Below are 449,827 nucleotides of genomic sequence, written 5' to 3'. Positions count from 1 at the left end.
TCCTGTTTCTCGCCAGCGATGAGGCCAGCTATATCACCGGCGTGACGCTGCCGGTAGCAGGAGGCGATCTCGGCTAACGGCGGGTGGCGTACCAGCAGAGCAGGGAGCCGAGACATACCATCCCGGCCCCCTGCCAGAAGGACCACGACAGGGTCGCACTCAGCAGGATCGCCGCCAGCGCAGAGGAGAGCACCGGCGTGAAGTAGGAGGCCGCCGCCAGCAGGCTGACGTTGCCGTGCAGGATGCCAACGTTCCACGCCGCGTAGGCCAGCCCCAGCGCCACGGAGACCGTCATCAGCTTAATGACCACCGGCCAGCTAAACAGCATCGGCGGCTGGTCGCTGGCGAGGAATTTCAGCCATAGCGTCAGGGCGGTTAACAGGACGAACAGCGTAATGGCGTTTTTACCGCGGGCATATTTGGCCGTCACCGTGCAGTAGGCGGCCCAGATAAACGCCCCGACAAAGGCCAGCAGATAGCTAAGCGGGCTGGAAATGACGTTACTGATAATCTCATCGGGCTGTAGCCCATGCTCACCGCCCAACACCCAGCCAACGCCCAGCAGGGCGAGAATCAGGCCGGGGATCACCAGCCAGCTGCTTTTCTGGCCATTAAAGAGAATGGCGAATAAAATCGTCAGGCTGGGCCACAGGTAATTGACCATCCCCACCTCAATGGCCTGCTGGCGGCTGGCGGCATAGCCCAGCGACAGCGCGAGGCAGATTTCATAGCTGACAAACAGCACGCTGCCGGCCAGCAGATAGCGACGCGGGATCTGGCGCAGGTTGGGAAAGCCGACGGTAAAGATCAGCAGCAGGCCGCTAAGGCTGTAAATCATCGCCGCGCCGCCGACCGCTCCCAGTCCTTCGCTGACGCCGCGAATCAATCCGACCATCGTGCTCCATAAGATAATGGCGGCGAAGCCGATGGTCGTGGCTCTCTTTTTCTCCATGCTTTTCCTGATGGTTACGCAAATGCAGCCGGCATATATATCATCTTTTTATCGGTGAGGGGCGAAATTTTCCGCCGTTGCTAACCCTTAGGGATTAGCGAAAATGGCCAGGGCTGGCGATTAAGGGGGCGAAGGTTTTCCTCCTTGATTTGACGCAAATTTTCCCGGGATTTTGCTGTTAGTTTCCTCCGCGCGATGAATCAACATCCTGCATGGAGGAATGCAATGGACGTCAGCCGCAGAAAGTTCTTTAAGATCTGCGCAGGCGGTATGGCCGGAACTACCGCCGCCGCCCTGGGCTTTGCCCCTAAAATGGCGCTGGCTCAGGCACGCAATTTCAAATTGCTGCGTGCGAAAGAGATCCGCAACACCTGCACTTACTGCTCCGTGGGCTGCGGGCTATTAATGTATAGCCTCGGCGACGGTGCGAAAAACGCCAAAGAAGCGATCTACCATATCGAAGGGGACCCGGACCATCCGGTGAGCCGCGGCGCGCTGTGCCCGAAAGGGGCAGGCCTGCTGGACTATGTCCACAGCGAAAACCGTCTGCGTTATCCGCAATACCGCGCCCCGGGCTCGGATAAATGGCAGCGCATCTCCTGGGATGAAGCCTTTAACCGCATCGCCCGACTGATGAAAGCCGACCGCGACGCCAACTTTATTGAAAAGAATGAACAGGGCGTGACGGTTAACCGCTGGCTTTCCACCGGCATGCTGTGCGCCTCGGCGGCAAGCAATGAGACCGGCATGCTAACGCAAAAATTTGTGCGATCGCTGGGTATGCTGGCGGTAGACAACCAGGCGCGCGTCTGACACGGACCAACGGTAGCAAGTCTTGCTCCAACATTTGGTCGCGGTGCGATGACCAACCACTGGGTGGATATCAAAAACGCCAACGTCGTGGTGGTGATGGGCGGTAACGCCGCCGAAGCCCATCCGGTGGGTTTCCGCTGGGCGATGGAGGCGAAAAACAATAACGACGCCACGCTGATCGTCGTCGACCCGCGCTTTACGCGTACCGCGTCGGTGGCCGATATCTATGCGCCGATTCGTTCCGGTACCGACATTACCTTCCTGTCGGGCGTGCTGCTGTACCTGATCGAAAACAATAAGATCAATGCCGAGTACGTTAAGCATTACACCAATGCCAGCCTGCTGGTGCGGGATGATTTTGCCTTCGAAGAGGGGCTGTTCAGCGGCTACGATGCGGAAAAACGCCAGTACGATAAATCGTCCTGGAACTACCAGTTCGATGAAAACGGCTACGCCAAACGCGATGAAACGCTCACCCACCCGCGCTGCGTGTGGAATCTGCTGAAGCAGCACGTTTCCCGCTACACGCCCGAGGTGGTCGAAAACATCTGCGGTACGCCGAAAGCGGACTTCCTTAAAGTGTGCGACGTGCTGGCCTCAACCAGCGCCGCGGACCGCACCACCACCTTCCTGTATGCCCTGGGCTGGACGCAGCACACCGTCGGCGCGCAGAACATCCGCACCATGGCGATGATCCAGCTGCTGCTCGGCAATATGGGGATGGCCGGCGGCGGCGTCAACGCCCTGCGCGGCCACTCTAATATTCAGGGGCTGACCGATTTGGGCCTGCTGTCGACCAGTCTGCCGGGCTATTTGACGCTGCCATCGGACAAACAGACCGATCTGCAAAGCTACCTCAGCGCCAACACGCCGAAGGCGACCCTGCCCGAGCAGGTGAACTACTGGAGCAACTACCCGAAATTCTTCGTTAGCCTGATGAAATCCTTCTACGGCGAGGCGGCGCAAAAAGAGAACGACTGGGGCTTTGAGTGGTTACCGAAGTGGGACCAGGCTTACGACGTTATCAAATACTTCAATATGATGGATAACGGCAACGTCACCGGCTATATCTGCCAGGGCTTTAACCCGGTTGCCTCCTTCCCGGATAAAAACAAAGTGGTTCGCAGCCTCAGCAAGCTGAAATATATGGTGGTTATCGACCCGCTGGTGACCGAAACCTCGACCTTCTGGCAGAACCACGGCGAGTCTAATGATGTCGACCCGTCGGCGATTCAGACCGAAGTCTTCCGTCTGCCGTCGACCTGCTTTGCCGAAGAGGACGGTTCGATCGCCAACTCCGGCCGTTGGCTGCAGTGGCACTGGAAAGGTCAGGATGCCCCAGGTGAAGCGCGCAATGATGGCGAAATCCTTGCCGGGATTTACCATCGCCTGCGCGAACTGTACCGCACCGAAGGCGGGAAGGGCGCGGAACCCCTGCTGAAGATGAGCTGGCGCTACAAGCAGCCGGACCATCCGGAATCGGAAGAAGTGGCAAAAGAGAACAACGGCTACGCGCTGGCGGATCTCTACGATCAAAATGGCACTTTGCTGGCGAAAAAAGGCCAACTGCTTAATAGCTTCGCGCTGCTGCGCGATGACGGCAGCACCGCGTCGTCTTGCTGGATCTATACCGGCAGCTGGACCGAGCAGGGTAACCAGATGGCGAATCGTGATAACGCCGATCCTTCGGGCCTGGGCAATACGCTGGGATGGGCCTGGGCGTGGCCGCTCAATCGTCGGGTGCTGTACAACCGCGCTTCGGCCGATATCAACGGCAAGCCCTGGGATGCGAAGCGGATGCTGATCCAGTGGAACGGCAGCAAGTGGGTCGGGAATGATATTCCGGACTTCAATACCGCGCCGCCAGGGAGCAACACCGGGCCGTTTATCATGCAGCAGGAGGGGTTGGGTCGCCTGTTTGCGCTCGATAAACTGGCGGAAGGGCCGTTCCCGGAGCACTACGAGCCGATGGAAACCCCGCTTGGCACTAACCCGCTGCACCCGAAAGTGGTCTCCAGCCCGGTGGTGCGGTTGTATGAAGAGGACGCCATTCGCTTAGGTAAGAAGGATAAATTCCCGTATGTCGGGACCACCTATCGTCTGACCGAGCATTTCCACACCTGGACCAAGCATGCGTTGCTCAATTCCATCGCGCAGCCGGAACAGTTTGTCGAAATCAGCGAAGGGCTGGCGAAAAGCAAAGGCATCGCTAACGGCGATTGGGTGAAAGTCAGCAGCAAGCGCGGCTTCATTCGCGCGGTTGCCGTGGTGACTCGCCGACTGCGCACGCTGAACGTCAACGGCCAGCAGGTGGAGACCGTCGGGATCCCGCTGCACTGGGGTTTTGAAGGCGTGGCCCGTAAAGGCTACATCGCCAACACCCTGACGCCTAACGTTGGCGATTCCAACTCGCAAACGCCGGAATACAAGGCGTTCCTGGTCAACATCGAGAAAGCGTAAGGAGCGATTCAATGGCGATGGAAACCCAAGACATTATTAAACGCTCCGCGACCAACCCGATCACCCCCGCGCCGCGCGCGCGGGACTATAAAGCGGAAGTCGCCAAGCTTATCGATGTCTCCTCCTGCGTGGGCTGTAAAGCCTGCCAGGTGGCCTGTTCCGAGTGGAATGACATCCGCGATGACGTGGGGCACTGCGTCGGGGTGTACGACAACCCGGCGGATCTCAGCGCCAAATCCTGGACGGTAATGCGTTTTAGCGAGACCGAACAGAACGGCAAACTGGAGTGGCTTATCCGCAAGGATGGCTGTATGCACTGCGCAGAGCCGGGCTGCCTGAAGGCCTGCCCATCCGCCGGGGCGATTATTCAGTACGCCAACGGCATCGTCGATTTCCAGCAGGAAAACTGCATCGGCTGCGGCTACTGCATTGCGGGGTGTCCGTTTAACGTCCCGCGCCTCAATAAAGAGGATAACCGGGTCTATAAATGCACCCTGTGCGTGGATCGGGTCAGCGTCGGCCAGGAACCGGCCTGCGTGAAAACCTGTCCTACCGGCGCGATCCACTTCGGTACGAAGAAAGAGATGCTGGAGGTGGCCGAGGAGCGGGTGGCTAAGCTTAAAAAACGCGGTTATGCCAACGCCGGGATTTACAACCCGCCGGGCGTCGGCGGAACCCACGTGATGTACGTCCTGCATCATGCCGACCAGCCGGAGCTGTATCACAAGCTGCCGAAGGAACCGCAGATCGATACCAGTATCAGTCTGTGGAAGGGGGCGCTGAAACCGCTGGCGGCGGCGGGCTTTATCGCCACCTTCGCCGGGCTGATTTACCACTACATCGGTATCGGGCCGAACAAGGAAGTTGACGACGACGAGGAGAAGCATGATGAGTAAATCGAAGATGATTGTGCGCACAACGTTTATCGATCGCGCCTGTCACTGGACGGTGGTTATCTGTTTCTTCCTCGTGGCGCTGTCGGGAATATCGTTCTTCTTTCCGACGCTACAGTGGCTAACGGAAACCTTCGGCACGCCGCAGATGGGGCGTATTCTGCACCCGTTCTTTGGGGTGCTGATTTTTGTCGCGCTGATGTTTATGTTCGTGCGCTTTGTCCACCATAACATCCCTGATAAACAGGATATTCCGTGGCTGAAAGGCATCGTCGAGGTGCTGAAAGGCAACGAGCATAAGGTGGCGCGCGTCGGTAAGTATAACGCCGGGCAGAAGATGATGTTCTGGACCATCATGAGCATGATATTTGTGCTGCTGGTGACCGGGGTGATTATCTGGCGCCCATATTTCGCGGAATATTTCCCGATGCAGGTGATTCGCTATAGCCTGCTGATTCATGCGACGTCGGCCATCATTCTGATCCACGCCATCCTTATCCATATGTATATGGCGTTCTGGGTGAAGGGGTCGATTAAAGGCATGATCGAAGGCAAGGTGAGCCGCCGCTGGGCGAAGAAACACCACCCGCGCTGGTATCGCGATGTCGAACGCCTGGAGGCGATGAAAGAGAATCGTGAAGGGATGAAGTAAGCCTTCACGGCGCGAAACCCGCTCCGGAGATGTCGGAGCGGGTTCCCGGCAGTCAGCAGTTCGTGATAAGTGTATCGATTGAATCGATAACGCCCTGGCGCGCATGACTCAGATTGCAGACGAAATCCTGTGGCGGGATCCGTTTATTATTTAAGTTACTGCTCATTGGCGTACAAAGTAAAAAGCTGTCAAATTCTATATTTATCCTTGGTACGGCATGCTGATGCCAGCGTGGTAACTGTTGTGGTCGCATTAAAGGAATAATGACTCTCGTGGCCAGGTCTGTATAATAATCATTCTGCACGATCATATAATATGGCAGGGTTTTATTTGTCTGAGCAGAACAATTTCGATAAACATTGAATTGTTCAAGCATCATAGCACCCTGAAAAATTCATCATCAGTAAGAGTGCCTCCTTTTGTAATAAATTCATTCATTGCGGCAATGAATTCCTTGTGCTGTCGCTGTTTATCCGCTTCTCGTAAATCCTTACCTGGCTGTTCTGACGCCTTCTGGACGGGTACGTCAGTGGGTCTTTTACGTAGCGTATTACTTTTCATCATAGGCTCCTTGCGGTTGGTTCTGTGATTATTGACTTTACCCACTAAAAAATAAATACCAGCAGTAAGTTTAATATTTATTTTGCGAGACAGCTTCCAGAGGGAAGTAACAGCCTGAAATATTCATGGTTATAGTAATAAACCTGGCGCTGGCATTAACCAGCGCGACGGGAAATAATCAAAACTTCTCCGGAATAAAGCGGAAAGGAAAATTAGTCTGTTTCATTTTGCCAATTTTGCGCTTCGGCAGCGTCACAGGCTCCACCGGTAAAGCTTCATAGGGGATCTGCGACAGCAGATGGGTGATGATATTCAGACGCACGCGCTTTTTATCCTCCGAGCGGGCGACGAACCACGGCGCCCAGGCGGTATCGGTGGCGGCGAACATGGCGTCGCGGGCAGCGGTATATTCATCCCAGCGGTTGAAAGACTTAATGTCCATCGGCGAGAGCTTCCAGATTTTACGCCCGTCGTCGATGCGATCCCGCAGACGGCGCTCCTGTTCCTGCGGAGAGACCTCCAGCCAGTACTTGAGCAGAATAATGCCCGATTCGACCATGCCGCGCTCCACCATCGGCGCGCCGTCGAGGAACTTCTGCACCTCCTCCGGCGTACAAAAGCCCATCACCCGTTCGACGCCGGCGCGGTTATACCAGCTGCGATCGAAAATCACGATTTCGCCGGCCGCCGGGAGATGCTTGATATAGCGCTGAAAGTAGAGCTGGCTTTTTTCGCGCTCGGTGGGCGAGGGTAAGGCGACGACCCGAAAGATACGCGGGCTGACGCGCTCGGTGATGGCCTTAATGGTGCCGCCTTTCCCGGCGCCGTCCCGGCCTTCAAAGACAATGCACACTTTCAGTCCCTTGTGCACTACCCAGCGCTGCAGTTTCACCAGCTCAACGTGGAGTTTGCGCAGCGCTTTCTCGTACGCTTTGTTGTCGAGCGGCGCGATTTTTGTCGCCGTGTCGACCGGATTACCGCTTTTCTTGTTGCCCATCGCCATGCTCCGTGTTGCCGAGGTATCCCTTTGAAGTGTAATCCTCCCCCGGCGAGGCGGTGGAAAATTATTCGCCGGGTTTTCCCGCCAGGATGACTTCCAGTCCCACCCGCTGCCCCCACGACAGCTCCAGGGTGTTACCGTCCGGGTCGGCAAAGAAAGCGAAATAGCCCACCGGATCGCCCAGCTGCTCCGGCTCCCGGCGTAAAACACCTTCCCGCCGTGCGAGGGCCACTTTCTCATCGATCTCGGCCTGGGTGGCGCAGGCGACGCCGAGATGGCCGAACGGTCCCAGCGGCGTATCGGCCGGATCGTCACTTTGCACCAGCACCAGGGCGAAAGGCCGGGTGCGGTCGCTGAGCCATGCCACTTTCCGCGCCGAGGGGAGGTCGGGCTCGCGCTGGTGAATGACGGTCATCGCGGTATAGCGGGTATAAAAATCGATGCTGCTGGCCAGACAGCGGACGGTAAAGGCGACATGAGTAAAACCGACATCAACACTTTGCATGGATAATTCTCCCAAGGTGAACGATGTTTTGACTTTACAACCTCAAGTTAACTTGAGATCAATGAGGTGTTTATCTCTTTGAGCTCACTGATTTTGATAGGGGATTGTTTCTACGAAACCACGCCGCCGGTATGCCACGCGGCTGGGGAACATGAACGAATCAGGCTGTTGTATGGAGGAAACTGCCGTCGGGCGTTTTTAGCTGGTGTGTCGGGGCGGGATAGTAAATAATGCCGGCCGGCTCTCAATACCCCTATAAGATGTATGAAAAAAACGATTTTTTCACTGGCGCTGGGCACCTTTGGACTTGGCATGGCGGAGTTTGGCATTATGGGCGTGCTGCCGGATATGGCGCACGATGTCGGAATATCCATTCCCGCCGCCGGCAATATGATTGCCTGGTATGCCTTCGGCGTGGTGATCGGCGCGCCGATCATGGCGCTGCTCTCCAGCCGGTTTTCCCTGAAATCGGTGATGCTGTTCCTGGCTGGCCTGTGTATTCTCGGCAATACCCTGTTTACCTTCTCCAGTAGCTACGCCATGCTGGCGCTTGGCCGGCTGGTTTCCGGGTTTCCCCACGGGGCGTTCTTTGGCGTCGGCGCGATTATCCTGTCGAAAATCGCGCCCCCGGGGAAGGTGACCGCCGCGGTGGCGGGGATGATTGGCGGCATGACGATCGCTAACCTGGTCGGCGTCCCGGGTGGCACCTGGCTTGGGCATCACTTCAGCTGGCGCTATACCTTTGCGCTTATCGCGGTATTTAACGTGGCGGTATTTCTGGCGATCTTCTGCTGGGTGCCCACGCTTTATGACCGGGCCAGCACGCGGCTGCGCGAGCAGTTCCGTTTTCTGGCCTCCCCGGCGCCGTGGCTGATTTTCGCCGCCACCATGTTCGGTAACGCCGGCGTGTTTGCCTGGTTCAGCTATATCAAGCCCTTTATGCTCAACGTCTCCGGCTTTGCTGAAAGCAAGATGATGCTGATTATGATGCTGGCGGGGCTGGGAATGGTGGTCGGCAATCTGTTGAGCGGCAAAATTTCCGGGCGCTACAGCCCGCTGCGCATTGCGGCCATGACCGACGGGGTCATAGCCGTGACGCTGCTGCTGATCTTTGCCTTCGGTGAACACAAAGTCGCTTCGCTGGCGCTGGCGTTTCTCTGCTGCGCGGGACTATTCGCCCTGTCAGCGCCGCTGCAGATCCTACTGCTGCAGAACGCCAAAGGCGGCGAGATGCTGGGGGCGGCCGGGGGACAGATCGCCTTTAACCTCGGCAGCGCCATCGGCGCCTTCTGCGGCGGAATGATGATCGCCCAGGGCTTTGGCTGGAACAGCGTGGCGCTCCCCGCCGCCGCGCTGTCGTTTCTGGCGATGAGCGCCTTGCTCATCTATGGCTGTCATCAGCGGCGACAAGCTTACTAACGACGCCTACTCACGCCAGGGTTCGCCCAGGGTCAGCATCAGGCGGTTGGCCCAGGCGAAAAAGGCCGCGGACTGCAGCAGATCCAGCTGGGCCAGAGTATCTAAGCCCTGCTCATCAAGCGCCGCCAGATGATCGGCGTTTAACGCGGGTGGCGTCACCGATAGCGCGGCGGCGGCGTCGATTTCCGCCTGCCAGCGCGGCGATTGCCCGTCGCGCAGATCCTCTCCCGGCGTCACCGCCAGCAGCGTGTCGACGGCGGTCTCGTCCTTCGCCAGCTGCGCCGCTTTGCGGGCATGCACCGAGGCGCAGTAGATACAGCCGTTGATTTTACTGGCGACCGTGGCGGCCAGCTCGCGATCGGCGCGCGGCAATCCTCCCGCGGTATAGAAAATGCCCCTATCGGTCAGGGTCCGCTGCTCCAGCACCGGCTGGTTGCGCGCCAGCAGGCGAAAGTAGGGGGAGTCGCTATGGCCATATTTGGCCAGAATCGCCTGTTCTTCAGCGTTGAATTCCGCCAGCGGTTTATCGGCCAGCCAGGGTTCCCAGTGCAGCTCGTCGCGGGTGAAGCGAACCGGGGCCGCTTTGCCGCTCTGCGCGTACGGGGTGGTATGCCAGTATCCGGCGACCAGCGGCGTATCTGCGCTGACGATGGGCTTATGGTTGAGCGCCCGCAGGCCCAGCAGCAGTCGGCTCTGGAAGCTGACAAAGGCTACCAGCTGCGCCAGGGTGACGATGCCCCGCAGGCTCCAGCCCGCGCCGGTTAAGGTGTGCAGCGCGCCGGGAGTGGCTTCAACGGGGGTGAAGGTGAGCAGGCGGGCAAAGGCCAGCGCCGGGACCAGACGATCGGTGGTCGGATCGGCGAGGCCGAAACCGGCATAGTGCGCCGCCAGCGCGTCCGCCTGGTGCAGTTTTGCCACCTTCGCGGCCACCGCGAAGCGTTCATCAAGAGGAAAGTCAGCGTCCTGCTGGCGGAACAGCACTTCATAACTTCCCTGGGCGTGACGGGTGGCGGCATCGCGGACGGCGCGCGCCTGATCGAGCGGGGAACCGGGGGCGATCTCCGCCAGTTCGGCCAGAATATCCTGACTCAGCGTCATGGGGACTCCTTATCTGATGTGGGGGGCAATATGCTGAGCGATCAGCTCAATGGAACGCAGCGTATCCCGGTGCGAAGGCTCGACTGAGTGCACCTGAAACGAAATATCGGTGGCGCGGGCCAGCACGCTGTCCTGCGCCAGGGAGGCAATAACATGCTCAGGATCGCCAACGTGGGCATCCAGCTGTTGCAGATAGTCGGTGACACTGTCACCTTCTATCGTATGACCCGCCGCCCGGTGCTGAGTCGCCTGCTTGCGCAGACCGGGCTCGGCGACCTGCAGGGCGTGGGCGTGACTGTCGGCGACGAAGGCGGTGCGCGAGGCGAGGATCCGCGGCGCAACGCCGTCCGGTAGCGCCGACAGGTAGGCGTCGATGATCGGGTTCTGAATGGCGTCCAGCGGCAGACGTGGCTCGCCGGGCGGCCGTGGCTGGGTGCGGGACAGCATCAGCCCGTGTCCCGCCTGACCGGCGCGGATGGCGCCCTCCGCCGAGAAGGTGGCGATCCAGATACGCTCCGCCAACTGCGGCGCCGGCGGATAGAGACGGTTGTCCGGGTGGCTCAGCGTGTCGCCGCGCCAGGCGCTATGGATCAGGTGCAGATGGTCGGCAAACGCCGCCCCGCGCTGCTCGCTGGTCAGGCCGAAGGGCAGAAACGAGGTTGGCGTGCCGCCGGAGCCAAACCCCACCTCCAGACGTCCGTCGGTGAGTAAATCCAGTACCGCTGCGTCTTCGGCGACGCGCAGCGGATTTTCCATCGGCAGAGTGATAATCGCCGTGCCGAGACGGATCCGGTCGGTCTGTGCCGCGACGTGGGCGAGAAACACCAGCGGTGAAGGCAGGCCGCCTTCCTGTTCATGAAAATGGTGCTGGGCAATCCATGCGCTGTCGAAGCCCAAACGCTCCGCGTGGCGGATCTGTTCGGCCGCCAGCCGGTAGCGCGTTTGCGCGGAGCCCTGATCGAGCAGACGGGTAAAAAAACCGAGGCGTTTTGGCATTATGCGTTCTCCGTGTGGGCCTGTGCTAAGCGGGAGGAAACCTGGGGAATGGCGGCGATCAGTTCGCGGGTGTAGGCCTGCTGCGGGGCGGCGAACAGGCGGTTTACGTCGCCATGCTCCACCACCTGGCCGGCGCGCAGCACCGTGACGCTGTCGGCGATCCGCCTGACCGTCGCCAGATCGTGGGTAATGAACAGGTAGCTCAGACCCAGCTGCTGCTGTAGCTGCTGCAGCAGGGCGAGGATCTGCGCCTGAACGGTGACGTCGAGCGCCGAAGTCGCTTCGTCAAGGACCAGTATCGCCGGCTCGAGGATCAGCGCCCGGGCAATCGCCACCCGCTGGCGCTGGCCGCCGGAAAGCTCCCGCGGCGTACGCGACAGCAGCTCGGGGGCCAGGGCCACCCGGGCGGCAACGCTCTCCACACGCTGGCGACGCGTCGCCGCGCTGAGGCGCTCAAAGTTTTTTAACGGCTCTTCGATAATCGCAAACAGCGTCTGGCGCGGGTCGAGCGAAGCGAAGGGGTTCTGGTAGACAAACTGGATCTTGCGCCGCAGCTGACGCTGTGCCTCGCGGCTGAGATGCCCGGCGTCGATACCGTCGATGATGACCTGTCCGGCATCGGCGCGCTCAAAGCCCAGCAGGATCCGCGCCAGGGTGGTTTTCCCGGAGCCGGATTCGCCCACCAGCGCATGGGTGCTGCCGCGTCTGACTTCAAAGCTGACGCTGTCGAGCGCCTGCAGCGCCTGTTTGCCCAGCGAGAAGCGTTTGCTGATCCCCTCCACGCGAATGGCCGGCGTGGCCAGCGGCCGGTGACGAGCCGCCGCCAGCCCCAACGGCGCATCCAGCAGGTCGTGGAGCAGCTGGCGGGTGTAAGGATGCTGTGGACGCTGGACAATCGTCTCGGTGGCGCCTTGTTCCTGAATCTCTCCCTGGCGAAACACCATGATCCGGTCGGCGCGTTCAGCGGCCAGCGCCAGATCGTGGGTGACAAACAGCACGGCGGTACCCGACTCGCGACGCAGGATATCGAGCAGGTCGAGAATGCGCTTCTGCACCGTGACGTCGAGGGCGCTGGTGGGCTCGTCAGCAATAATCAGATCCGGCTGCAGGGCAATGGCGATGGCTATCAGCACCCGCTGTTTCATCCCGCCAGACAGCTGATGCGGATACTGGTCAAAACGCTGTTCCGGGTGGCTTAGACCGACTTTAGCGAGCAGGTTAAGGGCCTGCTGTCGGCGCTCAGCGGCGGAGAGGGACTGATGCAGCCGCAGGATCTCTTCCACCTGCTGACCAATGGTTTTTACCGGGTTGAGCGAATTACCGGGATCCTGCGGGACCAGGCTGATGCTCACTCCGCGCAGGCGGTTCAGGCGTTTATCCGACCAGTCGCTAATCACTTCGCCATTGAGGACAATCCGCCCGGCATCCCGGCGGGCATTATCCGCCAGCAGGCCGATAATGGCCTGCGCGGTGGTGGTTTTCCCCGAGCCGGATTCTCCGACGAAGGCCAGCATTTCGCCGCGCTGGATGGAAAAGCTGATGTTGTGCACCACCTCGCGCCATTCGCCCCGCGAGCGGTAGCTGATGCGTAGATCTTCAACGGACAGAACGGTCATGGGCGTACTCCACTCCACTGGCGGCTAAGACGATTGGCGGCAAGGACCACGGCGACCACGGCGAGGCCGGGGAAGGTGGTCAGCCACCAGGCGGTTGACAGGTAATTGCGACCTTCGGCGATCAGTAGTCCCCACTCCGGGACCGGCGGCGGAGTGCCGTAGCCGAGGAAGCTGAGGGTGGCCAGGGCCAACATCGCCTGACCGAACTGCAGCGTCGCGAAAGCAAGCACCGCAGTGAGCGAGTTGGGCAGAATATGGCGCCAGAAGACGGCGAAAAAAGTGCCGCCGCTGCCCCGGGCCGCCTCGACGTAATCGCTGTGGCGCACGCGCACCACTTCTGCTCGCGCCAGGCGCGCGAAGCTGGCGATAGCCGCGACGCCAACCGCCACCGCCGCATTTACCGTGCCGAAACCCAGCAGAATAATCACCGTGAGCTGCAGCAGCAGGGAGGGGATGGCCAGCAGGACATCGACCAGGCGCATGATGGTGGATTCCACGCGTCCGGCCAGCGCCCCGGCGAGGGCGCCAAGGGTGGTACCCACCACCAGGCCGATGGCGACGGCGATCAGCGCCGCCGACAGGGAATGCACCGCGCCGTAAACCACCCGCGTCCACAGGTCGCGCCCCAGCTGGTCGGTACCCAGCCAGTAGTGCGCCTGCGGCGCCAGGCGCTGAGCGCCGGGGATCCCCTCCAGCGGGTTAGCGGAGGTAAACCACTGTGGGGCAATGGCCATTAACAGGGCGGCGATCATCACCGCCCACGCCAGCCACAGGCCAGGCTGCAGGCGCACTCTACGCCACTCCGGGCGGCGGCGAACCGCGATGGTATAGTCGACCAGGCTCATTTTGCACCTCCGGTCTGTAAATGGAGTCGGGGATCCAGTCGCGGCATGACCAGGTCGACCAGCAGGTTGATCAGGACGAAACCGAGGGCGGAGATCATCACCACCGCCTGTAGTACGGCGATATCCTGGTTATTGACCGCCTGCTGGGTCAGCTGGCCGAGGCCGCTGCGGCCGAAGACGGTCTCGGTGATCAGCGCCCCGGCAATCAGTTCGCCGAGCAGCAGCCCGGCAATATTCAGCGCCGGCAGCAGGGCATTCCCCATCACATGGCGCCAGAGGACGCCCGTTTCGCTCATGCCCTTGGCGCGGGCGACCGCGACGAAGGGCTGAACCGCCACCTGATCCATGCTGCGCATCAGGATCTGCGCCAGCGGGGCGGAAATGGGCAGCGCGACGGCGATAACCGGTAAAATCAGTCCTTCCAGTGGGCCGGGGTTGATTACCGGGATCCAGCGCAACTGAAACGAGAAGAGCTGGATCAGGGCGATACCCAACCAAAAGGTAGGTAGAGAGATAAACAACACCGGTAGCGACTGCAGAAAATTGCTCAGCCAGCGCAGCCCCGGCAGCCGCGAGGCGAAAGCGAGGGCGAACGCCAGCGCCACGGCCAGCAGGAAGGCCGGCAGCGCGAGGCTTAAGGTATCCGGCAGGTTGCTGGCAATCAGACTGCTGACCGCCAGACCCGCCTGCAGGGAATAGCCGAAGTCGCCGTGCAGCATCGCCAGCAGCGTGTGCAGGTACTGGCGCCACAGCGGGCTATCGGCGCCGTAGGCCAGCCGCATCTCCGCAATTTGCGCCGGGCTCAGGCCGAGGTCCGGGTTCTGAAACTTGATCAGCACCGCATCCCCCGGCAGGACCTGCAGCAGGAAAAAGGTGAGGGTAAAGGCCGCCCACAGGACCAGCAGCCCCTGGCCGAATCGTCGCAGAAGATAAGCGCTCATAACCGGCCTCTTAGTGCTTGTCCAGCCACGCGCCGTAGAACGACGGACGACCGACGGCCTCGAAGCTGACGCCTTTGACCCACGGCGCGCCGGCGAACACCTGCGGCTCTTCGAAAATAGGGATCACATAGGCGTTATCGATCAGATAGCGCTGGGCGTCACCGGTTAACTGCAAGCGCTGCTGCGGCTCTACCGCCGCGGAGATGCCGGTCAGCAGGTCATTGAGCTTATCATCGCGGAAGCGCTGCACTTTATCGCTGGAGCCGCCTTTCTGCAGCAGCGCATCGCGGTTGTTGGGGAAGAACATACTTTTCACCACATCCGGGTCGGCGCGGCCCACTTCTGAGACGGTGAGCGGGGTTTTCTGCGGGTCGAGGTTATCCAGCGTACGGCTACCGGCATCCCCGGCTTTGACCGTCAACGCCACACCCACCTGGCGCCACTGCTGGGCGATCAGCTGCAGCACTTCCTTATTTTGCGGCTGCGGCAGCGACTCATAGACGGTCAGCGCCAGCCGCTGACCGTCTTTGCTGCGAATACCGTCGGCGGCGGGCTTCCAGCCGGCGTCATCCAGCAACTGCCGGGCTTTGGCCTGGTCGAAGGTGAGTTTATCGCTGAGATTGACATAGCCGGCGGCAGAGCTGGCCAGCACGGAGGTGGCTTGCGGGTAGTTAGCGGAGAACAGCGTCTCCACCACCTGCCTGGCGTTGGTGGCATGGAGCAGGGCCTGACGCACCCGCAGGTCGGCGACCAGTGGGTTATCCGGGCGGAAGCTCAGGCTGTCGTTGACCCCGCGGGTAGGGGCAGCGTAGATCTTAAATCCCTGATCGGTAGCCTGCTTTTCATCGTAGGCCTGCACCTGGCGAATAAAGCCCGCCTGACCTGCCAGCAGCGCGCCGATACGCACGCTGTCTTCCGGCGTCACAATATAGGTGATGCCGTCGAGGTTAGCGGGCCCCTGCTGGGCAATGTTTTTCGGCCCCCACTGGTAATCCTTGCGCGCCACCAGCGTCAGCTCGCGGCCTGGTTTTTCATCCTGCACGACGAAGGGGCCGGAGCCGATAATATGTCGGGCATCGCCCAGCTCTTCAAAATTACGCTGCAGGGTGCTGAGAGATACCAGACCGGAGCCGATGGTGGCGGTTCCCTGCAGGAAGCCCGGCGACGGCTTGTTGAAGTAGAATTTTACCGTCAGCGGGTCGATCACTTCGCTGCGCTGGTAGTTATTGATGACCTCCGAGACGGGCAGACGATGGGCTTTATCTCCCAGACCATAGGTATCGAAGTTTTTGGCGACGGCGGCGGCGTCCAGCGGTGTGCCATCTGAGAAAGTGACCCCTTTGCGCAGGTGGAAGGTGTACTCGGTTTTATCGGCGTTGCTGGTCCAGCTCTCGGCGATCCACGGCTCAATCTCCAGCGTTTTGGGATTCTGCCAGGTGAGCTTGTCGGTTATCTGATTGAGAATCCCGCCATTCGGGTAAAAGCCGCCGGCGGGCGGATAGAGATTGGTGTGCGGTTGCTGCTCCAGATAAATTAAGGTGCCGCCTTTAACCGGCGTGTCGGCGGCCCAGACGGAAAAGGCGCCGGTGAGAAACAGCGCGGCCAGCGCGGGCAGGCGAAAATGACGATGCATGGTGAATTCCTTTGTTATCTATTGTGTTGCCATCATCGGGCGCGGCTAAAAACAAAGGAACCAAGGAATTGCGCTAAGCATTTGCGGAAATTGCATTTACTTCCCGGGTTGGGAAGCGAGAGGACGTGCCAGGGGGATCGCCTCTCCCGGACGGGAGAGGCGCGGGTGATTAGCTACGCAGATCGATAACCATACGGCCGCGGATCTGACCTTGCTCCATCTCTTTGAAGATAGCATTGATATCTTCCAGCGGACGCAGGGTGACTTTCGGCACCACTTTGCCTTCGGCGGCAAACTGGAAGGCTTCCACCAGATCCTGACGGGTGCCGACCAGCGAACCGACCACCTCGATGCCGTCCAGCACCAGACGCGGAATATCGAGGCTCATCGCCTCCGGCGGCAGGCCCACCGCAACCACGCGGCCACCGGCGCGAACGGCATCCACCGCCGAGTTAAAGGCCGCTTTAGCCACCGCGGTTACTACCGCAGCGTGGGCGCCGCCGGTTTTTTCCTGAATCACTTTCGCCGCATCTTCATTGCGGGAGTTGATGGTCAGGTCGGCGCCCATCGAGGCCGCCAGCTCCAGCTGTCCGTCGTTGACGTCGATAGCGATCACTTTGGCGTTAAAGACATTCTTCGCATACTGCAGCGCGAGGTTACCCAACCCGCCGAGGCCGTAGATGGCGATCCACTGGCCCGGTTTGATGTGGGAGACCTTGACCGCTTTGTAGGTGGTGACGCCCGCGCAGGTGATGCTGCTGGCGGCGGCGGAGTCGAGGCCGTCCGGAACTTTTACCGCGTAGTTGGCGGTGACGATGCACTCTTCCGCCATGCCGCCATCGACGGTATAGCCGGCGTTTTTCACCGAGCGGCAGAGCGTCTCGTTGCCGCTGTTACAGTAATCGCAGTGGCCGCAGCCTTCGAAGAACCACGCCACGCTGGCGCGGTCGCCCGGCTTCAGGGAGGTGACGCCCGGGCCGACTTTTTGTACCACCCCGATCCCTTCATGGCCGAGAATGACGCCGGTTTTATCGCCAAAATCGCCGTTTTTCACGTGCAGGTCAGTATGACACACGCCGCAGCATTCCATTTTCAACAGCGCTTCGCCGTATTCCAGCGGGCGCAGCGTTTTTTCCGTGACGTTAACCTGATGGTCGTGGGTAACAACAGCTGCCTTCATGCCTGTCTCCTTGTGGGGGAATTGATTAACTTAATTAATGCAATAGTACCCAATAAGGATTAGACGCTGAGCGGTAAAATACAAGGCGCTTAGTACAGAATGTGGCTTTTTGCTACAGAGATAGCACAAAATTCAGACAACATCGCTATATTTGGTAGGTAATAATATTGACGCTGAATGGTCATGTTTTTGTCATCACTCGAATCTATTGTTTTGCGCATCAATTTCTTATAACAACAGAGTGATACAACAATGCATCTGGTAAAAACCATCCTCACCGCCGGTCTGCTTTTGTCCGCCGCCGCCCAGGCCCACAATGTGCTGGAATTTCCCCAGCCGGAAAACAACCCGGAAGAATTTTACGCCGTCACTGAGATCCCGACGGGCGGGATCATTAAGTACGAAACCGATGCTAAAACGGGGTTTATCGTCGCCGACCGCTTTCAGTCGATGCCGGTGGCCTACCCGGCGAACTACGGCTCGCTGACCCAGTCGCTGGCCGGGGATGGCGACCCGCTGGACGTGGTGTTTTATACCCGCGCGCCGATGGCCCCGGGCACGCTGATTAAGCTGCGGGCAATTGGTGTGCTGAAAATGATAGACGGCGGTGAGAAAGACGACAAAATCATCGCCGTACCGGCCAGTAAAATTGACCCGACCTACGACGACATCAAGACCATCTCCGATCTGCCGAAAATAGAACAGCAGCGGCTGGAGGCCTTCTTCCGGGTCTATAAAGAACTGCCGGAGGGGCGTAAAAGGTCGAGCTGGCCGGCTTTAATGACGCCGCGGCCGCGAAGCAGGAGATCAAATCGGCCTGGGAGGCCTGGAAGGCGAAGAACCCGCAATAATATTCATCGCGGGCGCTGTCCGGCGCCCGCGGCATTCGCTTTCACGATCCCTATGGCGGCAAAATCACACGTCACACGTCACACGACAACGCTTATTCCACCATATTGCATCTTGACGCAGGATGAAGGCGATGGTTGTATTGTACAACCATTTCATTTTCTGGACCCGCCGCCATGCCTGATACCCCCTTAATCCAACAGATTCGTACCGCCTCGCGGTTAATGGTGCGCGAGCTGGGCTTTATGAGCACCACGCTGGCCGCCACCCATTATTCACCTTCGGCGGTGCACACCCTGCTTGAGGTATCGATGAGGGGGGAGATGACGGCCGCGCAGCTGGTCACGTTGCTGGGACTGGAAAAATCAAGCGTCAGCCGGATGGTCTCTCGTCTGCTGGCGGCTGGTGAGCTGGAGGAGCGTCCTTGCGCGGAGGATGCGCGCGCGAAATCACTCGCCCTGACGGCAAAGGGGCACGATACGGTGGCGAAAATTAACGCCTGGGGTACCCGTCAGGTGGTGGAGGCGTTAGACCATCTGGATGAGACGCAGCAGCAAACTGTCGCCACTGGACTGGCGGCCTATGCCCGGGCGCTGGCGCAGTGTCGGGATAGCGCGCTTGCGGATACGGCTCCGCAAATTTCACTGATGACCGGCTACCATCCGGGGATGATCGGCCGGATAGCCCAGATGCACGGGGAGTATTACGCCCGTCATCATGACTTTGGCGCTTTTTTGAAGGCAAGGTCGCCAGCGGCGTAGCGGAATTTGCCACCCGGCTCTCCTCCCCGGCCAACCAGATCTGGCTGGCGATCCGCGAAGGGAAAATCGTCGGCTCGCTGGCTATCGATGGCGAGGACCTCGGCCAGCAGGAGGCGCATTTGCGCTGGTTCATTCTCGATGACAGCTGCCGGGGAACCGGCATTGGCAGGCGGCTCCTCAGCGAGGCGATGGCTTTCTGCGATAGTCGCCAGTTTAGCGCGGTGCAGCTGTGGACCTTTAAAGGGCTGGACGCGGCCCGCAAACTGTATGAATCCTTTGGCTTCACGTTAATCCGCGAATGGCAGGGGGAGCAGTGGGGAAAGGTAATGACCGAGCAGCAGTTTACCCGGTCCGGAAACACCGGCTAAGGGCGTGGCGCCTTAGCCGGTGGGGGGACATGGAGATTACGTCAGTTGGTTAAGCAGGCGGGCAATCTCCTCTTGCCACTGTGCCTGCAGTGACGGCTTTTGATGTTTTGGCTTGCGGGCCATGTCGTCAGCCAGCCACTGCTCCAGGTCAATCAGCCGCGCCAGCAGCGCCTCCTCATCATCGTCAGCCCCGGCGGGTGTACTCTGCAAAGCGAGCCGACTGTCCGGGGCGGGCGCCACGGCCTGCAGACGGGCATAGACCTCCTCCAGGCTGTGCCACTCCGTTAGCCCGGCGCTGTCAATCAGCCAGAAGCGGTTACAGCTTTCGCTAATCAGCTGGCGGTCATGACTGACCAGCAGCACGCCGCCGGGGTAATCGCGCAGCGTCTGCGCCAGCGCCGCTTTACCCTCCATATCAAGATGGTTGGTGGGTTCATCCAGCAGCAGCAGACTGTAGCGCGCCAGCGACAGGCCAACGAACAGCAGCCGCGATCGCTCGCCGCCGCTGAGGGTGCTGATCTTCTGGCTATGTCTCGCCCAGCCAAACCCGGCGGCGATCAGCGCCCGTTTACGGGTGTCCGCCGACGGGGCAAACGGCGTCAGGGCCTCGAGCAGGCTGGCCTCGTCCGGCAACTGCGCCAGCGTCTGGTCATAGTAGCCGGGGTGCAACCGGGGATGCAGGCGCAGCCCCGGGAGAGGCGATGCGTTGTTCATCTGCTGCCACAGCAGGCGCAGCAGGGACGATTTGCCGCCGCCATTACGTCCCATGATGGCCACGCGATCGCCGCTGCGCAGGCGCGCCACGCCGGTGGTGAAGAGGGATGGCTGACCCGGCGCGGGCGAGACGGGAAGGGTGTCCATCTCCAAAAGGCGGTCGGCCGGCAGGGGGTCCCCCTGTAACACCAGGCGCCACGGCGGGCCGACGCTGAGCTCGGTCTGCTCGTCTTTCAGGCGGGCGACCTGCTTCTCCATCTGTTTGGCTTTGCGGGCGAGATCTTCATTGTCATAGACCCGACCCCAGGTGGCCAGCCGCCGGGCGCTGGCGCTGACCCGGTCGATCTCTTTTTGCTCCGCCTTATGACGTAACGCGGCGCTTTCATCCTGCTCCTGCAGTGCCTGACGGGCAGCGCTGCAGGGCAAGGCGAAGCAATGTAGCGTCTGGTCACGGAGGATCCAACTCGCATTAGTTACAGCATCCAGTAAGGTGTTGTCGTGTGACACCAGTACGAAGCTCCCCTGCCAGGTTTGCAGGAAGCTTTCCAGCCACAGCAGGGTGGGCAGATCGAGATGGTTGCCCGGCTCATCCAACAAGAGCAGATCAGGCTGGCGGATCAGCGCCCGGGCCAGCAGCAGACGCGTGTGCTGGCCGCCGCTCAGGGTGGCGGTCTGCTGCTCCATCACCGCCGGGGTAAAGCCCATCTGCGCCAGCAGGCGCTCGGCCAGCCAGCGCTGTGCTTCCCGCGCGTCGGCGGGTAATGGGGCCAGCACCGCCTGCAGCAGCGACTGCGTATGCAGCGCCTCCGGCAGATGCTGTTCAACGCGGGCCATCAGACACTGACCGGCGAGCGAGACGCTGCCCGAGGTGGGCGCGAGGGTGCCCTCCAGCACCTGTAACAGGGTGCTTTTGCCGCAACCGTTATGGCCGATGAGACCGATCCGGTCGCCTTTCTTCAGGGTGAAGGAGAGGGAGTTAAACAGCGGCCCAAAAGCCGTCTCCACGTGGAGCGCATGGGCAGTTAGTAATGTACTCATAGTCAACTTACTCAAGAGTTACAGGCATGCAAATGCCTCGTCAAAACTCGCTGACGATAACCCGGTAAGCCGGAGAGAAGGGATTGCGTGAAGGGTCTTCGCTCAAGCCATAGTTATCGCAGCACGATACCGATAACGCTTGAGCTGGCGCAATTGCCTAAGGCATGTGAAACAATAAACATTTCACAATACAGCATGGGGGGCCTCCTTTTTTATTCAGTCAGTGGATGGGTGATGGCAGTGTAGTGGGGAAAGGGAAAGCGCGCCAGTGACAAAACTGGCAGGGGCCGATACCCACCAGTTTTCGTGTTCAGTGCCATTACCGGCGAGATATTGTTGGCGCAGAAGGCTAGTGTGTTTGCTAAAACGTAATGGGAAACCAGCGGGCGTGGTCGCGGGTATATTCCGTCATCGCCTGGGGATCCTTTATCGCCTGGCAGGGAGCCTCGAGAATATTCGGATACGAATCCGGATACCAATCCTCTTCGGTCGTTAAGGTAAAAAAGCGAGACTCCCGGTGGGTTTCACAGGTATAGGCGTTTTTAATATTGTCGACTTTGCGATATCCCCTGGGATCACGATATTCGATATACACGTTGTACTCAGAGCGGGTACCCCGCCACGCGCCAGGCTCCGGTTTCTGCCAGCGTATCGTCTGGTAGTAGCGCTCCCGCTCGCCGTAGCGATAGACAGGGGTTTCCCCGCCGGGAATCACGTCGGGTCTCAGGAAGAAAAACAGCAAACCCGCCAGCAGGAGTAACACCGATGGGAGAGTGTGGGTCAGCAGCCGCGGCGCCCGACGGTTAACCAGCAGCAGCCACAGCAGCGGCGGGATCGTGCTGACGATAAAAGCAAAGAGGATTTTCGCCGGCGTATAGAGTTCATGCACAGAGACCTCGCCGGCTTTCGCCGCGTAAAACGCCTGCTTATCGCCGAAATACCAGTACTCACCGTGAAAGGCGCTGATGGCGCTCACCAGCAACAGTCCGCTAAACAGCCCCAGCCAGAGGCGTAATATCGGCTGCAAAACCATTTTTTGCTGGCTCATTTACGGCTCCTGATGGTTTTAGTGACAAGCAGCTCGTCTTCAGAGACCGTATCCAGATCGGCAATCTGACTACACTGGTTGGCAAGGACCTGCGGATCGCCGTTCGGGAACCAGCCCTCATTGAATGACAGGGTGTAAAACTGGGTATGCCGCTGCACTTCACAGCGCCAGGCGCGGCGAAGATTGTTTCTGTCGATAAGCCAGCGGGGATCTTTCGCTTCAACAAAGGTTTCATATTTTGATTGCTTAGCGGAATGACTACCTGACCGGGTTTTCATCCAGAATATGGACGCATAATAGGTATTGTGTTTACCGTACTGAATACTGGCATCCCGACCCGGGGTGACCTCCGGGTGGAGGAAAATAAATATCCCGGCGGCAATCAGTACCATCAGCGGTAATATAGGATGCTGTATCGGCCGCCAGGGGATTTTACGTACCGCCAACAGCCAGACCAGGGTAATAATAAACACGTAGAGCAGAGCGAAGAAAAATTTACTCGGTTCATAGATGACGACATCCACCAGATCGCCGGTGGCGGGCTGATACTGTTCCGCCCGCGGGGTGAGCATCCACATATCGCCGCTGAAGAGGCACATTCCGGTGATGATGGCGATACCTCCGATAAGAAACAAGACAATACGGATCAGAATCGCATTCGCTTTATTCGCGCCAAGGGTTAATTTTAGCATTTCACATTCCGTTGTGAGGGGGTGAGAAACAACTATTTTGCACAGCGGAGGGCGCGCGGCAAATGCTATCCGTTTTATATTTTTACGATGAATGTATATAGGCGGAAAAAACGTTTCTGTGGCGGGAGGTATTATTCTGACGTTATTAAAAACCGGGCCGATATGTCGACCCGGTGAGCGTGATTAAATCGAGGTGCGGCGATAATTGCGATATTCCGGTAGCCAGAAATTATCGCTGATCGCTTGCAGCAGCGCTTCAGCGGAAGTTTTCACCGCCACGCCTTGCTCCTGGGCCACCTTGCCGACCGCGAAGGCAATTGCCCGTGAGACGGTCTGGATATCCTTCAGCTCCGGCAGCACCGGACCTTCGCCGTTGTTGACCAGCGGCGAGTGCTGCGCCAGGGTTTCGCTGGCAGCCATCAGCATCTCGTCGGTGACCCGCGACGCGCCGGAGGCGATCACCCCCAGTCCAATACCCGGGAAGATATAGGAGTTATTGCACTGGGCGATGGGATACTGCTTGCCTTTCACGGTAACCGGGGAGAATGGACTGCCGGTGGCGACCAGCGCCTCGCCGTCGGTCCAGCTCAGGATATTCTGCGGCGTCGCTTCCACCCGTGAGGTTGGGTTGGAGAGCGGCATCACGATCGGCCGCGGGCAGTGCTTGTGCATCTCGCGGATAATCTCTTCCGTGAACAGTCCCGGCTGACCCGAGACGCCGATCAGGATGTTCGGCTTCACGTTGCGCACTACTTCCAGCAGGGACAGCGCCTCGCTGGTGGTATCCCAGCTCTGCAGCTGCTCACGCTTTTGCACCAGCTTGTTCTGGAACGGTAGCAGATTAGGCATGCCGTCGGTTAACAGGCCGAAGCGGTCAACCATAAACACGCGCTGGCGGGCCTCTTCTTCACTGAGTCCTTCGCGGACGATCTGGGCGATAATCTGTTCAGCGATACCGCAGCCGGCCGAACCCGCGCCGAGAAAGACGATTTTTTGCTCGCTCAGCTGGCTTCCGGCGCCGCGGCTGGCGGCGATCAGCGTCCCGACGGTCACCGCCGCGGTGCCCTGAATATCGTCGTTAAACGAGCAGATTTCATTGCGGTAGCGGTTGAGCAGCGGCATGGCGTTCTTTTGCGCAAAATCTTCAAACTGCAGCAGCACGTCCGGCCAGCGGGCCTTAATCGCCTGGATCACGTCGTCAACGAACTGATAGTACTCGTCGTCGGTAATGCGTGGGTGGCGCCAGCCCATATACAGCGGATCGTCGAGCAGCTGCTGGTTGTTTGTTCCGACGTCCAGCACGATTGGCAGGGTGTAAGCCGGGCTGATGCCGCCGCAGGTGGTGTACAGCGACAGTTTACCGATCGGGATCCCCATTCCGCCGATTCCCTGGTCGCCGAGGCCGAGAATGCGCTCGCCATCGGTGACCACAATCACTTTCACGTTGTGGTTCGGGACGTTTTGCAGGATGTCGTCAAGGTTATGGCGATTCTGGTAGGAGATAAAGACGCCGCGGGCGCGACGATAGATCTCGGAGAAACGTTCGCAGGCCGCGCCTACCGTCGGGGTATAGATAACCGGCATCATCTCTTCAAGGTGGTTGCCGATCAGGCGATAAAACAGGGTTTCGTTGGTGTCCTGGATGTTACGCAGATAAATATGTTTGTCGATTTCAGTTTTGAATCCCTGATACTGGATCCAGGCGCGTTCCGCTTGCTCTTCGATAGTTTCAACCACTTCCGGCAGCAGGCCGAGCAGATTGAAATTGCTGCGCTCTTCCATACTGAAGGCGCTTCCCTTGTTGAGCAGGGGGAATTCAAGCAGAACGGGACCCGCGTAGGGGATGTACAGGGAACGGTTTTTCTTATGGGTAAATTGCATCGCACTAACTCCTTGATCATGACCACAGTCCCGGCGCGGCGATAAGCGAAGGGCGGGTGGAAAGCAGCGGGCAGAGTATAGAGCAGAAGGTCTTCAAGCGGGTAAACAAGCAGTCAATTGCCATAAAAAAACACCATCCTGGCAACAGGACGGTGTTGTTTATCATCACTCAGGCTGAAAATTAACCACCGCGGCGTTTGCGGCCGGTAGCATGGATGTGGTTGATGGTGGTTTCTTCATCGCCTTCCAGCACCACTTTTTTCTGCCGGGAAAGCTTATAGTTCAGACCGAGAAGATGACGTGCCTGATGGTTCGATTTCATTCTGACTCCTTTATCCTGTTCTGGTTTCAAGGGCAAACCCGGTAATGACCGGATGAAATGTAACCCAAAGTCGGCCGCGCGTTTTTTGTGCGGCCACAGGTAGGGTGGTCCATTTTCTCGGTAATAGCAACCCTGGGGAGCCAGATTAAGAACAGTCCTCCTTGCGCGCCGCAGGGGTCACCACTTCATCTCACCGGTATTAACTTTGGCGCTTAACTCCAGCGAGCTGGTCTCCGCCAGGCCCGGCCACTGTGCCTCCATCGCCTTGATCACCCCGGCCGAATCCGAATGCGTCTTCAGCGCCTGCTCGAACTGCTGGAGATAAGTTTTTGTAAAGCGCACCGCGCTGTCTCCCTCCGGCGGGGTGCCGAGATAATGGCCCGGGATCACCCGCTGCGGGTGCAGGGCGATCATCTGGTCCAGCGTATTACGCCATTGCTGACGACTGGCCGGCGTCTGGGTGTCGGCGGTCCAGAGATGCATACCCCACGCCACGCCGGTGCCGCCGAGGATCGTTTTGTTCGCCCGGATCCAGACGAACGCCGCGTAGTCATGCGGCTGCATGATGGTCACTTTCTCGCCATCGATGGTAAAGCTGTTGGCCTCCAGCGCCTGCGGGACATACACCTGCGTCGGCGCGCCGTCTTTCATTTGCGGGCCCCAGTACGCCAGTTTGGCCGCTTTGGTGGCTGCAATATGTTTGACGACCTCCGGCGTGGCGACCACCTCCGCCTGCGGGAAGGCTTTTACCAGCGGCTCAAGACCAAAATAGAAATCCGGATCGCCAGAGGTGATCACAATCCGCGATAGCGGTTTGCCGTTTTTCTTGATCATCTCCACCAGCTTTTCCCCATCTTTGACGCTGAACTGCGCGTCGAAAAGTACCGCTTCATGCGGACCGGAAACGAGGGTCGAGTTGACGGCAAAAAGTCCTTTTTCCTGCGGGTTGTAAGTTTGCAGCGTCAGAGGCGCCGCGAAGACCGCGCCGCTGAACAGGGCGGTAGCAACAGCAAGGGCAGATAATTTCATGATTTATTCTCAGTAACAGGTGAATGCGTTCCATTGTACGGATTTCGCTATTTGATAAAATTCCTGAAACAAGAGATGCTGAGTTTCATAAAACGTGCAGATCAGGGGGAGTGATGGACAGGGTGATTGCTGCGCAGGTGTATCTGCGCATCTGCGAGCTGGGAAGTCTTAGCGCCGCGGCGCGGGCGCTGGGTATGTCGCGCCCGATGGTGAGCCGCTATCTGGAACAGATGGAGAGCTGGGCCGGCGCCCGGCTGATCCATCGCTCAACCCGGCGGCTGACGCTGACCCCGGCCGGGGAAAAGGTATTGCTCAAGACCCGCGGTTTGACGCGGATCGCCGATGAAATCGCCGGCGAGCGTCAGCGGGCCGATCCCAGCGGCACACTGCGCGTCGCCTGCGCGCACTTTACCGCCATGCAGCTGATCTCCCCGCTGCTACCGGACTTTCTCGCCCGCTATCCACTGCTGCGCCTGGAGCTGGATATCAATAACCATCCGGTCAGCCTGATCGGCGAGCGTATCGACGTGGCCATTCGCATTACCGACAACCCGGAAGCGGGGGCCATCGCTCGTCGCCTCGGAGTGTGCCGTTCGCTGCTCTGCGCCGCGCCGCGCTGGATGCGCCAGCATGGCCCGTTGACGACGCCCGACGATCTGCAACGACATAACTGCCTGCTATACAGCCATTTCGCCAGCCAGCACTGGCAGTTCAGCGATGCGCAGGGGCGGGAAGCGTCGGTGGCGGTGAACGGTAATCTGAGCGCAGGGATATCTTCATTGCTGCTGGAGGCGGCGGTTGCCGGGTGCGGCATTGCGATGCTTCCCGAACTGGAGGCCCGGGGCGCGATTGACAGCGGCACGCTGGAGGTGGTGCTTCCGGAGTGGACGCCAAAGGCGTTGAGCGTTTACGGCATCTATCTTTCCCGCGACTACCAACCTGACGGATTACCGCTATTTCTTGATGCGCTGCAGAGGCGTCTGGGAGAGGAGACTGGCCACGGCTGAGTCTAGGCGCTTCGTGCCCAGGCAGCACCGGCGGAAGGCAATTCCGCCGGTAGGCTGACGTTGAGCTTTATTCGTTGCCCCACTGATTAAGAAAATTAGCGATATCGTCAATGCGGTTTTCGTTAATGGCCGCCTCGCGGGCCATTTCTCGCTGCGCCTCTTCGTCAATCTCTTCGTTATTAGTTAACCGCGCAATCAGCAGTTGGAAATAGCGCGCCAGCGCATCGCGTTCTTCATCCTTTACCGGCGCAGCCGCTTCGGTCTCGTATTCGTCCACGATGTCATAAAATTTCAGGGGGATGTCATTACTCATCTGTCGTCCTCAGGGGTGGCGTCGGGGCCAGGGTTAGCGCACAGCGGCGGGCGGACATCATAGCATGCGGCCAGAGTAGCGGAGTGCAGGAAAGAAAAAATTGCCGCAACCGGGAGGCGAGGGGCCAGTATATAGCCGCAAGGGTTGGCCGGGAAAATACCGGCGCGCGCTGGCGCGCGTCGGTATGCCGGGAGGCTTAGACCACACCATCCCCGCCGTCAGAGCACCACACCTGTCCGGAGGTATATGAGCAGGCATCGGATGCCAGGGTGACATACAGCGGGGCGATCTCTACCGGTTGCCCCGGGCGCCCCATCGGCGTGTCTTTGCCAAACTGTTTCACCTTCTCGTCCGGCTGGCCGCCGCTGGATTGCAGCACCGTCCAGTAAGGGCCAGGCGCTACGGCGTTTACGCGAATGCCTCGTTTCGCCACCTGTTTAGCCAGCGATTTAGTGAAGATCGCGAGACAGGCTTTGGTCTGCGCATAATCGAGCAGGATCGGGCTGGGTTTATACGCCTGCACCGAGGTGGTATTGATAATCGCGCTTCCGGCCTGGAGGTGAGGCAGTGCGGCGCGGGTGATCCAGAACGGCGCGTAGACGTTGGTTTTGAAGGTAGCGTCGAAATCTTCGGTAGTGAGTTCCTCAAGGGTTTCACAGTATTGCTGACGCCCGGCGTTATTAACCAGGATGCTCAGACCTCCCAGCTGTTCCACCGCGTCGGCCACCAGCGACTGGCAGAAGGATTCGGAGCGAATATCACCCGGGAGGGCCACCGCGGTGCGCCCTTCGGCTTTGATCAGGGCGATAACTTCATCCGCATCCTTTTGCTCTTCGGGCAGATAGTTTATCGCGACGTCGGCGCCTTCGCGGGCAAAGGCGATCGCCACCGCACGGCCAATACCGGAGTCGCCGCCGGTAATTAACGCTTTCTTACCGGCCAGTCGCCCGGAGCCGGTGTAGCTGGTTTCACCGTGGTCCGGGGATGGCTCCATTTCCGCATCCAGACCCGGCGGGGTTTGTTCTTGCTCCGGGAACTCCGGACGTGGAGCCGTCTCTTCTGGCAACATGGAGGTGGGTAACTTCTTCATTGGCGGTTTTTCATCTTGCATAGTCATCTCCTTCAGACAGAACGGGCCAGCTCTAAGAATAGGTCAGCTTCTCCTGGCGACAGACCCTGGATGACTCGCAACATCGCAGTCAATGGCCAATCGTAGGCGTAACGGTATGCCTTAACCGACTGATCCTTGGCGTATTTCGGGGGATAGCGTTGCGTTATTATTGCTGACGTTAAATTAGGATTATTCCATCCTTAATCAAGGGCCAAGGGCTATTTTCGTAACGCGCATGATCTTTTTCTCAAGTTACGATGAAGGTGCTGCCTGAATAAACGATGAAGATGTTCATTCGCAAACCATGGTCTATAAAGTAATACCTCTTTAGGGGTAATATTCCTGGGGTTGTGTTCCGCGGGATAAAGAAATATTTATTCATTAAATCGTTTGCATTTTTTTACAAACGGCCGTTGGACGTTTCTGTTTTACCCGCCGGTGAACATAACCTACGTCAAATAAAGGAGTTGTGTGAGGTATATTTTATCTTACCGCTTCGTTAGTAAAGCTTTATTTTGTCAGTGCGCGGATGGGTATCTGAAATTAATTTGACTCCTGCAGGCATTCCTCTAGTGTTAGATATCGAGGGCGATGATTTGTAACAGGGTCATTTTCCATTTACCAACCGATATTGATCAAACCAAAGGTGAAAATTATGGCAGAGCATAGAGGCGGTTCAGGTAATTTTGCAGAAGATCGTGAGAAAGCATCCGAAGCCGGGCGTAAAGGCGGACAGCACAGCGGCGGGAACTTTAAAAATGATCCTGAACGTGCATCCGAAGCCGGTAAGAAGGGTGGTAAGAACAGTCATGGCGGCGGTCGTAAATCCGGTGACAGCTAGCGACTGATGAGCTGTGACGCCGACAAATCGGCGTTGAGACAAAACCTGTGGGCCAGATGGTCCGCAGGTTTCTGCATATTCAGGGTTTATTTATCTATAACGACATTCATTATCCGCGATGTGGGGAAACTAAAAGGTGAGGAGGAAATCGCCGCATCACTAGCAATTAAAGACGGCCGCAGCGGCAATAAATTAGCCGGACGGTAAAGACAGAAAATAACGGAACGGGACAATACGCAACGCTGTTTTCTTTTTTATGCTTAGGCAAAAGAAAGACATTTTCAGCGTAAGGTTTAGCGCCTGACGCAGCGGTCAGAGCGTCGATAAAATGGTCGCTCAATATTGTTCGGTCCTAAGGTAATAAAATGAAGTTGACGCCAGTGTTTATTAAGCGCTGTCATCTTGTCGCCGCCGTTATGTGGGTGGGTCTGGCGATACCCTCGTTAATCTGGTGGAAAGACAGCGTACTGTGGGTCATTCTCATCAGTATTTATGCCAATATTGTTGGCCATTTATCCGGATATAGCGCAGCGCGAGCTGACCAGGCGGCGGAAGAGAGTGAAGATTCCACGTCAAAATAAAAGGTTAATGATCAGAGGTGTATATGACGGATATCGAAAATTATCACAACTGGCTTCGCGATGCGCATGCCATGGAAAAACAGGCTGAGTCGCTGCTGGTGGCCACCATCAGACGCCTCGATAATGAACCGCAGTTACGCACCCGCCTTGAACAACATCTCTATGAAACCCGACGGCAATTGTCCGCCCTGCAGGATATCATCGCCCGCAACCATATTTCCCGCTCCGCGCTGAAGGATGCGATGAGCCGGGTGGCGGCGTTAGGACAGACCATTGGCATCATGCTGCCCGGTGATGAGGTTATTAAAGTGATTATCACTGCCTACGTTTTTGCCCATTTTGAGGTCGCCTGCTATACCGCTTTATTAACGGCGGCGAAAAGAGTAGGCGACCACAGCGCGATGCATACACTGGAGGGTATCCTGGCTGAAGAGAGAGGAATGGCTGATTGGCTGCTCCATTATCTGCCAGCGCTGACCGGGCAATATCTTATGGATACCGATATGCCTGGCGTTGAGGCCGGGCATTAAGCCGCCGGAGAACGCTATGGTCAAACGGCAAACCATCGCGCTCCTCGCCGCCGAGGAACAGGTTCCGCTGGTATTAACCGCCAGGCAGCAGGCGCTGGTGGACGCGGTAGCGAACAGGATGCTACCAGCGGAACGCAATCCCGTATCGCCTGTCGGCAAACCGCGCGCGAAGGCCAGGGCGGGGTCCGGATCGCGCTGAGGCGGCTGACAGGGACGGGCAGAACGCGAGGTGAGAGTGATGCAACGGGAAGAGTGGTTTCACAGAGCGGTCATCTATCAGGTTGACAGTTCGCTCTTTTATGATGCCAATGGCGATGGTTTTGGCGATCTCGCGGGCATTCGCCAAAAGCTACACTACATTCGCAGCCTCGGAGCGACGGTGCTCTGGCTGACTCCGTTCTATCTCACTCCTCTGCAGGATGATGGCTATGATATCAGCGATCATCTGCAGCCCGATCCGCGGTTCGGCACTATCGCTGACGTGATTGAGCTGATTGCCCGCGCCCGCGAGCTGGGACTGCGGGTGATCGTTGAGCTGGTGATCCAGCACACCTCCGCGCAGCACCCGTGGTTCCAGGCGGCGCGACGCGATCCCCGGTCGCCGTGGCGGCCGTATTATCTGTGGGCCGATCGGCCGCCGGAAAACGACGATCCTCCCATGTTTCCCGGCGTTGAGGAGAGCGTCTGGCGCTGGGACGAACAGGCTGGGCAATATTATCGCCACATGTTTTATCACCACGAGCCCGACCTGAATCTCGCCCATCCGCCGGTGATCGCTGAAATCGAAAACATTATCACCTTCTGGCTGCAGGCTGGGGTGTCTGGCTTTCGTCTCGATGCCGCGTCACATCTGGTCAAGCAGGCCGGAAAGGGCGACGAGACGCGCGGCTACCCGCTGCTGACCCATCTCCGGCAGGTTGTACAGCGCCTCAATCCCGATGCGATACTCCTGGGTGAAGTGGACGTCGCGGTAGAAGATTACCGTCATTATTTCGGCCAGGGCGATCGGCTGCAGATGGTGCTTAATTTCTGGCTTAACAAATACCTCTACCTCAGCCTGGCGCAGCAGCGCGCCGCGCCGGTGGTGAAGGCCCTGCAGGCGATGGTGACCCCGCCGGACGGGTGCTGCTTCGTCAACTGGCTGCGCAACCATGATGAACTGGATCTTGAGGGGATTGGCGAGCGCAACAAGCGCCAGGTTATCCGCACCTTTGCCCCTGATAAATCGATGTCCGTTTACCAGCGCGGCGTACGCCGAAGACTGGCGCCGATGCTGGACGGCGATACCCGACGCATAGCGTTAGCCCATGCTATCCTGCTGGCGCTGCCCGGCGTGCCGGTGATGCGCTATGGCGACGAGATTGGCATGGGTGACGATCTCTCCTTACCGGAGCGCTACGCGGTCAGAACGCCGATGCAGTGGTCGGCCGCGGCCAACGCCGGCTTTTCCCGGGCGGCGCGGGATGATTTGCCGGTAAAACCGGTGGCCAGCGGGCGGTTCCGCTACCAACGGATCAATGTTGAAACGGCGCTGCGCCATCCCAGGTCGCTGCTGCATCGGGTACGCAATATGGTATTGGCGCGCACGGAATATACTGAACCGGGATCCCTCCCTTTTACTCTCCTTACCCTAAAGCCCGACGCGGTGCTGGGCTTGCTCTATCGCAGCGAATCGCGGGAGGTACTGATGCTGGCCAACTGCAGCCAGCAGGCGGTAGAGGTCCTGCTCCCGCCGCTGGCCGAGGGCTACTGGAGCCCAATTCTGGAAGATAAGCTCTATCAGGATGGGCTGCACGGCGGGAAAGATGCGCGGCTGGCACTCTCCGGGTATGGTTACCGTTGGTTCAGCCGCAGCCTGAGTTAGCGCCGTTTTCCGGAACGACGGAACAACGCCCGCAGCGCCATCGTCGCCACCGCTACCCCGACGCCGGCGGCGACTTTACCCGGGAGATCGGCGCTGATGGTGACTGCTTTACGCCGTGCGCCATCGTTAAAGGGGCCGTGGCCCGGATGATTGCCGCGCACCGGCGTGAACAGGTCGTCCTGTTGGTCTGACGACTTTGGCTGACCGGTAAACTGTCCCTCCCACGCTTTTTTTCACCATCAGCCGATCGAGCAGGCGAGGGAAGAAGACCTGGCCGAGGATCGACTGGATGGTGCTTTTTCCGACCCACAGCTCGTTGACCGGGCGCTGGATGACGCTGTAAATAGCCTCGGCGGCGACTTCCGGCTGATAGACCGGGGGCACCGGCTGCATGGCCTGATCCATTTGTTCGCGCCCAGCCAAACTGGGCGGTGTTCATCCCCGGCAGTTGCACCATGGTCAACTGGATGTGGCTTTCTCATGCATCAGTTCGGTTCGCACGGCATCGGTAAAGCCGCGGATCGCCGCTTTCGCTCCGCAGTAAGCCGACTGCAGTGGGATTGAACGCCAGGCCAGCGCCGAGCCGGCCTGAATAATCACCCCCCGATCCCGGGGGATCATGACCTCCAGCGCCGCGCGGGTGCCGTTCACGTACCCGAGATAGGTCACCTCCGTCACCCGGCGAAACTCCTCCTCGCTCATCTGACGAAAGGGCGCCAGCACGGTGGTCATGGCGTTGTTGATCCAGACGTCGATTGCCCCGAGGGTGGTTTCCACCTCGGCGGCGGCGCGCTGCAGCGCCCCGGCATCGACGACATCGGCGCTAATAGCCAGCGTTTTAATGCCAAACCGTTCACAGGCCTGTCGCGTCTCCTGCAAACCCGTTTCGTCTCGGGCGATCAGCGCCACGTGATATCCAGCGCGGGCGAAACGCAGCGCGGTAGCTTTGCCCGCTCCCGCGGTTCCACCGGTAATAACCATCACAGACATAGTGACCTCATTATGTTTTGGCTTTCACAATATTGACTGTACGGATCGGTTAATTATTTCTCACCAATGGCAATGACGAGGTGGGAAATATCCTGGAATAAGCGCAATGTGAATCAGGCGGCATCTCCTGGTTAGTTTCGGCAGATCCTACATACTTCGGCGAAGGCGTTCTATAATTTGTAGGATCCCTGACAACCAGCGAGGAGGAAAAATGTTAATGTTGAACGTTGTTAACGGTGAAAAAGAAGAGGATGACGCCACTCGCGCTCCGGAATCAGGTGATAAACAACCGGAGCGTGATAAATAGCGAAGCCGATACTATTCCTGCTCAGGAATAATGGATATCTGGCCGTTACGCTCGAGAATAGCGAATTTGATCGCTTTCAATTCATAAATGCCATGGTGCTGCCTGGCCGCCAGCAGGATATCATCGACAGAGATATTGACGAGCTTAATCTTCTCGTCGATGACAGCACCATTTTCCACCACGATAACCGGCGTACCATCGAGAAAATTTTCTGCCTGAGCAAATTTTTTCTTAATATAGCCGAACAAAATATCAATACTAACCAGGGTGACGATAGTCAGCATCGACCCGGTAACCGAATAGTCTGTGCTGAGCATCGCCTGCTGGGTGGCTTCGCTGATAATCAGCAACAGTATCAGGTCAAAGTTGGTTAATTGCATCAGGGTTCTTCTGCCGGCAATCTTAAAAATAATCAACAGGATCAGATAGATTGCTGCGGCTCTAAGGACCATTTCCATAGCGACTCCTACGGATAGACAAACTGCTGCCAGGTTACAGAATAGCGATCGTTAACTACCGCCTGCAGGGAGATATTACCGGCCGTTTTTGGGGTAACGGCTAACCACACAGATATCGGTGAAGGCGGGGTCGACCGCTGATAGACGAGATGTAATTTCCCGTCGGCGCTATACATTTTATCCGGCTGCGGACGGATATCACCGATCTGGTAGCGGGTTAATAACGGGGCGGCGAAGCTGATAATGGTGTCGCTGGCCGTATCCGGTTTAATCTGAATATTAAACTCGGTTTCACTCATCAGCCTGGCATAGCGCTGATAATCGACGCTTAATTCGCCTCCACTAGTTTCCCTGTGTGCTTCACTGAAATAACCGGAGGACCACAGGCCGCTTAACGCGGTAAGAATGATGAGACTCAAAACAATTATCCCATAGCGGCGGAAACGATATTCAAAGCGTAAGGAGCGTTCATTCTCATCGACGATAGGACAAGGCTGTTGATTCTTAATCATTAATATTTTCCCCGCGTTTCGTTTCGCCAGGAGCGTAACGATAAGGACATTCTTATATTAGACGATATCAGAACAATTGACTTTGTAAAAATGGCCAGCATCAGCCAGGCTTTATTCTCATCGTCAGCAAAAAACGGAGGCATGATGAAAAAACTAGCATTGGCCATGGCATGTCTGTTTGCCGTAGGTGTCGCGCAGGCGGACGATAAGGGAGGGTTTAGCCAGGATGCCGCGCCGCCGCCGCCGCACAAACTCGATGACGGCTATCGCGGCGTCGAGGATGGCCGGATCATGACCGTTGAGCAGGCGAAAACCATGCACGATGGCGCGACCGTTTCGCTGCGCGGCAATCTGCTCAAGCGGCAGGGAGATGACCGTTATCAGTTTCGTGATAAAAGCGGCACCATCACCGTTATTATCCCGGTCGCCGCGTTTAACGAACAACACGTAGAGCCAGACGATCTGGTCAATATCAACGGCAGTCTGGATCGCAAAATGACGCCGCCGGTCGTGCGAATCGATCGTCTGCTCAAGCAGTCGCCTAAGTAAGCGGAGCACGTCGATATGAGCACCTTTTCTCACTCGCAAGACGAAGAGCGCGGTAAGCAACCTGCCCGTGAGGCGCCCGGAGAGCAGGGCGAAGTTCCGCGTAAACGGGACGACAGCAAGGATGACAAATCCGATCCCTGGCATCCGCAGGATGGCCGATAGCGTCACCCTGCCTCACCAACGACACGAAAACCAGGGGAACGTGGGGGCCAGAGGCTGCAAAAAGACGCAGCTTCGGCATCACGCACTATACTTTTTGTTCGACATCACTACAGGAGGAATCAAATGGCGATTCATAAGAAAGGGCTAGCGCACTGGGAAGGCGACCTGAAGCATGGCAAAGGCACCGTGTCGACAGAAAGCGGGGCGCTGAGCCAGCAGCCCTACGGATTTAACACCCGTTTTGAGGGGGTGAAGGGCACCAACCCTGAGGAGCTGATCGGCGCTGCACATGCCGCCTGCTTTTCGATGGCCCTGTCGCTGATGCTCAGCGAAGAGGGATATACCGCAACGTCCATTGACACTACCGCAGTGGTCACCCTCAATAAAACCGACGGCGGCTTTGCGATTACCGATATCGCGCTGCAAAGCCAGATCGTCCTGCCGGACGTGTCTCCGGCGGCGTTCGATGAGATCATCCAGAAAGCGAAAGCAGGCTGCCCGGTATCGCAGGTGCTGAAGGCCAACATTACCCTCGATTACCAGCTGAATCCGTAAGCCGTCGTGCCCGCGTGCTGCGGGCACTCTTTCCGCAATATCTCTCCCAATGCTGTCCAACAGTGGTATCTTTTGTCCTTTAGTTGCACGTAAGGGATACCATCATGATCGGCATTCGCCGGATGATCGAGGCGCAGGTGCTCGGCCTGACCGGCATGGCGCTAAAAGAGATCGACTTTGAACGACCCAAAGGAGAGCCGGGGCTGTTTGGTCCCCAGTCGGCCATCTGGCAGGTGCACGGCGATTTTACCTCGATGCTCTGCGGCGGCATTAGCGCGCTGTTGCTGCAGATGCTGCATCCTCTGGCGCTGGACGGCGTCTGGGATCACTCTCGTTTTCGCGAGGATATTTTGGGTCGCCTGCGCCGCACCAGCCAGTTTATTTCTGCCACCACTTTTGCCACTACCCCCGACGCCGAACGGCTAATCGCCAAAGTACAGGGGATCCATCAGCGGATCGCCGGGGTGGATAAGGACGGAACCCCGTATCAGGCGAGCGACCCGGCGCTGTTAACCTGGGTGCACGTCGCCGAGTGCAGTTGCTTTATGGCCTCCCACCTGCGCTACAAGCGGACGGTGGTCAGTCCCGAGCGCCAGGAGGACTATTTTCGTGAGTCGGCGGAAATCGCCCGGCGGCTGGGGGCTCGGGATATCCCTCAGACACCGCAGGAGGTGGCGGACTATCTCGAGGCGATGCGCCCGCGACTGCGCTGCGACGAACGTACCCGGGAGGTAGCTCAGGTGCTGCTCTCCACCCGTCTGCCGGGGCGGATGAGCCAGCCGGTCGGCCGGGTGATGATGAACGCAGGAATTGACCTTTTGCCGGAATGGGCGCAGGAGATGCTGGGATTGTCGCTCACGCCGCTGCAGCGGCGCACGACGCGCCTGATGGTGCATGGCGTGGCCCGCGTACTGCGCGCCTCGGTACGCAACGGCGCCTGGCATTGCGCCATGCGCCGGATGACGGAGGCGTGATTCAGTTCGCTTGGCCCAGGTGACCGGCAATCAGCGCCAGCAGACTGCCATCCGCCCGCCACTCGCTAAGCGCGTCGTTTACCGCGTGAAAACGGTCCACGTCCGCCCGGGCGACGCAGATGGCCTGCTGGATCTCGGTAAAATTATCCGCCAGTACCCGCACCCCGGCGTGCTGACGGGCTGTCGCCTCCAGCGGCTGGCGGATACCGGCGACCATATCCCCTTCACCGGCGAGGAAGGCGTCGATTGCCTCCTGCGAAGAGGGAAGGCGATGCAGGCTGGCGTGCTGCAGATGGCGGGTTAGCCATAGATCGTATGCGGCGTTTTGTCCGACGTTAATGGTGGTTGCCGGGCGATCCATGTCGGCCACGCTCTGGCAGGGCGAATCAACGCTGACCAGCGCGGTGCCCTGGATGGTGATATAGGGCGAGGTAAAGCGCAGGGTGGCTTCCCGCGCCGGATCGATGGCCAGAAAGGCAATATCCCAGTGCTCGCCACCGGCGTCAGCCACCACTTTACCCGCGGCAGGATAGGGAACGAATTCGGCGCTGACGCCCCAGCGCGTCGCCAGCCGATGGCTGAGCTCGACGGTGATGCCCGCTGGCTTTCCTGTCTCCCCGAGATGGGCCAGGACCGCATTGCCCAGATTAATGGCGAAACGCAGCCGGGATGGTTTGTTATGTGACATCGCTGACTCCTGTGGTGGCTAAGCTAAAGTGGCCCGACCTGTGGCCACCCTTCAAAAGATAGTTCATAGGCGCAAGGTTGCAGCGTTCCAACGGCACATACAGTAAATAGTCATTACCGACCGCCGCGATATCGTTAAACGGCAAGGCAATGGCTTTTATATTGTTAAGCATAAACTCAGTTTGTCAGTTTATTCTTCTCGCTCACAAAGGGAGAGAAATAATGACACAACATAATTTTGAAAATGATAATAAATATCATGAGCGTTCGGTGCAGGCGCGAAAGAGTACCCTTGTAAGCGTGGTGGTTAATATTTTCCTTTCTGCCTTACAGGTAGTCGTGGGAATATTTTCCGGCTCTCAGGGATTAATTGCTGACGGAATGCACTCTTTTTCCGATCTGGTCGCCGATGGCGTGGTATTGATGGCGAATAAAAAGAGCCGTCGACCGTCTGACCACGATCACCACTATGGCCACTGGCGCTATGAGAACGGCGCCTCCCTAATCATCGGCGCGATGCTGCTGCTCGTCGGGGGTGGCATGCTATGGTCCGCGGCGGGCCATCTCGCGCAACCGCAAACTATTCCGCCGGTGCACAGCGCGGCGCTGTGGATGGCGCTGGTGGCGCTGGCCGTCAAGGAGGGGCTGTTTCGCTATATGCTGGCGGCCGCCAGGCGGCTGAATTCGTCGCTGCTTATCGCCAATGCCTGGCATGCCCGCTCTGACGCCGCATCCTCCCTGGTGGTGGCCCTGGGGATTATCGGTAATCTGGCCGGGTTCGCCTGGTTCGACCCGCTCGCCGCGCTGGCGGTGGGGCTGCTGATTGCGCGCATGGGCTATCGTTTCGCCGTCAGCGCGCTGCATGATTTAATGGACCGTGCGGTTGATGAAGAGATGCAGCAGGCGATCGCCGATACGCTGCGAACCACGCCGGGCGTGGCGGGCCTCCACGATCTGAAAACCCGTAAGGCGGGGGATCTGGTGCTGGTGGATGTCCATCTCGAGGTGGCTGGCGAGATGTCGGTAGCCGAAGGGCATCAGATTGCCCATCACGCGCGGGAGCGGGTGCTGGCGCAGCATCCGGTGCTTAATGTGATGGTGCATCTCGATCCCTGCGAAGCGCAGGGGTTGACGAAAGCGGTCTGATACACCCGGTAGCATAAGCGGAAAAATGAATTGGCTCAGCGGTTATTTTTTCTTCTGAGCCATTATTGCTGGCGCATTGATTGCCTGAAATATAAAAAAGGCCCATACTAAAAACGCCATTACCATCGCTAAATAATGGCGCAGATCTGCCCATCGCAGTTAACGATAAAATAAACCAATCGGCTCATAGATAATCTCTATTCTGTATTCAGAGATAATGACCAGAGCGGTAATTCAGGAAGTCAGACAATGATCATTCGGCCAGAACAACACTGGTTTCTTCGCCTATTTGACTGGCACGGCTCCGTGCTGTCGAAAATCATCTTTCGCCTGCTGCTAAATGTGCTGATGTCGATCATCGCCATTATCAGCTATCAATGGTACGAACAGCTGGGGATCCACTTAACCGTGGCGCCGTTCAGCCTGCTGGGGATTGCGATTGCGATTTTCCTCGGCTTTCGCAACAGCGCCAGCTACAGCCGCTTCGTCGAGGCGCGCAATCTGTGGGGGACGGTGCTTATCGCCGAACGCACGCTGGTGCGTCAGCTGCGCAATATCCTGCCGGCGGAACACGATGCCCATCGCCGCATCGTCAGCTATCTGGTGGCCTTTAGCTGGAGCCTGAAGCACCAGCTGCGCAAAACCGATCCGACGGCTGACCTGCGGCGGTTGCTACCGGAGGAGAGGGTGACGGAGATCCTCGCCAGCTCAATGCCCACCAACCGGATCCTGCTGCTGGCCGGCAACGAAATTGGCCAGCTGCGGGAGGCGGGCAAGCTCAGCGACATCACTTACGGGCTGATGGACAACAAACTCGACGAGCTGGCGCACGTGCTGGGCGGTTGTGAAAGGCTGGCCACCACCCCGGTGCCTTTCGCCTATACCCTGATCCTGCAGCGTACCGTCTACCTGTTCTGTACGCTGCTGCCGTTCGCCCTGGTCGGCGATCTGCACTACATGACGCCGTTTGTCTCGGTCTTTATCTCTTACACCTTTTTATCGTGGGATTCGCTGGCGGAAGAGCTGGAAGATCCGTTCGGCACCGCAGCCAATGACCTGCCGTTGAACGCGATGTGCAATACCATCGAGCGCAATCTGCTCGACATGACCGGTCAGCATCCGCTGCCGGAGACGCTGCGTCCGGACCGTTACTTCAATCTGACCTGAGCCTGGCCCACCGGGCGGTTTCGCTGCCCGGTCATCACTTTCCGTAGCAATTTATCCGTCACAGCACCGCGGTGAAAACCGCAAAATTTGCAAATAAGTTAAATTTAACACCTGATAGATAACATCAATTATACAGAATTGTGGTGTATGTTATTATTCAGTTAACAAACGCAGTACCTACGCTTTCCCATCGTACTATCCTTGAGAAACAGCATTCTTTTCAGGTGACGCAATGCGATTCACGCTTCGTCGCCGGGGTTGTCGTACGCCTTTTTCGGCTAGAGACAGCCAGAACAGAGCAGCAGGAGTAAAGAGATGACCAATAAAAGACGCGCGGTTCCCGGTGTTCACCCCTATGACGGTCCGGCAGGCGGGTGGGGCGCGTTGAAGGCCACGGCCATCGCCGTGCGCACCCAGATGGATGCCTTTGAGGCGCCCGCCACGCTGCTGCGTACCAACCAGCCGGACGGTTTTGACTGCCCGGGCTGCGCCTGGCCGGATAAAGAACATAAATCGACCTTCCAGTTTTGCGAAAACGGCGCCAAAGCCGTGACCTGGGAGGCGACCACCAAACGGGTGACGCCCGCATTCCTCGCGGCAAATACCGTATCTTCCCTGCTGGCAAAAAGCGATTTTGAACTGGAGGGCTACGGCCGCTTAACCCATCCTTTGGTTTACGACCGGGACAGCGATACCCTGCGCCCGGTGGCGTGGGAGCAAGCCTTCGCCCGTATCGGCGAGATCCTCCGCGGCCTGCAGCCGGATGAGGTTGAATTCTACACCTCTGGCCGAGCCTCCAACGAAGCGGCGTGGCTGTTCCAGCTGTTTGCCCGCGAGTATGGCACTAACAACTTCCCCGATTGCTCCAACATGTGTCATGAATCCACCAGCGTGGGCCTGCCACAGTCGATCGGCATTGGTAAAGGCACCGTCTCCCTCGACGATTTTGACCAGACCGAGCTGGTGATCTCCATCGGCCATAATCCGGGCACCAACCACCCGCGGATGATGGGCACCCTGCATGAGCTATCCCGCCGCGGCGTGCCGATTATCGTTTTCAATCCGCTGCGTGAACGGGCGCTGGAGCGTTTTGCCGATCCGCAGAACGTAATGGAGATGGCGACCCGGCGCTCGACGCCGATCGCCTCGACCTACTACCAGGTACGGGCCGGCGGCGACGCGGCGGCGCTGAAAGGGATCGCCAAAGCGCTGCTGCAGCTGGAGGAGGAGCAGGGCAATGTGCTCGACCACGCGTTTATTGCCCAACATACCCAGGGATTCACCGCCTTCGCCGATGACCTCCACGCCACCCGCTGGCAGGACATCGAACAGGAGTCTGGCCTGACGCGCGAATCCCTGACCCAGGTTGCGGCGGCTTACGCCAAATCCAGGGCCACCATCGTCACCTACGGTATGGGCATCACCCAGCATAACAAAGGCACCTCCAACGTGCGTCTGATTGCCGACCTGCTGCTGATGCGCGGCAATATCGGCAAGCCGGGGGCCGGGATCTGTCCTTTGCGCGGTCACTCGAACGTCCAGGGTAACCGCACTGTCGGGATCAGCGAAAAACCCTCCGCGGCTTTCCTCGACAGCCTGCAGCGGGTGATGGGGATTACGCCGCCGCGGCATCATGGCCACGATGCGGTAAAGGCCCTGGAGGCCATGATCGCCGGCGATGCCAAAGCGCTGATCTGCCTTGGGGGCAACTTCGCCGTGGCGATGCCGGACCACGAACGCGCCTTCCCGGCGATGCGCGGCCTTGAGCTCAGCGTTCACGTCGGCACCAAGCTCAACCGCTCACATCTCCTGACGGCGAAAGAGACCTTTATTCTGCCGTGTCTGGGCCGCACCGAGCTTGACCTGCAGGCCAGCGGCCGGCAGTCGATCACCGTCGAGGATTCGATGTCGATGGTGCATGCTTCGTCGGGCAAGCTTAAGCCCGCCTCGCCGATGCTGCGCTCGGAGCCGGCGATTGTCGCCGGTCTGGCGAAGGCCACCTTGCCCGCCAGCAAAGTGGACTGGCAGTACCTCGTGGAAGACTACGATCGCATTCGCGATCTGATCGAACAGACCATTCCAGGGTTCGAGAATTATAACCAGCGCATTCGCCATCCTGGAGGCTTCCGCATGCCGCTGCCGCCGACCGAGCGCATCTGGCCTACCGCCACCGGTAAAGCCATGTTCTCGGTATTTAAAGGTGTGCATGAGAACGTGGTGGTGGAGGGTGAGGACGTGATGCGCCTGGTGACGCTGCGCAGTCATGACCAGTACAACACCACCATCTACGCGATGGATGACCGCTACCGTGGCGTCTTTGGCCGCCGCGACGTGCTGTTTATGAACGAGCAGGATATGGCCGCCCAGGGTCTGGAGCATGGCGATCGGGTAGATATTCATACCGCGCTGCCGGGAAGCGCGCTGACGCTGGAAGATATCACGGTGGTGGCCTACGGCATTGCGCCGGGCACCGTCGGCGCCTATTATCCGGAAGCCAACGTGCTGGTGCCGCTGAACTATCTCGATGAAGAGAGCGGCACCCCTTCATATAAGTCGGTTCCCGTTCGTCTGACGCTGCGCTCGAAAGAGATCCGTCCGCTGGCCGGCGGGCGCTAAAAAGGTATAGCGCAGAGCGGCGTCGCGCCGTCCTGCGCCCCGCAGCACCTCGTGGTGTCCTCGCTTGAATTTATCGCTAGCGAAACTAACATTCTGGTAACCTGTGCGCGGCCCCGGGGGTGAACGGCGGGGTTCAAACGGGAAAGAGAATGGATATTAAGCAACTCAAGTATTTGATCGCGCTCGATCAGACGCGCCATTTTGGCCAGGCGGCGGCGGCCTGTCATATTACCCAGCCGACGCTCTCCATGCGCATTCGTAACCTGGAAGAGGAGCTGAACCTGACGCTGATCCAGCGCGGCCAACGCTTTGAAGGTTTTACCCCGGAGGGAGAGCGGATCCTGGCCTGGGCGCGGGCGGTGCTGGCCGCTCATGACGGCCTGGCGGCAGAGGCGGCCATCTGTCGCGGGCAGATGGTCGGCCAGCTGCGGGTCGGTATGGTGCCGCTGGCGAGCCTCAATCCGATGCAGTTGATTAAACCCCTGGCGGAGAAATATCCGGCGCTGCAGTTCAGCCTGTTGTCGATGACCTCGGAGCAGATTATCGATGGCGTCAGCCGTAATCAGCTGGATCTGGGGATTTGTTATCTGCAGCATCTGGATGAAGGTCAGTTCAAGATTGCTCGCTTGCCGCAAACCCGGATGGGGCTCCTGCACGATAAACGCCATTTCGACTTCAGCGCCGGGACGCCGGGATGGGAGACGCTGGCGACGCTGCCCCTCGGCTTTTTGACCAAGGGGATGTATTACCGGGAATCGATTGAAATCAGCTTTAAGGCCAAAGGGCTAACGCCGAGGTATGTCTTCGAAAGTGATTCGACGTTTCAGATTATCCAGGCGGTGCAGGCGGGGATCTGCTGCGCCATTATGCCGCTTAACAACGGCCTCGAAGCGCTAAGCGATAATCTTGAAATTCTGCCGATCGCCGAAACCCATGTTGATTCACAGCTGGCGCTGATTATGCGCCAGCAGGAACCAGTCTCGACCCTGGCGGAAAAATGCTTCGCCGAGGCGCAGGGGATATTTGGCTGAGGCCGGGCCGCCGACCTGGCGGCTTGTCACTAAAATGCCTAAACGCCCCTCTGATGGGAAAGTGTCAATATAGCCCCGGTGATGCTGGACCGTTGGTAAAAGTGGTATTGCGGCGCCGCTTAATGCTGTCCAGAAGTTACAAGCCTTAATGACAATTTTTTATCCCTCCTGCAGTACACATCACAAATATTAACTATGGCAACAGCCGTCATTTAAGTTAACAACAACCGATATGTATTACTCCCTAATGATATATTAGGCTGACTTCCTGGTTAGATTATGATGCATTAATGTCATGCCGGCATATGAATTCTTAAATGAATATGTCTGAAAACTAATAATATCACGGACTGTTTACATGTCATCTCATACCAACATTGTACAAGAAAAGGCTTTGCAACTGATGCAAAGTATTGGTCAAAATACCTACCTTAAGTCAATCATGAGCGGTATGATGCTCATATTGCCAGTAACGATCATGAGTTCTGTGGCGACTTTGGTTAAAGTGTTTCCGTTTGCTCCATATCAGGATTTTTTGTTACGACACAACTTAACTCGCTTCTTTGATATCCCGATTACCTTCACGAATAATTTTTTAGCCGTGATTGTCGCTTTCTCCGTTGCCTATACGCTAGCGAAAAATTTCGATGTTGATGGCTTCATGTCAGGCCTGATTTCAATGATCTCTTTCTTTATTTTAACGCCGTATGATCTCGGTGAAATAGGGCCGTTAGGGCAATCATTTTCAATCCCTGGCCAATGGCTGGGGCCCATGGGGCTGTTTACCGCCATTCTGGTGGCGATAATTTCAACACGAATATTCGTGGCGATAACTCGCAAGGGGTTGATTATCAAAATGCCAGAAAATGTCCCTGAATTTATCTCTAAATCGTTCTCTTCATTGATTCCAGGAATCGCCATCCTGACGCTGTTTACAATTATCTCCGCAGTCATTACCAGCGTTGGTTATGGGAGCATTCACGAAATTATTTATAAATTAATCCAGGTTCCGCTAACATCACTTGGATCCGGAATCTGGTCACTCATCTTTGTTGCTGTTGTTGCGCAATTGCTATGGTTTTTTGGGCTGCATGGCCACGCTATCACCCTCGGTATCGTAGCGCCGATCTGGTTTGCCATGGATGCCCAGCAGCTTGCTGCGTATGCTGCAGGCGTCGACTTACCCAACATCACCGGCTTTGCGTTCTTTATGACTTATGGCGCTGCTGGAGATTTATTGCCGCTGGCTATAATGCTCGCTTTTTTCGCGAAGAGCGCACGCTATAAAACGCTCGGTAAGATCGCCTTGCCGCCAGCTATCTTCACCATTGGCGAACCGATGGCTTATGGCGTGCCGCTGGTAATGAATTTTACTCTGGCGATTCCTTATATTTTTATCAATGGCATCATGCTCGGCATTGCATGGTATCTAACGGTCATTGGCGTATTGCCTCGCGTCGCTGGGGTGAGTACCCCGGCCGGCATGCCGATCATTATTTCTGGTTTTATGCAGGGGAGCTGGAAAATTGCCGCTTTCCAATTTATAGGACTTTTTGCGCGATTTGCAGGATGGTATTTCTTCTTCAAGACTGCCGATCTTGTCGCTTGCCGGGAAGAAAATCAGACGGATACCATTTGAATGCTCCTTAAAAAAATGCCAGCAACGCCAATTTAGCCATGGTGGGAAAGATGTTAAGTATCAATTACCAAACGGAAAACATTATTGTCGATCATCTGCCAATTATGGTGTGCTGGTCTACCAATTATCCTCAAAAGTCATTTTCGATAAAAGTGTATAAAGGTGCCGAACTGGTATCTCTTATCGCAAGAGAGGGTAATAATACAATTGTCACTCTCGATGCAATATCGTTACAAAGCTTTACTTCTTATACCATAGAAGTCCTTACCCACGGTGACAATGGTGAGAACAACGTTTTCAGAAACAGTTTTACAACCAGTAATCTTGGCCATTTTTCTGGCCGCTGGGTGAGCGGTGGGCATCACTTCACTAATGATATTCATTACTATCGCGGTAAACGTAATGTGGTGATGAGAAAAAAAATTTATCTCGACGAAGACCTCCTCGATGCCTATATCAGTATTGTTGGTCTTGGTTTTTATAAATTGTATATCAACGGTAAAGAGGTCACACGCGGTGAGCTCAATACTGACTGGACAAATTATGCTAAAATTATTTATTATGATACTTACAATATAAAGCCGTTTATTAATCAGCCGAAAAATGAAGTCATTGTTGAGCTAGCCGATGGCTGGTTTAATCCAGCACCGCTTAAATTATTTGGTAAATATAACCTGAGAGAGACCTTAACCATCGGTGAACCACAGGTCATCGCTGACATTTATATGAGGTTTGCAGATCGCGAAATGATCATCGGTAGTGATGCCGACTGGCAATATTGCGAAGGCGCTTATACCTTCAATAATATCTATTTGGGCGAACGCCTGGATATGAAACTGTTTCGCGGAGACAACACCACCGATTTGCTGATGCCTGACTGGAAAAATGTGGTGCTGAGCAACGGGCCTGAAGGCCGTCTGGTCTCGAGTTTTATTCCGAAAATTAACCATACGTTGTCCCTCGGGGCAGAGCATATCCACGTCGTAGACGAAGAGACATTCATTATTGATTTCGGTGCCATCGTCACCGGATTTATCGATTTATCCATTACCGCGTCTGAGAATCAACGTGTGGAACTGCTCTATAGCGAAAACGTTGATGAAAACTACGAACTAAACACTGACTCCACCCTTGCGGGATTTGTCGGCAAACAGGTTACTGAAGGTGTGATTATTGACGGCGGAATTGGAGCACCGGCGAGGGCGGAGCAGAAGGATGCCTTTGAATGCCGCAGTGGGAAGAATCATTTTATCAATGCCTTTACCTGTCATTCGTTTCGCTATGTGCAGTTAAGCGGTATTAATATTGAACAATTAAACAACGTTCAGGCGCTTTCAGTACATACAGTACTAAGGGAAAACGGGGGCTTTTACTGCTCAGATCCTTACATAAATAAGCTCTTTGAGGTTGCTAAAAGAACCAAACTGAATAACATTCATTCGGTCTTCGGGGATTGTGCCCGCGAACGTTTCGCCTATGGCGGAGACATTGTCGCGTTGGCCCGGTCGCAAGTGTATCAGTTTGACTCTGCCGCTATTTATAAGAAAACTATCTTTGATTTTATCAATGATATTCGTCCCTGTGGTGGTGTGACGGAAACTGCGCCATTTATGGGAATTAAGACTAATGGAGTCGGCGGGGAAACGGGCCCCCTGGGCTGGCAACTGGTATTACCTTATTTGATAGCCATTCACTATCGACATTATGGCAATGTCAATCTGCTGGCCGAAAGCTTGCCATTTCTTGAGAAGCAGATCCTCTCCCTGGAAATGCGCGACTTTGATGACCTGGTGACCTGCTGCCTGGGTGACTGGGGAAGCCGCGTTCATGATATGCGTAATTACAAAAATGGCTCGCCAGCTCTCCATTTCACCAGTGCTTGTTTCTATTATTATCATTTGTTAATTATCGCAAAAATATGTGATGATCTTGGCTTTAAAGAAAAATGGCTAAAATATATTGGCAAGGCCAATAAAATTAGAGAGAAAATTTTATCACTCTATAAGAATACGGATGGCAGCTTTGCCGATCGCAGTCAGACCAGCTTTGTTTTTGCAATCTACTTCGATTTGTGTGATGATATCGAGAGTTCATTGAATGCATTGATCGATCTCATCAAAAAAGAGCAAAATGTTATCACTTGTGGGATTTTTGGCCAAAGTTTTGCCTATGAAATATTTCATCGCTATGGTCATAATGAATTAATCCTTGAATGGTTAAGAGTCGAAGCCGGATTCAAGAAAATGCTTAAAAATGATGCCAGCACATTGAAGGAATTTTTCGGTGATAACCTGAATGGTTCGAATAATCATGCGATGTTCAGTTCTTATTCCAGTTGGCTGTTTCAGGCTTTGGGCGGCATTACCGTCGCTGAGGAGGCGGTTGGTGCTGATGTTATTTTAATCAGTCCATCCTTTACTGACACGATTAACTTTGTGGATTGCTGGCATCAAACCATCAGAGGGCGTATTGAGTGTCGCTGGCGGCGCTATAAAAAAGGCATAGAATTAGTCATCAAAGTGCCATTTAACCTCAAAAAATGCACTCTTAAATTACCAAAAGTGTATCAACTTAATAAACAATTACCTGCGCCGATAGACTGTGATACCTATCATCACTTTTATGACATTACCGATGCAGGTGAGATAAAAGTACTATTGTAATGATAGTGCATACCCAAACGTTCGCTCCAGTTAGGTACTTTTATGTTACACCATGATATTCATGAAAAGCTACTGGCTTATACCGATAGAGAACTCGAACTGCTTCGCGCTAACTATCAACTGTGTCATAAATTCAAAAGCCATATGGAGCGAAGGTTTTTCAAAGACAACTACATTCATATTGAAAAGCAGACCCGATTTACTAAAATTCCGTTGCATTCTCATGGCTTTATCGAGCTTATTTATATATATCAGGGTAAAATGCATCAGAAGATTAATGAAGAAAGTCTCACTTTAGGTAAGGGGGAGATCCTGCTTATCAACCAGTTTGCCAGACACGAAATTGAAGCCGCAGGGCAGAATGATATTATCATCAATTTTATTATTAAGACCGAATTTTTCGGTCGACTCATGTCCCTTTTTGACGAAAATAACATCATTTCCCGTTTTATCCTTTCAGCAATTAATGGCAGAAAAAAACATGGAGAGCATATTCACTTTAAAGTGGGGGAAATCGACGCAATTCAAAACATTATGCATGTCATCATTAGCGAGATCTACAGTAATAACCACTTAAAAGAGATACGCGTCAATTTCCTGGTGGGACTGTTGATGACCGAACTGCTCTCGAATGTGCAAGCCAGCGATTACCATATCAACGGCAGTTACAATGAATCACTTGCCATGGCCGTGTTGAGATATATTGATACCGATTATAAAACTGCCAGCCTGAAAGAGATCTCCTGTCGTTTAAATCAGCCTAATTATAAGGTGAGTAAACTGATAAAAGACTTCACTGGTAAGAACTTTAGCGATTTGTTGGTTGAAAAACGCCTGGATGTGTTGATCCATCTCCTTAAGCATACTAATCACTCTATTATTGATGTTATTAATATGACGGGTTATGAAAACGCCTCGCATTGTTATAAGGTATTTAAAGAGAAATATAATATGAGTATTAAGGAGTATCGTGATCTGAACTCCTGAATAGTAAATTGGCTCACAGCGTTCCTGCTATTGCATGTTTTTGTAATAAGTAAAATCGGCAACAACCGATATATAAAAAGGCAAGCTGGGTTATAACACGGGTGGTATTCTTTAAATAAAATCAGATAAGCAATAAAAATAATAATTTTATTTATTTTATATCTCTTACCCGATGGAGTCTGAAGAATGAACCCCAGAATTATTATTTCAGGTGTTATCTCATGTTTTCTGCCTGCGACCTTATGCCATGCGGCCAATCTAAGCGACGACGGCAGCTTCCAGTTAAATGGATATGGCATGGTGGCTGGAGATTTTCAGAGCGAACTAAACCGTCCCAAAAACATGTCGTTGCATACCGATCCCACCGGACCTAATCAGGATCCTCGTGGCAAAATGGGCGATTTGGGAAACAGTTTCTGGCACGATTACTGGACATCGCTGGCTATCACTAAAAAATGGCAGGGGCTGGCTTCTCCCGAGCAATGGGCTGATTACACCTATGAAATGGTGGGTTACGGCGATAAAACGGTAGAAACGGCACAGAATTATGGGCGCTTTGGTGGGCTCTCTTTTCTTCCCGAGGGCGCAAACATTTGGGCTGGGCGTCGTTACCTCGATCAACGTATTAATATCTTCGCTTACAATACCAAAGAAGTACATATTGATTCCGGCCTCGGTTATAACAGTAAGAATTTTGATTTGAACGTTGGTACCGACCAGATCGACTGGTCCAGCGATACCGCGCCGCAGGCGATAGAAGGCTCGCGGCGCATCGTTGATATGGCTTATCGTATCGATCAGACAGAGCTGGGTATGACCTATGTTAAAGAAATTGATGACCCGTTGGGCACTGGCAAGCAGAAAGCAATTAGTTTTTCCGCGAAATACAGCATGCCGTCTTTTTGGGGAGTGGCAAAGGGACAATCGACAGTCAAATTACAGTATGGTAAAGGGGTTATTGCTCCTTATCTGAACACCAGTCGTATTACCGTCCTTAGCGAAGAGGGCGATTGTTCAATGCGTTTTTCCACCGACGGAAACTTGACGTTATTTGATGATTTTGCCGTCTCGCCGGCTTTCATCTATGAATATACCAAGCGTGAAAAAACTGCTGACCGAACCACCTTTATACCTGATACAGGTTATTCAGGGGGGGGACATGACCTATGGTTCCGCAAATGAAACCGGGATCTTTACCGGCGTAAACGTTAAACAAAACATTCATCACCAAAATCTCTCCATGTTGTATGAAGTCATGGTGAATAACACTATCAATAAAAATGGCGTCGAAGGTGCCAGCGGCGTCGGCTACAAAATTGCCGCCGGCCCGGCCCTGCAACTGGATGTTTTACCGTATGTCGCGCCGATTCTCAGTTTGACGGTTACCTACGCAGGCGGGGACAAAGAGGTCACGTTATTGCCGGAAGACTCGGAGTGGCGAGTCGGGTATCGAATGGAAGTCTGGTTCTGAATCATTACTACATCACTACAGGATATTACCCTATGAACAAACACGTCGCTGCTATGCTGACGATGCTTATTATTCCGTCTGCTTTTGCACAAACACCTTTAACAGACAGCAAAACTATCGTTATTAAACCCAGCGCTCTGGCCGTCGAGATGGTGCCTGATATTGCCTATTCATTTACGCAAAATATCATGGGACGACCGCTCCAGTTAACGATGGATTTGCTCAAGCCTTATGCTGATAAACCGTTACCCGCAGTAGTATTTATTACCGGCGGCGGCTTTCTCGATGCGCCCAAATCAAAATTCATCGGTCAGCGGGTCGATATTGCCCGGGCCGGTTACGTCGTCGCCAGCATTACCTATCGGGTCGTACCCAATGTGACTTTCCCGGGCATGGTTGAAGATGCGAAAACGGCGGTCAGATTTTTACGCGCCAATGCTGAAAAATTAGGCATCGATCCCAACCATATCGCTGTGATGGGCGAGTCGGCGGGTGGGTATTTAGCCGCCATGGTGGGTACCACCAGCGGCCATAAGGAATTCGACCAGGGAGAGTATTCAAATCAAAGCAGCGATGTGCAGGCGGTGGTTGATCTCTATGGCCTGTCCGATCTGACGAAAGTCGGGGCTGACTTTTCCGCGGACATTCAAAAAGCGCATCAGTCACCGGCCATACCAGAGGCGATGCTGGTTAATGGTATTCCCTGGCAAGGCGGTGGCGCGATCTCCGCCTATCCCGAAAAGGCGAAACGGGCTAATCCTATCACCTGGATTTCGAATAAAACGCCGCCTTTTCTGCTAATGAACGGCGATGCCGACAATGTGGTTTCACCCAGCCAGTCAACGCTTTTACACGAGGCGCTGGTAGCGAAAAAAATACCGTCCACCCATTACGTGGTGAAAGGGGCGGATCACGCAGGTTTGATGTGGTATCAGCCTGAAGTATCAAAAATTATTATTAATTTTTTTAGACCAAAATCTCAAAGATAAGCATCAATAATACGTTACAGGAACAGGTAAATAAGATGAAAAAAATATTTTTGTGCTGCGCTGCCGGCATGTCAACGAGCATGGTAATGAATAAAATGAAACAAGCGGCCGCGGCGCAAGGCATTGCTGTCGATATTATTGCTGTTTCAATGGATGATTTTGATCGCACGTTACCAAATTACGATTGCTGTCTTTTAGGGCCGCAGATCAAATATAAATTCGAAGAATTTAACAAAAAGGCCGCTGCGGTGGGCAAGAGAGTCGCCGTTATCGATAGCATGGATTACGGCATGATGCGTGGCGATAAAATTCTTGCTGCGGCGCTGGCGCTGCTGGATGAACCTTCACTTAACAAGTAGGGAAACCGTATGGATATGGAAGCAACCGTCATGGAACTCATCATTAACGCCGGTGAGTCCCGCAGTCTGGCGATGCAGGCGCTGCAAGCCGCCAGAAAAGGAGTGTGGCAGGACGTTGATAGGCTGATGCAGGACGCCGCAGATGCCGCAAAACGCGCGCATGATGTACAAACCATGCTTATCGGTATGGATGAGGGCTGTGGCAAAGTACCGGTTAATCTTATTCTGGTACATGCCCAGGATCATATAATGACCTCTATGCTTGCGCGGGAGTTGATCGCGGAGCTTATTGAGGTTCAGCGCCAGCTGCAACATCGCAACTGATAAAATATGTCGCCGCCGTCACCCTCGGCGGCGACCGCCATCAGATATTCTCCAGACGAATGCCCCGCGTTCTCGGGCCGAAGATCCCTACCGACAGCATCACCATCAGCATACTGACGACGATAAAGCTAATTACTCCCGGCGTGCCGGCGTATTGCAGAATAATGCCGATCAGAATGCTGGTCACCGCGGTCGAGAGCCGGCTGAACGAGTAGCAGAAGCCGACGGCGCGGGCGCGAATATGGGTCGGGAAGACCTCGGCCTGGTAGGCGTGGTAGCTGATGGTCAGCCAGGCGTTGGACCAGGTGATCATAAACCCGCAGATCACCAACAGGATCGGACTGTTTTGCAGAGCGAACAGGGTGCCGAAGATAACGGTCATCAGCGCGGAGAGGACAATCTGCCACTTGTTTTCAAAACGATGCACGAAGCGGGTGCAGAACAGACAGCCCAGCGGATAGGCGAGGGTGATAAAGAAGGCGTACAGCAGGCTATGGGTGATGCTGGCGCCCTGACCGGAGAGCAGCGCCGGCAGCCAGTTGCCAAAGCCGAAGAAACCGATCGCCTGGAAGAAGTTCATCACCATCAGCATCAGGGTGCGCTGCCGATACTGCGGCGCCCAGATTTCGCGGAAGGTGCCGCGTTTGACGACGCTCTGTGCCGCATGCGCATGCTTTGGCGACGGCGTCAGGCCGCAGCGGGCTTCCATCTCACACATCACCGTATGCGCGTCATCATGCCTCCCTTTGCTTTCCAGCCAGCGGGCTGACTCCGGTAGCTTTTTACGGATAAACCAGATCGCCAGCGAGAACAGTGCGCCAAAGATGATCACCCAGCGCCAGCCGCTGAGGCCGAACAGGGTGGTCGGCACCAGCATCCAGGACATCAGCGCCACCGCCGGAACCGAGAGGAACTGGATGAAGAAGGCAAAGGCAAAGGCTTTATTGCGCAGATGGGTTGGCACCCATTCGCTGAGATAGGTATCAATGGTCACCAGCTCAATGCCGAGGCCGATCCCCACCAGAAAGCGGAAGAAGATCACCCCTTCCGCGCTACTCTGCGTCGCCATCAGCAGCGAAAAAAGACCGTACCAGGCGAGCGCCACCATAAAGGTCAGGCGGCGGCCCAGTTTGTCCGCCAGCGGCGCCAGCAGACTGGCGCCGATAAACAGCCCCATAAAGGTGGCGGAGGCGAAGGCCGCCTGGTCGGCGATGCCGAAGATGCCCGCCTGTCCGGTGTGGAAAATGCCCTCCGCCAGCAGGCCCGCGCTGATATACCCGGTCTGGAAGAGATCGTAGAGCTCAAAGAAGCCGCCAAGTGAGAGCAGGGTAATAAACGACCATAACCCAAATGAGGCGGGCAGCGCATCAATGCGTCCGGTTAAGCTGGCGTGCGGTTGTCCTGGCGAAGCATAGGGCGTTTCGCCGAGAACCTGGGTGGTAGACATGGTGTTGTGTTCCTCAGGAAGAATGGTTTGCCTGCTAATGTTAATTGATTGTTAATAGTTTTAAATTTTTAATCCTTAGCCTTAGCGACATTCTTTAGCGTAAGATCGCGCTGGGGAGACATAAAGTTGATATTCATGCTGGTTTTCGCCGCATCCCAGCGAAGGAATTGAAGTAAATCACCGCTGACGGCATTTTAGTCGCCTGGCGATGTCACGCTACGCAGGACCCGCGAAAGACAAACTAAACGAATCGTCACCGGCGGCGTTTTCGTGCTTTACCCATCATTACCCCGGGCTATAATGTGCCCACTTTTATTCAGGAGTCATACGTTGGACAGTCACCCTTATTGCGATTTTCCGGCAAGCTAACGCGATCATTTCGCTGCTTGCCGTCCCGGCGGGCAGCAATCTCTCAGTTCCGGATTGCCTCCCTCAATAATTTATGCGCCATTGAGCGCGAGAGGCAGCGTTATGTTTATGTTTTCCAGACCCTTATTTCCTCCACCATCATCCACCGGCTAATCGCCCGGCGCGGCTGAGCGCTACATCTGTAATTTTTGGCTTTCTGTTTTCTGGAGGAAGGCGCGATGGTATTTCCTTATATGACACATTTACTCGCGGCAATGTTGTTGGGGGCGCTGATCGGCGCGGAAAGACAGTGGCGACAACGTATGGCCGGTTTACGCACCAATGCCCTGGTGGCCACCGGCGCGGCGGTGTTTATTCTCAGCGCGATGTCGGCCTCGCCGGACAGCCCGGGGCGTATTGCAGCGCAGATCGTCTCCGGTATCGGCTTCCTTGGGGCAGGGGTGATTATGCGCGATGGTATGAACGTCCGCGGCCTCAATACCGCCGCCACGCTGTGGTGTTCGGCCGGGATCGGCGTACTCTGCGGCCTGGGACAGTTCTGGAACGCGACGGCGGCTACGCTGATTATTCTGTGCGCCAATATCCTGCTGCGCGAGGCGGCGCAGCGCATTCATGCCTTGCCGGGGGCCGGTGACGAAGAGAAACGCTATGTCTTACGCGTCACCTGTCTGCGCGAACATGAAAATGCCGTGCGTCAGCTGTTGCTGAATATTGCGCAGCAGCAGCGGTTTACCCTGCAGGGATTGCAGTCGGCGGCGGCGGACACAGCGGACCATCTGGAGATTTGCGCGCAGCTGATTAGTCATAAGCAGCACCAAAAAACGCTGGCGCAAATTATGGCGCAAATGGGCGTTCAGCAGAACGTCACATCGGTGCACTGGCGTGTCGGAGAGGCGTAGGGGCTGGCGGCGGAGCAGCGGAAATGGCCGCTCGTCGCGCGATTCGCCATCCCGCGGGAAAGCGGCTAGAATGGCCTCCTCGCAGGAGGTTATAAGAATGTTAAATAATGGATGTGTACCCTCGGAATCTGGTCCCACAGAGGTGACGGCTGATTTTCGTTTTACCCGCGTGATGGCCGAGCAGGCGGCGCGGGCGCGTCTGACGCTGGACGACGATCAGCTGTCACTCATCGCCCGCCTTGACGCCCTCGGTCAGCAGTTGGTGTCCACGACAGGCAGGCCGCAGGGGGTATACGTCTGGGGACGTACCGGGCGAGGGAAAAGCTTTATCCTCGACCACTTTTTCGCCAGCCTGCCGCTCGCCGCCAGGCGGCGGGTCCATTTTCATCACTTCTTCCGCGAACTGCACCAGCGGCTGAATGCCCCCGGAGCGCCCGACCTGCAGACGGTGATGAGGCAGATGACATCCGGTTGCCGCCTGCTATGCTTCGACGAATTTCATCTGCACGACCCCGGCGACGCCATGCTGATTAAAGCCTTGCTGGAACACCTCTTTCAACACGGTATCGTGCTGCTGGCCACCTCAAACTACCCGCCGGAGATGCTGCTGCCCAATCCGCTGTATCACGATCGCTTTTACCGTCGATCGCGCTGATCCGCGCCCATCTAACGGTGGTGGCGCTGAACGGCGAGGAAGATTATCGCGAACGGCATCTGAGCCAGGATAACGCCTTCTGCAGCGGGCGGATGTGGGTTAATCCGAATGCACAACAGCGTCAGCTGTATGACCTGCCGTCGCTGCCTGGCGAACCGGTTTCGCTGACGGTAGGCTATCGCACGCTGCTGGCGGCCGCGGCGTCGCCCGCGTTGCTGCACTTCACCTTTACCCAGCTTTGTCAGGCCGCCACGGCGGTGATGGACTATCTGACGCTCTGCGAAAGCTATGCCGTCTGGCTACTGGACGAGGTGCCGCCATTGGCTACGGTGGGGCCGGCGACCCAGCAGCGCTTTATCAATGTGATTGATGTGCTGTATGAAAAGCAGATCCGCCTGCTGCTGGTGACCCGCTGCGACCTGGAGACGCTGGTGGAAGGGGTGGAACTGGAGGATATTCAACGAACGCGGAGTCGCCTGCAACAGCTGCCGCGGGCGGTATAAGAAAAACGCCCCGGCGGGAGCCGGGGCGAGGGGATTACAGATCGAAGCGGTCGAGGTTCATCACCTTGGTCCAGGCGGCAACGAAGTCATGCACCAGCTTCTGCTGCCCGTCGGCGCAGGCGTACACTTCCGCCAGGGCGCGCAGTACCGAGTTGGAGCCAAACACCAGATCCACGCGGGTGGCGCTGTACTTCGCTTCGCCGGTTTTACGGTCGCTGCCGGTAAACAGCTCCGCGTTATCATCGGCCGCTTTCCAGACGGTAGCCATATCAAGCAGATTAACGAAGAAGTCATTGCTGAGCACGCCGACGCGGTCGGTAAACACCCCGTGTTTGCTGCCGTCGTAGTTCGCGCCCAGTACGCGCAAGCCACCGACCAGCACGGTCATTTCCGGGGCGGTTAGCGTCAGCTGCTGCGCTTTATCGATCAGAAGGGTTTCCGTCGAGACACCGCCTTCGATACGGCGATAGTTGCGGAAGCCATCCGCCAGCGGCTGCAGCAGATCAAACGACTCGACGTCGGTCTGCTCAGGCAGAGCGTCGACGCGGCCTGGGGTAAACGGCACATTGACGCTGACGCCGGCGGCAGCGGCCGCCTGCTCAACGCCGACCACGCCGGCCAGCACGATAATATCGGCCAGCGACGCTTTGCCGGAGGCGCGCTGGATCGCCTGCAGGGTCGGCAGCACCCGGCTGGCGATGGCGTTAACCGGCCAGTCTTTCTGCGGGGCCAGCGCCAGACGCGCGCCGTTAGCGCCGCCGCGTTTATCGCCGCCGCGGAAGGTGGAGGCGGACGCCCAGGCGACCGAGACCAGCTCACTGACCGACAGGCCGGCGCCGGCGATGGCGGTTTTCAGGCTGGCGATATCTTCCGCGCTCGGCTGATGGGTCGCTGCCGGCAGCGGATCCTGCCAAATCAGATCTTCTTTCGGCACTTCCGGCCCGAGGTAACGGGATTTTGGCCCCATATCACGGTGGGTCAGCTTGAACCACGCCCGGGCGAACGCCTCGTTAAAGGCCTGCGGATCGTTGAGGAAGCGGCGGGAGATTTTTTCAAACTCCGGGTCGAAGCGCAGGGTCAGGTCGGTGACCAGCATGGTCGGTTTGCGCTTTTTCTCCGGGTTAAACGGATCCGGGATAATCTCCGGCGCGTCTTTGGCTTCGAACTGGATCGCGCCAGCCGGGCTGCGGGTCTGCACCCATTCGTATTTGAACAGGTTTTCGAAAAAGTAGTTGCTCCACTGGGTGGGCGTCTGCGTCCAGACCACTTCCAGACCGGAGGTGATGGCGTCCGCGCCTGCGCCGCTGCCGTAGCTGGAGTGCCAGCCCAGACCCTGCGCTTCCAGCGGCGCGGCTTCCGGCTCGGCGCCGACGTGGCTGGTTTCTGCGGCGCCGTGGGTTTTGCCCAGCGTATGGCCGCCGGCGATCAGCGCGACGATCTCTTCATCGTCCATCGCCATATTGCCGAAGGTGGCGCGAATGGCCGCCGCGGCGGACAGCGGCTCGCCGCTGGCGTTCGGACCTTCCGGGTTGACATAAATCAGACCCATTTCGGTGGCACCGATGGCCTGTTTCGCCAGGCTTTCCGGATGACGGTGGGCCAGCCACTCTTTCTCATCGCCCCAGTCGACGTCGAGATCCGGTTCCCAGACGTCTTCGCGACCGGCGCCAAAGCCAAAGGTGCGGAAGCCAGCGTTTTCCAGAGCGACGTTACCCGCCAGCATGTAAAGGTCGGCCCAGGAGATTTTCTGGCCATATTTCTGTTTCACCGGCCACAGCAGACGGCGGGCCTTATCGAGGCTGACGTTGTCAGGCCAGGAGTTCAGGGGAGCAAAGCGCTGCTGTCCACGACCTGCGCCGCCGCGACCGTCAACGGTGCGGTAGGTGCCGGCGCCGTGCCAGGCCATACGAATAAACAAGCCAATATAGCTACCCCAGTCTGCCGGCCACCACTCTTGCGAATCGGTCAGCAGCGCTCTGAGATCAGCCTTCAGCGCGGAGTAATCGAGCTTTTTAAACTCTTCCCTGTAGTTAAAATTCTCACCCAACGGGTTGGAGCGATTGGAGTGCTGGTTTAACAGATCGACACGCAGCTGGTTCGGCCACCAGTCGCGGTTGGCGGTGCCGCTGCCGGCGCTCTGTTTTGGCGTCTCGGCGTGGAAAGGGCACTTCCCGGCGGATGCATTGTTGGATGGGTCGTTAGACGTGCTCATATCAGGCTCCGTTTGCTTTTGTGAATGCCGTTACGATATACACTGCTACCAATAAGCGATATTTGAATGAATCTACGGATTTAATAGCTATTTCCGTTCAATGAAGGGTTAGGCAACCCCCTGGTGGGACCGTGTCGGCCTGGAGATTGAGATTAACCTCATTAGTAACCATAGCCGTAACGAGGCGGCAAAGGAAACGATCCGCGTCAAGCTGGGCGAAGAAATGCTAATTGTTTGAGATATGACAAGTTTTACTACGAAACTCGCATTAGCGCTGCCAGTAGGGCGGCGATCCAAACACGTCGGCAAAATAGTCAATCACTGTCCGCACGTTGAGAGAGGGATGGCGGGTATAAGGATAAATCGCCGCGATATACGATGGCGTGTGGCTGATGGCCGCCGAATAGCGATCCATCAGCGTGACTAATGTCCCGTTGTGCAGCGCCTCGCTGACCATCCAGTCGGGAAATAACACGATCCCCATCCCGCCGATGGCTGAAGTGAGCAGGGCATCGGCATTGTTCGAGGTCATGAGCGGGGTCAACGGATAGTGCACCCATGCCTCTTCGCGCTGGCGAAACAGCCAGCGGTTGGCTCCCTGCGAACCGCCATACACCAGCGTGCAATGTTGATGCAATGCCTCCGGCGAAGTCGGGCTGCCGTACCGTGAAACATACTCCGGGGAGGCGGTCAGGTAATAGCGCTGGCTGCCAAACACTCTGGCGTGATAGCCCGCGTCCGGCAGGCTGCTGATGCGAAAAAGGATATCCGTCGCATCGCGATGGGGATCGATAAAATCGTCGGTCAGCGTCAGGTCAAACTGCAGTTTGGGATGCAGGGCCGCCAGTTCCGGAAGCCAGGGGGCGATATGCCGCTGACCAAAATAGACCGGCGCATTGATCCGCACCAGCCCGCCGGGGACCTGTGCCCGATCCTGTAACGCCCGTTGCGCGTCGGCGTACTGTCCCAGCAGTTCCCGGGCGGACGCTGCGAAAAGGCGTCCTGCTTCGGTCGGTACCACGGCACGGGTGTTGCGGTAGAACAGCTGCTGCCCGAGGGCATCTTCCAGCTGCTGGATGGTTCGCGAGATCAGCGAGGGAGAGACCCCTTCGCGGCGGGCCACTACGGAAAAACTCTGGTTATCGTAAACCGCGATGAAAAGCTGAAGGGCGCGAAAATCGACGCTGCTGGCATCGGCCATCTGTGCAATTCCTGCAATAGTGTTTTCTGCATTATACCGTTTATCGCATCAGCACGCTGTTTTATCCTCAGCCGCCTGTTGTACAGAGGAGGCGCAGTAATGGCGTTATTATTCATTTTATTAGTGATTGCCGGCGGCATGGGATTATCGGTCGAGGCCGGCCTGCTGGGGCCGCTGGCGAGCCAGGTGGGGGATCTGTGGGCAACCATGAGCATCTTTGGGATTGGCGCAGTGTTAACCTTTTTTCTGATGCTCTTTTTCAGCCCGCGTAGCAGCCCGTCGTTCTTTTCTCTGCCCGGCTGGCAACTCACCGGCGGTCTGTTGGGGGCGGGGTACGTGGTGATCTTGACTGTGGCGACGCCGGTGATTGGTATTGCCATGACCATGATCGGCATCCTGGCGGGTCAGATTGCGAAAAGCCTGGCGATCGACCATTACGGGTTATTCGGTAGCCCACGGCGCAAAATCGATCCGCGGCGCGCCATGGCGCTGATGTTGATTATGGCGGCGTTACTGCTGGTGGCTCTGGGTTAAGGAGGGGAAATGGATACGATAGTGATCATTCTGGCACTGTGCGGCGGCGCATTGCTTAGCGTCCAGGCGGCGATAAATGGCCGTCTTGGCAGCCAGGTGGGGGTGCTGCGCAGCGCCTTTTTAACCTTCGCCACCGGCGCGCTGGTGACGGGATTGCTGATCCTGTTTTTTGCTCCAGCGACGTCGGTAAACCTGCTACAGGTGCCTAAGTGGCAGCTGCTGGGCGCATTTTGCGGCGTGCCCTACATCGTCATTATGGTGCTGGCGGTGCAGCGGATAGGCACCGCTACGGCCACCGTGGCGGTGATCTTTGGCCAGCTGACGATGAGCCTGCTGATCGACAACTTTGGCTGGCTGGGCAACAGCACGATGGCGTTCTCGCCGGCGCGACTGGCGGCGGTGATATGTCTGGCCCTCGCGCTGTACTTAATCTATACCTCAGGGAAGTCGGCTACCTCCCACGTGGCGGCCCGCGCAGAACAGTGAGCTGCGCCGACGCGTCGGGCATCGTGAATATAGCCTGACGCGTCACGGGCAAGGTTAAGAATAACGATCCCTCTAACATGCTGAAACATTTCTGCCAGATCATTAGCAACCTTTCAGTAGGGCTGACGCTGCGATAAGGCTATGCTTCCCGGCCGTTACGCCGTTGGCTTTTCCAGTGATTCAGGTGATGTACCGCTAATGCCCCTTTTGAGAGACGAAATTCGCGACCACTCCGCGGAAGAGATGCTGTTTATCCGCCGGGCCGCAATTGCTTTTCTGCTGGTGGTGGTCTGCTTTGGCGTGCTGATCGTTAACCTCTACCATCTGCAGGTGGAGCAGCACGATTTTTACCAGACCCGGTCAAACCAGAACGACATCAAAATGCTGCCCATCGCCCCCAGCCGCGGGCTGATATTCGATCGCAACGGCATTCCGCTGGTGCAGAATATCACCCTGTATCGCCTGCAGGTGATCCCGAGCAAAATTCACGATATGGCCGCGCTGTTGCAGCAGCTGACGCCTATCGTCGACCTGACGCCGGACGACATCGCCAGCTTTCGCGACGATATGCACCACACCAGCCGCTACAAAGCGGTCACCCTCAAGTCAGACCTCAGCGATGTGGAGGTGGCCCGCTTCGCGGTCAACGAATTCCGTTTCCCCGGCGTGACGGTGGAGAGCTACCAACAACGGGAATACCCCTACGGCGCAGAGCTGGCGCACGTGGTGGGCTATGTGTCGAAAATCAACGACAGCGATCTGCAGCGGCTGGCGAAAAACGGCGAAGAGGAGAACTACGCCGCCGACCGCAATATCGGTAAGCAGGGCATCGAGGGCTATTATGAAAAAGCGCTCCACGGCACCACCGGCTATCAGGAAGTGGAGGTGGATAACCACGGCCGGGTGGTGCGTCTACTGAAAGAGGTGCCGCCGGTGGCCGGAAAAAACCTCTATCTGACTCTCGACCTTCATCTCCAGCAGTATATTGAGTCGGTGCTGAAGGGACAGCGGGCGGCGGTGGTGGTGGTCGACCCGCGGGATGGCGGCGTGCTGGCGATGGTCTCCAGTCCCAGCTACGATCCTAATCCGTTCGTCAAAGGTATCGGCTATCAGGCCTATAAATCGCTGCTGGAGAATCCGGACCGGCCGCTGATCAACCGCGTCACCCAGGGGCTATATCCTCCGGCTTCGACGGTCAAACCCTATATGGCGCTGTCGGCGCTCTCCGCTGGGGTCATCACCCCGAACACCACCTTCTTCGGGGCGCCGACGTGGACGCTGCCGGGCACGCAACGCCGCTACCGCGACTGGCTGAAAACCGGCCACGGCATGCTCAACGTGACTAAAGCCATCGAAGAGTCAGCGGACACCTTTTTCTATCAGGTCGCCTTCGAGATGGGCATTGACCGGATCCATGAATGGCTGAGCAAGTTCGGCTACGGCCAGTCCACCGGCATCGACCTTAATGAGGAGTACGCCGGGGTGCTGCCCAGCCGGGAGTGGAAACAGCGGGTGCATAAAAAGCCCTGGTATCAGGGGGACACCATCTCGGTCGGCATCGGCCAGGGGTACTGGATCGCCACCCCGATCCAGATGGTGAAGGCGCTTACCACTCTGCTGAACAATGGTAAAGTACAGGATCCGCATCTGCTCTATTCGATGAAGCAGGGCAACCATGTGGAACGTTATCAGCAGCCGGCGAACCTGCCGCAGGTGGGTGACCCGAAATCCCCGTACTGGGGCATTGTGCGCAACGGCATGTATGGGATGGCGAATCAGCCCAACGGCACCGGCTATAAGCTGTTTCATACTGCGCCGTATCAGATCGCGGCGAAGTCCGGGACCTCGCAGGTCTTTAGCCTGAAGCAAAACCAGACCTATAACGCCAAAATGATCCCGGTGCGTCTGCGCGACCATATCTTCTACACCCTGTTTGCCCCTTATCAGCATCCGAAGGTGGCGATGGCGCTGATTCTGGAGAACGGCGGCGGGGATGGGGTGGTGGCCGGACCGACGGCGCGCGCCATCCTGGACCATATTTTTGTCCCGCAGCAGGCATCTTCGGCGGCAGCCGATGTGCCGCAGCGTGATAGCGCCGATGCCCAGTAAGCGACAGGACTTATTCCGCAGGCGCATCGTCCATAGTAATTGGTTATTTGTCCCATCGTCTTCCCGGCGGCATAGTGTTTTACGGGAACATGACCCGGAGCGAGGAGGAAAGGTGACACGTAACCGATTACTGCTGGTCCAGACCGGCACGCCGCCGACGGCCATTCGCCAGGCGCATGGCGATCTGCCGCGCTGGTTTCGCACGCTGCTGGCGCCGTGGCAGACGCAGCTCACCACGGTGCGGGTGTTTGAAGATGAACCGCTGCCGACGCCGGATAACCAAACCTTAGCGGTGCTAACCGGCTCGTGGGCGATGGTAACCGATCGTCTGGCGTGGAGCGAACGGACCGCCGACTGGATCCGGCAGGCGGTGGCTATCGACATGCCGCTGTTCGGCGTTTGTTATGGTCATCAGCTGATGGCCCATGCCCTGGGGGGCGAGGTGGCGTATCATCCTGGCGGGCGGGAAAGCGGCAGCCAAACCATTACGCTGTCGCCATGGGGTGTCGATGATCCGCTGCTGAGCGGCCTGCCGGCTACATTTCCTGCGCATCTGAGCCATTTGCAAACCGTGACTCGTCTGCCGGAAGGGGCCACGGTGCTGGCCGCGTCCGCCCACGATCCCCACCAGATTGTGCGCTATGGGCCTCACGCGGTCTCTACGCAATTTCACCCGGAATTTACCGCGCCGATAGCCCGTTCGCTGATCCGCCACCGGGAGGCGGTGCTGCAGGCGGAAGGTATTGACGCGCAGCGGTTACACGAAGAGGTGCAGGAGAGCCCGCAGGGCGCGGCGATCCTTACGCGCTTCGTCAGCGCCTTTCTGACCCCGGATGCCCCCGGCCATTAATCCCCTGTCGTGAATAGCACCTGCCAGCGGCGACGCCGGCGGGTCATTTCGCGTGCCAGATCGGCCACCTCTGCAACGCGCAGCGCGTCGACCGCCTGCGGCGTTAGCTCTGGTAAACCATACTCCTGACGCAGGGCGGACAGCGCCCGCGCCTCTGGCGGCCTGCTGGCGCGGATCTGAGCGGCCAGGCGCTGCTGTAGCGGTCTGAAGGTCGCCTCATCCATGGGGGCCAGCTGGCGCAGAAAGTCTTTACCACAGCGCAGCAATTCCCCGGCGCGGCGATCCGGGGACTGGAGCGCCATCAGCAGCCCGTCGCGATCGGCGACCCGCTGATAGCGGCAGCTCACCACATAGCCAATCTGCTGCTCCACCCGCAGGCGCTGGAAAAATAGCGGCTCACAATGCTGCGCCAGCAGCCGCAGGGCCGCCAGCGAGGCGCCATCCGGCAGCGGAATAAAGACCAGCAGCGCCGTATCGCCTCCCGGATAAACCAGACGTTCGACGCCGCGGCGGCAGGGCGCCGGAGCGGGCATCGGCGGATTAACCGGGGCGGTAATCAGGCTCAGCTGACGCGCTATCCACTGCGCATCTTCTGCGCTGCCGCCGGCCAGGGCCGCCAGCCAACCTTTCTGATGCCCGCATGTACCCAGCCGTTCGGGGAGTTGAGCCATGAGATAACGGATAGCGATACTTTCCGGCGGTGGGGTCAGCGAGGCGACCGGGAGCGCGAGCTGCCGCAGGATGGCCTGCAGGATCGCCTCCGGCCGTCGGCCTGGCTCCGGCAGCTGGAGGGTCAACTGCCAGCTGCCGTCGAACAGATGCCACTCGCCGTGTCCCCCGGCATGGCGCAGGGCGGCAAGCTGTGGGCGCAGCTGTTCCCCACGCGCCAGTCCTTCGGCCTGATCGGGCGAGCAGTAGAAGGGCGGTCGCAGCAGGAGCCTCGGCGGCTCTCCCGGTGACGGGAGGTGGAGCAGCGGCGCGGCTTCCTCCGGGCATTTGGCAACGAGATCGCCAGCGGCCTGCGGATAAAAAGCGAACGCCAGCGCCGGGTCAGACTCAGGGCGGCGGCGCCAGCGGCTAAGCGGCAGGCTAAAGCCCTGGGTGGCAACAGGCTCCCCTGGGGAAACGGTCTGACAGGCCAGTCTGACCGACGGGGCGGCCTGCAGGGCGGCGCAAAAATCGGCGAACCCGGCGGGCGGCGCGCCGGGGGCAAAGCCGAATGCCCGCTGGCGCAGCTGATCGAGAGGCGACAGCGCCTGAAAGCGGCGCCGGGATAGCTGATAGTAGTGTAGCTGCTGCTCAGGCGTCGTTTGCTGTAGCGCCTGCAGCCAGTGGGTTATCTGCCGGTCGACCTCTTCCGGCCGGTCGCTGGCGAAGACCAGCGCCAGCCAGCCGAGGTGCCGATCCTGATACAGCCAGTTCAGCGCCACATCCCCGGCCAGCCGGCGCTGGCGCAGGCCGGCCATCAGGCTGCCGGGGGCTTCATCCAGCAAAAACTCGCGCAGTAACGTGACGTTGTCACTTAAAGCGATCAGCGGGCAGCGCCACAGCGCGGGCTGGCTGGAGACCGCCAGCTGCAGTGCAGTGAACTCGCCCAGGCGCAGCGGCGGCGCCGGCGGCGGAGCCTCGCCTGCGGCAAGCCCGGCGGCGAACGGGCCGCCAGCTCGCCGAGAGCCTCCAGCGACTGCGGCCCCTGCAGCCAGAGCTGCATTCGCCGGGCGACGTAATGGGTGCGGTGAAAATCGCCTAAGGCGGCCTGCAGCGCAGCGAGATCGCCCGCCAGCGCGTCGGCGCTGCCAACCTGAAAGCGGCGAAACGCCGCGGGCGCGCTGGCGGCGTGGCGCACCGCGGCTTCCCGGCGCGATGGCTCATGCTGCTGGATCAGGCGGTACTCGGCGTCAATCACCGCCACTTCGCGCTGAATATCTTCCCTGAGCAGCAGCGGGGCCTGCAGCATCTCCTGTAGACGCGCGACACCATCAGCCAGAGCATCGGCGGCAACCTCGAAAAAGAACGCGCTATGGCGAGCCAGGGTGGTGGCATTCACGCTTCCGCCCTGGCGCTGCACCCAGCCCATCAGTCGGTCATCATCCTGGTAGCGCTCTCCGCCGTAAAACAGCAGATGTTCCAGCAGGTGCGCCAGCCCAGGGAAGCGCGACGGTTCGTGGTGGCTGCCGGCGGCGACCCGCGCCAGGGCAGCCGCACGATCCGCCTGCGGCTGATGGACCAGGGTGGCCTGCAGGCCGCCCGGCAAAGTGACGGTGCGGGTCGCCAGCGTCATTACAGGTCCCGGGTTTGGAAGATCAGCTGCGAGCGGGTACGGTTGCGGAACTGCAGCTGGCTGACTTTTATGTCGCTGCAGGCCGCTTCGCGCCGGGCCTCGAGGATTTTGTGATGATGCGGGGATTTGCTGCACACCGGGTCGGCGTTATCGGCGCTGCCGGTCAGCATAAAGGCCTGGCAGCGGCAGCCGCCGAAGTCCTTCTCTTTTTCATCACAGGAGCGGCACGGCTCCGGCATCCAGTCATACCCGCGGTAGCGATTGAAGCCGAATGAGTCATACCAGATCGATTCCAGACTCTGCTCCAGCACCGACGGAAACGCCACCGGCAGCTGGCGCGCGCTGTGGCAAGGCAGGGCGGTGCCTTCCGGGGTGACGCTGAGGAAAATCGATCCCCAGCCGCCCATGCAGCCTTTCGGCCGCTCTTCGTAATAGTCCGGGGTGACGAACAGCAGGTTGGTGAGGTTGCCGCTGGCGGCCATTTTCTGCCGGTAGTCAGCGACCACCTGCTCGGCGCGGGCGATCTGTTCCCGGGTCGGCAGCAGCCCTTCGCGATTAAGAAACGCCCACCCGTAGAACTGGCAGGTGGCCAGCTCAACGTCATCGGCTTCCAGCTCAATGCACAGCTCGATAATTTTATCGAGCTGGTCGATGTTGTGCCGGTGGAGAACGAAGTTGAGCACCATCGGGTAGTCGCGCGCTTTCACGGCTTTGGCCATGGTCAGCTTCTGCTGGAAGGCTTTTTTGTTGCCGGCCAGCGCGGCGTTGAGCACTTCATCGCTGGCCTGGAAGCTAATCTGGATATGGTCCAGCCCGGCCTCGCTGAAGGCGTCCAGTTTGCTCTCCGTCAGCCCTATCCCGGAGGTGATCAGGTTGGTATAGAACCCGAGGTCGCGCGCGGCGCGGATCAGCTCCGGCAGATCTTTACGGGTCAGCGGCTCGCCGCCGGAAAAGCCCAGCTGAACGCTGCCCATCGCCCGCGCCTGGCGAAAGACCTCGATCCATTGTTCGGTGGTCAGCTCCTTATCCTGCCGGGCGAAGTCCAGCGGATTGGAACAGTAGGGACACTGCAGCGGGCAGCGGTAGGTCAGCTCCGCCAGCAGCCACAGTGGCGGATTGACGGTGGGTTTACTCTGGCTCACGGCAGGTGATCCACTTCTGTTGACAGGCGATCTGCAGGAACTCGATGACGTCGTCATCGACGCCGCCGGCTTCCGGGAAACGTTCATTAAGCATGGCGATAATCGCCGCGACGTCGCGCCGGCCATCGACCAGCTCGAGGATCGCCGCGGCGGTCTCATTGAGTTTGGCCATACCCTCCGGATAGAGGATCACATGGCTCTCCTGGGCGGCTTCCCACTGCAGTCGGTAGCCGCGACGAAAGGCAACGATGGACGTTTTTTGCATGATTACACCAGTCGGGTCGTGTGCCAGGCCGCCTTGTCGGTGACCGTGTGATAGGGCGGGCGCTGCAGGGCATAGGCCATGGTCATGGCATCGAGCATCGACCACAGAATGTCGAGCTTAAACTGCAGGATCTCCAGCATCCGGTTCTGTTTTTCAGCGCTGTCACAGTAGGCCTTCGCCAGCGCCAGGCCATGCTCAACGTCGCGATTGGCCTGGCTCAGACGACTGCGGAAGTAAAAGTAGCCTTCCTCTTTGATCCATGGATAGTGCTGCGGCCAGCTGTCGAGGCGCGACTGATGGATCTGCGGGGCGAACAGCTCGGTCAGGGAGCTGCAGGCCGCCTCCTGCCAGCAGGCGCGACGAGCGAAATTGAGATAGGCATCCACTGCGAAGCGCACGCCGGGCAGCACGTGACGCTCGCTGAGCAGATCGTCGCGGCTCAAACCGACCGCTTCCCCCAGCCGCAGCCAGGCTTCAATCCCGCCGTCCTCGCCGTGGCTGCCGTCGTGGTCGAGGATCCGCTGCACCCATTTGCGCCGGGTTTGCGCATCCGGGCAGTTGGCCATAATCGCCGCGTCTTTCAGCGGAATAGTGGTCTGGTAATAAAACCGGTTCGCCACCCAACCCTGAATTTGCTCGCGGGTCGCGTCGCCGTTATGCATGGCGATGTGGTAAGGGTGGTGAATATGGTAGAAGGCGCCTTTAGCCCGCAGAGCCTCTTCAAAGGCCTGCGGCGACAGCGTGTCAGTGATCAGCATGCGGTATCCTGAAGGGTGATTGCCATCCCGTCCCAGCTCACTTCGATCCCCTGTTGCGTTAGCGCCTGGCGCTGGGGAGACTGCTCGTTAAGGATCGGGTTGGTGTTATTAATATGAATGAGAATTTTGCGTTTTGCCGGCAGAGAGGCCAGCAGGGCCATCATCCCGTGCTCGTCGCCGAGCGCCAGGTGGCCCATATCGCGGCCGGTATTGCGTCCGACGCCGGCGGCCTGCAGCTCGTCATCCTGCCAGACGGTGCCATCGATCAGCAGACAGTCCGCTTTTTGCAGCCACGGCAGAAGGGTTTCATCCGGCTCACCCAGCCCCGGGGCATAGAACAGCGTCTGCCCGTTGCGGCGGTTTTCGATAAACAGCGCCACGTTATGACCCGGCAGCGGCCGGTCGCGATACGGCGAATAGGGCGGCGCGTTGCTGGCGATAGGCACCGCGGTAAACTGCAAATCAGGACAGGCGTCAACGGTAAAAGGCTGCTGCGGAGCGATGGGATGATGCACCAGGCCGCCGTTCCAGTGCCGCAGCATGGTAAACACCGGGAAGCCGGTGGAGAGATCCTCATGAACCTCCGGGGTGCACCAGACCTGATGTGGGCAGCCTTCCCGCAGGCTCAGCAACCCGGTTGTGTGGTCGATCTGGCTGTCGGTGAGAATAATGCCGCCGATATGCGTTCCGCGCAGTACGCCGGCTTTATTTAACTCGGGGGTATTGGCAATCTGCTGGCTGATATCCGGCGAGGCGTTGCACAGCACCCACTCTTTACCGTTGTCGCTGACGATAATTGACGACTGGGTGCGGGGGGCAGCCTGAATGGTGCCATCGCGCAGACCCTGACAGTTGGCGCAGTTGCAGTTCCATTGCGGGAAACCGCCGCCGGCGGCGGAACCGAGGACTTTAATGAACATGAAGACGGACCGGGTAATGAATGAAGGTGCCCGCGCGAACGGCGGGCGGGGCGATTAACGGTTAGAAATGTACAGCGTCACTTCCAGACCGAGACGTAAATCGATAAAAGCAGGTTTCTTCCACATGTTTTGTTCCTCTTAAAAATGACTACAGGCCTCACGGATAATGGTGGATCTGTGACGGCTGCCGCATATTGCGCTTCACCGGGAGAGAGATCAACCCGGAATCTGTAAGGAATTAACTTTATGTTTACAATATAACCTATTGTTGCCAAACATTTTTTAATACCCGTAGCCAGTTACGCCACAGCAGCTTATCCAGCACCAATTGATCATAGCCGCTAGCGCGCAACGTATTGATAAGCCGCGGTAAGCCGGCCACATCGCCCAGCTCGTCCGGCAGGGTGATGCCGTCAAAATCCGAGCCAAGGGCCACATGATCCTCACCCATTATGTTAATAAGATAGTCGATATGCCGGACAATGGTGGTTAAGGGCGTGTCGCTATCGCGCCGGCCGTCGGCGCGCAGGAAAGCATTGCCGAAATTGACGCCCACCACGCCGCCGCTGTCGCGGATCGCCCGCAGTTGCTGGTCGGTCAGATTGCGCGGCTGCGGGCACAGGGCATGGGCATTGGAGTGGGTGGCCACCAGCGGTGACGTTGCGTGATGGGCGGTATCCCAGAACGCTTTTTCATTCATATGAGACACGTCAATCTGCATCTTCAAGGCATTGACCTGCTTAATCAGATCGATACCTGCCGCTGTCAGTCCAGGCCCAGTGTCCGGGCTACCGGGAAACGAACCGTTAACGCCGCTGCCGAAGCGGTTCGCAATATTCCAGAACGGACCAATGCTGCGGACCCCGGCGGCATAAAAGGCCTGCAGGTCGCGGCCCTCGCCATCAAAACCTCCGGCACCCTCAATATGCGCCACCATCGCCAGTACCTTATCCTCGCGGCAGCGCTCGATATCCGCCGCGCTCAGACACAATCTCAAGCGTCCAGCGGAGTGCGCGATAAGTTGCTTCAGGATGGCCAGTTGCTGCCAGAGGATATCGATCGGATCCCATCGTTGGCTGGCGTATTGCGGCGTCATACGGGCAATATATTCCTGCGGTGGCACGAATAGCGCGAATAGCCCGCCGGCAAATCCGCCTTGCAGCATGCGCGGATAGTCGAGATGGCCGTTCTCTATCCCGGCAAAGAAGGCGCTCACCGGATCCTCGCGATGGTGAAGCCAGAGATTCAGCAGCAGGTCATTGTGACCATCAAAAATCGCCATAGCGGGTTCCTGCGTTCTTAAGTGGTGAAAAATGCCTGCCACGGTAACGGATTTATCTCCCGGGGCAAGCATAAATTCACATGCCCGCAACAATTGCCAACCTCGACTTTGTATCACACTGTATCTCGCGGTGCTGCGCTGACATTAAGAGAGAAAAATGGCCCCGGTCGGGCACATGGCGGATACAAATTTCCGCTTTACTGGTCACGTACTCTCTTGATGACGATAAAAGGTGAGAAAACGATGAACAGATTATCCCTGATCCGCTATACCAGCGCCGTGGCGCTGGGGTTATCCACCCTGTGGTCCGCCGCCGTTTGCGCCGCTGAAGACGCGGGGGCGTTCGACAAGATCCAGCAGATCCGCGCCGGCGACCTGAATATTGGCTACGTGGATATCGGCCCACGCGACGGCCAGCCGGTGATCCTGCTGCACGGCTGGCCCTACGACATTCAGAGCTATGCCCAGGTGGCGCCGGCTCTAGCGCAGAAGGGTTACCGGGTGATCGTGCCGTATCTTCGCGGCTACGGCACGACCCGTTTCCTCTCCGCCAGCACGCCGCGTAACGGTCAGCCGTCGGCGATGGCGGCCGATATTGTCCATCTGATGGACGCCCTTAACATCAGGCAGGCGGATCTGGCCGGTTTTGACTGGGGCGCGCGCACGGCGGATATCGTCGCCGCGCTGTGGCCGCAGCGGGTGAAATCCCTGGTCTCGGTGAGCGGGTATCTGATCAGCAGTCAGCAGATTGGCGAAAAACCGCTGCCGCCGCAGGCTGAGCTGTCGTGGTGGTATCAATTCTATTTTGCCACCCCGCGTGGGGAGGCCGGTTACCGGCAAAACACCCACGACTTTGCGAAATTTATCTGGCATCAGGCGTCGCCGCAGTGGCAATTCAGCGACGCGACCTTTGCCAAAACCGCCCGGGCTCTGGATAACCCGGACCATGTGGCGATCACCATCAGCAACTACCGCTGGCGCCTGGGGCTGGAGAAAGGGGAAGCGAAGTATGCCGGCTATGAACAACGGCTGGCGGCGCTACCGCCGATAACCGTGCCCACCATCACCCTGGAAGGGGCGAATAACGGCGCGCCGCATCCGGCTCCCGCCAGCTACCGTGCCAAATTTACCGGTAAATATGAGCACCGGGATCTGCCGGGAGCTGTGGGCCATAACCCGCCGCAGGAGGATCCGACGGCGTTTGTGCAGGCGGTGGTGGACGCCGATCGTTTGTAACCCGCGCCTTGCCGGCGGCGCGACGTTGCGCTTCCGGCAACACGGCTTATGCTTGTGAAGAGTTTATTTTGCCCCAGGAGCAGCCTTTGGAGCGTATTGACCACATCCTGGTCGTCGACGACGACCGCGACATCCGGGAACTGATTGTCGACTATCTGGAAAAATCGGGATATCGCGCCAGCGGCGCGGCGAACGGCAAAGCCATGTGGTCGGTACTCAAAAACCATCAAATTGACCTGATTGTGCTGGATATTATGATGCCGGGAGAGGATGGCTTAACGCTCTGTCGCCAGCTGCGCGCTAACCCGCAGCAGGATATCCCGGTGCTGATGCTCACCGCCCGCACCGATGACAGCGACCGGATCCTCGGCCTGGAAATGGGGGCTGACGATTATCTGATTAAGCCCTTTGTGGCTCGCGAACTGCTGGCGCGCATCAAAGCTATTTTACGCCGCACCCGGGCGCTGCCGCCGAACCTGCAGATCACCGAGGCGGGCAGGCTGATCGCCTTTGGCGACTGGCTGCTCGACACTGCCGCTCGCCATTTGCTGGACGACAGCGGCGCCATCGTCGCCCTCAGCGGGGCGGAGTATCGGCTGCTGCGGGTGTTTCTCGACCATCCACAGCGGGTGCTGAACCGCGATCAGCTGCTCAATCTGACCCAGGGACGCGACGCGGAACTGTTTGAGCGGTCAATTGACCTGCTGGTGAGCCGACTGCGCCAGCGGCTACGGGAGGATGCTCGCGAGCCGGCCTACATTAAAACGGTGCGCAGCGAAGGCTATATGCTGTCGGTACCGGTCTCCATTCGCGAGAGGCATGAATGAGGTTCTGGCCCGCCTCGCTGCAGTCGAGGCTGATGGCGCTGCTGTTTCTGGCGCTGCTGCTGGCGAATACCTTAACCCTGTCGCTGCTGTTTTATGAGCGTATGAGCAGCGCTCGCAGCGTGATGCTGGGCAATCTGGCTTCCGATGTCGCCACCAGCGTGGCGATCCTTGACCGCCTGCCGGCCGCTGAGCGCCCACAATGGCTGCCGAAGCTGGCGCGCGGCAATTATCGCTATCTGCTGGACGCCGGGGAGCGCGGCGATTACCCGGACAACTGGCGCGCCCGGGACGCAGCGCGCTCCCTGCAGGAGGCGCTGAGCGCGCAGTATCCGGTAAGTATTGTGGCGATCCCCGGCCCGCGGCAGCATATTCAGGCCCATATTACCCTTCACGACGGCGCGCCGTTGACCCTCGACCTGTGGCCGAAACTACCGGCCATCGCCCGCTGGCTGCCGGTGGTGCTGATCGCTCAGTTTGTCCTCCTGCTGGCCTGCGCCTGGTACGCGGTTCGCCAGGTATTGCTGCCCATCTCCCGCTTTACCCACGCGGTAAATGCCCTGGAGCCGGCCAGCGACACGGCGGGAACTATGGCCGAGCAGGGGCCGGAGGAGGTGCGTCGCGCCGCTCGCGCGTTTAACGCGATGCAGGCGCGCATCCACGATCATCTGCAGGAGCGAGCGCGGATCCTTGCCGCCATCTCCCACGATCTGCAAACCCCGATAACCCGAATGAAGCTGCGGGTGGAGATGGCCGACCAGCCGGAACTGCGCGATAAGCTACTGCAGGATCTCGACAATATGACCCGTCTGGTGCGGGAGGGCATCGCCTTCGCCCGCACCTCGCAGCCGCTGGAGGAGGCGCGACAGCGGCTGAATCTCGATGCGTTTCTCGACACCATCGTCTGCGATTATGCCGATGTCGGCCGGCCGGTCCAGTTTTGTCCCGAAGAGACCGCCGGGGTGGTGTGGATCCCGCCGCAGGCTCTGCGCCGGGTGATGACCAATCTTATCGATAACGCCTTGAAATTCGGTACGACGGCCACGGTAACCCTGACCCGTGACGCCGTGGGGGATATCACCCTTCATGTGCTGGATGAGGGGCCGGGGATCCCCGAGGCCGCGCTGCAGGCGGTGCTGCAGCCGTTTTATCGCCTGGAGGACTCGCGCAATCGCGATACCGGCGGCACCGGCCTGGGGCTGGCGATCGCCGCGCAGCTGGTCAGCCAGATGGACGGCGCGCTGCGCCTGGCCAACCGCCCGCAGGGCGGCCTGGACGCCAGCGTTCGCCTTGCCGCGGCGGGATTGTATCCTGATGTATCTTCGGGGAAAACGGATAACTAAGCCGACAATTCTCCCCCTTTCCCGACACATTCGCCTTACATGGCCTTGCTGTAATGTCGTGGCTGCCACTTTCGGCAGCGATGGCATAATGAGGAGAAGGCGATGTCGATATTAATTGCATTTTTGGGCGGGATGTTAACTCTGCTGAGCCCCTGTACGCTGCCGGTGATCCCGCTGCTGTTCGCCAGCGTCCGGGGCCGCCGGGGGCAGCTGGCGATCATGCTGGCAGGCATGGCGCTGATGTTCGGCGCTGTCTCCTGGCTGGTGACGGTCGCCAGCGGCTGGGTGGTGAATCTGACCCTCGCAGGCCGCGGTCTGGCGCTGGCGTTCTTCGCCCTGGTCGGGCTGAGTCTGCTTTCGCAACGCGTCGCGCAACGGCTGACCTCACCCCTGGTAGCGTTGGGGAATCAGCTTAACGATGCCAGTTCACGCCAGCGCGGCTGGATCGGTTCTCTACTGGCCGGGCTGGCGGTGGGCCTGCTGTGGGCGCCGTGCGCCGGGCCGGTATTGGGAGCGATACTTAGCCTGGGCTTTGTGCATCCGGGGCAGGCGACTACCGGCGGCTTGCTGCTGGCCTACGGCAGCGGCGGGGCGCTGATGTTATTCCTGCTGGGGTGGTGCGGGGCGGCGTTGATCGCCAGATTGCGTCGCGGACAGGCGTTCGGCGAACGGCTGCGCCGGTTGGCAGGGGGGGCAATGCTGGCCTCGGTGGCGCTGATCGCTAGCGGCGGCGATCGCTATCTGCAAAGCGCTGGTGGACTGAGCCAGGCGCTGGAGCAGCGGCTGGCCGCCCGTCTGCCGCAGCCGGAGCAAAAGACCAGCCTCCAGCCGATCGCCGCGCCGCAGCCCAGCAGCGCGATGCCCTCTCTGGCGGGGGGCAGCGCATGGATCAACAGCCCGGCGTTAACTCCGGAGCGTCTGAAGGGCAAAGTGGTGCTGGTGGATTTCTGGACCCGGGAGTGTATCAACTGTCAGCATACCCTGCCTTACGTGCGCGACTGGGCGAACAAATACCGCGCGGCGGGCCTGGTGGTGATTGGCGTTCATACCCCGGAATATCCCTGGGAGCGTTCGTTGCCCCTGCTGCGCCAGGCGGTGAAGGACTGGCGGATAACCTACCCGGTGGTGGCGGATAATGAGTACGCCATCTGGAATGCCTTCGGCAATCAGTACTGGCCGGCGCATTACATTTTCGACGCTCGCGGACAGCTGCGTTATACCGCCTTCGGCGAAGGGGATTATGCCCGCCAGGAGCAGGTGATCCAGCAGCTGCTGCAGGAGAGCAAAGCCTGACCCGCGGCGCAGGCGTCTGGCGGACGGAACCCTCCAGCCCTTATACCCATTGCCGGGCGGCGCTGCGCTTGCCCGGCCTACATCAGCGCGCAGGGATGGCGTGACAGTGTCACCTGTTGAGCCATCCCTGCAGGGCCTCGGTCATCAGTTCGCCGAGCAGCGCCACGGCGGCGGAATGGTGTTCCTCACGCGGGGTTTGTCGCAGGCTGACGGCCAGACTTCCTGGAGCTGGCAGGAGTCCTCCTGCGGGGCGCAGGTTGCCTGGCATGCCGATGCGGGTGCGTATCGTCAGGCCCAGCCCGGCCTGCACCGCCGCCCAGATGCCGCTCAGGCTGTGGCTGACGAACACCACCTGCCAGGGGATCCCCGCGGCATCGAGACAGGCAATGGCGCGGGAGCGCATCAGGCACGGGCTGTCGAACATCACCAGCGGCAGCGGCTCGCCGGAGACCAGCAGAGCGCGAATATCCAGGTCAGGATGCGCAATCCACGCCAGCGGGCAGAGGCCCAGCCCGGAACCCTGATCTTCGGTTTGCCACAGCAGCGCCAGATCCAGCGCCTCTTCCGCCAGCGCCTGGCGCAGCGGACCATTGCGATCCACCCTGGCGACTATCCGCACCTGCGGATGATGCCGTTTAAATTGCCCGAGGATCTCCGGCATCAGCGATTCGCCAAAATCTTCCTGCATACCAAGGTGGATCTCGCCGGTGAGCCGCTCACCCTGCAGCGCGCGCAGGGTTTCATCATTGAGCGCCAGCAGGCGTCTGGCGTAGCTCATCAGCTTTTCGCCTTCCGCGGTGAGCACCAGATGGCGCCCCTGTTTGGTCACCAGCGCCGCACCGCACTGACTCTCCAGCTTTTTAAGCTGGGCGCTGACCGCGGAGGTGGAACGCGACAGGCGCAGCGCTGCCTGGGCGAAACTGCCGCACTCCATGCCGGTCACAAAGCTGCGCAGGGCGTCGAGATCCAGCCCTGGTAAGCGTTTCTCCATCATCATCCCCATTTTCAGGACGTTTATCCTGAACGTTGTTATTTTCGGGATAGTACTGTGGCATCGCGAGGGGCAGGGGTCAACGGGCCCTGCGAAGAGAGCATTAGCGGTGCGGAAAGAAATAAAAAAAGACCGATAAGGACATTATCGGCTTATTGCAGGCAAGGCTGACAGCGGGGCGGCAGGCGCCGCCTCGCTAAGGCAGGTTATTGCGCCAGCAGCTCCTGAGCGGTGCGCTCCACCAGGTTCAGCAGAACCTTCACGTCATCCAGCGTCACCACCGGGTTCAGCAGGGTCAGCTTCAGGCAGGTAACGCCGTTGTGCTCGGTTACGCCGACGTTAGCGCGGCCGGAGGCCAGCAGGGCGTCGCCGACGCGCTGGTTGAGCAGCGCGATAGCCGCCGCGTCGCTCCCGGCCATCTGCGCCGGACGGGAACGGAACAGCACGCTCGCCAGCTGCGGCTGCATCACCAGCTCCAGCGTCGGCTGCGACTTCACGTACTCCGCCACGTTTTTCGCCATCGTGACGCCGTGATCGATGATCGCCGCATACTGTTTCTGGCCCAGCGCTTCCAGACCCATCCACAGCTTCAGCGCATCGAAGCGACGGGTGGTCTGCAGCGACTTAGACACCAGGTTCGGTACGCCGTGTTCTTCATCGAACTCGGAGTTCAGATAGGCCGCCTGATAACGCATCAGCTCGTAATGGCGCGCGTCCTTCAGCAGGAATGCGCCGCAGCTGATGGTCTGGAAGAACTGCTTATGGAAGTCCAGGGTAACGGAATCCACCAGCTCCAGACCGTCAAGGTAGTCGCGATACTGCTCAGACAGCAGCAGGGCGCCGCCCCAGGCTGCGTCAACGTGCAGCCAGATCTGATGTTCCGCAGCGATACCGGCGATGTCGCGCAGCGGGTCGATAGCGCCTGCGTCGGTGGTGCCGGCGGTGGCCACGATCGCCATGATCTGCTCGCCGTTAGCCTGCGCTTGCGCAATCTTCGCCTGCAGGTCGGACACGTCCATCCGCGCGAATTCGTCGGTTTTCACCAGCGTTACCGAGCGGTAGCCGAGGCCCATCAGCGCCATGTTCTTCTGCACCGAGAAGTGGGCGTTTTCCGAGCACAAGACTTTGTACTTGCGGATATCCCCCGGCAGCCCATCCTGCTGGATGGAGTGCCCCTGACGGGCGAAGAAGGCGTCGCGCGCCAGCATCAGGCCCATCAGGTTGCTCTGGGTGCCGCCGCTGGTGAAGACGCCGGCGTCGCCCGCCGGAAAACCGACCCGGGCGCGCAGCCATTCGATCAGCTTCATCTCGATAATGGTTGCCGACGGGCTCTGATCCCAGGAGTCCATGCTCTGGTTGGTGGCGTTAATCAGCACTTCCGCCGCCTGGCTAATCACCAGGCTCGGGCAGTGCAGGTGCGCCACGCACTGCGGGTGATGCACCGACAGGCTATCTTTCAGGAAGTACTCGATCGCACGATCAATCGCCGCCTGGTTACCCAAACCCTGTTCGTTAAATTCAAGGGAGATACGCTCACGCAGCTCGTCAACGCTTTTCCCCTGATACATCTCAGGTTGCTTCAGCCACTGCACAACGGCCTGGCTGGTCTGCTCGATAACCTGCTGATAGGCTTCAACGCTCTGCGCTGAACCAGCAAGAATCGGATTCAATGTGGACATGGCGGTCACTTACTCCACTCAGACCGGTTTTACGCCGGCGGCCAGCAGGGCCTGTTCAAATTTGTCGAGGAACACGTCCAGCTCCGCGTCGCTGATCAGCAGGGACGGCAGCAGGCGCAGCACGCAGCCGTGACGACCGCCACGCTCGAGGATCAGGCCCGCTTCGAAGCATTTCTTCTGCAGCAGGGCAGAGAGTTCGCCGTCAGCCGGGTAGCAGCCCATGTGATCCTGCGCTTCGTTCGGCTTGACGATTTCGATACCGATCATCAGACCGAGACCGCGAACGTGGCCAATCACCGGGTAGCGTTTCTGCAGCTCGGCCAGTTTACCTTTCAGCCACTCGCCCTGGGCGGCGACTTTGTCGGCGATCTTGTTGTCGCGCAGATGACGCAGGGTGGTCAGGCCGGTGGCCATCGCCAGCTGGTTGCCGCGGAAGGTGCCGGTGTGGTGACCCGGTTCCCAGGCGTCGAACTGCTTTTTAATGCCCAGCACCGCCAGCGGCAGCCCGCCGCCAACCGCTTTCGACATCACGATGATGTCCGGCTGAATACCGGCGTGCTCGAAGGCGAAGAATTTACCGGTACGGGCAAAGCCGGCCTGCACTTCATCGACGATCAGCAGAATGCCGTGCTCTTCGGTCACTTTGCGGATGCGCTGCTGCCACTCGACCGGCGCCGGGTTCACACCGCCTTCGCCCTGAACGGCTTCAAGGATCACCGCCGCCGGTTTACGGACGCCGCTCTCCACGTCGTTGATCAGGTTTTCGAAGTAGTAGGTCAGGGCTTTCACGCCGGCTTCGCCGCCGATGCCCAGCGGGCAACGATACAGGTGCGGGTAAGGCATGAACTGGACTTCCGGCATCATGCCGTTAACCGCCGCTTTCGGCGACAGGTTGCCGGTGACGGACAGCGCGCCGTGGGTCATCCCGTGATAGCCGCCGGAGAAGCTGATCACCGCGGTACGACCGGTGTATTTTTTCGCCAGCTTCAGCGCAGCTTCCACGGCGTCAGCGCCGGACGGGCCGGTGAACTGCAGGCAATATTCTTTCCCTTCGCCCGGCAGGCAAGAGAGCAGGTATTCGGAGAAGCGATCTTTTAACGGGGTGGTAAGATCGAGAGTATGTAACGGCAAGCCGCTGGTAATGACACTTTGGATGCTCTGCAATACATCAGGGTGGTTGTGGCCCAGAGCGAGAGTACCGGCGCCCGCGAGGCAGTCCAGGTACTGTTTGTTATCCGCATCCGTCAGCCACACGCCTTCGGCTTTAGTGATAGCCAGCGGCAGCTTACGCGGGTAACTCCTGACATTCGATTCGAATTCGGCCTGACGGGCCAAAAAGGTTTCGTTGTTTGCGTCTAATAAATCGGCACGTAAAGTATCAATACGGACTTTATCCGTCATCATATCACTCCCACAACCAGCATTGCGGTTGAACGCTGGTTGAATAATTGGTGTAAGAAATTGAATTGGCATTCATAAAGCGCGCACAATATATGGCTTTTTAAATCCGCATTCAACGTTTTATTGATTGCGCTATTTTGACGTTATTCTTACCAGGGGCAAAATTAACGTAACTCGCTGAATTATAATAGAACAACACTCTGTCACTATAACCCTTTAAAGTGTAATTATTAGTGAGAAAGTCTCTATATTTTTATTGCCGCTACGTTAAAGCGCTGACGGAATGCCTTCCGTCAGCGATAGCAAGACTCAATGCAGTTCCACCGCATAATTTGTTAAAGGTGTAACTTTTTTCACCAACTTATTGTTATATAAAAACTGTTCGTAAGTCTCGTAGCGCGGTTTATCCAGCGCTGCCGGATCGGTGGCGAACAGGGGCACGGTTTGCAACCACGCCTGGTGGTTGAGTTCGGTCCTAAGCTCCGGGTGGGCGGCGGCGAACGCCTCCCAGCTCTTCTGCGGATGGGCGCGCAGATAGCCCACTCCCGCCTGCAGGGCGGTGAGGAATTTACGGATCTTCGCCTCATGAATTGCGTCGCGATGGGCGACAATCACCAGCTCGTCATAGGCCGGCACGCCGTAATCTTCGACGTTCATCACCACCGGCGTTTTGCCCTGCAGCTTCAGCTCCTGCGCTTCTATATTACGATAGCCGCCGATAACCGCGTCCACCTGGCCGGCCAGCAGGGCGCTGGTCAGCTGGAAATTGACGTTCACCAGTTTGATGCTGGCCGGATCGATCCCTGCATGTTGCGCCATGGTCGCCAGGGTGGCCTGCTCAATTCCGCTGACCGAGTAGCCCACCTTCTTGCCTTGTAGATCTGCCGGGGTTTTGATCTGCTTATCCAGGGCGATAACCGTATTCAGCGGCGAATTAATCAGAGTCCCTACACGCACCAGCGGTAACCCTTCGTCAGCGAAGAAGTGCACCTGCGGCTGGTAGGTGATGGCCAGATCCGCCTGACGGGCGGCCACCATGCGCGGAGGCAGCGCGGGATCGGAAGGGGGGACAATCCTGACGTCCAGCCCCTGGGCCTTAAAGGCGCCGATCTGCTCGGCCACCATAATCGGCGCATGGTCGGGATTAATGTACCAGTCCAGCACCAGCGTCAGCGGTTCATTGGCCAGCGCGTGGCCGCTGAACAGGGCCGTCAAGGTTGCCCCGGCGAATAGCGACTTTTTCATCTGTTTTCCTTTATTACGTCATTCTTATTCCGGCGACCAGTCGATCAGCCGGTGTAGCAGGGTATCTACCGCCAGCCACAGCAGGAGGGTCAGTAGTACTAAAATAAACAGCGCGGCGAAGCAGATATCGGTTTGCAGTCGCGCATTGGCGTTGAGCATGACGTAGCCCAGCCCCTCGGCGGAGCCGACCCATTCGCCGATGATCGCGCCAATGGGCGCCACCGCCGCCGCCATGCGCAGGCCAGAGCCCAGCGCCGGCAGGGCGGCCATCAGGCGGACATGTCGCAGTTGAGCGCCGAAGGAGGCATTCATGCTGCGCGCCAGATCGAGATACTCCTGGTTGACCCGCCGCAAGCCATCAAAGAAGGCGGAAGTCACCGGAAAGAAAATCACCAGCACCGCCATCGCCACTTTGGCGCTCATGCCAAAGCCCAGCCACAGCACCAGCAGCGGGGCGAGGGCAAAGACCGGGATCGCCTGACTGGTGAGCACCAGCGGCATCAGCCAGCGCTGCAGACGGGGGGAGAGGATCATGCCCAGCGCCAGGGTGACGCCGAGCGTCACGCCCAGCGCCAGGCCGCTCAGGATCTCACTGAGCGTGATAAGCGTATGCCAGCCGAGATAGGCGCGATTAACCCATAGCGCCTCGGCGACCGCCATCGGGGACGGTAAAAGAAAATGGGGAATGCCGCTGCGGCTGGCCAGACCCCAGAGGAGCATCAGCCCGCCGAATACCATGCCGCCGCGCCAGAGACGTCCAGTCATGGTTGGGCCCTCATCAGCTGCTGCAGCAGGGCGGCCTGGCCGATCAGGAGATCGGGCGCGTCCGGCGCGCGCGGAGGTGTGCCGGCGAGGTGATGGCTATCATCAATGTCGCCGTCGGCCGCCGAGAGGACCAGCAGGCGGTGGCTCAACCGGCAGGCCTCCTGCGGATCGTGGGTGATAAGCACCACCGTGCGACCGGCCAGCAGGGTGGCCGCCAGGGTCTGAATGCGCGTACGGGTGAGGGTATCCAGCGCCGAGAAAGGCTCATCCATCAGCACGATGGGTCGATCCTCATACAGCGTGCGCGCCAGCGCGGCGCGCTGACGCATACCGCCGGAGAGAGTCGCCGGCCGGGCGTCGGCGCAGGATGAAAGCTCAACCTGTTCAAGCAGGGCGGCGACCCGGGCACGATCGACTTTTTCACCGCGCAGCCGCGCGCCGAGGGCGACGTTGTCCCTAACGCTCAGCCAGGGGTAGAGCAGATCTTTCTGCCCCATCCACGCCAGACGGCCCTGAATCGGTTGCCCATCGCTGGCGACCACTTCTCCGCGGGTGGCGGGCGCCAGACCGGCCATCACCCGCAGCAGGCTGGTTTTGCCGGCGCCGCTGGCGCCGAGCAGCGACACCCACTGCCCGCCGGGGACCGTAAACGACAGGTTGTCGAACAGCCGACGGTCGCCGACATGCAGGCTCAGGCCACGGACCTCAATACCCGGCGCCGTCACGCCCGGGTCTCCGCCGCGGCGTTGAGGCCCATCTGCCAGAACTGCGCCTCAAGGCGGGTGGCGGTGGTGAAAATCTCGCTCAGCTCAGTGATTCGCGCCTCGCTCCCGCGCTGCTGCCACACCGTTTCCAACAGCGCCAGCGCGGCGCTGACGCCCTGCAGATAGCCTTCATCGCCATAGTTGCGGATCCATGAGGCGTAGGGGTTATCGTCCAGTCGGGTGGCGGGATGTTGCAGCAGGCCGAGACCGATTTCGGCGTAGCCCGCGACGCAGGGCATCAGGGCGACCAGCAGATCCAGCGCGTCACCCGAGTGGCCAATATCCAGCACATAGCGGGTATAGTTGAGAGTTTCGGGGGCTTCAGGTTGGGCGGCCATCTCCGGTTCGCTAATCCCCCACTGGGCACAGTAGCCGACGTGCAGCGGCAGTTCGTTGAGGATGGCATTCATCGAGGCGGCCGCGGCCCGCATCTCCGGCAGCGTGCGCAGTTTACTCACCAGCAGCGCGTAGCTGCGGGCAAAGTGAATCAGAAACAGATAATCCTGGGTCAGATAGCGACGAAAGGCGTTTTCCGCCAGCGTCCCAGAGGCAAGTTGCTGGACGAAAGGATGCGCCACATAGCGCTGCCAGTCAGCGGCGGCCAGCTGGCGTAAACGGCCGTAAAGACCTTGGCTAAAAGCGGGAACGATCACAGGACCTCCATTTATTCAGGGGAGATCCGGGCGTGCAGGGGTGTGAACAGGCAATGGCGGTAATGCTGGCAAAATTGCCGACCCGTCCCTTCGCTGGCATGACCCAGATCAGGTTCAAAGGGTTCGGCTTGCGCCATCTCAGCCCTCACGGGACACCCCTCGGTAGCGCTATGTTATACGACATTCACCTTTTGAATACAATCACCGCGCCACCTTGCCGCAGGATGATGGTAATGGGGGATAGCCAGCGCTTTTCCGCGCGCAATAGTTTCTTTGTCGGCGCTGAATACCGTTTTTAACTAAAACCGCAGGCGCTATCTGCCGGTAAGATGCGCGCACTTTTATTGCTGTGGAGAGGCTGTTGATGTGTAAAGCCTTCTGGCTATTATTCGCGCTGGCGCTGGCGCTGCCGGCGCTGGCGCAGGATCCGGTGCTACCCGCCGTGACGGCGATCCATACGGCGCCCACCCTCGGTGAGCTGCCGCCGCCGGAGTCGCTGCGACCGTGCTGCGCTTTTGGTTACGACCTGCACGTGCGCGCGGCGGGCATTCCGATCCCGATGTACCAGATCGGTAATGTGTTGACTCTGGGTACGCTGGGTAAGCACCATTACAACGACAGCGCGTTCGGTGCGGTGAAAAATCTGCTGGGGCTCAGCGAGGAGAAGAACGGGCTTATCTATACCCGCCGCGGCGGGTTTATTGATATCGCCCATGTGCGCGATACGGCGGACAACACCTTTTATCTGTTCAATCGTATTGCGCCGACGCTGGGCCAGGCGGGGCGGATCTTCTACAGTGAAGAACTGGGCGTGCGCCGCGTGCAGCTGAATGCCTTTACGCCGCCGGCGGGCGTCAGGCAGCGCTATCAGCTGGCTGCCTGGCTCGCCGGGCATCTGGCCTTCGAAATCGCCCAGTGGCATGAGATCGCCCAGTGGTATGGCTTCCAGTCGGTCCCCGGGTTTTCCGAAGAGATTTCCGCTTTTTCGCCCGAGGATCTCTACTCCAATTTACTGGGCGCGAGGCTGGCGATTAATGTCATCCTCAGCGGCCACGGCGGTTCGCTGGAGGATTATAACCAGGCCATGGATGCGGCGCTGAAACAAGTGCTGACCCGGCTGCTGGTGGCGACGCGCGGTGAGACGGAAGCGATGTTTCAGCAGATCGACGGCGACTGGTGGAACAGTCACCGGCGGGTGCCGGATAAGTTTCTGGTACTGAAGCGTAACTACGATCTACAGGAAAACCGGCTGCCGACGCCGGTCCCATTCGAAACCATGCCGCCGTATCGCCTGACCATGCCGGAGCAGGTCGGGGGATTCCGCTTACGCGACCTCGGCGAACTGCAGATCTATCCAGGGCACGATATGCAGGCATTGCCGGTTCCCGCGCAATACTATGGCGCCGGAGCGTTCCAGGGGCTGGCGGACCGCGCCCATGAGGCGGATAAAACCCAGCTGGCGCGGACAGAAAAATAGCCGTAAAGGCTCAGGACGAACGCCCTGAGCCGGCGAGTTAGCGGAAGTCGACCCAGTAGGCGCCGTTGTCGGCAGAACGCACGCAGTTTTCCACCCAGCGGACGCCGAACGCCCCGGCGCGGGCGTCCGGGTACCAGAAGTCGGCCAGCAGCGCCTCGTCGCGATGGTCGGCGGCATCCATGGCGATGGCGAAGCGGCGATAGAGATTCGACCATGCCTCAAACAGGCCCTCGGGATGGCCGCCGCCGATGCGATCATCCTGACGCGCCAGCGGATCGAGATAGTCCATACCGCGCTCGAGGATGCGCACGGGTTCGCCCTGGATTTCGTAGCGTAGCTGGTTGGGCTGTTCATCCCACCATTCGAGACTGGCTTTTTCACCGATGATTCGCACCTTTTGCCCGTGCATCGAACCGCAGTTGACGGCGGAGCTCCACAGTGAGCCGATGGCCCCGTTGTCATACTCCATCAGTACATGGGCGTTATCTTCCAGCGGCGCGCGGCTTTTGACGAAGCTTTGTCTGGCGCACATCAGCCGGGTGATCTTCAGCTGCGGGGCCATGGTTTCGACCAGAAACAGCGGATGGGTGGCCAGGTCGCCCAGCACATAGCTGGGGCCGACGAAGCGGGGATCGACCCGCCAGCGGGTACTGGCGTTTTCCTGTTCCACCGGCTGGGCGTGAAAACCGTGGGCAAACTGCATATTAACGATACGGATATCGCCCAGCAGCCCGTCGGCGATCATCTGCCGGGCCTGCAGGATCAGCTGGTGCCCGGCATAGCCGTAGGTCACCCCGATGATCTTGCGCCGCCGCTGGCTGAGCGCCACCAGCTCGTCAGCTTCCTCGCTGCTGAAGCACAGCGGCTTTTCGCACACCACGTGCAGCCCGGCCTCCAGCGCGGCCCGGCAGATGGCATAGTGGGTGTTATTTGGCGTGGCAACTGACACCGCCTGAATGCCGTCAGGCCGGGCAGCCTCGCCGCGGAACAGGCTTTGATAGTCGGCGTAACAGCGGTCGGGATCCACCCCCAGCCGTTGGCCGAACTGGCGTCCGCGCTCGCCATCAATATCAAAGGCGCCGGCCAGCAGCGTGAAGGTGTTATCGCGCAGCGCTGCAGAGCGGTGAATATAGCCGATCTGGCTGCTGCCGCCGCCGCCGACCATGCCCCAGCGCAGGGTGCGGTCGAGAGGTTTTAAACCGTTAATCATGTCGTGCCTCCTGTCAGAATCCGACGTCGCGCAGATAGCGCAGACTTTCCGTGACCGCCTGCAGGCTGCCTGCGGCATGGCGCGGGTCGCGCTCTTGTTCAATGGTTATCCAGCCCTGATACCCCCGGCGGGCAAGAAAGTCTTTGATAGCCGGATAGTCAATGGCGCCGCTGCCGAGCGGGCACATCACCCCTTCGGCGCAGGCAGTGAAGAAGTCGATACCTTCATGGATAGCGCGCTGATAAACCTGCGGGTCGACATCCTTGAAGTGCAGATAGTCCAGGCGGTGGTAATAGCGATCCAGCCAGTCGAGCGGATCCATCCCGGCGTAATAGAGATGTCCGGTGTCCAGACACAACCCGGCGACGTCGTGCGGGATATCGTTGGCCAGCCGCTCGATCTCATCCGCGAATTCAATGCTGCCCCCGGCGTGCGGATGGATAACCGCCCGCACACCGTACTCCTGCCAGGCGAGGGTGCTAAGGGCGATAATGTGCTCCATCATGCGCTGCCAGTCTTTGTCATTGAGGCGCGGAGCCAGCGCGCCGCGCCCGGCAAAGCGCGCCCGTTCGGGGTTGCCGAAGTCGATAATCACCAGATAGGGCGGCTGGAAAGGGCGGCCCGGGATCGGTTCGGCAGCGGCTACCTGCGACAGATTGCGGCAGATTTGATGGGTCAGCGCCACCAGGGTGGGGAAATGGGCCTCGCTCACCAGATCGTCAAAGATCGTGCCGGCGACCAGCGACAGCTGATGCTGCTCCAGCGCCGCGCGCAGGCTGGCCGGATCGGTGGGGAGATAACCCCAGGGGCCGAGCTCAATGCTGCGATAGCCAGCCTGCGCCGCCTCCTTAAGCACGGTAGCCCAGGCAGGGAGGTTAGGGTTTTTCGGGTCATCGACGCCCCAGCTGCAGGGGGCGTTAGCGATAGGATGTGTCATGTCGGCTTCCTTTTTCATACAAGGGATGCCGCTGAGTATTGAATAAAGATTTCATTGTCAACAATGATGGAATTTTGATTTTATGATAATCATCATTATTTTAATTGATGGCTTTTTTGATAATTTTTTATCAAACCGAGAGGTGGCGCGGTCCGCCCGATAACCGTCTCCGCTGGAGACGGAGCCGAAAATTTACATATTTTCTTTGGTGATGATATCGAAAGGCTGAGGGAGTGAAATCACCTCGCTATGGGGGCGTGAAGCGGCGTCCGCCATGGCGCGCAGCGTAACGGCGGCAAACTCATCCAGCCGGTGGTTAAGCATGATGTCGATGGTGCCATCGATCAGGGCCAGTTCACTGTCGCTGAGCGGACCGTGGCAGACCAGAGCGATCTCCTGCTGACGGCCGCTGTCGCGCAGCGCGTCGACGATCCCTTCGACGCCGCCGCAGGGGGCGTAGATCGCCTGCAGGGCCGGGTACTGAGTCAGCATCTGTTCCGTCACGGTCCTGGCGATATCCGCCCGTTCATGACAGCGAACCGGCTCAAGGATCTGTTGCCCCTTGCCCTGTTCTCGCAGGCAGGAGCGAAAGCTGATCTCACAGCTTTCCTGGCAGGTAAAACGATTATCGCCAATGATAATGCCAATTTCGCCATTCCCCCGACATAAGCGCTCGATAAACCAGGCGGCTGTGCGCCCGGCTTTATGATTATCGAGGCCGATATACCCGCTGCGCTGGGGGACCGATAGATCGGAAAGCAGGGTGAACACGCGCACGCCGTGGGCGGCGGCCCGGGCCACCGCGTGGCGAATCAGCGGGTGATCCAGCGCCACCAGGCCGAGCACCTCCACTTCATCGCTGAGTCGGTGAATGGCCTGAGCCATCGCTTCCACCGCATCGATGGCAAAATGCAGTATCACCGGCGCCTGGCCCGCCGGTAGCCATGGGGCAGCCTCGCGCGTCAGCGCCCGGGCCAACGGCAGGTAGAAGGAGTGGCTCTCCTGCAGCAGGATAAAGCCCATTCTGATCGTGACCGGCGCTTTGCCGGCAGCCAGGCGATAGTGGGGCTGCTCGAGGGTAAAACCCAGCCGGCGGGCGGCCTCCAGCACGCGCCGCGCCGTGGACTCTTTCACCGCCGCGCGCTTATTGAGCACCCGGTCGACGGTGGCTACGCCGACGCGCGCTTCACGCGCAATGTCGGCAAGGGTGATTTTAGTGGCGATTTTTTTCAAGGTAATTGTCGCTATGAATGAGCGTAATGATAGAAACTATCACGGTTAGCCTGGGCAGAAAAGCGACTCTCTGCCCGCCCTGGCCTATGCCGTTGCGCCTGCCGGGTAACCCTGTTGGCGATGCACACTCTGTGATCAAAAGCGACTACCCGTTCTGGCATTGCTGCTATGCTGTTGAAATAAAATTATTATTAAAGGCAGCATCGCTTCTGTTGGTTAAACTGCGCGCAAAGTCACCCTCAGAGGGCTTTACTGGGCGCATAACCGACTATACTTGGCGCGCTCGCGCGTAATTGCGGTTTCTCGGTGTCTATTTTGCTTTCACTTTAAACCAGCGTTGGGGCTGCACAGCGTTAAGTGCCGTTCCGCGCCGGCAGTGGGTCGGTTTGGGGCCTGTATGTTATTAAAAGAGCTGGCTGTTTTTGAGGTCTTAAGCACCCCGATATGGGTAGTTCATCCTTTTAACGAAAGGGTGGTCTATGCCAATCAGGCTTCCCGGACATTGAGCGGCGAGATGTCGCTCAATGAGATGCGTAACGGTATTTATTCCACCTGTCCGGAAACGCAACTGCAGCACTACCTTCGCTATCTCGACACCATGAGCGAGATATTCGAAGTCTGGACGTTACCCACCGCCAATGGGTTGCAGTCGGTGTATTGCAAAACCACCCTGATTGATACCGAAGACTGTGGTTGCTTGCTGCTGTTTGAAGCGGTGAAGCTGCTGGCGCAAAATCAGTCGATTCATACCGGCTCCCGCCGCTACCAGCGGCGTAACAATGGCTTTTTCGCTCGCTTTTTTATGACCAATACCGCGCCGATGCTGTTGATCGACCCTCATAAAGATGGCCGGATTGTCGATGCCAATATTGCCGCGCTACGTTTTTATCATTATTCCGATGAGGAAATGCGCACCAAACATACCTGGCAAATAAATACCCTGGGCCGGGACGTCATCCCCATTATGAATAATATTGCCAATCTGCCTGGCGGTCATAAACCGCTTAATTTTACGCATATTCTGGCTGACGGCTCGCTACGCCATGTCCAAACTTATGCCGGGCCGGTGGTGCTGTATAATATTCGACTGATGCTATGCATCATTCACGATATCACCGAAGAAGTGCATCTGAAAAAAGAGCTGGAATTTTCCGCCGCCCACGATCCGTTAACCGGCTTGCTTAATCGCCGGGAGTTTCACCGTCTGGTTGAGGCGCCAACTTTTATCCCCCGGGGTTATTGTCTGCTGTTAATCGATATCGATCATTTCAAGAGCATTAATGATATTCACGGCCATCAAAAAGGCGATGAGGTCCTGCTGGTGCTCTCTCGTATTCTGGAAACGTCGGTCGACCGCGAAGATAAAATTTATCGCTGGGGTGGAGAAGAGTTTCTGCTTTTTTTGCCCCATTCGCCGATCGGCCGCGCGCTGATACTGGCGGAGGGGATCCGCCAGGCGGTTAGCGAATACCAGACGCTGTCGGTGACCGTCAGCATCGGCGTAGCTGAGCATCATGACGGCGAAACGGTTGAACAACTGTTTTCCCGCGTCGATAAAGCGCTGTATGCGGCAAAAAATGACGGGCGTAATCGGGTCTCGCGCATGCCTTTTGACAGCTCTGAGCGACGGCGCAGTAGAGATGGCGCCGCCTGAATAAGCCCCCGCCTGTAGTGGTTAGCCTGCGTTAAGGTGGCAAACAAGGTATGGTGCGTTTTCTCGTTCTTTTCAGGAAGTGGGACTGGCTGAGGGGTCAATCCTGACACCACACCCGCTCGCCGTTCACCCACGTCTCGCTGATATTGCGTTCATCACCCAGGGTCATCAGCACGAACAGCTGCTCATAAATGTCATGGCAGCGGCCTATGCGCAGGCGCTGCAGCGGGGTGACCGCCGGGTCAATCACCACAAAATCCGCCTCTTTGCCCGGCTGGAAATTGCCAATTTTCTCCTCCAGCCGCAGGGCGCGCGCCCCGCCGAGGGTGGCGTGATAGAAGGCCTCGCTGGCGCGCAGGCGATAGCTCTGCAGTTGTCCTACCTTGTAGGCCTCGCCCAGCGTCCGCAGCATGCTGAAGGTGGTCCCGGCTCCGACGTCGCTGCCGATGCCCATCCGCACCTGGTGCTGCCAGCAGGCGGGCAGGCGGAACAGCCCGCTGCCGAGAAACAGATTCGACGTCGGGCAGAAGGCGACTGCGGACCCGGTGTCATGCAGGCACTGCCACTCGGCATCATCGAGATGGATCCCGTGAGCGAAGACGCTGCGTTCGCCGGTGAGCTGATAGTGATGATAGACATCCAGGTAGCGCGCATGCTCAGGCCACAGCTGTTTAACCCAGGCGATCTCCTCCCGGTTTTCACTGAGATGCGTCTGCAGCCAGGTGTCGGGAAGCTCGGCCCGCAGGCGCTGCACCGCCTCCAGCAACGCCGGAGTCGAGGTGGGGGCAAAGCGCGGGGTGATGGCATAGCCCAGCCTGCCGCGCTGATGCCAGCGGCGGATCAACGCCCGGGTCTGCTCGTAGCTCTCCCCGGCGGTTTCGCACAGGTAGTCGGGCACATGGCGATCCATCATCACTTTCCCGGCGATCAGGCGCATATTGAGGCGCAGCGCTTCGCTGAATAACGCCTCCACCGATGCCGGATGCAGGGTACAAAACACCAGCGCGGTGGTGGTGCCATGGCTTATCAGCTGATTTACAAAAAACTGCGCTATCTCCTGGGCATACTCCGCATCGGCAAACTGGCTCTCCACCGGGAAGGTGTAGGTGGTGAGCCACTCCAGCAGCTGTTCGCCAAAGGCGCCGATCATCTCGGTCTGCGGATAGTGAACGTGGGCATCAACGAACCCCGGCAGCAGCAGCTTACCCCTCAGATCGACATAGCCCTTCAGGGGATGCAGAAAGGCTTCCCCCTCCTGCCATGGCAGCAGGGCGATAATTTTCCCCTCCTGCAGGAACAACAGGCCATCATCGAGATAGCGGGCCTGGGCGGCCACCTCATCCGGGGTCTCTGCCACGCCGGCGATATCAAAAAATGCACCGCGCACAGCGGTCTGGTAATCCATCATCGAACCTGCCTTCTCTTAACGCTCTGGGAATAGTGATAAACAGCAAGATTGGTGCCAGTTTGCAGCCTGCCGCGGCCAGACGCCGCGGCAGAAGGGGAAGGTTACTCTTTTTGCGCCACCGCGCCGGAGCGGAAGGCGGCTTTCGCCTGCACTTCGCGCTCGTCGCGAGCCAGCCAGCGGTAGGTGGTGGCGCCGAGGAAGACGCCGATAAACCAGCTGAAGTTCGCCACTTCATGCAGGGCCGGAATAAAGCTGATAATCAGCCCCAGGCCCACCGACGGCAGCAGGGCGGCAATCGCTTTCGGGTTAAAGCCATTGCGGTACCAGTATTTACCCTGCGGCGTATCGTCAAACAGATCGTCCACTGACACCCGGCCGCGTTTGATCAGGTAGAAGTCGGCGATCAGGATGCCAAACAGCGGGCCAATAAAGGCGCCCAGCACGTCGAGGGTATAGTGGATCAGCTCCGGGGAGTTAAACAGGTTCCACGGCGTCAGGAGTATCGAGCCCACCGCGGCAATCATCCCGCCGGTACGGAAGCTGATTTTCTGCGGGGCGCAGTTGGAAAAATCGAAGGCCGGCGAGACGAAGTTAGCCACGATATTGATGCCGATGGTGGCGGTGATCATGGTCAGCAGGCCGATGGCCACCGCCAGATCGTTACCCACGCGGCTGACGGTTTCGATCGGGTCGGTGATCATTTTGCCAAACAGCGACTGGGTGCCGGAGACAATCACCACGGTAACCACCGAGAATAGCAGAAAGTTAAACGGCAGTCCCCAGCGGTTACCGCGGCGGATCTCGCCCATGCTTTTGCCGTAGCGGGAAAAGTCACCGAAGTTAAGCAGCGGCCCGGAGAAGTAGGAGACCACCAGCGCCGTGGCGGTGATCATCTGCCAGGTCTGCTCGCCGGCGCTCAGGGATTTGCTGGCGAGGGTAAAGGAGATACCGTCCAGACCAGTCTTGTATACAATCCAGCCGGCCAGCGCCAGCATCACCACATAAACCGCCGGACCAGCGATATCGATAAAGCGTTTGATGGCGTTCATGCCATGCCAGAACACCATCGCCTGCAGCAGCCACATAGTGGCGAAGCACAGCCAGCCGAGCGTTGATAGCCCGAGAAAGCTGCTGCTGGTCAGCGAGGCAAGGAAGGGCCAGAACTTGAGCAGGACCAGCATCAGGGCATTCGCCGCCAGATAGGTCTGAATACCGTACCAGGCGAACGCGATCAGCCCGCGGATCACCGCCGGGATATTGGCGCCGAAGACGCCAAACGCCTGACGGCAGATAACGGCGTATGGCACCCCGGCCATCTGGCTCGGCTTCGCCACCAGGTTGGCGCACAGCTGCACAATACAGATGCCCACCAGCAGGCAGAGCAGAACCTGCCAGCTGGCCAGCCCAAGCGTAAAGAAGCTCGCCGCCACTACGTAGCCGCCCATGCTGTGCACGTCCGACATCCAGAATGAAAAGATATTGTACCAGCTCCAGTTCTGGTCGTGGGTCGGCGCCAGATCGTCATTACATAGCCGCGGACTGTAGCCGGCGGCCGCCTTGTGAGTCTTCGTCTGCTGCGTGTGGGATGAATGTGGCATGAAACCTGCTCCTCTGAATGAAAACCCTTTGATATGGATTGCCGAGGCTATTGCAGGATCCAGGCCAGAATGATGAATCTTGTATACAAAAATTAAATTTTATGTATACGATCTGCTATCGATAAGTGAAACCGGAGTGGGTTAATGAATAATGAACATCGTCTCCAGGCCGCGCCAGCGCTGCAGGACAAGGACGAAAGCATTTACCAGGCGCTGATGACGGCTATCGTCGAACATCAGCTGCCGCCGGGCAGCAAACTGCCGGAAGAGGCGCTGGCGGAGGTGTTCGCCGTGAGCCGCACCGGCATCAGAAAGGTGCTGCAACGACTCGCCGCTGTGCAACTGGTCACGTTGACGCCCAAACGTGGTGCACACGTCACCAGCCCGAGCGTGGAAGAGTCCCAGGCGATCTTTCGCACCCGGGCGCTGCTTGAGGTCGCCAATCTCCCCGATGTGATCGCGCGCTGTCAGCCGCCGCATCTGGCGGCGCTGGAGAACATTATTCAGCGTGAACAGCAGGCCCATGCGGCGCACGACGGCCCGGCGGCGATCCGCCACTCCGCTGACTTTCATATTCAGCTGCAGGCTATCTCCGGCAACCCGGTGCTCACCGAGATGGTGACCCGCCTCAGCCAGCGCTCCTCTTTAGTGATTGCCGCCTGGGGCGCCCCCTGGCGACAGGGCTGCCGTTGCGACGATCACCAGCAGCTGGTCGGTTTGCTGCGGGATAAAGCCCTGCAGCCGCTCAGCGAGGCGCTGATGCACCATTTTGATCATATTGTCGCCAGCCTGTGCTTCGAGCGCGATGGCGTCAGCCTGCCCGATTTTTCCCGGCTGTTCGCCGGCCACAAGGAGTCGTGATGTCTTCCGTTCGTATACAAGTGATTAACCCCAACACCAGCCTGGCGATGACTGAAACGATAGGCGCCGCTGCGCGTGCGGTCGCTGCACCGGGCACCGAGATCCTTGCGGTCTGTCCCCGCGCCGGGGTGCCGTCAATTGAGGGCCACTTTGACGAAGCCATCGCGGCGGTCGGCGTGCTGGAGCAGATCAGGGCCGGACGCGAGCAGGGAGTGGATGGGCATGTGATCGCCTGCTTCGGCGACCCGGCGCTGCTGGCGGCGCGGGAGCTGGCCCAGGGGCCGGTGATCGGTATCGCGGAGGCGGCAATGCATATGGCGACGATGGTCGCCACCCGTTTCTCCATTGTGACCACGCTGCCGCGCACGCTGATCATCGCCCGTCATTTGCTGCACCAGTACGGATTTCATCAACATTGCGCGGCGCTACACGCCATTGATTTGCCGGTGCTGGCGCTGGAAGACGGCAGTGGCCTGGCACAGGAGAAAGTGCGTGAGCGCTGCATTCGCGCGCTGAAAGAGGATGGCAGCGGGGCGATTGTTCTTGGCTGCGGCGGGATGGCGACCCTGGCGCAGGAGCTGACCCGCGAGCTACGGGTGCCGGTGATCGATGGCGTCAGCGCGGCGGTGAAGATGGTGGAGTCGCTGGTCGCGCTGGGCCTGGCGACCAGCAAGCATGGGGACTTAGCGTTCCCGGAGAAAAAAGACGTTAAGCGGACAGTTTCAGTCGTTAAATCCATTTTAAAAGGGGCAGGAGATGGGAGAGAACCAGGAACACTATCCTCGCGATCTGCGAGGTTACGCAGGGGAACCGCCGCACGCGCGCTGGCCGGGTGGGGCGCGGATCGCGGTGCAGTTTGTCCTCAACTATGAGGAAGGCGCGGAGAATCACGTCCTGCATGGCGATGCGGGTTCGGAACAGTTCCTGTCCGATATTATCGGCGCCGCCAGCTACCCGGCGCGCCATATGTCGATGGATTCACTCTATGAGTACGGCAGCCGGGCAGGGTTCTGGCGCATCCATCGCGAGTTCAGCCAGCGCGGGCTGCCGTTGACGGTCTTCGGCGTGGCGATGGCGCTGGCGCGGCATCCGGAGATTGTGGCGGCGATCAAGGCCGCGGATTACGATGTGGTCAGCCACGGCTGGCGCTGGATCCACTATCAGCACATGGATATCGCCGAGGAGCGCGAGCATCTGCGCAAAGCGGTGCAGGTACTGACCGACCTGTTCGGCAAACCGCCCACCGGCTGGTATACCGGCCGCGACAGCCCTAACACCCGCCAGCTGGTGGTGGAGCACGGCGGCTTTGACTACGACAGCGATTATTACGGCGATGATTTACCTTTCTGGAGCGAAGTGGCCTGCAGCGACGGCAGCCAGCGGCCGCACCTGATCGTGCCTTATACCCTCGACGCCAACGACATGCGCTTCGCCACCGCCCAGGGATTCAACACCGCGGAGCAGTTTTATACCTATCTGAAAGACAGCTTTGACGTGCTGTACGCCGAGGGTGAAACCGCGCCGAAGATGATGTCCGTGGGAATGCACTGCCGGCTGCTTGGGCGTCCGGGCCGTTTCCGCGCGCTGCAGCGTTTCCTTGACTATATCCAGCAGCACGACAAGGTGTGGGTCTGCACCCGGCAGCAGATTGCCGACCACTGGCGCGAAACCCATCCGTATCGCGGGTAGCTTGTTGCCCCTGATCCTGGCCCTCTCTCCAGGGAGAGGGCTCCGCCCGGTCGCGTCTGTTACACCGGTTTACCAGAATGTAATTTGATTATTGAATAAGCATGGCGAGGAGTACCAGGCACAGCAGCAGCACATAGATGCGCGCATACCATACATCAGGTACCGCAGGGATTGCCCGGCGGCTAAACACTATCCCGGCCCAGCCGGTCAGGACGAGCAGGCCTAAAATTTTCAGGCTGATAAACCCCAGAAATCCGCTCAGCGGAATGCTGTGCCAGCCAATGACGGCATAGGTCACAGCCCCGCATAGCGCCACGGGCAAAGAAAGCGGGTTGGATGCGCTAACGCACTCCTGCATTGCATACCCGTGTCGCCGTAGCAGGGGCACCGTCATGACGCTGCCGCCCACGCCCAGCAATGCGGCGATCGTACCGATAATCACACCGCCGCCGGTGACCACTGGCAGGGACAGGCGACGCCGAGCGCTGCCCGTGAAAAAACCCTTGCGCAACAAACAATCGCTGATGGTTGCCAGCATATAGAGAATAAACAGCGCGCGAACAATATTCTCGCTCAATATCCCCGCCAGACAGGAGCCGACCACCGCCCCAATGGCAATAAACCATAACAACGGAAACAGCGTCTGCGCGGCAAGCCTGCCCGCCCGCCAGTTTCGATAGCTGACCCAGCCGGCGTTAAATATCATCACCGCCGTTGAGGTAGCCACCGCGACATGCATGGCGTTGCCCGCGATCGCCGGCTGCCGGAGCATCAGTTGATAGACAAAGGGCACCACCACAAAGCCGCCGCCGAAGCCGAACAGCACCGTGGTAATGCCGGTAGTAAAGCCTGCCAGCGCAATAATAACGATCTCATTCAAGAGAGTATCCCCGACCTGAAAATGAGCGAGCAGCTTATACCGGTCGCGTACTGCTTCCCATTTGCGTAGCGCTCAATTACCTTTGTAAATTGGTCAGAGGGAGGCAGGTGTGCGCAACGTAAAAATTGACGAGTTCGATCGACTCGATCGTGATGTGGTGGCGTTAGGTAATGACTATGCGCAGGGATTTATCCTGCCCCCGCACCAGCATCGTCGCGCACAGCTACTGTATGGCGCGACCGGACTGATGTATGTCACTACGCAGGACGGAGAATGGGTGGTTCCTCCGCAACACGCTGTCTGGATCCCCCCTGAAACCGTGCATGCCGTCAGATTTGCAGGGGTGACCACGCGTAGCTTGTATATTGAGCCAGATTGTGTGGCCGCTTTCATTAAACACCGTCGTTGCGAAGTGATCAGCGTCTCGCCGCTGTTGCGCCAGCTACTGCTTGAGGCTGTGGATTTACCACCGTTGTACGACAGCCCACGCGATCGCACGCTGATACAGTTGATGTTGCTGGAACTGGCCGCCATGCCGGTCCGCGAATTTGACATTCCGTTGCCGCAGCATCCGGCGCTGCTGGCGCTTTGTCAGGCTTTTTTGCTTAACCCCTCTATCCATGATCCTGCGGCGCGCTGGGCCAGGGCGCTGTTTATGAGTCCTAGTACCTTTCGCCGCCATTTCCTGAAGCAGCTGGGCCTGTCGTTTTCCGCCTGGCGACAGCGAGCCTGCGTGGTGAGCGCCCTGGCATGGTTGATAGCAGGCAAACCGGTGAACGAAGTGGCATTATCCCTTGGATACGACAATGCGTCCTCTTTCGCCACCATGTTCCGCCGCGTGACCGGGCAGCCGCCGTCGTTTTATCACCCAGCCTGAGGCGTCGGAGAAGGGGACTCCGGCAGCATGTGTCGGAAATGAATGTCGCTTTTATGGCGTTGCTATGCGTTTACGCGGTCATAAGACAGATAATCCGGGAAGGCCTGGCTTCGTCTTCAGGTACCCCTACATTTAGTGGTGGCTACATCCAGGCGGTTTATCTATTCTGCCTGTAACCGTGAGAAGACCGGAGTCTCTCTTTGTGAACCATCTTATCGTTGAAAAAATCATCATCATCTTTCTTCTCATCCTGTGGGGATTCGATACATTCAGGACCAGGAAAAGAAAACGTTATGATCCCGCCATTGAAGCGGCTGATGCCAGCGAACGCCATCAATGGCGCTATCTGAGATGGGGGTTTCGGATCATACAGGTGGTAGCGGGAGTGTATATCGTCGTTCAACTGATACAGGTATTACTGAGATAGAGGCATGGGCAGAGTTGCTTTTCGCGTCGACAAGGGGAAGCGTTCGCTCTGTGCCAGAGCAGACGTTAACGTCGATAACTACGTCACTTCTGAAGCTGAACATAACCATTATCAGCTACACTTGTTCCTGTTTTTCGTCGAGAGCTGAGAACTTGCCTGCATATCAAAGGAGGGTTTTTAGATGATAACATTTCAAATAACGGCTTATGTGACCCTGCAATGATGCAAGTGATACTGGTTCGACACGCGGAAACAGAATGGAATGTAAAAAATATTATTCAGGGACACAGTGATAGCGCATTGACGCTTCGTGGGGAGCGTCAAACATCAGCTTTATTGGCAGCGCTTGCAGAGAGTGATTACCGGGTAGAATGTGTTTACGCGTCTCCACTTGGCCGGGCCTGGCAAATGGGACAGCGCCTGGCTGAGCGTTTTTATTGTTCACTGATAGCTGAACCGGCTCTGAAAGAACAGGCTTTTGGTCAGTTTGAAGGCATGACAACCGTAGCGCTGCTGCAAAATAATCCGGACGCCGCAGAAGCATTATTCACCCTGGATGCAGAGTATTGTCCGCCAGGGGGTGAGTCTCTCTCAGATGCTTCGCAGCGAATGATACATTTTTTATCCAGTCTGGAAAAAAAACATCATCATCGAACAATATGTATTGTGTCTCACGGGCAGGTCATTCAGGGCGTGCTTGCGACATTAAAAAGTGGATCTGTGGATGATTTTCACCGCTATGCACAACCCAATGCGAGTTACGCCGTTTTCGAGCTGATTAATGGAAGCTGTACCGTTCTAAGCTGGGGGATCGCGACACATTTACGTCACCTGGATTAGCCGTTACCTTGCTGTCATTCAAATCGATGATGATTGAAGTACAACGTCCGCTTCTTGCCCGCATCGAACGGAGGTAACGTAGCGGAAATATGTTTTCGGACTCTACCAGGATGCCTTCCATCGAAACGTTTATGACTTTCCTTCTCGCACTGACGCTTCTGGAGATTTCTCCTGGGCCAGACATGATGCTGACTATCGCCACCAGGAGCGGACGTTCAGATGACTGAGGATCCCCGGTTATATCCTCCCGTTTTTTGACGTCAGAAATTCATAGTTTTATGCCCAGGTTTTGATATTTCAGAGGAACTGGTAACAAAAGCATGTTGAGGTAGAACTTTTTTAAGTAAAAACATATTGGTGTCAGGATCTGGATCTGCGCAATAATCATTCACAACGATAAGGCGGTAATCCAGATCAAAAGCTTGTCCGACTGTGGAAAGCACCACACGACTGGTAGTTACACCCGTAAGAATCAGGTTTTCGATGCCTTGAGCACGAAGGATCATCTCAAGTTCAGTAAACGAGAAAGCTCCGACTCTGCGTTTGACGATGACGACTTCATTTTCTGCTGGAGCAACATCAGGATGAATAGCCGTGCTCTCGTTATCAGCCATAAAAACTCCATTCTCCTTAATCGAAGCGAAGATAGTGTTGTTTTTGCTGACCTCTGGATACCCCTTGCGGAATCCGACGCTGACATAAATGACCGGTACGCCTGCTGTGCGCGTAGCGGCAATCAGCGGAAAGCCGCCTCCGCCTTCTTGAGGCAATCAATTCAAGCAGACGTAGCCTGAGGGCGAGGGGTATTGCGATATCCTAATATAAGTCGCCAGTTTTGATGACAGAACGACAAAAATCCGCTTTTCGCTCACAGCGGATCTTCACCTGCGTTAGCTCGTCCGCTCCTCCCTTAAAGCTGCCCTTTACGGCAGACTAGTGCCAGGAGCGGATGTTGCATGCCCACAGGAGCGCGATGGAAATGTAGCAGTACAACTTATCCCTATCGTCAAAAAATGGCACTAACTGAAAGATGTCAATCTGCTTCCTCATATATATCTACATTCCCCCCTATTCATTAATAAAGGATGGATGAAGATGCTGAGAGGTAAAAGAGCTGTAATTACCGGTGGTGGCACGGGATTTGGTCAGGCGCTGAGCGTATGGTTAGCGCGAGAAGGCGTCGAGGTGGATTTTTGCGCGAGGCGCGCTGATGACATTCAAAAAACTTGCAGTATCATTACGGCTGAAGGCGGAATGGCGAAAGGGCATCTCTGTGATTTAACCCTACCTGAATCCCTTTCTCAGTTTTCTTCACAGTTGTTAACTTCAGACAAACCCATAGACATTTTAATCCTCAATGCTGCTCAGTGGCTTTCAGGAACATTAGACGACCAACCAGACACAGAAATTGTCAATACCATCAGTTCTGGACTGACAGGTTCTATTCTACTGACTCAGGCGTTACTACCTGGGTTAAGACGTTCAGAAAGCGCAGATATCGTTTCAATTATATCTTCATGTGGGATTCCTAATTTTACAGATTCAATCGCGCACCCCGCTTTTTTTGCCAGTAAACACGGGCTTAGCGGGTTTATAACTAAACTCTCGCACCAGTTGTCCGCAGAAAATATACGTGTGACCGGTTTGTATCCACCGGATTTCGAGCTGACAGGGTTAGACTCTTTTGCCGATAGCCAGGCCAAAATGGGGGAACGGCTGATGAATGGGCGTTCAGTCTGGGAAACAATTCGCTTTGTGCTGACTCAACCCCGTAATTGCCATATCAGGAGCATCTACTTTGAAGGCCCAACTCGCGAAAAACTGGCAGTCAGAAGCTGAGTCTGCGACGTTTAACAGTGTAGCCAACGTCCGCTGATCGCTCATATCAGACCTTCAACTCAGATAGCTTGTCCGCTCTGTGCCAGGAGCGGACATTAAAATCAAAACCGATGGCAAGCTTACCGAGCATAACATTATGCTTGCGCTGCTGTGTAACGTGCTTCCAGCTTATCCAAAAAGCCAAAAAGTACTTGATTCATTTCACTGTAATCGTGCGCCCGGAGCGCTTCAGGCGTGTCAACGAAACGATATTCTGCTGCACGGCTCAGGTCTTTCTCAGAATGAGCGATCAGCCGTTCTACAACGTCCAATGTGAGCTCCATGTGGCACTGGAAACCAAAGACGCGGTCTGAATAGGCAACGATCTGCCGCGGACAGCCTTCGCTGTAAGCAATAATTTTGGCCTCTGGCGTCAAACCTGGCATATCGTTATGCCAGTGACCCACTTCAAGTGTTTTCCCAAAGTGAGAGAACATCTCATCCTTCCTGCCGTCTTCGCTCAATGTGATCGGGAATTTACCAATCTCTTTTTCCGGGCTATGAGAGAACGGCGCGCCCAGCGCTTCACCGATTAGCTGTGAACCCAGGCAGATACCGATCACCGCCTTACCGGTTTTAACCGCGGAAGCAATCAGCGCCTGTTCCGCTTTAGCATTAAAGTGCGGGCACTCTTCAAGCGTGGTGTCAGGATCTTGCGGACCGCCCATAACGATAAGAAAATCGATGCCTACGGCGTCATCAGGTAGCCGATCGCCTGCATAGACGCGTGAGTAAGTTACATCATGACCCTGGTTTATTGCCCAGGTTTCATATGCGCCCGGGGCTTCAAAACTTTCATGTACGATAAAGTGTACACGCATGAGGTTAAGCTCCTGTAATATCTTTGATGATCAGAATGATAAGTCACGCACCCATTGCCTAAGGCTCTACTCCGGGTGGTTCCAGTTTCGATATGATAATGGCAGGGGCTAAATCTGAAATGCCAGGTAGTATAGATAAAGCGCCAAGACATGATGAAGCCACAGGCTGGTCCAGTACTGCGATAAGCTATCAACGCGGCGAGGCAGATCCTCCCCATCATCATGTTGAGGGGCAGCTACTCTTCGCCACCAGAGGGGTTATGCTGGTGCAAACAGAGAGAGACCGTTGGGTGATCCCTCCTCAGCGGGCATTATGGCTACCGCCTCTGCATATCCATAGTTATCATCTGCTTTCACAAACCGATCTCAGGGCGATCTATTTCAGCAGTAGCCTTATCGCAGAATGTACGAGCTTTACGAAGAGTCAGCAGGTACATGTGATCACGGCTACGCCGTTAGTCAAAGAGCTTATCGCTGGGCTGTTCAGTGAGGACTACGCCAGACCGAGTCAACGGAAGATAGCGTTGTTGCTTCTGGAAATTCTCAGCGAGGCTCCACCTTTAACGATGGCGCTTCCCATGCCGAATGATGAGCGATTATTCAGCGCGGCCAGATCGCTACTGGTCAATCAGCGCTGGGAATCATCGCTGAGCGAGCTGGCTTTTATGTCGGCCATGTCGGAACGGACCTTTTCCCGATTGTTTATGAAGGATACAGGCTTTAGTTTAAGAACATGGAAGCAGAGAGCCAGAATTTGCGCTTCGTTGGATCTTCTCGCGAACGGTGTTCCAATCAAACAGGTCGCTTACCAGCTTGGTTTCTCATGCCCGGCGGCCTTTACCGCTGCTTTTCGCTGCATTTTGGGGGCAACGCCACGCGATTATGTGCCTTAAACCGGGAAACCCTCAAAGCGGTCTTTGAGACTGTCATGGGCATATTACCAGACGCAGAAACCCTGCGAGGGCAGGGATATCCCGCCTTTGCTGTTGAGAAAGGTAGTTTAATTTGCACCCGACACACTCTCATTGATTAAAGCACGGAGTGGAGATTACTGCGGTCCACAGTTCTGACAAACCGTGAAAGAGAAGGCTTGCATGAAGAAAAAAGGTGTCGCGATGTGTGATGAAATTACCTTATGACAGACCTTGCGGTGATTTACGGCACCGGGTGGTGGATTCCGGACGCTGTGAGCCGACTCATTGCTACGAAGCCTGATTCTGCTGTACCTCAGGCCATATGATAGCCTGCGCAACAATCACATCCTGCCCATTAATGCGTCCAGGGGAGTACTCCCGGGCCCTGGACATCCCCTGTGTGCCAAAAGCGGAAGTAGGCTGAAGATAAATTAGCATTGCTGTTAGTCGTGGGTTCTGCAGATGGGTAGAAATTGATAACTTAGGATGCAAGTTCGTCCCGCTCTTTCTGCAGTTTTCATCGAGGGGATATTCTGCGGAATAATTGTGCCCATATACATAGATAGTTCAGAATCGGAATGAGTTAATAATCGGTACAGCAGGAGTTGCGCTCGGGCCGACAATGATCGACCACGAAAAGCAGGAAGTATTACTTTGTCAGTAATACGATATCCTCTCAGAAAAGCGAGGTTTCCTTTCTGGCATATTAGCAACCCGGCGCGAACATCGTTTTCATAGATAATATATACTTCTCTCTCAGAAATATGGTCACACAACTCTTCGTCATCAACTGCTACCAAATTGCTTGCAGATAGTTCGCGAACTGTCTGCCATGTATGCTTATAGGCATCACCCAGGGCCTGACAACACCAGTCAAAATCTTCGTATGTCGCCACTTGCAAAGTAAGAGATTTATCATTGAATTCAGGGGGTTCAGAAAAAGAAGTGGCATATATATACTGGTCAGGAATACCCTGCGGGAAGGACTGGCCTGGCACAAGAATGCGGACATACTGAGCTCTGAGTTGTGACCATTCCTTACTAATGAGTTCTAATGCAGTATGATTTAGGTCAGAATCCATACCTACAATATCAATAAAAGGTTTGTTAATATTTCCGCCCTGATAACGGGGGCCAGTAAGAAATTGCTTTCCATCAATTTTGAGTTTTCGTTGTAAAAAATATTCCTGACATAATCCAGTTTCTCTCCAGGGAAATCGCGCCGAGAAACTTCTGTCTGTACACCTCGATTCCTGCTCTGACAACCATTGTTTTAACCATGAACGTAGAGTAACTTCAGGCACAGGTAGCCTGGCATATTGAGATAGCATGTAAGATAGCATAAAAAATATTTTGCCCTTGGATGTAAAAATGTTTTTTTAAACAAATCAGAATAGTTCTACTCTCGTTTTATTACCAATTATAGCTGGCACGTCAGCTCCTTGCTCAATGCGGACCTTTAGCTCGATAGCTTGTCCGCTCCGCGCCAGAAGCGAACAGTGTTATGAGTGGCCAGTGATAAAACGTCAGCCCGTTGACCTTGCCTTACAGCACCTCAACCACTTCAAATTCTTCTGCGATCAACTCCATATCTTCAGAAAAATGACCTTCAGAGCTGAAAAATCTCTGATGCTCTTTCTTCCAGTATTCAAGGCTTAAATCGCCTTCACCTTCTTTGCGGGCGAACGCTTCAGTGACATCACAAAAACGAACCAGCTGCATCGAAATCAGTCTGATCACGCAAACTGGAACATTCTGACCATCAAGAATAATGTTATAACTCCCGATTCTCGGGGCAGATTCTTCCTGCTGGTAAGAGGCAAAAGATCCGCAAGAGGCCGTTTTGATCCCTTTTTTGATCAGGTCAGCAAGCTCGTTAGCCAGCTCCGGACTGTCACCCATTTGCCAGGCATCTGCGCCGGGATATTTCTTTTTTATTTCCTCAACCTCAACCATGAAAATTCCTTCGTTATCGTCAATGAAAAGAAAAGCTATCCCTTTTTTAACATGAGCGGTCCCAACATAATAGGCGATATCATTCTTTAGATAGTGTGGTCCGTTCTTCGCTCAAAACTGACCTTGATCGATAACTTCGGCTGGCTGGACAATGCGTCGATTCCATTCTCGATGAGCCGAATAGGCGCCATTGTCTCACTGGGTATCGCGCTGTACTTGATTTACTCCAGCAGCAGGGCAAAAGCCGCAACGGTGGAAATCCCCCGTCGGCCAGTACCGCAGGGGAGCTGACGATTATTGCCAGCGTTTCAGCAGCAGGCTGGCGTTAACGCCGCCAAAGCCAAAACCGTTCGACAGCGCATAACGCATCTTCTGCGGGCGGGCCTGCAGCGCCACCAGGTTCATGCCTGCCGCGTCTTCATCGGGGTGATGCAGGTTCAGCGTCGGCGGCACCACCTGGTCACGCAGGGCCTGAATGGTGAAGATGGCCTCGATCCCGCCGGCCGCGCCTAACAGATGGCCGGTGGCGGATTTCGTCGAGGTAATGGCGACCGGATGCGCGCCAAACAGCGTTTTAATCGCCGCCAGCTCACCTTTATCACCGACCTGCGTCGAGGTGGCGTGGGCGTTGATATGATCAATCTCGTCGACGGTCACCCCGGCCTGGCGAATAGCGATCTCCATGGCCCGACGTGCGCCGTTCCCGTCTTCCGGGCCTGCGGTCAGGTGATAAGCATCTGCGCTGGTGCCGTAGCCCACCAGCTCGGCCAGCGGCGTGGCCCCGCGCGCCAGCGCGTGCTCCAGAGATTCGATCACAATAAGCCCGGCGCCTTCTCCCATCACAAAACCATCGCGGTCACGGTCAAAGGGGCGGGAAGCGCTTTCCGGCTGGTCGCTGTAGGCGCTGGACAGCGCCCTTACCGCGGCAAACCCGGCCAGGCTAACGCGATGAATTGCCGCTTCCGCGCCGCCGCAGAGGGCAATATCCGCCTCGCCGCTGCGGATCATCCGCGCTGCATCGCCGATGGCCTGGGCACCCGCTGCGCAGGCGGTGACCGGCGCGCCGATGGGGCCCCGGAAGCCGTGGGCGATAGACACATGCCCGGCGGCCAGGTTGGCCAGAAAAGAGGGGATAGTGAACGGCGAGAGACGACGCGGCCCGCGCTCCTCGGTGGTATGTACCGCATTGGCGATCTCGCTGAACCCGCCGATCCCGGTGGCGATCACCGTGGCAGTGCGTTCCTGTTCGGCCTCGGATGCTGGCGACCAACCGGCCTGGGCCAGCGCTTCGCGCGCGGCGACCAGCGCAAACTCAATAAAGCGATCCATCTTTTTGCGCTCTTTCGCCGGGATGGTCGCCAGCGGGTCGAAGCCGTGCAGCGGATCGCTGTCAATGGACGGCACCTGGCCAGCCACTTTGCAGGGAATATCCGCGACCAGCTGCTCGCTGAGTCGGGTGATCCCTGACTTTCCTGCCAGCAGCGACTGCCAGACGTGCTGTACGCCGCAGCCCAGCGGGCTGACAATCCCCATCCCGGTGACGACAATGCGTTTAACGGAAACGCCCATAGTTAACTCTCCTGTAGTATCAGTGTGCCGGCGGCTTTTTCATCAAGGGAGCCAGCAGCGCGGCAAGTAAAAAACCCATCATGATGAGGTAGAAAGCATCGGAAAATGCCTGGGTTCGCGCCTCCCGTAGCGCCAGCGCGGAAAGATTTTTCAGCGCCGCCGTCTGCGCGGCATCCGGCGAGATCCCCTGGACGGTGAAGTTTGCCGCGCTGCGCTGAACAAAATCGCTCATTGCCAGGTTGGCGTTATTCAGATGGTCCGCCAGGCGGCTATAGTGCAGATTGGTTCTGTCGTTAAGCACCGTGCCGCACAGGGCGATGCCGATGGCGCCCCCGAGGTTGCGCATCAGATTAAACAGCCCGGAGGCCAGCTTCAGGCGCGCGGGCGGCAGGCTGCCCAGCGTCAGGGTCACCGTTGGCGCGACGGCAAACTGCTGCGCCAGTCCGCGAAAGGCCTGCGGGAGCAGCAACTGGTCCGCCCCCCAGTCGTGAGTGATCGGAACAAAGCTGTACATTGACACCGCAAAGCCGATCAGCCCGGCCATCAGCAGCCAGCGCAGATCGACGCGGTTGGCGAGCCACGAATAAAACGGAATAGACATGACCTGGAACAGACCGGTGGAAAATACCGCCAGGCCGATCTCCAGCGCACTGAAACCGCGCACGCTCCCCAGATACAGCGGGGTTAAATAGATGGTGGCGAAGATGCCGACGCCGGCCATAAACGAGAAATAGCAGCCGAGGCTGAAGGTTCGATCCTGCAGGGCGCGGAGATCCATCACCGGCTGCGGATGGCGCAGGGTGCGGATAACAAAGGCCACGCCGCAGAGCAGGGCGACCCAGGCGGTGGTCGTCAGGGTCGCGTCATCAAACCAGCCCCAGCGCGGACCTTCTTCGAGGGTATATTCCAGGCAGCCGAGGGACAAGGCCAGCAGCAGAATACTGAGATAGTCGGCGCCGCGCAGCAGAGTAGGGTCGGCGCTGTCTACTTTTACCAGCAGCGGCACTGCCACCGCGATGTAAATCCCCGGAACAACGTTGATAAAGAACAGCCAGTGCCAGTTGTAGTTTTCGGTGATCCAGCCGCCCACCGTTGGACCCAGCGTAGGGGCGAGGGAGGCCAGGCCGCCGATCGTCGCCGCGGCGATGACCCGCTGTTTGCCCTGAAAAAAGGCGAAAGCGGTGGTGAACACCAGGGGGATCATCGACCCGCCCGCCAGTCCCTGCAGGGCGCGGAAGGCGATCATACTCTGGATGTTCCACGCCCAGCCGCACAGCAGGCTCATCAGCGTGAAGCCCGCCGCGGAAGCGGCAAACAGCCAGCGGGTCGACATGACCCGGGCCAGCCAGCCGGAAAGCGGGATAATAATGATCTCGGCGATCAGGTAGCTGGTTTGTACCCAGACGGTTTCATCGTCGCCCGCCGACAGGCCGCCGCCAATATCCCGCAGCGAGGCGGAGACGATCTGGATGTCGATAAGGGCAATAAACATCCCCACGCACATGCTGGCGAAGGCGAAGATCTTCTTCGCCGTCGGCATCGACAGACCCTGCGGGGCGGACAGCGCCTGAACGGTGCTCATCGAGGGCTCTTTTCGTTCACGGTGACGATCACCGACAGTCCCGGGCGCAGGACGTCAAGCTTTGCCCCGTCACCTTCCAGCGCAATGCGGACCGGCACCCGCTGCACGATTTTAGTGAAATTCCCGGTCGCGTTCTCCGCCGGCAGAATGCTGAAGCGTGAGCCGGTCGCCGGCGCCAGGCTGGCGACATGCCCCTTAAAGGTATGGTTCGGCAGCACATCGGCGACGATGGTCGCCGGCTGGCCGGCACGCATATGCGCCAGCTGGTTTCCTTGAAGTTAGCGTCAATCCACAGGCCGTGCGCGGGTACCAGGGAGAGCAGCTGCGTACCGCTGCTGACGAAGGAGCCGGACCACGCGCGGCGGTTGCCAATCACCCCATCGAACGGCGCGCGAATGTCGGTATAGCTGAGGTTCAGCCTGGCCATCTCGAGGTTAGCCTGGGCCTGCGCCAGGGCAGCCAGGATTTGCTGGTGGCGAGCATCCAGCACCGCCAGCTGACGTTCGGCCACGGTTTTATCCGCTTTGGCCTTCTCCTGCTCGGCGTGCGCCCGGCGATAATCGGCGGAGGCGTTATCGCGGATCTGTGCGGAAATCGCGCTCGACGCGGCCAGGGCGTTATAGCGTCGGTTGTCGTTAGCCAGTTTTTCGGTTGCCGCCGTGGCGGCCAGTAACGAGGCCGCAGAGCCGGCAATGGTCGCCTGCTGAAGCTGGCGGGTAGCCTGGATATCGGCCAGCGCGGCCTGCTGCGCCGCCACTTCTCCGGCGGCTTTCGCGAGGGCGGCGCGATAATCGCGGTCGTCAATGCGGATCAACAGGTCACCTTTTTTCACCGCCATATTGTCCTGCACCGCCAGCTGCTGGATATAGCCGGAGACTTTGCTGGAGATGGCGCTAATGTCGCCGCCGACATAGGCATCATCGGTGGTCTGCATAAAGCGCCCGGTATGCCACCAGTAAGCGCCGTAGCTCGCTGCCGCCAGGGCGGCAGCCCCCAGGGCCGCCAGGACAAGAATATTTTTCTTACTGGTCGGATTCATTGCTGGCATCTCTGTAAGGTTCAGGCTGGAATTTTTGTCCGCTATCGCCTTCGCGTTTGCGCAGCAGATATTCATGACGATATTTCATCAGCGGCGATGCGGCGGGGCCCGGCACCATGGCGTATTTACCCGGGATAATCTCTTCCCCAGTCGCTTTATCCACCATGACTGGCTCCACGTGGCGCTGGGTTGCCATTTCCACCAGCTGCATCTGACGCCCTTCGGGGGCGAAGTGGCGATTACCCCATTCCGCCAGCGCCAGCAGCACCATGCGGAAATCGCGGCCGCGCGGCGTGAGGTGGTATTCGTAGCGCGGCGGGGTGCTGCTGTAGCACACCTTCTCCAGCAGTCCGTCATCGACCAGTTCCTTCAGGCGGCGCGACAGAATATTGGGCGCGACGTTGCTGCTTTTCTGGAACTCGTCAAAGCGGGTAAAGCCCGCGAAGGCATCGCGCAGGATCATGATGCTCCAGCTGTCGCCGATGCGGCCCAGGCTGCGGGCGATGGGGCAGGGAGCGCGGCAAAGCGGTTCATTTTTCATGGGCTGTCCAGTAACCAGGTGGCTTTTGCCAGCAAATTGACATAGTAACTATCAAAATGCAAGTTACTCTTCATGGTACCCAGAGAAGAAGCTGCTGCCGTTTCGCTACGCCGTTTCACCTTTGAATGCCGAATATTGGACAGTCGCCGCCGCCTTATATCTTCTTGACCGTAATAAGAGATAAATATCGCTGATGGCAGATGAAACATTTTAATAATGATAAAAATCGATGTGCTGGGTAATGACCTTTATTGGGGGATACGATATAAGGTATGGCGACACTCAAATTAACATTCTCATAACTTATAAAGGTTAAATAAATGAAGCAGGTGGGTATTGTTGGTTGGCGAGGGATGGTGGGCTCAGTATTGTTGCAACGCATGATCGAAGAAAATGATTTCGACGATATTACAGCGCATTTTTTTAGTACCTCCAGTGCGGGTGCCCCGGGCCCGGTTATTAATGGTAGAAGCGACAGGCTGAAAGATGCGAATTCCCTTAGCGCACTCGCCGAAATGGATATCATCATCACCTGTCAGGGCGGGGATTATACCAAAGCCATCTATCCGGCGTTAATTAACCATGGCTGGCAAGGTTACTGGATTGATGCGGCTTCGGCGCTGCGGATGGATGAAAGAGCCTGCATTATTCTCGACCCCGTCAACCGCGAAAATATCGATCGTGCGGTAAAAGCGGGAATTAAACTGTTTGTCGGCGGCAACTGCTCCATTACGCTGAGCCTGATGGGGTTGGCCGGGCTGATAAAAGCGGATCTTATCGAATGGATGAGCGTGATGACCTATCAGTCTGCCTCCGGGGCGGGCGCCAAACAGGTGCGGGAATTAATCGCACAAAGCGCTTATATCAGTCAGCATTTATCCGCTGATGAACTGACATCATCAGGTTCCGTGCTGCCATTGGTAAATAAAGTGAGTGAGTTGATTAACAGCGCGGGCATGCCGGTGGAGACTTTTGGCGTCCCCCTCATGGGCAGCATCATTCCGTGGATCGACAGCGATCTGGGCGATGGAAACAGCCGCGAAGAATGGAAGGGCGAGGCGGAAACTAATAAAATTCTTGGCCTTGCGCCGGGTACCATCCCGGTCAATGGTTTATGCATTCGGGTCGGGGTGATCCGCTGTCACAGCGCGGCGATTACGCTGAAACTTAAACGTGAGGTCAGCGAAGCGGAATTTGCTGAGTTAGTCACCCATTCCCATCCGTGGGTAAACTATGTCCGCAATAATAAGCAAGAGAGTGTCAGTAAATTGACCCCGGCTGCTATTAGTGGTTCGCTGCAGGTAGGTATTGGCCGCTACAAGAAAATGTCGCTAAATAATGACCCAGTCTACTCGGTGTTAACGGTTGGCGATCAGCTATTGTGGGGGGCTGCGGAGCCCCTGCGCCGCATGTTAAATATCCTGCTGGGCAAAATATAGTTACGGTCATCCGGGGAAAGCCCTCGCGCGCAGGCGGTTAAGACAAATGTTTAACGAAGCGTTTGCGAACCTCCTTGTAGCCGTTATTTTCATAAAATTGATGCGCTCTGATTCTTTTTTCACTACTTGAAAGTTCGATCTGAGCGCATTGTTTATCGCGGGCGAGGCGCTCTGCGGCCTGGAGAAGCTGCTGGCCTATCCCTGATCCACGTGACGATTCCTCGATGACCAGCGCGGAAATTAATGCCCATAAACGGTTCTCATGTACCGGTAAAATAAAATTGATAACGATTACGCCACACACGGCGTTTTCTGTTTCCGCCACCAGCGCACTCATCATGCTCTGCGGGGCAGTGATGCGTTGCGCTAAGATCGCCGTCTCCGTCTGATAGCCCAGCTGCAGAAATAGCGTTTGCAGCGAGGGGATATCTTTTGCTTCCGCAGCTCTGATGAACACCATGATATTCGACTCCAAATAGCATGTTACCGGACCGGAAGCGGGCCGGTGGATACCTTAGTCTCCGGTCCGCTCCCGTATACTCTACTCAGTCCATCAGACTGACCTGGGCGGCGACAATCCGCCAGCCGTAGGGGAAGCGTACCCAGGTCTGCTGCTGGCGGCCCAGGCGCGCGCTGCCTTCGCGGGTGAACTCGGTGCTGCACACCGCCATATCCGCGCCAAAGGTGGTAATGGTGGTATGGCGCAGATCGCGGGCCAGACCGGCGGCGGGGCGGGCGGCGCGAAAGGCGCGGATCGCCTCGATGCCATACAGATTTTCGCCGGCTCCCAGCCGTACGGTGCGCGGGTCGTGCCAGAACAGCGCATCCAGCGCCTCGATGTTATTGCTGACCAGCGCCTCTTCATACTGATAAAACGCCGCCGTCACCTCGGCGAGGATCGCCGGGCGGTCTACATTATCCAGATTGATCATGCTGCACTCTCCGCCACTCGGGCATCGGTAATGCCCATCGCTTCCAGCGCCCGCGCGGCGCGAAGACAGGCTTGTTCGTTAAACGGCGCGGCAATCAGCTGCAGGCCAATCGGCTTACCGCTGGCGGTACGCAGGGGCACGGTCACCACCGGCAGCCCGAGGAAGGAGATCGGCTGCGTCAGCATTCCCATGCTGGCGCGCACCGGCAGCGGCTGGCCGTTAATCACCATCTCCTCCGCGCCTATTGGCGTGGCGCTGCATGGGGTGGCCGGGGCGATCAGCACGTCGGCCTGGCTGAACAGGGATTTCATTGCCTGGCGAGCATGACGGCGAAAACGCTGAGCCTGCAGATACCACGCGGAGGGGATCATCGCGCCGGCCAGCAGCCGCTCGCGGGAGTGGGGTTCAAAGCGCTCGGGCGAGTGGCGAAGATCCGTCAGGTACTGATTGCCGCCTTCGCTGGCGCTGATGATAAAGGCCGCCGAGCGGGCCAGCGCGGCATCCGCGAACTGCAGCTCGCTGTCGGCGCCCAGCGCGTGGGCGACCCGATCCACGGCCGCCCGGGCGTCGTCATCGCACCAGGTGGTGAAATAGCCGCCCAGCCGCGCGCAGCGCAGCCCCTCCAGTCCGCGTTCCAGCAGATTGCCGGTGCGCTCGCTGGCTTTATCAGCCTGAAAGTCATCGGCCGGGTCGCGCCCCTGCAGGGCGTCATACACCGCGGCGAGGTCGGCCACCCGGCGGGCAAAAAGGACCAATATGATCCAGACTGGCGACAAACGGATGGCTGCCGGAGCGCGACAGGCGCCCGAAAGTGGGTTTCAGGCCAAAGATCCCGCACAGCGACGCGGGGACGCGGATCGAGCCGTTGGTGTCGCTGCCGAGGCTGAAATGAACCAGCCCGGCCGCCACCGCCGCGGCCGAACCGCCGGAAGAACCGCCGGCGATCCGCGACAGATCGTGCGGGTTGCGCGTCGCGCCATAGTAGCTGTTTTCGGTGGTGAAGCCGTAGGCGTAGGCGTCCATATTGAGCATCCCGCTGAGCAGGGCGCCGGCGCTGTGCAGCTGGCGCACCGCCCAGCTGTCGCTGGCTGCCGGCGGCCGATCGCTCAGCAGTTCGGCGCCGGCGAGGGTGGTGTGCCCGGCGACATCAAACAGATTTTTCACTGCGTAAGGAATGCCTGCCAGCGGCGGCAGGGGGCGCTTTTCCCGGCGCAGGGCGTCGATGCTGTCGGCCTCCGCCAGCATGCGCTGGGCGGTGACCTCGGTCCAGGCGTTGATCTGCGGATTCACGCGGGCGATATCGTCCAGCGTCTGGCGGGCGATCTCCCGGGCGCTCAGTTCGCCATCGTGCAGCGCACGCTGGAGATCGGCAATGGTGAAGTGTTGAAGAGTCATGCTTTATACACCCCCGCAATCTCCTCGCGCGGCCCGAGGGGATAGTCCATCAGCGGCTGCGCCATGGCGGCGATGCGGGCAAACTGGCGCTCCAGCTCCTTACGGCGCGGCGCATCCAGCTCCATATCCAACAGGTGAGTCATCTGCGTCAGATACTCGCTCCAGTCTGGCTGTGTGGTCATGGTCTGCTCCTTAGTACCCGGCGGCGGCGCCGTTGCTGCGTGGATCGGTCGCCCCTTCAAGCAGACCGTTGGGATGGCGGACAATGGCCCCGGCGTGGCCCATCGCTTCGCTGAAATCGGCCAGCACTTCTACGTCATGCCCCAGCTCGCGCAGGCGAGCGATACAGGCGGGGGCAAAGCGTCCCTCCAGCTTCAGTGAGTCGGAGGACTGGCCCCAGGTGCGGCCCAGCAGCCAGCGCGGACGGGAGATGCTCTCCTGCAACGGCACCCCCTGCAGGATATAGCGGGTAAACAGCGCCGCCTGCGTTTGCGGCTGACCGTCGCCGCCCATCGAGCCATAGACCATCACCCGGCCATCGTTCAGGCGCGCGGCGGCAGGGTTGAGGGTGTGGAATGGCTGTTTGCCAGGGGCCAGCGCCAGGAGATGCTGCGGATCGAGGCTGAAGGCCGCCCCGCGGTTTTGCCAGACGATCCCGGTGTCCGGGAGCACCACGCCGCTGCCGAACTCGTGATAAATACTCTGAATAAATGACACTGCCAGTCCGCTGTTATCCACGACGCCCATCCAGACGGTATCGCCCGGGCCTTTGCCGCGGCCCCAGGGGGAAGCGCTGGCGTCGTCGATGCTGTCGGCCAGCGGCTGCAGGGCTTCCGGGGTGAGCAACTGCTGTACATCCACATCCAGATGGCGTGGATCGGTGATATGCGCATCGCGCAGGGCAAATGCCCGCTTGGTGGCTTCGACAATACGGTGCACCGTTTGCGCGTCGTCGGCATCGGCCATGTTCAGGCGGTCGGTGATGCCAAGGATCGCCAGCGACACCAGTCCCTGCGTCGGCGGCGCAAGATTCCACAGCGTGCCCTGCTGGTGCTGGAGCGTCAGCGGCGCCGGACGCCGGGCGCGGTGGGCCTGCAGGTCGCGGAGGGTGACAGGCATCCCCAGCGCGGCCATACCCTGCGCCAGACGCTCGGCCAGCGGCCCGCGATAAAAGCTGTCGAGACCGTCGCTGGCCAGCATGCGCAGGGTACCGGCGAGGGCGGGCTGGCGGAAGCGGCTGCCGGGCCGCGGGGCCTCGCCCGCGACCAGCCAGGTTTCGCTGAAGCCCGGCTGATGGCGCAGCTCTTCCAGTTTGCTGGCGGTGGCGTGGGCCTGCGAGGCAGTGACCGGAATGCCGTCTTCGGCATAGCCGATCGCATCGGCCAGCAGGCGGGCCACCGGCAGCGCGCGGCCGGTTAAGTCCCGTGAAATACGCAGCGCCTCGTCCCAGCCGCTGACGGTGCCGGCGACGGTCAGCGCGGCCTGAGCTCCCCGGTGGGGAATATGCCGCTGTCCGGCGTAGGCCTCGAGGGTCGCCAGCGATCCGGCGGCCCCGCTGGCGTCAATGGCGATTGGGTCTCCCTCAGGCGGCACGATCAGCCAGAAGCCATCGCCGCCGAGGCCATTCATATGGGGATAGACGACGGCGATGGCCGCCGCGGCAGCCACCATCGCTTCAATGGCGCTGCCGCCCTCGCGCAGGATCGCCAGCGCGCTCTGACTGGCGAGGTGGTGGGGGGCCACCGCCATGCCGTGGGTCGAAACGTTGCTACTGTGCATAAATTATCCTTTCTGAACGAATCACCCGCAGAACACTGCAAAAGCTGTTCCATCTCTGAACGTTTCGTTTCATTGATAAAAACGATGACCAGAATTTTCCCACTGGCACGCTATGTGTAAGGCATAGCAGATACAGTATGATGAGGAATGGATGATGAAACGAAAGTTACAGGGGCGCTATGCAACAACTCGATGAACGACTGAAAGGGCAATACGCCTCGCTGTCGCCGCAGGAGCAGCGGGTGGCGGATTTCATCTTTGACCACTTTGACGACCTGATAAGCTACAACAGCGCCGAGCTGGCGCAGCTGAGCGGCGTGTCGAAAGCCACCGTCAGCCGGCTGTTCAAGCGCCTCGGTTACGACAAATATAAGGATATGCGCGATGAACTGCGCACTCTGCGTCAGAGCGGGATGCCGCTCACCGACCAGCGCGACGCGGTGCAGGGTAACACGCTGCTGGCGCGCCATTATAAGCAGGAGATGGCAAACCTCACCCAGTGGGTCAACGCCCTCGACGCCCGCCAGTTCGCTGAGGCGCTGACGGCGATGGTGGCCGCCCGCCGCATTGTGGTGATTGGCATGCGCAACGCCTATCCGGCGGCGCTGCATCTACGCCAGCAGCTGCTGCAGGCCCGCGGCCAGGTGCTGGTGCTGCCCCAGCCGGGTCAGAGTCTCAGCGAAGAGCTGGTCGATCTGACCGCCGATGATCTGGTGGTAATGATGGCGTTTCGCCGCCGGCCGCGAATAGTACGCCCGCTGCTGCAGCAGCTGCAGCGCGACGGGGTGCCGGTCCTGTTAATGTGCGAGCCGCAGGCCCACAGCCTGTTTCCGCTCTCCCGCTGGCAGCTCTGCGCGCCGCTGGACAGCGTCTCCGCCTACGATAGCTATGCCTCGGTCAACAGCCTGATTAATCTGCTGGCTAATGCCTTTCTCCATGAAACGCTCGACAGCGGTCGTCCGCGCATCCACGATATCGCCACGCTTTACCAGCAGCTGGACGAGCTGGAACAACGCTGATGGGGCGCCAGCGTGGTGCTGTGCATTATTATGGTGCAATAAAAACCACGTGATGGCGCCGCCGCTCTCTGAACACTTTTCCGTTAACGCTTGTCCTTTCTCACTTTTTGTTTTAATTCCTCGCCAACCCTCGCCTCGTCCGTATCTGGCACATTAGTTGCAAAAACAGATTCAAAGAATCTTTTGTTTCATGCTAACGTAACGGGTAAACATCATGAAGAAACTGTTGATCGCGCTGGCCGGGGCCGCTTGTCTCCTATCGTCTGTTTCTGCCGCGCAGGCTGACCAGCTCCAGGATATTGAAAAACGCGGCGTCATCCGCATTGCCGTACCCCAGGACTTTCCACCGTTCGGCTCGGTGGGTACCGACCTGCAGCCGCAGGGGTATGACATCGATATGGCGCGCTATCTGGCGAAATCGATGAAGCTCAAGCTGCAGCTGGTCCCGGTGACCAGCGCCAACCGCGTGCCGTATCTGCAGACCGATAAGGTGGACCTGGTGATCTCCAGCCTCGGCAAGAACGCCGAGCGCGAGAAGGTGATCGACTTCAGCCGCGCCTACGCCCCGTTCTTCCTCGGGGTGTTTGGCCCGAAAGGGGCGGAGCTGAAGGACGCGGCCGCGCTGAGCGGCAAAAGCATCGGCGTGACCCGTGGGGCGGTGGAAGATATGGTGCTGACCAGCGTGGCGCCGCAGGCGGCGCAGATTAAGCGCTACGAGGACAATAACACTACGCTGTCGGCTTACCTGTCCGGTCAGGTGCAGTATGTCGCCACCGGAAACCTGGTGGTGGCGGCTATCTCCCGGCAGAACGCCGACAAAGCGCCGGTCCCGAGCTTTATGCTGAAGGACTCGCCGTGCTTTATCGGTCTGAAAAAGAACGAACCGGCGCTGAAGGCAAAAGTGGATACCCTCATCGAGCAGGGCATTAAGGACGGCACCCTCAACGGTCTGTCTGAGAAGTGGCTGAAAGCGCCACTGCCTGCCAGCCTCGGCGCGTAAGGTCTGGGGATGACGGAGCAACTTCATTTCTCTGAGCTCTGGCCGCACTGGCCGGAGCTGCTGGCCGGCCTGTGGGTGACGGTGCAGTTGACGGTGCTGGCGACGATCGGCGGACTGGCGATCGGCATCCTTGGGGCGGCGATCCGCAGCGGTCGCCCGGGAATGCTCAGCCGGGTATGGGGCGGATATGTGGAAATCATCCGTAATACGCCGTTTGTGGTGCAGCTCTTTTTTATCGTCTTTGGTTTACCGAACCTGGGACTGAAGATGACCGCCGGTGAAGCGGCGCTGCTGGCGATGGTTGTTAACCTCGGCGCCTACAGCACCGAGATCGTCCGCGCCGGCATTCAGGTGACGCCGAAGGGCCAGTGGGAAGCCGGTCGCGTGCTCGGGCTTAGCCGGACGCAAACCTTCGTTCGCGTCGTACTGCCCCCGGCGCTGCAGCGGATTTATCCGGCGCTGGTCAGCCAGTGCATCATTGTGATGCTCGGCTCGTCAGTGGTGTCGCAGGTCTCCTATGAGGAGCTGACCTTCGCCGCCAACCTGATCCAGTCGCGGACATTTTTGAGCTTTGAGGTCTATCTGGTAACCACCGGGATCTACTTAGCGTTATCGATAGCGATGCGCCAGCTGCTGATGGCGGCGGGGCGTAAATGGCTGGGGGTACAGGCCTGATGACCACTTTTACTGACTGGGACATTATCCGCAACCTGCTGCTGGCCGGTCGCTGGACGGTGCTGCTGTCGCTGGTCGCGTTCACCGGCGGGGCGCTGGTGACCTTACCGTTACTGCTGCTGCGCCTCACCGGCGGACGCCAGGTGAAACGGCTGATCCGCGGGTATATTGAGCTGTTCCAGGGCACGCCGCTGCTGATGCAGCTGTTTCTGGCATTCTTTGGCGTGGCGCTGTTCGGCGTTGACGTCTCGGCGTGGACCGCCGCCTCGGTCGCCCTGACGCTCTACACCAGCGCCTTTCTGCTGGATATCTGGTTCGGCAGCATTCGCGCGCTGCCGAAAGGCCAGTGGGAAGCCTCGCGCTGTCTCGGGCTGAGCTTCGGCCAGACCCTGTACCGGGTGGTGGCGCCGCAAGCGCTGCGCATTGCCATCGCGCCGACGGTGGGCTTTGCCGTACAGGTGATCAAAGGCACGGCGCTGGCATCGATTATCGGCTTTGTGGAGCTGACCAAGGCCGGGACGATGCTGACCAACGTCACTTATCAGCCGTTTAAAGTGTTTGCCCTTGTGGCGCTGGGCTATTTCATTCTGTGCTATCCGCTGTCCCGCTACAGCCGCTATCTGGAGAACAAATTCAATGCCTCTCATCACCATTAATCAGATGCAGAAGTACTACGGCGACAACCATGTGTTGAAGGGCGTCGATCTGGATATCGACATGGGGGAAGTGATCTCGATCATCGGCCGCAGCGGCTCGGGTAAAAGCACCCTGCTGCGCTGTATCAATGGTCTGGAGGGCTACCAGGAGGGAAGCATCAAGCTCGGGGGCATGACCATCACCAACCGCGATTCCCAGGCCCGGGAGATCAGCCGCTCCATCGGCATGGTGTTCCAGAACTTTAACCTGTTCCCGCACATGACGGCGCTGGAGAACGTCATGCTGGCTCCGCGGCGGGTACTGAAGAAGTCCCAGGCCGAATGCCGGGAGCTGGCGCAGCGGATGCTGGAGAAGGTCGGTCTTGGCGACCGTCTGGATTACTATCCGGCCAATCTCTCCGGCGGCCAACAGCAGCGCGTGGCCATTGCCCGGGCGCTGGCCATGTCGCCGAAAGTTTTACTCTGTGACGAAATCACCTCGGCGCTCGACCCGGAACTGGTGGGTGAAGTGCTGAAGGTGCTGGAGCAACTGGCGGCGGAAGGTATGACGCTGATCCTCGTCACCCATGAAATGAATTTTGCCCGCGAAGTGGGCGACCGCGTGGTGTTTATGCATCAGGGACGCGTCTGGGAGCAGGGCGACAGCAAAACGCTGTTCGCCAGCCCGCAGACCAGCGAACTGAAACAGTTTATCTCCTCGGTGCGCGGTCTTAACTAACGTAAGGAATGGCAGATGGATATCACTCAGTTTTCGCAAATTAACCCGCCGCAGCGCCTGCTGATGGGGCCGGGGCCGATCAATGCCGACCCGCGCGTGCTGCGCGCCATGTCGAGCCAGCTGGTTGGCCAGTACGATCCGGCGATGACCCACTACATGAATGAAGTCATGGCGCTCTACCGCGGCGTGTTTCGCACCGAAAATCGCTGGACGATGTTGGTCGACGGCACCTCGCGCGCCGGGATCGAAGCGATTCTGCTGTCGGCGATCCGTCCCGGTGACAAGGTGCTGGTGCCGGTGTTCGGCCGGTTTGGTCATCTGCTGTGCGAGATCGCGCGTCGCTGCCGGGCAGAGGTGCACACCATCGAGGTGCCGTGGGGTGAGGTCTTTACGCCGGATCAGGTTGAGGATGCGATCAAGCGCGTGCGGCCGCGCCTGCTGCTCACCGTGCAGGGCGATACCTCCACCACCATGCTGCAGCCGCTGGCGGAGCTGGGAGAGATTTGCCGTCGTCACGATGTGCTGTTCTATACCGACGCCACCGCGTCGCTCGGCGGTAACCCGCTGGAAACCGACGCCTGGCAGCTGGACGCCGTGTCCGCCGGGATGCAGAAGTGCCTGGGCGGTCCTTCCGGCACCTCGCCCATCACCCTCAGCCCGCGGATGGAAGAGGTCATCCGCCGCCGCCGCTGCATTGAGCAGGGGATCCGCACCGATGCCCATCACGATGGCGTCGACGAGATGATCTACTCCAACTATTTCGATCTCGGCATGGTGATGGATTACTGGGGGCCGGAGCGCCTTAACCACCATACCGAAGCGACCTCGGCGCTGTTCGCCGCCCGGGAGTGCGCGCGCCTGATCCTCCAGGAGGGACTCGACAACGGCATCGCCCGCCACAAACTGCACGGCGATGCGCTGCTGAAGGGCATCCAGGCGATGGGGCTCGAGACCTTTGGCGACCTGCGGCACAAAATGAATAACGTGCTGGGGGTGGTGATCCCCAACGGGGTCAACGGCGATCAGGTACGCAAACTGATGCTGGAAGATTTCGGCATTGAAATTGGCACCTCGTTTGGTCCGCTGCACGGTAAAGTCTGGCGCATTGGCACCATGGGCTATAACGCGCGTAAAGACTGCGTGATGCAGACGCTCAGCGCGCTGGAAGCGGTCCTGAACTACCTCAGGTTCACCACCACCCAGGGCGCGGCGATGCAGGCGGCCTGGGATCACTACCGCACCGAGGCCACCCTATGAGTGACACCGTCCGCCAGCAGGCGGAGAGAGAGGCGGCCGCCAGCCGGGTGATGGCGCGTGCCGATCGGCTGGCCGCCCTCAGCGAAACCGCCGATGCCCTGACCCGGGTCTATCTGTCGCCCGAGCATCTGCAGGCCAACCAGCTGGTGGGGCAGTGGATGCAGGCTGCCGGCATGATGGTGTGGCAGGACAGCGTCGGCAACATCTGCGGACGTTATGAAGGACAACAGGAGGGGGCGCCGGCGGTGCTGCTGGGCTCTCATCTTGACACCGTGCGCAACGCCGGACGCTACGACGGCATGCTCGGCGTGCTGGCGGCGATTGAGGTGGTCCAGCGTCTGCACCAGCAGGGGCGACGGCTGGCGAAGGCAATCGAGATCGTCGGCTTTGGCGATGAAGAGGGCACCCGCTTTGGCATCACCCTGCTCGGCAGTCGCGGCGTCACCGGCACCTGGCCTGAAAGCTGGCTGTCACAGTGCGATTCCGACGGGGTGAGCGTCGCCCAGGCGCTGGTGAATGCCGGACTCGATCCGGCGCGGATCGCCCACGCGGCCCGTCACCCGCGGGATATCGCCGCCTATCTGGAACTGCATATCGAGCAGGGGCCGTGCCTGGAGCAGGCGGGGCTGGCGCTCGGCGTGGTGGAGGCGATTAATGGCGCCAGACGGCTGAACTGCCGCTTTACCGGCGAAGCTGGCCATGCCGGCACGGTGCCGATGCTTCATCGCAAGGACGCCCTCGCCGCGGCGGCGGAATGGATGATGCAGGTGGAAAACCTGACCCGGCAGCACGGCGGTAACCTGGTGGCGACGGTCGGCACCCTGCGCTGTGCGCCGGGCGCGGTAAACGTGATACCGGGCGAGGTGCAGCTGACGCTGGATATTCGCGGCCCGCAGGATGCGCCGCTGACGGCGCTGCTGGAGGAACTGCTGGGGCAGGCGCAGGCCATTGCCGGGCGCCGCCAGCTGAGTTTCGCCGCCGAGGAGTATTATCGCATCGCCGCCACCGCCTGCGACAGTCACCTGCAGGCGGTGCTGAGCGAGGCGGTGGTGGCGGTGCAGGGCCGTTCGCTGACGCTGCCGAGCGGCGCAGGGCATGACGCCATCGCCATCGCCGAGCGCTGGCCATCGGCCATGCTGTTTGTGCGTTGCCTGGGGGGCGTCAGCCATCACCCGGCGGAGTCGGTCACCGCCGCCGACGTCGGGCTGGCTATCGACGCGTTCTCCCGGGCGGTAGAGAAGGTGGCTGACGCCTGATCGCGGCGGTTACCGTGCCCCGGCTGGCGGCTTCATACCGCCAGCTGATTGACCACCTCGGCGACGGAGGTGATGGCATGGATGTTGCCGATCCCCGCGCCCACCGAGATATATCCCTCATCAGTATTCCCCTCCAGCATGCCCAGCCGCATCCCGCGCAGCCCGCCCATCGCCTGGGCCAGCTCGGCTTTTGAGGCGCCGGCCCGGTCCATGGCTACCAGTGTGTCGCTCAGTTTGCCGGGCAGCGCGCGGTAGTAGTCCGGCAGGGTACGGAACAGGCGCAGATCCAGACCGTTGGCGGCCACAATTTTCGCTTTCACCGAGTCGGGAACCCGGCTTTCGATGGTGCTGATAAATACCGAACCGGCGAAGACGCCCTCCGCCCCCAGGGCATGAACGGCGCGCGCGCCCCGGGCGTCGGTGATCCCTCCGGCGGCCATCACCGGAACCCGCTGTACCGCGTCGACGATCAGCGGGACGATGGTGAAGGTCCCGAGGGCGGTACCCGGCAGCGTGCCGCCTTCGTCAAAGCCGGTGGCGACAATAATATCCGCTCCGGCCTGCTCCGCGCGGCGGCTGTTCTCCGGCGTCGGGTTGATGTCACGATAGATAATGGTGATCCCGGCGGCTTTCAGTTCGTCGAACAGCGCCGGTTTTAACGAACCGTCGCCGTAGCCGGTGTAGACCACCACCTTAACCCCTTCCTCTTTGATCACCGGGAGGATCGCCGGCGTCCAGATGTCATTTTCCGCCGTCGGGATCAGGTTGACGCCAAAGGGTTTCTCCGTCAGCTGTTTGGTTTTGCGGATCTCTTCGCGCATTTTCTCGGCGGTGGCCTCCGGGGTGGAGACGGCGGTTGCCGCCGTCAGTCCGGCGTTCGGGCCCAGCACGCCAAGCCCACCGGCGTTGCCGACGGCCGCCACCAGACGAGCATCGGTTAGCCAGGAGAGGGGCCCCTGGACCACCGGTTTTTCAATACCCAGAATGCGGGCGACGCGGTTAGGTTGCATGCTATTTTTCCTTGTATGTTAATAAGTTATAAATTTGTTCGCCCCAGCGATGCGGCAATGAGGGCAGTGTAGGCGTCTTTATTGTTTTAAAAAATGAGCAAAAACTTTCATCACTGTTATTAAATTAGTAATAATGTGAACTGATGAAGAGGTGGGAGGCGGGTCATCATGCAAATGAATCTGTTTGAAAATATTAAAATTTTTATTGAAATCGTCGATGCCGGCAGCTTTGCCCAGGCGGCGGAAAATTTGCAGATCCACCGACCGGCGGTGACCAAAGCACTGCAGCAGCTGGAGCAGGAGAGCGGGGTCCGGCTGCTGCAGCGCACCACCCGGCGTCTGTATCTTACGCCGGAGGGGGAAGAGTTTTATCGTCGCAGCAAACCGTTGCTCTCCCAGGCCGACGATCTGCTGGAGTCGTTCGCGCCGGACCGGCCGATCCGCGGTCAGCTGCGCGTTGATATGCCGATCGCCTTTGCCCGGCTGCTGGTGATCCCGCATCTGCCGGATTTTTATCAGGCCCATCCGGAGGTGGAGATTGTCCTCAGCAGCTCCGACGTACGCCGGGATATGCTGCGCGATGGTCTGGATTGCCTGCTGCGGGTGGGGGATCTTGAGGATGGCGACTATGTGGCGCGTTCACTGGGGGAGGTGGCGTTAACCACCTGCGCCAGTCCGGGCTATCTGGCGCGCTATGGGGCGCCCGCGACGCTGGAGGACCTGCAGTCGCATCTGGCGGTGAACTGGGTGAACAGCAGCAGCCGGCAGATTATGCCCTGGCGATTCCAGACCCCGGAGGGCATCAGGCAGATCGCCATTCCCGGTAAACTGGTGCTGGACAACTCTGAAGTCTTTACTGCTGCCGGGCTGGCGGGGCTGGGGATGCTGCAGGGGATGCGTTTCTTTTTGCAACCTTATATCGACAGCGGGCAACTGGTGGAAGTTTTGCCGGACTTTCCGGCGCCGCGTCGACCGTTGTCGCTGCTCTATCCGCACCGGCATCTCTCGCATAAGGTTCGGGTCTTTGCCGACTGGCTGCAGGGGCTGGTAGCGACCCTGGACTGACAATCGGCGCTGTCGCCTTGACTCTATCGGCTGAGCGTTTATATATAAAATGTGAATGCTATTAATGCAACGAATCACAAAGCTGGATAACGACTTAACCTGTAAGGGAATGCTGATGAAACTCTGGAATAAAACACTACTCGCTTCCGCCCTGTGCCTGACCCTGTTTGGCTGCGACGATGCGTCGAAAGTTGATAACAAACTGGATAAGGCTAAAGATAATGCGGAGCAGATGAAGGATGCCGCGGCGGATAAAGCGCAGGCAATTAAACAGGATGCGGATAAGCAAATCGATACGCTGAAAAGCCAGGCTGACGCCGAGGCCGATCGCCTGAAGGATCAGGCCAGCGCCATCAAGGCCGAGGCGGACAAGAAGGCGGACGCCATCGCCCAGCAGGCGAAAGCCCAGGCCGATGCGGTGAAGCAGAACGCAAAGCAGGAAAGTGACCGTATAGTCAAAGAGGCGGGTCAGATCAAAGACAACGCCATCGGTGACGCCAATCAGCTCTCGGCTGAAGCGGCGAGCAAAACCAAAGCCATCCAGGACAGTATCGCGAAGGATAAACAGAACGCCGCACCGCCTGCCGCACAGCAGTAACTCGCGGTGTTTGTCTGACCCGCCGCCCGGAAATATAGGGAGCGGAGCCTGATAGATTGCCCGGCGGCGCTGCGCTTGCGCGGCCTACGCAGGGGGCGGGTTGGCTGCGCAATTACCGGGTATCGCCCTTTTGTAGGCCGGGCAAGGCGTCGCCGCCGCCCGGCACATGGACCGCAATAACATCCTGCTCAGGGGTATCTTACGATACCCCTTTTTTATGCCCGCCGTGGGTTCAACGGTTTGGCAGCAGGGTGCCTTTCAGGCCGTGCGGCTCCGAGCGCAAATACTGCGACGGCACACGGACCTGGGCGCCAAGGCTGGCCGCTGCGTGCCACGGCCAGTGCGGATCGTAGAGTACCGCGCGGGCGAGGGCGATCAGGTCGGCATCGCCATTCTCCAGCGCCGCTTCCGCCTGCTGCGGGTCGGTGATCAGCCCCACGCCAATCACCGGGATGGCTACCTGCTGGCGAATGTCGCGGGCGAAAGGCAACTGGTATCCCGGCCCAACGGCGATCGCCTGCTGCGGCGACAAACCGCCGCTGGAGACGTGAATATAGTCACTGCCCAGCGTTTCCAGCTGCTGGCTAAACTTAATGGACTGCTCGCAGTCCCAGCCGCCTTCGACCCAGTCGGTAGCCGACAGCCTGACGCCCACCGCCATGGTGTTGCCCACTGCCTCGCGGATCGCCTTAAAGACTTCCAGCGGATAGCGCATTCGATTCTCCAGCGAACCGCCGTACTCGTCGCGGCGCTGGTTGCTGAGCGGCGAGAGAAACTGGTGCAGCAGATAGCCGTGGGCGGCGTGCAGTTCAATCAGCTCAAAGCCCAGCCGCTGGGCGCGCAGCGCGCTGGCGACGAAGGCCGCTTTGATGCGCGCCATATCGGCATGGCTCAGTTCAGCGGGGGCGCGATCGCCATCGTGAAACGCCACGGCGGAAGGGGCGACGGTCTGCCAGCCACCATCGTTGAGCGCCAGCTGATGGCCTCCCTGCCAGGGGGCGGCGCAGGATGCTTTGCGTCCGGCATGACCCAGCTGGATCCCCAGACGGATCGGCGACCAGGCCCGAATATCTTCGACTACGCCGCGCAGGGCGTTTTCGGTTTCATCATCCCACAGCCCCAGATCCCCCGGGGAGATACGCCCCGCAGGCTCTACCGCCGTGGCTTCCAGATTAACAGGCCGGCGCCGGAGAAAGCCAGTTGGCCAAGATGGATCCGGTGCCAGGAGGTCGCCTTACCCTCGTCGGCGGAGTACTGACACATCGGGGCGATAACGATACGGTTATCAAGGGTGAGTTGACCAATTCGCGTCGCGCTAAAAAGATGACTCATGAATACCTCGTAAATGTTAAACGTGGTCGTGCAGGGGACGGACAGTTGCTGTTTATAGCACGCCTGTTCACCCCCCCAGTATTCGGATATTGCGCTTAAGCGCTCCGCTATTCGATATACCAGAGACGGCGCCGTCGGCCGGCGGCCTGCTGCGACACGGCGCGGGCCATAGCGCTGCCAATCTCGGCGCTGGCCGTCAGCCCCTGCACAAAGGGGCGATCGTGCATCAGCCAGGGAAGGGCGCCGAAGGCGACCCGGCCGCGCACTGTCTCCGGCGCCTGCAGCGTGTAGTCATCACCGACGTCCGGAATGTCGTCGCCGCAGGCCAGCAGCTGCTGGCGCAGTGAAGGGAAGGGCAGATCCCGGGTTTTCAGCGCTTTTTGTCCGCGGGCATCGATAAAGACATCGAATTCGCAGCGCTGACGATGATGAACAATCAGCGTCCGGTCAGGCTCCCGCTGCAGCTCATAATCTTCGCCCAGCGTCAGGATCCGCAGAATGCCAGCCCGGTGCAAGGCCAGCAGCCGACGTATCGACTCCGGCGGAATGGCGGCGTAGTTATCGATAAATACCCGAGCGAGGCCCTGGCGGAAGCGACGGCTGTCCGCGTCGTTGAACTGCGGCACCACGGTTTCAATCGCCTCATGCAGGCGCAGAATGGCATAGCGCCAGGGCACCGTGTGGTGTTCGCGCTTATTGCGCTCCACCTCCTGCAGATTGCGCTGCGCCCACTGAAAGGGGTCATGGGTGAGGCGGTCGGCAAACCAGGCGTCGGCGATACTGTCAGGCGTCAGCTGACGAAGCCCGATCGCCTCGCTCCAGTCGGGGGCGGCATATTCCAGCTCTTTAACGATCAGCTCAAAAATCCGATCTAACAGAGCGTCGCTACCCTCCGCAATGGCCGCTTCGAGGGCGGCGGGAGTGGCAATCTCCAGCGGCTCCCACGGGATCGGGCAGTAAAAATCGGCCTCCGGCAGCACGCCGTGGCGTGACATCAGGGTGATCTCCAGCGCTTCGCTGCCTGGATGGAGGGAAAAATGGGTCGTTTTGTCGTCCTCGGTATGGAAAACGCCGTGGCGGGCCACTACCGCCACGGCGGCATCAATCGCGCTTAATGAAGTCCCAAGGATCCCCACCCGACAGGGGGCAATGCGGGCCTCCATCAGGCCGGTCCACGGGCTGGGGAAGTACTGTCGGCTGGCGCGCTCTTCTTCAGGCCACAGATGGCCGGTGGCAATCGCCACCAGGTCGACAATTACCGGGTCTGCTGCACTATCGGTGTGGATGGCGATCCCGGTGGGCTGAACCGCAATATCCGTGACTTCACAGGATTCACAAACGCTAATCACAAAGCCGACGTCCCGGGCCCGCTCAACGAGGTACAGAAAACGGTCGCGATAGTATTCGCCGAGGATCACCCGCGGCAGAAACTGGCGCTCATGCAGGGCGTGCCGTTCAAGCCCGCGCGCCGCCAGCCAGTCATCGCTTTGCTGCTGCAGCCATTGCAGGTAGGTCAGGTCGATGGGGGGGATCTCAATGCTGGCAATATTGGCCAGCATCTGCGCCGCGGTATTATCGTCACTGTAGGGCATACCCACCCCGGCCTGCGCCTCTTTTTCAAACAGGGTGATGGCCAGCGGCTCACCGCGCTTCACCAGTTCATAAAAGGTGTAAATCCCCGTCGGCCCCACGCCGACGATGGCAATTCTCTTCATGATTCTCTCCCTTCCTGTGGGCAGATGCGGCATTGATGACGCTTCGCTTAAGCGAACCTGGTTTTAATTCTGGTCGAAAATTGCCGAACCGGTGAGGGGAACACGCAATTTGAAACAAATTAGCATGCTAATAAACTTGCCGATTGTCGTAAAAGGGGTGTAATTAACAAAAGAGCAACTTTCTATACAAACAATTTACACAAGCGGTGACCCCAGCTCGCTCTGCTGGACGCCGCGCACACTCCCGGCAATGCCGTCGGGATAGGGATGACAAGATGCACGGCTGGACCTCACGACAGCGTAATGCGGCGATAGCCAGTTTTTTAAGCTGGACGCTCGATGCTTTCGACTTTTTCCTGTTAGTTTTTTTACTGAGCGATATCGCCCACTCGTTTCATGTCGACCTTGAGGAGGTCACCCTGGCGATTCTGCTGACTCTGGCCGTGCGGCCCGTCGGCGCGCTAATTTTCGGCAGGGCGGCGGAGAAGTTTGGTCGCAAACCAATCCTGATGCTCAACATTGTGTTCTTCTCGGCTTTTGAGCTGCTCTCCGCCGCCGCGCCGTCGTTGATGCTGTTTTTCCTGCTGCGGGTGCTGTACGGCGTGGCGATGGGCGGGATCTGGGGCGTGGCCTCTTCGCTGGCGATGGAGACGATCCCCGACCGCTCGCGCGGCCTGATGTCCGGCCTGTTCCAGGCGGGATACCCCTTCGGCTATTTGCTGGCGGCCGTCGCCTACGGGCTGCTGTTTGAACAACTCGGCTGGCGCGGGATGTTTGTCATTGGCGCCGCGCCGGTGCTGCTGCTGCCGTTTATCTATTTCTGCGTCGAGGAGTCTCCGGTTTGGCAGGCGGCCAGGCAGAATAAAGAGAGTACGGCCCTGCTGCCGGTACTGCGTAGCCACTGGAAGCTGTGCCTGTACCTGGTGGTGCTGATGGCGGCTTTCAACTTCTTCTCTCACGGGACGCAGGATCTTTACCCGGTCTTTTTGAAAGTTCAGCACGGCTTCGAGCCTAAAACGGTCAGCATCATCGCGGTCTGCTATAACATCGCCTCGATCATTGGTGGAGTGTTCTTCGGTTCGCTGTCGGAGAAGATTGGCCGACGCAAAGCGATTATGATCGCCGCCCTGCTGGCGCTGCCGGTCATTCCACTGTGGGCTTTCGCCAGCGGCTCGCTGGCGCTGGGGGCGGGGGCGTTCCTGATGCAGTTTATGGTTCAGGGGGCCTGGGGGGTGATCCCCACCTGGCTCAATGAACTGGTCCCGGCCAACACCCGGGCGGTGCTGCCCGGCTTCGTCTACCAGCTGGGTAATTTGCTGGCTTCGGTGAATGCCACTCTCCAGGCATCAATCGCCCAGCATCATGAGCATAACTACGGCCTGGCAATGGCCCTGGTGGCCGGGACGGTGGCGATTGTCATTACCGTCCTGACCTTTTTTGGTCGCGAAGGCCGGGTGATCCAATCCGCAGGAGCGGGACATCACCAGCCGCTCTCCACCAGCCGTTAACCTCTGTGACCGGGTGTCGACAGGCGCCCGGCCGCCTGGCGTTTTTCCAGGGAGCAAATGACAATCCCCAGCATGATAAACAGCGCGCTAAACAGATGCCAGGCCTGCGGTTGAGTATGCAGGAAGAGGATGCTCAACACCCCGCCGGAGAGAGGGATGATGTGGGTGTAAATTTCGCCCCGCGTGGCGCCAATGGTGGCGATACCTTTGTTCCAGAACAAATAGGCCAGCCACGATGGGAAAATTACCAGATACGCCAGGCCGCTGAGGAAAAACGGCTCGCGCCAGGCTGCCGAGTCCTGCGCCGGGTGGCGCATCAGCCAGAAGATGACGATTGGCAGCAGGATCAGGGCGCCGAGCAGCGAGCTGACGGCGACAAAGCCATTCGCCGGGATACGGCGGTCCTTCAGACGTAACAGCGAACAGTAGAGCGCCCAGCTCAGCGCCGACCCCATCGCCCACAGGTCGCCGATGGCAAAGGTGTGCAGAGAGGCGGCGTGCAGCGGATTTCCCTGAAATAAGAGGATCATCACGCCGAGGGTGCTAAAAGCCACTCCGAGCCAGTTACGCCCTGATACCGGGTCGCGGAAAATCAGCCGGTTAATCAACAGCACCATGCTCGGCGTGGCGGACATATAGATGGCGGCGTTGAGCGCGGAGGTGGTTTGCAGGCCAATATAGAGCGTAAGCGGGAAGCTGACCTGGCCACAGAGGGTGAGCACCACCACCGCCGGGGCGTTTGCCCGCAGCAGGTGGCGACTGCCGACGATTTGCCGTCGGTAGAGCAGGCCCAGCAGCAGCGCCGTCAGCGCCCAGCGCGCTTCGGTCATCAGGATCGGATCCACGCCCTGCACCAGCACGTGCCCGACAACATAATTCCCGCCCCAGAACAGAGCCGCCAGCGTCAGTAACAGATAAGGCATGATGGTTCCTTGTGTCGTTTGTCACTGTACTGAATGGTAATGTTATTGTTTTTATAATATCAATAATATTTTAGTGGTTTTTATTGTATTCATTTAAATTCTTTGATAATCAGTAAATTGAAAGCACGTGTGAAATTTACGTTGCCGCATTATGGACGGTACTATACCGTATAGTAGCCATGTATTTCACAGGGATAAATCATGCGTAACACAGATAATGGGGTGATTGGAAGCGACCAGACCGCGGTGATGGCCAGGCTGGCGCTGGATGAGTTAATTGACCAGCTTCTGCACAGCAACGCGCTGTCGCTGAAGCTGACGGCCAACCCGCTGGTGGCCGACAGAGCCTGGCATCTCACTGAGAATACCTGCATCCGCGCCTTCTCCGCTGACGATCCACAGGCCAAAAAGCGTGCGCACCACGCGCTGTTCATTCTCTATCAGTCCTGGCTTGCCGACCCGCTCTCGCCAGCGGCTGCCAATCAGTTTCATCCGCTGCTTTCCGGGATCAGAAATTACATCGAGTCTGAGTGGCTGCGGGCGGAATGCAAACGCTTCCACCACCAGAGACCAATGCTTAACGCCGGCAATATCGTCGACGAACTGCGCGCCTTATGCCAGCAGCACCCGGCGTCTCATCATCCGCTGTTCGATTTCCTTGCCAGCGAGGCCTCTGCGGCGCAAATCGACTATTTCTTCAAAAGCGACAGCGCCCTCAATCTGCTTTTCTTCGATCTGGTGGCGATGGGGCTGGTGGGCTCGCTGCCGGAAACCCGCGCTGAGATTGCGCAAAATCTGTGGGATGAGATAGGCCAGGGCAGCACTGAGATCACCCACGTCAATTTGTACAAGGATTTACTGAAGCGGCGGAATATCGCTTTGCCGGACAATCATTTTGCCCATTTGTACGAGTGGCAGGGGCTGGCCGGGTATAACGCCTTTATGCTGGGCGGCGTTAACCGTCAGCATTACTACAAATCACTGGGCGTGATGGCCATGACCGAGCTGCTCGACCCGCCGCAGTATGAAAAACTGGTGGCGGGCTGTCGGCGGATTGGGCTTTCCGAGCGCGACGTGCATTACTATGCCGAACATATCACGGTCGACATCGGTCATGCGGATGGCTGGCTGAACAATGTGATTGTGCCGATTGGCAAAAAACATCCGGCGGCGATGGAGGAGGTCTTCTTTGGCGCCGCGCTGCGTCTGCAAACCTGCAACGATTACTATGATGGTCTGCTGGCGGCCCTGCAGTCGCTGGGCGGCAGCTTATCATCTCACAGCGTACCGCCTTCTGAGTAAATAAGCGCTTTGGCCGCGCTCCAGGCGGTCACCCCTGGCGGGATCTCCCGGCATTCGGCGGACTCGGCCTGCTGGGCGGCGATGGCGCCATCGATGAGCATCACCATCATCATGGCCACCCGCTCGGCAGGTTCCGGTTTTAACACCTGCAGGAGGATATCGCGGAAGAACTGCCAGAGGAGCGACTTAAATCGGGAGCATTGCTCCCGGATCGCCGGCGATGACGCGCCATATTCAAACAGCGCGCGGGTAAACATGCAGCCGTGGAACGTTTCGCAGGTAAACCAGCGATGGTAGTAGTCGAACACGGCGAACAGCTTTTCCCGCGCGCTGGCTTTATCCGCGGTGATCTGCGCCAAATCCTGCATAAATTCGCTCTCTTTCTGCTTGAGGATAGCCAGAATGAGCGCCTCTTTATCGGCGTAATAGCGGTAGAAGGTCATTTTGGAGATGCCAGCATGTTCAGCAATCCGCTCGATGCTGGGCGACTGATATCCTTCGCGATTAAACAGCGTGCTGGCGTGGCGGAGAATGTCCGCTTGTTTTGGCTTCATGCGTTTTCCTGTCGAATGGTTCGCTGTCACGATTGCCGGTGACACGGCCGTCCTGCGACAGCGGTGCATTATGCCGGATCTTGCCGCCAGACGGGCAAAAAGTAAATCAGCCGCGGTTTATGCGGCGTCGGTTCCCTCAATAAAAACAAGATTGCGTAGACATACACAAGTCATGTCCTTATGTTTCTGAACCGACGTATTATTCGGACCTTTATACACATAAGCTGTGAATGATGTACTTTCTGATAGGCATTATTTCTGAAGTCTGAGACGGTTACAGCAGGACAGGCATCGAATGAGGGTATTACAGACATCATTACCAGGATGATCCGATAACTATGATGAATCTTATTAAAAGATTGCTGCGAAGAATATTCAAGTCGTTAATTTCATCTTATGGCCCAGCTGTACTGACCATCCTCTTCGCCGTGGCGCAAGGGCTCTTTTTTCCAGAGACGCCTCTCTGGCTTGTTCCCCTGTTTTTCGTATTTGTTATTGTAATGTTTTATCGGTTTGTGAAATTTTAATATCGAAATTTAACTTTATATTAAATTGACAAGGAAGTGCGATGGCTGGGTTGAGGCTGCGCAGGTTAAGATGGCCCCGCCATTGCCCGTCTCATTGAGAAGAAGAGAAGAGATGATGTTACCCCTGACCACGCCCCGGCTGCTGCTGCGCCGGTTCAGAACGGAAGATCTGCCGACTTTCAGCCATTATCGCAATCTGCCGGAGGTGGCCCGCTTCCAGAGCTGGACCCACTACGGCATGACAGAGGCGACAGCCTTCTATGAACAACAGCGTTCGCAGGCCTTTGCTGAGGATGAGAGCTGGTTCCAGCTTGCCGTAGAGATCCAGGCCAACGGTGCGCTGGCGGGAGATGTGGGGATCCACTTCTTAGATCACGGCAGACAAGCCGAGCTGGGGATGACCTTTTCCCCTGCGTATCAGCATCAGGGGTATGCCCGGGAAGCCATACGGGCGGTGATGGCCTTACTCTTTGAACAGTTAGCCCATCACCGGCTGACAGCGGTGGTAGACACACGCAATACCGGCGCGATCAAACTCCTGGAAGGGCTGGGCTTTCGTCGCGAGGCGCATTACCGGCAGAATATCTTTTTTAAAGGCGAGTGGGGCGATGAGTATCTGTACGCGCTGCTGCGCAGCGAATATCAGTGAAGTGACGGGCGAACCGTCACTTCTGCCCGGCGGACGATTAGCTATGCTGGCGGATAAAGCGCGCGCGCCACGGTTTTAGCACCCACAGCGCGAGGGCGGCGGTGATAAAATCAAGGCCAATAGCGCAGCTGAAGACTACATGCCAGCCGTGGGTGTACTGATAGAGCAGTGCCGCCAGCGGGCCACCGAAGATTGACCCGATGCCCTGCGAAATATACAGCCAGCCATAGTTGGTGGCGGCATGCTCGCTGCCGAACGTATCGGTGAGTGTCGACGGGAAGAGAGAGAAGATCTCCCCCCAGCCAAAGAACACCACCCCGGAGAGCAGGACAAACAGCAGCGGATCTTCCCGGCACGCCAGCCAGAGCATCATCGCCACCCCCTCCAGCGCAAAGGCGATAAACATGGTTTGCTCGCGGCCGAAGCGGTCGGAAATAAACCCAAACAGCGGCCGGGTTAAGCCGTTGGTAAAGCGGTCTATCGTTAACGCCAGCGGCAGCGCCGCCATGCCAAACACCACCGCCTGGCTAATGCCGAAATCCTCGGCGAACACCGCCATCTGCGAAGTGACCATCAGCCCGGAAGTCGACATCATCGCCATCATGACGAACATCAGCCAGAACAGCGGCTGGCGCAGCATTTCCCGGGAAGTAAACGATCTGCTGCTCTGCACCACCGTCTGACTGACGGGCTGGGAGACAGCGGGCGGCGGCAGCTTCAGCCCCTGACTGGCGATGAAGCCGACGAGGGCGAAAAGGATCCCGAAAGTCGTCATCGTGTGTTCAAGGCCGTTAGTGGTCAGCGACAGGGAGATGGGGAAGGTGGTTATGATGGCCCCCATCCCGTAGCCCGCCGCCACCGCGCCGGCGGCAAATCCCCGCTGCTGTGGGAACCATTTGACCATCAGGCCGACAACGCCGATGTAGACGATCCCGGTCCCGAGGCCGCCCATGCAGCCATAAACCAGCCAGAGCGTTGCCAGGCCATTCACCTGCGCGGAAAGTACCCAGCTCATTCCCGCCATCACCGTGCCAATAGCGATCAGCCGCCGTGGGCCAAATTTTTCCACTAACCGCCCCTGAAAAGGGGAAAAGAAGGTCTGCAGGATGATCAGTAGCGAGAAGGTGACCTGCAATTCTGGCAGACCGACGCCAAGTTTGGCGGACAGGGGTTTTGTCAACAGCGTCCAGACATATTGCGGACTGGAGATGGCGGCCATACAGATCAGGCCCAGCACCAGCTGGCGCCATTTGCCATATTTCGGGGTAACCAACGGTTCGCTGAGTGTCGTCATGTTGTTCTCCGTTTTCAGTAAGCAGGCTTCCGTGAAACGCATCCACCCTGGATGCCTCACAGAAAGGGGAAGGTTGCGACCGCAGACTGGCGACCTGTTGTGGCCATATGGCATACGTTCTTGTCCACATTGCGGTATACAAGCGAAGAGCATTAAACGTGCCATATAAAATAATTTTTTATATTCAAGTGGTTAATGTAATGAGGGCATGTCTGACGGGGGGCGGCATGGTGAATGTGCGGCACCAGGGCGGTGCAAATGAATTATCGCGGTGCGCTTTACCTGCTAACTGGCTTAGGAGACATCGTATATCCTGGACTGGCGCTAGACGGACTTCAGTGCAAAGCCGCCCAGGCGGGTCGAGGCTACGAAATCACCGCCTGGGACGGCTGGCAAGATAAACGGGAAATGAGGCTGGCGGTTTACCCGCTTAGTAGCGAAAAAACGCTACTGTCCCGACTATTTTTTGCTTTATGAGCTGGGCATTTATTGTATGGACTCTCGCAGAGAGACATTCTTCCTGGTAGAAACCCTGGCTACCACACACAGATACTAGATAGGGGAAGCCTTATCGCCCTATATTAAACTCATGCCGCGGTACTGGCCCGGACTTTGAGCACTGACGGAATTTCAATGAACTTTTCACCAGGCTTATCGTTAAGCAGTTCGAGAAGGGCTTTACCGGCTTTCACCCCAATGTCATGCCAGGGAAACTCAACGGTTGTCAGGGCAGGGGAACAGACAGTCGATAACACTCCTCCGCCTAAACTCGCAATGGCTACGGTATTGGGCACCTTAATGCCGGCACTGTGGCAGGCCATCATACATCCACAGGCCATTTCATCCGACGTGCAAATTAACGCATCCAGATCGCCCCAGGTAATCATCATATCCTTGAATATATTGACGCCTGTGGCGATGGTGGATGGCAAATGCGTGGTTACCACCCGGTGCGGGGAGCGGTTCAGAGCGAGCATCGCCGTATTCCATCCGCTCAGCAACTGGCGAAACATTGTGTTATTTGCCGGGGTACAGAGCAGTGCGATGTTTTTTAATGAGGCGTCGGCCAGATGAGTCACGATCTGTTTTACGGCCTTACCGTAATCCACGCCGATGCACATACCCACTGGGTGGGTATTTAGCGCGCCAATTTCCAGAATAGGAACATCCACGTTGGCCAGCAGCTGGGTGCAGCTCTCAATGGTATCGATATTGAACTGAATAATGGCCGCCGGGTTATAGGCGAGCATTTTTTCAAACGTCTTTTGTTCACTTTGACCGTCATGCCCGGATTCCATAAACATCATGGTATATCCGCGTTCGGTCAGCACTTTTTGCAGCGCTTCAGAGACCGGCAAAAAACCCGGTGAAGAGAAGGTGGGGACGACGGCGAGAATAAGATCGGAATGGACCGACGCCAGATTACGTGCCTGCAGATTAGGGACATAGCCGAGTTGACTGACGGCCGCATCGATGCGATCGCGAAGCTCAGGATTCACTTTTTCAGGCATTCTCAGCGCTCGCGAAACGGTCATGGCGCTCACACCGACAAACTCAGCCACCTCGGTCAGGGTTATCTTACCCGTTCCTTTACGTCGTTTTTCTTTCGGGCTACCGTCCGCGTCTAAACTCTTCACCAAAATCACCAACCGTTTGAAAAATAAAATATAACGAAAGTATATCTGCGAATCGCATTATAACTTACCACAGCGAGGGGGAAAGCACATTATAGCCAGTGTTAGCGGTAACGCATTTTTTAACATTTTTCTTTGTTAGCGCTAACTTTGGGAGGTGTATCACAGTTGCATTTTATTTAGCTGTTTATAGTGCAGCACATAGACCCCCTCGGGAGAGCATATGATCAGAGACTGGTTAACCCCGGATAAAATTAAAGTCATTAACTCAATAGATAGCTGGGAAAATGCCGTTCGACTTGCAGCAGAACCCTTGCTGATGCAAGGGTATATAGCCGGGTCGTATATTGAGGCGATTTTGCAAAGCCATAAAGAACTTGGGCCCTATTACGTATTAGCTCCCGGCTTGGCGATGCCTCATGCCCGTCCTGAACAGGGGGTATTAAGAAATGGATTATCGCTTCTTCATATTAAAGAAGGGGTGTCGTTCGGCTCGACAGAGAACGATCCGGTATACGTGGTAATCATACTATGCGCTCGTTCCGGAAATGAACATATCACGATGATTGGTGAACTGGCTGAAATCTTTAGCGATCAGCAAAAGTTACACCGATTGTTCAATGCCGATGATAGCAAGGCGATTCAGGCCGTTATTGACTGAAGGAAAACAGAATGAAAAAAGTGCTTATCGTGTGCGGTAATGGTTTGGGCAGCAGCTTCATCGTTGAAATGAATGTCAAAAAGATCCTTGCCGAAATGAATAAAGAAGCTGAAGTCGCACATACCGACCTGACGTCGGCAAAAAGCGAAACTGCCGATCTTATTCTCAGCGCCAAAGACATTGCAGAACATCTTAGCAGTCACTCTGCAAAGGTCGTTGGATTAAGTAATTTACTTGATAACAATAAAATTAAAGAAATTTTAGCAGAAAACATTTAAGCAACGGCTATCTGATTCGTGGAGTTTAACATGCTTCATTTTCTTATTTATGATGTGCTAGGAACACCGGCGATACTGGTTGGTTTATTTTCACTGATCGGTCTGCTGTTGCAAAAAAAAGGAATTTCAGACGTTATTTCAGGCACGCTGAAAACCATCATGGGTTTTGTCATATTGACCGCCGGCGCCGGTATTATAGCCTATACGTTAACCATCTTTAGCCAGTTATTTGAACATTCTTTCCATATTCAGGGCGTGGTGCCCAACACTGATGCCATGGCCGCTCTGGCGCAGAAGAATTACGGCACGGAAACCGCCACCATTATGGTATTGGGCATGCTGATCAATATCGCCCTGGCGCGTCTAACGCCATTAAAGTACATCTTTCTGACCGGACATCATACGCTTTATATGGCTGCGATGCTGGCGGTTATCCTGTCTGTAGGGGGCTTGTCAGGGGGATGGGTGGTGGCCATCGGGGCGGTTATTCTCGGTGCGATGATGGTCATCTCCCCGGCTATCTTGCAGCCGTTTACCCGTAAAATAACCAACACCGACGATCTGGCGCTCGGTCATTTTGGATCTATTGGCTACCTGCTGTCCGCGCTGGTGGGCAAAATTATTGGTAAAGGCAGTCCCTCGATTGAAGAGATCAAAGTACCTAAGTCGCTCAATTTCCTTCGCGACTCATCGGTAGCCATCTCTCTCACCATGATGATTCTGTTTCTGGTGCTGGTGCTCGTTGCGGGCAAATCCTTTGTCGAGGAGACCCTGAGCGCTGGTCAGAACTTTATTATCTTCGCCATTATTCAGTCCCTCACGTTTGCTGCAGGAGTTTATATCATCCTCGCCGGGGTTCGGATGGTGATTGCCGAGATCGTCCCGGCGTTTAAAGGGATTGCGGACAAACTGGTTAAAGACGCGAAGCCGGCGCTGGACTGTCCGACGGTGTTTCCCTTCGCTCCGAATGCCGTCATCGTCGGCTTCCTCGCAAGCTTTGTCGCAGGGCTGGTCAGTATGTTCCTCTGCCCGCTGTTCGGCTTGAGCGTCATCGTCCCGGGCCTGGTTCCCCACTTTTTCTGCGGGGCCACAGCGGGGGTTTACGGCAACATTACCGGCGGACGTCGCGGGGCGGTGGTAGGGGCTTTTGCTCACGGTCTGCTCATTTCGTTCCTGCCTGCCATTCTCTTGCCCATGATGGGGGATATGGGACTGGGCTCCACAACCTTTGGAGACGCAGACTTTGGCGTTGTCGGCATCGTGCTGGGTCATATCATCGCAATGTTTAACTAACTATTTATCGGAGGTGGTTTATGAGCGCTAAATTTTCACCGTCACTGATGTGCATGGATTTAACGCAGTTCAAAGAGCAGATCACGGCAATGAATAAAAAAGCGGATTTTTACCATGTTGATATAATGGATGGCAATTACGTCCGCAATATCACACTGTCTCCCTTTTTTATTGAGAATCTGAAAAAAATTACTACTGTGCCCATTGATGTTCATCTGATGGTGAATCATCCGGAAGATATCATTCCCATGTGTCTCGAGGCCGGCGCCGATATCATCAGCTTTCATCCCGAGACGGCGAATAACAAAATATTCCGCCTGCTGAATCAGATCAAGGATGCGGGCAAAAAGTGCGGGGTGGTGCTGAACCCGGCGACACCGGCAGAAAGCATTGCCGAATATGCGCATCTGCTGGATAAAGTGACGGTCATGTCGGTTGACCCTGGCTATGCCGGACAAAAGTTTATTCCTGAGTCGCTGAACAAGATTAGAAAGCTCATCAACATGCGCAAAAATAATGGCTATAACTATCTGACGGAAATTGATGGCTCTTGCAATGAGAAAACCTTCGGTCAGATTGCTGAATCCGGGGTAGATGTCTTTATCGTCGGCACATCGGGTCTGTTTTCGCTCCATGAGGATGTCAGCCAGGCGTGGGACAGAATGATCGAGATCTTCCAACGGGAAACTGTCGCTGCATAACGGGTTATTTCTCTTCGAACCACAGTGTGTATTTGAATAAGCCTTAAAAGATCTGCATCACGCCAGCGATGCTGGTTTGTTATTTAACGACCACTCTATATGAATGCGGGTGAATCATGGATATTTCGACAGTGCTTAATGTTAAAAACATCAAGTTAAATATGACCGCCAGAACCAAAGAAGAGGTGATAGAAGAACTCACCGATTTACTTATCCAGGATGGCGCCGTCACCAATAAGGAAGACTTTATTCGTGATGTCTGGTTACGCGAGGAGCTAGGCTCTACCGGCTTTGAAAACCATATCGCTATTCCACATGGTAAATCTTCCGGTGTTTCCCGTACCGCATTAGCCATCGGACGCACGCAACATGCCATTCCCTGGGAGACCATGGATGGCAGCGATGTCCGCTGTGTTATTTTATTTGCGGTTTGCCTGGTGGATCAGAATGCCACCCATATTCGCCTGTTGGCACAAGTGTCTGGGTCACTGGCGGATGAAGACATTATCGCTAAATTACTTGTTGAATCTGATCCACATAAAATCATTGCGCTTTTCAATTCAGAAACAGAAAACGCCGATGCTTAATACCAACTTGCTAATATCGATTAGTAATTTATTAAATTAATTAACGGAGAAACATTATGAATATTGTCGGCGTTACCGCCTGCACGGTGGGGATTGCACATACCTATATTGCGCAAAAGAAAATTGAAACTGCGGCTAAAAAGCCGGACATAACGTTAAAATCGAGACGCAAGGAACCATCGGCATTGAGAACTCGTTAACCGCTGATGAGATTGCCGCAGCAGATATTGTCCTGCTTGCTGCCGATGTCAAAGTAACGGGCGAGGAGAGATTTGCCGGCAAGAAAGTCGTTAAAGTCGCGACGGAAACGGCAGTCAAATCCCCCAATAAGTTGATTGAAAAACTCAGTGAACTAGTCAATTCATAATTTTATTTCGGCCTGGCGACTCTACATTAAAGGGCGTGACTTATGTCTCTAAAACAAATATGGCAAGCAGCAAACCCTAAAGGACATCTGCTGACCGCTATCTCGTTTCTGATCCCCATTGTCTGTGGTTCTGGGTTTATTATCGCCATCGGCATGGGGCTTGGCGGAACGGTGCAGGACACGTTAACTCCGGGACAATTTGATGTATGGCAGGCGATGGCCACCCTGGGCGCCAAGGCGCTTGGGCTGTTGCCGGTGGTGATTGCCGTGGGAATATCTGGCTCGATTGCCGGCAAACCAGGCATCGCGCCAGGATTTGTCGTCGGGCTGGCGGCGAATACCATAAGCGCAGGCTTTATCGGTGGGATGATTGGTGGCTATATTGCGGGGTATATTGCGCTGGCGATCATTAAAAACGTCAAGGTGCCTGACTGGGCCCGCGGGTTGATGCCGACGCTGATCGTTCCCTTTTTTGCCTCCATTATCAGCTGCCTGATTATGGTCTATATCATCGGTACGCCTATCGGTATCTTTACGGAAGCGCTTACGTCTTTCCTGAGAAGCATGGGCACGTCGTCGAATTTGGTGTTAGGCGCAGTCATAGGCGCATTGTGTATTGTTGACTTTGGCGGCCCGCTAAATAAGACATGCTTTGCTTTCGTGCTGACCCTGCAGGCGCAGGGGATAAATGAACCCATTACCGCACTTCAGTTAGTTAACACCGCTACGCCTATCGGATTTGGCCTGGCTTTCTTCATTGCTAAGCTTCTGCGTAAGAACATCTATAACCGTGAAGAAGTGGAAACCTTAAAATCGGCGGTTCCGATGGGGATTGTGAATATCGTTGAGGGTTCTATCCCGATCGTCATGAATGATATTGTGCGCGGTATCGCGGCGGCGGCTATCGGCGGCGCGTGCGGCGGGGCGGTCACCATGGTCTATGGTGCGGATGCGACGGTTCCTTTTGGTGGAGTATTGATGATCCCTACGATGTCACATCCGATGGCAGGCATCATGGCCCTGCTGGTGAATATCGTTGTTACCGCCACGGTCTATGCCGTCATCAAAAAAGATATCCCTCGCGACGTGATTGTTGATAATGATTACGAAGAAGAGGATATCGACCTGGATGATATTAAAGTGAGCTAACGTATCCCAGGGTTATTTTAAATCAACATTAAGCTCTTCCTGTAAGAACATCAGCCCATGACTAAGCATTACTTAGTCATGGGCTACTCTTTGCATCTGTCATCCCCGAAGAAAAATGGAGCAGGGTAAGCAGAAGATCAGGGGAAATAATCTTGTTGCAAAAATGTGAACCCTTCAGTAGCCTTGTCTCTTTCGGAGACAGGAAATGCTCGTCACTGATTCACTTCTTGCTTACACCCTCGCTGCTACACTGCTTACCCTGACGCCAGGTCTTGATACTGCTCTTATTCTCCGCACGGCGACTGCTGAAGGGGGACGCAAAGCCTTGCATGCCGCGTTAGGCATTGATCTCGGATGCTTTATCTGGGGCGCCGTGGTGGCCTTTGGCTTAGGGGCGCTGCTGGCGGTTTCTGAGTTGGCTTATACCTTGTTGAAATGGTGCGGAGCGGGCTACCTTTGCTGGCTGGGCATCCAGTTGCTTCTGCGCCCGCGCCAGCAATTTAACACCACTCCGGCAGAATCCACTACCACCAGTAACTGGTTTCTGCGTGGGATGCTGGGGAATGTGCTTAATCCCAAAATGGGTGTTTTCTACGTTTCGTTTTTACCTCAGTTTATCCCCGCCGGGCATTCACCCGTGAGCTGGACTTTTCTCCTGGTCGCTATCCATGTATTGATTGGTACGCTGTGGTCGTTAACGCTGATTACCGCCACTCGCTATGCCGCAGGCATCCTGAAAAACCAGCCGTAGTGAAATGGATGGATCGAACGACCGGCTGCCTGTTTCTGTTGTTTGCCGCGAAGCTGGCCATGAGTCGGCGGTAGTCACGCAGGGGCGTATGCCCCTGTTTTTGCCTTAAAAAATGAGCAACCCGTGGAGTACTACTCAGTGGTGAAACGATCGGGCTCGAACGTACGTTTAGCCAGTTTCTTTTGCAAAACGATGACAATAATTGGGGTTCCTGATGCGGTAATTGCACATACCGCCAACAGCGTATCCATATTTTGTAGCGCCATGCGATGGTCGGGTAACAAAAAAGCAGACAGGAAAAATGCGGCAGTTGTCATCAGATACATCATGGATGTCTGTAATGAAGAGAATCCCGCTCGTTGCTTGTTATCAGGAAACTGAATCGTCACCGCCGACGATGACACCAGACGACTGTAAGCTGCGCCGAGAAATAACGTAATAAATAGCGCTGGATGCGGATAGCCCATCACGGGTATCAGTAAGCTCAGGATAAAAACGAGGGTCGACCCGGTCGCCAAACTCAAAGCAGAAACACGAGAGGTTAATGCGCCTGTCATTCTGGTAGACAGATACCCCGCCAGGCCCCCGCCGAAGAACAACCAGGGCAGCAGACCTTGAGAAGCCCCCAACAGCTGCGTCATTAATGGCGCCAGGACAGGAATGATCAGCATTGGACTAAACTGTACCAGCGCATTACCGGAAGCAAACAGTAAAGTATCTACATCGAGGGGCAGCGCGTTGGACGTGTCGAAAGTGACGGGATCCTGAGGGATGATGGAGACGATCAGTGGCAATGCCAACCAACACAGTGTACAAATTAACCACAACGCGACATGCCAACCGTAATGAGTACACAAAAATAGTACAGCGGGCATCCCCACGATGCTGACCATCGAAAATGACGCAATCACCGTCGCCAACATTTTTCCGCGCAAGTCAGCCGGTGTGTGGTTTATCAAAATAGTGATCCCCACAGCCATTGTCGTACCGCCAACCAGTCCTGCGAAGAAGCGCAATGTAAGAAGAAGAGGAAAACTGGTAGTGAATGTCGTCAACAGTGTCGCCATGGCTAGCAGTACCATATTAGCGATTAAAAAATGCTTCTTATTGCAACGATCAATCCAGTAAAAGGCGATAATTCCCGACAGGACGGCTCCAGATGTGTACATACCGGATACATAGCCTGAGAAGGTGACGGGAACAGCGAAATCTGCAGCCATAAATGTAAAAACAGGGCTGAACATCATATATTCCAGCGCATTAGTAAACTGGACAAAAGCGATTACCATAGCAATCCGAATGAGCGTCTTTTGATTAAATGTTGTGGTGACCAGTGGCATAGCAAGCGACCTGTGGATGAAAAATATCCTAGCTTAACTGCTATCAAACTTGTCGATTAGATGGTAAAAATGGCACTCATTATTATCATATGTGGGATAGTTGATGCGGCCAGTTCTTGACTTTAATACGCTGAAAATCTTCATTGCTGTGGTGGAAAGAGACAGTTTTGTCGGGGCATCGAAAGCCCTGGAAATGCCGACATCAAATGTGAGCCGTTGCATTTCTCAGTTAGAAGACAAACTGAACCTTCAGCTCATTGAGCGCAGTACCCGACATATGAAGCTCACACAGGCTGGGCATCTACTCTATACCCGGGCGAAGCCATTACTGGAAGCACTTGAGCAAACTGAAACCGAATTAACGTTGCGACAAATGCAATTCAAGGGGCCATTACGTATCTGTATTCCCAATGAAATCGGTCCTGTATTGCTGGGCTCTGTTGTTGCTGATTTCGCCTGTCAGCATCCGGATCTGGAGATGAGTTGCGTCACAAATTTGTCGGGTTATGAATCCCTGCGAGATGATCTGGATTTAGCTGTCATTGTTAGCCGTGGTAAGATGGATGACAGTGACTACATCGCCCGTCATCTGGTGACGATCCCTTGCACCATCGTTGCGGCCCCCTCCGTCATCCAGCGTTATGGCACGCCTTCTCGAATACAGCAATTTGAAGAGTTACCCTGTATTACAACGGTGAATGCGCTTAAAGGCGCTCCCTGGCAGTTTGTGAATAAAAAGGGCGGATTCGAGACGATCAAGGTTAACGGTCGTTATCGGGTCAACAGCGGAGAGATGGCAGGGCGAGCGGCCATCTCAGGTGTCGGTTTTGCCATCCTGTCGAAACAAGCCTGCCAACCCTATATTGATGATGGGCGGTTAATCGAGATTGAATTTGAACAATCGGCAGCCCCCTTGCAATTGTTCGCTCTGTATTCAGATCGGCGTTACTTGCCGGCAAAAACAAGAGCGCTTATTGATTTCATGCATCAGAGATTGAGTCATTAACAAGAGGCCATCTTCAGCGCGCCAGGGCAGCGCTGTTTTATTCAGCCGGCCGGCTCAAGCAACAAATCTCTGATATAGCCCTCCAGCAGGGAAGCACAAATTCGCGTTTCATACGACATCATCCCAGCTGGTGGATGGAGCAACCAGGCACTAAATGGCGGGATCGGATAGTGGCTTAAGAGGGGGATGAGCGCGCCGTCTGCAATTTCTTTTCTGCAAACCGGACTTTGCAAAACACCAATGGCATGTCCCGCTAATAACCAGGAGAGGACACTCCGCCAGTGCGTGGACTGAAATTGAATATTGACGGGAACATTAATGAGTTGATCTTCGGAAGCGACCAATTGAATGCGATTACTGGCGAATACACCGGAAACAGCAGCAAATGGATAATCTGTCAGCGCATCCGGCGTGTCAGGATGACCCATTTTCGCCAGCAGAGCCGGAGAGGCGAGTAACACTCTGCGCACGGTGCCAAGCGGGCGTGCGACAAAAAAACCTTCGGAGACATCACCTAATCTCAGCGATAAATCGACCCCCTCGGTGACAGGATTGATGACGCGGTCGTTAAAAATGACATCGACCTGTAGCTCCGGATGCTCGTTCTGAAGCTGCAACAATGCAGGCATCAGCAGGCTTTCTCCGGCGGAATAGGGCGCGGCAATACGGATTTTGCCTTGCAGCCCCTGATTTTCCTCATTCACAGAAAGAGCATGCTCTGCCGCCTGAACGGCCGTTTTGCTTCGCTCATAAAACACGTTACCGCTTTGCGTTAGAGACATGTTACGCGTGTTGCGCCTAAGCAAACGTGTCCCAAGATGAGCTTCCAGTTTTTCTATTCTTTCACTCACGGCGGGCTGGCCAATACCGAGATCGCGGGCTGCAGCCGACATGCTGCCCCGTTCAACCACCCTGATAAATATGCGCATTGCTGAGAAGAGATCCATTCACCAATTATATTGGCTTTACCGATAAATGTAAGTGGGGACAGGTATCTACTGCTTTACTGCGAAATGATGAAAAATCCAGACTCAAGGCCTGAGTCAGGCTAAATTTCAATCTATTTAATTGATTTATTGGTGGAAAATAATGATGCCAGAGATAAAGCTTTTCATGTTCCAGTCAGGAACACAGCATTGTCGATATCAGCATATCCGGATGAATCAGGGCGTGGGAGAGCATTATGAGATCCCTGTCCCCTGGTTTCTACTGACCCATCCGGATGGGTTTACGCTGATTGACGGCGGTCTGGCTGTCGAAGGATTGAAAGATCCCAGCGGTTATTGGGGAAGTGCTGTAGAGCAGTTTAAACCGGTGATGTCAGAAGAACAGGGTTGCGTGGAACAACTTAAGAGGATTGGCATTGCTCCTGAGGATATCCGCTATGTGGTCCTGTCCCATTTGCACTCTGATCATACGGGAGCAATTGGTCGCTTCCCCCATGCTACGCATGTTGTCCAGAGGCAAGAGTATGAATATGCCTTTGCCCCTGACTGGTTTACTTCGGGAGCCTATTGCCGACGCGATTTCGATCGTCCCCAACTTAACTGGCTATTTCTGAACGGGTTGTCCGATGATCACTATGACCTTTACGGTGATGGCACGTTACAATGTATTTTCACCCCAGGGCATTCACCGGGCCATCAATCTTTTCTTATCCGCTTACCGGGTGGTACAAATTTTACGCTAGCGATTGATGCGGCTTATACCTTAGATCATTACCATGAGAAGGCGCTCCCGGGGCTAATGACGTCTGCTACTGATGTCGCTCAGTCTGTGCGAAAGCTGCGTCAGCTTACCGAGCGATATCATGCGGTATTCATACCCGGCCACGATCCTGAAGAATGGAAAAAAAACAGGCTTGCGCCAGCCTGTTACTATTGAATCATTCCTCGCTGATCGCCAAAAAGCGTCTGTTAAGCAGGGCTGTCAGCTTATCTTGTTCGAAATGGCCCTGGTGATGGCCGGGGCCATTTCTGCGGGCAAGCTCAGGGCTTCACGTCCAGCACGACATGACTGAAGGTTTGATAGGTTTTTTCGTCCGGCGCGGGCGGGATGTTGGCTTTTTTCAGCGCGGACATCACCTGCGCGCAGAATGGCCGATCGCCGCTCTCGACCGTTGGATCCTGCACCGTCCCGTCACGCTGCAGCATAAAGCGCACCGAGCATTTTTGCCCTTGCCAGGAGGCCGGCTGGTCTATGTTAGCGAAGATAGCCGCCTGGATCCGTGCCAGATAGCGTGAGGCATTGGCCTGGGGTGAAGTATCGGAACCCGTTTGATAATCGCGAAGTATCTTATCCACTTCAGCCGATATTTTAGCGTCTTCGGCGCTGCCCGGCGCAGAAGCACGACCCGAGCAGGCGGAAAGGAGTAAAGAGAGGGTGCAAACGAGCACAGCGTTGGTTTTCACGGACATGCTAAGCCTCCTTGCTGGTGGTGATACCGTCGTGTACGAGGCGGTTATCCTCTGTTATTCCGCGATATTATTCAAACGCTGAATTGCATGGCACGCGCTTTCAGTGACAGTGTCACTCATTTTTTACTTTCGTCGCGGGCGGTGATGCCATCCAGTCGCGAATGATGTCACCGTATAGCTGTTCGGCCTCCGCCAGTCGGCTGAGCAGGCAGTATTCGTCGGTTTGATGCGCCATCGACGGCTCGCCGGGGCCGAGAATAATACAGGGCGGATCGCCCAATGCAGGCAGCAGCAGCGAGGCGTCGGTAAAGTAGGGCACCACGCGCGGCGCAATCGGCTCAGCGTGCAGCGGCTGACAGCGTTGATAAACCTGCTTAATCCACGCATGATCCTCCCGGCTGAGGACGGCGGGCAGGTCGACCAGCGTGGAGACGGTGACGCTTTCGCCAAGCAGCGTCGTCAAGCGCTCCCGGATAGTGGCGTGCTGTAAATTGGGCGCGCTGCGGATATCGACATCAAAACGCGTGCGGTCCGGTACGGAATTAATATTGAGTCCGCCTTCTATGCGTCCGACGTTGAGGGTGGGTTGCTTCATTAGCGGATGCGGCGCGCCTGGCGAAAAATGCTGAATCTTACCCAACGCATCCGCCGCAAGATAGATAGCATTGATCCCCAGCTCCGGCATCGCGCCGTGGGCGGTTTTCCCCCGCGTTTCGCAGCGTAGCCAGAGCGCGCCTTTATGGCCGATAACCGGATAGTTGGCGGTGGGTTCACCGACGATCAGCGCGCCCACCTCCGGCAACGTTGCGGAGGCGATCAGCGCCCGCGCGCCGTCGCAGCCGGTCTCTTCTCCGCCGGTTATCAGCAATACCGCGCCGCGTCCGGCGAGGATCGCTTCCCGCTGATGAACGCAGGCGACGGCAAACGCCGCTATCGCCGCTTTCATATCGCTGGATCCGCGGCCATAAAGACGCCCGTCTTCCATCTGCGAGCCGAAAGGATCGTACTGCCAGCGGGCATTTCCCAGCGGGACGGTATCCAGATGTCCGGTAAAGGCCAGCGGTTTACCGCTCTTCGCCCCGGGCAGGCTGGCGATAAGATTGCAGCGTCCTTCGCCGAACGACGACAGCGAAACCTCAAAACCGCTATCGTCAAGCCAGTCGGCGAAGAACCGCATGCAGTCGGCTTCGCTGCCCGGCGGGTTGATGGTGTTAAAGCCCAGCAGCTGCCGGGCGAGCTCAAGGGTCGCGGTCATCAGCGGCGTTCCGTCAGCCAGTCGAGGCAGTTAATCCACAGCTGGCGATAGCCGGGCCATTTGGCAAACTCTTCCGGCAGCCAGTGCGCCGACATGTCGCTGGTCCACACCAGCGAGCGACCCTGCTGATATTCGCGAACAGCCAACAGCGGATGACCGGTACCGGCCACGGTCGCCAGCAGTTTGCCTTCCGGGTGCATTTCAACTTCGTTATAGCCCAGCAGCCACGGCCATTCGCCCGGAATATCGTTAAACAGGGGGTGAGCCTCCGTCACTTCGGCATAGCAGCCTTCCGGGGTTTCAATGCGATCGTCCCAGGCCAGGCAGCGTACCGGCAGCACTTTCTCCACCTCGGTATGGCGGTAGCGCGCGCCGCCGTTGATTCCCTGGAAGCTGTAATAGCCGCCGATCATCATCAGCGCCCCCCCGCCGGCCACGTAATCATGCAGGAGCGTTAAACGGTTGGCGGTTCGGCGGCTCTTCAGCCAGGTGTCCGGATGCAGCAGCAGCGTATTGGCGCCAATGTCCGAGAGAATAATCGCATCCCACTCCTGCAGCGCTTCCAGCGTCAGCGGAAAGTCGGTCGCCGCCGCGTGGGCGGGCATATAGGTAATGGCATAGGGACTTTCGGCGAGCGCGGCCAGAAAGTCCGTTGCGCCGGTGTGCCAGGTGGCGGTGGCAAACTGGTCGAAGCCTTTAACGTGCGTTGACGTGCTGGTCCAGGACTCACCGACCAGTAAGATTTTTTTCTGCATGATGACGTTTCCTTTTATCCGCCAAAGACCCGCTGGGGGTTTCCAATCATTAAGGTTTCAAGTTGTTCGCCGCTGACGCCGTGGCGCCGCAGACGGGGAACAAAATGCTTGAGTATGTAGCCATAACCGTGGCCGCCGTAGCGGGTGAGCATGGTTTTCAGGAAGACGTCCTGCGACAGCAGAATTTGCTGGATGTAGCCGTCGTCAATCAGCTCGCGGATCGCGCGGGCGTTCTCCTCGTCGGAGGGCGACTGCGCCGACTCGTCGGCGTAGTAATAGCTCATGCCAATCATGTCGTATTCGAGAAACGCCCCGCGCTGCGCCAGTTCGCGCTGGTAGCGCTTATCGGCAAAGCTGGGATTCATATGGCACAGCACGGTATGGCGTAAATCGGCGCCTTCCTGCTCGAGAATATCCAGCACCCGATGGCCCAGCCGCTCCCAGCCGGGCAGATGGACCTCGATCGGCACGCCGGTCGCGGCGCTGGCCCGACCCGCAGCGCGCAGGGATTTCTCCTCATCCGGCGTAAAGCGGCTGGAGATACCGATTTCGCCGATGAGCCCGGCGAGCACCTCCGGTTTCTCCTCCGCGCCGCCAAGATCGTAAATCAGCCGTTCGGTCAGCTGTTCGACGCTGCTGATTTTTACCCACTCAGGGTGCGAAGGTTCCAGATAGAGCCCGGTACCCATAATGATGTTCAGACCGGTCAGCCGCGCGATGCGCGCCAGCGCTTTCGGATCGCGGCCAATGCCGATATTGGTCGGGTCGACTACCGTTTCTCCGCCAAGGGCGCGATATTTAGTCAGCTCGTCAATCGCAACGTCGACATCAAACAGCTGACAGTTATCGCGGCTCATCAGCGGGTTGAGCGACAGTTCGCCAAGGTTTTCCATTTTCACCGGCATTTCGGCAAGATGGCGATCGCTGCAGCAGCAGGGCGGCACCCATTTGCCGGAGGCATCCAGCAGAATATGCTCATGCATCAGAGTAACGCCCATTTCGTTAATCGGCAGTGGGCCAAGCACAGTCATTACATAACCGCTGCTAACGCCAACCGGCAGCGGGGAGGGATGGCGAAAAATTGATCCTTTCATCAGCTATCCTTTTGCCGCGGAGCGCGTCGGGTTGAGAATGCGGGTGTTCAGCCAGATAGCCAGCAGGATAATGGTGCCGGTGGCTATCTGGGTGTAAAACGGCGAAATATGCGACAGGATCAGCCCGTTCTGAATGACCGCAATCGACAGTGCGCCCAGCAGCGTGCCAATAATAGTTCCGAAGCCGCCAAACAGACTGGTGCTGCCTAGCACAACGGCAGCAATGACCTGCAGTTCAAAGCCTTCGCCCTGGTTGGAGGAGCCGCTGCCGAGGCGTGCGGTAATGATCATCCCCGCCAGCGCGGCGGCCATTCCGCTGATGATATAGACCTTCATGGTGACCGCTTTGGTGTTAATGCCGCTGCGCCGCGCGCCTTCGGCGTTAGCGCCGATGGCGGTCACGTAGCGGCCAAAGCGCATATGGTTGAGAACGATATGCCCGATCAGCAGAATCAGAATGCCGAGCAGTGCGGGCATGGGGATCCCGACGACCCACGCGCGTCCGATAAAGGTAAACAGGCTGTCAGCCGGCACCGGAATCGAGTAGCCCTGGGTGACCAGCAGCGCGATGCCGCGAACTACGGCCAGGGTGGCGAGCGTGACGATAAACGCCGGAATGCCTTCATAGGCAATAAAGAAGCCGTTGATGGCGCCAACGAATCCGCCTAGCAGCAGGCCGCCGAGGAGTACCACCGGCCACGGCAGACCCCAGCTATTCAGGGCGATAGCGGAGAGCGCGCCGACCAGCGCCAGGGTGGAGCCTACCGACAGATCGATACCGCCGGTGGTAATGACCAGAGTCATTGCCGTCGCGACGATCAGCAGCGGGGCGCTCTGACGGATAATGTTGAGCCAGTTGGTGCCGGTGAGAAAGTTGCTGGTGATCAGCGAAAACACCACGCAGCAGAAGACGAAAAAGAGCGCGATGCTGACTACGCCTGAATGGTTATGCAGCAGGCGGCGCGGCAGCGAATGCTGGATCATGCGTGAGCTGCTTAAATTCATGATACTCATCCTGTTACCTCAATGTGCTGCCGCAGAGCGGGCGGTGAATTTTTCGCCCACAATCAGGTTAACGATATCGCTCAGGCTGGTGTCGGACACCCGTCTGTCGGCGACGTTGGTACCTTCATACATCACCATGATCCGGTCGCAGACCAGGAACAGGTCCTGCAGGCGGTGGGTAATCAGAATCACGCTCACCCCGCGAGCGGAAACGCGGCGAATGAGCTCCAGAACCGCTTCAACTTCCGCGACGGCCAGCGCGGCGGTGGGTTCATCCATAATCAGCACTTTCGGGTCAAAGGCCGCGGCGCGGGCGATGGCTATAGCCTGGCGCTGGCCGCCGGAGAGATTTCGCACCAGCAGCCGGGTATCCGGAATGGAGATCCCGAGCCCTTTAAGCATCTCTCTGGCATCGGCGTGCATTTTGGCCTCGTCGAGAAAGGGGATGCCGAGGACCGATTTCATCGGCTCACGGCCCATAAACAGATTGCCCGCGACATCGACCGTGTCACAGAGCGACAGATCCTGGTAGACCATCTCGATATGGCAACGGCGTGAATCGGCCGGATTCGTAAACTGTTGCTGTTCACCGTCGATACGAATCGTGCCGCTGGAGGGGATCACCGCGCCAGAGAGCACTTTGGTCAAGGTGGATTTCCCCGCGCCGTTATCGCCCACTAAGCCCAGCACTTCGCCCGGGGCCAGCTCAAGGTTGACTCCGCGCAATGAGCGTATCGACCCGTAGGTCTTGGTGATATTGATCATCTCTACCCTTGGCGGGGTAGTTTGTGGCTGCTGCATCTGATAACTCCCATCGCTGTGGCCGGGAAAATGTTCGCCATCCTGCGGGAGAGACTCTATCCGACACGGTTTACAATCTAGTAAACCGGTTTACCTGCGGACCAGAGCACTCGCCAGTGCAGTCAGGACAAACGCTATGTAAGATATTTGTTCGCCAGTAAGAACATTGCAGCATCCGTGCCAGGGCAGTAACCACACAGCAGCCCTGTAACTTAACCTTATGTATTCAATACACTTAATTGAATACAATCCGGTAAACCGGTTTACTGATTATAGTGAATAAATTGTTAATTGATCGTTTTTTGCGCCAAAAGCGGGCGCTTTTGCGCCATTTTGGGACGGGCTTAACAAATCTTGATCGAGTCGCGGCCAATCCATTCAACCGGCAGGCGGGTTTCCGCAGGGATATCCGGATCGTCGTTTAGCAGTCGCATCATGATGTTCACCGCAGTGCGGCCCAGTTCGCGGGCGGGCTGACGGATAGTGGAGATCCGCGGCTGGGTAAAATCGGCATAGTTGGCGTCATCGAAGCCGACTAACGATAGCGCCTCTGGCGCCTGGAGCCCACTGGCGCGCAAGCCGTCGAGCAGACCGAGCACCAGATAGTCGCTGGCAGCGAAGACGGCGGTAGGGCGAACCTGTTGGCTGAACAGGTACCGCAACGCTTGCTGGCCAAACTCGCGCTGGTAGTCGCCATACATCACCCATTCGGGCGGCCAGCTCAGGCCCGCTTGCTCCATCGCGGTGCAAAAGCCCTGATAGCGCTCGCGGACGCTCATCAGCTTGTCCGGGCCACCGACGAAAGCGATATGGCGATGCCCGGCGGCGATCAGTTTTTCGGTGGCGATCCGCCCGCCCTGGACGTTATCGGCAAACACTTTCGGTACCTTACTGCCGGGAATATCTTCATCCAGCAGGACAATCCGTTCGTGACGCTGGACTTCCTTGCGCAGCAGGCCATTATCGGGGCGGTTGGTGGTGAACAGCAGACCGTCGACCTGGCAGGTATCCAGCCAGCGAATGAACTGGCACTCTTTTTCCGGGTTGTTGCGGGTGATACACAGCACCAGGCTGTAGCCGCTGGCAGAAGCGGCCTCTTCGGCTGCGTCGGCCAGTTCGGCAAAGAAGGGGTTGGTAATATCGGGAAGCACCAGGCCAAGCGTTTCGCTGCCGCCTTTGCTAAGACGGCGTGCCAGGCTATTGCCGCGATAGTCCAGTTCGCGAATGGCGGTTTCGATGCGGTCGATGGTGTCCTGCGGCAGCACAATACTGTTGTTCATATAGCGCGACAGGGTCGCCTTCGACAGCCCGGCCAGCTTTGCCACATCGGATAACAATACACGTTTTATACTCATTTCCTGCGCCATTTGTGCCAGAATCGGCTATCTGTAACATAGTTAAGCGCGGTGGATACAGCAATTTCTCTGCGAACAATCACCAAAAATAAATGCTTGACAAATTTTAATCAGCAGAGAATTGTATAGGCAGTTTACCGCATTATCCGGGAAGTCATTCCCAACCCCGTTTAAGTTATTCCAGTCGCGCACCGACACGGACCGGTTGCCGGGATGACATTAAGCAGGTATCCGCCGAACGTTCAATGATTGTTCTGGCGATATAGACGATATTTGCCCGCCAAAAAAAATAATCCTTCTGCGTTCGCATGCGGCGCGGAACTCTGCTGGCTATCAACTATTCCCGACGAGGATACTGATGATGTTATTTCACACCGGAAAACTGCGTTTCCTTGCTGTCGCCACGACCATGCTGGCATCCATGAGTTTTATTTCTGCCGCCAGCGCTGCCGGTCCGACTTATGCGCTGGTACAAATCAACCAACAGGCGCTGTTCTTTAATCTGATGAATAAAGGCGCACAGGATGCGGCCAAAGCCAGTGGCAAGGATTTAGTTATTTTTAACTCTAACGATAATCCCGTGGCGCAAAACGACGCGATAGAAAACTATATTCAGCAAGGCGTTAAAGGCATTCTGGTTGCTGCTATCGACGTTAACGGGATCATGCCAGCGGTTAAAGAAGCCGCCGCCGCAAACATTCCGGTGATTGCGATTGATGCCGTATTACCGGCCGGGCCACAGGCAGCTCAGGTCGGCGTTGATAATATTGAAGGCGGCAGAATTATCGGTCAATACTTCGTGGACTACGTGCAGAAAGAGATGGGCGGCCAGGCGCGACTGGGTATAGTCGGCGCGCTGAATTCGGCCATTCAGAACCAGCGGCAGAAAGGGTTCGAAGAGACGCTGAAAAGCAATCCGAAGATTACTATCGCTAACGTGGTCGACGGGCAGAATGTGCAGGATAAAGCGATGACCGCGGCGGAAAACCTGATCACCGGTAATCCGGATCTGACAGCGATTTATGCCACCGGCGAACCCGCGCTGCTCGGCGCTATCGCCGCCGTAGAAAACCAGGGGCGGCAGAAGGATATTAAAGTCTTTGGCTGGGATCTGACGGCGAAGGCGATTTCCGGTATTGACGGCGGCTACGTCACCGCCGTACTGCAGCAGGACCCGGAAAAGATGGGCGCCGAAGCCCTGAATGCGCTGAACAGCATCACGTCGGGTAAAACCGTGCCGAAAACCATTCTGGTTCCGGCGACGGTGGTAACCAAAGCGAACGTCGATTCATACCGTCCGCTGTTTAAGTAGGTCAGCGCGCCCCGTCCGTGGTTAACAGGGCGGCGAGCTCACGGCTGCCGGGAAACGCGCTGAGCGTCCCCCGGCGGCTAACCGTAATGGCGGCAGCGCGACTGGCGTGCGCCAGCGCCAGCGCATCCGGCGCGACGCCGCGCAGCAGGGCGGAGGCCAACATGACGGCGAGGAACGTGTCGCCCGCGCCGGTAGTATCAAGCGCCTCGGCGGGCACGGCGGGACAAAACTGACGCTGGCCCTCCTGGACCAGCCAGGCGCCTGCGGCGCCCTGGGTAATCACTAAGGTTTTCACCCCGTATGGCTGGAGCAGCTCGGCCTCGGATTCATTGACCACCGCGATGTCGATGAGGGGCCACAGATGGCAAAAGTCAGGATTGACAGGTGAGGGGTTGAATACCGTCGTCATGCCGCGGCTTCTGGCGTACTGGAACAGCGCCCGCGTTTTATCGAGGGAGAAATTGCCCTGCTGTAGCAGAATATCGCCAGCGACGGCATCCGCCATATGCGGAATCATTTCATCCAGGCTGAATGTATCGGCCGCCGCCGTAGTGGTAATGATGGCGTTGTCGCCATCAGCGCTATTTAAAATAATCGAGGTATCGCTATGTTGATTGAAATGGCCGTCGGGTAGTAGCATCAGTGGTTCATTTTTTATCTGCTGGCGGATCCACGCGCCGTTGCTGTCATTTCCCGTGGCGGCAATTAAACGCGTCTCTATTCCGCAGCGGGATAATATAATCGCCTGGTTCGCGCCTTTACCGCCGATATCCTGCGACACTTTAACGCCGTGAATGGAGGCTCCTTTTTTCGGTATATCCGGAATGGACCAGGTTTCATCTACGGTAATATTACCAGTAACGTAAACACGCATAGTGTTCCCTTAACAGGATGGATAAGATGGTTGCTATCTCAGCAGAAAAAACGAATGCAATACAAGCTATTTTTTCACGAAGCAAGGCTGTTATTGGTGTTATTCATTGCGACCCATTTCCTGGCTCGCCAAAATATCGAGGAAAATCAGTCTCGGATATTGTTGAACGTGCGCTTCGCGATGCTGAAAATTATATTTCAGGCGGTGTTCATGGTCTGATTATTGAAAATCATGGCGATATTCCTTTCTCTAAACCTGAGGATATCGGCCATGAAACCTCCGCGCTGATGGCGGTCATTACCGAGAAAGTTCGTGAACGTTTTGCTGTGCCGCTGGGCATTAACGTTCTGGCTAACGCGGCGATCCCGGCAATGGCGATCGCCCTGGCGGGAGGCGCCGATTTCGTCCGCGTAAACCAGTGGGCCAACGCCTATATCGCCAACGAAGGATTTATAGAAGGGGCGGCCGCTAAGGCGCTGCGCTACCGCAGTATGCTGCGCGCTGAACATATTCGCGTTTTTGCCGATAGCCACGTTAAGCACGGTAGCCATGCCATTGTCGCCGATCGTTCGATTCAGGAACTGACGCGCGATGTCGATTTCTTCGAGGCTGACGCGGTGATCGCCACCGGCCAGCGTACGGGCGATAGCGCCACGATGGCGGAAATTGACGAGATCCGCGCGGCGACGGAACTACCGCTCCTGGTGGGCTCCGGGGTGACACCGGCTAACGTGAAGCAGATCCTCGGGCGGACTCAGGGGGTCATTGTGGCCAGTACAATGAAGGTCGATGGCGTCTGGTGGAACGATGTTGAGCTGGCCCGGGTGAAACATTTTATGTCGGTCGCGCAGGCCGCGCTGGAGGAGGCATAATGGAAGCGTTTAGCGAACGCCTGCTGCGCGAACATCAACCGGCGTGGCAGGCGATGCAGCAGCACCCGTTTGTGACTGATATCGAACAGGATCGTCTGCCGACAGTCGTCTTCAACCGCTATCTGGTGTTTGAGGGCAACTTTGTCGCGACGGCAATCGCGATTTTTGCCCTCGGGGTCAGCAAAGCGCCGGGTATTCAACAGCAGCGCTGGCTGATTGGCGTGCTGAATGCCCTGGTTGATATACAGATCGCGTGGTTTGAACAGGTGTTGTCAGCGCGGCAGATCGATCCCGCTGAGTACCCGGATGATTTGCCCGGGGTACGGCGCTTTCGCGACGGTATGCTGCGGACCGCCCACGAGGGCAGCTATGAGCAGATTGTGACCCTGATGTTCGGTGCGGAATGGATGTACTATTTCTGGTGCCGACGGGCGAGCGAACATTATCAGAGCGATGCTGATTTACGACGCTGGGTGGAAATGCACGCTGAGGACGAATTTTATCAGCAGGCTCTCTGGCTAAAAAACGAACTCGACCGCTGCGCCATGGCGCTGAGCGAAAACGAAAAGCAGGCGTTATCGGCGCTTTACGGCGAGGTGCTGCAGTGGGAAATTGATTTCCATCACGCGGCGTACGAGGAGTAGCCGCGAGGTGAAGAACAGGAGGCGCCGGAAGCGGCGTCTCCTGAAATATTGCTCAGGTCGTCCGCCTCTTATCCGGGCAATGTCTCTCCAGCCATTGTGCGACGAGGGGCCATAATTTCTCCGCATTCCGGGTACGAAAGAAGCCCATATGACCAATGGATGAAAGTCCGTAATCCGCCCGCCGTATTTCACGGCGTTCTATTTTTGCGTTTTGCGCTGGAGCAAGCAGGCGTGAGATGGCTTCTGTATTAGCCCAAGGGTCGTCATCAAAACCCAACACCAGAATAGGTAAGGTTATCTTTCCTGCCCGCTGACGCGCATCCCACTCCGGGTCGTCATAGAAATATTCAGGCATCGCGCTCCAGCGTCCCCACTGAAGCATCGCCGGAGCCGGTAAATCTTCACCCAGCCCGAGACGTCTGGCTGGCATATACCCAAAGAGCCGGCAAAGTGCCGGCCCCAAAACGCGCAGTAAACACCATACTCGCAGCTTTTCCTTCGTTTGGCTGATAGTGCTTGTCACGCCTGCGTGTGAGGCAATCATGACGGCGGCTCGCAGGTCGGTGGAGGCGGAAGATAACAGCACGGCATGCCCGCCAATACTGTGCCCAATCGCCAGCAGGGTAAGGCCAGGGGCTCGGGCTTTCGCCCACGCGGTGATGCATCCAACGTCCTGCTCGATCCAGTCGGACATGGTGTTTTTGTTGTGACGGACTCTCCCGGACTTCGAAAGACCAGTGCCCCGGTAATCATAAGTAATGACACTAAACCCCCTTTTATAAAGGTATTCAGCGAATCCTTTATAAAATCCCTGTACAACGGCCGTCGCCGGGTGAACGATCACCAATGCTTTGGCTTTGTGTCTTTGCCAGAGCGTGGCGGCGACAAAGCCGCCCTGGCTTACGGGGATGATGACAGGTTCCATGAGTCTCGCCTTGTGTGGTCATACCAGTTCAACCTGGATTTACTGTAGCTGCTGCGGCAGAAATCAGCGAATGTTTTTGAGACGATCTCAGTAAGAAAAACGTCCTGAAAGCATTGGCGACCAGAATCAGGAGCCCTCAGGCGGGGTGCCAACTCCCAGCCTGCCATTTAAATCCTTTCACAATCAATCAGCCTCTGCGCCAGGTGCCTTGTGTTCGGGGGGATAATGTCCGCTTTAGTTTCGTGTCGCCTTGCCGGAATACAGACTTTCCTGCCATACCATGGCAAATTTCCTGCACTTTGACGCTCATTGATTATACTTTGATGGCAGCTTGTGCTGCCTCAAGCAGTTGTCGCGATGGTGGATATCAAAACCAATATCCCGAACATTGGGTCAACGGGGCCGAGGAACATGTGTTCATGTAACAGTCGTGGAGGTATGGAAAGATGGGATTATTAAATTTTGTGAAAGAAGCGGGCGAGAAAATATGGGATGCCGTCTCCGGCGACAGTAAAGAAGATCGGGCTGAAAAGCTGAAAAAACATATCGATGGACTTAATCTGCCTGGCGCCGAAAAGGTCAATATTGATGTTGCGGAAGATGGCACCGCAACGGTCACTGGTGATGTCGCTTCGCAGGAGGATAAGGAAAAAATTCTGGTTGCGGTCGGGAATGTCACTGGCGTAGGCCAGGTCAGTGACGGCGTTAAGGTGACGCAAAGCGGGGCGGAAAGTCGTTTTTACACGGTCAAATCCGGTGACACTCTGAGCGCAATCTCAAAAGCGATGTATGGCTCGGCCAATGAGTATCAACGCATTTTTGAAGCCAATAAACCGATGCTGACCCATCCCGACAAAATCTATCCGGGTCAGGTGCTGATTATCCCGGCGAAGTAGGCCACTCAGCAGCAACATCAGTGATGGCAGGAAAACTTGCTTTATACCGCTGTCGGAAGCCGCCGCGGACATCTATTCCTCTATCAACGACAAAAGAGCCAGCAAGCTGGCTCTTTGTTCCCCCGGGTTCAGGCGCTTACTGTGCGTCAGCCAGTGCCAGTCGGGCCTCTTCCTGCTCGGTGATTTTACGCTGTTGCTCAAGTTCCAGCGCGCCGCGATGAGAGAGGTAGCAGAAGAGTATGCAGCAGACGATCCCGCCCATCAGCAGATAGAACCCGCCGTGCCAGCCCATTTTATCGACCATTACGCCGAACAGGCTGGTGCCTAACGATGCGCCAAAGATATAGCTCATAAATCCGCGCAGACCCACAGCTGAACCGACGGCAAAGCTGGGGACGATTTCCATGGTCTGGACCGAGGCCAGAAACTGCGGGACATAAATAAGGCAGCCCACAATCGCCGCGAATACCGTGACCATCAGTAGCGATTCGCTTTTCCAGTAGCCGATCAGACAGATGAAGATTAGCGTCATACAGATTATGGCTAACGGCATCCGGCGCCCTTTAAACAGCTTGTCGGAGAGCCAGCCGGCCAGCAGAGTAGACGGAATTGCCGCCCACTCAAAAAACAGGAATGCGACGCTCATTTGTTCTTTGGAAAAATGTTTCACCGTCAGCAGGTAAATTGGCAGCCAGCTGATCATGCCGAAACGCACCATATAGACAAACACATCCACAAAGGAGACATACCAGGCGTTTTTGTTACGCAGTACGTAGGTACAGAAGATCTGAAATGCGCTCATGTTCTCCGGCGCTTTCTGGCCGTGTTTGGTCTTCAGCACCACTTTCTCTTCCGGCATCATCTCTGCCAGCGAAGGCAGACCTTCCTCGCGCGGCGAACCCTTACCCAGCACCAGTACGCTAATGGCGAATACCACCGCCACGCAGGCCGGTACAATGTAGCTGGCGCTCTGCCAGTGCTCGGTGCCGAGAATGGCGAATGCGGCGCCGACGATCGGGGCGACAATTCCGCCGCCGACGTTATGGGAAATGTTCCAGAACGCCCCTACGCGGCCACGCTCACGGCGCGGGAACCAGTTCGCAATAGTAATACCTAGATTCTACGTCAGTACTTCAAAAAGCATAATCAAAGCCTTGATAAATATGCATTCCTTCGAAATTCAGCTTTCACCCATTGGGTGAAAGAAAAGTGCTCAAAAATATGTTAAATTATCAGCTTTTATGACTCGATATATGGTAAAATAATAGTAAGAAAAGTAGTAAAAAGGGGTTCTAATTATGATTAATAAAATTGATTTCAAAGCTAAGAATCTAACATCAAATGCAGGTCTTTTTCTGCTCCTTGAGAATGCAAAAAGCAATGGGATTTTTGATTTTATTGAAAATGACCTCGTATTTGATAATGACTCAACAAATAAAATCAAGATGAATCATATAAAGACCATGCTCTGCGGTCACTTCATTGGCATTGATAAGTTAGAACGTCTAAAGCTACTTCAAAATGATCCCCTCGTCAACGAGTTTGATATTTCCGTAAAAGAACCTGAAACAGTGTCACGGTTTCTAGGAAACTTCAACTTCAAGACAACCCAAATGTTTAGAGACATTAATTTTAAAGTCTTTAAAAAACTGCTCACTAAAAGTAAATTGACATCCATTACGATTGATATTGATAGTAGTGTAATTAACGTAGAAGGTCATCAAGAAGGTGCGTCAAAAGGATATAATCCTAAGAAACTGGGAAACCGATGCTACAATATCCAATTTGCATTTTGCGACGAATTAAAAGCATATGTTACCGGATTTGTAAGAAGTGGCAATACTTACACTGCAAACGGTGCTGCGGAAATGATCAAAGAAATTGTTGCTAACATCAAATCAGACGATTTAGAAATTTTATTTCGAATGGATAGTGGCTACTTTGATGAAAAAATTATCGAAACGATAGAATCTCTTGGATGCAAATATTTAATTAAAGCCAAAAGTTATTCTACACTCACCTCACAAGCAACGAATTCATCAATTGTATTCGTTAAAGGAGAAGAAGGTAGAGAAACTACAGAACTGTATACAAAATTAGTTAAATGGGAAAAAGACAGAAGATTTGTCGTATCTCGCGTACTGAAACCAGAAAAAGAAAGAGCACAATTATCACTTTTAGAAGGTTCCGAATACGACTACTTTTTCTTTGTAACAAATACTACCTTGCTTTCTGAAAAAGTAGTTATATACTATGAAAAGCGTGGTAATGCTGAAAACTATATCAAAGAAGCCAAATACGACATGGCGGTGGGTCATCTCTTGCTAAAGTCATTTTGGGCGAATGAAGCCGTGTTTCAAATGATGATGCTTTCATATAACCTATTTTTGTTGTTCAAGTTTGATTCCTTGGACTCTTCAGAATACAGACAGCAAATAAAGACCTTTCGTTTGAAGTATGTATTTCTTGCAGCAAAAATAATCAAAACCGCAAGATATGTAATCATGAAGTTGTCGGAAAACTATCCGTACAAGGGAGTGTATGAAAAATGTCTGGTATAATAAGAATATCATCAATAAAATTGAGTGTTGCTCTGTGGATAACTTGCAGAGTTTATTAAGTATCATTGCAGCAAAGATGAAATCAATGATTTATCAAAAATGATTGAAAGGTGGTTGTAAATAATGTTACAATGTGTGAGAAGCAGTCTAAATTCTTCGTGAAATAGTGATTTTTGAAGCTAATAAAAAACACACGTGGAATTTAGGTTAGACTATAAATAGAAAAAGGCGTTTTGACAATGACAGAGATTATCAAAGATTTATACCAATTTACAGAGGTAATGGAGCCGATTAAGCTTTCAATGCACCAATACTTATTGATGACAAATGAGCCTGTTCTCATTCAGACCGGAGCCGTATCACAAGCGCAAACTACCATTCCTAAGTTGCAAGAGTTGCTCGGTGAACGCAAAATAAAATACATTCTAATTTCTCATTTTGAATCAGACGAATGTGGCGGACTTGCTTTGGTTCTCAAAGAACATCCCGAAGCTGTCGCGGTTTGTTCCGAAACCACAGCAAGACAACTGATGGGGTTTGGTATTACTAACAATGTGCTTATTAAAAAGCCGAATGAAATATTTGCCGGAGATGATTTTGAATTTCAAACTATCAGTTACCCATCTGAAATGCATATGTGGGAAGGACTTTTATTTTTTGAAAAGAAACGTGGTATTTTCTTTAGCAGCGACCTCATGTTCGGCATGGGTGAGAATCACGGACAAGTTATCGAAAGCAGTTGGGACGCAGCGGTAAAATCAAGCGGCGCAGATACATTGCCCAATCAAGAATCCGGACAAAAGCTATCCTCGGATTTGAGTGAGATTGAACCTAAGTTCGTTGCTTCCGGTCATGGGTTTTGCATTACGATTGTAGGATAAATCAAGCAAATAGACCTTGCAAAATAAGCATTTGCAAATATACCACTTCATAAAACCGTATACTGTAATTATCAAGATTTTGAACGATATTGAAAAACAGTAACTTAAAGGCTCGATATATTTATAATATATCGAGCTTTTTTCATGTCTAAAAACTTGGGGGTATATAGTGAAAAATACCGTCCCAACGTCCCAAAGGCTGATAAGTAGGCGCATTATATGGGTAATAAAAGAGGGGCCGACCCCCATACCCTGAAACAGGCCGTTCAGGACAACCAGCGCAGCGAAGACCCAGAATGCGGTACTGAATCCTAATCCGACGTTGACGATGGCGCACAGCACCAGGCCACAGGCCATAAAGACTTTCGGGCTGGCTTTATCCGCGAGGCTGCTCATTACGCCTTTACTGATCCCGTAGGCGATGAGCATACAGCTGCTGAGCAAACCGATCTGCGTGGCGCTGAGGTCTAACTGTTCTTTCAGATAGGGCGTGGATAAGGTGAAGTTATTGCGCACGATATAGTACGCCAGGTATCCCAGAAATACGCTTAGCAGCGCCTGCATACGGTATCGACCATAGGTTGCCTGAATTTTCTCAGCAGGAACTTTATTCGCCGACGGGCCTTTTTTTAATAATGATAACATGTCGTCACCTGTATTTATATTGATATGAACATCAGGAGTAATTACCCCGAAGGGTGAAATAAGCGGCTAAAAAATTCAAATCGTCGAAATGAGTCAAAATTGACTCAAAATAATGCAGGGACGGGTTGTTTTTGACCCATCTGGCATGAGCGAGATTTTGCGTAATTAATTTTGCGCTGATTTTATGTCCGGCTTGTGCGGACACTAACAAATTGCCTAATCATTATCTGGTAATCTTTCCCGATATTCCCGGACGCCCGTTTGACTATTTTTCCGCTCGCGGCGATTAATTCACCAGATGTCATAAACGGGTAAGTTTTGTCTCAACGCGGTTTTTACGGTATTTCAATATTTATGAACGGGATCACAAACATATTTCTTCGTGGGGTCGGGATAATGAGCAAAATGTTCGCGCTGCTGCTGCTGAGCGCATGGCTGAGACCCTGTGCGGCGCAAGGCAATGAGCTGGTGATGGCGACGACATTTTCTCCCAGCGCCACCGTGTGGATTATCGATCGCTGGCAGCAAGAGTCGGGGTCGGTGATGATAAGGACGCTCAACCGCACCAGCGCCTCGCTGGAACAGTTGCTTGATACGGCAAATGCCGAAAATGTCGATCTGATCCTGACTTCGTCGCCGATGCTGCTGCAGCATCTTCAGGAGCATCAAAAACTGGCGCCGTTCAGCGGTGCGCCGGCAGTAAGCCAACATCTTGTGCCGGAATCCATTCGCTCCACCTCCGTGGCCGTGGCGATCTCCGGGTTCGGTTTGCTGATGAATCGCTTGGCACTGATGACCCGGCATCTGCCTGCGCCAGCGGACTGGGATGACCTGACCGATCCCCGTTATCAGGGGGCGCTGCTGATGAGCAGTCCGTCGCGTTCGGATACTAACCATCTGATGGTGGAGTCGCTGCTGCAACAAAAAGGCTGGATTAAAGGATGGGAAACGCTGTTGACGACGGCGGGAAATCTCGTGACCATTTCATCCCGCAGCTTTGGGGTGGCAGATAAGATTAAAAGCGGCCTGGGCGTGGCTGGTCCGGTGATTGATAATTACGCCAATCTGCTGCTGAACGATCCGCACCTGGCTTTTACCTATTTCCCTCAGTCGGCGGTTTCGCCGACCTATGTCGCAGTGCTTAAAAACAGCCAGCACGCCAGCGAAGCGCGGCGGTTTATTCGCTATCTGTTAAGTCCGGAGGGCCAGACGATCCTCGCCGACGCTAATACCGGGAAGTATCCGGTAACACCGCTGGCGCCAGGCAATCCACGGGCGGCGCAGCAGGCGATGCTGATGAATCAACCGCCATTAAACTATCGATTGATCCTCAAACGTCAGCGTTTGGTTCAGCGAATGTTTGATACGGCGATTAGCTTTCGTCTTGCCCAGCTCAAAGACGCCTGGCGAGCGCTGCATAGCGCGGAGGTCCGTCTTAAGCGTCCGCTGCCCGAGATACGGGCGCTGCTCACCCGTGTCCCGGTGGATCCGGCCAGCAGTGAGGATGAAGCCTGGCTGGCTCAGTTCGACAACAAAAGTTTTGCGGAACAGCAGATGATGGAGTGGCAGCTCTGGTTTCTCAACAACCAGCGACAGGCGATTACTAAACTGGAAGAACTGAAATGACGGACAGGTCCATGCTGCAACGCCTGCGGCAAATCAGTATCAGTAGCAGTCTGCGCGGGGCATTTCTGACGGGGGCGCTGCTTACGCTGATTGTCAGCAGCGTAAGCCTCTATTCCTGGCATGAACAAAGTTCGCAGATCCGCTATTCGCTGGATGAGTATTTTCCGCGCATCCATGCGGCTTTTCTGATTGAAGGGAATCTCAACCTGGTGGTCGATCAGCTCAATGAATTTCTGCTGGCGCCAAATACCACGGTACGACTGCAGCTGCGCAACCAGATTATCCAGCATCTGGACAAAATAGAACGGCTAAGTCAGGGGTTGTCGCCGGCAGAACGCCAGCAGTTGGGGGTGATATTGCAGGACAGCCGCGCGCTGCTGGCGGAACTGGATCGCGTGCTCTACAACATGTTTCTGGTTCGTGAAAAGGTGGGAGAGCTTGCGGCGCGGATCGACTGGCTGCACGATGATTTCACCACCGAGCTGAATTCGCTGGTGCAGGATTTTACCTGGCAACAGGGAACGCTGCTCGATCAGATTGAAGCCCGACAGGGGGATGCGAGGCAGTATCTGAAACGCGCCCGGGAAGTGCAGAATGAACAGCAGCAGGTCTATACCCTGGCTCGTATTGAAAATCAGATCGTTGACGACCTGCGCGACAGGCTCAATGAACTGAAATCCGGGAATGATGACGGCATGCTGGTGGAGACGCATATCCGCTATCTTGAAAACCTGAAAAAAACGGCGGATGAAAATATCCGTGCGCTGGATGACTGGCCGAGCACCATTACCCTGCGACAAACGATAGATGAGCTGCTGGAAATTGGCATGGTGAAAAATAATATGCCGGATACCATGCGCGACTATGTTAGCGCGCAAAAAGCGCTCGTGGAAGCCAGCCGGTCCAGAGAAGCGACGCTGGGGCGCTTCAGAACGCTGCTGGAAGCCCAGCTTGGCAGCAGTCACCAGCAGATGCAGATGTTTAATCAGCGTATGGCGCAGATTGTCCGGGTCAGCGGCGGGTTAATCCTGGTGGCGACCTTGCTGGCGCTGCTGCTGGCATGGGGGCTAAACCATTATTTTATTCGCTCGCGGCTGGTGAAACGCTTTACCGCGCTGAATCAGGCGGTGGTGCAGATTGGTCTGGGCCGGACCGAGGCGACCATTCCGGTTTACGGGCGCGACGAGCTGGGACGTATTGCCGGTTTGCTTCGTCATACCCTGGGTCAGCTTAATGCGCAAAAACAGCAGCTGGAACAGGAGATTGGCGAGCGAAAAGCGATTGAGGCCGATCTGCGCGCCACGCAGGACGAGCTGATCCAGACCGCTAAACTGGCGGTGGTGGGGCAGACGATGACCACCCTGGCGCATGAGATTAATCAGCCGCTGAACGCGCTGTCGATGTATCTTTTTACGGCGGGAAGGGCGATCGAACAGGGACAGGCGGAGCAGGCGCGGACGACGTTAAGCAAAGCAGAAGGGCTGATCAACCGCATTGACGCGATTATCCGCTCCCTGCGCCAGTTTACCCGCCGCGCAGAACTGGAAACGCCGCTGCATCCGGTCGATTTGCGTCAGACGTTTACCGTGGCGTGGGAACTGCTGGCGATGCGTCATAAGCCTCAGCAGGGGACGCTGGTGATACCGGATGACACTGTCTGGATCCAGGGGGACGAAGTGCGCGTCCATCAGGTGCTGGTGAACGTGCTGTCCAATGCCCTCGACGCCTGCCCGCACGCCGCGCAAATCACCGTGAGCTGGCAAATCCAGGGCGGAAGGCTGTGCGTGTTGATTGCCGATAACGGCCCTGGCTGGCCTGCGGCCTTACTCCCTTCGCTGTTAAAGCCGTTCACTACCAGTAAAACCGTGGGGCTCGGAATAGGGCTTTCGATATGTGTTTCGCTGATGACGCAAATGGAAGGGGCGTTGCGCCTGGCGTCGACGTTTACACGCAGTGCCTGCGTGGTGCTGGAATTCAATTTGACGGATGTAAAAGATGTTGAGTAATAACTGTTCGATTCTGCTGATTGACGATGATGCCGATGTGCTGGATGCCTATACGCAGCTGCTTGAGCAAGCGGGGTATCATGTCAGCGCCTGTAATAATCCGTTTGATGCGCGGGAGCAGGTGCCGAAAGACTGGCCAGGCATTGTTTTAAGCGACGTCTGCATGCCCGGCTGCTCCGGTATCGATTTAATGACGTTGTTTCATCAGGATGACGATCTGCTGCCGATTCTGCTTATCACCGGTCACGGCGATGTGCCGATGGCGGTGGAGGCGGTGAAAAAAGGGGCTTGGGATTTCCTGCAAAAGCCGATCGATCCGGGCAAGCTGCTCACGCTGGTGGACGCCGCGCTGCGTCAGAGGCAATCGGTTATCGCCCGTCGCCAGTATTGTCAGCAAAAATTACAGGTTGAGCTTATTGGCCGCAGCCAATGGACGGTTCGGTATCGCCAGCGCCTTCAGCAGCTGGCAGAAACGGATATTGCGGTATGGCTTTACGGCGAGCCGGGAACCGGCCGCATGACCGGCGCGCGTTACCTGCACCAGTTAGGACGGCACGCTGAAGGTCCGTTTATCGCCTGCGAGCTGACTCCGGCTAACGCCCATACGCTTAATGAACTGATCGCCCAGGCCCAGGGCGGGACGCTGGTCTTAAGTCACCCCGAGCATCTGACTCACGAGCAACAGCATCAGCTGGTACAGCTGCAGAGTCATGAGAAGCGGCCTTTTCGCCTGATTGGTATCGGTAGCGCTTCGCTGGTGGAGTTGGCCGCCAGCAGCCAGATAGTGGCGGAACTCTATTACTGCTTCGCGATGACGCAAATTGGCTGCCAGCCTCTGTCAAAGCGACCTGATGATATCGAGCCGCTGTTTCATCACTATTTGCAAAAAACCTGTCAACGGCTGAATCATCCCGTCCCGGAGGTGGATGCTGGTCTGTTGAAGGGGATGATGCGCCGGGTGTGGCCAAATAACGTTCGCGAACTGGCGAACGCCGCCGAGCTGTTTGCAGTGGGGGTATTACCACTTGCAGAAACGGTTAATCCGCTGATGCACATCGGCGAGCCGACGCCGCTGGATCAGCGGGTTGAGGACGTCGAACGGCAGATCATCACCGAAGCGCTGAATATCCACCAGGGACGTATTAATGAGGTGGCGGAGTATCTGCTGATACCGCGTAAAAAACTTTATCTCAGAATGAAGAAGTATGGTCTGAATAAAGAGCACTACAAAGGGGTTTAGGGCATCTTGTCAGACGATGGTTGAAAACTATGAGGACAGATACAGATTATAAATGCCTTCAAGTCAGCAGAGGCGATTTATGTTATTGTGACTGCTTAAATTTCCTTAAAAGGTGTGACTGTTGAACATGCGAATATTGACTGTAGTTGATTATGATGAGATGTGGCCGGCTTTATTTGAGAACGAACGTACTCTGTTGCAGATGACGCTTGGTAAAGTGATATCCCGGATTCATCATATTGGTAGCACCTCGGTGCCTGGATTATCAGCTAAGCCAGTAATAGATATATTAATCGAAGTTGCTAATCTTGAAGAACTGGACAGTTTGAATCAGGCAATGGAGGGTGTAGGATATACTGTGCGTGGTGAAAACGGCATTTTAAATCGTAGGTACTTTACAAAAGGTGGAAATCAGCGTAGTCATCATATCCATGCGTTTGCCACCGGGGATGCTCAAATCATAAAACACCTGGCATTCCGTGATTACCTTATTAAACACAATGACGTAGCCATTCAGTACGCTTTAATGAAAAAAAGCGCGATGTTATTATGTGAAAATGACAGCCACCGATACAGCATTTATAAAGCGGATTTCATTCAGAAACATCTTCGTATGGCGCTTATTGATGCGGGTCACCTGGGCTAGCCTTCTAATAAACTACAACCCATGTTTTTTTGTAATTTTTCACAGCGTTACCTCTTGTTTCTCCATTATTAGCAAACAGCACGCCTTGCAGACTCCCTGCGGCTTCCTGCAACTGAGCATTCTGAATAAGCGACGGGGCGATAAAGCCGATAACGCATCGTTCAGTATGGAGGCACTATTTCACAACCCCAGCGGCCTGGCCTCCTGTATGAACTCAATCAGAAGGCGAAGCCCGGTCGGCAATTGCCGGCGGCTTGAATAATAGATATGAAAACCTTCCTCTAGTGGGGACCATTCCGTAAGCACCAGACGGAGCCGTCCATCCTTGACATAGGGTGCAACAAGAGGCTCCGGAAAATACATCAGGCCAGCCCCGCCCAATACGGCCACCAGACCCGTTTCGGCATGATTGACCGTCACTGAGCCTGGCACTGTCATTTGGTATGTTTCGCCGTCTCGCGCAAGTTCCCAGCGATAAACCCGATCGTCACCGAGACGATTGCTGATGCAGCGATGGTGTAATAAATCATCCGGATGTTCAGGCGTTCCGTAGCGTTCCAGGTAATCAGGGGAGGCCGCGATAACCCAGCGAATATCGGCAGATAAACGCCGGGCAACCATGTCCTCCGGGACGGTGCCACCATAGCGGATGCCAGCATCGAAGCCCGCATCAGTCACGTCAACCATACGGTTGCTGGCCACAATATCGATTTCAATATCGGGATAGCGATCCATAAAAGCGGGCATGACCGGCGCAAGCAAAAGATTTGCCGCTTCAACGGCTGCATTGATGCGGATACGTCCGGTAGGGGTATTGCGATACCGGTTAAGCGATTCAAGCGCGCCTTCTATGGTGTCGAAAGGCTGAAGAACAGACTGAACCAGTTCCTCGCCGGCTGCCGTAGGGGTGACGCTCTTGGTCGTGCGATTAAGCAGGCGAACCCCAAGCCGGGTTTCCAGCCCCTTCAGGGCATGACTCAGCGCTGATGCACTGACGCCTAGTTCAATTGCCGCACGGCTGAAGCTGCGATGACGTGCAATCGCCATGAAATAAATAAGATCGGCAACATCAGCTCTGCTTATTTGCATACAGAAAAGTTTTCCTTATGCGGCGTTAAAACCCGAATGCGTTGATGAAGAAATGATATACACCTTAGACCGATTAGGGCTAATCCGTTGCTGAATTTTTTTCACAAGTCCATTCATGCACGTCCACTCACTGTACACGTTGTGCTTCGTTATTCTTGAAAATCATGCGCTCTGGCTGGTAGGCCAGGGCGGAACACTCATCTAACGGAGCCGTTTATGAACTATACGCATCTTGGCCGCACCGGCCTGAAAGTCAGCCGCCTTTGTCTCGGAACCATGAATTTTGGTGACGTCACCGACGAGAAGACCAGCGCCCGCATTCTGGATGAGGCGCTTGAGGCGGGTATCAATTTCATTGATACAGCAGACGTGTATGGCACTGAACAATCTCCCGATATCCAGCAAGGCTCAGGGCTGTCCGAGGAAATTATTGGTCGCTGGCTTCAGCAGGGTGGCCGCCGTGAACGCATCGTTCTGGCGACAAAAGTCTATCAGCCTATGGGGCCAGGTCCGAACGATCGCCGGCTTTCTGCGTATCATATTCGCAAGGCCTGCGAGGACAGTTTGCGACGGCTTAAGACCGACCATATTGACGTCTATCAGATGCATCACATCGATCGTCATACGCCGTGGGAAGAGATCTGGCAGGCCATGGAACTGCTTGTTCAGCAGGGAAAGGTTCTTTATATCGGTAGCAGCAATTTCGCGGGCTGGGACATTGCGACTGCGCAGTCAGTCGCCACGGCCCGTCATTTCCTGGGCCTGGTCGCCGAGCAAAGTCTTTATAATCTGACAGCCCGCACCATTGAGCTGGAGGTCATTCCCGCATGCCGCCATTTTGGCCTGGGGTTGATCCCCTGGAGCCCGCTTGCCGGAGGGCTGCTTGGCGGCGTACTGAAAAAGATGGCAAGCGGGCGCCGTGCCAGGCCCGCGTTTGCCCGTCTAATCGAACAGTATCGTCCGCAGCTGGAAGCCTACGAGGGATTATGTAAGGACCTCGGCGAAACCCCTTCCGATGTGGCCCTGGCCTGGCTCCTGCAGAATCCTGTCGTTACCGCTCCACTGATTGGGCCTCGTACGGTCGAACAACTCCAGCAGGCGCTTCACGCAACGACAGTCACGCTATCAGACGACACCATGAGCTGTCTCGACGAAATCTGGCCCGGCCCCGGGGGAGAAGCGCCCCAGGCTTATGCCTGGTAATGACCAATTAATGAATCCTTTCTTCGTTATAGGGAGTTCCAGTTTATGAGCAAGATGATCCATGACCAGCCTTCTGCTGCCGCACCCGCTTCCCGGGACCGGCGCAATTTTCTGATCGCCGGCGCCGGTCTGGCGTTGGCCGCAACCACCCTTGGCAGGAGCGGCGCCGTGATGGCGAAACCGGCTGGTCAGGACACGCTGAACGCCCCTTCGGATGCTGCTCCCGTCCGGAAGGAAACCTTAACCACGCGTAAACTCGGCTCGCTGGAGGTTTCCAGCATGGGACTCGGGTGCCTGCCGATGGTGGGTATTACGGCGGAGGTCCGCGCGATCGTAAAGCCATGGTTTCGCTTATCCGGGCAGCCTTCGAACAAGGTATCACGTTCTTTGATACTGCCGAGGTCTACGGCCCCCATCTCAGTGAAGAATTTGTCGGGGAAGCATTGGCCCCTGTTCGCGATCGTGTAGTGATTGCCACCAAGTTCGGTTTCGGCGTGGAAGAGGGGAAGCCAACTTCCCTAAACAGCCACCCTGACCATATCCGCCGTGCCGTAGAGGGCTCACTAAAGCGTCTGAAAACGGACCACATCGATCTTCTTTATCAGCATCGCCCCGACCCGAATGTGCCGATCGAGGATGTGGCGGAAACCGTGAAGGCGCTGATCCTGGAGGGGAAAGTGAAACACTGGGGACTGTCGGAAGCGAGTGCCAGGACAATTCGCCGCGCACATGCGGTACTCCCTGTGACTGCGGTGCAGAGTGAGTATGCCATGTGGTGGCGGGAACCAGAGACGCGAATATTTCCAACGCTCGAAGAGCTGGGTATCGGTTTCGTACCTTACTGCCCGACTGCCCGCAGCTTCCTCGCCGGAGCAGTCAATCCAAGCCAGCGGTTCGACAGCACCGATCGGCGGCATAACCTGCCACGCTTCCAGCCCGATGCCCTGGCCAAAAACATGGTGCTGCTTGAATTCGCGCAGTCGTGGGCCCGTCGCAAAAACACCACTCCGGTTCAGTTCGCGCTGGCCTGGGTAATGGCCCAGCGGCCCTGGATTGTCCCTATCCCGGGTACGACGCAATATCCGCACCTGATAGAAAACAGCGGCGCACCGCAAGTCCGGTTGACGGACAGAGAGCTACGCGAAATCGATGCGGCGCTTGCCAAAATCCCATTGCAGGGCGGTCGCGCCGATCCGTTTACCGAAAGTCAGTTTGATAAAAGTTAATACCTGCTGTCACAGGGAGACTGCAGGTGAAGTCTCCCTCTGTATTATTGCCGGGGATAAACCACATGAATGGACTAAATCATAACGCGCTTACATGCAGTGCCGTCCCCATACCGCCCTGGGAGCGTCCTCTCCAGACCGTGGAGGCCCAGCCGTACTTCAACGTTTCACAGGCGTCGCTCGTGCTCGAAGGGATCGTGTTCGATCGGAACAATAACCTGCTGTTTGTTGATGTGGCGACGGGGCGCGTGTTTAAGCTAACCCCGGAGCGGCAGCTTTCCATTGTCCTTAAGGAGAATTCATTCGGTGCTTCCGGCCTGGCGGTACACAAAGATGGACGGATCTTTATCGCCTCGGTGGGCGATATGCAGCGAGGTTCTGTTCGGGCTATCGAACCCAACGGCACCCGTGAGCAGATGATTGTTGCTCCTGATGCCGGATTTCTTGTCAACGACCTGGTCTTTGATAATTAGGGCGGATTTTATTTCACTGACAGCCGGGGAAATTCAGCCGATCCACAGGGTGGGGTGTTCTACGTTAGTCCCAATGTCGGGTCAATTCATGCCATCCTGCCTGGACTCGCGGTCGGGAACGGCATAGCGATTGACCCCGTCGGCTCTCAGATATGGGCCACAGAACACGCTAAAAACAGGCTTCATCGCGTAAGACTGTCAGACGCCACCACGGTCGCCCCGTTTGGTTCAGTTGTTACCTATCAGTTCACCGGGCCGGCGCCAGACGGGGCCCGTGTCGACAGCGAAGGCAATGTATATGTGGCCATCTCAGGCCAGGGCCGCGTCATGGTCTTCAACCGCAACGGACTGCCTATTGGGCAAATTGTGCTGCCTGACCGCGACAAAGGCCGTAACCTTAAATCGACAAGCCTGGCGATCCGCCCCGGGCATCGCGAGTTGTTTATTGTCGCTAACAGCGGGACCGAACCTGGTGGAGCGATGATTTTTCGATCGGGCGCATTCGCGCCGGCACCGTTTCCCTTTTCACATCAGTGACCGGGAATGAGTGGTCTGGGAGACCCGGCAACGCCGGGCCAGGGCAGGGTGTTAATAGTTCTGGATCGCTGAAGGTGGCGTGAGGGAAGGCGGCGTATCCGGAAGCGGGGGAATGATCCCGTCAACGGGGTGTGGCAGATAGCGAGCTTCCAGTTCCGTGATTTCGGCATCGCTAAGTGAAAAGTCCAGCGCGCTGATAGCCGTGGAAAGATGTTCTGGTTTCGTTGCGCCAATGATCGGTGCTGTGATGACGGATTTTGATAACAGCCAGGCAATTGCAACATGAGCTCTTGGCACCGCGTGCTTTTCGGCAATGCTGGCAACAACATCAATCACGGGCTTATCCAGAAGGGCTGCGTTCTCATACATTTTTAACGCAAAGGCATCGTTTTGCGTTCGTCGGGACGTGACACTCCAGTCGCGCGTTAGCCTGCCGCGTGCCATCGGACTCCAGGGGATCACCCCAACGCCTTGGTCTTCACACAGGGGCAGCATCTCGCGCTCTTCTTCCCGGTAAAGCAGGTTGTATTGCGGTTGCATCGTGATAAATCGGGTCCAACCGTTACGCTCAGCGGTATGCTGCATTTTTGCAAAGCGCCAGGCTTCCATAGAAGATGCGCCGATATAACGCGCTTTTCCTGCTTTAACGACGTCATGCAGAGCCTCCATGGTCTCTTCAACAGGCGTGGAGTAGTCAAAGCGATGAATCTGAAAGAGATCCACATAATCCATGCCTAAGCGCATCAGGCTATCGTCAATAGACTTAAAAATGGCCTTGCGGGAGAGAAACCCGGTATTGGGTGAGTTGCGCCACGGAAAGAAGGTCTTTGTCGCTACAACGATCTCGTCGCGTCTGGCCATCTCTCTCAGCGCTTTTCCTGTAATTTCTTCTGAACTACCGCCCGAGTAGATATTCGCGGTATCAAAAAAATTAATGCCGGCTTCAAGCGCCTGACGAATGAGCGGTCGTGACGCCTTTTCATCCAGGGACCAGGGTTGAGGCAAACGTTCAGGTTCGCCATAACTCATACAACCGAGACAAAGACGGGAGACTTTCAATCCGCTACGACCCAGATTCACATACTTCATTCGGTGTTCCTTCTTTTATTGCCAGCAATTATGTATGTGACAGGGTATTGCACTGGTATGAAGGGAACCAGCATGCGCCATTGAATGGTGTTATGAGTTTTTTTCACAAGTAGACAACATTCTCATACGCAAGCCTAGGCCCAAAGTCGGTATAGCGTTCGCGGATAATATTGAGTGCGTACCGGGCAAGACCATCAGGTAGCTGGTTATTGCTGGGTTATCCACGACGGCGGTTAGGCATACTCAGTGGGCCTGATTGATTGTAACGCGAGAGAAGGCGTCGGCACTGGCGATCCGGAATACCCAGGCGCTGCGCGGCCATCTGAGTGGTCAGACGCCGGTCGACAACGTCATGAATGATTTAGAGTCGGTTAACTTCATCCAAAGTAAAAATGCCGGTGCATGATCCGTCATCAGAATCCTTTGATTGGGAAACTATCTTTAAAAGCAGTGATCGCTGTGGTGAGACTGTAGCGCGGACATGTCTATTTGGTCAGAGACGGACATCTCAAGTTAGCTACTACAACATGAGTACGCATAATGTATATTATGTTAAATGCAATGTCGTACTCAATAACGTCATCTTTGATAGCTGCCTCTTCCCACATCAACACTATGACCGTCATTCCTTTCATGCACGTGAATGCTGCGCTATAAGGCAAAATGTTCGAGGTGATAAATCAAGCATGGCTTTTAACAATCACTTCGCCCACTACAGCCTGTTCTCCTACAGTAAAAGCCAGGGAAATTCATTCAGCCACACCTGCTGCTTGTACTGTCCGGCATATCTTACTGCTGTTGCATTTTCTGACCGAACGCGTCACGGGATGCCAGATGAAATGCTCATTTGATAGCGCGCCGCCTGCAGTGTGTATCAACCGGGCTTGATCAGCCACAGACGTGATTATCAAAAAGATGCCAGCTTCGTTTTCCGCACTCAAATGGCGAGTGCCATCGCGACCATAAACAGAACCGCCAGCTGAAGTTGAATGGTGTACTGAAGCCCAACGCAGCCGGCTTCCATGTTGACAGGCTCTGCCTCACCTCCCCCTTCCCTTGTATCTGGTGATTAGCTACCACCAGGGAGCACCTGACTACAACATATCGCAATTCCGTTCATCGCCGAAAAAGCATAAATGCTCTCTCGGGCATTTATGCTTTTATATCGCGGTCAGAAAGATTTGTTATGTTTCATCTATGAATGATACTCGAGCCACTATTCATCCAGCTGAACTGCTTATACTTTTACAGATGAATACAACACACAGTGGATTAGCTTTCACGCTTTGCCATCATCAATGCCAGATCAACGAGACGATTAGAGAATCCCCATTCATTGTCGTACCACGCCAGAATTTTGACCATATTACCGCCAATCACCAGCGTTGATAGACCGTCGATAATCGACGAGCGTGGGTCTCCCTGGTAATCGCTGGAGACGAGCGGTTCATCGCTATAACCCAGGATCCCTTTCAGAGGTCCCGCTGCGGCGGCTTCGCGAAAAGCATTGTTCACCTCTTCGACCGTCACATCTCGCTCAAGCGTGACGGTGAGGTCAACAATGGACACCACTGGCACAGGGACGCGTAGCGAGTATCCCGTTAAACGCCCATCCAGCTCAGGAATAACTTTACCCAGAGCCTTCGCTGCGCCGCTGGAGTAAGGCACAATCGACAATGCGGCGGCGCGAGCCCCGCGCAGATCTTTTTCCGGCTGATCGTGCAGCGCCTGGCTGTTGGTGTAGGCATGGGTGGTGTTCATCAGACCATGCTTAATACCGAAATGCTGGTGCAGGACCTGTGCAGCAGGTGCAAGACCATTGGTGGTGCAGCTTCCGTTGCTGATCACGTAGTGTTTATCCGGGGAGTAAAGGCTCTCATTAACGCCCATCACAATGGTTAAATCATCGTTTTTACCCGGGGCAGAGATAATCACGCGCTTGGCGCCACCGCTGTGGATATGTACAGCAGCCTTTTCACGGTCCGTGAATAATCCTGTAGCCTCAATAACGATGTCGACTTCACACTGACGCCACGGAATACTGGCCGGGTTGCGTTCACTGAATACGGTAATGGGTTTACCATCAACAACAAGCCCCCCTTCACCCGCGGTGACCTCTGCATCCAGCTTACCGAGAAGCGAGTCGTATTTCAGCAGATGCGCCAGCGTTTTGCTGTCCGTCAAATCGTTGATTGCCACAATTTGAATATCCGGATTATTCAGTGCTGCGCGCAGTACATTGCGTCCGATCCGGCCAAAACCGTTAATACCGACCTTTACCATAATTAACTCCTTATCGATTATCGCTGGAGTCAGAGTAGGACGGACGGGTTATGGCGTAAATGACAAAAAAGGATCACTTTACGCCATTTTGCGACAGTGAAATCGTTGACGATATTCACCTGGAGTGAGGTTAAGCTGTTTCTCAAACAAGCGTCGCAGGTTAATACTGCTGCCAAATCCCGTTTGCTCGGCGATACGATCCAGCGTCTCGTGAGTCTGCTCCAAACGCTGCCGCGCGGCGGCCAGGCGGGCTTCCGCGACGTACCGCGCTGGCGAAGCGCCGGTTTCCCGGGTAAAGACGCGGGTGAAATTTCGCGGACTCATGGCGACTTTTTCCGCCAGCTTATCTACGCTGAGGTCGGCGGTGAGGTTTTCGAGCAACCACGCCAGCAGATCGTTAATCGGGCCCTGGGTGGCGGTCTGCTGAAGGTTATAGCGGCTAAACTGCAGCTGGCCTCCCGGGCGACGCAGATACATGACGAAGTCCTGGGCGATATCGCGCGCCAGGCTGAAGCCATAGTCTTCTTCAACCAGCGCCAGCGTAAGATCAAAGCCGGAACTGACCCCGCCAGAGGTCCAGATATGTTCGTCCTGAATATAGAGCGGCCCGCCCTCGACGCGGATCTGCGGGAATTCCGCCTGCATGGTTTCCAGCAGCTTCCAGTGGGTAGTGGCCCGTCTGCCGTCCAGCAGTCCGGTTTGCGCCAGCAGCATCGCACCGCCGCAAATGGAGACTATGCGGCGGGCATGGGGAGCGGCAAGGCGCAACCAGTCAACCACTGCCATCCCCTCCTGCGGGTTTTGACCTCTGCCGGTAATCATGATGGTATCGAGGGGCTCGCGAGGGTCAATCTCATGCAGACGATGGTCGGCCAGCAGATTTAAACCTGACTGACCATGGATAACCTGATGCGGTTGAGTTGTCGCTAGCTTGACCTGGTAGCAGATTTCCCGGGCACCTTCCGGGTGCAGGCGGTTGGCCTGCATCAGAATGTCAGCAATACCGGCGGATTCAAACAGCATGCCGCCATCGGGTACAATAATAAGTATCTTTTTCATGTCCTGAAAAGTAATCTTTTTACAGAATAAGTCAACAAAAGGATGTAAAAACCTGAAGGCTCGGAAAGAGTGGTTTCATACGTGCCTTCAGTTTCAGGGAGATGAACGTTAAACAGGTAGATTTTGCCTCACAGTACAGGCAGCATCACTTTGACAGGACATCACGAAGGTAGAATCTCAATCGTGGCTGCCCTGGCGCGTATCCCTGTCATTGCGGAAACATAGCTGCTGCCGGAGTACTTTTTCAGGTAAGCCTGATCAATTTTACTTTCAAGCTCAGGGTCCGAGGGTTTTGCGAACAGTACGTCGAATTCCTGTCCGATAGCCAGTATCTTACCTGCCTGCTGGGACAATGCAGCCTGATACCATTTTGAACGGATACCACTATAGGCTCGGACGAAAAGTCGGTTGTCCACCTTCACTTCCCATATCCATGTCGGCGTACCGGTCGTATTCATATCGGGATGATACGGTGCGATTTTCAGGTCGTCGGCCGCATCTATTCTTGTTAATACTTCAGGGTTCCAGTACATATACCTCTCCTCTTTCATATGCGGTTGCTTTTTTCTGTCGCAGGATTAACTCGATAATATTCGGAAATTAATATCGCATCAGGAATTAGTGCCAGCTTTATCAGTAACAATAGAATACCCAACACCCCATGCTAAGAGAGCAGTATCTGTCGTTTGTCCCACAGACACTGCATCTGAAAACACCGGACGGTGCTATGGCTTATTTATTAAGATTTTTGTTGAAAAATGCAGTGATGTTATCGAACGGGATCTTGTCCATACGATCATATAAATCAACATGGGTAGCATTTTTTACAATCAGCAGCTCTTTTGGCTGATTTGCCGCTTCATAAGCCGTTTTGGAGAAGTAAAGCGAATGCGCCTTTTCACCATGGATGAACAGGATCGGGCGCGGAGAAATTTCCTTAATATAGGTCATGAGCGGGAAATTCATAAAGGCCATCGGCGTTGTCACGGACCATGAATTGCCAGAGTTGACGGCTCGGGGATGATAGCCGCGTTTAGTCATGTAGTAGTCCGCATAGTCCACGAGGAACTGTGCTTCACCGCCCTTCAGTTTATTATAGGCTGGCTGGTATGCCGGTTTGCCGTTTGCTGCATCTTCCCAGCGTTGAAGACTCATCTTCTCCAGCGCCTGCTCGCGTTGCTCCGGTGTTACGCTGTCATTGTAGCCTTTTGACATTACGCGGCTCATATCATACATGGTGCTGGCAACGACCGCTTTTACGCGCTTATCCACGGCAACAGCGTTCAGGGCAATCCCCCCCATGCCGCAGATACCGATGACACCGATACGTTCACGATCCACATAAGGTTGTAGTCCCATAAAATCGACTGCAGCCATAAAGTCTTCGGTATTGATATCGGGTGAAGCAATATTGCGGGGTTCACCACTGCTTTCACCGGTATAAGACGGATCAAATGCCAGCGTCACGAATCCGCGCTCTGCTAAAGTCTGAGCATAGAGACCCGAGGCCTGCTCTTTTACCGCGCCAAAAGGCCCGGAAATAACAAGCGCAGCAAGCTTCTTGTTCCCGCGATCTTTTGGAAGATACACATCTGCGGCCAGCGTAATGCCGTAACGGTTTTTAAAAGTAACTTTTTGATGATCCACTTTTTCGCTCCTTGGGAAAGTTTTATCCCACGTCTGAACCAGACGGCCTGAAGAATCTGCTGTGCCTGGTGCAGGCTGGGCCACCGCAACTTCTGTTGAAATCAGAGCCATCGCCCCGGCAAGGAGTGCGCCATTAAAAAAGCGCGTCGAAGATATTAGCGTCATGATATTAAAACCTTTCATTGGATATTGAGGGACCTATTTCAGACAACATGCATGAGTATTTCAGTTACAACTTTCGGCCGGTAATCACTGGCGATACCAAACGCTTTGACATTGATCTGGACGTTCTCAACGATAGCGGGCAGATCTGCTTCCTTGATGTTCAGCTGTTCAAGACGTGTTGGCGTACCAATTTCTTCAAACCACTTCTCAAGCGCAGCGATGCCGTCGTGGCAGTTAAAAAATGGCTTAAACCTGAACGGGTTAAATTTGCTCGCGGTGAACCCTGATTTCAGGACACTGCCTCATTTCAGAGTTATTATTTTGAATGTCTTTAATAAAAGGTGTTATTAAAATACTCTGCATTATTTGCCTGATCCTCTGAACCTAATCTCAAAGCGTGTATTTCAGTTTTCATAGCTGCTAAGTTGATAACCTCAAAAGAGGTCAAAAGTGTGGGGCATTACAGAATGATTCCTGACAAATCGGTTGAAATACTGCTGGGTGAGCTATCGAGGGATATTGCACAGCGCACACCCGGCACCGGCGATTTCCCTACCGCCGTAGAAGGGCTCGAATTGTTTCGCCGAAACGAACCCGCTCCCCCGGTAAGCTGCCTGGTCCCTCCCAGTATCGTTCTGGTGGCCGATGGCGCGAAGATCATGTGGGTTGGGGGTGAACCTTATGAATATAATGCGGAAAAATTCCTGATTACCTCTCTTGACCTGCCGGCCAGTTCGGAAATATTGCAGGCTTCGACATCCCAGCCCTGCGTCGGCGTAGCCTATAAGCTTGACCAGCGCGTGCTAATGGAATTAATTGCCCAGGGAAGCCTGCCGCCGGTCAAAAAACGAGACGCGGGAACGAGTGTCGGGATAGGTACTATTACCGATGCTTTGCTGGAGCCTTTCTGCCGTCTGCTTTCTTTGCTTGACGAACCTGAAGCCATTCCTGTTCTCGGGCCGCTGATCCAAAGAGAGATACACTACCGGCTTTTGATGAGCGATCAGTCCGATCATCTCAGACAGATTGCAGCAGTCGACGGCCATGGCTACCGTATCGGTAAAGCTATCGACTGGTTAAAGACCAATATTGCATCACCTTTACGCGTCGAGGAACTGGCAAGTCGGGTGCAAATGAGCACGCCCTCTTTCCACCACCATTTCAGGCAGCTTGCGGGGATGAGCCCGCTACGGTATCAGAAATGGCTGCGCCTCAATGAAGCCAGGCGACTGATGCTGAATGAACATTACGATGTCACCACAGCAGCCTATGCGGTCGGTTACGAAAGCCTGTCCCATTTCAGCCGGGAATATACGCGGATGTTCGGGGAATCGCCCAAGAGGGATATTACTGAACTGAGAAAGTCAGCGGGTAAGCTTTAATCAATTCTGGACCGCCTGTACCATGCCTGGTCTTCGATATCCCCCGGCACGTGAGTCGAATACCCGGAACTTTATCCCCGCCCTGAGGGACGGGGTTTTACGACGCGCTGGTTAGTGACAACGTCACAGCAGCGCACTAAAGATGCTCCTCTTCATCCAGAGAGATCACCTGAATGCCAGCATTACGATACGCCTGAACGTCATCAGGCAGACGATCCACCACTACGGTGTCAATGCGATCTGCTGCGGTAAATTGGGCAAGCGAGGTGTTATTCAGCTTGCTATAGTCGCAGACAATAATCACCTGACTGGCGTGTTCCACCATGCCTCGTTTCGTTTCTGCCAGCATGATATCGGCCACGCAGGCGCCGTGTTTCAGCGACAGCGAATTGGTGCCCATAAATGCTTTATCGACGTTCAGCGTGTCGAGTATGGAACGCCCGTTAATTGCCACCACGCAGTGGTATCCCTTCTTGACGATCCCACCCAGCAGAATAGTTTGAATCGAGGCGCTGGCCTCAAGCTCCCGGGCGATTTGGTAATCATTGGTGACCACCGTGACGTTCTGTCTGTCGCGAATATTACGCGCAATATGCAGCGTCGTGGTACCGGTATCCAGCACGATAATGTCGCCATCCTCAACCAGCGCCGCCGCGCGCTGGCCGATCCGCTCTTTCGCGCTGAGATTGACAATTTCGCGATCGTCCGACGCCTGTTCAAAGCTTGCCCGGGTACGAAGAACGGCTCCGCCGTGGGTTCGGGTCAGCAGCCCCTCCTCTTCCAGCTGGCGGAGATCGGCACGAATGGTGGCGCCCGATACATTAAAGACGTCACACATCTCAGAAACAGCAACTTTGCGTTTTTCCCTGAGAATACCGAGTAACTTCTCCTGTCTTTCTTCTGCAAACATTCTGCCTCTCTCTTTTTTACGGCACGTTACGGCTTACCTTTGCGTATCAGTCGGGTCCTACGCTGAGCGCATCCAGCCTGTCGTATAAGGCAGCGGATTGCCGGTACAGCGTATCAAAAAGCTCGCAGCAGGCGTGGTAATAATCCCGCAGACGGGGATCCGGTGAGATCAGTTTGTCGAACTGCACCGTTTGCCGCACGCCGCTGGCAAAATCGGCGTACAACCCTACGCCAACCCCGGCGATAATACCGCATCCGGTGACGCCATTCTCCTGATTACGCGTAGATAATATCGGCAGATTGTACGCCGCGGCTTTGATTTCAAGCCACAGCGAGCTGCGCGCGCCGCCGCCGGAAGCGATCATTTGTTGCGGATACTGCCCGCACTTCTGCAGCTGCCGAAGATTGCGCCAGGATGCAAAGGCCACCCCTTCCAGAACTGCGCGGAATAAATGACCGCGGCGATGCTTGCGCTGCAGGCCAAAAAACTGTGCCCGCGAGTTCGTGTGTTCGGCCAGACGTTCTCCCGTCAGATAGGGAAGAAACAGCAGCCCTTCTCCCCCCGCCGGCACCGCCGCCGCTTCCTGTAAAAGCTGTGGATGCGTAATCTGGTTATCGGCAAGTGCCAGCCGCGCCCAGCGAACGGCATCGCCGCCGGCGTCGAGGATCGTAAATCCGCCCCAGGCCGCGTTGGCAAGATGTAGATTATTAACCAGCGGATGGTGTAACGGCCGCGGCGACACCACCGTCATCAGCGTCGACGTGCCGGTTGAATCAGACGCCATCCCCGGTTCATACACACCCGAGCCCAGCAGAGAGGCCGCCATATCCGACGTCCCGGCAACCACCGGGATACCCGCCGGCAGGCCCGTCAGGTCGGCTGCGCGCTGCGTCACCTGGCCGATTATGTCGCTGGAAAGTTTAAGCTCCGGGAGCTGATCGACCCGCAGACCAAACGTTTCGCAGGCTTGCGAAGACCAGCTACGGGTTTCGCTGTCCATCAGGAAATAGCACGACGCTTCGCTATAATCGGTCGCCATGGCACCGGTCAGCATGAAATTAATATAGTCCTTCGGCATTAATACTTTGGCGAGCTGCGACCAGCGATCCGGATGATTTTCGCGCCACCAGGCTAACTTGAAAGCGGGCCATGCTGCCGCAGGCGGATTATTCAAATGCGCCAGCCACTTTTCCCAACCTTCGCGCGCGTTAAAGGCGTCAACTTGCGGCTGGCTGCGCTTATCATTCCACAGCAACGCCCTATCCTCCACCAGCTCGCCACGGTCGTCCAGAAGGACGGTGCCATGCATCTGTCCGCAAGCACCAATAACCGCAATCTGCGCTGCCGTTTCTGGATAGCGATAAAGCACCTCGCGTATACAGTCGCAGGCGGCCTGCCACCATAAAGACGGGGCCTGTTCTGACCAACCTGCACGCGGCGTGGTTTGCTCATACTCTCTTTGCGCAAAGCCGATCATCGCGCCGTCAATGCGCACAATAGCGGCGCGGGTACTGCCAGTGCCAACATCAATCGTGAGTATTTTATCTTTCATCACTAACTCCGGTGACGTCTTAAGGCGGGCCACCAGGCCCGCGGTCTCTCAGTTTAATCGGCGTTCAGCTCGGGAAAACGTTCCGGGTGCTGCTCCAGTTCAGCCAGCACCTTGGTTACCGCGCCATGGCTCATGCCAAAGCGGCGCACGCCAAGCTGGTACAGCGCACGCACCGTGGCCAGATCGCGAATGCCCCCGGCGCCTTTGATATCGATTCGGCCTTTAAGCTGGTCGGCGATGATGCTGACTTTTTCCACCGTGGCGCCGGTGGGCGCCCAGCCGGTAGAGGTTTTGACCCACTTCATCCCCACCTCTACGGCAATTTCGCACACGCGACGAATCTGCTCCTCATTAAGATAGTGCGTTTCAAGGATCACTTTGGCCGGTACCGGGGCGGCGGCTTCCACCACGCGGCGCAAATCTTCGCGCACATAGTCATAATCGCCGGAGAGCACTTTGCCGATATTCACGACCATATCCACTTCCCGAGCGCCGTCGGCAATCAGCTGCCGCACTTCCTGAACCTTGGTATCGGTGGTATGCCCACCGCCGGGAAAGCCGACCGGACCGCCAATCATCACCTCTCCCGTACCCTGCTGCGGCAGCAACGTACTGAGAAAGCGCGTCCAGCAAGGCAGTACGTGGACGGAAATAATGTTGTATCTGGCAGCCAGCTCGGCGCAGGCGCGAACATCCGCTTCGGTACTGGTGGCCTGAACTGCGCTCAGATCAACTAAACGTGCAAAACGACGGGTTGTTTCATTCATGGTCTTATCCTGTCCTTTGTTTTTAATTGCTTTCATTTAATGCTGATATTTGGCTTAAATCCATTTAAAAACGCATTAAATGAAAATAACGTGATCAAATTAGCATTTTTTTATTTTCATTTGTTTTTAATTAGCAGCAGGAAATAAGCGTTAACCTTGCAGAGCAGGCGTAATCGGGCATAAATGGGCGCAAAAGCAATCTTGCATTTATTTTTGTTTGTTTTTGTTTATGCCTGAATCACGGGCGAAATAGCGCAAACCGCTGACGGAAGTGAAGCGAAATGCGTGCGCTATCACAGTGTTCGGCTGCGGATAGCTTGCCTTCGTGGGACATTCCCGAGGTCTCAACGCTCTGCGCAAGGGAAAGGTAATCTGATTATGTACTTCAGGAGAGAGCTATGTTGCCGCTGGAACGTCATCGTTTGATTGTTGAACTGCTGGGCCAACACGGCGTCATGCGGGTAAATGAGATTGCGCAAGCGACTCGGGTCTCCAGGGAAACGATTCGCCGCGATCTGAGCGAGCTGGAACGCAAAGGGATCTTAACCCGAAGCCACGGTGGAGCGCTGGCGGCGGAAAATCCGCTGCCGGCGACCCGGGCGGCGGCATCCGCCCTGCCAGTTGAAGATAGCCAGGGAAGCTTTCAGCACAGAACGCTGCTGCACAGCGAAGGCAAAATGCGCGTGGCCCGTAAAGCACTGCAGTTTCTCCAACCGGGACAGACCATTGTCCTGGACGGGAGTAGCACCAGCTGGTTTTTGGCCCGGCAGATGCCGGAGATGGCGTTAACGGTGATTACGCCCTCCATTCGCATCTTACAAACTCTGATGAGCCGACGCTCGTTGCATCTCGTCGGGCTGGGGGGCGATTTCTCCCCGACCGAAGAGTCGTTCTTCGGGGAAACCGCCTCACGAACGCTACGCGAATATGCCATTGATACGCTCTTTTTCTCCTGCCAGGGGCTGGAGCGCGATAGCGGCTTGTATGCGGGTACGCAAGCCCACGCCGCCCTGCTGAAACAGATGCTGCTGGCCGCCCGTCAGACTGTGGCTTTGGTCGACGGCAGCAAGCTGGGGCGAACAGGCGTCGCGCGTATCGGCGGACTGGGCGAGCTGGACTGTCTGGTGACTGAAAGGTTTGTCGATCCGCTGCTGGAAAAAGAGATGACCTGGCATAACGTCAGCCTGCAAATCGCCTGAGTACGCCGTCATGACGTGACGGTTAATACGCGCAATGTCGAAACGCTGCTTACCGCGGCAGGGCCAGACTTTGCCTGAATTCAGCCACCACCGGAATAAATGAGGCCTTATGCGTTATTACCTTTCTCCCTCGCTGATGTGTATGGACATGATGAAGCTGACGGAACAGCTGCGCTTTCTAAACAGCAAAGCCGACAGGCTGCATGTCGACATCATGGACGGCCACTATGTCAAAAATCTGGCGTTGTCGGCCAGCTTTGTGGCGCAGATCCGTCCCTACACCTCGCTTCCTATCGATGTCCATCTGATGGTCGAAGCGCCCGCTTCGTTTATACCGGCGCTGTTAGACGCCGGCGCAGACGCCTTCTCACTGCATCCGGAGACCATCTGCCGCGAAGCGTTCCGGGTTATCAATATGCTTCGTCAGGCGGGGAAAGAGGTGGGAATGGTGCTCAATCCCGCCACACCGGTTGAGAGCATCCAGCACTATCTGCATCTGCTCGATAAGGTGACGGTGATGACCGTCGACCCAGGCTATGCCGGTCAGCCGTTTATTCCTGAAATGCTCGCCAAAATTACGCAGCTTCATCAGCTCAAAGAGACCGGCAGCCTCCGCTTCTTGCTGGAAGTCGATGGCTCCTGTAACCGCAACACCTACCGCGCGCTGCTGGGCGCCGGCGCACAGATATTAGTGATGGGCAGCAGCGGTTTATTCCGCGCTGATATGCCGCTCGAGCTGGCCTGGGAAACCATGTCCCGCGAACTGTCCGCCGCGCTGCACTCCCCCGAGCTGGTATAGAGGAGCGAATGATGTCAGGAAAAGTCTGTGTTTTTGGTTCATTCAATTTCGACATGGTCGCCAGGGTGGATCGCTTTCCGGTACCAGGTGAGTCGTTAGTGGCCTGCGGAAGTATGACCAGCGCCGGAGGTAAAGGGGCGAACCAGGCCACCGCCGCGCTAAAAGCGGGAGCAAATGTCCACTATATCGGCAAGATTGGCAATGACACCTTCGGCCATTTTGCCCGCCGTCATCTGAAAGGCGTGGGCTTCAATGCTGTGACGCTGCTGGTCGCCGAAGAGATCCCCACCGGCAATGCGCTGATTTATGTCGCCGGTAACGATGCCGAAAACATGATTGCCGTCGATCCCGGCGCGAATATGACGGTGACCGATGATGAAATCGCCGGCTGCATTCCCGCTATCGGCTGCGCGGATGTGGTTCTGGTTCAGCTGGAGAACAATCTTTCTGCTATTGAACAGGTCATAGACGCCGGCAAACAAGCCGGGGCCCTGGTAATACTTAATCCCGCGCCCTGGCAGCCCGTTGAGCACGCCCTTCTACGCAAAGTGGATTTACTTACACCGAACGCCACGGAGGCCGGGTTAATGACCGGACGCCGGGTTGACAGTCTGACGGCCGCGGCTGAGGCCGCCGACGTGTTACATGCTCAGGGCGCGCGCAACGTCATTATCACTCTCGGCGCCAGCGGCGCCCTGCTGAGCGAGCATGGGGTGAAATCCCCTATTCCCTGCTTTCCTTCTCACCCCCGAGACACTACCGGTGCGGGCGATGCCTTCAACGGCGCGCTGGCGGCGCGGCTGGCCTGCGGGGAACCGCTACAGGCCGCAGCCCGATTCGCGGCGGCCTATGCCGCCGTCAGTGTCGAAAAGCAAGGCGCCTCATCTTTACCTGAGTACCTGGAGGCACAGGAACGGCTTCTCCGTGCCGCCGCTGATTATGAAATGGCATAAACCCTACTGTATAAAAAACATTAAGAGGATAGCTCAATGAGTACGCTAATCACGGATAAGGTCGATAACGCAGCGGTCCAAAAAGAAAAACTGGACACCAGTGCGTATTTACCCCATACCCCCTGGCTGCAATTTTTACTGGTCTGTTGCCTGTTTGCGCTATGGGGGATGGCGGGCAACCTGAATGATATTTTGATCGCCCAGTTTAAAAAGGGCTTCGATTTAACGGATACCCAGACAGCGCTGGTGCAGTCGATTTTTTTCCTCGGCTACTTTTTTTGTCGCCCTGCCCGCGGCGGCGCTGATTAAGCGTTTTTCCTATAAAGCGGCGATTATTATTGGGCTGTGCCTGTACGCCCTCGGCTGCTTCCTGTTCGTTCCGGCCGCACAGATCATGACCTACGGCGCATTCCTCGCCTGCCTCGGAGTGATCGCCTGCGGACTCTCTTTTCTGGAAACGTCGGCAAACACCTACTCCAGCCTGCTGGGTCCGATTCAATCCTCCACCCAGCGTATTAACTTTTCGCAGATCTTCAACTCGCTGGGCGTGATCTCCGGCGTATTAATTGGCCAGCTGATGGTCTTTGGCGAAAACGATCCGAGTCATGAACAACTGCTGGCGATGCCCGCCGCCGCTGCAGACGTTGCACGCCATCAGATGGTTGGTCAGGTGGTCGGGCCCTATCTGATTATCGGCTCCGTACTGGTGGTGCTGGCGCTGGTGTTCGTGTTTATTAAATTCCCGTCGTGCAAGGGCGCGCCCGCTCAACAACAGCAACTCCCGACGGAAAGCATGGGGCCAACGCTGAAACGCCTGTTTGCTATCCCGCGCTTTCGCCTCGGGATCCTGTCGCAGTTTTTGTACGTCGGCGCCCAGGTTGGCGTATGGAGCTTCACGATTCGCTTTGTGCAGCTCGTGCAGCAAGGCACCAGCGAGCACTCCGCGACTTACTGGCTGCTGGCTTCTCTGGTGATTTACGCCGTGGGAAAAACCGTGGCCACCTGGTTGATGAACCGTCTGAATCCGGCGATGCTGCTCGGAACGTTTGCCCTGGCCGCCACCGCCCTGTTACTGATTGCCGTTTTCAGCGGTTCAATGCTGGCGGTCTATGCGCTCATTCTGGTCAGCTTCTGTATGGCGCCATGCTGGCCGACGAACTTTGGTCTGGTGATCAAAGGGATGGGGAAAGATACCCAGACCGCAGGCTCGATCGTGGTGATGTCGATTATCGGCGGGGCCGTAATTCCTCTGGTGATGGGCATTATCTCGGATATGAACGGCGGCAATATGCAAATCGCCTTTATCGCTCCGCTCCTGTGCTTTGTGTATGTCGCTTTCTACGGCTTCTGGTGCGTGCGTAAGGGGGTATAACATGCGCGAACTTATCAACACGATTGCTCATATTGGCTATCAGGTCAGTGACTTAACGCGTTCGCTTGCCTTCTATGAACCGCTGGGCTTTCAGCGCCAGCAGCGGTTTAGCAAGCCATCGCCACAGGGCACTATTGAAGTTGCGTTCCTGGAAATGGCGGGCGCCGTCCTCGAGCTGTATCAGCTTCCCGCTGGAACGCCCTTTGACGCCCCTCGCTGCGGTATCGATCATCTGGCGCTGGAAGTCAGCGACCTGGATGCGGTGCAGCAGCGGCTGGCGGCGCTCGGTTATCCGCTCGATGAAGGGCCGATAGAAGAAGACAACGTGCGCTTCCTGCTTATTCGCGGCCCCGATGGCGAACGGCTCGAGTTCGATGCCTGTAAACGCTAAGCGGCAGGGCTGACCCCTTCACTCTTTTAGGCCCGGTTAATACGGGTCTAAAAGATAGCGTCCTCTGGCATTATTCACGTCGGTTTGATTCGCGGATATCTCTCCCCCACCCGGTCTCTCCTGCCCATTGTGCAATGTTACAAAATTGCTTCTGTTTTGTTGATTTTCTATTGTGAGCCATTCGGCAATTTCCTCTCCTGAATTTCCCCAGACTACTCCTACTCAATACGCGATATCAGGAGAGACACATGAACAGCACCTCCGCCGACTTCCAGAATCTGTACCAGGCCCTGAGCCACAGCGCCGCCCGCAGCCCGGATGCCCTGGCGCTGGCGTTTGAGGATCGGCGCTATCTGTACCGCGATTTTCATCTGCGGGTACAGCGGGCGATGGCGCAGCTTGATCGCGGCTGGTCGCTGCGCAAAGGCGACCGTATTCTGCTGGCCTGGGGCAATCACCCCGCTTTTTGCGAAGTCCTTTTTGCCGCGCTGGGTTTGGGCATCGAAGTGGTGCCTTTCAGCACCAAGCTTAAGCAGGCCGAAAGCGAGGCGCTGGTAGGCCATATCGCTCCCCAGGTTGTCCTGTTCGATGCGACCGTACAGGACTGGCTGAAAAACACCCCTGACGCGCGTGCGGTTTCACTCAGCGAATGGCAGGCGCTCTGCCTTCCCGAACCGCTGACCCGCCCGCCGGTCCCGGTTAACCGCGACGATACGGCGGTGATGATGTTCACCTCCGGCACCACCGGAGAGCCTAAAGGGGCGATTATCACCCACAATAACCTGCTCTGCGCGATTGACGCCTATACGCAAAAACTGAATCTCACCGCCGCGGATAGCACCATTCTGGCGGTGCCTATCTATCACATCACCGGCCTGTCGGCGCTGCTGGCGCTGTTTATTAGCCTCGGCGCGAGCATCTGGCTGCAGCATCGGTTCAATGCCCCGCAGGTGATCACCACCCTGCGCGAGCAGAACATTACCTTTCTGCACGGCTCGCCCACCATTTTTATCCTTCTTTGTCAGGCTGCGCGTGAGCAGAGCGCCAGCCATCCCGGCGATTTTCCGGCATTGCGCACGATTGCCTGCGGCGCGGGCCACCTGAGCGATGGACTGATCAAGGAGTTAAAAACCCTGTTCCCGCATACCGCGATTCAGCCGATCTACGGCCTCACCGAAACGACCTCGCCTGCGACGATTTTTCCGGGCGACGTCTGGGGCAGCGATAAATGCGGCAGTTCAGGTCAGGCGATCCCGGGTCTCGCCATTACCATCCGCAACGATCGCCAGCAGCCCCTCCCCGCCGGACAAATCGGCCATATCTGGCTAAAAGGCGATGTGGTGATCCGCGAATACTGGCAGCACAGCGAGCGACGCCCGAGCTGCGATGCGCAGGGCTGGTTTTGTACCGGCGATCTGGGCTATCTCGACGACGAAGGCTGGCTGTACATCAAAGACCGCAGCAAGGACATGATCAATCGCGGCGGCGAGAAAATTTACTCACTGGAGCTGGAAAACATTCTCTCTACCTATCGGGGAGTACGGGAAGTTGCCGTCATCCCGACCCCCAGCCCGGTCTACGGCGAAGAGCCCGTGGCGTTTATCGTGCCGGATGGCCAGCATCACCTGACCAGCGAAGAGATCCTCGACTGGCTGAAGGTCAAAATCGCCCGTTTTAAGCTACCGGCGCGCATTATTTTCACCCGTGCTTTACCGCGTACCCACAACGGCAAAGTGAGCAAACAGCAGCTCAAAACGCGTCTCGCAGAATCCATCATCACGCTATCAACGGAGGATAAAAAGTGAGCAGCAAATTTATCGACGCCCATGAGGCGGCGCGGTGGGTCGCCAGCGGCGACACCGTCTGCACCGTCGGGATGACGCTTATCGGCGCGGCGGAGTCCATTTTAAGCGCCATCGAAGCGCGCTTTCTGACCACGGGCGAACCGCGTGACCTGACGCTACTGCATGCCGCGGGGCAAAGCGATCGCCAGCGCGGTATCCAGCACTTTGCCCATCCGGGTATGGTGACCCGCCTTATCGGTTCGCACTGGGGCCTGGCGCCGCGCTGGATGGCGATGATCAACAACAACGAAGTGGAAGCCTGGTGCCTGCCGCAGGGGCAGATCGTTCATCTCTATAGCGCGATGGCCGCCGGACTGCCGGGGCGGCTTTCTCCCGTCGGTCTCGGTACCTTTGTCGATCCGCGCATAGAGGGCGGAAGGATGAACGCCCGCACCCGCGAACGACCCAATCTGATCGAGCACGTCACGTTTCGCGGCGACGAATATCTGTTTTATCCGGCTCTTCCTCTGGACGTGGTCATTGTGCGCGGCACCCATGCTGATGAAGACGGCAACCTCACGACCGATGAAGAGGTGATGAAGCTGGAAGTCCTGCACGCCGTTCTCGCCGCCAGACGCTACGGGGCGAAGGTGCTGGCGCAGGTGAAATATCGCGTAGCGAAAGGCTCGCTGCATCCGAAAAGCATCACCGTTCCCGGCAACCTGATCGACGCCATTGTGGTGTGCGAAGAGCCGCAGACGGATCACCGCCAGACTTCAAGCTGGGCCTTCGACCCAGCGCTGTGCGGCGATATCCAGCTGCCCGCCGCGCAAAATGCGCCGCTGCCGCTGGACCTGCGCAAGCTTATCGGGCGGATTGCCTGCCGCTATCTGACCCCCGGCTGCGTCATCAATCTCGGCACCGGTATTCCCAATGACGTGATTGGCGCCATCATTCACGAGGAACAGCTCGGGGAGCAGGTCACCATCACCGTCGAGTCAGGGATCTACGGCGGGCAGCAGGCGGGTGGCGTGGATTTCGGTATCGGCCGTAATCTGAGCGCGATGATTAGCCACCAGGATCAAATGCTCTACTACAACGGCGCAGGGGTCGACATCACCTTTATGGGCGCCGGCGAGATGGACCCGCACGGGCACGTCAATGCCACACGGCTCGGCGCATCCTGCCCCGGCGCGGGCGGTTTTATCGATATCACCCAGAATGCCCGCCACGTCGTGTTCTGCTCCTCTTTTACCGCCAAGGGGCTGGAGATCGCCTGTGAACACGGGGCGCTGCATATCCGCCGCGAAGGCGAAGTGCGTAAATTCGTCGCCGGGGTAAACCAGATTTCTTACAACGGCGAACTGGCCCGCGCCAAAGGACAAACCATGCATTACGTCACCGAACGGGCGGTTTTCGAACTGCGCCCGGAAGGACCGGTGCTGACGGAAATCGCCCCCGGCATCGATCTTGAGCGCGACATCCTGGCGCATATGGATTTTCATCCGGCGATCGCCGCGGATCTTCAGGTTATGGACAGCCGATTGTTCGCCCCGCCGCCCTGCGGTCTCGCGGAACATCTGTCCCGGAATTCATCCTCTGACTCATAAGGAACGTTGCTATGAAACTTGCCAGTAAAACCGCCATTGTCACCGGCGCCGCACGCGGTATCGGCTTTGGCATTGCCCAGGTGCTTGCGCGGGAAGGCGCGCGAGTGATTATCGCCGATCGTGATGCACACGGCGAAGCCGCCGCCGCTTCCCTGCGCGAATCGGGCGCACAGGCGCTGTTTATCAGCTGCAATATCGCTGAAAAAACGCAGGTCGAAGCCCTGTTTTCCCAGGCCGAAGAGGCGTTTGGCCCGGTAGACATTCTGGTGAATAACGCCGGAATCAACCGCGACGCCATGCTGCACAAATTAACGGAAGCGGACTGGGACACGGTTATCGACGTTAATCTGAAAGGCACTTTCCTCTGTATGCAGCAGGCCGCTATCCGCATGCGCGAGCGCGGTGCGGGCCGCATTATCAATATCGCTTCCGCCAGCTGGCTTGGCAACGTCGGGCAAACCAACTATTCGGCGTCAAAAGCCGGCGTGGTGGGAATGACCAAAACCGCCTGCCGCGAACTGGCGAAAAAAGGTGTCACGGTGAATGCCATCTGCCCGGGCTTTATCGATACCGACATGACGCGCGGCGTACCGGAAAACGTCTGGCAAATCATGATCAGCAAAATTCCCGCGGGTTACGCCGGCGAGGCGAAAGACGTCGGCGAGTGCGTGGCGTTTCTGGCGTCCGATGGCGCGCGCTATATCAATGGTGAAGTGATTAACGTCGGCGGCGGCATGGTGCTGTAAGGAGAAAAACAATGACCCAGGCTAATGATATTGTGATTGTCAGCGGCGTCCGTACCGCTATTGGCACGTTTAACGGCAGTCTTAAACATACCCATCAGCATGACCTTGGGGCCGCCGTCATTCGCGAAGCGATCGCCCGCGCCGGGATTGCGCCGCAGGATATCGACGAAACGATCGTCGGCAACGTCGGGCAAATCGCCGAAAGCGGTTTTATCGCCCGCATCTGCCAACTGCGCGCGGGGATCCCGCAGGAGAGCACCGCCTATTCCGTTAACCGCCAGTGTGGTTCCGGACTTCAGGCCCTGGCGGACGGCATGATGCAGCTGCAAAGCGGCCAGGCCGAGGTGGTCGTCGCCTGCGGCACTGAAAATATGACCCAGCTGCCCTACTACCTGCGTAAAGCGCGCGATGGCTATCGCATGGGCCATGGCGAGCTGGAAGATGGCCTGATCTCCATTCTCACCTGGCCGGAAGGCCCTTATCACAACGGCATCACCGCGGAAAACGTCGCGCAACGCTTCGGTATTACCCGCGAAGCGATGGACGATTTTGCCTGGTCGAGCCAGCAGAAGGCGCTGAAGGCGATCGCGGAGGGTCGCTTTCGCGAGCAGATCCTGGCCCTTGAGGTGCCGGACGGCAAAAAAGCGACCCGCCTGTTTGCGACCGATGAACACCCGCGCGACACCCCGCGTGAAAAGCTCGCCACGCTGCGTCCGGCGTTTAAAGCCGACGGCGTGGTGACGGCGGCCAACTCATCGGGCATTAACGACGGCGCGGCGGCGCTGGTGATGATGACCCGCCAGCAGGCGGAAAAACGCGGCTTAACCCCGCGCATGCGCATTCGCGGCTGGGCGGTCGCCGGCTGCGGGGCGGAGATTATGGGGTTTGGTCCCTCTCCCGCCACCCGACGCCTGATGGACCGTCTCAATATAGATGTGCAGTCCATTGATTTAATTGAACTCAATGAGGCTTTCGCCGCTCAGGCGCTGGCGGTGATGAACGATCTGCGTCTCGACCCGGCCCGCGTTAACGTCAACGGCGGCGCGATCGCTCTCGGCCACCCGGTAGGCGCCAGCGGTGCGATCCTGCCTGTCAAACTGATGTATGAAATGGCGCGCAGCGGCGCACGCACTGGTCTGGTCACCATGTGCATCGGCGGCGGCCAGGGGATTTCTATGCTGTTCGAGCGCGAAGGCGCTTAGCAAAAGACGGCCCGAAGTGGGGCTTCGGGCCGGGCGTCGTTCGGGTCAGCACCCGGCGACAACCTGTGAGCTGACGAACGGGATCGTCTCGATCCCGGCAAGGCTTCTGACCACGAATACGGGGAAATAATAACCATGTCCGCAATAAATGAAAAGGCGGTAAACGGGACGCAGCTGCAACGCACCCATAAAAAAATCTACCGCCATTTGATGCCGCTGCTTATCGTGGCGTACATCATCAGCTTTATTGATCGTACCAATATTGGCATGGCGAAAGCGACCATGTCGGTGGATATCGGCCTTTCCGCAACCGCATTCGGCCTCGGGGCCGGGTTGTTTTTTCTCACCTACGCAGTGCTGGAGATCCCCAGTAACCTGTTTCTCACCCGGATTGGCGCACGGCGCTGGATAGCTCGCATCATGATTACCTGGGGCATCCTCTCCTGCGGTATGGCGTTTGTCACCGGGCCTACGTCCTTTACGTGATGCGCCTTCTGCTCGGCGCCGCCGAAGCGGGACTCTATCCGGGCATTATTTACTACCTCACCCTCTGGTTTGGCCGCGAAGAGCGCGCAAAAGCCACCGGCCTGTTCCTGCTGGGGGTCTGTCTGGCCAATATTATCGGCGCGCCGCTGGGCGGATTGTTATTAAGCCTTGATGGCATGTCCGGCTGGCACGGCTGGCAGTGGATGTTCTTTATCGAAGGGCTGCCTGCGATAGCGCTGGCGTTCGTCGTCTGGCGCAGACTGCCGGATAAACCAGCCGACGCCCGCTGGCTGGACAGCGACGATGTGCAAGCCATTAACGCGGTACTGGCGAAAGAAGCCGAGGAAACGCGCCATACGCCGAGCCGTTTCTCCCTGAAAACCGCGCTGTCCACCCGAGTGTTTTTGTTGCTGGTGCTGATTTACTTTACCCACCAGTTTTCGGTTTACGGCCTGAGTTATTTCCTGCCGGGGATCATCGGTAGCTGGGGCCAGCTTACTCCGCTGCAGGTTGGTCTGCTGACCGCCATCCCGTGGATTGCCGCCGCCGCGGGTGGGATCCTGCTGCCGCGATTCGCCCGCACGGAACAGCGTTCCCGCAGCATGCTGATGGCCGGATATCTGGTCATGGCGACCGGCATGGCGATTGGCGCCATTGCCGGCCACGGTGTGGCGCTGCTTGGCTTCTCGCTGGCCGCTTTCATGTTCTTCGCTATGCAATCCATCATCTTTAACTGGCTCCCATCCATCATGAGCGGGCATATGCTGGCGGGCAGCTTCGGCCTGCTCAACTGCCTCGGGCTGTGCGGGGGCTTTCTCGGGCCGTTTATTCTCGGCGCGTTTGAGGACCGCACCGGTGCGGCAACGTCCGGCTTATGGTTCGCTGTCGCGCTACTGATTATCGGCGCGCTGGTGTCCCTGTTTCTCAAAAGTTCCTCATCCCCAGGCTCCGTATCGGCGAAACAGGCCCACGGCGAAAAAGTGTAATCAGGAGGCCATTATGCGTATTGAAGTGTTACTGGATTTAAAAACCCGACTCGGCGAAAGCCCGGTCTGGGATGTCGAACAGCAGCGTCTTTGGTGGGTGGACAGCCTCGACGGGCGCCTGTTCGCCTGCAACGCGCAGGGCGGCGCGATCAAGAGCTGGGACGTGCGACAGAAAATTGGCTCTTTCGCCCTGCGCCAGAACGGCGAAGGCGCGGTGGTGGCGCTGCAGAATGGCGTTCATCTGCTCGACTTCGCCAGCGGCGAGCTGACGCTGTTGCACCATCCGGAAGCGGACCGACCCTTTAACCGGCTCAACGACGGCAAAGTCGATCGTCAGGGACGCTTTCTGTTCGGGTCAATGGATATGCGCGAAGAGGAACCGAGCGGCGCGCTATATCGCCTGGACCCCGATCTGTCCCTGCACGTGCTGAAGAAAGACATTATCGTCTCTAACGCCCCCTGCTGGAGCCCCTCCGGCGAGACCTTCTATTTTGCCGATACCTGGACGGGCGAAATCTGCGCCTGGGACTACAACACCGCGACCGGCGATCTTTCCGGCGAACGGGTCTTTTGCCATGTCGATCGCAGCGAAGGCGGCGCGGCGGACGGCGCCACCGTGGACAGCGAAGGCTATCTGTGGAACGCGCTGGTCTACGCGGGCAAGCTGGTGCGCTATACCCCGGAGGGCAAGGTCGATCGCATCATTGAGATGCCGGTGAAAAAAGTGACCAGCGTGATGTTCGGCGGCGAAAACCTTGATGTGCTGTACGTCACCTCCATGGCGCAGCCGCCCCTGCCGCGCTTCCCGGAAGATAATCAGCTGCGCGGCAGCCTGTTCGCCATTTACGACCTGGGCGTGACCGGCGTAGCGGAACGGCGCTTCGCCGGCTAAACGAATCACCGGCTCGCCGCGATAACAATAATACCCGGCGAACTGACTCTGACCCTGACACCAGGCGGCGCGCATCATGCTGTCGCGACGCCGCGGAGTAAACACGACTATGACAACAATCAATCACACACCTGCCGGTGAACAACGTGGCAAAAAGCGGCTGATACATCGCTTCTCCTGGGTTTCGCTACTGGTTTGCTGGCTAATCTGGGTGCTTAACGCCTACGATCGCGAGATGATCCTGCGCCTTGGCCCGGTCATCTCTAAGGAGTTCTCGCTCTCGCCGGAACAGTGGGGCAATATCGTCGCCCTGATCATGGTAGCCCTTGCGGTGCTGGATATTCCCGGCTCCATCTGGAGCGATCGCTACGGGTCTGGCTGGAAACGAGCGCGCTTTCAGGTACCGCTGGTGCTGGGCTATACCGCGCTGTCTTTTATTTCCGGGATTAAAGCGATCAGCCACGGGCTGACGGCCTTTGTGCTGCTGCGCGTGGGCGTCAACCTTGGGGCCGGCTGGGGCGAACCCGTCGGCGTCAGCAACACCGCGGAGTGGTGGCCGAAAGAGAAGCGCGGTTTTGCGCTGGGGGTGCATCATACCGGCTATCCGATTGGCGCGCTGCTGAGCGGCGTGGTGGCAAGCCTGGTGCTTGCCACGTTTGGCGAAGGCAGCTGGCGCTACTGCTTCCTGCTGGCGCTGCTCGTCGCCATCCCGCTAATGATCTTCTGGGCAAAATATTCTACCGCCGACCGCATCAACACGCTTTATCAGCATATCGACAGCCAGGGGTTGACGCGCCCGGCGACGCAGGAAAGCAGCCATGTCGCCAAAGGCGAAGGGATGAAGACCTTTTTACGCACCCTGCGCAACCGCAATATTTCGCTGACGGCGGGCAATACCCTGCTGACGCAAATCGTCTATATGGGCATTAACGTTGTACTGCCCCCGTATCTTTATCACGTCTCCGGCCTGTCGCTGGCGGCGTCCGCCGGGCTGAGTATTATCTTCACGCTTACCGGTACCCTGGGTCAGGTAATCTGGCCCTGGCTGTCGGATAGCTTTGGCCGTAAACGAACCCTGATCGTCTGCGGTCTGTGGATGAGTATCGGCATTGCGCTGTTCTATTTCGCCACCAATATGCCGCGCCTTATCGCCATTCAGCTATTTTTTGGCCTGGTGGCCAACGCCGTGTGGCCTATCTACTACGCCATGGCGTCGGACTCCGCCGAAGAACGCGCCACCTCTACCGCTAACGGAATTATCACCACGGCGATGTTTATCGGCGGCGGCATTTCGCCATTGCTTATGGGCTGGCTCATTCAGTTTGGCGGCGGCTGGGAAAATCCAGCGGGTTATATCTACGCCTTCTTTACCATGGCGGGATGTGCGCTGCTGGGGATGTTATTACAGCTCATGACCACCGATAAAACGCCGCGCAAAGCGCATTAACGCAGGAGAACGTATGAAGATTGTTATCGCGCTGGATTCGTTTAAAGGTAGCTGTAGCGCGCAGGCCGCTTGCGCAGCGGTAGCCCAGGGATTGCGCCGGGTTGACCAGACGCTGGAGCTGGTCGAAATGCCCGTGTCCGACGGCGGAGAGGGACTGCTGTCGACTCTGGCGGATAGTCCGTTGCTTAAGGGGGCGGTGTGGCAACAGCAGCGCTGTACCTCGCCTTATGGCTTCTACCTGCAGGCGGATTTCCTGATCCTGCCCGGCGAGCGGGCCATTATCGAGATGGCGCAAAGCTGTGGGCTCGAACTCACGCCGCCAGCGCAGCGGGATGTGCGTCAGGCCAGCAGCTACGGGCTGGGCGAACAGGTAAAGGCGGCGCTGGACGCCGGGTGTCGGCATTTGATTATCGGCCTGGGCGGCAGCGCGACCAACGATGGCGGCATCGGTTTTGCCCAGGCGCTCGGCGCACGATTCTGGCGTAAGGACGGCACCCTGCTGCCGGCTCCCGCGGCAGGTCAGGACCTGGCGCATATTCAGCGCATCGATTTGAGCGGTCTGGACCCGCGTCTACAGCAAAGCGAAATACAGGCCTCCTGCGATGTCACTAACCCTCTGCTTGGCGAGCATGGCGCCACCTGGGTGTATGGGGCGCAGAAAGGCGCGGACGAGGCGGCGCTCTGCGAGCTGGAGGCGGGAATGGCGCATTATAGCCAGCTGCTTACGCAAACCCTCGGATTCGACGTCAGCGGACGGCCCGGCGCCGGGGCCGCGGGCGGTATGGGGGCTGCGCTTATCGCCTATACCGGCGCCACGCTGCGTCCGGGCATTGACCTGGTGCTGGAGCTGCTTAACGCCGACGACCATCTTCGCGATGCCGCGCTGACGATCGTGGGTGAAGGCTGGCTCGATCGGCAGAGCGCCTTTGGTAAGGCCCCGGTGGGCGTGGCAGGCAAAGCCGCACGCCATGGCGTGCCGGTTGTGGCCCTTTGCGGCGGGCGTGATGAGAGCAGCCGGCAATTATATCAACACCATATTGACGCAATGTGGTCTATTTGCCAGCGCCCTATGGCGCTGGCAGAGTCGATGAACACATGCGAACCGCTCCTCGCCGACGCCGCGGAGAATGTTCTACGAACCTTTCTGAGCGGGTGGCACGGAGAGGCACATAAGCGGATAACTGTATGATTATTACAACAGCGCTGGCTAATGAAATTGTCGCCCGGGCAATGGCGATAATTCATCATAACGTGAATGTCATTGACCATCATGGACAGATCATTGCCTCAGGTGAACGGCATCGTATCGGCGAACAGCATGAAGTCGCCCGGGAGGTAATACGCACCGGGAAACGCATTTGTATTAACAACGCCGCGGAAGCCGCGCGTTTTCACAACGTGCATCCTGGTATTAATCATCCCATTATCTATGACGATCGCGTGGTGATGGTGGTAGGCATCAGCGGCGATCCCGCGGCGATAAGCCGCTATGCTGAACTGGCGGTGCTCACCGCCGAACTGCTGGTCCGCCAGGCCATAGAGATGCGGGAAACCAACTGGCGGCAACGTCTGCGTGACACCTTGTTTTGTCAGTATCTGGAACAAGGGGCTACGCCCGCCGGGCAAGAAGCGCTTCATCGCCTGCTGGAACTTGGTTTCGATTTTGATACACCGCGGGTTCCGATCGTAGTGACCGTGCAGGTCGAACAGCATCAGTTAAGCGACATACTGAGTACGCTGTTGCGGGAATTCTCGCAGCTCTCCGGCGTAAGTGACGTTATTTTGCTGGGCAGCCATGAAATATTGATCCTCAACGCGCTAAGCGAAGCCCAGGAAACTCTGCTGCGGGGCATTGAGTTTGTACTGAGTAATCAGATAAGCCATTACCATATCGGGATTGGCGTGCAGGCGGACAGCGCCCCGGACATTCGCGAGGCCATTCGGTTCGCCCGCTCGGTGATCGAAGTGGGTAGCAAAGTGCAGCCGCAGCGGCAGATCTACTACTTTCGCGAAATGGCAATGCTCTGCCTGTTCAGGGTGCTGGAAGACAGCTATATGGTCAATTTTTTTATCAATAACGTACGCCAGCTGCTTGAGCATGATTCCGGCGAAGTGCTGCTGGATACCCTGAGCAGCTTTATTGCCAATAATGCCGAACCGGGCAAAACGTCGCTGCTGTTGGGGATTCATCGTAATACGCTCACCTATCGGCTGCAGCAAATTAAAAAGCATATACAGCTCGATCCGATGGTCTTCACCGACCTGACGCAGCTGGCGGTGTCGGTACACTGTTATCGCCGGCTGAATCCGCGCCAGAGCGAATGGATTGATAGCTTAAGCTAACGTACGGTAGATTCGAATTGATGCCCCATCCGCCAGGATAAGTGGCCACTATGGCCACTTCTTTCCTGGCGTGGGTAGGAAACTACGCTTTTGACGACGGCGACAGCCACTGATATACCGCAGACAAATCCTCTCCGGCATATCCCGCGTCCGCCGCCTGCTGCCACAGTTCGGCGATGTTTTCCAGCCCCGGCATGGTGTGCGGCTCGGCCAGGGAAAGCGCCAGCCGGGCATCTTTCAGGGCATGCGCCAGCTGCATCTGCGGGGTATACTGCTCGCTGGCGATGGCGTCCAGTTTCACTTTGACATAGGGCGCCGCCAGCGGGCCGCCTTCCAGGGCGCTCCACAGCTGGTCGGGGGTGAAGCCCAGCGTCTTCGCCAGCTGGGCGCTCTCCGCGATGCCCTGCATCATCGAAATCAGCCAGGCATTGAGGACCAGCTTCATTTTCTGGCTGTTGCCCGCCTCGCCAAACCATTGCGTCCCGCGGGAGATAGCCGCAAACACCGGTTCGGCAGCGGCGCCCTTTTCCCTATCTCCGCTGGCGAGCACCAGGATCTGTGCCTTCTCCGCGGGGGCTTTGGTCCCCGACACCGGGGCATCGATATAGGTCATCGCTGGCTGAAGTTCCCGCAACAACGCGATGGCCTGCCGGGTCTCCGGCAGGCCAATGGTGCCCATCTGGCAATAGATCGCCTGCGGCTGAGAGGCGGGCGCGATTTGCGCCAGTACCTCGAGGGTGGCCTCGCCGTCGGCGAGCATACTGATGATCACCTCGGCATCGGCCACCGCCTGCTGCGGCGTGGCGTGCAGAGATAACCCATGCGCCTGTAAGTCTTCGCCGCGGGCTGGCGAACGGTTCCAGCCGGCAACGGTAAAGCCGTTTTTCAGCAGGTTACTGGCAAAAGCGTGTCCCATGGCGCCGAGTCCCAGCACCGCGACCTTTGGTAATGTACTCATCTTGTCTGTCCTGATTCGCGTCTTAATAAAAGCGGACCTCTACTATCGCATCTCTGGCACGGATGTCAGTAGCAATAACGGGCATGAAAAGTGACACTGTCACTGATATTCTCAAGGCTGACGAAGCCATTCCAGTAAGCGGCGCATCGCTGGCGACAGGCTGGCGTCATCCTGGTAGCACAGGCACAAACGGCGCTGCGCCCAGCGGTCCTGTAACCCGATGACGGCAAACGAATAGCGCTGCCGGTAACGCTCGGCAATAACGCGCGGCAGGATCGCCCCGCCGGCGCCGTGCGCCACCATCTCGCAAAGCCCTGCAAAATGGCTCATCCTGACCCGAACGTTTAGCGCCTGGCCGAGTTCAGCTGCGTGCTGTTCGATATGCTGCTGTAGCGCACTGGTCTGATAGAGGGCGACCAACGGCTCGTTGAGCACCGCCGCAAACGCCACTTCCTCTTTTTCGGCCAGAGGGCGAGCTGGCGGCACGATCAGCACCAGCGGGTCGTCAGCGACGGGATCGAGGCGCAGCGGCCCGGGGTCGACCGCATCGGACACCACTCCGGCCTGCGCCACGCCCGCCAGGATACAGCTGACGATATCCGCGCTGGTGCGTTCTTCGGTTTCGATCTGCACCGCCGGGTGCGCTGCCATCCAGGCGGCGAGCTTCCCCGGCAGAAAGGCCGACATCGCCGAGGTGTTGGCGAACAGGCGCAGCGTCCCCCGCTGACCGCAGGCGAAGGCGTGCATCGCCTGGCGCAGACGCTGCTGCTGCGCAAGAAGCGGGCGGGCATGGCGCGCCAGTACCTCCCCGGCCTCTGTCATCGTCACCCCGCGGGCATGACGGTGCAACAGCGGCACGCCGATCTCGGCCTCCATCTTGCGCAGCCTCTCACTGGCGGACGCCAGGGCCAGATGGGCATTCGCCGCTCCGCCGGTGATACTGCCGGTATCCACGATGGCGATAAATAGCCGCAGATCGGCCAGATCCAGTCGCATCAGGCCCTCCTTTCCCTTCGGTTTTTCCGTAGTCTATGGCCAACATACCGCATTGTGGCCCTCACGACCAGCTGTTTCAATGCCCCTTTCTCCCCTGAAAAGTGAGCCATAATGTTCGATTTACACACGATCTCTTTCCTGTTGATCTTTATTGCCGCCGGGCTGGTCAAAGGGGTGACCGGCATGGGATTGCCCACCGTGGCGATGGGCCTGCTTGGCCTGCTGATGCCGCCGCAGGCCGCAGCGGCGCTGCTGGTCCTTCCCTCGCTGCTCACCAATCTCTGGCAGTTACTGGCAGGCCCGGCGCTGGCGCAGATTGTACGCCGTCTCTGGTTTATGATGACCGGGATTATTATTGGCACGTTGGCCGGATCCTCACTGCTGATCGGCCTCAATCCTCGGTGGTCGGCGCTGGCGCTTGGCGCCGCATTGATAGTCTATGCCGGGTATGCGCTCTGCAGTCCGGTGTTTCAGGTTTCCGGCCGCGTGGAGAAGTGGCTGTCGCCGCTCATGGGCGGGCTGACCGGCGTTATCACCGGGGCGACCGGGGTATTTGTTATTCCGGCCGTTCCCTGGCTACAGGCGCTGGGCTTTCGTCGCGACGAGCTGGTGCAGGCCCTGGGGTTGTCGTTCACCCTTTCCACCCTGGCGTTGGCGGCCGGCCTCGCCCTGCACGATGGCTGGCATGATGATGCATGGCTATTTTCGGCGCTGGCGCTGTTGCCGGCGCTGCTCGGCATGTGGCTGGGACAGCGGATCCGCTCGCGTCTCAGCCCGCAGCGCTTTCGTCAGGGCTTTCTGTTGTTCCTGCTGGCGCTGGGGATAGAGCTGATCGCCCGGGGATGGCTGGTCTGAATCCTCTAGCGGCGGGTAATGTGCTTCACATTGTACTTACTGGTGTTCTGGTAGATCTCTGAGAAATCGACGATCGCCCGGTTCTGGGCGTAGCTGATCGACTGCACCCGCAGCAGGAGGCTGTTTGGCGCCACCTGCAGCAGCTCCGCCTGCTCACGGGTCGCCAGCACCGGGGTATAGCTGCGGTGGCTCTCGATGATGGTGATATGGCACTCTTTTTTGAAATAGTTGAACTTAGACTGCTCGAGGTTACCCACGCTGAGCCAGGGGAAGGTGGCGAAGGGGATATAGCTGTTTTCCACCAGGATTGGGACCTCATCGATCAGCCGCAGCCGTCTGACGTAATACACTTTCTCCCCCGGCTGGATCTTTAACTGCTGGGCAATGGCTGGCGGGGCATCAAGCAGCGTAAATTCAATAACTTTGTTACGGTAGTTGGTGACGCCCACCACCTGCATCTGGTAGTTAAAGCCCTCCAGTTCCCCGCCATGATAGTTACTTTTACGCACAATGCAGGTTCCGCTGCCGTGCCGCCGCGCGATCAGCTTTTCTTCCTCCAGTAGCGCCAGCGCTTTGCGCAGCGTCATCACCGAGACCTTCAGCTCCGCGGCGAGCGCTTTTTCGCTGGGCAGCATATCGCCGACGGCATAGTCGTCGCTGTTGATGCGGGTCCGCAGTTCAGTGGCAATCTTTTTATAAATCACTTTTAGATGTCTCGATGGAGTGGCGTTAGTCAACGGCAAGCATGAATAACTTCATGTAATTAAATGATTATTTTTATCTCTCAGCGAAAAAATCAACAATGACACATCTATAAATCACGCCATATTTATATATCTGTCCAGCAACAATATATATGACTTTCGTCACAGATGGCCCTTTTCCTGCTCGGGATCCCGGTGGTCTGCTCCTAGTCTGATAAGCCTATTCATCAGGTGATGACAGCGGTCTGCAAAGACGAGAGGACAACCATGATTGGAGTGAAAAAGCTTCAGGACTTTTCCAAGGCGATGATCGGGCCGGTACTGTATCTGCCAGCTATCGGCCTGTTGATCGCCCTGTTCAGCATGACGACCAACCGGCTGTGGGTGGATGAAAGCAGCGGGCTCTACCTGATGGGGAAATTTGTCTCCAGTATGCTCTGGGCGCTGATGAACCATCTTGGGTTTCTGTTCTGCCTTGGGCTGGCCAGCGGTCTGGCGAAAACCCGCAAGGCCGAAGCGGCCTTCGTGGCGGCCATGACCTGGCTGATGTACCTGGCGGCGAATAATAGCTGGCTAACCCTCACCCATCGCCTGGCGACCGGAACCACCAACGCGCAACTGTACGGCAGCGGACAAACTTTTATCTTCGGTTTTCAGGTTATCGATATGGGCGTATTCCTTGGGATTATCCTTGGCTGCGCTGTCGCCTTTGTCCATAATCGCGTGGTTGGGATTGAGTTTCGCGGCGCGCTGTCGATCTACGGCAACAGTAAGCTGGTGCTGATCGTGATGCTGCCGCTGGTTGGCATGTTCGCCATCGCCACCGTCTATCTCTGGCCGGTAGTGGAGCTGGGCATCTCGGCGCTGACCGGCTTTATGAAATCCTTTGGCGCCATCGGGGTCTTCCTGTACGGCTTTCTCAACCGGTTCCTGATCCCCACCGGGCTGCATCATCTGATCTGGTCGCCGTTCGTTTTTACCTCTATCGGCGGTCAGCTGCTGATCGATGGTCAGACCGTCATTGGCGCTAAGCCTATTTTCCTGGCCGAAATCGCCCGCCACCCCGTTGACGCGCTCAGTGATTCCGCCCGTTTCCTCACCTATGGGATGGTGAAGATTTTTGGCACCGCCGGCATGGCGCTCGCCTTCTACCGTACGGCGAAACCGGAGAATAAGCAGCGGTTGAAAGTCACGCTGATCCCCTTGATTGTTACCTCCGTCCTGGTGGGGATCACCGAACCTTTTGAGTTTCTCTTTATCTTCACCGCCCCATTGCTGTGGCTTATCTACTCCCTGCTGGACGGTTTTTTCCAGATGCTGGCCTGGCTGCTTCACGTCAGGGTCTGCGCCACTAACGGTCTCATCGATTTCGTCGTCTATAACCTCCCGGCGGGAGTCAGCGCGACGCGCTGGCCGGTGTTTGTCGCCCTCGGTCTGCTGGAAACCGCGACCATGTACCTGGTCGGCACCTTCTGTATTACCCGTCTGCGGCTGCTCACCCCGGGCCGCGAAACCGCAGCCGAAGATGAGCATTCGCAACAGGCTAATAGCGAGCATCCGGATAAAGGCGCGCTGGTGATTGCCGGGCTGGGAGGGAAAGAGAATGTCTGTGCGGTGGGCAACTGTTTTACCCGTCTGCGGGTTGATGTGCGGGACCCCGCCCTTATCCAGCAGACGCTGTTGAAAGAGAGCGGCGGGAGCAGCGTGCTGATTAAAGGAAACCATGTCCAGGTTATCTATGGCCTGGGAGTTAACAAAATTCGAACGGCGGTCAACGCCAGTCTGGGTGTTATTGAATAACGAGGTGGTAAATGAAAGATAATTTTGTGGTCACCATTGCCGGCGGCGGCAGTACTTATACCCCTGGGATTGTGATGATGTTACTGGAAAATATGTCGCGCTTTCCCCTGCGGGAGATCCGTCTGTATGACAACCATCACCAGCGTCAGAAGACTATCGGCGACGCCTGTGCCATCCTGGTGGCTGAACGCTTCCCACAGGTGAAGTTCAGCTATACCACCGATCCGCAGGCGGCCTTTACCGACGTCGATTTCGTGATGGCGCATATTCGCGTTGGCCTGTATGAGATGCGGGAAAAGGATGAAAAGATCCCGCTGAAATATGGCGTGCCGGGCCAGGAGACCTGTGGTCCGGGTGGGATTGCCTACGGTATGCGCTCGATTGCCGGGGTGCTGGAGCTGGTCGATTATATGCAGCAGTACGCACCAGGGGCCTGGATGCTCAACTACTCCAACCCGGCGGCTATCGTCGCGGAAGCGACCCGTCGCCTGCGGCCCGACGCGCGCATCATCAACATCTGCGATATGCCGGTGGCTATCGAGGGTCTGTTCGCCGACATCCTCGGCCTGCCGTCGCGCAAAGCGCTGAACGTTCGTTACTATGGCCTGAACCACTTCGGCTGGTGGACCAGCATCACCGATAAAGCCGGTAACGATTTGATGCCGGCGCTGAAGCGTCACGTGGCGGAGCAGGGATACAGCAGCCCAAAAGAAGACTTTCAGCATAAGGCGCCGAGTTGGATCGAGACCTTTAAAAAGGTGAAGGATGTGTTTGCCCTCGATCCGTCGACGCTGCCTAACACCTATCTGAAATACTATCTCTACCCGGACTATGAAGTGGCGCATTCCGACCCGGAGTTTACGCGGGCCAACGAGGTGATGGCCGGACGCGAAAAAGAGGTCTTTGATATGGCCCGGGAGATCACCCGTCGCGGCACGGCGGAAGGCGCGCATTTCCATGCCGGGGCCCATGCCACCTTTATCGTCGACCTCGCCTGCGCCATCGCCTTTAACACCCAGGAGCGGATGCTGTTGATCGTCGAGAACAACGGAGCCATCGCCAACTTCGATGAGACGGCGATGGTGGAAGTCCCCTGCCTGGTGGGCGTTAATGGTCCGGAACCGCTGGCGATGGGGAAAATCCCGTCATTCCAGAAAGGGTTGATGGAGCAGCAGGTGGCAGTTGAGAAACTGGTGGTTGACGCCTGGATTGAGGGCAGTTACCAGAAACTGTGGCAGGCCATCGCCCTGTCGAAAACGGTGCCCAGCGCTTCGGTGGCGAAAGCCATCCTCGATGAACTGATCGTCGCCAACGAAGGCTACTGGCCCGCACTGCACTGATCTTTTTCGTGATGGGTAAGATGCAGAGAATCCCCCTTCTCTGCATTTTTACCCGGTGTTTCCCCCGGTGGTGCATTCATCCTTAACCTCCGCCCCCGTGGGCAAAGCGAACCGCTCATTTCCCCTTCAGACCGGAGGTAAAAGGCCTCTATCTTCATTTTGCCCCGAACGTGACAATGAAATATAAATTCTATTCTTCAATATTATGGCGTAAAAATGTGATCTGCGTAGTATTCTTCGATTTACATTAACCCACTGAAAACAACATCATTATTACATCACTGTAAATTTAACCTGCTTTTCATGGGGATATACTCCCTTTAGCCTTTGTGATTGGCTTCATGCATTTACCATTCTGCAACACTGAATTGAAATTAAATTTTCATAATGTGATCTTGTTGCATGTTCATTCCATTTCTTTGTGCCATATTCTTACCACGGTAAATCGCCGGAGCGACAGCAACGTGCCACACCAGAGCGCTGTTCATCGGCAAATGTCGTCGCGACTGACGCACTAAAGACCGCTAACCCGCAAAGGAGAACGGATATCGACTACATCCATGTCAACACCAAGCCGTAAACCTCTTTGACCGCCATTGCTTAGCGTACCCTGCCTTGTGCTGAGCAATTACATAAAGAAGAAAATCATTTAATTCAGTTAGATACGACAACACAGGCGTGATAAATCCTGACTGGGGAGATGTATTTTTATCTTGTGTCGTTCAACAAAATAAAGGGACTACCATGTCATTTATAACAAACCTGAACCAGCAACAGAGAAAACGACTTCATCAGATCACCTTAGTGGCCACCTTCGGCGGCCTGCTTTTCGGTTACGACACCGGCGTTATCAACGGCGCCTTTTCCTCACTGAAGCAGTACATGGCGCTGACCCCAACCACCGAAGGGCTGGTAATGAGCGTTCTGCTGGTCGGCGCCGCGCTGGGCAGCGTGTTTGGCGGCAAATTTGCCGATTACTTCGGCCGGCGTAAATATTTACTCTTTCTCTCCTTTGTTTTTCTCATCGGCGCGTTGCTTTCCGCCGCGGCCCCCGATATCACTACCCTGCTGATTGCCCGCGCCCTGCTGGGCTATGCCGTCGGCGGCGCTTCGGTCACCGCCCCCACTTTTATTTCAGAAGTGGCGCCTACCGAGATGCGCGGCAAGCTGACCGGCCTGAATGAAGTCGCCATCGTCATTGGCCAGCTGGCGGCGTTTGCCATCAACGCGATCATTGGCATCATCTGGGGCCATCTGCCGGACGTCTGGCGCTATATGCTGCTGGTACAAGCGATTCCGGCCATCTGCCTGTTCGTTGGCATGTGGCGCGCGCCGGAAAGCCCGCGCTGGCTGATCAGCAAAAATCGTCATGATGAAGCGCTGCATATCCTCAAACAAATCCGCCCGGCGGAACGCGCGCAGAAGGAGTACGATGACATCTCTACCCTGATCAAAATTGAAGCTGGTAATAAGTACAGCGCCCAGAGCACCTTTGCGACGATTGTCAAAACACCCTGGATCCTCAAAATTTTGCTGGTCGGCATTACCTGGGCCGCACTGCAGCAAACCACCGGCGTTAACGTCATTATGTATTACGGTACGGAAATCCTGAGTGCCGCCGGTTTCTCAGAGCGTACTTCGCTGATCTGCAACGTGCTGAACGGTGTTTTCTCCGTGGGCGGTATGCTGATCGGGGTACTGTTCCTTGTCGACCGCTTCAAACGTAAGACAATCATCATCTACGGTTTCGCCATTATGGCAACCCTGCATCTGATTATCGCCGCTGTCGATTACACCCTGGTGGGTGACCTGAAAGCTACCGCCATCTGGCTGCTGGGCGCGCTGTTCGTCGGCGTGATGCAGGGCTCCATGGGCTTTATTACCTGGGTGGTATTAGCCGAACTGTTCCCGCTGAAATTCCGCGGACTGTCGATGGGGATCTCGGTATTTTTCATGTGGATCATGAACGCGGTGGTCAGCTATCTGTTCCCGCTGCTGCAGGCAAAACTGGGCCTTGGGCCAGTCTTCTTTATCTTCGCCGCCATTAACTATTTAGCCATTCTTTTCGTGGTCTTTGCCCTGCCCGAGACCTCTAATAAATCGCTTGAGCAGTTAGAAGCAGAGCTGTCAGCAAACCATGAAGATAAAAAATCCACTCGTCTCACCAGGGAGGTTGGTTATGATCGATAACATCACGCTGGATAATCTGCATATTGGCTGCAAAGCCAGTAATAAAGCGGAAGTCATCGCCATGATCGGCGCGGAGTTTAAAGCCAAAGGCTATGTCAATCAGGAATGTGTCCACTTTCTGCTGGAGCGTGAACATCAGGTCTCGACCTTTTTAGGCAATGGCATCACCCTGCCGCATTTGCCGAAATCCGCGACGGATATCATCCTTAAAACCGGGATTGAGATCTATCAGTTTCCTGATGGCGTAATCTGGGATCGGAGCAATGTAATGTTTATTGCCATCGGCGTGATCGCGAAAGAGAAAGAGCATATTGACGTACTCAAGGAAATTGCCTCGATATTTAGCGATGAGCTGATCGCTAACGCACTGTCATTAATCTCAGACAAACATGATTTCCTGAAAATTCTGCAGCATAACGCCTTGCCCCATTAAGTATGACACCGACCGGAGCTCTGGCCCCGGTCGGATTTTCACCCCTCGCCCAGCAAACATGGCGAATAATCTGATTCTCCCCGTTATAACCTCAATGGTAATAATAACCAGAGAAACCAACGTATTGCTACTTGCTTGAAGTACGCACGTTACCGCAGGTATCTCATAACTAAAATGTTATTAAAACAATGAGTTAAATATTCTCCAGGGCTACTGATCCTCAGGTTTATTGCTCGCGCTGATAGCGCCGTACGCCAGTGATTCCTGCGGTATTCCATTAGTTTTGATTTATATCAATACCTGTTCGATCGTTAAAATGCATTTTACAGCGCGATTATTTTTGCAGGGTGAATACGACATTGGTTTTACGATTGGGATATTTATTTAGCCGACCCGCAAGTCTGTGGGGATGGCTGATGTGTAATGCGTTTAACGGTATTGCGATTGTCCTCTGCTTTCGTGGCATAAGCATCGTCACCGGTTTCAGCGAGGCGATCTGGCAGGTCATCATCACGCTGGCTATTATCATATCGACCTGGTACAGCGCTAACTATTTTGCTGCGCTGGAAGCTCGACGCGATAAACGACGCTATCTGCTGCTGGCCTGGGTGGTCATAACCATTCTGTTGAATTTTATTCACCTTGGCGGTGGTTAACGCCATTTATTAAAGGATCATACCATGACGCTGGCGATGCTGTTGGTGCTTATCAGCCACCATAAAGGGCTGACGCTCTTGCTGATCGTAATTATTGCGCTGCTGTTTATTGCGCTCACTCCGCTGGTCAAAAAACTGTTGAGTCACCTTCACGATCGTTCCTGAATTTTCTTTTATGACCGCCTACAGGGTCCTTATCTTCGTCATCTCCGTTTATCCCGTCACCCGCTCCCCCAGCATACAGTTTGTGGCAACGCCAGAAAAAGAAATGAGAACCATTATCATAAAAGCTGTGCTAACGTGTCAGCCCAACAATAACGCCAGAAGCAACAAAACAGGGGGACAGACGAGGTGAAGTTGAGTTCAGGGAGCATCACAACAGGTCGTACGAGCGGGCTGCTGACGCTGGCGATTGGCGCACTCTTCTACAGCAGCGGCAGTATTGCCCGGCCGGATCTTCAGCCGCTGGGGCCGAACATTGCGGATAAAGGGTCGGCGTTTTACCACTTTACGCAACGCCAGTATGACTCTGCCGATGGCGAACGTCACTACCGGGTATGGACCGCAGTGCCGGACAAAGCCCCGCCCGCCGCCGGCTATCCGGTACTGTATATGTTGGATGGCAACGCGGTGATGGATAAACTCGACGACGCGTTTCTGCAGCAGCTCTTCGCCGGCTCCCCGCCGGTGATCGTCGCTATCGGCTACCAGACCGCGCTGCCCTTTGATACCGCAGCCCGCGCCTGGGATTACACCCCACCGCTAAAGACGCATGAGCCTCGCGCCGGGAAACCCGCGCTACCGCCGCGTAAAACCGGGGGCAATGATGTTTTTCGCCAGCTGCTGACCGAAACGATGGTTCCCCAGACGGAAGCTAACCTGAAATAGATCCCCACCAGCGCGCTATCTGGGGCCACTCCTACGGCGGATTGTTTGTGCTCGACGCGTGGAGGAAGGCTTCGCCGTTCGGGATCTACTATTCCGCCAGCCCGTCGCTAGGTCAGGCCCTGCAATCGCCTTTGCAGGCAAGCCAAAGTCTTGATGCCGTCCGCTTTCGCGGGAAATCGCTGTACCTACTCGAGGGTGACGGTAAAGCCCGTGGAGAGCCGTCCGGGCACGAGGCCTCGCTTGAGGTGTTGCGTCAAACCCAACAGCAGCTTGCCAGTAAAGGGTTGACCGTAGCCTTCTGGCGCTACCCCGGTCTGACGCACGGTCAGATGTTCGAGGTCTCGCTGCGCTCGGCGCTGCTGCATCTTTCCGGGCAGGCAGCGCTTGCGCATCAGTAACGCCCTTACGCCCACCAGCGGAGGGTGGGCGCATCAGCGCCGGTCGGGCAGGTGTTTGATATCGACCGGCTCGCCGAACAGAAATCCCTGCATTTCGTCACATCCCTCCTCTTCGAGGATCTGCAGTTGTCCAGCCGTTTCCACCCCCTCGGCGATAAGCGGCGTATTGATCGAATTGCCCAGCGAAATAATGGCTCGCACGAATGAGCGTACCTGAGGGTTGCTCTCCACATCTGTCATAAAGCTGCGGTCGAGTTTGATGACGTCGAAATGAAAATCGCGCAGCATGCTCAGGGAGGAGTAACCGGTGCCAAAGTCATCCAGCGCAATACTGATCCCCATTTTTTGCAGATGATGCAGAACGCTGAACGCCAGCTGTTTATTGATCACAAACGCCGTTTCGGTGACCTCAAACTCCAGCAGACTGACCGGGTAGGCGGTACGCATCAGGATCTCGCGGACTTTTTCGATAAAGCTACGATGACGCAACTGCACCGGAGAGATATTGACCGAAACTTTTCTGTTCAAACCATTTTCCAGCGATTCGTTACACACCTGCTCGAGCACCCAGTAACCTAAGGGCACGATGGCGCCGCTCTCTTCGGCGATGGGAATAAACACGTCCGGCGGGATCGTCCCCAGCTGCGGATGCTGCCAGCGCAGCAGCGCCTCGTAACCGGTGATGCTACGATCTTTGATGTTGCGGATAGCCTGATAGTGGAGCGAAAACTCCCCGGCGTGAATACCGCGCCGGATATCGGCGGCCATCATATTGCGCTGCCGCGTCTTGTCATCCATTTCACGTTCATACCAGCAAATCTTATGGTCGAGGCTGCTTTTTGCCCGATACATAGCCAGATCGGAATTGCTCAGTATCGTATTAATATCCGTGCCGTCCTCCGGGTAGACTGAGATGCCAATGCTGGCGGAGAGAACCACTTCCGTCGCGGCAAACGTCTGCTTACCGCTGAAGCAGCGCCACAGGCGCGCAGCAAAGGCATCCACTTCACCCTCATCGGAAAAAGGTTTAACGGCCACAAACTCATCGCCGCCGAAGCGGGCGACCATCTCCTCCTTCTGCAGCGTTTTGAGCACGGCGCCCGCCACGCGCTGCAGCAGCTGGTCACCAATCAGATGGCCCTGCAGATCGTTAATCTCTTTAAATTTGTCTAAATCGATCGTGAAAATGGCAAAGCGGCGGGCATCATTTCCAGTGATCAGCTTCTCCACCCGTTCAAAAAACTCCACCCGATTGGGTAAACCGGTTAACGCATCGTAGCGCGCCATCCAGGCGATGCGGTCGTTAATCGCCTTCTGTTCACTAATGTCGCGGGTAATTTTGGCAAAACCCAGCAGGGTGTTCTGCTCATCGCGGATGGTATCGATCATGACATGCGCCCAGAATCGGGACCCGTCTTTGCGATACCGCCAGCCTTCCCCTTCAAACTGCCCGCTACGCAGGGCGATTTCCAGGTTTTTTGCGGGTACACCGGAGAGTTGCTCAGCTTCGCTATAGAAGAGACCGAAGTAGCGACCGATGATCTCGTCGCTCAGGTACCCTTTTGCCCGGCGGGCGCCCTCATTCCAGCTAATGACCGTGCCGTCGGCGCTCAGCATATAGATGGCATAATCTTTAACGCTTTCAATAAAGTGGCGATAGGCAATATCCGTCAGGTGATCGTTACTCATGGTACAGCGCTCTCTGTGGCTCGGTCGTGGCAAAACGCATTAGATATAGCAGAATTACGCCTATTAAGAATACAAGGATATGGCCTTTTGTTGGCCTCTTTCTGACCCGGACACCGCAGTAGTCGCGGCGGACGCTCTCATTAAGCGTAGTGGACCAGGCCGTCCGAAGGAGTGATATTCCCCGCGATTTTTGCACTTAGGTCGCCCACTAATAGTTACTTTTATTGATTAAAAAGTTTGATTGAAAGAATAAATAAAAGGAGTAATGTTAATAATACTTTCTATGGAGGTTAAATATGTTGCGTGATTATTTAAAAGTGGAAAAAGAAGACCAGCTTGTTGAACAACAGAGTCGGCATGACAATAGCCAGCATTATTCTTCGGTGACCGAATGGGTTATTTTAAGTAAAGATGGCCATCGCAAAGGCCGGGTATCCCTGTTTGACCGCTTCACCACCCGCCGCTCCTGGAGCGACAGTTTCCGCATTACGCAGTTCGATAATGCGGGTAAAGTGGTGGTGGATAAACTCACTGACGCGCTGTAAATCCTTCGGATTCCCGGCCTGACGGGAGAATATTAATACGCAAAATTAACACCTGCATAAAATATATTGATGCGTCGCCATCATGTTATTTTCTTTCTGCATACCGATAATCTAATGGGTAATTTTCGCCATGGTGCACAGCGCGAATTTTTAACCCGAAAAAATGCTGAATATAAGCCCGCTGGTCGGGCTTTTTTGCATGGTGCTAGCCATCCACGCCACAAAATGCCAAGGACATCCCGCGCTGGATTGTATACGATGTATATACGAATCATTACGGTATATATCTATGGGAATCGTCAAAATCTCCGATCTGCTGCACGATGATATTCGTGATGCCAGCAAAGCCATGTCCCGCTCCGTCAATGCCCAGGCGGAATACTGGATCCGTCTGGGCATGATGAGCGAACTCTACCCTGAGCTTAACCACCAGCAGATCAAACTGCTGATGCTGAAATCCGGCTCTGACCGTCTGCTGGAGGTGATCAATGCCATCAATAATCATTAAAACCGCCGACGAACTCGCCCGGCAGCGCCATGCCGGCCAGCTGCTGGCGTCAGTGTTTGATATGCTGGATACTTTTATCGTTCCCGGCGTAACGACGATGGCGATTAACGATCGAGTGGAAGATTTTATCGTCAACCAGCTGCACGCCCGCCCGGCCAGCAAGGGGCAATACGATTTTCCCTATGTGTTGAACACTTCCATTAACGATGTGGTGTGCCACGGGATCCCCAAAGCGACCGAACATCTGCGCTCCGGGATGATTGTTAACGTCGATATCACCCTCGAGAAAGCGGGCATGATTGCCGACTCCAGTAAGATGTACCTGATAGGCGATGTCTCCCCGCTGGCCCGCCGGCTGGTAAAGACTACCTATGAAGCGATGTGGAAAGGCATTGAGGTGGTGAAGCCTGGCGCGACGCTGGGCGATATTGGCCACGCTATTCAGCGCTGGGTGGAGGAACATGGCTATAGCGTGGTCAGAGAATATTGCGGTCACGGCATCGGTCAGGAAATGCATGAGGAACCGCAGGTGCTGCATTACGGCCGCCCCGGAGAAGGCGCCGTGCTGCAGGAAGGCATGGTGTTCACCATTGAGCCGATGGTCAACCAGGGCGACAGCCGTATCAAAACCAAAAAAGATGGCTGGACGGTGGTTACCCGCGATAAAAAACTCTCCGCGCAATGGGAGCACACCGTGGCCGTCACCGCCAACGGTTTTGAGGTGCTGACGTTACGCGACGATGAACAGTCGCGGATCCGCTGAGTTGCTTCCCTTTCTCTATGACGGTGGGCCGCTTTCCGATCCCGGAGCTCGCTTGGGCGCCAGACGACACCTGATTCTGCCGCCGGGCGGCGGCAATAATTGTTTTCATGAATGATTTTCTGCGCGCGCGTCTGCCCGCTGGTTATGGCTGATGCGCGCGTAAACCGCACAACGGTTTATCCTTTACCTCCTTGCATCAGCTTACTCTTCATTGCCTTTATCCCGCCTTAGCGATAGCGAATAATGACATCCGCTTCGCTATGCTGCGCATTTCGCCAGTGAATACTGACCTCACCACGATTGTCCAGCATGGCGTAGCGAGGACGGTTGTTTGTCAAGGCGACCTGTTCCGGTGAATGGTGCTGGCACGAGACATCGATACGATCGTGCCGGGGGGCGATAACACAGGCCGGATTGATGACCCGTCCTGAAAAATGAACCTGGCCGGAAAGCGCAGCAGACGACGCCAGCGGCGCCAGGCACAGACATAGCAGAGCGAGACGAAATGGAGACATAGCAATCTTCCTTGATAACGGGTGACACTGCGCGGCACAGCATCGTTTCTGTGCCCTACAACCTGCGGCTTCCTGCCGTCACTCCACGCTACTGCAAAATAGCGGCAGCGTAAATGATTATTCCGGGCCACCCGGTCAACTGCCGGGATTAACAGCAACTTTTTCGTAAAATTTGCTCAGAACAGTTATCTCCCGGAAATAATGCATTATACGCATGGGACTCTTTTTAATATTTAATGAGATTATACTTACACCAAAAAATAAATAATGTTACAGCTTAACACATCTTATCAATGGGCCTTTACGATGTTCTCCGTATAATCCCGCCCCCGACGGTAATATACATTAGCGATGCTTACCGTTTTTTGTGAACAGAAATAAAAAACATGCTTTAAAAATGTTAAATGCTTTTGTTAACTTGTGATTATTTAATAAGGTTTGAGTATGAAAGAAAAAGGCACCCTGCTGGTTGTTGGTTCACTGCTGGCCTTAAGTCTGGCTACTGTGACCACCGCCCGCGCGGCGGGTACACTGAATTTCACCGGTAAAATTATTAACGAGTCCTGCCAGATCGCCAATAACGGTGGCGATGTTAATGTCGATTTTGGCAACGTCGATATGTCGGCGCTGAAATCCCATGAAGCGAAAACCGCAGAAACGCCGTTCACCATCAACCTCACCGGCTGCCCACTGGCGCAGAACATCAGTATCAGCCTGGAAGGTACTCCGGATACCAACGCTAACGGCACCAGCGCCGCCGTGCTGGCGCTCTCCGACTCCGCGGATACCGCCAAAGGGGTGGGCATTGAAGTCTTCTCTTCCCCTGACGGCTCAACGGAAGGCACTCAGCTGACCTTTGACAAGCAGAGCAAAACGGCGGTTTCGCAAGCCGACGAAAACGGTGATATTGCATTTAACTTTATTGCCGATGTGAAGAGCGATTCCTCACAGGATGTCACCGCCGGCAATATTAATGCCACGGCCAATATTGATATTGTGTACGAATAGAATGTCCTGATTGCCACTTTTCCAAGGGCAGCGTCCCCCTGCCCTTATTCTCATTCCTCGTGACCGGATCCTCAATTATGCAGTGTTATAAAGCGGCTTTTATCCTGAGCCTTCTCTTTTGCCCGTTCCTGGCGTCTGCCGCCGGGGTTGCCATTGCCGGCACACGTGTCATTTATAATGAACAAAGCCATGAGGCAGACATCACGGTAAAAAACACCAATCCTCACGATCCGGTGCTTATTCAGAGCTGGGTAGACGATCTGGCTGATAATAATAAATCACCGTTTATCGTCACCCCGCCATTGTTCCGTCTGGATGCCGGAGACAGCAACGATCTGCGCGTGTTATTAACCTCGCCGCAACTGCCCTCTGACCGTGAGAGTTTATTCACCCTGAATATCAAAGTGATTCCCGCCAATACCGCGCCGGCTGGCGAGAACATTCTGCAATTTGCTATTAAGAATCAACTGAAGCTCATTTATCGCCCGGCAGGGCTCCCTGGCTCGGCGCTCGACGCGGCGCAGCACCTGCGCTGGCGGATCAGCGGCAACCACCTGCAGGCGGAGAATGCCTCCCCCTATTATGTGACTATCACCACGCTCACCTGCGCGGGCCAGAACCAGAAAACGCCGCTTGAGCGCAGCGTGATTGCTCCTCACAGCCGTGAAGAGTATGCCCTCCCCGGCGAGGCCTGCGCCCGCGAGGTGAGCTGGCGCATTCTGGATGACTTTGGCGCTGTGCAGACGTTTAGCGCCCCCGTTTCGGCGCACTAAGCGTCTGATGTCGCGATGCGCCACGGCCCGGCTCATACCGTTACCGTCGTCAGCCTCTCCATCCTGCTGGGCGGACAGAGCGCGCTCTTGCACGCCCAGGCGACCTTTAATATGGATCTGCTGGAGAAAAACGACCATTTGCCGGCAGTGGATCTGCAACGCTTCAATCAGCAGGCGGGCCAGCCGCCAGGCGCCTATCCGGTGAGCTGGCAGGTCAACGGCGTCACGCTGGACGCCCGTAAGACCGTCACGTTTCGCCAGAACGATCGCGGACAGCTCACGCCCTGCCTTAAGCCGGAAGATCTGCTGCAGGCCGGAGTTAACCCGGCCGTGCTGTCTCAGGCGCCCAGCGCAACGTCCCGCTCATGTCCCGAACTCAACGCGCTGCTGCCGGGCAGCACGGTCAATTTCGATTTTGCTCATCAGCGGCTGGTAATGACCATTCCTCAGGCGCTGATGACGCACCGGGCGAGGGATAATGTTCCCTCTGCGCTGTGGGACGAAGGTATTAGCGCCTTTCAGAGTAACTATCGTTATTCAGGCGCCAGCCAGCGTACCCGCGAGGGCAGCACCGAGCGCGATAACTATCTGATGTTGAAAAGCGGCGTGAACCTCGGCGCCTGGCGCCTGCGCGCCAGCAATAGCCTGACCGCCAACAGCGATGATAAGCCCCAGTGGACGACCAGCGGCGCCTGGCTTGAGCGCGACCTGACGCGCTGGCAGAGTGAACTGACCCTCGGGGATACCTTCACGTCGGGCGATGTGTTTGACGCGGTACAGTTTCAGGGAATATCCCTCGCCTCCAGCGATGCAATGCTCCCGGACTCGCAGAAAGGTTTTGCCCCGACCATCCGCGGGATTGCCAGAACCAACGCCCAGGTCACGGTTCGGCAAAATGGCTACGTGCTGTATCAAACCTACGTCACCCCCGGCGCGTTCGTGATTGACGATCTTTATCCCACCGCCAGCAGCGGCAATCTTGAGGTTGCCGTCAAAGAGTCGGATGGCGAAATCCGCCGCTTCACCCAGCCGTATGCTTCGGTGACCAGCATGCAGCGCGAAGGCAGCCTGAAATACAACCTGGTCGCCGGGCGCTACCATAGCGACGATGCCAGCCAGCGGCCGTTGATGATGCAGCTGTCGCTGATGCGCGGGTTCGCCCATAACCTGACGCTGTTTGGCGGACTGCAGAGCGCGGCGCAATACCATAACCTCTCGCTCGGCGCAGGACAGGGTTTGGGAGAAGCCGGGGCGCTCTCGCTGCAGCTGTTAAACGCCCGCGACCGGCACCAGCAGGATCCGATCGATGGCCGGGCCTGGCAGCTCCAGTACAGCAAAGGTTTTGATCGTCTCGGCACGCAGTTGACTTTCACCGGCTGGCGTTATTCGCATCAGCGCTATGCCACGCTGAGCGAGGCGTTTTCCAGCCCGGGTAGCGACGACGACCTGCAGGATAGCGACAACAAAAAAGCAACCCTGCAAATCACCGCCAGCCAGAGCCTGCCGTACGATATCACCCTCTATCTGAGTCTCGACCAGGACAGCTACTGGTCAGGGGGCGCCACACAGCGTACCGCCAATATGGGGATCAGCAGCCGGGTTCACGGTATCGCGTGGTCGCTCAGCTACAGCGACTCCCGCAGCAGCCACGGTGACGAGGAGGATGACGAGCCGCATTCCGACAAAGTGGTGACGTTGTCACTTTCCGTGCCGTTGAGCCACCTGCTGCCGGGGAGCTATGCCGGCTATACCCTGACCTCCTCCCGCCACAGCGTTGGTAGTCAGATGGTCAGCCTCAACGGCACATTGCTGGACAATCACGCGCTTAGCTACGCCGTCAGCCAAACCCGCGATCGGCAAAACGGGTCCAGCGGCAGCCTGACGGCCGGGTACAGCAGTGGAAGGGGCGATCTGAATCTCGGCTACAGCCACGATTCGCAGGCCGCTCGTCTGAACTACGGCGCCAGCGGGGGCATTCTGATTCACCGCCACGGGGTAGTCTTTACGCCGGAAATGAATGGCGCTGTCGTCCTGATTGACGCCGGTGGCGCAGGGGGTGTGACCCTCGCCAACCAGAAAACCATCGCCACCAATGGTGACGGGTACGCCGTGCTGCCCTTCGCCACCGCCTATCACCGCAACGACGTCTCTCTCGACAGCCATTCGCTGCCGGAGAATGTGGATCTGGCCAACAGCACCGTGACGCTGGTCCCTACCGAAGACGCGGTGGTTCTGGCGCGCTTTCACACCCACGTTGGCTATAAGGCGCTGTTTACGCTGCAGTCGCGGGGACAACCGCTGCCCTTTGGCAGCGAAGTACGCGCTAAGGACACCAACAGCATCGTTGCCAGCGAGGGTCAGGTGTACCTGGCCGGCCTGGCGCCAAAAGGCACCCTTTATGCGCAATGGGGGCCGGGCCCTCAGCAGCGCTGTAGCGCCCGCTACGATCTCACCCCGACGCTGGCGCAGACCCCCCATCCACTCATTTTACAGCAGACGTTATCATGTCCTTTTTAACTCTCCTGCGTCGGGTCGCCCTGACGCTGTTATTTATTCTGTTACCGGCCGCCAGCGGATGGGCCTGTACGCCAGTGTTTGTCCGCGGCCAGGCCTCCACCCTTCGGCTGAACGTGGGGCAGCTCACGGTTCCGGCTGACGCCAGACCCGGCACCCCGCTGTATCATAAAAGTTTCGCCTGGAACCGCCTTAGCGACGGCGGCGAACAGTGGATCCGCTGCGCGGACGATCCGCACGGGCTGTCACCGCTGCTGCTGGACAGTCTGCTGTCCGGGGGAGTGACGCGACCGACGGTTTATCAAACTAACCTCGCCGGCATTGGCGTTCGCGTATCGCTGCGCGCTATCGGCGGCTATGGCGGCTTTCCTGACCGGCCGACGCCCTCGCCGTTTAGCCAACGGGTGGACAATCCCGCCGCCTTGCCCGATGCGGTGTGGAAACTGGGCTATTTCCGCCTGACGATTGAGCTCATTAAAACCGGTCCCGCGGCGACGCCGGGCGAGCTTGAGTATCACAGCGAGCGCTTTTAATGGCGGAGCATACCCCGCTGGCCGCGTTAGACTTAACCGGCAGGATCAGCACCGCGGGATGTTCAGTGAATGACGCCACGCCAGCCCTGATCAAGCTCCCTGCGGCGATGCTTGACCACTTCGGCGGCGTCGGCAAAACCACCGGCGACACCCCTTTCGCGCTGCAGCTGGATTGCAACAGCGCGGTCACGATTTCCCTGCGAGTTGACGGCGCGGAGCCCCTCTCCGCCCGGGGGCATGGCGTTCTGCGCAATGACGCCACCGACGATCGGGCGCAGGGTATCGGCGTGCAACTGCTTTACCATCGCCAGCCGGTCGCCCTGAATCATGAGATGACGCTGGGCAGCGCGAGTGCGGGCCGGTTTATCCTGCAGCTCACTGCCCGCTACTACCAGACCCGTCCCCGGATCACCGCCGGTCAGGTGTCGGCCGTCGCGACCTATACCTTACATTATGACTAGGTGATGGCGATCCGACGGATGAAGGAATTGCTCTGACCCACGAATCGTAAGAGAATAGCGCCTACACGCGACGATCTGAGTACACGGGAGTTCATCATCAGCCATTCTCGTCGATTCCCCTTAGCCAGCAAAGTGGCGCTGGCAGGCGCGGCGCTCATCGCCGCTGGCATGCTGTTCAGCTGCACCAGTAAAGCCCCTAAATCCCTTGTCACGCCGCCGAACGCTGCCGCCGTCAAAGCTGGGCAGGCGCACCGGGAGCCGGTGCGCGGCGTGTGGCTCACCACCGTTTCGCGCCTTGACTGGCCGCCGGTCGGGTCGATTATCGCCAGCACGCCGGAGAGTCGCATCACGCAGCAGAAGCTGGCGCTGATCGCTAAACTCGATAACCTGCAGCGCCTGGGGATCAACACCGTCTTTTTCCAGGTGAAACCGGACGGTACGGCGCTCTGGCGGTCGGATATTCTGCCGTGGTCCGATATGCTGACCGGCAAAATCGGCGAATACCCTGGCTACGATCCGCTGCAGTTTATGCTGGATGAAGCGCACAAGCGCGGCATGAAGGTTCACGCGTGGTTTAATCCCTACCGCGTCTCGGTCAACACCAAACCGTCGACGATTGCCGAGCTGAACAACACCCTTACTCAGGTACCGGCCAGCGTGTTCGTCCTGCACCGTAACTGGATCCGCACCGCCAGCGATCGCTTTGTTCTCGACCCGGGCATTCCCGAAGCACGGGACTGGATCACCAGCATCGTCGCTGAAGTGGTGCAGAACTACCCGATTGACGGCGTGCAGTTCGACGACTATTTCTATACCGAAACCGCCTCTTCCCCGCTTAACGACAACGAGACTTTCCGCCGTTACGGGCAGGGCTATGCCTCGAAGGGCGACTGGCGGCGGCATAACACCCAGCAGCTCATAGCCCAGGTTTCCACTACTATCAAAAAGCTCAATCCGAACGTCGAGTTTGGCGTGAGCCCGGCGGGGGTGTGGCGCAACCGCTCCCACGATCCGGCGGGGTCGGATACCCGTGGCGCGGCCGCCTATGATGAGTCCTATGCCGATACCCGCAGCTGGGTGCAGCAGGGACTACTCGACTACATCGCGCCGCAGATCTACTGGCCGTTTGCCCGCGATGCCGCGCGCTATGATGTGCTGGCCAACTGGTGGGCCGAGGTGGTTAAACCGACGCATACCCGGCTGTATATCGGCGTGGCGCTGTACAAGGTGGGTGAACCGTCCAAAAATGAGCCTGACTGGACGGTGGACGGCGGCGTGCCGGAGCTGAAAAAGCAGCTCGATCTCAATGAGACTCTGCCGCAGATCCAGGGCACCATCCTGTTCCGCGAAAACAACCTCAATCAGCCGCAAACCCGGCAGGCGGTTAACTATTTGCGCAGCCGCTGGGGGCAGCCGCAGAGCTAGCCGCCAGCCGGCTCTGCTATAGCGCCTGCAGCCCTTGCTGCAGGCGGGCGTGCAGCTTCAGCATGTTCTCTGTAATGGCCTGCCAGACGTGGCTGGAAAAGTCCGCCGGCAGCGTCCGGCGAGCGCTTTCGATTGCCTGCGGCACATGCCCGGCAAACTCCTGGAGGATCGCCAGCATCTGCTCCAGGGGAAAGTTCACCGCTTTGGCCGTCGCCAGAAAATGACGCGGATAGATGGCGTTAATCTCTGTTTTACGCCCTTTTGTGGCATTGAGCCCCATCGACAGCTTCAGATCGCGCAGATGCAGTCCCGTGCCGCCCAGCACCGGAAACGCCGAAATAATGTCGTAGAACGGTGTTAAGCGGTAGCTGCCGCCGGGCAACAGGTAAATTGAGAAGTTTTTTGCGTGACCGTCCGTCGCCCCCGTCAGCCACTGGAAGACCATGAACTTCATAAAGTCATAGCGATCTTTCAGCGCTTCACTCGAGCCCAGCAGAAAGGTCATGATCGCGGCGATACCCGGCCCGCCGTCAGACTCATATTTCATCGCTGAAGGAAGACCAAAAGCCTGACACAGATCCTCCTGCGGCAGACGCAGCAGCACCCGTCCCTCCTGCGCCCAGCGCCGGTCGAAGCGGGTTACCGCCAGGGCGCGGATCCGCGGGGTGGTGATGATCTCCGCTTCCGGCACCGCCAGGCCCAGTTCTCTGGCCAGCGCCAGGCACAGATACTCATTATCCACGCTTTCACGCAGATCCAGCGTCGCATTGGGCTGCTTGATCTCGCCGATGGGCAGCTTAATGATATGCGTGGTCGGCGTGGCGCCCTGCGGAATACACCACTGCTCGCCCATCCGCAGCAGCGCCGTTTTCTCCTGGGCGCCGGCCACCGAGATACGGAAATCGTCCTGGCTGGTAATCATCCCGAGGGGGATATCCGACTGGTAAGCGGTCAGCAAAGCGGTGAGCTGCGCCTCGTCCAGCGTCTGCCAGCGTAATCCTTCCAGGTGCGCCTCTTCCCCCGGCGGCAGGAGGGTCACCGCCCCTACGCTATCCCGCCCGACTTCGGCCAGCAGATCGAACGGCTGCTTCGAGCGCGCCTGATAGCGCCTGACGATCCGGTCGCGGACCTGCGGGCTGTCGGGCAGCAGGTTATCAAAATAGTGATACACCGCGTCGGCAGTGATATTGCCATACTGCAGCGGCAGTGAGAGGGAGAGCGGTCTGGCGCGCGGGCTGCGCAGCCACTCTTCGTCATAGCGAAAACTGTGCGCCCCGTTAGCCTGGCGGGTTAAGGTTCCCACGCGCACATTGTTCATCCAGGTGGTAAGCGTCGCCATTACCAGTCAAGGTCCGTGTTGTTATCGGGAGCCGGCGCCGTCTCAGCAGCTTTGGCGTTCAGCGTCATCACCACCCCCAGCGACTGGAGGATCTTAAACAGCGTGGTTAAGGTGGTTTTGTCGGGGTGATTTTCAAAATTGGACAGCGTGGCCTGCTTAATGCCGATCCGCCTGGCCAGCGCATCCTGGGTCCAGTGGTTCTGCTGGCGCAGCAGCTTCAGGTAATTGGCCAGCTGCACGGGACTGTATATCTGCGGGGAATTCATCGCCTTGTTCCTCACCATCATTTATCCCCCTGTCGGGATAAACTTGGTTTTATACCCTGTAGGGGATAATGTCAAGGTTATCCCCTGGTGGGGATAGGAGAATAATTATCCTTGTGTGGGGATAAAACAGGAAGGATGATCGCCGGAGCCATCTGTACATGCCCGGTGGCGGCTGCGCCTTACCGGGCCTACGGGGCTGTCTATGCCCGCTCCGTAACGCTCCAGACCGGGCAAGCGCAGCGCCGCCCGGCAGCGGGCAGCCGGCTTAGCTGCCGCGGTAGGTCGACCACCCGCCCGGGGCGATGAGAAACGGCAGATGGAAATGGTCCTCTGCCGCCTCGCCGATAACAAAATCAATCTGCGCCCGGGTAAAGACGCTCTCGCGCCCGGCGCGGGCAAACCACGCCCCGGTTTCCGCTGTTAAGCAATAGCGCCCCGCCGGCAGCGGCGCGGCGCTAAAGGTGGCGATACGCCCCTGGGCGTTGGTCACCAGATTCGCCAGCGTCTCGCCCTCCCGGCTCAGGCTGACCGTTACGCCTTCTGCCGGCGTACCGGTGGAAATATCCAGAATATGGGTGCTCAGGGTGCTCATTCGCCAATCACTCCTTCCAGTCTTAACATCGTAATCTCTCGCAGCTGGGCAAGCGCCTCGGCCACTTCTTCGTCGGCGGTATGCTGCAGCCGGCGCGTCAGCGCCTGCAACATCTCATCGCCGCTGCGCCCTTTGGCGCGGATTAAAAACACCCGGCCAAAGCGGGCTTCGTAGCGGGCATTGCCCTCCCGCAGGGCCTGCGCGAGCCGCTCATTCTCGCTGTCCACCGCCGACTGTTCCTGGCGCGACAGCGCCGCGTGCGCCTGGCCGCCGGTCGGCTTCTCACCGATCCGCGGATGGGCGCTGAGCGCCGCGTTCAGCTCGTCCTCTCCCCAGTTAGCCATCGCCTTACGGGCGGCCTGCAGCAGCGCATGGCGGCTGGCGAAAGGTCGTAAGCTCACCAGCATCTCGCCCCAGGCCGGGATCGCCACGCAAGGGGCCAGCAGCCCCGCCGCCTCATCTTTGCTCAGGCTGTTAAACTGACTCAGCGCGATCATCCTGACTCCTTAACGATTTCGTCGCCGCCTGCTCCTGCGGCAGAATAAGGTTCAGCGCTATCGCTACCAGCCCACCGCTGGTGGCCGCCGAACCGAACAGATCGCCGACCATCGGCGGAAAATGGCTGAGAAACGCCGGCACCGACTCCACGCCAAGACCCGCGCCAAACGCCAGCCCCACGATCAGCACATCGCGACGGCTCAGCGGGGTCTGGGTAATAATCCGGATCCCGGCCGCCACCACGCAGCCAAACATCACCATCGTGGCGCCCCCCAGCACCGGCGCCGGGATCTGCCGCAGCAGTTCGCCCACCGGGGGAAACAGCCCGAGCAGGATCAGAATCACGCCAATGTAGCGTCCGACATAGCGGCTGGCCACCCCGGTCATCTGGATCACGCCGTTGTTCTGCGCGAAGGTGGTGTTCGGAAAAGCACAGAGCATGGCCGCCACCATACAGCTGACGCCATCCGCCAGGATACCGCCCTTCAGCCGGTTACGGAAAGCGCGATCGTCAACAGACTGTTGCGAAATCAGCGAGTTGGCCGTCAGATCGCCCACCGCCTCCAGAATACAGACCAGCGACACCAGGGCGACCGGCAGAAATATCGCGCTGTTAAACTGAAAGCCGAACGGAAACAGCGTCGGCAGGCGAAACAGAGTGTCGCCCAGGCTGTGAAGATGGAACTGACCGCTCAGCCCCGCTGCGATGCAGCCCACGGCAATGCCCACCACCACCGAGGAGAGCCGCAGCCAGCGGTTTTTGGCGCAGCTCAGCAGGACGATAACCCCGAGGGTGCCCGCCCCGAGCGCGATATTGCTCATGCTGGCGAAATCCTCGGCCTTTTCCCCACCGCACCAGTTGATGACGCTGACCTTGATCAGGCTGATGCCGATCAGCGCAATCACGCTGCCGGTAATGATGGGAGTAAAGATTTTCTTCAGCGGTTCGATAAAGCGGCTGACAATCACCGGCACCAGAGCGGCGACAAAGTTAACGCCAAACAGCATCGCCATCATATCCTGCGGCCCGCCGCCCTGGGCTTTTACCCACATCCCTCCGGCCACCGTCACGCCGAGGAAGGCAAAACTGGTGCCCTGCATGCAGATCATCCCGGCGCCGATGCCCCATACCCGATTGGACTGCAGAAAAGTGCCAATGCCCGAGGCCATCAGCGACATACTGATGAGATACGGCAGCCAGTCGCCAAGCCCGAGGGTAGCGCCGATGATCAGCGGCGGCGTGATGATCCCCACCAGGCCCGCCAGCACATGCTGGAGAGCGCTGAAAAAGGCCGGAAGCGGTGGGATCCGCTGTTCAAGGCCGTAAAGCAGGCCACTGTGATGTTCGTCAGACATAGTGATATCCCGTAGCAAAGAGAAGTGCATGGGCTAGTGCACAAAGCAGGCCAGAGACGACAAAAGGGCACCAATAAATTTATTATCACTCCAAAATCATCAACTTAGATTACGCTCGTGATGCATCACCCCTCTCCGCTGCTGAACCAGGCGTCTGAAACGATAGATTCTTAATGCAACATACAGAAACTTTTGATTCATAAAAAGGCAACCAATACCTCACATTGCACCGATGCGGTGCGTCATGAGCCATCGCTGTGCCTCAGGCAGGCGGTTTTCCTCCCTCCAGCGAACTGGTACGCAAATTGCTGTAGTCAGTCACAACATCGGGAGAAGGAGAAAAAAATGAAAGCAATCGTGATTGGCGCCGGCATCGGCGGTTTAAGCGCGGCAGTGGCGCTCAAACAGTCGGGGATCGACTGCGACGTCTATGAAGCGGTGAAAGAGATCAAACCGGTCGGCGCAGCGATTTCCGTGTGGCCCAACGGCGTGAAGTGCATGGCCCACCTCGGCATGGGCGACATCATGGAGACCTTCGGCGGGCCGCTGCGCCGGATGGCGTATCGTGATTTCCGCAGCGGCGAGAACATGACCCAGTTCAGTCTCGCCCCGCTGATCGAACGCACCGGCAGCCGCCCCTGCCCGGTCTCCCGGGCAGAACTGCAGCGGGAAATGCTGGATTACTGGGGACGGGACAGCGTGCAGTTCGGCAAACGCGTCACCCGCTGTGAAGAAGACGCCGACGGCGTGACGGTATGGTTTACCGACGGCAGCAGCGCCAGCGGCGATCTGCTGATTGCCGCCGACGGCAGCCATTCCGCACTGCGTCCGTGGGTGCTGGGCTTTACCCCGCAGCGCCGCTACGCCGGCTACGTCAACTGGAACGGCCTGGTGGAGATAGATGAAGCGCTGGCCCCCGGCGACCAGTGGACCACCTTTGTCGGCGAAGGCAAGCGCGTCTCGCTGATGCCGGTCTCCGCCGGCCGGTTCTACTTTTTCTTTGATGTGCCGCTTCCGGCGGGTCTGGCGGAGGATCGTGACACCCTGCGCGCTGACCTCAGCCGCTACTTTGCCGGCTGGGCGCCGCCGGTGCAGAAGCTGATCGCCGCCCTCGACCCGCAGACTACCAACCGCATTGAAATCCATGATATCGAACCTTTCAGCCGCCTGGTGCGCGGCCGCGTCGCGCTGCTCGGCGACGCCGGACACAGCACCACCCCGGATATTGGCCAGGGAGGCTGCGCGGCGATGGAAGATGCAGTGGTGCTGGGCGCCGTTTTCCGCCAGACCCGAGATATTGCGGCCGCCCTGCGCGAGTATGAAGCCCAGCGCTGCGACCGGGTTCGTGACCTGGTGCTGAAGGCGCGCAAACGGTGCGATATTACCCACGGGAAGGATATGCAGCTCACCGAAGCCTGGTACCAGGAGCTGCGCGAGGAGACCGGGGAGCGCATTATCAACGGCATGTGCGACACCATCCTCAGCGGGCCGCTGGGCTGACCGTCGCCATGGATTCGATCACCGCACTCAGCGTCTGAATGGCCATTTGCGCGGGCCGCGAAAGCTGACGCGAGGGCGCAGTACACAGCGCCAGGGTCAGCGGTCGCAGCAGCGTACTGCGCAGCGGGACAAAGGCCAGCTGTCCACACTGGACCTCGTCCAGCACGTCGAGCAGGCTAAGGAGCGTCACGCCGCTGCCGCGCAGCACCAACGACTTGATAAGCCGGATATCATTGCAGCTGATGGTATTCTCCGGCGCAAAGTCATGGTGGCGATAGAGGAGCGCCACCCGCTCATGGACGATCAACGGCGCGCCGGGCACGATATGCCGCTCCAGGCTGAGCTCGCCCAAAGACAGCGCCTTCGCCCCCGCCAGGGGATGGTCCGGACGCATCACAATCCCCACCTCCAGTTCGGCAAAGGCCAGCACGCTGAGTCCAGCCTGCCCCTGCGGATCGAGGATCAGGCCGACGTCCAGGTCCGCCTGACGCACTTTCTGGCTGACGGTGTGGCTGTCAGCCACCTGCAGATCCAGCTCCAGCCACGGCCAGCTGGCGATGATCTCCGCCAGCGCGGCGGCGAAGCCCCCTTCCGCCAGCGCCTGCACCATGCCAACGCTAACGCTTCCGCGCTTCATCCCCTGCAGCTCATCGAATTTCTGCCGCGTCTGGCGAAACTCCTTTTGCCAGCGCAGCAGGTTGTCATACAGCAACTCACCGGCGGTGGTCATCCGCAGTCCCTCCGACAGGCGCTCGAACAGCGGGGTGCCGAAGGCCTCCTCGGCCTGCAGGATCTGGCGGTTAATCGCCGAGGCGGAAATATGCAGCTGCTCGGCGGCCCGGCGCAGGCTGCCGTAGCGGGCCACGGCGATGAAATAGTGCGCGAAACGGGAAAATGGACTCATGGCGCCCCTGTACTCTTTTTTGCAACAGCAGAGTGAATTAATGGTGATGGATGTGAACACCCTAATATGACAACAATAATCTCACAACAATAAAACAATCACCGATGTGAGCAGGAAGAGAAATCATGAAGACAATCACCCCCACGCCCCCCGCCCATTGCACCTTTGATCCAGAGGACTGGCTGCGGCTGGCCCGCTGCTGGCACCCGGTGGCCCGCGCCTGCGATATTACCGGCGCCCCGGTGAAAGCCACCCTGCTGGACGAACAGCTGGTTATCTACCGTATTAAAGGCCAGGTGGTGGTCGCCCGCGACGTCTGCCCGCACCGCGGGGTGCCGCTGACCCTGGGGTTTCATGAAGAGGAAGGCATCGTCTGCCCCTATCATGGCCTGCGCTTTGGCGAGGATGGCCGCTGCAACCGCATCCCCTCCAGTCCGGGGCAACCCATTCCGGCCAAACTGCATCTCACCAGCTTCGCCGTGGAGGAGCGCTACGGGCTGATCTGGACCTGCCTGGCCTGCGATCCGGACAATCCGCCGCCGTTACCGACCATGCCGCACTGGGACGACGCCGGCTTTCAGCAAATCAACTGCCCGGCCTTCGAGGTAAAGGGATTTGCCGGCCGCCAGGTCGAAGGCTTTCTCGATGTCGCCCACTTCGCGTGGATCCACACCGACACCTTCGCCGATCCGGACAACCAGCAGGTGCCGGACTATACCCCGCAGGAGACGCCGTTCGGCTTTGTTGCCGACTACTGGAGCTCGGTGGGCAATTACCCGGCCAGCTCCGATTTCCGCGCGCCGGAAGGGTTCCAGTGGCTGCGTCACTTTGAAATGCATCTGCCGTTCACCGCTACGCTGACCATCCATTTTCCCGCCGACGCCAGGCTGGTGATCATGAACGCCGCCTCGCCGGTGTCGTCCCGGGTGACGCGGATGTTTGCACCTATTGCCCGCAACTTCGATCTGCACGTGCCGGTGGAAGACGTACATGCGTTCAACCTGCGGGTATTTGAAGAGGACCGCCTGATGGTCGAGACCCAGCGTCCGGAACGGTTGCCGCTGGATCTGACCCTGGAGGCGCATATTCCGGCGGACCGCAGCTCTATCGCCTACCGGCGCGGGCTGAAGAAGATGGGCTTTGGCGATTTCTTTCTGGTATGAGTGGAGGTCATATGCGCGACATACTCCCGGTGGTGGTCGATGGCCTGTGGCGCCAGGGCGCGAAAAATTTGGCCGTTCGTCTGGTGAGCGCCGAGGGGCAACCGCTGCCGGCGTGGACGCCCGGCTCCCATATCGATCTCCATCTTCCCTGCGGGCTGATCCGTCAGTACTCCCTGACCGGCAGCCCGGCCGAACAGGATCGCTATCTGCTCTGCATCGCCCGCGAGTCGCAGTCTCGCGGTGGCTCCCGTTATATTCATGACACCCTGCGCCCGGGACAGCCATTGATGATCTCTGCCCCGCGCAACCACTTTCCGCTGCACGAGGGCGGCCATGTGGTGCTTCTCGCCGCCGGGATCGGCATTACGCCGCTGCTGGCGATGGCCCACGCCCGGGCGGCGTCCGGCGCCAGCTTTACGCTGCACTATTACGTTAGCCGTGCGCAGGAGGCCGCCTTCGCCACCGAGATCGCCCGCCAGCTGAGCGGGGGAATCTGCCAGATCCACTGCTCAGACGAGGGGCAGAGTCCGCGCCAGCGGCTGGCGCAGGATCTGGGGGCTCCGGACGCCGACACCCGGGTCTACTTCTGCGGTCCGCCCGGATTTATGGCCCGGGTTCGCGATACCGCGCGGGCGGTCGGATGGGAGGAGGCGCAATTGCACAGCGAAGCGTTCCAGCCGCCCGCCCCGACGGCGGCGTCGGCGGCGGATGGAACCTTCACCATCACCCTCGCCTCCACCGGGGAGCGCTGGCCGGTGCCGGGGGACAAAACCATCGCCCAGGTGCTGCAGGAGCATGGCGTCGCGGTGCCGCTCTCCTGCGAGATGGGGATCTGCGGCGCCTGCCTGACGCCGGTACGCGAGGGGACCGTCGACCACCGGGATACCGTGCAGTCGGAGGCGGAAAAACAGGCCGCAGAGCAGCATATTGCGCTGTGCTGCTCCCGCAGCCTGTCGGCCAATTTAGTTATCGATCTCGCGGGATAAGCGGCCCGTCACCGGCTGGTCGGCGCGGGCGACCGGTTTCACCCGTACGGCGGCGAAGACAATCACCATCGCGCTCAACAGCAGCAGACCGCTGCCGGTGAAGACGCCGCTGGCGCCGTGCAAATCAAACACCGCCCCGCCGCCGGCGGCCCCGGCGCTGATGGCCAGCTGAATAGAGGCGACCAGCAGACCGCCCGCGCTTTCTGCTTCATCCGGCACGGTGGTGGCAAGCCAGGTGGACCAGGCCACCGGCACCAGGCCGAAGGCAAATCCCCACAGGGCGACCAGCAGCCCGGCCAGCACGGTCAGATGGCCAAACGTCACCATCAGCAGCGCCAGAACGCTCATCATCAACGGCACCAGCGCCAGGGTGAGACGCAGGCTACGGCTCAGCAGATAGCTCGCCACCGAAGTGCCGATAAAGTTAGCGATACCGAAGCCGAGCAATATCAGCGAAACCCCTTCGACACTGGCCTGCGCGACGGTCTCAAGGAACGGCCGCAGGTAGGTAAAGAAGGCGAAATGGCCGCTGAAAATCAGGATCGTCGCCAGCATGCCGCCCAGCATACCGGGACGGCGCAGCACCCTGAACAGCGTGGAGAAGGTCCCGACGCTCTCCGGGCGCATGGAGGGCAGCACCCACAGCTGCCAGAGCAGCGCCAGCAGGCTGGGTATCGCACAGAGAATAAACACGTTGCGCCAGCCGATCAGCTCCCCGAGGTAGCTGCCGAGAGGCGCGGCCACCACCGTGGCGACAGACACCGCGGAAAAGATGATCGCCAGCGCCTTTGGCACATGGGCCGCCGGCACCAGACGCATCGCCGTGGCGGTGGACATCGCCCAGAAGCCGCCGATGGCGATCCCCAACAGCAGACGGCCCAGCAGGAGAAACGCCAGCGAATCGGCAAAAGCGACCATCAGGCTGGAGACTATCTGCAGCACGGAAAAGAACATCAGCACCCAGCGGCGATCGATATTGCGGGTGGCGGTGGCGATCAGCAGGCCGGTAACTAACGCCACCAGCGCCGTCGCGGTGACCGCCTGTCCGGCCATCCCTTCACTGACGCCGAGGCTGCTGGCCATCGGCGTTAACAGGCTGGCGGGCAGAAACTCGGCCACGATCAGGCCGAACACCCCGAGGGCCAGGGCATAGACGGCGCGCCAGGCAGGTTTGGCGGGAGACAGGCTCGCGTCAGCAGCTATGCAGGAACTCATATACAACTCTCCAGGTTTATTAACATCCTGGTCATCTTAGGGACTTACTTTCGGACGATATATGATGCATACTCTTCAGTTATTGATTATTCGTCCGGAATTACCATGAGCCAGCCTGCCATCGACCTGACCAGCGAACTGTTGCGCGGTATGCGCCTCTCCGGCGTTAACTACCGGCGCATCGAAACCGCACGCCCGTTCGGCGTCGGCTTTAGCGCCGTGGCGGGTAAAGCCCAGTTCCATTTCATCAGCCGCGGGCCGGTGCTGCTGCGCATGGCCAGCGGAGAACAGTTCACCCTCGAGAGCGGCGATGCGCTGTTTATTCCCAACGGCGACGGGCACGCCCTGCTCTCGGATCCGCAGGCCACGGTGGTCAATGTGGCGCAGCTGCCCAGCGAAACGGTGTGCAGCACGGTAAGTTGTATCAACGCTGGCGACCAGCCTGACTGCCCGGAGCGCGCCGTCATTTTCAGCGGTTGTATGGACTTTGAGCTCGGCGGCATGCAGCCGCTGGTGAAGGCCATGCCCGAGGTGATGCGGGTCAGCAGCCTGCTAAACACCTGGCCGGAGATCCAGCCGCTGTTGGTAGCGATGGAGCGGGAATCGCTCACCCGCCAGGCAGGCTATGCCGGGATCCTCGCCCGGCTGGCGGACGTGGTGGCCGCGCTGATTGTCCGCGGCTGGGTAGCGTGCGGGTGCGGCAACGCCACCGGCTGGGTACAGGTCCTGCGCGATCCCCGGCTGGCGAAAGCGATCTACGCCATGCATCAGCGCCCGGGGGTCAACTGGAAAGTGGAAGATCTGGCGCGGGAGGCGGGTCTTTCACGCTCGCTGTTCGCGGAACGTTTTCTTGCCGCCACCGGCACCACCCCCGCCCGCTATCTCACCGAGCTGCGTATGCGGCTGGCGGTGCAGTACATCACCCATGAAGGCCAGGCGCTGGAAACGGTCGCCTTCAGCCTCGGGTATCAGTCGCTGGCGGCCTTCAGCCGGGCTTTCAAACGCATCACCGGCCAGCCGCCGGGAGCCCTGCGCGCCACGGCACGCTAGAGTCAGCCTTTATGTAAAGCGATACACGCCGTTGCCGACACGAAAGCGCTGCCCCTTAAGCGCCGGGTTGGCGACGCGGAACACCAGTTCGGTCAGCTGGTTGGCAGCCCCTTCACGGAAGATAAATTGCCGGCCGCCCACGTCCAGTCCCTGCTCCCCCAGTGGCGGAAAGCCCAGCAGCGCCTGCCAGCGATCGCGCACCGCCTGCGGATTGACCACCTCGAACACCGCCTGCTCAAGCGTAATGTCGCCCAGCGGATGCGGCGCGTCCAGCCTCTGGGCGCGCAGCCGCGTCAGCCGGGTGGCGTCGTCTTCTTCCCACTGCAGCACAAAGGGATAGACCAGCCCGTCAGTGTCGCCATAGATGGTGAAGATCCGCCAGCGGATGATATTGCTCTGCGGATCGTTGCGCTGGCCATCGACAATCGGTGACACTGTCACCCCTGTACGACGCAACTGGTCATAGGTGGCGTCGATGTCGTCGCTGCGCAGCGCCACCCGAAACAGCGCCTCATTCTCCGGCAGCAGCCGTGCGGCGTCGCGCGAAAGGAGGAATTTGTCCGTCGCGGCGCGCAGTTCGTCCGGGTCGGCAATGGCGAGGAATTCGATATACGTCAGGCCAAAATAGCTCAGCGCATTACGGGTTCCCCACCCCGGATGCCGCCCTCCGGCCACCGCCCGCAGCTGCTGCCCGGCAAAGATTTCAATCGCCGCTTCCGGCTGATTCACAAACTGTACTGCGTGGTCCCACTGCAAGGTTGCCATGATCTCTCCCGCGATTGTGCCTGGTCAGGCGCCTGCGGCAAAAGATAGTGCTGGGGTGAAGGGAATGGCAAACAAGAATTAAATATATCGAAAGCAGGATAGGTAATTTATATCAACGCGGTATGTCGCATCTGACGGGCGATGAAACGGCGGGCAAAGAACCGCCCGCCACGGGGTCAGACCGACCCTTCTTTCTCAATCACCAGAATACGCGCCGCCCCCTGCGGGTGAGCGACATGCTCGCATCCCACCCCGGCGTAGAAGATATCGCCGGCGTTTAGCATGATGATCTGCTCCTCGCCGTCGACTTTCACATGCATCGCCACCTGACCATCCATCACGGCAAACACCTCCTGACCATCATTGATGTGCCAGATATAGGGTTGGTCGGTCCAGTGCAGACGCACGGTGGTGCCGGAAAAATTGGCAATATCCAGCGCGCCCCACGCGCGGTCGGCGGTGAAATCTTTACTGCTCCAGCTCTGCATGATGGTGTCCTGTGGTAAGGGTTATTTTTTCTGCCAGTTTGCCCAGGGATCCGCTTTCTCCACCGGCGCGTCATCATCAAGGGAGGCGAGATACATAGCCTCCACCTCTTTGCGCGCCCACGGCGTCCGGCGGAGAAATTTGAGGCTGGACTTAATGCTGGGATCGCTTTTAAAGCAGTTAATGTTGACCTGGCGGGCCATTTCCGCCCAACCATAGCGCGCCACCAGGGCATTGAGCAGCGCTTCCAGGGTCACGCCGTGCAGGGGATCTTTCGAGCTGTGCATTACGATACGTCCGTTCCGCATTAAAAAGTGCGCCTACCTTACTGGCTCTCACCGACGGGCGCAACCGGCTTCATTACGCGCTTCGCGCCTATATCTATTTAATGCAAAAGCACTGAACCCCGCGCGGTCATAAATTAGAAAATAACGTTATTGGTTGCTTATTTGGCCTTGAGGCAAGCTGTGTTCAGCCCCGGACAGAGGAAATCACCATGCGCTGCTGTTGTGCCCGAACCCAGAAACTGAATCAACCCATAACTTATTACCCCGTTTTCGGAGAACACAATGAACGCGACCACCCTGCCGATTCTCGATCTGGCCCGCTACGCGGACCCCGCGGATAAAGCGGCCTTCCTGGCCGACCTGCGTCATGCCGCCCGCGACATCGGCTTCTTCTATTTGATCAACCACGGTGTCGACGACGCGCTTCAATATGAAGTTCAGCGCCAGTCCCAGCGCTTTTTTGCTCTCGATGAGGCGCAAAAACAGCAGGTGGCGATGATCCACTCCCCCCATTTTCGCGGCTATAACCGCGCGGCCTCTGAGCTGACGCGCGGCCAGCCTGACTGGCGAGAACAGTTTGATATCGGCGCCGAACGTCCGGCGCTGACCCTCAGCGACGACGCCCCGCGCTGGCAGCGCCTGCAGGGTCCGAATCTGTGGCCTGCCGCCCTGCCGTCGCTTAAACCGGTATTACTTCACTGGCAACAGCAAATGACCCAGGTGGGCATCCGCCTGCTGCGCGCCTTTGCCGAAGCCCTGCAGCTCCCGGAGAATGCTTTCGATCAGCTCTACGGCGACAAACCCAACGAGCATATCAAACTGATCCGCTACCCCGGCCAGCAGGAGACCCAAAGCAGCCAGGGCGTCGGCGCCCATAAAGATTCGGGGTTTCTCAGCTTCCTGCTGCAGGACGAGCAGAAAGGACTGCAGGTAGAGGTCGCGCCTGGAGAATGGATCGACGCCGTGCCGCTGGCCGGCAGCTTTGTGGTCAATATTGGCGAACTGCTGGAGCTGGCGACCAACGGGTATTTGCGCGCTACCGTCCATCGCGTGGTGTCGCCGCCGGCGCAGCAGCAGCGCCTCTCCATCGCCTTCTTCCTCGGCGCCCAGCTTGACGCGGTGGTGCCGGTTTACACCCTGCCGCCCGAGCTGGCGCGTGAAGCGCGAGGGCCGGACAGCGACCCGCACAATCCGCTGCTGCGCGATGTCGGCTGGAATTATCTCAAGGGCCGTCTGCGTTCCCATCCGGACGTGGCGGAACGCTACTATCAGGACGTGTTTCGCGAACGCGCCGAGCAATTGATCGTTTAACCATAACTAAAAAGGAACACACCATGAAATATGCCGCTTTTAAACTGGCAGGAGTCGCACTGTCTCTTTCTCTGGCATGGACGTCTGCCCAGGCTGCCGCGCTGCGCGTCGCCGCGGACCCGGTTCCCCACGCGGAGATCCTCAACTACATCAAAAAAATCGATCCCAGCCTCGATCTGAAGGTGGTGGAGCTGACCAGCGGGGTCAACGCCAATGAACTGCTGGCCAGTGGCGATGTGGATGCCAACTACTTCCAGCATGTCCCCTACCTGAAGGATCAGGAGAAAGCGCTGGGTAAAACCTTTGCCGTCGCGGCCACGGTGCATATTGAGCCGCTGGGGATCTACTCGCATAAGCATAAAGATTTCTCATCACTGCCGGAAAACGCCACCGTGGCGGTGCCGAATAACACCACCAACCTGAGCCGGGCGCTGTTCCTGCTGCAGGCGCAGAAGCTTATTAAGCTGGATCCCAAATTTACCGATCCGGCCACCACCCTGGCGACGCCGAAGGATATTGTCGAGAACCCGAAACACCTGAAGATTCTGGAGATTGAATCGCCGCAGATCCCGCGCTCCCTCGATGATGTCGACCTGGCGGTGATTAACGGCAACTACGCGCTGGAAGCCGGCCTGGTGCCAGCGAAGGATGCCCTGGGGCTGGAAAGCGCCGAGCATAACCCGTACGCCAATATTCTGGTGACCACCCCAGCCCTGGCGAATGACCCGCGCATTAAGGCGCTGGCGAAAGACCTGACCTCGCCGCAGGTGGCGGAGTTTATCCGTAAAACCTATAACGGCTCGGTGATCCCGGTGGTCCCTCAGTCATGATAACCATCGAAGGGCTGAGCAAAACCTACGCCGGAACCGGCCGACCGGCGCTGAACGATATCGCGTTGCAGATACCGAAAGGGGCAATATACGGCATTCTCGGGCGCAGTGGCGCCGGCAAAAGTACGCTCATCCGCTGTCTCAATTTACTGGAGCGGCCCACCTCGGGCCGCATTCTGGTGAACGGACAGGATATTACCCAGTTGAACAAGGCGGCGCTGCGGGATTATCGCCTGCGCACTGGGATGATTTTCCAGCACTTCAATCTGCTGCATGCCCGCACCGTCGCTGACAACGTCGCGGTGCCGCTGGAGATTGCCGGAGTGCCGAGGGCCGCTCGCGAGGCCCGGGTGCGCGAACTGCTGGCGCTGGTGGATCTCAGCGAAAAGGCCGCCGCCTTCCCGTCGCAGCTTTCCGGTGGGCAAAAACAGCGCGTCGGCATCGCCCGGGCGCTGGCCGCCCGGCCGGAAGTGCTGCTGTGCGATGAGGCGACCAGTGCGCTGGATCCCGAGACCACCGCCTCGGTGCTGGCCCTGCTGGCGGATATTAACCAGCGCCTCAATCTGACCATTGTGCTGATTACGCACCAGCTGGAGGTGGTGAAAACCATCTGTGACCACGCGGCGCTGCTGGAACAGGGCGAGATTGTCGAAAGCGGTAAACTCGCCGACCTGCTGGTGACCCCATGGTCGCGGCTGCGCCAGTCGCTGCTGCACGACCCGCAGGCTGAACAGGAATTTCTTACCCGCCACGGCGTTCAGGGGAGGCCATTATGCGGAGTAGCATGAGCTGGGAAGATTTGTGGCCGTTATTACTCGACGGCACGCTGGATACGCTTTATATGGTGGGCCTGGCGGCCCTGTTTACCGTGCTGATCGGGTTGCCCACCGGCGTGCTGTTATTTATTTCCCGCGCCAACGGGCTGGCGCCGATGCCGAAACTGAACGCGCTGTTAGGCGCGGTGATCAACATCGGCAGGTCGCTGCCGTTTATCGTGCTGCTGATCGCCCTGATCCCCTTTACCCGCCTGATCGTCGGCACCACGCTGGGCAGCACCGCCGCCATCGTGCCGGTAACCATCGGCGCCTTTCCGTTCTTTGCCCGTCTGACGGAAAACGCGCTCGACGAGGTGGACTACGGGAGAATTGAAGCCATTCTGTCGATGGGCGGCAACGTCTGGCACGTGATTTTTAAATCCCTGCTGCCGGAAGCCCTGCCAACGCTGCTGGCCGGGATCACGCTAACCATCGTGATGCTGATTGGTTTCTCCTCCATGGCCGGTGTGATCGGCGGCGGTGGACTCGGCGACCTCGCCATCCGCTACGGCTATCAGCGGTTTAATAATGAAGTCATGTTTGGCACAGTGCTGATCCTGGTGGCGATGGTCCAGGGGGTGCAAATGGCCGGCGATCGGCTGGTGCGTAGCCTGGCCCACCGCCGCTAGCCGTCAGTCATTAGTTCCAGCCGCTCTCTGCCGCCAGCTGGCGGACCAGAGTGGCGGCGTCACACTCGCGGATCAACCCCACCCCCTGCCCGGCCCAGTGGGCGCCATACTCATGGACACCCTGGGCTTTCGCGGCGGCGGCCAGTGCTTTGCCGATATCATACGCCAGCGGATAATCCGGCACGGCGCTCGCCGGATAGCCTTCCCCCAGCGCACAGAAGGCATTCGCCAGACAGCGTGCCGGACGCCCGGATATCGCGGAGGTCAGCACCGTACGCCCGTCAAGACTGTTGTGGATCGCCGCGCGGTAGCCGGCGTCGGCGGCCGATTCCGGACACAGTAAAAACGCCGTACCGAGCTGTACGCCCTGCGCCCCCAACTGCATCACGCTGGCGATCCCCGCTCCGTCCATGATGCCTCCGGCGGCCACCACCGGGATGGTTAGTCGACGCCGCAGAAGTTGCACCAGGGTGAAGGTGCTCAGCTGCGCGTCAGGCGCCTGCGGAGCAAAGATCCCCCGGTGCCCACCCGCCTCATAGCCCTGAGCGACCACCACGTCGATCCCCTGCTGTTCAATCAGCAGCGCCTCCTGGAGCGAAGTCGCTGTTGCCAGGGTAACGATCCCCTGCCGCCGCAGACGCTGGATCGTCTCACCTTCAGGAAGACCAAAATGAAAGCTCACCACCGCCGGCGACAGGTCGAGAAGCAGCTCCAGCATCGGCGCATGACCGATAAATGTCTGGTAGATCTCGCTTAACGAATCCGGTGGCGTACTGCCATAGCGGGCAAAATGGGGACGTAATGTTGTTGCCCAGTCGGCTTCCCGCCGGGCGTCGCGCCGGGGCGGCGCATGGCAGAACAGATTGACATTGAACGGACGGTCCGTCAGCTGGCGGGTGGCGACTATCATCGCTTCCGCCTGGGCAACGGTTGAAGCGCCCAGCCCCAGCGAGCCCAGCGCACCGGCATTACTTACCGCGGCAGCCAGCGCGGGGGTGGAGACGCCCGCCATCGGGGCCTGAATCAGGGGATAATCAATATCAAGAAGCGAAAGCAGCGGGTTGCTCATGGTTTCCTCATGCATTAACGATGCTGGAGGCTTACCATCTCCTTTAAAGATGGTAAGATCAACATTATTATCGTATTGAGAAGAAAAATATGAACCACAGCACACTCGAGATCTTCATTCAGGTGGCAGAAACGCAGAGCGTCACCCAGGCAGCAAAACGGCTGGGCCGCGCACAGTCCAATATCACGACCCGCATTCAGCAGCTGGAAGAGGAGCTTGCCGTTGAGCTCTTCGTTCGCGGCAACAAAAAATGGTGTTGTCCCCGGCAGGCGTGCAGTTTCTCAGCTATGCCCGGCGGATCCTGAGCCTGGCGGAAGAGGCAAAGCAGGCTCTGCATCCGANAACCCCCAGGCGGCAGTCTGCGTCTGGGCGCGATGGAGGCGACCGCCGCCAGCCGGCTGCCGCCGCTGCTTACCCGCTTCCAACAGCAGTGCCCACAGGTGGATATCACCCTCATCACCCAACCGACCCGCCAGTTAACCGAGGGGGTGTTAACCGCCGCCCTTGATGCCGCGCTGGTCTGCCTGCCGCCAGGGGCCGATGGGCAACCTGCCTGTCCCGCCGAACTGGCATTCACCCCGGTGTTTTATGAAACCCTGATGCTGGTCCGTCCGCAGACCCCGGGTCCGCTGCGGTTCGCGGCATTTGCCAGCGGCTGCAGCTACCGCGCGCTGGGAGAACGCTGGCTGGCGGAACAGCAGGCGGCCGTCGAGGTGCATGAGGTCAATTCCTATCACAGCATGCTTGCCTGCGTGGCGTCCGGGCGCTACGCCTGCCTGCTGCCGCAGAGCGTGCTGTCGCTGATGACGCTTCCCGAAAACTGCCTTAGCGAACCGCTGTGCGAGGCGACCACCCAGCTTATCTGGCGCAGCGGCTTGAGCGCCCCCGCCCTGAGCGAGTGGCGCAAGCTGCTGCAAAGCGTGGCGATTGGCTAAGCCTGGCGTTCGGTAAAGACCAGCCCTGCGGCAATCAGCAGCGCCAGCGCCGCGGCATAGAGCGCCGGGTTAAATGAAGCCGCGATCTGATACAGCGCGCCGGCGATAAGCGGCCCGGCAATCTGTCCCACACCGTACAGTGCAGTCATCGCGGCAATCATATTGAAGCTCACCTGATGGCTGAGACTTTTCGCCTTCGGTAGCGCAATGGTTACGGTGCCCATAAAGGTAAAGCCCACCAAAAGCGCGCTTAGCACGCAAAACAGCAATGAAGCGCTGCAGGCTGGAAGGATCACGCCAAGCGCCTGGACGAGCAGGTTGCGGGTCAGCGCTTGCCGGTATCCCCACTTTAGCACCAGCTTATGCCAGATGAGGCAGGACGGCGCGGCCGCCAGACCAAACAGCGCCCACAGATGGACCGGGTCAACGCTCTGCAGCGAACCGGACAGAAACAACGGCAGATAAGTGGCGGTGATGATATAGCCGAAGCCCGCCAGACCGTAAACCATCAAGAGTCGCCACGCCGCGCGACGGGTATCGCTCCCGGACGCAGGCAGGGAGGTCTCAACATGGGAAACCCGCACCAGTGCAGCCGGCGGAGTCAGCAGCCAACGGATCGCCAGCGCCAGCAGCAGACCGGCGCATAATGCGCTGAGCAGCCAGATCTGCTGGCTGGTGAGGCTCAGGGCATGTCCAAGGGCGATCCCCTCCGCTGAGATAAATATCCCCAGCCCCACCCCGGCATACAGCAACGGCGCCCCGTGATGATGCCCCATATGTTCCAGCAGCCACAGCGAACCTGCAATCAGCGTTATCGCGCTCAGCGCGCCGGCGACGGCGCGCAGCGTAATAATGGTCCACGGCGAGCTCACCCAGGCCAGCAGCGCCAGGCTGGCGATGGTCAACCCGGCGGAGATAATGCTCAGTCGGGTGGCGGCCCCAGGCTGCACCCGCGCCAGCAGCAACGCACCGACCAGATAGCCAGCGTAATTGGCCGACGCGGCGAGATTGCCCTCGTGCAGGGTTAACAGACCTTCATTAAGCATAAGCGGCAGCACGCCGGTGAAGGCAAAGCGCCCGTAGCCCATGCCGATCATCAGTACTATCGATCCAGCCAGTGCCAGCCATAAGGCCTGGCGCGATTGGTTATTCATCCACCACCCCACAGTGATTCTCAATTTAAGAATAATAATATTGAATGATTCTTTTTTTATTATGATGAAGAGGTATTGTTGGCGCAAGGCGGATGTTAATCCGCTATGGTATTTACAGAGAGAAGGTGGCGCCTGGGCACGGCTTAACACACGCCGGGCCGATTTACCGGTACAGTATCAACTCAACTTATGCTCACGGGAGTCATTATGTCGTTCTGTCATATGCGCATTGCCAGGCCGGTCAGCGAACTGGACACCACCGCCAGCATGTATTGCGCCGGGCTGGGACTCGAGCCGCTCGGCAGCTTTACCGATCATGAAGGATTCAGCGGGATAATGCTCGGCGCGCCCGAAGCGGGCTGGCATCTGGAATTCACCCACTGCCGCCACCATCCCGTCACCCCCTCGGCAGGCGATGAAGATCTGCTGGTGCTGTACTATCCGCAGCAGGCGGCATGGGAGGCACAGTGCGCAGCCATGGACGCCGCCGGATTTCTGCGCGTTACGGCGTTTAACCCTTACTGGGAGGTCAATGGCGTCACTTTCGTCGACCGGGACGGCTACCGCACGGTATTGCAAAACCGCGCCTGGGGCATGGTGTGTGATTCGTCGGGTATGGCGGCGAGCTGACGCTGAGCGAGGCGGGCGTTAAGCGCTGTAAAAGCAGTTATTTACATTCGTACAAATATCGTTCCCGTCGGTTACCGATAAAACGCTGTCGCGCCTCGCCAGCGCCCTCACGGCGCGCTATGCTACACATCCCGTTGTATTAACCTCTTATCCCTATGAGCACTTCCGTCAGCACTACACAACTCAATTTGCGCATTATTTCGATCGTTGTTTTTACCTGTATCTGCTATCTCTCCATTGGTCTGCCGCTGGCCGTACTGCCGGGCTATATTCACTATCAGCTGGGCTACAGCACCTTTGTGGCCGGAATTGTGATCAGTCTGCAGTACATATCGACGCTGATAAGCCGGCCGCACGCCGGGCGCTATACCGATATCTGGGGGCCGAAAAAAGTGGTCAGCCTTGGGATCGTCTGCTGCCTGCTCAGTGGCGCCTTCACGCTACTGGCGGTAGTCCTGCAGGCAACGCCGATGCTGGCCATTGCCGCGCTGCTGGCGGGCCGGGTGTTTCTCGGCGTCGGCGAGAGCTTTACCGCCACCGGCGCCACCCTGTGGGGGATCAAAACCGTCGGCGCGATCCACACGTCACGGGTTATCTCCTGGAACGGCGTGGCGACCTATGTGGCGATGGCGGTCGGGGCGCCGCTGGGAGTTACCCTCAATCACTATTTTGGCATCAGCGGCTTTGCTACGGTGGTAGTGCTGGTCGCGGCCATCGGTCTGCTGTTCGCTCGTACCCGCCAGGACGTCAAGGTGAACGCCGGCGCCAGAGCGCCCTTTCACGCGGTGGTGCGAAAAATCTGGCCTTACGGCCTGGGGCTGGCCTTTGGCACCGTCGGTTTCGGCGTTATCGCCACCTTTATCACCCTCTACTTCGCCGCGCACAGCTGGCAGGGCGCCGCGTTTACCCTTTCGCTGTTCAGCGTCGGCTTTATCTGCGTTCGCCTGGTGCTGGGAAATACCATTACCCGCTTTGGCGGAGTCCCGGTCTCCCTGGCCTGCTTCATCATCGAAAGTCTCGGCCTGCTGCTTATCTGGCTGGCGCCATCAGCATGGATGGCCGGCGTCGGCGCCTTTCTCACCGGTTCGGGTTTCTCGCTGGTCTTTCCGGCCTTAGGGGTTGAGGCGGTAAAGCAGGTGGAAGAGCAAAATCAGGGAACCGCCCTCGGCACCTACTCGGCGTTTCTTGATCTGGCGCTGGGCCTGACCGGGCCGCTGGCCGGCTGGGTCGCCGGGTTCTACGATCTCGCCACGCTGTATCTGCTGGCGGCGATCGTGGTGGCGCTCGCATTCCTGCTGATTTTCCGCGTACATCGGCAACAGCGGCTTGTCGCCAGAGAGTAGTGTGGCCCGGCTCGCGGGCTGCCGCGGTCCGATGACGCCGGCAAAAAATGAATCGGCAATTGACGACGATTCGGCTTCCGTGCCAACATCCCGTCAGCGTCTGGCAACAGATGCATGGACGGTACTGGTAGACAACAGAGTTCGCGCAACGATCCAGCCCGGTACCGTAGTCCAATCCGAATCACTGACCCACACGGTGAATTCCTGATTCTGGCGGGAAACACAGACATGCACCAAAGTTTTAATCAGCGCGTTCATTTCTATTACTGCGTCCTGGTCGCGCTGAAGATGCACGGAAAATCGAAAAAAGCGGGTGGTATCAGGGGAAAGAATAACTTTCTGCTGAAATGGCTGCGCCGGGCGCAGGATAACAACATTTTTCCTCCCGATATCACCAGTGAAATCGAATGGCTGCGAGGAAAAATTATTCAGGCTGGCTATGACACCGATCTCGAGCCGATGCTGGATTTTGTCTACGCCACCGCCAGCCGCGCCGAGGCGCTCAAAAACGCCGAATAGGCTCCTGCGCCCGCCACGGGCGCAGAGACGTTCCCTGCCATGTCTCAATCCCAGGTTCGGCCAACAGCGCAGGCGCAATCCAGCCACGTTCTATTTTGTGACACTGTCACGCACAAAGGTGACCGCTGAGGTTCATTAACCGCTGACATGCCGCCTGACGCGTTCTATGCTTTCCCCTGTCTCCCTCCTCACACAGGAACTGCACCCGATGGCCGACTGGAATCCTTCGTTGTATCTGCAATTTGACGCTGAACGTACCCGCCCCGCGGCCGACCTGCTCTCGCGTATTGCCCATCTGCAGGTCGAGCACGCCGTCGACCTCGGCTGCGGGCCGGGAAACAGCACCCGCCTGCTACGCGCCGCCTGGCCGTTGGCGACGATCGTCGGTATCGATAACTCCCCGGCCATGCTGGTCCAGGCGGCGCAGGCCTTGCCCGACTGCGAATTCATTGATGCCGATATTGCCCGCTGGCGGCCTGCGCAACCGCCAGATGTGATCTATGCCAACGCCTCTCTGCAGTGGCTGACGGATCATGAGACGCTTTTCCCCCATCTGGTAAACCAGCTGGCGGACAACGGAACGCTGGCAGTGCAGATGCCGGATAACTGGCAGGAACCTTCCCATACCCTGATGCGTCAGGTTGCCAGCGAGATGGGGTTGCCGGACCGTGGACGCCAGCCGTTACTCCCGCCCGCCGCCTGGTACGATCTGCTCAGCCGCCAGAGTTGCGAAGTTGATATCTGGCGCACCACCTATTTTCATCCCCTTGCTTCTCATCAGGCGATTGTCGACTGGCTGCAGGGCACCGGGTTACGCCCCTATCTGGCAGGCCTGGACGAGCAGGCCGGAAGCGCGTTTCTCACACGCTATCTCGCATTGCTGGCCGCATACTATCCGTTACAGTGTAACGGGAAGGTGCTCCTGCGTTTCCCACGGCTGTTTATCGTGGCGCGAAAGATCGCCGCCTGACCGTTGGGATAGGTGGGCAGAAAAGCGGAGTGATGAAAGGTGTAAAGGATCGGCTATACCATCCTGATTTTCAGGATTGATAATCCCGAACGTTGCGATATTCAATATCTTAGTCAGCGTGCGACAGTGATGACTCCTTTAACCTGCAAAGAGAATCACTATGAGTACTCCTCCTGTCGATCGCCGAACGCTGGCTGCTATCGCGCCAAAGCTAGCCGAGCTGACCGAAACGGTGCTGTTTGGCGATATCTGGGCGCGTAGCGAGCTGTCGCCCCGCGAACGCAGCCTGATCACCCTTTCCGCCCTGACGGCGCAGGGCAAAACTGAACAGCTGCCGTGGCACATCGCGTTCGGCTATCAGAATGGCCTGAGCCGGGAAGAAATTGTCGAATTGTTTACCCATCTGGCGTTCTATGCCGGTTGGCCGGCGGCGGCCAGCGCCCTGACCTGCCTGAACGCGCAGGAGGCGTCATGCCCTTGACCCGAATTTCGCTTGGCACCGCCTGGCGTCCCGCGGAGTTTGCTCAATTGTCGGCGCTCTTTCATGAGTGTCTGGTGGCGGAGTTCGACGTTCCGTCAGCAGATAGATTTCAGTTTATCGAACGGGCCGCCGATGAGCAGCGCATTTACGACCCGCACTACCTCAGCGAAGGACGCAGCGCCCGCTTCGTGCTGTTTCATATTTTCGCCGGAAAACCGCGCAGCCGGGCGCAGAAACAGGGACTCTATCGTCGGCTCTGCGCGCGGTTAGACGATGAGATGGCGGTCAGCCCGCAGGACGTGATGGTGGTTATCCAGTTTAACCAACTGGAGGACTGGAGTTTTAGCGCAGGGAAGATGGCGGATGAATGAGACAGGCGGCGCCGCAAGAGGCGCCGCGTTTCAGCACTATATCATTTGCTACCATGCACAACAGCGATCGTTCCATGAATCACGATACATGATGTTCCCTTCTGTGTATATCCAGGTGATCGTCTCATAACGGAAATCAATGTCTTCAAGGTGAGTACTTGTCATTCCGGCCGGATGTAAATTTGGTGTGATTGCCGTAATCTTAATATTCGCCATCGCTATGTTAAAATATTCAACTTCCAGTCCCGCCTCATTTATTCTGTACATTTTTAGCGTTGCCGATCTTAATGTTCGACCTTCACAAAGAGCCCTAAATAGCAAAGGTGTTGTTCTGTCAAACTCTTTTTGAATTTTAACCGGTGTATGAAGACGGGTTCCCGTCAGCTTTCCTGTATTATTATCGGTAGGTAACCAAACATGATGATTCACTGCGCGCAATTCGATGGAACCCGTGCGTGTGGGCATCAGGCAAGAACCTATAATAGGCGAATCATTCTCATCAGTTAACCATAAATATGCTGGATTTGACATTACCCCTCCTCTTTCATATCAGTTTTTAACTTTAAACCAAACGACAACGTGAAACCCAATGATTAATAAAACAAAAAGTCCTATTAAGTTAATGGCAATGTCAGGAAAAAGAGAGACTGCAATCATGCTAAATATAATGATTAATAATACAATACCCCATCCCCATAAAAAAAGAATGAATTCTTCTTTTAACCATCTTTTCAAGAAATCCATCCATTCACCTCATTAATTTAATAAGTAATTCAGCAAGTTCATCATCAGAAATAATCATCGGATTTAAATAAGGAACGCCTGTGATGACAGGTTCGATGAGAAAGTACATCATCTCCAGATGGTTAGCGTATAACGCATTGTAATAAAATGAATTATGCATTTTCAAATTGTCAGCGCTATTAGCGGCATCCTGAATCAATCCATACACGTTTAATACCACTGCGGTAGCAGTTACACTCCCTTTAAGGACTAATGACCTTGCCCTGTTGATACGCCCATATACAACAGTATTAAACCTGGAAGTCTGGCAAATCATGGTTGCTACTGCCATGATTAAAATACGATTAGTTAATCCTGAAGATGATATGTAAACTCCCGCGCCGACAAGCTTCTTGAGAATATATTGAGCTTTTTCTTCTTTTTTATTTTGAAAGTAGGTTTCTATATATATTTTAATCATTTGGAAAATGATATCACGGCTTTTAACTAACTGCGCCAGCCCTGCAATAAATCTTGTGTCCTCTTGCTTTAACTTAGAACAAACATCCTGATAATTATCCATTAAGCAGGAAGTATAATACGAAGCACGGGTTATACCATTTCCCATTTGATTCAGTGTATCAATAACATTCTTTTTTACTCCAGCAAATGCTTCATCAAATTTCATGGCAAGAATACGCTCCGCCTCGATTGAGGTAATGATGAAATTCCTATAATACATAATTAGATCCTTCCTTTATTAGATCATTCATTGTTCCGGCACATATTTCTTATGATCATCTGGCCTTTCAATATACTTATAAAACGATGGCCTTGATAGTAATATTGACTCTACTCTTTTGTTTATATTCCCTCGCACCCTGCCCGGTTTAAAATATCTCGGTTAGCTATTACTTCGTATTGTTTCATATTTTCGCTGGAAAACCGCGCAGCCGGGCGCAGAAACAAGGACTCTATCGTCGGCTCTGCGCGCGGTTAGACGATGAGATGGCGGTCAGCCCGCAGGACGTGATGGTGGTTATCCAGTTTAACCAACTGGAGGACTGGAGTTTTACGCAGGGAAGATGGCGGATGAATGAGACAGGCGGCGCCGCAAGAGGCGCCGCGTTTCAGATGATATAATTTACTACCACGCGAGATGATGCACCAGCGAGAGATCCCAGGCCGTTGCCAATAGCGAAAGAAACATAATCACATTGACCACTGTTTCAAGACGTTTTTCCATCGTTGCTTCTCCTGAGCCTGTTTCCCCTGTTATAGCGGGAAAAGCTTAACAACCTCTTACCGCTTCAGGACTCAAGCGTGATCCTGTAGCGTACGTAATCGTCAGCCGGGGTAAACTCATCATACAGATGACGGGCGGGATTATCACGGCGCGTATGCCAGTACAGCCGCGACCAGCCTTTGTCCGCCCCTTCGCTTTGCAGCGACTTAATCATGGTTCTGGCAATACCCTGTCCACGGAAGGCGGGATCGACAAACAGATCCTCCAGATAGCAGATCGGCGTGGTAACCCAGGTTCCCTCATGAAGAACACAGATAGCGAAGCCGACCACCGCATCATCCACCACCGCGACTCTACCCAATACAGACGAGTTTACATCCAGCATCCGCTGCCAGGTGCATTCGGTCACCTCTTCCGGCTGCGGGCTACCGTAAAAACGAGTGTAGCCTTGCCAAAGCTGAAGCCATTCGGCTTTGTCGTGGGGCCGTACTTCCCGGATATCGATGACCATGAGAGTTTCCTTACAGATGAATGCATTAGCCTGCGAATATTGGCAGGAGATATGAGTTGAGGTCATTATTTTCCTGCGCAGATATTTGTTCAAGCTCTTCGGCCATAATTCACCTGCTGTTCGGAACGATTTGGCACTAAAAAGCCGTATGCAGAGGAGCCACTGACCGGCTGTTACAGGTTAGTATAATAGTATGTTGTAACTAATAAAAATCCTGCACAACCCGGCCGCAGCCGGGTGTTTAGATGGACTATCAGCAAAGAGGTTTGACGGCGTTGCGCATACCGCAGGTCAGGATAGCGTCAAGGTCGGCAGTCACCAGCTCCACCAGCCCCGGGATCTGGCTCAGATCCTGCTGCCAGTGATCCGCCACGCTGAGCACGGCGGTGACCAGCTCGCGAGTGCTCATCTGGCCATCGCGATGGCGGGCCCACAGCGTTTGATAGCGCGATATCCAGTCGGCGTCATCCTGTACTGGATAGCTCTCACCATCCCGCTCTCCCCGGTAAAAGGCGATCAGCGCCGCCAGGGCAAAGGTCAGACGCGGCGGCAGGGCGCCATGCGCTTTCTGCCCCGCCAGCAGCTGCGGCAGAATACGGGTGCGGTACTTGGTCATGCCGTTGAGCGCAATCGAGAGCAGCTGATGTTTAATATAGGGATTACGGAAGCGCCCTGTCACGGCGCTGGCGAATGACACCAGCTCATCGCGCGGCAGATCCAGCACCGGAATAATCTCGTCATAAATCGCCTTTTCGACAAACGCGCAAATCTCCGCGTCGTTCATCGCCTCACCCACGGTGTCGATCCCGGCCTGGAAGGCCACCGGCACCAGCGCGGTGTGCGCCCCGTTGAGGATCGCCACTTTGCGCTCTTTATACGGCTTAATATCGTCCACAATGCGCACATTCAGCGGCAGTTTATCGAGACGCAGCTCGGCCTCCAGCGAGGCAGGTCCCTGGATAACGAACAGGTAGAAATGCTCAGCGGTATCAAGGAAAGCATCTTTATAGCCGGTCTGCGCCTCGAGAGCCGCCACTTCATCACGCGGATAGCCGGTCACAATGCGATCCACCAGCGTCGAACAGAAGGTATTCGCTGAGGTCAGCCAGGTGATAAATGCCTGCGGCAGTTCCCATTCGCTAGCATAGCGCAGCACCAGCGCCTGCAGCGCCTCGCCGTTATAATCGATCAGCTCGCAGGGAATAATCACCCATCCCTTGTCGGCCGCACCGGCGAAATGCTGGTAACGCTCAAACAACAGACGGGTCAGTTTCGCCGGATAACTGACCGGCGGCGCGTCGTCAAACCGATCCCCGGCATGGTAGCTGATGCCCGCCTCGGTGGTGTTGGAGAAGACAAACCGCATCTCCGGGTTATGCGCCAGGCGTAAAAAAGCGTCGAAGTCTGCGTAAGCGCTGATCTCCCGGTTGACCGAGCGGATAAGACGCGCATCGCTGACCGCTTCGCCCTGCTCGTTCAGGCCGCGAATAATAGTCGTGTACAGGCCATCCTGGGTGTTCAGCGAAGGCGGAAAATCTGTGGCGATAGGCCGCACGACCACGATGCCCGCATTCAGGTCGGTATGCTCGTTGAGCAGGTCGATCTGCCAGTCAACGAATGCGCGCAGGAAGTTACCTTCCCCAAACTGGATGATACGGTCAGGGTACTGCGCGCCGGGGAAATCACGACGGTTTAAAGTTTTCACAATGGGTTCCCTCTAATAGTAGTCATACAACCTGAGTAATTGGTCCAATAAGTTATCAGGTTTTGCTACCAGTGAAACCCTGTTTTGATCAAAGCAATCTGCAATAGCGGCCGTCAGGGCAGAAACTTATAGAATAGTGAGGTGGCAGTCATTTCGCCGTCGGGCATCAGCGCATAGCGCGGAATTTCCCCCACTTTTTCCCAGCCGCAGCGGGCATAGAACTGTTCCGCCCCGCTGCCGGTCGCCGTGTCCAGCACCAGCACCGTCTTCCTTTCCCGCCGGGCAATGCGCTCCAGCTCGCTCATCAATGCCTGGGCGATCCCCTGGCGGCGGACATTTTGGTGAACCAATAATTTGGCGACATCCGCTCGATGGGGCTGGTTTTCCGGTTGACTGGTGATAAGTTGCACGGTGCCAACGGGACGTTCCTCCGCGTCGAAGGCGGCCAGCACAATGCGCTCCCCGGCCGCCACGCTGTCGGCAGTGCGTTGCCAGAACGTTATCGCCGTTTGCGGCGCGAAAGGCAGCATAAAGCTCACCGAGGCGCCGCCGTTGACGCAGCTTGCCAGGATCTCGCTTAATGCCGGGAGGTGATGGAGAATATCGTCACGCGAGAGCGTGCGCAGTGAAAAGGATGTGGTCATAAAAGCTCCCTGTTATCGACCACATCACTATGTTTTTAACCAAAAATTAGCACAAGTAGGATCCCGATAGGATTTTCTTATGGCGCGCTTTCGGTCAGCGTCGGCATACAAATTTGGTTACGACCGCTCTGTTTGGCTTTCACCATCTCATCGTCCGCCGCCAACAGCAGCTGGTTAAACAGCTCGGTGATGCGGGCGTGGCCTACCTCGCGCGTCTCCAGTCCCAGACTGATGGTCAGGTGGATCGGGTTCTGGCCCAGGCCGAAAGGCTGCGACTCCACCCCGTGACGGATCTTTTCCGCCAGCAAATAGCCCTGCTGGGCGCTGTCGACGACGGCGGCCACCGCAAACTCTTCTCCGCCGATACGGGCCACCATCCCCTGCTCACCCACCAGCTGTCGAACCTGCTGGGCAAACTGGGTCAGCACGCAATCGCCGCCTTCATGGCCCAGAGCATCATTCACCCGTTTGAAGCCATCGATATCCAGCACCATCACCGTCAGCAGCTTATCCGCCGGCAGCGTCTGACGCTTCAACGCTTCGCTCAGTCCGGAACGGGAATAGACGCGGGTCTGAAAGTCAAAATCGGCGCGCAGGGCCAGCTGCTTCACCAGCGTGTTAATCGCTTCGACACTGGATGCGACAATCACCGGGCTAATCAGCATGGCGGCAATTCCGAGGCGGGTGGAGAACAGCTGCCACGGCTGCATTCGCGCATCTGGCGAAAAGTGAATTAACGAATTAGCGACCAGCAGTATTTCGCCGATGCCAGTGAGAAAAGTCAGCAGACAGGTCAGCGGCAGCGGATAGCGTACAGCGCACCAGATCAAAGCCGGTAACGGGAAGGTAATGCTGCCCGCGCCGCCTACCGCCAAGCCAAGCGCAATTGACAGGACCAGCGCCAGCACCGGCAGCAGCTGGCGAAAGCGAAAACCGCTTAATGCCGAAGGCAGCGTCAGGGTCAGAATAAAGGGCAGGATTAATACCGCCGTTGAGAACTGTTCGCTAAACCAGTCCGCCAGCTGGGGAACGAAGGTGGCGCGTTCAACATCCACCGACCCCAGCGCGCCGACCGCTGCGCACAGTAAGGCGGCTAACAGGCAGAAACAGAATAAATTAAGCGCGTTTATCGGGCCCGGCATGGAGTCGGCGCGACGTTTATCCCACAGCACCAGCTGCGCCAGCGTCACAATAAAGACAATATTGGAAAAGTTAATCAGCAATGAGGCAAAGCCCATACCCCAGCGCGAGGTTAATCCGTCATAGACCAGCATTGCCGCAAAACAGACGGCATAAAAATAGCTGCGGTTAAGCCATACATAGCGTGCAAAAATCCCGGCCATCACTGCATTGAGCGGCCAGAAGAAAGAGAGCTCCTGCACCAGACGCAGCATAGCGCCAAGAAAATGCAGCAGTAGCGTTAACGTAAATAAGACCAATGCATCGCGCACGGGTTGTTCTTCACGAAACAGCGTAAATGACCGAATCGACAGTGAAGACATTCAGTAATTATCCGTCTAATTGTTTCAGGAAATTATTATGTTAATAGTTAGTTAGCGGATTATCATAACATGAGAATATTTATCAGGCATACTCCGGCGCCGATCAAATGCAAATTAGCGCACAGACGGCGCATTCATTTGTAGCACCAGCCAGCGGTGGATGACCTGCACGATATAGTCCTGCTCCGGCTCGCTCAGCGCGCGGCCGTGGGGAATGGCATGCCATTTTTCCAGGCAGCCGCGACAGCAGGTAGCGGTCGCGTGCTGGGCGATAAACACCGGGTGACCGCGCATCGGCGTCTGCTTGCCATCATTGATCGGCGCAGCGGGCGCCAGCCGCTGGCGAATAAAGTCTGCGGCATGCCGATCGATAACCTCCGGTCCCTTATCGAGACAGTATTGCCGCTCTTTCCCCCCCAGACGGAAGCGTGAGCGAAACGTCGAGCGCGCCAGGCGCGCAAACAAGCGATCCTGATCGACCATCAGAACACCGACCTCCCCATCCGCTGAGTCAGTTTTTCCAGTATCGCCACGCCGGCCAGCGAGTTCCCGGCGTCGTCAAGCTCCGGGCTCCACACGGCGATCGCCATCTCCTGCGGGACAATCGCCACGATCCCGCCGCCGACGCCCGATTTCGCCGGCAGGCCAACGCGCCAGGCGAATTCACCGGCGTTCTGGTACATGCCGCTGGTCATCATCAGGGCATTAACCTGGCGGGACTGGATGGGCGCAATAACCGGCGCGTCGAGATGCGGGGCAATGCCGCGGTCGGCGAGAAACAGAAAGGTTCGCGCCAGCTCAACGCAGCTCATCTCCAGCGAACAGTAGTGGAAATAGTTCTGCAGCACGGTGGCGACGTCGTTATGGAAGTTACCAAAGGATTTCATCAGCCAGCCGATGGCGGCGTTGCGCGCCGAATGCTCAAACTCTGAGCGAGCCACCACCGGATCGTAGGCGATATCGGCCACGCCGCTCAGACGGCGGACAATCTCCAGCATCCGCTGACGCGGGGCGCTGAGCCGGCTCTGCAGCATGTCGCAGACCACCAGTGCCCCGGCGTTGATAAACGGGTTGCGCGGTTTGCCCTGCTCGATCTCCAGCTGCAGAAGCGAGTTAAAGGGCTGGCCGGAAGGATCTTTCCCCACCCGCTGCCAGATCTCCTCCTCCTGATAGTGGTTCATGGCAACCACCAGGCTCAATACCTTGGAGATTGACTGGATGGAAAAACGTTCATGGGCATCGCCAGCGGCAAAGTGCTGACCGTCCACCGTACTGATCGCGATACCAAGCTTGTCGCCGCTGACGCTGGCCAGCGCCGGAATATAATCCGCCACTTTTCCGCGGCCAATCAGCGGCCTGATTTCTGCCAGAATGGCTTCCAGCATTGCATTATTGATAACCGTCGCCACACGCGGCTCCTTGCCCACCATCAAAATTCGGTGGGCGAGTATAGCAGACGTGGACGACGGTCGTCAGGGGCTAACGTTGATTAGCGACGGTCTTTCCAGACGGTCTGCACATTACAGAACTCGTGCAGGCCAAAATGCGACAGCTCCCGGCCAAAACCGCTCTTCTTTACGCCGCCGAAGGCCACGCGGGCGTCGCTGGCGCAGTAGCCATTGAGGAAGACGCCGCCGCACTCCAGCTCGCGGGCAAAGCGCTGGGCCTGCGCCTCGTCGGTGGTATAGACCGTGGCGGACAGGCCAAACTCGCTGTCGTTGGCGAGGGCCAGTGCATGGTCAGCGTCGCGAGCGGTGGTCAGGGTTGCTACCGGACCAAACAGCTCCTGACGAAAGCCGGTCATCCCGGCGGTGACGTTGCCCAGCACCGTTGGCGCATAGTAGTTGCCCGCCCCTTCGATTTTTTCCGCGCCCAGCAGCAGAGTCGCTCCTTCATCAAGGGTCGCCGTTACCTGTTGGTGCAGTTCATCGCGTAAATCGAACCGCGCCATCGGTCCGACGTAGTTTTGCTCGTCGCGCGGGTCGCCCATCTTCAGCGCTGCCACGGCGTCGACAAATTTGCGGGTGAAGGCCTCGGCAATGCCGGCTTCGAGAATAAAGCGTTTCGACGCCGCACACACCTGGCCGCTGTTCTGATAGCGGCCGGTGACGGCGGCTTTCACCGCTTCATCGAGATCGGCATCGTTGAGCACGATAAAGGGATCGGATCCCCCCAGCTCAAGCACGCATTTCTTCAGCGCCGCGCCCGCCTGGGCGCCAATCGCCTTCCCGGCGCGGACGCTGCCGGTGACGGTCACCGCCGCGATGCGGTCGTCATTGATAATCTGCGAAACGCCGTCATTGGTGGCGTTCACCCAACCAAATACACCATCCGGCAGGCCGGCGGCGGCAAAAATTTCGCCCAGCAGACGGGCGCTGCCCATCACGTTCGGGGCATGCTTCAGCAGATAGCTGTTGCCGGCCAGCAGGATCGGCACCGCGCCGCGCATCACCTGCCAGACCGGGAAGTTCCACGGCATCACCGCCAGTATGGCGCCCAGTGGACGATACTCAATTACAGCCTGGTTATTTTCCACCAGGGTAGCTTCCGTCGCCAGCATCGCCGGGCCGTGTTCAGCGTACCAGTCGCAGAGGTTGGCCGATTTCGCCACCTCGCCACGCGCCTGAGCGATCGGCTTGCCCATCTCAAGGGTGATCATCTGGGCCACCTCTTCACCGCGGGCGCGCAGCGCGGCCCCGATGCGGCGCAGGGCGTCGGCGCGGTCGGCAAGCGGCGTCTGACGCCACTGGCGATAGCCCGCCGCGGCGAGCGCGATCGCCGCGTCGACCTCGCGTTCGCTGGCCCACGGCAGCGAGGAGACCACCTCACCGGTAGTCGGATTGACGGAGACGGCGTGCGTTGCAGATAAATTCATCATTATTCTCTCTCGTTGCTTGCGAAGTGTCCGTATTCTGGCTTACCTTTCCATTCATTGAAAATGAATAATATTAAGCAACGCATTCACAAAAGAAGAATATCATGGACCTGACTCAGCTAGAGATGTTTAACGCTGTCGCCAGCACCGGCAGCATTACCCAGGCGGCGCAGAAAGTGCATCGCGTGCCGTCCAACCTCACCACCCGCATCCGCCAGCTGGAGGCCGACCTCGGCGTTGAGCTGTTTATCCGCGAGAACCAGCGCCTGCGCCTGTCGCCTGCGGGACACAGCTTTTTGCGCTATAGCCAGCAGATCCTCGCCCTGGTGGACGAGGCGCGAATGGTGGTGGCGGGCGACGAACCCCAGGGGCTGTTTTCTCTTGGTTCACTGGAGAGCACCGCGGCGGTACGGATCCCCAGCACTCTGGCCCACTTTAATCAGCGCTACCCGAAAATTCATCTGGCGCTCTCAACCGGCCCTTCCGGGACGATGATCGACGGCGTACTGGAGGGCGCCCTGAGCGCCGCGTTTGTCGACGGCCCGCTGGTGCATCCGGGCCTGGAGGGGCTGCCGGTGTTCCCTGAAGAGATGATGATCGTCGCCCCCTACGGCCACGCACCCATCACCCGCGCCAGCGAAGTGAACGGGGCCAACGTCTACGCCTTTCGCGCCAACTGTTCCTATCGCCGGCATTTTGAGAGCTGGTTTCATGCCGACAGAGCGACCCCGGGCAGGATCCACGAGATGGAGTCTTACCACGGGATGCTGGCCTGCGTCATCGCCGGCGCCGGCCTGGCGTTGATCCCGCGCAGCATGCTGGAGAGTATGCCCGGCCATCAGCAGGTTTCCGCCTGGCCGCTGGCCGAAGAGTGGCGCTGGCTCACCACCTGGCTGGTGTGGCGCCGGGGCGCCAAAACCCGCCAGCTGGAGGCGTTTATAGCGCTGCTGAACGAAGATCGGCAAACAGTGGTTTCTCCATAAACACGCTGAGCGGATCGGGTTGATACGGCGCAAACGCGCAGCGGGTCTGGTAGCCGTTGCGCGTGTAGAGGGCGATGGCCGCATGCTGATGGATACCGGTCTCCAGGCGCAGGGTATGGCAGTCGCGCTGACGCGCTTTCGCTTCCAGCGCCGCCAGCAGCTTTTCTCCCAGCTGCTGGCCGCGGTGCTGGGGATCGATATAGACCCGCTTCATCTCGCCAAAGCCTTCCTCACTGAGAACAATAGCCCCGCAGCCAACGGCCTCGCCCTGCGGGCTGCGGATCGCCAGGGCGATGACCGTCTGCGGCGGCAGCTGGCTAAGGTCCAGCAGGTGGTTGCTCTCCGCCGGGTAGAGGGTCTCCTGCCAGGCGTCGAGGGCGGCAATCAGGGCGATAAATTCGGCGTCGGTAGGGGCGATGTCGGTGATGGTGTACATAGGTGAGCTCCTTTTTACCCCACTGTAGCGCGGCCGGCGGCTTTTCCCGACATAGCATTAACTTATATTGCCGCCCGCCTATTGCGCTAACCAACTGAAACACAGTAATTTTATCCCCTGCCGTTCGTACTTGAGATCTGAATATGCACACCAAAGCCCGTAAAGTGATGATTATTGGCGCCGGCAATGTCGGCGCGTCGGCGGCCTACGCCCTGCTCAACCAGAGCATTTGCGAGGAGCTGATCCTCGTCGACCTTAACCAACAGCGCGCTGAGGCCCACGCTCAGGACCTGAGCGACGCCGCGGCCTACCTGCCGGGGATGATGACCATCTCCACCCGCGAGGCCAGCGACTGCGCCGATGTCGATATCGCGGTGATCACCGTCTCCGGCGGCGCGCTGCGCCCCGGCCAGAGCCGGCTGGATGAACTGACCTCCACCGCGAAGATTGTGAAGAGCATTGTGCCGACGATGATGGCCAACGGATTTAACGGCATCTTTCTGGTGGCCACCAACCCCTGCGACATCATCACCTGGCAGGTATGGCAGCTTTCCGGCCTGCCGCGCAGCCAGGTGCTGGGCACCGGCGTCTGGCTGGATACCACCCGCCTGCGTCGCCTGCTGGCGCAGGAACTGGAGATTGGCGCCCAGAGCATCGACGCCTTTATCCTCGGCGAGCATGGCGATACCCAGTTTCCGGTGTGGTCGCACTCCTCGGTATATGGCACGCCAATCGCCGACCTCTACCAGCAGCGCACCGGCCTGCCGCTCGATCGCGAGGCGATGGCTGACAAAGTGCGCAAGCTGGGATTTGAGATCTACGCGGGTAAAGGCTGCACCGAATATGGCGTGGCAGGGACCATCGCCGAGATCTGCCGCAATATCTTCACCGGCAGCCACCGCGCGCTGGCGGTCTCCTGCATTCTTGACGGCGAGTACGGGGTCAGCGGCGCGGCGGCTGGGGTGCCGGCGGTGCTGGCCCAGGGTGGCGTGAAGCAGATCATTGAACTGCAGCTGGCCGGCGAAGAGCAGGCGAAGTTCAGCCAGTCGATCGCGGTGATCAAGGCCAATATCGCCCGTCTGCCCTGACGGCAGCCTGCGAGTCAGTCGGCAATGATCAGCTGCGGGGAAAGGGTCTCCAGCGCCTCGCGGGTTTTATCCGGCAGGTGGGCGTCGGTCACGATATCGGTCAACGACGCCAGCGGAGCGATGTTGAACAGTGACCAGGCGCCGTATTTGGAGCTGTCCGCCAGCAGGATACGCCGCCGGGCATTGGCCATCAGATCGCGCTTCAGGGCGGCCTTTTCCTCCGTCGGGGCGGTGATCCCCTTCTCAAGGTCCCAGCCGTTGCAGCTGACGAAGGCGAGATCGGGCCAGATGGTCTGCAGCAGGCGGCGGCCGTGATCGCCGATGCACGACTGGCTGCTGTCATCGATGCGCCCGCCGATAATCGTCACTTCGATCTGCTTAAATTCCGATAGGAACAGCGCGATATGTAAATCGCTGGTGATCACCCGCAGCGGCAGATGGGTGATCTGCCGCGCCAGCTCAATCATGGTGGTGCCTGCGTCAAGCACAATGGCGTCGCCGGCTTTCACCAGCGCTGCCGCCGCACTGGCGATAGCCTGCTTCTCAAGCGGACTGCGCTGGGCTTTCTCCAGCGTCGTCGGCTGGGAAGGAATAAACCGGTTCAGCGTCACCCCGCCGTGCGTTCGGCTGATCACCCCTTCTTGATCGAGTTTGATCAGGTCGCGGCGAATGGTGGCCGGCGAGGCGTTGGTCGCCGCCACCAGCTGGTCGACTGTCACCAGATTATGGCTTTTCAGGAAGTCCATAATCTGCTCTAACCGGTTATATCCCTTCATGTTATTCCTGCGCGATGTGCATGGCGAGCTCAATGGAGGTTGCCATGCTCTCAGACTTCGCTTTACCTGTCCAGGCAATATCAAACGCAGTGCCATGATCCGCGGAGGTACGGATAAACGGCAGCCCGGCGGTAATATTCACCCCGTCATAGAATCCCAGCAGCTTCAGCGGAATATGCCCCTGGTCGTGATACATCGCCACCACCATGTCGTACATGCCTTCGTGACACTGCATAAACACCGTGTCCGGCGGACAGGGGCCGGTCACCTCCACTCCCTTCGCCCGCATGGCGGCGACCGCCGGGGCGACGATACGGATCTCTTCATCGCCAAACAGGCCGTTCTCCCCGGCGTGCGGGTTAACGCCGGCGACCGCGATGCGCGGACGTGGATAGCCGACGCGGCGCAGAAAGCGATCCGCCACGCCAATCACCGTCTCAATCCGCGGCTGGTTGAGGGTATCGAGGAACTGGCGCAAGGAAATATGGGTAGTGATATGGATAACCTTAAGCTTCTCGGTATAGAGCACCATGGCGTAATCGGTAGTCTGCGTCAGGTGGGCCAGCAGTTCGGTATGGCCGGGATAAGCGTGCCCGGCGAGATGCAGCGCCTCTTTATTCAGCGGCGCGGTAGCGATGGCCGCGACCGCGCCCTCCAGCGCCAGCGCGGTCGCCCGCCTGATGCAGCGAAACGCGAGATCCCCTGCCTGGGCCTGGACTTCGCCAGGGCGCAGCCCCTGCGGGTCGCTGAGTGGTTCATCAATGACGTTGATGGTCGCTGGGGAGAAACTCGCCTCGGCGGGATGGTCAATAATGCGCAGCTCCGCCCGCGGCGTGATATTTAGCGCCAGGATCCGCCGCAGCGTCTGCGCGCAGCCCACCACCACCACCGGCGCGCCGCTCAGCGCCCCCTCGGCGAGGGATTTGATAATAATCTCCGGACCAATCCCTGCCGGGTCGCCCATTGTCACTGCAATCATCTTAGACACTCAGTTTCTCCTCAATAAAATTCACAACATGTAATAGCGTGGTGTCGGTGCCGAATCCTCCGGCTTTGGTCATCACCGGCCGCGACCAGCGGCCGCCGAGAAAATGCCCGTATGGAACGCACTCCGCCACCCGGCCGCGGATCTGAAACCCTGTGGCGCCGAGCGCGTGTGCGACGGCGATGGCCACATCGCCGCCGGAAAGATACAGCGCGCCAGGGGAAGACTGCGCCACCGCCTGCGCCGTGACGTCGGCAAGCCAGGCGCAGATGTGCTCCCCGTAGGCGGCGCGGCTGAGACCGCGTTCACGGCACCGGGCTTCAATCCCGTGCCGGGCGGCGTGATTCGGGCGGGTGGTCACCACGCAGTGCTGGCCCTCGCGCAGCGCCCCGGCGATCCGTGAAGCTTCCTCCTTCGGCGATCCGCTAAAGGTCTGTTCGACATCAATTTCAATCACCCGTACTCGGGAATGGACCTGCAGCGCAGCAACCTGACGCTGCGCCATCTCGCTCATCGAACCGACCACCGCCATCAGCGGGCCCTGCTCGCTGCGGCGCAGGCGGCGAGCCAGCGCCTCGCAGAGACCCGCCGAGCCGACCAGCAGGGTCTCCCGCGCATGGGGCGCAACGGCGTCGATCACCTGGTCCAGATGGCTGTCTTCCCAGGCGTCGACAATCAACACTCGCTTCTCCTCGCCCGCCGTCGCTAATGCCGCCGGAAGCTGGCCAGCGTTCAGGGTCAGACAGGGAAGACGGCTCTGCATGGCGATAATTTCGCTAATCTCCGCCCGGCTCACCGGCGTTTTCGGATCGCTGGCAAATTCGGTCTGATCGAGGGGCACACCATGCACATAGCAGCGCCCGTCCCGGGTATGCCGCCCGGCTGCCGGATAAGCCGGGGCCACCACCGCCATCCGGCAGCCTTGCGCCGCCATCATTGCCTCCAGTTCGCCGCCGGGGTTACCGCGCAGCGTGGAGTCAATCTTCTTTACCTGCCAGTGCGGGACGAATGTCGCCGCGCCGCGCAGCAGAGCGGCGACCTTGTCCGCCGCCGCCGCGGCGGTCATCGCCCGGCTGTCGCTGTTGAGAATTAATGCCCGGGCGGTTGATGGCTGTCCGGCGGTGAAGGCCACTTCCACCGACATACCCGCCTCCGCCAGGCTGACCCCGGCGTCATTGGCCCCGGTAAAGTCATCCGCCAGCACCAGCACTCTGTTATTGCGGTCGTTCATTCTCCTGCCTTGTAGTCGATAAAATCTTAAATTGATTATATTCAATCATATTTGATTAAATATGAGCAAGCTCAAGTTATTAAGTTGCCGTATAAATTATAACTTTTCCCCATCAGACGAGTGGCAAGATTTATGAATGATTGAATTCAATCAATTACTACCAAGGAGAAACGCGTGGCGACGATACACAGCACAATCATCAGCGGGGCTGGCGCCTCATCGGCCCTGCTCCCGCTGCTGGCCGGTAAATCCTCAATCCTGCTGGTGACCGACAAGAACGTCGGGGCGCTGGAGGCAACCCAGGCGATTCATCGCCTGCTGGCGGCTGAAGGGCGTGAAGTTGAGGTCATTGACAGCGTGCCAGCGGAGCCCAACCATCACGATGTTACGCAGATCGTCAGCCAGCTGGGCGCCAGCCAGCCGCAGATGGTCGTTGGTATCGGCGGGGGGAGCGTACTGGATGTAGCAAAACTGCTGTCAGTACTTCTGCACCCTGAGGCGCCCTCGCTGACGTCCCTGCTGGCAGGCGAGCAGCCGCAACGACGAATTTGCTCATTGTTAATCCCGGCCACCGCGGGCACCGGATCCGAAGCGACGCCGAACGCCATTCTGGCGATCCCCGAGCAGCAGACGAAGGTGGGGATCATCTCCCCGGTGCTGCTTCCGGACTATGTCGCCCTGCTGCCGGAGCTGACCACCAGCATGCCGCCCAGCATCGCGGCGTCGACCGGAATCGATGCTCTGTGTCATCTGCTGGAGTGCTTTACCTCCACCGTCGCCAACCCGGTGAGCGATAACGCCGCGTTAATCGGTTTACACAAGCTGGTACGCCATATCGAGCGTTCGGTAAATCAGCCGCAGGATCTGACGGCGAAGCTGGAGATGCTCTGGGCCTCGTGGTACGGCGGCGCAGCAATCAACTATTCCGGCACTCACCTGGTGCATGCGCTCTCCTATCCGCTTGGCGGTACCTGGCACCTGCCGCACGGGGTGGCCAACGCCATTCTGCTGGCGCCCTGCATGCGGGTGGTCCGCCCTCACGCGGTGGCGAAGTTCGCTCAAGTCTGGGACCTGATCCCCGATGCAGATCGCACGCTCAGCGCGGAAGAGAAATCCCATGCGCTGGTCGCATGGCTGGCGGCGCTGGTCAAACGACTGCCGCTGCCGGACAACCTGGCCGCGCTAGGCGTGCCTCAGGAGAGTATTTCCGCCCTCAGCGCAGCGGCGCAAAACGTCAAACGCCTGATGAACAATGCCCCATGCAGCGTCAGCCGCGAAGAGATCGCGGCCATCTACCAAACGCTGTATCCAGAACATGCCTAACAGGAGAAAGTTAAATGAGGAAAGCTATTAGCGGCGTACTCACCGCCATTGTCACTCCCTTTACCGCCGAGGGAGCGCTTAACCTGCCGGCGCTACGCCAGCAGGTGCAGCGCCAGCTCGCCGCAGGCAACGGTATTTTCTGCGGCGGCACCAACGGCGAGTTTTTTGTCCTCAATGAGGAAGAGAAGATCGCCGTCGCCAGAACCTGCGTGGAAGAGGCGGCCGGTCGCGCGCCGGTGGTGGCCCATATTGGGGAGGTTTCCACCCGGGAGACGCGCCGGCTGGGCCAGCAGATCGCCCGCCTCGGAGTTGACGCGGTATCGGCCATTACCCCGTGGTTCGTGCCCTTGAAGCAGGAAGAGCTGATTAACCACTATACGGCGATCGCCGACGCGCTGAGCGTCCCGCTCTTTCTTTACAACATTCCCGCCCGCACCGGGAACACTATTGCCCCGGAGACCGCGCGCCAGCTGGCCCGCCACGAGAATATCGTCGGCATTAAGGATAGCGCCGGCAGCTACGACAGCCTGAAAGGCTTTCTCGACGCGGTGCGCGATATCGACGGTTTCGACGTTCTGAACGGGCCGGACTCGCTTATCCATCAGGGATTTGTCGACGGCTGCTCGGCCTGCATCTCGGGGCTTGCCAACGTCGCCCCCGCTGAAATTAACGCCATCTGGTCGCGCTTTCACGCCGGGGATATCGCCGGATCGCGCCAGGCCCAGGAGCAGGTAACGGGCCTGCGCACCGATCTGTATAAAGTGGCGTTCTCGCCTGCGGCGGTGAAGAAAGCCCTGCAGCTAATGGGTCACGAGGTGGGCGACAGCCGCTACGCGGTGCAGTTTAGTGACCACCAGCTGCAGCAGATACGCGACATCATCGCTCGTTATTTAGCGTAATACTTGCTGCGCTTTTTTAATAAAACAGACCGGGTACCGCCGTGCCCAGGATTCGTACGCCCAGAGAGAGGCTAAGATGAATCATTTTACCGCTGAAGATACCTTTATTATTGTCGGCATTGTTATTGCCTATATTCTGTTTACCACCTGGCTGACATTCCGTATTCGTAGTAAAAATTCCGGGGATTTTATGGAAGGCTCGCGCGCCATGCCGGCCTTTATTGTCGGTATATTACTGATGTCAGAATATATTGGCGCCAAATCGACCATCGGTACTGCCCAGGCCGCCTTTGAGAGCGGAATTGCCGCCTCGTGGTCCGTGCTGGGGGCAGCCATCGGCTTTCCGCTGTTCGGTTTAATCCTGGTGAAACGCATCTATAACACCGGAAAAATCACCATTTCCGGCGCCATCGCTGAAAAATATGGCAACAGTACCAAAAATATTATCTCCCTGATTATGATTTATGCGCTGCTGCTGGTTAACGTGGGCAATTACGTCAGCGGTGCCGCAGCCATCTCCACCGTATTAAAAGTGAATTTACCGGTAGCCGCCTTTATTACCGCCATTGTGAGTACCTTTTATTTCGCGTTCGGCGGCATGAAGGGCGTCGCCTGGGTCACCATGTTACACAGCGCGTTGAAATACGCCGGTCTGCTGATCATTCTGGGTTTTGCCCTGTCCAAAACCGGCGGCTTCTCGCCGATGATGGAGAAGATGCCGGATTATTACTGGACATGGGATGGCAACATTGGTGCTGGCACGATCTTCGCCTGGCTCATCGGCACTATCGGCTCCATTTTTTGCACCCAGTTTGTCATTCAGGCCATTAGCTCAACCAAAGACGTTCGGTCAGCGAAACGCTCCACCTGGATCGCCTTCTTTTTCTGCCTGCCTATCGCCTTTGCCATCGCCATTATCGGCGTCGCGGCGAAATACCTGCATCCCGAGATCAACAGCCTGTATGCCCTCCCGGTCTTTCTGCAGGACATGAACCCGTGGCTGGCAGGTCTGGTGACAACGTCACTTGTGGCATCGATTTTCGTCAGCGTAAGTACCGTAGCCCTGGCCATTGCCTCGCTGGTGGTGAAGGATTTTTACGTACCATGGCGCAACCCAACGCCGGACCAGGAATTCAGAGCCACACGCTGGGCGTCGCTAATTATCGGCTTCCTGCCGCTGATCTTTGTGCTGCTGGTACCGGAGGTGCTGAAACTCTCCTTCTTTACCCGCGCCATTCGCCTCTCCATTACCGTGGTGGCGGTCATCGCCTTCTATGCCCCCTTCTTCAGAAGCACTCGGGGCGCGAATGCCGGCCTGATCGGCGCCTGTGTGGTGACGTCCGTCTGGTATTTACTCGGCGACCCGTTCGGCATCAATAACATGTATGTCGCCCTGGCGACCCCGGCCATCATCATGGTGATTGACCGCCTGATCCCAAATAAATCACAACCATCCCCCGCCCCAGTTGAGCAACGTGGAGTATAAAACATGACCGTAATTCCGCCTTTTGACGGCGTCATTCGCCAACACCAGCAAGATGAACACATCGCATGGGCAATGCTTCCCTGCGCCTGCCCGCAGAACCATGCCGCCAATCTGCTGCCGCTGGATGACGGCAGCCTGATGTGCGTCTGGTTTGGCGGCTCCCAGGAGGGAAAAGCCGATATTTCTATCTGGGGATCGCGGTTAGCCCCCGGCAGTGACCGCTGGAGTGAGGCGGTCAAGCTATGTGATGACCCAGACCGCTCAGAACAAAACCCGGTGCTGTTTCAGGCGCCCGATAACGTGCTGTGGCTGTTGTGGACAGCGCAATTTGCCGGAAACCAGGATACCGCCATTGTGCGCTACCGCCTCTCCCACGATGGCGGACGAAGCTGGGGGGCCATCGATACGCTGCTGGATCAGCCGGGTACCTTTATTCGCCAGCCAATAAGCGTTATGTCTGACGGCAACTGGCTGCTGCCGGTCTTTTACTGCCGTACCGAACCCGGCGAGAAATGGGTGGGTAACAATGACGTCAGCGCGGTGAAGATCTCTTCAGACTGCGGAAAAAGCTGGCGTGACGTGGCGGTCCCGGAGAGCCTGGGTTGTGTCCATATGAGTATCACTCCGCTTCCGGACGGCAGACTGGCAGCCTTCTTCCGCAGCCGCTGGGCGGATCATATCTGGTTCAGCCAGTCCAGCGACCAGGGAGAGAGCTGGTCTGCGCCGGTACCGACGACGCTTCCGAACAACAACTCGTCCATTCAGGCGACCCCCCTGGACAATGGTGAACTGGCGCTGGTGTTCAATAATATGAGCGCCGCCGGCGCCACGGAACGCCGCGCCTCGCTGTATGATGAAATTGCTGACGACGATGGCCGTAGGGAGCCGGAAGCGACCGGGAAAAGCGCCTTCTGGGGCGCACCACGCGCGCCGATGACCGTCGCTATTTCAGCCGATGGTGGTGAAAGCTGGCCGTGGCTGCGCAATCTCGATGAGGGTGACGGCTACTGCATGACCAATAATTCGGAGCAGAAGCTGAACCGGGAGTTCTCCTACCCCAGCATCAAACAGGGAGCAGACGGTAATTTGCATATCGCCTACACCTGGTATCGCCAGGCGATCAAGTATGTTCGTGTCTCGCCACAGTGGGTAAAAGGAGAAAGCGCATGATTATCGGTAATCTTCAGGCGCTGCAGCAGGCTGGTCTGCCGCCGGCGTTAAAGCAGCTATTGAGCAGCGAGGCCTGTTCGCTGGCCGCCCTCAGTGCCAGAGAGAATGGCCGCTTCCAGCCCGACGATGCGCCGTGGTTCTGCACCCTCAGCGTGGTGCAAACCCAGCCTGCGGCCGAGCGGCATACGGAATATCATCGCCAGTGGGCGGATATTCAGGTCATCCTGGCCGGCGAGGAGCGCATCCAGGCGGGCATGGCTCCCGCGATGCGCCCGGAAGATCATGAGCTTAAGCCCGACCTCTATATATGTCAGCCGGCCCCGGAGAGTGTCTCTATTCTGCTGCGTCCCGGCGACTTCGCGGTCTTTTACCCCGGCGAACCGCACCAGGCGCTGTGTGCGGTTTCGACGCCAGCACCGGTCAGAAAGGCAGTATTCAAAATCCCCGCTGAGATGCTGGAGGCGCGATGAAGCGGGCAATGGTAACCGGGGCCAGCTCCGGGATCGGCGCCGCAGTGGTGAGGCAGTTGCTGGCGGACAGCTGGCAGGTGATCGGCATGAGCCGTTCGCTGCCGCCCTTCTCACAGCCGAACTTTCGCCATCTGATGGTCGACGTCAGCCAACGCAGCGCGCTGCTGGCGGCGCTGGAGCAGATTGAGCCCCCTCAGGCCATCATTCACGCCGCGGGTTCAATGGCGGCCGCCACCCTGGGTAATCTGGACCCTCAGCGCAGCGAGTCGTTGTGGCGTTTACATGTCGATGCTGCTCAGACATTGGTCAATCACTTCGCCCCGACCATGGGGCCAGGCGGGAGGATCGTTCTGCTGGGAAGCCGTACGTCACGAGGCGCCGCTGGTCGCTCGCAGTATGCGGCCACCAAAGCCGCGCTGGTCGCTCTCGCCAGGAGCTGGGCGGCAGAGCTGGCGCCTGCCGGGGTGACGGTCAACGTCGTGGCTCCCGGGGCAACCGATACGCCGATGCTTCATCAGCCAGGCAGAGAAAGTTCCCCGCCGCGGCTTCCGCCGCTTGGGCGACTCATTACTCCGCAGGAAGTGGTCTCTCTGGTGAGCTGGTTGCTGAGCGAGGGCGCATCGGCGATGACCGGACAGGAGCTGGTGATGTGTGGCGGCGCATCGCTGGGCTGATGCTATGTCGCACCCGGGGAGCGGAAGTAGATTACCGCTCCCCGGGGCGACGCGGGGGCGATGATTAACGCAGGTAAACCGTTCCGCGCATATAGGTGGTGGCCTGGCCGCTAATCAGCACACGGTCGCCCTGCCACTGGCAGCGCAGGTCGCCGCCGCGAGCGGAGACCTGGCGCGCCATCATGGTGGTTTTCCCCAGCTTTTCGCCCCACCAGGGGATCAGCATGCTATGGGCGGAGCCGGTGACCGGATCTTCCGGCACCCCTTCTCCCGGGCAGAAGAAGCGGCTGACAAAGTCATACTCTTCATCCGGCGCGCTGACGCAGATCATTTTGCCAAGCGTTCGCAGCCGCGCCATATCCGTTCGCACCGCTTCAACCTGCTGGCGATCCGCCAGCACCACCAGATAATCGCGCCCTTCCCGAACTTCAACGGCGGCCTCGAGTCCCAACCCGGTCAGCAGATCCGCCGGCGGGTTTTGCACCGGGGAGGTCGACCACGCCGGGAAATCGAGCGTCAGCCAGTCGCCATTACGGGTGACCCGCAGCTCACCAACAAAACGGGTGCTAAAGAGAATCGTCGCCGAAGGATGGTCGAGATATTCGAAAATAACGTGCGCAGCGGCGAGGGTCGCGTGGCCGCAGAGATTGATCTCAGCGAGTGTGGTAAACCAGCGCAGCTCATAGCCCTCGTCGGTACGGACAAAGAAAGCCGTTTCGGATTGATTATGCTGCTGGGCCATTTTCAGGAGCACATCGTCGGCTAACCACTCGCTGAGCGGGCAGACAGCCGCGGCATTGCCGCCAAAGTTTTTATCGCTGAAAGCATCGACCAGATAAAATTGAATTTCCTGCATACCCTGTCCTTACTTTTTTTACTTTCCTTCAACATGACATAAAAGCGCCCCCTTGACACTATCCATAGCAAAATTAATCGCTTAACCGCGGCCAGCCCCTTGCGATGAAATGAGACGCAGATCACAAAATGATTGTCTTTTCGCCAACAATCGTTTTAAGATCAGCGTCACATCTTTCCCTGAATCACCAGTCCAGAGCTTATGACTACGAATACGGTCTCACGCAAGGTAGCGTGGCTACGTGTCGTGACGTTGGCCATCGCCGCGTTTATTTTTAACACCACAGAGTTTGCCCCGGTCGGTCTGTTGTCGGATATTGCCGACAGCTTCGGCATGGAAACCGCCCAGGTGGGCATGATGCTGACCATCTACGCATGGGTGGTGGCGTTAATGTCGCTGCCGTTTATGCTGCTGACCAGCAAAGTGGAGCGCCGGCGCCTGCTTATCGGCCTGTTTATTCTGTTTATCGCCAGCCACGTCCTGTCGTTTTTTGCCTGGAATTTTGACGTGCTGGTGATCAGCCGCATTGGTATCGCCTTTGCGCATGCAGTGTTCTGGTCGATAACGTCGGCACTGGCCATCCGCATGGCCCCGCCGGGCAAACGGGCGCAGGCGCTGAGCCTGATCGCCACCGGTACAGCGCTGGCGATGGTGTTTGGTATTCCGATCGGGCGCATTATCGGCCAGTACTTTGGCTGGCGGATGACCTTCCTGGCGATCGGCCTCGGCGCGTTAGCCACCCTGGCCTGCCTCGTAAAACTGCTGCCGACCCTGCCGAGCGAACATTCTGGCTCGCTGAAAAGCCTGCCGGTGCTGTTCCGCCGCCCGGCGCTGGTCAGCGTGTACATTCTGACCGTGGTGGTGGTGACCGCCCATTATACCGCCTACAGCTATATCGAGCCCTTTGTCCAGACGGTAGCGGGCCTGAGCGGCAACTTTGCCACCGTACTGCTGCTGATCCTTGGCGGGGCCGGTATTATCGGCAGCATTCTGTTCGGTAAACTCGGTAACCAGCACGCGTCGGGGCTGATAAGCCTGGCGATTGCCCTGCTGCTCGCCTGCCTGCTGCTGCTGCTGCCGGCCTCGCATAACCCGCAGCACCTGATGCTGCTCAGCATCTTCTGGGGGGTGGCGATCATGATTATCGGTCTCGGCATGCAGGTGAAAGTGCTGGCCTCCGCTCCGGATGCCACCGACGTCGCCATGTCTCTGTTCTCGGGCATCTTTAATATCGGCATAGGCGCCGGGGCGCTGGTCGGCAGCCAGGTGAGTCTGCATCTTTCCATGGCCTCCGTCGGCTACGTCGGCGCCATTCCGGCGCTGGTCGCGCTGGTCTGGTCGCTGATGATATTCCGTCGCTGGCCGGTATCGCTGGAAGACCATCAGCCGCACCACTCCTGATTCCGTCGCACAAAAAAGCCCGCCGGTATCGCGCCGGCGGGCTTTTTTTCTCTGCGCATCGCGGGCGGTCAGGGATGCCAGGTCGAAATGATCTCCAGCACGCCGTTAATAATAAACTGCACGCCCATGCAGACCAGCAGAAAGCCCATCAGTCGCGAGATGGCCTCGATGCCGCCTTTGCCAACCAGACGCATAATCGCGCCGGAACTGCGCAGACAAGCCCACAGAATCACCCCTAACAGCAAAAAGATGATCGGCGGCGCCGCCAGCACCACCCACTCCGGGAAGTCCACGCCGTGCTTAACGGTCGAGGCGGAGCTAATAATCATCGCGATGGTGCCCGGACCGGCGGTGCTTGGCATCGCCAGCGGCACAAAGGCGATATTGGCGGTCGGTTCATCCTGCAGTTCTTCCGATTTGATCTTCGCTTCCATCGAATCGTGGGCTTTTTGCTGGGGAAACAGCATGCGGAAACCGATAAAGGCCACAATCAATCCGCCGGCGATACGCAGCCCAGGTATTGATATGCCGAATGTATTCATCACCACCTGACCGGCATACCACGACACCATCAGGATGGCGAAGACATACACCGATGCCATTAACGCCTGTTTATTACGCTCGGCGTTGTTCATATTACCGGCCAGGCCAAGGAACAGCGCCACGGTTGTGAGTGGATTCGCCAGCGGTAAAAGCACCGCCAGGCCGAGCCCTATTGCTTTAAACAAATCGAACATAGTTAATTAAAGTCCCGTTAATATTCATTTTTTAAGAATGGTTTCATTCCGTGAGTATGTCGGCTTCAACAAATTTGACGCCAGCCTGCTGATAAATCACTTCTGCAAAAAAATAACAAGCGTTAGAAAAATCATAAAGAGTGACCCACATCGTACTTTTCCATTTTAGCAAATCGTGGCATCGGCCAATTCATAATGTTGACTTATGATTGCCTGGGCAATAGTATCACTTGCAACTAATTACTTGCCTGGGCAACCATTATGAAAAGTACCAGCGACCTGTTTAATGAAATGATCCCGCTGGGTCGCTTGATCCAGATGGTTAACCAGAAAAAAGATCGCCTGCTCAATGACTACCTCTCACCTATGGATATTACCGCGACCCAGTTTCGCGTGCTCTGCTCCATTCGTTGCGAAGTATGTATTACCCCCGTTGAGCTGAAAACCGTGCTTTCCGTCGACCCGGGCGCAATGACGCGCATGCTCGACCGCCTGGCGTGCAAAGGCTGGATTAAACGGTTACCCAACCCCGCTGACAAGCGCGGCGTGCTGGTGCAGTTGACGCCGGACGGCGCAGCCCTTTGCGAGCAGTGTCATCAGGTTGTGGGTCAGAAGTTACACCAGGAGTTAACGAAAAATCTGTCGGCGGACGAAGTCGCCATGCTTGAGCAACTGCTCAAGAAGGTCCTGCCGTAAAAATAAGAAGAGGTAAGATGATGTCCAGACGTAATAATGACGCCATCACTATCCATAGTATTTTGTCGTGGATCGAGGATAACCTGGAATCGCCCCTGTCGCTGGAAAAAGTGTCTGAGCGCTCCGGTTACTCTAAGTGGCACCTGCAACGTATGTTTAAGAAAGAGACCGGCCATTCCCTCGGCCAGTACATCCGCAGCCGCAAGCTGACGGAGATTGCGCAGAAGCTCAAGCAGAGTAATGAGCCAATCCTGTACCTGGCGGAACGCTATGGTTTCGAGTCGCAGCAGACCCTGACGCGAACGTTCAAGAACTATTTCGATGTTCCGCCCCACAAGTATCGCATAACGAATGTACCTGGCGAATCCCGCTATCTACATCCGCTAAATAACTGATGTTAATCGCCTGCACTATAAAAGACGTATTGAGGAAATCATGAAACTATTCGCTGCCGCAGCTATCGTACTCTTGTCGCTGGCCTCCAGCCTCAGCTATGCGGAGCAAAACACCACGCCGGTGCGTCAAAACCAGCGTGATACAATGATTATCCCTTCCGAACATAATGATTCGCCGTTTGATTTCAATCATATGGCGGCTGGTAATGATAAATCTGACGAACTTGGCGTGCCGTACTACCAGCAGCACGACCTGTGATGCCATTACACGCATAATTGTGTATAGCCCCGTCTCCGGGGCTTTTTTTTATCCGCGCGCCATGCCAGGCCGCACCAAACGTAAGCCAAAGACATTAATGTAGAGCCCGGCCATAATCAGCACCGCCCCGGTGAGCTGCAGTCCGCTCAGCGTCTCCCCGAGCAGCAGCGCAGCGCTGGCCATTCCCACCACCGGCACCAGCAGCGACAGCGGCGCCACCCGCCAGGTTTCATACCGCCCCAGCAGCGATCCCCAGATGCCATAGCCGACGATAGTGGCGATAAACGCCAGATAAAGCAGCGACAGTATCGTCAGCAGATCGATGTGTTGCAGACTCGCCAGCATGGTCTGCGGACCATCGATCAACAATGAGGCCAGCATAAACGGCAGCACCGGGATCAGCGCGCTCCAGACCACCAGCGACATGATTGGCGGCCGGCTCGTCTGGGACATGATTTTCTTGTTGAAAATATTGCCGCAGGCCCAGCTGAGCGCCGCCGCGAGGGTCAGCATAAAGCCCACCAGCGGCACATGTTCCCCGCCAAGGCTGCCCTCCACCAGCACCAGCACGCCAAAGATCGCCAGGGCGATCCCCGCCAGCTGCTTGCCCTGCAGACGTTCGCCAAAGACGAAGGCGCCAAGGATGATGGTGAAGAAGGCTTGCGCCTGCAGCACAAGGGAGGCCAGCCCGGCCGGCATACCCAGGCCGATAGCGCAGAACAGAAAGGCGAACTGACCGAAACTTATGGTCAGGCCATAGCCCAGCAGCAGGCGCAGCGGAATAGCTGGCCGGGCGACAAACAGCAGCGCCGGGAAGGCGACCAGCATAAAGCGCAGCCCCGCCAGCATCAGCGGCGGCATATTGTGCAACCCCAGCTTAATCACCACAAAGTTAAGCCCCCACACCACCACTACCAGCAGCGCCAGTAGTCCATCTTTCCTCGTCATACCCCTGCCTCTGTCGTTATTGGAATTTTTGTGAACAAAATCAAAGTAGCGAAAAAGCGGCCGACGGGATAGATCATTATTTTTGGCAGGCCCGGAAGTGCGCCCGTCGACCGCGATGACCTGTACAAGGCGTAATGGCCGTGTTATTTGTGATCGAAGACATAAAATTATAACAACATGACAGGCAAGGAAATCATGATCACCACTCTCCGGCGCTCCACCATCGCGCTGCTGGCATCGTCGTTACTGTTGACTATCGGCCGCGGGGCCACACTGCCGTTTATGACCATCTATCTCACCCGACGCTTTCAGCTGGAAGTGGATGTGATTGGCTATGCCCTGTCGCTGGCGCTGGTGGTTGGGGTGTTGTTCAGCATGGGTTTTGGCATCCTCGCTGACAGGTTCGATAAAAAGCGCTATATGGTGTGGTCAGTGCTGGTGTTTATTCTCGGCTTCAGCGCAATACCGCTGGTCAATAACGCCCCCCTGGTGGTGATCTTCTTTGCGCTGATCAACTGCGCCTACTCGGTCTTTTCCACCGTCCTGAAAGCCTGGTTCGCCGACCGGCTGACGGCAGAGAAAAAAGCGCGCATCTTCTCGCTGAACTACACCATCCTCAACATCGGCTGGACCGTTGGGCCGCCCATCGGCACCCTGCTGGTAATGCACAGTATCAATTTGCCGTTCTGGCTGGCGGCCGCCTGCGCCGCCTTTCCGCTGGTGTTTATTCAGCTGTTTCTTCAGCGGGATGGCGCCGCCGCGGCCCAGCCGGGCGCCGCTCCCTGGTCGCCTTCGGTGTTGCTGCGCGACCGGGCGCTGCTGTGGTTTACCTGCTCCGGGCTGCTGGCCTCCTTCGTCGGCGGCGCCTTCGCCTCCTGTCTCTCGCAGTATGTGCTGGTGGTCGCCAGCAGCGATTTCGCCGAGAAAGTGGTGGCCGTGGTGCTGCCGGTCAACGCCGCGGTGGTGGTTGCTCTGCAGTACGCGGTTGGCCGGCGGCTGAGCGCGAGAAATATCCGCCCGCTGATGACCTTCGGCACCGTCTGCTTTGTGATCGGCCTTGTGGGCTTTATGTTCTCTGGCGCCAGCCTGTGGGCGTGGGGGATCTCGGCGGCGATCTTCACCCTCGGGGAAGTGATTTATGCCCCCGGGGAGTATATGCTGATTGACCATATTGCCCCGCCGGGGATGAAGGCAAGCTACTTCTCCGCCCAGTCGCTGGGGTGGCTGGGGGCGGCATTCAACCCGATGCTGACGGGGTTGATCCTCACCCATCTGCCGCACTGGTCGCTTTTTGTCATTCTTATCGTGGCGATTGTCGCCGCCTGGCTGATGATTTTCCGCGGGATCAATGCCCGCCCCTGGCAACCGGATTCTCCGCTGGCCAACGCCTGACGCCAGCTGGCATGCGGCTGTCAGGTTGCTGTCGGGCCGTTGTCGGGTCGCTGTCGTGGTGGCTGGCGGCCCGGTTCACCATACTCCATCACAGGTTTACATCCGCAGAACGTTATGGAGCATACGAATATGAACAGCAACAATCAGGTCAAACAATTACGGCTGCAGCGCGCCTGGTCCCAGGAGCAGCTGGCCGAAATGGCGGGTCTCAGCGTCCGCACGATCCAGCGCATTGAGAATGGCGAACGCCCGGGGCTGGAGACCCTCAGCGCCCTCGCCGCGGTCTTTGAAGTGACGGTGGCCGAGATCGGCGGCGAAGCCCGGCGGGAAGACGCGCCGGGCCAGGAAGCCTCACTGGATCTGCGCATAGAGGAAGCCAAAGCGCGGGTGCATCAGGAGAGCCGCTTTTTCCGTTCGCTGTCGGTGGCGCTGGTGGTTTGCGTGCTGCTGGCGGTGCTTAACCGCTTCACTAATCCACAGTACTACTGGTCCGGCTGGGTCGCCCTGATCTGGGGCGCCCTGCTGGTGGTGAGAGGATTACGCCTGTTCGTGTTCGGCGAATGGATTAAAAACTGGCGCCAGGCGCGCCTGCAGCGGCTGCTGCGCAAATAGGCCGCAAACCGGCGGCGCGACCGCCGCCGGCATGGTCAGATGGTCACCATCGCGCGCACGCCGTCGCTCTCCATATCATCACCCTTGCCTTGCTGGACGATGGCGCCGCGCGACATCACCAGGTAGTGGTCCGCCAGTCCGGCGGCAAAGTCATAGAACTGCTCCACCAGCAGGATCGCCATGTCTCCGCGGCTCGCCAGCTGGCGGATCACCTCGCCAATCTCTTTGATGACCGAGGGCTGGATCCCCTCGGTGGGTTCATCAAGGATCAGCAGCTGTGGGCGGCTGGCCAGCGCGCGGCCGATCGCCAGCTGCTGCTGCTGGCCGCCGGATAAGTCACCGCCTCGCCGCTGCTTCATGGTCCTGAGCACCGGGAAAAGCTGGTAGATCTCCTCCGGCACCTGCTGCGCTTCGCGGGCGGGAAAGCGCGACAGCCCCATCAGCAGGTTTTCTTCCACCGTCAGGCGCGGAAATATCTCGCGCCCCTGGGGGACGTAGGCGACCCCGGCCTGCACCCGCTGGTGCGGTTTGCGATGGGTGATGTTCTGATCCTGCCAGCGTACCTCACCGCTGCGCGCCGGGATCAGCCCCATCAGGCATTTCAGCAGTGTGGTCTTACCGACGCCATTGCGCCCCAGCAGGCAGGTGACTTCGCCCTGGCGGGCGGAAAAATCCACCCCGCGTAAAATATGGCTGCCGCCGTAGTATTGATGTAGCTGACTCACCTGTAACATTGGCGCTCCTTAACGTCCCAGATAAACTTCAATGACCTGCTCATTGGCCTGCACCTCCCGCAGCGATCCCTCCGCCAGCACCTGGCCCTGATGCAGGACCGTCACCCGGTCGGCGATGGTCTCGACAAATCCCATGTCGTGCTCCACCACCATCAGGGAGTGCTGTCCGGCCAGCGTGCGAAACAGCTCCGCCGTATACTCCGTTTCCGCATCGGTCATGCCGGCCGCCGGCTCATCAAGCAGCAGCAGATGCGGCTCCTGCACCAGCAGCATGCCGATCTCAAGAAACTGTTTCTGACCATGGGACAGCAGACCGGCCTGGCGGTAGCGCTCGCCGTCAAGACGCAACAGGCGCAGCACCTCATTCAGCCGATCGTCCTGTTCGCTGCTCAGCCGGGCGCGCAGGCTGGCCCACACCGATTTATCCCCCTTCATCGCCAGGGCGAGATTTTCCGCCACCGTCAGCGCTTCGAAGACCGTCGGCTTCTGAAACTTGCGCCCGATGCCCTGGCGGGCGATGGCCACCGGGTCAAGAGTGGTCAGATCCACCGACTGGTCATAGAGCGCTTTGCCGCTTTGCGGCCGGGTCTTGCCGGTGATCACGTCCATCAGGGTGGTCTTGCCCGCCCCGTTGGGGCCGATCACACAGCGCAGTTCGCCGACGCCTATCGCCAGCGACAGATCCGTCAGCGCCCGGAAACCGTCAAAGCTGACGTTGATGTTCTCCAGCTGCAGCACCGGATCGGTTTGTTCGCGAAAGCGATCGCCGGGCAGCTGGCGGGTAAATAGTCCTTCATCCGGTTGCATTAGCGGTCTCCTCGACGCAGCAGGCCCATCACCCCGCGGGGTAAAAACAGGGTCACAATGATGAAGATGAGGCCGAGAAACAGCTGCCAGTACTCTGGCATCGCCACGGTGAAAATGCTTTTCGCACCGTTGACCAACCCGGCGCCAAGCACCGGGCCAATCAGGGTGCCGCGCCCGCCGAGCGCCACCCAGATGGCGGCCTCGATGGAGTTGGTCGGCGACATTTCGCTGGGGTTGATGATCCCCACCTGCGGGACATATAACGCCCCCGCCAGACCGCAGAGCACCGCCGACAGCGTCCACACCAGCAGCTTGAAGCCGCGCGGGTCGTACCCGCAGAACATCAGCCGGTTTTCGGCGTCACGCACCGCGGTGAGGATCCGGCCAAACTTACTCTGCGCCAGCGCCGCGCCCAGCCACAGCGTCAGCAACAGCAGCAAAACCGTGGCCATAAACAGGCTGGCGCGGGTGCCGGTGGCGGTGACCGGAAAACCCAGCAGCGTAGTAAAACCGGTGAAGCCGTTGTTGCCGCCAAACCCGGTCTCGTTGCGAAAGAACAGCAGCATACCGGCATAGGTCAGGGCCTGGGTCATGATCGAGAAATAGACCCCTTTGATCTTCGAGCGAAAGGCAAACCAGCCGAAAACCAGGGCCAGCAGACCGGGAACCAGCACCACCAGCGCCATCGCCCAGGCGAAATGCTGCGTGCCCCACCAGAACCAGGGCAGCTCGCTCCAGGAGAGAAAAGACATAAACGCCGGCAGACCGTCGCCCGCCGCCTGGCGCATCAGGTACATCCCCATGGCGTACCCGCCGAGGGCAAAGAAGATCCCGTGCCCCAGCGACAGCATGCCCGCATAGCCCCAGACCAGATCCAGCGCCACCGCCACAATGGCGTAGCAGAGGATTTTGCCGCTCAGCGTCAGCAGCCAGCTCGGCACCGCCAGCGGATGGGAGGCCGGCAGCAGCGCCAGGAATGGCATACACAGCAGCCCCAGCACCAGCAGGATCCCCAGCCAGCGCAGAGGCCGCGGCGCGCGCTGCGCCAGCGTTAAGGTGATTGGTTGGCTCATTAGTCAATAACCCTCCCTTTCAGCGCGAACAGACCCTGCGGGCGTTTCTGAATAAACAGAATAATCATCACCAGGATCAGGATTTTGCCCAGCACCGCGCCCATTTGCGGTTCGAGAATTTTGTTGAAAATGCCCAGCCCAAAGGCCGCCGCCACGCTGCCGGCCAGCTGGCCGACGCCGCCCAGCACCACCACCAGAAACGAGTCGATGATGTATCCCTGACCCAGTTCAGGCCCGACGTTGCCAAGCTGCGACAGCGCCACGCCGCCCAGCCCGGCAATACCGGAGCCGAGGCCAAAGGCCAGCATATCCACCCGCCCGGTAGGCACGCCGCAGCAGGCGGCCATCGCCCGGTTCTGCGTCACGGCGCGGACGTTCATCCCCAGACGGGTGCGGTTCAGGATGAGCCAGGTAAAGGACAGCACCAGCAGGACGAACGCCAGCACCGCCAGTCGGTTCCACGGCAGGATCAGGTTCGGCAGGACCTGCACGCCGCCGGAGAGCCAGGCCGGGTTTGCCACCTCCACGTTCTGCGCGCCAAACAGCATCCTCACCAGCTGGATAAGCATCAGGCTGATCCCCCAGGTGGCGAGCAGCGTTTCCAGCGGCCGACCATACAGATGACGAATAATGGTGCGCTCCAGCGCCATGCCGATCCCGGCGGTCACCAGAAACGCCACCGGCAGCGCGACCAGCGGATAAAAGGCCAGCCATTGCGGCGCGAGCTGCGCCAGCGCCTGCTGTACCAGCCAGCAGCTGTAGGCGCCGATCATTAACATCTCGCCGTGGGCCATGTTAATCACCCCCAGCAGGCCATAGGTGATCGCCAGCCCCAGCGCGGCCAGCAACAGCACCGATCCCAGCGACAGTCCCATAAAGGCCTGGCCCAGCAGATCGCCGAGCAGCAGACGATGTTTGATCTTTTGCAGGCTATCGCTGGCCGCCTCGCGCACCGCCGCATCCGGCTCATGCTGGGCATCGGTAAAGGGGATCAGCAGCGCCTGGGTTTCCGGGTCCGCGGAATGGCCGAGCAGCGTCACGGCGGCCAGCCGCGCGCTGGCCTCAGGCTGAGCGAGCTGCAGGCGCGCCAGCGCCACCTCCAGCAGACCCCGCACAGTATCATCGGTTTCCGCCTGCAGCCGCTGTTGCAGCAGCGCGGCCATGGCCGGGGTCGCTTCCCGCTGTAGCGTTCGTGCGGCGGAAGCTCGCTCTGTGACGTTGTCACTTAAAATAAGGTGGCTGGCCAGCGCGCCGGCAGCCAGATTGCGCAGCCTGTTGGTCAGACGGACCGGTCGGGTTTCGCCCTGCGGTGCGGCGACAGCGCCCAATGGCTGTAATCCGCCCTGTCGGGTGCGGAAAGCATGTTTTCCGTCGTCCATCACCAGGCTCTCGGTGGTCAACGCCCGCAGCAGCGGCAGACGATCCGCCTGCGGCGCTGCCGCCCACTGGCTCAACAGCTGCGCCTGCTGGCTGCGACTGGCGGCAACGAAGTCGTCCGCCTCCGCGGCCTGCGCCCGCCATGGCAGCAGGATCAGCAGTAGCGCCAACACATTCATGAGACGCAATGCGTTCATGTCGTTCTCCTCTGGTCAGCGGCCGACGGGCGCTATGCTCCAGCCCCGCCGGCCGTGGCGCTTACTGGCTGACGGTTTTCACCGGATGGTCAGGTTTCTTATCGTTACCGGGGATCCACGGACTCCACGGCTGCGCGCGAACGGGTTTATCGGTCTGCCAGACCACGTTGAACTGGCCGTTGCCTTCAATTTCACCGATCATCACCGGCTTATGCAGATGATGGTTAGTGGCATCCATGGTCAGGGTAAAACCGGACGGCGCGTTGAAGGTCTGCCCGGCCATCGCCTCGCGCACTTTATCGACATCGGTGGTGCCCGCTTTGGTCACCGCCTGCGCCCACATATGCAGACCCACCCAGGTCGCTTCCATCGGATCGTTGGTTACCACCGTATCGGCATTCGGCAGCTTGTGCGCTTTGGCATACGCGCGATAATCGGCGACAAAGGCTTTGTTGGTCGGATTATCGACGGATTCAAAGTAGTTCCATGCCGCGAGGTTGCCGACCAGCGGTTTGGTATCGATGCCGCGCAGCTCCTCTTCCCCCACCGAGAAGGCCACCACCGGTACATCGGTCGCTTTCAGACCCTGGTTAGCCAGCTCTTTGTAGAACGGTACGTTGGAATCGCCATTGATGGTGGAGACCACTGCCGTTTTGCCACCGGCGGCGAATTTTTTGATATTGGCGACGATGGTCTGGTAATCGCTGTAGCCGAACGGGGTGTAGACCTCCTCGATATCTTTGTCCTGGATCCCTTTGGCATGCAGGAAGGCGCGGAGGATCTTGTTGGTGGTGCGCGGATAGACGTAGTCCGTCCCCAGCAGAAAGAAACGTTTAGCGCCGCCGCCGTCCTCGCTCAGCAGGTATTCCACCGCCGGGATAGCCTGCTGGTTAGGCGCCGCGCCGGTATAGAAGACGTTGGGGGACATCTCTTCCCCTTCGTACTGCACCGGGTAGAACAGCAGGCCGTTCAGTTCCTCAAACACCGGCAGGACCGATTTACGCGAGACCGACGTCCAGCAGCCAAACACCACCGCCACTTTATCCTGGGCCAGCAGCTGGCGCGCCTTCTCGGCAAACAGCGGCCAGTTGGAGGCCGGGTCGACCACCACCGGCTCCAGTTTCTTGCCCAGCACCCCGCCTTTGGCGTTGATGTCGTCGATGGCCATCAGCGCGACGTCTTTCAGCGGCGTTTCGGAAATCGCCATCGTCCCGGAGAGCGAATGCATGATCCCGACTTTGATGGTGTCGGCGGCATAGGCCTGAAAGGAGAGACCTATAGCCATAACAGAGGCGGAGAGTGCAAAAGCTTTTAATAACGTTCTACGTTGCATGATTCACTCCTGAGTAGCGCAAAAAATAAAGAATTAACAGCTAACCAGAGGTGATAAGGCAAAAAAGGTGCCAGGTTGTGAAAACAGCAGGATGCGGCGCAGGTGGGCGATAGTGGCGAAGAGGATGGCAGCGTTGCCTCATCACGGTGCAACGCTGCGCTAAGAAAGCAATTACCAGACGTCGGCGGCGATGGAGGTCACCAGACGGACCTTTTGCCATTGCTGGTCTTCGCTGAGGGCATTCCCCTCTTCAGTGGAGGCGAAACCGCACTGCGGGCTGAGGCAGATCTGCTCGAGCGGCACGTACTGCGCGGCCTCGGCGAGTCGCGCTTTTACCCCCTGCGGATTCTCCAGCTCGCCGTTTTTGGTGGTGATCAGCCCGAGGACCACCTGCTGATGGCCGGGACGAATAAAGCGCAGCGGCGCGAAATCCCCGGAGCGGTCGTTGTCGTACTCCAGGAAGAAAGCATCGACATTGACGCCGCCAAACAGCACCTCGGCCACCGGCTCGTAACCGCCTTCCGAGATCCAGGTTGAACGGAAGTTACCCCGACAGACGTGCAGGCCCACCGTCAGATCGGCCGGCTTACCTTCCAGCGCCTGGTTCAGCACCCGGGCATAAATGCGCGCCAGCGCATCCGGATCCTCGCCGCGCTCGCGTACCTGCTGGCGCTGGGCATCGGAGCACAGATAGGCCCACACGGTATCGTCCAGCTGCAGATAGCGGCAGCCGGCGTCATAAAACGCGCGGATGGCGTCGCGCCAGGTGGTGGCCAAATCGTCGAAGTAGTCGCTAAGATCCGGGTAGACCGTGGCATCGATATCTTTCCGCCCGCCGCGGAAGTGCAGCACGCTCGGGCTGGGAATGGTCATCTTCGGCTGCGCGTCGCCGCTGATGCTTTTCAGATAGCGGAAATCCTCCAGCATCGGGTGGTCGCCAAATGCCAGCTTGCCGGTGACGCGAACGCCGTGCGCTTTGGTCTGCACGCCGTTGAACTGGATCCCCTGCTCGGCATCGTAACGTTCAACGCCCTGCAGGCCATCGAAGAAATCGAAATGCCACCATGCGCGACGAAACTCACCGTCGGTGACCACATGCAGGCCGCAGTCGCATTGCTGCTGAACCAGATGACGGATCGCGTTATTCTCAATCTCGCGTAGCTGAGCGGCGTCGATAATCCCCTCAGCCAGCTGCTGACGCGCCTGTTTAATGCTGTCCGGGCGCAAAAAACTGCCGACGATGTCTGCGCGGAACGGGGCCTGTTGACGTTGCATGCTGTCTCCTTAGCGGTGGGCGCGTTAGTTGCCCACCGTGATAGTTCATTATTTCCTAGATTCTACGTCAGTACTTCAAAAAGCATAATCAAAGCCTTGATAAATATGCATTCCTTCGAAATTCAGCTTTCACCCATTGGGTGAAAGAAAAGTGCTCAAAAATATGTTAAATTATCAGCTTTTATGACTCGATATATGGTAAAATAATAGTAAGAAAAGTAGTAAAAAGGGGTTCTAATTATGATTAATAAAATTGATTTCAAAGCTAAGAATCTAACATCAAATGCAGGTCTTTTTCTGCTCCTTGAGAATGCAAAAAGCAATGGGATTTTTGATTTTATTGAAAATGACCTCGTATTTGATAATGACTCAACAAATAAAATCAAGATGAATCATATAAAGACCATGCTCTGCGGTCACTTCATTGGCATTGATAAGTTAGAACGTCTAAAGCTACTTCAAAATGATCCCCTCGTCAACGAGTTTGATATTTCCGTAAAAGAACCTGAAACAGTGTCACGGTTTCTAGGAAACTTCAACTTCAAGACAACCCAAATGTTTAGAGACATTAATTTTAAAGTCTTTAAAAAACTGCTCACTAAAAGTAAATTGACATCCATTACGATTGATATTGATAGTAGTGTAATTAACGTAGAAGGTCATCAAGAAGGTGCGTCAAAAGGATATAATCCTAAGAAACTGGGAAACCGATGCTACAATATCCAATTTGCATTTTGCGACGAATTAAAAGCATATGTTACCGGATTTGTAAGAAGTGGCAATACTTACACTGCAAACGGTGCTGCGGAAATGATCAAAGAAATTGTTGCTAACATCAAATCAGACGATTTAGAAATTTTATTTCGAATGGATAGTGGCTACTTTGATGAAAAAATTATCGAAACGATAGAATCTCTTGGATGCAAATATTTAATTAAAGCCAAAAGTTATTCTACACTCACCTCACAAGCAACGAATTCATCAATTGTATTCGTTAAAGGAGAAGAAGGTAGAGAAACTACAGAACTGTATACAAAATTAGTTAAATGGGAAAAAGACAGAAGATTTGTCGTATCTCGCGTACTGAAACCAGAAAAAGAAAGAGCACAATTATCACTTTTAGAAGGTTCCGAATACGACTACTTTTTCTTTGTAACAAATACTACCTTGCTTTCTGAAAAAGTAGTTATATACTATGAAAAGCGTGGTAATGCTGAAAACTATATCAAAGAAGCCAAATACGACATGGCGGTGGGTCATCTCTTGCTAAAGTCATTTTGGGCGAATGAAGCCGTGTTTCAAATGATGATGCTTTCATATAACCTATTTTTGTTGTTCAAGTTTGATTCCTTGGACTCTTCAGAATACAGACAGCAAATAAAGACCTTTCGTTTGAAGTATGTATTTCTTGCAGCAAAAATAATCAAAACCGCAAGATATGTAATCATGAAGTTGTCGGAAAACTATCCGTACAAGGGAGTGTATGAAAAATGTCTGGTATAATAAGAATATCATCAATAAAATTGAGTGTTGCTCTGTGGATAACTTGCAGAGTTTATTAAGTATCATTGCAGCAAAGATGAAATCAATGATTTATCAAAAATGATTGAAAGGTGGTTGTAAATAATGTTACAATGTGTGAGAAGCAGTCTAAATTCTTCGTGAAATAGTGATTTTTGAAGCTAATAAAAAACACACGTGGAATTTAGGTATTTGAATTTTTAGACTTCTGGATGGCTATATGTCCAGATACTGGCATGCAGAGTGGTGGGTCGCAAACGAGAATATTTCATGGTACATGAAAAATTTTCATTTACCGGAAACAAACGCATAGCCCTCATCTTCCCAGCCGGTGAGTCCGCCGAGCATCATTTTCACCGGCCGCCCCAGCTCGGCCAGCTTCAGCGCGGCAACGTCAGCACCGTTGCAGTGCGGCCCGGCGCAGTAGACCACAAAGAGGGTCTCCGCCGGCCAGGCCGCCATTCGCTCGGCGGTGATCTGGCTGTGCGGGAGATGCTGCGCGCCTGGCAGGTGACGTCTGGCGAAAGCTTCCTCGCTGCCGACCACGTGCAGCAGGACGAAGTCGACCTCGCCGGCACGCTGGGCGCTGTGCACATCGGCGCAGTCGGTCTCAAGATGCAGCTTATGGCTGAACCAGCGGATAGCCTCAGCGGAGGTGGCAGGGGGAAATTGGGTTACTACACTCATGGCGTCTTCTCCTTGTCTGTGATAACACTACTTTACTGACGCCCATCACCCTGATCTGCCGACAACCATGACAGAAAACGCTAACATTCTGACAACCCCTTCTGTGACACCGTCACGTCATCAGGTGATCGCCCTCGCCTACGATGGCCTGTGCACCTTTGAGTTTGGCGTAGCCGTGGAGATCTTCGGCCTGCCGCGCCCGGAAATGGGCGACAACTGGTACCAGTTCGCCGTCGCCGCCGTCGATGAAGGGCCGCTGTGCGCTACCGGCGGCATCCGCCTGATGACCGACGGCGGTCCTGAACTTCTCGCCCAGGCGGATACGATCGTGGTCCCCGGCTGGCGCGGCGTCGACGCCCCGGTCCCCGAGGCGCTGTGCGCCGCGCTGGCTTCCGCCCACGCCCGCGGATGTCGGATTATTTCTATCTGTTCCGGGGTGTTCGTTCTCGCCGCCGCCGGGCTGCTCAATGGCCGCCAGGCGACAACCCACTGGCGCTACACCGCGGCGCTGCAGTCCCGTTTTCCGCAGATCCAGGTGGTGGAGGACGTCCTTTACGTGGGCGATGCTTTGCTGATGACTTCCGCCGGCAGCGCGGCGGGGATCGACCTTTGTCTGCATCTGGTGCGTGAAGATTTCGGCAGCGAAGCCGCCAACGTCGTCGCCCGCCGCCTGGTCGTCTCTCCCCATCGCGACGGCGGTCAGGCGCAGCAGGTCCTGCGCCCGGTAGCCCGCAGCCGGGAGAGCCTGCGCCTCGGTCAGCTGTTTGACTATCTGCACCAGCATCTTGCCGCCAGCCATACCGTCGCTTCCCTCGCCCAGCGCGCCGGCATGGGGACGCGCACCTTTTTGCGCCGCTTTGAGGAGGCCACCGGTAAAACGCCCGCCCGCTGGCTGCTGGAGGAACGACTGCTGCGCGCCCGCCAGCACCTGACGGAGAGCACGATGGGCATCGATCAGATCGCTGAGCGCTGCGGGTTTGCCAGCGCCGGCACCCTGCGCCACCATTTTCGCCAGCACTTCGCGCTCAGCCCGCTGCAGTACCGTAAACAGTTTACGCCTTCTCCGATTGCAAAATCGTCGCAGCCACGGACAATAGACGGCCACAGTAAACCGGTCGCCAGGAGGGTCGATGATGAAGAAAGAGTGTCGGGTAGTGATCTATAAAGAGGGGCTGCTGGGCAGTCTGTTTTTTGGCGAAGCCAAGGCCGACCCTGACAAAATGAGCCAGTTTCTCAGCAGCTATACCCGTGAGGGATGGGAAGTGAAAACCATGTCGGTGGAGCGCCGCCGTACCGCCCTGTTCTGGTCGCGGGAAGCGTATCTTTTCGTGCTCGAACGCCCCCTCTGACAGCCTGCGCCTGGTTTACACGTTTAAGCCAGGCGTTTCTAAGCGTCACCTTTCAGGGCTGACGGATATAGCCCTGCTCCTGCATTTTCTGCATGCCTTCCTCGCTGGCGCAGACCATGCCGGTAGTCAACATGGCAAAGCCAAAGCGCTGATAAAACGTAATTTTATCGGCCACCGCATAGATAAATATTTTGCCAAAGGGCAGGAGTTGCTCCCGGATGGCCAGCATCAGCTGTTGCCCGTAGCCCTGTCCCTGACGAGCGGGGACGATCGCCACATCCGCCAGATAGCTGCTCCAGGTGCAGTCGCTGATGGCTCGCGCCACGGCAATCAGCTGACCGTTCTCATAGCCAAACCAGCAGAAGGTGCTCTGGCGGAACGCCTGCTCCAGTTGCTGAACATCACGCTCATTCAGCCCGGCCTCGGCGATGATCGTTCGCACTCGCTGCCAGTCCACCCGCACGATCGCCTCTTTACCCTCAATCACCATCATGACCTTGTCTCCCGTCGTCTCCCGGAAGCAAGATCTAGCATGCCGCGGCAGGATATGCCAGATGGAAAGCCGGACTGAAGCAGTCGGTACAGGGTGGAAGGGGCAAAAAAAACCGCCATATGACTGGCGGTAAATCAATGCTTGCATGGATAGATTGTGTTTTGCATTTTTCGCAGACAGATAAGCTTTACCTCTCTACGTTTGCTGCCGAAGTTAGCATGCTCAACTTCAATAAAGCCTCAACGACCAGCAGCTAAAGCTTCTCCACCAGCGCTTTCAGCTGCGCCAGGGTCTGCTGCCGGTCCTCCGCGGCGGCGACAGGCCAGGCCGACTGGCGCACGATGAGCCGGGTCGGCAGCAGCTCGCGGATCCGCAGCTGCGGGGCCGCCATCAGGGCAATCAGCCGCTCCACCGCCCTTTTGCCCAACAGATCGAAGTCCTGCGCCACCGTGGTGAGCGGCGGCTGGAAGTAAAGGCTGTCGGCGGTGTCATCGTAGCCGGTCACCGATACCGCCTGGCTGCCGCTGCGATTGAGCTGGGCCAGCGCGCTGAGCACGCCGAGCGCCATCTGATCGTTTGCCACCACTATGGCGCTGATCCGCGGCTGCAGGTGGAGGAGCTCGAAAGTTTTCTGCCAACCGCTGGCGGCGCTCCAGTCGCCAAACACCGTAGTAGAGCGGGCAATATTCAGACAGTGCAACGCCTCGCGCCAGCTGGCGAGACGCAGACGGGCGGAAACCGAACTTTCCGGTCCCGCCAGCAGACCAAATTCGCGATGCCCCAGCTCCCACAGGTGGCGCACGCAGGCCCCGCAGCCATCGCGGTGGTCGAAGCGCACGCAGCAGACATCGGCCTCCGGGGAGACATCGAGAAACAGGCAGGCCATATCCGGATTGTCTTGCACCAGCCGCTCGGCAGTGGCGCTCTCCAGCGGCAGACTGACGATCACCCCGCGAATATGCTGGGCGCGCAGCTCGTCCAGCCGGGCCTGCAGCGCGACAAAATCGGCCTGCGCCGGCATCGCTATCGCCACTTCCAGCTGATGCAGGCTGGCATGGCTCTTTATCGCGGCGGCGATCTGCGAGGGGGCGTGCAGCGTCAGCGAGGCGGTAATCAGCCCGATGGAGGGCGCCGCTTTGCCGGCAAGCAGCTGCGCCGAGCGGTTAGGCACATAGTGCAGCGCCTGCATCGCGCGGATCACCTGCTCGCGGGTGCGGGCTGACACCACCTCAGGACGGTTCAGCACCCGGGAGACCGTCTGCTGGGACACGCCCGCGGCGCGGGCGACATCCTCCAGGGTTGCGGTACGACGCGGCATCTTTTCTCCTCAGCAATAACAATGTCGTGCGCTAACATTTTATGTTTAACGCGCGACAAAAAACAGCGCTTCTCCCCCGCTTTCGTGATCGTCTGTTAATTTCGATTCCCCCGAGATTGCTGGACAAAACAAATTACCCGATAACGTTAACCATCCTGTTTAGCGAACGACAATTTCTGACTTACCGGGGTTTAATATGCAAATTAGCGATACCGGCCGCAGCCACACTCCTGACTTTCACGCCGTCCTCGCCCGTGAAGACTGGCAGAACCAGACCATTACCCACCTTAACCGCCTGCCAGCGCATCCCGTTTTCGCCAGCTGGCGCGATGAGCTTGCCGCCCGCGATAACCTACCTTCATCCCGCCGCCGTCAACTGGACGGCGAGTGGCAGTTCTCTTACGCCCGCAGCCCGTTTGCCGTCGATGCGCAGTGGTTGACGCAGGATCTACCGGACTGCCGCGGCACGCCTGTGCCTTCCAACTGGCAGATGGAGGGCTATGACGCGCCGATCTACACCAACGTCCGCTATCCCATCGACACCACCCCACCGCGGGTGCCGGAGGATAACCCGACCGGCTGCTACTCCCTGCACTTTACGGTTGAGGACACATGGCGCGAGAACGGGCAAACGCAGATTATTTTCGATGGCGTCAACTCGGCGTTTCATCTGTGGTGCAATGGCGTGTGGGTCGGCTATTCGCAGGACAGTCGCCTGCCGGCGGCGTTCGATCTCAGCCCCTTTCTGCGTCCGGGCGACAACCGCCTGTGCGTGATGGTCATGCGCTGGAGCGCCGGCAGCTGGCTGGAAGACCAGGATATGTGGCGGATGAGCGGTATTTTCCGCTCGGTATGGCTGCTGAATAAGCCGCAGCAACGGCTATGCGACGTGCAGTTGACGCCAGCCCTTGACGCCCTCTATCGCGACGGCACTCTGCAGGTCCAGGCGACCGTCGAAGCGACTGAGGCGGCGCTTGCCGGGCTTAGCGTCGGGGTTAGCCTGTGGCGCGGCGAGGAGCAGATCGCCGCCGGGCGGCAGCCGTTAGGTACCCCGACGGTGGATGAGCGCGGCCACTACGCGGAACGGGTCGATTTCTCCCTGGCGGTGGCGACGCCGGCGCACTGGAGCGCGGAAACCCCGAACTGTTATCGCGCCGTGGTCACCCTGTGGCGCGGCGACGAACTGCTGGAGGCCGAAGCGTGGGACATCGGTTTTCGCCGCATCGAGATTGCCGATGGCCTGCTGCGTCTCAACGGTAAACCGCTGCTGATCCGCGGCGTTAACCGCCATGAGCATCATCATTTGCGCGGGCAGGTGGTCACCGAGGCGGATATGGTGCAGGACATTCTGTTGATGAAGCAGAACAACTTTAACGCCGTGCGCTGCTCGCACTATCCCAACGCGCCGCGCTGGTATGAACTCTGCAACCGCTACGGTCTGTACGTGGTCGATGAAGCCAATATTGAAACCCACGGGATGGTGCCGATGAATCGGCTGTCCGACGATCCGGCGTGGCTACCAGCCTTCAGCGCCCGCGTCACCCGGATGGTACAGAGCAACCGCAACCATCCGTGCATTATCATCTGGTCGCTGGGCAACGAGTCCGGCGGCGGCGGCAACCACGAAGCGCTGTACCACTGGCTGAACGCAACGATCCGAGCCGTCCGGTGCAGTACGAGGGCGGCGGCGCGGATACCACCGCCACCGATATTATCTGTCCGATGTACGCCCGCGTCGAACGCGACCAGCCGATCCCGGCGGTACCCAAATGGGGGATCAAAAAATGGATCAGCCTGCCCGGTGAGCAGAGGCCGCTGATCCTTTGCGAGTACGCCCACGCGATGGGCAACAGCCTCGGCAACTTCGCCGATTACTGGCAGGCCTTTCGCGAGTATCCCCGGCTGCAGGGCGGGTTTATCTGGGACTGGGCCGACCAGGCGATCCGCAAAACCTTTGCCGACGGCAGCGTCGGCTGGGCCTATGGCGGCGACTTTGGTGATAAGCCTAACGATCGCCAGTTCTGTATGAACGGTCTGGTGTTTCCCGATCGCACGCCGCATCCGTCGCTGGTGGAGGCGAAGCACGCCCAGCAGTATTTTCAGTTCACGCTGCTGTCGACCTCGCCGCTGCGGGTGCGCATCATCAGCGAATACCTGTTCCGCCCAACCGATAACGAAGTGCTGCGCTGGCAGGTGCAGGCGGCCGGTGAACCCCTGTATCACGGCGACCTGACCCTGGCGCTGCCCCCTGAGGGCAGCGACGAGATAACGCTGCTCGATAGCCTGATCCTGCCTGAAGGCGCCCGCGCGGTGTGGCTGACGCTGGAGGTGACCCAGCCCCAGGCGACCGCCTGGTCAGAAGCGGAGCACCGCGTCGCCTGGCAACAGTTTCCCCTGCCCGCCCCGCTGGCGCTGCCGGCGCCCACCGTGTCTGCCGGCGCTCCGGATCTTATCGTCAGCGATGAGGTCTGGCAGATCCGCGCCGGTTCGCAATGCTGGACCATCGATCGCCGGACGGGTCTGCTGAGCCGCTGGTCGGTTGGCGGTCAGGAGCAGCTGTTGACCCCCCTGCGTGACCAGTTTATTCGCGCGCCGCTCGACAACGACATCGGGGTCAGCGAAGTAGAGCGTATCGACCCCAACGCCTGGGTGGAGCGCTGGAAAAGCGCCGGCCTGTACGATCTTGAGGCGCACTGCGTCCAGTGCGATGCGCAGCGCCTGGCAAATGAAACCCTCGTCGACTGCCGCTGGCACTACCTGCGCGGCGAAGAGGTAGTGATTGTCAGCCACTGGCGCATGCACTTCACTGCTGACGGAACCCTGCGGTTGGCAGTGGACGGCGAACAGGCGGAAACCCTGCCGCCGCTGCCGCGGGTCGGGCTGCACTTCCAGGTGGCGGATCAGCAGGCGCCGGTGAGCTGGCTGGGTCTGGGGCCGCATGAGAACTACCCCGACCGGCGGAGCAGCGCCTGCTTCGCCCGCTGGGAGCAGCCGCTGGCGGCGATGACCACCCCCTACATCTTCCCGACGGAAAACGGCCTGCGCTGTGATACCCAGGCGCTGGACTGGGGGCGCTGGCACATCAGCGGTCATTTCCACTTCTCCGTTCAGCCATGGAGCACCCGTCAGCTGATGGAGACCGACCACTGGCACAAGATGCAGGCCGAAGACGGCGTGTGGATCACCCTCGACGGCCTGCATATGGGGGTGGGAGGCGATGACTCCTGGACCCCCAGCGTGCTGCCGCAGTGGCTCCTGAGCCAAACGCGCTGGCAGTACGAGGTCTCATTGCGTTGCTTTTAATCCGTGGGGGCGACAGCCCCCACCCCACAAACAGAATAACAAGGGATCATGGTGATGAAATTCTCAGAACTGGCGCCACGAGAACGGCATAATTTCGTCTATTTCCTGCTGTTCTTTTTCTTTTACTATTTCATTATGTCGGCCTACTTCCCGTTTTTCCGGTGTGGCTGGCGGACGTTAACCATTTAACTAAAACGGAAACCGGGATCGTTTTCTCGTCTATCTCGTTATTCGCCATTATTTTTCAGCCGGTGTTCGGCCTGATGTCGGATAAGCTCGGCCTGCGCAAACATCTGCTGTGGACCATTACGGTATTGTTAATTCTGTTCGCGCCATTCTTTATTTTCGTTTTCTCTCCGCTGCTGCAGATGAATATTATCGCTGGTTCGCTGGTAGGCGGGATCTACCTGGGGATTGTTTTCTCCAGCGGCTCCGGGGCGGTGGAAGCTTATATCGAACGCGTCAGCCGGGCCAACCGCTTTGAATATGGCAAAGTGCGGGTCGCAGGCTGCGTCGGCTGGGCGCTATGCGCCTCGATAACCGGCGTGCTGTTCAGCATCGATCCCAATATCACCTTCTGGATCGCCTCCGGCTTTGCGCTGGTGCTCGGTCTGCTGCTCTGGCTGTCGCGGCCGGAAAGCAGCAACAGCGCCCAGGTTATCGAGGCGCTGGGCGCCAATCGCCAGGCCTTTTCGCTGCGTACGGCGGCAGAGCTGCTGCGTATGCCGCGCTTCTGGGGCTTTATCGTCTATGTGGTGGGTGTCGCCAGCGTCTACGACGTGTTTGACCAGCAGTTCGCCAACTTTTTCAAAAGCTTTTTCGCCAGTCCGCAGCGCGGTACCGAAGTGTTTGGCTTCGTCACCACCGGCGGCGAGTTGCTCAACGCGCTGATCATGTTCTGCGCGCCGGCCATCGTTAACCGCATCGGCGCCAAAAACGCCCTGCTGACCGCGGGGATGATCATGTCGGTGCGTATTCTCGGGTCGTCCTTCGCCTCATCGGCAGTCGAGGTGGTGATCCTCAAGATGCTGCATATGTTTGAGATCCCCTTCCTGCTGGTGGGAACTTTTAAATATATCTCTTCCGCCTTTAACCCGCGCCTCTCGGCCACCCTGTTCCTGATCGGTTTTAATCTGTCAAAACAGTTGTCCGGGGTGGTGCTTTCCGCCTGGGTGGGCCGGATGTACGACACCGTCGGCTTCCATCAGGCCTATCTGATCCTCGGCTGCATAACCCTGAGCTTCACCCTGCTCTCGTTCGTCACCCTACGCGGCGGCAACCGTCTGCTGCCGACCGCAGAGACGCAGAGCCCCGCCTGACTCCAGCGCCCCCGTCAGGGATGACGGGCTTCACTCGACAATCCGCGTCTCCCCGCCGCGATTCTCCAGCGCATAGCGCTGACAAGGCGCCCCGGCGGCGATAAGCTCCGCCAGCTCCGCCGAGTGGCTGGTCAGCCAGATCTGGCTGTAGCGCGAGGCCTCGATAATCAGCCGGGCCAGCGCGGGCAACATGTCGCGATGCAGGCTGTTCTCCGGTTCATTGATCGCCAGAAACGCCGGCGGGCGTGGACTGAGCAGCGCGACGGCGAGGCACAAAAAGCGCAGCGTACCGTCGGACATCTCCGCCGCCAGCAGCGGGCGGCGGATCCCTTCGCGACGCATTTTCAGAGCGAAACGCGAGTGCTCGTTTTCACAATAAAACTGGCAGCCGGGAAAGGCGTCGGCAAGGATTTCATGCAAAATCTCCTCCGCGCCGATCTCGACAATGGTCTGAAAGGCGGCGGCGAGATTCTGGCCATCGCTGTCGAGGACTGGCGAACGGTAACCCACGGCCGGCTGACGCAGCGGCGAATGACGGCCAATCGCGAATTCATGATAAAACCGCCAACGGCGCAAGGTCTCCCGCACTCGCGATACTTCGGGGAAACGGTGCGGCTCGCCAAGCTGACCGAACACCGACTCATTTTCATAAATACTCTCGGTGAAAGTACTTTTCTCCCCGGTGACATCGACGAGAAACGCCGCCTGATTCTTGCGCTGCAGTACGCGGGAGGAAGGCCGGCGGGAGTAGCCGGCCAGCCAGATATTCTCTTCTTTAACGATAGGATCGAGCATGAATTGCGTCGGATAGGGCAATTTTTCAGGGAAGCCTATCTGCAGCTCATAATCGAAGCTGTCGGTCCGGCAGGCGATTTGCAGCCGGCGGGGGTGACGATCGAGGGGCGAACGCTCCCCGGACCACATCATATTCTCCAGACCGCCCTCTTCGCTGATAAACCCCGAAAGCCTGCCCTCAGCGGCAGCGGTCAGCAGGTGGATGGCGTTATAAATATTGGATTTACCGCAGCCGTTAGGGCCGAAGACAATGTTCAGCGGCCCGAGCTCCAGCGCGATATCCTTCACTGAGCGAAAATTTTGAATACGAATGTACTGAATCATTATGCGTCCGGCCCTGGAAATAGAAGGCTGCCACAGTAGCACAGCGGCGCCCGGCATACCCTCTTACGCCCCCTTTCGGGCAGGGTTTAACAGAACTTTTTTTTCATTCCACGGGTCAGGGCGACCCGCGTCAGCTTATCGCTATCCTGATGGGCGTCGCTGAAAACGCCAAAAAAAATAGCGTTCATCGTCAATGGTTTGGCTAACAATTCGGTAGCTCAACGGTTGCCCGGATAGCGCACCGTACTGCGCAGGCGTCACCGAGACCTCGGTCGCGTCATCGGCGACGCTGACCAACAGCCCGTCCGCCTTACCGCCCACCAGCATGACCTTAATTATCGGGTGCACCAGTTCCTCCCGGGATGGCATATAGCGTTGGCGAACCGCAGGGACCGGCGGGCGTGATGATCGGCAAACAGCGACGCCCGACAGAGTGCGGTATTTAGTACTTTCTTATAGTTCATCACGGCCTTGAGTCAAAAAATAGCGTGCTTAGGCAGGGCTAGATATTGATTATTCGAAATAAAAGATGACAAATGATGAAGGAAAAAAGAGGAATTGTGAATCAGCAAAACGCCGGGTTATTCTTATTTGTCGCTTCTTTACTCGCCTTTATCGGCCCTCACTCAAGGATGTATTGTGGTTATGCGTTATATTCGCCTGTGTATTATCTCCCTGTTAGCCACCCTGCCGCTGGCGGTACACGCCAGCCCGCAGCCGCTTGAGCAAATTAAACAAAGCGAAAGCCAGCTGTCGGGCCGCGTAGGCATGATAGAAATGGATCTGGCCAGCGGCCGCACGCTGACCGCCTGGCGCGCCGATGAACGCTTTCCCATGATGAGCACCTTTAAAGTAGTGCTCTGCGGCGCAGTGCTGGCGCGGGTGGATGCCGGTGACGAACAGCTGGAGCGAAAGATCCACTATCGCCAGCAGGATCTGGTGGACTACTCGCCGGTCAGCGAAAAACATCTTGCCGACGGCATGACGGTCGGCGAACTCTGCGCCGCCGCCATTACCATGAGCGATAACAGCGCCGCCAATCTGCTGCTGGCCACCGTCGGCGGCCCCGCAGGATTGACTGCCTTTTTGCGCCAGATCGGCGACAACGTCACCCGCCTTGACCGCTGGGAAACGGAACTGAATGAGGCGCTTCCCGGCGACGCCCGCGACACCACTACCCCGGCCAGCATGGCCGCGACCCTGCGCAAGCTGCTGACCAGCCAGCGTCTGAGCGCCCGTTCGCAACGGCAGCTGCTGCAGTGGATGGTGGACGATCGGGTCGCCGGACCGTTGATCCGCTCCGTGCTGCCGGCGGGCTGGTTTATCGCCGATAAGACCGGAGCTGGCGAACGGGGTGCGCGCGGGATTGTCGCCCTGCTTGGCCCGAATAACAAAGCAGAGCGCATTGTGGTGATTTATCTGCGGGATACGCCGGCGAGTATGGCCGAGCGAAATCAGCAAATCGCCGGGATCGGCGCGGCGCTGATCGAGCACTGGCAACGCTAACCCGGCGGTGGCCGCGCGCGTTATCCGGCCCGTAGCACCTCGCAGGCGTGCCGGGCGATATGACTGGCGGCGGCATCGGAAAGATGCCGGTCGGTAATGATGGTGGTGAACCGGGTCAAAGGTAACGCCATGAACGTGGCCACCTGATTGTATTTCGAACTGTCGCACAGCAGGATGCTTCTCGCGCTGACCTGGCTGACGGTCTCCTTGACGGTAACCTTGTTCTCATCAGGGGTGAAAATCCCGCGACTGTCCCAGCCGCTGGCGGAGATAAAGGCCGTATCGATAGCCAGGTGGCGTAACGTACGCGCCGCCGATTCGCCCACGCAGGAGCGGTTCTCCCGGCACAGAGTGCCGCCGGTGTGGATCACGCCGCACTGGCTGGCATCGATCAGCAGCTGGGTTATCTCAAAATCATTGGTGACCACCTGGAGATCGTTCCGGTCGAGGATCGCCCGCGCCAGCGCCAGGGTGGTAGTCCCGGCATCCAGATAAATGCAACTGTTTTTGGCGATATGACTCGCCGCCAGCGCGCCGATCGCCTGTTTCTCCTCACTCTGCAGCGTGCTTTTCACCAGATGACTGGGTTCCGCGGCCAGCCGGCTGACGGCGCGCACGCCGCCCGAGACGCTGACCAGCAGCCCCTGCTCCTCCAGTTTACTAACGTCCCGACGGATGGTCATATGGGACACGCCGAGGATCTCCGTCAGCTCGTTAATGCTTACCGCCCCACGCTGCTCCACCAGGGCTAAAATACGCTGATGTCGTTCTATTGGAATCACCGCTCTCCCCTTACCATTTTTTCACACCAGGCGTCACCACCCAGGCTACGGCCCTGGCGACACCCGGTGTTGTTATCGCGCTTTGCCGCTGTTTTTAGGCTATTTTAGGGCAAGAATCGCCGTTGTGCAGCCTCTTTCCGCCTGTGAATTTTTTATATTCATGTGGGTTATTCGTGATAACTCTCACATAAATTCACATGATAACGCTTTATTCTATCATTAAATCACATTAATTAACTAATGTTCACAAGGAGACCAGCATGGCTGCACACACTAACGTCTGCGTGATTGGACTGGGTTCAATGGGCATGGGCGCCGCCCGCGCCTGCCTGCAGGCGGGCCTGAACACCTGGGGCGTTGACATCAATCCCGACAACTGTCGCGCACTGCTGGCGGCGGGCGCCAAAGGCGCGGGCCCCAGCGCGGTGCCGTTCGCCGCGGAACTGGATGCAGTTGTGCTGCTGGTGGTCAATGCCGCCCAGGTGCGGGGGATCCTGTTCGGCGAGAGCGGCCTCGCCGCCCATCTGAAGCCGGGCACTGTCGTGATGGTGTCGTCCACCATCGCCTCCGCCGATGCTCAGGCCATTGCCGAGGCGCTGGCGGAGTACCAGCTATTGATGCTCGACGCGCCGGTATCGGGCGGCGCCGTGAAAGCGGCCGCCGGCGACATGACGGTGATGGCCTCCGGGAGCGATGCCGCCTTTGCCCGCCTCGCGCCGGTGCTGGACGCCGTGGCCGGCAAAGCCTACCGCATCGGGAGCGACATTGGTCTTGGCTCGACGGTAAAAATTATCCATCAGCTGCTGGCCGGGGTGCACATCGCCGTTGCCGCCGAAGCGATGGCGCTTGCCGCCCGCGCCGGGATCCCACTGGAGACGATGTATGACGTGGTCACCCACGCGGCGGGTAATTCCTGGATGTTTGAGAATCGCATGCAGCACGTCCTGGATGGCGATTACTCGCCAAAATCCGCTGTCGATATTTTTGTCAAAGATCTCGGGCTGGTGAATGACACTGCCCGGGCGCTGACCTTCCCGCTGCCGCTCGCTACCACCGCGCTGAATATGTTCACCTCCGCCAGTAATGCCGGATTCGGTCGGGAAGATGACAGCGCGGTGATCAAGATTTTCAACGGCATCACCCTGCCGGGCCATAAACAGTGAGGAGAGACAACATGCAGCTTGGTGTCATTGCCGATGACTTCACCGGCGCCACGGATATTGCCAGCTTCCTCGTGCGCAACGGCATGCCGACGGTGCAACTGAATGGCGTGCCGACCCGCGATCTTCCGCTGACCAGCGAGGCGGTGGTCATCAGCCTGAAAACCCGCTCCTGCCCGGCGGAAATGGCCGTCAGCCAGTCGCTGGCGGCCCTGAGCTGGCTCCAGGCCCAGGGCTGTCAGCAGTTTTATTTCAAGTACTGTTCCACTTTCGACAGCACCGCGCAGGGCAACATTGGCCCGGTGCTGGATGCCCTGCTGGCCGAGCTGGGTGAGACGCGGACGGTGATTTCCCCGGCGCTGCCGGTTAACGGCCGCACGGTCTATCAGGGATATCTGTTCGTCGGCGAGCAACTGCTGAATGAGTCCGGGATGCGCCACCATCCGGTGACGCCGATGGAGGATGCGCACCTGGGCCGCTTAATTGAGCGCCAGGGGCGCGGAAAAGCCGCGCTGATTGCCTGGCCGATTGTCGCCCGGGGGCCGGAGGCGGTCGCCGCCGCGCTGGCGGCAGTCAACGATCCGGCGGTGCGCTATGTGGTGCTCGACGCCCTCAGTGAACAGGATCTGCTCACCCAGGGCGTGGCGCTGCGGGAGATGAAGCTGGTCTCCGGCGGTTCCGGCCTCGCCATCGGCCTCGCCCGCGACTGGGCGCAGCGCCATGGCGCCCGGGGTGAAAGCGCTCAGGCCGGCATGCCGCTAGTCGGCCCGGCGGTGGTGCTCTCGGGCTCCTGCTCGGTGATGACCAACAGCCAGGTGGCGGCCTATCGTCAACAGGCCCCCGCCCGCGCCGTCGACTTAAGCGCCTGCTTTACCGATCTGGAGAGCTACGTCAGGACGCTGACTGACTGGGTGGACGCGCAGCGCGATGCGCCGCTGGCGCCGATGATCTATGCCACCACCGAGCCGCAAACGCTGCAGCGGATCCAGGCGCAGTATGGCGACAAGGCCAGCAGCGAACGGGTGGAACAGCTGTTTGCCGCTCTTGCCGCCGCCCTGAAGGCGAAAGGATTTACCCGCTTTATTGTGGCCGGAGGGGAAACGTCGAGCATTGTGGCGCAGACCCTGGGGGTTGAGGCGTTCCATATTGGGCCGACCATCTCCCCTGGCGTGCCCTGGGTGCGTGACACCCGCCAGCCGCTCTCCCTGGCGCTGAAGTCAGGTAACTTCGGCGATATCCAGTTCTTTGCCCGTGCCCAGCAGGAGTTTCGTCATGACTGAGCAACAACTGCGAGAGGAAATGGTGCAGATTGGCGCCTCGTTATTTAGCCGCGGCTATGCCACCGGCTCCGCTGGCAATCTGTCGCTGCTGCTGCCGGACGGCAACCTGCTGGCGACGCCGACCGGCGCCTGCCTCGGCGAACTGCAGGCTCAGCGGTTGTCGGTGGTGACGCTGCAAGGGGAATGGATCTCCGGCGACAAACCGTCGAAAGAGGTCACTTTTCACCGGGCGGTCTATTTGCACAACCCGGCCTGCAAGGCGATCGTCCACTTGCACAGCCACTATCTGACCGCGCTCTCCTGCCTGCAGGGGCTCGATCCGCACAACTGTATCCGCCCCTTTACCCCCTATGTGGTGATGCGCGTCGGCGACGTCCCGGTGGTTCCCTACTACCGGCCGGGCGATGACCGTATTGCCCAGGCGCTGGCCGGGCTGGCGCCCCGCTATAACGCCTTTTTACTGGCCAACCACGGACCGGTGGTTACTGGCTCATCGCTGCGCGAAGCCACCAACAATACCGAGGAACTGGAAGAGACCGCACGGCTGATATTTACCCTCGGCAACCGCGAGATCCGCTACCTGACCGCTGACGAAGTAAAAGAACTGAGATAAAACCATGCCAAAATTCGCTGCAAATTTATCCATGCTGTTTACCGAACTGCCGTTCCTGGAACGCTTTGCCGCCGCTGCCCGGGCGGGATTTGAAGCCGTTGAGTTTCTGTTTCCCTATGAGTATGCCGCCGGGGAAATCAGACAGCGCCTGCAGGAGAACCAGCTGCAGCTGGTGCTGTTCAATACCCCACCCGGCGACGTCAACGCCGGAGAATGGGGGCTCGCCGCCATCCCCGGGAGAAGCGCGGAGGCCCGACGCGATATTGAGCTGGCGCTGGAGTATGCCTGCCAGCTCGGTTGCCCGCAGGTGCATATCATGGCCGGCGTGGTGCCGCCGGGAGCGGATCGCGCAGCCTGCGAGGCCGTGCTTATCGGTAATCTGCGCTACGCCGCGGAGTGCTTTGCCCGCCACGACAAGCGGATACTCATCGAAGCACTGAATCCGCAGACCAAACCGGGCTATCTCTACCACAGTCAATATCAGACGCTGGCGATGGTGAAACGGGTCGACAGGCCGAACCTGGCGGTGCAGTTAGATCTGTTTCACGCGCAGAAGGTGGACGGCAATTTAAGCCATCTTATTACCGAATATGCCGGCCAGTATCGCCATATTCAGATTGCCTCCCTGCCCGACCGTCATGAACCGGATGAGGGCGAAATAAACTATCCGTGGCTCTATGCGCTACTGGATAAAACCGGTTATGACGGCTGGATCGGCTGCGAATATATCCCCCGGACAGACACGCTTTCCGGGCTGGGGTGGTTCTCGCCCTACCGGAAAAAATAAACGCCGTTTTCTAAAAAAATAACTCTCTGTACACCTGTTAATACCCGAGGCAAACCTATGTCGACATCGGCGCTGTTACTTATTGCGTTAGCCAGCGTAGTGCTGTTGCTCCTGTTAGTGATCAAAGCGAAAGCACATCCTTTTGTGGCGCTCCTGATCGTCAGTCTGCTGGTGGCATTCGCCACCGGCATTCCGGCAGATAAAATTATAACCACCATTGAAAAAGGCATGGGCGGCCTGCTTGGCCACATCGCCAGCATTATTATTCTGGGCTCAATGCTGGGGGTACTGATTGAAATGTCCGGCGGCGCCGAATCGCTGGCGAAAACGTTGACCGGCGTACTGGGTGCAAAACGAACCATTGCCGCCTTAACCATCGTGGCTTTTATTCTCGGCACCCCGGTCTTTTTTGAAGTCGGCTTTATCATCATCATTCCGTTAATCTACGGCTTCAGCAAAGTCGCCCACGTGTCGCCGCTGAAGTTTGGCCTGCCGATGGCCGGCGTGATGTTAACCGTCCACGTGGCGCTGCCCACCCATCCTGGCGCAGCGGCTGCGGCAGGCATTCTGCATAGCGATGTCGGTTGGCTGATGCTGGCGGGGATTGGGGTGTCGGTGGTCGTCGGTATCGTGGGCTATTTTGTCGCCCGGTTTATCAATCGGCGCCATTATCATCTGTCGATTAACGTGCTGGAGCAGCAACAAACGGCGGAAGTACCGGATCTCTCGGTTAACGCGCAGCAGACCCGTCTGCCGCCGCCGAATGCGCTGGTTATCGGTGGGCTGATCGTGGTGCCCATCATGCTGATTGTTTCCGGGACGCTGTGTCAGGCGCTTCTGCTGCCGGAAAACGCGGTTCGCCAGCTGATGACCGTCATTGGTACCCCGCCGGTCGCCCTGCTGATCTCCCTGGGCCTGGCCAGCTGGACGCTGGGCATCCGTCGGCGGATGAGCCTGAAAAAGCTGGGCGAAGTCACCGGCAGCGCGATCCCCTCGTCGGCGGACGTGATCCTCGTCGCCGGCGCCGGCGGCGCCTTTGGCGGCGTACTGGTCGCTTCCGGCATCGGTAATGCCTTAGCCGAGGCGCTGGAGACAATACATCTGCCGCTGATGCCCGCCGCTTTTCTGCTATCGCTGGTGCTCAGAGCCTCGCAGGGTTCGGCCACCGTGGCGATCCTCACCACCTCCGGTCTGCTGTCGCAGGCGGTTGTCGGTCTGGAGCCGCTGCAGCTGGTGCTGGTGACGCTGGCGACCTGCTTCGGCTCGCTCGGGCTGTCGCACGTCAACGACGCCGGGTTCTGGGTCGTCACGCGCTATCTCGGACTCTCGGTGCCGGATGGACTCAAAACCTGGACCGTCTTGACAACCATCATGGGGGTGACGGGCTTTCTCATCACCTGGCTGCTGTGGTTTGCGCTTTGATGTTAACCTGGGTGGCTCCGGCCACCTTAACTTCGCCCCGGCACAGGCCCTGACCCACTACCGCTGTCAGACCGCAGACCCGCTGCCGACAGCGTCACCGGGATAAAATAGCGTACGCGATAGCGCCTGTCCCCTGCCTCTTCGCCTTCCGCATGGCGGGTTATAAAACATTCAATGTCATAGCCGTCCCGACGACTTACCCCCAGGGATGGCAGCAGCTCCATATACAGATCGCTGGATAAACGAGCATAACGTGACCAATTGCCGTAGAATTCAACCCCGACATAAAGCCCTGACCGGGTGGTCAGCGAGCTGTTCATGGCCAGCGCGGGGGGCAGCTTTCCCGCCTCATGACAGCCGACAAAAGCGTTAACCTCGACGTTAAGCTCATTTTTGCTCGCCGCGGCGTAGTCGGAAAGTACGGAAAGCGAGCCTCCGCCAGCGGTGAAAAAACGGTCAACCTTTTGTCTGATGCTCGTCTTAGCGGTGCTTTGCAACACCAAATCCGACAGGCGCAGTTCATACTTCATCGGATAGCCATAATAGACCTGTTCCGGCAGAGAAAAAAAACGAGCCAGAGGTAGGCTCTCTCCGTCCGGGTGAAACTTTTTCAACAGCTTTGCCGTGTCCCAGTGCGCCGCGCAACGGTATTCACGTGGCGAGAGCGAAAAGCGCTTCTTAAACTCCCGGGAAAAGGTCTGCGGCGAGTCATAGCTTAACTGCCAGGCAATAGCGGCGATCGGTTGCCGTGTTAAGCGCAGACTGACCGCTGCGATGGTCAACCGCCGCAGACGAATATACTGCCCGATGGGTAACTGGCCATACTGGTAAAACACGTCGTACACAAACCGACGTGAATAGCCCATATACAGCGCCAGGTCATCGATCGCCGGGTTACAATAGATATTATCCTCCAGCCACGCCAGCATTTTCAAATAGAGCATCTGCTTCATAAGTACGGCATACATCCTGTATTCTTGTCCTCCGCTAATTTTAACAACAGAGCGCGGCTATCACTAAGCTTTTTATGCATCGCAAAAATAAAAAAACAGGAAACGGCTTTAAATAGTGACAAATATATGCTTAAGGCTTTGTTTATTAGGAACTTTCGCATATCAATATACCGTTATCTCACTTTCCCCACCAGATATTGCATTAATGGAAAACATCCCTTAGATTACCACGGCTAAAAATAGTACCTGCATCATCATTATATTCTTTAATTTATCCAGATATGTTTTTTAATGCCCACAGGGAAGTTATATGACTAATTTTTTGTTCAATATAAAAAATCACTATTTGCGAGTCGCTATTGCTGAACTGGTTGATGAAGCGATGAAGGCCGCCGGGCGGCCACACTATCAGTTTTCTCAACAATGGGATGCAGGATCGATGGCGCAAGCTGATGTGATATTCACGGAAATGGTCGCGGGGGAGTGGTACTTGTGCCAGGATCTTTTTCAGCATGCCCCGGAACAATATACGCTTTTTATTTTCCCGGACAATGAACACGCTACCGTAGATGAGGGTTTACCGAATTGTCTGCAGCATGCGGTATTTATGCCGCCTCACGCTCGCGTTCAGCGGCTGAAAGATGAGATAGCTAACGCCATTGAGCGTCCGCTGCTACCGCGGCAAGACCCGCCGTTCAATCGTCTGCGGCGTTGCATTAATTGCGCCTGCAGGTCGGTCAGCGACGCGCAAACCAAAGTCATTTACGCGTTCAGTATTGGCCTGAGCCCGCATGAAGTCGCCGCTGCGCTAAATATTAGTCCCAAAACGATTCATTCACATAAAAAGAATATTATGAGTAAATTTAATTTGAATAGCCGTCAGCAGTTTAACAACCTTGTGCAACTGCTCGCCAAACGCTGATACAACTCGTCATTTTATTCTGTCAAACAATCATCTTCTGGAACGGAAAACATACCGTCTCTTGCGCCTTTCCTGAATATAGGAAAAGCCACTCCATAAAGAAATGATGGGACATAAAATCAGACACAAAATAATAAAGAAGTCGCTCATATCAAACCTGACAAAAGAATTTAATTTAGAGTGATAATATTCACTCGATTATATTCAGGCAAGACCAGCGCCTCATTTTTGAGAGTGGGAAATAGAATGGTAGGATAATTCCTGGTAGCGAATATTAACAGGTAAAATAAGACGCAGCGCCAGTGTCTGAGGAGGGAATGAGAGGCCTGTTAGCGTCTTTTTGCATTGAGGATGAGAAAAAGATAGCCAAATGTGTAATTCCCTGTACAGTGGAGGGAATCACAAAGTGAAGCTCGCGTTCCGCGTAGCGGACATCACGGTTGGTTGAATGTTTGTACATATCAGCCTCGCCCTCCTTTAGGGTCAGGCCATACTCATCTTGCATGCTGAGCGCGGATGTTCTTACGCCGCGGGAGCGATCGTAACAACTATGCTAACCACCCTGATTTACCGCAGCCAGGTTCATCCTGACCGCCCGCCCGTCGATCTCGACGCTTTAGTCCATCGCGCCAGCAGTAAAAATTTGCCCCTTGGCATCACCGGCATTCTGCTGTTTAACGGCCTGCAGTTTTTCCAGGTCCTGGAAGGGACTGAGGAGGCACTTGAGTCGCTGTTCAGCGAAATCCAAAGCGACCCGCGTCATCGCGACGTAGTGGAGCTGATGCGCGATTACTCAGCCTACCGACGTTTTCACGGCACCGGAATGCGCATACTGGATCTCCGGCTGTTTGAAACCGATGGCGCGCTGGAGGAAATTCTGCGCTTTAGCACGTTTGGGGTCACCGAACCGGTCAACGACCGGATGTTCCGGCTGCTTAGCGCCTTCATTGCCGACGGCGGCCGCTATTGCCTGCCCGAGCCGCTGCAGCCCTCTCGCTGGATGATGATGCCCGCGTCAGGTACGGCCGCGCCGCAGCACCTGCCCGGTCAACCTTGCCAGTTTGCTCTGCAGGCTATTGTCGAGCCGGCTAAAAAGCGAGTTTCTTCCTTTGAGGCTCTGATCCGCAGCCCAACCGGCGGCTCTCCCGTGGAAATGTTTGCCGCCATTGCGGCGGAGGATCGCTACCGTTTTGATCTTGAAAGCAAAGCATATGCATTCGCTCTCGCCGGCCAGCTGCCGCTCGGGAAACATCAGCTGGCGATTAACCTGTTGCCCGGATCGCTGTATCACCACCCTGACGCCGTAGGCTGGCTGATAGACAGCCTGCTGGCGGCCGGCCTCAGACCGGATCAGGTACTGATCGAGGTGACCGAGACAGAGGTGATCACCTGCTTTGACCAGTTCCGCAAGGTGCTCAAAGCCCTGCGCGTCGCGGGCATGAAGCTGGCCATCGACGACTTTGGCGCAGGTTATTCCGGCCTGTCGTTACTGACCCGTTTTCAGCCTGATAAAATCAAAGTGGATGCGGAACTGGTGCGCGATATCCATATTAGCGGCACCAAACAGGCGATTGTCGCCTCGGTCGTCCGCTGCTGCGAGGATCTTGGCATTACGGTGGTGGCTGAAGGTGTCGAAACCCTGGAGGAGTGGTGCTGGCTGCAGTCGGTGGGCATACGCCTGTTTCAGGGCTTTCTCTTTTCCCGACCCTGCCTTAACGGCATCGGGGAGATTTGCTGGCCGGTAGCGCGCCAGGCAATGGACCTGTAAGGCCGCGCCCCCGGGCATCGTCACTGCCAGTGGGCAAGCTTTTCGCTCAGCGCCGCCAGGGCATATCGTACCGCTTTCGCCACCACGGTCTCACAGTCGCCGGCAAAGCACATCCGTTTGGTTTCAGTCTGGCCGCGAAAATTCCAGGCAAACCATACCGTGCCGGCGGGGGTACCATCTTCCCCGCCCTCCGGTCCGGCGTAGCCGCTGACGGCGATGGCGATATCGGCCCCGGCGAGCGCCAGAATACCAGAGGACATCTCCTGAACGCAGGCTTCGCTGACGGCGCTGTGTACCGCCAGGGTTTCCGCGCGAACCTGCAGCACGTTGCGCTTGGCTTCATCGCTGAAGGTCACTACGCCGGTATCATAAAATGCCGCGGTATCCGCCTGGGCACAGAGCGCTGCCGCCAGATTCCCTCCGGTGCAAGACTCCGCCGTGGTCAGTCGCCAACCGCGCGCGATCAGCGCCCGAGCCACTTCAGCGGTTAGTTCATGCGTATTGTTTGCGTCGCTATCGATCTCGTCAGTCATTCTTCCTCCTCGCCGAAATTGAAAGAAATAGCAGACTCACTGCGTCTGTTAACAGAATAGCATATCGATTTCTTTGTCGTCGGGGGGCCATTTATATTTTCAGGGGAAAGGATAAAGGCCCGCAGGGCGGGCCTTTAAGGTAACATCGTCGGAACAACGGTGAATCAAACTTTATGTTCTATCACGCGCCCCTGATTCTCGATCGCAATTTTACGTGGCTTTTCGCTCTCCGGGATTTCCTGGTGGATGGCTATTTTTAAGATGCCGCTATCCAGCTGCGCCTGATTAATTTGGGCGTGTTCAGGAAGAGAGAAACTGAGCTGGAAATTAGCGCGGCGGATACCTTTATAAATCCAGCGTTCACCGCTGTCTGTCGAGGCATCGGTTTCCTGGCGTTTCCCGGAAATATGCAGATTCCCCCCTACGGTTTCTATTTCCAGCTCATCATCTTTCCAGCCAGGCACGCTGACGCTGAGCAGGAAATTGCTGTCGTCGACTTTCTGTAAATCATAAGCCGGTAAAGTGCCCACCGGCGTATCGCCCGTTAACTGGCTGAAAAGACGGTCAATACGATTAAAGCGATCGGCAAAAAGAGAATCAGCAAATACCGGGAGTGCTGACAAGGTTTTGAGTGCCATAATTAACCTCCTGAATATCCATTCAAAAGCTCAACATAAAGGCAAGCATTGCTTGTCCGCTATATAAAATAATATCTAAGGCGCGTTTTTCAAGACCCGAAATAAAAAAATTTTCTTCGCCAGCCTCAGTGAAAAATAAGCATGCCGGTGGCGAAGTTACCCCCGCCCGACGGCGGGGGCTGTGGCGCTTCTGAGTCCCATAACTGATGCTGTTTAACATTCAATAAACAGAAGCGACATGTATATATAACTTGTTTAAGGGGATGTCAACGTCCGAATCGCTCCCCCCTTGCCGTTGTGTATTCTCCCCTTGAACAGCGCGGTTAGCAACCCGGCTGCCTGTCAGAATCCCCTTGCCAACAGCGGCGCTTCGACGTGGTATTCGCCTTGTTGCCGTCAACCGGACGCCGCTGGTGAAAATATACCCGGCCGGGTAAGGAACCTTTCATCCGACACCGTGCCTAATGATCTGCATACGCACTTTCTGAGGCACCGCCATGGCCAGCATTTTTATCTCAACCACCCTGTTCGCCCTCTTCGCGTCGATGTTGATCGGCCTGGGAATGGTGTGGAAAAGCATCTCCAACAATCCTGATAACTGATTCTGTTGTACGCCGTTGCTGTTCACTCTCCGCAGCGGCGGGTCTACCCCGCCCCTTTTTATCAATGACCACCCCAGGTTTCGCTCAGGCGCAATCTCCTCAAGGACCCGCGCCTGCAAAAGGTATTTTTGAAAAAGCAATTCATACAGTGAATAAGTAACCCTGATTAATATATTTGAGACCAGAATTTACGCATGCAATATAAGCAATTTAAGCAGTTTGTGCCAAATTAGCGGTCATGCCCGCGCAACGCTAAAAAATAAGCCATTGATTAATATACCATTAATTTTACTCGCCAGCTCAAAGTCCAAAATTAGACTTATTGCATTTGTTGATTATTAGAAATATCCTAAAGGCATACGCATTTAATGTTCTCCACTTTAAATGCATGACAACTTTCACGATCGCCATGACTATGCCTGATATTTTAATTAACACTGAAAACATATTTCTTAATCGCGGAATTTGCGAACTGCTTAGCGAGATCGCGAAGGAAGAACACATCCGTGAACCGTATTCCGTTGTGGACTATTTCACAGATATATTAGGTCCGATTGATATGCTGTTCACAGAAATGGCCGCTGGTGAACATTATCTATGCCACCCGTTTTTCAAAAAACTTCCTCCGCACACGTCTATTTTTATTTTCGTCGCCACCGACAGCGCTTTGCAGGTTGAACAGTTACCACTTTGTCTTGGCGATGCCACTTTTATCAGCATGAACAGCGACTTGCGCCGCGTAAAAAATCAGATTGCAAAACGTCTGACGGAGTCGACAACATCTAGTTGCGGTGGGCTGGAAAAAGACAGCAGACGCTGTGTCAAATGCCCTCGGTTAACCTTGACCAAATCACAACTTTATATTATCAATGCGATCAGAACGGGAATGAACAATCAGCAGATAGCGCAAAAACTGGGCATCAGTCATAAGACGATCTTCTCTCACAAAATCAATATTATGAAAAAATTCCAAATAGCTACCAAACAAGAGTTAACGAGATTCTCATCTGTTGCTCTTGCGCTTTCCGCAGGAAGGATCGGTTAACGTCGGAATTTATTAAAGCGCATCTTCATTTTTCTTCTTTCTCTAACATAGGACAGGCCAAAAAACAAAGATGTAAACAATAACACCACCGCCAGGACTAATAATAGTAAGTTACTCATAACAACCTTTTAAAAGATAAAGATGACTTTTTAAATAATAAGGGGTGGATATTTTCAAATACAACCCAGCGACAACCATTTCAAACAAAGGTAAAACTCTGTGCGATAATTCTGAAAGATAATAAAAAGAGTAAAAACGATTTCCTTTATCAGACAGGCGTTAGGGTAATAACGATGAAGCATAAACGGACAATGCCAGGCCTAACGCCCAGCGTGTACTGTCGCGACGTCAGGCAAGATGACGGCCTGAAATAATGGTCTACTAACGTGGAAGGAGCGTGGTATTTGGGCAGGTGAAAACACCGTTTTGCAGCTGATCTATACTGTTAGTCAGACATCACGCTGGAGGTGGCTATGTGCGGACGTTTTGCGCAAGCGCAAAGCCGGGAGGAATACCTGGCGCATCTCGTGGAAGCGGCCGAACGAGATATTGCCTGGGACCCGGCGCCTATCGGGCGCTATAACGTCGCGCCCGGGACAAAAGTTTTACTCCTCAATGAACGCGATGAGCAACTCCATCTCGATGCCGTTTACTGGGGCTATGCGCCAGGATGGTGGGATAAACCGCCGCTGATTAATGCCCGGGTTGAGACTGCAGCCTCCAGCAGGATGTTCAAGCCGCTGTGGGAGCACGGACGGGCGATCTGCTTCGCCGACGGCTGGTTTGAGTGGAAAAAGGAAGGAAATAAAAAGCAGCCATACTTTATCCAGCGTAAGGATGACCAGCCAATTTTTATGGCCGCGATTGGTCGGACTCCGTTCGAACGTGGGGACCATGCCGAAGGATTCTTGATCGTGACGGCCGCCGCCGATCGCGGTCTTGTCGATATTCATGACCGTCGGCCGTTGGTCCTGACGCCTGAAGCCGCCCGCGAATGGATGAGGCAGGATGTCACCGGCGCGGAATCGGCGGAGATTGCCAGCGACGGAGCCGTTTCCGCCGACGATTTTACCTGGCACCCGGTAACGCGGGCGGTCGGCAATGTGAAAAATCAGGGGCCCGAATTACTTGCCCCTCTCAGCCCATGACAAACGTAATCAAAGCGGCGGATAACGCATCATATTCAGCGAAGAGATAATTAAATTTTATACCGCCCTGGAGTAGTGCCGAACATCCGACGGAACAAGGCTATGAAGGCACTCACATTGTCATATCCCAGATCCAGCGCTATCGCCGTCACTGGCTTGCCGGCAGCCAGTAGCTCAAGCGCCCTGAGTAAGCGTATCCGCTGTCGCCATTCATTGAAGCTAAAACCCGTTTCGGCTCGGAATCGTCGCGTGAGCGTGCGTGATGACATGCCGGCCCAGGCTGCCCATTCTTCCAACCTGCGCCCGTCGTCCGGGTTTGCTGACAGCGCCTGCGCGATTCTGAGCAATCGGCTATCTTGCGGCATTGGAAGCCCAAGATTAACCCTGGGGAGGGAACCAATTTCATCAAGAATAACGCCAGCTAAACGTTTTTGGGACGCATTAAGCTCTACACCTTGCCATGCAGCCGCTCGCGTTATCGCTTCACGCAGCAGATTTGTCATTGAGAGAACAGATGGCTTATCAGGTAGCTCGCCACAGGCTTTGGCAGAAACATAAACACTCCATCCTGAATATGGACCGTGCGAGCGCAGGCCGTGCGGAACACCTGGCGGTATCCAGACGGCATGTGTTGCCGGTACCACCCAGCGACAATCACCGCCATCGACCGTAAGTAGCCCACGTATGGCACCGATTAACTGCCCACAGCTGTGATGGTGGCGTGGAGTCTCCCGTATTACCTCAGACTGACGTACCGCGACGAGTAAAGTGGGTCCCTGGGGGGAAAACACCGGTTCGAATGGAATCAATGGATCGTGCATATTGGCGTGTTTGAGGCGTTTAATGTCTTTTATACCGTACTGAAGCCAGTTAGTCGATTGTAAAGTATTCATCACTTTCACAGAGGACTAACCATCAAAAATGATTACTATTACTAGAGTATTGGATGACATTATCAACCACCAACAGATACCACTGGATCGGATACTCAGTCGCTATTTTAGTCCCGGTTATCGGCAGCGTACTGATAACAAGTGGGAAGGATTAGATGGCTTTGCTCAGCATGCGCGTAGACTCCGGGAAATTATCGCCTTCGCTAAAATTGAGTTACATGACGAACTTCGTAACGGGAATCTTTATGCCACAAGGCATCGCGTTCTGTGCACCAGGCGCAGCGGAGAAGAGGTGGACATGGAAGTTTATATGTTCGCTGAAATAGATGATTCCGGGCGCTTCATTCGTATCGAAGAAGCCACGTTAATGCTTAAAGGGAGAGAGAGCGATAGAGATTTAGGCAGCGTGAGGTAAAAGAAATATAAGGTTACGACTAGATCAGACAAAAAACCGGGCAGCGCGCCCGGTTATCTTGTCAGACTAAAATTGCCCTACGCACTCAACCCGCGATTTTTCAGCATCGGCTCAATCTGCGGATCGTGTCCGCGCCACTGGCGATACAGTTCAGCTAAATCAGTGCTGTTCCCGCGTGATAAAATCGCCTCACGGAAACGCTGACCGTTCTCACGGGTCAAACCGCCCTGCTCCACGAACCATTGATAGCCGTCGTCGGCCAGCATCTGGGTCCACAGATAGGCGTAATAGCCTGCCGCATAGCCGCCGCCGAAGATATGGGAGAAATAGCTGCTGCGATAGCGCGGGGGGACCGCCGCCAGATCCAGGTTCTCTTCCCGAAGCACCAGCTGCTCAAACGCGTCCACCTCCTCCGGTAATGCCGAGGTCGACAGGCTATGCCACCGCATATCGAGTAACGCAGCAGCCAACAGCTCGCTCATGTCGTACCCTTTATTGAAGGTTGCCGCACGCAACATATTGTCGCGTAGCGCCTGCGGCATCGGCTCCCCGGACTGGTAGTGCTTCGCGTAGTGGGCAAACACCTGCGGCTGGCTGGCCCAGTGTTCGAAGATCTGCGAAGGAAATTCGACAAAATCGCGCGGCGTATTGGTCCCCGAGAGACTGGCGTAGCGCTGGCTGGCGAACAGCCCATGCAGGGTATGGCCGAACTCATGAAACAGGGTGATCACCTCATCCCACGACTGCAGCGCGCTTTGCCCTGCCTGCGGGCGGACGTAGTTGCAGACATTGTAGATAACCGGGCGCTGCGCGCGCAGAGTCGACTGTTCGACAAACACATCCATCCATGCGCCGCCGCTCTTTGAGTCACGAGCGTAGTAGTCACCGTAAAACAGCGCCATCCCTTCGCCGTTGTGATCGAAGATCTCCCAGACCCGCACATCCGGGTGATAGACCGGTATATCGAAGCGCTCAACAAAGCGCAGACCAAAGAGCTGCGAGGCCGTCCAGAAGACGCCGTCTTGCAGCACCCGCTCGAGGGCAAAATAGGGTTTGAGCTGCGCGTCATCAATGGCATAGGCAGCCCGCCGCACCTGCTCGCTGTAGTAAAGCCAGTCCCATGCCGTCGCGCGAAAACCCCCGCCTTCGTTGTCGATCACCTGCTGGATGTCCGCCAACTCACGTTCCGCCCTCGCCCGCGCCGCCGGCGCGATCTGACGCATAAAGCCCAATGCCTCCGCCGGGGAAGCCGCCATTTGATCGGTCAGCGCCCAGCTGGCGTAATCAGCGGCTCCCAACAGCTCAGCCTGCTGCGCGCGGATCGCCGCCAGCCGCAGTACCAGGTCGCGCGTATCATGCTCATCGCCCTGCTGATTGCGGGTCCAGCCGGCGGCGAAGAGATTCTCCCGCGTTTGCCGGTCGCGCAGCGCAAGCAGCTGCGGCTGCTGGGTGGTATTGGTCAGCGTCAGCAACCAGCGGTCGCTAAGCCCTCTTTCACGCGCTGCGTCAGCCGCCGCCGCTATCTCCTCATCGCTCAGGCCAGCCAGTTGATGCCGGTAATCAACCACCAGGCCGCCGCTTTTTGCCGCTCCCAGCAGTCGCTGCTGGAACTGACTTTGCAGCGTAGCCGCTTCGGTGTTCAGTGCGCGCAGCGCCGCCTGCTGCTCGGGAGCCAGCGTCGCCCCGGCGTGAACAAAACGTTGCCACGTCAGGGTCAGGAGACGATAGGACTCGCTGTCCAGCGCCAGCGCGTCGCGCTGCTCGTAGACGCTGTTCACGCGCTGAAACAAGGCCGCATTAAGCCAGATGTCATTCCCCAGCTCGGCGAGTTCGGCGGAAAATTGTTCATCCAGTGATTGAATATAAGGATTGGTATGGGCGCCAGCCATGGCGAAAAAGACCCGCGTCACCCGCGCCAGCAGCTGACCACTCTGCTCCAGCGCCTCGAGCGTGTTGGCGAAACTGGCCGGCTGCGGATTGTCGATAATAGCGCGAATTTCGGCCCGCTGCTGCCGGACGCCCTCATCAAACGCCGGGCGATAGTGGCTGTCGTCAATCACATCGAACGGCGGCGCCTGGTAAGGCAACGTACTGACGCTAAAAAAGGGGTTTCGTTCGGACATCTTTCTCTCCTGTACAGGCTAATGCTGTAAGATTAGGCCTCTCCTTAAGGGGTCGCAATGATTTCCGTTACCGGTCGCCGCCTGTGCGTGCTATGGTATGAAAACACAAAAAGCGTTGAGGAACAGTAAGATGATTATCATGGTCACCGGCGCCACCGCCGGTTTTGGTGAAAGTATTACTCGCCGTTTTATCGCTAACGGTCATAAAGTGATTGCCACCGGTCGTCGTGAAGAGCGCCTGAAGACGCTGAAAGACGAGCTGGGCGATAACCTTTATATCGCGCAACTTGACGTCCGCAACCGCGCCGCCATTGAGACGCTGATTGCTGACCTGCCGGCCGAGTGGCAGGCTATCGATGTGCTGGTGAACAACGCCGGCCTGGCGCTTGGTCTGGAGCCGGCGCACCGCGCCAGTGTGGAAGACTGGGAAGATATGATCGACACCAATAATAAAGGGCTGGTGTACATGACCCGCGCCGTGCTGCCGGGGATGGTGGAGCGCAATCGCGGCCATATCATCAATATCGGCTCTACGGCAGGCAGCTGGCCTTACGCCGGCGGAAACGTCTATGGGGCGACCAAAGCCTTTGTCCGTCAGTTTAGCCTCAATCTTCGTACCGACCTGCACGGCACCGCGGTGCGCGTGACCGACATCGAGCCGGGTCTGGTGGGCGGCACCGAGTTTTCTAACGTCCGCTTTAAGGGCGATGACGCTAAAGCCGAAAAAGCTTACGAAAATACCCAAGCGCTAACGCCGGAAGATGTGACCGAGGCGGTCTGGTGGGTCGCCACCCTGCCGAAACATGTCAACATCAACACCCTGGAGATGATGCCGGTGAGTCAGAGCTTTGCCGGACTCAGCGTTCACCGTCAGGGCTAACCGTCAGCCACCCGGCCTGCGGGCCGGGTATGGGCGGAAACGCAAAAAACGCGTAAAATAGTGCGCATAACCCCCTAAAAAGTAACCATCAATGGCCGCAGAATCGCAACTGAATCCGACGCAACCCGTCAATCAGCAAATTTATCGCATCCTCCGCCGGGATATCGTGCACTGCCTGATCCCGCCTGGTACACCGCTGTCAGAGAAAGAAGTCTCCGTGCGTTTTGCGGTGTCTCGTCAGCCGGTGCGCGAAGCCTTCATTAAGCTGGCGGAAAACGGACTTATCCAGATTCGTCCCCAGCGCGGTAGCTACGTCAATAAAATCTCATTGTCGCAGGTGCGTAATGGTTGCTTCGTCCGCCAGGCGATTGAGTGCGCGGTGGTTCGCCGTGCCGCCGGCATGATTAACGAAGAGCAACTTTATCAGCTGGAACAGAATCTTCACCAGCAGCGTATTGCTGTTGATCGGCAGCAGTTAAACGACTTTTTCCTGCTCGATGATGAATTTCACCAGAAGCTGTCGATTATCGCCGACTGTCAGCTGGCCTGGGAGACAGTGGAAAATATTAAAGCCGCCATCGATCGCGTCCGCTATATGAGTCTGGACCATGTCACCTCTCCTGAGATGCTTCTGCGCCAGCATCATGAGATTTTCACCGCGCTGGAAAAACGCGATGCCGAGGCGGTAGAAAAAGCCATGAGTATCCATTTGCATGAAATCAGCGAATCCGTACTGCTGATTCGCCAGGAGAACCGCGACTGGTTTAGTGAAGAATAAGAGTCAGACGGCTGCCGGCATGGCCGACGCAGCCGTCCTCATTGAAGGGATTATCTAACGACCAATACCGGCGTTTTGGCGTAGCGCAGAATTGACTCGGCGTTGGAGCCCAGCAGATGGGTGGAGATCCCCGGTTTGCGGGAACCAATCACAATGACATCGAACTCTTCGTTGTTACTGATAGCCAGAATTTCGTCACGCACGTTGCCAAAGACTACGCGGGTATGGATCCGCGTCATGGGGATGGCGAACAGTCGCGCCACCTCGCGCATTTTTTTCTCCGACTCTTCTTTCATATAGGCTTCAAACTTACGAATATCCGCCGTAAAACCGCGCAATAGCGAACGGCTGCTGTTCGGCAGAACGTTGAGCAAGGTGATCTCGCCATTTTCGGCCGAAGCGAGAAATTCCGCGTGACGCACCGCTTTATCGCTTAAATCCATTTCAAAGACATCAACAGGCAATAAAATTTTTTTATACATGGCCCGTACTCCTTTTGCAGAGAAAGTTCTTTTTCAATAACTTAACTATGCCATTATTGCGGTGAAATACCAGCCATTGTTCGGAAAAATAACAGCTAATTATCTTTAGTAAATCAGGGAAATATAGAGTTATGTATAGACATTGCGTTCGATCATATTCTGCGTCTGCTAAAACCGATCGCTAGCAAAAAATAGACATCAGCGGAGTATCGTAGAAATAACTGAAGAGCCGGTGTCGACCCCGGGACCGACACCGGAAAAAGATTATTGCGCGGCGGCCCACGCGGCGACGGTAGCTTTAGCCCCCTGCCGCTGCAGCGCTAAGTAGGCGCGGGTCACCGCCGTGACAAAGCGTGACTCCTGCGGCAGTTCGACGCCGAAAATAGCCTCAATACCCAGCAGCGCTTTGACTCGCGCTTCGCCATCGGCGCTGGCAGCCACCGCTTGCTGGATAACCGGCAACAACGGGTCGCATATCTCGATTGACTGGCCCGCATCGTCAACGCCGCCAACGTAACGCATCCACCCTGCCACGCCCAGCGCCAGCAGTGTAAAATCACGCTGATGCACCAGATGCCAGCGTATGGAGTCCAGCATGCGCTGGGGCAACTTCTGGCTGCCGTCCATGGCTATCTGCCAGGTGCGGTGCTTCAGCGCCGGATTGCAGTAACGGTCAATCAGCAAACTGGCATAGCGTGACAGATCCACCCCCTGCACCTTCAGCGTTGGTGCCTGTTCGTCCAGCATCAACGACAGCGCCGCGCGACGGTAGTTATCGTCCTGCATACAGTCGTTGATATGCTGATAACCGGCCAGATAGCCGAGATAAGCGAGGAACGAATGGCTACCATTGAGCATTCTCAGCTTCATCTCTTCGAAAGGCACCACGTCGGCGACCAGTTCCGCTCCCGCTTTCTCCCACTGCGGACGTCCGGCAACAAAGTTATCCTCAATCACCCACTGACGGAAAGGTTCGCAGGCCACCCCGGCCGGGTCGCGCACCCCGGTCAGCTGGGTAATTTTATCGAGGGTTTCGGCAGTCACCGCCGGGACAATCCGGTCCACCATCGTCGACGGAAAGGTGACATTCTGCTCTATCCATGCGGCAAGATCCTCGTCTAAAGCCCGGGCGTAGGCGCAGACGACGTTGCGCATCACGTGACCATTTTCCGGCATGTTATCGCAGGACATCACGGTAAAAGCAGGCAGGCCGGCCGCCCGGCGGCGAGATAAGGCCTCCACCACTACCCCCGCCGCCGATTTTGGCTGGTGCGGGTTATGCAGATCGGCGGCGATCAGCGGGTGATCGAGCTGCAGTTCGCCGCTGGCTGGCGAATGGCAATAGCCTTTCTCAGTAATCGTCAGGGAGACAATGGCCACCTGTGGCTGACACATCGCCGCCAGCACCGCTTCGAGACCATCAACCCCGGCGTGCAGCGCCTGCTTCACCACACCAACCACGCGCGCGGTCCAGGCGTCGGCGGACATTTCGGCGACGGTATACAGCAGATCCTGCTGCTGGAGATCGGCGATCTGCTGCTCGCCGCCAATCAGATTAACTTCGGTGTAGCCCCAGTCGCTGCCGTGCTCGCTGGCCAGTATATCGGCATACACAGCCTGATGAGCGCGATGAAACGCGCCAAAACCAAGATGAACGATACGGGGGATCAGTGCGCTGCGATCGTAGGTCGGCAGCGTGGCGTTAGCGGTTAAGAGGGTGTTTTCCATGATGACTCTCGTTGTTATGTAGCCCATCAACCATTCTCGGGGAGAACTCTCGAGGAGAATGCCTTTGTGCCTCAACCATCTCACGCAATTGGTATAACATCTTTGATTTCTGTCAACTACCATACAAGAAGATCTCACCTGATAAAGCACGGGGCACGTGGCTGCAATCGCCGCAGTGACAGGATAGCGCAGGAGAAGAACATGGCGGCCGCGCGTCCCTGCGGGCCTGCTGTTGACGAATCGCCGAGCGTTGTTAATCGATGCGAGTTTTGACGATAAAGAAGTAGCACAGCGCCCCGGCAAAGGTCACCCCGGCGGCGATCACCAGCGCCAGATTGAAAGAGTGAGTCGTATCCACTACCCAGCCGGTCACGATCGGCGCGAAGGAGGCAAACACAAAGCTGCCGAAGTTCTGGATCGCCGCCACCGAAGCCACTTTATGCTCCGCCACCATTACCTGCACCAGCCCCCAGGCGGACGTCCCGGCAAAATGAACGCAAAACAGCGCCATGGAGATAAAAGCCACCGCCTGGGCTGGCGTGGACGATTGCACCACCAGCAAGGTGCCCAGCGCCGACAGCACCAGACCGATAACAATCGCCGTTTTGCGGGTTTTCGCCTGATCGTAGCCTCTGCGCGCCAGGGCATCGACCACCAGGCCGTTGACCCACATCCCCACCGCCGCGGCAAGAAACGGGATCGCCGCCACCCAGCCGGTACGGGCCAGGCTTAACCCCTGCTGCGCCTGCAAATAGCCGGGTAACCAGGCGATATACAGCCAGCCGGTGTAGTTCACACCGGAAAAGCCGAGGATCATCCCCCAGGTAGTCCGCCGTTTAAACAGAGCCAGCCATTCGCTAAACTTCAGCGCCGGGCGGGCCGCCTCCTCACTGGCCAGATACTGCTGCTCCTCCTCCTGCAGGGTAAACTGCCGACGGTTACGGTAGCCCACATACCAGCACAGGCCGACCACGATCCCGGCTAAACCAATCACCACAAACATCGTTCGCCAACCCCAGGCCAACTGCATGATGACCAGGGCCGGCGGGGCGATAGCCTGGCCCAGCACCGTCGAGGAGTTGAATATTCCCACCGCCGTGCCGCGCTCTCTTTGCGCATACCAGTCGTTGATCGATTTCACGCCGGCTGGCATAAACGGCGCTTCGCCGATCCCGAGGCCAATGCGCAGCAGAATAAAATGCGAGAACGAATTGACCATCCCGGTCAGGGCCTGCATTGCGGACCAGAAAATCAGCCCGGCGCCCAGCACAATCCGTGGCCCCAGGCGATCCAACAAAATACCGGAGGGCAGTTGCGCGAAGCCGTAGGAGAGCGAAAAGGCGGAGAGCAGCACCCCGAACTCGGTGGCGCTAAGGCCCAGGTCGGCGCGTATCGCCTCCCCGGCGACGCTCAGCGAAGAGCGGTCAAGAAAGTTGACGATACCGGCGATAAACAGCAGCGTCAGGGTGATCTTCTGCACCCGACGGATGCGTAACGGCGTCGCCCCGGTCCGGGCGGCAAGAGTCTCGATAGCCATCGTTGTTCCTTACAGAGTCATATGAAATAGGATGTCTGATAAGTAAGGCAACAGGTCGACTACCATACAAGAATTAGGGTTGAAAAAAGCGGCAGGGATCACACATGACGGGCTTAGGCCCGTCCCCACCCCGCCACGATGATTAGCATGCCGCACAGGGCGATGGCCGCGCCCGCCCAGTCATAATGGGTTAATTTGACCCCATCAACGACCCGCAGCCAGAGCAATGCGGTACAAACGTACACCCCACCGTAGGCGGCATATACCCGCCCGCTGGCGGCCGGATGGAGCGTCAGGAGCCAGACGAATAGCGCCAGCGCCAGGGCGGTGGGGATCAGCAGCAGCGGCGTTGCCCCGCGCTTGAGCCATAGCCACGGTAGATAACAGCCGACGATTTCACACAGAGCGGTAGCAAAGAACAGCAGCGTTGTTTTGAGCATTAAAAGATTCGTAAAAGAGACAAAGCGTTGAACCATTCTACGCGATAATGGCCTCTGCCCCACGCTGTTTTGCCGGCTATGCCCGACAAAAGAGCTGTAGTAAACTGAACCTGAGGGTTAACCCATCACTTAAAGGAAATCGTGATGAACATGACACTGAACAAACGCTGGTGCCTGACCGCCATTCTGGCGTTAAGCGCTGTGGTCTACACCTCCAGCTCCTATGCCGCCACCGACCGGCTGGTGATTGAATCTGGCGACAGCGCGCAGAGCCGTCAGCAGGCGTCGATGGAAAAAGAGCAATGGAACGACACCCGCAGCCTGCGCCAGAAGGTGAACAAACGGGCGGAAAAAGAGTGGGATAAAGCCGATGTCGCTTTCGACGCGCAGGATAACTGCCAGAAGAGCGCCAACGTCAATGCCTATTGGGAGCCAAACACCCTGCGCTGTCTTGACCGTCGCACCGGCCGCGCGATCAATCCCTGAGCCGCTCCCTGACCACGCTGGCGCCTGCGGGCGCCGCCTTTCTGTAATCCCTTTCCGTTTTGACCACAGGAATCTCCATGACCGACGCGCTACACGTCAAACTCCGCCCGCTTGAGCGCGAAGATTTGCGCTTCGTCCACCAGCTCGATAACAACGCCAGCGTCATGCGCTACTGGTTTGAAGAGCCGTACGAGGCCTTCGTTGAGCTCTCCGATCTGTACGACAAACATATTCACGATCAAAGCGAGCGCCGCTTTGTCATCGAATGCAATGGCGATAAAGCCGGACTGGTGGAGCTGGTTGAAATCAACCATGTGCACCGCCGGGCCGAGTTCCAGATCATCATCTCCCCCGACTTCCAGGGAAAAGGTCTCGCCACCCGCGCCGCACGCCTGGCGATGGACTATGGCTTTACCGTGCTCAATCTGTATAAGCTGTATTTAATCGTTGATAAAGAGAATGAAAAAGCGATCCATATTTACCGTAAGCTCGGCTTTATGGTCGAGGGTGAACTGATCCATGAGTTTTTCATTAACGGCGAGTACCGCAACACCATCCGCATGTGCCTGTTCCAGCACCAGTATCTGGCCGAGCACAAAACGCCCGGGCCGTCCCTGCTGAAGCCGACGGCTCAGTAATAATCGATACGGTTTTTAATGGTGTAGTGGCGGGTCAGCGGCGGCTGGACGCTTTCATCGACCACCTGCAGCTCACAGCTCAGCGGATTGTCGTGATCGTCGTAGTCGCAGGTCTGACGCACCGTGCCCAGCGTGCGATCGTTGAAGGTGCTGATGGCGGTATAGTCCAATTTCTTACGCGGATCCTTTGACGGCGTTGAGGCGACGGTAAATCGCTCCTCTTTGGCGGTGGTGGTTTTTCCCAGCGGATAGCCATCGCTGTCATAGCGGTAGGTGGCGGTGGTCTCTTTGCCGCGTGCGTTGATAATAAAACCGTTATCATCCGTCTCCCAACTCACCCCGGCGGCAGGCATCTCCGCCAGCTGACACTTGCCCTGCAGGCGCAGCCGCTTCTCGTGGGTGCGCCCGTCGACGTAATAGTTGGCGTCCAGCAGCAGCGTGGCGCCGGTTTTGTTCTCCACATCTTCCAGGGTCAGCAGATCGAAACACCCTTCCCTGGAGAGCTGAGCGCTCACCTTCTTGACCACCACATCGTGTTCATCCAGCAGCGTCTGGCTAAAATCTTTCACCGGCCCGCGCAGGGGATCAAACTCAAACTCATTGGAAAAACTCGCCATCTCCGGGGTGAAGGCGTCCGGGGCGCTTTTACGGTCGCATGCCGTCAGCAGCAGCGCTGCCGGGATCAGCCAATACAATCTTTTCACAGACGATTCCTTTTGTGTACATCCGATCATATTAGCAAATACAATTGTTTACACCAGTTCTGCTATGCTTAAATCTGGATAACATCGATAAGGAGCGTAAGATGAAACTATCCCTCTGCACCGGCGCTGCGCTACTGCTGTGCTCCACGGCCGTACTGGCGGCTCCCGACTCCTGTGAACGGGTCAAAAGCGACATCCAGCAGAAGATCATCAACAATGGCGTACCGGAAACCGCCTTCAGCCTGGCCATTGTGCCAAACGATCAGGCAGACCAGCCCGGGGTTCAGGTGGTCGGTCATTGCGCCAACGACACCTTCAAAATCACCTATACGCGTAACAGCGACAGTCCCGCCGAAAACGATGCTCAGTAAGCCCTCTTCGGTTTCAAATGAAAGATCTTATCCCTGCATTGACCAGGGATAAGGTCTACTGGCTACCCATAACGTATTATCGCTCACCCCTGCGTCTGTTAATGACGTGGCGGTCCTTCTCCGCACAGCATAACTATCATGGAGTGAGCAATGTCGAATCAGGAATCTCCCGGCGGCGTCAGCCGACGCGCGCTACTAAAATCTACAGCCCTCGGCTCCCTGGCGCTGGCCGCCGGCGGGCTGACCCTGCCCTTTACGCTGCGCCGCGCCGCGGCGGCGGTACAACAGGCTACAGGCGACACAACCCGCATTGTCTGGGGCGCCTGCTCGGTTAACTGCGGCAGCCGCTGCGCCCTGCGGCTGCACGTGCGTGATGATGAAGTGGTTTACGTCGAAACGGATAACACCGGCGACGACCGCTACGGCGACCATCAGGTCCGCGCCTGCCTGCGCGGGCGTTCGATTCGCCGGCGCATCAATCATCCGGATCGCCTTAACTATCCCATGAAGCGCGTCGGCAAGCGCGGAGAAGGCAAATTTGTCCGCATCAGCTGGCAGGAGGCGCTGGATACCCTCGCCGACCGCCTGAAGAGCGTGGTAGCGCAGTATGGCAACGAAGCCGTATACATTAACTACTCTTCAGGGATCGTCGGCGGCAACATCACCCGTTCGTCGCCTTCCGCGTCGCCGGTGGCGCGTTTAATGAACTGCTACGGCGGCTCGCTTAACCAGTACGGTACCTACAGTACTGCGCAGATTGCCTGCGCCATGCCCTACACCTACGGCAGTAACGACGGCAACAGCACCTCGGATATTGAAAACAGCAAGCTGGTAGTGATGTTCGGCAACAATCCGGCGGAGACCCGGATGAGCGGCGGCGGCATTACCTGGTATCTGGAGCAGGCCCGCGAGCGCTCTAACGCGCGAATGATCGTCATCGATCCGCGCTACACCGATACCGCCGCCGGTCGGGAAGATGAGTGGATCCCCATTCGCCCCGGCACCGACGCCGCGCTGGTGGCCGGTATCGCCTGGGTGTTGATTAACGAAGATCTGGTGGACCAGCCTTTCCTTGATAAATACTGCGTTGGCTACGACGAGAAAACGCTCCCGGCCGGGGCGCCGGCGAATGGTCATTACAAAGCCTATATCCTCGGCGAGGGCGACGACGGGATCGCTAAAACGCCGCAGTGGGCCTCGCGTATTACCGGTATCCCCACCGAGCGCATCATTAAGCTGGCGCGCGAAATCGGCATGAGCAAGCCGGCCTACATTTGCCAGGGCTGGGGGCCCCAGCGCCAGGCCAACGGCGAACTCACCGCCCGGGCGATCGCCATGCTGCCGATCTTAACCGGCAACGTCGGCATCAACGGCGGCAATAGCGGCGCCCGCGAATCAACCTACACCATCACCATTGAGCGCCTGCCGGTGCTGGAAAACCCGGTGAAGACCGCCATCTCCTGCTTTACCTGGACCGACGCCATCGCGCGCGGTCCAGAGATGACCGCCAGCCGCGATGGCGTACGCGGAAAAGAGAAGCTGGATGTGCCGATCAAGTTCCTGTGGAACTACGCGGGCAACACCCTCATCAACCAGCACTCCGACATCAATAAGACCCACGAAATTCTGCAGGATGAAAGCAAGTGCGAAACCATTGTGGTTATCGACAACTTTATGACCTCGTCGGCGAAATACGCCGACCTGCTGCTGCCCGACCTGATGACCGTTGAGCAGGAGGATATCATTCCTAACGATTACGCCGGCAATATGGGCTATCTGATTTTTATTCAGCCCGCCACCTCAGCGAAGTTCGAACGCAAACCGATTTACTGGATCCTAAGCGAAGTGGCGAAACGGCCCGGCGACGACGTGCATCAACGTTTTACCGAGGGGCGTACCCAGGAACAGTGGCTGCAGTATCTGTACGCCAAAATGGTGGCGAAAGATCCGGCGCTGCCGGCCTACGAGGATCTGAAGCGAATGGGCATCTACAAGCGCAAAGACCCGAACGGCCACTTCGTCGCCTATCGCGACTTCCGGCGCGATCCTGAAGCGCATCCGCTCAAAACCCCGTCCGGCAAAATTGAAATCTACTCCAGCCGACTCGCAGAGATTGCCGCCCGCTGGCAGCTGGAGAAAGACGAAGTTATCAGCCCGCTGCCGGTCTACGCCTCCACATTTGAAGGCTGGGACGATCCGCTGCGCAGCCAGTATCCGCTGCAGCTGTTTGGTTTCCACTATAAAGCGCGCACCCATTCCAGCTACGGCAACGTTGATGTATTACAAGCGGCCTGTCGCCAGGAAGTATGGATCAATCCGCTTGACGCGGAAAAACGCGGGATTAAAAACGGCGATATGGTGCGCGTTTTTAATCAGCGCGGCGAAGTCCGTCTTCCGGCGAAAGTGACGCCACGCATCATGCCGGGGGTCTCGGCGATGGGCCAGGGCGCCTGGCACGACGCCAATATGACCGGAGATCGGATCGACCATGGCGCCTGCATGAATACCCTGACCACCCACCGCCCGTCACCGCTGGCGAAGGGGAATCCACAGCATACCAACCTGGTCGATATCGAGAAGGTTTAAGGAGTAAACCATGAGCACGCAATATGGATTCTTTATCGACTCCGCTCGCTGTACCGGATGCAAAACCTGCGAGCTGGCCTGTAAGGACTACAAGAACCTGACTCCGGAGGTCAGCTTCCGCCGGATCTATGAGTATGCCGGCGGCGACTGGCAGGAGGACAACGGCGTCTGGCAGCAGAACGTGTTTGCCTATTACCTCTCCATCGCCTGTAACCACTGTGAAGATCCGGCCTGCACCAAGGTCTGTCCGAGCGGCGCGATGCATAAGCGCGAAGACGGTTTTGTGGTGGTCAACGAAGAGGTATGCATTGGCTGCCGCTACTGCCATATGGCCTGCCCGTACGGCGCCCCGCAGTACAATGCCGACAAAGGCCATATGACCAAGTGCGATGGCTGTCACGAGCGTGTCGCCGAGGGGAAAAAGCCGATCTGCGTCGAGTCCTGCCCGCTGCGGGCGTTGGATTTCGGGCCGATTGCCGAACTGCGCGCTAAGCACGGCCAGCTGGCCGCGGTAGCGCCGCTGCCGTCGGCGCACTTTACCCGGCCGAGTATCGTTATCAAACCTAACGCCAATGCCCGGCCGTGTGGCGATACCACCGGTTACCTGGCGAACCCGAAGGAGGTGTGAGATGGGAAACGGATGGCATGAATGGCCGCTGGTGCTGTTTACGGTGCTGGGTCAGTGCGTGGTCGGCGCGACCATCGTCAGCGGTCTTGGCTGGCTGGCGCTGGGGGACCAACGGGAAGCCCGGCGGCGGCTGGTGCGCAATATGTTTTTATCTGGCTGTTGATGGGCATTGGTTTTCTTGCTTCGGTGATGCATCTCGGTTCACCGCTGCGCGCGTTTAACTCGCTGAACCGCATCGGCGCCTCGGCGCTGAGCAACGAAATCGCCAGCGGCGCTCTGTTCTTCGCCGTGGGCGGATTCTGGTGGCTGCTGGCGGTGCTGGAAAAAATGCCGGCGACGCTGGGTAAAGTCTGGCTGGCGATCGCCATGCTGTTAGGGCTGCTGTTTGTCCTCGCAATGACCCGGGTTTACCAAATCAATACCGTGCCAACATGGTACAATGGCTACACCACCAGCGCGTTCTTTCTGACGGTGCTCCTCAGCGGGCCGCTGTTTGCCGCCCTGCTGCTGCGGCTGGCGAAAGTCGACTTTAACGGCTGGTTTTTTGCCGGACTGAGCGTGGCCGCGCTGGTCATCAGCGCCGCAGTTATCATTATGCAAAGCGCCGGGCTCAGTACCCTTCACAGCTCGGTTCAGCAGGCGGCCACCCTGCTGCCAGATTACGGCAAACTCCAGGCGCTACGCCTGGTACTGCTGGCGCTGGGCCTCGGCTGCTGGCTATGTCCGCTGATCCGCCGCCAGCCGCCGCGCGCTACGGGGCTGCTGATCGGCCTGCTGCTGGTCTTGATCGCCGAATGTATTGGCCGCGGCCTGTTTTATGGTCTGCATATGACCGTCGGTATGGCGGTTGCCGGTTAATGAGACGGCGCGCAGGCGCGCGCCGCAGAAAGGAATAAGTGATGATGCCGATCCCAAATCGCGACGCCGTCGCGTTAAGCGCCCGCACCCTGGGCGCTCTGTTCTCTTATGCGCCGAATAGTGCGGAAAATGCGCCGCTGGTCGCCGCCTTCCAGGACGGGAGCTGGCAGCAGCAGTGGCCCTTCCCGGTCGCAGCCCCGCTGGCGTCAGGGTTTGCCGCATCGGCTGAAGAAACGTTGCCGGAAGCCTGGCAGCGCCTGTTTATCGGGCCATGGGCCCTGCCGGCGCCGCCCTGGGGCTCTGTCTGGCTGGATAAAGAGTCTGTGCTGTTTGGCGATTCCACGCTGGCTCTGCGCCAGTGGATGCGCGAGAACGGTATCGCGCTGGAGGCCGATGGCAACGAACCGGAAGATCATTTCGGCACCGTGCTACTCCTGGCGGCATGGTTGTGCGAAACGGAGCAGGATGCGTTGTTTGCCCAGCTGCTGGCCTGGCACCTGCTGCCGTGGTCCGGGCGTTTCCTGAGCGTCTTTGTCGACCATGCCGCCCACCCCTTCTATCAGGCGCTGGGTCAGCTGGCGCAGGCGACTCTGGCGCAGTGGCAGGAGAATCTGCCGATCGCCGTGGCGCAAAAACCGCTCTATCGTTAACCCTTCGCCGCGCCGGTATCCGGCGCGGTTTTATTTTGCCGCTTTCCAGCCTTTCACCCGCACTTATCGCTTTTGCATCTAAGGTTATTCCCTATCACAATAAGCCAATGTTTTCTGAACCTCGCCGTGACTAATGCATCGTCTTCATCCCTATCCTGATGTGCAGGTGATGTTTCGCCGCCTGCTGATCGCCACCCTGATTGGCCTTCTCGCCGCCCTGGCGGTGGCGCTGTTTCGCCACGCTATGGTGGTTCTGGAAACGCTGTTGCTCAGTAATGACAGCGGGAGCCTGGTCAACGCCGCACAGTCGCTGCCGGCGTGGCGTCGGCTGGTTACCCCCGCGCTGGGCGGCCTGACGGCGGGAACCTTACTCTGGCTCTGGCAACGACGCAGCGTCGCGCGTCCGCATGCCGCCACCGATTATATGGAAGCCCTGGAGACCGGCGACGGCTGTTTCGATACGCCGGCAAGCCTGGTGAAATCGCTGGCGTCATTGCTGGTCGTGGTGACCGGCAGCGCGATTGGCCGGGAAGGCGCCATGATCCTGCTGGCCGCGCTGGCGGCCTCGCTGTTTGCCCGTCGCTTCACGCCGCAGAGTGAATGGAAGCTATGGGTCGCCTGCGGCGCGGCTGCCGGGATGGCCAGCGCTTATCATGCCCCGCTGGCCGGCAGCCTGTTTATTGCTGAAATTCTCTTTGGCACGCTGATGCTGGCCTCGCTTGGGCCGGTGGTGATCTCGGCGGTGATCGCCCTGCTGTTGACGCAGTTTCTTAATGGCGGCGCCGCGCCGCTGTATCACGTCGTGTTACAGCAGAACCTCAGCGCCCTGCACTATGGCTTAATGCTGGCGACTGGCCTGCTGGCCGGGCTGTGCGGGCCGCTGTTTATCTGGCTGATGGACTACAGCCACCGCGGGTTCGTTAAACTGAAGCTGGCGCCGCCGTGGCAGCTGGCGCTGGGCGGGCTGATTGTCGGCGGCTTATCGCTCATCACCCCGGCAGTATGGGGCAACGGCTACAGCGTAGTGCAAAGCTATTTGCTGCTGCCGCCGTCCGGTGCGCTGCTGGTGGGCGTATTTATCTGCAAACTGCTGGCGGTGCTGGCCAGCAGCGGCTCCGGCGCGCCTGGCGGGGTCTTCACCCCGACGCTGTTTGTCGGCCTGGCGATGGGCATGCTGTTTGCCTGCTTCAGCAGGCTGTGGCTGCCGGGAAGTGAAGAAATGGCCATCATGATGGGTCTGACCGGCATGGCGGCGTTTCTGGCCGCCACGACCCATGCGCCGATCATGTCAACCCTGATGATTTGCGAGATGACCGGGCAGTATACGCTGCTGCCCGGCCTGCTGATAACCTGCGTCGTGTCGTCTGTGCTGTCGCGGACGTTACGCCGGGATTCGATCTATCGCCATCACGTTGCCGAGCATGTCTAAGTCGACGTAGCGGCTCAGCTCACGCTGTTCGGCGCGCGGCAGATAAGGCAGCTCGCCGATCAGCGGCGCCGGCAGCTTTTTGCTGAGGACATCGATGATTTCGGCGTAGTGCGCCAGACCGGGGTTGATCCGATTGGCCACCCAGCCAATCAGCGGTAAACCGTCATTGGCGATCGCCTGGGCTGTCAGTAGCGCATGGTTGATGCACCCCTCCTGGATCCCCACCACCATCAGCACTGGGAGCTGCTCCTGAACCACCCACTCGGAGAGCGGCCGCAGGTCGTTCATCAGGCTGCGCCAGCCGCCGGTGCCTTCAACCACCACGTGTTCGACCTGCGCGGCCAGACGCTGCAAACCATCGGACAGCAGACCGTAGTTGATCGGGCAGCTATGCGCCACGCTGCTCTCGTCTTCGCTTAAGGCGATGGGGTTGACAGCCTCATAAGGTAACGCCAGCGTGGAGACGCTCTGCAACACCAGCGCATCTTTGTTACGTAAACCGTCCGGCGTCTCTTTGCTGCCCTTCGCCACAGGCTTATACCCGGCCACGCTTTTGCCTCTGGCAGCAAGTGCCTGCAACAGCGCACGGGAAACCACTGTCTTCCCGACAGAGGTGTCTGTACCTGTAATAAAGAAACGCTTAAACATCACTAACCCCACAGTTTTGTCGATGAAATATACGGGAGAGAAATAATCAACGGTGGGCAAAGTCTACGTGAAGCCGTCTGAGGTCAGCTTGAGATAGCGCAATTTTTGGTGTGACTATGAAAAAATGTTAACCCTGTAACAGTCGTATGAGTAAGGATCCGTTATAGAGCGCATCTTTGACCAGCGCCGCGCCAGCCATCGTTCCGCGGTTGGAGAACTGAGTACTTTCAACGGTAATATGCCGGCTATAGGCTGGGAGAGATTGTTGCCGAATACAGCTGGAAATTGCCGGAAAAAGAATTTCTGCCGCCAGATTGAACGGCGAGCCAATCAGAATTTTCTGCGGATTAAACAGATTGACCATGATCGCCAGAATCCGCCCAACGTGATTACCCACGCCGCTGATGATGTCCCGGGCTAACAAATCGCCCTGCAGCGCCGCCTGACAAAGCCACTCCACGCTCAGCGGACGCTGGTGCAGCAGCGAGCTCATCGACTGCGCCATGCGCATCTGCGCCAGCTCCAGCACGCTTTCTACGCTGGCAATCGTCTCCAGACAACCATGATTGCCGCAGTAACAGCGTTTGCCGTAGGGATCGACCTGGGTATGGCCAATCTCCACCAGGCTGCTGCTGCCGGCGTGCAGCAGGCGCCCATCGGTGATCACCCCGGCGCCGACGTTATGATCGATGACCACCTGAATGACGTCCCGGGCGCCGCGCGAGGCGCCAAACAAAGATTCCGCCATAGTCCAGGCGCTGATGTCATGCTGAATATAGACTGGCACCCCGGTATGATTGGCCAGCGCTTCGCCGAGCGGGACATCTTTAACATCCTCATAAAACGGCATGCGATGAATAATGCCATTTTCGGTATCGATAATACCGGGCATCGTCATGGCGATGGAGGTAAGGCGTTCCAGCTTCTTTTGATGGCGAATAAAGAAGCGATCAATATGGTCGATAACGCGCGTCAGAAACGGCGTGCTGTCGGTGAGCGCCAGCTCCAGCTGATCCTCCACCACCAGCTGACTGCTTAAATCACGCAGCGAAAGATGGATCTCACCGCGGCTGATGCGCACCGCCAGATAGTGCCATGCCTCGGTCTCCACCATCAGCCCCACCGCCGGGCGGCCGCGGCTGCCGGGCTCCTGGATCTCGGTCTCCTGAACCAGATGCGCTTCCAGCATTTCGCGGACGATTTTGGTGATGCTGGCCGGCGCCAGTTGCGCAAATCGGGAAAGGTCGATACGCGATACCGGGCCGAGCTGATCAATCAGGCGATACACGGCGCCCGCATTGGTCTGCTTTATTTGATCGATATGGCCTGGTTGACTATCCGCTACCACCATTGACTCCCTTATTTTCGCGCTTCGAAATAAACTTTCGGCTATGGTGAAGCACTTCGACGGTGAACGTCAAATTTTTACTTAGCCTTGTGATTTACCGCACATTTCCAGCCCCTTTTCGCCTCAATTATGCTCGCTTTTCCAGGAGAGCAGCGCCTCACGAAAGCGTTTTGCCAGTGCCCCTTGCTCATGGTGTTTAGACCACACCAGCCACATCTCCGATACCGCATCCTGTTCGTCGATCGGCAGCCAGCGCATTTCACTGAGCTGGACGCGCTGAAAGGAGGCCGGGAGGATCGATACCCCCAGGCCGGCGGCCACCAGACCAATAATCGTCATTGCCTCCCCCACCTCCTGGGCAATCTTCGGCGTGTGGCCGTAGCGGCGCAGCAAGCCGAGGATGTCGTCATACAGGCCAGTGCCGACGTGCGGGTCGAAAAAGACGAAGGGCTCGCGCGCCAGCGCCGCCAGGCTGACCGAGGGCTGGCGGGCCAGCGGGTGATTCGCCGGGACCATCGCCAACAGCGGCTCGCGCAGAACCCGCTCCCACGCCAGGGTGTCCGGCAGTTGAGTATTGCGCAGCAGCCCCAAATCCAGAGCCCCTTCGCTCAGGGGCACTATCTGTTCGCGGGTGTTAGTCTCGCGGGTGAGAATATGCACATCCGGAAGGCGTTGGCGAAACATCGATAGCGTATCGGAGACGGCCTTAATAAAAGGGGCCGAGGAGGTAAAGCCGATGCGCAGCTCACCCGTTTCGCCATGGTGTAGACGGGCGGCGCGAGCAGCCGCCTCATCCACCTGGGCGAGGATTTGTCGGCTATCGGCGAGAAACTGCTTTCCGGCCGCCGTCAGGCTGACGCTGCGGTTGGTACGGGCAAACAGGCGAGCGCCGGTCTGCTGCTCAAGGATCTGAATCTGCTGGCTTAGCGGTGGTTGAGAGATGTTCAGTCGCGCCGCGGCGCGGCCAAAATGTAGCTCCTCAGCGACGGCGACAAAGTAGCGCAAATGACGCAACTCGATATTCATATTTAAAACGTCTTATTTGAGATTATTAATATATTAGACAGAATATTTACATTTTCATACCCTAAAAATGTGAGCTGAATGGTCACAACACTCTGTTGGTAAGCAGCAACTTCTACGCAAGGAATTCTCTGTGAGTCGTACAACAACCGTTGACACCGTGCCGGCGGGCGAGGTCAGCGTCGCTGGTGCATCCCGCCCGGATCCGTTTATTAAGCGTGGCACCCCGCAGTTTATGCGCGTCACTCTCGCGCTGTTCTCCGCCGGTCTGGCCACCTTTGCCCTGCTCTACTGTGTGCAGCCGATCCTGCCGGTGCTGTCGAACGAGTTTGGCGTGTCGCCGGCCAGCAGCAGTATTTCGCTTTCAATTTCCACGGCGATGTTGGCGGTGGGCTTGCTGTTTACCGGCCCGCTGTCGGACGCTATAGGCCGCAAGCCGGTGATGGTCACCGCCCTGCTGCTGGCCGCCTGCTGTTCACTGTTATCGACTATGATGACCAGCTGGCACGGCATCCTGATTATGCGCGCTCTCATCGGCCTGTCGCTGAGCGGCGTAGCGGCGGTCGGCATGACCTATCTGAGCGAGGAGATCCACCCCAGTTTCGTCGCCTTTTCGATGGGACTCTATATCAGCGGCAACTCCATCGGCGGCATGAGCGGCCGCTTGCTGACCGGGGTCTTTACCGATTTCTTCGGCTGGCGCGTGGCGCTGGCGGCGATCAGCGGCTTTGCGCTGGCCGCCGCGATTATGTTCTGGCGTATCCTGCCCGAGTCGCGCCATTTCCGCCCGACCTCGCTGCGACCGAAAACGCTGCTGATTAACTTCCGTCTGCACTGGCGCGACCGTGGCCTGCCGCTGCTGTTCATCGAAGGTTTTCTGCTGATGGGCGCTTTTGTCACCCTGTTTAACTATATTGGCTACCGGCTGATGATGTCGCCGTGGTCGTTAAGCCAGGCGGTGGTAGGCCTGCTGTCGGTAGCTTATCTCACCGGGACCTGGAGTTCACCGAAGGCAGGGGCCATGACCGTACGCTTTGGCCGCGGGCCGGTGATGCTTGGCTTTACAGCGGTGATGCTCTGCGGCCTGCTGCTGACGCTCTTTTCTTCCCTGTGGCTTATTTTCATCGGCATGCTGCTGTTTTCCGCTGGCTTCTTCGCCGCGCATTCCGTCGCCAGCAGCTGGATTGGCCCACGCGCCCGCCGCGCCCGCGGTCAGGCGTCATCGCTGTATTTGTTCAGCTATTATTTGGGTTCAAGTCTTGCCGGGACGTTAGGCGGGGTATTCTGGCATCACTACGGCTGGAACGGCGTCGGTGGGTTTATCGCGCTGCTGCTCCTTGCCGCGCTGTTGACCGGCACCTGCTTACATCAGCGACTGAAATAGTCGCGTGTGACGTGGCCTGCGGGCCACGTTTCACCACAAGCCCATTATGGAAGACAAGCCCATCAGCTCTCTGACGGCATCAACGGACAGTAGTGCAATAAACAGCCAGGTGAACGGATTCATAAACCACCCCCGAACCTCCAGACCTGTGTAATCGATCACAGTTTAGTACCGATATGTTACCGTTTTCTGTCACACCGATCACAGAGGGGAGCTTATTCTCCCGCCATGTGTCTTTCCCTTCCCCTGTGCGCAACGCTCGACCCGCCGGGCGTATCAGGATAGTGTAGAGGCAAAGCGATAATCTCTTTATTCACCTGTCACGGACCGAACGCCACTATGACTGAAAATACGCCTTATCAGCAGCTTACCCGTACCTTTCAGCGCCTGTCGCGCTTTTCGCATCTCGCCGCCATCGCCGGCTGGGATATGTTCGCGATGATGCCCCCGGGCGGGAGCGTCGCCCGCGGCGAAGCGCTGGCCGAGCTCGGCGTGCTGCAGCATCAGATCCTGACCGATAAAAAAAGTGGGACAATGGTTACAGGAGGCCCGCCAGCAGGATCTTAATGATGTTGAACAGGCCAACCTGCGGGAAATGCAGCGTCAGTACGATCAGGCGGCGCTGCTGCCGGAGAGCCTGGTGGAAGCAAAATCGCTGGCCGGCAGCCGCTGCGAGCATGCCTGGCGCAGCCAGCGTCCCGCCAATGACTGGACGGGCTTTGCCGACAACCTACGCGAGGTGGTCAGACTGAGCCGTCAGGAAGCGCAGATCCGCGCCGATGCCAGGGGCGGCTCACGTTACGACGCGCTGCTGGATATTTTCGAACCGGATATGACCAGCGCGCGGCTGGACAGCCTGTTCGCCGATCTCAAATCGTGGCTACCTTCCCTGCTTAGCCAGGCGGTGGAGAAGCAGGCGAAGCAGACGCTAATCGCCCCGCAGGGGCCTTTCCCCATTGCTGAACAACGGGAGCTGGGCCTGCAGGCGATGCGTATCCTTGGCTTTGACTTCGACGGCGGGCGCCTCGACATCAGCGCCCACCCGTTCTGCGGCGGCGTACCCCAGGATGTGCGCATCACCACCCGCTACAACGAAAACGACCTGCTCAGCGCTCTGTTCGGCGTGATCCACGAAACCGGCCACGCCCGCTACGAGCAGAATCTACCTCGCCCGTGGGTCGACCAGCCCGTAGGACTCGCCCGCTCCACCGCTATCCACGAGTCGCAGAGCCTGTTTTTTGAAATGCAGCTGGGACGCAGCGAGCGGTTTCTTAACCGCCTGTTACCGGCGGTGCGCGAGCGGTTTGGCGATCGGCCGGCCTTTAGCCAGGACAATTTTGTCGCCTGGAATCAGCAGGTGAAACCCGGCTTTATTCGCGTCGATGCCGATGAGGTGAGCTACCCGGCGCATGTCATCCTGCGTTATGAAATTGAACGTGCGCTGATCGACGGCGAGATTGAGGTAGATGATATCCCGTCGCTGTGGGACGAGAAAATGCAGCACTGGCTGGGGCTGTCGACCACCGGCAACTATCGGGATGGTTGCATGCAGGATATTCACTGGACCGACGGCGGATTCGGCTATTTCCCTTCCTATACCCTGGGCGCGATGTATGCCGCGCAGTTGATGGCCGCGGCCCGCCGCGCGCTGCCGACATTAGATCGCGATATTGAGGAAGGCGATTTCAGCGCCCTGTTCGACTGGCTGCGGCAGAATATCTGGCAGCATGGCAGCCGCTTCACCACCTCGCAGTTGATTCAGCAGGCCACCGGTGAGGATCTTAATAGCCGCTACTTCCGCGAGCACCTGACCACTCGCTACCTGTAATCATACGCGCCGGGCTACCCGGCGCGTCCTGTCGTTCCCGCCTTGTACATTCGGTTACACGCCGATACCAAACACTCACGGAAAGCTCGAAAAGACAAGCATATAGTGATTTCACCGGCCCCGCAGTGGGGTTGAAATTAAGAAAACTTTTCGAGGATATCAGAATGAAAAAAGTATTAGCTCTGGTCGTTGCCGCTGCTATGGGTCTCTCTTCCGCCGCTTTCGCTGCTGACGCAGTAAGCACCACTCAGGCTCCGGCTGCCACCCACAGCACGGCTGCCAAGACCACCCATCACAAAAAACACCACAAAGCCGCGGCAAAACCGGCCGCAGAGCAGAAAGCTCAGGCTGCCAAAAAACACAAAAAAGCAGAAGCTAAACCAGCCGCTGCTCAGAAAGCCCAGGCCGCTAAAAAACACAAAAAAGTAGCAGCTAAACCAGCTGCTCCGCAGAAAGCTCAGGCGGCGAAAAAGCATCACAAAGCTGCGGCTAAACCGGCAGCCCAGAAAGCGCAGGCAGCGAAAAAACACCACAAAACCACTAAACACCAGGCCGCTAAACCGACTGCACAGCCGGCAGCATAATTCCTCCCGGCGAACCAACCTTCTTAATAATCGGCGCTGTTTCAGCGCCGTTTTTTCTGGAGAGCACTATGCTGCGGCGCTATCGTTTTGAGCTCATCCTGATCCTGCTAATTATATGCGCAGTGGTTGCAACCCGTTTTTTCCTCTCTTAATTATTTATCCCGCGCTCGCATTTTGCTGCTTCTACCAGCTTTTCATTAAAATGAATACCGTGCGGCTATCGCTGACCCGCTCCCCGCGTCCCATTATCCTGTGACTCTCTGCGGCGCAAAAAAAAGTCCGGCGCCAGAAGACGCCAGACATGTTAGTCGTAATATGTCGCACGCCTGGCCCTTGCCGGGTGGCGCGCCCATCACAATGCACGCACGGCTTCCATCACCAGATAGCCGGTCGCGCCCCAGATAGCGACTGAGACCAGGGAAACATAAACCAGTGCGCGAATACCTTTTTTAGACATAAGCCCTCCGAACGCAGGGGAAATAGAGTTCAGGCTATCATCGCCGGTACTACCTCTCTATTTACTCAACGGCAGGGCGACGGTAACAACGTTTTCAGTGAGAAAATGTTTCGCATTGAAAATAATTACGAGAGGCGTAAAGAAGTGCGAATTCCGGTGAAGTTCTGGTGGGTAAAAGTATTATTTTTGGGCATTATGCTGACAAACCAGGAATAATCCCACGGATGAATTGCTGCATTATTAACCGAATTCAGTACGTTCTGATACATGAATCTTGTTGCGCAAGACGCCACTTTCTGAGGAAATAGCACAAGCAGAACACTGGTATTAACCGCTTGAAATCAGGAGGTTTTACCAGCGCCAGACCCCACCGCGCGCTGATGTGGTATACGGTTTGGCCTGTTTAGAATTATTGTTTACTTTCAAAAACTTAAATCTCCTGCTACTGTCAATAGACATCATAGCCTCCCCAGAGAGTGATATGCGTAGAGACGTTCTGTTATTACTGTGTTCATTTTATCTGTTACCTCTGGGCGCACATGCCGATGATAGCGGACTGAGCGCCAAAGATATTAAGACGTTGTTTTTCGGTCACGATGACCGCAAAGCGGTGAACCGCCCCGAGGAGAGTCCGTGGGACGCGATTGGCCAGCTGGAAACCGCCAGCGGCAATCTGTGTACGGCGACGCTCATCTCTCCGCATCTGGCGCTGACCGCGGGCCACTGTCTGTTAACGCCCCCGCGCGGCAAGCCGGACAAAGCGGTCGCCCTGCGCTTTATTTCCCGCAAGGGCAACTGGGTCTATGAGATCCACGGCATTGACGGGCGAGTCGATCCCAGCTTAGGCAGACGCCTGAAAGCCGATGGCGACGGCTGGATTGTCCCTTCCGCTGCAGCGCCGTCCGATTTTGGTCTGATCGTGCTGCGCTATGCTCCGTCTGGCATTACGCCGATCCCGCTCTTTCCGGGCAGCAAGGCCGATCTCACCGCCGCGCTGAAGGCGGCGGACCGTAAAGTTACCCAGTCTGGCTATCCTGAAGATCATCTCGATAATCTTTACAGCCACCAGGATTGCATCGTGACAGGGTGGGCGCAAACCAGCGTACTGTCGCATCAGTGTGACACCCTGCCTGGCGACAGCGGCTCGCCGCTGCTGCTGAAAACGGAGGACGGCTGGCAGGTGATCGCCGTGCAGAGTTCGGCCCCCGGCCCGCAGGATCGCTGGCGGGCGGACAATCGCGCCATTGCGGTGACTGGCTTTCGCGATAAGCTGGAGGCGCTTGCCGGTGAGTAATGGACCGAGGCCGATGAAGAATATCATTATTGACATCGTCCTGGCGGAAATGATTTTCCGCCAGCCGAAAGCAGTGAACCTGCGCAGCCCTCAGCGTCACCTGACACAATTACAGCGGGGCCAGGCGTGAAGGAAGTTTCCGTTTGCCGCCTGGCTTTGCAGGCGGCGAGACGTCAGGCGAGTTTAATTAACACCATGCCGGCTACCAGCAGGATAACCCCCGCCCAGCCTTTGTTATTCAGACGCTGACCAAACAGCACCCAGCCGGCGGCGATGGTCGCCGCGATACCGAAGCCGCCCCACAGCGCATAGGCGACCGAGAGATCGATCCCTTTAACCGCCTGCGACAGGGCGCTGAACGCGCCCAATACTGCCGCCAGGGACAGGATGCCGTAGATCTTGCGGCGGAAGCCGTCGGAAAACTTCAAAAAGACGTTGGCAATAATTTCCAGCACAATGGCGATTGCCAGCCAGGCGGCGTGGATCCACTCAAACTGCTGCATGGGCCACCTCCTGCTTGGAAGACGCTTTTTTCTGGGTGCCGGACTTAATTAAGACGATCCCTATCACCAGGGTGGTCAAGCCGGCTATTTTCAGCAGGGACAGACTCTCATCAAACAGCAGCACGCTGAACAGGGTAATCAGTAAAATACCGATCCCTTCCCACAACGCATAGGCCACACCGAGGGCAATCTTTTTAACCGCAAAGGCAAGAAAAATATATGACAGGGCAATCATGGCCAGCATTAAAATAAAGCCGGTGTGCCCGCCGCTCACGCTTGCCCATTTCATAGACAAGGTGCCGGTAATTTCAGCAATAATTGCTAAAGCTAATAAAATCCAATAAAACATGATCCCTTCTCCTGCTTGAGAATATAATCCATTACCGTTTACGCGAGACGTAAACAGGAAAATTTCTGACGTAGATATCGCTGTGCGCTTGGCGCCAGCTCAGGCAGAAAGAAGGTGACTATAGCGCCGAATGCCAGTGCTGTTCGCCGGCAAAACGGGAAAAAGTGAGGGATACTGCGGGGTGATTTAAAATATACATCCTGAACTGATTGTCCATAAAATTACAATTATCCGCGGTGTTGCTTCTCGTCCGGTGCGGATGAAAATTGTCCTCAGTAGTTAAACACAGGTAGATTTGTAGCATAGTGCTACATTTAATTCAAAGACTTTGCAATTCTTTACGCCGCGGTTTTTCTTCAATGCGTTTGTTCTGCAAAAAAGCGTCATTATGCTAATGTAACGCAACCTGTTAATAGGCAAGGAAGTTTGAGGTCGGGATCCTATGGCTAAACCCATTATTACACTTAACGGATTAAAGATGGTCATCATGTTGGGCATGCTGGTGATCATCCTTACCGGCATTCGCTTTGCGGCGGACATAATCGTCCCGTTTATCCTGGCGCTTTTTCTGGCGGTGATCATCAATCCTCTGGTCCAGCTCCTGGTCCGCTGCCGGGTGCCGCGCGTGCTGGCGATCTCGCTACTGATTGGCCTGATTGTTATGTTAGCCATTGTGCTGCTGGCCTCGCTGGGGACCTCGCTCAACGAGCTGGCGCGCACCCTGCCGCAGTATCGCAACTATCTCTATGAGCCGATGCAAACCATCGCGCCCTGGCTGCAGCGTATGGGATTCACCGTTTCGGTGGTCGAGCTCAATAAGTACATCGACCCTAACGCCGTAATGACCCTGGTCACCAGCCTGCTCACTCAGCTGTCGAACGCCATGTCCTCCATTTTTCTGCTGCTGCTGACGGTGGTGTTTATGCTGCTGGAGGTGCCGCAGCTTCCCGCTAAGCTGCAGCAGTTAATGTCCAGACCAGTAGAAGGCATGGGCGCCATCCAGCGGGCCATCGACAGCGTATCGCATTATCTGGTGCTGAAAACTGCGATAAGCCTGATCACCGGCCTGGTGGTCTGGGGCATGCTGGTGCTGCTGGATGTGCGCTTCGCCTTTATGTGGGGGCTACTGGCCTTCGCGCTTAACTATATTCCCAATATCGGTTCCGTGCTGGCGGCCATTCCGCCGATCCTGCAGGTGCTGGTGTTCGGTGGTCTGTACGAGGCGCTGGTAGTGCTGGCCGGCTACCTGATCGTCAACCTGGTATTCGGCAATATTCTCGAACCTCGTATCATGGGACGCGGGCTGGGCCTCTCGACGCTGGTGGTATTCCTGTCCTTAATCTTCTGGGGATGGTTGCTGGGTCCGGTTGGCATGCTGCTCTCGGTGCCGTTGACGATTATCGTCAAAATTGCCCTCGAGCAGACCAGCGGCGGGCAGAGTATCGCTTTCTTATTAAGCGATGTTAGTAAACAGTAGTCCTTCCGCAGGCCGGCGCTTCGCCGGCCTGCTCCCTGCCCTACACTCTCTCCGTAGACCACTACGCCTTATGTATTATTGATCCGCATCACAAACGTTGCGGCGGAATCGTTACTCTGATGCTAACGATCGGCCACCGCGCTTAATTGATGCTCATAGCCTCGCGTCGCACACAAATCTCCACCAGGACAAACAAAACGATTTGTCGAATCAGGAGGTTATTAATGAATGCCGAACAAACGACGGGGCGGGTCTGGAACCGTCGCCAAACGGAAAAACAGCGGCGGCTGGCCGAGGCGAACATGCCAGGTAAGGTCATCCCGACTGACCAGTTGGTCAGCGTACTGGAAAACCTGCTCGCCCCCGGCGACCGGGTTGTGCTGGAAGGCAACAACCAGAAACAGGCCGATTTCCTCTCGCGCATGCTGGCGGAAGTTAATCCGCAAAAAATCCACGACCTGCATATGATTATGCCCAGCGTCGGGCGCAGCGAGCATCTGGACCTGTTTGAAAAAGGTATTGCCCGCAAGCTGGATTTCTCTTTCTCCGGCACCCAGAGCCTGCGCATTTCGCAACTACTGGAAGATGGCCTGCTCGAAATCGGCGCCATCCACACCTATATTGAACTCTACTCGCGCCTGTACGTCGATCTGTCGCCAAACGTCGCGCTGATTGCCGGCTATAAAGCTGACCGCAAAGGCAACCTGTATACCGGACCGAGTACCGAAGATACCCCGGCGCTGGTGGAAGCCGCCGCCTTCCACGACGGCATTGTGATAGCCCAGGTCAACGAACTGGTGGACGACGAATGCGATCTGCCGCGCGTCGATATTCCCGGCTCGTGGATCGATTACGTGGTGGTTGCCGACAAGCCGTTCTTTATCGAACCGCTCTTCACCCGCGATCCGCGCCTGATTAAGCAAGAACACATACTGATGGCGATGATGGCGATCAAGGGCATCTATGCGGAACATCAGGTGCAGTCGCTTAACCACGGTATCGGCTTTAATACCGCCGCCATCGAGTTGCTGTTGCCGACCTATGGCGAGCAGCTCGGCCTGAAAGGCAAAATCTGTAAACACTGGACCCTGAATCCGCATCCAACCTTAATCCCGGCCATCGAGAGCGGCTGGGTGGAGAGCGTGCACTGCTTCGGCGGCGAACTGGGGATGGAAGAGTACATCCGCGCCCGCCCGGATATCTTCTTTACCGGCCCGGATGGCTCGATGCGCTCTAACCGCGCCTTCTGCCAGCTGGCGGGCCAGTACGCGGTAGATATGTTCATTGGTTCAACCCTGCAGGTGGATGGTCTGGCTAACTCCTCGACCGTCACCCGCGGCCGTCTTTCCGGCTTCGGCGGCGCGCCGAACATGGGCCACGACCCGCACGGTCGCCGCCACGCCACCCCGGCATGGCTCAATATGATCACCGAGCCGGACCCGATGCAGCGCGGGAAAAAGCTGGTGGTGCAGATGGTCGAAACCTTCCAGGCCGGCGTGAAACCAACCTTCGTTGAGACGCTGGATGCAGTTGAGGTGGCGAAAACCTCCGGCATGCCGCTGGCGCCGGTGATGATTTATGGTGATGACGTCACCCACGTCCTGACCGAAGAGGGTATCGCCTACCTGTACCGTGCGGAGAGCCTTGAAGAGCGCCGGGCGATGGTCGCCGCGGTGGCCGGGATCACCGATATCGGCCTTGGTGTGGACGCCAAACGCGTCGCCGCGCTGCGTCAGAGCGGCAAAGTGGTCTACCCGGAAGATCTCGGGATTCGCCGCAGCGATGCCACCCGCTCCCTGCTGGCCGCCGGCAGCGTCGCCGAGCTGGTGGAGTGGTCCGACGGACTGTACAACCCACCGGCAAAATTCCGGAGCTGGTAATGAAAAATCTCTCCCCCCTGCACGCAGAAAGCCGCGTCAGCTGGCTGGCGCATACCGCCAGCGCCTGTCTGATTGACGAAGCCCGTCTGAGCCCGAAACCGGGTCTGGTGGATAGCCGCGGCAACGGCGCGCATCAGGACCTGAATCTGGCGCTGATGGAGCGCTCCGCCCGCAGCCTGCAGCCGACCTTTCACGCGCTGGCCGAGCAAAGCTGGCGTCGCCCGGCGGACATCGCGCTGCGCGAAACCGTCGGCCGCCTTGGCCGCGAAGGCGAAGCGCAGATGATGCTGGCGACGGGTGGGGTTAACACCCACCGCGGCGCTATCTGGGCGCTAGGCCTGCTGGTCAGCGCGGTGGCGATGTTGGGTGGAGAGGGTCAGTCACAGGCGATCGCCGACGCCGCCGCCGCCCTCGCCCGCCTGCCCGACGGCTTCGCGCCGAAAAGCTTTAGTAAAGGGCTTCGCGCCAGCCGCCGCTGGCAGGTGCCAGGCGCCCGCGAGGAAGCGCAGTGTGGTTTCCCGCATATCACCCGCCTGGCGCTGCCGCAACTGCAGCACAGCCGGGCGCGAGGCGCCAGTGAGCCGCAGGCGCAGCTTGATGCGCTGATGGCCATCATGACCTCGCTGAGCGATACCTGCGTGCTGTCGCGCGCCGGTATGGCCGGGCTGCAGGCCATGCAGCAAGGCGCTTGTGAGGTGCTGGCGGCTGGCGGTTGCGCCAGTTTCGCCGGGCGCGCCGCCCTGGCCCGCCTGGACGCAATCATGCTGGCGCTAAACGCCTCGCCGGGAGGCGCCGCCGATCTCCTTGCCGCCACCCTGTTTCTCGACAGAGTTGCCGGCTAACGCATTCAGAGGATGTTATGGAACAGATTACATTGTCATTTCCTGCCAGCCGCGCCCTGAGCGGCCGAGCGCTGGCAGGAGTCGTGGGTTCAGGCGATATGGAAGTACTTTATACCGCCGCACAGAGCGCCACGCTCAACGTACAGATCATCACCTCAGTGGATAACAGCCAGGCGCGCTGGCAGGCGCTGTTCGACAGGTTGAACCTGATCAACGGCCTGCCCGCCGGGCAGTTGATTATCCACGACTTCGGCGCCACGCCGGGCGTCGCCCGTATTCGTATTGAACAGGTTTTTGAGGAGGCCGCTCATGCGTAACGATCGCAGCTTTATCGAACTGCGCGCTCGCGAACGCGCCCACGCCCTGCTGGACGACGGCAGCTGCCGCGAACTGCTGGATCCGTTTGACGGTATTATGTCGCCGTGGCTCGGCGCCCAGGGCATCGTCCCGCAATCCGATGACGGTATGGTGGTCGCCAAAGGCACGATCAACGGCCAGCCTGCGGTGGTGATTGCCATCGAGGGCACCTTCCAGGGCGGCAGTATGGGCGAAGTGTCCGGCGCCAAAATGGCCGCCGCGCTGGAGCTGGCGGCGGAAGATAACCGCAACGGTATCCCGACGCAGGCGGTGCTGTGCCTCGAAACCGGCGGCGTACGTCTGCAGGAGGCCAACCTCGGTCTGGCCGCCATCGCCGATATTCACGCCGCGATTGTCGACCTGCGCCGCTACACCCCAGTGGTCGGCATCATCGCCGGCACCGTCGGCTGCTTTGGCGGTATGTCTATCGCCGCCGCGCTGTGCAGTTACCTTATCGTCACTCGTGAAGCCCGTCTCGGTCTCAACGGCCCGCAGGTTATCGAGCAGGAAGCCGGCATTGAAGAGTACGACTCCCGCAACCGGCCGTTTATCTGGAGCATGACCGGCGGCGAAATTCGCGCCGCCAGCGGACTGGTCGACGCGCTGGTTAACGATGGCGTTAACGCCGTTAAAACCGCAATGAATGAGGCGATCGCCAAAGGCGTACCGGTACAGCACCGCAGCGACAACTATGACGATTATCTGCGTCGCTTGAGCCAGTTCGACACCCGCCAGCAGGCGGATACCGCGCAGATTAAACAGCTTTTTGCCCGGGAGGATAAATAATGAGTCAGTTCCCAAACCGCGCCGCGCTGTGGCTGAACAAACTGGCGCCCGACGTGCCGCTGATGAGCGGCCTGTGCCCTTCCGTCCAGGTGGCAGACGGCCAGATTAATGGCGAAAACGTGCGTTTTATCGCCGTGGTCCCGGATGCTAACAACCACTACCCGCGCGCCGCCGGCGGCGAAGTCGGCCTGCTGGAAGGCTGGACGCTGGCGAAAGTGGTTAATGAAACCATCGCCGCCGACGCCGACCAGCCAGTCAAACGGCCGATCGTCGCCGTGATCGATGTGCCAAGCCAGGCCTATGGCCGCCGCGAAGAAGCTTTCGGCATTCACCAGGCGCTGGCCGGGGCGGCTGGCGCTTATGCCAAAGCCCGTTTGGCCGGCCACCCGGTAATTGGCCTGATCGTCGGCAAAGCGATGTCCGGGGCGTTTCTGGCCCACGGCTACCAGGCCAACCGCCTGATCGCCTTTAACGATAGCGGCGTGCTGGTCCACGCGATGGGGAAAGAATCGGCGGCGCGCATTACGCTGCGTACCGTAGAGGCGCTGGAGAAACTGGCGGCTACCATTCCGCCAATGGCCTACGACGTCAGCAACTATGCGACGCTCGGCCTGCTCTCCGCCCTGCTGGATATTAATAATCCGGATGCCCCTGACGATCACGATCTGTCGTTGGTCAGCAACACGCTGCGCGACGCCATCGCTGATGCGCGCACCGATGCCTCACTGAAGTGCCGCCTGGGCGCGGAAAACCGCCGCAGCTCGCAACTGGTTCGCGATCGCATGCGCGCCAGCTGGTAAGACGTTCGTACGTAAGTAGTAGAAGAAAACCTGCCGGAAGCCGTCCCCCGGAGCGCGTAATAACCGCGCCGGGTAGGGACGGCTTTTAGAAAAAATAACAATCGCGCCAGTACTCTATCTTATTTACAGGTGATTTATGACTTATGTGATTATTCATGCTCTTGCCCCGATTTTCGTTATCATGCTGCTGGGCTTCTGGGCCGGTAAGGCCGGGATGGTAGATAACAAAAACGTCTCGCTGCTTAATATTTTTGTAATGGATTTTGCCTTACCCGCCACGCTGTTTAGCGCGACGGTACAAACGCCGTGGGCCGGGATCGTCGCCCAGTCGCCGCTGGTGCTGGTGTTGACCGGCGCGATGTGGATCACCTATGCCGCGATCTACTTCCTCGCCACCAGCGTGTTCAAACGCACGCCGCAGGATGCCGCGGTGCTGACCCTCACCGTCGCCCTGCCAAACTATGCCGCGTTAGGTCTGCCGATCCTCGGCAGCGTGCTGGGTGAAGGCGCGTCAACCTCACTGTCGGTAGCGGTCTCTATCGCCTGCGGCTCGGTGCTGATGACCCCGTTCTGCCTGCTGATTCTGGAACGTGAAAAAGCCCGCGCCGCGGGAGAAAACAGCGGTTCTACGCTGGCGATGCTGCCGGTGCTGATGTGGCGTTCGGTGAAAAAACCGATCGTCTGGGGCCCGCTGCTTGGGGTGGTGCTTTCCGCGATCGGCATTAAAATGCCGGACCTGCTGCTGGCGTCGATCAAACCGCTGGGCCTGGCCGCCACCGCCGCCGCGCTGTTCCTCACCGGGGTGATCCTGTCGGCGCGTAAACTGCAGCTCAATGCGCTGATCGCTACATCAACCATCGTGAAACTGCTGGTGCAGCCGTTTATTGCCTGGGGTCTGGTGATGTTACTTGGGCTGCACGGTTCTATCGCCATTACCGCGATCCTGATGATTGCCCTGGCCGCCGGCTTCTTTGGCGTGGTCTTCGGCAACCGCTTCGGCGTCCAGTCTCCGGATGCTGAAGCCGTGCTGCTGTTGAGCTCGGTTCTGTGTATCCTGTCGCTACCGCTGTTTATCTCTTTGACTTCAGGACTGTAAACCATGTCAGCAACGCCGCGTCCCCATGATCTAGTTTGGTTAAACCACGCCAGCGCCCTGGAAGATATTGCCGAGCCGTGGGTGGCTCAGCAGTGGCGAGCCGCGCTGCCGGTGGTGGTGAGGCGCGACGTTGACGACCAGGCCCGCGTCCCGGTTGGGGTGCGGGGCATGAAGCGCGAGCAGCGCGCCGCCGGCTGGGTACAGGCGCGCAATATCGTGCGCAGCGTCACCCCGGAGATGCTTGTTGATCGTGAGGTCTTACTCCATTCGCCTTTTGTCTCGCAGCCGCCGGTCCAGGGGGCTATCGCCCTCACCTTACACCGCTGGCCCTGGGGCTGGGGCGTCACCGGCAGTACCGGCTACGCGCTGGCAACCGAGATCCCGGTGCTGCATGCGGCCAGCGATCTGGATCTGCTGATCCGCGCGCCACAGCCGTTGGACCGCGAGGCGCTGCTGGAATGGCAGACCCGGGTGGCCCAACTCCCATGCCGCGCTGATACCCAGGTCGAAACGCCGTACGGCGCCTTCGCCCTTAATGAATGGCTGCGCGACGGGCGCGCGCTGCTGAAAACGTCCCGCGGCGCGCGCTTAACCGCGACGCCGTGGCACAGGGAGGAATAATGAAGATTTTATTTACCTTTCCCGGTCAGGGCGGCCAGCGTCCCGGCATGCTGGCGATGATCCCCGATCGCGAGGCAATCCTCACCCAGGCGCGCGCCGTGCTGGGGGATGAAGTCGCTACTCTCGATAGCGCCGATGCGCTACAACACACCCGTGCGGTCCAGCTCTGTCTGCTGATCGCCGGTGTCGCCTGGGCGCGCGAGCTACAGCGTCAGGGCGTGGATCCGCAGATGGTCAGCGGCCTGTCCATCGGCGCGTTTCCGGCCGCGGTGATTGCCGGCGCGCTCGATTTCGCCAGCGCGTTGCGGCTGGTGGCCCTGCGCGGGGACTTAATGGAACAGGCGTATCCTGAAGGTTACGGACTGACGGCGATTATGGGCCTGACCCGCCCGCGGGTTGAGGCGCTGATGCAGGGCCACGAGGTTTATCTCGCCAACCTGAACGCCGAAACGCAGTTCGTGATTGCGGGCCGTGATGAGGCAATGGCCGAGGTGGCGCAGCTGGCGCTGCGGGCTGGCGCCAGTAAAGCCCAGCGGCTGGCGGTCAGCGTGCCGTCGCACTGCGCGCTGCTGGATAAACCCGCCGCTGAGCTGGCGAAAGCTTTTGCCGGCGCCAGCTTAAGGCGCCCACGGTGCGCCTATTTAAGCGGCTCGACGGCGCGCGTGCTGTGGGATCCGCAGCGGATCGCCGACGATCTGGCGATGAACATGGCGCGCCCGGTCCACTGGCAGGAGGCGATGGTCGCCGCCGATGAGCGCGATGCGCGCTTAGCCATTGAGATGCCCCCCGGGGGGGTGCTCACCTGCCTGACCCGCCAGGCGGGCTGGCGCGGGGAGACCATTGCGCTGGAGCGCAGCGGCCTGGACGTCGCCCGCCATCTGGCGCAGCGGCTTAGCGATTAATACTGCGGGCGTACATCCGTCCTTCCGCTGCCAGCGCCAGCAGGTCGGCATCGCGTTCGCGATGGTGCGAATAGACGATAGAGATCAGCTGGCGCATCTGGTAGGGTTCCGCCAGCTTTAGCAGCTGTACATCCTTCTCATACACTTTCTTCATCCGCCCCGGCAGCAGGGCAAAACCGACGCCAGCCTGCACCAGGCTAATCATCGAGAAAATATCATTCACCCGGGTGACGATCTCCGGCTCGAAGCCGGCGATGTGGAATGCTTCCCGGAATCCGGCATAGGTGGCGAACCCCTCCGCCAGCGAAACAAACTTGCGGTCGGCGTAATCGCGCAGATCGGCGAGCCGTGAGGCATCCAGCCGTTCGGTCGCCGGGGCGGCGAGAAAAATATCGTCCTCAAACAGCGGCACCACGTCGAAAGCGGTATTATTGAACTCCCCTTCGTTGGTGGCGATCAGGATGGCATCGAGGGCATCGTCTTCCAGCATATCCAGCAGCATCTGATTTGAACCCATCGTCAGGTCCAGCTCCAGCTCCGGGCGACGCAGCTTCATCCCCATAATGATGCGCGGAACGGTTTCCAGGGTCAGAGAATAGAGGGTACCGATGCGCAACCGCCCCTGACCGACGCCTGCAACCTTGCGCGTCGCCTCGAGCCCGCGGTTCATCAGACTTATCACATCCTGGCAGTATTCAAGCAGCGTCCACGCCGCCTGCAGCGGCAGCAGGTTGCGCCCTTTGTGGACAAACAGCGGGCAGCCCACCCCCTCTTCCAGGGTATGCAGCGCGCGGTGAACGCTGACGCTGCTGAGTTTCATCGCTTCGGCGGTTCTGGCGATATTACCTTTCGCCATAAACATCATAAAGACCGACAGCTTGCGGAAGGTGATCTCCTGGTTAATATCCTCTTGCATGGCCCTTCCACACTCCTGGTTTAATTTTCTTATTTCAATTCAAACCAGTATATCTTTTATGACGCCAAAGTTGCAGGCAGCGCGCGGCCTCAGCCGGTAAATAACGCAAAAAGGGAAGACCATGGTCTTCCCTTTTGTTCACTGTCGAGTTTGCTTTTACAGTGCCATATCGTGCTGCGGCGAGGCCTCGCGCGGCGTCTCTGCCGGCTTGGCGGTCGCGGTAGGCGCAGCCGCTGGCATCTGGATCACCGGCGGTTTCGTCAGCTGCAGGGTCGCAGCGGTGTCATCCCAAACCTGCTGGGTCAGCGCCACGTTACCGTTCAGCTTCTGGCCGTAGCTCGGCACAATAGCGTGAATGCGGCTCTGCCACTCCGGCGAGTTAAACTGCTGCGGGAACATCTGCTTGAGCACGTTCAGGGTGATCGGCGCGGCGGTGGAAGCGCCCGGCGACGCGCCGAGCAGCGCGGAAATGGTTTTCTGCTGATCGACCACCACTTCGGTACCGAGCTTCAGCACGCCGCCCTTCTCTGCGTCTTTCTTGATGATCTGGACGCGCTGGCCGGCCTGGATCAGTTTCCAGTCTTCTTTACGCGCGTCCGGGTAGTACTCTTTCAGCGCAGCGAAACGGTCATCATCGCTGAGCATCACCTGGCTAACCAGGTATTTCACCAGATCGAAGTTGTCGAGACCGACGTGGGTCATCGGCAGCACGTTATTGGTGGTGGTAGTGCTGAGCAGATCGAAGAACGAACCATTTTTCAGGAACTTGGTCGAGAAGGTGGCGAATGGCCCGAACAGCACCACGCGCTTACCGTCGAGGTAACGTGCATCAAGGTGCGGCACCGACATCGGCGGCGCGCCGACTGAAGCCTGGCCATACACTTTCTCCAGGTGCTGCGCAGTGACCGCCGGGATCTCGGTCATCAGGAACGAGCCGCCCACCGGGAAGCCGGCATAGTTGTCCGCTTCCGGAATACCGGTTTTTTGCAGCAGCTTCAACGCGCCGCCGCCGGCGCCGATAAAGACGTATTTGGCGTCAATAGTCTGCGCTTCCCCGCTCTGCACATTCTTAATCGTTACGTGCCAGGAGTTGTCGGCATTACGTTTGAAATCCGTTACCTCAGAGGAGGTCTGCAGGGTGAAGTGGTTATTTTTCTTCAGGCTGCCGATCAGCTGGCGAGTGATTTCGCCGTAGTTGACATCGGTACCCACCGGCGTCCAGGTGGCTGCCACTTTCTGCTGCGGATCGCGGCCTTCCATCACCAGCGGCGCCCACTGTTTAATTTGCGCGTGATCGGTGGAGAATTTCATCCCCTGGAATAAGGTGGTCTGCTGCAGCGCGTTATAACGCTTCTGCAGATAATCCACATTATCACCCCAGACGAAGCTCATATGCGGCGTGGAATTAATAAACGAGTGCGGATCGTGCAAAATACCGCGTTTCACCTGTGCCGACCAGAACTGACGGGAAATCATAAATTGCTCGTTAATATCGAGCGCTTTGCTGACGTCAATCGACCCGTCCGCCCGCTCCGGCGTATAGTTCAGCTCCATATTCGCCGAGTGGCCAGTACCGGCATTATTCCAGCCGTTGGAAGACTCCAGCGCCACGCCGTCCAGTTTCTCCACCATGGTCAGATCCCAGTCCGGCTGCAGCGCCTGCAGCCAGGTGCCGAGCGAGGCGCTCATGATCCCGCCGCCAATCAGCAGGAAGTCGGTTTTTTTCGAGGTATCCGCTTCAGCATGCGTCGCCGCGCTGACCAACATCGCTAATGCGGTTAAGGAAATAATCGTTTTTTCATTGCAGGCATAATAGAATTATCACGTAGCACACGGTCATAAGAGGCAGCATATTAACGCACTTTTACTTTATTTTAAAATATCATTTACACTCTCGCATTTTAAACCAAACAGTTATTTAACTTAAAAAATCAATTTTAAAAATAGAGCGAAGACGGATAAAAAAATAAGGTCGAAAATTCAATATCTATTGCCGGGTAAAATAAAAGTTAAGAATTTCTTTAATTACAAAAGTCCAGGCGCGCATGCTCATCGCGCGCCTGGCAGAGAAGGGATTACTGGGCGGGAGTGACAGCGCTACGCTGGGCTTCACGCAGGGCGAGACGCAGATGATCGTGATGTTTGGTTAGCAGCTCCCGCGCGTGCCAGGCGTCAAGCCCGCTGAGCAGCATCAGGATCGCGGTGCGGCAGTGCTGATGACAGCTGGCCAGGGCGGCCTTTGCTTCACTGCGCGTGCAATCGGTGGCCGCCATCACAATCGCTATCTGCCGCTCCGCCCAGTGCGAATTGTCAGCCTGCACGTCCACCCGCAAATTGCTGTACACCCGACCGTCACGGATGGCGAGTCCGGTTGTCAGCATATTGACGATCTGCCTCTGGGCCAACTGAGCCTTCGGATTGGCTAACCCCGCCACCGCCTCCGGCCCGGTCTGCGGAGCAATAATGATATCCGCCAGCTGCGCCGCCTCGCTGGTCGGCTGCTGGGTGATGACCGCTATCGGGGCGCCCAGCGACCAGGCGTGGCGCATCGCCCCCCACACCCATGGCGTCTTGCCGCTGACGGTCAGCGCCAGCAGCATATCGCGGTTGCTGAAGTCCAGCGACTGCAGCTCAAAGGCGCCCAGGTCATAATTATTCGCCGCAGTCTCCCGCTCGGCCATCGCCGCCGTCTGCCCACCAGCAATCAGCCCCACCAGCGCGTGTTTACCTTCCGGCGAATAGTCGCTGACCGCCTCAATGGTCGTCCGGCCCGAAGCGCCGGCGCCAATAATGACCAGGCGCCCTCCCCGGCTTATCGTCGCGGTGGCGATATCAATCAGCCGGGCGATATCCGGCAGACAGGCGCCGACCGCCTCCGATATCTGCTTATCATCCTGATGCAGCATCGCCAGCATATCGGCGGTGGCGAGGCGATCGATGTGGGTGGTCTCCGGGTGACGACGAGCCTGCATTGACGCGGTTAGCGAACTGCTCATAACAACCTCCATTTACGACAGAAAAAGCGCATCTCGGCAAAATCAGCGGCCTGATGCATATCCTTATATTCATCAGGACTATTTAACCTCTGCCGCCACTATAAGTGGAATGTTCTGCGCTTTACCGCCGTCGGGGTCACAGTTTACCGTCCCCAACGCGCGTTTACGGGTGATTGTCGGTTATCTGAGCAATTCTGTCTGAGGTCTCATCTTCACCACCCGCCTGCATAGCCAGCCAGAAGGATTGCTGGCAAAGGTTATAAAACTGTTTGCGCATCGGGTTGATCTCCTGGCCGGCGGCGTCGATAACCTGCCAGTCAATCCAGCACTCCGGGCAGGATGCGCTATCCTGCTGCGCGATCTCGAGCTCATAGCGGCGCTGGATCACCACCCCGCTGCGATGCCGCCAGCGGGCGATCTCCCACTCTGCTTCCGCTTCATTATCCTGTTCACGATGCTGCGCCAGACGTTCAACGTGCCGCTGCCGGAGGATATCCCGGACCAGAAAAGCCAGTTCCATAGTGTCTCCCTTAAGCCTGTGGCGAAAAGCCGCAGTGTACCGCGCGCAGGAGGAGTCTGCCGTAGCAAAAGCGGCCTTTTGCTTTGATTACACGGCTTTATGTATGCCGCGCTATCGGCGATAATAATCTTTCACTGAATCTACCCGGGGTCGTCATGAAGGCTTCAGAGCACCCGCCTCGCGTTCGCCAACGCGCCTTACCGTTAAAGCTGAGCACCGCCGTGTCCTTGATGATCGGCAGCGTCATCGGCGCCGTGCTGCTGCTGGTGTATGCCTTGTGGTATATGCAGATCAGCAACGCCACCCGCGACGGTCTGAAAGAGACCGCGCTGGCGGTGGCGCGCACCATGGCCGATATGCCGCAGGTGAAGCGCGGACTGGAGGCGCCCCCGCAGCAGCAGATCATTCAGCCGCTGGCGCAGGCCATTACCCGCCGCAACGACCTGTTGTACGCTATCGTCACCGATATGCAGGGTATTCGCTATTCGCATCCGGACAGCTCAATCATCGGCAAACCGTTCATCGGCCACGATATTCAGCCGACGCTGCAGGGAAAAGAGAATGTCGCCATCAACCACGGGGTGCTGGCCCCGGCGCTACGGGTGTTTACGCCGGTGTTCAACGAACGGCATCAGCAAATCGGCGTGGTGGTGGTCGGCATTTCACTGAGTAAAGTGGACGAACAGATCGCCAACAGCCGTTGGGACGTGCTGCTGACCATCCTGTTCAGCGCGCTGGTCTGCGCGCTGGGCACCTGGAGCCTGGTTCGCGGCCTGAAGCGCGTGCTGCTGGGGCTGGAGCCGCACGAAATATCCACCCAGTTTCAGCAGCGTCAGGCCATGCTTCACGCCCTCAAGGAGGGGGTGGTGGCGGTCGATGCCCATGGCGAGGTAAATCTCATCAACTCCGCGGCGGAAGAGATCCTCTTTTCCGGCCCGGATAAGACTCTCGTTCACAGCCCCCTGCTCGACGATCTGCAGACCGTACTGCAGAGCGGCGAGCCAATGTACGACCGCGAACTGGGGTGCAATGGTCTGCTGCTGATCGGCAATACAGTGCCCATTCGCAGCCAGGGTGCGGTGGTCGGCGCCATCTGTACCTTCCGCGATAAAACTGAGGTCAGCCAATTGCTGCAGCGACTGGACGGCATGATGAGCTATGTGGATGCCCTGCGCACCACCTCCCATGAGTTTATGAATAAATTGCACGTGATCCTCGGTCTGCTGAATATGAAAAGCTACGGCAAACTCGAGGAATACGTGCTGCAGACCGCCCACCGCTACCAGGCGGACATCGGCGACATTCAGCACCGCATTAAATCCCCGGTGGTGGCCGGCTTCCTGATAAGTAAAATTCAGCGCGCCACAGAGTGCGGCTTTACCCTGACGCTGGCGGAGGAGAGCCTGGTGCCGGATTGTCCGAACGAGAAACAGGTCACGGTGCTGGTGACGGTGCTGGGCAACCTTATTGAGAACGCGCTGGACGCCATGAGCGGCCAGGCGGAGGGTGAGATCGGCCTGCTGCTGCACTACCAGGACGGCTGGCTAAGCGGTGAAGTGAGCGACGATGGGCCGGGGATCCCGGAGAACAACATCGACGCTATCTTTAACAAAGGCTTCTCCACCAAAGGCGAGAATCGCGGCGTCGGGCTGTTTCTTGCTAACCAGCAGTTGCGCGAGCTCGGCGGCACCCTCGCCGTCGAATCGGAACCCGGCGTATTTACCCAATTTTTTGTTCATCTCCCCTGGGATAGTAAAAGGAAACCTGCGTGATAAATGTTTTAATTGTTGACGATGATGCCATGGTGGCCGAACTGAATCGCCTGTACGTGGCAAGGGTTCCCGGCTTTCGTTGCAGCGCGAGCGCTTCGACGCTCAGTCAGGCCCAGGAGATGATTAACGATCCGCAGCAGGAGATCGATCTGGTGCTGCTGGATGTCTACATGCAGCAGGACAGCGGGCTCGATCTCCTGCCAACCATCCGCGAGTCGGGGCGCGCCATCGACGTTATCATGATTACCTCGGCGGCGGATGCCGCCACGGTACAGACCGCGATGCATTACGGGGTGGTCGATTACCTGATTAAACCCTTCCAGTTTCCGCGCTTTGAAGAGGCGCTCACCACCTGGCGGGAGAAGCGCAAACTAATAACCGGCCAGCCCTATTACGAACAGGCCGATGTCGACCGCCTGCTGCACGGCGGCGCGCCGGAGGCCAGCGACGCGCGCAAGCTGCCTAAAGGGTTAACCGCGCAAACGCTGCGCACACTCTGCCAGTGGATTGACGCCCATCCGGATGTCGAATTCTCTACCGATGAGCTGGCGGCGGCGGTGAATATCTCCCGCGTTTCCTGCCGCAAATATCTGATTTGGCTGGCGCAGATCAATATTCTCTATACCACTATCCACTACGGCGCTACCGGGCGGCCGGTCTATCGCTACCGCCTGGTCGCCGAACAGTACAGTTTGCTTAAGCAGTACAGTCAATAACCCGATAGCCGCTGTCCAGCGACGCAAAACGCAGCCGCTGCGGCGATGAGAGAATAATGTCGCGATTTTTGGTAACGAAAATCGCGTCGATATCCTGCCGCTGACGCAGCGCTGCGCAGCCCTTCTCCACGCCGAGGCCGAACAGCAGCGTGGTCCAGATGTCGCCGTCTAAAGAATCCGCGGAAATGACCGTCACGCTGTCGAGTTCGTTGTCCAGCGGATAACCGCTGCGCGGGTCGAGAATATGGTGCCAGCGTTTGCCATCCTGTTCGAAATAGCGCTCGTAGGTCCCGGAGGTGACTACCGATTGCCCGTTGACCGTCAGGGAACCGATCAGCGCCTGCGCGTCGGCAAATGGTTTTTTCAGGCCAATGGCCCATTCGCCGAGGGTATGCACATTGCCGCCGAGGTTGATCAGCGCCTTCTCCACCTGCTGCTGACGGAGAAAATCGCGCACGCGGTCAGCGATATAGCCTTTGGCGATCGCCCCGAGATCCAGCTCCATCCCCGGCTGTTGCAGAAACACGCTGCAGGTTGCCTCATCAAGGATCACCTCCTGTGGGCGGGTCAGCGCCAGTCGGGCTCTGATATCAGCCGCGTCAGGCACGCTGTGCCCGTGAAAACCAATTCGCCACAGCTTCACCAGCGGGCCGATGGCGAGGTTAAAGGCGCTGTCGCGCACCATGCTGGCTGCTTTGGCGCACTGGATCAGCTGAAAGACCGGTCGGCTAACGGTGACCGGATGACGCCCGGCGGCATGGTTGATATCCATCACCTGCGACTCGGCGCGGTTAACGGTAAGCAGGTCTTCGTAGCGCTTGATAAGCTGGAAAACGCGGGAGGCCATCGCCTCATCGTGGGAACAGAGTTTGAGCAGGATGGGCGAGCCCATCAACACGGCGGAGTAGCTATAGACGCGGTTATCGGACATCGGGCTCTCCTTAGAAGGGGCAAGCCGGGCGGCGAAAGCGCCAACCCGGCAGGAGCAAGGTTACAGGTTATCCTCTGGCACGTTTCGCCGCCTGATGGCCCGCGAGGGTACCGAAGATGATGATATCCGCCACCGCGTTACCGCCGATACGGTTGCCGCCGTGGATCCCGCCCACCACTTCACCGGCGGCGTAGGCGCCGCGAATCGGCTGCTGCGCCACATTCAGCACTTCGCCATCGGTATTAATGGTCACGCCGCCCATGGTGTGGTGCACCCCGGGTGCGATGCGAATGGCGTGGAACGGGCCTTCGTTAATCGGCGCGCGCAGCGCGGTGGTCCGGCCAAACTGTTCATCATGCTGTTTTTCCACCGCCCCGTTGTAGCATTCGAGGGTGGCGAGGAAGGCATGGTAATCCATCCCCAGTTTCTCCGCCAGTTCCCGCGGTGAGCTGGCGCTGGTGACGAAGCCTTTGGCGATGTACTCGTCGGCAGCTTTGTTTTTCGCCCGCACATGCTCGTCGAAGACGATGTAAGCATAGTGTTCCGGCAGAGCGATAATCGCCGCCGAGACTTTATCGCGGGTCTCCATCTCGTTGAAGAAGCGGTTCCCCTGCTGGTTAACGAGAATAGCGCCGCCGCCGCGAATCGATTCGGAAATCAGATACGAGGTCTGCTGCTCGACGGTCGGGTGAATCTGAATTTCGCCCATGTCCACGGTGCCGGCGCCGATGCGTTCCAGCAACGCGATACCGCTCCCGGTAGCCCCTTTGTGGTTAGTGGTGACGAAGCCTTCAAGGTCAGGACGATACTTCACGACCATCGCGCTGTTAGCGCTGAAGCCGCCGGTGGCCACTACGATGCTTTTGGTCTGTACTTCAATGACCTCTTTTTCGTCGTTGATCAGACGTACACCGCTAACCTCATCCCCGCGCATCAGGATCTCTTCCACCGAGGTATCCAGCAGGACGTCAATACCGCGTTTGGTGATGTTGCGCACCAGGCCGCTAATCAGATAGCCGCCGACCGCTGACCCGTCGCGCGGACGGTGGGTACGGTCAATGCTCATCCCACCGGTGGTGGTAATGTCGTTGAGCATAATGCCCCGGTCCGCCAGCCACTCAATGGCTTGCGGCGCGTTTTCAACGAAACGGCGCAGCAGCTGCGGGTTGTTTTGTTGTGGCCGCCCTTCAGGGTTTCCTGATAGAACAACTCCTTACTGTCTTCGATACCTTTCACGCGCTGGAAGCGGGTTTCCGCGGCGTTCATCCCGGCGGAAGCCTTGATGGTGTTCCCGCCGATGGTTGGCATTTTTTCAACGATCAGCACGCTGGCCCCTTCGTCGTGGGCCTGAATGGCTGCCGCCAGACCGGCGCCGCCGCTGCCGACTACCACCACATCATAGCTTTTCGGCGCGGCGTCATTGCCGCCCTCTTCCGCCGCCAGCGCTTTACTCGATTTCAGCATCGCTTTGGCGACCGCTTTTTTCACCGCCTCGCTCTGGCTGGTGGCCCCGGAAATGGCATCGACGTGCGGGGTATTGGCGGTGAGAATACGTTCGCGGATCTCTTCAAAGCTGGTGGTGAATTCCACGGTCTGGACCGGGCTCGCCGCCAGTTCGATATCGGCAATATGGTCATTTTCGAGGCTGACGTTGATCACCAGCTCATTGGCGTCATCGTGGACGGTCTCAACAAACATCCCCGGTTTAAATTTGGCGTCGCCCATGCTCATGTCGCGGATCATCGCTTCCACCAGCGAGAAACGCCATAGCGGTTCCGGAATGTGCAGCGCTTCACGCTGGGTGCTGTCGATAAACAGCTCCAGCTCTTCGCCGGCGGCGATACGTGACGCCCAGTCCGGATAGGCGATGCAGGCGCGGCCCACGGCGATCAGGTCATAACCATGATCGAGGCCCTGCTCGGCATCAGCGGCGTTCACCACCCCGCCGACGCCCATCACCGGCACCTGGGCGAGGGTGTCAGAGCGCATCGCGCAGTATTTCTCGATCAGCGGCGTCGGGTCGCTGGTATCGACGATAGACGGACGCAGGGTGGCACCCACCGAGAAGTGCAGATAGTCGACACCGCGGGCGGCCAGCTTTTCCAGCAGATACATGGTGTCGTCAAAGCGGATCCCCGGGACCTCCATCTCCTCCGGCGAGAAGCGATAGCCGATGATAAAGGCATCGTCAGCATACTGGCGGGCCATTTTGTGGGTAATATCCAGCACCGCCAGTGGGAAACGGGCGCGGTTGTCGCGGCTACCGCCCCACTCGTCATCGCGCTGGTTGGAGTTCGGCGAATAGAACTGCTGAATGAGATAGGTGTTGGCGCCGTGAATTTCGACCCCGTCGAAACCGGCGAGAATGGCGCGACGAACGCCGTCGCCAAACTTGGCGATCATCCCTTCCACTTCTTCTCCGCTCAGCGCCCGCGGCATGGCGGCGCCCTCACGCGGCGCGGCAATAGCGCTCGGCGCCACCGGCTGGCGCCCCCCGATCAGCTGCGGGTCGACCATACGGCCGCCGTGGTAGATCTGCAGAATCGCTTTTGAACCCTCGGCTTTGATCGCCTCAGCGATTTTCGCCAGGCCGGCAATTTTTTCATCATTATCGATGCCGATCGCGCCCGGGAAGGCCAGACCGTAGTCATCAATAAAGCAGCACTCGACAATAATGGTACCGATGCTTCCGGCGCGCGCGCGGTAGTACTCCACCAGCTCGCTGGTGACAGTACCATCGAAATAACCGGTGCAGGTGGTCATTGGCGCCATGAGCAAACGGTTTTTCAGCTCGGTACCATTTGGTAAAGTAAATGGCTGCAAAATACGTTCGTTACTGGTCATAAGTTACGCTCCAGATTTTAAAATATTAAAAGCTCAGAATGAGGTGACGGAATCATTAATGGTTTTGGTTTTTTAATTCCTGTTGTCATGCCAATAATATAACGCGTTTTTTAATTACTAAACCAATTACGTTAGTTATAAAACTATTTAACCCCAGCAATAACATCGCTACCTCTATTGTATTATTAAAATAATAAATAGCATTTACATAATACAAATGCGTGATAACAATTAGGATACTTTTGTTAACATAAACAATGACAAGAAAAACCGCAAAAATACAATAAAATCATAAAGATACTAAAAGTGAATATAATTTCAGCATTTATTATTCATTTTTCTTTTAACATCTATCGATATTTTCGCCAAAATAACACCTCATCATATAGGGTTATACTGATAATAAAAAAATAGTGAAATCACCGGCTTTTCTTGATCTTGATCAATTGCAACGGCCATTGAAAGCGCAATATATAAATAACCAACAAATTTAATTTAACGCCTCATAAAACGCGTTAAATAAGCGCCCTATCGATACTCAGAAACGCAAAATAAAAACTAAAGTAACTTTTGTAATTAAAGAAACCACTGAGCAAGACGCTGGCGTAAACGTTATTTTCAACAACTTGCAGATACTCATTATGAAAGAGAAAAAGACAACCATACCGCCTGCCGGTGCAGTCAAGCCAACGACTGCGAATAAAAAACCTCTCCTGATGATGGCGCTGCCGATTATCGTTGCCGTGCTGTTATTGTTCGTCCCGGTCCCCGAAGGCCTGCCGCCGTACGCCTGGCACTACTTCGCTATCTTTGTCGGGGTGATCGTCGGGTTGATTTTTGAACCGCTGCCCGGCGCCGTTATCGGTATCACCGGCGTGGTAGTTATTGCCCTGTGCAGCCAGTGGCTGCTGTTCAGCCCGGATCAGATGGCCGCGCCAGGCTTCAAAATGGCTGGCGCCTCCTTTAAGTGGGCGGTGAGCGGCTTCGGCAACTCCACCGTGTGGCTTATCTTCGGCGCGTTCATGTTCGCCGCCGGCTACGATAAAACGCAGTTCGGCCGCCGCCTGGCGCTGATTCTGGTGAAATATCTTGGCCGTCGCAGCCTGACGCTCGGCTACGCCATCACCTTCGCGGATCTGCTGCTGGCGCCGTTTACGCCATCTAACACCGCACGCAGCGGGGGGACTATCTACCCGATTATCGCTAACCTGCCGCCGCTGTACGGTTCAAAGCCAAACGATCCGAGCGCACGTAAAATCGGTTCCTATCTGATGTGGGTAGCGATCACCGCCGCCTGTATTACCAGCTCGATGTTCCTGTCGGCTTTGGCCCCGAACCTGCTGGCCCTGGCGCTGGTCAAAAGCATTGTTGGCATCAATATCTCCTGGGGCACCTGGTTCATCGCCTTCCTGCCGCTGGGTATCCTGCTGATTCTGGCTATGCCGCTGCTGGCCTACTGGTTCTACCCGCCGGAAGTGAAAGTCAATAACGAAGTGCCACTGTGGGCCGCGCGTGAACTGGAAAAACTGGGCAAACTGTCGCGCAATGAAATTCTGCTGCTGGTATTCGTCTGCTTCGCGCTGATGATGTGGATCTTCGCCGCCGACTGGATCGAACCGGCGCTGGCTGCCCTGCTGGTTATCGTGCTGATGCTGTGGACCGGCGTGCTCTCCTGGAGCGATATCACCAACAACAAAGCGGCATGGAACACCTTTGTCTGGTTCGCCACCCTGGTGGCACTGGCCGACGGCCTCTCCTCCACCGGCTTTATCGCCTGGCTGGGTAAAGAGGGCGGCGCGCTGATGAGCGGCATCTCCCCGGGGATGGCGACCATCGTCCTGCTGCTGGCGTTCTACCTGCTGCACTATCTGTTTGCCAGCACCACCGCGCACACCACCGCGCTGCTACCGGCCATGCTGACCATTGCCTCGACTATCCCGGGAATGAATATGGAAGTGTTTGTCCTGCTGATGGTCACCTCGCTGGGCGTGATGGGGATCATCACCCCGTACGGTACTGGCCCAAGCCCAATCTACTACGGCAGCGGCTACCTGCCGACCAAAGATTACTGGCGCCTCGGCACCATCTTTGGCGCCATCTTCCTGGCCGCCCTGCTGCTGATTGGCTATCCGTGGATGTCCATGATGTTCTGATTCATAACCGCCGGGACTACCCCGGCGGTTTTTATCTTTATGGAGTAAGTGACTATGTCGACTAAACCGTTTGTTTATCAGGATCCGTTTCCGCTGGCGCACGACGATACGGAATACTATCTGCTCAGCAAAGAGCACGTCTCCGTCGCCGAATTTGACGGCCAGCAGGTCCTGAAAGTAGAGCCGCAGGCGCTGACCCTGCTCGCTCAGCAGGCCTTCCACGACGCCGCCTTTATGCTGCGCGTCTCCCATCAGCAACAGGTCGCCTCGATTTTGCTCGACCCGGAAGCCAGCGATAACGATAAATATGTCGCCCTGCAGTTCCTGCGCAACTCGGAAATTGCCGCCAAGGGCGTGCTGCCGACCTGCCAGGATACCGGCACCGCGATTATCATGGGGAAAAAAGGCCAGCGCGTCTGGACCGGCGGCGGCGATGAAGCCGCCCTGGCGCAGGGGGTGTACAACACCTATACCGAAGATAACCTGCGCTACTCACAGAACGCGCCGCTGGATATGTATAAAGAGGTTAACACCGGCACCAACCTGCCGGCGCAGATCGATCTCTACAGCGTCGACGGTGAAGAATATAAGTTCCTGTGCATGGCGAAAGGCGGCGGTTCCGCCAACAAAACCTATCTGTACCAGGAGACCAAGGCCCTGATCACCCCGGCGAAGCTGAAAAACTACCTCGTTGAGAAGATGCGCACTCTCGGCACCGCCGCCTGCCCGCCGTACCACATCGCGTTTGTGATCGGCGGCACCTCAGCGGAAGCGACGCTGAAGACCGTCAAACTGGCCTCGACCCGCTATTACGACGGTCTGCCGACCGAAGGCAACGAACACGGTCAGGCGTTCCGCGACGTGCAGCTGGAGCAGGAGCTGCTGCAGGAAGCGCAGAACCTCGGCCTCGGCGCGCAGTTTGGCGGGAAATACTTCGCCCACGATATCCGGGTGATCCGTCTGCCGCGCCACGGCGCCTCCTGCCCGATCGGCATGGGCGTCTCCTGCTCCGCCGACCGCAATATCAAAGCCAAAATTAACCGCGACGGTATCTGGATCGAGAAGCTGGAGAGCAATCCGGGAAAATATATTCCTGAACATCTGCGTCAGGCCGGCGAAGGCGAGGTGGTAAGCATCAACCTGAATCAGCCGATGAGCGAGATCCTGGCGCAGCTGTCGGCACATCCGGTCTCCACCCGCCTGAGCCTTAACGGCACTATTATCGTGGCCCGCGACATCGCCCACGCCAAGCTGAAGGAGCTTATCGACAACGGCGAGGCGCTGCCGCAGTACGTCAAAGATCACCCGATCTACTACGCGGGCCCGGCTAAAACGCCAGCCGGTTACGCTTCCGGCTCCCTCGGCCCAACCACTGCCGGCCGCATGGACTCTTACGTTGATCTGCTGCAGTCCCACGGCGCGAGCATGGTGATGCTGGCGAAAGGCAACCGCAGCCAGCAGGTGACCGATGCCTGCCATAAACACGGCGGCTTCTACCTTGGAAGCATCGGCGGCCCGGCGGCAGTGCTCGCCCAGCAGAGTATCAAGAGCCTCGAGTGCGTGGCCTATCCGGAACTGGGGATGGAAGCTATCTGGAAAATCGAAGTGGAAGATTTTCCGGCGTTTATCCTCGTCGATGATAAAGGCAACGACTTCTTCCAGCAGATCCAGAATAAGCAGTGCGCGGGCTGTAAACAGCACGGCTAACGCTATCCTCTGACGCTGATATCAGGCCGTCGCCGTTTGGGCGACGGCTTTTTTATGTCCGCGTTTCCCCAGCTTGAATTCACTTCGCACCAGGCTATGCTCAACTACAAGCCCTCCGTTTTTTGCTGAAAAATAACAATAATTCTTATCTCAGGTGCCTCAATGAACAGGATGAGCATCGTTATCCTCTGGGCGCTGGCGCTGCTGGTGCTCCAGCCGGCGCTGGCCGCCGAACCGCGACAGCAGCCAACCGCGCGCGAGCAGGCACGCACGGTCACGATTTTCCACCAACCTGTCGTCATGTTGCAGGCCACCTTTGGCCAGACCACGCCCGAAGAGCGCGTTTTGCGCACCCGTAGCGCCCTGCGCGCCTTCACCGAAGATGATATTCGCCAGCCGCTGCGGGTCGTGCCGGTTATCCGCTATGGTCAGCCAGGCAGACTGTTGCTGATGAACGGCAAACCGGTGCTGCTGCTGAGCCAGGCGGATCTCGACGAGGGCGATGATTTAACCCTCGACCAGGCAGCCCAGCGGGTGCTGGCGCGTATGGAAGCCCAGCGCACCAGCCTCCAGGAGCAGTTCAACAACCGCTATCTGTTCATCTCCGCCGGTAAAGCCCTGGCCGGGGCGCTGCTGCTGGCGCTGTTTTACTACGGCGCCTTCCGCGCCTGGCGGCGGGTGCGACGTTTTTTCCTGCTGCGGATCCTCGAAAAACGTAGCGCCATACCGCAGCACTGGCGGCGCTATCTCGGCAATATTGAAGTTCGACTCTATGCTGTGCTGGTCATCCTTCTCGGCATGCTGGCCTGTTATCTCTGGCTGAGCTGGGCCTTCAGCCTGTTTCCCTGGACGCGGGTGTGGAGCGAATCGCTGGGCGACTGGTCGCTGGGGGTGATCCGCCACCTCTCTCTGTCGATTGTCGCCTCCCTGCCGGGGCTGATGATCGTGGTGCTTATTTTCCTTCTCACCTGGCTTATCATTCGCCTGGTGAAGGTGGTTCTCGACCAGGTCGCCGCCGGCCGCATTCAGATTCCCGGCATTCATCCGGAGACCGTTAGCGCCACCCGTCGGCTTATCTCGGTGGTCATCTGGTTGTTTGCCCTCTCCGCCGCCTACCCGTTCCTTCCCGGCGCCAACTCTCTCGCCTTCAAAGGCATTAGCCTGTTCTTCGGCCTGATGCTCACCCTCGGGTCAACCGGAGTGATGACCCATGCGATGAGCGGCCTGGTGCTGATCTACTCTCGGGCGCTGCGCAAAGGCGACTGGATCCGCCTCGCCGATAATGAGGGTCAGGTCAGCGAGATTGGCGTGCTGGCGACCAAAATTCTCACCCGCGAAAATTACATCGTTACCGTCCCGAACGCGGTGGTGGTGAGCGGGAAAATTATTAATCTCAGCGCCGAAAGCGCCGACGGTGGAGTCAACCTCACCACCAGCGTCACCATCGGCTACGATACGCCGTGGCGTCAGGTCCATGCGCTGCTGGAGCTGGCGGCGAGACGCACCCCGGGGATCGATCAGCAAATTGCGCCGGTGGTGCGTAAGCTGGGATTGCTTGACTGGTACACCTCGTATGAGCTGCAGGTGCGCTTACTCCCCACAACCAAGCTGCCGGATGGCCGCAACGCATTGCATAGCAGCATTATTGATGTGTTTAACGAATTCGGCGTGCAGATTATGTCGCCGAACTTTGTGATGCAGCCAAAGGCGGCGGTAGTGGTGCCGCAGGAAGCCTGGTACGCCGCCCCGGCCGTCGCGCCGCAGGAGCCGGAGAAATAAAGGTTAACGTAGCGGCATTTCTGCCGGGTGGCGGCTGCGCCTTACCCGGCCAGGGGTTCGTGCGGCCTGTCACTCATTTACCCACTTGCGCGACTGAAACTGCCGGTGCTGGCGGCCTCAAAATCGCTGAGACGTTCCCGGAAGGCCGGGGCAGCCCGCATGGATGCGGGCTGAGGGCCGTGTTTTGCAGGGACGCTGCCTCGGCCCGACCCGCAGCCTGCAGGGATAAGTCGAAGGGACCGCGCAGCGGCGATTTTGCTGGCCGGAGCCCGGGGGTACAGGGGGCGGCGGCGACTGGCCGCCCCCTGTGCGCTCCCTGCGCCATAAGTGACATAACGCAGAAGATCAACCGGGAGCGCAATCTGCCCGGAATTAACATAGAAGTTGTAGCCCTGCCAAACGTTGTGGTCCTGCCACACATAGTGCGAACAGGGACATTTCCGGTTGTGCCGTTATTTCGCCGGGTGGCGGCTGCGCCTTACCCGGCCTACGGGGTCTACAGGCGATCTTCGCTTCCCAGGCCCGGCAAGCGCTGTGCCGGAGGGCAATCTATCGGCGCCTTACCCGGCCTACAACGACTGCCGGGCAATCCGACTCGGACGACGACTCAACCCTGCGCGGCGTCGATGTCGTCAAACACCTGCTGCGCCAGATGCATCGTGGCATTGGCCGCCGGCAGCCCGCAGTACAGCGCAGAGTGCATGATCAGCTCTTTCAGCTCATCGCGGGTCACCCCGTTGTTAAACGACGCGCGCAGATGCATCTTCAGCTCCGCCTCGCGATTGAGAGCGATCAGCATGGCAATAGTGATCATGCTGCGGGTATGGTGATCGAGCCCCGGACGCGTCCAGGTCTCGCCCCAGGCATAGCGGGTAATAAAGTCCTGAAACTCATCATTCAACGGCGTCAGATGCTGCAGCGTACGGTCGACGTGGGCGTCGCCCAATACTTTGCGCCGTACCGCCATCCCGTCCTGATAGCGCTGTTTATCATCCATGGCGTTCCCCCTGGAAAAAGCTCAGCAGCGCCGAAGTAAAGCTTTTCGGCGCCTCAATGTTAGACAGATGCGATGCCGCCAGAACAACCACCTCGGAGGCGGGGATCTGCTGCTGCAGGAAATGAGCGTCACCGACCGTGGTGACAGGGTCACTTTCCCCAGCGATGATTAGCGTCGGCAGCGGGATCTGCCCCACTTCGCCCCGCAGGTCGGCGGCGGCCAGCGCCTCACAGCAGGCGGCATAGCCTTCAGCATCGGTATGGGTCAGCTGGTGACAAAGCGCCTCGACCACCTCCGGCGCCTTCTGGCGAAACGCGTGGGTAAACCAGCGGTCTGCCGCTCCGGCGGCCACCACCGCCATCCCCTCCTGACGTACGGCCCGCGCCCGCGACAGCCAGCTGGCCTGATCGCCAATGCGCGCCGCGGTGTTGGCGACCGCCAGACCATGAAAACGCTCCGGCGCAAAGCGTCCCAGCCACAGGCCGGTCAGACCGCCCATCGAGATCCCGCAGAACCAGGCGCGGTCGATATTCAGGTGATCGAGCAGCGCAATCACATCCTCCCCCAACTGGGCGAGGGTCACTTTGCCATTTTTTGTCGTTTTACCGTGGCCGTGCGTGTCGTAGCGCAGCACCCGGAAATGGGCGGTTAACGCCTCGATCTGCGGCTGCCACATCGCCCGGGTGGTGCCCAGCGAATTGGAGAGGACGATAACCGGCGCGCCATCCGGCCCGTCGAGTTGATAATCAAGATTCATCACGTTGCTCCTGATAACGCGCCAGCACCTGGCGCACAAAGCGTTCGGCGCTGCCGGTCGCCGTTGCCGGGTCCAGCAGCGTGGTTAAGCGTTCACGAGAGAGATACTGACTGACCTGTGGGTCAGCCGCGAGCAGATCGACCAGCGGGTAGTGACGGTCCAGCGCCTGGCGGCACAGCGCTTCGATGTGATGATGCGCCTCGGCTTTGCCAATGAATTCCGCCAGCGCCAGAGTCACCGCCTCAGCCATAATCAGCCCGTGGGTGATATCGAGATCGGCGCGCATTTTCTGCGGGAAAACCTGCATGTCGCGCACCAGCGCCTCGCTTTGCGCCAACGCCCCGCCCACCAGGGTAATTAGCTCCGGCAGGGTCTCCCACTCCGCCTGCCAGCCGCCCAGCGCCCGCTCATGCTGCTGGAGTTGGCTGGCGTAGAGCGTCGCCATCAGCCCCGGCGTACGCTGGGCGGCGGTCAGGATCGCCGCGCAGGCCACCGGATTGCGCTTATGCGGCATCGTCGACGAACCGCCGCGACCTTCCGCCACCGGCTCGCCCACCTCAGCCACTTCGGTCTGCATCAGCAGGGAAAAGTCGTTAGCGAATTTCCCCAGCGTGCCGCAGACGCCGGCGAACCAGGCGCCCGCCTCCAGCAGCCGATCGCGCTGGCTGTGCCACGGAGTATCCGGCAGCGACAGCCCGAGGATCTGCGCCAGCGCCAGGCCAACCGCCGGCCCTTTCTCTTTTAGCGCGTCCAGAGTGCCCGCGGCGCCGCCAAACTGCAGCGCCAGCAGCCGCGGACGCATCTCGCGCAGCCGCTGCTGCCAGCGCAGGAGCGCGTCGAGGGTGCCCGCCAGCTTCAGGCCAAAGGTCACCGGCAGCGCGTGCTGCATCCAGGTCCGGCCCGGCATCACGGTATCGCGATAACGATCCGCCTGGAGAGCCAGGGCCGCCAACAGCTGCTCAAGCAGAGTCTCAGCGGCATCCAGCGCCCCGCGCAGCTGGAGCACCAGTCCGGTGTCGATGGCGTCCTGGCTGGTAGCGCCCCAGTGAACGTAGCGCGCAGCCTCAGGATCTTGCGCTTTTACCTGCGCCGTCAGCTGTTTCACCAGCGGGATGGCCAGATTACCGGCTCCCACCGCCGCCTCGCCCAGCGCGGCAAAATCGATGGCCTCGTGGCGGCAGGCCGCCACAATTGGCCCGACCGCTTCCGGCGGCACCATCCCGCAGGCGGCCTGCGCTTGCGCCAGCGCCGCTTCAAAATCCAGCATGCCCTGCACCCGCTGCGCGTCGCTGAACCAGTCGGTTAGCGGACTGCTGCGCAGCATCGGGGTCAACAAACTCATTCTGGCTCCTTAAACACGTTCAATAATCAGGGCGATCCCCTGTCCGACGCCGATGCACATGGTGCACAGGGCGTAACGACCGCCGGTCCGTTTCAGCTGATAAGCCGCGGTCATCGCCAGCCGGCCGCCGGAGGCGCCGAGCGGGTGGCCCAGCGCAATCGCCCCGCCGTTAGGGTTCACGTGGGCGGCATCGTCCGGTAAGCCTAAATCGCGGGTCACCGCCAGCGCCTGCGCGGCGAAGGCTTCATTCAGCTCAATGACATCCATCTGGCCTAATGTCAGGCCGGTCTGCGCCAGCACCTTGCGCACCGCCGGCGCCGGGCCAAACCCCATGATCCGCGGCGCAACGCCCGCCGTCGCCACGCCGACCACCCGGGCCAGCGGCTGAAGATCGTTAGCCGACAGCGCCGTCTCGCTGGCCATCAACAGCGCGCAGGCGCCGTCGTTAACCCCGGAGGCGTTACCGGCGGTAACGCTGCCGTCGGCGCGCACCACGCCGCGCAGTTTAGCCAGCGCCTCCAGCGAGGTGCTGCGCGGGTGCTCATCGCGGCTAAACAGCAGCGGCTCGCCTTTGCGCTGCGGCACCTGGACGGCGATCAGCTCATCGGCGAAACGCCCCGCCTCTTGCGCCGCGGCGGTACGCAACTGACTGCGTAAGGCGAACGCGTCCTGATCGGCACGGGAGATGGCAAACTCATCGGCGACGTTTTCCGCCGTCTCCGGCATGGAATGCACGCCGTACAGGGCTTTCATCTGCGGGTTAATAAAGCGCCAGCCGATGGTGGTATCCTCCATCTGCATGCTGCGGCTAAAGGCGCTCTCCGCTTTCCCCATCACAAACGGCGCGCGGGACATGCTCTCCACCCCGCCGGCGATCATCAGCTGCGTCTCCCCGCTTTTAATCGCCCGCGCCGCGACGCCGATCGCGTCAAGGCTGGAACCGCACAGGCGGTTGATGGTGCTCCCGGGCACGCTCTCCGGCAGGCCGGCCAGCAGCAGCGCCATCCGCGCCACGTTGCGGTTGTCTTCCCCGGCCTGGTTGGCGCAGCCAAAGATCACATCGTCAATGCGCGAGGGATCCAGTCCCGGGTTCCGCGCCAGCAGCGCTTTCAGCGGCAGCGCCGCCAGGTCGTCAGCGCGCATCGTCGCCAGGGCACCGCCGAAACGGCCAAAGGGTGTACGCACCGCATCACAGATAAATGCCTGATTCATCATAGGTTCCTTACGCGCTTTCCGCCAGTTGTTGAAAGGTCAGCGCCACCGGAGTGATGCGCTGCAGCTCTTCAAAAGAGAGGCCGTTAAAGATTTCCCGCACCACCGGGCCGCGGTCGGTGATGTCGATCACCGCCAGGTCGGTATAGATCCGGCTGACGCAGCCGACGCCGGTCAGCGGGTAGCTGCACTGCGCCACCAGCTTGCACTCGCCGTCACGGGTCAGGTGGTCCATCATCACAAATACCTGGCGGGCGCCGATGGCCAGATCCATCGCCCCGCCAACGGCCGGGATCGCATCCGGCGCACCGGTGCTCCAGTTGGCGAGGTCGCCGCTGGCGGAAACCTGATAGGCCCCCAGCACGCAGATATCGAGATGGCCGCCGCGCATCATGGCGAAGGAGTCGCCGTGGTGGAAATAGCAGCCCCCCTGCAGGAGGGTGACATACTCTTTACCGGCATTGATCAGCTCGGGATCTTCTTCCCCGGGCTGCGGTTTCGGCCCCATCCCCAGCAGGCCGTTTTCGCTGTGCAGGAACACCTCTTTGTCAGCGGGCAGGTAATTGGCAATCCGGGTCGGCAGGCCGATGCCGAGGTTGACGTAAGCACCTTCGGGAATATCGCGGGCCACGCGCTGGGCCATTTCGTCACGGGTCAGTTTTTGCATGTCGGGCTCCTCAGGCGCGTTGTGCGGCAGTCAGGTTTTCCAGCGAGAAGACGCGCTGGACGAAAATGCCGGGGGTGATGATGTTTTCCGGATCGAGGTCGCCCAGCGCCACCAGCTGCGAGACCTCTACGATGGTGGTTTTCGCCGCTGTCGCCATGATCGGGCCAAAGTTGCGCGCCGCCTTGCGATAGACCAGGTTGCCCCAGCGGTCGCCCTGGTGGGCTTTAATCAGCGCGAAATCGGCTTTGATCGGGTACTCCAGCACGTAGTGGCGACCGTCGATTTCCCGTGTCTCCTTGCCTTCCGCCAGCGGCGTGCCGTAGCCGGTGGGGGTAAACACCGCCCCCAGCCCGGCGCCGGCCGCCTGGATCCGCGCCGCGAGGTTGCCCTGCGGCACCAGCTCCAGCTCCACTTTGCCGCGACGGTAGAGATCATCGAAAATCTGCGAATCCACCTGGCGCGGAAAGGAGCAGATCATTTTGCGCACCCGGCCCGCCTTGAGCAGCGCGGCGAGACCCACTTCCCCGTTGCCGGCGTTGTTATTTATGATGGTCAGGTCGCGAGCGCCCTGGTCAATCAGGGCGTCAATCAGAAAGGTCGGCTGGCCGGCGGGGCCAAAGCCGCCGATCATAATAGTCGCCCCATCGTGGATCCCGGCGATGGCCTCGCTCAGCGTCGATACGCTTTTATCAATCATCAGGTCGCTCCAGTGATGTGCGGTAATCGCACTTTTATTCGTTGTTCGCACAAAATGTGACCCGCTTAACGATGTCGGTCAAGGGCGATAATCGAAATATGGTGCGATAATCGAACATCGGTTATCTTTAGCGAAAGAATGTGATCGATGGCAAATATGGGGAACAGAAATGGACAAGCATCCAGACGATTTACTGACCGGCGACGGCGATCCGTTTAAAGGCGATCCTAACTTTATGGCCTCCCTGGCGCGGGGTCTGGAGGTGATTCAGGCGTTCACGCCGCAGCGGCCCCTGCTGTCTATCTCACAGATCAGTCAGAAGACCGGCATCCCGCGCGCCGCGGTGCGCCGCTGCCTGTATACCCTGAGCAAGCTGGGGTTCGTGTATGCCGAAGACGGTAAGAATTTCCAGCTGCGGCCGCGGATCCTGGCGCTGGGCCACGCCTGGCTGGCCTCGACGCCGCTGGCGCGTTCGGCGCAGCCGGTGCTGCGGCATCTGAGCGAAATGCTCAATGAGTCCTGCTCCATCGCCACCCTCGACGGCGACGATATCCTGTATATCGCCCGCGCCTCCAGCTCGCGGATTATGACCATCGACCTGGATATCGGCAGTCGCCTTCCGGCGTGGGCGACCTCGATGGGCCGGGTGCTGCTGAGCCATCAGCCGGAGGAGAAGCTCAACGATATGCTGGCCCGGGTGACCATGATCCGCTATACCCCACAGACGGTGGATTCGGTGGCGAAGCTGCGCGCCGAACTGAAACGGGTGCATCAGCAGGGGTATGCCCTCAACGATCAGGAGCTGGAGATGGGGCTGCGCTCCCTCGCGGTCCCGCTGTTTAACGCTCAGGGGCAGGTCCAGGCGGCGCTCAACGTCGGGGTGCATGCGGGCCAGATGACGGCCCGCGAGATGATCGAGCGCGTGCTGCCGGAGCTGCAAAAAGCCGCCCGCGAGCTGACGCTGCTTCTGCGCTAACGACTGCGCTTGGCGTGCTGCTCCCAGGTCTCCTGCTTCGCCTGCGCCGATTTACGCAGCGCGACATAGCAGGCGCCGCTGCCGCCATGATGCGGAAGCGCGGCGCAGAAGGCCTGCACCTCCGGCAGCTCTTCCAGCCAGCGCGCCAGATAGCTGCGGATAATATTGGCGTGGGACTGGTCGTCGCGGCCTTTGCCGTGAACGATCAGCACATTGCGTAACCCCTCTTTCTGCGCCTGCACCATAAAGGCGAAGAGCATCTGCCGGCACTGTTCCACCGGCTGGCGCAGCAGGGAGAGGCTCGCCTGCTGGCTGTATTTCCCCCGCCGCAGCTTATCCAGCACGCCGCTCTGCAGCCCTTCTCGCTTAAACTCCAGCGGCGTGGCGAGCGGCACGATATCGAGATAGCCGGTGGTGAGAAAATTATCCAGCTGCAGGGTATCGACGCGTTGCGGGGCCCGGCTGTTACGCCCGGGATGCCAGTGCACGTCATTATTACGTTTCAGAGGCTGGACATCTTCCATGGCGTCAAGAAACAGGGATTTGTCATCAAGGTTCATGGGCTCTCCTCCAGCGGCTGTCGCCAGCTACTATAGCCGCCTCGCGCTCCCCTCTCAACGCGTTTAGCCGCGTTCGCTGGCAAAGTGAGCGTGACGAACGATTAAGGAAACAATTGTCGGCTCTGGCGGCGGAACAGGGTGATTAACGACGCCGTGAGCGGCGTCTGTCGGGTATCGCGCCGCTGGATCAGATAATAGGTGGCGGTGGGTAACACTTCACGGATGGGGATCATCACCAGTTTGTCGGCCATCAGCGGGTCGTTGCCCAGCTCCACCGGCAGGATGCTGAGAAAATCACTTTTCACCACCAGGCTGATGCAGGATGAGAACGTTTCGCAGACGATCCCCACCTTTGGCTCCCGTCCCAGCTGTTCGAAGCATTCCTGCAGCTGCTTGAAGTAGCTGCCGCGCGGCGTCGGCATGGTCCAGTGGTGATCCATCAATTCTCCCAGCGAGGTGGCCTGCGCCGCCGGATGGCCCGCGCGGGCGAACACCGCGAACGGTTTCTCAAACAGTTTCTCAAAGCTGAACTCATGGTCGTACGGCCCGGGGTAATAGGTATTAATGGTGAAATCCAGCTCCCCCTGGCGCAGCTCATTAATCATCGCCAGCAGTTGACCCTCCATGATCCGTACCTTCACCTGCGGATGCTGCTGATGAAAGCGGCAGATCACCGACGGCATCAGCGACCGGGCGACGCTGGCGCCAAGGCCAATATTAATTTGCCCGGCCTGTTCCCCCTGGCGCTGCAGCAGTTCATCCTGCGCCGCCCGCAGCTCCTCAAGGATCAGGCTCGCATGTTGATAAAAACTTTCGCCATTGTCGGTTAACGCCACCCCCTGGCTGCGGCGGACGAACAGCTGGGCGGAAAGCCCCTCCTCCAGCTCTTTAATCGCTTTGGTCAGCGCCGGCTGCGAGACCGCCAGCGCCCGGCTGGCGCCACGGATACTGCCTTCCCGGGCTACTTCGACGAAGGCGCGAATTTGATGAAATTTAATCTGAAATGCCATGCTTTTAGTGATAACCGTTGCTTATCAGACAGAAGAAAATGACATCTACTGTAATCCATCAGGCTGTGGCAGGTTAAGGTTGTTAAGGCCTGTAGCGCGTCAGTGATAAACAAAAGCTATCACATCGTGAACGCCGTCACATTTTTTACTTATGACAGGATAAGCTATGCCGCAACTTGATGAATACCTCCGCCAACTGGCGCCCTCCATGACCCAATGGCGCCGTGATTTTCACCTGCACGCTGAATCCGGCTGGCTGGAGTTTCGCACCGCCAGTATGGTCGCGGATATTCTTGACGGGCTAGGCTATCAGCTGGCGCTAGGCCGCGACGTCATCGATGCCGACAGCCGGATGGGGCTGCCGGACGAGGAGACCCTGGCCCAGGCTTTCGAACGCGCCCGCGAACAGGGCGCGCCGGAGCGCTGGCTGCCAGCGTTTGAAGGCGGTTTCGCCGGCGTGGTGGCCACGCTCGACACCGGGCGGCCCGGACCAACCCTGGCCTTTCGCGTCGATATGGATGCCCTCGATCTCAACGAACAGCATGACGACAGCCACCGCCCCCATCGCGATCATTTCGCCTCCTGCAACGCCGGCATGATGCACGCCTGCGGCCATGACGGCCATACCGCCATCGGGCTGGGGCTGGCGCATGTGCTCAAGCAGTATGCCGCCCAGCTCAATGGCGTCATTAAACTGATTTTCCAGCCTGCTGAAGAGGGTACCCGCGGCGCCCGCGCGATGGTGGCCGCCGGCGTGGTTGATGACGTGGATTATTTCACGGCGATCCATATCGGGACCGGCGTGCCGGCAGGTACCGTGGTCTGCGGTGGAGACAACTTTATGGCCACCACCAAATTCGACGTGCAGTTCAGCGGCGTGGCCGCCCACGCCGGCGGCAAGCCCGAGGACGGGCGCAACGCGCTGCTGGCCGCCGCCCAGGCCGCCCTTGGCCTGCACGCCATCCCGCCGCACAGCGCCGGCGCCTCGCGGGTCAACGTCGGGGTGATGCAGGCCGGTACCGGGCGCAACGTGGTGCCCTCTTCCGCGCTGTTAAAAGTGGAAACCCGCGGCGAAAGCGAAGCCATTAATCAGTACGTGTTCGAGCGGGCGCAGCACGTCGTCGCCGGGGCTGCGGCGATGTACGAAGCCCGCTACGAACTGCGCATGATGGGCGCGGCGACCGCCAGCGCACCGTCGCCGGCGTGGGTGGACTATCTGCGCGAACAGGCCGCCCGGGTGCCCGGCGTGCAACAGGCGGTGGATCGCATCGCCGCCCCGGCGGGCTCGGAAGACGCCACCCTGATGATGGCCCGGGTCCAGGCGCGCGGCGGCCTCGCCTCGTACATGATTTTCGGCACTGAACTCAGCGCCGGTCACCACAACGAAAAGTTTGACTTCGACGAGAGCGTGATGGCGGTAGCGGTCGAAACCCTGGCGCGCGTCGCGCTTAACTTTCCCTGGCAGCGGGGGGTGTAATGGAAGCCATTTTTCAGTTTGTGGACGAGGTGGTTGAGGCACAACGCGACACTTACTGCGCCATCGCCGACGACATCTGGGACCACCCGGAGACCCGCTTTGAGGAGTTCTGGTCAGCCCAACGGCTGGCCGACGCCCTGGAGGCGGAAGGTTTTCAGCTCACCCGCGATGCTGGCGGGATCCCGAATGCCTTTATCGCCAGCGTCGGTGAGGGCCAACCGGTCATTGCCCTGCTCGGCGAATTTGACGCCCTGGCGGGACTCAGCCAGCAGGCCCACAGCGCGGAACCGACGCCCTTGACGCCGGGAGCCAACGGCCACGGCTGTGGGCACAATCTGCTCGGCACCGCGGCATTCGCCGCGGCGGTCGCCGCCAAAGGCTGGCTGCAGCAGCACGGCGACAGCGGCACTCTGCGCTTCTACGGTTGTCCCGGCGAGGAAGGCGGTTCGGGAAAAACCTTTATGGTGCGCGAAGGGTTGTTTGATGATGTCGATGCGGCGCTGACCTGGCATCCGGAAGCCTGGGCCGGGATGTTCAGCACCCGCACCCTCGCCAACATTCAGGCGGCATGGCGATTTACCGGCACCGCGGCCCACGCCGCTAATTCGCCGCACCTGGGCCGGAGCGCGCTGGATGCCGTCACCCTGATGACCACCGGCAGCAATTTCCTCAATGAACATATCATCGAGAAGGCGCGCGTCCATTACGCCATTACCGATACCGGCGGCGTCTCGCCCAACGTGGTGCAGGCGCAGGCGGAAGTGCTGTATTTGATCCGCGCGCCGGAGATGGCCGACGCTGAGCAAATCTTCGCCCGCATAGAGAAGATTGCCCAGGGGGCCGCGCTGATGACCGAGACCCAGGTCAGCTGCCGCTTTGAAAAAGCCTGCTCCAGCTATCTGCCCAACCGCACGCTTGAGGCGGCGATGTATCAGGCGGTCTGTCATTACGGTACCCCCGCCTGGAGCGACGAGGAACGCGCTTTTGCCGCGGCGATCCGCGCCACTCTCAGCGCCAACGATATTAACAACAGCCTGAACAATATTGCCGGCACCAGTGGCGAGGAAGGCAAAACGTTCGCTCGTCGTCACCGCGACACCTTGCTGATTGATGAGGTGGCGCCCTGGGCGGCCACGGATAACGTCCTCGCCGGATCCACCGACGTCGGCGATGTTAGCTGGAAAGCGCCGGTGGCCCAGTGCTTCAGCCCGTGCTTCGCGGTGGGTACCCCGCTGCACAGCTGGCAGCTGGTGAGCCAGGGCAGAACCTCCATTGCCCATAAAGGGATGTTGCTGGCGGGGAAAGTCCTCGCGGCGACCGCCATCCATTTATTCAGCGACAGCGCCCTGCTGGAGGCCAGCCAGCAAGAGCTCAGGCAGGTACTGGCCGAACGCCCCTATCGTTGCCCGATCCCGGCGGAGGTGAGTCCGTCCGTTTTACGATAACCACTTAGAGGCTACTCCTGGCCAACGCTGACCGGATCGCGGCACGCACCGCCCATAATAACCGCCGGCAGTACGGGAGCAGGCCTGCCCAACACAACAACGACAACAGAGGAATGCCCATGAGTATGTCATCCATACCGTCATCTTCCCCCGGCGGAAAGCGCTATGGCTGGGTAGAGAAGATCGGTAACAAGGTCCCGCACCCGTTTTTGCTGTTTATCTATCTCATCGCCGTGCTGATCGCTGCCACGGCAATCCTCTCCGCCCTCAACGTTGGGGTACAAAACCCAACTGACGGTTCGCGGGTGGTGGTCAAAAACCTGCTCAGCGTGGAAGGATTGCACTGGTTTTTGCCGAACGTGATTAAAAACTTCAGCGGTTTCGCGCCGCTGGGGGCGATCCTCGCCCTGGTTCTGGGCGCCGGCTTTGCCGAGCGGGTGGGCCTGTTACCGGCGTTGATGGTCAAGATGGCCTCGCACGTCAGCGCCCGCTATGCCAGCTATATGGTGCTGTTTATCGCCTTTTTCAGCCATATCTCTTCCGATGCGGCGCTGGTGATTATGCCGCCGCTGGGAGCGCTGATGTTTCTTGCCGTCGGTCGGCATCCTGTCGCTGGTCTGCTGGCGGCGATAGCCGGCGTGGGCTGCGGCTTTACCGCCAATCTACTGATTGTCACCACCGACGTGCTGCTCTCCGGGATCAGCACCGAGGCGGCAAAGTCCATCGATGCCTCTTTGCACGTCAGCGTGATCGACAACTGGTACTTTATGGCGACTTCAGTGATCGTTCTGACGCTCGTCGGCGGACTGATCACCGATAAGCTGGTCGAGCCGCGGCTGGGCCAGTGGCAAGGCAGTCGTGATGAAAAGCTGCAGACGCTGACGCCCGGGGAGCGGTTCGGCCTGCGCATCGCCGGCGTGGCGACGCTGGTATTCGTGGCGGTCATCGCCCTGATGGTGGTCCCCGAAAACGGTATTCTTCGCGATCCGGTTCAGCATACGGTCATGCCCTCGCCGTTTATCAAAGGCATCGTGCCGCTAATTATCTTTTTCTTCTTTGTCGTGTCGCTGGCATACGGCATCGCCACCGGCAAAATTCGCCGCCAGGCCGACCTGCCGCAGTTGATGATTGAGCCGATGAAAGAGATGGCCGGGTTTATCGTGATGGTCTTCCCGCTGGCGCAGTTCGTGGCGATGTTCAACTGGAGCAACATGGGCAAGTTTATGGCCGTCGGTCTGACGGACCTGCTGGAGAGTTCAGGCATGAACGGTGTTCCGGCGTTTGTCGGCCTTGCGCTGCTGTCGGCTTTTCTGTGTATGTTTATCGCCAGCGGCTCGGCCATCTGGTCGATTCTGGCGCCGATCTTCGTGCCAATGTTTATGCTGTTGGGCTTTCACCCGGCGTTTGCGCAGATCCTGTTTCGTATCGCTGATTCATCGGTGCTGCCGCTGGCGCCGGTGTCACCGTTTGTGCCGTTGTTTCTCGGCTTTCTACAGCGCTACCGGCCGGATGCCCGCCTCGGCACCTACTACTCGCTGGTGCTCCCTTACCCGCTGATTTTTCTCGCCGTCTGGCTGCTGTTGCTGGTGGGCTGGTATCTGGTGGGACTGCCGATCGGCCCTGACATCTATCCGCGGCTGTCTTAACCCACCGATGCGCCAGGGACGGCCACCTTAGCTTAACGCGATATCTTCACTTTGAACTTACGGGTCGCTTCCCCGGCTCCGGCGAATATGCCGAAAAGCGCGCGATACCCTCGCTCAAGCAACAGCGACATACCATGAATAACCAGACCGCTGAAGATCAGTACGATTACGCCAGTCAGTATATATTGCATAGCTCCACCTCTGAGTTATTAACCGCGCCGCGCCGACGCGGTAGCACTTTCCCGAGCGCGCACAGCGGCGCGGAGGACCGACGTCGTCAGCTTAAAAGTAGCAAAAACCCTGTCCGGTAACCCGCCAGGATCGATCCAAAAATAAATCATCGTGGCGATCGCAGAATACCTCCACGGCGGATAGCCCGCCGTGCTATCTGGCGATGCGGTTTTACCTTTTGGGAGTATAGTTGACTGCCGTCAGCGCGTGGTATCGTGTGCCTCTCATGTACGATGGTGGATGACAGAAACGATGTTGACCTTGCTGCAGGATAAAATGGATACCCCGCTGGGGCCGTTGTGGGTGCTTTGCGACGAACAGTTTAATTTGCGCGCCGTCGAGTGGGACGAGCACCGCGATCGGATGGAAACGCTGCTCGAGGTACACTATCGCCGGGAAGGCTATCAGCGCGTCGACTGCCGCAATCCCGGCGGTCTCAGCAGTAAGCTGAGCGACTATTTTGCCGGCGATTTAGCCATTATCGAGACTCTGCCTACCGCCACCGCCGGCACCCCTTTTCAGCGCCAGGTCTGGCAGGCGTTACGCGAAATCCCCTGTGGCCAGGTGATGCACTACGGCCAACTGGCCGAGGCGCTCGGTCGTCCCGGCGCCGCGCGCGCGGTGGGCGCCGCCAATGGCGCCAATCCGGTGAGTATCGTGGTGCCCTGCCATCGGGTCATCGGGCGCAACGGCACCATGACCGGCTATGCCGGCGGCGTACAGCGTAAAGAGTGGCTTTTGCGTCACGAGGGCTATCTGTTGCTTTGACTGAAAATGCCTTTTCTGGAATTTTCAGGTAATTTTACAATCAAAAGTGGCGTAATAATCTGTTTTTAATCAAATAGATACACAAGCAATTTGATTTACCCTGCTGATATTACGTGTTTCCGGGCCTGAAGACTTACCTGCTGATCAAAAAGATGTTAAAATTGACCAATATCAATTAAGGCCTGAGCAGACATATGATCCCTGAGAAGCGAATTATTCGACGCATTCAGTCTGGCGGTTGTGCAATCCATTGTCAGGATTGCAGCATTAGCCAGCTCTGCATCCCCTTTACTCTGAACGAGCATGAGCTTGATCAGCTGGATAATATTATCGAGCGGAAAAAGCCTATCCAGAAAGGTCAAACCTTGTTCAAAGCCGGTGATGAGCTGAAGTCGTTGTACGCTATTCGCTCCGGGACCATCAAAAGCTATACCATCACCGAGCAAGGTGATGAGCAGATTACTGGCTTCCATCTGGCGGGCGACCTGGTGGGCTTTGACGCCATCGGCACCGGTCTGCACCCGAGCTTTGCGCAGGCGCTGGAAACCTCAATGGTCTGCGAGATCCCCTTCGAAACCCTTGACGATCTTTCCGGAAAAATGCCCAATCTGCGTCAGCAGATGATGCGCCTGATGAGCGGTGAGATTAAAGGCGACCAGGATATGATCCTGTTGCTTTCCAAAAAGAATGCCGAAGAGCGCCTGGCCGCGTTTATCTATAACCTTTCTCGTCGTTTCGCCCAGCGCGGCTTCTCACCACGTGAGTTCCGGCTGACCATGACCCGCGGCGATATTGGCAACTATCTCGGCCTCACCGTCGAAACCATCAGCCGTCTGCTGGGCCGTTTTCAGAAAAGCGGCATGCTGGCGGTGAAAGGCAAATATATCACTATTGAAAACAGCGATCTGCTGGCCCAGCTGGCCGGACAGGCGCGCAACGTCGCTTAATCTCTGCGCAATACCTGGTCACGATCGGCAATTTTTTCAGATTTGTTGATCTGACCAGGCTCCTCCCCTGTTTCAATTCATCCATATAGGTTATCTTTTTAATAACTGACGGTAGCTGCAGTTGTAAGGAGACCCTGTATGGCGAAGTATCAGAGCATGCTGGTAGTAATCGATCCTAACCAGGACGACCAGCCGGCGCTAAGGCGAGCGGTGTACCTGCACCAACGGATTGGTGGACGCATCAAAGCCTTTTTGCCGATCTATGATTTTTCCTATGAAATGACCACCCTGCTGTCGCCGGACGAGAGGACGGCAATGCGCCAGGGCGTCATTGCCCAACGAACGGCCTGGATCCGCGAGCAGGCGAAATTCTACCTGGAATCGGGCGTGCCGATTGACGTGAAAGTGGTGTGGCACAACCGCCCCTTCGAAGCGATTATTCAGGAGGTGGTCAGTGAGAAACACGATCTGCTGCTGAAGATGGCCCACCAGCACGACAAACTGGAGGCGGTGATCTTTACCCCGACGGACTGGCATCTGCTGCGTAAATGCCCTTGCCCGGTGTGGATGGTCAAAGACCAGCCGTGGCCGGAAGGCGGCAAAGCGCTGGTCGCCGTCAATCTCGCCAGCGAAGAGAATTATCACAACACCCTTAACGAGAAGCTGGTTCGCGAGACGCTGTCGCTGGCGGAAGAAGTCAACCACACTGAAGTGCACCTGATCGGTGCCTACCCGGTGACGCCGATCAATATCGCGATAGAACTGCCGGATTTTGATCCCAGCGTCTACAACGACGCGATCCGCGGCCAGCATCTGCTGGCGATGAAAGCGCTGCGGCAGAAGTTTGGCATCGATGAAAAATTCACCCACGTCGAAAAAGGACTGCCTGAAGAGGTGATCCCGGACCTCGCCGAGCATCTGCAGGCGGGGATCGTGGTGCTGGGAACGGTCGGACGTACCGGCCTGTCGGCGGCGTTCCTCGGCAATACCGCGGAACAGGTCGTCGATCATCTGCGCTGTGACCTGTTGGTGCTGAAACCGGAGGCCTACCAGACGCCGGTGGAACTGGACGACGACGACGACGATTAACCGCTACCACTCATCTTCCCCCGCCTCGCGGGGGATTTTTTTGCTTGCTGCCAGCCAGGCACAAAAAAAGGGCCGTTGGCGGCCCCTGTCACTGTCCAGCGAGAATGGCTTAGTGGATACCCAGACGCCAGGCCAGATCGATCTCTTCTTTCAGCTCCAGCGAGGAGAGCGCCATCAGGTCAGCAAACTCCAGCTCCAGCAGTTTAAGTTTTTTCAGATACTGCGCTGGGGTCATGACGGTGGGGTCGCGGCGTAAGAATTCGATGGCCATCTGCGTTGGGGTTAACTCGGTATCCATAATATCCTCTGTCTGATGTAAGAACCGGAACATTATATCACCTCTTGCCGCTTATTTTATGAACAATTCCAGGCATCTCCCTGCATATAAAAAAGACCGTCTCACAGGAGACGGCTTATAAACAAACGTTGTAAAACAATTATGTTACATTACAGCGCTTTCAGGATCGCATCGACGCTGGCTTTAGCATCGCCAAACAGCATATGAGTGTTCTCTTTAAAGAACAGCGGGTTCTGTACGCCGGCGTAACCGGTGTTCATTGAACGCTTAAAGACCACCACATTCTGCGCTTTCCACACCTCGAGCACCGGCATGCCGGCGATCGGGCTCTTCGGATCGTCCTGCGCCGCCGGGTTGACGGTATCGTTGGCGCCGATCACCAGCACGGTGTCGGTGTCGCTGAAATCGTCGTTGATCTCATCCATCTCCAGCACGATGTCGTAAGGCACTTTGGCTTCCGCCAGCAGGACGTTCATATGCCCCGGGAGGCGCCCGGCCACCGGATGAATACCAAAGCGTACTTTGATACCCCGCGCCCGCAGCTTCTCGGTAATTTCTGCTACCGGATACTGCGCCTGAGCCACCGCCATACCGTAGCCCGGGGTGATGATCACCGAGTGCGAGTTTTTCAGCATCTCCGCCGTCTCTTCGGCGCTAATCTCGCGATGCTCGCCCACTTCTTCATCGCCGCCGCTTGAGGAACCATCGGTGCCGAAGCCCCCGGCGATCACGCTGATAAAGGAGCGGTTCATCGCCTTACACATAATGTAAGAGAGGATGGCGCCGGAAGAGCCCACCAGCGCGCCGGTGACGATCAGCAGGTCATTACTCAGCATAAAGCCCGCCGCCGCCGCCGCCCAGCCCGAGTAGGAGTTGAGCATCGAGACCACCACCGGCATGTCCGCACCGCCGATAGAGGCCACCAGGTGCCAGCCAAAGGCCAGCGCGATCGCGGTCATCACCAGCAGGCACAGGACCTGGGTGCCGGTGCTGTCAGAGCGAACAAAAATCACCATCAGGATGAAGGAAACCACCAGCGCCGCCAGGTTCAGCTTATGGCGATTGGGCAGCATCAGCGGCCTGGAGGAAATTTTGCCGCGCAGTTTACCAAACGCCACCACCGAACCGGTGAAGGTCACCGCGCCGATGAAGATCCCGAGGAACACTTCGGTCAAATGAATATTGACCAGAATTTGCTCCATACCGGTTTCATGCTGCAGGTAGCTGTTGAAACCCACCAGCACCGCTGCCAGACCCACGAAGCTGTGCAGGATAGCCACCAGCTCCGGCATTTCGGTCATCTCGACCTTCTTCGCCAGACGAATACCGATCGCCCCGCCGATCACCATCGCAAGAATAATCCAGCCGACGTTGCCGGCGTCCGGCCCCAGGATGGTAGCGATCAGGGCAATGGCCATCCCGGCGATGCCGAAATAGTTGCCCTGCTGCGACGTTTCGTGTTTCGACAGGCCCGCCAGGCTGAAAATAAACAGGATTGCAGCAACAATGTATGCAGCCGTTACTAATCCACCAGACATGTGCTACCCCTTATCCTTTGCGAAACATTTTCAGCATGCGCTGAGTCACGGTAAAACCACCGAAAATATTAATGCTGGCGATCAGCACCGCGATAAAGCTCAGGAAGCTGACCCAGCCGCCGTGGCCTATCTGCAACAACGCGCCAACCACGATAATGCCCGAAATGGCATTGGTCACCGACATCAGCGGCGTATGCAGCGCATGGGAGACGTTCCACACCACGTAGTAACCCACCACGCAGGCCAGCGCGAAGACGGTGAAATGGCCGAGGAACTCTTTTGGCGCCACGTTGGCCAGCCAGCCGAAGAGAATAATCGCCAGCGCCATCAGCGCATATTTGCGCCACGGCGACGCCGGTTTCACCGCTTCTTTCGGCGCTTCCACTTTTTTCGCCGCGGCCTGCGGCTGAGCGGAGACCTGAATCGGCGGCGCCGGCCAGGTGATTTCACCTTCGCGAACAACGGTCACGCCGCGCACTACCACGTCATCGAAATCGATAACGATATTGCCGTCTTTCTCTTTGCACAGCAGCTTCAGCAGGTTCACCAGGTTGGTGCCGTAGAGCTGGGAGGACTGGGTCGGCAGACGGCCAGGAAGATCGGTGTAACCGATGATTTTCACGCCGTTGGCGGTGGTCACCACTTCGCCCGGTACGGTGTACTCACAGTTGCCGCCGTTTTGCGAGGCCAGATCGACCACCACGCTGCCCGATTTCATGGAGTCGACCATTTCGCGGGTGATCAGCTTCGGCGCCGGTTTGCCCGGGATTAACGCCGTGGTGACAATGATATCGACCTCTTTCGCCTGCGCGGCGAACAGCGCCATTTCAGCCTTAATAAAGGCCTCAGACATCACCTTGGCGTAGCCATCGCCGCTGCCCGCTTCCTCTTTAAAATCCAGCTCGAGGAACTCGGCGCCCATACTCTGCACCTGCTCCTTCACTTCCGGACGGGTATCGAAGGCGCGAACAATAGCGCCCAGGCTGTTGGCGGCGCCAATCGCCGCCAGACCGGCTACCCCGGCGCCAATGACCATCACCTTGGCGGGCGGAACCTTGCCTGCCGCCGTAATCTGCCCGGTAAAGAATCGACCAAATTCATGCGCCGCTTCAACGATAGCGCGGTACCCGGCGATGTTGGCCATTGAGCTGAGCGCATCCAGCGACTGGGCGCGGGAAATACGCGGCACGGAATCCATCGCCATTACGTTGATATTACGGGCCGCCAGTTTTTCCATCAGCTGCGGGTTTTGCGCCGGCCAGATAAAACTAATCAGCGTGGTCCCCGGATTCAGCAGGGCAATTTCATCGTCATTCGGAGCATTGACCTTAAGGATGACATCAGACTGCCATACCTCGTCGCCGGTCACGATTTCAGCTCCTGCCTCGGCAAAGGCCTCATCGTCAAAGCTGGCCAGCTTCCCGGCGCCGCTTTCTACCGCGACGCTAAAGCCGAGTTTGAGCAATTGCTCAACGGTCTTCGGCGTGGCGGCGGCCCGGGTCTCCTGGGCTAGCCTTTCTTGTGGTACACCAATACGCATAGTTTTCCCTTCCATCGGTTTTTGATGATGGTTTACTTTTCTGCCCAACAACGCCAGGACGGCAAAATCTTCCTCGCCATCTTTCGCTGTCTACAAAATGAAACAGTAACAAACTTTTTATAACCTACTGAAAATACCGATTGTGATCTACTGCGATAAAACACAAATTTTGATTTTATTGCTTATTGTCAGCTCAGATGGGTCCGGGCAGCAATATTTACCTGAATTTGCCGCCCAGGCCTGATAATCCGCTTATCCTGCGGTATAAAACGCCATTTATCGCCATTGAGATCATTGTGTTAACATTACATTAACTAATAAAAGTGGTATTGATTATCGTTTTTGCTGGTCAAGCGCCTGTTTTTTCAACATATCGAAAAATGTTATCTTTCCGTAGTATACGATTCGGGCGGCAAGCAAAAATTGACGCAGACAGTCACGGCGATTAAATGCAATAATCAAACGTTTTCAGTCAACAACAACACCAGTATATGGTTTGCGCAAGGCAAAGGATTATTTTTATGAAGCTTAAAAACACCCTCCTGGCGTCTGCTCTCCTGACAACCGCCACGTTGTCTGCCCATGCAGCGACCGAGTTGACCCCGGAGCAGGCGGCTGCGCTGAAGCCCTACGATCGCGTTGTCGTCACCGGCCGGTTTAATGCCATTGGCGATGCGGTACAGGCAGTATCGCGCAAAGCCGACAAAGACGGCGCGGCCTCATTCTATGTTGTCGACACGTCGGACTACGGCAATGGCGGCAACTGGCGCGTCACGGCTGACCTTTATAAAGAAGACGCGCCGAAAGCGGATGCGCCGAAGAATCGCATTATCAACGGCGTGATGGAGTTGCCGAAAGATCAGGCCGTTGAGCTGATGCCTTACGACACCGTCACCGTTCAGGGCTTCTATCGCAGCCAGCCGGAAGTCAACGACGCCATCACCAAAGCGGCGAAAGCAAAAGGCGCCTATGCGTTCTTTATCGTCCGCCAGGTTGACGCCAACCAGGGCGGCAACCAGCGCATTACCGCTTATATCTACAAAAAAGATGCTGAAAAACGCGTGCTGCAGAGCCCGGACGCTATCCCGGCTGACTCTGAAGCTGGCCGCGCAGCGCTGGCCAAAGGCGGCGAAGCGGCGAAGAACGTTGAAATTCCGGGCGTTGCCACCACCGCCGCGGTGGGTTCGGGTACCGGCGTTGGGCGTTTCTTTGAGACTCAGTCTTCGAAAGGTGGACGTTACACTGTCACTCTGCCGAACGGCACTAAGGTCGAAGAAGTGAACAAAGTGACTGCGGCGCAAATGGTGCCGTTCGATAACATCCAGTTCACCGGCAACTACGGCAACATGACCGAAATCTCCTATCAGACGGCGAAACGCGCGGCGAAGAAAGGGGCGAAGTACTACCACATCACCCGCCAGTGGCAGGAACGCGGCGGCAACATCACCATCAGCGCCGATTTGTACAAATAATCGCTGCTGGCTGGCTAAAAAGGCGGCGCATTGCCGCCTTTTCATTTTTTTTCATCCCCCGCCATTGCATGGCCCCCGGACACTCCGTAAAATCCCGCGCCTTAGCGCAATCCTCCATTTTTATGCGATTTCGCAAAATAAATATTCTGGAACAGCCATTTTCACCTCGGGAATGCAATGGAAAAGAAACTGGGCCTGAGCGCCCTGACCGCCCTGGTCCTTAGCTCAATGCTCGGCGCTGGCGTATTCAGTTTGCCGCAAAATATGGCTGCCGTGGCCAGCCCCTCCGCTCTGCTCATTGGCTGGGCCATCACCGGCGTCGGGATCCTGTTTCTCGCTTTCGCCATGCTGCTGTTGACCCGTATTCGTCCCGACCTCGACGGCGGGATCTTCACCTACGCTCGCGAAGGATTCGGCGAACTGATCGGCTTCTGCTCCGCCTGGGGATACTGGCTGTGCGCGGTGATCGCCAACGTCTCCTATCTGGTTATCGTCTTTTCGGCGCTCAGTTTTTTCACCGATACCCCTGAGCTGCGCCTGTTTGGCGATGGTAATACCTGGCAGTCTATCGTTGGCGCGTCGGTTCTGCTGTGGGTCGTCCACTTTCTGGTCCTGCGCGGTGTCCAGACGGCAGCGGGGATTAACCTGGTGGCCACCCTCGCCAAGCTTCTGCCGCTGGGCGCCTTTGTCGCGCTCGCCGCCCTGGCCTTTCAGCTGGATACGTTCCGCCTCGATTTTAGCGGCCTGGCGCTGGGCGTGCCGGTATGGGGAGCAGGTCAAAAACACCATGCTGATCACCCTGTGGGTGTTTATCGGCGTGGAGGGGGCGGTAGTCGTGTCCGCGCGGGCGCGACACAAGCGCGACGTTGGCCGCGCGACGCTGCTGGCGGTGCTGTCGGCCCTCGCGGTGTATCTGCTGGTCACCCTGCTGTCGCTGGGCGTTGTGCCGCGCAGCGAACTGGCCGAAATGCGCAACCCGTCGATGGCGGGACTGATGGTCAGGCTGATGGGGTCATGGGGGGAGATCGTCATTGCCGCCGGGCTGATCGTGTCGGTGTGCGGCGCTTATCTCAGCTGGACCATCATGGCCGCGGAGGTGCCTTTCCTCGCCGCCACTCATAAAGCCTTCCTGCGCCTGTTTGCCCGTCAGAATAGCAACAACGCCCCCTCCGCCTCATTGTGGTTGACCAATATCAGCGTTCAGGTATCGCTGGTGCTGATCTGGCTGACCGGATCGGACTACGGCACGCTGCTGACCATTGCCTCTGAGATGATTCTCGTGCCCTATCTGCTGGTCGGCGCCTTTCTGCTGAAAATCGCCACTCGCCCGCTGCATAAAGCGGTGGCTATCGGCGCCTGTATTTATGGCATATGGTTATTATACGCGTCGGGGCCTGTGCATTTGCTGTTGTCGGTGGTACTTTACGCTCCGGGTCTTCTGGTCTTTTTGTACGCCCGACGTACGCACCAGCACGATCGTTCGCTCAAACGCCGCGAAGTGGCGCTAATTGGTTTATTGCTGGTTGCCGCTGTGCCGGCAACGTGGATGCTGGTGGGGTAAGCGGTCGCCCTGCCGCAGAACGCATAGGAGATACCCATGGCTGAACAACAGCCCCGCCCGATTCTGATCACAGGAGCAGGCCGCCGCATCGGCCTCGCTCTGGCACACCATTTTCTGCAGCAGCGCCAGCCGGTCATCGTCAGCTATCGTACGCCCTATCCGGCGATTGACGGCCTGCGCGAAGCGGGCGCGCTCTGCCTGCAGGCCGATTTTAGCAGCGATGACGGCATTCTGACCTTCGCTGAAGCGGTCAAATCACACACCAACGGTCTGCGCGCCATCATCCATAACGCCAGCGACTGGATGGCGGAAAAGCCGGGCGTCCCGCTGAGCGCCGTCATCAACCGCATGATGCAGATCCACGTCCACGCCCCCTATCTGCTCAACCATGCGCTGGAGGCGTTGCTGCGCGGCCACGGCCATGCCGCCAGCGACATTATCCATATCACCGATTACGTGGTGGAGCGCGGGAGCGACAAACATATCGCCTATGCCGCCAGCAAAGCCGCCCTGGATAACATGACCCGCTCCTTCGCTCGCAAGCTGGCGCCAGAGGTTAAGGTCAACGCCATCGCGCCGTCGCTAATCATGTTTAATGAGGGTGACGACGAGGCCTATCGTCAGCAGGCGCTGGATAAATCGCTGATGAAAATCGCCCCTGGCGAAAAAGAGATTAGCGATCTCATCGATTACCTGTTTACCAGCCGCTACGTTACCGGCCGCTCATTCGCTGTCGACGGCGGCCGCCCGCTGCGCTAGTGGAAACGGCTCCAGCCGAGGATTAACAGCCAGGCGCACAGCCCCCAGCATCCCACTGCGCCTGCCAGCGCCAACGGCAGGCGCATAATCCCGGTGAAATACCACAGTGACAGCAGATAGATAAAATAGGGAAGAATCGACCACATGCCGAATACGATGGTCGCGCGCAGGGCTTCGATCCCCCGCTCGCTGGCGACAATATAATGGGCGATGAGCGCAAAGGTGGGAAACAGCGGGACCAGGCCAGCGATAGCGTAGTTTTTGGTTTTCGCCAGCACGCCAATCAGCACCACCACCAGCGCTCCCAGCAGCCCTTTGATTAACAGCCCCATGCCCGTATGCCTTAACAGTGAATCAATAAGTTAGGGCAGCATAGCGGATTTAACGCTGTTTATAAAAGAGTAATGGCGGGTAAAATAAGTGCGGTGTATGTTACTTCTTTTACTGATGTGCAATAGACATGAATAAAATCGTTTTTGTTGAGGATGACCCTGAGGTAGGCACGCTGATCGCCGCCTATCTCGGCAAGCATGATATGGATGTGGTGGTCGAGCCTCGCGGCGACCGCGCTGAGGAGGTGATCGCGCGGGAGAAACCGGATCTGGTGCTGCTGGACATTATGCTGCCCGGCAAGGACGGAATGACGCTCTGTCGCGATCTGCGCGGGCAATGGCAAGGGCCGATTGTCCTGCTGACTTCGCTCGACAGCGATATGAACCATATCCTCTCCCTGGAGATGGGCGCCAGCGATTATATTCTGAAAACCACCCCGCCAGCGGTCCTGCTGGCGCGACTGCGTCTGCATTTGCGCCAGCATATTGCTCCGGCAGGCGCCGGATCCGCCTCCTCAACGCTCACGCCACATAAAACCATCTCCTTCGGCTCGCTGACCATTGACCCGGTCAACCGCCAGGTGCTGCTTGGCGGAGAAAACGTCGCCCTGTCGACCGCCGATTTCGATCTGCTGTGGGAGTTGGCCACCCACGCCGGGCAGATTATGGACCGCGACGCACTGCTGAAAAATTTACGCGGCGTTACCTATGACGGGATGGATCGCAGCGTCGACGTGGCTATCTCCCGCCTGCGCAAAAAACTGCTCGACAACGCCACGGAGCCCTATCGTATTAAGACCGTTCGCAACAAAGGCTACCTGTTCGCCCCTCACGCCTGGGATAACTAAGCAGCCCTTCTGCGGCCCTGCGAGGGGCCCGCTCATCGCGCGCTCGCCGGCGGCAAAGTTATCACGTTTGCTGCCTGCTGCGTTCGTCCCTGGCGCGCACATTCATCACCGGAACTTGTCATATTGATTAAATCAATAGAATTAGCCGTACAGAACCCCATCACATAACTCCTCAATATGATTGTGCTCAAGGACTTACCGCTGTCAGAGTGGCATAAAGCCTGAAAACACAGGACTTTTGCATGATGAAATACGTTGTACTTTTGGCACTCTCACTGTTCACTTCTCTCTCTGGCTGGGCTTTTTCCCTCGACAACGCCGATATTCGACTCCTCTGTCCGCAGCGCGGGCAAATCGAGGTGATCCTTCATCGCTATGAACATACCCAGCAATCCTGGGGGCAGCATCACTTTGAAACCGGCGGCGGCCACGTTCGCCAGGGGCCGCTGCTGGTGATCCCGTTTGCCAACCTCGATCAGATGATTTACCACCAGACCACCGGCGAGTTTGCTTACTGGTATGCCGAAACGGAAAAACTGGTGCGCTGTCGGCTGCTGAGTCTGACGACCACCTATCCGGTAGACATTCCTTATTATCGTGAGTAGCGTATCCATCGACGCACAAAATACGATTGCCCTGCTCCCACCGAGGGTGAAGAAATCACCGCATCGAGTGACACTGTCACCTTTTCACCGTTCTGTCTCCAGGCTGGCTATTGTCAGGGGGCATAAACCCTGCTTTGATAGCGTATCGATGATTTCCCCGCGCCTCGCCCGGGGATATCGATAACATTGACTCCCCGACGCGCAGAAGATGCCCCTGGGGCGCCAGACAGGTTTCTCTTGAATACGCGGTAATGTAATGAAAAAGCTGTTCGTGCAGTTCTATCTTCTGCTCTTCGTCTGCTTTCTGGTGATGACCATGCTGGTCGGTCTGGTCTATAAATTTACCGCGGAGCGCGCCGGACGGCAGTCGCTTGACGATTTGATGAAAAGCTCGCTGTATCTGATGCGCAGCGAGCTGCGGGAGATACCGCCGCGCGACTGGAGCAAGACCCTTAAAGAGCTGGACCTGAATTTATCGTTTGATCTGCACATCGAGCCGATCAGCAAATTTAAGCTGTCGGAAAGCTCGATGCAGCACCTGCGCGCCGGCGATATCGTCGCCCTCGACGATCAGTACACCTTTATTCAGCGCATTCCCCGCAGCCACTATGTGCTGTCGGTGGGCCCGGTGCCCTATCTCTATTTTCTGCATGAGATGCGCCTGCTGGACGTGGCGCTAATGGCGTTTATTGCTATCTCTCTGGCCTTTCCGGTGTTTATCTGGATGCGCCCGCACTGGCAGGACATGCTGCGCATTGAGACGGCCGCCCAGCGCTTTGGCGAAGGTCACCTCAGCGAGCGCATTCACTTCGACAGTATGTCCAGCTTCGAGCGGCTCGGGGTGGCCTTTAACCAAATGGCCGATAACATTAATGCGCTTATTGCCAGCAAAAAGCAGCTGATTGACGGCATCGCCCATGAACTCAGGACACCGCTGGTACGCCTGCGCTACCGTCTGGAGATGAGCGAGAATCTCACCGAGGCGGAATCGCAGGCGCTGAACCGCGATATCGGTCAGCTGGAGGCGCTGATTGAAGAGCTCCTGACCTACGCCCGCCTCGACCGCCCGCAGACGGAGCTCAGCCTGACGACTCCCGATTTTCCCGCCTGGATCAGCGATCACGTCGAGGATATCCAGATGGTTAACCCACAGCGCGAGGTCGCCCTGGCGACGCTGACCCACGGTAACTACGGCGCGCTGGATATGCGACTGATGGAGCGGGTGCTGGATAATTTGGTCAATAACGCCCTGCGCTACAGCAGCCAGCGGGTGGCGGTCAGCCTGACGCTGCAGGGTTCGCGCGCTTCGTTGCTGGTTGAGGATGACGGCCCGGGAATCGCCCCCGAGGAGCGCGAGCGGGTGTTTGAGCCTTTTGTCCGCCTTGACCCCAGCCGGGACCGGGCGACAGGAGGCTGCGGCCTCGGCCTGGCGATTGTCCACAGTATCGCCCAGGCGATGGGCGGCGAGGTGCGCTGCGAGGCCAGCCCTCTCGGCGGCGCCCGCTTCTGCTTTAGCTGGCCGGTCTATCATCAGCTGCCTGATTTCACCTCTGCCTGAATAAAACTTGCGCAGAAGCCGCGGGCTGGGTATGCTGCAAAAATCTAATAGTATGTTGTAACTAAGGTGGTAATAATGGCCAGCTACGACCTCGTTGAACGTCTGAATAATACCTTTCGCCAGATCGAGCTGGAGCTGCAGGCGCTCCAGCAGGCGTTAAGTGACTGCCGTCTGCTGGCGGGCCGGGTATTTGAACTGCCGGCGATCGGTAAGGATGCCGAGCACGATCCGATGGCCACTATTCCGGTGGTGCAGCACATCGGCAAGACGGCCCTGGCGCGCGCCCTGCGCCACTACAGCCATCTGTTTATCCAGCAGCAATCGGAAAACCGCAGCAGCAAGGCCGCCGTACGCCTGCCGGGGGCTATCTGCCTGCAGGTTACCGCCGCGGAGCAGCAGGATCTGCTGGCGCGTATTCAGCATATCAATGCCCTGAAGGCCACCTTCGAGAAGATCGTCACCGTCGACTCCGGCCTGCCCCCCACCGCCCGTTTTGAGTGGGTACACCGTCATTTGCCGGGGTTGATCACCCTAAGCGCCTACCGCACGCTGACGCCCCTCGTCGACCCGAGCACCATCCGCTTCGGCTGGGCCAATAAGCACGTCATCAAGAATCTGACCCGCGACCAGGTGTTGATGATGCTGGAGAAAAGCCTGCAAGCGCCGCGGGCGGTGCCGCCGTGGACCCGGGAGCAGTGGCAGAGCAAACTGGAAAGGGAGTATCAGGATATCGCCGCCCTGCCGCAGCGGGCGCGGCTGAAAATAAAACGACCGGTGAAAGTCCAGCCGATCGCCCGCGTCTGGTACGCCGGCGAGCAGAAACAGGTACAGTACGCCTGCCCCAGCCCGCTGATCGCCCTGATGTCCGGCAGCCGGGGGGTCAGCGTACCGGATATTGGCGAGCTGCTGAACTATGATGCCGACAATGTGCAGTATCGCTACAAACCGGAGGCGCAGTCGCTGAGATTGCTTATCCCGCGCCTGCACCTCTGGCTGGCTAGCGAATAGCCAGGCTGCCGACCATCTCTTCCGGGCGCACCCAGCTGTCGAATTCGGCTTCCGTCAGGTAGCCCAGCGCCAGCGCCGAGGCTTTGAGAGTCAGCCCCTCATGGTGCGCTTTTTTAGCGATTTCCGCCGCCTTGTCGTAGCCGATATGGGTATTCAGCGCAGTAACCAGCATTAGCGACTCATTGAGCAACTGACTGATCCGCTCGCGATTCGGTTCAATACCCACCGCACAGTGCTCGTTAAAGCTCGCCATACCGTCCGCCAGCAGACGCACCGACTGCAGGAAGTTGTGGATGACCATCGGGCGATAGACGTTAAGCTCAAAGTTGCCGGAAGCACCGCCGATATTCACCGCCACGTCGTTGCCCATCACCTGGCAGCAGACCATGGTCAGAGCTTCGCACTGGGTTGGGTTAACCTTGCCCGGCATAATCGATGACCCTGGCTCGTTTTCCGGGATGGCGATTTCACCAATGCCGCAGCGGGGGCCGGAGGCCAGCCAGCGGACATCGTTAGCGATTTTCATCAGCGAGGCCGCCAGGCCTTTCAGCGCGCCGTGGGCATGGACCAGGGCATCCACAGTGGCCAGCGCTTCGAATTTGTTCGGCGCGGTGACAAATGGCTGTCCGCTGAGCGACGCCAGCTCGGCCGCCACCCGTACGGCATATTCCGGATGGGTATTCAGCCCGGTTCCTACCGCCGTCCCGCCCAGCGCCAGCTCGGCAAGATGCGGCTGACTGGCTTCAATGTGCTTCAGGCTATGGTCCAGCATCGCCACCCAGCCGGAGATCTCCTGGCCTAAGGTGAGCGGCGTGGCGTCCTGCAGATGGGTGCGGCCGATCTTGACGATATCCCTGAAGGCCACCGCTTTTTCATTGAGCGTCGCCCGCAGCGCCTGCAGCGACGGGATCACTTTTTCCCGCAGGGCAATCAGCGCCGCGACGTGCATGGCGGTGGGGAATACATCATTTGAGCTCTGGCTCTTATTCACATCGTCATTGGGATGAATTTTTCGCGCCATCCCCCGTTCTCCGCCGAGCAGTTCACTGGCGCGGTTGGCCAGCACCTCGTTCATATTCATATTGCTTTGGGTGCCGGAGCCGGTCTGCCAGATAGCCAGGGGGAACTCCTGCGCGTGCTTTCCGGCCAGCACTTCGTCAGCGGCGGCGACGATCGCCCCGGCTTTCTCCGCCGTCAACAGTCCGAGATCCTGGTTAACCTTCGCCGCCGCCCGCTTGGTCAGCGCCAGGGCGTATATCAGCTCCCCGGGCATTTTTTCGGTCGAGATGCGGAAATGCTCCAGCGAGCGCTGGGTCTGGGCGCCCCAGAGTTTATCGGCCGGGACCTCGATGGCGCCCATCGAGTCTTTTTCACTGCGATGCGTTGTCATTACTTTCTCCTTGGATGAAAAGTGCGTCATAGCGACAAAGCTCACCTGCTTAAAAGACTAAGTATTGGCCAGATTGATAAGTTGTTTTGGTGGTTCGTGCCGCGAAGCGACATAAAAAAAGCCGCCCCGAGGGGCGGCCCAGACCGCTGACAAAATGCAATCGTCGGGATTGCCCGGCGGCGCTACGCTTGCGCGGGCCTACAGAGAACTGCATAACTTATTGATATTGCTGTCTTTCGTAGGCCGGGTAAGGCGAAAGCCGCCGCCCGGCAGAAAGGCGCTCACCCTAACGAAATCAGGTTTGTCATCGACCAGCGCCGCCCCGAAGGGCGGCGTGGGTTACTTCACGCAGCGGGCGCACTGCGAGGTCTGGATCTGCTGGAAGAAGTCATTGCCTTTATCATCAACGAGGATAAAGGCCGGGAAATCCTCCACTTCAATTTTCCAGATAGCCTCCATACCCAGCTCCGGATAGGCCACGCACTCGAGGCTCTTGATGCTCTGCTGGGCCAGCACTGCCGCCGGGCCGCCGATGCTGCCGAGGTAGAAGCCGCCGTGTTTGTGGCAGGCGTCGGTGACCTGCTGGCTGCGGTTGCCTTTCGCCAGCATGATCTTGCTCGCCCCATGGGACTGCAGCAGATCAACGTAAGAGTCCATGCGGCCTGCGGTGGTCGGCCCCAGAGAGCCGGAGGCGTAACCGTCCGGCGTCTTGGCCGGACCTGCGTAGTAGATCGGGTGATCTTTGACGTACTGCGGCAGCGCCTCGCCGTTGTCGATAAGCTCCTTCAGCTTAGCGTGGGCGATATCGCGGGCGACGATGATAGTCCCGCTCAGCGACAGGCGGGTGGACACCGGATATTGCGACAGCTGCGCCAGGATCTCGCTCATCGGCTGGTTAAGATTTACCTTCACCGCTTCGCCTTCCCCGGCCTGGCGCAGATGCTCAGGGATATATTTCCCCGGGTTGCTCTCCAGCTTCTCGATCCAGATGCCGTCGCGGTTAATCTTGGCTTTGATGTTGCGGTCGGCGGAACAGGAAACCCCCATCCCTACCGGGCAGGAAGCGCCGTGACGCGGCAGACGGATCACGCGGATATCGTGGGCAAAGTATTTCCCGCCGAACTGCGCGCCGAGACCAAGGTTCTGCGCCTCCAGCAGCAGCTCCTGCTCCAGCTGCACGTCGCGGAACGCCTGGCCGTGCTCGTTACCTTCGGTCGGCAGGCCATCGTAGTATTTGGTGGACGCCAGCTTCACGGTCTTCAGCGTCGCTTCCGCCGAGGTACCGCCGATCACGAAGGCGATATGGTACGGTGGACAGGCGGCAGTACCGAGGGTGCGCATCTTCTCGACGAGGTAATTTTTCAGCTTCGCCGGGGTGATCAGCGCTTTGGTTTCCTGGTACAGATAGGTTTTGTTCGCCGAGCCGCCGCCCTTGGCGATGCAGAGGAATTTGTACTCATCGCCATCGGTAGCATAGAGATCGATCTGCGCCGGCAGGTTGGTGCCAGTGTTAACCTCTTTATACATATCCAGCGGCGCGTTCTGCGAGTAGCGCAGGTTGTCCTGGATATAGGTGTTGTACACCCCCTGCGCCAGGGCGGCTTCATCGCCGCCGCCGGTCCACACGCGCTGGCCTTTTTTACCCATGATGATCGCGGTGCCGGTGTCCTGGCAGGTAGGCAGAATACCTTTGGCGGCGATATCCGAGTTGCGCAGGAACTGCAGCGCGACGTATTTATCGTTTTCGCTGGCTTCCGGATCGTTAAGGATATCCGCCACCTGCTGCTGATGCGCAGGGCGAAGCATAAAGGAGGCGTCGTGGAAAGCATGCTGCGCCAGAAGGGTCAGCGCCTGAGGGTCAACTTTTAGCACTTCCTGGCCGGCGAATTCGGCGACGGAGACGTAATCACTGCTGAGGAGATAATACTCGGTGTCATCCTTTTTGAGCGGAAAAGGATCCTGGTAAACAAACGGTTTATTCGACATTGTACTCTCACTTACTGCTTTGGCTGATTATGTTTCAGGCAGGGACTCCATGTGCCTGTAGAAAAGCGAGTCGAACAATCTTACACAATTTTTTAACAAAAACTGAGACAAGGACGACTTTTTCTTTCAGCAGTTGCTTCTCCACCGTTTGCTGGTTTAATAGGGCGATAAAATTTACTTTGTTTGAAACAGGGATTGAGAATGCAAAAGCTGATTAACGCCGTGCAGAACTATGCATGGGGAAGCCACACCGCCTTAACCGAACTCTATGGCATCGCCAACCCGGACAATCTGCCGATGGCAGAGCTGTGGATGGGGGCGCATCCGAAGAGCAGTTCGCAGATCCTGGCGGCCGACGGCCAGCCGCGTTCGCTGCGCGAGGTGATTGACGCGGATAAAGCCGCTCTGCTCGGCGACAAGGTTGCCGCCCGCTTTGGTGAACTGCCGTTCCTGTTTAAGGTACTGTGCGCCGCTCAGCCGCTCTCAATTCAGGTGCATCCCAACAAGCAGGCCTCGGAAGAAGGTTTCGCCCGCGAGAACGCCGCCGGTATCCCGCTCTCCGCCGCCGAGCGTAACTACAAAGATCCGAACCACAAACCGGAGCTGGTTTTTGCCCTGACGCCGTTCCTGGCGATGAATGCATTTCGCGAGTTCAGCGAGATTGTCACCCTGCTGCAGCCGGTGGCTAGCGCGCATCCGGCAATCGGCGCCTTCCTGCAGCAGCCGGACGCGACTCACCTGAGCCAGCTGTTTGCCAGCCTGCTAAATATGCAGGGTGAGGAAAAGGCCAAGGCGCTGCAGGTGCTGCGCGACGTACTGGCCCGTGAACAAGGCGAACCGTGGCAGACTATCCGCCTGATCGCGGAATTCTATCCGGACGACAGCGGCCTCTTCTCCCCGCTGCTGCTGAACGTGGTGAAGCTGAACCCAGGCGAAGCGATGTTCCTGTTTGCTGAAACGCCGCACGCCTATCTGCAGGGGGTGGCGCTGGAGGTGATGGCCAACTCGGATAACGTACTGCGCGCCGGCCTGACGCCGAAATACATTGATATTCCTGAGCTGGTTGCTAACGTCAAGTTCGAGGCTAAACCGGCGGGTGAGCTGTTGACCCAGCCGCAGCGTCACGGCGCGGAACTCGACTTCCCGATCCCGGTGGAAGATTTTGCCTTCTCCCTGCATGACCTCTCCGCCGAGGCCAGCGATCTGGCCCAGGCAAGCGCGGCGATCGTGTTCTGCGTCGACGGCGAAGCCGTACTGCGCAAAGGCGACCAGAGCCTGACCCTCAAGCCGGGCGAGTCGGCCTTCGTGGCCGCCAGTGAATCGCCGGTGCAGGTCAGCGGCCGCGGCCGCGTGGCGCGCGTTTTCAATAAGCTCCAGTAAGCGACTGACCCTTCAGGTCGCGCTTACTGTTGGTGATAACTCAGCCAGGCGGTCTCTCCGCCTGGCTTCATTTATGGATAAATGCTATGAAAAAATCGCTGGTCGCAGCAGGAGTCATCGTGGCGCTGGGCGTGGTATGGACAGGCGGCGCCTGGTTCACCGGTAAACAGCTGGAAGGCCGGATCGCCGATATGGTGCAGCAGGCAAACGCCCAGCTGCGCAGCAGCGCGCCGGAGTCAGGTCTGGAGCTGAGCTATCAGGACTACCAGCGCGGGCTGTTCAGCAGCCATCTGCAGCTGGTGGTGAAGCCGATCGCCGGTCAGGCTAACGGCTGGCTGGCCGCCGGTCAGAGCGTGGTGCTTGACGAAGTGGTCGATCATGGCCCCTTCCCGCTGGCCTCGTTAAAAGCCTTTAATCTGGCGCCGGCAATGGCTTCCGTCCACACCACGCTGGTGAAAAACGACGCCAGCCAGGCGCTGTTCGAGATAGCCAAAGGCGACACCCCCTTTACCGTCGATACGCGCATTGCCTACAGCGGCGACAGCCAGTCGGCTATCGTCCTTAACGCCCTCGACTACGCTAAAGGCGATGAGAAAGTCACCTTCAGCGGCGGTCAGTTCCAGCTCGACGCCGACCGCGACGGCAAAAACATCAGCCTGAAGGGCCAGGCCGGCAGCGGGCAGATCGATGCGCTCAATGAATATAATCAGAAGGTACAGCTGCGCTTCGTCAACCTGACCACCGACGGCGCCACCGAGCTGGCCAGCTTCAACGAACGTATCGGCCAGCAAAAAATGACCCTCGATAAACTGGCCATCAGCGTCGAAGGCAAAGAGCTGGCGCTGATCGACGGCATGGCGCTGGACGGCGGCTCGACGCTGACCCAGGACGGCAAAGGCGTGAACAGCCAGGTGAACTACACCGTCAACAGCCTCAAGCTGCAGGGGCAGGATATGGGCAGCGGCAAACTCACACTGAAAGTGGATAACGTCGACGGTCAGGCGTGGCACCAGTTCAGTCAGCAGTACAGCGCGCAGTCTCAGGCGCTGCTGGCGAAACCGGAGCTGGCGCAGAATCCGGAGCTGTATCAGCAGGCCCTCACCGAAACGCTGTTCAATGCGCTGCCGATCCTGCTCAAAGGCAACCCGTCGGTGACCATCTCTCCGCTGAGCTGGCGCAATGCCAAAGGCGAAAGCACCCTCAACCTCTCGGTTCTGTTGAAAGATCCGGCCCAGGTGACCGCTCCGCCGCAGACCCTGGCGGAAAGCCTGGATCGCGTGGTGCAGTCCCTGGACGGCAAAGTGGTGATCCCGGTGGATATGGCGACGGAGTTTATGACTAAGATCGCCGGTCTGGAAGGCTATCAGCCGGCCGATGCCGCCAAGCTTGCCGATCAGCAGGTCAAAGGCCTGGCGGCGATGGGCCAGATGTTCCGCATTACCACCATGGAAGATAACGCCATCAGCAGCAGTCTGCAGTACGCGAACGGCCAGGTGACGCTGAACGGACAGAAAATGCCGCTGCAAGATTTTGCCGCGATGTTTGGTCTGGAAGCGCCTTCGCTGCCGGACAGCGCGCCGCAGGAAGGCCAGCCGCAGCAGGATGACGCCGCTCCTCAGCAGGACGACGCCGCCCCGCAGCCGTAACTTATCGGTACAGGAGACGGCCAGCGCGCGCCGTCTCCCTCATTTTCGCGTCACCAGCCGCGGGGGCATAATCTGGTTTCGCGTCTCGCCAGTCCCCTCTTCCAGCCGCCGCAGCATCGAATCCGCCAGGCTTTTCCCCATCTCCCGCGCCGGGGTGGTCACCCAGGTGAGAGGCAGGTCGTCGAGGGCGGCCTCCGGCACGTCGGCAAACGCCGCCAGCGCCACCCGCTGCTCAAAGTAGCTCTCGACGCCATCTTCCCCGCTCTGTCTTCCAGCCCGTAACAGACCGAACCACGCGCCGGTGGCTACCACGTTGTTGTAGCACAGCACCGCGGTGATGGTCGGATTCTGGCGCAGCAGGCCGGTCATCGCCTCCGCCGCCTGCTTCTGACTGGACTCGCACTCCAGCACCCATTCGCTGTGAAACGGCAGGCCGTATTTCAGCAAGGTGGCGCAATAGCCGCCGACCCGCTCGGCGCGCGTCAGCGAAGCACTCTGCCCGCCGAGCCAGGCGATCCGCTGATGGCCGCGGCGGATAAGATGCTCCGTCACCAGCTGCGCCGCCTGCATGTTGTCCGGGCGGATCAGGTCGACATCGTCAAGATAGCTGGCGCGGGAAGCAAACACCAGCGGCACCCCCGCCTCCGCCGCACGCTCGCGCAGCTCGCTCCCGCGGTCGATCGCCCCGGCGATAATCACCCCGTCCACCCCCTGCGCCGCCAGCGTATCAAACCGCTGGGCCATCTTTTCGCCGCTGCGGCCTCCCTGGGTGAGAAATACCATTTTCCCCTGCCTCTCCAGGGCATCGGTGAGGCCGGCGGTTAATTCAGCATAAAACGGTTTTGACAGGTCGCTGACGATAAGGCCAATCACGCCGCTCTGCCCACCGCGCAGCGAGGCCGCCTGACGATTGCGCACAAATCCCAGCTGTTCGATAGCCTGATTAACCCGCTCGCCGGTGGCGCTGGAGATGCGCCCTTTGCCGCTCAGCACCAGCGAAACGGTGCTCACGGAGACGCCGGCAGCCAGCGCCACATCATTGATGGTGATCTTTTTTGCGATTGCCATAACCTGCTGGCTGACTCCCTTGCCTGTCGATAAATCGTTTTATCATTGTGCGATCTTTATAAACCTTATTATCGCTTGAATATGTGATTTTTATCGCACTAAAAAGTGATAAAACGTTTTATCTTGCCGTGGCGTTAGTTCTCCCGACCACTTATGAATCAGGAACCGTGCTATGACGGCGAAAACAGCACCAAAAATCACCTTATGGGAATTTTTCCAGCAGCTGGGAAAAACCTTCATGCTGCCCGTAGCGTTGCTCTCGTTTTGCGGGATCATGTTGGGGATCGGCAGCTCGCTAAGCAGTCACGACGTTTTGACTCTGCTGCCGTGGCTGGATATGCCGCTGCTGCAGGCCATCTTTATCTGGATGAGCAAGGTCGGCTCCTTTGCCTTCAGCTTCCTGCCGGTCATGTTCTGTATCGCCATCCCGCTGGGTCTGGCGCGAGAGAACAAAGGCGTCGCCGCCTTCGCCGGCTTCGTTGGCTACGCGGTCATGAACCTGGCGGTCAACTTCTGGCTGACCGCGAAGGGTATTCTGCCCACCACCGACGCCGCGATCCTGAAGGCCAACAATATCCAGAACATTATCGGCATTCCGTCAATCGATACCGGGATCCTCGGGGCGGTGATCGCCGGAATTATCGTCTGGCTGCTGCATGAACGCTTCCATAACATTCGCCTGCCGGACGCCCTGGCCTTCTTCGGCGGCACCCGCTTCGTGCCGATCGTCACCACCGTGGTGCTGGGGCTGGTCGGGCTGGCGATCCCGCTGGTGTGGCCAGTCTTCGCCATGGGGATCAACGCCCTCGGGAAGATGATCAACAGCGCCGGGGATTTTGGGCCGATGATCTTCGGCACCGGCGAGCGACTGCTGCTGCCGTTTGGCCTGCACCATATTCTGGTGGCGCTGATCCGCTTTACCGAAGCCGGCGGCACCCTCGACGTCTGCGGCCACAGCGTCAGCGGCGCGCTGACCATCTTCCAGGCGCAGCTGAGCTGTCCGACGACCCACGGCTTCGCCGAAAGCGCCACCCGTTTCCTGTCGCAGGGTAAAATGCCGGCATTCCTCGGCGGCCTGCCGGGAGCCGCGCTGGCGATGTACCACTGCGCCCGTCCGGAAAACCGACATAAAATTAAAGGCCTGCTGATCTCCGGGGTCATCGCCTGCGTGGTCGGCGGCACCACCGAGCCGCTGGAGTTCTTGTTCTTGTTTGTCGCGCCGGTCCTGTATGTCATCCACGCGCTGCTGACCGGTCTCGGCTTTACCATCATGGCGGTGCTCGGGGTAACCATCGGCAACACCGACGGCAATATCATCGACTTCGTGGTGTTTGGCATTCTGCATGGCCTGGCCACCAAGTGGTATCTGGTGCCGGTGGTGGCGGCTATCTGGTTCGCGGTCTACTATGCCATCTTCCGCTTCGCCATCACCCGCTTCAATCTGAAAACGCCGGGCCGCGACATCGACACTGCCGCCAGCGTGGAGAAAGCCGTCGCCGGTACCATCGGCAAATCCGGGTATAACGTACCGGCGATTCTGGCGGCGCTCGGCGGCGCAGAGAACATTGTTTCGCTGGATAACTGCATTACCCGTCTGCGCCTGTCGGTGCACGATATGAGCAAAGTGGACGCCGCCGCGCTGAAAGCCCATCGCGCCATCGGGGTGGTACAGCTCAACCAGCATAATCTGCAGGTGGTTATTGGCCCGCAGGTACAGTCGGTAAAAGATGAGATGGCCACGCTGATGAATACCGTGCAGGCCTGATCCCACTAGTCCCCCTCCGCTACGGAGGGGGCGCTCGCTAAGGAAGCTCCAATGTTTGATTTTGCCACCCCTATCGATCGCCACGGCACCTGGTGCACGCAATGGGACTATGTCGCCGACCGGTTTGGCGCCGCCGATCTGCTGCCGTTCACTATTTCCGATATGGATTTCGCCACCGCGCCCTGTATTCTCGACGCCGTTAGCCAGCGGCTGGCCCACGGGGTGTTCGGCTACAGCCGCTGGCGCAACGAGGCGTTTCTCGGGGCGATTGCCCACTGGTACGCCAGCCGCTTTAACAGCGACATCGATCCGCAATCTGTGGTCTACGGACCCTCGGTTATCTATATGGTGGCGGAAACCATCCGCCAGTGGTCGAAAGAAGGCGACGGCGTCGTGGTCCACACCCCTGCCTACGATGCGTTCTATAACACCATCACCGCTAACCGGCGGCGGATTGCCCCGGTGCCATTGATCCTGAAGGATAATCGGTGGCGCTGCGATATGGACCGCCTGGAGGCGGCGCTGGCGGAGCCAAAGAATACCCTGCTGCTGCTGTGCAGCCCGCACAACCCAACGGGGAAAGTCTGGCGTCGCGAGGAGCTGGAGACCATGGCGGCCCTGTGTCAAAAACATGGCGTCAGGGTGATTAGCGACGAAATTCATATGGACATGACCTGGGGCGAACACCGCCATATCCCGTGGAGCGAGGTCGCTCAGGGACCATGGGCGCTGTTCACCTCCGGTTCGAAGAGCTTCAATATTCCGGCCTTTACCGGGGCCTACGGCTTTATGCCCGAAGAGAACGAGCGCGACAGCTACCTGCAGGCGCTAAAGGGTCGCGACGGGCTCTCTTCCCCTTCCGTGCCGGCGCTGGTCGCCCATATCGCCGCCTACCGCGACGGGGCTCCCTGGCTCGATGCCCTGCGCGACTACCTGCAGGCGAATATGCGCTATGTCGCCGACACGCTCAACAACGCCTTCCCCGCGCTCTGCTGGCAGCCGCCGGAGGCCACCTACCTGGCATGGATCGACCTGCGCCCGCTCAACGTTGACGATCGCGCGCTACAGCAGGCGCTGATCGCCGAACAGAAGGTGGCGATTATGCCGGGTTATACCTATGGTCCTGAGGGCAACGGCTTTCTGCGTCTCAACGTCGGCTGCCCGCGCGAGAAGCTGGAACGCGGTGTCGAAGGACTGATTGCCGCCCTGCGCAGCCTCAGCTGATTCGACGCGCAATCTACAGGTCATCGCGCCGGCGAAACGCCAGGTAACCGGCGCCGAGGGTAAAGACAGCGACAATCACCACCAGCAGGATAAACCCGTGGTGGTTGCTTGCCAGCGGGATCCCACCGACGTTCATGCCGAAGAAACCGGCGACGATGTTAATCGGCAGCGCGAGGACGGTGATCACCGTCAGGGTATAGAGGGTGCGATTGCTCTGCTCCAGCTGGCGGGCGCCAATCTCCTCCTGCAGCAGACTGATGCGCTCGATCAGGCCCGACAGATCGTTAAGCACCACGCTAAACTCTTCGGTGAACTGACGAAACGCCTGCACCACCGCGCGATCCATCCACGCCGGCGGCCGGTTAAGCAGCCGGAACATCGCCGCCGGCTCCGGCGCCAGCAACCGCTGGAAGCGTAAAAGCATCCGCCGTAGCCGCGCCAGATCGGCCCGGTTGCGCTGCACGTGATTGCTCAGAAGACGCTCTTCAATAAGGTCAACATGGCGGCTGGCCTGGCGGACGACCTGCTCCAGCACCTCCTCCTGCTCCTCCAGCAGAAAGGCCAGCAGCTCAGTAGACGTGTTCACCCTGAGCGTCTGCAAGCGCGGCAGCATCCATTCGATAAACCGCAACGGTTTGAAGCGCGCCGTCACCACCAGCCTGGGGCTACAGTAGAGCCACAGCGTGGCGGTTTCCGCGCTGGTATCCTGCGGACGAAACAGCACATCGTTAAGCACAGCGAACAGATTTTCCCCCTGTCGCTCAATGCGGGTGGTGTGCGAGCCGCTGCGGATCTCCTCGAAGAAAAAATCGGCCACCGGAAAGTGGCTGGTTAACCATTTCTCGGCGGTGGCATGATTAAGATTCAGGTGTAACCAGATAAACGCCTTGTCATCGGCGAGCGCCTGATAGCGGGCGCAGACCTCGCCAGAGGCGATCGGCTGCGGGGGGCGCTGTTCATGAAACAAATAGCCATGCACCAGGCCGGAAACTTCACTATCAAAATCGGGCTTTAACATCTTCGCGGTGACGTCTTGATTCATGGCTCCCTCAGGACAGGCACTGGCACCGTTGATGCCCGAATAGTGCCATCTTTCGCTATTTTCCGCGGGCTGGCAAGGTTAATAATCTGGTCATAAAACAGTAACCTGGCTGACATATGACGGCCAGTATCACGCTTCATCCCCTCGCCGCGCAGGCGATGCGATGGAAGCGAACAGAAGGTCTTCTTGCCTTTATGCTCAGGTGGTTATTAAAATAAATTTGATTATCCTCAAAACTTTTTTAGGCAGAAAGCGGTATTAATTTGCGCGCTTAATCATTGCTTTCACCCAGGTTTATTGAGGAGGAGACCATGAAAACCTATGACCGTAATCGTAACGCTATTGCTACCGGCAGCATGGTAATGATCGCCGGTAACGGGACGACGGGCGTGATTAAAGCTATCCATGGCGAGGGGAAAACCGCTGAGCAGTTGCGCCGGGCGGACTGCGTTGAAATCGACGGCTGCGAGGGCCGCTTCTGCCCGTTGGATCTGATCCGTCTCGGCTTCCATTAATTCCCGCCGCCAGGTCGTTAGTATCAGGCCACCTGTGGTGGCCTGCTCTTTTCCCGGGAAATAAAGCGTCTAGCGAAAGCTCCACTGAACACTCATCACAAAGATCGCCGGCACAATAATGCCGCCTTCCACACCGAAATAATCGGTGAAATTATATTGCAGGCCATGATAGAGGTAGGGCGAAAAACCGATGCCGGTGATTTTTTTGGCGGTGCGGTAGGTGCCGGAATCCCCACAGTGGCTGAAGGCATCAAAGAAAAATTCCCCGGTATAGGCATACACCCCTTTCAGTACCCAGCCGGTATCGTTTTTCAGCCAGTCGCGGCGCACGCCGAGGGTCAGGCAACGATCGTCAAAGCTGTTTTTCATCGTTCCGACCAGCACGCTGTATTTTGAATCCTGAGAAAACTTGCGCTCCACCGAGAAAAAGTTGTTATTGAAATGTTCGTTATATTGTCCGTGGTTACCCGTCATATGATAGACATAGGAACCGGTATTCATCGAGTAGAGGCTTAATTCCCCGGCCTGCGCCGACGGCATGGCAACCATTAGTAGCCCTGATAACAAAATCCATAATTTATTTACCATTCAGTAACCTATGCCATACCCGTAAAAAGAACCCGGCATGCTAGCACCGCTTAGCTAAACCAAGGGGCAATCAGATAAACCGACGCTCTTCGCGGCGGGAAAATATGACGCTATCTGCACTATAGCAGTCGTCCTCTCGCCTGGTGAGCGCCTGCGGTTATACTTGAGAAACATTCCCCTAATCGTTAAGGACCGCTGTGTTAGCCACTCTCCTCGTTGCGCTGGTCGCTATTATTCATCTCGCCATCCTGGTGCTGGAGATGTTTCTCTGGGAAGCCCCCGCCGGGCGCCGGGCCTTTAACCTCAGCGCCGATTTCGCCCGGCAGACCCGGGTGCTGGCGGCCAACCAGGGCTTGTATAACGGCTTTCTGGCCGCCGGCCTGGCATGGGGGCTGTGGCTGGGGGCGCCGGGTGTGCAGGTGGTTATCTTTTTCCTGGCCTGCGTGCTGGCCGCCGGGATTTTCGGCGCGCTGACCGCCAGCCGCAAAATTCTCTATATTCAGGCGCTGCCCGCGCTGCTGGCGCTGGTTGCCGTGCTGACGCAAGCGTAGGGGCTTGATCCAAAACAGAGAAAGCAGGCGCTAAGGCGGGTACTATTTGCCCCCTTTGGTCGGTCATCGACCGTTAATACCTTCTGAGTTCAGAGGCATTTTTATGACATGGCAATCCTTCAAACAGGCCTGGCTTATCCGGTTCTGGTCTCCTGTCCCGGCGGTCATTGCCGCGGGCATTCTCTCTACCTACTATTTTGGCATCACCGGCACCTTCTGGGCGGTGACCGGCGAATTCACCCGCTGGGGTGGTCAGCTGCTGCAGCTGCTGGGCGTCCACAGCGAACAGTGGGGCTATTACCAGCTGATACATCTCGAAGGGTCGCCGCTGACCCGCATCGATGGCAGGATGATCATCGGCATGTTCGGCGGCTGCCTGGCCGCCGCGCTGTGGGCGAATAACGTCAAACTGCGCTTGCCACGCAGCCGGATCCGCATTGCGCAGGCCGTGGCGGGCGGCATCATCGCCGGGTTCGGCGCACGGCTGGCGATGGGCTGCAACCTGGCGGCCTTCTTCACCGGCATTCCGCAGTTCTCCCTGCACGCCTGGCTGTTTGCCATCGCCACCGCCATCGGCTCCTGGTTTGGCGCCCGCTTCACGCTGCTGCCCCTTTTTCGCATCCCGGTAAAAATGCAAAAAGTGTCCGCCGCCTCGCCGTTAACCCAAAAACCGCAGCAGGCGCGCCGCCGCTTCCGCCTGGGGATGGTGGTCTTTTTCGCCATGATCGGCTGGGGCCTGCTTACCGCCGCAGACCACCCGGCGCTGGGCCTGGCGATGCTGTTCGGTATTGGCTTTGGTCTGCTTATCGAGCGCGCGCAGATCTGCTTTACCTCCGCCTTTCGCGATATGTGGATCACCGGCCGGACGGTGATGGCGAAGGCGATTATCTTCGGCATGGCGGCGAGCGCCATCGGTATCTTCAGCTATGTGCAATTGGGGATGGCGCCGAAAATTATGTGGGCCGGTCCTAATGCGGCGATTGGCGGGCTACTATTTGGCTTTGGCATCGTGCTGGCCGGCGGCTGTGAGACCGGCTGGATGTACCGGGCGGTGGAGGGCCAGGTTCACTACTGGTGGGTTGGGCTGGGCAACGTCATCGGCTCAACGCTGCTCGCCTGGTGCTGGGACGATATCGCCGCCCCCCTCGCCACCCACTGGCAGAAAGTCAACCTGCTGAACGCCTTCGGTCCCTTTGGCGGACTACTGGCCACCTATCTACTGCTGCTGATCGCCCTGCTGCTGGTGATCGCCTGGGAGAGACATTTTTTCCGCCGCCAGGCGGCGGTCCGGACCGTGAAGGAGAGCGCATGAAAAACATCATCCCTGATTATCGCCTGGATATGGTCGGCGAACCCTGCCCGTATCCGGCGGTCGCTACCCTGGAGGCAATGCCTTCCCTGCAAAAAGGCGAGATCCTAGAAGTGGTCAGCGACTGTCCGCAGTCGATCAATAACATTCCGCTTGATGCAAGGAACCACGGCTACACGGTGCTGGATATTCAACAGGATGGCCCAACCATTCGCTATTTGATTCAGAAGTAGCGCCGTTTTCCCGCCGGCGGCCTTCCCCGCCGGCGCTTGTCTCCTCGTTCCCGCCTCGCCGTTCGCTTACGCATCGCTGACCAGGTAGCCAAACGATTGCAATAGATTGTAACACTTGAAACCGTGTTCCAGTTACGCAATAACCATTAATATAACGCACCTATATTATTAAAATGCGAATAAGTTATTTAGTGAATGGTTTCTGCCGCTATCGGCCAAAGCCGCACACAGCGACACGATAAGGATCGAAATGGAACTGCTGGTCAGGCTGGGTCATTTTTTTGAGCAAGCGCGTTCTGACGCCGACTATGCCACCTTCGCCAATGAACTGCGTCGGCATAAGGTCTCCTACTACATCTATTTTGTTTCCACCGGCAATATGAATTTCGTAATGGCAAACGACGAGGTGGTCTCGGTAAAAAGCGCCCGCGGGCTGCTGCGCGTTCGCGCTGAGGCCAGCCATTGTCTGACCAGGGCCGCCGTTATCCGCCACTTTGCCCGGGCCATTAACTTTGAACAGTACTGCCGGGATCTCGCCAGCGCCGGGGTGTTTAAGTGGATCGTCGATCTGGAAGAGGAGACCCGGCACTACTGGTCGAAGGATAATACGCTGTTATATAAAGAGTGCCTGATGCCCCCCTGAACCGGTCTCAGGGGGAGGCGGCGAGGGTCAGCCTTTAATCGCGGGTCTGCACCCAAAAGGCGTGGATCAGGCCAGGAATATAGCCCAGCAGGGTCAAAATGATATTGAGAATAAACGCCCAGCCGAAGCCTTTTCCCAGCAGCACACCCAGCGGCGGCAGAATGATAGTGAAAACGATTCTCCAGAATCCCATAACCTCTCCCTTCGTCTAACGTCAATTTTTTACTAAGCTATTCAATAGTTAAGCATAGACGCTTTTCGTCGTTTCGCCAGCAGGCAGCCCCCTCATCTCTGGTAACAAAAATCATTCCCTGCCGTCACGGGCAAAAAAGACCGGGAAAACATTCACTTTTCCCCTCTCCGGCCCGCAGGCCCTGGCATAGCGCACAGATTGTCAGTTGACCAATCAGGGGGACAGGGCTAAGCCTGGAGGAGTTTCATCACATCGAGTCGTTTTACCAACCGGAGAATATCCATGAGTAAACTTGGGATTAATGGATTTGGTCGTATCGGACGTCTGGTGTTACGTCGTTTATTAGAAGTCGACAGCAGCCTGGAAGTGGTGGCTATCAACGACCTCACTTCGCCAAAGGTGCTGGCCTACCTGTTGAAGCATGATTCAAACTACGGCCCCTTCCCGTGGAGCGTCGACTTTACCGAAGATGCGCTGATCGTCAACGGCAAAACCATTACGGTGTATGCCGAAAAAGAGGCGCAGCATATTCCATGGCAGGCGGCAGGCGCCGAGGTGATTGTGGAGTGTACCGGGTTCTACACCTCGGCCGAGAAATCGCAAGCCCATCTCCAGGCCGGCGCGCGCAAAGTGCTGATTTCCGCCCCCGCCGGCGAGATGAAAACCATCGTCTACAACGTCAACGATGACACCCTGACCCCGGATGACACCATCATCTCCGTGGCCTCCTGCACCACCAACTGCCTGGCGCCGATGGCCAAAGTTCTGCAGGATGCCTTCGGCATCACCGTAGGCACCATGACCACCATCCACGCCTATACCGGCACCCAGTCGCTGGTGGACGGGCCGCGCGGAAAAGATCTGCGCGCCTCCAGGGCGGCGGCGGAAAACGTTATCCCGCACACTACCGGCGCGGCAAAAGCCATTGGCCTGGTGATCCCTGCCCTGAGCGGTAAGCTGAAAGGCCATGCCCAGCGCGTACCGACCAAAACCGGCTCAGTGACGGAGCTGGTATCGGTGCTGGAGAAAAAGGTGACTGCGGATGAGGTCAATCAGGCGATGAGGCAGGCGGCTGAGGGCAATGAATCCTTTGGTTACACCGAAGAGGAGATCGTCTCTTCCGATATCATCGGCAGCCATTTCGGTTCGATCTACGATGCTACCCAGCTGGAGATTGTGGAGGCCGGCGGCGTACAGCTGGTGAAAACCGTCGCCTGGTACGATAACGAATACGGCTTTGTCACCCAACTGATCCGCGTGCTGGAGAAATTTGCCCGCTAAGTGAACGGCGGACAGCCTGCGCTGTCCGCCGGTTCTGTGTGGAGTGCCTCAGGCCTGCAGATAGACCACCTGGGTCTGCAGGTACTCATTCAGGCCGTGGCGGCCATCTGCCCCGCCGATCCCCGACTTACGCCAGCCGGCGTGGAACCCCTGCATCGCCTCAAAGTTCTCACGGTTGATGTAGGTTTCGCCAAACTTCAGTCCCTTAATCGCTTTCATCGCCACGTTCAGATCGCGGGTATAGATTGAGGAGGTCAGGCCATAATCGCTGTCATTGGCCATCGCCAGCGCCTCATCGAGGGTCGAAAAGGCCACCACCGGCAGCACCGGACCGAAGGTTTCCTCATGGATAATGTCCATCTCCTGACGTACATCCAGCAGCAGGGTCGGCGGATAAAAATAGCCTTTGCCCTCCAGCGGCTGACCGCCCAGCGCCACCCGCGCCCCCTGCGCCACCGCCTTCGCCACTTTGCCCGCCACCTGGTCCCGCGCCGCCGCGTTGATCAGCGGCCCCATCGCGATGTCATCCCGCGTCGCCGGGTCGCCAAACTGCACGGCCTTCATCGCCTCGCCGAGGCGGTTGACGAAGCGGTCGTAAATGCCCTGCTGAACATAGACCCGCTCGACGCAGTTACACACCTGCCCGGTGTTAATCACCCGCGAGTCCACCACCGCTTTCACCGCCAGCTCCAGATCCGCATCGTCCATCACAATGGCAGGCGCTTTGCCGCCGAGCTCGAGGCACACTTTGGTGATATTTTTCGCCGCAGCGGCCATAATTTTTTCTCCCGCCGCCACGCTGCCGGTCATGCTGACCATCGCCACCTTCGGATTGCCGGCCAGCTCCTGGCCAACGGTTTCTCCGCGGCCAAGCACAAGGTTAAAGACCCCTTTCGGCAACCCAACCTGATGGACAATCTCGGCAAAGGCGATGGCATTATTGGGCGTAAATTCGCTGGGCTTAATGACAATGGTATTTCCAGTGATGAGAGCCGGCGCCAGCTTGCGGGCGATAAGAAAGAACGGGAAGTTCCACGGCAGGATCCCGGTGGTCACCCCCAGCGCGCGTTTAAAAGACAAGGATATTCTCCCCCGGGCGATCGCTCTGCACGATCTCACCTTCGTAACGGCGCGCCCATTCTGCCATATAGTCGAGATAGTCCGCGGTGAACGCAACCTCCACCGCCGCCAGCTGCTGGATCTTGCCGCCTTCAGCGACAATCAGCCCGGCGATCTCGTCGGCACGCTGGCGGATACCGGCGGCAATTTTGCGCAGCCAGCCCGCACGCTCAATGGCCGGCAGCGCTTCCCAGCCGGGCTGGGCGCGCTCGGCGGCGTCAATCGCCAGCCGCGCCTCTTCGGCAGTCCCGTCCGGGATCCGCGACAGCAGCGCTTCGGTCGCCGGGTTAAGCACGTCGATCCAGCCGTCGCCGCGACCGGAAACGAACTGGCCATCAATATACATCGGGTGTTGAACGGGTGCTGTCATGGCTGCTCCTGTGGTGCATTTGTATTTAACAGGTGATTTTTTTGTTAAATATCGGGCGGATAAGCCGCTGTTCGGCAGCACATTGACGCTGTTCTGTGAGCTGATTCATAAAACCGGGCCAAAAATGCCCGCTTGAGGTTACATTCCAATAACACAAATTGCCCGTTTGCGATAAATCTGCCGCAAACGGGCAGTTTTCAGCCGAGGGTGCGGGCCTGCAGCGCCCCGGCAAGCTGGGCGTCCTCCCGCAGCTGTCGCCAGGCATCGATGATCTCCGGCGGGAAGGTGACGTGGCTGATGAAGTCTTTCCCCCGCGGACCGTATCCTTCAGGCGTATCCTGCAGGCGCGGCAGCTCGCCCAGCAGCAGCGCCAGGTAGCGGGCGACCGGCCACAGCCCCGCCCCGCCGCCCGCGAACCCCAGTTGACCATCGGTCTGCTCCAGCACCGGCGAGCAGCCGGGAAAGCTCAGCCACTGTGGCGGCGTCGTCACCCCCTGCCAGACGCGGGCGAAGGTGGCCATGGTTCGCCGCTGCATGGTGGGGTCCTGAATGACGATCCCGCGACGATGAGGGATCCCCCCGTTCTCCAGCGTGGTCCGGGTAAAACGGGCGTTCTCGCCGCAGTTGGTCGACTGGTCCTCCACCACCAGCCGCGAGCGCGGAATTTGCCAGTAGTCATGAGCAATATCGGCCAGAACATGCGCTTCCGGACGCCCCACCACCGGCAACATACGGTAACGGGTATCCTGGCGCACCGCCTCGTAGAGATAGTTCGTAGAATGTCCCACGCCGCCGCTGATCAGCAGCGGGACTTCCCGTTCCGCCGCCAGCCGGCAGGCGGCGTCGATGGTCGGGATCACGGCGTTGCCGGCCAGCACCACCACGTCCACCTGCGGCAGCGCGGGTAGCATCGCCAGATCGTCCTGCGCCAGCCAGGCGCCGACCTGGTTAGCCGCCGCCAGCGTCGCCGCCGACAGCCGGGGAAATTGTTCTGCCATTCTGTCTCCTTAATTCCCTCTCAGCCGATCGGAGAGGATGCTTTCGCCATCATAAACGCCGCCTCGCGGGAGGCAAAGCGGCGTTAATTTGTAACCATTTTGAAATAACAAGAAACATCTAAAAACAGGCGGGTTGCACCTGAACAACTCACTATGAAAATAACAAAAAACAGCAAAATCAGGTGGAAAATAAAAAATAGCGTCGCGGTTACACCACGCCAAACCTCGCCATGTCGCCCAGTTTGCCAGCGATGAACTTGCCAATTGTAACCTTCAACCCTAAGTTGCTTAACAATTACACAACCTTTTTCACACCAGGTTGCACCCTGTTTACACAGAGTGACACCTGACCTATTTACCGTGGCGGGAGAACGTTTCGTAATGAGCAATCCACAAGACAACACTGCATCCATTCTGCAGAAAAACAAGAAGGTACTGATCGCGAGCCTGACAGGCAGCGCCATCGAATGGTTCGATTATTTTCTCTATGGCACCGCCGCCGCGCTGGTGTTCAACAAAATCTTCTTTCCGATGGTCGACCCGGTTATCGGCCTGATCCTCTCCTGGCTCTCCTTCTCGCTGACGTTTTTTATCCGCCCCATCGGCGGCGTGATTTTCGCCCATATCGGCGATCGCATCGGCCGCAAGAAGACGCTGGTGCTGACCCTGTCGCTGATGGGCAGCGCAACGGTGGCGATCGGCCTGCTGCCCACCTACGAGATGGTGGGCCTCTGGGCGCCGGCCCTGCTGATTACTCTGCGCATTATTCAGGGCATGGGTATCGGCGGCGAATGGGGCGGCGCGCTGCTGGCCTATGAATACGCGCCGGAAAAGCGGAAAGGCTTTTTCGGCAGCATTCCCCAGGCCGGGGTGACCATCGGCATGTTGATGGCAACATTTATCGTCTCGCTGATGACGCTGTTCGATGAGGCGCAGTTTCTCGCCTGGGGCTGGCGCATACCGTTCCTGCTCAGCTCCGTCCTCGTTTTTCTCGGCCTGTGGATCCGCAAAGATATCGACGAAACGCCCGCCTTTAAGCAGGTGAAAAAATCCGGCCAGGTGGCGAAGGCCCCGCTGCGCGATACGCTCAAGCACCACTGGCGGGAAGTGCTGATCGCCGCCGGCCTGAAAGTGGTGGAGACCGCCCCCTTCTATATCTTCTCCACCTTTGTGGTCAGCTACGCCACCACCACCCTGAGCTATCAGAAGTCGCAGGCGCTGGAATCCGTGACCCTGGGCGCGCTGGTGGCCACCGTGATGATCCCGCTGATGGGGCTGCTGTCAGACAAGGTGGGTCGGCAAAAGATGTACACCCTGAGCGTGGTGCTGCTGGGGCTGTTTATCGTCCCGTGGTTCCTGCTGCTCGACACCGGCACCGGCTGGGGCATCATGCTGGCGACGATCGTTGCCTTCGGCATCCTGTGGGCGCCGGTAACCGCGGTGCTCGGCACCCTGTGCTCTGAGATTTTCAGCGCCAATGTGCGCTATACCGGGATCACCCTCGGCTACCAGCTGGGCGCCGCGCTGGCCGGGGGCACCGCGCCGCTTATCGCCACCGGTCTGCTGGCGAAATATGACGGTGACTGGCGGCCGGTGGCCATTTATCTGGGCGTTACGGTGGCGATTTCGCTGCTGGCGATATTCTGCGCCAGCCGGATGAAGTCCGCGCTGGGCACGGCCCCCTCCCGGGCGGAAAGCGCCTGACCGCCGCCCGCCAGGGCTACTACGGCGCCGACTATCCCGCCCGGCGGCGCTGCGCTTGCGCGGGCCTGGGGGGATCGCGCCGCGGGGGAAACCGCTTATCCCAGGTCCGGTAAGCATGGGCCCGGTAAGGCGCCAGCCGCCACCGGGCACAAACAGGCGTCAAGTCTTCCCCCCTGCTTAGCCGGCCGCCAGGACCGGCGGGTGTCAGGCGCTCTGGTTGTCCAGCTGAAGCTGCCCCTCGCGCCGCTGCTTCAGCTTCCAGAAGCCCCACAGCGCGATAAACCACAGCGGAGAAGCCAACAGCGCCAGCAGCGTGTCCGGGTCAAAGATCATGATGAAGATAGCGAACGCGAAGAACAGCAGGCTCACCCAGCTCATCACCACCCCGGCGGGCATCTTAAAGATCGACCCGGCGTGCAGGTCCGGACGCTGACGGCGGTAAACCAGATAGGCCACGAGGATCATCCCCCAGCTGAACACCACCATAATCGCCGCCAGGGTCGAGACGATGGTGAACAGGGTCATCACGTTCGGCACCAGAAACAGCAACAGCGTGCCGATCAGCATGCAGAAGCAGGAGAACAGCAGGCTGCGCACCGGAATGCGGGTACTGCGCGACAGGATACGAAACTGCCAGTGCGCATGCTTCTCCACCGACAGGCCGTACAGCATGCGGGTGCTGGAGAAGACCCCGCTGTTGGCCGAGGACATCGCCGAGGTCAGCGCCACAAAGTTAATCACCGCCGCGGCGGCAGGCAGCCCGGCCTTGGCGAACAGCGTCACGAAGGGGCTGGTCTCCGCCGACACCCCCGGCCACGAGGCGACAGCGATGATCACCACCATCGACAGCAGATAGAAGATGATAATCCGCAGCGGCAGAGCATTGATCGCCTTGGGCAAAATGCGCTGCGGATCGCGGGTCTCCGCCGTCATGGTGCCCAGCAGCTCAATGCCGGTAAAGGAGAAGATCGCTATCTGGAAGCCGGCGAAAAAGCCGGTGATGCCGTGGGGCATAAAGGCCGTCGGGTCGGTGAGATGGCTGAGGGAGGCCGTCACGCCGTCCGGGGAGGTCCAGCCGGTGGCAATCATCCAGCCGCCGGTGCCGATCAGGGCGATAATGGTGATCACCTTGATCAGGGCGAACCAGAACTCCGCCTCGCCGAACATTTTCACCGACAGCAGGTTAAGCAGGAACAGAATCGCCAGCATGCTGAGGGCCGGCATCCACGCCGACAGTTCCGGGAACCAGTACTGCATATAGCTCCCGCAGACCACTACGTCGGCGATACAGGTCACCACCCAGCTTAGCCAGTAGGTCCAGCCGAGGTAAAAGCTGGCCTGCGGCCCGAGATACTCGCCGACAAAGTCGGCAAACGAGCGGTAGTCATGGCGGGTGAGCAGCAGCTCGCCCATCGCCCGCATCACCATATAGGTAAAGAACCCGACCAGCACATAGATAACCAGGATCGAGGTGCCGGCGACGGCGATGTTGCGCCCCGCCCCCATAAACAGCCCGGTGCCGATGGCGCCCCCGAGGGCAATCATCTGGATATGGCGGGCGCTGAGCCCGCGCTTAAGCTGTGACGCGCCTTCACCTCCGGCGGCAGGTGACGCCTGATGTTGATGTTCAGTCATGGTGTTTCCTCAGGCTGGTTGCGGGAGACGAAGGGCAGCGGCGCGGAGCAACAGCCCGGCGCGCTGGCCGGTGGCGACCCCGGCGTTGGGAAAGAGGATATAGGGGGCCCGGGCCTGCACCACCCAACGTTTCTCTGCCTGGCGGGCGATCTCATACCCTGCCGGGAGCGCGGTGAAGTTTTCAACGTCTGCCGCGAGATTAAGCGTAAATTCCCCCTCGCGCTTGATGATGCTCTCCTCGACCAGGAAGTAGTCCACCGGCGCTTTGTCGCGCGGCGGCAGCGGCGCGTCAGCGATCCAGGCCCGGATCGCCGCGTCGGCGGCGGCGAACAGGCTGAGATCGTTGGCGCCGAACGGCATCACTTTCCCCAGCTCCAGGGTGGCGCTTTGCGCGGCGAACTTTTCGCAGGTGAAATGGGTGAAGGTGCCGCCCGCTTCGGTATGGCGCACGACGGCGTCCATCCCGCTGGCCTGCAGCAGCTGATAGAAATCGGGCGAAAAATCCCCGGCGTGGGCCGGGAGCAGCGCAAACTGGCGATACAGCGATCCGCGAATGGCGGTGTGCATATCGAGATGACCACGGTTGACCGGCCCCGCCGTATCGGCGGCGCGATAAAAAGCCTGCACCGCCTGCTCCAGCGCAAAAGCCCGCCGCGACTCATTTCCCGGGGTGACCGCCAGATGGCGGCCGCCGAACAGGCGATTCAGGTCGTTATGCAGATAGCGGCGCGCGGCGCGGATCGCCGGCAGATTACCAAAGACGATCAGCAGCGCCTGCGTGAGCGGCTGCCGCCCCTGGCTCAGATCGTGGGTTAGCTGCAGCAGCAGTTCAATCGGCGCGGTCTCATTGCCATGCACGCCGGCGGAGAGGATCGTCGCCTGGCGCCACGGCGCCGTCGGCAGCAGCTGTAAAATGCCCTCGCCCAGCCAGCGGGCCTCGATGCCCGCCGGAAAGGTCCACGCCTGCAGGCGGCAGTGCAGTAAATCGTTAACCAGGTGCTCCATCTGCCGCTCCTTAACGCTGAAAATCATAGACCGCGCCCAGGCGCAGGATCTGCGTCAGCTCATCCAGCGCCTGATAAACCTCGCGCAGCAGCTGCGGGTCCGCCAGATCGCGGGCATGCAGCCGGTCGCGATAGTGTTTTTCCACCCATGCCGTCAGCTGCTGATAACGTTCGTCGTTCATCAGGCTATGGGCGTTGACCGCCTGGCGCTCCGCCTCGTTGAGCACCACCCGCAGCCGCAGACAGGCCGGGCCGCCGCCGTTGCGCATGCTTTCCCGCAGGTCAAAGACCGCCACTTCATCGATCGGCGATGCGCTATCGGCGGCGAGATCGCTGAGATAGCGCCAGACGTTTTCCCGCTGGCGGCACTCCTCCGGCACCACGATCAGCATCTTGCCGTCTGGTTTGCTCAGCAGCTGGCTGTTGAACAGGTAAGAGGCTACGGCGTCGTCGAGCGAAACCCGCTCGTCCGGCACTTCCACGCTGGTGAACGGGATATCCAGACTGTCGCTTTTAGCCCGCAGCGTGGTCAGCACCGCCGCCTGATCGACAAACGCCTGCTGATGGTGAAACAGCACATGGCGATTGCTGACTGCAATGACGTCGTTATGAAACACGCCGCGATCGATAGCCTGCGGCGCCTGCTGGGCAAACACCGTGTAGCGCGGATCCAGCTGATGCAGGCGGGCCACCGCTTCGCTGGCCTCGAGGGTCTGCCGCGCCGGATACTTCACCGGGGCGATACCGCCGCTGGCGCGTCGACCATAGACGAAAAACTGCACCCCCTGCCGGTCATATTCCCGGCAGAAGCGGTTATGGTTGGCCGCCCCTTCATCGCCGAGGTCGCCATGCTGCGGCAGCGCCGCATGGTGGGCAAAGTAGCGCGGATCGGCGAACGTGGCGCCAAGGATCGCCGAGGTGGTGGGCGCCTCATGCATACGGTGCAGCTTATTGTTCAGGTTGGCGACGGTGAAATGGACTTTGCCATCGGCGCTGTCCGCCGACGGTGAGACGGTCGCCGCGTTGGCGGTCCACATCGACGAGGCGGAGCTGAAGGCGGAGAGCAGCTGCGGCGCCGCGTGGGCCGCCTGCCGGATAACCTGCTCATCGCTGCCCTGGAAACCCACTTCACGCAGCAGACGCAGATTCGGCCGCGGCTGCGGCGGCAGAATGCCCTGCACGAAGCCGCGATCGGCCAGGGCTTTCATTTTATACAGCCCCTGCAGCGCCGCCTGTTTAGGGTTAGAGAGACCATCGCGGTTATTTTGCGAGGCTTCATTGCCGACGGAGAGTCCGGCGTAGTGGTGCGTCGGGCCGACCAGGCCATCAAAGTTTGCTTCAAAACCAGACATATGTCCTCACAGGATCCGTTATCAGAATGGCAGGCCCGGCGATACCGTCGCCGGAAGCGTCAGCGTATCGCTGACCAGAGAGGCCATCGGCCAGGCACAGTAATCGGCGGCATACCACGCTGCCGCGCGATGGTTGCCGGAGGCGCCCACCCCGCCAAACGGCGCTTTACTCGATGCGCCGGTCAGCGGCTTGTTCCAGTTGACGATCCCGGCTCGCGCCTCGTCCGCCAGCTGATCAAACTGCGCCGCATCGCTGGAGATCAGCCCGACGGCCAGGCCATAGCGGGTCTGATTGGCGAGGCGAATCGCCTCCGGGAAGCCGTCGTAACGGATAATCGTCAGCAGCGGGCCAAAGTACTCTTCATCCGGCACCTCAATACCGGTGACGTCGACGATCCCCGGGGTCAGCACCGTGGAGCGCGGGTCAGGCTGGCGCATGCGCAGCAGCACCTTGCCGCCGAGCCCCTCCAGTTTTTGCTGCGCCGCCAGCATGTTCTGCGCAGCGTCGAGAGAGATCACCCCGCCCATAAACGGCGCCGGCTGATCATCCCACTTGCCGGCGCGGATCTGCGCGCTGGCCTCTACCAGCCGCTGCAGCAGCGCATCCCCCTGCTCGCCGCGCGGCACGATCAGCCGGCGCGCGCAGGTGCAGCGCTGCCCGGCAGAGATAAACGCCGACTGGATAATCACATGCAGCGCCGCATCGATATCGGCCGCGTCGGCGACGATCAGTGCGTTGTTGCCGCCCATCTCGAGGGCCAGCATCTTCTCCGGCTGGCCGCCGAAGTAGCGATGGAAGTGGAAACCGGCCGCCGCGCTGCCGGTGAACAGCACGCCGTCGATATCACGATTTTCCAGCAGCGCCTGGCCGGTGGCTTTTCCGCCCTGCAGCAGGTTGATCGCCCCGTCGGGGATGCCCGCCTGCTGCCACAGCTGGACGGTCATTTCAGCGGTAGCCGGCGTCAGCTCGCTGGGTTTAAACACAATGGTGTTCCCGGCGATCAGCGCCGGAATGATATGTCCGTTGGGCAGGTGGCCCGGGAAGTTGTAGGGGCCAAAGACCGCCATCACGCCGTGCGGTTTGTGGCGCAGCAGCGCTTTACCGTCCGGCAGCGTCGACTCATGAAAGCCCGTCCGCTGGTGATAGGCTTCGATGGAGATCGCGGCCTTGCCGATCATCGCCTGCACTTCGGTGCGGGTCTCCCACAGCGGCTTGCTGGTCTCGCGGGAAATCAGGGTCGCCAGCGCCTCTTTATGCGTCTCCAGCAGCGCAGCAAAACGCTGTACGACGTCAATACGCTCGGCCAGCGGCCGGTGCGACCAGGGATAAAACGCCGCGCGCGCCGCGGCGCAGGCCGCCTGGACGTCGTCAGCCCCCGCGCTGGCCGCCTGCCACAGCAGCGACTGATCCTCCGGGGCCAGTTTGCTCATCGTTGCGCCGCTGCCTGGCAGCCACTGCCCGGCTATAAACTGTGCTTTTACCGCCATGATCTGTTGTCCTCTGGATTCAGGGTTACCGTATAAACGCGGTCGGTTTCACTGACCTGCAGCGCGTCCAGCGCGGCGCTGTCAAGCGAGACCTGCTCTTCGTGGGCCACCAGCAGCGCCCGAAAGTTGTCGAATTGACCGTTGGCGACGAGGGTCGGCGCCGGCAGGTCGCCCATCAGCTGCCGGACAGGCAGGCGCTGGCTGTCGCGCACGGCGCGGATCTGATCGGTGTCCGCCTCCAGCACCGGACCGGCATCGAAAATATCCACCGAGCCGCGCCAGCTGAAACCCTCTTTCTCGAGGATCGCCCGCGCCGGGGCGGTATTGGGATGCACCTGACCGATGACCCCGCGGGCCGCTTCCGGCAGCAGTGAGATATAGATCGGGTACGCCGGCATCAGTTCGGCAATAAAGGTTTTCATGCCGGTGCCGGTCAGCCGGTCGGCATCGGCGAACGGGATGTCGAAGAAATGATGGCCCAGCGCATCCCAGAACGGCGACTGTCCCTGCTCATCGCTGCAGCCGCGCAGTTCGGCAAACAGGTGCGGGGAGAACCACTCGCGAAAGGCGGCGATAAATAAAAAGCGCGCCTTGGAGAGCAGCAGACCATTGCGGTTGCGCTGATACGCCGGGTCGAGAAACAGCGTACACAGCTCACTATGCCCGGTGTGGTCATAGCTGAGATTAAGCAGCTCCTGGGGCTTATAGACTCCCAGCGCTTTCGAGGCGCGCACCGTTTTCTGAATGCGAAAATTGTAAAACGGCTCGTCCAGGCCCACTGCGACCTCAATGGCGCTCACCCCCACCACCCGCGCCAGCGCGGTGTCCTCCAGCACAAACAGGAAACCCTGCTGGCTGCGCGGCAGTTCGCCGGCGAAGGTCTCGATACTGCGCCGGATCCTGGCCGCCAGGCGCCCGACGTCATGCGGTAAAGAGGTCATGCCGACCCCCGCCCGCGCGGCGAGGCGGACGATGTCGTCGAGATCGTTTTCCCGTACGGGACGAAATAGCATCACAGGCCGTCCTCCCGGTTAGCGGGTTAAGCGGGCAACGGCGCGATCAAGGCGCACGAAGGCTTCCGCAATATCCGCCAGCGGGATATTGAGCGCCGGCGCGAAGCGCAGCACGTCCGGGCCGGCAATCAGGGCGATCAGCCCCTCTTCCGCCGCCAGGTTGGTCAACGTTTTGGCCTTGCCGCGCAGCGGCCCCGCCAGCTCAGCGCCGATCAGCAGACCGGTGCCGCGCACGGCGCTGAACGCATCGTAACGGGCAGAGATCGCATTCAACTGGTCAACGATCAGCGCATGGCGCTCGCCAACGCCCGCCAGCAGCGGCGCATCGAGATGGGCCAGCACGGCGTTAGCGACGGTTGCCGCCAGCGGGTTGCCGCCGAAGGTGGTGCCATGGGTGCCTGGCTGGAAGACCTGCGCCCAGGCCTCTTTCGCCAGCATCGCGCCGATCGGGAAGCCGCCCCCCAGCCCTTTGGCGCTGGTGAGAATGTCCGGGACGACGTTGTAATGCTGGTAGGCGTAGAGATGGCCGGTACGCCCGGCGCCGGTCTGCACCTCATCGAATATCAGGGTGGCATGATGGCGATTGCAGAGGGTACGCAGCGCCTGCAGGAACGCCGGGTCCGCCGGGATCACCCCGCCTTCGCCGATAATCGGCTCGACGATCACCGCGCAGGTGCGCGAGGAGATCGCCGCGGTGACCGCCTCGATATCGTTATAGGGCAGATGGGTAATGCCCTGCGGCAGCGGAGCATAATCGCTGGAATATTTCGGCTGGCCGCCAACGGAGACGGTGAACAGCGTGCGGCCGTGGAAGGCGTGGTTGAAGGCGATGATTTCGCTTTTTTCACCGCCAAACTTATCGTGGGCATATTTCCGCGCCAGCTTAAGGGCCGCCTCGTTGGCTTCGGCGCCGGAGTTGCAGAAAAACACCTTGTCGGCAAAGGTCGACTGCACGAGGGTTTTTGCCAGCTGCAGCACCGGCTCGTTGGTATAGCCATTGCCGATATGCCACAGTTTCGCCAGTTGATCCTGCAGGGCCTGAGCCAGCGCCGGGTGAGCATGGCCCAGGGCGTTCACTGCGATGCCGCCCGCCATATCGATATACTCTTTCCCCTGCTGGTCCCAGACGCGGGAGCCCGCCGCTCTGACCGGAATAAACGGCGCGGGGGCAAAACAGGGAACCAGGTAAGCGTCAAAATCTTCGCGAGTCATACTGCCTGACATAATTTATCTCCGGAACGTAAGACGACGGAAAACGCTCCCGTCGCGTTGGACAATCGACATTAACCCTGCCCCTCGGCTTATTTTGGGCACGAGCGCGCCCGCTGCGATGGTAAAAATATTCACCACAGAAAAATAAAGCCCTATTTTTTTACGGGTAATTGTTAATTCATGGTTAATGCCATGTTGTTGTGTGGGCTAATGCTGGCCTGTGAACAACAAGATTGTCAATACGGGCAAAAGCAATTTATTCACTTTTTTAAGATCATCAAGATAATGAAAAACATAGAAAAAATATTTTCTTATGCACTTAAGTGAATAAAAAGTGAATTAAAATGCACAGCTTGCGGGTGGTTGACGTGCGTAGTTATTCACTTAAAAAATAAAAAATCTAACAAAAATTTAAAAATCGGAATTGCCGTCAAATACCGCTTTATAAAATTGGTGATACCATTCATTGCACAGAGTTTACTGCTGTAGCTATTCCACGGTTTTACACGACATAAATAACACTGAGAAACAGGACTCTTATGGAAAAGTTATCTTACGCATCTGAAAGTAGTACATCTCCATGGACCACCTACCTGCGCCAGATCGACCGCGTCGCGCCTTATCTCGGCGATCTTGCCTACTGGGTGGAAACCCTGCGCCATCCGAAGCGCGCGCTGATCGTCGACATTCCTGTGCAAATGGACGACGGCACCATCCGCCACTTCGAGGGCTATCGCGTTCAGCACAATCTGTCGCGCGGACCGGGTAAAGGTGGTGTTCGCTACCATCCGGATGTCGATCTTAACGAAGTCATGGCACTTTCTGCCTGGATGACCATTAAGTGCGCCGCGGTCAATATTCCTTACGGCGGGGCCAAAGGCGGCATCCGCGTCGACCCCTTCTCCTTGTCGGAAGGTGAACTGGAGCGTCTGACCCGCCGTTACACCAGCGAAATCGGCATTATTATCGGGCCGCAGAAAGATATTCCGGCGCCGGACGTCGGCACCAATGGCAAAGTGATGGCATGGATGATGGACACTTACTCCATGAACCATGGCACCACCATCACCGGCGTGGTCACCGGCAAACCGATCCACCTCGGCGGCTCCCTCGGTCGTGAAAAAGCCACCGGACGCGGCGTGTTTGTCACCGGCCGGGAAGTTGCCCGTCGCGCCGGTATCGAAATTGAAGGCGCCAAAGTGGCGCTGCAGGGCTTTGGTAACGTCGGTAGCGAAGCGGCCCGCCTGTTCGCTGGCGTCGGCGCTCGTATCGTGGTTATTCAGGATCATACCGCGACCCTGTATAACGAAGGCGGAATCGATATGGCCGCCCTCACCGCCTGGCAGGCGGAGAAAAGCAGATTGCCGGTTTCCCGGGCGCCCAGGAGATCGATAAAGACGCCTTCTGGACCACCCCGATGGACATCCTGATCCCGGCGGCGCTGGAAGGGCAAATCACCCGCGAGCGCGCGGAGAAGCTGACCTGCAAACTGGTGCTGGAAGGGGCCAACGGCCCAACCTATCCGGAAGCGGACGACGTGCTGGCCGAGCGCGGCGTGATCGTGGTGCCGGACGTTATCTGCAACGCCGGCGGGGTGACCGTCAGCTACTTTGAGTGGGTACAGGACATGGCCAGCTTCTTCTGGAGCGAAGAGGAGATCAACGCCAAGATGGACCGCATTATGACCGACGCTATCGTGCACGTCTGGGATAAAGCCGCCGAGAAAGAGTGTACGCTGCGCACCGCCGCCTATATCGTGGCCTGCGAGCGCATCCTGATGGCGCGTAAAGACCGCGGCATCTACCCGGGCTGATCCCCATCAGCAACCGCATCAGGGGTGGCCTTGCGCCGCCCCTTTTTTTCTTTGCCGCGCCGTTAACCGCCGAGGATGTGCGCTATCTGACGAGGAGTTGTTCGGCAAATGTGACAACGTCACGCAAGTAATAACCATCCGCTGCCCGTAGGGGATTATTTTTCGATTAAATCAAAGTCGCCCTGGGTATAGCGTAAGCCAGTGACGTTGTCGGCAGTGAAAATATGTTCGATGGTGAGGATGTCCTCCGCCGCGAGGGTAATATTCGCGGCGCCGGCATTGTCGCGCAGGTGAGCAATTTTCCTCGCCCCCGGGATAGGCACGATATCCTCGCCTTTGCTCATCACCCAGGCAAGGGCAATCTGCGCAAGGGTCGCGTCATAGCGGGTGGCCACCTGCTGCAGGCGCTCAAGCAGCAGCTGGTTTTTGCGCATGGTTTCGGCCTGGAAGCGCGGCAGATGGCGGCGGAAATCATCCGCTGCCAAAACGCCGGGGTCGGTAATTGTCCCCGTCAGGAAGCCGCGGCCAAGCGGGCTGTATGGCACAAAGCCGACCCCCAGCTCGCGGCAGGTGTGGAGAATACCGGCCTCCGGCTCGCGGCTCCATAGCGAATATTCCGTCTGCACGGCAGCGATCGGATGTACCTTGCAGGCCCGGCGCAGCGTCTGAGCAGATACTTCCGACAGACCGATATGGCGAATTTTACCCTCTTTAACCAGATCGGCCATAGTGCCCACCACCTCTTCCACCGGTACCGCGGGATCGACGCGGTGCTGATAGAGCAGATCGATGGTCTCGACATTCAGTCGCTTCAGCGACCCTTCCACTGATTCGCGAATATGTGCCGGACGGCTGTCAACGCCGGCCATCCGCTCCAGACCCTGGCCGGTCGGCAAAATACGAAATCCAAATTTGGTGGCAATCTGCACCTTATCGCGAAAACCTTTAATCGCTTTTCCGACCAGAACTTCATTATCGAAAGGACCATATACTTCGGCGGTATCCAGGAAGGTCACGCCCATGTCCATGGCGGCATGGATCGTATTTATCGCCTGCGACGTTTCAGCGCCGCCATAGGCAAAACTCATACCCATACATCCGAGACCTAATGCGGAAACCTGAAACTTCTCTTTTCCAAGATAACGTGTTTTCATCTTATTTTCCTTAATTGCTGAATGGCATTAAATATATACTTCCCTTTCATATTGATAACAATTAATCTATTCCGAACGCGGTGTTAGCTGGAAATTAACAATGAAAACCTTGCCCGATCTGCAACAAATAGAAATATTAATACTCATAGTGAAACATGGCAGTTTTCGTCAGGCCGCTAAAGCGTTAAACCTTTCCCCACCGGCCCTTACCGTCGCTATTAATCATCTGGAAGAAAAGTTAGGCGTGCGCCTGCTAAATCGCTCAACACGCAGTTTGTCATTAACCGCAGTGGGTGAGGAATTTCTTAATAATATAACGCCGGTGGTCAATGATTATCGCCGGGTGGTGGACAGTCTGAATTATCACCGTCTGACTCCGGAAGGCGTGGTGAAAGTTAATTTACCGCGCATTGTTATTGACCTGTTTTTTCAAGACTATTTTATCGCCTTTAAAAACGCCTGTCCCAATGTGACGCTCGAACTGTATGCCACCGATCGAAAAGTCAATATTATCGAGTCCGGTTTTGACGCCGGCATTCGCTATTCGCAGGATGTGCCCAAAGAGATGATTGCCATCCCCTTTGGCGAGAAACTATCGCTGATCCCGGTGGCCAGCCCGGACTATATACGCGAAGCCGGAGAGCCCGACACCCCGCAGTCATTAGTTAATTTCCGCTGCATTAACCGCTGTTTTCCTGGTGGTGAGAAGTACCGCTGGGAGTTTATTGGCCCCAGCGGCGAGCTTAGCGAGGTCGCGGTTAAAGGCGATCTGGTCGTCGATGCCGATAGCGCAATGATCCAGGCCGCGGAGAGCGGATTAGGCATCGCCTTTGTCTATCAGTCGCTGGTGACGCAGCAGCTGAGCGCGGGCAGCCTGGTCCATTTGTTACCCGACTACCGCTATCCTGCCGACCATTTCTGCGTCTACTACCCAAGCCGGAAACATATTCCCGCCCCCCTGCGGGCCTTTATCGCCTGGGTGATGGCGCAGAATAAAAATATCCTCGGTCAGCAGACCGCACGACACGGATCGCGGCCGGAAGGTTAACTACAATTAACGTACATACCGTTAACCAATTTCTATCTTTCATCTTGAACTCCGGCGGTTATCCGGCATAAAATCGTTAGAGCTCTAACGATATTGACAGACGACCTATGGACAATCGACAGCTTACCTTCTCCCATCTTTTATACCTCACCGCGCACCACTGGCGGCTGGCGGTCAATCGTCGGCTGAAAAATCTCGGTCTCAGCCAGGCCAGCTGGGTGGCGGTAGCGTCCATCGCCCGCCACCAGCAGCCGCTGTCGCAAAGCGAACTGGCGCAGGAGCTGGGGGTGGAGAGCCCGACCATTGTGCCGTTGATCCATCGTCTGGTCGCCCTCGGACTGGTGGAGCGCATCACCACCGCCAGCGACAAACGTAAGCGACTGCTGGTGGTCACCGACAAAGGGAAGGCCCTCTATGAACAGGTCAAAACGGTGGCTGACGATCTGCGCGAAGAGATCCTGACGGCGATTACCCCACAGGAGCAGGAGCAAACCCAGCGGGTGCTGGAAAAGCTGTTGCGCGAAGTGGAGAAGAAATAATGCCCCGTCGCCAGGATAACCCCTACGCCCCGCATGACTGGGCGCCGCATGAAAAACCGGCTCTGCTCGGTTCGCCGTCGACGCCGCTGCACAGTCCGGCGAAACGCCTTGCCTACGGCGTGGTCGGTCTGCTGGTATGTCTCACCGGCGCGCTGGGCAACGCAGTGGTCACCGCCAACCTGCAGCTGCTGCAGGGTACCTTCGCCGCCTGGTCGACAGAAATCGCCTGGCTGCCGGCGGTATACGTGATGACCAACGTCTCCATCAACCTGCTGCTGGTGAAATTCCGCCAGCAGTTTGGCCTGCGCGCTTTCACCGAAGGCTTTCTGGTGCTCTATGTGCTGGTCACCTTTTTCCACCTCTTCGTCAACGATCTCAGCTCAGCGATGATGGTTCGCGCCGCCCATGGCATGGTGGCCGCGGCGCTCAGCTCGCTGGGGATCTACTACCAGGTACAGGCCTGGCCTGCTCGGCATCGCCTGAAAGGGCTGACTATCGGCATCACCGGCTCGTCGCTAGCCATTCCCCTGGCGCGCCTCTTTTCCACCGAACTGCTGCAGACCGATGAATGGCGCGGTCTCTACTTCTTTGAGCTGGGCCTGGCGCTGGTGTCGCTGGCCTGCGTCATCGCGCTAAACTGCCGCCAAGCGATCGTAAAAAGTGTTCGAAAAAAGGATTTCATTACCTTCTTTCTGCTGGCGCCCGGCATGGCGCTGGTGTGCGCCGTGCTGTCGCTGGGGCGGCTCGAGTGGTGGTTTGAAGCGCCGTGGATCGGCTGGGCGCTGGCGGCGGCGGTAATACTGATCGTCGCTGCGATTACCTTCGAGCATAACCGCAGCAACCCCCTGCTCAATACCAAATGGCTCTCCAGCGGCAGCATCGTGCGTCTGGGCCTGATTATGCTGTTGATCCGCATCGTGCTGGCGGAGCAGAACACCGGGGTCATCGGCTGGCTGCAGTACGTTGGCCTGCAAAACGAACAGATGACTAACCTCGCGTGGTCGATTTTCGCCGGTATTCTGTGCGGGATCATTGCCAGCTGTCTGACGCTCAACCCGCAGAAGCTCTACTGGCCGACCGCCACCGCGCTGGCGCTGATCATGATAGCCTCGCTGCTCGACAGCCAGTCCAACGCCCTCACCCGTCCGGAACAATTAATGTTCAGCCAGTTTTTACTCGGCTTCGGCAGCGCCTTCTTTCTGGCCCCGGCGATGCTCGCCGGGATTGGCGGCGTGTTTGCCGACCCGCGCAACCTGGTCAGCTTCTCGGTGCTGTTCGGCATGAGCCAGAACATTGGCGGGCTGCTCGGCTCGGCGATCCTCGGCACCTTCCAGACCTGGCGTGAGAAATTCCACTCCAGCCAGCTGGCGGACCAGATAACCACCCTGAACCCGCTGATCGTCGAGCGGCTGCAGCAGTACAGCCAGATGTATCAGAGCCAGATTGGCGACAGTACGCTGCTCAACGTTCAGGCCACCACCCTGCTGCAAAACGCCGCGACGCTGCAGGCCAATATTCTCGCCTGGAATGATACCTATCTGCTGACGGCGGCGATCTCCGCCGGGACACTAGTGTGGGTTTTCTGGCGCTTAATTCGCTTACGACTGACTGCCCGTATCGCGTTGCAACGCGCTACCGGCAGCAAATAATTATCATCATTTCATCTCTGGAGTCGTTATGAGTCAGCAGGATGCGGCCAAACAACAGGCCAACACCCGGAATAATATTCGCGTGGTTTCCATTTTTACCGCCGCGGCGATAGGCCTCGTCGGCGTGCTGGTGATCCTCTACGCCTGGCAACTGCCGCCGTTCACTCGCCATAGCCAGTTTACCGACAACGCCTATGTGCGCGGGCAGACCACCTTTATTAGCCCGCAGGTCAACGGCTATATCACCGCCGTCAACGTCAAAGATTTCGCGATTGTCCAGCCGGGCGAGGTGCTGTTCCAGATAGACGATCGCATCTATAAACAGCGGGTGCATCAGGCCCAGGCTACCCTGGCGATGAAAGAGGCCGCGCTGCGCAATAACCTGCAACAGCGCAAAAGCGCCGAGGCGACGATCGCCAAGAATGAAGCCGCGCTGCAAAACGCCCGCGCGCAGAATCTGAAAATCCAGGCCGATTTAAAACGCATCCAGCAGTTAACCGCCGACGGTTCGCTGTCGATCCGCGAACGTGATTCGGCGCGGGCCAGCGCGGCGCAAGGGGCGGCGGATATTGAGCAGGCGAAAGCGGCGCTGGAGATGTCGCGCCAGGACCGTGAATCGACCATCGTCAATCGCGATTCGCTGGAGGCCGACGTGGCCAGCGCCAAAGCGGCGCTTGAGCTGGCGCAGATCGACCTGCAGAATACCCAGATTATCGCCCCCACCGGCGGCCAGCTGGGGCAGATCTCGGTGCGTCTTGGCGCCTATGTCAGCGCCGGAACCCATCTGACCTCGCTGGTTCCGCCGCAGCACTGGGTGATTGCCAACCTCAAAGAGACCCAGTTGGCCGAAGTACGCGTTGGCCAGCCGGTCACCTTCACCGTAGACGCGCTCAACGGCGAGACCTTCCACGGCAAGGTGCAGAGTATCTCCCCGGCGACCGGGGTGGAGTTCAGCGCCATCTCTCCGGACAACGCCACCGGCAATTTCGTCAAGATCGCCCAGCGCATCCCGGTGCGTATTACGGTCAACGACGGGCAAAACAACAGCGAACGCCTGCGGCCGGGGATGTCGGTGCAGGTGACTATTGATACCCGTGCGGAGAAACAACCATGATCCGCCCGGTCGCCCTTGCTATCGTTCTGGCGCTGGTCGGCTGTCAATCCGCCGATGTGCAACGCGCGCAGCCGACCCTGACCATTCTTGCCGCCTGGCGGGCCGACGTTGGCCCGGCCAGCCCGGTGGAGGGTGTATGGTGGCGCAATTTTCATGACAGTACCCTCAATCAGTATGTCGACCAGGCGCTGCGCTATAACAGCGATGTGCTGATCGCCCGCGAGCGGGTGAATGAGTATCAGGCGCGCGCTTACGCCGCCGACAGCAGCCTGTTTCCGTCACTGGACGCCAGCCTCACCGGCACCCGCGCCCGGACGCAGTCCGCCGCCACCGGCCTGCCGATCCACAGCACACTGTATAAGGGCGGCCTGACCGCCAGCTATGATGTCGATATCTGGGGAGCGAACCGCAGCGCGGCCAACGCCGCCGGGGCCAGCCTTGAGGCGCAGAAAGCCGCCGCCGCCGCCGCCAATTTGAGCGTCGCCAGCTCGGTGGCCGTTGGCTACGTCACGCTGCTGTCGCTGGATGAGCAGCTGCGGGTGACCCAGCAGACGCTAACATCAAGGGAAGACGCGTGGCGCCTGGCCAAACGTCAGTTTGAAACCGGGTATACTTCACGCCTTGAGCTGATGCAGGCGGATTCGGAGCTGCGGTCAACGCGGGCGCAGATCCCGCCGCTACAGCACCAGATTGCGCAGCAGGAAAATGCGCTCAGCGTGCTGCTCGGCGATAACCCTGGCGCGGTAAAACGCGGCGAGTTCGCCCAGCTTACCCCGCTGCGTCTGCCGTCGCAGCTGCCGTCCACCTTGCTCAACCGCCGTCCGGACATCGCTCAGGCCGAGCGCCAGCTGGTGGCCGCCGACGCCACGCTGGCCTCGTCGCAGGCGCAGCTGCTGCCCTCTATTAACCTGACCGCTACCGGCAGCCTGCAGGACCGGACGCTGCCGGATCTGCTGGACAACCCGCTGCGGCTGTGGAGTCTTGGCGGCAGTATTCTGGCGCCGCTGCTAAACCGCCAGGCGTTAAATGCCCAGGTGGACGTCTCCATGGCCCAGCGCAACCAGGCGCTCTATAGCTATGAGAAAACGGTGCGCAGCGCGTTCAAAGAGGTCAATGACAGCCTGGACGCCATCAGTCGCTATGGCGAACAGTTAACCGAGCTTCAGGAACAAGAGACCGTTGCCCAGGAAACCTTACGTATTGCACAAAACCGCTACCGTAACGGCTACTCTTCTTATCTGGATGTGCTTGATGCCCAGCGAACGCTGTTCTCCACCCAGCTTAGCGTGGTGCAGGTGAAGAACAACCTGCTGCTGGCGCAGATCGATCTGTACCGGGCGCTGGGAGGCGGCTGGTCTGACTCATCAGGGAGCTAAATGGGGAAGCGTCATATGCAACAACAGTGGTCGGCAGTAGACAATTATTTGATTAAGGCCTTAATTCCCGGCGATCCTGTGCTCGATCGGGTACTGGAAAACAACCATCGTGCCGGGCTCCCGGCACACGATGTCGCCGCCAATCAGGGTCAGTTTCTCGCCCTGCTGGTACGGCTAACCCAGGCTAAGCGGATACTGGAGATCGGCACCCTCGGCGGCTATAGCACCATCTGGATGGCGCGCGAGCTTCCTGCAGACGGCCAACTCCTCACCCTGGAGGCCGACGCGCATCATGCCCAGGTGGCGCGGGAGAATCTGCAGCTGGCGGGCGTTGACCAGCGGGTCACGCTACGGGAGGGACCCGCGCTACAGTCCCTGGAGTCGCTTGGCGAATGTCCCGCTTTCGACCTGATCTTCATCGATGCCGATAAGCCGAATAACCCCCATTATCTGCGCTGGGCGCTACGTTATTCCCGCCCAGGAACCTTAATTATTGGCGATAACGTGGTACGCGACGGCGAAGTGGTCAACCCACAGAGCGCCGACGAGCGCGTTCAGGGCGTGCGTCAGTTCATTGAGATGATGGGCGCCGAGCCACGGTTGACGGCAACGGCGCTGCAAACCGTGGGCACTAAAGGCTGGGACGGCTTTACTCTGGCGTGGGTAAACGCTTAAGCGTGGACGCCTGACCAGTAGCCCCGGTAAGCGCAGCGCCACCGGGGACAACCAGCCAGGCTATGGGGTAATTTGCTCCATCGCCTGCAACACTCGCTTGTCCGAGATAGGATACGGGGTGCCCAGCTGCTGGGCGAAGAAGCTGACCCGCAGCTCCTCGATCATCCAGCGGATCTCCCGGACATCGTCGTCCTCACGGCGGTTCGGCGGTAGCTTATTCAGCCACTGCTGCCACGCCTGCTGCACGCTCTCCACCTTAAGCATCTGCGCCCGATCGCGGTGCGGATCGATAGCCATCTTCTCCAGACGCTTTTCAATCGCCTGCAGATAGCGCAGCGTATCGCCAAGACGGCGGAAACCGTTGCCGGTGACAAAGCCGCGATACACCAGACCCGCCATCTGCGCTTTGATATCCGACAGCCCCAGCGCCATGGTCATATCCACCCGGCCTTTCAGCCGTTTGTTGATATTGAACACCGCGGTGAGGATCTGCTCGACCTGTTTAGCGATCTCCACCACCGTGTCGTTGAGCTCGGCTCGCACTTTATCGTGCAGCTGACTAAAGCCCTCTTCCGTCCACACCGGACCGCCCGCCTCGTCAATAAGCTTATCAACGCCGCAGGAGATGCAATCGTCAATCAGATCCAGCACTTTGCCGTACGGGTTAAAGTAGAGCCCAAGCTTGGCTTTATTCGGTAGTTTCTCGTGCAGATACTTAATCGGCGACGGGATGTTGAGCAGCAGCAGGCGACGCAGACCGCGCCACATGGCCTGCTGCTGTTCCTGTGGATTATCAAACAGTTTGATGGCCACGCTGTCGCGCTCGTCCACCAGCGCCGGCCAGGCTTTCACCTTATAGTTACCGCGCTTCTGTTCGTAACTTTCCGCCAGGGTGCCAAAGCTCCAGATATGCAGCCCGCTCTGCTCAATACCGTCATCAGCGACCGCCGACAGCGTCTCCTGCACTTTGCCCTTCAGGGCGTCTTTCAACGCCTGCAGCGAGCGCCCTTCCTGCAGCTTCTTGTTTTTATCATCCACCACCCGGAAGGTGATTTTCAGGTGATCGGGCACCTGATCCCACTGCCAGGCTTCGCGGTCGATGGTCACGCCGGTCATCTTACGCAGCTCGCGCTCCAGCGAATCGAGCAGCGGCAGCTCAAGCGGCGCCGCCCGGCCAAGAAACGCTTCCGCATAGTTGGGAGCCGGGACGAAATTGCGCCGTACCGGCTTCGGCAGCGATTTTATCAGCGCGATAATCAGCTCGCGACGCAGGCCAGGGATCTGCCATTCAAACCCGGCTTCCTCTATCTGGTTGAGCAGCGGCAGCGGAATATGCACCGTCACGCCATCGGCGTCGGCGCCAGGTTCAAACTGGTAGCTAAGCCGCAGCTTGAGGTTGCCCTGATGCCAGAAATTCGGGTAGTCCAGTTTACTGACCTGCTCCGCCCCCTCTTTAATCAGCATGCTCTTTTCAAAATTGAGCAAGTCTGGCGTTTCACGGCTGGCCCGCTTCCACCAGCTATCGAAGTGGCGGGCGGAGATGACGTCGTGGCTGATGCGCTGGTCGTAGAACTCGAACAGCGTCTCGTCATCCACCAGGATGTCGCGGCGGCGCGACTTATGCTCCAGCTCTTCGATTTCCGCGCGCAGCTTCAGGTTATCGCGGAAGAAGGCGTGCCGCGTCTGCCAGTCGCCCTCTACCAGCGCGTGGCGGATAAATAGCTCACGACACAGCGCCGGATCAATCTGGCTGTAGTTGACCTTACGCGCGGCGACGATCGGCAGGCCGTAAACGGTAACCTTTTCCGTCGCCATTACCGCGCCCTGCGACCGCTCCCAGTGCGGCTCACTGTATGAGCGCTTGATCAGGTGCTGCGCTACCGGCTCCACCCACTCCGGCTCAATGCGCGCGGCGATGCGGCCCCACAGGCGGCTGGTCTCGACCAGCTCGGCCACCATCGTCCACTTCGGCGGCTTTTTAAACAGGCCGGAACCCGGGAAAATAGAGAAGCGGGCGTTGCGCGCGCCGGTAAACTCCTGCTTATCGGCATCCTTCATGCCGATGTGCGACAGCAGACCGGTCAGCAGCGCAGTATGGATCTCGCGATATTCCGCCGGCTCACTGTTGATCGGCAGGCCAAGCTCTTTCACCACCTGGCGCAGCTGGGTGTAGATGTCCTGCCACTCGCGCACGCGCAGATAGTTAAGAAAATCGACCCGGCACTGGCGGCGGAACTGATTCGACGACAGCGCCTTCTGCTGCTCGCCGAGGTAGTTCCACAGATTGACGAAGGCGAGGAAATCGGACTCTTTATCGTGGAAGCGGCGATGTTTTTCGTCAGAGGCCTGCTGTTTGTCCATCGGCCGCTCGCGCGGGTCCTGGATCGACAGCGCGGAGGTGATGATCATCGCTTCCCGCACGCAGCCGTGCTTCTGCGCCTCCAGCACCATCCGCGCCAGACGCGGGTCCACCGGCAGCTGGCTGAGCTGGCGGCCCATCGGCGTCAGCTTATAGGCGGTGGCCTGCTCATCGGTGGTGATGGCACCCAGCTCTTCCAGCAGGCGTACGCCGTCCTGGATATTGCGCTTATCCGGCGCTTCGACAAACGGGAAGGCGGCGATATCGCCTAAGCCCAGGGCGGTCATCTGCAGGATGACCGACGCCAGGTTGGTGCGCAGAATCTCCGGGTCGGTAAATTCCGGGCGCGACAGGAAATCGTCTTCTGAATAAAGACGAATACAGATCCCTTCCGAAACGCGGCCGCAGCGGCCCTTACGCTGGTTGGCGGACGCCTGGGAAACCGGCTCGATCGGCAGGCGCTGCACCTTGGTGCGGTAGCTGTAACGGCTGATACGCGCAGTACCGGGATCGATAACGTACTTAATGCCCGGCACGGTCAGCGAGGTTTCCGCCACGTTGGTCGCCAGCACGATGCGCCGCCCGCTGTGCGGCTGGAAGACGCGGTTCTGCTCGCTGTTGGACAGGCGGGCGTACAGCGGCAGCACTTCGGTATGGCGCAGATCCAGCTTATTCAGCGCATCGGCGGTATCGCGAATTTCCCGCTCACCGCTCATAAAGATCAGAATATCGCCGGGCCCTTCGCGCCCCAGTTCGTCAACCGCATCAAAGATCGCCTGTAACTGATCGCGCTCGGTATCGTCCGCCTCTTCCACTATCGGCCGATAGCGCACTTCCACCGGGTAAGTCCGCCCGGAGACTTCGATAATCGGCGCATTATTGAAATGCTTTGAGAAACGTTCCGGGTCGATGGTCGCCGAGGTAATGATGATTTTCAGGTCCGGGCGGCGCGGCAGGAGCTCTTTCAGATAGCCGAGCAGAAAGTCAATATTCAGGCTGCGCTCGTGCGCCTCATCGATAATGATGGTGTCGTACTGCATCAACAGACGATCCTGCTGGATCTCCGCCAGCAGGATACCGTCGGTCATCAGCTTAACCATGGTGTTTTCGCTGACGTGGTCGCTGAAGCGGACTTTATAGCCGATGCAGCCGCCCGGCTCGCTCTGCAGCTCTTCGGCAATACGATTGGCGACGGTCCGCGCCGCCAGGCGACGCGGCTGGGTATGGCCGATGAGTCCTTTCAGCCCGCGCCCCAGCTCCATGCAGATTTTGGGCAACTGGGTGGTTTTACCCGAACCGGTCTCCCCGGCGACGATCACCACCTGGTGGTCGCGCACCGCCTCGAGAATCTCTTGTTTTTTCTGGCTAACCGGCAGGTTTTCCGGATAGGTGATGGCCGGACGCGCCGCTTCGCGCAGCAGGACTTTACCGGCTGCCTGGCTTATCTCCAGCGCCATCTCCTGCAGAATGGCCTGTTGCGATTCAGGATTTTTAACCTTCTTCACGCCGTGCAGACGGCGGGCAAAGCGCGTTTTGTCGCGCAGCATCAGGCCGTCGAGCTGTTGATAAAGCTGGGGGAAGGTGATTTTTGTTGTTCTGTCATAGCGTTATCGGGCAGAGCTCTGCCGGGAAATCTCTTTTGAAGTATTGCCTTAGAGTACCACATCTGTGTCATTCGCGCCTTGTTCAAAAAATCTGAACATAGGATTCGATATATTGCGCTATCTCTGTGGCGCGATTGTGAATACAGTGTCAACAAGCACCAGGGCATTGACCCGTCAATCACATTAAAAAAAGGAAACACCCATGAGCAAAGTATTAGTTCTGAAATCCAGTATTCTGGCAGGGTACTCACAATCTGGTCAGCTTTCCGACTATTTTGTTGAACAATGGCAGGAAAAACACCCTGGCGATGAGATCACCGTGCGTGACCTGGCCGCCAATCCGATCCCGGTTCTGGATGGCGAACTGGTTGGCGCCCTGCGTCCGAGCGACGCGCCGCTGACTCCGCGTCAGCAGGAAGCGCTGGCCCTTTCCGACGAGCTGATCGCCGAACTGAAAGGCAACGATGTGATTGTTATCGCTGCGCCGATGTACAACTTCAACATCCCGACGCAGTTGAAAAACTATTTCGACCTGGTGGCTCGCGCCGGCGTCACCTTCCGCTACACCGAGAAAGGGCCGGAAGGTCTGGTAACCGGTAAACGCGCGGTCGTCGTTACCAGCCGCGGCGGTATCCATAAAGATACTCCGACCGACCTGGTCACCCCATACCTGTCCACCTTCCTCGGCTTCATCGGCATCACCGACGTGAACTTTGTGTTCGCCGAAGGTATCGCTTACGGCCCGGAAGTCGCGGCCAAAGCGCAGTCTGACGCGAAAGCGGCCATCGACAGCGTGGTTGCAGCCTAATATTTCACTCCTCTCGCTTCCTGCGGGAGGAGAGTTTTACTTTTTCTCGTAGCGTAAATACCCCACCACGCCTCCGCCGCCATCCTTTGGATGATTCACGCCGTCGTTGACCTCCACGCAAGGGAAATCGAAAGGCGAAACGCCGTCAATGCAGGCCACATTCACCCCATACTGCTGTGGGTTTGATCGCCGTTGATGAAAGGTGTAGATCCCGCATACCGAGCAGAAAAAGTGCACGGCTTCCCCTGTATTAAAGCGATACTCTGTGAGCTTATCCCCTCCGCGTACCACCTCTATTCCTGAACGCGGCGAAGAGACCGCGACCGCCCCACGCATGCGACAATATGAGCAGTTACAGCGCCGAACGGTGTTGAAGCCGTCGCTGAGTTCCACGGTAAACGCCACCGCACCGCAGTGACAGTGAGCGGATAATTTCTCTGCCATAATTTTACCCCTCAGGTTGCGGCTTTTGGCCGCAGGTTTTCATCAAACGCCAGCCGCTTACGCCCTGCTTCGACTTCCCGTAATGGCTCCACCTGGTGCAGCGTCTGCTTACAGCGTTCCACCAGCGCCGGGTATTCACGGGTACCTTGTTTTTTCCACGCCAGCTCCTGTTCGCTCAGGGTGCGAATCGCTTTTGCCGGGCTGCCGATAATCAGATGGTTGGCGGGCATCTCGGCGTTGGCTTTGACAAAGGCCGAAGCGCCGACAATGCTGTTTTCGCCAATGACCGCCCCGTCGATAATCACCGCGCTCATGCCCACCAACGCGTTGCGGCCAATCACGCAGCCGTGCAGAATAGCGCCGTGGCCGATATGGCCCTCCTCTTCCACCACCGTATCCTGGCCGGGGAAGCCATGCATCACGCAGTTATCCTGAATATTGGCGCCGTCTTTGACCACGATGCGCCCGAAGTCGCCGCGCAGGCTGGCGTTGGGCCCAACATAGACCCCTTTGCCGAGGATCACGTCGCCAATCAACACCGCGGTCGGGTGAACGTAACTCTCCTCCGGCACCACCGGCGTCAGTCCATCAATCTGATATATCGGCATGCAGCCTCCTTATGCGCCCGGCAAACCGCCAAAGCGCTGATAATAGAGCGGACCCGGCGCCGGGAGCTCGCCCACCGAGCTCTCACCTTTCTCGCTGACAAACGCCAGCGCACCGGGACTCACGCGTTGATAAATATTGATACACAGCTGGCGGGCGGTTTGCCCTGCCCAATGCGCCGGCAGGAGCTCTTCCGGCAGCAGCGGGTCTTTGAGCACCACCCGGCGATAGAAATGGATAAGGAGCAGTTGGATCTGGAAACAGCGCTCCGGCGTCAACTCTGACGGCTCGCTGTCGCGCAGCAGCGGCAGTAATGGTCGGAACAATGCGATAAACGCCTCGTACATCTCATTTTGTTCGGTGAGATGCCAGCACTCCTCTACGCGGTCGCGCAGCGCCGCCCTTGAGAGCGCCAGCGGCGAATGGGCTTCAAAACAGATGACGTTTTCGGCGACGCCCGCTTCGTGGAGCAGAGACTGGACATCGGCCAGCTTTTGCGACGGCGAGGCCAGCAGGCTCGGCGCCAGCGCGCCAAACCCCTGCCACAGCAGCTGCTTTTTAACGTCGGCGAGCACATTTTTCTCCAGGCCTTCCGAAAGCAGCAGCAGCCAGGTACCGTCCCATTCCGGGGCACTGGCGCGATAAATTTTATGCTCCGCGCGCCGGGTCAGGCGCAGCCCTTTATCACTCAGGCGATAGAAGCTGCGCCGGCCGATGCGGACAACATCAAGCCACTCTTCTTTATTGAGGCGAAACAGCGCGGTGCGTACGAAGCGCTCGCCGAAGCCTAATCCTTCCAGCAGCGCCGCGACGCTGCCCAGCCACACTTCCCCACCGCGTTGTAATAAAGCGTCGCCATACAGCGAGGCAATTAATGACGTGCCGCTGATGGGCATCGCCGTCACCGCTTGTTGAATAAAGGCGTCGAGTTTACTCATCTGATTCATTCTGTTGTTATATTTTTCCTTTATGAATCATAGCACAGGAAATTCCCGGCTTACGGCGTAAAGGCCTCAGCCGGGTTATCGGGGAGAGGATTAACCGCTAACCACCGCTTTTCGCAGGTCGAATACCCGACAGGCTTTCCCTTCCGAGCGCGGAATGCTGCCGCAGTTGACGATAGTAATATCGGTGGAGATCCCGACCATCGACTTAATGCGGTGACGCAACTGATGGCAAATCTGGCAGCGTTGTTCATGACTCAGCGCCAGCCCGCTCTCTTTCAGCTCAACGCGCACCGCCAGCGAATCCAGATGACCGCGGCGATTGACCTCTAACTGATAGTGCGGCGCCAGGTGTTCAAACTTGAGGATCTCCTCTTCCAGCTGCGAGGGGAAGACGTTAACCCCGCGGATAATCAGCATATCGTCGCTGCGTCCGCTGATGCGATCCATGCGGCGCATGGTCCGCGCGGTTCCCGGCAGCAGGCGCGTCAGATCGCGGGTACGATAGCGGATCACCGGCAGCGCTTCTTTGGTCAGGGTGGTAAACAGCAGCTCACCATGTTCGCCATCTTCCAGCGGCGTACCGTCGTCCGGGTTGACGATTTCCGGGAAGAAGTGGTCTTCCCAGATAGTCGGGCCGTCAACGGTTTCCAGACACTCCATCGCTACGCCCGGTCCCATGACTTCCGACAAACCGTAAATATCCAGGGCGGTGATCCCCAGCCGGCGCTCGATTTCCGCGCGCATCGCCAGCGTCCACGGCTCAGCGCCAAAGACGCCGACCCGCAATGAACAGCTGCGGGCATCGCCGCCCATCTGGCGCTCCAGCTCTTCAATCAGATTCAGACAGTAGGACGGCGTCACCATGATCATATCCGGCTGGAAATCGCGGATCAGCTGCGCCTGTTTTTCGGTCTGTCCGCCGGACATCGGGATCACCGTCGCGCCCAAACGTTCCGCGCCGTAGTGCGCGCCAAGGCCGCCGGTAAACAGGCCATAGCCGTAGGCGACGTGAATTTTATCTTTTGCTGAACCACCGGCCGCGCGCAGCGAACGGGCGACAATATTGGCCCAGTTATCAATATCGTTTTGCGTATACCCCACCACCGTCGGTTTGCCGGTGGTGCCGGAAGAGGCGTGAATGCGCACCACCTGCTCCATCGGCACCGCGAAGGTATCGAAGGGATAGTTGTCGCGCAGATCCTGTTTGGTGGTGCAGGGGAATTTTTGTAGATCGTTTAATTCCCGAAAGTCGTCAGGGTGCACGCCGGCGGCGTCGAATTTGCGGCGATACATCGGCACATTTTCGTACGCATGCTTCAGCGTCCATTTCAGGCGCTGGGTTTGCAGGGCCTGCAGTTCGTCACGCGATGCGGTTTCAATCGGATCTAATTTTGTAGTAGTTATCATTGTAGGGTACTCGCAGGTAAATTAGCTCACACTCGCTCGAGGATCATGGCAATGCCCTGACCCACGCCAATACACATCGTACACAGCGCATAGCGCCCGCCCCGGCGTTGCAGCTCAAGGCTGGCGCTCAGCGCTAACCGCGCGCCGCTCATGCCCAGCGGATGGCCTAACGCGATGGCGCCGCCGTTGGGATTCACGTGCGCCGCATCGTCCGGCACGCCGAGCTGTCTGAGCACCCCCAGCGCCTGGGCGGCGAAGGCCTCATTCAGCTCAATCAGATCCATATCGTTAATATTGAGTCCCGCCCGCTCCAGCACTTTACGCACCGCCGGTACCGGCCCCAGTCCCATCAGGCGCGGTTCGACACCCGCCGTCGCCATCGCCACGATACGCGCCCGCGGCGTGAGCCCCTGGATAGCGGCCTGCTGTTCGCTGGCGATGATCAGCGCCGCGGCGCCATCGTTGACGCCTGAAGCATTGCCCGCAGTAATGACGCCGCCCTGGCGGAACGGCGCTTTCAGTTTCGCCAGCTGCTCAAGCGTGGTTTCCGGGCGCGGATGCTCGTCCTCGCGCACGTCGCTAACCGCCCCTTTCCGGCCGACAATCTGCACCGGCACAATCTCCTGCGCCAGAATGCCGTCGCGCTGGGCCTGCGCCGTGCGCTGCTGGCTGCGCCAGGCGAAAGCGTCCTGATCGGCTCGGCTGATATTTAACAATTCAGCTACATTCTCGGCCGTTTCCGGCATGCTGTCAGTTCCGAAGTGTTGCGCCATGAGCGGGTTCACAAAACGCCAGCCAATCGTGGTATCAAAGAGTTCCGCCTGACGCTGGTACGGCGCGCTGGCTTTTCCCATCACGAAAGGCGCACGCGACATCGATTCCACGCCGCCGGCAATCAGCAGATCGGCATCGCCGGCTTTGATCGCCCTGGCGGCAAAGCCGATGGCATCCAGACCCGATCCGCACAGGCGGTTAATCGTGGTGCCCGGCACGGTATGCGGGTAACCGGCCAACAACGTCGCCATGTGCGCTACGTTGCGGTTATCTTCCCCGGCCTGATTCGCACAGCCGAAAATCACATCATCAATTGCTGCCGGGTCGAGCCCGGGATTACGACTCAGGAGCTCACGCAGCGGGATCGCCGCCAGGTCGTCGGCGCGCACACTGGCCAGCGCGCCGCCGTAGCGGCCAATCGGCGTACGGATCCCGTCACAAATAAAGGCGTCGCGCATTACACGTCTCCCGTGATTGTGCCGCCGATGCGGTGTGATTTGCCGCGGAACAGGGCCACAATCTTTTGCTGTTGATTAACAATTTCGATGTCGTAGACGCCGGTCAGCTTGCCCTGCTGTTTGACTCTGGCGGTGGCGACCAGCCGGTCGCCGGCAAACGCCGGACGAAGAAAATCAATGCTTGCCGCCGAGGCCACCGCCGCCAGCCCCTGGCTGTTACAGGCGTAGGCGAAAGCGGTATCGGCAAGCGTAAATAGCTGACCACCGTGACAGGTTTGATGGCCGTTAAGCATGTCCGCCGAGACGGTCATGCTCATCTGCGCAAAACCGTCGTCCATTTCGATAAGTTCGATCCCCATCTTTCTGGCGCAGGTATCTTTTTCGTACATCACGCGCGCGTTGCGCCACGGATCATTGCTCATGGTGCTTCTCCATCAGCGTCTTCTGGCGCAACAGGGAACAGGGGCGATAGCGCTCCTCGCCATAATGGTGTTGCAAGTTCTCCAGCAGTTGCAGCACCCGCCGCCAGCCAAGGCGTTCTCCCCATGCCAGCGGGCCATGCGGATAGTTGACGCCAAGGCGCATCGCGGTATCGACATCCTGCGGGCTGGCGACGCCTTTTTGCACCGCATCCAGCGCTTCGTTAATCAGCATCGCCACCGTGCGCCACACCAGCAGGCCGGGATAATCGGCAATACGCAGCACTTTCTTGCCCTGCTGCTGGAAGTAATGCACGGCCTTATCAGTGGCCGCAGGCGCGTTGGTTGCCGCTGCGGCCAGCACCACCGTATCGCTGGCGCACAGGTCATACACCACCACCGGGCGGTGATGCTTAATACTCAGCGCCAGGGCGGTCTCGCCTTCAGTCTCCAGCAGCAAGACATCGTCTAATTCAGTGACGTTGTCACTTCTGACGGTAACGGATTCAGCACCTATCATTACCGGCGGCAGCGCCGCGTCCGGCAGTGTCTCAGCGGGCCAGCGATAGACGCCGTGGCCGCTCTTTTTACCTAGCCGCCCGGCCAGCGCCAGCTCTTGCTGGAGGAGCGATGGCAGGTAGCGGCGGTCCTGCCAGAAGGCGTTAAACACCGAACAGGTCACGGCGAAGTTGACGTCCTGGCCAATCAGGTCCGTCAACGCCAGCGGTCCCATCGGGAAGCCGCCGCCGTCACGCAAAGCGGCATCGATAATCTCCGGGGCGGCGACCTGCTCTTCCAGCGCGCGCCAGGCCTCAGCGTAGAACGGACGCGCTACGCGGTTAACGATAAAACCGGGCGTTGAGCGGCAGCGCACCGGCTGTTTCCCCCAGCCGCTTACGCACTGGCACAGCTGCTCCACCACTTCGGTGGAGGTCGCAAGACCACTCACCACCTCGACCAGCTTCATCACCGGCGCCGGATTAAAAAAGTGCAGTCCGGCCACCCGCTCCGGGTTTTTGACCCCGGCGGCGATAGCGGTAATCGAAATAGACGAGGTATTACTGGTCAACAGCGTTGACGGCGCGCAGATCGCCGCCAGCTGCGCGAACAGCGCCGTTTTAACTTCCAACCGTTCAGAGGCCGCTTCGATCACTAAATCCGCGTCGGCAAGTGCGGCTAAATCGTGGGCCGGATGCAGGCGCGCCAGCAGCGCATCAGCCTGCTCTGACGCCAGTTTGCCCCGCGCAACGCGTGACGCCAGACGCCCGGCGATACCCTCTATCGCCAGGTCTACAGCCTTAGGGTTAATATCAAAAATACGCACCGGATGCCCGGCGGCGGCAGCCACTTCGGCGATGCCGGCCCCCATGGTGCCGCTGCCGATCACCGCCACGGTGGCTAAGGATGTCGTCATCATCTATTTCCCGCTGAACTGTGGTGGCCGTTTGGCCAGAAACGCGCTGACCCCTTCGCGGTAATCATCGCTGCGCCCGGCCAGACGCTGATAATCGCGCTCCAGGTCCAGCTGCGCGTCGAGACTGTTGGTTTCAGAGGCCAGCAGCGCCTTTTTAATCAGCCCAAGACCAAACGTCGGTTGCGCCGCCAGATGGCGCGCCAGTTGCAGACTGGTATCCGCCAGTTCTGAATCGTCCACCAGTTGCCAGATAATCCCCCACTGAGCGGCCTGTTCCGCGCTAAGGCTGTCGCCCAGCAGCGCCAGCCCCATCGCGCGCGCACGGCCGGCCACCCGCGGCAGGAACCAGCTGCCGCCGCAGTCCGGCACCAGGCCGAGCTTGCTGAACGCCATCACAAATTTGGCCGAACGCGCGGCCAGCACGATATCGCAGCCCAGCGCCAGGGTAGCGCCCGCGCCGGCGGCCACGCCGTTAACCGCGCAGATGACCGGTTTCGGCAGCGCCGCCAGACGGCGCACTAACGGGTTGTAAAAGCGTTCTACCGACATGCCGAGATCCGGCGGCGGGCCGCTGGGGTCGACATTGCGGTCGTTCAAATCCTGGCCGGCGCAAAAACCGCGGCCGGCGCCGGTGATCAGCAGGCAGCGCACGCCATCATCGCGCTCGGCCTGCTTCAGACATTCCGCCAGCTGGTGATGCATCAGATCGTTAAAACTGTTGAGGCGGTCCGGGCGATTGAGGGTAATGGTCATGACGCCCTGTTCCACTGCGCTGAGAATGAAAGCTTCCACGATTAGCGTCCTTTAAATTCCGGGGTACGTTTTTGTAAGAAGGCGTCGATGCCTTCGCGGCGGTCCTCGGTGGCGCTCAGCAGGCTAAACAGCTGGCGCTCCTGTTGTAGACCGGCCTGCAGGCTGACTTCCTGCGACAGGCGCAGCGACTGTTTTGCCGCCCGTAGCGCCAGCGGCGAATGGCGGGCAATGGTGGTTGCCAGTTTCAGGGCATACTCATCGGTTAACGCCGCCGGATGGATATCACTGACCAGCCCGGCCTGCTGCGCCTGGCGGGCGTCAATACTCTCGCCGCTCAGCACCATCCGGCTGGCCAGCGCCTTGCCAACGCTGCGGATCAGCCGCTGGGTGCCGCCAGCGCCCGGCATAATGCCGAGGGTAATTTCCGGCAGGCCAAAGCGGGCGTTGTCACCGGCGACAATCAGGTCGCACAGCAGAGCCAGCTCGCAGCCGGCGCCGAGCGCGTAGCCGTTGACCGAGGCGATGAGCGGCTTAGTAAAAGCATCGATTCGCCCCCATAACCGTGGGCGAATATCATCCAGGGTGGCAGGCAGATCTTTTTCCGCCATTTCATTGAGGTCAGCCCCGGCGGCGAAAAAACGCGCGTTACCGCTGATAACGCAGACGCCGACGCTGTCATCAACTGCCGCCGCCTCCAGCGCCTCGGCAATCTGGGTTAATAAGGCATTGTTCAGCGCGTTGCGGGCCTGCGGGCGGTTCAGCGTCAACTGAAGCACCCGGCCATGACGGTGGATCAGCAGGTCGCTCATGCCATCCCCCGCGCGTCAAAGTCGACCACCACATCGCCGCTGGTCGGCAATGACTGGCAGCTCAGCACGTAGCCCGCCGCCAGCTCATCCGCTTCCAGGCTGTAATTGGCGGCCATCGCCACTTCACCGCGCAGCACTTTGCATTTACAGGTGGCGCATACCCCGCCCTTACAGGCGAACGGCAGATCGGCGCCCTGACGCAATGCGGCATCCAGGATGCTGTCGTCTTCGGCGCTGAGGGCGATAAGCCGATCGCGCCCGTCCTGGCGGATGGTCACCGTGCGCCCTTCCGCCTGCACTCCAGCGGCCCGCTTCACATTGCCGCCTGGGGTATTAAAGCGTTCGAGATGAATCGATTTCTCCGCTACGCCAAGTTCACGTAACGTCGCTTCCGCCTCGTCCATCATCGCCGCCGGACCGCAGATAAAGGCCTCGTCGAAACGGCTGAAATCCAGCAGATGGTCAGCGAGCTGGCGCAGTTTGTCGCCGTCAATGCGCCCCTGTAGCAGATCGCTGTCCATCGACTCCTGGCTAAACAGGTGGATCACCTGCAGGCGCTGCGGATAGCGGTCTTTTAAATCGGCCAGCGCCTGGCGGAACATCATGCTATGGCTGCTGCGGTTGCCGTAGATCAGCGTAAAGCGGCTTTGCGGCTCGGTCGCTAGCGTCGCGCTAATGATCGCCATCATCGGCGTGATCCCGGAGCCGGCGGCAATCGCCAGATATTCTCCCTGCCGTTCGGCCTGCGGTTGATAACCGAAATGCCCCTGCGGCACCATCACCTCCAGCTCCATACCCTGCTGGATATCGTGCTGGGCGTAGCGCGAGAAGCGTCCGCCGTCGATGGCTTTGACCGCGACGCTAATTTCGCCTGGCGTGCGGCTGTGACAAATGGAGTAACAGCGGCGCAGTTCTTCGCCGCCCAGACGGGCTTTTAGCGTCAGATGCTGGCCCGGGCGAAAACAGTATTCCGCCTGCAGGGCTTGCGGGATCGCAAAAGTGATGGTCACCGCATCGCGGGTTTCCGGCTCGACTCTCGCCACCTTAAGCGAATAGAACGTCGTCATGGCAACCTCAAATACATTTAAAGTAATCAAAAGGTTCCCGGCAGCTGTCGCAGCGATAGAGCGCTTTGCAGGCCGTGGAACCGAATTCGCTAATCAGCGAGGTATGGGCGCTGCCGCAGCGCGGACAGCTCACCTCAGCGGGCATGTCCGCATGGCAGGCGTGCCCCTGGGGCGGGCTGATGCCGTACTGGCGCAGGCGCTCGCGGGCATCCTGACTCATCCAGTCGGTGGTCCACGGCGGATCCAGCTGCAGGACGATATGTACCGGCTGAAAGCCATGCTCGCTCATGACCGTGCGGATCTCCCCCAGCAGATGCTCCGTCGCCGGACAGCCCGAATAGGTCGGGGTAAAGCCAATCACCCAGCCGTCGCCATGGCGCGCGACGCTGCGCACCATACCAAGGTCGGTGATGGTGAGTACTGGCACTTCCGGATCCGGGATCGCGCTTAATAATCCCCAGATGGTGCGAACCTCTGCAGGAGCGATATCGGCAAGACGTTGCATAGTCACCTCACTTACCACTGCAGTCCGGGATGCGAACGCTGCAGATACTGCATCTCCGCCAGCAGCGGGCCGAGATGTTCACTGTGCAGCCCCTGTTTGCCGCCGCTGCGGAAGGCCGCTTCCTGCGGGATCTGTAAGCCGGAGTCGAGAAGCGCCGTGTGTACCGCGCTTTGCCATTCGGCCTGCAGTTCACGCGGATCAACCGCAATGCCCTGCTCAACCAGGCTGAGCTCCACTTCATCAGCGAGGAACAGTTCGCCGGTGAAGCGCCACAGATTGTCGACCGCCTGCTGCATTTTGCGATTTGATAATTCGGTGCCGTTACCGAGACGCTCCAGCCAGCCGCGGCTAAAGCGCTGGTGGTAACGCACCTCTTTCAGCCCTTTAGCGGCAATGGCCGCCAGCTGCGCGTCGCGGCTGTTCACCAGCCGGCTGAACAGGGCGACATGCCAGACGTCGATAAAGAACTGGCGGGCGATAGTGTCGGCAAAATTGCCGTTTGGCTGCTCCACCAGCAGCAGGTTGCTGAACCGGCGCTCATCGCGGCCAAAAGCCAGCGTATCTTCGTCGCCGCAACCGTTAAGCTCGGCGGCATAGCTTAAAAAATTGCGCGCCTGGCCGAGCAGGTCGAGGCCGATATTGGCCAGCGCAAGATCGATCTCGAGCTCGGGAGCATGTCCGCACCAGGCGCCTAAACGCTGGGCCAGAACCAGACCATTGTCGCCAAGCCGCAGGGCGTAGGTGGCTACGGGGTTAGGGTTATTCATCGCCGCCTCACATATGTTCCATGCCGTCCGGCACGGTATAGAAAGTCGGATGACGGTAGACTTTGCTTTCCGCCGGGTCGAAGAATTCGCCGCGATCTTCCGGCTGCGAAGCAACGATTTCGCTGGCCTTCACCACCCAAATTGAGCAGCCTTCGCTGCGGCGGGTGTAGGCATCGCGGGCATTCTCCAGCGCCATTTGATCATCGGCAGCGTGCAGACTGCCGACGTGACGATGGGATAACCCCTGTTTGCTGCGAACGAACACTTCATATAACGGCCAGTAAACTTTGCTCATGTTGTCTCTCCTCATGCCGCGCTGCGGGCCTGCTGTTTTTGCGCATGGGCCAGCGCGGCTTCGCGCACCCATTCGCCCTCTTCCCAGGCCTTACGCTTGGCGGCCAACCGCTCGTGATTGCAAATGCCACGGCCGCTAATCACCTCGTTAAATTCCTGCCAGTCGATTTCGCCGAAGCGGTAGTGGCCGCTGGCTTCATCAAACTGCAAATCCGGGTCCGGGACAGTCATACCGAGGATCTCTACCTGCGGCACGGTATTGTCGACGAAGCGCTGACGTAGCTCGTCGTTGGAGTGCAGTTTGATTTTCCACGCCATGCTGCGGGCGCTGTTCGGCGAGTTGTCATCGTTAGGGCCAAACATCATCAGCGCCGGCCACCAGAAGCGGTTAATGGCGTCCTGCAGCATCTGCCGCTGCGCCTCATTGCCCTGCGCCAGCGCCATGCAGGCTTCAAAACCCTGACGCTGGTGAAAGCTCTCTTCTTTGCAGATTTTGACCATCGCCCGGGCATAGGGGCCGTAGGAGGTCCGGCACAGCGCCACCTGGTTGACGATGGCCGCGCCATCGACCAGCCAGCCGATCACGCCGATATCCGCCCAGCTGAGGGTCGGGTAGTTAAAAATGGAGGAGTATTTCATCTGCCCGTCGAGCATCTTCTGATACAGGTCTTCCCGGGCGCAGCCAAGGGTTTCCGCGGCGCTATAGAGATACAGCCCGTGTCCAGCCTCATCCTGTACCTTAGCCAACAGGATCGCTTTGCGGCGCAGCGTCGGCGCGCGGGTGATCCAGTTGCCTTCCGGCAGCATGCCGACGATCTCCGAGTGCGCGTGCTGGCCTATCTGCCGAATCAAGGTCTTACGGTAGGCATCCGGCATCCAGTCCTGCGGTTCGATGGCCGTTTCCTGCGCGATGCGCTGGTCAAAGCGTTGTTCTTCTGTCACGTCATCACCTTTATGATTCCGATATTCACAACAAAAACATTTATGTGAATCACTTTGTTTATTGAAGGTTACATATTGGTTAAATAAAACCACAAATTTTGTTTGCTCTTTTTGTGATAATCTCCGCAAAACCTTTTGTAAACCACAATTAATACAGTAAGTTAAGCATAAGGCGTAACCCCATCGCGATCACAATGTTAATAATTTATTAAATACGGGCTTGCATTTTATGATTCATAAAAGAACTATTTATAGATATCACACGTAACACATTTGGAGATTTGCGATGCAGCAGTTAGCCAGCTACTTATCCGGCGCCTGGCAGACCGGCCGGGGCCGCGCCCGTACTATCCATCACGCCATCACCGGCGCAGCGCTTTGGGAGGTGACCAGTGAAGGCCTGGATATGGCGCAGGCGCGCCGCTTCGCGATTGAGCGCGGTGGCAAAGCCCTGCAGGCGATGACCTTTATTGAACGCAGCGCGATGCTGAAAGCGGTGGCGAAACACCTGCTGGAGCAGAAAGACCAGTTCTACGCCATCTCCGCGCAAACCGGCGCCACTCGCGCCGACAGTTGGGTGGATATTGAAGGCGGTATCGGTACCCTTTTCACCTATGCCGGGCTCGGTAGTCGAGAATTACCGGACGATATCCTGTGGCCGGAAGACGAGCTCATCCCGCTCTCCAAACAGGGCGGTTTTGCCGCGCGTCATGTGCTAACCTCGAAATCAGGCGTCGCCGTCCATATCAACGCCTTCAACTTCCCCTGCTGGGGAATGCTGGAAAAACTGGCGCCCACGTGGCTTGCCGGTATGCCGGCGATCATTAAACCGGCCACCGCTACCGCCCAGCTCACCCAGGCAATGGTGAAAGCGATTGTCGACAGCGGCCTGGTGCCGGAGGGCGCCATCAGCCTGATTTGCGGCGGCGCGGGCGAGCTGCTCGACCACCTCGATAGCCAGGACGTGGTGACCTTTACCGGGTCAGCCGCCACCGGCCAGCAGCTACGGGCGCACCCTAACCTGGTAGCCAAATCCATTCCCTTTACCATGGAAGCAGATTCACTCAACTGCTGCGTGTTAGGCGAAGACGTCACTCCGGAGCAACCGGAATTCGCGCTGTTTATTCGGGAAGTGGTCCGCGAGATGACGGCGAAAGCCGGGCAAAAATGTACCGCTATCCGCAGAATCATTGTGCCACTGGCTCAGATTAATGCGGTTAGCGATGCACTGATCTCCCGCCTGCATAAAGTAACCGTCGGTGACCCTGCGCAGGAGGGCGTTAAGATGGGGGCCCTGGTTAATAGCGAACAGCGTCAGGACGTACAGGAGAGCGTCAATAAGCTGATAGCCGCTGGCTGCGAAGTACTGCTCGGTGGAGAGGCGGATCTCAGCGCGGCCGGCGCATTTTTCCCGCCGACCCTGTTGTACTGCTCACAGCCGGATGAAACGCCGGCGGTTCACGCCATTGAAGCTTTTGGTCCGGTGGCGACGCTGATGCCGTATCGTGACCGCCAGCATGCGCTGACGCTGGCGCGCGCCGGCGGCGGCAGTCTGGCGGGGACGCTGGTCACCGCCAGCGGCGAGCTGGCGCGCGAGTTTATCCTCGGCGCCGCCCGCGCCCATGGCCGTATTCAGATACTGAACGAGGCGTCCTCGGTCGAGTCAACCGGCCACGGTTCGCCGCTGCCGCAGCTGGTGCACGGCGGCCCCGGCCGCGCTGGCGGCGGAGAAGAGCTTGGCGGGCTGCGTTCGGTGAAACACTATATGCAGCGTACCGCGGTCCAGGGCAGCCCAACGATGCTGGCGACCATCGGTCAACAGTGGGTGCGCGGCGCCCAGGTGAACGAAGACCGTATTCACCCGTTCCGCAAATATTTCGAAGAGATTCAGCCTGGCGACAGCTTATTAACCCCGCGCCGAACCCTGACCGAAGCGGATATCGTTAACTTCGCCTGCCTGAGCGGCGATCATTTCTACGCGCACATGGACAAAATCGCCGCCGCCGAGTCGATTTTTGGCGAGCGGGTGGTCCACGGCTATTTCCTGATCTCCGCCGCGGCCGGGCTGTTCGTCGATGCCGGCGTCGGGCCGGTTATCGCCAACTATGGGATGGAAAACCTGCGCTTTATTGAGCCGGTCAAACCGGGCGACACCATTCAGGTTCGCCTGACCTGTAAGCGTAAAACGGTCAAACGTCAGCGCAGCGCCGATGAGAAAGCCACCGGCGTGGTGGAATGGGCGGTGGAGATTTTCAACCAGCACCAGCAGGCGGTGGCGCTGTATTCCATTCTGACCCTGGTGGCGCGTCAACACGGAGATTTCCCGGCGTGATAGCGAAAAATAGACCGCTGGCGCTCTGTTGGCCGACCCTTTAGCCATTGATACTGCAATCGGTTTGCAACGGTTTCGCCCCGGGAAGTCCTTTATGTTATCCGTGGCTTCAGCGCACATTGCGCTCCCGGTTAATCGTCTGCGTTATGCCTGGCATAGCGCAGGGAGCGCACAGGGGGCGGCCAGTCGCCGCTGCCCCCTGTACCCCCGGGCTAGGGCCAGCAAGAATGGTGAATAAATTACCGGCAGGCCGCACGGACCGTAGGCCGGGTAAGGCGTCAGCCGCCACCCGGCAAAAAAATCAGCGCTCGTTCTCAATGCCTCTGCGGAGGCATTTTTTACGCCCGTCTGGCAAAACTGACAAACAAGCTGGCAAAAGCAAACAAACGCCCCGGCGCCGCTGGCTGGTAGCTTAAGGATGACAAAGCCGACATTCGCAGCGGCAAGAGACAACACAACAATAAGATGAGGTCACAATGGCAAACGGCTTGAAATTTTCTCCTCGTAAAACCGCGCTGGCGCTGGCCGTGGCGGTGGTTTGCGCCTGGCAATCACCGGTCTTCGCTCACGGTAGCGAAGCCCACATGGTACCGCTGGATAAAACGCTGCAGGAATTCGGCGCTGATGTGCAGTGGGATGACTACGCGCAAATGTTCACCCTGATAAAAGACGGCGCTTACGTCAAAGTAAAGCCCGGCGCCAAAACGGCGATCGTCAACGGTAAATCCCTTGACCTACCGGTGCCTGTGGTAATGAAGGAAGGTAAAGCCTGGGTTTCCGATACCTTTATCAACGATGTCTTCCAGTCCGGTCTCGATCAGACCTTCCAGGTGGAAAAGCGCCCGCACCCGTTAAACTCGCTCTCGGCGGCGGAAATCAGTGAAGCGGTGACCATTGTCAAAGCCGCGCCGGAGTTTCAGCCGAATACCCGCTTTACTGAGATTTCCTTACACGAGCCGGACAAGGCGGCGGTATGGGCCTTTGCCCTGCAGGGAACGCCGGTCGATGCTCCCCGCACTGCCGATGTGGTGATGCTCGATGGCAAACACGTCATTGAAGCCGTGGTCGATCTGCAAAACAAAAAAATCCTTTCCTGGACGCCGATCAAAGGCGCCCACGGGATGGTGCTGCTCGATGATTTTGTCAGCGTGCAGAACATCATCAATACCAGCAGCGAATTCGCTGAGGTGCTGAAAAAGCACGGTATTACCGATCCTGGCAAAGTGGTCACCACCCCGCTCACCGTTGGCTTTTTTGATGGCAAAGATGGCCTGCAGCAGGATGCGCGTCTGCTGAAGGTGGTCAGTTATCTGGATACCGGCGACGGCAACTACTGGGCGCACCCGATTGAAAACCTGGTGGCGGTGGTCGACCTTGAAGCGAAGAAAATCATCAAAATCGAAGAAGGTCCGGTGATCCCGGTCCCAATGGAGCCCCGTCCGTATGATGGTCGCGACCGCAACGCCCCGGCGGTGAAACCGCTGGAGATAACCGAACCGGAAGGCAAAAACTACACCATTACCGGCGATACCATTCACTGGCAGAACTGGGATTTCCACCTGCGTCTTAACTCGCGCGTCGGACCAATTCTGTCAACGGTGACTTACAACGATAACGGCACAAAACGCCAGGTGATGTATGAAGGTTCCCTCGGCGGGATGATCGTCCCCTACGGCGACCCGGACGTCGGCTGGTATTTCAAAGCCTACCTCGACTCCGGCGATTACGGCATGGGCACCCTGACGTCGCCGATTGTTCGCGGTAAAGATGCGCCGTCAAATGCGGTACTGCTGGACGAAACTATCGCCGATTACACCGGCAAACCGACCACGATTCCAGGCGCGGTGGCCATATTCGAACGCTATGCCGGGCCTGAGTATAAGCACCTGGAGATGGGCAAACCCAACGTCAGCACCGAACGCCGGGAACTGGTGGTACGCTGGATCAGCACCGTCGGCAACTACGACTATATCTTTGACTGGGTGTTCCACGACAACGGCACCATCGGTATCGATGCCGGCGCCACCGGCATTGAAGCGGTGAAAGGCGTGCTGGCGAAGACCATGCATGACCCCAGTGCCAAAGAGGATACCCGCTACGGAACGTTGATCGACCATAATATTGTCGGCACCACTCACCAGCACATCTATAACTTCCGCCTCGACCTCGATGTGGACGGCGAGAACAACACCCTGGTGGCGATGGATCCTGAAGTGAAGCCCAACACCGCCGGCGGCCCGCGCACCAGCACCATGCAGGTGAATCAGTACACAATCGATAGCGAGCAGAAAGCGGCGCAGAAATTCGACCCGGGCACTATCCGCCTGCTGAGCAACACCAGCAAAGAGAACCGCATGGGCAACCCGGTCTCATACCAGATTATCCCTTACGCCGGCGGCACGCACCCGGCGGCGACCGGTGCCAAATTCGCCCCGGACGAGTGGATATATCATCGCCTGAGCTTTATGGATAAACAGCTGTGGGTGACGCGCTACCACCCGACAGAGCGATATCCGGAAGGGAAATACCCGAACCGTTCCGCCCACGATACCGGCCTGGGCCAGTACGCGAAGGATGATGAGTCGCTGACTAACCACGATGACGTCGTGTGGATCACCACCGGCACCACCCACGTGGCGCGCGCCGAAGAGTGGCCGATCATGCCGACCGAGTGGGCGCACGCGCTGCTCAAGCCGTGGAACTTCTTTGACGAAACCCCTACTCTGGGCGAAAAGAAAAAGTAATCTTAACCAGCGGTGAAATCCAGCAGGATCTTACCGCCTCTTCCCGGCTGGCCGGCGGCGGCAATCGCCGCCCGCCAGTCGTTCAACGCTATACGCTGGGCCGGCGGCTGGGAGGTCGTTGGCAGGCGCTGCCAGATTTCGTCGAACGCTGCCCGCCACGCCGCCACGCTGAGTGTCGGCAGCGCCTCCCGCAGATGAAACTTGCGCACCGTCGCGCTACCGCGCGTCTGGGTCAGCGGCCGCCCGGATAACAGCCCATAGGAGATGAGGGTCGACGACCCGGGCAGCACCGACAGCAGCGTATTCGCCAGTTCGCCGCCCACCGCGTCAAACACCAGATCGCTGTGCTGGCTGACCTTCTCCATCAGCGCCCGGTCGGTATCGAGGATCGGATAGATCCCGGCCTGTTCCAGGCGCGCCCGATGCTGCGGCGAGCGAATAATCCCGCTCACCGAGCGGGCGCCCATCGCCAGCGCCCACTGCCCCAGCAGACTGGCGCAGGAGGACGATGCCGCGGTCAGCACGAGGTGTTTTCCGGCAACCGGCCAGCGCTTGAGCATCAGCATCGCCGTCAGCGGATTGATATACCCGCGGGCGGCCAGCAGATCGTCAACTGCCGGCGGCACCGGCACCAGCCAGGTCTCATCCAGATCGATAAACCGCTGCCAGGTGCCGCCCCCGCGCAGGGGCAGCACCCGCTGGCCCGCGGCTAACCGGCTGCCGTATGGCGCGGCGACCACCTCGCCAAGGCCTTCATAGCCGGCGACGGCCGGCAGTCGGGTGCGGTGGCGATAGGCGCCGGTCACGGGGATCAGATCCGAAGGATTCACCGGGGCAAAGCGCATCCTGACCCGCACCCGTCCGCCCGCCAGCGGCGCCAGCGGCAGGCGTTTCAGGGTCAGCACGGCGGCCGGCGGCCCGTAGCGGTCATAAACAATGGCGTCGTTGAACATCGACTGGCTCCAGACAACGAAAGTCGGGATCATAGCAGATCCCGCTTCCAGTGGCTCGCACCCGCGCCAGCCCGGGTCAGCCCGGGCCATCGCTGGCCGCCGCCAGCAGCGGCACGATGATATCGCTGAGCGGCGTCGGAATGCCGTGCTGACGCCCGCGACGCTGCACCACGCCGTTACGAATATCCCACTCCAGCGGTCGGCCATTGAGGCGATCGATCAGAATAGAGGTGCTTAAGTCGGCAGGCGCCCGATGAAAGCCGGCGATAATCTCCTCCGGCACGCTGTCGCTCAGGGCGGCCCCTTCCGCCCGCGCCACCTGCAGGCATTCGCGCAGATAAGCCAGTCCGAGGGCAGTGATGTCCTCCCGGGCGAACATCCCGGCGCGTCGTCCGGTCAGCACCATCAGTCCGGCAACCGCGTTCTGCAACAGTTTGCGCCAGGCAACGGTGGTAAAATCAGCCGCCAGGTCCACCGCGCAGCGGGTTCCCGCCAGCGCCTGCTGCACTCGCTCTGCCCCCGGCAGATCCGGCAGCGTCAGGCGCGGCGTGGCGCGCAACCAGACAGAGGCATCGGCATCGCGCTGCGCCGGGAACCAGACCACCGACGGCAGCACCGTCGCGCCGCCGGTCAAGGGGGCAAACTGCTGGCGCTGCTCAACGCCGTTTTGCAGCACGCACACCACGGTGTCAGGGGAACACAGGGCCGTCAGCCAGGGGGCGATGGCCTCCGTCTGGGTGGTTTTCACCGCGACAAAGACCAGGTCGAAGGGGGCGGATATCGCCATCGGGTCGGTGTGCACCGGGCCGGGCACCACGATCTCACCCTCGTCAGTGCGCAGCACCAGCGCCGAATGGGCGGTACGCCCGCAGACCATCGGCGCCCTCCCCCTCTCAAACAGGGCGGCGGCAATCGTGGTGCCGATGGCGCCGGGACCAATTAGCGCAACCTTAGGAAATGCTGTCATGCCGAAGACCTCCTGATGATTCACCGCCCAGATTAGGCAAAGATTGCCCTCCACAGTAGCGAGAAAGACCGGAAGTCGGCAAGGGGCGCGTCGGGAAAGCCTTTCGCCTTCCCCGACGGAGGGCTAGTAGCGCACGCAGACGGATTTGGTTTCGCACCAGCCGTCGAGCCAGTCAGGGCCGAAATCGCGGCCGGTACCAGACTGCTTCATGCCGCCGAAAGGCAGGTTGGCGTCAATCAGGGTATGGCTGTTGACCCATACCGTTCCCGCCTGCAGACGGTCGGTGTAGTTCAGGGCCTGGGTCAGATCGCGGGTCCAGACGCTGGCGGTCAGACCAAAATCGCTGTCGTTGGCCAGGCGCAGCGCCTCCTCGCCATCGGCCACTCGCACCAGGTTCACCACCGGGCCAAAAACCTCCTCACGGCTGAGACGCAGTCCGGCGTCGGGGTTTACCACCAGCGTTGGCGGAATATAGTACCCTCCCGCATCTGGTCCGGCGCTGCCGCTGATGAGTTCTGCCTTCTGCTGGCGAGCCTCTTCGAGGTAGGCCGCCACCTTGTCGCAGTGGGCCCGGGAGACCACTGGGTTGATCTGCGCCGTCTCCTGCATCCCAGGCCCCACCTGCAGCGATTTCACCGCCTGCTCGAAGCCGCTGACCAGGGTGTCAAACAGCGGCGCTTCGATGTAGATCCGCGAGCTGGCGGCGCAGACCTGCCCCTGATTGAGGAAGCTTCCGGTCATCAGCCCCTCAATAACCCACTGGGGGTCGGCGTCTTTGAGCACAATCGCCGGATTCTTGCCACCCAGCTCCAGCGTCACGCGGGTCAGGCGGTCGGCAGCCACGCGGGCAATCTGTTTCCCGGTCGCCGTCGAGCCGGTAAAGCTAACCTTCGCCACCTGCGGATGGGCGGTCAGCGCCGCGCCGCAGCCGGCGCCGCTGCCGGTGACCACGTTGAACACCCCGTCAGGAATGCCCGCCTGGGTCGCCAGCTCCGCCACCCGCAGCAGGGTCAGCGGGGTGGTTTCCGAGGGTTTGATGACGATCGAACAGCCCGCCGCCAGGGCCGGCATGACCTTCCACATGCCGATCATCAGCGGGAAATTCCACGGAACGATGCCCGCCACCACCCCGACCGGCTCTTTTTTGGTCCACGCCTGGTAACGCGCCCCTTGCGGGAACGGGATCGAAACGTCCAGCGTCCGGCCGCTGATCTTGGTGGTCAGCCCCGCGGTGTAGCGCATCCAGTTCAGGGTGCAGCCGACCTCAAAGGCGCGGGAGATGGCAATGGATTTCCCCTGCTCGAGGGTTTCCAGTTGCGCCAGCTCTTCGCCGTGCTGCTCCACCAGATCGGCAAAACGCAGCAGGATGCGTTCACGGTCAGCCGGGGTGCGCCCGGCCCAGCGGCGATCGACAAAAGCGCGCCAGGCGGACATCACCGCCCGGTCGACATCCGCCGGGCTGGCGTCGGCGGTGGTGGCAATCGCCTGCCCGGTGGCCGGATCCCAGACGGTTAACCGGTTTTCGCTCTGCGCGGCGCAGGGGGCGCCGTCGATATACAGGCCATGCTGACGGTATAAAAACTGCTGGACGCTGGCAAGCAGCGCTATCTGTGAGGTGGACATACCCTTTCCTTATTCATCGCGGATAGTGCTTTCAGTCTATGTCTGGTTGGCGGTTGGCGCTTTTTTCTCTGTGACATTCGTTTGCGCCGCTGTGACAGTCGCCGCAATTCCGTCGTCTGCCCTCGCAGAAATGTGCCGCGGGTAATAGTTCTTTCATATACCCGCCATCGCGCCCTTGCCTGAGGCGACACAAATGCAACAATGCGGAAACATTGTTATTAGAGGAGAAGGGCGAATGATGACCACGGCAGAGGGAGGGCTGGCGTATCAGCGCTGGCTGGCGACGATCAATCAGGTCTGCGGCCATTTCGCCGCCCGGCCGTTGGAGGAGAGTTTCCACGGCGAGATTGACGCCCGCTACGCCGGCAGCCTCAAGGTCAGTACCGTCACCGCCGCCGGCGTCAATCTCTACCGCACGCGCAATGAGATAAAACGCGATAACGACGCCTGGTTCTATACCGTGTTTCAGCTCGCCGGCGAAGCCATCCTCGAACAGGACGATCGCCAGGTGACGCTGGCGGCAGGCGATATCACGTTAATCGACGCCGCCCGCCCATGCTCCATCGTCTGGCAGCAGACCTCGCGTCAGGCCTCGCTGCTGCTGCCGCGCCAGCGGGTGGCGCCCACAGGGGACATCACTACCGCCTGCCGGCTGGACAAATCTCTGCCAATGGTCCAGCTCAGCCAGCGACTGCTGCTGGAAAGCATGGGCGGCACGACGCTCTCCGCCAGCGAGAGCGAAGCCGCGCTGGAGGCGATCGCCTGCCTGTTGCGCCCGGTGCTGCATCAGCGCGATCCTGCCCCTTCCCGGCGGGAAAAGCAGTTTCAGAAGATTATTGCGTTAATCGATGCGTCCATTCAGTCGGAGCATCTGCGTCCGGAGTGGCTGGCCAGCGAGACGGGCATGTCGGTACGCAGCCTGTACCGGCTGTTTGCCGATCAGGGGCTGGTGGTGGCGCAGTATATTAAGAACCGGCGGTTGGATCTGTGTGCCCAGGCGTTACAGAATGTTCATGACGATGAAAAGCTGGCGGGGATCGGCTACCGCTGGGGCTTCAGCGACCACAGCCATTTCTCCACCGCATTTAAGCAGCGCTTTGGCGTCACCCCGGGGGAATACCGCAAGCGCTGTCGCTAATTATTTGCGCAGCCACTGGCCGTTCAATCCCTGGACGTACTCCCCGGGCTGCGCGCGGGCCACCAGCTTCTGCCCGGCCATTTTCGCCACTTCATCCACCGGCAGATTGTTGTCATCCGCCAGCTGCTGGTAGCTTTCGCTGCGCGCGGCGTTAATCTGCTTTACCAGCGCCAGCGTCTCTTTATCCTGACGCAGCGGCGCGAGATAGCCGTTCAGCGTCTCCCCCACTCGTCCCTGCTGGCGCGCTTCGCTCAGGGTCAACGCCAGCGCGGGCGCGCTGAGTAAAGCCAGCGTCAGCGCCGCGGTTAACAGTCGTTTTCTCATCGTCGCCTCAGAACAAATCGCTGCGGGATTTGAGCAGGTTTTCCACATCCTTATCGACCTTGATATGGATCTCATGCTCAATTTTGACATTCATATTGATGGTGATGGGCTCTTTCGACGCCGCGATTTCGATGCGCGGCGTACAGCCGGCGAGCAGCATCGACGCCGCCATGGCCAGTAACAGCTTCTTCATTTAGGTTCCTTACATGTCTTACCGTCCGTACAGCGCCGTACGGGCAGCGTAGCATTCTGCTCGAGCCACGCCTGTAAATTGTCGCCGAAGCGCAAACTGCGCCACAGGTCGAAAATATTCTCTTCATGAGCGTAGTTTAAATGCACGGTACTACTTTTCCCTTCCACCCGGCTGGTGCCGTTGATGCTGGCCTTAAGCGTCAACACGCCCAGATTATCGAGGTTAATCTGCGTCCACGAGCGGGAGATTTCCATATAGCGCAGCCAGTTAATCGCCGCCCCGGCGGAGACGTTATCCGCCACCAGCGCATCGGCGGTGTCTTTATCCAGCCGCAGGGTCATCGGTCCGTCATTGCGCAGCCAGCCGTCGTGGATGATCCATTGATTATTCTCCAGCCACAGCGGCAGCGCGCCGCTCACCGCGCCGGACATGGCGAACTGTTTCACCTTGACGGCGCTGGTCAGTTCGCTGCTGGAGATATGCTGCAGGCGGATCAACGCCGGGTCGCGCTGCGGCATACGCAGCTGCAGCAGTGTCAGTTTCCCGCCTAACAGATCGACGCTGACGTCGCTGAGCTGCAGCGGATTGGCCTCGCTCCACGGCCAGGTGCCCTGCAGGTCCGCCGTCAGATTACGCGCTGTGACCTGGTTGACGATTTCGCCAATGCGCAGGGAGACCGGGCGGCGGGTGCCCAGCTGCCAGTGACCGTCGCTGAAGCGGAACGGCAGGACGAAGTCGACGCCGTTGATCTGGTTATCCGGCATCCAGGCGCTGCCGCCCTTCAGGACGCCATGGCCGCCCGCCTCAAATCCCTGCCCAGCTGCCGCCGAGAAGGCCACCTGCGCGTAGAGACTGCCTTCGCGCAGGTTCATCTTCCAGTCCGGCGGCACCAGCGGCTGGAACACCGTTAGCGACTGTTTTGGCCACCACGCCTGGCCGCGCAGCCGTTCGCCATCCCAGCCGCCCGGACAGACGCACCGGACCGATAGCCTCGGCATGCAGGGCGCCGGTGAACTGGAACCACGTCGGGTCCCGACCGTCGAGAGCGAATTTCAGCGTTGAGGCCGGGAGATAGCTGCCGCCGGAGAAGGTGGTTTTGGCGGCGTCCAGCGACAGCGCGCCGGTCAACCGCGGATGCTCAGCATCGCGCAGCCAGCGGATCGGCTGCTCGAGGGTCAGACGCGGGGTGCTGACCCGCATTGTGCCGTACTCAAGCTTATCGAAGCCGGTGGAAAGGCTGCTCAGGGTAATAGCATTGTCGCGCCACTCCCCGCCTGCCCTTCACATCCCAGCGCGCCTGCATCGGGGTAAAATGTCCCTCGCCCCAGTAGCGCCACCTGCCAGCGGCCGCTGTCGGGCAGAAAATCGCTCGCCTGACCGTCCAGATGCAGCGTAAAGTCGCCCATCTGCTGCTCATGGGCGCGAAGGATCGCCTGCAGGCGGCCATCGACGCCCTGCTGAGTGACCTTAACCCCGGCCAGCGGCCAGCGGATTTCGTCAATATTCAGCGCGTCGATCACCCGCCCGCGCGAGCGCAGCAACGCACCGGGGTGAAAAGCCAGCTGCGGGCTGATCAGCGGCCCGCTGAGCTGAGCCGGCAGCGCCGCGTATAGTATCATCTCCCCCAGCTTGGCCTCACCGGTGAGCCGCAGCGGCAGATCGCTGTTATCCATGCTCAGCTTGCCCGGACCAATATTCAGTACCGCATTGCCCTTCCCGGCATGCCCCTCGGTGAGAACATTCAGGCG

Annotated in this window: 482 protein-coding genes and 18 other annotated features (2 of these 500 running past the window's edge); of the genes, 261 read left to right on the top strand and 221 right to left on the bottom strand. The window is 58.0% G+C overall.

Translation table 11 applies throughout. The annotated features are described in order from the left end of the window. Positions 1–77, top strand: the 3' portion of a protein-coding gene (locus KPHS_28390) for a 1,6-dihydroxycyclohexa-2,4-diene-1-carboxylate dehydrogenase (RefSeq protein ID YP_005227139.1). It extends 697 nt beyond the left edge of the window; 77 of the gene's 774 nt are visible here — the last part of the coding sequence; its start codon lies beyond the left edge, outside the window; its stop codon occupies positions 75–77. Here the strand turns inward: KPHS_28390 and KPHS_28380 are convergent. Continuing rightward, complete coding sequence (locus tag KPHS_28380; RefSeq protein YP_005227138.1) at positions 74–952, bottom strand: aromatic amino acid DMT transporter YddG; 879 nt, start codon at positions 950–952, stop codon at positions 74–76. The two genes, KPHS_28390 and KPHS_28380, sit on opposite strands and share 4 nt — an antisense overlap. A 225-nt stretch (positions 953–1,177) precedes the next feature. On the opposite strand from KPHS_28380, the gene KPHS_28370 reads away from it, so the two are divergent. From KPHS_28370 to KPHS_28340, 4 genes are read left to right on the top strand one after another with little or no spacing between them, the layout of a single operon-like run. Beyond that, positions 1,178–1,765, top strand: a complete 588-nt coding sequence (locus tag KPHS_28370; protein YP_005227137.1) for a nitrate inducible formate dehydrogenase subunit alpha — start codon at positions 1,178–1,180, stop codon at positions 1,763–1,765. Between the two features lie 48 nt (positions 1,766–1,813). Beyond that, entirely contained in the window at positions 1,814–4,225 is a 2,412-nt protein-coding gene (locus KPHS_28360) for a formate dehydrogenase-N alpha subunit (RefSeq protein YP_005227136.1), read from the top strand. 11 nt (positions 4,226–4,236) lie between these two features. After that, positions 4,237–5,121 carry a formate dehydrogenase-N, Fe-S beta subunit, nitrate-inducible gene (locus KPHS_28350; protein YP_005227135.1) on the top strand — a complete coding sequence of 295 codons (885 nt, stop codon included), beginning with the start codon at positions 4,237–4,239 and terminating at the stop codon, positions 5,119–5,121. Further along, on the top strand, positions 5,114–5,770 hold the full coding sequence (locus tag KPHS_28340) for a formate dehydrogenase-N gamma subunit (RefSeq protein YP_005227134.1): 657 nt from the start codon (positions 5,114–5,116) through the stop codon (positions 5,768–5,770). The genes KPHS_28350 and KPHS_28340 overlap by 8 nt, the downstream gene beginning before the upstream one ends. A gap of 375 nt (positions 5,771–6,145) precedes the next feature. On the opposite strand, the gene KPHS_28330 is transcribed toward KPHS_28340, so the two are convergent. From KPHS_28330 to KPHS_28310, 3 genes are all read right to left on the bottom strand, one after another. Beyond that, positions 6,146–6,331 (bottom strand): hypothetical protein, encoded by a 186-nt coding sequence (locus KPHS_28330; RefSeq protein ID YP_005227133.1) that lies wholly within the window; start codon positions 6,329–6,331, stop codon positions 6,146–6,148. Positions 6,332–6,509: 178 nt separating this feature from the next. Beyond that, positions 6,510–7,328 carry a polyphosphate kinase 2 gene (locus tag KPHS_28320; protein YP_005227132.1) on the bottom strand — a complete coding sequence of 273 codons (819 nt, stop codon included), beginning with the start codon at positions 7,326–7,328 and terminating at the stop codon, positions 6,510–6,512. 67 nt (positions 7,329–7,395) lie between these two features. After that, a complete protein-coding gene (locus tag KPHS_28310) occupies positions 7,396–7,836 on the bottom strand; it encodes a putative glyoxalase/bleomycin resistance protein/dioxygenase (RefSeq protein ID YP_005227131.1) in 441 nt (146 codons plus the stop codon). Positions 7,837–8,100: 264 nt separating this feature from the next. Between KPHS_28310 and KPHS_28300 the strand changes: the two genes are divergently transcribed. Then, entirely contained in the window at positions 8,101–9,255 is a 1,155-nt protein-coding gene (locus KPHS_28300) for a protein AraJ (RefSeq protein YP_005227130.1), read from the top strand. A gap of 6 nt (positions 9,256–9,261) precedes the next feature. On the opposite strand, the gene KPHS_28290 is transcribed toward KPHS_28300, so the two are convergent. The 8 genes from KPHS_28290 to KPHS_28220 form a co-directional block, all read right to left on the bottom strand. Beyond that, on the bottom strand, positions 9,262–10,353 hold the full coding sequence (locus tag KPHS_28290; RefSeq protein YP_005227129.1) for an alkylhydroperoxidase domain protein: 1,092 nt from the start codon (positions 10,351–10,353) through the stop codon (positions 9,262–9,264). Between the two features lie 9 nt (positions 10,354–10,362). Further along, entirely contained in the window at positions 10,363–11,349 is a 987-nt protein-coding gene (locus KPHS_28280) for a putative monooxygenase (protein YP_005227128.1), read from the bottom strand. Further along, on the bottom strand, positions 11,349–12,965 hold the full coding sequence (locus KPHS_28270) for an ABC superfamily ATP binding cassette transporter, ABC protein (protein YP_005227127.1): 1,617 nt from the start codon (positions 12,963–12,965) through the stop codon (positions 11,349–11,351). Before KPHS_28270 ends, KPHS_28280 begins: the two co-directional genes overlap by 1 nt. Then, entirely contained in the window at positions 12,962–13,810 is an 849-nt protein-coding gene (locus KPHS_28260; protein ID YP_005227126.1) for a putative ABC transport system permease, read from the bottom strand. The genes KPHS_28270 and KPHS_28260 overlap by 4 nt, the downstream gene beginning before the upstream one ends. Further along, positions 13,807–14,751, bottom strand: coding sequence for a peptide ABC transporter membrane protein (locus KPHS_28250; RefSeq protein ID YP_005227125.1), 945 nt, complete (start codon positions 14,749–14,751; stop codon positions 13,807–13,809). The genes KPHS_28260 and KPHS_28250 overlap by 4 nt, the downstream gene beginning before the upstream one ends. A 10-nt stretch (positions 14,752–14,761) precedes the next feature. Then, complete coding sequence (locus KPHS_28240; RefSeq protein YP_005227124.1) at positions 14,762–16,384, bottom strand: nickel ABC transporter periplasmic substrate-binding protein; 1,623 nt, start codon at positions 16,382–16,384, stop codon at positions 14,762–14,764. Positions 16,385–16,553: 169 nt separating this feature from the next. Then, positions 16,554–17,564 carry an alcohol dehydrogenase gene (locus tag KPHS_28230; protein YP_005227123.1) on the bottom strand — a complete coding sequence of 337 codons (1,011 nt, stop codon included), beginning with the start codon at positions 17,562–17,564 and terminating at the stop codon, positions 16,554–16,556. Between the two features lie 89 nt (positions 17,565–17,653). Further along, the gene (locus KPHS_28220) at positions 17,654–17,785 is read right to left on the bottom strand and encodes a hypothetical protein (RefSeq protein YP_005227122.1); all 132 of its coding nucleotides are present in this window, start codon (positions 17,783–17,785) and stop codon (positions 17,654–17,656) included. Between the two features lie 31 nt (positions 17,786–17,816). Between KPHS_28220 and KPHS_28210 the strand changes: the two genes are divergently transcribed. Together KPHS_28210 and KPHS_28200 are read left to right on the top strand one after the other, a co-directional pair. After that, the gene (locus KPHS_28210) at positions 17,817–18,608 is read left to right on the top strand and encodes an inorganic diphosphatase (RefSeq protein YP_005227121.1); all 792 of its coding nucleotides are present in this window, start codon (positions 17,817–17,819) and stop codon (positions 18,606–18,608) included. Next, entirely contained in the window at positions 18,590–19,174 is a 585-nt protein-coding gene (locus KPHS_28200; RefSeq protein YP_005227120.1) for a GNAT family transcriptional regulator, read from the top strand. Before KPHS_28210 ends, KPHS_28200 begins: the two co-directional genes overlap by 19 nt. Continuing rightward, positions 18,590–19,542 (top strand) — a sequence feature (potential frameshift: common BLAST hit: gi|152970403|ref|YP_001335512.1| putative regulatory protein MarR). It overlaps the preceding gene by 585 nt. Here the strand turns inward: KPHS_28200 and KPHS_28190 are convergent. Continuing rightward, complete coding sequence (locus KPHS_28190; RefSeq protein YP_005227119.1) at positions 19,129–19,293, bottom strand: hypothetical protein; 165 nt, start codon at positions 19,291–19,293, stop codon at positions 19,129–19,131. (Overlaps the previous feature by 165 nt.) The genes KPHS_28200 and KPHS_28190 overlap by 46 nt on opposite strands. Here KPHS_28190 and KPHS_28180 point away from each other — a divergent pair. Beyond that, positions 19,294–19,542 carry a GNAT family transcriptional regulator gene (locus tag KPHS_28180; RefSeq protein YP_005227118.1) on the top strand — a complete coding sequence of 83 codons (249 nt, stop codon included), beginning with the start codon at positions 19,294–19,296 and terminating at the stop codon, positions 19,540–19,542. A 36-nt stretch (positions 19,543–19,578) precedes the next feature. On the opposite strand, the gene KPHS_28170 is transcribed toward KPHS_28180, so the two are convergent. The 4 genes from KPHS_28170 to KPHS_28140 all read right to left on the bottom strand — a co-directional run bounded on the left by KPHS_28170 (position 19,579) and on the right by KPHS_28140 (position 24,915). Beyond that, positions 19,579–21,294 (bottom strand): putative transporter ATP-binding component, encoded by a 1,716-nt coding sequence (locus tag KPHS_28170; protein YP_005227117.1) that lies wholly within the window; start codon positions 21,292–21,294, stop codon positions 19,579–19,581. Positions 21,295–21,655: 361 nt separating this feature from the next. Then, entirely contained in the window at positions 21,656–22,342 is a 687-nt protein-coding gene (locus tag KPHS_28160; protein ID YP_005227116.1) for a hypothetical protein, read from the bottom strand. Continuing rightward, positions 22,339–23,034, bottom strand: coding sequence for a putative glycosyltransferase (locus KPHS_28150; protein YP_005227115.1), 696 nt, complete (start codon positions 23,032–23,034; stop codon positions 22,339–22,341). The genes KPHS_28160 and KPHS_28150 overlap by 4 nt, the downstream gene beginning before the upstream one ends. 183 nt (positions 23,035–23,217) lie before the next feature. After that, positions 23,218–24,915, bottom strand: coding sequence for a malate dehydrogenase (locus KPHS_28140; RefSeq protein YP_005227114.1), 1,698 nt, complete (start codon positions 24,913–24,915; stop codon positions 23,218–23,220). Between the two features lie 56 nt (positions 24,916–24,971). Here KPHS_28140 and KPHS_28130 point away from each other — a divergent pair, with 56 nt between their 5' ends. Next, positions 24,972–25,100, top strand: coding sequence for a hypothetical protein (locus KPHS_28130; RefSeq protein ID YP_005227113.1), 129 nt, complete (start codon positions 24,972–24,974; stop codon positions 25,098–25,100). On the opposite strand, the gene KPHS_28120 is transcribed toward KPHS_28130, so the two are convergent. Next, positions 25,097–25,237 carry a 30S ribosomal subunit S22 gene (locus KPHS_28120; protein YP_005227112.1) on the bottom strand — a complete coding sequence of 47 codons (141 nt, stop codon included), beginning with the start codon at positions 25,235–25,237 and terminating at the stop codon, positions 25,097–25,099. The genes KPHS_28130 and KPHS_28120 overlap by 4 nt on opposite strands. A gap of 177 nt (positions 25,238–25,414) precedes the next feature. Next, entirely contained in the window at positions 25,415–26,266 is an 852-nt protein-coding gene (locus tag KPHS_28110; RefSeq protein YP_005227111.1) for an MBL fold metallo-hydrolase, read from the bottom strand. A gap of 113 nt (positions 26,267–26,379) precedes the next feature. Here KPHS_28110 and KPHS_28100 point away from each other — a divergent pair, with 113 nt between their 5' ends. After that, positions 26,380–27,273 carry a LysR family transcriptional regulator gene (locus KPHS_28100; RefSeq protein ID YP_005227110.1) on the top strand — a complete coding sequence of 298 codons (894 nt, stop codon included), beginning with the start codon at positions 26,380–26,382 and terminating at the stop codon, positions 27,271–27,273. A 67-nt stretch (positions 27,274–27,340) separates the two neighbouring features. Here KPHS_28100 and KPHS_28090 read toward each other — a convergent pair whose 3' ends face one another. Both KPHS_28090 and KPHS_28080 read right to left on the bottom strand, forming a co-directional pair. Beyond that, complete coding sequence (locus tag KPHS_28090) at positions 27,341–27,586, bottom strand: YmjA family protein (protein YP_005227109.1); 246 nt, start codon at positions 27,584–27,586, stop codon at positions 27,341–27,343. 196 nt (positions 27,587–27,782) lie between these two features. Further along, positions 27,783–28,697: a putative oxidoreductase gene (locus KPHS_28080; RefSeq protein ID YP_005227108.1), complete on the bottom strand. Its 915-nt coding sequence runs from the start codon at positions 28,695–28,697 to the stop codon at positions 27,783–27,785. A 655-nt stretch (positions 28,698–29,352) separates the two neighbouring features. On the opposite strand from KPHS_28080, the gene KPHS_28070 reads away from it, so the two are divergent. From KPHS_28070 to KPHS_28030, 5 genes are all read left to right on the top strand, one after another. Further along, positions 29,353–29,538 carry a general stress protein gene (locus KPHS_28070; protein ID YP_005227107.1) on the top strand — a complete coding sequence of 62 codons (186 nt, stop codon included), beginning with the start codon at positions 29,353–29,355 and terminating at the stop codon, positions 29,536–29,538. A 365-nt stretch (positions 29,539–29,903) separates the two neighbouring features. Then, positions 29,904–30,119, top strand: coding sequence for a hypothetical protein (locus KPHS_28060; protein ID YP_005227106.1), 216 nt, complete (start codon positions 29,904–29,906; stop codon positions 30,117–30,119). Positions 30,120–30,142: 23 nt separating this feature from the next. Continuing rightward, a complete protein-coding gene (locus KPHS_28050; RefSeq protein YP_005227105.1) occupies positions 30,143–30,649 on the top strand; it encodes a ferritin-like domain-containing protein in 507 nt (168 codons plus the stop codon). A gap of 16 nt (positions 30,650–30,665) precedes the next feature. Continuing rightward, positions 30,666–30,848 carry a hypothetical protein gene (locus tag KPHS_28040; RefSeq protein ID YP_005227104.1) on the top strand — a complete coding sequence of 61 codons (183 nt, stop codon included), beginning with the start codon at positions 30,666–30,668 and terminating at the stop codon, positions 30,846–30,848. 39 nt (positions 30,849–30,887) lie between these two features. Next, the gene (locus KPHS_28030; RefSeq protein YP_005227103.1) at positions 30,888–32,513 is read left to right on the top strand and encodes a putative glycosidase; all 1,626 of its coding nucleotides are present in this window, start codon (positions 30,888–30,890) and stop codon (positions 32,511–32,513) included. On the opposite strand, the gene KPHS_28020 is transcribed toward KPHS_28030, so the two are convergent. From KPHS_28020 to KPHS_27980, 5 genes are all read right to left on the bottom strand, one after another. Further along, positions 32,510–32,674: a putative oxidoreductase gene (locus tag KPHS_28020; RefSeq protein ID YP_005227102.1), complete on the bottom strand. Its 165-nt coding sequence runs from the start codon at positions 32,672–32,674 to the stop codon at positions 32,510–32,512. The genes KPHS_28030 and KPHS_28020 overlap by 4 nt on opposite strands. After that, positions 32,510–32,906 (bottom strand) — a sequence feature (potential frameshift: common BLAST hit: gi|152970389|ref|YP_001335498.1| putative oxidoreductase). It overlaps the preceding gene by 165 nt. Beyond that, positions 32,640–32,906 carry a putative oxidoreductase gene (locus KPHS_28010; RefSeq protein ID YP_005227101.1) on the bottom strand — a complete coding sequence of 89 codons (267 nt, stop codon included), beginning with the start codon at positions 32,904–32,906 and terminating at the stop codon, positions 32,640–32,642. (Overlaps the previous feature by 267 nt.) Before KPHS_28010 ends, KPHS_28020 begins: the two co-directional genes overlap by 35 nt. Continuing rightward, positions 32,640–33,503: a sequence feature (potential frameshift: common BLAST hit: gi|152970389|ref|YP_001335498.1| putative oxidoreductase), on the bottom strand. It overlaps the preceding gene by 267 nt. Continuing rightward, positions 32,973–33,503, bottom strand: a complete 531-nt coding sequence (locus KPHS_28000) for a putative oxidoreductase (RefSeq protein ID YP_005227100.1) — start codon at positions 33,501–33,503, stop codon at positions 32,973–32,975. (Overlaps the previous feature by 531 nt.) A gap of 318 nt (positions 33,504–33,821) precedes the next feature. After that, positions 33,822–34,268, bottom strand: a complete 447-nt coding sequence (locus KPHS_27990) for a DUF421 domain-containing protein (RefSeq protein ID YP_005227099.1) — start codon at positions 34,266–34,268, stop codon at positions 33,822–33,824. 8 nt (positions 34,269–34,276) lie between these two features. After that, positions 34,277–34,780, bottom strand: a complete 504-nt coding sequence (locus KPHS_27980) for a hypothetical protein (RefSeq protein YP_005227098.1) — start codon at positions 34,778–34,780, stop codon at positions 34,277–34,279. Between the two features lie 90 nt (positions 34,781–34,870). Here KPHS_27980 and KPHS_27970 point away from each other — a divergent pair, with 90 nt between their 5' ends. From KPHS_27970 to KPHS_27940, 4 genes are all read left to right on the top strand, one after another. Continuing rightward, positions 34,871–35,329 carry a YdeI family stress tolerance OB fold protein gene (locus KPHS_27970; protein YP_005227097.1) on the top strand — a complete coding sequence of 153 codons (459 nt, stop codon included), beginning with the start codon at positions 34,871–34,873 and terminating at the stop codon, positions 35,327–35,329. A gap of 15 nt (positions 35,330–35,344) precedes the next feature. After that, on the top strand, positions 35,345–35,491 hold the full coding sequence (locus KPHS_27960) for a hypothetical protein (RefSeq protein ID YP_005227096.1): 147 nt from the start codon (positions 35,345–35,347) through the stop codon (positions 35,489–35,491). 123 nt (positions 35,492–35,614) lie between these two features. Next, positions 35,615–36,046, top strand: coding sequence for an osmotically inducible protein (locus KPHS_27950; RefSeq protein YP_005227095.1), 432 nt, complete (start codon positions 35,615–35,617; stop codon positions 36,044–36,046). A 104-nt stretch (positions 36,047–36,150) separates the two neighbouring features. Continuing rightward, positions 36,151–37,020, top strand: coding sequence for a DUF2236 domain-containing protein (locus KPHS_27940; RefSeq protein ID YP_005227094.1), 870 nt, complete (start codon positions 36,151–36,153; stop codon positions 37,018–37,020). Position 37,021: 1 nt separating this feature from the next. Here the strand turns inward: KPHS_27940 and KPHS_27930 are convergent, their stop codons facing one another. Together KPHS_27930 and KPHS_27920 are read right to left on the bottom strand one after the other, a co-directional pair. Next, positions 37,022–37,708: an ABC transporter substrate-binding protein gene (locus tag KPHS_27930; RefSeq protein YP_005227093.1), complete on the bottom strand. Its 687-nt coding sequence runs from the start codon at positions 37,706–37,708 to the stop codon at positions 37,022–37,024. Beyond that, entirely contained in the window at positions 37,698–37,880 is a 183-nt protein-coding gene (locus KPHS_27920) for a hypothetical protein (protein YP_005227092.1), read from the bottom strand. Before KPHS_27920 ends, KPHS_27930 begins: the two co-directional genes overlap by 11 nt. 49 nt (positions 37,881–37,929) lie before the next feature. On the opposite strand from KPHS_27920, the gene KPHS_27910 reads away from it, so the two are divergent. The 12 genes from KPHS_27910 (at position 37,930) to KPHS_27800 (ending at position 52,099) form a co-directional block, all read left to right on the top strand. Next, the gene (locus tag KPHS_27910; protein ID YP_005227091.1) at positions 37,930–38,853 is read left to right on the top strand and encodes a putative cation efflux system; all 924 of its coding nucleotides are present in this window, start codon (positions 37,930–37,932) and stop codon (positions 38,851–38,853) included. A gap of 249 nt (positions 38,854–39,102) precedes the next feature. Continuing rightward, on the top strand, positions 39,103–40,020 hold the full coding sequence (locus KPHS_27900; RefSeq protein ID YP_005227090.1) for a hypothetical protein: 918 nt from the start codon (positions 39,103–39,105) through the stop codon (positions 40,018–40,020). A 315-nt stretch (positions 40,021–40,335) separates the two neighbouring features. Continuing rightward, on the top strand, positions 40,336–42,636 hold the full coding sequence (locus KPHS_27890; RefSeq protein ID YP_005227089.1) for an oxidoreductase alpha: 2,301 nt from the start codon (positions 40,336–40,338) through the stop codon (positions 42,634–42,636). A gap of 149 nt (positions 42,637–42,785) precedes the next feature. Continuing rightward, positions 42,786–43,667, top strand: a complete 882-nt coding sequence (locus tag KPHS_27880; protein YP_005227088.1) for a transcriptional regulator LysR — start codon at positions 42,786–42,788, stop codon at positions 43,665–43,667. A gap of 403 nt (positions 43,668–44,070) precedes the next feature. Further along, entirely contained in the window at positions 44,071–45,306 is a 1,236-nt protein-coding gene (locus KPHS_27870; protein YP_005227087.1) for a cellobiose-specific PTS family enzyme IIC component, read from the top strand. Positions 45,307–45,356: 50 nt separating this feature from the next. Continuing rightward, a complete protein-coding gene (locus tag KPHS_27860) occupies positions 45,357–47,969 on the top strand; it encodes an alpha-L-rhamnosidase (protein ID YP_005227086.1) in 2,613 nt (870 codons plus the stop codon). A gap of 42 nt (positions 47,970–48,011) precedes the next feature. Continuing rightward, a complete protein-coding gene (locus KPHS_27850; RefSeq protein YP_005227085.1) occupies positions 48,012–48,956 on the top strand; it encodes a putative helix-turn-helix AraC-type transcriptional regulator in 945 nt (314 codons plus the stop codon). A 186-nt stretch (positions 48,957–49,142) separates the two neighbouring features. Next, entirely contained in the window at positions 49,143–50,138 is a 996-nt protein-coding gene (locus tag KPHS_27840; protein ID YP_005227084.1) for a carbohydrate porin, read from the top strand. Further along, positions 50,116–50,427: a hypothetical protein gene (locus KPHS_27830; RefSeq protein ID YP_005227083.1), complete on the top strand. Its 312-nt coding sequence runs from the start codon at positions 50,116–50,118 to the stop codon at positions 50,425–50,427. Before KPHS_27840 ends, KPHS_27830 begins: the two co-directional genes overlap by 23 nt. Before the next feature lie 32 nt (positions 50,428–50,459). After that, entirely contained in the window at positions 50,460–51,416 is a 957-nt protein-coding gene (locus KPHS_27820; RefSeq protein YP_005227082.1) for an esterase/lipase, read from the top strand. Between the two features lie 35 nt (positions 51,417–51,451). Next, entirely contained in the window at positions 51,452–51,775 is a 324-nt protein-coding gene (locus KPHS_27810; protein YP_005227081.1) for a lactose/cellobiose-specific PTS family enzyme IIB component, read from the top strand. Positions 51,776–51,784: 9 nt separating this feature from the next. Continuing rightward, positions 51,785–52,099, top strand: coding sequence for a putative lactose/cellobiose-specific PTS family enzyme IIA component (locus KPHS_27800; protein YP_005227080.1), 315 nt, complete (start codon positions 51,785–51,787; stop codon positions 52,097–52,099). A 40-nt stretch (positions 52,100–52,139) separates the two neighbouring features. Here KPHS_27800 and KPHS_27790 read toward each other — a convergent pair whose 3' ends face one another. Next, a complete protein-coding gene (locus KPHS_27790) occupies positions 52,140–53,546 on the bottom strand; it encodes a putative transport protein (RefSeq protein ID YP_005227079.1) in 1,407 nt (468 codons plus the stop codon). 587 nt (positions 53,547–54,133) lie between these two features. Here KPHS_27790 and KPHS_27780 point away from each other — a divergent pair. The 3 genes from KPHS_27780 to KPHS_27760 all read left to right on the top strand — a co-directional run bounded on the left by KPHS_27780 (position 54,134) and on the right by KPHS_27760 (position 55,972). Continuing rightward, complete coding sequence (locus KPHS_27780) at positions 54,134–54,814, top strand: MgtC family magnesium transporter (protein ID YP_005227078.1); 681 nt, start codon at positions 54,134–54,136, stop codon at positions 54,812–54,814. Positions 54,815–54,956: 142 nt separating this feature from the next. Continuing rightward, positions 54,957–55,469 carry a putative ATPase gene (locus tag KPHS_27770; RefSeq protein ID YP_005227077.1) on the top strand — a complete coding sequence of 171 codons (513 nt, stop codon included), beginning with the start codon at positions 54,957–54,959 and terminating at the stop codon, positions 55,467–55,469. After that, positions 54,957–55,972, top strand: a sequence feature (potential frameshift: common BLAST hit: gi|152970372|ref|YP_001335481.1| putative ATPase). Its footprint overlaps the gene before it by 513 nt. After that, positions 55,487–55,972, top strand: a complete 486-nt coding sequence (locus tag KPHS_27760) for a putative ATPase (protein YP_005227076.1) — start codon at positions 55,487–55,489, stop codon at positions 55,970–55,972. It overlaps the preceding feature by 486 nt. A 34-nt stretch (positions 55,973–56,006) precedes the next feature. Here KPHS_27760 and KPHS_27750 read toward each other — a convergent pair whose 3' ends face one another. Both KPHS_27750 and KPHS_27740 read right to left on the bottom strand, forming a co-directional pair. Beyond that, entirely contained in the window at positions 56,007–58,184 is a 2,178-nt protein-coding gene (locus KPHS_27750; RefSeq protein ID YP_005227075.1) for a putative catalase (hydroperoxidase I), read from the bottom strand. A gap of 268 nt (positions 58,185–58,452) precedes the next feature. Then, positions 58,453–59,385 (bottom strand): putative LysR-family transcriptional regulator, encoded by a 933-nt coding sequence (locus tag KPHS_27740; protein YP_005227074.1) that lies wholly within the window; start codon positions 59,383–59,385, stop codon positions 58,453–58,455. A gap of 99 nt (positions 59,386–59,484) precedes the next feature. Between KPHS_27740 and KPHS_27730 the strand changes: the two genes are divergently transcribed. The 4 genes from KPHS_27730 to KPHS_27700 all read left to right on the top strand — a co-directional run bounded on the left by KPHS_27730 (position 59,485) and on the right by KPHS_27700 (position 63,364). Next, a complete protein-coding gene (locus KPHS_27730) occupies positions 59,485–59,919 on the top strand; it encodes a DMT family transporter (RefSeq protein ID YP_005227073.1) in 435 nt (144 codons plus the stop codon). Positions 59,920–59,928: 9 nt separating this feature from the next. Further along, positions 59,929–60,405: a DMT family transporter gene (locus KPHS_27720; RefSeq protein YP_005227072.1), complete on the top strand. Its 477-nt coding sequence runs from the start codon at positions 59,929–59,931 to the stop codon at positions 60,403–60,405. A gap of 243 nt (positions 60,406–60,648) precedes the next feature. Continuing rightward, positions 60,649–62,514, top strand: coding sequence for a cell elongation, e phase, peptidoglycan synthetase, penicillin-binding protein 2 (locus KPHS_27710; protein ID YP_005227071.1), 1,866 nt, complete (start codon positions 60,649–60,651; stop codon positions 62,512–62,514). A gap of 112 nt (positions 62,515–62,626) precedes the next feature. Next, positions 62,627–63,364 carry a glutamine amidotransferase gene (locus KPHS_27700; protein ID YP_005227070.1) on the top strand — a complete coding sequence of 246 codons (738 nt, stop codon included), beginning with the start codon at positions 62,627–62,629 and terminating at the stop codon, positions 63,362–63,364. Here KPHS_27700 and KPHS_27690 read toward each other — a convergent pair. From KPHS_27690 to KPHS_27630, 7 genes are all read right to left on the bottom strand, one after another. Continuing rightward, positions 63,361–64,857, bottom strand: coding sequence for a coenzyme PQQ synthesis protein F (locus tag KPHS_27690; RefSeq protein ID YP_005227069.1), 1,497 nt, complete (start codon positions 64,855–64,857; stop codon positions 63,361–63,363). The genes KPHS_27700 and KPHS_27690 overlap by 4 nt on opposite strands. After that, positions 63,361–65,645 (bottom strand) — a sequence feature (potential frameshift: common BLAST hit: gi|238894849|ref|YP_002919583.1| pyrroloquinoline quinone synthesis protein F). It overlaps the preceding gene by 1,497 nt. After that, positions 64,896–65,645 carry a coenzyme PQQ synthesis protein F gene (locus KPHS_27680; RefSeq protein YP_005227068.1) on the bottom strand — a complete coding sequence of 250 codons (750 nt, stop codon included), beginning with the start codon at positions 65,643–65,645 and terminating at the stop codon, positions 64,896–64,898. It overlaps the preceding feature by 750 nt. Further along, entirely contained in the window at positions 65,645–66,787 is a 1,143-nt protein-coding gene (locus KPHS_27670; protein YP_005227067.1) for a pyrroloquinoline quinone biosynthesis protein PqqE, read from the bottom strand. The genes KPHS_27680 and KPHS_27670 overlap by 1 nt, the downstream gene beginning before the upstream one ends. Further along, positions 66,774–67,052 (bottom strand): pyrroloquinoline quinone synthesis protein D, encoded by a 279-nt coding sequence (locus tag KPHS_27660; protein YP_005227066.1) that lies wholly within the window; start codon positions 67,050–67,052, stop codon positions 66,774–66,776. The genes KPHS_27670 and KPHS_27660 overlap by 14 nt, the downstream gene beginning before the upstream one ends. Before the next feature lie 2 nt (positions 67,053–67,054). Then, positions 67,055–67,810 (bottom strand): pyrroloquinoline quinone synthesis protein C, encoded by a 756-nt coding sequence (locus tag KPHS_27650; protein ID YP_005227065.1) that lies wholly within the window; start codon positions 67,808–67,810, stop codon positions 67,055–67,057. After that, the gene (locus KPHS_27640) at positions 67,804–68,730 is read right to left on the bottom strand and encodes a pyrroloquinoline quinone synthesis protein B (RefSeq protein ID YP_005227064.1); all 927 of its coding nucleotides are present in this window, start codon (positions 68,728–68,730) and stop codon (positions 67,804–67,806) included. Before KPHS_27640 ends, KPHS_27650 begins: the two co-directional genes overlap by 7 nt. 262 nt (positions 68,731–68,992) lie before the next feature. Continuing rightward, positions 68,993–70,012 (bottom strand): proline dipeptidase, encoded by a 1,020-nt coding sequence (locus KPHS_27630; RefSeq protein YP_005227063.1) that lies wholly within the window; start codon positions 70,010–70,012, stop codon positions 68,993–68,995. Positions 70,013–70,255: 243 nt separating this feature from the next. On the opposite strand from KPHS_27630, the gene KPHS_27620 reads away from it, so the two are divergent. The 4 genes from KPHS_27620 to KPHS_27590 all read left to right on the top strand — a co-directional run bounded on the left by KPHS_27620 (position 70,256) and on the right by KPHS_27590 (position 74,708). Further along, complete coding sequence (locus tag KPHS_27620; protein YP_005227062.1) at positions 70,256–71,248, top strand: putative epoxide hydrolase protein; 993 nt, start codon at positions 70,256–70,258, stop codon at positions 71,246–71,248. 86 nt (positions 71,249–71,334) lie between these two features. Beyond that, entirely contained in the window at positions 71,335–72,075 is a 741-nt protein-coding gene (locus KPHS_27610) for an OmpR family transcriptional regulatory protein (protein ID YP_005227061.1), read from the top strand. Then, on the top strand, positions 72,072–73,415 hold the full coding sequence (locus tag KPHS_27600; protein YP_005227060.1) for a HAMP domain-containing protein: 1,344 nt from the start codon (positions 72,072–72,074) through the stop codon (positions 73,413–73,415). The genes KPHS_27610 and KPHS_27600 overlap by 4 nt, the downstream gene beginning before the upstream one ends. Positions 73,416–73,517: 102 nt before the next feature. Beyond that, positions 73,518–74,708, top strand: coding sequence for a putative cytochrome c biogenesis protein (locus KPHS_27590; RefSeq protein YP_005227059.1), 1,191 nt, complete (start codon positions 73,518–73,520; stop codon positions 74,706–74,708). Positions 74,709–74,817: 109 nt separating this feature from the next. Here KPHS_27590 and KPHS_27580 read toward each other — a convergent pair whose 3' ends face one another. From KPHS_27580 to KPHS_27520, 7 genes are all read right to left on the bottom strand, one after another. Next, positions 74,818–75,711, bottom strand: coding sequence for a LysR family NADH dehydrogenase transcriptional regulator (locus tag KPHS_27580; RefSeq protein ID YP_005227058.1), 894 nt, complete (start codon positions 75,709–75,711; stop codon positions 74,818–74,820). A gap of 194 nt (positions 75,712–75,905) precedes the next feature. After that, positions 75,906–77,387 carry an 8-amino-7-oxononanoate synthase gene (locus KPHS_27570; RefSeq protein YP_005227057.1) on the bottom strand — a complete coding sequence of 494 codons (1,482 nt, stop codon included), beginning with the start codon at positions 77,385–77,387 and terminating at the stop codon, positions 75,906–75,908. A 9-nt stretch (positions 77,388–77,396) separates the two neighbouring features. Continuing rightward, positions 77,397–78,782 carry a diaminobutyrate--2-oxoglutarate aminotransferase gene (locus KPHS_27560; RefSeq protein YP_005227056.1) on the bottom strand — a complete coding sequence of 462 codons (1,386 nt, stop codon included), beginning with the start codon at positions 78,780–78,782 and terminating at the stop codon, positions 77,397–77,399. A 306-nt stretch (positions 78,783–79,088) separates the two neighbouring features. Beyond that, positions 79,089–80,024: an ABC transporter ATP-binding protein gene (locus tag KPHS_27550; protein YP_005227055.1), complete on the bottom strand. Its 936-nt coding sequence runs from the start codon at positions 80,022–80,024 to the stop codon at positions 79,089–79,091. Positions 80,025–80,048: 24 nt separating this feature from the next. Further along, positions 80,049–80,789: an ABC transporter ATP-binding protein gene (locus tag KPHS_27540; protein ID YP_005227054.1), complete on the bottom strand. Its 741-nt coding sequence runs from the start codon at positions 80,787–80,789 to the stop codon at positions 80,049–80,051. Then, positions 80,786–81,514, bottom strand: coding sequence for a putative ABC transporter (locus KPHS_27530; protein YP_005227053.1), 729 nt, complete (start codon positions 81,512–81,514; stop codon positions 80,786–80,788). Before KPHS_27530 ends, KPHS_27540 begins: the two co-directional genes overlap by 4 nt. Beyond that, the gene (locus tag KPHS_27520) at positions 81,511–82,206 is read right to left on the bottom strand and encodes a TENA/THI-4 family protein (RefSeq protein YP_005227052.1); all 696 of its coding nucleotides are present in this window, start codon (positions 82,204–82,206) and stop codon (positions 81,511–81,513) included. Before KPHS_27520 ends, KPHS_27530 begins: the two co-directional genes overlap by 4 nt. A gap of 170 nt (positions 82,207–82,376) precedes the next feature. Between KPHS_27520 and KPHS_27510 the strand changes: the two genes are divergently transcribed. Both KPHS_27510 and KPHS_27500 read left to right on the top strand, forming a co-directional pair. Further along, positions 82,377–82,505, top strand: coding sequence for a hypothetical protein (locus tag KPHS_27510; protein YP_005227051.1), 129 nt, complete (start codon positions 82,377–82,379; stop codon positions 82,503–82,505). Between the two features lie 65 nt (positions 82,506–82,570). Next, positions 82,571–83,683 carry a DUF4056 domain-containing protein gene (locus KPHS_27500; protein YP_005227050.1) on the top strand — a complete coding sequence of 371 codons (1,113 nt, stop codon included), beginning with the start codon at positions 82,571–82,573 and terminating at the stop codon, positions 83,681–83,683. A gap of 37 nt (positions 83,684–83,720) precedes the next feature. Here the strand turns inward: KPHS_27500 and KPHS_27490 are convergent, their stop codons facing one another. The 3 genes from KPHS_27490 to KPHS_27470 all read right to left on the bottom strand — a co-directional run bounded on the left by KPHS_27490 (position 83,721) and on the right by KPHS_27470 (position 87,063). Continuing rightward, positions 83,721–84,893, bottom strand: a complete 1,173-nt coding sequence (locus KPHS_27490) for an oxidoreductase (protein YP_005227049.1) — start codon at positions 84,891–84,893, stop codon at positions 83,721–83,723. A 13-nt stretch (positions 84,894–84,906) separates the two neighbouring features. Continuing rightward, the gene (locus tag KPHS_27480) at positions 84,907–85,830 is read right to left on the bottom strand and encodes a putative epimerase/isomerase (protein ID YP_005227048.1); all 924 of its coding nucleotides are present in this window, start codon (positions 85,828–85,830) and stop codon (positions 84,907–84,909) included. 192 nt (positions 85,831–86,022) lie between these two features. Continuing rightward, on the bottom strand, positions 86,023–87,063 hold the full coding sequence (locus KPHS_27470) for a putative periplasmic binding protein/LacI transcriptional regulator (RefSeq protein ID YP_005227047.1): 1,041 nt from the start codon (positions 87,061–87,063) through the stop codon (positions 86,023–86,025). Positions 87,064–87,460: 397 nt separating this feature from the next. On the opposite strand from KPHS_27470, the gene KPHS_27460 reads away from it, so the two are divergent. Continuing rightward, on the top strand, positions 87,461–88,717 hold the full coding sequence (locus KPHS_27460) for a GGDEF domain-containing protein (protein YP_005227046.1): 1,257 nt from the start codon (positions 87,461–87,463) through the stop codon (positions 88,715–88,717). A gap of 97 nt (positions 88,718–88,814) precedes the next feature. On the opposite strand, the gene KPHS_27450 is transcribed toward KPHS_27460, so the two are convergent. After that, positions 88,815–90,125, bottom strand: a complete 1,311-nt coding sequence (locus tag KPHS_27450) for a guanine deaminase (RefSeq protein YP_005227045.1) — start codon at positions 90,123–90,125, stop codon at positions 88,815–88,817. A gap of 101 nt (positions 90,126–90,226) precedes the next feature. Further along, positions 90,227–91,723, bottom strand: a complete 1,497-nt coding sequence (locus tag KPHS_27440) for a putative allantoin permease (protein YP_005227044.1) — start codon at positions 91,721–91,723, stop codon at positions 90,227–90,229. Between the two features lie 144 nt (positions 91,724–91,867). On the opposite strand from KPHS_27440, the gene KPHS_27430 reads away from it, so the two are divergent. From KPHS_27430 to KPHS_27410, 3 genes are read left to right on the top strand one after another with little or no spacing between them, the layout of a single operon-like run. Continuing rightward, positions 91,868–92,584 (top strand): GntR family transcriptional regulator, encoded by a 717-nt coding sequence (locus KPHS_27430; RefSeq protein YP_005227043.1) that lies wholly within the window; start codon positions 91,868–91,870, stop codon positions 92,582–92,584. Further along, positions 92,584–93,456: a putative hydantoin racemase gene (locus KPHS_27420; RefSeq protein ID YP_005227042.1), complete on the top strand. Its 873-nt coding sequence runs from the start codon at positions 92,584–92,586 to the stop codon at positions 93,454–93,456. Before KPHS_27430 ends, KPHS_27420 begins: the two co-directional genes overlap by 1 nt. Then, positions 93,434–94,273 carry a urate catabolism protein gene (locus tag KPHS_27410; protein YP_005227041.1) on the top strand — a complete coding sequence of 280 codons (840 nt, stop codon included), beginning with the start codon at positions 93,434–93,436 and terminating at the stop codon, positions 94,271–94,273. Before KPHS_27420 ends, KPHS_27410 begins: the two co-directional genes overlap by 23 nt. 88 nt (positions 94,274–94,361) lie before the next feature. On the opposite strand, the gene KPHS_27400 is transcribed toward KPHS_27410, so the two are convergent. After that, complete coding sequence (locus KPHS_27400) at positions 94,362–95,153, bottom strand: sulfite exporter TauE/SafE family protein (protein YP_005227040.1); 792 nt, start codon at positions 95,151–95,153, stop codon at positions 94,362–94,364. A gap of 109 nt (positions 95,154–95,262) precedes the next feature. On the opposite strand from KPHS_27400, the gene KPHS_27390 reads away from it, so the two are divergent. The 4 genes from KPHS_27390 to KPHS_27360 all read left to right on the top strand — a co-directional run bounded on the left by KPHS_27390 (position 95,263) and on the right by KPHS_27360 (position 97,297). Next, positions 95,263–96,030: a putative AraC-type regulatory protein gene (locus KPHS_27390; protein ID YP_005227039.1), complete on the top strand. Its 768-nt coding sequence runs from the start codon at positions 95,263–95,265 to the stop codon at positions 96,028–96,030. 202 nt (positions 96,031–96,232) lie between these two features. Further along, a complete protein-coding gene (locus KPHS_27380) occupies positions 96,233–96,457 on the top strand; it encodes a hypothetical protein (protein YP_005227038.1) in 225 nt (74 codons plus the stop codon). Between the two features lie 4 nt (positions 96,458–96,461). After that, positions 96,462–96,605, top strand: coding sequence for a hypothetical protein (locus KPHS_27370; RefSeq protein YP_005227037.1), 144 nt, complete (start codon positions 96,462–96,464; stop codon positions 96,603–96,605). Between the two features lie 260 nt (positions 96,606–96,865). Then, positions 96,866–97,297: a phosphoglycerate mutase gene (locus KPHS_27360; RefSeq protein ID YP_005227036.1), complete on the top strand. Its 432-nt coding sequence runs from the start codon at positions 96,866–96,868 to the stop codon at positions 97,295–97,297. 260 nt (positions 97,298–97,557) lie between these two features. Here KPHS_27360 and KPHS_27350 read toward each other — a convergent pair whose 3' ends face one another. After that, positions 97,558–98,067, bottom strand: coding sequence for a putative isochorismatase hydrolase (locus KPHS_27350; protein YP_005227035.1), 510 nt, complete (start codon positions 98,065–98,067; stop codon positions 97,558–97,560). A gap of 865 nt (positions 98,068–98,932) precedes the next feature. On the opposite strand from KPHS_27350, the gene KPHS_27340 reads away from it, so the two are divergent. Further along, positions 98,933–99,136 carry a putative deoxygluconate dehydrogenase gene (locus KPHS_27340; protein YP_005227034.1) on the top strand — a complete coding sequence of 68 codons (204 nt, stop codon included), beginning with the start codon at positions 98,933–98,935 and terminating at the stop codon, positions 99,134–99,136. A gap of 134 nt (positions 99,137–99,270) precedes the next feature. Here the strand turns inward: KPHS_27340 and KPHS_27330 are convergent, their stop codons facing one another. Further along, positions 99,271–99,996 carry a putative glutamine amidotransferase class-I gene (locus KPHS_27330; protein ID YP_005227033.1) on the bottom strand — a complete coding sequence of 242 codons (726 nt, stop codon included), beginning with the start codon at positions 99,994–99,996 and terminating at the stop codon, positions 99,271–99,273. A gap of 578 nt (positions 99,997–100,574) precedes the next feature. Here KPHS_27330 and KPHS_27320 point away from each other — a divergent pair. Next, on the top strand, positions 100,575–100,889 hold the full coding sequence (locus KPHS_27320; RefSeq protein YP_005227032.1) for a putative AraC-type regulatory protein: 315 nt from the start codon (positions 100,575–100,577) through the stop codon (positions 100,887–100,889). Between the two features lie 1,566 nt (positions 100,890–102,455). Here KPHS_27320 and KPHS_27310 read toward each other — a convergent pair. Next, on the bottom strand, positions 102,456–102,812 hold the full coding sequence (locus KPHS_27310; protein YP_005227031.1) for an ASCH domain-containing protein: 357 nt from the start codon (positions 102,810–102,812) through the stop codon (positions 102,456–102,458). Here KPHS_27310 and KPHS_27300 point away from each other — a divergent pair, their 5' ends adjacent. Continuing rightward, a complete protein-coding gene (locus KPHS_27300; RefSeq protein ID YP_005227030.1) occupies positions 102,813–102,956 on the top strand; it encodes a hypothetical protein in 144 nt (47 codons plus the stop codon). 33 nt (positions 102,957–102,989) lie between these two features. After that, complete coding sequence (locus tag KPHS_27290; protein YP_005227029.1) at positions 102,990–103,157, top strand: hypothetical protein; 168 nt, start codon at positions 102,990–102,992, stop codon at positions 103,155–103,157. A gap of 3 nt (positions 103,158–103,160) precedes the next feature. Here KPHS_27290 and KPHS_27280 read toward each other — a convergent pair whose 3' ends face one another. From KPHS_27280 to KPHS_27240, 5 genes are read right to left on the bottom strand one after another with little or no spacing between them, the layout of a single operon-like run. Then, entirely contained in the window at positions 103,161–104,435 is a 1,275-nt protein-coding gene (locus KPHS_27280; RefSeq protein YP_005227028.1) for a putative beta-ketoacyl synthase, read from the bottom strand. 19 nt (positions 104,436–104,454) lie between these two features. Next, positions 104,455–106,017 (bottom strand): multidrug resistance protein membrane translocase, encoded by a 1,563-nt coding sequence (locus KPHS_27270; RefSeq protein ID YP_005227027.1) that lies wholly within the window; start codon positions 106,015–106,017, stop codon positions 104,455–104,457. A gap of 28 nt (positions 106,018–106,045) precedes the next feature. After that, complete coding sequence (locus tag KPHS_27260) at positions 106,046–107,056, bottom strand: auxiliary transport protein, membrane fusion protein (MFP) family (RefSeq protein YP_005227026.1); 1,011 nt, start codon at positions 107,054–107,056, stop codon at positions 106,046–106,048. Beyond that, the gene (locus KPHS_27250) at positions 107,040–107,597 is read right to left on the bottom strand and encodes a putative transcriptional regulator (RefSeq protein YP_005227025.1); all 558 of its coding nucleotides are present in this window, start codon (positions 107,595–107,597) and stop codon (positions 107,040–107,042) included. The genes KPHS_27260 and KPHS_27250 overlap by 17 nt, the downstream gene beginning before the upstream one ends. Continuing rightward, entirely contained in the window at positions 107,594–107,716 is a 123-nt protein-coding gene (locus KPHS_27240; RefSeq protein YP_005227024.1) for a hypothetical protein, read from the bottom strand. The genes KPHS_27250 and KPHS_27240 overlap by 4 nt, the downstream gene beginning before the upstream one ends. Positions 107,717–107,917: 201 nt before the next feature. On the opposite strand from KPHS_27240, the gene KPHS_27230 reads away from it, so the two are divergent. Further along, positions 107,918–109,036, top strand: coding sequence for a putative aspartate-semialdehyde dehydrogenase (locus KPHS_27230; RefSeq protein ID YP_005227023.1), 1,119 nt, complete (start codon positions 107,918–107,920; stop codon positions 109,034–109,036). Between the two features lie 37 nt (positions 109,037–109,073). On the opposite strand, the gene KPHS_27220 is transcribed toward KPHS_27230, so the two are convergent. The 6 genes from KPHS_27220 to KPHS_27170 all read right to left on the bottom strand — a co-directional run bounded on the left by KPHS_27220 (position 109,074) and on the right by KPHS_27170 (position 113,142). Next, entirely contained in the window at positions 109,074–109,496 is a 423-nt protein-coding gene (locus KPHS_27220) for an acyltransferase domain-containing protein (protein YP_005227022.1), read from the bottom strand. A gap of 85 nt (positions 109,497–109,581) precedes the next feature. Beyond that, positions 109,582–109,968 (bottom strand): oxalurate catabolism protein HpxZ, encoded by a 387-nt coding sequence (locus KPHS_27210; protein ID YP_005227021.1) that lies wholly within the window; start codon positions 109,966–109,968, stop codon positions 109,582–109,584. Beyond that, a complete protein-coding gene (locus KPHS_27200; protein ID YP_005227020.1) occupies positions 109,965–110,723 on the bottom strand; it encodes an amidohydrolase, AtzE family in 759 nt (252 codons plus the stop codon). Before KPHS_27200 ends, KPHS_27210 begins: the two co-directional genes overlap by 4 nt. Beyond that, positions 109,965–111,363: a sequence feature (potential frameshift: common BLAST hit: gi|238894806|ref|YP_002919540.1| amidase), on the bottom strand. It overlaps the preceding gene by 759 nt. Then, positions 110,677–111,363 (bottom strand): putative amidase, encoded by a 687-nt coding sequence (locus KPHS_27190; RefSeq protein ID YP_005227019.1) that lies wholly within the window; start codon positions 111,361–111,363, stop codon positions 110,677–110,679. (Overlaps the previous feature by 687 nt.) The genes KPHS_27200 and KPHS_27190 overlap by 47 nt, the downstream gene beginning before the upstream one ends. Beyond that, positions 111,360–111,545, bottom strand: coding sequence for an oxalurate catabolism protein HpxX (locus tag KPHS_27180; protein ID YP_005227018.1), 186 nt, complete (start codon positions 111,543–111,545; stop codon positions 111,360–111,362). The genes KPHS_27190 and KPHS_27180 overlap by 4 nt, the downstream gene beginning before the upstream one ends. A 10-nt stretch (positions 111,546–111,555) precedes the next feature. After that, a complete protein-coding gene (locus tag KPHS_27170) occupies positions 111,556–113,142 on the bottom strand; it encodes a putative gamma-glutamyltransferase (RefSeq protein YP_005227017.1) in 1,587 nt (528 codons plus the stop codon). Positions 113,143–113,321: 179 nt separating this feature from the next. Here KPHS_27170 and KPHS_27160 point away from each other — a divergent pair, with 179 nt between their 5' ends. From KPHS_27160 to KPHS_27100, 7 genes are all read left to right on the top strand, one after another. Beyond that, entirely contained in the window at positions 113,322–114,161 is an 840-nt protein-coding gene (locus tag KPHS_27160) for a putative sugar isomerase (protein ID YP_005227016.1), read from the top strand. A gap of 214 nt (positions 114,162–114,375) precedes the next feature. Then, complete coding sequence (locus KPHS_27150) at positions 114,376–115,161, top strand: cysteine ABC transporter periplasmic substrate binding protein (protein ID YP_005227015.1); 786 nt, start codon at positions 114,376–114,378, stop codon at positions 115,159–115,161. Between the two features lie 9 nt (positions 115,162–115,170). Then, positions 115,171–115,836 (top strand): glutamine ABC transporter permease, encoded by a 666-nt coding sequence (locus KPHS_27140; RefSeq protein ID YP_005227014.1) that lies wholly within the window; start codon positions 115,171–115,173, stop codon positions 115,834–115,836. Then, positions 115,836–116,492 (top strand): amino acid ABC superfamily ATP binding cassette transporter, encoded by a 657-nt coding sequence (locus KPHS_27130; RefSeq protein YP_005227013.1) that lies wholly within the window; start codon positions 115,836–115,838, stop codon positions 116,490–116,492. The genes KPHS_27140 and KPHS_27130 overlap by 1 nt, the downstream gene beginning before the upstream one ends. Next, on the top strand, positions 116,473–117,210 hold the full coding sequence (locus tag KPHS_27120) for a histidine transport (protein ID YP_005227012.1): 738 nt from the start codon (positions 116,473–116,475) through the stop codon (positions 117,208–117,210). Before KPHS_27130 ends, KPHS_27120 begins: the two co-directional genes overlap by 20 nt. Positions 117,211–117,225: 15 nt before the next feature. Next, entirely contained in the window at positions 117,226–118,467 is a 1,242-nt protein-coding gene (locus KPHS_27110) for a Serine-pyruvate aminotransferase/ aspartate aminotransferase (protein ID YP_005227011.1), read from the top strand. Next, positions 118,464–119,723 carry an allantoate amidohydrolase gene (locus tag KPHS_27100; protein ID YP_005227010.1) on the top strand — a complete coding sequence of 420 codons (1,260 nt, stop codon included), beginning with the start codon at positions 118,464–118,466 and terminating at the stop codon, positions 119,721–119,723. The genes KPHS_27110 and KPHS_27100 overlap by 4 nt, the downstream gene beginning before the upstream one ends. 32 nt (positions 119,724–119,755) lie before the next feature. Here the strand turns inward: KPHS_27100 and KPHS_27090 are convergent, their stop codons facing one another. Further along, a complete protein-coding gene (locus KPHS_27090; RefSeq protein ID YP_005227009.1) occupies positions 119,756–120,733 on the bottom strand; it encodes a putative dehydrogenase in 978 nt (325 codons plus the stop codon). Positions 120,734–120,907: 174 nt separating this feature from the next. Between KPHS_27090 and KPHS_27080 the strand changes: the two genes are divergently transcribed. Further along, positions 120,908–121,798: a putative LysR-family transcriptional regulator gene (locus tag KPHS_27080; protein YP_005227008.1), complete on the top strand. Its 891-nt coding sequence runs from the start codon at positions 120,908–120,910 to the stop codon at positions 121,796–121,798. Between the two features lie 64 nt (positions 121,799–121,862). After that, positions 121,863–122,396 carry a putative cell envelope integrity inner membrane protein TolA gene (locus tag KPHS_27070; protein YP_005227007.1) on the top strand — a complete coding sequence of 178 codons (534 nt, stop codon included), beginning with the start codon at positions 121,863–121,865 and terminating at the stop codon, positions 122,394–122,396. 232 nt (positions 122,397–122,628) lie between these two features. Here the strand turns inward: KPHS_27070 and KPHS_27050 are convergent, their stop codons facing one another. Continuing rightward, positions 122,629–123,327, bottom strand: coding sequence for a putative NADH:flavin oxidoreductase/NADH oxidase (locus KPHS_27050; protein ID YP_005227006.1), 699 nt, complete (start codon positions 123,325–123,327; stop codon positions 122,629–122,631). Between the two features lie 48 nt (positions 123,328–123,375). Here KPHS_27050 and KPHS_27060 point away from each other — a divergent pair, with 48 nt between their 5' ends. Beyond that, the gene (locus KPHS_27060) at positions 123,376–123,654 is read left to right on the top strand and encodes a hypothetical protein (RefSeq protein ID YP_005227005.1); all 279 of its coding nucleotides are present in this window, start codon (positions 123,376–123,378) and stop codon (positions 123,652–123,654) included. 181 nt (positions 123,655–123,835) lie between these two features. Here the strand turns inward: KPHS_27060 and KPHS_27040 are convergent, their stop codons facing one another. Then, positions 123,836–125,443 carry an FAD-NAD(P)-binding protein gene (locus KPHS_27040; RefSeq protein ID YP_005227004.1) on the bottom strand — a complete coding sequence of 536 codons (1,608 nt, stop codon included), beginning with the start codon at positions 125,441–125,443 and terminating at the stop codon, positions 123,836–123,838. A 275-nt stretch (positions 125,444–125,718) separates the two neighbouring features. Between KPHS_27040 and KPHS_27030 the strand changes: the two genes are divergently transcribed. Continuing rightward, positions 125,719–126,951, top strand: coding sequence for a putative transporter (locus KPHS_27030; protein YP_005227003.1), 1,233 nt, complete (start codon positions 125,719–125,721; stop codon positions 126,949–126,951). Here the strand turns inward: KPHS_27030 and KPHS_27020 are convergent. After that, positions 126,948–127,874, bottom strand: coding sequence for a DMT family transporter (locus tag KPHS_27020; protein ID YP_005227002.1), 927 nt, complete (start codon positions 127,872–127,874; stop codon positions 126,948–126,950). The genes KPHS_27030 and KPHS_27020 overlap by 4 nt on opposite strands. Positions 127,875–128,075: 201 nt before the next feature. Between KPHS_27020 and KPHS_27010 the strand changes: the two genes are divergently transcribed. Next, complete coding sequence (locus KPHS_27010; protein YP_005227001.1) at positions 128,076–129,176, top strand: putative ABC-type spermidine/putrescine transport protein; 1,101 nt, start codon at positions 128,076–128,078, stop codon at positions 129,174–129,176. Here KPHS_27010 and KPHS_27000 read toward each other — a convergent pair. Beyond that, entirely contained in the window at positions 129,152–129,730 is a 579-nt protein-coding gene (locus KPHS_27000) for a putative TetR/AcrR family transcriptional regulator (RefSeq protein YP_005227000.1), read from the bottom strand. The genes KPHS_27010 and KPHS_27000 overlap by 25 nt on opposite strands. Before the next feature lie 338 nt (positions 129,731–130,068). Between KPHS_27000 and KPHS_26990 the strand changes: the two genes are divergently transcribed. After that, positions 130,069–130,257 (top strand): hypothetical protein, encoded by a 189-nt coding sequence (locus KPHS_26990; protein ID YP_005226999.1) that lies wholly within the window; start codon positions 130,069–130,071, stop codon positions 130,255–130,257. Between the two features lie 70 nt (positions 130,258–130,327). Beyond that, positions 130,328–130,906, top strand: coding sequence for a putative acetyltransferase (locus KPHS_26980; RefSeq protein ID YP_005226998.1), 579 nt, complete (start codon positions 130,328–130,330; stop codon positions 130,904–130,906). Positions 130,907–130,943: 37 nt separating this feature from the next. Here KPHS_26980 and KPHS_26970 read toward each other — a convergent pair whose 3' ends face one another. After that, positions 130,944–132,242, bottom strand: a complete 1,299-nt coding sequence (locus tag KPHS_26970) for a major facilitator superfamily protein (RefSeq protein ID YP_005226997.1) — start codon at positions 132,240–132,242, stop codon at positions 130,944–130,946. A gap of 216 nt (positions 132,243–132,458) precedes the next feature. On the opposite strand from KPHS_26970, the gene KPHS_26960 reads away from it, so the two are divergent. After that, a complete protein-coding gene (locus KPHS_26960) occupies positions 132,459–132,677 on the top strand; it encodes a hypothetical protein (protein ID YP_005226996.1) in 219 nt (72 codons plus the stop codon). 110 nt (positions 132,678–132,787) lie between these two features. On the opposite strand, the gene KPHS_26950 is transcribed toward KPHS_26960, so the two are convergent. Further along, on the bottom strand, positions 132,788–133,840 hold the full coding sequence (locus KPHS_26950; RefSeq protein YP_005226995.1) for a putative periplasmic binding protein/LacI transcriptional regulator: 1,053 nt from the start codon (positions 133,838–133,840) through the stop codon (positions 132,788–132,790). 217 nt (positions 133,841–134,057) lie between these two features. Between KPHS_26950 and KPHS_26940 the strand changes: the two genes are divergently transcribed. The 8 genes from KPHS_26940 to KPHS_26870 all read left to right on the top strand — a co-directional run bounded on the left by KPHS_26940 (position 134,058) and on the right by KPHS_26870 (position 139,621). Continuing rightward, positions 134,058–134,495 carry a PTS system protein gene (locus KPHS_26940; RefSeq protein ID YP_005226994.1) on the top strand — a complete coding sequence of 146 codons (438 nt, stop codon included), beginning with the start codon at positions 134,058–134,060 and terminating at the stop codon, positions 134,493–134,495. An 11-nt stretch (positions 134,496–134,506) separates the two neighbouring features. Continuing rightward, positions 134,507–134,773 carry a PTS family protein II component gene (locus KPHS_26930; protein ID YP_005226993.1) on the top strand — a complete coding sequence of 89 codons (267 nt, stop codon included), beginning with the start codon at positions 134,507–134,509 and terminating at the stop codon, positions 134,771–134,773. Positions 134,774–134,803: 30 nt separating this feature from the next. Further along, entirely contained in the window at positions 134,804–136,066 is a 1,263-nt protein-coding gene (locus KPHS_26920; RefSeq protein ID YP_005226992.1) for a PTS system ascorbate-specific transporter subunit IIC, read from the top strand. Positions 136,067–136,086: 20 nt separating this feature from the next. Next, positions 136,087–136,767 (top strand): D-allulose-6-phosphate 3-epimerase, encoded by a 681-nt coding sequence (locus KPHS_26910; RefSeq protein ID YP_005226991.1) that lies wholly within the window; start codon positions 136,087–136,089, stop codon positions 136,765–136,767. 116 nt (positions 136,768–136,883) lie between these two features. Beyond that, positions 136,884–137,354: a PTS family enzyme IIA/ enzyme IIBC gene (locus tag KPHS_26900; protein ID YP_005226990.1), complete on the top strand. Its 471-nt coding sequence runs from the start codon at positions 136,884–136,886 to the stop codon at positions 137,352–137,354. A 56-nt stretch (positions 137,355–137,410) separates the two neighbouring features. After that, the gene (locus KPHS_26890) at positions 137,411–137,554 is read left to right on the top strand and encodes a PTS system fructose-specific transporter subunit IIB (protein YP_005226989.1); all 144 of its coding nucleotides are present in this window, start codon (positions 137,411–137,413) and stop codon (positions 137,552–137,554) included. A 209-nt stretch (positions 137,555–137,763) separates the two neighbouring features. After that, positions 137,764–138,870 (top strand): putative phosphotransferase system, EIIC, encoded by a 1,107-nt coding sequence (locus tag KPHS_26880; RefSeq protein YP_005226988.1) that lies wholly within the window; start codon positions 137,764–137,766, stop codon positions 138,868–138,870. 205 nt (positions 138,871–139,075) lie between these two features. Next, positions 139,076–139,621 (top strand): amino acid exporter, encoded by a 546-nt coding sequence (locus KPHS_26870; RefSeq protein ID YP_005226987.1) that lies wholly within the window; start codon positions 139,076–139,078, stop codon positions 139,619–139,621. Positions 139,622–139,752: 131 nt separating this feature from the next. Here the strand turns inward: KPHS_26870 and KPHS_26860 are convergent, their stop codons facing one another. After that, positions 139,753–140,961 carry an MFS family transporter gene (locus KPHS_26860; protein ID YP_005226986.1) on the bottom strand — a complete coding sequence of 403 codons (1,209 nt, stop codon included), beginning with the start codon at positions 140,959–140,961 and terminating at the stop codon, positions 139,753–139,755. 103 nt (positions 140,962–141,064) lie between these two features. Here KPHS_26860 and KPHS_26850 point away from each other — a divergent pair, with 103 nt between their 5' ends. Beyond that, a complete protein-coding gene (locus tag KPHS_26850) occupies positions 141,065–141,967 on the top strand; it encodes a LysR family transcriptional regulator (protein YP_005226985.1) in 903 nt (300 codons plus the stop codon). A 41-nt stretch (positions 141,968–142,008) separates the two neighbouring features. Here KPHS_26850 and KPHS_26840 read toward each other — a convergent pair whose 3' ends face one another. Continuing rightward, a complete protein-coding gene (locus KPHS_26840) occupies positions 142,009–142,896 on the bottom strand; it encodes a LysR family transcriptional regulator (RefSeq protein ID YP_005226984.1) in 888 nt (295 codons plus the stop codon). A gap of 160 nt (positions 142,897–143,056) precedes the next feature. Here KPHS_26840 and KPHS_26830 point away from each other — a divergent pair, with 160 nt between their 5' ends. After that, complete coding sequence (locus KPHS_26830; RefSeq protein ID YP_005226983.1) at positions 143,057–143,851, top strand: N-acylhomoserine lactone degredation protein AhlK; 795 nt, start codon at positions 143,057–143,059, stop codon at positions 143,849–143,851. A gap of 104 nt (positions 143,852–143,955) precedes the next feature. Here KPHS_26830 and KPHS_26820 read toward each other — a convergent pair whose 3' ends face one another. The 8 genes from KPHS_26820 to KPHS_26750 form a co-directional block, all read right to left on the bottom strand. Beyond that, positions 143,956–144,384, bottom strand: a complete 429-nt coding sequence (locus KPHS_26820) for a cell envelope integrity inner membrane protein (RefSeq protein YP_005226982.1) — start codon at positions 144,382–144,384, stop codon at positions 143,956–143,958. Between the two features lie 112 nt (positions 144,385–144,496). Further along, positions 144,497–145,639 (bottom strand): putative acetylornithine deacetylase, encoded by a 1,143-nt coding sequence (locus KPHS_26810; RefSeq protein ID YP_005226981.1) that lies wholly within the window; start codon positions 145,637–145,639, stop codon positions 144,497–144,499. Beyond that, positions 145,639–146,394 (bottom strand): hypothetical protein, encoded by a 756-nt coding sequence (locus tag KPHS_26800; protein ID YP_005226980.1) that lies wholly within the window; start codon positions 146,392–146,394, stop codon positions 145,639–145,641. The genes KPHS_26810 and KPHS_26800 overlap by 1 nt, the downstream gene beginning before the upstream one ends. Before the next feature lie 14 nt (positions 146,395–146,408). Continuing rightward, on the bottom strand, positions 146,409–147,488 hold the full coding sequence (locus tag KPHS_26790; protein YP_005226979.1) for a putative hydrolase: 1,080 nt from the start codon (positions 147,486–147,488) through the stop codon (positions 146,409–146,411). Positions 147,489–147,491: 3 nt separating this feature from the next. Continuing rightward, positions 147,492–148,493 (bottom strand): inner-membrane translocator, encoded by a 1,002-nt coding sequence (locus KPHS_26780; RefSeq protein YP_005226978.1) that lies wholly within the window; start codon positions 148,491–148,493, stop codon positions 147,492–147,494. A gap of 18 nt (positions 148,494–148,511) precedes the next feature. Beyond that, positions 148,512–149,258 carry a putative ABC transporter gene (locus tag KPHS_26770; protein ID YP_005226977.1) on the bottom strand — a complete coding sequence of 249 codons (747 nt, stop codon included), beginning with the start codon at positions 149,256–149,258 and terminating at the stop codon, positions 148,512–148,514. A 380-nt stretch (positions 149,259–149,638) separates the two neighbouring features. Continuing rightward, positions 149,639–150,661 carry a periplasmic binding protein/LacI transcriptional regulator gene (locus KPHS_26760; RefSeq protein ID YP_005226976.1) on the bottom strand — a complete coding sequence of 341 codons (1,023 nt, stop codon included), beginning with the start codon at positions 150,659–150,661 and terminating at the stop codon, positions 149,639–149,641. A gap of 163 nt (positions 150,662–150,824) precedes the next feature. Beyond that, entirely contained in the window at positions 150,825–150,959 is a 135-nt protein-coding gene (locus KPHS_26750; protein ID YP_005226975.1) for a hypothetical protein, read from the bottom strand. Positions 150,960–151,007: 48 nt separating this feature from the next. On the opposite strand from KPHS_26750, the gene KPHS_26740 reads away from it, so the two are divergent. Then, complete coding sequence (locus KPHS_26740) at positions 151,008–151,961, top strand: putative ABC transporter, nucleotide binding/ATPase protein (RefSeq protein ID YP_005226974.1); 954 nt, start codon at positions 151,008–151,010, stop codon at positions 151,959–151,961. A gap of 1 nt (position 151,962) precedes the next feature. On the opposite strand, the gene KPHS_26730 is transcribed toward KPHS_26740, so the two are convergent. Further along, entirely contained in the window at positions 151,963–152,835 is an 873-nt protein-coding gene (locus KPHS_26730; protein ID YP_005226973.1) for a carbohydrate kinase, read from the bottom strand. Between the two features lie 26 nt (positions 152,836–152,861). Here KPHS_26730 and KPHS_26720 point away from each other — a divergent pair, with 26 nt between their 5' ends. Further along, positions 152,862–153,707 carry a BtpA/SgcQ family protein gene (locus KPHS_26720; protein YP_005226972.1) on the top strand — a complete coding sequence of 282 codons (846 nt, stop codon included), beginning with the start codon at positions 152,862–152,864 and terminating at the stop codon, positions 153,705–153,707. Next, positions 153,707–154,351 (top strand): TenA family protein, encoded by a 645-nt coding sequence (locus KPHS_26710; protein ID YP_005226971.1) that lies wholly within the window; start codon positions 153,707–153,709, stop codon positions 154,349–154,351. The genes KPHS_26720 and KPHS_26710 overlap by 1 nt, the downstream gene beginning before the upstream one ends. A 52-nt stretch (positions 154,352–154,403) precedes the next feature. Here the strand turns inward: KPHS_26710 and KPHS_26700 are convergent, their stop codons facing one another. Further along, positions 154,404–154,781, bottom strand: coding sequence for an alpha/beta hydrolase-like protein (locus KPHS_26700; RefSeq protein YP_005226970.1), 378 nt, complete (start codon positions 154,779–154,781; stop codon positions 154,404–154,406). Positions 154,782–155,722: 941 nt separating this feature from the next. Here KPHS_26700 and KPHS_26690 point away from each other — a divergent pair. Further along, positions 155,723–156,172 carry a peptidoglycan-binding protein LysM gene (locus tag KPHS_26690; RefSeq protein ID YP_005226969.1) on the top strand — a complete coding sequence of 150 codons (450 nt, stop codon included), beginning with the start codon at positions 155,723–155,725 and terminating at the stop codon, positions 156,170–156,172. A 136-nt stretch (positions 156,173–156,308) separates the two neighbouring features. Here the strand turns inward: KPHS_26690 and KPHS_26680 are convergent, their stop codons facing one another. Further along, positions 156,309–157,115 carry a phosphoglycerate transporter gene (locus KPHS_26680; RefSeq protein YP_005226968.1) on the bottom strand — a complete coding sequence of 269 codons (807 nt, stop codon included), beginning with the start codon at positions 157,113–157,115 and terminating at the stop codon, positions 156,309–156,311. A gap of 355 nt (positions 157,116–157,470) precedes the next feature. Here KPHS_26680 and KPHS_26670 point away from each other — a divergent pair, with 355 nt between their 5' ends. Together KPHS_26670 and KPHS_26660 are read left to right on the top strand one after the other, a co-directional pair. Further along, positions 157,471–158,733: a transposase gene (locus KPHS_26670; RefSeq protein YP_005226967.1), complete on the top strand. Its 1,263-nt coding sequence runs from the start codon at positions 157,471–157,473 to the stop codon at positions 158,731–158,733. After that, positions 158,714–158,836 (top strand): hypothetical protein, encoded by a 123-nt coding sequence (locus tag KPHS_26660; RefSeq protein ID YP_005226966.1) that lies wholly within the window; start codon positions 158,714–158,716, stop codon positions 158,834–158,836. The genes KPHS_26670 and KPHS_26660 overlap by 20 nt, the downstream gene beginning before the upstream one ends. Before the next feature lie 700 nt (positions 158,837–159,536). On the opposite strand, the gene KPHS_26650 is transcribed toward KPHS_26660, so the two are convergent. Next, positions 159,537–160,259: a phosphoglycerate transporter protein gene (locus KPHS_26650; RefSeq protein ID YP_005226965.1), complete on the bottom strand. Its 723-nt coding sequence runs from the start codon at positions 160,257–160,259 to the stop codon at positions 159,537–159,539. A gap of 405 nt (positions 160,260–160,664) precedes the next feature. Here KPHS_26650 and KPHS_26640 point away from each other — a divergent pair, with 405 nt between their 5' ends. The 4 genes from KPHS_26640 to KPHS_26610 all read left to right on the top strand — a co-directional run bounded on the left by KPHS_26640 (position 160,665) and on the right by KPHS_26610 (position 165,777). Then, the gene (locus KPHS_26640) at positions 160,665–161,885 is read left to right on the top strand and encodes a phosphoglycerate transporter (RefSeq protein ID YP_005226964.1); all 1,221 of its coding nucleotides are present in this window, start codon (positions 160,665–160,667) and stop codon (positions 161,883–161,885) included. A gap of 11 nt (positions 161,886–161,896) precedes the next feature. Beyond that, entirely contained in the window at positions 161,897–163,891 is a 1,995-nt protein-coding gene (locus tag KPHS_26630; protein ID YP_005226963.1) for a phosphoglycerate transporter, read from the top strand. Next, entirely contained in the window at positions 163,881–165,131 is a 1,251-nt protein-coding gene (locus KPHS_26620; protein YP_005226962.1) for a phosphoglycerate transport activator, read from the top strand. The genes KPHS_26630 and KPHS_26620 overlap by 11 nt, the downstream gene beginning before the upstream one ends. Before the next feature lie 127 nt (positions 165,132–165,258). Then, positions 165,259–165,777, top strand: a complete 519-nt coding sequence (locus tag KPHS_26610) for a GrpB family protein (RefSeq protein ID YP_005226961.1) — start codon at positions 165,259–165,261, stop codon at positions 165,775–165,777. Positions 165,778–165,957: 180 nt separating this feature from the next. On the opposite strand, the gene KPHS_26600 is transcribed toward KPHS_26610, so the two are convergent. Beyond that, on the bottom strand, positions 165,958–166,866 hold the full coding sequence (locus KPHS_26600; RefSeq protein YP_005226960.1) for a LysR family transcriptional regulator: 909 nt from the start codon (positions 166,864–166,866) through the stop codon (positions 165,958–165,960). A 216-nt stretch (positions 166,867–167,082) separates the two neighbouring features. Here KPHS_26600 and KPHS_26590 point away from each other — a divergent pair, with 216 nt between their 5' ends. The 4 genes from KPHS_26590 to KPHS_26560 all read left to right on the top strand — a co-directional run bounded on the left by KPHS_26590 (position 167,083) and on the right by KPHS_26560 (position 170,305). After that, entirely contained in the window at positions 167,083–168,069 is a 987-nt protein-coding gene (locus KPHS_26590; RefSeq protein ID YP_005226959.1) for a putative aldo/keto reductase, read from the top strand. A gap of 443 nt (positions 168,070–168,512) precedes the next feature. Then, the gene (locus KPHS_26580) at positions 168,513–169,295 is read left to right on the top strand and encodes a putative dehydrogenase (protein ID YP_005226958.1); all 783 of its coding nucleotides are present in this window, start codon (positions 168,513–168,515) and stop codon (positions 169,293–169,295) included. Between the two features lie 182 nt (positions 169,296–169,477). Further along, a complete protein-coding gene (locus KPHS_26570) occupies positions 169,478–169,768 on the top strand; it encodes a hypothetical protein (protein YP_005226957.1) in 291 nt (96 codons plus the stop codon). Further along, positions 169,478–170,305 (top strand) — a sequence feature (potential frameshift: common BLAST hit: gi|254559960|ref|YP_003067055.1| lactonase). Its footprint overlaps the gene before it by 291 nt. Next, positions 170,069–170,305, top strand: coding sequence for a gluconolactonase (locus KPHS_26560; RefSeq protein YP_005226956.1), 237 nt, complete (start codon positions 170,069–170,071; stop codon positions 170,303–170,305). (Overlaps the previous feature by 237 nt.) A 51-nt stretch (positions 170,306–170,356) precedes the next feature. On the opposite strand, the gene KPHS_26550 is transcribed toward KPHS_26560, so the two are convergent. Continuing rightward, positions 170,357–171,394, bottom strand: a complete 1,038-nt coding sequence (locus KPHS_26550; RefSeq protein ID YP_005226955.1) for an oxidoreductase — start codon at positions 171,392–171,394, stop codon at positions 170,357–170,359. A 256-nt stretch (positions 171,395–171,650) separates the two neighbouring features. On the opposite strand from KPHS_26550, the gene KPHS_26540 reads away from it, so the two are divergent. Further along, positions 171,651–171,800: a hypothetical protein gene (locus KPHS_26540; RefSeq protein ID YP_005226954.1), complete on the top strand. Its 150-nt coding sequence runs from the start codon at positions 171,651–171,653 to the stop codon at positions 171,798–171,800. 280 nt (positions 171,801–172,080) lie between these two features. Beyond that, positions 172,081–172,245 carry a hypothetical protein gene (locus tag KPHS_26530; protein ID YP_005226953.1) on the top strand — a complete coding sequence of 55 codons (165 nt, stop codon included), beginning with the start codon at positions 172,081–172,083 and terminating at the stop codon, positions 172,243–172,245. A 421-nt stretch (positions 172,246–172,666) separates the two neighbouring features. On the opposite strand, the gene KPHS_26520 is transcribed toward KPHS_26530, so the two are convergent. The 4 genes from KPHS_26520 to KPHS_26490 form a co-directional block, all read right to left on the bottom strand. Then, on the bottom strand, positions 172,667–173,677 hold the full coding sequence (locus KPHS_26520) for a glyceraldehyde-3-phosphate dehydrogenase (RefSeq protein YP_005226952.1): 1,011 nt from the start codon (positions 173,675–173,677) through the stop codon (positions 172,667–172,669). Between the two features lie 78 nt (positions 173,678–173,755). Continuing rightward, the gene (locus KPHS_26510) at positions 173,756–174,736 is read right to left on the bottom strand and encodes a putative helix-turn-helix AraC-type transcriptional regulator (RefSeq protein YP_005226951.1); all 981 of its coding nucleotides are present in this window, start codon (positions 174,734–174,736) and stop codon (positions 173,756–173,758) included. A gap of 161 nt (positions 174,737–174,897) precedes the next feature. Next, positions 174,898–175,269 (bottom strand): DUF2255 family protein, encoded by a 372-nt coding sequence (locus tag KPHS_26500; RefSeq protein ID YP_005226950.1) that lies wholly within the window; start codon positions 175,267–175,269, stop codon positions 174,898–174,900. A 199-nt stretch (positions 175,270–175,468) separates the two neighbouring features. Continuing rightward, on the bottom strand, positions 175,469–176,566 hold the full coding sequence (locus tag KPHS_26490) for an alpha/beta hydrolase (protein YP_005226949.1): 1,098 nt from the start codon (positions 176,564–176,566) through the stop codon (positions 175,469–175,471). Positions 176,567–176,595: 29 nt separating this feature from the next. Between KPHS_26490 and KPHS_26480 the strand changes: the two genes are divergently transcribed. Then, a complete protein-coding gene (locus KPHS_26480) occupies positions 176,596–176,835 on the top strand; it encodes a hypothetical protein (protein ID YP_005226948.1) in 240 nt (79 codons plus the stop codon). Positions 176,836–177,015: 180 nt separating this feature from the next. Continuing rightward, positions 177,016–177,930, top strand: coding sequence for a putative ARAC-type regulatory protein (locus KPHS_26470; RefSeq protein ID YP_005226947.1), 915 nt, complete (start codon positions 177,016–177,018; stop codon positions 177,928–177,930). Between the two features lie 136 nt (positions 177,931–178,066). Here the strand turns inward: KPHS_26470 and KPHS_26460 are convergent, their stop codons facing one another. From KPHS_26460 to KPHS_26440, 3 genes are read right to left on the bottom strand one after another with little or no spacing between them, the layout of a single operon-like run. Then, positions 178,067–178,840, bottom strand: coding sequence for a DeoR transcriptional regulator (locus tag KPHS_26460; protein ID YP_005226946.1), 774 nt, complete (start codon positions 178,838–178,840; stop codon positions 178,067–178,069). A gap of 46 nt (positions 178,841–178,886) precedes the next feature. Next, on the bottom strand, positions 178,887–180,392 hold the full coding sequence (locus tag KPHS_26450; protein YP_005226945.1) for a putative pentose kinase: 1,506 nt from the start codon (positions 180,390–180,392) through the stop codon (positions 178,887–178,889). 53 nt (positions 180,393–180,445) lie between these two features. Continuing rightward, on the bottom strand, positions 180,446–181,195 hold the full coding sequence (locus tag KPHS_26440; RefSeq protein ID YP_005226944.1) for a deoxyribose-phosphate aldolase: 750 nt from the start codon (positions 181,193–181,195) through the stop codon (positions 180,446–180,448). 362 nt (positions 181,196–181,557) lie between these two features. On the opposite strand from KPHS_26440, the gene KPHS_26430 reads away from it, so the two are divergent. The 16 genes from KPHS_26430 to KPHS_26280 all read left to right on the top strand — a co-directional run bounded on the left by KPHS_26430 (position 181,558) and on the right by KPHS_26280 (position 197,369). Next, entirely contained in the window at positions 181,558–182,358 is an 801-nt protein-coding gene (locus KPHS_26430; RefSeq protein YP_005226943.1) for a DeoR transcriptional regulator, read from the top strand. A 109-nt stretch (positions 182,359–182,467) separates the two neighbouring features. Continuing rightward, the gene (locus KPHS_26420; protein ID YP_005226942.1) at positions 182,468–183,157 is read left to right on the top strand and encodes a putative ribulose-phosphate 3-epimerase; all 690 of its coding nucleotides are present in this window, start codon (positions 182,468–182,470) and stop codon (positions 183,155–183,157) included. A gap of 11 nt (positions 183,158–183,168) precedes the next feature. Beyond that, a complete protein-coding gene (locus tag KPHS_26410) occupies positions 183,169–184,110 on the top strand; it encodes a ribokinase (protein YP_005226941.1) in 942 nt (313 codons plus the stop codon). 36 nt (positions 184,111–184,146) lie between these two features. Continuing rightward, positions 184,147–184,419 (top strand): fucose permease, encoded by a 273-nt coding sequence (locus KPHS_26400; protein YP_005226940.1) that lies wholly within the window; start codon positions 184,147–184,149, stop codon positions 184,417–184,419. Then, positions 184,147–185,482: a sequence feature (potential frameshift: common BLAST hit: gi|152970250|ref|YP_001335359.1| fucose permease), on the top strand. (Overlaps the previous gene by 273 nt.) Beyond that, on the top strand, positions 184,505–185,482 hold the full coding sequence (locus KPHS_26390; protein ID YP_005226939.1) for a fucose permease: 978 nt from the start codon (positions 184,505–184,507) through the stop codon (positions 185,480–185,482). (Overlaps the previous feature by 978 nt.) A 1-nt stretch (position 185,483) precedes the next feature. Then, positions 185,484–185,873 carry a putative glyoxalase/bleomycin resistance protein/dioxygenase gene (locus tag KPHS_26380; RefSeq protein ID YP_005226938.1) on the top strand — a complete coding sequence of 130 codons (390 nt, stop codon included), beginning with the start codon at positions 185,484–185,486 and terminating at the stop codon, positions 185,871–185,873. Positions 185,874–186,121: 248 nt separating this feature from the next. Further along, on the top strand, positions 186,122–187,678 hold the full coding sequence (locus KPHS_26370) for an AMP-dependent synthetase and ligase (RefSeq protein YP_005226937.1): 1,557 nt from the start codon (positions 186,122–186,124) through the stop codon (positions 187,676–187,678). Further along, a complete protein-coding gene (locus KPHS_26360; protein YP_005226936.1) occupies positions 187,675–189,267 on the top strand; it encodes a bifunctional putative acetyl-CoA:acetoacetyl-CoA transferase: alpha subunit/beta subunit in 1,593 nt (530 codons plus the stop codon). The genes KPHS_26370 and KPHS_26360 overlap by 4 nt, the downstream gene beginning before the upstream one ends. A gap of 11 nt (positions 189,268–189,278) precedes the next feature. After that, positions 189,279–190,013: a 3-oxoacyl-(acyl-carrier-protein) reductase gene (locus tag KPHS_26350; protein ID YP_005226935.1), complete on the top strand. Its 735-nt coding sequence runs from the start codon at positions 189,279–189,281 to the stop codon at positions 190,011–190,013. 11 nt (positions 190,014–190,024) lie between these two features. Further along, positions 190,025–191,215: a putative acetyl-CoA acetyltransferase gene (locus tag KPHS_26340; RefSeq protein ID YP_005226934.1), complete on the top strand. Its 1,191-nt coding sequence runs from the start codon at positions 190,025–190,027 to the stop codon at positions 191,213–191,215. A gap of 135 nt (positions 191,216–191,350) precedes the next feature. Continuing rightward, positions 191,351–191,701, top strand: coding sequence for a major facilitator family transporter (locus KPHS_26330; RefSeq protein ID YP_005226933.1), 351 nt, complete (start codon positions 191,351–191,353; stop codon positions 191,699–191,701). Next, positions 191,351–192,687 (top strand) — a sequence feature (potential frameshift: common BLAST hit: gi|238894737|ref|YP_002919471.1| major facilitator family transporter). It overlaps the preceding gene by 351 nt. Continuing rightward, positions 191,701–192,687 carry a major facilitator family transporter gene (locus KPHS_26320; protein ID YP_005226932.1) on the top strand — a complete coding sequence of 329 codons (987 nt, stop codon included), beginning with the start codon at positions 191,701–191,703 and terminating at the stop codon, positions 192,685–192,687. (Overlaps the previous feature by 987 nt.) Before KPHS_26330 ends, KPHS_26320 begins: the two co-directional genes overlap by 1 nt. Before the next feature lie 13 nt (positions 192,688–192,700). Then, positions 192,701–193,579, top strand: a complete 879-nt coding sequence (locus KPHS_26310; RefSeq protein ID YP_005226931.1) for a putative gluconolactonase — start codon at positions 192,701–192,703, stop codon at positions 193,577–193,579. Between the two features lie 76 nt (positions 193,580–193,655). Beyond that, positions 193,656–195,026: a putative general substrate transporter gene (locus KPHS_26300; protein ID YP_005226930.1), complete on the top strand. Its 1,371-nt coding sequence runs from the start codon at positions 193,656–193,658 to the stop codon at positions 195,024–195,026. A gap of 13 nt (positions 195,027–195,039) precedes the next feature. Then, complete coding sequence (locus KPHS_26290; protein YP_005226929.1) at positions 195,040–196,215, top strand: glycerate kinase; 1,176 nt, start codon at positions 195,040–195,042, stop codon at positions 196,213–196,215. Beyond that, complete coding sequence (locus KPHS_26280; RefSeq protein YP_005226928.1) at positions 196,212–197,369, top strand: putative sugar diacid utilization regulator; 1,158 nt, start codon at positions 196,212–196,214, stop codon at positions 197,367–197,369. Before KPHS_26290 ends, KPHS_26280 begins: the two co-directional genes overlap by 4 nt. A gap of 82 nt (positions 197,370–197,451) precedes the next feature. Here the strand turns inward: KPHS_26280 and KPHS_26270 are convergent, their stop codons facing one another. Continuing rightward, positions 197,452–198,327 (bottom strand): 6-phosphogluconate dehydrogenase, encoded by an 876-nt coding sequence (locus KPHS_26270; RefSeq protein YP_005226927.1) that lies wholly within the window; start codon positions 198,325–198,327, stop codon positions 197,452–197,454. Positions 198,328–198,438: 111 nt separating this feature from the next. After that, complete coding sequence (locus tag KPHS_26260; RefSeq protein ID YP_005226926.1) at positions 198,439–199,323, bottom strand: transcriptional regulator LysR; 885 nt, start codon at positions 199,321–199,323, stop codon at positions 198,439–198,441. Between the two features lie 111 nt (positions 199,324–199,434). On the opposite strand from KPHS_26260, the gene KPHS_26250 reads away from it, so the two are divergent. Further along, complete coding sequence (locus tag KPHS_26250) at positions 199,435–200,178, top strand: sulfite exporter TauE/SafE family protein (RefSeq protein ID YP_005226925.1); 744 nt, start codon at positions 199,435–199,437, stop codon at positions 200,176–200,178. 5 nt (positions 200,179–200,183) lie between these two features. Here the strand turns inward: KPHS_26250 and KPHS_26240 are convergent, their stop codons facing one another. Then, positions 200,184–200,882, bottom strand: coding sequence for a putative transcriptional regulator (locus KPHS_26240; RefSeq protein YP_005226924.1), 699 nt, complete (start codon positions 200,880–200,882; stop codon positions 200,184–200,186). 267 nt (positions 200,883–201,149) lie between these two features. Here KPHS_26240 and KPHS_26230 point away from each other — a divergent pair, with 267 nt between their 5' ends. Both KPHS_26230 and KPHS_26220 read left to right on the top strand, forming a co-directional pair. Continuing rightward, positions 201,150–202,682 (top strand): PTS family enzyme IIC/enzyme IIB, encoded by a 1,533-nt coding sequence (locus KPHS_26230; RefSeq protein ID YP_005226923.1) that lies wholly within the window; start codon positions 201,150–201,152, stop codon positions 202,680–202,682. Positions 202,683–202,693: 11 nt separating this feature from the next. Further along, the gene (locus KPHS_26220) at positions 202,694–204,022 is read left to right on the top strand and encodes a 6-phospho-beta-glucosidase (RefSeq protein YP_005226922.1); all 1,329 of its coding nucleotides are present in this window, start codon (positions 202,694–202,696) and stop codon (positions 204,020–204,022) included. A 374-nt stretch (positions 204,023–204,396) separates the two neighbouring features. Here the strand turns inward: KPHS_26220 and KPHS_26210 are convergent, their stop codons facing one another. Next, the gene (locus tag KPHS_26210; protein ID YP_005226921.1) at positions 204,397–204,510 is read right to left on the bottom strand and encodes a hypothetical protein; all 114 of its coding nucleotides are present in this window, start codon (positions 204,508–204,510) and stop codon (positions 204,397–204,399) included. Positions 204,511–204,766: 256 nt separating this feature from the next. Between KPHS_26210 and KPHS_26200 the strand changes: the two genes are divergently transcribed. From KPHS_26200 to KPHS_26140, 7 genes are all read left to right on the top strand, one after another. Further along, positions 204,767–206,212, top strand: coding sequence for a major myo-inositol transporter (locus tag KPHS_26200; protein ID YP_005226920.1), 1,446 nt, complete (start codon positions 204,767–204,769; stop codon positions 206,210–206,212). Beyond that, positions 206,202–206,645, top strand: coding sequence for a phosphoenolpyruvate-dependent PTS family enzyme IIA component (locus tag KPHS_26190; protein ID YP_005226919.1), 444 nt, complete (start codon positions 206,202–206,204; stop codon positions 206,643–206,645). Before KPHS_26200 ends, KPHS_26190 begins: the two co-directional genes overlap by 11 nt. A gap of 229 nt (positions 206,646–206,874) precedes the next feature. Then, positions 206,875–207,033, top strand: a complete 159-nt coding sequence (locus KPHS_26180; RefSeq protein ID YP_005226918.1) for a hypothetical protein — start codon at positions 206,875–206,877, stop codon at positions 207,031–207,033. A gap of 28 nt (positions 207,034–207,061) precedes the next feature. Further along, positions 207,062–207,301, top strand: coding sequence for a hypothetical protein (locus tag KPHS_26170; protein YP_005226917.1), 240 nt, complete (start codon positions 207,062–207,064; stop codon positions 207,299–207,301). 24 nt (positions 207,302–207,325) lie between these two features. Beyond that, entirely contained in the window at positions 207,326–207,466 is a 141-nt protein-coding gene (locus KPHS_26160) for a hypothetical protein (RefSeq protein YP_005226916.1), read from the top strand. Positions 207,467–207,652: 186 nt separating this feature from the next. After that, positions 207,653–208,189 carry an alpha/beta hydrolase gene (locus tag KPHS_26150; RefSeq protein ID YP_005226915.1) on the top strand — a complete coding sequence of 179 codons (537 nt, stop codon included), beginning with the start codon at positions 207,653–207,655 and terminating at the stop codon, positions 208,187–208,189. Further along, positions 207,653–208,587, top strand: a sequence feature (potential frameshift: common BLAST hit: gi|152970230|ref|YP_001335339.1| putative oxidoreductase, Fe-S subunit). Its footprint overlaps the gene before it by 537 nt. After that, complete coding sequence (locus KPHS_26140) at positions 208,435–208,587, top strand: esterase_lipase family protein IroE (protein ID YP_005226914.1); 153 nt, start codon at positions 208,435–208,437, stop codon at positions 208,585–208,587. Its footprint overlaps the feature before it by 153 nt. Positions 208,588–208,620: 33 nt before the next feature. Here KPHS_26140 and KPHS_26130 read toward each other — a convergent pair whose 3' ends face one another. Further along, positions 208,621–210,276, bottom strand: coding sequence for an EAL domain-containing protein (locus KPHS_26130; RefSeq protein ID YP_005226913.1), 1,656 nt, complete (start codon positions 210,274–210,276; stop codon positions 208,621–208,623). Positions 210,277–210,572: 296 nt separating this feature from the next. Here KPHS_26130 and KPHS_26120 point away from each other — a divergent pair, with 296 nt between their 5' ends. From KPHS_26120 to KPHS_26100, 3 genes are all read left to right on the top strand, one after another. After that, positions 210,573–210,821, top strand: coding sequence for a hypothetical protein (locus KPHS_26120; protein ID YP_005226912.1), 249 nt, complete (start codon positions 210,573–210,575; stop codon positions 210,819–210,821). A gap of 289 nt (positions 210,822–211,110) precedes the next feature. Next, on the top strand, positions 211,111–211,329 hold the full coding sequence (locus KPHS_26110) for a ParD-like family protein (RefSeq protein ID YP_005226911.1): 219 nt from the start codon (positions 211,111–211,113) through the stop codon (positions 211,327–211,329). Then, positions 211,310–212,092 carry a methionyl aminopeptidase gene (locus KPHS_26100; protein YP_005226910.1) on the top strand — a complete coding sequence of 261 codons (783 nt, stop codon included), beginning with the start codon at positions 211,310–211,312 and terminating at the stop codon, positions 212,090–212,092. Before KPHS_26110 ends, KPHS_26100 begins: the two co-directional genes overlap by 20 nt. 227 nt (positions 212,093–212,319) lie before the next feature. Here KPHS_26100 and KPHS_26090 read toward each other — a convergent pair whose 3' ends face one another. Further along, positions 212,320–212,607, bottom strand: a complete 288-nt coding sequence (locus KPHS_26090; protein YP_005226909.1) for a hypothetical protein — start codon at positions 212,605–212,607, stop codon at positions 212,320–212,322. 444 nt (positions 212,608–213,051) lie between these two features. On the opposite strand from KPHS_26090, the gene KPHS_26080 reads away from it, so the two are divergent. From KPHS_26080 to KPHS_26030, 6 genes are all read left to right on the top strand, one after another. Then, complete coding sequence (locus KPHS_26080) at positions 213,052–213,615, top strand: putative fimbrial-like protein (protein ID YP_005226908.1); 564 nt, start codon at positions 213,052–213,054, stop codon at positions 213,613–213,615. Positions 213,616–213,692: 77 nt separating this feature from the next. After that, positions 213,693–214,388: a putative fimbrial chaperone gene (locus KPHS_26070; protein YP_005226907.1), complete on the top strand. Its 696-nt coding sequence runs from the start codon at positions 213,693–213,695 to the stop codon at positions 214,386–214,388. A 15-nt stretch (positions 214,389–214,403) separates the two neighbouring features. Then, positions 214,404–216,905 carry a putative fimbrial biogenesis outer membrane usher protein gene (locus KPHS_26060; RefSeq protein YP_005226906.1) on the top strand — a complete coding sequence of 834 codons (2,502 nt, stop codon included), beginning with the start codon at positions 214,404–214,406 and terminating at the stop codon, positions 216,903–216,905. Continuing rightward, the gene (locus KPHS_26050; protein ID YP_005226905.1) at positions 216,893–217,435 is read left to right on the top strand and encodes a fimbrial protein; all 543 of its coding nucleotides are present in this window, start codon (positions 216,893–216,895) and stop codon (positions 217,433–217,435) included. Before KPHS_26060 ends, KPHS_26050 begins: the two co-directional genes overlap by 13 nt. Next, positions 216,893–217,896 (top strand) — a sequence feature (potential frameshift: common BLAST hit: gi|288935520|ref|YP_003439579.1| fimbrial protein). (Overlaps the previous gene by 543 nt.) Continuing rightward, positions 217,501–217,896: a fimbrial protein gene (locus KPHS_26040; RefSeq protein ID YP_005226904.1), complete on the top strand. Its 396-nt coding sequence runs from the start codon at positions 217,501–217,503 to the stop codon at positions 217,894–217,896. It overlaps the preceding feature by 396 nt. Before the next feature lie 132 nt (positions 217,897–218,028). After that, positions 218,029–219,321 (top strand): glycoside hydrolase family 10 protein, encoded by a 1,293-nt coding sequence (locus tag KPHS_26030; RefSeq protein YP_005226903.1) that lies wholly within the window; start codon positions 218,029–218,031, stop codon positions 219,319–219,321. Positions 219,322–219,337: 16 nt separating this feature from the next. Here the strand turns inward: KPHS_26030 and KPHS_26020 are convergent, their stop codons facing one another. From KPHS_26020 to KPHS_25980, 5 genes are all read right to left on the bottom strand, one after another. Further along, positions 219,338–220,660, bottom strand: coding sequence for a HipA family toxin-antitoxin system (locus KPHS_26020; RefSeq protein YP_005226902.1), 1,323 nt, complete (start codon positions 220,658–220,660; stop codon positions 219,338–219,340). Next, positions 220,660–220,926 (bottom strand): DNA-binding transcriptional regulator HipB, encoded by a 267-nt coding sequence (locus KPHS_26010; RefSeq protein YP_005226901.1) that lies wholly within the window; start codon positions 220,924–220,926, stop codon positions 220,660–220,662. Before KPHS_26010 ends, KPHS_26020 begins: the two co-directional genes overlap by 1 nt. 265 nt (positions 220,927–221,191) lie before the next feature. Next, the gene (locus KPHS_26000; protein ID YP_005226900.1) at positions 221,192–221,518 is read right to left on the bottom strand and encodes a transthyretin-like protein; all 327 of its coding nucleotides are present in this window, start codon (positions 221,516–221,518) and stop codon (positions 221,192–221,194) included. Further along, complete coding sequence (locus tag KPHS_25990) at positions 221,515–222,015, bottom strand: 2-oxo-4-hydroxy-4-carboxy-5-ureidoimidazoline decarboxylase (RefSeq protein YP_005226899.1); 501 nt, start codon at positions 222,013–222,015, stop codon at positions 221,515–221,517. The genes KPHS_26000 and KPHS_25990 overlap by 4 nt, the downstream gene beginning before the upstream one ends. Further along, positions 221,993–223,372, bottom strand: coding sequence for a putative guanine/xanthin permease (locus tag KPHS_25980; protein ID YP_005226898.1), 1,380 nt, complete (start codon positions 223,370–223,372; stop codon positions 221,993–221,995). Before KPHS_25980 ends, KPHS_25990 begins: the two co-directional genes overlap by 23 nt. A gap of 345 nt (positions 223,373–223,717) precedes the next feature. Here KPHS_25980 and KPHS_25970 point away from each other — a divergent pair, with 345 nt between their 5' ends. After that, positions 223,718–224,872 (top strand): putative flavoprotein monooxygenase, encoded by a 1,155-nt coding sequence (locus KPHS_25970; protein ID YP_005226897.1) that lies wholly within the window; start codon positions 223,718–223,720, stop codon positions 224,870–224,872. Here the strand turns inward: KPHS_25970 and KPHS_25960 are convergent. Next, on the bottom strand, positions 224,853–225,776 hold the full coding sequence (locus KPHS_25960) for a transcriptional regulator LysR (RefSeq protein ID YP_005226896.1): 924 nt from the start codon (positions 225,774–225,776) through the stop codon (positions 224,853–224,855). The genes KPHS_25970 and KPHS_25960 overlap by 20 nt on opposite strands. A gap of 125 nt (positions 225,777–225,901) precedes the next feature. Here KPHS_25960 and KPHS_25950 point away from each other — a divergent pair, with 125 nt between their 5' ends. Further along, positions 225,902–226,939 (top strand): Rieske (2Fe-2S) domain-containing protein, encoded by a 1,038-nt coding sequence (locus KPHS_25950; RefSeq protein ID YP_005226895.1) that lies wholly within the window; start codon positions 225,902–225,904, stop codon positions 226,937–226,939. A gap of 11 nt (positions 226,940–226,950) precedes the next feature. Further along, the gene (locus tag KPHS_25940) at positions 226,951–227,925 is read left to right on the top strand and encodes a putative oxidoreductase (RefSeq protein ID YP_005226894.1); all 975 of its coding nucleotides are present in this window, start codon (positions 226,951–226,953) and stop codon (positions 227,923–227,925) included. Here KPHS_25940 and KPHS_25930 read toward each other — a convergent pair. Further along, positions 227,902–229,140 carry a purine ribonucleoside efflux pump NepI gene (locus KPHS_25930; protein ID YP_005226893.1) on the bottom strand — a complete coding sequence of 413 codons (1,239 nt, stop codon included), beginning with the start codon at positions 229,138–229,140 and terminating at the stop codon, positions 227,902–227,904. The two genes, KPHS_25940 and KPHS_25930, sit on opposite strands and share 24 nt — an antisense overlap. Before the next feature lie 105 nt (positions 229,141–229,245). Between KPHS_25930 and KPHS_25920 the strand changes: the two genes are divergently transcribed. After that, a complete protein-coding gene (locus KPHS_25920) occupies positions 229,246–230,190 on the top strand; it encodes a putative AraC-type regulatory protein (RefSeq protein YP_005226892.1) in 945 nt (314 codons plus the stop codon). Positions 230,191–230,199: 9 nt separating this feature from the next. On the opposite strand, the gene KPHS_25910 is transcribed toward KPHS_25920, so the two are convergent. The 3 genes from KPHS_25910 to KPHS_25890 form a co-directional block, all read right to left on the bottom strand. Beyond that, positions 230,200–230,955, bottom strand: a complete 756-nt coding sequence (locus KPHS_25910; protein YP_005226891.1) for a VOC family protein — start codon at positions 230,953–230,955, stop codon at positions 230,200–230,202. Positions 230,956–231,131: 176 nt separating this feature from the next. After that, on the bottom strand, positions 231,132–231,443 hold the full coding sequence (locus tag KPHS_25900) for a cupin (protein ID YP_005226890.1): 312 nt from the start codon (positions 231,441–231,443) through the stop codon (positions 231,132–231,134). A gap of 21 nt (positions 231,444–231,464) precedes the next feature. Beyond that, positions 231,465–231,728: a DUF2132 domain-containing protein gene (locus KPHS_25890; protein ID YP_005226889.1), complete on the bottom strand. Its 264-nt coding sequence runs from the start codon at positions 231,726–231,728 to the stop codon at positions 231,465–231,467. 282 nt (positions 231,729–232,010) lie between these two features. Here KPHS_25890 and KPHS_25880 point away from each other — a divergent pair, with 282 nt between their 5' ends. The 4 genes from KPHS_25880 to KPHS_25850 are packed head-to-tail and all read left to right on the top strand — an operon-like array spanning position 232,011 to position 235,313. Next, entirely contained in the window at positions 232,011–233,039 is a 1,029-nt protein-coding gene (locus KPHS_25880; RefSeq protein ID YP_005226888.1) for a 2OG-Fe(II) oxygenase, read from the top strand. A 23-nt stretch (positions 233,040–233,062) separates the two neighbouring features. Beyond that, the gene (locus tag KPHS_25870) at positions 233,063–233,869 is read left to right on the top strand and encodes a D-methionine ABC superfamily ATP binding cassette transporter, binding protein (protein ID YP_005226887.1); all 807 of its coding nucleotides are present in this window, start codon (positions 233,063–233,065) and stop codon (positions 233,867–233,869) included. After that, positions 233,866–234,657, top strand: a complete 792-nt coding sequence (locus KPHS_25860; protein YP_005226886.1) for a D- and L-methionine ABC transporter ATP-binding protein — start codon at positions 233,866–233,868, stop codon at positions 234,655–234,657. The genes KPHS_25870 and KPHS_25860 overlap by 4 nt, the downstream gene beginning before the upstream one ends. After that, entirely contained in the window at positions 234,654–235,313 is a 660-nt protein-coding gene (locus KPHS_25850; RefSeq protein YP_005226885.1) for a putative ABC-type metal ion transport system inner membrane component, read from the top strand. The genes KPHS_25860 and KPHS_25850 overlap by 4 nt, the downstream gene beginning before the upstream one ends. Before the next feature lie 10 nt (positions 235,314–235,323). Here KPHS_25850 and KPHS_25840 read toward each other — a convergent pair whose 3' ends face one another. Continuing rightward, positions 235,324–236,487, bottom strand: a complete 1,164-nt coding sequence (locus tag KPHS_25840; RefSeq protein YP_005226884.1) for a putative 2-nitropropane dioxygenase — start codon at positions 236,485–236,487, stop codon at positions 235,324–235,326. Here KPHS_25840 and KPHS_25830 point away from each other — a divergent pair. Both KPHS_25830 and KPHS_25820 read left to right on the top strand, forming a co-directional pair. Further along, positions 236,472–236,687: a LysR family transcriptional regulator gene (locus KPHS_25830; RefSeq protein YP_005226883.1), complete on the top strand. Its 216-nt coding sequence runs from the start codon at positions 236,472–236,474 to the stop codon at positions 236,685–236,687. The two genes, KPHS_25840 and KPHS_25830, sit on opposite strands and share 16 nt — an antisense overlap. Beyond that, positions 236,472–237,317 (top strand) — a sequence feature (potential frameshift: common BLAST hit: gi|238894689|ref|YP_002919423.1| LysR family transcriptional regulator). It overlaps the preceding gene by 216 nt. Beyond that, positions 236,757–237,317 (top strand): LysR family transcriptional regulator, encoded by a 561-nt coding sequence (locus KPHS_25820; protein ID YP_005226882.1) that lies wholly within the window; start codon positions 236,757–236,759, stop codon positions 237,315–237,317. It overlaps the preceding feature by 561 nt. Here the strand turns inward: KPHS_25820 and KPHS_25810 are convergent. Beyond that, positions 237,314–238,471 (bottom strand): putative sugar transport protein, encoded by a 1,158-nt coding sequence (locus tag KPHS_25810; RefSeq protein YP_005226881.1) that lies wholly within the window; start codon positions 238,469–238,471, stop codon positions 237,314–237,316. The genes KPHS_25820 and KPHS_25810 overlap by 4 nt on opposite strands. A gap of 207 nt (positions 238,472–238,678) precedes the next feature. Between KPHS_25810 and KPHS_25800 the strand changes: the two genes are divergently transcribed. From KPHS_25800 to KPHS_25750, 6 genes are all read left to right on the top strand, one after another. Then, the gene (locus KPHS_25800) at positions 238,679–239,101 is read left to right on the top strand and encodes a prolyl endopeptidase (protein ID YP_005226880.1); all 423 of its coding nucleotides are present in this window, start codon (positions 238,679–238,681) and stop codon (positions 239,099–239,101) included. A 155-nt stretch (positions 239,102–239,256) separates the two neighbouring features. After that, complete coding sequence (locus tag KPHS_25790) at positions 239,257–240,444, top strand: MFS transporter (RefSeq protein YP_005226879.1); 1,188 nt, start codon at positions 239,257–239,259, stop codon at positions 240,442–240,444. A gap of 228 nt (positions 240,445–240,672) precedes the next feature. Beyond that, positions 240,673–240,963 (top strand): hypothetical protein, encoded by a 291-nt coding sequence (locus KPHS_25780; RefSeq protein ID YP_005226878.1) that lies wholly within the window; start codon positions 240,673–240,675, stop codon positions 240,961–240,963. 208 nt (positions 240,964–241,171) lie between these two features. Next, a complete protein-coding gene (locus KPHS_25770) occupies positions 241,172–241,933 on the top strand; it encodes a trans-aconitate 2-methyltransferase (RefSeq protein ID YP_005226877.1) in 762 nt (253 codons plus the stop codon). A gap of 160 nt (positions 241,934–242,093) precedes the next feature. Next, the gene (locus KPHS_25760; protein ID YP_005226876.1) at positions 242,094–242,414 is read left to right on the top strand and encodes a putative carboxymuconolactone decarboxylase; all 321 of its coding nucleotides are present in this window, start codon (positions 242,094–242,096) and stop codon (positions 242,412–242,414) included. Further along, a complete protein-coding gene (locus KPHS_25750) occupies positions 242,405–242,785 on the top strand; it encodes a tautomerase family protein (protein YP_005226875.1) in 381 nt (126 codons plus the stop codon). Before KPHS_25760 ends, KPHS_25750 begins: the two co-directional genes overlap by 10 nt. Before the next feature lie 549 nt (positions 242,786–243,334). On the opposite strand, the gene KPHS_25740 is transcribed toward KPHS_25750, so the two are convergent. Together KPHS_25740 and KPHS_25730 are read right to left on the bottom strand one after the other, a co-directional pair. Continuing rightward, a complete protein-coding gene (locus tag KPHS_25740) occupies positions 243,335–243,529 on the bottom strand; it encodes a hypothetical protein (protein ID YP_005226874.1) in 195 nt (64 codons plus the stop codon). A gap of 4 nt (positions 243,530–243,533) precedes the next feature. Further along, on the bottom strand, positions 243,534–244,250 hold the full coding sequence (locus KPHS_25730; protein YP_005226873.1) for a hypothetical protein: 717 nt from the start codon (positions 244,248–244,250) through the stop codon (positions 243,534–243,536). Positions 244,251–244,429: 179 nt separating this feature from the next. On the opposite strand from KPHS_25730, the gene KPHS_25720 reads away from it, so the two are divergent. Further along, the gene (locus KPHS_25720; protein ID YP_005226872.1) at positions 244,430–244,651 is read left to right on the top strand and encodes a tautomerase family protein; all 222 of its coding nucleotides are present in this window, start codon (positions 244,430–244,432) and stop codon (positions 244,649–244,651) included. Positions 244,652–244,818: 167 nt separating this feature from the next. Here the strand turns inward: KPHS_25720 and KPHS_25710 are convergent, their stop codons facing one another. From KPHS_25710 to KPHS_25650, 7 genes are all read right to left on the bottom strand, one after another. Continuing rightward, on the bottom strand, positions 244,819–245,265 hold the full coding sequence (locus KPHS_25710) for a GNAT family acetyltransferase (protein YP_005226871.1): 447 nt from the start codon (positions 245,263–245,265) through the stop codon (positions 244,819–244,821). A 253-nt stretch (positions 245,266–245,518) separates the two neighbouring features. Next, the gene (locus KPHS_25700) at positions 245,519–246,970 is read right to left on the bottom strand and encodes an altronate oxidoreductase (protein YP_005226870.1); all 1,452 of its coding nucleotides are present in this window, start codon (positions 246,968–246,970) and stop codon (positions 245,519–245,521) included. 113 nt (positions 246,971–247,083) lie between these two features. After that, a complete protein-coding gene (locus tag KPHS_25690; RefSeq protein ID YP_005226869.1) occupies positions 247,084–247,614 on the bottom strand; it encodes a putative acyltransferase in 531 nt (176 codons plus the stop codon). 77 nt (positions 247,615–247,691) lie between these two features. After that, positions 247,692–249,116: a putative transport protein gene (locus tag KPHS_25680; RefSeq protein YP_005226868.1), complete on the bottom strand. Its 1,425-nt coding sequence runs from the start codon at positions 249,114–249,116 to the stop codon at positions 247,692–247,694. A 114-nt stretch (positions 249,117–249,230) separates the two neighbouring features. Beyond that, entirely contained in the window at positions 249,231–249,599 is a 369-nt protein-coding gene (locus KPHS_25670; RefSeq protein ID YP_005226867.1) for a DUF4186 domain-containing protein, read from the bottom strand. Then, on the bottom strand, positions 249,599–250,525 hold the full coding sequence (locus KPHS_25660) for a glutaminase (RefSeq protein YP_005226866.1): 927 nt from the start codon (positions 250,523–250,525) through the stop codon (positions 249,599–249,601). The genes KPHS_25670 and KPHS_25660 overlap by 1 nt, the downstream gene beginning before the upstream one ends. An 80-nt stretch (positions 250,526–250,605) precedes the next feature. After that, complete coding sequence (locus KPHS_25650; RefSeq protein YP_005226865.1) at positions 250,606–251,994, bottom strand: putative aldehyde dehydrogenase; 1,389 nt, start codon at positions 251,992–251,994, stop codon at positions 250,606–250,608. Positions 251,995–252,095: 101 nt separating this feature from the next. On the opposite strand from KPHS_25650, the gene KPHS_25640 reads away from it, so the two are divergent. Beyond that, positions 252,096–252,974: a LysR family transcriptional regulator gene (locus KPHS_25640; RefSeq protein YP_005226864.1), complete on the top strand. Its 879-nt coding sequence runs from the start codon at positions 252,096–252,098 to the stop codon at positions 252,972–252,974. On the opposite strand, the gene KPHS_25630 is transcribed toward KPHS_25640, so the two are convergent. Then, positions 252,928–253,410, bottom strand: a complete 483-nt coding sequence (locus KPHS_25630; protein YP_005226863.1) for a putative acyl-CoA N-acyltransferase — start codon at positions 253,408–253,410, stop codon at positions 252,928–252,930. The genes KPHS_25640 and KPHS_25630 overlap by 47 nt on opposite strands. A 143-nt stretch (positions 253,411–253,553) precedes the next feature. Here KPHS_25630 and KPHS_25620 point away from each other — a divergent pair, with 143 nt between their 5' ends. Continuing rightward, entirely contained in the window at positions 253,554–254,498 is a 945-nt protein-coding gene (locus KPHS_25620; RefSeq protein ID YP_005226862.1) for a putative malate dehydrogenase, read from the top strand. Between the two features lie 14 nt (positions 254,499–254,512). Here the strand turns inward: KPHS_25620 and KPHS_25610 are convergent, their stop codons facing one another. From KPHS_25610 to KPHS_25590, 3 genes are read right to left on the bottom strand one after another with little or no spacing between them, the layout of a single operon-like run. Continuing rightward, a complete protein-coding gene (locus KPHS_25610; RefSeq protein ID YP_005226861.1) occupies positions 254,513–255,274 on the bottom strand; it encodes a putative transcriptional regulator in 762 nt (253 codons plus the stop codon). A 1-nt stretch (position 255,275) separates the two neighbouring features. Beyond that, entirely contained in the window at positions 255,276–256,262 is a 987-nt protein-coding gene (locus KPHS_25600) for a 4-hydroxythreonine-4-phosphate dehydrogenase (protein ID YP_005226860.1), read from the bottom strand. Next, positions 256,255–257,490, bottom strand: coding sequence for a four-carbon acid sugar kinase family protein (locus KPHS_25590; RefSeq protein YP_005226859.1), 1,236 nt, complete (start codon positions 257,488–257,490; stop codon positions 256,255–256,257). Before KPHS_25590 ends, KPHS_25600 begins: the two co-directional genes overlap by 8 nt. A gap of 174 nt (positions 257,491–257,664) precedes the next feature. Here KPHS_25590 and KPHS_25580 point away from each other — a divergent pair, with 174 nt between their 5' ends. The 6 genes from KPHS_25580 (at position 257,665) to KPHS_25530 (ending at position 263,512) form a co-directional block, all read left to right on the top strand. After that, positions 257,665–258,813: a putative alcohol dehydrogenase gene (locus KPHS_25580; protein YP_005226858.1), complete on the top strand. Its 1,149-nt coding sequence runs from the start codon at positions 257,665–257,667 to the stop codon at positions 258,811–258,813. Between the two features lie 14 nt (positions 258,814–258,827). Further along, positions 258,828–259,712, top strand: coding sequence for a dihydrodipicolinate synthase (locus tag KPHS_25570; RefSeq protein ID YP_005226857.1), 885 nt, complete (start codon positions 258,828–258,830; stop codon positions 259,710–259,712). 76 nt (positions 259,713–259,788) lie between these two features. Next, positions 259,789–261,198 (top strand): Na+/solute symporter, encoded by a 1,410-nt coding sequence (locus tag KPHS_25560; protein YP_005226856.1) that lies wholly within the window; start codon positions 259,789–259,791, stop codon positions 261,196–261,198. Positions 261,199–261,201: 3 nt separating this feature from the next. Next, on the top strand, positions 261,202–262,368 hold the full coding sequence (locus KPHS_25550) for a putative glycosyl hydrolase, BNR repeat protein (protein YP_005226855.1): 1,167 nt from the start codon (positions 261,202–261,204) through the stop codon (positions 262,366–262,368). Further along, positions 262,365–262,838, top strand: a complete 474-nt coding sequence (locus KPHS_25540) for a YhcH/YjgK/YiaL family protein (protein ID YP_005226854.1) — start codon at positions 262,365–262,367, stop codon at positions 262,836–262,838. Before KPHS_25550 ends, KPHS_25540 begins: the two co-directional genes overlap by 4 nt. Further along, the gene (locus KPHS_25530) at positions 262,835–263,512 is read left to right on the top strand and encodes a short-chain dehydrogenase/reductase SDR (RefSeq protein YP_005226853.1); all 678 of its coding nucleotides are present in this window, start codon (positions 262,835–262,837) and stop codon (positions 263,510–263,512) included. The genes KPHS_25540 and KPHS_25530 overlap by 4 nt, the downstream gene beginning before the upstream one ends. Before the next feature lie 64 nt (positions 263,513–263,576). Here KPHS_25530 and KPHS_25520 read toward each other — a convergent pair whose 3' ends face one another. Beyond that, on the bottom strand, positions 263,577–264,368 hold the full coding sequence (locus tag KPHS_25520) for a putative oxidoreductase (protein YP_005226852.1): 792 nt from the start codon (positions 264,366–264,368) through the stop codon (positions 263,577–263,579). Positions 264,369–264,614: 246 nt separating this feature from the next. Between KPHS_25520 and KPHS_25510 the strand changes: the two genes are divergently transcribed. Then, positions 264,615–265,769 (top strand): sugar efflux transporter, encoded by a 1,155-nt coding sequence (locus tag KPHS_25510; protein YP_005226851.1) that lies wholly within the window; start codon positions 264,615–264,617, stop codon positions 265,767–265,769. Positions 265,770–265,837: 68 nt separating this feature from the next. Here KPHS_25510 and KPHS_25500 read toward each other — a convergent pair whose 3' ends face one another. Beyond that, on the bottom strand, positions 265,838–266,506 hold the full coding sequence (locus KPHS_25500; protein YP_005226850.1) for a multiple drug resistance protein MarC: 669 nt from the start codon (positions 266,504–266,506) through the stop codon (positions 265,838–265,840). 43 nt (positions 266,507–266,549) lie between these two features. Continuing rightward, complete coding sequence (locus KPHS_25490) at positions 266,550–266,678, bottom strand: hypothetical protein (RefSeq protein YP_005226849.1); 129 nt, start codon at positions 266,676–266,678, stop codon at positions 266,550–266,552. An 89-nt stretch (positions 266,679–266,767) separates the two neighbouring features. On the opposite strand from KPHS_25490, the gene KPHS_25480 reads away from it, so the two are divergent. The 3 genes from KPHS_25480 to KPHS_25460 are packed head-to-tail and all read left to right on the top strand — an operon-like array spanning position 266,768 to position 267,856. Then, positions 266,768–267,202: a DNA-binding transcriptional repressor MarR gene (locus KPHS_25480; RefSeq protein YP_005226848.1), complete on the top strand. Its 435-nt coding sequence runs from the start codon at positions 266,768–266,770 to the stop codon at positions 267,200–267,202. A 20-nt stretch (positions 267,203–267,222) separates the two neighbouring features. After that, positions 267,223–267,597 carry a DNA-binding transcriptional activator MarA gene (locus tag KPHS_25470; protein ID YP_005226847.1) on the top strand — a complete coding sequence of 125 codons (375 nt, stop codon included), beginning with the start codon at positions 267,223–267,225 and terminating at the stop codon, positions 267,595–267,597. Positions 267,598–267,637: 40 nt separating this feature from the next. Continuing rightward, on the top strand, positions 267,638–267,856 hold the full coding sequence (locus tag KPHS_25460; RefSeq protein ID YP_005226846.1) for a multiple antibiotic resistance protein MarB: 219 nt from the start codon (positions 267,638–267,640) through the stop codon (positions 267,854–267,856). 48 nt (positions 267,857–267,904) lie between these two features. Here KPHS_25460 and KPHS_25450 read toward each other — a convergent pair whose 3' ends face one another. Further along, positions 267,905–268,804, bottom strand: a complete 900-nt coding sequence (locus tag KPHS_25450; protein ID YP_005226845.1) for an O-acetylserine/cysteine export protein — start codon at positions 268,802–268,804, stop codon at positions 267,905–267,907. A gap of 195 nt (positions 268,805–268,999) precedes the next feature. On the opposite strand from KPHS_25450, the gene KPHS_25440 reads away from it, so the two are divergent. Next, positions 269,000–270,196, top strand: a complete 1,197-nt coding sequence (locus tag KPHS_25440) for a putative transport protein (protein YP_005226844.1) — start codon at positions 269,000–269,002, stop codon at positions 270,194–270,196. A gap of 129 nt (positions 270,197–270,325) precedes the next feature. Beyond that, on the top strand, positions 270,326–270,808 hold the full coding sequence (locus tag KPHS_25430; RefSeq protein ID YP_005226843.1) for a DNA-binding protein: 483 nt from the start codon (positions 270,326–270,328) through the stop codon (positions 270,806–270,808). A gap of 35 nt (positions 270,809–270,843) precedes the next feature. Here KPHS_25430 and KPHS_25420 read toward each other — a convergent pair whose 3' ends face one another. The 6 genes from KPHS_25420 to KPHS_25370 form a co-directional block, all read right to left on the bottom strand. After that, entirely contained in the window at positions 270,844–271,542 is a 699-nt protein-coding gene (locus KPHS_25420) for a putative ABC transport ATP-binding subunit (RefSeq protein ID YP_005226842.1), read from the bottom strand. Positions 271,543–271,551: 9 nt separating this feature from the next. Continuing rightward, positions 271,552–272,349, bottom strand: a complete 798-nt coding sequence (locus KPHS_25410) for an urea ABC transporter ATP-binding protein UrtD (RefSeq protein ID YP_005226841.1) — start codon at positions 272,347–272,349, stop codon at positions 271,552–271,554. Continuing rightward, the gene (locus tag KPHS_25400) at positions 272,349–273,422 is read right to left on the bottom strand and encodes a high-affinity branched-chain amino acid ABC transport system permease component (protein YP_005226840.1); all 1,074 of its coding nucleotides are present in this window, start codon (positions 273,420–273,422) and stop codon (positions 272,349–272,351) included. Before KPHS_25400 ends, KPHS_25410 begins: the two co-directional genes overlap by 1 nt. Further along, positions 273,422–274,996 (bottom strand): high-affinity branched-chain amino acid ABC transporter membrane protein, encoded by a 1,575-nt coding sequence (locus KPHS_25390; protein YP_005226839.1) that lies wholly within the window; start codon positions 274,994–274,996, stop codon positions 273,422–273,424. The genes KPHS_25400 and KPHS_25390 overlap by 1 nt, the downstream gene beginning before the upstream one ends. 61 nt (positions 274,997–275,057) lie before the next feature. Further along, on the bottom strand, positions 275,058–276,329 hold the full coding sequence (locus KPHS_25380; protein ID YP_005226838.1) for an urea ABC transporter, urea binding protein: 1,272 nt from the start codon (positions 276,327–276,329) through the stop codon (positions 275,058–275,060). A 171-nt stretch (positions 276,330–276,500) separates the two neighbouring features. Beyond that, complete coding sequence (locus KPHS_25370; protein YP_005226837.1) at positions 276,501–277,604, bottom strand: 5-methyltetrahydropteroyltriglutamate/homocysteine S-methyltransferase; 1,104 nt, start codon at positions 277,602–277,604, stop codon at positions 276,501–276,503. 240 nt (positions 277,605–277,844) lie between these two features. On the opposite strand from KPHS_25370, the gene KPHS_25360 reads away from it, so the two are divergent. Beyond that, positions 277,845–279,107 carry a transposase gene (locus KPHS_25360; protein YP_005226836.1) on the top strand — a complete coding sequence of 421 codons (1,263 nt, stop codon included), beginning with the start codon at positions 277,845–277,847 and terminating at the stop codon, positions 279,105–279,107. Continuing rightward, the gene (locus KPHS_25350) at positions 279,088–279,210 is read left to right on the top strand and encodes a hypothetical protein (RefSeq protein ID YP_005226835.1); all 123 of its coding nucleotides are present in this window, start codon (positions 279,088–279,090) and stop codon (positions 279,208–279,210) included. Before KPHS_25360 ends, KPHS_25350 begins: the two co-directional genes overlap by 20 nt. Before the next feature lie 203 nt (positions 279,211–279,413). Here KPHS_25350 and KPHS_25340 read toward each other — a convergent pair whose 3' ends face one another. Further along, positions 279,414–279,812: a rhodanese gene (locus KPHS_25340; RefSeq protein ID YP_005226834.1), complete on the bottom strand. Its 399-nt coding sequence runs from the start codon at positions 279,810–279,812 to the stop codon at positions 279,414–279,416. A gap of 67 nt (positions 279,813–279,879) precedes the next feature. On the opposite strand from KPHS_25340, the gene KPHS_25330 reads away from it, so the two are divergent. Then, complete coding sequence (locus KPHS_25330) at positions 279,880–280,977, top strand: transcriptional activator FtrA (protein YP_005226833.1); 1,098 nt, start codon at positions 279,880–279,882, stop codon at positions 280,975–280,977. Then, positions 280,946–281,161 (top strand): DUF4177 domain-containing protein, encoded by a 216-nt coding sequence (locus KPHS_25320; protein ID YP_005226832.1) that lies wholly within the window; start codon positions 280,946–280,948, stop codon positions 281,159–281,161. Before KPHS_25330 ends, KPHS_25320 begins: the two co-directional genes overlap by 32 nt. Positions 281,162–281,213: 52 nt before the next feature. On the opposite strand, the gene KPHS_25310 is transcribed toward KPHS_25320, so the two are convergent. Continuing rightward, on the bottom strand, positions 281,214–281,654 hold the full coding sequence (locus tag KPHS_25310; RefSeq protein ID YP_005226831.1) for a GNAT family N-acetyltransferase: 441 nt from the start codon (positions 281,652–281,654) through the stop codon (positions 281,214–281,216). 137 nt (positions 281,655–281,791) lie between these two features. On the opposite strand from KPHS_25310, the gene KPHS_25300 reads away from it, so the two are divergent. Further along, a complete protein-coding gene (locus tag KPHS_25300) occupies positions 281,792–281,911 on the top strand; it encodes a hypothetical protein (RefSeq protein YP_005226830.1) in 120 nt (39 codons plus the stop codon). On the opposite strand, the gene KPHS_25290 is transcribed toward KPHS_25300, so the two are convergent. Next, a complete protein-coding gene (locus KPHS_25290; RefSeq protein YP_005226829.1) occupies positions 281,908–282,972 on the bottom strand; it encodes a lac repressor in 1,065 nt (354 codons plus the stop codon). The genes KPHS_25300 and KPHS_25290 overlap by 4 nt on opposite strands. 196 nt (positions 282,973–283,168) lie before the next feature. Between KPHS_25290 and KPHS_25280 the strand changes: the two genes are divergently transcribed. The 4 genes from KPHS_25280 to KPHS_25250 all read left to right on the top strand — a co-directional run bounded on the left by KPHS_25280 (position 283,169) and on the right by KPHS_25250 (position 287,594). Beyond that, positions 283,169–284,791: a beta-D-galactosidase gene (locus KPHS_25280; protein YP_005226828.1), complete on the top strand. Its 1,623-nt coding sequence runs from the start codon at positions 283,169–283,171 to the stop codon at positions 284,789–284,791. Next, positions 283,169–286,275: a sequence feature (potential frameshift: common BLAST hit: gi|238894637|ref|YP_002919371.1| beta-D-galactosidase), on the top strand. (Overlaps the previous gene by 1,623 nt.) Then, positions 284,815–286,275 (top strand): beta-D-galactosidase, encoded by a 1,461-nt coding sequence (locus tag KPHS_25270; RefSeq protein YP_005226827.1) that lies wholly within the window; start codon positions 284,815–284,817, stop codon positions 286,273–286,275. It overlaps the preceding feature by 1,461 nt. 54 nt (positions 286,276–286,329) lie before the next feature. Further along, entirely contained in the window at positions 286,330–286,464 is a 135-nt protein-coding gene (locus KPHS_25260) for an MFS transporter (protein YP_005226826.1), read from the top strand. Continuing rightward, positions 286,437–287,594 (top strand): putative proton/sugar symporter, LacY, encoded by a 1,158-nt coding sequence (locus KPHS_25250; RefSeq protein ID YP_005226825.1) that lies wholly within the window; start codon positions 286,437–286,439, stop codon positions 287,592–287,594. The genes KPHS_25260 and KPHS_25250 overlap by 28 nt, the downstream gene beginning before the upstream one ends. A 30-nt stretch (positions 287,595–287,624) precedes the next feature. Here KPHS_25250 and KPHS_25240 read toward each other — a convergent pair whose 3' ends face one another. Further along, positions 287,625–288,713 (bottom strand): putative RecF protein, encoded by a 1,089-nt coding sequence (locus KPHS_25240; RefSeq protein YP_005226824.1) that lies wholly within the window; start codon positions 288,711–288,713, stop codon positions 287,625–287,627. Between the two features lie 141 nt (positions 288,714–288,854). Next, positions 288,855–289,061 (bottom strand): putative K+ transporting ATPase, KdpC subunit, encoded by a 207-nt coding sequence (locus KPHS_25230; RefSeq protein ID YP_005226823.1) that lies wholly within the window; start codon positions 289,059–289,061, stop codon positions 288,855–288,857. A 297-nt stretch (positions 289,062–289,358) separates the two neighbouring features. Between KPHS_25230 and KPHS_25220 the strand changes: the two genes are divergently transcribed. Next, a complete protein-coding gene (locus tag KPHS_25220) occupies positions 289,359–290,219 on the top strand; it encodes a beta-lactamase SHV-11 (protein ID YP_005226822.1) in 861 nt (286 codons plus the stop codon). Positions 290,220–290,239: 20 nt separating this feature from the next. On the opposite strand, the gene KPHS_25210 is transcribed toward KPHS_25220, so the two are convergent. Further along, positions 290,240–291,001: a DeoR family transcriptional regulator gene (locus KPHS_25210; RefSeq protein ID YP_005226821.1), complete on the bottom strand. Its 762-nt coding sequence runs from the start codon at positions 290,999–291,001 to the stop codon at positions 290,240–290,242. 260 nt (positions 291,002–291,261) lie between these two features. Here KPHS_25210 and KPHS_25200 point away from each other — a divergent pair, with 260 nt between their 5' ends. Genes KPHS_25200 through KPHS_25160 form a run of 5 tightly spaced genes read left to right on the top strand, consistent with a single transcriptional unit; the run spans position 291,262 to position 296,263 of the window. Then, complete coding sequence (locus tag KPHS_25200) at positions 291,262–292,164, top strand: putative dehydrogenase (protein YP_005226820.1); 903 nt, start codon at positions 291,262–291,264, stop codon at positions 292,162–292,164. A gap of 11 nt (positions 292,165–292,175) precedes the next feature. After that, a complete protein-coding gene (locus KPHS_25190) occupies positions 292,176–293,441 on the top strand; it encodes a ygbK domain protein (RefSeq protein ID YP_005226819.1) in 1,266 nt (421 codons plus the stop codon). Further along, positions 293,434–294,054, top strand: coding sequence for a putative aldolase (locus tag KPHS_25180; protein ID YP_005226818.1), 621 nt, complete (start codon positions 293,434–293,436; stop codon positions 294,052–294,054). The genes KPHS_25190 and KPHS_25180 overlap by 8 nt, the downstream gene beginning before the upstream one ends. Before the next feature lie 4 nt (positions 294,055–294,058). Continuing rightward, the gene (locus KPHS_25170) at positions 294,059–294,841 is read left to right on the top strand and encodes a putative epimerase/isomerase (RefSeq protein YP_005226817.1); all 783 of its coding nucleotides are present in this window, start codon (positions 294,059–294,061) and stop codon (positions 294,839–294,841) included. A gap of 57 nt (positions 294,842–294,898) precedes the next feature. After that, positions 294,899–296,263, top strand: coding sequence for a putative transport protein (locus KPHS_25160; protein ID YP_005226816.1), 1,365 nt, complete (start codon positions 294,899–294,901; stop codon positions 296,261–296,263). A 26-nt stretch (positions 296,264–296,289) separates the two neighbouring features. Here the strand turns inward: KPHS_25160 and KPHS_25150 are convergent, their stop codons facing one another. Then, on the bottom strand, positions 296,290–297,216 hold the full coding sequence (locus KPHS_25150; RefSeq protein YP_005226815.1) for a putative ARAC-type regulatory protein: 927 nt from the start codon (positions 297,214–297,216) through the stop codon (positions 296,290–296,292). Between the two features lie 310 nt (positions 297,217–297,526). Here KPHS_25150 and KPHS_25140 point away from each other — a divergent pair, with 310 nt between their 5' ends. Continuing rightward, positions 297,527–298,138 carry a LuxR transcriptional regulator gene (locus KPHS_25140; RefSeq protein YP_005226814.1) on the top strand — a complete coding sequence of 204 codons (612 nt, stop codon included), beginning with the start codon at positions 297,527–297,529 and terminating at the stop codon, positions 298,136–298,138. A gap of 550 nt (positions 298,139–298,688) precedes the next feature. Beyond that, positions 298,689–299,906, top strand: coding sequence for a diguanylate phosphodiesterase (locus KPHS_25130; protein ID YP_005226813.1), 1,218 nt, complete (start codon positions 298,689–298,691; stop codon positions 299,904–299,906). Positions 299,907–299,926: 20 nt separating this feature from the next. Here the strand turns inward: KPHS_25130 and KPHS_25120 are convergent, their stop codons facing one another. The 3 genes from KPHS_25120 to KPHS_25100 form a co-directional block, all read right to left on the bottom strand. Continuing rightward, the gene (locus KPHS_25120) at positions 299,927–300,439 is read right to left on the bottom strand and encodes a competence damage-inducible protein A (protein ID YP_005226812.1); all 513 of its coding nucleotides are present in this window, start codon (positions 300,437–300,439) and stop codon (positions 299,927–299,929) included. 164 nt (positions 300,440–300,603) lie between these two features. Next, a complete protein-coding gene (locus KPHS_25110; RefSeq protein YP_005226811.1) occupies positions 300,604–301,077 on the bottom strand; it encodes a heat shock protein in 474 nt (157 codons plus the stop codon). Between the two features lie 445 nt (positions 301,078–301,522). Further along, a complete protein-coding gene (locus KPHS_25100; protein YP_005226810.1) occupies positions 301,523–301,657 on the bottom strand; it encodes a hypothetical protein in 135 nt (44 codons plus the stop codon). A gap of 241 nt (positions 301,658–301,898) precedes the next feature. On the opposite strand from KPHS_25100, the gene KPHS_25090 reads away from it, so the two are divergent. Further along, positions 301,899–302,021 carry a hypothetical protein gene (locus tag KPHS_25090; protein YP_005226809.1) on the top strand — a complete coding sequence of 41 codons (123 nt, stop codon included), beginning with the start codon at positions 301,899–301,901 and terminating at the stop codon, positions 302,019–302,021. A 67-nt stretch (positions 302,022–302,088) separates the two neighbouring features. Continuing rightward, complete coding sequence (locus KPHS_25080) at positions 302,089–302,724, top strand: putative 2-component transcriptional regulator (RefSeq protein YP_005226808.1); 636 nt, start codon at positions 302,089–302,091, stop codon at positions 302,722–302,724. On the opposite strand, the gene KPHS_25070 is transcribed toward KPHS_25080, so the two are convergent. Next, on the bottom strand, positions 302,721–302,843 hold the full coding sequence (locus tag KPHS_25070) for a small membrane protein (RefSeq protein YP_005226807.1): 123 nt from the start codon (positions 302,841–302,843) through the stop codon (positions 302,721–302,723). The genes KPHS_25080 and KPHS_25070 overlap by 4 nt on opposite strands. A gap of 54 nt (positions 302,844–302,897) precedes the next feature. Further along, on the bottom strand, positions 302,898–303,026 hold the full coding sequence (locus tag KPHS_25060) for a hypothetical protein (protein YP_005226806.1): 129 nt from the start codon (positions 303,024–303,026) through the stop codon (positions 302,898–302,900). Positions 303,027–303,197: 171 nt separating this feature from the next. On the opposite strand from KPHS_25060, the gene KPHS_25050 reads away from it, so the two are divergent. Together KPHS_25050 and KPHS_25040 are read left to right on the top strand one after the other, a co-directional pair. Next, positions 303,198–303,872: an SOS response-associated peptidase gene (locus KPHS_25050; RefSeq protein ID YP_005226805.1), complete on the top strand. Its 675-nt coding sequence runs from the start codon at positions 303,198–303,200 to the stop codon at positions 303,870–303,872. Positions 303,873–305,063: 1,191 nt separating this feature from the next. Continuing rightward, positions 305,064–305,180, top strand: coding sequence for a hypothetical protein (locus KPHS_25040; protein ID YP_005226804.1), 117 nt, complete (start codon positions 305,064–305,066; stop codon positions 305,178–305,180). 77 nt (positions 305,181–305,257) lie between these two features. On the opposite strand, the gene KPHS_25030 is transcribed toward KPHS_25040, so the two are convergent. Next, positions 305,258–307,303, bottom strand: a complete 2,046-nt coding sequence (locus KPHS_25030; protein ID YP_005226803.1) for a dipeptidyl carboxypeptidase II — start codon at positions 307,301–307,303, stop codon at positions 305,258–305,260. A 130-nt stretch (positions 307,304–307,433) separates the two neighbouring features. Here KPHS_25030 and KPHS_25020 point away from each other — a divergent pair, with 130 nt between their 5' ends. Further along, a complete protein-coding gene (locus tag KPHS_25020; protein ID YP_005226802.1) occupies positions 307,434–308,183 on the top strand; it encodes an NADP-dependent L-serine/L-allo-threonine dehydrogenase YdfG in 750 nt (249 codons plus the stop codon). A gap of 91 nt (positions 308,184–308,274) precedes the next feature. After that, entirely contained in the window at positions 308,275–308,961 is a 687-nt protein-coding gene (locus tag KPHS_25010) for a GntR family transcriptional regulator (protein YP_005226801.1), read from the top strand. A 50-nt stretch (positions 308,962–309,011) separates the two neighbouring features. Here the strand turns inward: KPHS_25010 and KPHS_25000 are convergent, their stop codons facing one another. The 4 genes from KPHS_25000 to KPHS_24970 form a co-directional block, all read right to left on the bottom strand. Next, positions 309,012–309,443 carry a putative universal stress protein G gene (locus KPHS_25000; RefSeq protein YP_005226800.1) on the bottom strand — a complete coding sequence of 144 codons (432 nt, stop codon included), beginning with the start codon at positions 309,441–309,443 and terminating at the stop codon, positions 309,012–309,014. A gap of 264 nt (positions 309,444–309,707) precedes the next feature. Further along, positions 309,708–311,171 (bottom strand): putative mannitol dehydrogenase, encoded by a 1,464-nt coding sequence (locus KPHS_24990; protein ID YP_005226799.1) that lies wholly within the window; start codon positions 311,169–311,171, stop codon positions 309,708–309,710. A 253-nt stretch (positions 311,172–311,424) separates the two neighbouring features. Further along, entirely contained in the window at positions 311,425–312,708 is a 1,284-nt protein-coding gene (locus KPHS_24980; RefSeq protein ID YP_005226798.1) for a putative general substrate transporter, read from the bottom strand. A gap of 113 nt (positions 312,709–312,821) precedes the next feature. Next, entirely contained in the window at positions 312,822–313,184 is a 363-nt protein-coding gene (locus KPHS_24970; RefSeq protein ID YP_005226797.1) for a YnfA family protein, read from the bottom strand. 108 nt (positions 313,185–313,292) lie between these two features. Here KPHS_24970 and KPHS_24960 point away from each other — a divergent pair, with 108 nt between their 5' ends. Together KPHS_24960 and KPHS_24950 are read left to right on the top strand one after the other, a co-directional pair. Then, the gene (locus tag KPHS_24960; RefSeq protein YP_005226796.1) at positions 313,293–313,634 is read left to right on the top strand and encodes a DUF1283 family protein; all 342 of its coding nucleotides are present in this window, start codon (positions 313,293–313,295) and stop codon (positions 313,632–313,634) included. A 77-nt stretch (positions 313,635–313,711) separates the two neighbouring features. Then, on the top strand, positions 313,712–314,272 hold the full coding sequence (locus KPHS_24950; protein ID YP_005226795.1) for a spermidine N1-acetyltransferase: 561 nt from the start codon (positions 313,712–313,714) through the stop codon (positions 314,270–314,272). Here the strand turns inward: KPHS_24950 and KPHS_24940 are convergent. Beyond that, complete coding sequence (locus tag KPHS_24940; protein ID YP_005226794.1) at positions 314,266–314,976, bottom strand: YnfC family lipoprotein; 711 nt, start codon at positions 314,974–314,976, stop codon at positions 314,266–314,268. The two genes, KPHS_24950 and KPHS_24940, sit on opposite strands and share 7 nt — an antisense overlap. A gap of 101 nt (positions 314,977–315,077) precedes the next feature. On the opposite strand from KPHS_24940, the gene KPHS_24930 reads away from it, so the two are divergent. The 7 genes from KPHS_24930 to KPHS_24870 all read left to right on the top strand — a co-directional run bounded on the left by KPHS_24930 (position 315,078) and on the right by KPHS_24870 (position 321,498). Beyond that, positions 315,078–315,347: a DUF1161 domain-containing protein gene (locus KPHS_24930; protein YP_005226793.1), complete on the top strand. Its 270-nt coding sequence runs from the start codon at positions 315,078–315,080 to the stop codon at positions 315,345–315,347. 150 nt (positions 315,348–315,497) lie between these two features. Beyond that, positions 315,498–317,933: a putative dimethyl sulfoxide reductase, major subunit gene (locus KPHS_24920; RefSeq protein YP_005226792.1), complete on the top strand. Its 2,436-nt coding sequence runs from the start codon at positions 315,498–315,500 to the stop codon at positions 317,931–317,933. A 10-nt stretch (positions 317,934–317,943) separates the two neighbouring features. Then, a complete protein-coding gene (locus tag KPHS_24910) occupies positions 317,944–318,561 on the top strand; it encodes an anaerobic dimethyl sulfoxide reductase subunit B (protein ID YP_005226791.1) in 618 nt (205 codons plus the stop codon). Between the two features lies 1 nt (position 318,562). After that, positions 318,563–318,724 (top strand): putative dimethyl sulfoxide reductase, anchor subunit, encoded by a 162-nt coding sequence (locus tag KPHS_24900; protein YP_005226790.1) that lies wholly within the window; start codon positions 318,563–318,565, stop codon positions 318,722–318,724. Continuing rightward, positions 318,563–319,419, top strand: a sequence feature (potential frameshift: common BLAST hit: gi|152970130|ref|YP_001335239.1| putative dimethyl sulfoxide reductase, anchor subunit). It overlaps the preceding gene by 162 nt. Next, on the top strand, positions 318,724–319,419 hold the full coding sequence (locus tag KPHS_24890) for a putative dimethyl sulfoxide reductase, anchor subunit (protein ID YP_005226789.1): 696 nt from the start codon (positions 318,724–318,726) through the stop codon (positions 319,417–319,419). It overlaps the preceding feature by 696 nt. Before KPHS_24900 ends, KPHS_24890 begins: the two co-directional genes overlap by 1 nt. Before the next feature lie 41 nt (positions 319,420–319,460). Next, entirely contained in the window at positions 319,461–320,069 is a 609-nt protein-coding gene (locus tag KPHS_24880; protein YP_005226788.1) for a putative dimethyl sulfoxide reductase component, read from the top strand. Positions 320,070–320,202: 133 nt separating this feature from the next. Next, positions 320,203–321,498, top strand: a complete 1,296-nt coding sequence (locus KPHS_24870; RefSeq protein ID YP_005226787.1) for a putative voltage-gated ClC-type chloride channel ClcB — start codon at positions 320,203–320,205, stop codon at positions 321,496–321,498. Here KPHS_24870 and KPHS_24860 read toward each other — a convergent pair. The 3 genes from KPHS_24860 to KPHS_24840 all read right to left on the bottom strand — a co-directional run bounded on the left by KPHS_24860 (position 321,451) and on the right by KPHS_24840 (position 324,520). Then, entirely contained in the window at positions 321,451–322,047 is a 597-nt protein-coding gene (locus KPHS_24860; protein YP_005226786.1) for a dithiobiotin synthetase, read from the bottom strand. The two genes, KPHS_24870 and KPHS_24860, sit on opposite strands and share 48 nt — an antisense overlap. Positions 322,048–322,273: 226 nt before the next feature. Further along, positions 322,274–323,497 (bottom strand): putative NAGC-like transcriptional regulator, encoded by a 1,224-nt coding sequence (locus KPHS_24850; RefSeq protein ID YP_005226785.1) that lies wholly within the window; start codon positions 323,495–323,497, stop codon positions 322,274–322,276. Between the two features lie 120 nt (positions 323,498–323,617). Further along, positions 323,618–324,520, bottom strand: a complete 903-nt coding sequence (locus KPHS_24840) for a LysR family transcriptional regulator (protein YP_005226784.1) — start codon at positions 324,518–324,520, stop codon at positions 323,618–323,620. A 130-nt stretch (positions 324,521–324,650) separates the two neighbouring features. Here KPHS_24840 and KPHS_24830 point away from each other — a divergent pair, with 130 nt between their 5' ends. The 4 genes from KPHS_24830 to KPHS_24800 all read left to right on the top strand — a co-directional run bounded on the left by KPHS_24830 (position 324,651) and on the right by KPHS_24800 (position 328,313). Next, on the top strand, positions 324,651–325,901 hold the full coding sequence (locus KPHS_24830; protein ID YP_005226783.1) for a putative transport protein: 1,251 nt from the start codon (positions 324,651–324,653) through the stop codon (positions 325,899–325,901). Positions 325,902–326,240: 339 nt separating this feature from the next. Continuing rightward, entirely contained in the window at positions 326,241–326,468 is a 228-nt protein-coding gene (locus KPHS_24820) for a thermostable carboxypeptidase 1 (RefSeq protein ID YP_005226782.1), read from the top strand. After that, positions 326,241–327,729, top strand: a sequence feature (potential frameshift: common BLAST hit: gi|238894592|ref|YP_002919326.1| putative Zn-dependent carboxypeptidase). (Overlaps the previous gene by 228 nt.) Further along, complete coding sequence (locus tag KPHS_24810; RefSeq protein YP_005226781.1) at positions 326,428–327,729, top strand: putative Zn-dependent carboxypeptidase; 1,302 nt, start codon at positions 326,428–326,430, stop codon at positions 327,727–327,729. Its footprint overlaps the feature before it by 1,302 nt. The genes KPHS_24820 and KPHS_24810 overlap by 41 nt, the downstream gene beginning before the upstream one ends. 164 nt (positions 327,730–327,893) lie before the next feature. Continuing rightward, complete coding sequence (locus KPHS_24800) at positions 327,894–328,313, top strand: acid resistance repetitive basic protein Asr (protein YP_005226780.1); 420 nt, start codon at positions 327,894–327,896, stop codon at positions 328,311–328,313. Positions 328,314–328,496: 183 nt separating this feature from the next. Here the strand turns inward: KPHS_24800 and KPHS_24790 are convergent, their stop codons facing one another. Further along, the gene (locus tag KPHS_24790) at positions 328,497–328,616 is read right to left on the bottom strand and encodes a hypothetical protein (protein ID YP_005226779.1); all 120 of its coding nucleotides are present in this window, start codon (positions 328,614–328,616) and stop codon (positions 328,497–328,499) included. Positions 328,617–328,895: 279 nt separating this feature from the next. Next, a complete protein-coding gene (locus tag KPHS_24780) occupies positions 328,896–329,039 on the bottom strand; it encodes a hypothetical protein (protein YP_005226778.1) in 144 nt (47 codons plus the stop codon). Positions 329,040–329,251: 212 nt separating this feature from the next. Here KPHS_24780 and KPHS_24770 point away from each other — a divergent pair, with 212 nt between their 5' ends. Both KPHS_24770 and KPHS_24760 read left to right on the top strand, forming a co-directional pair. Continuing rightward, complete coding sequence (locus KPHS_24770; protein YP_005226777.1) at positions 329,252–330,064, top strand: serine protease; 813 nt, start codon at positions 329,252–329,254, stop codon at positions 330,062–330,064. Positions 330,065–330,077: 13 nt separating this feature from the next. Beyond that, complete coding sequence (locus KPHS_24760) at positions 330,078–330,194, top strand: hypothetical protein (protein YP_005226776.1); 117 nt, start codon at positions 330,078–330,080, stop codon at positions 330,192–330,194. A gap of 43 nt (positions 330,195–330,237) precedes the next feature. Here KPHS_24760 and KPHS_24750 read toward each other — a convergent pair whose 3' ends face one another. After that, entirely contained in the window at positions 330,238–330,567 is a 330-nt protein-coding gene (locus tag KPHS_24750) for a multidrug efflux system protein MdtI (RefSeq protein ID YP_005226775.1), read from the bottom strand. After that, the gene (locus KPHS_24740) at positions 330,554–330,916 is read right to left on the bottom strand and encodes a multidrug efflux system protein MdtJ (protein YP_005226774.1); all 363 of its coding nucleotides are present in this window, start codon (positions 330,914–330,916) and stop codon (positions 330,554–330,556) included. Before KPHS_24740 ends, KPHS_24750 begins: the two co-directional genes overlap by 14 nt. Before the next feature lie 478 nt (positions 330,917–331,394). Between KPHS_24740 and KPHS_24730 the strand changes: the two genes are divergently transcribed. From KPHS_24730 to KPHS_24650, 9 genes are all read left to right on the top strand, one after another. Then, positions 331,395–332,393, top strand: a complete 999-nt coding sequence (locus KPHS_24730) for a putative transport protein (protein YP_005226773.1) — start codon at positions 331,395–331,397, stop codon at positions 332,391–332,393. 224 nt (positions 332,394–332,617) lie between these two features. Beyond that, the gene (locus KPHS_24720; RefSeq protein ID YP_005226772.1) at positions 332,618–334,273 is read left to right on the top strand and encodes a bifunctional putative acetyl-CoA:acetoacetyl-CoA transferase: alpha subunit/beta subunit; all 1,656 of its coding nucleotides are present in this window, start codon (positions 332,618–332,620) and stop codon (positions 334,271–334,273) included. Continuing rightward, complete coding sequence (locus KPHS_24710) at positions 334,273–335,115, top strand: triphosphoribosyl-dephospho-CoA transferase (RefSeq protein YP_005226771.1); 843 nt, start codon at positions 334,273–334,275, stop codon at positions 335,113–335,115. The genes KPHS_24720 and KPHS_24710 overlap by 1 nt, the downstream gene beginning before the upstream one ends. Before the next feature lie 17 nt (positions 335,116–335,132). Then, positions 335,133–335,432, top strand: a complete 300-nt coding sequence (locus KPHS_24700; RefSeq protein YP_005226770.1) for a malonate decarboxylase subunit delta — start codon at positions 335,133–335,135, stop codon at positions 335,430–335,432. After that, positions 335,425–336,258, top strand: a complete 834-nt coding sequence (locus tag KPHS_24690; RefSeq protein YP_005226769.1) for a malonate decarboxylase — start codon at positions 335,425–335,427, stop codon at positions 336,256–336,258. The genes KPHS_24700 and KPHS_24690 overlap by 8 nt, the downstream gene beginning before the upstream one ends. After that, a complete protein-coding gene (locus tag KPHS_24680; protein YP_005226768.1) occupies positions 336,258–337,058 on the top strand; it encodes an MdcE in 801 nt (266 codons plus the stop codon). The genes KPHS_24690 and KPHS_24680 overlap by 1 nt, the downstream gene beginning before the upstream one ends. A 136-nt stretch (positions 337,059–337,194) precedes the next feature. Continuing rightward, positions 337,195–338,154 (top strand): auxin efflux carrier, encoded by a 960-nt coding sequence (locus tag KPHS_24670; RefSeq protein ID YP_005226767.1) that lies wholly within the window; start codon positions 337,195–337,197, stop codon positions 338,152–338,154. 3 nt (positions 338,155–338,157) lie between these two features. Beyond that, the gene (locus KPHS_24660) at positions 338,158–338,775 is read left to right on the top strand and encodes a phosphoribosyl-dephospho-CoA transferase (RefSeq protein ID YP_005226766.1); all 618 of its coding nucleotides are present in this window, start codon (positions 338,158–338,160) and stop codon (positions 338,773–338,775) included. Further along, positions 338,775–339,677, top strand: a complete 903-nt coding sequence (locus KPHS_24650; RefSeq protein ID YP_005226765.1) for an acyl carrier protein S-malonyltransferase — start codon at positions 338,775–338,777, stop codon at positions 339,675–339,677. Before KPHS_24660 ends, KPHS_24650 begins: the two co-directional genes overlap by 1 nt. Here the strand turns inward: KPHS_24650 and KPHS_24640 are convergent. The 4 genes from KPHS_24640 to KPHS_24610 form a co-directional block, all read right to left on the bottom strand. Then, complete coding sequence (locus tag KPHS_24640; protein ID YP_005226764.1) at positions 339,667–340,593, bottom strand: LysR family regulatory protein; 927 nt, start codon at positions 340,591–340,593, stop codon at positions 339,667–339,669. The two genes, KPHS_24650 and KPHS_24640, sit on opposite strands and share 11 nt — an antisense overlap. Positions 340,594–340,749: 156 nt before the next feature. Beyond that, positions 340,750–342,360: a malate:quinone oxidoreductase gene (locus tag KPHS_24630; RefSeq protein ID YP_005226763.1), complete on the bottom strand. Its 1,611-nt coding sequence runs from the start codon at positions 342,358–342,360 to the stop codon at positions 340,750–340,752. Between the two features lie 308 nt (positions 342,361–342,668). Then, positions 342,669–343,589: an N-acetylmuramic acid 6-phosphate etherase gene (locus KPHS_24620; protein ID YP_005226762.1), complete on the bottom strand. Its 921-nt coding sequence runs from the start codon at positions 343,587–343,589 to the stop codon at positions 342,669–342,671. A gap of 163 nt (positions 343,590–343,752) precedes the next feature. Continuing rightward, positions 343,753–344,109: a hypothetical protein gene (locus KPHS_24610; RefSeq protein ID YP_005226761.1), complete on the bottom strand. Its 357-nt coding sequence runs from the start codon at positions 344,107–344,109 to the stop codon at positions 343,753–343,755. 230 nt (positions 344,110–344,339) lie between these two features. On the opposite strand from KPHS_24610, the gene KPHS_24600 reads away from it, so the two are divergent. Next, complete coding sequence (locus tag KPHS_24600; RefSeq protein YP_005226760.1) at positions 344,340–345,881, top strand: sensory histidine kinase DcuS; 1,542 nt, start codon at positions 344,340–344,342, stop codon at positions 345,879–345,881. Next, on the top strand, positions 345,878–346,597 hold the full coding sequence (locus KPHS_24590; protein YP_005226759.1) for a two-component system response regulator for C4-dicarboxylate regulation of anaerobic fumurate respiratory system: 720 nt from the start codon (positions 345,878–345,880) through the stop codon (positions 346,595–346,597). The genes KPHS_24600 and KPHS_24590 overlap by 4 nt, the downstream gene beginning before the upstream one ends. Here KPHS_24590 and KPHS_24580 read toward each other — a convergent pair. From KPHS_24580 to KPHS_24550, 4 genes are all read right to left on the bottom strand, one after another. Then, positions 346,578–347,528 carry a putative thiamine biosynthesis lipoprotein gene (locus tag KPHS_24580; RefSeq protein ID YP_005226758.1) on the bottom strand — a complete coding sequence of 317 codons (951 nt, stop codon included), beginning with the start codon at positions 347,526–347,528 and terminating at the stop codon, positions 346,578–346,580. The genes KPHS_24590 and KPHS_24580 overlap by 20 nt on opposite strands. Before the next feature lie 67 nt (positions 347,529–347,595). Then, the gene (locus tag KPHS_24570; RefSeq protein YP_005226757.1) at positions 347,596–348,624 is read right to left on the bottom strand and encodes a putative NADH:flavin oxidoreductase; all 1,029 of its coding nucleotides are present in this window, start codon (positions 348,622–348,624) and stop codon (positions 347,596–347,598) included. Next, positions 347,596–350,372 (bottom strand) — a sequence feature (potential frameshift: common BLAST hit: gi|238894567|ref|YP_002919301.1| putative NADH:flavin oxidoreductase). Its footprint overlaps the gene before it by 1,029 nt. Further along, positions 348,591–350,372 carry a putative NADH:flavin oxidoreductase gene (locus KPHS_24560; protein YP_005226756.1) on the bottom strand — a complete coding sequence of 594 codons (1,782 nt, stop codon included), beginning with the start codon at positions 350,370–350,372 and terminating at the stop codon, positions 348,591–348,593. It overlaps the preceding feature by 1,782 nt. Before KPHS_24560 ends, KPHS_24570 begins: the two co-directional genes overlap by 34 nt. Before the next feature lie 85 nt (positions 350,373–350,457). Beyond that, complete coding sequence (locus tag KPHS_24550; protein YP_005226755.1) at positions 350,458–350,589, bottom strand: transcriptional regulator; 132 nt, start codon at positions 350,587–350,589, stop codon at positions 350,458–350,460. A 499-nt stretch (positions 350,590–351,088) separates the two neighbouring features. On the opposite strand from KPHS_24550, the gene KPHS_24540 reads away from it, so the two are divergent. The 3 genes from KPHS_24540 (at position 351,089) to KPHS_24520 (ending at position 356,011) form a co-directional block, all read left to right on the top strand. Next, positions 351,089–352,525, top strand: coding sequence for a putative tartrate:succinate antiporter (locus KPHS_24540; RefSeq protein ID YP_005226754.1), 1,437 nt, complete (start codon positions 351,089–351,091; stop codon positions 352,523–352,525). Between the two features lie 54 nt (positions 352,526–352,579). Beyond that, complete coding sequence (locus KPHS_24530; RefSeq protein ID YP_005226753.1) at positions 352,580–354,232, top strand: fumarase B (fumarate hydratase class I), anaerobic isozyme; 1,653 nt, start codon at positions 352,580–352,582, stop codon at positions 354,230–354,232. 162 nt (positions 354,233–354,394) lie between these two features. Then, positions 354,395–356,011, top strand: coding sequence for a mechanosensitive ion channel (locus KPHS_24520; protein YP_005226752.1), 1,617 nt, complete (start codon positions 354,395–354,397; stop codon positions 356,009–356,011). A 607-nt stretch (positions 356,012–356,618) separates the two neighbouring features. Here KPHS_24520 and KPHS_24510 read toward each other — a convergent pair. The 6 genes from KPHS_24510 to KPHS_24460 are packed head-to-tail and all read right to left on the bottom strand — an operon-like array spanning position 356,619 to position 361,683. Beyond that, complete coding sequence (locus KPHS_24510; protein ID YP_005226751.1) at positions 356,619–357,008, bottom strand: putative 4-carboxymuconolactone decarboxylase; 390 nt, start codon at positions 357,006–357,008, stop codon at positions 356,619–356,621. After that, a complete protein-coding gene (locus tag KPHS_24500; RefSeq protein YP_005226750.1) occupies positions 357,001–357,765 on the bottom strand; it encodes a putative 3-oxoadipate enol-lactonase II in 765 nt (254 codons plus the stop codon). Before KPHS_24500 ends, KPHS_24510 begins: the two co-directional genes overlap by 8 nt. Beyond that, positions 357,755–359,107, bottom strand: coding sequence for a putative fumarate lyase (locus tag KPHS_24490; RefSeq protein YP_005226749.1), 1,353 nt, complete (start codon positions 359,105–359,107; stop codon positions 357,755–357,757). The genes KPHS_24500 and KPHS_24490 overlap by 11 nt, the downstream gene beginning before the upstream one ends. Positions 359,108–359,116: 9 nt before the next feature. Beyond that, positions 359,117–360,319 (bottom strand): acetyl-CoA acetyltransferase, encoded by a 1,203-nt coding sequence (locus tag KPHS_24480; protein YP_005226748.1) that lies wholly within the window; start codon positions 360,317–360,319, stop codon positions 359,117–359,119. A gap of 10 nt (positions 360,320–360,329) precedes the next feature. Continuing rightward, complete coding sequence (locus KPHS_24470) at positions 360,330–360,986, bottom strand: acetyl-CoA:acetoacetyl-CoA transferase subunit beta (RefSeq protein ID YP_005226747.1); 657 nt, start codon at positions 360,984–360,986, stop codon at positions 360,330–360,332. Positions 360,987–360,996: 10 nt separating this feature from the next. Beyond that, the gene (locus tag KPHS_24460; RefSeq protein YP_005226746.1) at positions 360,997–361,683 is read right to left on the bottom strand and encodes an acetyl-CoA:acetoacetyl-CoA transferase alpha subunit; all 687 of its coding nucleotides are present in this window, start codon (positions 361,681–361,683) and stop codon (positions 360,997–360,999) included. Positions 361,684–361,852: 169 nt separating this feature from the next. On the opposite strand from KPHS_24460, the gene KPHS_24450 reads away from it, so the two are divergent. Further along, positions 361,853–362,659 (top strand): IclR family transcriptional regulator, encoded by an 807-nt coding sequence (locus KPHS_24450; RefSeq protein ID YP_005226745.1) that lies wholly within the window; start codon positions 361,853–361,855, stop codon positions 362,657–362,659. Here KPHS_24450 and KPHS_24440 read toward each other — a convergent pair. Further along, a complete protein-coding gene (locus KPHS_24440) occupies positions 362,656–363,219 on the bottom strand; it encodes a DNA endonuclease SmrA (protein YP_005226744.1) in 564 nt (187 codons plus the stop codon). The genes KPHS_24450 and KPHS_24440 overlap by 4 nt on opposite strands. A 101-nt stretch (positions 363,220–363,320) precedes the next feature. Further along, entirely contained in the window at positions 363,321–364,229 is a 909-nt protein-coding gene (locus KPHS_24430; RefSeq protein YP_005226743.1) for a putative DNA-binding transcriptional regulator, read from the bottom strand. A gap of 166 nt (positions 364,230–364,395) precedes the next feature. Between KPHS_24430 and KPHS_24420 the strand changes: the two genes are divergently transcribed. From KPHS_24420 to KPHS_24400, 3 genes are all read left to right on the top strand, one after another. After that, entirely contained in the window at positions 364,396–365,706 is a 1,311-nt protein-coding gene (locus KPHS_24420) for an aminobenzoyl-glutamate utilization protein (RefSeq protein ID YP_005226742.1), read from the top strand. Beyond that, on the top strand, positions 365,706–367,151 hold the full coding sequence (locus tag KPHS_24410) for an aminobenzoyl-glutamate utilization protein (protein YP_005226741.1): 1,446 nt from the start codon (positions 365,706–365,708) through the stop codon (positions 367,149–367,151). The genes KPHS_24420 and KPHS_24410 overlap by 1 nt, the downstream gene beginning before the upstream one ends. A gap of 119 nt (positions 367,152–367,270) precedes the next feature. Then, a complete protein-coding gene (locus KPHS_24400) occupies positions 367,271–368,797 on the top strand; it encodes an aminobenzoyl-glutamate transport protein (protein YP_005226740.1) in 1,527 nt (508 codons plus the stop codon). A 32-nt stretch (positions 368,798–368,829) separates the two neighbouring features. On the opposite strand, the gene KPHS_24390 is transcribed toward KPHS_24400, so the two are convergent. Further along, positions 368,830–368,988 (bottom strand): hypothetical protein, encoded by a 159-nt coding sequence (locus KPHS_24390; RefSeq protein ID YP_005226739.1) that lies wholly within the window; start codon positions 368,986–368,988, stop codon positions 368,830–368,832. Positions 368,989–369,280: 292 nt separating this feature from the next. Here KPHS_24390 and KPHS_24380 point away from each other — a divergent pair, with 292 nt between their 5' ends. The 3 genes from KPHS_24380 (at position 369,281) to KPHS_24360 (ending at position 371,832) form a co-directional block, all read left to right on the top strand. Continuing rightward, the gene (locus KPHS_24380) at positions 369,281–369,796 is read left to right on the top strand and encodes a methylated-DNA--protein-cysteine methyltransferase (protein ID YP_005226738.1); all 516 of its coding nucleotides are present in this window, start codon (positions 369,281–369,283) and stop codon (positions 369,794–369,796) included. A gap of 194 nt (positions 369,797–369,990) precedes the next feature. Beyond that, positions 369,991–370,743: a fumarate and nitrate reduction regulatory protein gene (locus tag KPHS_24370; protein YP_005226737.1), complete on the top strand. Its 753-nt coding sequence runs from the start codon at positions 369,991–369,993 to the stop codon at positions 370,741–370,743. A gap of 138 nt (positions 370,744–370,881) precedes the next feature. Then, entirely contained in the window at positions 370,882–371,832 is a 951-nt protein-coding gene (locus KPHS_24360) for a universal stress protein UspE (protein ID YP_005226736.1), read from the top strand. Positions 371,833–371,941: 109 nt separating this feature from the next. On the opposite strand, the gene KPHS_24350 is transcribed toward KPHS_24360, so the two are convergent. From KPHS_24350 to KPHS_24330, 3 genes are all read right to left on the bottom strand, one after another. Further along, positions 371,942–372,130, bottom strand: a complete 189-nt coding sequence (locus KPHS_24350; RefSeq protein ID YP_005226735.1) for a hypothetical protein — start codon at positions 372,128–372,130, stop codon at positions 371,942–371,944. Between the two features lie 149 nt (positions 372,131–372,279). Further along, the gene (locus KPHS_24340) at positions 372,280–373,668 is read right to left on the bottom strand and encodes a pyridine nucleotide transhydrogenase (protein YP_005226734.1); all 1,389 of its coding nucleotides are present in this window, start codon (positions 373,666–373,668) and stop codon (positions 372,280–372,282) included. Between the two features lie 10 nt (positions 373,669–373,678). Next, positions 373,679–375,208 carry an NAD(P) transhydrogenase subunit alpha gene (locus KPHS_24330; protein YP_005226733.1) on the bottom strand — a complete coding sequence of 510 codons (1,530 nt, stop codon included), beginning with the start codon at positions 375,206–375,208 and terminating at the stop codon, positions 373,679–373,681. On the opposite strand from KPHS_24330, the gene KPHS_24320 reads away from it, so the two are divergent. The 6 genes from KPHS_24320 to KPHS_24270 all read left to right on the top strand — a co-directional run bounded on the left by KPHS_24320 (position 375,188) and on the right by KPHS_24270 (position 379,000). After that, positions 375,188–375,331 (top strand): hypothetical protein, encoded by a 144-nt coding sequence (locus tag KPHS_24320; RefSeq protein YP_005226732.1) that lies wholly within the window; start codon positions 375,188–375,190, stop codon positions 375,329–375,331. The genes KPHS_24330 and KPHS_24320 overlap by 21 nt on opposite strands. A 74-nt stretch (positions 375,332–375,405) precedes the next feature. After that, positions 375,406–375,522 (top strand): hypothetical protein, encoded by a 117-nt coding sequence (locus tag KPHS_24310; RefSeq protein YP_005226731.1) that lies wholly within the window; start codon positions 375,406–375,408, stop codon positions 375,520–375,522. 28 nt (positions 375,523–375,550) lie between these two features. Continuing rightward, positions 375,551–375,733 carry a hypothetical protein gene (locus KPHS_24300; RefSeq protein ID YP_005226730.1) on the top strand — a complete coding sequence of 61 codons (183 nt, stop codon included), beginning with the start codon at positions 375,551–375,553 and terminating at the stop codon, positions 375,731–375,733. Continuing rightward, positions 375,730–376,680 (top strand): DUF1471 domain-containing protein, encoded by a 951-nt coding sequence (locus KPHS_24290; RefSeq protein YP_005226729.1) that lies wholly within the window; start codon positions 375,730–375,732, stop codon positions 376,678–376,680. Before KPHS_24300 ends, KPHS_24290 begins: the two co-directional genes overlap by 4 nt. 787 nt (positions 376,681–377,467) lie before the next feature. After that, positions 377,468–378,241, top strand: a complete 774-nt coding sequence (locus KPHS_24280; protein ID YP_005226728.1) for a putative arginine/ornithine antiporter — start codon at positions 377,468–377,470, stop codon at positions 378,239–378,241. 36 nt (positions 378,242–378,277) lie between these two features. Further along, on the top strand, positions 378,278–379,000 hold the full coding sequence (locus KPHS_24270) for a short chain dehydrogenase/reductase family oxidoreductase (RefSeq protein ID YP_005226727.1): 723 nt from the start codon (positions 378,278–378,280) through the stop codon (positions 378,998–379,000). On the opposite strand, the gene KPHS_24260 is transcribed toward KPHS_24270, so the two are convergent. Beyond that, positions 378,997–379,332: a GlpM family protein gene (locus tag KPHS_24260; protein YP_005226726.1), complete on the bottom strand. Its 336-nt coding sequence runs from the start codon at positions 379,330–379,332 to the stop codon at positions 378,997–378,999. The two genes, KPHS_24270 and KPHS_24260, sit on opposite strands and share 4 nt — an antisense overlap. 128 nt (positions 379,333–379,460) lie before the next feature. On the opposite strand from KPHS_24260, the gene KPHS_24250 reads away from it, so the two are divergent. The 4 genes from KPHS_24250 (at position 379,461) to KPHS_24220 (ending at position 383,351) form a co-directional block, all read left to right on the top strand. Continuing rightward, on the top strand, positions 379,461–380,180 hold the full coding sequence (locus KPHS_24250) for a DNA-binding transcriptional regulator RstA (protein YP_005226725.1): 720 nt from the start codon (positions 379,461–379,463) through the stop codon (positions 380,178–380,180). Positions 380,181–380,422: 242 nt separating this feature from the next. Further along, on the top strand, positions 380,423–380,785 hold the full coding sequence (locus KPHS_24240) for a hypothetical protein (RefSeq protein YP_005226724.1): 363 nt from the start codon (positions 380,423–380,425) through the stop codon (positions 380,783–380,785). Positions 380,786–381,041: 256 nt separating this feature from the next. Beyond that, positions 381,042–382,343, top strand: coding sequence for a sensor protein RstB (locus tag KPHS_24230; protein YP_005226723.1), 1,302 nt, complete (start codon positions 381,042–381,044; stop codon positions 382,341–382,343). Between the two features lie 75 nt (positions 382,344–382,418). After that, positions 382,419–383,351 carry a DNA replication terminus site-binding protein gene (locus tag KPHS_24220; RefSeq protein YP_005226722.1) on the top strand — a complete coding sequence of 311 codons (933 nt, stop codon included), beginning with the start codon at positions 382,419–382,421 and terminating at the stop codon, positions 383,349–383,351. Here the strand turns inward: KPHS_24220 and KPHS_24210 are convergent. Both KPHS_24210 and KPHS_24200 read right to left on the bottom strand, forming a co-directional pair. Beyond that, entirely contained in the window at positions 383,341–384,741 is a 1,401-nt protein-coding gene (locus tag KPHS_24210) for a fumarate hydratase (RefSeq protein ID YP_005226721.1), read from the bottom strand. The two genes, KPHS_24220 and KPHS_24210, sit on opposite strands and share 11 nt — an antisense overlap. A gap of 339 nt (positions 384,742–385,080) precedes the next feature. Next, positions 385,081–386,727 carry a fumarase A (fumarate hydratase class I), aerobic isozyme gene (locus KPHS_24200; RefSeq protein ID YP_005226720.1) on the bottom strand — a complete coding sequence of 549 codons (1,647 nt, stop codon included), beginning with the start codon at positions 386,725–386,727 and terminating at the stop codon, positions 385,081–385,083. 201 nt (positions 386,728–386,928) lie between these two features. On the opposite strand from KPHS_24200, the gene KPHS_24190 reads away from it, so the two are divergent. Continuing rightward, positions 386,929–388,107 (top strand): mannose-6-phosphate isomerase, encoded by a 1,179-nt coding sequence (locus KPHS_24190; RefSeq protein ID YP_005226719.1) that lies wholly within the window; start codon positions 386,929–386,931, stop codon positions 388,105–388,107. A gap of 86 nt (positions 388,108–388,193) precedes the next feature. After that, positions 388,194–389,753, top strand: a complete 1,560-nt coding sequence (locus KPHS_24180) for a YdgA family protein (protein YP_005226718.1) — start codon at positions 388,194–388,196, stop codon at positions 389,751–389,753. A gap of 39 nt (positions 389,754–389,792) precedes the next feature. On the opposite strand, the gene KPHS_24170 is transcribed toward KPHS_24180, so the two are convergent. Beyond that, positions 389,793–390,821 (bottom strand): DNA-binding transcriptional repressor MalI, encoded by a 1,029-nt coding sequence (locus KPHS_24170; protein ID YP_005226717.1) that lies wholly within the window; start codon positions 390,819–390,821, stop codon positions 389,793–389,795. Between the two features lie 172 nt (positions 390,822–390,993). Here KPHS_24170 and KPHS_24160 point away from each other — a divergent pair, with 172 nt between their 5' ends. Further along, on the top strand, positions 390,994–392,586 hold the full coding sequence (locus KPHS_24160; protein YP_005226716.1) for a PTS system maltose and glucose-specific transporter subunit IICB: 1,593 nt from the start codon (positions 390,994–390,996) through the stop codon (positions 392,584–392,586). A gap of 51 nt (positions 392,587–392,637) precedes the next feature. Continuing rightward, positions 392,638–393,810: a bifunctional PLP-dependent beta-cystathionase, repressor of maltose regulon through interaction with MalT gene (locus tag KPHS_24150; protein ID YP_005226715.1), complete on the top strand. Its 1,173-nt coding sequence runs from the start codon at positions 392,638–392,640 to the stop codon at positions 393,808–393,810. Between the two features lie 13 nt (positions 393,811–393,823). Here KPHS_24150 and KPHS_24140 read toward each other — a convergent pair whose 3' ends face one another. Then, positions 393,824–394,852, bottom strand: a complete 1,029-nt coding sequence (locus tag KPHS_24140; RefSeq protein YP_005226714.1) for a putative Mg2+ and Co2+ transporter — start codon at positions 394,850–394,852, stop codon at positions 393,824–393,826. 311 nt (positions 394,853–395,163) lie between these two features. On the opposite strand from KPHS_24140, the gene KPHS_24130 reads away from it, so the two are divergent. Next, a complete protein-coding gene (locus KPHS_24130) occupies positions 395,164–395,367 on the top strand; it encodes a putative selenium delivery protein YdfZ (RefSeq protein ID YP_005226713.1) in 204 nt (67 codons plus the stop codon). A gap of 69 nt (positions 395,368–395,436) precedes the next feature. Here the strand turns inward: KPHS_24130 and KPHS_24120 are convergent, their stop codons facing one another. Next, a complete protein-coding gene (locus KPHS_24120) occupies positions 395,437–395,916 on the bottom strand; it encodes a hypothetical protein (RefSeq protein ID YP_005226712.1) in 480 nt (159 codons plus the stop codon). Positions 395,917–396,152: 236 nt separating this feature from the next. Here KPHS_24120 and KPHS_24110 point away from each other — a divergent pair, with 236 nt between their 5' ends. From KPHS_24110 to KPHS_24080, 4 genes are all read left to right on the top strand, one after another. Further along, positions 396,153–396,506: a DUF1304 domain-containing protein gene (locus tag KPHS_24110; RefSeq protein YP_005226711.1), complete on the top strand. Its 354-nt coding sequence runs from the start codon at positions 396,153–396,155 to the stop codon at positions 396,504–396,506. A 103-nt stretch (positions 396,507–396,609) separates the two neighbouring features. After that, a complete protein-coding gene (locus KPHS_24100; protein YP_005226710.1) occupies positions 396,610–397,818 on the top strand; it encodes a paral putative membrane component of transport system in 1,209 nt (402 codons plus the stop codon). Beyond that, entirely contained in the window at positions 397,815–398,048 is a 234-nt protein-coding gene (locus tag KPHS_24090) for a sulfurtransferase-like selenium metabolism protein YedF (RefSeq protein ID YP_005226709.1), read from the top strand. The genes KPHS_24100 and KPHS_24090 overlap by 4 nt, the downstream gene beginning before the upstream one ends. A gap of 250 nt (positions 398,049–398,298) precedes the next feature. After that, positions 398,299–398,691, top strand: a complete 393-nt coding sequence (locus KPHS_24080) for a DUF1398 domain-containing protein (RefSeq protein ID YP_005226708.1) — start codon at positions 398,299–398,301, stop codon at positions 398,689–398,691. A gap of 34 nt (positions 398,692–398,725) precedes the next feature. On the opposite strand, the gene KPHS_24070 is transcribed toward KPHS_24080, so the two are convergent. Continuing rightward, a complete protein-coding gene (locus tag KPHS_24070; protein ID YP_005226707.1) occupies positions 398,726–398,884 on the bottom strand; it encodes a YqaE family transport protein in 159 nt (52 codons plus the stop codon). Positions 398,885–399,166: 282 nt separating this feature from the next. On the opposite strand from KPHS_24070, the gene KPHS_24060 reads away from it, so the two are divergent. After that, entirely contained in the window at positions 399,167–400,165 is a 999-nt protein-coding gene (locus KPHS_24060; protein YP_005226706.1) for a glyceraldehyde-3-phosphate dehydrogenase, read from the top strand. A gap of 48 nt (positions 400,166–400,213) precedes the next feature. Here KPHS_24060 and KPHS_24050 read toward each other — a convergent pair whose 3' ends face one another. Both KPHS_24050 and KPHS_24040 read right to left on the bottom strand, forming a co-directional pair. Further along, positions 400,214–401,245, bottom strand: a complete 1,032-nt coding sequence (locus tag KPHS_24050; protein ID YP_005226705.1) for an aldA, aldehyde dehydrogenase A — start codon at positions 401,243–401,245, stop codon at positions 400,214–400,216. Further along, positions 400,214–401,654 (bottom strand) — a sequence feature (potential frameshift: common BLAST hit: gi|238894516|ref|YP_002919250.1| aldehyde dehydrogenase A). It overlaps the preceding gene by 1,032 nt. Then, positions 401,235–401,654 carry an NAD-linked aldehyde dehydrogenase A gene (locus KPHS_24040; RefSeq protein YP_005226704.1) on the bottom strand — a complete coding sequence of 140 codons (420 nt, stop codon included), beginning with the start codon at positions 401,652–401,654 and terminating at the stop codon, positions 401,235–401,237. (Overlaps the previous feature by 420 nt.) Before KPHS_24040 ends, KPHS_24050 begins: the two co-directional genes overlap by 11 nt. On the opposite strand from KPHS_24040, the gene KPHS_24030 reads away from it, so the two are divergent. Then, the gene (locus tag KPHS_24030; protein ID YP_005226703.1) at positions 401,653–401,790 is read left to right on the top strand and encodes a hypothetical protein; all 138 of its coding nucleotides are present in this window, start codon (positions 401,653–401,655) and stop codon (positions 401,788–401,790) included. The genes KPHS_24040 and KPHS_24030 overlap by 2 nt on opposite strands. Positions 401,791–401,851: 61 nt before the next feature. Here the strand turns inward: KPHS_24030 and KPHS_24020 are convergent, their stop codons facing one another. Further along, the gene (locus KPHS_24020) at positions 401,852–402,652 is read right to left on the bottom strand and encodes a YdcF family protein (RefSeq protein ID YP_005226702.1); all 801 of its coding nucleotides are present in this window, start codon (positions 402,650–402,652) and stop codon (positions 401,852–401,854) included. A gap of 381 nt (positions 402,653–403,033) precedes the next feature. Between KPHS_24020 and KPHS_24010 the strand changes: the two genes are divergently transcribed. Further along, positions 403,034–404,356, top strand: coding sequence for a shikimate and dehydroshikimate transport protein (locus tag KPHS_24010; protein ID YP_005226701.1), 1,323 nt, complete (start codon positions 403,034–403,036; stop codon positions 404,354–404,356). 204 nt (positions 404,357–404,560) lie between these two features. Here the strand turns inward: KPHS_24010 and KPHS_24000 are convergent, their stop codons facing one another. The 6 genes from KPHS_24000 to KPHS_23950 are packed head-to-tail and all read right to left on the bottom strand — an operon-like array spanning position 404,561 to position 412,072. Further along, positions 404,561–405,991, bottom strand: coding sequence for a D-alanine/D-serine/glycine transport protein (locus KPHS_24000; protein YP_005226700.1), 1,431 nt, complete (start codon positions 405,989–405,991; stop codon positions 404,561–404,563). A gap of 9 nt (positions 405,992–406,000) precedes the next feature. Continuing rightward, positions 406,001–406,996, bottom strand: coding sequence for a succinylglutamate desuccinylase (locus KPHS_23990; protein YP_005226699.1), 996 nt, complete (start codon positions 406,994–406,996; stop codon positions 406,001–406,003). 10 nt (positions 406,997–407,006) lie between these two features. Further along, a complete protein-coding gene (locus KPHS_23980; protein YP_005226698.1) occupies positions 407,007–408,347 on the bottom strand; it encodes a putative succinylarginine dihydrolase in 1,341 nt (446 codons plus the stop codon). A gap of 21 nt (positions 408,348–408,368) precedes the next feature. Next, complete coding sequence (locus tag KPHS_23970; protein ID YP_005226697.1) at positions 408,369–409,835, bottom strand: succinylglutamic semialdehyde dehydrogenase; 1,467 nt, start codon at positions 409,833–409,835, stop codon at positions 408,369–408,371. Beyond that, positions 409,826–410,848 carry an arginine succinyltransferase gene (locus KPHS_23960; RefSeq protein YP_005226696.1) on the bottom strand — a complete coding sequence of 341 codons (1,023 nt, stop codon included), beginning with the start codon at positions 410,846–410,848 and terminating at the stop codon, positions 409,826–409,828. The genes KPHS_23970 and KPHS_23960 overlap by 10 nt, the downstream gene beginning before the upstream one ends. Before the next feature lie 18 nt (positions 410,849–410,866). Continuing rightward, positions 410,867–412,072 (bottom strand): bifunctional succinylornithine transaminase/acetylornithine transaminase, encoded by a 1,206-nt coding sequence (locus tag KPHS_23950; protein YP_005226695.1) that lies wholly within the window; start codon positions 412,070–412,072, stop codon positions 410,867–410,869. A 168-nt stretch (positions 412,073–412,240) separates the two neighbouring features. Between KPHS_23950 and KPHS_23940 the strand changes: the two genes are divergently transcribed. The 3 genes from KPHS_23940 to KPHS_23920 all read left to right on the top strand — a co-directional run bounded on the left by KPHS_23940 (position 412,241) and on the right by KPHS_23920 (position 413,873). Beyond that, complete coding sequence (locus KPHS_23940; protein ID YP_005226694.1) at positions 412,241–412,387, top strand: hypothetical protein; 147 nt, start codon at positions 412,241–412,243, stop codon at positions 412,385–412,387. Between the two features lie 212 nt (positions 412,388–412,599). Beyond that, positions 412,600–413,490, top strand: coding sequence for a putative glutamate dehydrogenase (locus tag KPHS_23930; protein ID YP_005226693.1), 891 nt, complete (start codon positions 412,600–412,602; stop codon positions 413,488–413,490). Next, positions 412,600–413,873 (top strand) — a sequence feature (potential frameshift: common BLAST hit: gi|238894504|ref|YP_002919238.1| putative glutamic dehyrogenase-like protein). Its footprint overlaps the gene before it by 891 nt. Beyond that, entirely contained in the window at positions 413,478–413,873 is a 396-nt protein-coding gene (locus tag KPHS_23920; protein YP_005226692.1) for a glutamate dehydrogenase, read from the top strand. Its footprint overlaps the feature before it by 396 nt. The genes KPHS_23930 and KPHS_23920 overlap by 13 nt, the downstream gene beginning before the upstream one ends. Before the next feature lie 155 nt (positions 413,874–414,028). Here KPHS_23920 and KPHS_23910 read toward each other — a convergent pair whose 3' ends face one another. Further along, positions 414,029–415,027 carry an aldo/keto reductase family oxidoreductase gene (locus KPHS_23910; RefSeq protein YP_005226691.1) on the bottom strand — a complete coding sequence of 333 codons (999 nt, stop codon included), beginning with the start codon at positions 415,025–415,027 and terminating at the stop codon, positions 414,029–414,031. A 100-nt stretch (positions 415,028–415,127) separates the two neighbouring features. Here KPHS_23910 and KPHS_23900 point away from each other — a divergent pair, with 100 nt between their 5' ends. The 6 genes from KPHS_23900 (at position 415,128) to KPHS_23850 (ending at position 421,428) form a co-directional block, all read left to right on the top strand. Beyond that, the gene (locus tag KPHS_23900) at positions 415,128–416,075 is read left to right on the top strand and encodes a putative LysR-family transcriptional regulator (RefSeq protein YP_005226690.1); all 948 of its coding nucleotides are present in this window, start codon (positions 415,128–415,130) and stop codon (positions 416,073–416,075) included. A gap of 107 nt (positions 416,076–416,182) precedes the next feature. Further along, positions 416,183–416,614 carry a putative regulatory protein MarR gene (locus KPHS_23890; RefSeq protein ID YP_005226689.1) on the top strand — a complete coding sequence of 144 codons (432 nt, stop codon included), beginning with the start codon at positions 416,183–416,185 and terminating at the stop codon, positions 416,612–416,614. Beyond that, complete coding sequence (locus KPHS_23880) at positions 416,614–418,263, top strand: MFS transporter (RefSeq protein YP_005226688.1); 1,650 nt, start codon at positions 416,614–416,616, stop codon at positions 418,261–418,263. Before KPHS_23890 ends, KPHS_23880 begins: the two co-directional genes overlap by 1 nt. A gap of 28 nt (positions 418,264–418,291) precedes the next feature. Further along, on the top strand, positions 418,292–419,377 hold the full coding sequence (locus tag KPHS_23870) for a putative multidrug resistance efflux pump (protein YP_005226687.1): 1,086 nt from the start codon (positions 418,292–418,294) through the stop codon (positions 419,375–419,377). Beyond that, on the top strand, positions 419,374–420,753 hold the full coding sequence (locus KPHS_23860) for a putative outer membrane efflux protein (protein ID YP_005226686.1): 1,380 nt from the start codon (positions 419,374–419,376) through the stop codon (positions 420,751–420,753). Before KPHS_23870 ends, KPHS_23860 begins: the two co-directional genes overlap by 4 nt. Continuing rightward, positions 420,754–421,428 (top strand): putative O-methyltransferase, encoded by a 675-nt coding sequence (locus KPHS_23850; RefSeq protein YP_005226685.1) that lies wholly within the window; start codon positions 420,754–420,756, stop codon positions 421,426–421,428. Positions 421,429–421,488: 60 nt separating this feature from the next. Here KPHS_23850 and KPHS_23840 read toward each other — a convergent pair whose 3' ends face one another. Further along, positions 421,489–425,334: an ATP-dependent helicase gene (locus KPHS_23840; RefSeq protein YP_005226684.1), complete on the bottom strand. Its 3,846-nt coding sequence runs from the start codon at positions 425,332–425,334 to the stop codon at positions 421,489–421,491. A gap of 259 nt (positions 425,335–425,593) precedes the next feature. Here KPHS_23840 and KPHS_23830 point away from each other — a divergent pair, with 259 nt between their 5' ends. Beyond that, positions 425,594–426,199 (top strand): azoreductase, encoded by a 606-nt coding sequence (locus KPHS_23830; protein YP_005226683.1) that lies wholly within the window; start codon positions 425,594–425,596, stop codon positions 426,197–426,199. A 36-nt stretch (positions 426,200–426,235) separates the two neighbouring features. Here the strand turns inward: KPHS_23830 and KPHS_23820 are convergent, their stop codons facing one another. From KPHS_23820 to KPHS_23690, 14 genes are all read right to left on the bottom strand, one after another. Then, positions 426,236–426,490, bottom strand: coding sequence for a GFA family protein (locus tag KPHS_23820; protein YP_005226682.1), 255 nt, complete (start codon positions 426,488–426,490; stop codon positions 426,236–426,238). A 164-nt stretch (positions 426,491–426,654) separates the two neighbouring features. Next, a complete protein-coding gene (locus tag KPHS_23810; protein ID YP_005226681.1) occupies positions 426,655–427,251 on the bottom strand; it encodes a phenylacetic acid degradation protein, putative transferase in 597 nt (198 codons plus the stop codon). Positions 427,252–427,260: 9 nt separating this feature from the next. Then, on the bottom strand, positions 427,261–428,187 hold the full coding sequence (locus KPHS_23800; RefSeq protein ID YP_005226680.1) for a transcriptional repressor for phenylacetic acid degradation: 927 nt from the start codon (positions 428,185–428,187) through the stop codon (positions 427,261–427,263). A 99-nt stretch (positions 428,188–428,286) separates the two neighbouring features. Continuing rightward, complete coding sequence (locus KPHS_23790) at positions 428,287–429,603, bottom strand: phenylacetate-CoA ligase (protein ID YP_005226679.1); 1,317 nt, start codon at positions 429,601–429,603, stop codon at positions 428,287–428,289. Positions 429,604–429,629: 26 nt separating this feature from the next. Continuing rightward, the gene (locus tag KPHS_23780; RefSeq protein ID YP_005226678.1) at positions 429,630–430,835 is read right to left on the bottom strand and encodes a beta-ketoadipyl CoA thiolase; all 1,206 of its coding nucleotides are present in this window, start codon (positions 430,833–430,835) and stop codon (positions 429,630–429,632) included. Next, complete coding sequence (locus KPHS_23770; RefSeq protein ID YP_005226677.1) at positions 430,835–431,257, bottom strand: phenylacetic acid degradation protein; 423 nt, start codon at positions 431,255–431,257, stop codon at positions 430,835–430,837. Before KPHS_23770 ends, KPHS_23780 begins: the two co-directional genes overlap by 1 nt. Next, positions 431,247–432,671, bottom strand: coding sequence for a 3-hydroxybutyryl-CoA dehydrogenase (locus tag KPHS_23760; protein YP_005226676.1), 1,425 nt, complete (start codon positions 432,669–432,671; stop codon positions 431,247–431,249). Before KPHS_23760 ends, KPHS_23770 begins: the two co-directional genes overlap by 11 nt. Further along, the gene (locus tag KPHS_23750) at positions 432,672–433,460 is read right to left on the bottom strand and encodes an enoyl-CoA hydratase (protein YP_005226675.1); all 789 of its coding nucleotides are present in this window, start codon (positions 433,458–433,460) and stop codon (positions 432,672–432,674) included. It lies immediately after the preceding gene. Between the two features lie 2 nt (positions 433,461–433,462). Then, positions 433,463–434,230 (bottom strand): enoyl-CoA hydratase-isomerase, encoded by a 768-nt coding sequence (locus KPHS_23740; protein ID YP_005226674.1) that lies wholly within the window; start codon positions 434,228–434,230, stop codon positions 433,463–433,465. Then, complete coding sequence (locus KPHS_23730) at positions 434,227–435,297, bottom strand: putative phenylacetic acid degradation NADH oxidoreductase (RefSeq protein ID YP_005226673.1); 1,071 nt, start codon at positions 435,295–435,297, stop codon at positions 434,227–434,229. The genes KPHS_23740 and KPHS_23730 overlap by 4 nt, the downstream gene beginning before the upstream one ends. 7 nt (positions 435,298–435,304) lie before the next feature. Then, entirely contained in the window at positions 435,305–435,802 is a 498-nt protein-coding gene (locus tag KPHS_23720) for a phenylacetic acid degradation protein (protein ID YP_005226672.1), read from the bottom strand. Positions 435,803–435,813: 11 nt separating this feature from the next. Next, entirely contained in the window at positions 435,814–436,569 is a 756-nt protein-coding gene (locus tag KPHS_23710) for a phenylacetic acid degradation protein (protein YP_005226671.1), read from the bottom strand. 7 nt (positions 436,570–436,576) lie between these two features. After that, positions 436,577–436,864, bottom strand: coding sequence for a phenylacetic acid degradation protein PaaH (locus KPHS_23700; protein YP_005226670.1), 288 nt, complete (start codon positions 436,862–436,864; stop codon positions 436,577–436,579). 11 nt (positions 436,865–436,875) lie between these two features. After that, complete coding sequence (locus KPHS_23690) at positions 436,876–437,898, bottom strand: phenylacetate-CoA oxygenase subunit PaaA (RefSeq protein YP_005226669.1); 1,023 nt, start codon at positions 437,896–437,898, stop codon at positions 436,876–436,878. 193 nt (positions 437,899–438,091) lie between these two features. Between KPHS_23690 and KPHS_23680 the strand changes: the two genes are divergently transcribed. Further along, complete coding sequence (locus KPHS_23680) at positions 438,092–440,137, top strand: bifunctional aldehyde dehydrogenase/enoyl-CoA hydratase (protein YP_005226668.1); 2,046 nt, start codon at positions 438,092–438,094, stop codon at positions 440,135–440,137. 476 nt (positions 440,138–440,613) lie between these two features. Continuing rightward, positions 440,614–442,881 (top strand): tyramine oxidase, encoded by a 2,268-nt coding sequence (locus tag KPHS_23670; RefSeq protein YP_005226667.1) that lies wholly within the window; start codon positions 440,614–440,616, stop codon positions 442,879–442,881. Positions 442,882–442,883: 2 nt separating this feature from the next. Here KPHS_23670 and KPHS_23660 read toward each other — a convergent pair whose 3' ends face one another. From KPHS_23660 to KPHS_23640, 3 genes are all read right to left on the bottom strand, one after another. Beyond that, entirely contained in the window at positions 442,884–443,867 is a 984-nt protein-coding gene (locus tag KPHS_23660; RefSeq protein ID YP_005226666.1) for a putative oxidoreductase, read from the bottom strand. 43 nt (positions 443,868–443,910) lie between these two features. After that, positions 443,911–444,801, bottom strand: coding sequence for a 2-dehydropantoate 2-reductase (locus KPHS_23650; protein ID YP_005226665.1), 891 nt, complete (start codon positions 444,799–444,801; stop codon positions 443,911–443,913). Positions 444,802–444,924: 123 nt separating this feature from the next. Beyond that, on the bottom strand, positions 444,925–446,424 hold the full coding sequence (locus KPHS_23640; RefSeq protein ID YP_005226664.1) for a phenylacetaldehyde dehydrogenase: 1,500 nt from the start codon (positions 446,422–446,424) through the stop codon (positions 444,925–444,927). 235 nt (positions 446,425–446,659) lie between these two features. Between KPHS_23640 and KPHS_23630 the strand changes: the two genes are divergently transcribed. Further along, entirely contained in the window at positions 446,660–447,562 is a 903-nt protein-coding gene (locus KPHS_23630) for a DNA-binding transcriptional activator FeaR (RefSeq protein YP_005226663.1), read from the top strand. Here the strand turns inward: KPHS_23630 and KPHS_23620 are convergent, their stop codons facing one another. The 5 genes in view from KPHS_23620 to KPHS_23580 are tightly spaced (at most 41 nt apart) and all read right to left on the bottom strand, a layout consistent with a single transcriptional unit that may run on beyond the window. Then, entirely contained in the window at positions 447,563–447,886 is a 324-nt protein-coding gene (locus KPHS_23620; protein YP_005226662.1) for a YdbL family protein, read from the bottom strand. A gap of 7 nt (positions 447,887–447,893) precedes the next feature. Continuing rightward, complete coding sequence (locus KPHS_23610; RefSeq protein YP_005226661.1) at positions 447,894–448,079, bottom strand: YnbE family lipoprotein; 186 nt, start codon at positions 448,077–448,079, stop codon at positions 447,894–447,896. Next, entirely contained in the window at positions 448,076–448,918 is an 843-nt protein-coding gene (locus KPHS_23600; RefSeq protein ID YP_005226660.1) for a YdbH domain-containing protein, read from the bottom strand. Before KPHS_23600 ends, KPHS_23610 begins: the two co-directional genes overlap by 4 nt. After that, positions 448,884–449,279, bottom strand: a complete 396-nt coding sequence (locus KPHS_23590) for a hypothetical protein (RefSeq protein ID YP_005226659.1) — start codon at positions 449,277–449,279, stop codon at positions 448,884–448,886. Before KPHS_23590 ends, KPHS_23600 begins: the two co-directional genes overlap by 35 nt. A gap of 41 nt (positions 449,280–449,320) precedes the next feature. After that, positions 449,321–449,827, bottom strand: partial view of a hypothetical protein gene (locus KPHS_23580; RefSeq protein YP_005226658.1) — the final stretch only. 891 nt of this gene lie beyond the right edge of the window; only the last 507 of its 1,398 coding nucleotides appear in the window; its start codon lies beyond the right edge, outside the window; its stop codon occupies positions 449,321–449,323.

It is taken from the genome of Klebsiella pneumoniae subsp. pneumoniae HS11286, from assembly GCF_000240185.1.
Taxonomy (GTDB): Bacteria; Pseudomonadota; Gammaproteobacteria; order Enterobacterales; family Enterobacteriaceae; genus Klebsiella; species Klebsiella pneumoniae.
Note: the sequence above shows the minus strand (reverse complement) of the source record. Positions and strands in the feature narration are given on the sequence as shown.

Coding starts and splice junctions, on each gene's coding strand:
- KPHS_28380 (YP_005227138.1), bottom strand. CDS start 952: ATGGAGAAAAAGAGAGCCACGACCATCGGCTTCGCCGCCATTATCTTA.
- KPHS_28370 (YP_005227137.1), top strand. CDS start 1,178: ATGGACGTCAGCCGCAGAAAGTTCTTTAAGATCTGCGCAGGCGGTATG.
- KPHS_28360 (YP_005227136.1), top strand. CDS start 1,814: ATGACCAACCACTGGGTGGATATCAAAAACGCCAACGTCGTGGTGGTG.
- KPHS_28350 (YP_005227135.1), top strand. CDS start 4,237: ATGGCGATGGAAACCCAAGACATTATTAAACGCTCCGCGACCAACCCG.
- KPHS_28340 (YP_005227134.1), top strand. CDS start 5,114: ATGAGTAAATCGAAGATGATTGTGCGCACAACGTTTATCGATCGCGCC.
- KPHS_28330 (YP_005227133.1), bottom strand. CDS start 6,331: ATGAAAAGTAATACGCTACGTAAAAGACCCACTGACGTACCCGTCCAG.
- KPHS_28320 (YP_005227132.1), bottom strand. CDS start 7,328: ATGGGCAACAAGAAAAGCGGTAATCCGGTCGACACGGCGACAAAAATC.
- KPHS_28310 (YP_005227131.1), bottom strand. CDS start 7,836: ATGCAAAGTGTTGATGTCGGTTTTACTCATGTCGCCTTTACCGTCCGC.
- KPHS_28300 (YP_005227130.1), top strand. CDS start 8,101: ATGAAAAAAACGATTTTTTCACTGGCGCTGGGCACCTTTGGACTTGGC.
- KPHS_28290 (YP_005227129.1), bottom strand. CDS start 10,353: ATGACGCTGAGTCAGGATATTCTGGCCGAACTGGCGGAGATCGCCCCC.
- KPHS_28280 (YP_005227128.1), bottom strand. CDS start 11,349: ATGCCAAAACGCCTCGGTTTTTTTACCCGTCTGCTCGATCAGGGCTCC.
- KPHS_28270 (YP_005227127.1), bottom strand. CDS start 12,965: ATGACCGTTCTGTCCGTTGAAGATCTACGCATCAGCTACCGCTCGCGG.
- KPHS_28260 (YP_005227126.1), bottom strand. CDS start 13,810: ATGAGCCTGGTCGACTATACCATCGCGGTTCGCCGCCGCCCGGAGTGG.
- KPHS_28250 (YP_005227125.1), bottom strand. CDS start 14,751: ATGAGCGCTTATCTTCTGCGACGATTCGGCCAGGGGCTGCTGGTCCTG.
- KPHS_28240 (YP_005227124.1), bottom strand. CDS start 16,384: ATGCATCGTCATTTTCGCCTGCCCGCGCTGGCCGCGCTGTTTCTCACC.
- KPHS_28230 (YP_005227123.1), bottom strand. CDS start 17,564: ATGAAGGCAGCTGTTGTTACCCACGACCATCAGGTTAACGTCACGGAA.
- KPHS_28220 (YP_005227122.1), bottom strand. CDS start 17,785: ATGCGCAAAACAATAGATTCGAGTGATGACAAAAACATGACCATTCAG.
- KPHS_28210 (YP_005227121.1), top strand. CDS start 17,817: ATGCATCTGGTAAAAACCATCCTCACCGCCGGTCTGCTTTTGTCCGCC.
- KPHS_28200 (YP_005227120.1), top strand. CDS start 18,590: ATGCCTGATACCCCCTTAATCCAACAGATTCGTACCGCCTCGCGGTTA.
- KPHS_28190 (YP_005227119.1), bottom strand. CDS start 19,293: ATGCGCCTCCTGCTGGCCGAGGTCCTCGCCATCGATAGCCAGCGAGCC.
- KPHS_28170 (YP_005227117.1), bottom strand. CDS start 21,294: ATGAGTACATTACTAACTGCCCATGCGCTCCACGTGGAGACGGCTTTT.
- KPHS_28160 (YP_005227116.1), bottom strand. CDS start 22,342: ATGAGCCAGCAAAAAATGGTTTTGCAGCCGATATTACGCCTCTGGCTG.
- KPHS_28150 (YP_005227115.1), bottom strand. CDS start 23,034: ATGCTAAAATTAACCCTTGGCGCGAATAAAGCGAATGCGATTCTGATC.
- KPHS_28140 (YP_005227114.1), bottom strand. CDS start 24,915: ATGCAATTTACCCATAAGAAAAACCGTTCCCTGTACATCCCCTACGCG.
- KPHS_28120 (YP_005227112.1), bottom strand. CDS start 25,237: ATGAAATCGAACCATCAGGCACGTCATCTTCTCGGTCTGAACTATAAG.
- KPHS_28110 (YP_005227111.1), bottom strand. CDS start 26,266: ATGAAATTATCTGCCCTTGCTGTTGCTACCGCCCTGTTCAGCGGCGCG.
- KPHS_28100 (YP_005227110.1), top strand. CDS start 26,380: ATGGACAGGGTGATTGCTGCGCAGGTGTATCTGCGCATCTGCGAGCTG.
- KPHS_28090 (YP_005227109.1), bottom strand. CDS start 27,586: ATGAGTAATGACATCCCCCTGAAATTTTATGACATCGTGGACGAATAC.
- KPHS_28080 (YP_005227108.1), bottom strand. CDS start 28,697: ATGCAAGATGAAAAACCGCCAATGAAGAAGTTACCCACCTCCATGTTG.
- KPHS_28070 (YP_005227107.1), top strand. CDS start 29,353: ATGGCAGAGCATAGAGGCGGTTCAGGTAATTTTGCAGAAGATCGTGAG.
- KPHS_28060 (YP_005227106.1), top strand. CDS start 29,904: ATGAAGTTGACGCCAGTGTTTATTAAGCGCTGTCATCTTGTCGCCGCC.
- KPHS_28050 (YP_005227105.1), top strand. CDS start 30,143: ATGACGGATATCGAAAATTATCACAACTGGCTTCGCGATGCGCATGCC.
- KPHS_28040 (YP_005227104.1), top strand. CDS start 30,666: ATGGTCAAACGGCAAACCATCGCGCTCCTCGCCGCCGAGGAACAGGTT.
- KPHS_28030 (YP_005227103.1), top strand. CDS start 30,888: ATGCAACGGGAAGAGTGGTTTCACAGAGCGGTCATCTATCAGGTTGAC.
- KPHS_28010 (YP_005227101.1), bottom strand. CDS start 32,906: ATGCAGCCGGTGCCCCCGGTCTATCAGCCGGAAGTCGCCGCCGAGGCT.
- KPHS_28000 (YP_005227100.1), bottom strand. CDS start 33,503: ATGTCTGTGATGGTTATTACCGGTGGAACCGCGGGAGCGGGCAAAGCT.
- KPHS_27990 (YP_005227099.1), bottom strand. CDS start 34,268: ATGGAAATGGTCCTTAGAGCCGCAGCAATCTATCTGATCCTGTTGATT.
- KPHS_27980 (YP_005227098.1), bottom strand. CDS start 34,780: ATGATTAAGAATCAACAGCCTTGTCCTATCGTCGATGAGAATGAACGC.
- KPHS_27970 (YP_005227097.1), top strand. CDS start 34,871: ATGGCCAGCATCAGCCAGGCTTTATTCTCATCGTCAGCAAAAAACGGA.
- KPHS_27960 (YP_005227096.1), top strand. CDS start 35,345: ATGAGCACCTTTTCTCACTCGCAAGACGAAGAGCGCGGTAAGCAACCT.
- KPHS_27950 (YP_005227095.1), top strand. CDS start 35,615: ATGGCGATTCATAAGAAAGGGCTAGCGCACTGGGAAGGCGACCTGAAG.
- KPHS_27940 (YP_005227094.1), top strand. CDS start 36,151: ATGATCGGCATTCGCCGGATGATCGAGGCGCAGGTGCTCGGCCTGACC.
- KPHS_27930 (YP_005227093.1), bottom strand. CDS start 37,708: ATGTCACATAACAAACCATCCCGGCTGCGTTTCGCCATTAATCTGGGC.
- KPHS_27920 (YP_005227092.1), bottom strand. CDS start 37,880: ATGCTTAACAATATAAAAGCCATTGCCTTGCCGTTTAACGATATCGCG.
- KPHS_27910 (YP_005227091.1), top strand. CDS start 37,930: ATGACACAACATAATTTTGAAAATGATAATAAATATCATGAGCGTTCG.
- KPHS_27900 (YP_005227090.1), top strand. CDS start 39,103: ATGATCATTCGGCCAGAACAACACTGGTTTCTTCGCCTATTTGACTGG.
- KPHS_27890 (YP_005227089.1), top strand. CDS start 40,336: ATGACCAATAAAAGACGCGCGGTTCCCGGTGTTCACCCCTATGACGGT.
- KPHS_27880 (YP_005227088.1), top strand. CDS start 42,786: ATGGATATTAAGCAACTCAAGTATTTGATCGCGCTCGATCAGACGCGC.
- KPHS_27870 (YP_005227087.1), top strand. CDS start 44,071: ATGCAAAGTATTGGTCAAAATACCTACCTTAAGTCAATCATGAGCGGT.
- KPHS_27860 (YP_005227086.1), top strand. CDS start 45,357: ATGTTAAGTATCAATTACCAAACGGAAAACATTATTGTCGATCATCTG.
- KPHS_27850 (YP_005227085.1), top strand. CDS start 48,012: ATGTTACACCATGATATTCATGAAAAGCTACTGGCTTATACCGATAGA.
- KPHS_27840 (YP_005227084.1), top strand. CDS start 49,143: ATGAACCCCAGAATTATTATTTCAGGTGTTATCTCATGTTTTCTGCCT.
- KPHS_27830 (YP_005227083.1), top strand. CDS start 50,116: ATGACCTATGGTTCCGCAAATGAAACCGGGATCTTTACCGGCGTAAAC.
- KPHS_27820 (YP_005227082.1), top strand. CDS start 50,460: ATGAACAAACACGTCGCTGCTATGCTGACGATGCTTATTATTCCGTCT.
- KPHS_27810 (YP_005227081.1), top strand. CDS start 51,452: ATGAAAAAAATATTTTTGTGCTGCGCTGCCGGCATGTCAACGAGCATG.
- KPHS_27800 (YP_005227080.1), top strand. CDS start 51,785: ATGGATATGGAAGCAACCGTCATGGAACTCATCATTAACGCCGGTGAG.
- KPHS_27790 (YP_005227079.1), bottom strand. CDS start 53,546: ATGTCTACCACCCAGGTTCTCGGCGAAACGCCCTATGCTTCGCCAGGA.
- KPHS_27780 (YP_005227078.1), top strand. CDS start 54,134: ATGGTATTTCCTTATATGACACATTTACTCGCGGCAATGTTGTTGGGG.
- KPHS_27750 (YP_005227075.1), bottom strand. CDS start 58,184: ATGAGCACGTCTAACGACCCATCCAACAATGCATCCGCCGGGAAGTGC.
- KPHS_27740 (YP_005227074.1), bottom strand. CDS start 59,385: ATGGCCGATGCCAGCAGCGTCGATTTTCGCGCCCTTCAGCTTTTCATC.
- KPHS_27730 (YP_005227073.1), top strand. CDS start 59,485: ATGGCGTTATTATTCATTTTATTAGTGATTGCCGGCGGCATGGGATTA.
- KPHS_27720 (YP_005227072.1), top strand. CDS start 59,929: ATGGATACGATAGTGATCATTCTGGCACTGTGCGGCGGCGCATTGCTT.
- KPHS_27710 (YP_005227071.1), top strand. CDS start 60,649: ATGCTGTTTATCCGCCGGGCCGCAATTGCTTTTCTGCTGGTGGTGGTC.
- KPHS_27680 (YP_005227068.1), bottom strand. CDS start 65,645: ATGACGCTGGCGACCCGCACCGTCACTTTGCCGGGCGGCCTGCAGGCC.
- KPHS_27660 (YP_005227066.1), bottom strand. CDS start 67,052: ATGCAAAAAACGTCCATCGTTGCCTTTCGTCGCGGCTACCGACTGCAG.
- KPHS_27650 (YP_005227065.1), bottom strand. CDS start 67,810: ATGCTGATCACTGACACGCTGTCGCCGCAGGCCTTTGAAGAGGCTCTG.
- KPHS_27640 (YP_005227064.1), bottom strand. CDS start 68,730: ATGTTCATTAAAGTCCTCGGTTCCGCCGCCGGCGGCGGTTTCCCGCAA.
- KPHS_27630 (YP_005227063.1), bottom strand. CDS start 70,012: ATGGCGATTTTTGATGGTCACAATGACCTGCTGCTGAATCTCTGGCTT.
- KPHS_27620 (YP_005227062.1), top strand. CDS start 70,256: ATGAACAGATTATCCCTGATCCGCTATACCAGCGCCGTGGCGCTGGGG.
- KPHS_27600 (YP_005227060.1), top strand. CDS start 72,072: ATGAGGTTCTGGCCCGCCTCGCTGCAGTCGAGGCTGATGGCGCTGCTG.
- KPHS_27590 (YP_005227059.1), top strand. CDS start 73,518: ATGTCGATATTAATTGCATTTTTGGGCGGGATGTTAACTCTGCTGAGC.
- KPHS_27580 (YP_005227058.1), bottom strand. CDS start 75,711: ATGGGGATGATGATGGAGAAACGCTTACCAGGGCTGGATCTCGACGCC.
- KPHS_27560 (YP_005227056.1), bottom strand. CDS start 78,782: ATGATGACGGATAAAGTCCGTATTGATACTTTACGTGCCGATTTATTA.
- KPHS_27550 (YP_005227055.1), bottom strand. CDS start 80,024: ATGAAAAAGTCGCTATTCGCCGGGGCAACCTTGACGGCCCTGTTCAGC.
- KPHS_27540 (YP_005227054.1), bottom strand. CDS start 80,789: ATGACTGGACGTCTCTGGCGCGGCGGCATGGTATTCGGCGGGCTGATG.
- KPHS_27510 (YP_005227051.1), top strand. CDS start 82,377: ATGTTATACGACATTCACCTTTTGAATACAATCACCGCGCCACCTTGC.
- KPHS_27500 (YP_005227050.1), top strand. CDS start 82,571: ATGTGTAAAGCCTTCTGGCTATTATTCGCGCTGGCGCTGGCGCTGCCG.
- KPHS_27490 (YP_005227049.1), bottom strand. CDS start 84,893: ATGATTAACGGTTTAAAACCTCTCGACCGCACCCTGCGCTGGGGCATG.
- KPHS_27480 (YP_005227048.1), bottom strand. CDS start 85,830: ATGACACATCCTATCGCTAACGCCCCCTGCAGCTGGGGCGTCGATGAC.
- KPHS_27460 (YP_005227046.1), top strand. CDS start 87,461: ATGTTATTAAAAGAGCTGGCTGTTTTTGAGGTCTTAAGCACCCCGATA.
- KPHS_27450 (YP_005227045.1), bottom strand. CDS start 90,125: ATGATGGATTACCAGACCGCTGTGCGCGGTGCATTTTTTGATATCGCC.
- KPHS_27440 (YP_005227044.1), bottom strand. CDS start 91,723: ATGCCACATTCATCCCACACGCAGCAGACGAAGACTCACAAGGCGGCC.
- KPHS_27430 (YP_005227043.1), top strand. CDS start 91,868: ATGAATAATGAACATCGTCTCCAGGCCGCGCCAGCGCTGCAGGACAAG.
- KPHS_27420 (YP_005227042.1), top strand. CDS start 92,584: ATGTCTTCCGTTCGTATACAAGTGATTAACCCCAACACCAGCCTGGCG.
- KPHS_27370 (YP_005227037.1), top strand. CDS start 96,462: ATGGGCAGAGTTGCTTTTCGCGTCGACAAGGGGAAGCGTTCGCTCTGT.
- KPHS_27360 (YP_005227036.1), top strand. CDS start 96,866: ATGGGACAGCGCCTGGCTGAGCGTTTTTATTGTTCACTGATAGCTGAA.
- KPHS_27330 (YP_005227033.1), bottom strand. CDS start 99,996: ATGCGTGTACACTTTATCGTACATGAAAGTTTTGAAGCCCCGGGCGCA.
- KPHS_27320 (YP_005227032.1), top strand. CDS start 100,575: ATGCCGAATGATGAGCGATTATTCAGCGCGGCCAGATCGCTACTGGTC.
- KPHS_27310 (YP_005227031.1), bottom strand. CDS start 102,812: ATGGGTGACAGTCCGGAGCTGGCTAACGAGCTTGCTGACCTGATCAAA.
- KPHS_27280 (YP_005227028.1), bottom strand. CDS start 104,435: ATGGGCGTTTCCGTTAAACGCATTGTCGTCACCGGGATGGGGATTGTC.
- KPHS_27270 (YP_005227027.1), bottom strand. CDS start 106,017: ATGAGCACCGTTCAGGCGCTGTCCGCCCCGCAGGGTCTGTCGATGCCG.
- KPHS_27260 (YP_005227026.1), bottom strand. CDS start 107,056: ATGAATCCGACCAGTAAGAAAAATATTCTTGTCCTGGCGGCCCTGGGG.
- KPHS_27250 (YP_005227025.1), bottom strand. CDS start 107,597: ATGAAAAATGAACCGCTTTGCCGCGCTCCCTGCCCCATCGCCCGCAGC.
- KPHS_27230 (YP_005227023.1), top strand. CDS start 107,918: ATGAAGCAGGTGGGTATTGTTGGTTGGCGAGGGATGGTGGGCTCAGTA.
- KPHS_27220 (YP_005227022.1), bottom strand. CDS start 109,496: ATGGTGTTCATCAGAGCTGCGGAAGCAAAAGATATCCCCTCGCTGCAA.
- KPHS_27210 (YP_005227021.1), bottom strand. CDS start 109,968: ATGATCAATCTGGATAATGTAGACCGCCCGGCGATCCTCGCCGAGGTG.
- KPHS_27190 (YP_005227019.1), bottom strand. CDS start 111,363: ATGACTCTTCAACACTTCACCATTGCCGATCTCCAGCGTGCGCTGCAC.
- KPHS_27180 (YP_005227018.1), bottom strand. CDS start 111,545: ATGACCACACAGCCAGACTGGAGCGAGTATCTGACGCAGATGACTCAC.
- KPHS_27170 (YP_005227017.1), bottom strand. CDS start 113,142: ATGCACAGTAGCAACGTTTCGACCCACGGCATGGCGGTGGCCCCCCAC.
- KPHS_27160 (YP_005227016.1), top strand. CDS start 113,322: ATGCAACAACTCGATGAACGACTGAAAGGGCAATACGCCTCGCTGTCG.
- KPHS_27150 (YP_005227015.1), top strand. CDS start 114,376: ATGAAGAAACTGTTGATCGCGCTGGCCGGGGCCGCTTGTCTCCTATCG.
- KPHS_27140 (YP_005227014.1), top strand. CDS start 115,171: ATGACGGAGCAACTTCATTTCTCTGAGCTCTGGCCGCACTGGCCGGAG.
- KPHS_27130 (YP_005227013.1), top strand. CDS start 115,836: ATGACCACTTTTACTGACTGGGACATTATCCGCAACCTGCTGCTGGCC.
- KPHS_27120 (YP_005227012.1), top strand. CDS start 116,473: ATGCCTCTCATCACCATTAATCAGATGCAGAAGTACTACGGCGACAAC.
- KPHS_27110 (YP_005227011.1), top strand. CDS start 117,226: ATGGATATCACTCAGTTTTCGCAAATTAACCCGCCGCAGCGCCTGCTG.
- KPHS_27100 (YP_005227010.1), top strand. CDS start 118,464: ATGAGTGACACCGTCCGCCAGCAGGCGGAGAGAGAGGCGGCCGCCAGC.
- KPHS_27090 (YP_005227009.1), bottom strand. CDS start 120,733: ATGCAACCTAACCGCGTCGCCCGCATTCTGGGTATTGAAAAACCGGTG.
- KPHS_27080 (YP_005227008.1), top strand. CDS start 120,908: ATGAATCTGTTTGAAAATATTAAAATTTTTATTGAAATCGTCGATGCC.
- KPHS_27070 (YP_005227007.1), top strand. CDS start 121,863: ATGCAACGAATCACAAAGCTGGATAACGACTTAACCTGTAAGGGAATG.
- KPHS_27060 (YP_005227005.1), top strand. CDS start 123,376: ATGGCCTCCCTGCCAGGGGGCGGCGCAGGATGCTTTGCGTCCGGCATG.
- KPHS_27040 (YP_005227004.1), bottom strand. CDS start 125,443: ATGAAGAGAATTGCCATCGTCGGCGTGGGGCCGACGGGGATTTACACC.
- KPHS_27030 (YP_005227003.1), top strand. CDS start 125,719: ATGCACGGCTGGACCTCACGACAGCGTAATGCGGCGATAGCCAGTTTT.
- KPHS_27020 (YP_005227002.1), bottom strand. CDS start 127,874: ATGCCTTATCTGTTACTGACGCTGGCGGCTCTGTTCTGGGGCGGGAAT.
- KPHS_27010 (YP_005227001.1), top strand. CDS start 128,076: ATGCGTAACACAGATAATGGGGTGATTGGAAGCGACCAGACCGCGGTG.
- KPHS_27000 (YP_005227000.1), bottom strand. CDS start 129,730: ATGAAGCCAAAACAAGCGGACATTCTCCGCCACGCCAGCACGCTGTTT.
- KPHS_26990 (YP_005226999.1), top strand. CDS start 130,069: ATGATGAATCTTATTAAAAGATTGCTGCGAAGAATATTCAAGTCGTTA.
- KPHS_26980 (YP_005226998.1), top strand. CDS start 130,328: ATGGCCCCGCCATTGCCCGTCTCATTGAGAAGAAGAGAAGAGATGATG.
- KPHS_26970 (YP_005226997.1), bottom strand. CDS start 132,242: ATGCGTTTCACGGAAGCCTGCTTACTGAAAACGGAGAACAACATGACG.
- KPHS_26960 (YP_005226996.1), top strand. CDS start 132,459: ATGAATTATCGCGGTGCGCTTTACCTGCTAACTGGCTTAGGAGACATC.
- KPHS_26940 (YP_005226994.1), top strand. CDS start 134,058: ATGATCAGAGACTGGTTAACCCCGGATAAAATTAAAGTCATTAACTCA.
- KPHS_26930 (YP_005226993.1), top strand. CDS start 134,507: ATGAAAAAAGTGCTTATCGTGTGCGGTAATGGTTTGGGCAGCAGCTTC.
- KPHS_26920 (YP_005226992.1), top strand. CDS start 134,804: ATGCTTCATTTTCTTATTTATGATGTGCTAGGAACACCGGCGATACTG.
- KPHS_26910 (YP_005226991.1), top strand. CDS start 136,087: ATGAGCGCTAAATTTTCACCGTCACTGATGTGCATGGATTTAACGCAG.
- KPHS_26900 (YP_005226990.1), top strand. CDS start 136,884: ATGGATATTTCGACAGTGCTTAATGTTAAAAACATCAAGTTAAATATG.
- KPHS_26890 (YP_005226989.1), top strand. CDS start 137,411: ATGAATATTGTCGGCGTTACCGCCTGCACGGTGGGGATTGCACATACC.
- KPHS_26880 (YP_005226988.1), top strand. CDS start 137,764: ATGTCTCTAAAACAAATATGGCAAGCAGCAAACCCTAAAGGACATCTG.
- KPHS_26870 (YP_005226987.1), top strand. CDS start 139,076: ATGCTCGTCACTGATTCACTTCTTGCTTACACCCTCGCTGCTACACTG.
- KPHS_26860 (YP_005226986.1), bottom strand. CDS start 140,961: ATGCCACTGGTCACCACAACATTTAATCAAAAGACGCTCATTCGGATT.
- KPHS_26850 (YP_005226985.1), top strand. CDS start 141,065: ATGCGGCCAGTTCTTGACTTTAATACGCTGAAAATCTTCATTGCTGTG.
- KPHS_26840 (YP_005226984.1), bottom strand. CDS start 142,896: ATGCGCATATTTATCAGGGTGGTTGAACGGGGCAGCATGTCGGCTGCA.
- KPHS_26830 (YP_005226983.1), top strand. CDS start 143,057: ATGATGCCAGAGATAAAGCTTTTCATGTTCCAGTCAGGAACACAGCAT.
- KPHS_26820 (YP_005226982.1), bottom strand. CDS start 144,384: ATGTCCGTGAAAACCAACGCTGTGCTCGTTTGCACCCTCTCTTTACTC.
- KPHS_26810 (YP_005226981.1), bottom strand. CDS start 145,639: ATGACCGCGACCCTTGAGCTCGCCCGGCAGCTGCTGGGCTTTAACACC.
- KPHS_26800 (YP_005226980.1), bottom strand. CDS start 146,394: ATGCAGAAAAAAATCTTACTGGTCGGTGAGTCCTGGACCAGCACGTCA.
- KPHS_26790 (YP_005226979.1), bottom strand. CDS start 147,488: ATGAAAGGATCAATTTTTCGCCATCCCTCCCCGCTGCCGGTTGGCGTT.
- KPHS_26780 (YP_005226978.1), bottom strand. CDS start 148,493: ATGAATTTAAGCAGCTCACGCATGATCCAGCATTCGCTGCCGCGCCGC.
- KPHS_26770 (YP_005226977.1), bottom strand. CDS start 149,258: ATGATCAATATCACCAAGACCTACGGGTCGATACGCTCATTGCGCGGA.
- KPHS_26760 (YP_005226976.1), bottom strand. CDS start 150,661: ATGGCGCAGGAAATGAGTATAAAACGTGTATTGTTATCCGATGTGGCA.
- KPHS_26750 (YP_005226975.1), bottom strand. CDS start 150,959: ATGCGAACGCAGAAGGATTATTTTTTTTGGCGGGCAAATATCGTCTAT.
- KPHS_26740 (YP_005226974.1), top strand. CDS start 151,008: ATGATGTTATTTCACACCGGAAAACTGCGTTTCCTTGCTGTCGCCACG.
- KPHS_26730 (YP_005226973.1), bottom strand. CDS start 152,835: ATGCGTGTTTACGTTACTGGTAATATTACCGTAGATGAAACCTGGTCC.
- KPHS_26720 (YP_005226972.1), top strand. CDS start 152,862: ATGGTTGCTATCTCAGCAGAAAAAACGAATGCAATACAAGCTATTTTT.
- KPHS_26710 (YP_005226971.1), top strand. CDS start 153,707: ATGGAAGCGTTTAGCGAACGCCTGCTGCGCGAACATCAACCGGCGTGG.
- KPHS_26700 (YP_005226970.1), bottom strand. CDS start 154,781: ATGCCAGCCAGACGTCTCGGGCTGGGTGAAGATTTACCGGCTCCGGCG.
- KPHS_26690 (YP_005226969.1), top strand. CDS start 155,723: ATGGGATTATTAAATTTTGTGAAAGAAGCGGGCGAGAAAATATGGGAT.
- KPHS_26670 (YP_005226967.1), top strand. CDS start 157,471: ATGATTAATAAAATTGATTTCAAAGCTAAGAATCTAACATCAAATGCA.
- KPHS_26660 (YP_005226966.1), top strand. CDS start 158,714: ATGAAAAATGTCTGGTATAATAAGAATATCATCAATAAAATTGAGTGT.
- KPHS_26650 (YP_005226965.1), bottom strand. CDS start 160,259: ATGTTATCATTATTAAAAAAAGGCCCGTCGGCGAATAAAGTTCCTGCT.
- KPHS_26640 (YP_005226964.1), top strand. CDS start 160,665: ATGTTCGCGCTGCTGCTGCTGAGCGCATGGCTGAGACCCTGTGCGGCG.
- KPHS_26630 (YP_005226963.1), top strand. CDS start 161,897: ATGCTGCAACGCCTGCGGCAAATCAGTATCAGTAGCAGTCTGCGCGGG.
- KPHS_26620 (YP_005226962.1), top strand. CDS start 163,881: ATGTTGAGTAATAACTGTTCGATTCTGCTGATTGACGATGATGCCGAT.
- KPHS_26610 (YP_005226961.1), top strand. CDS start 165,259: ATGCGAATATTGACTGTAGTTGATTATGATGAGATGTGGCCGGCTTTA.
- KPHS_26600 (YP_005226960.1), bottom strand. CDS start 166,866: ATGCAAATAAGCAGAGCTGATGTTGCCGATCTTATTTATTTCATGGCG.
- KPHS_26590 (YP_005226959.1), top strand. CDS start 167,083: ATGAACTATACGCATCTTGGCCGCACCGGCCTGAAAGTCAGCCGCCTT.
- KPHS_26550 (YP_005226955.1), bottom strand. CDS start 171,394: ATGAAGTATGTGAATCTGGGTCGTAGCGGATTGAAAGTCTCCCGTCTT.
- KPHS_26530 (YP_005226953.1), top strand. CDS start 172,081: ATGGCTTTTAACAATCACTTCGCCCACTACAGCCTGTTCTCCTACAGT.
- KPHS_26520 (YP_005226952.1), bottom strand. CDS start 173,677: ATGGTAAAGGTCGGTATTAACGGTTTTGGCCGGATCGGACGCAATGTA.
- KPHS_26510 (YP_005226951.1), bottom strand. CDS start 174,736: ATGAAAAAGATACTTATTATTGTACCCGATGGCGGCATGCTGTTTGAA.
- KPHS_26500 (YP_005226950.1), bottom strand. CDS start 175,269: ATGTACTGGAACCCTGAAGTATTAACAAGAATAGATGCGGCCGACGAC.
- KPHS_26490 (YP_005226949.1), bottom strand. CDS start 176,566: ATGAAAGGTTTTAATATCATGACGCTAATATCTTCGACGCGCTTTTTT.
- KPHS_26480 (YP_005226948.1), top strand. CDS start 176,596: ATGCATGAGTATTTCAGTTACAACTTTCGGCCGGTAATCACTGGCGAT.
- KPHS_26470 (YP_005226947.1), top strand. CDS start 177,016: ATGATTCCTGACAAATCGGTTGAAATACTGCTGGGTGAGCTATCGAGG.
- KPHS_26460 (YP_005226946.1), bottom strand. CDS start 178,840: ATGTTTGCAGAAGAAAGACAGGAGAAGTTACTCGGTATTCTCAGGGAA.
- KPHS_26450 (YP_005226945.1), bottom strand. CDS start 180,392: ATGAAAGATAAAATACTCACGATTGATGTTGGCACTGGCAGTACCCGC.
- KPHS_26440 (YP_005226944.1), bottom strand. CDS start 181,195: ATGAAAGCAATTAAAAACAAAGGACAGGATAAGACCATGAATGAAACA.
- KPHS_26430 (YP_005226943.1), top strand. CDS start 181,558: ATGTTGCCGCTGGAACGTCATCGTTTGATTGTTGAACTGCTGGGCCAA.
- KPHS_26420 (YP_005226942.1), top strand. CDS start 182,468: ATGCGTTATTACCTTTCTCCCTCGCTGATGTGTATGGACATGATGAAG.
- KPHS_26410 (YP_005226941.1), top strand. CDS start 183,169: ATGTCAGGAAAAGTCTGTGTTTTTGGTTCATTCAATTTCGACATGGTC.
- KPHS_26400 (YP_005226940.1), top strand. CDS start 184,147: ATGAGTACGCTAATCACGGATAAGGTCGATAACGCAGCGGTCCAAAAA.
- KPHS_26390 (YP_005226939.1), top strand. CDS start 184,505: ATGACCTACGGCGCATTCCTCGCCTGCCTCGGAGTGATCGCCTGCGGA.
- KPHS_26380 (YP_005226938.1), top strand. CDS start 185,484: ATGCGCGAACTTATCAACACGATTGCTCATATTGGCTATCAGGTCAGT.
- KPHS_26370 (YP_005226937.1), top strand. CDS start 186,122: ATGAACAGCACCTCCGCCGACTTCCAGAATCTGTACCAGGCCCTGAGC.
- KPHS_26350 (YP_005226935.1), top strand. CDS start 189,279: ATGAAACTTGCCAGTAAAACCGCCATTGTCACCGGCGCCGCACGCGGT.
- KPHS_26340 (YP_005226934.1), top strand. CDS start 190,025: ATGACCCAGGCTAATGATATTGTGATTGTCAGCGGCGTCCGTACCGCT.
- KPHS_26330 (YP_005226933.1), top strand. CDS start 191,351: ATGTCCGCAATAAATGAAAAGGCGGTAAACGGGACGCAGCTGCAACGC.
- KPHS_26320 (YP_005226932.1), top strand. CDS start 191,701: ATGCGCCTTCTGCTCGGCGCCGCCGAAGCGGGACTCTATCCGGGCATT.
- KPHS_26310 (YP_005226931.1), top strand. CDS start 192,701: ATGCGTATTGAAGTGTTACTGGATTTAAAAACCCGACTCGGCGAAAGC.
- KPHS_26300 (YP_005226930.1), top strand. CDS start 193,656: ATGCTGTCGCGACGCCGCGGAGTAAACACGACTATGACAACAATCAAT.
- KPHS_26290 (YP_005226929.1), top strand. CDS start 195,040: ATGAAGATTGTTATCGCGCTGGATTCGTTTAAAGGTAGCTGTAGCGCG.
- KPHS_26280 (YP_005226928.1), top strand. CDS start 196,212: ATGATTATTACAACAGCGCTGGCTAATGAAATTGTCGCCCGGGCAATG.
- KPHS_26270 (YP_005226927.1), bottom strand. CDS start 198,327: ATGAGTACATTACCAAAGGTCGCGGTGCTGGGACTCGGCGCCATGGGA.
- KPHS_26260 (YP_005226926.1), bottom strand. CDS start 199,323: ATGCGACTGGATCTGGCCGATCTGCGGCTATTTATCGCCATCGTGGAT.
- KPHS_26250 (YP_005226925.1), top strand. CDS start 199,435: ATGTTCGATTTACACACGATCTCTTTCCTGTTGATCTTTATTGCCGCC.
- KPHS_26230 (YP_005226923.1), top strand. CDS start 201,150: ATGATTGGAGTGAAAAAGCTTCAGGACTTTTCCAAGGCGATGATCGGG.
- KPHS_26220 (YP_005226922.1), top strand. CDS start 202,694: ATGAAAGATAATTTTGTGGTCACCATTGCCGGCGGCGGCAGTACTTAT.
- KPHS_26210 (YP_005226921.1), bottom strand. CDS start 204,510: ATGAACAGCGCTCTGGTGTGGCACGTTGCTGTCGCTCCGGCGATTTAC.
- KPHS_26200 (YP_005226920.1), top strand. CDS start 204,767: ATGTCATTTATAACAAACCTGAACCAGCAACAGAGAAAACGACTTCAT.
- KPHS_26190 (YP_005226919.1), top strand. CDS start 206,202: ATGATCGATAACATCACGCTGGATAATCTGCATATTGGCTGCAAAGCC.
- KPHS_26170 (YP_005226917.1), top strand. CDS start 207,062: ATGTGTAATGCGTTTAACGGTATTGCGATTGTCCTCTGCTTTCGTGGC.
- KPHS_26160 (YP_005226916.1), top strand. CDS start 207,326: ATGACGCTGGCGATGCTGTTGGTGCTTATCAGCCACCATAAAGGGCTG.
- KPHS_26130 (YP_005226913.1), bottom strand. CDS start 210,276: ATGAGTAACGATCACCTGACGGATATTGCCTATCGCCACTTTATTGAA.
- KPHS_26120 (YP_005226912.1), top strand. CDS start 210,573: ATGTTGCGTGATTATTTAAAAGTGGAAAAAGAAGACCAGCTTGTTGAA.
- KPHS_26110 (YP_005226911.1), top strand. CDS start 211,111: ATGGGAATCGTCAAAATCTCCGATCTGCTGCACGATGATATTCGTGAT.
- KPHS_26100 (YP_005226910.1), top strand. CDS start 211,310: ATGCCATCAATAATCATTAAAACCGCCGACGAACTCGCCCGGCAGCGC.
- KPHS_26090 (YP_005226909.1), bottom strand. CDS start 212,607: ATGTCTCCATTTCGTCTCGCTCTGCTATGTCTGTGCCTGGCGCCGCTG.
- KPHS_26080 (YP_005226908.1), top strand. CDS start 213,052: ATGAAAGAAAAAGGCACCCTGCTGGTTGTTGGTTCACTGCTGGCCTTA.
- KPHS_26070 (YP_005226907.1), top strand. CDS start 213,693: ATGCAGTGTTATAAAGCGGCTTTTATCCTGAGCCTTCTCTTTTGCCCG.
- KPHS_26060 (YP_005226906.1), top strand. CDS start 214,404: ATGCGCCACGGCCCGGCTCATACCGTTACCGTCGTCAGCCTCTCCATC.
- KPHS_26050 (YP_005226905.1), top strand. CDS start 216,893: ATGTCCTTTTTAACTCTCCTGCGTCGGGTCGCCCTGACGCTGTTATTT.
- KPHS_26020 (YP_005226902.1), bottom strand. CDS start 220,660: ATGGCGACGCTTACCACCTGGATGAACAATGTGCGCGTGGGAACCTTA.
- KPHS_26010 (YP_005226901.1), bottom strand. CDS start 220,926: ATGAATTCCCCGCAGATATACAGTCCCGTGCAGCTGGCCAATTACCTG.
- KPHS_26000 (YP_005226900.1), bottom strand. CDS start 221,518: ATGAGCACCCTGAGCACCCATATTCTGGATATTTCCACCGGTACGCCG.
- KPHS_25990 (YP_005226899.1), bottom strand. CDS start 222,015: ATGATCGCGCTGAGTCAGTTTAACAGCCTGAGCAAAGATGAGGCGGCG.
- KPHS_25980 (YP_005226898.1), bottom strand. CDS start 223,372: ATGTCTGACGAACATCACAGTGGCCTGCTTTACGGCCTTGAACAGCGG.
- KPHS_25970 (YP_005226897.1), top strand. CDS start 223,718: ATGAAAGCAATCGTGATTGGCGCCGGCATCGGCGGTTTAAGCGCGGCA.
- KPHS_25960 (YP_005226896.1), bottom strand. CDS start 225,776: ATGAGTCCATTTTCCCGTTTCGCGCACTATTTCATCGCCGTGGCCCGC.
- KPHS_25950 (YP_005226895.1), top strand. CDS start 225,902: ATGAAGACAATCACCCCCACGCCCCCCGCCCATTGCACCTTTGATCCA.
- KPHS_25940 (YP_005226894.1), top strand. CDS start 226,951: ATGCGCGACATACTCCCGGTGGTGGTCGATGGCCTGTGGCGCCAGGGC.
- KPHS_25930 (YP_005226893.1), bottom strand. CDS start 229,140: ATGAGTTCCTGCATAGCTGCTGACGCGAGCCTGTCTCCCGCCAAACCT.
- KPHS_25920 (YP_005226892.1), top strand. CDS start 229,246: ATGAGCCAGCCTGCCATCGACCTGACCAGCGAACTGTTGCGCGGTATG.
- KPHS_25910 (YP_005226891.1), bottom strand. CDS start 230,955: ATGGCAACCTTGCAGTGGGACCACGCAGTACAGTTTGTGAATCAGCCG.
- KPHS_25900 (YP_005226890.1), bottom strand. CDS start 231,443: ATGCAGAGCTGGAGCAGTAAAGATTTCACCGCCGACCGCGCGTGGGGC.
- KPHS_25890 (YP_005226889.1), bottom strand. CDS start 231,728: ATGCACAGCTCGAAAGATCCCCTGCACGGCGTGACCCTGGAAGCGCTG.
- KPHS_25880 (YP_005226888.1), top strand. CDS start 232,011: ATGAACGCGACCACCCTGCCGATTCTCGATCTGGCCCGCTACGCGGAC.
- KPHS_25870 (YP_005226887.1), top strand. CDS start 233,063: ATGAAATATGCCGCTTTTAAACTGGCAGGAGTCGCACTGTCTCTTTCT.
- KPHS_25860 (YP_005226886.1), top strand. CDS start 233,866: ATGATAACCATCGAAGGGCTGAGCAAAACCTACGCCGGAACCGGCCGA.
- KPHS_25850 (YP_005226885.1), top strand. CDS start 234,654: ATGAGCTGGGAAGATTTGTGGCCGTTATTACTCGACGGCACGCTGGAT.
- KPHS_25830 (YP_005226883.1), top strand. CDS start 236,472: ATGAACCACAGCACACTCGAGATCTTCATTCAGGTGGCAGAAACGCAG.
- KPHS_25820 (YP_005226882.1), top strand. CDS start 236,757: ATGGAGGCGACCGCCGCCAGCCGGCTGCCGCCGCTGCTTACCCGCTTC.
- KPHS_25810 (YP_005226881.1), bottom strand. CDS start 238,471: ATGAATAACCAATCGCGCCAGGCCTTATGGCTGGCACTGGCTGGATCG.
- KPHS_25800 (YP_005226880.1), top strand. CDS start 238,679: ATGTCGTTCTGTCATATGCGCATTGCCAGGCCGGTCAGCGAACTGGAC.
- KPHS_25790 (YP_005226879.1), top strand. CDS start 239,257: ATGAGCACTTCCGTCAGCACTACACAACTCAATTTGCGCATTATTTCG.
- KPHS_25780 (YP_005226878.1), top strand. CDS start 240,673: ATGCACCAAAGTTTTAATCAGCGCGTTCATTTCTATTACTGCGTCCTG.
- KPHS_25770 (YP_005226877.1), top strand. CDS start 241,172: ATGGCCGACTGGAATCCTTCGTTGTATCTGCAATTTGACGCTGAACGT.
- KPHS_25760 (YP_005226876.1), top strand. CDS start 242,094: ATGAGTACTCCTCCTGTCGATCGCCGAACGCTGGCTGCTATCGCGCCA.
- KPHS_25750 (YP_005226875.1), top strand. CDS start 242,405: ATGCCCTTGACCCGAATTTCGCTTGGCACCGCCTGGCGTCCCGCGGAG.
- KPHS_25740 (YP_005226874.1), bottom strand. CDS start 243,529: ATGGATTTCTTGAAAAGATGGTTAAAAGAAGAATTCATTCTTTTTTTA.
- KPHS_25730 (YP_005226873.1), bottom strand. CDS start 244,250: ATGTATTATAGGAATTTCATCATTACCTCAATCGAGGCGGAGCGTATT.
- KPHS_25710 (YP_005226871.1), bottom strand. CDS start 245,265: ATGGTCATCGATATCCGGGAAGTACGGCCCCACGACAAAGCCGAATGG.
- KPHS_25690 (YP_005226869.1), bottom strand. CDS start 247,614: ATGACCACATCCTTTTCACTGCGCACGCTCTCGCGTGACGATATTCTC.
- KPHS_25680 (YP_005226868.1), bottom strand. CDS start 249,116: ATGTCTTCACTGTCGATTCGGTCATTTACGCTGTTTCGTGAAGAACAA.
- KPHS_25670 (YP_005226867.1), bottom strand. CDS start 249,599: ATGGTCGATCAGGATCGCTTGTTTGCGCGCCTGGCGCGCTCGACGTTT.
- KPHS_25650 (YP_005226865.1), bottom strand. CDS start 251,994: ATGATGAATTTATCTGCAACGCACGCCGTCTCCGTCAATCCGACTACC.
- KPHS_25640 (YP_005226864.1), top strand. CDS start 252,096: ATGGACCTGACTCAGCTAGAGATGTTTAACGCTGTCGCCAGCACCGGC.
- KPHS_25630 (YP_005226863.1), bottom strand. CDS start 253,410: ATGTACACCATCACCGACATCGCCCCTACCGACGCCGAATTTATCGCC.
- KPHS_25620 (YP_005226862.1), top strand. CDS start 253,554: ATGCACACCAAAGCCCGTAAAGTGATGATTATTGGCGCCGGCAATGTC.
- KPHS_25610 (YP_005226861.1), bottom strand. CDS start 255,274: ATGAAGGGATATAACCGGTTAGAGCAGATTATGGACTTCCTGAAAAGC.
- KPHS_25590 (YP_005226859.1), bottom strand. CDS start 257,490: ATGAACGACCGCAATAACAGAGTGCTGGTGCTGGCGGATGACTTTACC.
- KPHS_25570 (YP_005226857.1), top strand. CDS start 258,828: ATGAGGAAAGCTATTAGCGGCGTACTCACCGCCATTGTCACTCCCTTT.
- KPHS_25560 (YP_005226856.1), top strand. CDS start 259,789: ATGAATCATTTTACCGCTGAAGATACCTTTATTATTGTCGGCATTGTT.
- KPHS_25550 (YP_005226855.1), top strand. CDS start 261,202: ATGACCGTAATTCCGCCTTTTGACGGCGTCATTCGCCAACACCAGCAA.
- KPHS_25540 (YP_005226854.1), top strand. CDS start 262,365: ATGATTATCGGTAATCTTCAGGCGCTGCAGCAGGCTGGTCTGCCGCCG.
- KPHS_25530 (YP_005226853.1), top strand. CDS start 262,835: ATGAAGCGGGCAATGGTAACCGGGGCCAGCTCCGGGATCGGCGCCGCA.
- KPHS_25520 (YP_005226852.1), bottom strand. CDS start 264,368: ATGCAGGAAATTCAATTTTATCTGGTCGATGCTTTCAGCGATAAAAAC.
- KPHS_25500 (YP_005226850.1), bottom strand. CDS start 266,506: ATGTTCGATTTGTTTAAAGCAATAGGGCTCGGCCTGGCGGTGCTTTTA.
- KPHS_25480 (YP_005226848.1), top strand. CDS start 266,768: ATGAAAAGTACCAGCGACCTGTTTAATGAAATGATCCCGCTGGGTCGC.
- KPHS_25470 (YP_005226847.1), top strand. CDS start 267,223: ATGTCCAGACGTAATAATGACGCCATCACTATCCATAGTATTTTGTCG.
- KPHS_25460 (YP_005226846.1), top strand. CDS start 267,638: ATGAAACTATTCGCTGCCGCAGCTATCGTACTCTTGTCGCTGGCCTCC.
- KPHS_25450 (YP_005226845.1), bottom strand. CDS start 268,804: ATGACGAGGAAAGATGGACTACTGGCGCTGCTGGTAGTGGTGGTGTGG.
- KPHS_25440 (YP_005226844.1), top strand. CDS start 269,000: ATGATCACCACTCTCCGGCGCTCCACCATCGCGCTGCTGGCATCGTCG.
- KPHS_25430 (YP_005226843.1), top strand. CDS start 270,326: ATGAACAGCAACAATCAGGTCAAACAATTACGGCTGCAGCGCGCCTGG.
- KPHS_25420 (YP_005226842.1), bottom strand. CDS start 271,542: ATGTTACAGGTGAGTCAGCTACATCAATACTACGGCGGCAGCCATATT.
- KPHS_25410 (YP_005226841.1), bottom strand. CDS start 272,349: ATGCAACCGGATGAAGGACTATTTACCCGCCAGCTGCCCGGCGATCGC.
- KPHS_25400 (YP_005226840.1), bottom strand. CDS start 273,422: ATGAGCCAACCAATCACCTTAACGCTGGCGCAGCGCGCGCCGCGGCCT.
- KPHS_25390 (YP_005226839.1), bottom strand. CDS start 274,996: ATGAACGCATTGCGTCTCATGAATGTGTTGGCGCTACTGCTGATCCTG.
- KPHS_25380 (YP_005226838.1), bottom strand. CDS start 276,329: ATGCAACGTAGAACGTTATTAAAAGCTTTTGCACTCTCCGCCTCTGTT.
- KPHS_25370 (YP_005226837.1), bottom strand. CDS start 277,604: ATGCAACGTCAACAGGCCCCGTTCCGCGCAGACATCGTCGGCAGTTTT.
- KPHS_25360 (YP_005226836.1), top strand. CDS start 277,845: ATGATTAATAAAATTGATTTCAAAGCTAAGAATCTAACATCAAATGCA.
- KPHS_25350 (YP_005226835.1), top strand. CDS start 279,088: ATGAAAAATGTCTGGTATAATAAGAATATCATCAATAAAATTGAGTGT.
- KPHS_25340 (YP_005226834.1), bottom strand. CDS start 279,812: ATGAGTGTAGTAACCCAATTTCCCCCTGCCACCTCCGCTGAGGCTATC.
- KPHS_25330 (YP_005226833.1), top strand. CDS start 279,880: ATGACAGAAAACGCTAACATTCTGACAACCCCTTCTGTGACACCGTCA.
- KPHS_25320 (YP_005226832.1), top strand. CDS start 280,946: ATGAAGAAAGAGTGTCGGGTAGTGATCTATAAAGAGGGGCTGCTGGGC.
- KPHS_25310 (YP_005226831.1), bottom strand. CDS start 281,654: ATGATGGTGATTGAGGGTAAAGAGGCGATCGTGCGGGTGGACTGGCAG.
- KPHS_25300 (YP_005226830.1), top strand. CDS start 281,792: ATGCTTGCATGGATAGATTGTGTTTTGCATTTTTCGCAGACAGATAAG.
- KPHS_25290 (YP_005226829.1), bottom strand. CDS start 282,972: ATGCCGCGTCGTACCGCAACCCTGGAGGATGTCGCCCGCGCCGCGGGC.
- KPHS_25280 (YP_005226828.1), top strand. CDS start 283,169: ATGCAAATTAGCGATACCGGCCGCAGCCACACTCCTGACTTTCACGCC.
- KPHS_25270 (YP_005226827.1), top strand. CDS start 284,815: ATGGGCAACAGCCTCGGCAACTTCGCCGATTACTGGCAGGCCTTTCGC.
- KPHS_25260 (YP_005226826.1), top strand. CDS start 286,330: ATGAAATTCTCAGAACTGGCGCCACGAGAACGGCATAATTTCGTCTAT.
- KPHS_25240 (YP_005226824.1), bottom strand. CDS start 288,713: ATGATTCAGTACATTCGTATTCAAAATTTTCGCTCAGTGAAGGATATC.
- KPHS_25220 (YP_005226822.1), top strand. CDS start 289,359: ATGCGTTATATTCGCCTGTGTATTATCTCCCTGTTAGCCACCCTGCCG.
- KPHS_25200 (YP_005226820.1), top strand. CDS start 291,262: ATGGCTGCACACACTAACGTCTGCGTGATTGGACTGGGTTCAATGGGC.
- KPHS_25190 (YP_005226819.1), top strand. CDS start 292,176: ATGCAGCTTGGTGTCATTGCCGATGACTTCACCGGCGCCACGGATATT.
- KPHS_25180 (YP_005226818.1), top strand. CDS start 293,434: ATGACTGAGCAACAACTGCGAGAGGAAATGGTGCAGATTGGCGCCTCG.
- KPHS_25170 (YP_005226817.1), top strand. CDS start 294,059: ATGCCAAAATTCGCTGCAAATTTATCCATGCTGTTTACCGAACTGCCG.
- KPHS_25160 (YP_005226816.1), top strand. CDS start 294,899: ATGTCGACATCGGCGCTGTTACTTATTGCGTTAGCCAGCGTAGTGCTG.
- KPHS_25150 (YP_005226815.1), bottom strand. CDS start 297,216: ATGAAGCAGATGCTCTATTTGAAAATGCTGGCGTGGCTGGAGGATAAT.
- KPHS_25140 (YP_005226814.1), top strand. CDS start 297,527: ATGACTAATTTTTTGTTCAATATAAAAAATCACTATTTGCGAGTCGCT.
- KPHS_25130 (YP_005226813.1), top strand. CDS start 298,689: ATGCTAACCACCCTGATTTACCGCAGCCAGGTTCATCCTGACCGCCCG.
- KPHS_25120 (YP_005226812.1), bottom strand. CDS start 300,439: ATGACTGACGAGATCGATAGCGACGCAAACAATACGCATGAACTAACC.
- KPHS_25110 (YP_005226811.1), bottom strand. CDS start 301,077: ATGGCACTCAAAACCTTGTCAGCACTCCCGGTATTTGCTGATTCTCTT.
- KPHS_25100 (YP_005226810.1), bottom strand. CDS start 301,657: ATGCTTTTCCACACCATTCCCAGGCCGATCAACATCGACGCGAAGAGG.
- KPHS_25080 (YP_005226808.1), top strand. CDS start 302,089: ATGACTATGCCTGATATTTTAATTAACACTGAAAACATATTTCTTAAT.
- KPHS_25070 (YP_005226807.1), bottom strand. CDS start 302,843: ATGAGTAACTTACTATTATTAGTCCTGGCGGTGGTGTTATTGTTTACA.
- KPHS_25060 (YP_005226806.1), bottom strand. CDS start 303,026: ATGCTTCATCGTTATTACCCTAACGCCTGTCTGATAAAGGAAATCGTT.
- KPHS_25050 (YP_005226805.1), top strand. CDS start 303,198: ATGTGCGGACGTTTTGCGCAAGCGCAAAGCCGGGAGGAATACCTGGCG.
- KPHS_25040 (YP_005226804.1), top strand. CDS start 305,064: ATGGAAGTTTATATGTTCGCTGAAATAGATGATTCCGGGCGCTTCATT.
- KPHS_25030 (YP_005226803.1), bottom strand. CDS start 307,303: ATGTCCGAACGAAACCCCTTTTTTAGCGTCAGTACGTTGCCTTACCAG.
- KPHS_25020 (YP_005226802.1), top strand. CDS start 307,434: ATGATTATCATGGTCACCGGCGCCACCGCCGGTTTTGGTGAAAGTATT.
- KPHS_25010 (YP_005226801.1), top strand. CDS start 308,275: ATGGCCGCAGAATCGCAACTGAATCCGACGCAACCCGTCAATCAGCAA.
- KPHS_25000 (YP_005226800.1), bottom strand. CDS start 309,443: ATGTATAAAAAAATTTTATTGCCTGTTGATGTCTTTGAAATGGATTTA.
- KPHS_24990 (YP_005226799.1), bottom strand. CDS start 311,171: ATGGAAAACACCCTCTTAACCGCTAACGCCACGCTGCCGACCTACGAT.
- KPHS_24980 (YP_005226798.1), bottom strand. CDS start 312,708: ATGGCTATCGAGACTCTTGCCGCCCGGACCGGGGCGACGCCGTTACGC.
- KPHS_24970 (YP_005226797.1), bottom strand. CDS start 313,184: ATGGTTCAACGCTTTGTCTCTTTTACGAATCTTTTAATGCTCAAAACA.
- KPHS_24960 (YP_005226796.1), top strand. CDS start 313,293: ATGAACATGACACTGAACAAACGCTGGTGCCTGACCGCCATTCTGGCG.
- KPHS_24950 (YP_005226795.1), top strand. CDS start 313,712: ATGACCGACGCGCTACACGTCAAACTCCGCCCGCTTGAGCGCGAAGAT.
- KPHS_24930 (YP_005226793.1), top strand. CDS start 315,078: ATGAAACTATCCCTCTGCACCGGCGCTGCGCTACTGCTGTGCTCCACG.
- KPHS_24920 (YP_005226792.1), top strand. CDS start 315,498: ATGTCGAATCAGGAATCTCCCGGCGGCGTCAGCCGACGCGCGCTACTA.
- KPHS_24910 (YP_005226791.1), top strand. CDS start 317,944: ATGAGCACGCAATATGGATTCTTTATCGACTCCGCTCGCTGTACCGGA.
- KPHS_24900 (YP_005226790.1), top strand. CDS start 318,563: ATGGGAAACGGATGGCATGAATGGCCGCTGGTGCTGTTTACGGTGCTG.
- KPHS_24890 (YP_005226789.1), top strand. CDS start 318,724: ATGGGCATTGGTTTTCTTGCTTCGGTGATGCATCTCGGTTCACCGCTG.
- KPHS_24880 (YP_005226788.1), top strand. CDS start 319,461: ATGATGCCGATCCCAAATCGCGACGCCGTCGCGTTAAGCGCCCGCACC.
- KPHS_24870 (YP_005226787.1), top strand. CDS start 320,203: ATGCATCGTCTTCATCCCTATCCTGATGTGCAGGTGATGTTTCGCCGC.
- KPHS_24850 (YP_005226785.1), bottom strand. CDS start 323,497: ATGGTGGTAGCGGATAGTCAACCAGGCCATATCGATCAAATAAAGCAG.
- KPHS_24840 (YP_005226784.1), bottom strand. CDS start 324,520: ATGAATATCGAGTTGCGTCATTTGCGCTACTTTGTCGCCGTCGCTGAG.
- KPHS_24820 (YP_005226782.1), top strand. CDS start 326,241: ATGACTGAAAATACGCCTTATCAGCAGCTTACCCGTACCTTTCAGCGC.
- KPHS_24800 (YP_005226780.1), top strand. CDS start 327,894: ATGAAAAAAGTATTAGCTCTGGTCGTTGCCGCTGCTATGGGTCTCTCT.
- KPHS_24790 (YP_005226779.1), bottom strand. CDS start 328,616: ATGTCTGGCGTCTTCTGGCGCCGGACTTTTTTTTGCGCCGCAGAGAGT.
- KPHS_24780 (YP_005226778.1), bottom strand. CDS start 329,039: ATGTATCAGAACGTACTGAATTCGGTTAATAATGCAGCAATTCATCCG.
- KPHS_24770 (YP_005226777.1), top strand. CDS start 329,252: ATGCGTAGAGACGTTCTGTTATTACTGTGTTCATTTTATCTGTTACCT.
- KPHS_24760 (YP_005226776.1), top strand. CDS start 330,078: ATGAAGAATATCATTATTGACATCGTCCTGGCGGAAATGATTTTCCGC.
- KPHS_24750 (YP_005226775.1), bottom strand. CDS start 330,567: ATGCAGCAGTTTGAGTGGATCCACGCCGCCTGGCTGGCAATCGCCATT.
- KPHS_24740 (YP_005226774.1), bottom strand. CDS start 330,916: ATGTTTTATTGGATTTTATTAGCTTTAGCAATTATTGCTGAAATTACC.
- KPHS_24730 (YP_005226773.1), top strand. CDS start 331,395: ATGGTCATCATGTTGGGCATGCTGGTGATCATCCTTACCGGCATTCGC.
- KPHS_24720 (YP_005226772.1), top strand. CDS start 332,618: ATGAATGCCGAACAAACGACGGGGCGGGTCTGGAACCGTCGCCAAACG.
- KPHS_24710 (YP_005226771.1), top strand. CDS start 334,273: ATGAAAAATCTCTCCCCCCTGCACGCAGAAAGCCGCGTCAGCTGGCTG.
- KPHS_24700 (YP_005226770.1), top strand. CDS start 335,133: ATGGAACAGATTACATTGTCATTTCCTGCCAGCCGCGCCCTGAGCGGC.
- KPHS_24690 (YP_005226769.1), top strand. CDS start 335,425: ATGCGTAACGATCGCAGCTTTATCGAACTGCGCGCTCGCGAACGCGCC.
- KPHS_24680 (YP_005226768.1), top strand. CDS start 336,258: ATGAGTCAGTTCCCAAACCGCGCCGCGCTGTGGCTGAACAAACTGGCG.
- KPHS_24670 (YP_005226767.1), top strand. CDS start 337,195: ATGACTTATGTGATTATTCATGCTCTTGCCCCGATTTTCGTTATCATG.
- KPHS_24660 (YP_005226766.1), top strand. CDS start 338,158: ATGTCAGCAACGCCGCGTCCCCATGATCTAGTTTGGTTAAACCACGCC.
- KPHS_24650 (YP_005226765.1), top strand. CDS start 338,775: ATGAAGATTTTATTTACCTTTCCCGGTCAGGGCGGCCAGCGTCCCGGC.
- KPHS_24640 (YP_005226764.1), bottom strand. CDS start 340,593: ATGCAAGAGGATATTAACCAGGAGATCACCTTCCGCAAGCTGTCGGTC.
- KPHS_24630 (YP_005226763.1), bottom strand. CDS start 342,360: ATGTTGGTCAGCGCGGCGACGCATGCTGAAGCGGATACCTCGAAAAAA.
- KPHS_24620 (YP_005226762.1), bottom strand. CDS start 343,589: ATGAGCAGTTCGCTAACCGCGTCAATGCAGGCTCGTCGTCACCCGGAG.
- KPHS_24610 (YP_005226761.1), bottom strand. CDS start 344,109: ATGGAACTGGCTTTTCTGGTCCGGGATATCCTCCGGCAGCGGCACGTT.
- KPHS_24600 (YP_005226760.1), top strand. CDS start 344,340: ATGATCGGCAGCGTCATCGGCGCCGTGCTGCTGCTGGTGTATGCCTTG.
- KPHS_24580 (YP_005226758.1), bottom strand. CDS start 347,528: ATGTCCGATAACCGCGTCTATAGCTACTCCGCCGTGTTGATGGGCTCG.
- KPHS_24570 (YP_005226757.1), bottom strand. CDS start 348,624: ATGCTCAACGACATTACCACCACCGGTGGGATGAGCATTGACCGTACC.
- KPHS_24560 (YP_005226756.1), bottom strand. CDS start 350,372: ATGACCAGTAACGAACGTATTTTGCAGCCATTTACTTTACCAAATGGT.
- KPHS_24540 (YP_005226754.1), top strand. CDS start 351,089: ATGATGGCGCTGCCGATTATCGTTGCCGTGCTGTTATTGTTCGTCCCG.
- KPHS_24530 (YP_005226753.1), top strand. CDS start 352,580: ATGTCGACTAAACCGTTTGTTTATCAGGATCCGTTTCCGCTGGCGCAC.
- KPHS_24520 (YP_005226752.1), top strand. CDS start 354,395: ATGAACAGGATGAGCATCGTTATCCTCTGGGCGCTGGCGCTGCTGGTG.
- KPHS_24510 (YP_005226751.1), bottom strand. CDS start 357,008: ATGGATGATAAACAGCGCTATCAGGACGGGATGGCGGTACGGCGCAAA.
- KPHS_24500 (YP_005226750.1), bottom strand. CDS start 357,765: ATGAATCTTGATTATCAACTCGACGGGCCGGATGGCGCGCCGGTTATC.
- KPHS_24490 (YP_005226749.1), bottom strand. CDS start 359,107: ATGAGTTTGTTGACCCCGATGCTGCGCAGCAGTCCGCTAACCGACTGG.
- KPHS_24480 (YP_005226748.1), bottom strand. CDS start 360,319: ATGAATCAGGCATTTATCTGTGATGCGGTGCGTACACCCTTTGGCCGT.
- KPHS_24470 (YP_005226747.1), bottom strand. CDS start 360,986: ATGCAAAAACTGACCCGTGACGAAATGGCCCAGCGCGTGGCCCGCGAT.
- KPHS_24460 (YP_005226746.1), bottom strand. CDS start 361,683: ATGATTGATAAAAGCGTATCGACGCTGAGCGAGGCCATCGCCGGGATC.
- KPHS_24450 (YP_005226745.1), top strand. CDS start 361,853: ATGGACAAGCATCCAGACGATTTACTGACCGGCGACGGCGATCCGTTT.
- KPHS_24440 (YP_005226744.1), bottom strand. CDS start 363,219: ATGAACCTTGATGACAAATCCCTGTTTCTTGACGCCATGGAAGATGTC.
- KPHS_24430 (YP_005226743.1), bottom strand. CDS start 364,229: ATGGCATTTCAGATTAAATTTCATCAAATTCGCGCCTTCGTCGAAGTA.
- KPHS_24420 (YP_005226742.1), top strand. CDS start 364,396: ATGCCGCAACTTGATGAATACCTCCGCCAACTGGCGCCCTCCATGACC.
- KPHS_24410 (YP_005226741.1), top strand. CDS start 365,706: ATGGAAGCCATTTTTCAGTTTGTGGACGAGGTGGTTGAGGCACAACGC.
- KPHS_24400 (YP_005226740.1), top strand. CDS start 367,271: ATGAGTATGTCATCCATACCGTCATCTTCCCCCGGCGGAAAGCGCTAT.
- KPHS_24390 (YP_005226739.1), bottom strand. CDS start 368,988: ATGCAATATATACTGACTGGCGTAATCGTACTGATCTTCAGCGGTCTG.
- KPHS_24380 (YP_005226738.1), top strand. CDS start 369,281: ATGTTGACCTTGCTGCAGGATAAAATGGATACCCCGCTGGGGCCGTTG.
- KPHS_24370 (YP_005226737.1), top strand. CDS start 369,991: ATGATCCCTGAGAAGCGAATTATTCGACGCATTCAGTCTGGCGGTTGT.
- KPHS_24360 (YP_005226736.1), top strand. CDS start 370,882: ATGGCGAAGTATCAGAGCATGCTGGTAGTAATCGATCCTAACCAGGAC.
- KPHS_24350 (YP_005226735.1), bottom strand. CDS start 372,130: ATGGATACCGAGTTAACCCCAACGCAGATGGCCATCGAATTCTTACGC.
- KPHS_24340 (YP_005226734.1), bottom strand. CDS start 373,668: ATGTCTGGTGGATTAGTAACGGCTGCATACATTGTTGCTGCAATCCTG.
- KPHS_24330 (YP_005226733.1), bottom strand. CDS start 375,208: ATGCGTATTGGTGTACCACAAGAAAGGCTAGCCCAGGAGACCCGGGCC.
- KPHS_24310 (YP_005226731.1), top strand. CDS start 375,406: ATGGGTCCGGGCAGCAATATTTACCTGAATTTGCCGCCCAGGCCTGAT.
- KPHS_24290 (YP_005226729.1), top strand. CDS start 375,730: ATGAAGCTTAAAAACACCCTCCTGGCGTCTGCTCTCCTGACAACCGCC.
- KPHS_24280 (YP_005226728.1), top strand. CDS start 377,468: ATGCTGATCACCCTGTGGGTGTTTATCGGCGTGGAGGGGGCGGTAGTC.
- KPHS_24270 (YP_005226727.1), top strand. CDS start 378,278: ATGGCTGAACAACAGCCCCGCCCGATTCTGATCACAGGAGCAGGCCGC.
- KPHS_24260 (YP_005226726.1), bottom strand. CDS start 379,332: ATGGGGCTGTTAATCAAAGGGCTGCTGGGAGCGCTGGTGGTGGTGCTG.
- KPHS_24250 (YP_005226725.1), top strand. CDS start 379,461: ATGAATAAAATCGTTTTTGTTGAGGATGACCCTGAGGTAGGCACGCTG.
- KPHS_24240 (YP_005226724.1), top strand. CDS start 380,423: ATGATGAAATACGTTGTACTTTTGGCACTCTCACTGTTCACTTCTCTC.
- KPHS_24230 (YP_005226723.1), top strand. CDS start 381,042: ATGAAAAAGCTGTTCGTGCAGTTCTATCTTCTGCTCTTCGTCTGCTTT.
- KPHS_24220 (YP_005226722.1), top strand. CDS start 382,419: ATGGCCAGCTACGACCTCGTTGAACGTCTGAATAATACCTTTCGCCAG.
- KPHS_24210 (YP_005226721.1), bottom strand. CDS start 384,741: ATGACAACGCATCGCAGTGAAAAAGACTCGATGGGCGCCATCGAGGTC.
- KPHS_24200 (YP_005226720.1), bottom strand. CDS start 386,727: ATGTCGAATAAACCGTTTGTTTACCAGGATCCTTTTCCGCTCAAAAAG.
- KPHS_24190 (YP_005226719.1), top strand. CDS start 386,929: ATGCAAAAGCTGATTAACGCCGTGCAGAACTATGCATGGGGAAGCCAC.
- KPHS_24180 (YP_005226718.1), top strand. CDS start 388,194: ATGAAAAAATCGCTGGTCGCAGCAGGAGTCATCGTGGCGCTGGGCGTG.
- KPHS_24170 (YP_005226717.1), bottom strand. CDS start 390,821: ATGGCAATCGCAAAAAAGATCACCATCAATGATGTGGCGCTGGCTGCC.
- KPHS_24160 (YP_005226716.1), top strand. CDS start 390,994: ATGACGGCGAAAACAGCACCAAAAATCACCTTATGGGAATTTTTCCAG.
- KPHS_24150 (YP_005226715.1), top strand. CDS start 392,638: ATGTTTGATTTTGCCACCCCTATCGATCGCCACGGCACCTGGTGCACG.
- KPHS_24140 (YP_005226714.1), bottom strand. CDS start 394,852: ATGAATCAAGACGTCACCGCGAAGATGTTAAAGCCCGATTTTGATAGT.
- KPHS_24130 (YP_005226713.1), top strand. CDS start 395,164: ATGAAAACCTATGACCGTAATCGTAACGCTATTGCTACCGGCAGCATG.
- KPHS_24120 (YP_005226712.1), bottom strand. CDS start 395,916: ATGGTTGCCATGCCGTCGGCGCAGGCCGGGGAATTAAGCCTCTACTCG.
- KPHS_24100 (YP_005226710.1), top strand. CDS start 396,610: ATGACATGGCAATCCTTCAAACAGGCCTGGCTTATCCGGTTCTGGTCT.
- KPHS_24090 (YP_005226709.1), top strand. CDS start 397,815: ATGAAAAACATCATCCCTGATTATCGCCTGGATATGGTCGGCGAACCC.
- KPHS_24080 (YP_005226708.1), top strand. CDS start 398,299: ATGGAACTGCTGGTCAGGCTGGGTCATTTTTTTGAGCAAGCGCGTTCT.
- KPHS_24070 (YP_005226707.1), bottom strand. CDS start 398,884: ATGGGATTCTGGAGAATCGTTTTCACTATCATTCTGCCGCCGCTGGGT.
- KPHS_24060 (YP_005226706.1), top strand. CDS start 399,167: ATGAGTAAACTTGGGATTAATGGATTTGGTCGTATCGGACGTCTGGTG.
- KPHS_24030 (YP_005226703.1), top strand. CDS start 401,653: ATGGCTGCTCCTGTGGTGCATTTGTATTTAACAGGTGATTTTTTTGTT.
- KPHS_24040 (YP_005226704.1), bottom strand. CDS start 401,654: ATGACAGCACCCGTTCAACACCCGATGTATATTGATGGCCAGTTCGTT.
- KPHS_24020 (YP_005226702.1), bottom strand. CDS start 402,652: ATGGCAGAACAATTTCCCCGGCTGTCGGCGGCGACGCTGGCGGCGGCT.
- KPHS_24010 (YP_005226701.1), top strand. CDS start 403,034: ATGAGCAATCCACAAGACAACACTGCATCCATTCTGCAGAAAAACAAG.
- KPHS_24000 (YP_005226700.1), bottom strand. CDS start 405,991: ATGACTGAACATCAACATCAGGCGTCACCTGCCGCCGGAGGTGAAGGC.
- KPHS_23990 (YP_005226699.1), bottom strand. CDS start 406,996: ATGGAGCACCTGGTTAACGATTTACTGCACTGCCGCCTGCAGGCGTGG.
- KPHS_23980 (YP_005226698.1), bottom strand. CDS start 408,347: ATGTCTGGTTTTGAAGCAAACTTTGATGGCCTGGTCGGCCCGACGCAC.
- KPHS_23970 (YP_005226697.1), bottom strand. CDS start 409,835: ATGGCGGTAAAAGCACAGTTTATAGCCGGGCAGTGGCTGCCAGGCAGC.
- KPHS_23960 (YP_005226696.1), bottom strand. CDS start 410,848: ATGCTATTTCGTCCCGTACGGGAAAACGATCTCGACGACATCGTCCGC.
- KPHS_23950 (YP_005226695.1), bottom strand. CDS start 412,072: ATGTCAGGCAGTATGACTCGCGAAGATTTTGACGCTTACCTGGTTCCC.
- KPHS_23940 (YP_005226694.1), top strand. CDS start 412,241: ATGGTTAATGCCATGTTGTTGTGTGGGCTAATGCTGGCCTGTGAACAA.
- KPHS_23930 (YP_005226693.1), top strand. CDS start 412,600: ATGGAAAAGTTATCTTACGCATCTGAAAGTAGTACATCTCCATGGACC.
- KPHS_23920 (YP_005226692.1), top strand. CDS start 413,478: ATGGACATCCTGATCCCGGCGGCGCTGGAAGGGCAAATCACCCGCGAG.
- KPHS_23910 (YP_005226691.1), bottom strand. CDS start 415,027: ATGAAAACACGTTATCTTGGAAAAGAGAAGTTTCAGGTTTCCGCATTA.
- KPHS_23900 (YP_005226690.1), top strand. CDS start 415,128: ATGAAAACCTTGCCCGATCTGCAACAAATAGAAATATTAATACTCATA.
- KPHS_23890 (YP_005226689.1), top strand. CDS start 416,183: ATGGACAATCGACAGCTTACCTTCTCCCATCTTTTATACCTCACCGCG.
- KPHS_23880 (YP_005226688.1), top strand. CDS start 416,614: ATGCCCCGTCGCCAGGATAACCCCTACGCCCCGCATGACTGGGCGCCG.
- KPHS_23870 (YP_005226687.1), top strand. CDS start 418,292: ATGAGTCAGCAGGATGCGGCCAAACAACAGGCCAACACCCGGAATAAT.
- KPHS_23860 (YP_005226686.1), top strand. CDS start 419,374: ATGATCCGCCCGGTCGCCCTTGCTATCGTTCTGGCGCTGGTCGGCTGT.
- KPHS_23850 (YP_005226685.1), top strand. CDS start 420,754: ATGGGGAAGCGTCATATGCAACAACAGTGGTCGGCAGTAGACAATTAT.
- KPHS_23840 (YP_005226684.1), bottom strand. CDS start 425,334: ATGCTGCGCGACAAAACGCGCTTTGCCCGCCGTCTGCACGGCGTGAAG.
- KPHS_23830 (YP_005226683.1), top strand. CDS start 425,594: ATGAGCAAAGTATTAGTTCTGAAATCCAGTATTCTGGCAGGGTACTCA.
- KPHS_23810 (YP_005226681.1), bottom strand. CDS start 427,251: ATGCCGATATATCAGATTGATGGACTGACGCCGGTGGTGCCGGAGGAG.
- KPHS_23800 (YP_005226680.1), bottom strand. CDS start 428,187: ATGAGTAAACTCGACGCCTTTATTCAACAAGCGGTGACGGCGATGCCC.
- KPHS_23790 (YP_005226679.1), bottom strand. CDS start 429,603: ATGATAACTACTACAAAATTAGATCCGATTGAAACCGCATCGCGTGAC.
- KPHS_23780 (YP_005226678.1), bottom strand. CDS start 430,835: ATGCGCGACGCCTTTATTTGTGACGGGATCCGTACGCCGATTGGCCGC.
- KPHS_23770 (YP_005226677.1), bottom strand. CDS start 431,257: ATGAGCAATGATCCGTGGCGCAACGCGCGCGTGATGTACGAAAAAGAT.
- KPHS_23760 (YP_005226676.1), bottom strand. CDS start 432,671: ATGATGACGACATCCTTAGCCACCGTGGCGGTGATCGGCAGCGGCACC.
- KPHS_23740 (YP_005226674.1), bottom strand. CDS start 434,230: ATGAGCGACCTGCTGATCCACCGTCATGGCCGGGTGCTTCAGTTGACG.
- KPHS_23730 (YP_005226673.1), bottom strand. CDS start 435,297: ATGACGACGTTCTATTCGCTTAAGGTGGCGAGAGTCGAGCCGGAAACC.
- KPHS_23720 (YP_005226672.1), bottom strand. CDS start 435,802: ATGCAACGTCTTGCCGATATCGCTCCTGCAGAGGTTCGCACCATCTGG.
- KPHS_23710 (YP_005226671.1), bottom strand. CDS start 436,569: ATGAATAACCCTAACCCCGTAGCCACCTACGCCCTGCGGCTTGGCGAC.
- KPHS_23700 (YP_005226670.1), bottom strand. CDS start 436,864: ATGAGCAAAGTTTACTGGCCGTTATATGAAGTGTTCGTTCGCAGCAAA.
- KPHS_23680 (YP_005226668.1), top strand. CDS start 438,092: ATGCAGCAGTTAGCCAGCTACTTATCCGGCGCCTGGCAGACCGGCCGG.
- KPHS_23670 (YP_005226667.1), top strand. CDS start 440,614: ATGGCAAACGGCTTGAAATTTTCTCCTCGTAAAACCGCGCTGGCGCTG.
- KPHS_23660 (YP_005226666.1), bottom strand. CDS start 443,867: ATGATCCCGACTTTCGTTGTCTGGAGCCAGTCGATGTTCAACGACGCC.
- KPHS_23650 (YP_005226665.1), bottom strand. CDS start 444,801: ATGACAGCATTTCCTAAGGTTGCGCTAATTGGTCCCGGCGCCATCGGC.
- KPHS_23640 (YP_005226664.1), bottom strand. CDS start 446,424: ATGTCCACCTCACAGATAGCGCTGCTTGCCAGCGTCCAGCAGTTTTTA.
- KPHS_23630 (YP_005226663.1), top strand. CDS start 446,660: ATGATGACCACGGCAGAGGGAGGGCTGGCGTATCAGCGCTGGCTGGCG.
- KPHS_23620 (YP_005226662.1), bottom strand. CDS start 447,886: ATGAGAAAACGACTGTTAACCGCGGCGCTGACGCTGGCTTTACTCAGC.
- KPHS_23610 (YP_005226661.1), bottom strand. CDS start 448,079: ATGAAGAAGCTGTTACTGGCCATGGCGGCGTCGATGCTGCTCGCCGGC.
- KPHS_23590 (YP_005226659.1), bottom strand. CDS start 449,279: ATGCGGGTCAGCACCCCGCGTCTGACCCTCGAGCAGCCGATCCGCTGG.